Source organism: Paraburkholderia sp. BL6665CI2N2 (assembly GCF_004366535.1).
Lineage (GTDB): Bacteria > Pseudomonadota > Gammaproteobacteria > Burkholderiales > Burkholderiaceae > Paraburkholderia.
Genome location: NZ_SORC01000001.1, coordinates 5,165,674 through 5,625,378 on the forward strand (window position 1 = coordinate 5,165,674; position 459,705 = coordinate 5,625,378).

Genomic DNA, 459,705 nt, shown 5'->3' on the forward strand with positions numbered 1-459,705 from the left:
CTCATGCTTGTCACCGGTCCCACCGGGAGCGGCAAGACATTGTCGCTGTACTGTTTCCTGAATCTGCTCAACGGCGAGGCCCGCAATCTCTGTTCAGTGGAAGACCCCGCGGAGATCCAGTTGGCTGGCATCAATCAGGTCAGTGTGCGCGAAAAAGCCGGGCTCACTTTCGCGGTCGCGCTACGTGCATTTCTTCGCCAGGATCCCGACGTGATCATGGTCGGCGAAATTCGCGACGAAGAAACCGCCGACGTCGCCGTAAAAGCCGCACAAACGGGCCACCTCGTCCTGTCGACCCTGCATACGAACGACGCGCCGGCAGCCATCGCGCGTCTGATCGATATCGGCGTCGAGCCGTATAACCTCGCCGCCGCGTTGCGGATGGTCACCGCGCAACGGCTGGTGCGGCGGCTCTGCGTCGCGTGCCGCGTGCCGGCGCCGCAGTCGGTCGCGGCGCTCCGGGCAGCAGGTTTCAGCGAGCAGCAACTCGATGGCTGGCAGCCCTACGCCACCGCCGGGTGCCCCGCGTGTCACGGCATCGGCTATCGCGGCCGCATCGGCATTCATCAGGTGATGCCCGTATCCGATGCGATGCGCGAACTGATCGTCGCGAGCGCCGGCACGCATGAACTCGCGCGGCTGGCGCAAACCGAACAGGTGGGCACCTTGCGCGACGCCGCGTTGAGACGTGTGCGCGACGGCACCACCAGCCTCGCCGAAGCGCTCGCCGCCACCGAGTTCGCATGAACACGGCGACGACCCAAAGGCTTCCGGCCTCCGACATGCGGTTCAGATGGCGCGGCGTCGATGCCAACGGCGTGCGGAAAAACGGCGCGCTTATCGCCCCGGACGCAGCCATCGCTCGCTCAGTGCTCAAGCGCGACAATCTGTTCATCCTGGAACTGACGGCGCTCGGACCGGCACCGCGTCCCACCACACGCGCCGCGGACATCACGCTATTCACGCGCCAGCTCGCCAGCCTGCTGCGCGCGGGTCTCCCACTCGCGCCCGCGCTGGACCTGCTCGCGCAAGCCCAGACTTCGCGCCGCCACGGCATGCCGCGCATTGTCGGCGCGCTTGCGCGCAACATCACCAGCGGCCTGCGTTTTTCCGCGGCGTTGCAGCGGCATCCCGCGCAATTCAACGCGCTGTACTGCCAACTCGTCGAAGTCGGCGAGGCGGCCGGCGCACTCGCGGCGGTCCTCGCCCGCATCGCCGACGACCGCGAACGCGCCGCCGCGCAGCGCGCCAAAGTGCGCGCGGCATTGACCTATCCCGTCGCGATCCTCGTGCTGGCGATGGCAATCACCGCGGCATTGCTCGTGTGGGTCGTACCGACCTTCAAACAGATCTTCGACGGCTTCGGCGCCAGGCTGCCCGCACCCACGCAGTTCGTACTGGCATTGTCGTCCGGTGTGGCGCGATGGAGCATACCGGCAGTCGCCATGATCTTCGCGTTCGGATCAGCAGCGACGTTTCTGCTGCGACGTTCCGAAGCCGCGCGCATCCGCTTTGCGCGCATATCGCTGACAATACCGGTCGCCGGTCCGCTGTTGCGCACGTTGTGCGCGGCGCGCTGGAGCCGCGCGCTCGGCACCTTGTTATCAGCCGGCACACCGCTGGCCGACGCGTTCGATTCGCTGACTCACGCCACCGGCAACGCATTCTTCGACCGCGCCACCGTGGAAATCGCCGCGCGTCTGCGGCGCGGCGAACGGCTCGCCGCCGCAATGCGCGCGGCACACTGCTTTCCGCCCGAAGTCGTGCAGCCCATCGCGGTTGCCGAGGAGTCCGGAGCACTCGACGCCATGCTGATCGACGTGGCGTCGCTGGCCGATCGTCAGGTAGACGAAAAGATCGGCACGCTGTCGAGTCTATGCGAGCCACTCGTCATCGTCGTGCTCGGCGCGCTGGTCGGCGGCCTCGTGATCGCGATGTATCTTCCCATTATTCAACTCGGCAACGTGGTGTAGGATCGCAGCCGAATCCATCCTTAATCTATGCGGGCCACTCTTCCATTCGTGCCAGACACTTCTTCCAGCCTGCTGTCGGGCTTGCTGCCCGACCATTTCGCGACCGGCCTCGGCCAGGCGTTCGGCAGCCTGCCCACAGCACTGCAGATGACGTTCGCCATTGTGTTCGGCCTCGTGATCGGCAGCTTCCTGAACGTCGTCGTGCATCGGCTGCCGATCATGCTCGACCGCGCCTGGCGCGCTGAAGTCAGCGAGGCCGCCGATCAACCACTGCAAGCAGACGGCTTGCCGGCGCGCTACAACCTGTGGGTGCCGCGCAGCGCCTGTCCTCACTGCGGCCACGTGTTGAGCGCATGGGAGAACCTGCCGGTACTGAGCTATCTATTGCTACGCGGCCGCTGCTCCGCATGTAAGGCGCACGTGAGCCTGCGCTATCCGCTGCTCGAAATCGCCAGTGCGGCGTTCGCGGCGGGCGCACTCGCGTTGTTCGGCCCAACCGTCACGGCGCTCGCCGCCTTTGGTCTTTGCGCCACGTTGCTCGCCATGAGCGCGATCGACATCGACACGCATCTGCTGCCCGACTCCCTGACGCTGCCGTTGCTGTGGGCAGGCATCATCGTCAACTTCAACGGTATGTTTACGAACTTGCACGATGCGGTGCTGGGCGCGATCTTCGGGTATCTGGTGCTGTGGGTCGTGCACTGGTTATTTCTCCTCATCCGCGGCGTTGAAGGTATGGGTTATGGCGATTTCAAACTGCTGGCGGCGCTCGGCGCGTGGCTCGGCTGGGCGGCGCTGCCGCAGATCGTGCTGATCGCGGCGGTGAGCGGCGCGGTGGTCGGTCTGCTGGCAACATGGCGCGGCCGCATGCGCTTCGAGGAGCCGCTGCCCTTCGGGCCGTTCCTTGCGGCGGGCGGCGCGCTGACGCTGTTTCTCGGCACACCGCTTTATCTGGCTTTGGGAGGCTGAAGCATGTTTGCTGTGGGATTGACCGGCGGCATCGGCAGCGGCAAATCGACGGTCGCCGACCTGTTTGCGGCGCACGGCGTGCCGCTCGTCGACACCGACCTGATCGCGCACCGCATCACCGCGCCGCACGGCATCGCCATGCCGCCAATCGCCGCCGAGTTCGGCGAGGAGTTCGTCGCGCCTGACGGCTCACTCGACCGCGCCGCCATGCGCACACTCGTATTCAGCGACGACAGCGCACGCAAACGCCTCGAAGGCATCACGCATCCATTGATTCGCGCTGAAACCGAACGCGAGCAGCGTGAGGCTCAAGGGCCTTATGTGATCGTCGTAGTACCGCTGCTGGTCGAATCCCGCAAGTGGAAGTCGCGCGTGAATCGCGTGCTGACGGTGGACTGCAGCATTGAAACGCAGATCTCGCGTGTGATGAGCCGCAATAATTTCAGTCGCGAACAGGTGCTGGCGATCATCGCTCGTCAGGCCACACGCGAAGCGCGCCTCGCCGCGGCCGACGACATAATCGACAACGACAACGCGCCGCTGGACGTGCTCGAGTCGCAAGTCGACGCGCTGCATCGCGTGTATCTGTCGCTCGCCAGCGCATGACGCGGACGTGACAACTCGGCAAATCCCGGTTGAACTTCGCAGCGATGCGCGTGCCAAAAGTGCGTTGAAAACCGCCCGAAACACGTGAAAAAAGTTGCAAATGCGTGCTGAAAAAGTGCGTGATTGCTAGGGTAGTCTCACGGCATTAGAATGTTCTGCATTCCCGTCACCGACCACGCCCGAGGCGAGCCCGCTTGATCCTTTACGAGTATCCCTTCAACGAGCGAATCCGGACGCTATTGCGCCTCGAAGATCTGTTCGAGCGCTTCACGTTCTTTCTGACTCAGGAAGACGCCAGGGAACATCACGTCGCACTGACAACGTTGTTCGAAATCTCAGAGGTTGCGGGCCGCGCGGATCTGAAGTCGGATCTGATGAAAGAACTCGAACGCCAACGGCAAACGCTGGCGCCGTTTCGCGGCAATCCGGGAATCGAACAAAACGCGCTTGAGGCCGTACTCGGCGAGATCGAGCAAACACTCGCGGGGCTTTCGCAGATGCAGGGCAAGACCGGCCAGCATCTTGCAGACAACGAGTGGCTAGCCAGTATCCGCAGCCGCGCGATCATTCCGGGCGGCACCTGCAAGTTCGATTTGCCGTCCTATTACGCCTGGCAGCAGATTCATCCCGATCAGCGCCGCCAGGACATCGCCAAGTGGGTGACCCCGCTGCTGCCGCTGCGCGACGCGGCCATCATCGTCTTGCGGCTCGCGCGCGAGTCCGGCCAGGCGTCCAAGGTCATGGCCATGCAGGGCAGCTATCAGCAGATGCTGTCGGGCCGTTCGTATCAATTGATGCAAGTGCGGGTGGCACCGGAATTGCGCGTGATCCCCGAAGCCAGCGCGAACAAGTACATGCTGTGGGTGCGTTTCACCGTGCAGGACGGCGATTTGCGTCCGCGTGCAGTGGATGTCGACGTTCCTTTCCAGCTTACGCTTTGCAGCCTGTAGGGCACGCTCGCAACCCTGTCATGTTCACCTGTTAAATCAGAAACGGTGGGGCACGCCTTTAAAGCGGCGAGAAATGCCCCTATATTCGTTACTTGTTCCGTTTGCGATTGATTGCCTGACCGTATGCCTACTGTCGTCAAATGCCCCACATGCGGAAAGGACGTCCGCTGGACACCTGAAAACCGCTTCCGCCCCTTCTGCTCCGATCGCTGCAAGCAGATCGACCTCGGCGCCTGGGCCGCTGAGAAGTACAAGATCGGCGGGAACGAGCAGGAAGCGTCGTCGGACGAGACGCCCGGCGGGGATTACACCCCGCATTGAGCGCGGCCCGCTGGCCGGGCCATGCCGATCGGCGCTGCGCTAAAGCAGCGCCTGACGTCGCGCGCCGTTTTCTTTCCGCTTCAGCTCTTTTCGGCTGCGAGCCATTCCAGCACGGGAATGGTCGCCGGCAACAGCGGCTCGACGTCCGCGGGCAGCGTCTGCCAGACAAAAGCCTGACCTTCGCGGCCGTGCGGCTCGCCGGACCACTGCGTCACCTTGCAGAAAAAGAGCCGCACATACGCGTGCGGGTAATCGTGTTCGAGCGTATGCCAAAGATGGCTTGCCTCGACCGCGATACCCAACTCCTCGTGCAACTCGCGAGCGAGCGCGGCTTCGACTGATTCGCCCGCTTCCAGCTTGCCGCCCGGAAATTCCCAGTAGCCTTCGTACGGCTTGCCGGCCGGGCGCTGCGCCAGCAGATAGCGCCCATCGGGCTGGACCAGCACGCCAACCGCGACTTGCGTCACCTTGCGGCCGGCGGCGTTCTTCTCGACGTCGTCGCTCATGCGCTCACTCATGCCGACGTCTTGCGGCCGGACCAGTCGCGCGCGAACTGCCACGCGACACGTCCCGAACGCGACCCGCGCTCGAGCGCCCACACCAGCGCATCGCCGCGCGCCGCTTCGACTTCGGCGTCGTCGCAACCGAAATGGCGCAGCCAGTGGCTGATGATCGACAGGTAGTCATCCTGCTTGAACGGATAGAAGCTGACCCACAAACCGAAGCGCTCGGACAGGGATATCTTTTCTTCGACCAGCTCACCGGGATGAATCTCGCCGTCGGACGTGTGCTTGTACGTCTCGTTGTCGCTCATGTATTCGGGCAACAGATGGCGGCGATTCGACGTCGCATAAATCAGCACGTTGTCCGATTGCGCGGCGATCGAGCCGTCGAGCGCGACCTTCAACGCCTTGTAGCCCGACTCGCCATCTTCGAACGAGAGGTCGTCGCAGAACGCCACGAAGCGCTCCGGCCGCTGCGCGATCAGGTCGACGATATCGCCGAGGTCGTGCAGATCGTCCTTATCCACTTCGATCAGACGTAGCCCGTCTTTCGCGTACGCATTCAGACACGCCTTGATCAGCGACGACTTGCCGGTGCCGCGCGCGCCTGTCAGCAACACGTTATTGGCCGGCTGCTTGTGGACGAATTGACGCGTGTTCTGCTCGATCAGGCCTTTCTGGCGATCGATGTTCTGCAGGTCGTCGAGCGTGATCGCCGAGATGGCCGGCACCGGCTGCAGGTAGCCGCGCCCCTGGCGCTTGCGCCAGCGGAAGGCCACTGCCGCCGACCAGTCGATATCGGGCGAAGCGGGCGGAAGCATCGCTTCGAGGCGGACGAGCACGGCTTCGGCCCGGGTCAGAAACTGTTCGAGTTTATCCATGGCTGTGAAATAAGCGGCCTTCAGGCCGCGTAATGAACCCGGTTACGAACGATAGTCGGCGTTGATGCTCACGTAGTCGTGCGACAGATCGCAAGTCCAGATCGTGGCTTGCGCATCGCCGCGGCCGAGTACGACACGAATGCCGATCTCGCTCTTTTTCATGACGCGCTGGCCGTCTTCTTCACGGTAGGCCGGATTGCGGCCGCCGGCAGTCGCGACCAGCACGTCGTCCAGATACAGATCGATCTTGCCGACGTCGAGATCGTCCACGCCGGCATAGCCGATGGCCGCGAGAATGCGGCCGAGATTCGGATCCGATGCATAGAAGGCCGTTTTCACGAGCGGCGAGTGGCCGATCGCATAGGCGATCTGGCGGCATTCGCCGACGCTCGAGCCGCCTTCCACTTGCACGGTCATGAATTTGGTCGCGCCTTCGCCGTCGCGCACGATCAGCTGCGCGAGGGTCTGGGCGACTTCGGTCACCGCGTCGCGCAGCGCTGCGTAAGCGGGCGAATCGGTGGACGTGATCGCCGGCAAGCTCGATTTGCCCGACGCGATCAGGATGAACGAATCGTTGGTCGACGTATCGCCATCGATCGTGATGCAGTTGAACGAGCGATCCGCCACGTGCTTGACGAGCGCGTCGAGCACGGGCTGGGAGACGGCGGCGTCGAATGCGAGGAAGCCGAGCATGGTCGCCATGTTCGGCTTGATCATGCCGGCGCCCTTGCTAATGCCGGTCAGCGTGACCGTGTGGCCCTCGATCGTCACCTGGCGCGACGTGGCCTTGGGCAGCGTGTCCGTGGTCATGATCGCCTGCGCGGCGTCGTACCAGTTCGCTTCCTTGCGGTTCGCCAGCGCGGCCGGCAAACCCGCTTTCAAACGATCGACCGGCAGCGGCTCCAGAATCACGCCCGTCGAAAACGGCAGCACCTGTTCCGGCGTAATGTCCGCGAGACGCGCGAGTTCGGCGCAGGTTTCGCGCGCCGCCACGAGGCCCGGCTCACCCGTGCCCGCGTTCGCGTTGCCGGTGTTGATCACCAGCGCGCGAATCGGCTTGCCGCCGGCGCGCACGCGTTCCAGATTCTCACGGCACACCGTGACGGGCGCCGCGCAAAAACGGTTCTGCGTGAACACGCCGCCCACCGTGGCGCCTTCGCCCACGGAAATGACGAGCACGTCCTTGCGGTTCGGCTTGCGGATGTTCGCCTCCGCCCAGCCGAGCGAAACGCCGGCGACGGGATAGAGTTGAGCGGGATCGATCGAGGGGAAATTGACAGCCATGGTCGCGACCTGTCGAAGAAAATGCCGGCAGGCGCCGGCATCGGGGAAACGGAACTGATGGTCCGGGCTTGTTGCCGGACCACCGCGAAATCGAGGCAACCTACCGCCTGAAACGACGCGGCGCGCCTCTCAGCGCGCCGCCTTCGGCATTACACGATCTTGCCGTGGCACTGCTTGTACTTCTTGCCGCTGCCGCACGGGCACGGGTCGTTACGGCCGACCTTCGGCACGTTGTCCGCGCTCATGTTCGCTGCTGCCGTATGCGACGAACCGTGGCTCATGGCTTCGCCGATCATGGCGGCGGTGGCTGCTTCCGCGGCAACAGGCGCTGCGGCGGCCGCTTCGGCGAATTCGGCGTGGCGGAACTCGACGTTTTCAAGGTGCCCGCCTTGCTCTTCGAGCTGTTCAGCAGCCTGTTCCAACTGTTCCGGCGACTGGATCTGCACGTTCATCACCACGCGGGTGACTTCGAGCTTCACGGCGTCGAGCATGGCGGCGAACAGTTCGAACGCCTCACGCTTGTATTCCTGCTTCGGATTCTTCTGCGCATAGCCACGCAGATGGATGCCCTGACGCAAGTGATCGAGCGCGGCCAGATGTTCGCGCCAGCTGCGATCCAGCGTTTGCAGCATGATCGAGCGCTCGAATGCGCTGAACGATTCGCGGCCGACCAGTTCGACCTTCGCTTCGTAGGCTTCGTCCGCGGCGGCTTCGACCGCTTCGAGAATCTCGTCCGCGCTGATCGAGTTCGACTCGTTGATCATTTCCTGGATCGCGAGGTCGAGCTGCCATTCGTTGCGCAGCACCTCTTCCAATTCGGGCACGTCCCACTGCTCTTCGATGCTGCCCGCCGGCACGAACTGATGAACGATATCGGCGATCACGCTCTGACGCATCGCGCCGATCGTTTCGGTGATGTCATTCGCTTCGAGCAATTCGTTGCGCTGCTGGTAAATCACCTTGCGCTGATCGTTCGACACATCGTCGTATTCGAGCAATTGCTTGCGCACGTCGAAGTTGCGCGCTTCCACCTTGCGCTGCGCCGATTCGATCGAGCGAGAGACGATGCCCGCCTCGATCGCCTCACCTTCGGGCATCTTCAGGCGGTCCATGATCGCGCGCACGCGATCGCCGGCGAAAATGCGCAGCAGCGGATCTTCCAGCGACAAATAGAAGCGCGACGAACCCGGGTCGCCCTGACGGCCGGCACGGCCGCGCAGCTGATTGTCGATCCGGCGCGATTCGTGGCGCTCGGTGCCGATAATGTGCAGACCGCCCGCGGCCTTCACCTGATCGTGCAGCGCTTGCCATTCGTCGTGCAGCTTCTGGATGCGGCGTTGCTTGTCGTCTTCAGCCAGCGTTTCGTCCAGCTCGAGGAACGACGCCTGCTTTTCCGCGTTGCCGCCGAGCACGATGTCGGTACCGCGACCGGCCATGTTGGTGGCGATCGTGATGCGCTTCGGACGGCCGGCTTCGGCGACGATCTCGGCTTCACGCGCGTGCTGCTTGGCGTTCAGCACTTCGTGCGGCAGACCGGCCTGCTTCAGCAGATGCGACAGCAACTCGGAGTTTTCGATCGACGTCGTACCGACCAGTACCGGCTGACCGCGCTCGTAGCAATCGCGAATGTCGCGGATTACCGCGTCGTAGCGTTCCTTGGCCGTCTTGTAGATCTGATCCTGCTTGTCGATCCGCTTGGGCGGACGGTTGGTCGGGATCACGACCGTTTCGAGACCATAGATCTCGTTGAATTCGAATGCTTCCGTATCCGCCGTGCCGGTCATGCCGGACAGCTTCGCGTACATGCGGAAGTAGTTCTGGAACGTGATCGACGCGAGCGTCTGGTTCTCGCTCTGGATCTTGACGTGTTCCTTCGCCTCGACAGCCTGGTGCAGCCCGTCCGACCAGCGGCGGCCCGACATCAGACGGCCGGTGAATTCGTCCACGATCACCACTTCGCCGTTCTGCACCACGTAGTGCTGATCCTTGAAGAACAGCGTGTGGGCGCGCAGCGCGGCGTACACGTGGTGCATCAGCGTGATGTTCTGCGGCGCGTACAGGCTTTCGCCGTCGCCGATCAGGCCCCACTCGGCGAGCAGACGCTCCGCCTTTTCGTGGCCCGATTCCGTCAGGAACACCTGGCGGCCTTTTTCATCCAGCGTATAGTCGCCTGGCTTTTCGACGCCGGTGCCGTCCGCTTTCTCTTCGCCGATCTGCCGCTCGAGCAGCGGCGGCAGCGCATTCATGCGCACGTACAGGTCGGTGTGATCTTCGGCCTGGCCGGAGATGATCAGCGGGGTACGGGCTTCGTCGATCAGGATCGAGTCGACCTCGTCGACCACCGCGAAATTCAGGGCTCGTTGGACGCGCGCGTCGGTCTCGTAGACCATGTTGTCGCGCAGGTAGTCGAAGCCGAATTCATTGTTGGTGCCATACGTGATGTCCGCCGCGTAGGCTTCCTGCTTCGCGCCGTGATCCATCTGCGACAGATTGATGCCCACCGACAGACCGAGGAAGTTGTACAGGCGCGCCATCCACTCGGCGTCGCGCTGGGCGAGGTAGTCGTTGACCGTAACCACGTGCACGCCGCGGCCGGACAGCGCGTTCAGGTACACCGGCAGCGTGGCGACGAGCGTCTTGCCCTCGCCGGTGCGCATTTCGCCGATCTTGCCGTAGTGCAGAACCATGCCGCCGATCAGCTGCACGTCGAAGTGGCGCATTTTCAGCACCCGCTTGCTGGCCTCGCGGCACACCGCGAAGGCTTCCGGCAGGAGCTTGTCGAGCGATTCGCCGCTCGCGACGCGCTGGCGGAATTCACCCGTTTTGGCGCGCAGTTGATCGTCCGTCAATTGCTCGATCTGCGGTTCGAGCGCATTGATCGCCGTGACGGTCTTTTGATATTGCTTGACTAGCCGCTGGTTGCGGCTGCCAAAAATCTTCTGTAGAAAACCGGTGGTCATCGGATCGGTGTCTGCGTCGCGGCTTCGGCTGGGTCGCGGCGTGCAGTTCGTGCACGCGCGCTCCGGGGTCGGAAGGGCCTCGGCGGCTTAGTCCAAGAGTGAATTGTCGGGTAGCCCGACCTTCTTACGAAGATCGGCCCCCCCGAGAACCGTACGTGCGAGTTTCCCCGCATACGGCTCAAATCTACAAACAAAGTTCTGTCTACGACAGAACCGGCTTAGTTACTACAAGTTTACCAACGTGTACCTGCTGGTGACAGTGCGGGTGAAGCAAGACCCGGTTGGACAACTTGTCTGACCCGCCATGCATCCGATATTCCAGATGATGGTCGTGCCAGCCTGTTTCGTCCGTCAAGGCACAGCCGCAGTGCGCACACAACCCGCTCTGCGACATGTACAGCTTTGCCCACTGTTTCCGGTAGCGCATCGAATCCCACAGACGCGTCTGCCGCAGTTGCTCGCCATATTGCTCCCACTTCGGATCAAAGGGATTGAACTCTCCTTGGATCTTCTTGTGTCTCCTGATCGCCGTACCGCTGAGTTGGTACAACTCCATCAGGCCCCAACTGCCATCGTCTCGAACCGTCCGGACCGCGAACACCCACTGTCGAGCGTCGATTGAGTGGAAGTACTTCTGTCGCACCCAACTGCTGCTCTTTCGCGGATGTCGCCGCTTGGACCACCACCAGAGCCTCCGGAACACCAGATGCTCCATGCGGGTGTACGCCTTTTTGGCCGTAACCGGATGGTGATACTGCGCCCATCCGCGCAACATTGGGTTTAGCAGTCGGATCATCTCCTCCTGCTTCACCGTCTTGTTGCTGCTAATCGTTTCCGCCACCTTGCTGTAGAACGCTTTCGCGTTCTTTTTGCTCGGTTTGATGAGCATTTTTCCCGAGTACTTCCGGAAATTCCACCCAAGGAAATCAAAGCCGTCGTCAATGTGAGTGATCCGCGTCTTTTCCTCCGATAACTGCAACCCTCGAACCGCAAGGAATGCCTCCACCCAAGGTCGGACCTCTTGCTCCAGTATCTCTTTCGAGTCACCGGTTATCACGAAGTCGTCCGCGTACCGCACCACATTTACCTTCAGCCTTCGGGCTTTCATGATCCCCAGTTTTGCACCGAGATGCACCGCCAGTTCTCGTTCCAGCCCGTTCAGCGTTACGTTAGCCAACGTCGGGGAGATGATGCCTCCCTGCGGCGTACCGGCCTCAGTCGCCCGTAGCCGGCCTTGATAAATCAGGCCGGCCTTCAACCATTTCCGGAGGATTCCTCTGTCCATCGGGACATTGGTTTCCAACCAGTCATGACTGATGTGGTCGAAGCACCCCTTGATATCCGCTTCTAGCACCCACTTGGCCGAGGCCTCTTGGGACATACAGACGCGGATTTGGGACATCGCGTCGGCTGTCGAACGATTCAACCGGAACCCGTAAGAGTTCAGGTCGCTCGTCGATTCCGACACTGGCTCCAAGGCCAGCAGATACAGAGCTTGCATCGCCCTGTCCCGCATGGTCGGAATGCCCAGTGGACGTTCCTTCCCATTTGCCTTGGGGATAAAGACTCTCCGTAATGGCAGAGGCTTGTATCCGCGCCGCTTCAACCTGCCGATGGCTTCCCACCGGCTTTCAGGCGAATCCCATAGCTCGCGATCGACTCCAGCCGTTCGCGCACCCTGGTTTTGCGTAACACGTCGTACCGCATACAGCTTTGCAGACAACGTGCGAGTTAGCATCCGTTGCAGGGCTTTCACCCTGCGCCAGTCGCCTTCCCGCGTCGCCTTCGCAATTCGAATCTGCATCCCTCTCACGTTCCGCTCAACCCGTCGCCAATCTACGGCGTGCCAGTTGTCCGGCGCGTGGGAAAGCGCAGATCCAGTCTTCCGACCAGATACTTTCATGCTGCTCTCCTACCTGGAAAAGTCCCCAGACAGAAGGCGCATCTCCCCCAGCGGGGTAGATACACCCCGCTGGGGAACAACAAAACTCAATGCAGGCGCATGCACCTGCATCTGACCAAGTTACAGAGGGTAGTCAGCCGTCTTGCGACGGTAGACCAGACGGAAGTCTGCCCGCTTTCGCGTGGGGTGATGTTCCAACCCCTATCCGAACCATTACAGCCCGGCTTTCGCTTTTTCCGTCCTCCCATACCTGCACAATCAACAGCGTCCCTTGCGGTTCGCCTGCCAGCCTTACTGCGCTGGCAACCATACAGGCTTACCACGTTCCCGGCATGTCACACGACTGACTTAGGTTCTGCCTATTCCCCGGCGGTATCACGAACGACGTAACCCGAGATTCGAGCGGGCTATCCAACCGCATACCTTTTGGTTAGTGCCTATCAGCAGCTTTGGCACACAATGCTAACGAGGTTTATCAGCAGTTCACTTCCGTTAACCCTATCAGCCAGCCTAGCGCCTTACCCCCTTGCTGCTAGGAGTATCCAGACCGCCTCCTCGCGGAACCAATCTGCCCGAAACGTCCGGGGGCTACATTGTCAGAAGAGCTTCACACCCCACCGTTGCCAGTGACGCATGTCTTCCTAGGCTACTGCTGGTCGTACAGCAGGTTCACTACCCTCGTCTTCCAACAAACGAGGTCGAACAATGACACACCGAGCTTTCGCTCGTATCGTTTAGCGAAACCGTTGCCCGAAGGCTCGGGAATTGCAAACATCACCCCGCCCTGTCGGCGGAGGTGAAGCCGCTGACTGGGCGGGACCTGACGGTAATCAAGCCCATGCAACAAGGTTCCCGGCTGATTGCTCCGGTTTCCAATTTCACTACAAGGATGCTTCCCATAGGGTTGCATCCGCTTCCTAAAGTGCGGCCCACAAGGGGGCCGCCTGCGGAGGGCATGGTGAGTTACCTCAATAACCCTCTAGTCGATGCTCCGTAACGTGGAGCAGCCGGACACGAGCGTGCGTGTCGCACCGAATCGCGCATTTTAGCACGCGCCCCCGCCCGCGCTTATGTCAGCAGCGAGACGGCGGCAGGGCATCGGAAGCCCGCCGCAGCGCGCTCCGGCAGTCCGCATCGAGGCGGGCCCGCGTGCGTCCTGCGCGGTACAATCGCGGCGTGAACGCGCATAGGGCGCGGACACGCCGTGACCCATCGAACATGAGCCGTTTTCCTTCCTTTTCAAGGCCGCCGCCCCAGCAGTTCAAGGCGCGCCGCCCGCAGCCGGTCGCCGAGGTGCTCAATCGCACGGACGCGTTCGCGGCCCTGCGCGCGGGCGTCGAGCAGATTGCGGCGTTGGAGAAGGATCTGCGCGCGCTGCTGCCGGACTATCTGGCGACGAGCGTCGAACCCAGCTTTATCAAGGAAGGCGTGCTCGCCCTGTTCGCCGGCCATAACGCGCTGGCGGCGCGGCTGCGGCATCTGGAGCCGCGGCTGCTGGCGGATCTGCAGCAGCGCGGTTGGCCGGTGAATTCGCTGCGGATTCGCGTGCGGCCGCAGGCTGTGAAGGAACCGCCGCCGGTCAAACAGGCGCGCATGACGCCAGCCGGCGCTGATGCGCTCCACGCGCTGAGCGAGTCGCTGGCGCCGTCGCCGTTACAGGAAGCGCTGGCGAAAATGGCGGCCCGGCATCGGAGAAATCGCTAGGCAAAAGAAAAGCGGCCCGACTGGGCCGCTTACTTTTCATGCGCTCGCTTCGGAAATTTCACCCGAAGGCGTCAGGCAAAAGCCGTCTGCGTTTCGTAGGCAAAACCGCGCGGCGCCTTCTGCGTGTCGTCGAAGGTGACGATTTCGTACGAATCTTCGTGCGCCAGCAGTTCGCGCAGCAGCGCGTTGTTCAGGCCGTGGCCCGATTTGTATGCGTCATACGCCGCCAGCAACGGATGGCCGACCACATACAGGTCGCCGATCGCGTCGAGCATCTTGTGCTTCACGAACTCGTCGTCGTAGCGCAGGCCGTCATTATTCAGAATGCGGTACTCGTCCAGCACGATCGCGTTGTCCATGCTGCCGCCACGCGCCAGACCCAGTTCGCGCATCATTTCCACTTCATGCGCAAAACCGAAGGTGCGGGCGCGCGCGATTTCGCGCACGTACGACGTATTGGCAAAATCCACTTCCAGCGCCTGGCCGGTTTTATCCACAGCCGGGTGACGGAAATCGATCGTGAACTTGAGCTTGAAACCAAAGTACGGGTCGAGACGCGCGAATTTATCGCCGTCACGAATTTCGACCGGCTTGGTGACCTTGATGAATTTCTTCGCCGCGTTCTGTTCTTCAATACCCGCCGACTGAATCAGAAACACGAATGAACCGGCACTGCCGTCCATGATCGGGATTTCTTCGGCGGTGACGTCGACATACAGGTTGTCGATGCCGAGACCGGCGCAGGCGGACATCAAATGCTCGATGGTCGAGACGCGCGCGCCGTCTTTCTGCAACACGGAAGCCAGACGCGTATCGCCAATCGCCATCGCCGACGCAGGAATGTCCACCGGCGTGGCGAGGTCCACGCGCGAAAACACAATGCCCGTGTCCGGCCCGGCCGGACGGAGCGTCAGTTCGACTTTGCGGCCCGAGTGCAGGCCAATGCCGACTGTCTTGACGATTTGTTTGATAGTGCGCTGCTTCAGCATGGTGATCTTCTATTCGATTGAAAATCCCAATCGGGACTTTTTATTCCATAGCACGAATTATACTCCAATACCCTAAGGAGCGTCTTTCCGCGGAACGTATCAATCTGTTTCGCTGCATTACCCTTGGGGGCCCGTCAGGAAAGCGTGACGGGCCGATGCCCCGGAACGGAGGCGTTTCCGGTCATCGGCCCGCGTAACGGCCTGTCACAAAAGCGTCTTATCGACCGTTGCCCAAGCACAACGCGCCAACCGCGCGTGCCTGTGGCGAAGGCCACGACGCCAGCGTGCCTAGCTCAACGTAGCGAGAATACTCCCTGCATCGCTGACTTCGAATTTGCCGGCAGCCTCGACGTTCAACGTCTTGACCACGCCGTCGTCGACCACCATCGCGTAGCGCTGGGAACGGATTCCCATGCCGCGCGCCGACAAATCCTGCTCGAGACCGAGCGCTCGCGTGAAAGCCGCACTGCCGTCCGCCATCATGCGCACCTTGCCCGAGGCGTGCTGATCGCGTCCCCACGCGCCCATTACGAACGCGTCGTTGACGGACACGCACCAGATCTCGTCGATGCCAAGAGCGCGCAACTGCTCGGCGTGCTCGACATAACCCGGTACATGTTTGGCCGAACAGGTTGGCGTGAACGCGCCCGGCAATCCGAAGATCACCACACGCTTGCCCGCCGTCTGCTCGCGCACGTCGAAGCTGTTAGGCCCGATCGTGCAGCCCGCCCGCTCGTCTTCGATCAACTCGAAGAGCGTCGCGTCGGGCAGCTTGTCACCTGCCTGAATCATGCTCAGTCCTTTGCATCGATGCGAAGCACGCTCGCACGTCGTCGTGTCGCAGTGAAAAATCCGGCGTGGGCACCAACCACTGCATGCTCCGCCGTCCGGCGACAGTCGCCCAATCCGCTTCGCGAATCCGAAGAGGGCACTTGTCCTTGTCGCGAATCTTCAAAGATACGCGACTTGTTCGCCGTTCACCCGCCACGCTCGTGCATTCGTCCGCCAGCGCCGCACTGCTGTCCGACTCGCAGCGCCGCAACGAAAGCCTGCCCGTGCGCTCAGTCCGCCTGCTTGCGCAGGAATGCCGGAATGTCGTACGTGTCGACGCCCTTTTCCTGCAACGCCTGCACATGCGACGCGGCCGTATCGCGCGACGTGCGCCACACGGCCGGCGTGTCCAGTGCGCCGTAGTCGGCGGTGCTGGCGTGCGACGACTGCGGTGCGTAAGCAGCGTGTGCACTGATCGGCTGGTTGTCGGTGCCGGTGCGCAGCAGCGTCATCGGTGCCGATTGCTGCTTCTTGGCCGCACGGCCCAGGCCCGTTGCCACGACCGTCACGCGCAGCGCGTCGCCCATTGCATCGTCGTACACGGCGCCGAAAATCACGGTCGCGTCTTCTGCGGCGTAGCTCTTGATCGTGTTCATCACTTCGCGCGTTTCCGACAGACGCAGCGAACGGCTCGACGTGATGTTCACCAGCACGCCACGCGCGCCCGACAGATCCACACCTTCCAGCAGCGGGCTGGCCACAGCCTGCTCAGCAGCCAGACGCGCGCGATCGACGCCCGCAACCGTCGCCGTGCCCATCATCGCCTTGCCCTGCTCGCCCATCACCGTCTTCACGTCTTCGAAGTCGACGTTCACCAGACCGTCGACGTTGATGATTTCCGCGATGCCGGCAACTGCGTTATTCAGAACGTCGTCTGCGCACTGGAAGCACTTGTCCATCTCGGCGTCATCGCCCATCACCTCGAACAGCTTGTCGTTCAGAACGACGATCAGCGAGTCGACGTGATCCTCCAGTTGCTGCGAACCGGCTTCTGCCACGCGCATCCGCTTGCCGCCTTCGAATTCGAACGGCTTGCTGACCACGCCGACGGTCAAGATACCCATTTCTTTAGCGATCTGCGCGACCACGGGTGCTGCGCCCGTGCCCGTGCCGCCGCCCATGCCGGCCGTGATGAAGACCATGTGCGCGCCGCGCAGTGCGTCGGCGATGCGCTCACGTGCTTCTTCCGCTGCGGCGCGGCCCATTTCCGGCTTGGCGCCGGCGCCCAGACCCGTGTTGCCGAGCTGGATCACCGCGGTGGCGCGCGAACGCGACAAAGCCTGCGCGTCCGTGTTCATCACGATGAAGTCGACGCCTTGCACGCCTTTGTTGATCATGTGCTGAACAGCATTGCCGCCAGCGCCACCTACTCCGACCACCTTGATGATGGTGCCGTTCGTTTCGGTTTCCAGCATTTGGAAATCCATGATGCCTCCGTCAAGATAAAAATTTGCAGCCACTTCGGCCGTTATTCGGCAGGAGATCGGGCAACCGCCTGTCGCGCGCCGGCCGCCGGCACCAGCGCGTATTTTTTTGAAACCTGTTCGAAAACCCGTTCTGTGCAGCGATACAGCGAATGCTTTAGAAGTTGCCGAGGAACCAGTCCTTCATGCGCGTGAACACCTGTCCCATCGAGCCCGACTGCACCGCGACCTTGCGGCCGCGCATGCGTTGCGAGCGTCCTTCGACGAGCAGGCCCATCGCCGTCGAGTAGCGCGGATTGCGCACTACGTCAGCCAGACCGCCCGCATATTCCGGCACGCCGATACGCACCGGCTTCAGGAAAATGTCCTCACCCAGTTCGACCATGCCGAGCATCATCGACGCGCCGCCGGTCAGCACCACGCCGGAGCTCAGCAGTTCCTCGTAACCCGACTCGCGCACCACCTGCTGCACGAGCGAAAACAGTTCTTCGACGCGCGGCTCGACCACCGCCGCCAGCGCCTGGCGCGACAGCGTGCGCGGACCGCGCTCGCCGAGACCCGGCACTTCGATCATTTCGTCCGGATCGGCCAGCGCCTGCTTGGCGATGCCGTAATCCACCTTGATGTCTTCCGCGTCCGGCGTCGGCGTGCGCAGCGCCATCGCGATGTCGCTCGTGATCTGGTCGCCGGCGATCGGAATCACCGCCGTATGACGGATCGCGCCTTCGCTGAAAATCGCAATATCAGTCGTGCCGCCGCCGATATCGACCAGCACCACGCCGAGTTCTTTCTCGTCTTCCGTCAGCACCGCCAGCGACGACGCCAGCGGCTGCAAAATCAGATCGTTCACTTCGAGCCCGCAGCGGCGCACGCACTTCACGATGTTCTGCGCCGCGCTCACCGCGCCGGTAACGATATGCACCTTCACTTCCAGGCGAATGCCGCTCATGCCGATCGGCTCGCGCACATCTTCCTGACCGTCGATGATGAATTCCTGCGTCAGGATATGCAGCACCTGCTGATCGGTCGGGATGTTGATCGCCTTCGCCGTTTCGATCACGCGCGCCACGTCCGTCTGCGTGACTTCCTTCTCCTTGATCGCCACCATGCCGCTCGAGTTGAAGCTGCGGATATGGCTGCCGGCAATCCCGGTAAATACGTTGGTGATCTTGCAGTCGGCCATCAGTTCGGCTTCTTCGAGCGCGCGCTGAATGGACTGCACGGTGGCCTCGATATTCACCACCACGCCTTTCTTGAGCCCCTTTGATTCGCTCTGGCCGAGGCCGATCACCTCGTAGTGACCTTCGCCCTTCAACTCGGCGACGATGGCCACGACCTTCGACGTCCCAATGTCGAGGGCGACCAGCAGATCTTTATAGTCTTTACTCATAGCGTGCTCATTGCGTGTGATGTCCGTTTACTTCTTGCCCTTGTCGGGTTCGGTGATAAAGCGCATCCCTGCCGCGCGAATCGCGAAACCGTTCGGATAGCGCAAGTCCGCATACTCGATATCCTTTCCCCAACGTTGCGTCACCGCGCTCCACGCCGCGCTCAGACGTTTGCTCCGATCGAGCAGCGTGTCCTGATTGCGTTCGCGCCCAAGTTCCACCTGCGTGCCGTTCGAGAGCTTCACCGTCCACGCGTAGCGCGGCGACAGCGTCACTTCTTCAGGCGTCGCGCCCAACGGCGCAAACCATTTCTGGAAGTCGTGATACCGCGCGACCACCTCTTTTGCCGTACCGTCCGGACCGTCGAAGGCGGGCAGATCTTCTTCGAGCTCGCCCTGGTTCGCGGTGAACAGCTCGCCGTCGACGCTCACCAACTGATCGCTGCCCCACGTTCCCAGCGGTTTGTACTCTTCCAGCGTGACAGCCAGTGCATTCGGCCAGACGCGCCGCACGCTCGCATGACGTACCCACGGCATCTGCTCGAACGCCTGACGCGCCACGTCGAGATCCACCGTAAAAAAGTTGCCCTTCAAGCGCCCCACCACACCCGCGCGCACCGTCGGCGAATTGATGTGTTCGGTATCGCCGTCGATCTGGATTTCGCGCAGCGCGAAATTCGGGCGCTGGATCAGCCAGTAACCGCCTGCCGCCAGCAGCACGAGCACCAGCAACACATGCAATGTGTTGGCGGCAAAATTGAGCTGGCGAACGTTGTTCCACATGGTGTTGCTTTCGGGTCGTCCCGGTTAGTCCTGCAGCGTCAGCGCCAACACGCCGACAACCAGTTCCTGATAGCTGATGCCCACCGCACGCGCCGCTTTCGGCGGCAGCGAGTGATCGGTCATGCCAGGCGCCGTGTTCACTTCGAGGAAATACGGATTGCCGTCGGCGTCGAGCATGAAATCCGCGCGGCCCCAGTCGGTGCAGCCGAGCACGTCGAAGGCACGGCGCGCCAGCACTTTCAGGCGCGCTTCCTCGTCCGCCGCCAGACCGCACGGGATCAGATACTGCGTGTCGTTCGCGATGTACTTCGCGTGATAGTCGTAGAACTCGCCGGCCGGCACGATGCGGATCACCGGCAAATCCAGATTGCCGGCTATGCACGCGGTGTATTCGCCGCCGCCTTCAATACTCTTTTCGACCACGACGATCTTGTCGTACTTGACCGCTTCGATCAGCGCGGCGGGCAGCGCGCCGGCGCTCTTCACCTTGATCACCGCGACGCTCGAACCTTCGCTCGCCGGTTTCACGAAGAGCGGCAAACCGAGCTTCGCGACGATGTCTTTCGAGCGCGCTTCGTAGTCGTCGCCGCGCAGTACCGCTTCGAATGGCGGCGTCGGAATGCCGAGTTGCTGCCACACGAGCTTGGTGCGGAACTTGTCCAGACCGAGCGCCGAGCCGAGCACGCCACTGCCGGTGTACTTAATGCCGTAAAAGTCGAGCGCGCCCTGAATCTGGCCGTTCTCGCCGTAACCGCCATGCAGCGCGTTGAACGCACGCACAAAGCCTTCTTCCTTCAATGCGGCGAGCGGACGCTCGGCCGGATCGAACGGATGCGCGTCCACGCCGGCGTCGCGCAGACCTTGCAGCACGAGGCGGCCGGAATTGAGCGAGACCTCGCGCTCGGCGGAATTACCACCGAGCAGTACTGCCACTTTGCCGAATTGTTTGGGGTCGATACTGCTCATTTCACACCTTCGTTTCCTGCGCGAGGCGACCCGGCACACCGCCGATCGAACCCGCGCCCATCGTGATCACCACATCGCCGTCGCGCACCACTGCTGAGAGCGCGTCCGGCACTTCATCCACCGTATCGACAAATACCGGCTCGACCTTGCCCGCCACACGCAGCGCACGCGCCAACGCGCGGCCGTCCGCAGCGACGATCGGCGACTCGCCGGCCGAATAGACCTCGGTCAGCACGAGCGCGTCGACGGTGGACAGCACTTTCACAAAATCCTCGAAGCAATCACGCGTGCGCGTGAAGCGGTGCGGCTGGAACGCCAGCACCAGACGGCGGCCCGGAAATGCGCCGCGCGCCGCCGCCACCGTGGCCGCCATTTCGACCGGGTGATGACCGTAGTCGTCCACCAACGTGTACGCGCCACTCGCTTTGCCTTCGCTGACGACCGGCACTTCGCCGTAGCGCTGGAAGCGTCGGCCCACGCCGTTGAAATCCGCCAGCGCTCGCTGGATATCGGCATCTTTCACTTCAAGTTCAGTCGCAATTGCAATTGCGGCCAAAGCATTCTGTACGTTGTGCTCGCCCGGCAGGTTCAAGACGATGTCGATCGGCGCCGCGTCTTCGCGCATGGCCGTGAAATGCATCTTGCCGTCACGCGCTTTCACGTTGACCGCGCGCACCTGCGCATCTGGCGCGAAGCCGTAGCGAATGATCGGCTTCGACACGAACGGCAGGATTTCCTTCACGTTCGGATCGTCGACGCACAACACCGCGATCCCATAGAACGGCAGCCGGTGCGTGAATTCGATGAACGCCTGCTTAAGCCGCGCGAAGTCGTGGCCGTAGGTGTCCATGTGATCCGCGTCGATGTTCGTGATGACTTCGATCACCGGAAACAGATTCAGGAACGACGCATCCGACTCGTCGGCTTCCGCGACGATGAAGTCGCCCGTGCCGAGGCGCGCATTCGCGCCCGCGCTGATGAGCCGGCCGCCGATCACGAAGGTCGGATCGAGACCGCCCGCCGCGAGCACGCTCGCCACCAGCGAGGTGGTCGTGGTCTTGCCGTGCGTACCGGCAATCGCGATGCCCTGCTTCAGGCGCATCAGTTCCGCGAGCATCACCGCGCGCGGCACGATCGGAATGCGGCGATGACGCGCGGCCAGCACTTCCGGGTTGTCGCTGCGCACCGCGGTGGAAACGACCACCGCGTTCGCGCCTTCGATGTTCTCCGCCGCGTGGCCGATCGCAATCCGCGCGCCGAGTGCGGCGAGGCGATCGGTGATTGCGTTGCTCGTGAGATCCGAGCCGCTCACCTGATAGCCGAGGTTGACCAGCACCTCCGCGATGCCGCTCATGCCGACACCACCGATGCCGACAAAGTGAATGTGTTTGACGATGTGTTTCATTGCTTTCCTTCTGGGCTCGCGCCCGAAATCGAACCCGCCACGGTCGCGCAAATCTGCGCGACCTGTTCCGTGGCGTCGGGTTTCGCGAGCGAGCGCGAACGCTCCGCCATCTCCGCGAGGGTTGCTCGCGTCTGGCTGCGCAACCAGTCAGCGAGGGTTTCCGCCGACAGATCGCGTTGCTGCACGACCAGCGCCGCGCCGTTGTCGGCGAGGAACGCTGCATTAGTGGTTTGGTGATCGTCTACTGCATACGGGAACGGCACGAAGAACGCCGCCACGCCTACTGCTGAAATCTCGGACACCGTCATTGCGCCGGACCGGCAAATCACCAGGTCCGCTTGCGCATAAGCGCTCGTCATGTCGTCGATGAACGGCACGAGTTCGACGTCGGCGCCTGCTTGCAGACCTGCTGCCGCGTAGTTCTCGCGCAGCGCTTCAATATGCTTCGCGCCCGCCTGATGCACGATGCGCGGCCGTTCGTTCGACGCGAGCAAGGCCACCGCGCGCGGCACGACTTCATTCAACGCCGCGGCGCCCAGACTGCCGCCCACGACGAGCACATTCAACGGACCGCTGCGTTGCGCGTAGCGTGCTTTGGGTGCAATCGCGCGCGCAAGTTCCTCACGAATCGGATTTCCCGTCCATTCGCCGTGCGGCAGTGCATTCGGAAACGCAACCAGCACGCGTTTAGCGACTTTCGCGAGCACCTTGTTCGCGAGACCGGCAATCGAATTCTGTTCATGCAGCACCAGCGGACGGCCGCTCAACGCGGTCATCAAGCCGGCCGGAAACGTGATGTAGCCGCCCATGCCGAGCACGACGTCCGGCTTCACGCGACGCAGCACGGAGAGACTTTGCGTGCAGGCACGCAGCAGATTCAGCGGCAGCATCAGCTTGCGTTTCAGGCCCTTGCCGCGCACGCCGCCGAAGCGCACGTATTCCATCGGGATGCCGTGCTTCGGCACCAGCGTCGCTTCCATGCCCGCGGGATTGCCGAGCCATACGACCTTCCAGCCCCACGCCTGCATCAGATGAGCGACCGCAAGCCCCGGGAACACGTGTCCCCCGGTGCCGCCGGCCATCACCATCAGCGTGCGTTGCGGCAGAGCGGTCATACTTTCCCTCCGCGCATCAGCACACGATTTTCGTAATCCACACGCATCAACACGGCAACAGCGACGCAGTTCAAAACAATTCCGGAGCCGCCATAACTGACTAGCGGCAACGTGAGACCCTTGGTCGGCAGCAAGCCGAGGTTCACGCCCATGTTGATGAAGGTCTGCGCGCCGAACCAGATGCCGACGCCTTTCGCCACCAGGCCCGCGAACGTGCGGTCGAGTGCGAGCGCCTGACGGCCGATCTCGAACGAGCGGCGCACGATCCAGTAGAACATCAGGATCACGACCAGCACGCCGACAAAACCCAGTTCCTCGCCGATCACCGCGAGGATGAAGTCGGTATGCGCTTCCGGCAGATAGTTGAGTTTCTCGACGCTGCCGCCGAGACCCACGCCGAACCACTCGCCGCGACCGAACGCGATCAGCGAGTGCGTCAATTGATAAGCCTTGCCCTGCGCGTAACGGTCGTCCCACGGATCGAGGTACGCGAAAATCCGTTCACGACGCCACGGCGACGCCCACACCAGCAAACTGAACGTGCCAACCGCGGTTGCCACCAGGCCGCCGAACAGCTTGCCGTTCACGCCGCCGAGAAACAGCACGCCCATTGCGATCGCCGCGATCACCATGAACGCGCCCATGTCCGGTTCGAGCAGCAGCAACGCGCCGACGAGACCCACGGCGACCGCCATCGGCAAAAAGCCTTTGGCGAAGCTGTGCATGTATTCCTGTTTGCGCACCGTGTAGTTCGCCGCGTAAATCGTCACCGCGAGCTTCATGATTTCCGACGGCTGCATGTTCGTGATGCCGAGCGGAATCCAGCGGCGCGCACCGTTCACGCCCTTGCCGACGTGCGGGATCAGCACGATCACCAGCGCGAACAGCGAGATCAGAAACAGCTTTGGCGCGTACTTGTCCCATGTCGCGATCGGAATCCGGAACGACACGATGCCGATCACCGAGCCCATCACCACGAAGATGATCTGGCGCACGAGGAACGCGTAATCGCGGTACGACGCGTACTTCGGCGAATCGGGCATGGCGATCGACGCCGAATACACCATCACCACGCCCAGACCGAGCAGCGCGACGACCACCCACAGCAGCGAGTGATCGTAGTCGAGCATGCGCGAGCGCAGCGGACGCACGCCGTTGACGGCGCTCGCAAGACCACTGCCGCCCGTGCGGCCACCGACGCGAGCCGCGCCGCCCGAACCACCCGCATCGCCGCCAGCGGCCTGGCGCGAACCGAAACGTTCCGACCAGCTCATATCATCGTCCCCCGTTCGGCCGCGATGTCTTCTACCGTGCTGCGGAATACCGCGGCGCGGTGCGCGTAACCCTTGAACATGTCGAAGCTCGCGCAAGCCGGCGAGAGCAGTACGGCATCGCCCGGCTCAGCGAGCGCGGTCGCGGCGCGCGTCGCTTCTTCGAGCGTCGCGTGATCTGTCATAGCAATGCCGGTTTCTTCCAGCGCGGCGCGAATCTGCGGCGCGTCGCGGCCGATCAGCATCACGGCGCGGCACCAGCGCATGACCGGCGCGGCGAGCGGTTCGAAATCCTGACCCTTGCCGTCGCCGCCGGCGATCAGCACGATGCGCTGTGCGAGCCCGTCGAGCGCGGCCACCGTCGCGCCGACGTTGGTGCCCTTGCTGTCGTCCACATAGTCGACACCGTCGATCGACGCGATTAATTCCACGCGATGCGGCTCGCCGCGATATTCGCGCAGTCCGTGCAACAGCGGCGCGCCCGGCAGACCGACCGCGCGTGCGAGTGCGTAAGCGGCGAGCGCGTTGGCGGCGTTGTGCAGGCCACGAATGCGCAAGGCGTCCGCGGGCATCAAACGCTTCAACGCGATGTTCGGCGGCGTGACCACTTCGTTCTTGCGACGGCGCTTCGGCACGGGTTCGTCGCTCGCGTCGCGATCGTGCGCCTCTACAAGCCAGATCATGCCGTTATCGCGCAGCAGACCGTAGTCGCCGTCGTTCTTCGGCTCGGTGACGCCGAACGTGACCATCTCGGCTTCGCTATCTTCCGCGGGCGCGAGCTTCATGACACGCGAGTCGTCGCGATTCAGCACGCGCACGGTCTGCGCACCGAAGATGCGGCCCTTCGCGGCGGCGTATGCGTCCAAACCGCCGTGCCAGTCCAGATGATCCTGCGTGATGTTCAACACGACCGCCGCATCCGGCGAGAACGTGTGCGCCGTTTCCAACTGGAAGCTCGACAGTTCCAGTACCCACACGTCGGGCAACGCGGTGTTGTCGATCGCTTCGGCGAGTTTGTCGAGCAGCGACGGGCTGATGTTGCCCGCCACCGCGACCTTCTTGCCGGCGCGCTCGCACAGCAGGCCGGTCAGGCTCGTCGTCGTGGTCTTGCCGTTGGTGCCGGTAATCGCGATGACCTTCGGAGCGTAGCCGCTTTCGCCAAGCGACTTCAGCGCTTGCGAGAACAGTTCGAGTTCGCCCCACACGGGGATGCCCTGCTCGCGCGCAGCTTCGATCAGCGGCAACAGATCGGCGGCAAACGGCGACAGGCCGGGGCTAATGGCGACGAGTTCGACACCTTCGAGCAACACCGGCGAAAACGGGCCGCCGACGAACGCGGCGTCGATGCCGTGCGCTTCCAGCGCGGGCAGGTTCGGCGGTACTTCACGCGTATCGGCCACACGCAGCCGACAGCCGTGCCGCGCGCACCAGCGCGCCATTGCAAGACCGGATTCACCCAGTCCCAGCACGAGCACCATCGGCTTTTGCCGATCCCGAAACTTCTCGCCGAACATCGCCTGCTTCCTTAAGGACCTGCTGCTTAACGCAGTTTGAGCGTGGACAAACCAAAGAGACACAACATCAACGTGATGATCCAGAAGCGCACGACCACTTGCGTTTCCTTCCAACCCGACAATTCGAAATGGTGATGCAGCGGCGCCATCTTGAAGAGACGCCGCCCTTCACCGAAGCGGCGCTTGGTGAATTTGAACCACGTCACTTGCAACATCACGGAGAGCGTCTCCGCGACGAAAATTCCGCCCATGATGAAGAGCACGATTTCCTGGCGCACGATCACCGCCACCGTGCCGAGCGCGCCGCCGAGCGCGAGCGCCCCGACGTCGCCCATGAACATTTGCGCCGGATGCGTGTTGAACCAGAGGAACGCGAGCCCTGCCCCGCCCATTGCCGAACAGAAGATCAGCAATTCGCCCGCGCCGGCGATATGCGGAAACAGCAGGTATTTCGAGTAAACCGAACTGCCCATCACGTAAGCGAACACACCGAGCGATGCGCCGACCAGCACGACCGGCATGATCACGAGACCGTCGAGGCCGTCGGTGAGATTGACCGCGTTGCTCGCGCCGACGATCACCAGATACGTCAGCACGATGAAGCCCCACACGCCGAGCGGATAGCTGATCGATTTGACGAACGGCAGCATCAGGTCGGCACGCGCCGGCAAGCCCATCGAGAGGCCGCTGCGCACCCACGCCATGAACAGGTCGAACACGCGCACATTGCTCGCTTCTGACACGCTGAAAGCCAGATAAACCGCCGCGAACAGACCGATCACCGACTGCCAGAAATACTTTTCGCGCGACGACATGCCGCGCGGATCCTTGTAGACCACCTTGCGGTAATCGTCGACCCAGCCGATCACGCCGAAACCGAACGTGACGAGCATCACGATCCAGATGAAGCGATTGGTCAGATCGGCCCACAACAACGTCGCCACGGCGATGCCGAGCAGAATCAGCACGCCGCCCATGGTCGGCGTGCCGGATTTGACGAGGTGAGTTTGCGGGCCGTCTTTACGAACGGCCTGACCGACCTTCATCGAGGTCAGCTTGCGAATCACCGCCGGGCCGCAGACGAGCCCGATCAGCAGCGCGGTGATGGTCGCCATCACCGCACGGAAAGTCAGATAACTGAACACGCGCAAGAAGCTTGCGTCATTCTGCAGCCATTGCGCCAGCGCCAGTAGCATGCTTCGGTCCTTCTATTTCAATGTGCGGCGGGCGTACTGCCCGCTGCGTTGGGTTGTGGACTCGTTACGGCGTCCACCACGCGCTCCATCTGCATGAAGCGCGAGCCTTTCACGAGAAGCGTTGCACCAGGACCGAAACCGGCCTGCTGCAATTGCGCGACCAGCGTGCCGATGTCGGCGACGTGATGCGCGTTCGCGCCATACGCGGTGCAGGCGTCGCGCGAGGCGTCGCCCATTGCGTACAGCGCGTCGATACCACGTTCCTTGGCGTAAGCACCGATTTCGCGGTGAAACGCCGGGCCGTTGTCGCCGACTTCGCCCATGTCGCCCATCACCAGCACGCGCGGCGCGGCGCGGGAGGCGAGCACGTCGATCGCGGCCCGCATCGAATCGGGATTGGCGTTGTAGGTGTCGTCGATGACGGTGGCGCCGGCGAGCGAGCCGAGTACGGCCTGCTTCACCTGCAAGCGGCCCTTCACGGCGCCGAACGATTCGAGGCCGCGCTTGATCGCGTCGAGCGACACGCCCGCGGCCAACGCTGCCGACGTTGCGGCCAAGGCGTTGTGCGCGTTGTGGTCGCCCAGCACTTTCAGCGTAACTTCGATTTGGCCTTCCGGCGTGTCGATGCTCAGGACGTTGCCGGCGAACGTGCCTTTTACTGCGGCTTCGGTGATGCGCTCGGCGGAGTTCAGCGCGAAGTCCATGATGCGATTGCCGGTTGCGGCCACGCGCCAGATGCTCGCGTAGGCGTCGTCGGCGGGGAACACCGCGACGCCTTCCGGCGAGAGCGCATGAATCACGCTCGCATGTTCGAGCGCGACCGCTTCGACCGTCGCCATGAATTCCTGATGCTCGCGCTGCGCGTTGTTCACCACGGCGACCGTCGGCTCAGCGATCTTCGCGAGCTCCGAGGTTTCGCCCGGATGATTCATGCCCAGTTCGACCACTGCCAGCCGATGCGCTGCGTGCAGACGGAACAGCGTGAGCGGCAAGCCGATGTCGTTGTTAAAGTTGCCCGCGGTCGCGAGACGCGCGTCGGCGCCGACTGCGGCGGCGAAAATCGACGCGATCATTTCCTTGACCGTGGTCTTGCCGTTGCTGCCCGTCACCGCGACGAGCGGCATGCTGAACTGGCGGCGCCAGCCGCGTGCGAGCGCGCCGAGCGCGATGCGCGTGTCGGTAACTTTGAGCGCCGGCACAGTCCAGTCTTGCGGCGTGCGCGTGACGAGAACAGCGCTCACGTTGCGCGCGGCGACGTCCGGCAGAAAGTCGTGGGCGTCGAAGCGATCGCCCTTGATCGCGACGAACAGATCGCCGGGGCCCGCGCTACGGCTGTCGGTCGAGACGCGTTCGAAGGTAACGCCCTCGTCACCCAGCACGGTCGCGCCCGAGATCAGCGCGGCGGCTTCACGCAGAGAGAACATGTTCATTCGCCACCTCCGCGTGCGTGCGTCGCGCGCGCGGCTAGCGCGAGGCGAGCGTGGTCCTGATCCGAGAAAGCGCGTTTCTTGCCCATGATTTCCTGTGTTGCTTCGTGCCCCTTGCCGGCCAGCACGATGACGTCTTCGCGCGCGGCGCTGCGGATCGCTTGCAGAATCGCGCTCGCGCGGTCCTCGATACGCCGCGCTTTCGACGCGTCTTTCATGCCCGCCGCGATCTGCTCGATGATGGCTTGCGGATCTTCGCTGCGCGGGTTGTCGCTGGTGACCACGACGCCGTCGGCGATTTTCTCGGCGATCGCGCCCATCAGCGGACGCTTGGTCGCGTCGCGGTTACCGCCGCAGCCGAACATGCAGATCAGTTCGCCGCCGCGCGCGGTCGCCATCGGGCGCAATGCTTCGAGTGTTTTTTCCAGCGCGTCCGGCGTGTGCGCGTAGTCGATCACGACGAGCGGCTCGTCGTTCTGCAAGCGGCCACCGAGCCGCTGCATGCGCCCGTTCACCGACTCGAGCTTTGCAAGTTCGGCCACGGCGGCGTCGAAAGGGACGTCCGCGGCGAGCAATGCGCCCAGCACGCCGAGCAGATTGCTGACGTTGAACGCGCCGAGCGTCTGTACTTCCACTTCGGCATCGCCCCAATCGGAAGTACTCAGATGGAACGCGGTGCCTGTGGCCGTAGCGCGCACATTCGAAGCGAGCAGAAGCGCGTCGGCTTGCGGCGCGTCTTGTAGCGTTTCGTCCAGCCCATAGGCGATGGTGCGTGCATGGCCTTGCGTGCTCGCGAGCAAACGGCGGCCGGCTGCATCGTCGCGATTGATCACGGCCGCGCGCAGTTCCGGCCAGGCGAACAGACGCGCCTTGGCGGCTTCGTAGGCTTCGAACGTGTGGTGATAGTCGAGATGGTCCTGCGTAAGATTCGTGAACACGGCGATGTCGAACGCCGTGCCGTTCACGCGCCCCTGATGCAGCGCGTGCGACGACACTTCCATGGCCACCGCCTGCGCGCCCGCGTCGCGCAACTGCGCGAGACTGCGCTGCAATTGCGGCGCGTCGGGCGTAGTAAAGCCGCTGTGCACCAGGTGGCCCGGCAAGCCGGTGCCGAGCGTGCCGATGATCGCGCAACGCGTGCCGAGCGCCGTCAGCGCCGCCGCGATCCACTGGCTGCACGAGGTCTTGCCGTTCGTGCCGGTAACGCCGAGCGTCAGCATGCTGTCGCTCGGATCGCTGTACCAGCTGCTCGCAATCGAACCCGCCAGTTCGTTCAACGCCGGCACGGCCAGCGTGTTCGACGGATCGATCGCGCCGCTGAAGCCTTCGGGCTGAACCAGCACGGCGGCAGCGCCACGTTCGATCGCGCCGTCGATGAACGGGCGGTTGTCCGCGCCATCCACGGCATAGGCGAAAAACGCGTCGCCGGCCGCGAGCGAGCGCGTGTCGGCATGCAGATGCGCGCCTGGCTGCACGTGAGCATGCAGCCAGGCGAGGGCGTCGGCGATCTGCCGCTGTGCGGGATGCTTCTTCCGCAACATGGTCATCGCACGACTCCCGGATGGCTTTTCCCGTTTGCGGAAATCGTCATCTTCTTCGCGCCGGCGCTGGTGGAGAGCTTCTTGGCCGTGGCCGGCGTGGCGGGCGCGGTCGGTGCGGCCGGTGCCGAATCGTCCGACACCACCATTTGCTTGACCGGCATGTCCGGTGGCACATTCAAGGAGCGCAGCGTGTCGCCGACGATGCTCGAGAACACCGGGCCCGAGACCTGACCGCCGAAGTGGCTGCCCGCCGTCGGTTCGTCGACGGAGACGGCCACGACGATGCGCGGGTTCGGCATCGGCGCCATACCGACGAACGAAGCGCGATATTTCGAGTGGTCGTAGCCGTGCGCGCCGTGCTTGTACGCCGTGCCGCTCTTGCCGCCGACGCGATAGCCCGGCACCGCCGCATCCGGCGAGGTGCCGCCCGGCGCCGTGACGGTTTCGAGCATGGCGCGCACTTGACGTGCGGTAGTAGGCGCGAAAATCTGCGGGCCGGTGGCCGGCTGATCGCCAGGCGTGCGGAAAATCGACACCGGCATGATCTCGCCGTCGTGCGCGATTGCCGTATAAGCGCGGCCCAACTGGAACAGCGACACCGACAGACCGTAACCGTACGACATGGTGGCCTGCTCGATGCGGCGCCAGCTCTTCCACGGACGCAGACGGCCGGCCGCCGCGCCCGGGAATCCGACCTTCGGCGCCTGGCCGAGACCGATGCTGGTGTACATGTTCCACATCTCTTCGGGCTTGAGCTGCATGGCGATCTTCGTCGCGCCGATGTTGCTCGACTTCTGGATCACGCCGCCCACCGTCAGCACGCCGAACGCGCTGTCGTCGGTAATCGGCGCACCGTCGAGCACGAAGCGGCCGCCGCCTGTATCAACCAGTGTAGTCGGCGTGACGCGGTGCAGATCGAGCGCGAGCGAAACCGTGAACGGCTTCATGATCGAGCCGGGCTCGAACGTGTCGGTCAGGATGCGGTTGCGCAGCTGATCGCCGGTCAGGTGTGAACGGTCGTTCGGGTTGTAGGTCGGGTAATTGACGAGCGCCAGCACTTCGCCGGTGCGCACGTCGATCACCATGGCCGCGCCGGCCTTCGCCTTGAATTTCTCGACAGCCGCCTTCAGGTTCGTGTAGGCGATGTACTGAATCTTGCTGTCGATCGAGAGATCCACGTCCTGGCCGTTGTGTGGCACGACCTGCTCGTCCACGTCTTCGATGATGTGGCCCATGCGGTCCTTGATCACGCGGCGGCTGCCCGACATGCCGGCGAGCAGCTTCTGGTCGCCGAGCTCGACGCCTTCCTGGCCTTCGTCTTCCACATTGGTGAAGCCGATCAGGTGGGCCGTGATCTCGCCTTCCGGATAGAAGCGCTTGTACTCGTCGCGCGCGTAAATACCGGGGATCTCCAGCGCGGCGACTTTAGCGGCGACATCCACCGGCACCTGGCGCTTGACGTAAACGAAGGTCTTGTCTTCCGAGAGCTTGGCGCGCAGTTCCTTATTAGTCATGCCGAGCAGTTTGCCGAGCGACGTGAGCTTGTCCGCGCCAAGGTCGTCCGGCACCGATTCGGGAATCGCCCAGATCGCGCGCACCGGCAGACTCGTGGCCAGCACGAGACCATTGCGGTCGAGAATCTTGCCGCGCGTGGCCGGCAGTTCGAGCCGGCGCTGATAGCGGATTTCACCCTGCTTCTGATAGAACGCGTTGCCCGGGCCCTGAATCCAGAAGGCGCGCGCGGTCAGCGCGACGAACGCCATGAACAGCAGGAACACGACGAGTTTCGAGCGCCACATCGGCAGGCGCACCGACAGGATCGGATTGGCCGAGAAAGCCACGCTCTTGCGAGTCGACGATTTTTTCATCGCACACCTCCGCGACGGGTCGGTGCCGGCGCCGATGCCGGGCCGGAAGTCGGAATCGGTGCATCTTCGGCTTTCGCCGCGCCCGGATCGAGCGTGAGGTACTGGGTGCGGCCGGTGGCGACCGATTGCATCTTCAGGGAATCAGTGGCGATAGTCTCGATGCGCGACGTTTTCGACAGCGCGCTCTGCTGATATTGAAGTTGCGAATAATCCTGCTGCAGTTGACGCTCCTGCGATTGAGCGCGCTGCAACTGGATAAAGATCTGGCGCTGCTGATTGGTGGCATTGACGACGGACAGAGCGCAGCCCATCACGATGATCAGCAGGAAGATATTGAGACGGTTCATGGTGCGATCCGCTCCGCCACACGCATCACGGCAGAACGGGCGCGCGGATTCGCGGCGACTTCAGCGTCGCTCGCGAATACGCGGCCGATGATTTTGAGCGGAGGGCTCGGCAGATCGACTGCGCGAATCGGCAGACGGCGATCCACCGTCGGCGTACTCGCGTGCGCCTGCATGAATCGCTTGACGATCCGGTCCTCGAGCGAATGAAAGCTGATGACCACCAGCCGCCCCCCTTGCTCCAACAGCGACAACGCTGCTTCTAAAACGACTTGCAGCTCCGCAAGCTCTTGATTGATGTGAATCCGTATAGCTTGAAAGGTGCGGGTTGCCGGATCCTTGCCCTTCTCACGGGTTTTGACGACGTTAGCCACGATTTGGGCAAGCTCGCCCGTGCTGACGAGAGGCCCAAGACGGTCGGACTCTGCCCGGCGAGCAACAAGCGCCTTTGCAATCTGAAAAGCAAACCGTTCTTCCCCATAATCTCGTATCACCTCCGTCAATTCCTGCACCGTGGCCCGCGCAAGCCAATCAGCCGCCGATTCGCCGCGCGTCGGGTCCATCCGCATGTCGAGCGGGCCGTCGGCGCGAAAGCTGAAGCCCCGCTCCGGATCGTCGACTTGCGGCGACGACACGCCCAGATCCAATAAAACGCCCGACACCCGTCCTACGCCGCGCTCCGCAATCGCGGTGCGCAGTGAAGCAAAACTCTCGTGCACGATGCCGAAGCGCGGATCCGCAATCTGCTGCGCCGTGGCGATGGCGAGCGGGTCTTTGTCGAAAGCGATCAGACGCCCCGACTCAGCCAGCTTTTCCAGCACCAGGCGGCTATGCCCACCGCGCCCGAACGTGCCGTCCACATAGACGCCGTCTGCGCGCGTGACCAGCGCCTGGACCGCTTCTTCCAGCAGCACCGTGCGATGCTGCAATTCGTTTCCCATCGCAGGTGCCATATATGTAAACCGCGATCAGAACGTGAAATCTTTTAACGCGTCGGGCATGCCCTCGGCCATTGCCGCCTGTTCCTTCGCAGCGTATGTTTGTGCATCCCACAACTCGAAGTGACGACCCATGCCAAGCAAGGTCACTTCTTTTTCCAATCCACCAGCCGTGCGCAATTCCGGCGATACGAGCACGCGCCCTGCGCCGTCCATTTCAACGTCCATTGCATTGCCGAGAAAAATGCGCTTCCACCAGGTCGCGTTCATCGGCAGCTTGTCGACCTTGTCGCGGAAGATCTCCCACTCCGGGCGCGGAAAGAGCAACAGGCAGCCGTCCGGGTGCTTGGTGATCGTCACCCGGCCCTCTGCCTGTGTCTGCAGCGCATCCCGATATCGAGAGGGAATAGACATCCGCCCTTTCGCATCGAGCGTCAGCGCCGACGCCCCTTGGAACACTTCGCTCTCCCCATTTGGCGCATTGGCGCGCCAGCTGCCCGACCCATGAAAATCTACCCGAAACCGCTCGTGAGATCACACAAAAATACACTTTCTCACACTGTCTCCCACTTTAGAGGAACGCTAAACGGGGGTCAAGGGAGATACGTGCTTTTCCAGCGAATTTTGTTTGTTAGAACAAGGACTTAGCGCGACTCCTTCACGTCGAGCATAAAACGGAAAACCGTTATAAATGAACGAGCTAGTGCAGCTTGTGAAGGTGATACGTGAAAAGTGCTGGGGAAAGGCGCGGAATGAAAGAGATCGTTAAGCGGGATCGGCAGACGTGGGATGGCGTTTCTGGGTGCTTCAGGCGAACGGCGCGAGGCGCCGTCCCACTTTCGAGATGTACATGAACAGTTGGCTTTAACTTATATGTAATAGGCGGTACGCGTCATGACTTTCGACACGGCGCGCATCAGCGCGCGCGCGGGCAACGGTAGCTCGAGGCCACCGGCTTCCATCGCCGCCTTGCCGTGTTCCGCTTCGTCCGCGCGCATCTGCTCGACGATTGCACGCGACTCGTGATCGGCTGCCGGCAAATCGTTCAGGTGGCCGTCGAGATGCAACTCCACCTGACGCTCGGTTTCGGCCATGAAGCCGAGGCTGACGCGGTCGCCCATGCGTCCTGCCGCGAGACCGATTGCGAGCGCGCCTGTATACCAGAGCGGGTTCAGCAGACTGGGGCGCGAGTCGAGCGCTTCGAGACGTTTGAAAGTCCACGCGAGATGATCTTCTTCCTCGATCGCCGCGCGATTGAACACGGCCCGCAAAGACGGCGATTTGGTCGCGAGTTTCTGAGCCTGATAGAGCGCCTGGGCGCAGACCTCGCCGACGTGATTCACGCGCATCAAGCCGGCCGCGTGCGCACGCTCGGCCGGTGAGAGTTCGACCGCTGGTTCGGTCACCGCGGATTCTTGCGGCACCGGCAACGGACGACTCATCCGCGACACGCCGGTCATTGAGCGTAAACCCCGATCAAACTCGCTAATCAACTCGTCCAGAAACATTCAGCACTCCCTCACTCGACAACCGCCTCACCGATCCGCCAGGTCCGCTCGACAAGGCTTTGCAGTGCAAAACCGGCTTCGCAAAAACCTTCAAACCGCATGAATCGGGCGGCCAATTTCTGATTTTAGACCATGTTGCGTAAACGAAACAGGAGCCTTCGCGCCCCGCTCCTTTTTCTTTGTGCCATGTATGCCTTTTGTTACATTACGTGCAACTTCTCGCGAAGTTGGACATGCAAGGCCTCAACGCTAGATAAATATTCTGCCTTGTACAAAAGATTCGTAATCCTTGGAGATCATTCGATGAAAAAGTCGCTTCTCGCTCTCGCAGCACTGGGCGCATTCGCAGGCGTCGCACATGCTCAGAGCAGCGTGACCCTGTACGGTATCATTGACGAAGGCTTCAACATCAACACCAATTCGGGTGGCAAGCACCTGTACAACCTGTCCAGCGGCGTCATGCAAGGCTCGCGTTTCGGCCTGCGCGGCACGGAAGATCTGGGCGGCGGTCTGAAGGCAATCTTCGTGTTGGAAAACGGCTTTGACGTGAACAACGGCAAGCTGGGTCAAGGCGGCCTGATGTTCGGTCGTCAAGCTTACGTTGGCCTGTCGAGCCAGTTCGGTACGGTCACGCTGGGTCGTCAGTACGACTCCGTCGTCGACTACGTCGGTCCGCTGGAAGCCGGCGACCAATGGGGCGGCTACATCGCTGCTCACCCGGGCGACATCGACAACTTCAACAACGCGTACCGTACCAACAACACGGTCAAGTACACGAGCGCTGATTACGGCGGCCTGAAGTTCGGCGGCACGTACAGCTTCGGCGGCGTTGCCGGCAACGTCACGTCGAACCAGATCTGGTCGTTGGGCGCTGGCTACAACAACGGTCCGTTGGTCTTGGGCGTTGGCTATTTGAACGCACGCACGCCGGCAGCTTCGGGCGGCCTGTTCAACAACGGCGGTACGGCTGCAACGCCGGCCGCGGCTGTGACTTCGCCGGTGTACGCTGGCTTCTCGTCGGCTAACACGTATCAAGTGATCGGTGCAGGCGGCGCTTACACGTTCGGCGCAGCGACCATCGGTGCGACGTACTCGAACATCCGCTTCGCCAACCTGGGCGCTTCGTTCGCATCGCCGTTCAAGGGCCAGTCGGCTACGTTCAACAATGCGGAACTGAACTTCAAGTATCAGTTGACCCCGGCATTGCTGGTCGGCGCAGCGTATGACTACACGCGCGGCGCGGAAATCAACGGCAACTCGCGTGCTCAATACCACCAAGGCTCGCTCGGCGTGGATTACTTCCTGTCCAAGCGCACGGACGTGTACGTGATTGGCGTGTACCAACACGCTCTGGGCGATACGATCAACGCAGCGGGTGCTACGGTCAACGCAACGGCAGGCATCAACGGCCTGTCGGGCTCGTCGAACCAGAACCAACTCGCGGCTCGCGTCGGTATCCGCCACAAGTTCTAATAAGTCGTAAAAAAGCAGTCTGCCTCAAAGGCGCCTTCGGGCGCCTTTTTTTATGGCGCGCGCTGCCGACTGGTTTTGCCATGCGATTGCTGCGCGAAAGAAAAGGCCCGGCAGACTTGCGTCCGCCGGGCCTTTTTCGCTTACTCGCCGCTTCTTGTCAGCTTCTTGCCGGCTTCTTGCCCAATCAGTGTGCGATTCCGCCTACGCCCGTCCGTCGCGCAACTCACGGCGCAGAATCTTGCCGACATTGCTCTTCGGTAGTTCAGTGCGGAACTCGACGATCTTAGGCCGCTTGTAGCCGGTCAACTGCTGCTTGCAGTACGCGAAGATGTCGGCATCAGTGAGCGCCTGATCCTTCTTCACGACAAACAGTTTCACTGCTTCGCCCGAATGCTGGTCCGGCACGCCCACCGCGGCGACTTCGAACACGCCCGGCAGTTTGGCGACCACGTCTTCGATTTCATTCGGATAGACGTTGAAACCGGACACCAGAATCATGTCCTTCTTACGGTCGACGATCTTGACGAAGCCACCGTCGTTCATCAGGCCGACATCGCCCGATTTGAAGAAGCCGTCCGGCGTCATCACCTTCGCGGTTTCGTCGGGCCGGTTCCAGTAACCCGCCATGACCTGCGGGCCGCGGATGCAGATTTCGCCAGGCTGGCCGAGCGGCACTTCATTGCCCTCGTCGTCACGAATCGAGATTTCCGTCGACGGCAGCGGCAGGCCGATCGTTCCGCTGTATTCGGTGACCGTGACCGGATTGCAGGTCACGCACGGTGACGTCTCCGACAAACCGTAGCCTTCGATAATCGGCGTATGAGTCTCTTCGTACCAGCGCTTGGCGACAGCTTCCTGCACCGCCATACCGCCGCCATTCGCGGCGATCAGCTTCGAAAAATCGAGCTTGTGGAAATCCGGGCTATTCAACAACGCGTTGTACAGCGTGTTGACGGCGGGAATCGTCGTGATCGGATAGCCTTCGAGCGCCTTGATCATGCCCGGAATGTCGCGCGGATTCGGAATGAGTACACCGAGGCCGCCGGTACGGATCGTCAACAGACCGCACACGGTCAGCGCGAACACGTGATACAGCGGCAACGCCACGACGGTGACGAACTGACCGATATCCGTGCGATTCGCGCGAACCGGATCGAGCCAGATCTCCGACTGCAGCACATTCGCAATCAGGTTCCGATGCAGCAGCGTCGCGCCCTTGGCCACGCCTGTCGTGCCGCCCGTGTACTGGAGAAAAGCGACGTCGTCAGGACCCTGCTGGACCGCTTTGAAATTCTGGCGTGCGCCTTCCGCGATGGCGGTGTTGAACTTGACGTGACCCGGCAGACTCCAGGCCGGCACCATCTTCTTCATCTTGCGCACGACGAAATTCACTAGCGTGCCCTTGATCCCCATCAGGTCGCCCATCGCGGCCACCACGATGTGCTTGATCGACGTGTTGCGCACGATCGCCTGCAGTGTGACCGCAAAGTTCTCGAGCAGAATGATCGCTTCCGCGCCGCTGTCCTTGAGCTGATGCTCGAGCTCGCGAGGCGTGTAAAGCGGGTTCACGTTCACGACTACATAACCCGCGCGCAAAATGGCTGCAATGGCCACCGGATATTGCAGCACGTTGGGCATCATGATCGCGATGCGCGCGCCGCGGGCGAGGCTCTTCGATTGAAACCACGCGGCGAGTTTGCGCGAAAGCGCGTCAAGCTCGCCGTAGCTGATCTCCTTGCCCATGCAGACGAACGCCGGTTTGGCGCGGTGGTCGCGGAAGGCCTCCTCGAGCAGTTCTCCGACCGACGAATAGCGGCTCGGGTCGATCTCTGCGGGAACGCCGGGCGGATAAGATTTCAGCCAGATTTTGTCCATGCAGCGTCTCCTCCTTTATTTTCGAATGGTCGTGCTAAAAACACATCGTAGCATGGGCACCTCGGTGCTATTCGCGAAAAGCGGCTTGGTTAGACTGCAGCCTCGAACCTGTGAAGGACGCGGGCTGCGGGACGACCGAGCGGAATTCAGACGCGCTCGACTTCGACCAGGCAGTCGTAGAAAGTTGCCGACCCGCCCAGATCGGTGAGCGCCTGGCTGGTGAGTTGATTGGCATTGCGACCGTCGGACGCGAGCTTTTTCCACCAGATCGACAGGCCGACCACGAGCCCTTGACGGGCTTTATCCGTGACGCGCACGCGCGCCTGCATGGAACCGCGATCGTTAAAGATCCGCACCCGAGCGCCATCGACGATCTCCCGCGATTGAGCGTCGGCCGGATGCATGTCGAGGTGCGGCTCGCCTTCCGTCGAACGCAGACTTTCGACGTTCACGAAGGTGCTGTTCAGGAAGTTGCGGGCCGGCGGCGAGATCATCGCAAGCGGGTAGCGGGCGGCCAGCTCCGGTGCGCCGTCGGCGGATTCGTAGGGCGGCAGATAGTCCGGGAGCGGGTCGAGCCCCTGCTGCGCGAGGCGTTCACTGTAGAACTCGCATTTGCCGGACGGCGTTCGGAAGCCGCCTTCTGCGAAAGGTGCGTCGGGCAGGTTCAGCCGGGCCCAGCCGGTTTGCTTCAACGTCTGCCAATCCACGCCTTCGAGCGTTTTGTCCTGCCAGCGGAATGCATTTTTGGCGACGGTCTCGTCGCTTTCGAAAAGCGCCGGCTCGCTCAGTCCCATGTGACGCGCGAAGCCGCGGAAAATCTCCGTGTTCGGAAGTGCGCCGCCGACCGGAGCGATTGCCGGCAAGTTGACCATCACGTGTGTGTGGCCGTATGACTTATGGACATCGAAGTGTTCGAGCTGAGTCGTTGCGGGCAGGAGCAGATCGGCGTAGTCGGCGGTGTCGGTCTGGAAATGCTCCAGCACGATGGTGAAGAGATCCTCACGCGCGAAACCCGCTGCGACTCGCTCGGAATCCGGCGCGACGGCCACCGGATTCGAGTTGTAGACGACGATCGCTTCGACTTTAGGGCCGAACGCGGTGTCGCCCTTGTGCAGCAACGCATCGCCGATTGTATTCATATTGATGACGCGGCTGACCTTGGACGGCCAGCCCGGCATCAGGTCCGGACGCTGCAACGCATGCGAGTCGACCGGCGCCCAACCGCCCGAGGACAGCAGCACGCCACCCGCTCTTTCGCGCCACGCGCCCGTCAACGACGGCAGGCAGGCGATAGCGCGCACGGCATTGCCGCCGCCACGCACGCGCTGCAGACCGTAATTCATGCGGATCGCGGACTTTTTAGTACTGCCGTAAAGTCGCGCAAGATCGATGATAACGCTTTCATCAACGTCGCAAATTCCAGCAACACGCGACGGTGGGTAATTCAACGCGCGGGCCTTCAGTTCATCAAAACCTAATGTGTGTGCCTCAATGTAGGCGTGATCGAGCAGATTTTCCGCGATCAACACGTTCATCATGCCGAGCGCCAAGGCACCATCGGTGCCGGGTTTCAGGGCGATATGCTGATGGCACTTTTCGGCGGTCAGCGAGCGGTATGGATCGATTGCGATCAGCTGTGCGCCGCGGCGTTTGGCCTGTTGAGCGCGGGTCCAGAAATGCAGGCTCGATGCGATGGGATTGGACCCCCAAATGAGGATAACTTCGCTCTCGTCGAAAAACTCGGTGAGCATGCCAAGGCTTGCGCCATAGGTGTACTTCAAACCGGCGGCGCCGGCGGACGCGCAGATCGTCCGGTCCAGTTGCGATGCGCCGAGCTTGTGGAAAAATCGTTGCGCGATGCTGTCGCCCTGGACCAAACCCATCGTGCCGGCATAGCTGTAAGGGACAATCGCTTCCGGCGCGCGACTCGCAATCTCTGAGAGACGGCCTGCCGCGAGCTGGAACGCCGCATCCCAACTGATCGGCTCAAAGCGGCCCTCGCCTTTACGGCCGACGCGCTTCATCGGCGTCGTCAATCTTTGCGGATGATGCACGCGCTCAGCATAGCGGCTGACCTTGGCGCACAGCGCGCCTTGGGTCGGCGGATGTTCGGGATCAGCGACGACCTTGATCGCACGTCCAGCCGCGACCGTCACCCGCATCGCGCAGGTGTCGGGGCAGTCGTGCGGGCATACGGCGCGAGCGAGTTCGGTCAGAGCATTCATCGGCGATCCTTTCAAGAAGGCGGTGAGCGGTGTAGCAATCCCGGATTCTATTACGGCAATTGCTGCGTGGCCTGCGCGCTGCCGCCAAAAAGGCCTTGGGCGTAGAATCGGTTATTACCGTGCCCGGGCCAGTGTGGCCCCGAGCGATTCCACGCAAGCCAAAGCACAGACGCGTCACCACTCCATCATGAAACTTATCCCCGAAATCCAAGCCGCTCACGGCGAAATTCAGACCCTCCGACGAACAATCCACGCCCATCCGGAACTGCGTTACGAGGAGACGGCGACGGCCGATCTGGTGGCACGAACGCTCGAGTCCTGGGGCATCGAAACTCATCGAGGGTTGGGCAAAACCGGCGTGGTCGGTGTGCTGAAACGCGGCAATGGTTCACGCTCCATTGGTCTGCGGGCCGATATGGATGCGTTGCCGATACAGGAACTGAACAGCTTCGACCATCGGTCGAAAAACGACGGCAAGATGCACGCGTGCGGCCATGACGGACATACCGCGATGCTGCTCGGTGCCGCGCGGCACCTGGTCAAACATGGCGAATTCGACGGCACAATCGTGTTCATTTTCCAGCCTGCCGAAGAAGGGGGCGCCGGTGCGCAGGCCATGATCGACGACGGCCTATTCGCGAAATTTCCGGTCGACGCAGTATTCGGTATTCATAACTGGCCGGGCATGCCGGCGGGACACTTCGGCGTGACCGAAGGTCCAATCATGGCGTCGAGCAACGAATTTCACATTGAAATCAAAGGCGTGGGCTCGCACGCCGCGCTGCCGCACAACGGCCGCGATCCTGTCTTCACTGCCGTACAGATTGCGAATGGATTGCAGAGCATCATCACGCGGAACAAGAAACCGCTCGACACCGCCGTGTTGTCGATCACGCAGATTCACGCCGGCGACGCGGTCAACGTCGTCCCGAACAATGCGTGGATCGCGGGCACCGTACGGACGTTTGCGACCGAGACGCTAGATCTGATCGAAGCGCGCATGCGCAAGATCGCGGAGAGCACGGCCGAGGCCTACGATTGCTCGGTCGATATTCGTTTTCACCGAAACTACCCGCCGACGATCAACAGCAGCGAGGAGGCCCGCTTTGCAGCGACGGTGATGAAGGAAATTGTCGGTGCAGATAAAGTCGACGACGCGGTCGAACCAACGATGGGCGCGGAGGACTTCTCTTTCATGTTGCTCGCCAAACCGGGTTGTTACGCGTTCCTGGGTAATGGCGATGGTGGGCACCGAGATTCGGGCCATGGCGCGGGTCCCTGCATGCTGCATAACGCGAGCTATGACTTTAACGACGAGTTGTTGCCGATCGGCTCGACGTACTGGGTACGGCTGGCACAGCGGTTTCTGGCGCAGGGCAAATAGAATATTTTCGAGGGGGTTGGCGGCGGTAAATGGTTCGCCGCCGAGCCATCTCTGGTTGCGCTATGAATGATTTCTTCGGATGGGAATGAGGTGATTTATCCCGTGGATTTTCTACGTGTATGGCGGTGGGGTTGTAAACGCAGAAACCCCACCTTTGTGGGGTGGGGTTTCTGTTTGCTGCTGGGGAGCCTGACGATTACCTACTTTCACACGGGTAATCCGCACTATCATCGGCGTGGAGTCGTTTCACGGTCCTGTTCGGGATGGGAAGGGGTGGGACCGACTCGCTATGGTCATCAGGCATGACTTGTTGCTGCACTGCTCGTGGAGCAATACAGCCAATCGGGAAGAAGTAGTTTCTGGTGATGCTCACCAGGGGTAAAGCTGTTGGGGTTGTGTTGTTTCTGGCACAACACGATCACTTAACCTGAGTGTCCTTGCCCCCTTCGGGGGTGGGATGCCCGTCAGTGCTGAAGCACTAACGATCATCGCAAAACACACCTGTTATAGGATCAAGCCTTACGGGCAATTAGTATCAGTTAGCTTAACGCATTACTGCGCTTCCACACCTGACCTATCAACGTCCTGGTCTTGAACGACCCTTCAAGGGGCTCGAAGCCCCGGGGATATCTCATCTTAAGGCGAGTTTCCCGCTTAGATGCTTTCAGCGGTTATCTCTTCCGAACATAGCTACCCGGCGATGCCACTGGCGTGACAACCGGTACACCAGAGGTTCGTCCACTCCGGTCCTCTCGTACTAGGAGCAGCCCCCTTCAAATATCCAGCGCCCACGGCAGATAGGGACCAAACTGTCTCACGACGTTTTAAACCCAGCTCACGTACCTCTTTAAATGGCGAACAGCCATACCCTTGGGACCGGCTACAGCCCCAGGATGAGATGAGCCGACATCGAGGTGCCAAACACCGCCGTCGATATGAACTCTTGGGCGGTATCAGCCTGTTATCCCCAGAGTACCTTTTATCCGTTGAGCGATGGCCCTTCCATACAGAACCACCGGATCACTATGACCTGCTTTCGCACCTGCTCGACTTGTCGGTCTCGCAGTTAAGCACGCTTATGCCATTGCACTATCAGCACGATTTCCGACCGTACCTAGCGTACCTTCGTACTCCTCCGTTACACTTTGGGAGGAGACCGCCCCAGTCAAACTGCCTACCATGCACTGTCCCCGATCCGGATTACGGACCAAGGTTAGAACCTCAAACAAACCAGGGTGGTATTTCAAGGGCGGCTCCACGCAGACTGGCGTCCACGCTTCAAAGCCTCCCACCTATCCTACACAGACCGGTTCAAAGTCCAATGCAAAGCTACAGTAAAGGTTCATGGGGTCTTTCCGTCTAGCCGCGGGGAGATTGCATCATCACAAACACTTCAACTTCGCTGAGTCTCGGGAGGAGACAGTGTGGCCATCGTTACGCCATTCGTGCAGGTCGGAACTTACCCGACAAGGAATTTCGCTACCTTAGGACCGTTATAGTTACGGCCGCCGTTTACCGGGACTTCAATCAAGAGCTTGCACCCCATCATTTAATCTTCCGGCACCGGGCAGGCGTCACACCCTATACGTCCACTTTCGTGTTTGCAGAGTGCTGTGTTTTTATTAAACAGTCGCAGCCACCAGTTTATTGCAACCCCTTCACCCTCTGCCCGCAGGGGCATCAAGCTACAGGGGCGTACCTTATCCCGAAGTTACGGTACCAATTTGCCGAGTTCCTTCTCCCGAGTTCTCTCAAGCGCCTTAGAATACTCATCTCGCCCACCTGTGTCGGTTTGCGGTACGGTCTTGTTAAACTGAAGCTTAGAGGCTTTTCTTGGAACCACTTCCGATTGCTTCTTCACCGAAGTGAATGGCCTCGCACCCTTGAATCCTGCGCCCGGATTTGCCAAAGCGCCTTCTCCAATGCAAGGACCGGGACTTCCAACACCCGGACAACCTTCCGCGATCCGTCCCCCCATCGCATTTAACAATGGTGCAGGAATATTAACCTGCTTCCCATCAGCTACGCATTTCTGCCTCGCCTTAGGGGCCGACTCACCCTACGCCGATGAACGTTGCGTAGGAAACCTTGGGCTTACGGCGAGGGGGCTTTTCACCCCCTTTATCGCTACTCATGTCAGCATTCGCACTTCCGATACCTCCAGCACACTTTCCAGTGCACCTTCGCAGGCTTACGGAACGCTCTCCTACCATGCACATAAATGTGCATCCGCAGCTTCGGTATATTGCTTAGCCCCGTTACATCTTCCGCGCAGGACGACTCGATCAGTGAGCTATTACGCTTTCTTTAAAGGATGGCTGCTTCTAAGCCAACCTCCTGACTGTTTTAGCCTTCCCACTTCGTTTCCCACTTAGCAATATTTGGGGACCTTAGCTGGCGGTCTGGGTTGTTTCCCTCTTGACACCGGACGTTAGCACCCGATGTCTGTCTCCCGTGATTGCACTCTTCGGTATTCGGAGTTTGCTATGGCGTAGTAATCCGCAATGGACCCCACAACCATGACAGTGCTCTACCCCCGAAGGTGATACACGAGGCACTACCTAAATAGTTTTCGGAGAGAACCAGCTATTTCCAGGTTTGTTTAGCCTTTCACCCCTATCCACAGCTCATCCCCTAACTTTTCAACGTTAGTGGGTTCGGACCTCCAGTACGTGTTACCGCACCTTCATCCTGGCCATGGATAGATCACCTGGTTTCGGGTCTACACCCAGCGACTGAATCGCCCTGTTCGGACTCGCTTTCGCTACGCCTGCCCTAATCGGTTAAGCTTGCCACTGAATGTAAGTCGCTGACCCATTATACAAAAGGTACGCCGTCACCCTCTTTCAAAGGCTCCGACTGTTTGTATGCATGCGGTTTCAGGATCTGTTTCACTCCCCTCCCGGGGTTCTTTTCGCCTTTCCCTCACGGTACTGGTTCACTATCGGTCGATCACGAGTATTTAGCCTTGGAGGATGGTCCCCCCATCTTCAGACAGGATTTCACGTGTCCCGCCCTACTTGTCGCATACCTAGTTCTTCCAATCTGTTTTCGCCTACGGGGCTATCACCCGCTATGGCCGCACTTTCCAGAGCGTTTGGCTAACAGTTCAGATAAAGAATGCAGGCTGGTCCCATTTCGCTCGCCACTACTCTGGGAATCTCGGTTGATTTCTTTTCCTGCGGTTACTTAGATGTTTCAGTTCACCGCGTTCGCTTCGCGTAGCCTATGTATTCAGCTACGGATGACCCATACGGGCCGGGTTTCCCCATTCGGATATCGGTGGATCAAAGCTCGTTTGCCAGCTCCCCACCGCTTTTCGCAGGCTACCGCGTCCTTCATCGCCTGTGATCGCCAAGGCATCCACCACATGCACTTGTTCGCTTGACCCTATAACGGGTGTGTCTCTCCCGATTCACATGCCGCTACAGGTTGAGTATTCGTGTTGCGCCGTATTCCAAAAGCGATCTTTCGATCTCTCTTTTCATACATTGATACAATCACAACCCTGATTCACCTACTCAACCACCCATCTCTAAGTGATCTTTCGTGAATCTCTTTACTACTTCTTCCTGATTGTTAAAGAACGACAGCCGATATCGCAGTTGCTATAACCGCGTATCCTTACTGACTGGCTCAATCGCCAATGCACAGTGCTCTGCTTTTACTACCCGCAGAACGCTACGCATTGAGGATTGGTGGAGGATGACGGGATCGAACCGACGACCCCCTGCTTGCAAAGCAGGTGCTCTCCCAGCTGAGCTAATCCCCCAGTCATGCACAGATAATCTCTACCTGCATTGATACCCAGGGGTCTTAGTCGCCAAACTCGGCGATCAGCACACCAGACAAGACTTTGGTGGGTCTGGATGGATTCGAACCATCGACCCCCGCCTTATCAAGACGGTGCTCTAACCGACTGAGCTACAGACCCCTGAGTCTGTCCAGATTTCACAGCCGATAAGCGTGAGCGCTCAACGCATTGCTTTTACGCAACTGACACGTTCGCTCGAGAAAGGAGGTGATCCAGCCGCACCTTCCGATACGGCTACCTTGTTACGACTTCACCCCAGTCATGAATCCTACCGTGGTGACCGTCCTCCTTGCGGTTAGACTAGCCACTTCTGGTAAAACCCACTCCCATGGTGTGACGGGCGGTGTGTACAAGACCCGGGAACGTATTCACCGCGGCATGCTGATCCGCGATTACTAGCGATTCCAGCTTCACGCACTCGAGTTGCAGAGTGCGATCCGGACTACGATCGGTTTTCTGGGATTGGCTCCCCCTCGCGGGTTGGCGACCCTCTGTTCCGACCATTGTATGACGTGTGAAGCCCTACCCATAAGGGCCATGAGGACTTGACGTCATCCCCACCTTCCTCCGGTTTGTCACCGGCAGTCTCCCTAGAGTGCTCTTGCGTAGCAACTAGGGACAAGGGTTGCGCTCGTTGCGGGACTTAACCCAACATCTCACGACACGAGCTGACGACAGCCATGCAGCACCTGTGTTATGGCTCCCTTTCGGGCACTCCCACCTCTCAGCAGGATTCCATACATGTCAAGGGTAGGTAAGGTTTTTCGCGTTGCATCGAATTAATCCACATCATCCACCGCTTGTGCGGGTCCCCGTCAATTCCTTTGAGTTTTAATCTTGCGACCGTACTCCCCAGGCGGTCAACTTCACGCGTTAGCTACGTTACCAAGTCAATGAAGACCCGACAACTAGTTGACATCGTTTAGGGCGTGGACTACCAGGGTATCTAATCCTGTTTGCTCCCCACGCTTTCGTGCATGAGCGTCAGTATTGGCCCAGGGGGCTGCCTTCGCCATCGGTATTCCTCCACATCTCTACGCATTTCACTGCTACACGTGGAATTCTACCCCCCTCTGCCATACTCTAGCCCGCCAGTCACAAATGCAGTTCCCAGGTTAAGCCCGGGGATTTCACATCTGTCTTAGCGGACCGCCTGCGCACGCTTTACGCCCAGTAATTCCGATTAACGCTTGCACCCTACGTATTACCGCGGCTGCTGGCACGTAGTTAGCCGGTGCTTATTCTTCCGGTACCGTCATCCCCCTCAGGTATTAACCAAGAGGTTTTCTTTCCGGACAAAAGTGCTTTACAACCCGAAGGCCTTCTTCACACACGCGGCATTGCTGGATCAGGCTTGCGCCCATTGTCCAAAATTCCCCACTGCTGCCTCCCGTAGGAGTCTGGGCCGTGTCTCAGTCCCAGTGTGGCTGGTCGTCCTCTCAGACCAGCTACAGATCGTCGCCTTGGTAGGCCTTTACCCCACCAACTAGCTAATCTGCCATCGGCCGCCCCTGTAGCGCGAGGTCCTAAGATCCCCCGCTTTCATCCGCAGATCGTATGCGGTATTAATCCGGCTTTCGCCGGGCTATCCCCCACTACAGGACACGTTCCGATGTATTACTCACCCGTTCGCCACTCGCCACCAGGATTGCTCCCGTGCTGCCGTTCGACTTGCATGTGTAAGGCATGCCGCCAGCGTTCAATCTGAGCCAGGATCAAACTCTTCAGTTCAAACCTGTTACTGTTTTTCGGTTGTTTTACCAACCGGTCGCTCACTCAACGTACTGACGAATGATCCTTCCATCTTTCAATGGAAAAACCTTCCTTTCATTACTGTGTGAGACTTGATACTTTCGCTTCATCCGGCAGATCCCGAAGGACCCGCCGGCGCGTCGCGCATCAAGCGCCCACACTTATCGGCTGTTAATTTTTAAAGATCGATTACGCATTCACCACCGAACCCGCACCACAGGTCGTCAACATCACAACCACCCGGCACCGCTTCGTTCTGCGTCGCTGCATCAGCAGCAGAGAAACGAGATTATGAAGAACTTCCGCTACGCCGTCAACAGGTTTTTCTAACTTCCTGAACCTGCCCGCCTCGCTGAAAGCCTTGCCACTGCTGGCTCTCCCGCCCCCCGTGCCCCGTTGTCCGAAGCACGAAAGAGCGAGATTCTAGCGAGCCCCAACCCGCCTTGCAAGCGTTATTTTGACAAGCGTATTAACGATGCTTGAAAACCGGTTTGCGCTTCTCGACAAACGCGGCCATGCCTTCCTTCTGATCTTCGGTGGCGAAGAGGGAATGGAACAGGCGGCGCTCGAAATGCACGCCTTCTGCAAGTGTCGTTTCATAAGCGCGGTTGACCGATTCTTTCACCATCATCACGGCCGGCAACGGGAATTCAGCGATCGTCGCAGCCGCAGCCACTGCCTCATCAACCAACGACGCAGCCGGAATCACACGCGAAACCAATCCGGCCCGCTCAGCTTCGGCGGCATCCATGAATCGCGCGGTCAGGCAGAGGTCCATCGCCTTCGCTTTGGAGACGGCACGCGGCAGGCGCTGCGTACCGCCGGCGCCAGGCATGATGCCGAGCTTGATTTCCGGCTGACCGAACTTTGCCGTGTCGGCGGCAAAAATGATGTCGCACATCATCGCCAGTTCGCAGCCGCCACCGAGCGCAAAGCCCGCCACCGCCGCAATAATCGGCTTACGAATGGAGCGAACGGTCTCCCAGTTGCGGGTGATGTAGTCACCCTTATAGACATCCATATAGGTATAGGTGGACATCATGCCGATGTCGGCACCAGCCGCGAACGCCTTTTCGCTGCCCGTCACCACGATCGCGCCAATCGCGTCGTCGTCATCGAACTCGCGCAACGCTGCCCCCAGTTCGTCCATCAATACGTCATTCAAAGCGTTCAACGCCTTCGGGCGATTCAACGTGACCAAGCCGACCCGTCCCCGCGTCTCAACCAGAATGTTCTCGTAAGCCATTGCCGCCTCCTAAGGTTAGAAAAATTGCGCGCGAAAACGCTTCGCGCGGTCATGTTAATAATGCTACCATTCGCCAACCAACCGGTCGGTCAATTATTCGACAGGCTTTTCCCAACGTACAGCCAAGCCCTCTGCCATGACACATCCGCTATTCACCAAGCACGAAGACACGCTGCAAAAGGCACTCACCGCGGTTGAAACGCGCGGCTACTGGAGCCCGTTCGTCGAAATGCCCAGTCCGAAAGTGTACGGGGAAACAGCTAATGCGGACGGCGAAGCCGCATTCAAAGCGCATCTCAACGCGACGTTCCAACTGGACCAACCCTCGACGGGTGAAACCGTCGGCGCCGAAGTCTCACCGTTCGGATTCCCGCTCGGCGTGCGCTACCCGAAGGCCGACCCCGCCGCACTGATCGCGGCTGCCGCCGCTGCCCAACGCGAGTGGCGCGCAGCAGGCCCGCAGGCATGGATCGGGGTGTGCCTCGAAATCCTTGCCCGCGTGAATCGCGCCAGCTTCGAAATTGGCTACAGCGTGATGCACACGACCGGCCAGGCATTCATGATGGCCTTCCAAGCGGGCGGCCCGCACGCACAAGACCGCGCGCTGGAAGCCGTCGTGTATGCGTGGGACCAGTTGCGCCGCATTCCCGGCGACGCCCATTGGGAAAAGCCGCAAGGGAAGAATCCGCCACTCGCCATGCACAAGCGTTACACCGTCGTTCCGCGCGGCACCGGCCTCGTGCTCGGCTGCTGCACCTTCCCGACGTGGAACGGCTACCCGGGCCTCTTCGCCGATCTGGCCACCGGCAACACGGTCATCGTCAAGCCGCATCCGGGCGCAATTCTGCCGCTGGCGCTGACCGTGCGAATCGCGCGTGACGTCTTGCGCGAAGCGGGTTTCGATCCGAACGTCGTCACCTTGCTGGCCACCGAGCCGAACGACGGCGCACTCGTCCAGGACCTGGCACTGCGCCCGGAAATCAAACTCATCGACTTCACGGGCAGCACGCAAAACGGCACGTGGCTCGAGCGCAATGCGCACCAGGCCCAGGTCTACACCGAAAAAGCCGGCGTGAACCAGATCGTGATCGACTCGGCCGACGACATCAAGGCCGCGGCCCGCAACATCGCCTTCTCGCTCGCGCTGTACTCGGGCCAGATGTGCACCGCGCCGCAAAACATCTACGTGCCGCGCGGCGGCATCCGCACTTCGGAAGGCACGCTCGGTTTTGACGAAATTGCCCAAGCCATTGCCGGCGCGGTGCAAAAACTCGTCGCCGACCCGGCCCGCGCTGTCGAACTGCTCGGCGCGATTCAGAACGAAGGCGTGATTCAACGCATCGACGAAGCCGCAAAGCTCGGCCGCGCTCTCGTCGAGAGCCTGTCGCTCGAACATCCCGCTTTCGCCGGCGCCCGCGTGCGCACACCGCTCGTGCTCCAACTGGATGCCGCCACCGACCAGGCGCAGTTCACCAAAGAATGGTTCGGCCCGATCTCGTTCGTGATCGCGACGGACTCCACTGCGCAGTCGCTCGATCTCGCCGGCGCAATCGCCGCGGAACACGGCGCGCTGACGCTGTCGGTTTACAGCACGGACGAAGCGGTGCTCGAAGATGCGCACGAAGCATCGATCCGCGGCGGCGTGGCCTTGTCGATCAATCTGACCGGCGGCGTGTTCGTCAATCAGTCGGCAGCGTTCTCGGACTTCCACGGCACGGGCGCAAACCCGGCGGCCAATGCCGCGCTGGCTGACGCCGCCTTTGTCGCGAATCGCTTCCGCGTAGTTCAAAGCCGCGTTCATGTTGAACCCAAAGCGGCGCCGGCGGTAGCTGGCTGAATGGCATAAGACAAAAGCACGGCTTTCGTCCTATGCCGTTTGGCCGAATGGACCGGGCAGTGCACCCCAACTAACATGAGGCATTGGATCGGCACCTCACGCCGATCCGTTCCAGCAGGAATCCCTATGAACGACGCCTTCATCTGCGATGCGATTCGCACTCCAATTGGCCGCTACGGCGGCGCACTCAAGGATGTCCGCGCCGACGACCTCGGCGCGGTGCCGATCAAGGCGTTGATCGAACGCAATCCCGGCGTCGACTGGCGCGCTGTGGACGATGTCATTTATGGCTGCGCGAACCAGGCCGGCGAAGACAATCGCAACGTCGCCCGCATGTCGGCGTTGCTAGCCGGCTTGCCCACCGAGGCGCCCGGCGCAACCATCAATCGCCTGTGCGGCTCGGGTATGGACGCAGTCGGCACGGCTGCGCGCGCTATCAAGGCGGGCGAAGCGCGCCTGATGATCGCCGGCGGCGTCGAAAGCATGACGCGTGCCCCGTTCGTCATGGGTAAAGCGACTAGCGCGTTCGCGCGCCAGGCTGACATTTACGACACGACCATCGGCTGGCGCTTCATCAATCCGTTGATGAAACGTCAGTACGGCGTCGATTCGATGCCTGAGACCGCGGAAAACGTTGCAATCGAATTCAGCGTGAGCCGCGCGGATCAGGACGCGTTTGCCTTGGCGAGCCAGCAAAAGGCCGCGTATGCCCAGAGGGCCGGCACGTTAGCTCAGGAAATTGTCGGCGTCGAAATCGCGCAAAAGAAGGGCGACCCCATACGCGTACTGCTCGATGAGCACCCGCGCGAAACCTCGCTCGAAAGTTTGGGCAAGCTCAAGGGCGTGGTTCGCCCGGACGGCAGCGTGACGGCCGGTAATGCGTCCGGCGTGAACGACGGCGCGTGCGCGTTGTTGCTGGCTAACCAGCAGGCCGCCGACCAATACGGACTGCGCCGCCGCGCCCGCGTGGTGGGCATGGCAACGGCGGGCGTCGAGCCGCGCATCATGGGTATCGGCCCGGCGCCGGCCACGCAAAAACTGTTGAAGCAGCTCGGCATGACGCTCGAACAACTCGATGTGATCGAGTTGAACGAAGCCTTCGCCTCGCAAGGTCTCGCTGTTCTGCGTACGCTCGGTCTGCGCGACGACGACCCGCGCGTCAACCCGAACGGCGGAGCCATCGCACTCGGCCATCCGTTGGGCGCTTCGGGCGCGCGTCTGATCACAACCGCGCTGTACCAGCTGGAGCGGACCAACGGCCGCTTTGCGCTTTGCACGATGTGCATTGGCGTGGGCCAGGGCATTGCACTGGTCATCGAGCGGCTCTGATATCAGCGCCGCAGCGCCCATCGGCCGAAGAGACTTTGAGGAGACACCCAATGTCATATGAAGCGATTCGCCTGGACATCGACTCATCGAGCCATGTCGCAACCATCACGCTGAACCGCCCGGACAAGCTCAACAGCTTCACGCGCGCGATGCATCAGGAACTGAGCGCCGCGCTCGACGAGGTCGAAACTTCAGGCGCGCGCGCGCTCGTGCTCACCGGAGCGGGCCGCGGCTTTTGCGCCGGCCAGGACCTCGCCGACCTCGATTTCACTCCAGGCGCCATGACCGATCTGGGTGAACTGATCGAGCAACATTTCAATCCGTTGATCCGCCGCCTGCAAGCATTGCCGCTGCCCATCATCGCCGCGGTGAACGGCACGGCCGCCGGCGCAGGCGCCAATCTCGCGCTCGCGTGCGACCTCGTGCTCGCGGCTCGCTCGGCCAGCTTCATTCAGGCGTTCGTGAAAATCGGCCTTGTGCCGGACTCGGGCGGCACATGGTTCCTGCCGCAGCGTGTCGGCATGGCTCGCGCGTTGGGACTGGCCATCACCGGCGACAAACTCAGCGCGGAAAAAGCTGAAGGCTGGGGCTTGATCTGGCAAGCAGTCGACGACTCGGAGCTCGCCGCCACCGTCGGGAAACTCGCGTCTCAACTCGCGCAGCAACCCACGCGCGCCATCGCCGCTATCAAGCAGGCCATGCGTGCGGGCGCGACGCAAACGCTCGACCAGCAACTCGATCTGGAACGCGATCTGCAACGCGAACTGGGAGCTTCCCACGATTACGCGGAAGGCGTGCATGCCTTCGTTGAAAAGCGCGCACCGCGCTTTGAGGGCCGTTGAACATGTCCACGCAAGCCAATCATCCCGATCAGATGACGCCCGGCGAACTCGCCCGCGCCACTGCTGCCGCGATGTACGAGAACGACGCGTGCAGCCGCGCGCTCGGCCTCGAAATCGTCGAGGTGCGCCCCGGATACGCGCGCCTGCGCATGGCCGTACGCGACGACTTTCTGAACGGTCATCAGATTTGCCATGGCGGCCTGATTTTCACGCTCGCGGATTCGACGTTCGCGTTCGCCTGCAACACGTACAACATCAACACGGTTGCAGCCGGCTGCTCGATCGAGTTTCTGCGGCCTGTGAAAGGCGGCGACGTGTTGACGGCGGAAGCCGTCGAGCAAACCTTGAGCGGCCGAACCGGCATCTACGACATTCGCGTGACGAACCGCGCCGAAGAAACCGTGGCGATGTTCCGCGGCAAATCCGCACAAATCAAAGGCAATCTGATTCCCGCAGGCGATTGATAACCGCCGCCCCGCGGCAGCTCAAGAGAGATTCGCGGTTTGGTGGCCGCACTTCACCACCAAACCGTTAAACCGCTAAAAAGCACCCAGCGCCCGGTTTTTGCGCACGAGCGCACGTACATCAGACTCAAGCATTGAGGCAGCAAGGAGACATTCAATGACCACCGCCCTTCCGCTCGATCCGATCGAGACCGCCAGCCGCGACGAACTTGCCGCGCTTCAACTCGAACGGCTTAAATGGTCGTTGAACCACGCTTATGAAAACTCGCCGGTTTATCGGCACAAATTCGATGAAGCCGGCGTTCACCCGAGTGAAGTGAAAACCCTCGCGGACCTGGCGCGTTTCCCCTTCACCACCAAGAAGGATCTGCGCGACAGCTACCCGTTCGGGATGTTCGCCGTGCCGCAGGAACAGATTTCACGGATCCACGCGTCGTCGGGTACGACAGGTAAGCCGACCGTGGTAGGTTACACCGCGCGCGATATCGACACGTGGGCGAATCTCGTCGCGCGTTCGGTCCGCGCCGCCGGCGCAAGACGCGGCGACAAGGTTCATATCAGCTACGGCTACGGCCTCTTCACGGGCGGCCTCGGCGCGCACTACGGCGCCGAGCGCGCGGGGCTCACCGTGATCCCGTTCGGTGGTGGCCAGACTGAAAAGCAGGTGCAACTGATTCAGGATTTCCGGCCGGACATCATCATGGTCACGCCGAGCTACATGCTCTCTATTGCAGACGAACTCGAGCGTCAGGGCATCGACCCGGCCAATTGTTCGTTGCGCCTCGGCATCTTCGGCGCGGAACCGTGGACCAACGACATGCGTCGGGCGATCGAAAAGCGCATGGGCATCGACGCTGTCGACATCTACGGTCTGTCCGAAGTGATGGGTCCGGGCGTGGCGTCGGAGTGCGTAGAAACGAAAGACGGCCCGACCATCTGGGAAGACCACTTCTATCCCGAGATCATCGACCCCGAAACCGGCGAGGTGCTGCCGGACGGCGAACTCGGCGAACTGGTGTTCACGTCGCTGACCAAAGAGGCGCTGCCGATCGTGCGTTACCGCACGCGCGACCTCACGCGCCTCCTGCCGGGCAGCGCGCGCACCATGCGACGCATGGAAAAGATCACCGGCCGCTCGGACGACATGATGATCGTGCGCGGCGTGAACGTGTTCCCGACGCAGATCGAAGAACTGCTGCTCAAGCAGCGCGCGCTCGCGCCGCACTACCAGATCGTGCTGACCAAAGAAGGCCCGCTCGACGTGTTGACGTTGAACGTCGAACCTTGCCCGGAATCGGCGCCTGACACAGCAGCGCTGAGCACGGCCAGCCAGGCGCTGGCCTATGACATCAAGGCGCTGATCGGAGTGAGCGCGGTGGTGAATGTGCTGGCTGTGAATGGAATCGAGCGTTCGGTAGGCAAGGCGCGGCGCGTGGTGGACAAGCGCAAGTCAGGGCTGTAACGAAAGCCACTTTGATCGACGCATGATGCAGCACGTTGCATGCGTCGCATCCGCCTGCGCGCACGATCGAATTGAACGGCCACACCCAAAACAAAGTGCGGCAAATCAAATAAGCAGCGCGGCCTCGCCGCGCCGCTTACCGATCACATCGACCGGAAACAGCGGCGGCGTTAAACCTAACGTCCACCGCCGAAACCCTCAAGAATTCGGCAGCAACAACCACATGCGGCCGCCCTGCTTCATCTTCCCGGCCAGATCGCCGGCGTCGTCGCCGAGGCCCCAGAAGTAATCGGCCCGCACGCCGCCCTTGATCGCGGAACCCGTGTCTTGCGCGAACACGAGGCGGTTCATCGGCGAATTCGTCAACGGACGCGTTGTCTGCAAGAACACGGGCGTACCGAGCGGAATCGAAGTCGGATCAACCGCGATCGACCTCTCCGGCGTCAGCGGCACACCCAGTGCGCCGATCGGACCATCCGCGCCACCGCTCGGCACGCTCTCGCCGGACGGCATCTCGCGGAAGAACACGAAGCGCGGATTCGTATCGAGCAACGCATCGACGCGCGTCGGGTTCGCGCGCGCCCACGCCTTGATGCCCTGCATGGTCGCCTGCGCGGGCGTGAGTTCGCCGCGGTCCAGCAGCCAGCGTCCGATGGACTTGTACGGCTGGTTGTTAGTCCCGCCAAAGCCGAGCCGCATCACGCTGCCGTCTTCCATCACGATGCGTCCGGAGCCCTGCACCTGCAGGAAGAACGCTTCGATCGGATCGTCGACCCATACAAGTTCGTTACCGTTGAGCACACCCGCGCGCTCGAGTTGCGCACGCGCCGGCAGCGGTGCGCCCGCGCGATAACCGGAAGGCCAGCGGTACAGCGCGGTCTGATACACGCCGTGGCGTGTGCGCGAACCACGCAACAAGGGCTCGTAGTAACCGGTAACCAAGCCGTCGAGCGTGCCGTCGGTATTCGCTAACTGGAAAGGCGTGAAATAGGCTTCAAAAAAAGCCCGCGCACTGGTGACGTCGAGGTCGTCGATTTGCGAGGCCGCGGCACAGGCGCGGGCCCAGTTCGGTTGACGCGCGAGCCTCACGCAGTTTTGCCGCAACGCGGCCGTCGCACCGATCAACGAGTCGTCCTGCCAACCGGGCACCTGCTGCCAGGCAACGGCGGTCAGCCGCGCCGCGGCAATCTGTCCGGGTATGATCGCCGCCCCCGTGGGCGGCGAAACCGAGGGCCGGACCGCGCCGCCGCCACCGCAGGACGCCAGCATCACCGCAACCGAAAGCGCGCCGAGCCATGCTCCGGCCGTGCGGACAAAACGCATACAATGTTCGTTCTTGATGGAAACCGCCATGTCTGATCTGTTCGACGAATACCCGATGCTCATCTTCGCGCTGGAATCGCTCCTCGCGCTCTTCCTGCTCGTCTTTATCGTTGTGTGGACGTCGTCCGGCAAGAAGAAAGCGGCGCGCGCCAACGCGAGTAAACAGCAAAAGCAGCAAAAATCGCAGTAAAGCTACGCGTTGCACCGCGCATGAGCTTCTTAAAGACCGCGGGCCGCGCCCTCGGTTCAATGCAACGTACGCGGCATGCGCAGGATGAACTCCGGCACCGGCGCGTCGAAACGCTCACCGTCCTCGGCCACGCAGAAGTACTCTCCGCGCATGGTGCCGACCGGCGTGGCGATCACCGCCCAACTCGTGTATTCGAAATGCTCGCCCGGTTTGAGCAACGGCTGGTGTCCGACCACACCCAAGCCCTTCACCTCCTGGACGCTCTTGTCGCTGTCGGTTATCACCCAATGACGCGCGATCAATTGGGCGGGCACCTGGCCGGTGTTACGGATAGTCAGCGTGTAGGCGAATGCATACTGGCGGCGCTCCGGGTCCGACTCTTCGGGCAGATACTGCACCTGCGCCGAGACGCTGAATTCGTACTGGCTCATCCTGATTCCGGTCTGCTGAAACGGGGTGTGAAAAATCGCGGGAAAGCCCGAACGCCAATGGTTTGCGGGCGCACTGGCGAGGCGGCGCTGATGGTTTTGGCATTCTGCTTGATGCGCGGCACGCCCGCAACCGGACAAATCCCTTTGGCCAAGGGACATTAGGACGTTTTGTCACATTCGCAGCTTGAACGAAGGTTCACGCCCGAAAGCGTCCACGAACCGGAACGCCCGCGCGCAAAACGGTAAAATGGCGCTTTCCCGCTTGCCTCCGCCCCCGCCATGACGCAATTCCGCATCGCTCCAAGCATTCTGTCTGCCGACTTCGCCCGCCTCGGCGAAGAAGTCCGCAACGTTGTCGCCGCCGGCGCCGACTGGATTCACTTCGACGTGATGGACAACCATTACGTGCCGAACCTGACCATCGGCCCGCTCGTCTGCGAGGCGATCCGTCCGCATGTGGACGTGCCGATCGACGTACATCTGATGGTGCGCCCGGTCGACCGCATCGTGCCGGACTTCGCGAAGGCCGGTGCGAATCTGATCAGCTTTCACCCGGAAGGCTCGGACCATATCGACCGCACACTGTCGCTGATCCGCGACCACGGCTGCAAGGCCGGCCTGGTCTTTAATCCGGCCACGTCGTTGAATTATCTGGATCACGTGATGGACAAGGTCGATCTCGTGCTGATCATGTCGGTGAATCCGGGTTTCGGCGGCCAGTCGTTCATTCCGGAGGCGCTCAACAAGCTGCGCGAAGCACGCCGGCGGATCAATGCCTACAAGGAGCGCACCGGGCGCGAGATTCATCTGGAAGTGGACGGCGGCGTGAAGGTCGACAACATTGCCGAAATCGCGGCGGCCGGCGCGGACACCTTCGTGGCCGGTTCGGCGATCTTCGGCCAGCCCGACCACAAGGTCGTGATCGAGAAGATGCGCGCGGCACTCGCCAACATCCAGCACTGAGCACCGACGCATAACCGGCACGAAACATGACCACTCCGTTCCCCGCCCCGACTTTCACCGGCCCACGCCTGCAAGCGGCGATCATCGACCTCGACGGCACGATGATCGATACCGCTGACGATTTCACCGCCGGCCTGAACGGCATGCTCGCGCAACTCGACGCGGAAGAAACGTCGCGCGAGGAAGTGGTCGGTTATGTCGGCAAGGGTTCGGAGCATCTGATCCGCAGCGTGCTGGCGCCGCGCTTCGAAACGGAGCACGCGCAAGACCGCTTCGACGAAGCGCTCGCGATCTATCAGGAGGAGTACGCGAAGATCAACGGCACGCACACGCGGCTCTATCCCGATGTCGAAGCCGGATTGATCGCCATGCGCGACGCCGGCCTCAAGCTCGCCTGCGTGACCAACAAGCCGCATCGGTTCGCGGTGGAATTGCTGCAGCAGTACGGGCTCGCCCAGTATTTCGGCGTCGTGCTCGGCGGCGACAGCCTGGCGAAAAAGAAGCCGGATCCGCTGCCCATGCTCACCGCGGCCGCGCAGTTGGGCGTCGAACCGCGGGCCACGGTTGCCATCGGCGATTCGGAAAACGACGCGCTGGCGGGCCGTGCGGCCGGCATGGCGACGCTCACGGTGCCCTACGGCTACAACCATGGCCAAGCTATACAAACAATAAAATCCGATGGTATAGTTGGCTCGCTGCTCGACGCCGCCAAGGCGATCGCAGCACACCATTCCACGACTTAAAAGTCCTTCATCCTCATGTTTCTGAATAAAAAACGGAGTCTGATTAGCATCGACCGGGGAGCCTGGCCCTGGCGTCGCTGGTCGCGCTAACCTCGCCTGAGGTACGCTGAAGTTCGTCTTCGGCAACCGTTTTTTACTTCGCTGCGCTCACGCGTTTTTTCCATCATCTTGTTTCGCTGCATCGGTTGATTCGGCCTGCGTGTACCCGCAAAGTACAGTTGTGCGCTGAAATCCCCTTGCACGCGTCGATGGGAAACTCGCGCCGGTCGGTATCATCGTGTCGACACGTCGAACGAACGCCCGACCGGCCGCGCAATGACCCGCTTTGTCCGACGCACGCCGCCGCCGGACCACCGTACAGGATCGGAACATGACCGAACTCGAATTCCAGTCCCTCGCCAATGAGGGTTTCAACCGCATTCCGCTGATCGCCGAAGCGCTAGCCGACCTCGAAACGCCGCTCTCGCTGTACCTGAAACTCGCGCAGAGCGAGCGCAACGGCGCCAACTCGTTCCTGCTGGAATCGGTGGTGGGCGGCGAACGGTTCGGCCGCTATTCGTTCATCGGCCTGCCGGCGCGCACGCTGCTGCGCACCCGCAACGGCGTGTCCGAAGTGGTGCGCGACGGCAAGGTCGTCGAGACGCATGAGGGCGACCCGCTCGAATTCATCCAGCAATTCCAGGGCCGCTTCAAAGTGGCGCAGCGCCCCGGCCTGCCGCGCTTCGCGGGTGGTCTGGCCGGTTATTTCGGCTACGACGCGGTGCGCTACATCGAGAAGAAGCTTGCGCACACAGCGCCGAAAGACGATCTGAATCTGCCTGACATCCAGTTGCTTCTGACTGAAGAAGTCGCGGTGATCGACAACCTCGCGGGCAAGCTCTACCTCGTGGTCTACGCCGACCCGACGCAGCCCGAGGCCTACACAAAAGCGAAGCAACGTCTGCGCGAACTGCGCCAGCGTTTGCGCACGACCGTGCAACCGCCGGTCACATCGGCGAGCGTACGCACCGAGACCTACCGCGAGTTCGCCAAAGACGATTACCTGACGGCCGTGCGCAAGGCGAAGGAATATATCGCCGCCGGCGAACTGATGCAGGTACAGGTCGGCCAGCGCCTGATCAAGCCGTACCGCGACAATCCGCTTTCGCTGTATCGTGCGCTGCGCTCGCTGAATCCGTCGCCGTATATGTATTTCTACAACTTCGGCGACTTCCACGTGGTCGGTGCATCGCCGGAAATCCTGATGCGCCAGGAAAAACGTGGCGAGGATCGCATCGTCACGATCCGGCCGCTCGCCGGCACGCGGCCGCGCGGCAATACGCCGGAACGCGACGCGGAACTCGCCACCGAGCTGCTGAACGACCCGAAGGAAATCGCCGAACACGTCATGTTGATCGACCTCGCGCGTAACGACGTGGGCCGCATCGCGCAGATCGGCTCAGTGGTCGTCACCGACAAGATGGTGATCGAAAAGTACTCGCACGTGCAGCACATCGTGAGTTCGGTCGAAGGCAAGCTGAAACCCGGCACGACGAATTTCGACGTGCTGCGCGCCACCTTCCCGGCCGGCACGCTGTCAGGCGCGCCGAAAGTCCGCGCGATGGAGCTGATCGACGAACTGGAGCCGGTGAAGCGCGGCCTGTATGGCGGTGCGGTCGGCTATCTGTCGTTCACGGGTGAAATGGATCTGGCCATCACGATCCGCACCGGCGTGATCGCGAACGGCAATCTGTATGTGCAGGCGGCAGCGGGTGTAGTCGCGGATTCGGTGCCGGAATCCGAATGGCAAGAGACCGAGAACAAGGCGCGCGCCGTGCTGCGCGCCGCGGAACAAGTGCAAGACGGCCTCGATAGCGACTTCTGACCGGAGACACACCATGCTGCTCATGATCGACAATTACGACTCGTTCACCTACAACCTGGTGCAGTACTTCGGCGAACTCGGCGAAGACGTGCGCACCTATCGGAACGACGAAATCACGCTGGACGAAATCGCGAAGCTCAACCCCGAGCGCATCTGCCTGTCGCCCGGGCCGAGCAATCCGCAACACGCCGGCATCACGCTCGACGTGCTGCGCGAATTCAGCGGCAAGACGCCGATTCTCGGCGTCTGTCTCGGCCATCAGGCAATCGGCGAGGCCTTCGGCGGGCGCGTGGTGCGCGCCCAAACCATCATGCACGGCAAGGTCAGCACGATCGAAACCGACTGCAAGGGCGTGTTCGCCGACCTGCCGAAGCATTTCGTCGTGACCCGCTATCACTCGCTCGCGATCGAACGCGAATCGCTGCCCGACTGCCTTGAAGTGTCCGCATGGACCGAAGACGGCGAGATCATGGGCGTGCGTCACAAGGAACTGGCCGTCGAAGGCGTGCAGTTCCACCCTGAATCGATCCTGTCCGAACACGGCCACGCGCTGCTCGAAAACTTCGTAAAGCAGTCGAAGCTCGCCGGTGCGCCAACGTCCAATCGCAACGCCTGATGAAAAGAGACGACATCATGACGATTACGCCCCAGGAAGCGCTGCAACGGACCATCGAGCACCGCGAGATTTTCCACGACGAAATGCTGCACTTGATGCGGCTCATCATGCGCGGCGAACTTTCGCCCGTCATGGCGGCCGCGATCATCACCGGCTTGCGCGTCAAAAAAGAGACCATCGGCGAAATCACCGCCGCCGCCACGGTGATGCGTGAATTTGCCCGGCATGTCGAGGTGCAGGACAACTCGAAATTCGTCGATATCGTCGGCACCGGCGGCGACGGTTCGCATACCTTCAACATTTCCACGGCAACCATGTTCGTGTCGGCAGCGGCCGGCGCCAAGGTCGCGAAGCACGGCGGCCGCGGCGTATCGAGCAAGTCGGGCAGCGCGGACGTCCTCGAAGCGCTCGGCGTGAATATCGATCTGCAGCCGGAACAGGTGGCGGCGTCGATTGCGGAAACCGGCATGGGCTTCATGTTCGCGCCGAACCATCATCCGGCCATGAAGAATATCGCGCCGGTGCGCCGCGAACTCGGCGTGCGGACCATCTTCAACATTCTCGGGCCGCTCACCAATCCGGCCGGCGCACCCAATCAGTTGATGGGCGTGTTCCACGGCGATCTGGTCGGCATTCAGGTGCGCGTGATGCAGCGTCTTGGCGCGAAGCACGTGCTGGTGGTGTACGGTATGGACGGCATGGACGAAGTCTCGCTCGGCGCGGCGACGCAAGTCGGCGAGTTGCGCGACGGCCAGATTTACGAGTACGAGATCCATCCGGAAGACTTCGGCATGCAGATGGTGTCGAATCGCACGCTCAAAGTGGCCGACGCCACCGAATCGAAAGCAATGCTGCTCGACGCGCTCGACAACAAGCCGGGCGTGGCTCGCGAAATCGTCACACTGAATGCGGGCACGGCGCTGTATTCGGCGAACGTGGCTTCGTCGATTGCGGACGGCATTCAGTTGGCGCGCGAAGCGATCGCGAGCGGCAAGGCGCGAGCCAAGGTCGACGAACTGGTTCGCTTCACCCAGCAATTCAAGCAGTGATCAAGTAGCAATCAACGTAGCGAGACACTTATGAGCGACATCCTCGACCGTATCATCGCGGTCAAACGCGAAGAAGTCCGCGCGGCCGAACAGAGCGCGCCGCTGGAAGAGCTGCGCCTCGAAGCGTCGGCGCGCGACATTCGCGACTTCGTCGGCGCATTGCGCGCGAAACACACGGCAGGCCTCGCCGCCGTGATCTCCGAAGTCAAGAAAGCGAGCCCGTCGAAAGGCGTATTGCGCGAGCACTTTGTGCCGGCCGAGATCGCGCGCTCGTACGAAAAGCACGGCGCAGCCTGCCTGTCCGTACTGACCGACGTGCAGTTCTTTCAAGGCAGCGTCGCGTATTTGGAGCAAGCGCGCGCGGCCTGCAATTTGCCGGTGCTGCGCAAGGACTTCATCGTCGATCCGTACCAGATCGTCGAAGCGCGCGCGATGGGCGCCGACGCGATCCTGCTGATCGCCGCCGCACTCGAAACTTCGCAGATGCAGGACCTCGAAGCGCTCGCGCATTCGCTCGGTCTCGCCGTGCTGGTCGAAGTGCACGATAAAGACGAGCTGATGGAATCGCTCACGCTGAAAACGCCGCTGATCGGCATCAACAACCGCAATCTGCGCACCTTCGAAACCTCGATCGAAACTACCATCGGCATGCTCGAAGCGATTCCGGACGACCGCATCGTCGTCACGGAGTCGGGCATTCTGTCGCGCGCCGATGTGGAGCGCCTGCGTGCAATGGACGTGCATACGTTCCTCGTCGGCGAGGCGTTCATGCGCGCGGACGAGCCGGGCGTGGAGCTTGCCCGGATGTTTTTCTGAGCGCGCTGTCGGCATACGGCACGCGGCGTACGTAGCGGAGCAGATCATGGGCATGGAACGCGAAATCAAACTGGCGCTGCCGCCCGCCCAGGTGCAAGCGGCGGCGCAGTGGTTCGCCACGCACGCGGGCGCGGCGGGACGTCCGGTCAAGCTGGTGAATATTTACTTCGACACACCGCAACTGACGCTCGCGAGTTCGAAAAGCGCCTTGCGTTTGCGGCAGACGCCGGACGGCTGGCTGCAAACCTTCAAGACAGTTGGCAACGCCAAAGATGGTTTGCATAACCGGCACGAATGGGAAATGCCGGTGGCGGGCGAAAAACTGGAGATCGACGCGCTGCTGCGCGAATGCGATGAGCAATCCGCCGCGGACGCTTTGCGTCAGGCCGCGCCTGAACTGACCGAACTGTTCCGCACGAATTTCACGCGGACGCTGTGGCGTGTCGAAGTGGACGGCTCCGACATCGAAGCGGCCATCGATCAGGGCGACGTGTTCGCCAAAGTCGACGCAGAAACGCGCCGCGCACCGATTTCGGAAGTCGAACTCGAACTGAAGTCCGGCGACGAAGCCGCGCTTCACACGCTTGCAGCGGAACTCGGCAAACAGATAGCCGGCCTCGCGCCCGACAATATCAGCAAAGCGCAGCGCGGTTATAAGTTGCGGGCTGGCTGAGGCGCGGCAAGGAAAGCTACCCGGCAAACGCGACAAGCCGCGCCGCCCCACCTTGAGCAACACCGCGTTTGCTGCGACACTTCCCCGCCATGACCTCTGCTTCCAGAACCCGCTCCAATCCGTCGCAGGCCTCGCTGTTCGGCGACGCCACCTCCGCACCCGCCAAGGCTGCCATGACGAGCACCCAGCCGCAGCAATCCGGCGCAAGCGCGCCCCCGCCGACGCTCGAAGCGCAATTCGACGCCCTGCCGCCCGCATGGCGCGCGCATCTCAAACCGTTCATCGAAAGCGACGCCTATGCGCCGCTCTGCCGTTTCGTCGATGGTGAGCGCGCTGCCGGCAAAACCGTCTATCCCGCCGACGTGTTCCGCGCGCTGCGCCTGACCAGTCCGGAAGACGTCAAAGTCGTCATCCTCGGCCAGGACCCGTATCACGGCGAAGACCGCGGCACGCCGCAAGCGCACGGACTCGCGTTCTCGGTGGCGCCGAACGTGCGCACGCCGCCGTCGCTGCGCAATATTTTCAAGGAGATCGCCGCAAGCCTCGGCCACGCGACACCGCGTCACGGCTGTCTCGACACATGGGCGAAGCAAGGGGTGCTGCTGCTGAACACCGTGCTGACCGTCGAGCGTGACTCAGCCGCCAGCCACGCGAAACGCGGCTGGGAAAAATGCACCGACACGCTGATCCATGAACTGGCGATGCGCCATGACGGCTTGGTGTTCATGCTATGGGGCGCGCATGCGCAAGCCAAGCGCGCGCTGCTCGGCGGGAAATCGCATTGCGTGCTGGAAGCGCCGCATCCGTCGCCGCTGTCGGCGCATCGCGGTTTTCTCGGCTGCGGGCATTTCGCGAAAGCCAACGACTATCTCGCGCAGCACGGTCGTGAACCGATCGATTGGCGCCTGCCCGACGAAGCCCAAATGCTGGCGTAAACCGCCGGCAATAGCCAGCGAGCGTGACACCGCCGCTGTGCCTCAAAGCAAAAACGCCACGGACCCAAAGATCCGTGGCGTTTTTTTCCGGCAGTCTGTTCACCGCATCGAAGCGGCGCAGCCAACCTTACGCAGCAGCAATCGCTTCACGCGCCGAAGCCAGCGCAGCACCCGCAGCGTCCGGGCCCATGTTCAGGCCTTCGGCGTAGATGAAGTTCACGTCGGTCATGCCGAGGAAGCCGAGGAAGCTCTTCAGGTACGGCGTCTGGCTGTCGTTCGGCGTGCCCAGATATTTGCCGCCGCGTGCCGACACGACGTAGACCTTCTTGCCCTTCACGAGACCTTCGGGACCATTCGCCGTGTACGCGAACGTGATACCTGCTCGTGCGATGAAGTCGAAGTACGTCTTGAGTTGCGACGAGATGCCGAAGTTGTACATCGGCGCGCCGATCACAACGATGTCAGCGGCTTGCAGTTCAGCGATCAGCGCGTCGCTGCGCGCAGCGATCGCGGCTTGCTCAGCCGTGCGTTGCTCGGCCGGCGTGAAGAACGCGCCGAGGACGGCGTCGTCCAGGTGGGGCAGCGGCTCAGCTTGCAGATTGCGGACGACGACTTGCGCGCCCGGATTCGATTGTTGCAGCTTGGCGGTCAGTTCGTTGACGAGCAGCGTCGAGTTTGCGCCTTGCGAACGGGCTGCCGAGTTGACTTGCAGGATCGTGGTCATGGTTGACTCCAGTTGGGGGCGCGCAGTGTTGCGCGAATGGAGCCATTGTGGTTTTTTGCCGAACCTGGAACAAGCCGTCCGGCGGCGACGGATTGTTGCACTGGTAGAACAATCCGCCTGATCAGGCCGTCCATTGGCGACGGCCCCGACGACGATCAGCTGGCCAGCCAGCGCTCGCGTGCCTTACGCGCGGCGGGCCGCTTGTCGCTGGCGGTGAGCTTGTAGCGTGTCACTTCAGGCCCGTCCAGCTTGACTTGCGTGGTGCGCAACTCGTCGCGGCGGAACGCGTGAACCTCGACTTTCGCGCCCGGCTGATAGCGCGCGAGCAGCCCATCAAGATTCGAGCCGGTCACGCGCAGGCCGTCGAGCGCGATCAGCACGTCGCCCGCCGAGAGTCCTGCTTTTTGCGCGGCGCTGCCGTCGTGAACCGCCGCCAGCGTGCAATCGGCACCACCGCGCACGCGCGCGCCGAGCGTCGGCTTGCCGTTTTTGTCCAATTCGGGCGCGATGTCGACGCCGAACTGCGCGAGCAGCGTGTCGAGGGGCAGATCGCGCGTGCCATGCACGGCTTCAGCGAACAACTCGGCCAGTTTCGCGCCGGTTGCTTCGGCGAAAAGTGCCTCGATCTCGCCTTCGTCGACGCCGACCGGTTTGCCGCGATAAAAATCACGGCCGAAGCGCTGCCACAGCAAACGCATCGCGTCGTCGAGCGATTTGCGGTTGTTGGTCTGCGCGCGGATCGTCAGATCGAACGCGAGCGCGACGAGCGAGCCCTTGGTGTAATAGCTGACGATCGCGTTCGGCGCGTTCTCGTCCTGCCGGTAGTACTTGACCCACGCGTCGAATGAGCTTTCCGCGACGGTCTGCTTGAGACGCCCACTGCCGCGCTGCACGCCGCCGATCACCTTGCCGAGCATGCCGAAATAGTCGTCCTGCGAGATGAGGCCGCTGCGCACGAGGATCAGGTCGTCGTAGTAAGAGGTGAAGCCCTCGAACAGCCACAGCAGCGACGTGTAGTTTTCGACGCTGAGATCGTACGGCGCGAACACAGCCGGCTTGATGCGCTTCACGTTCCAGGTGTGGAAATACTCGTGGCTGCACAAGCCGAGATAGGTTCGATAGCCTTCGGTGAGCGCCTCGCGGCCTTCCACCGGCAGATCGCCGCGATTGCAGATCAGCGCGGTCGAAGCGCGGTGTTCGAGGCCGCCATAACCATCGGTGACGGCCTGGGTCATGAACACGTAGCGATCCACCGGCGCTTTCTTCGACTTCGGCTCGAACAACGCGATCTGCGCTTCGCAAATGCGCTTCAGGTCGGCGGACAGACGCGCCATGTCGAGCCCGATCACGCGCCCGGCGATCACGATGTCGTGCGGCACGCCATGCGCCTTGAACGTCGCCAGTGCGAATTCACCGAGCGTGACCGGATGATCGATCAGTTCGTCGTAGTTCTGCGCACGATACTCGCCGAAGCCATACCGTTTCGTGCCGCGCGCTTCCGGCAGCGCGGTCGCGACACGCCAGTTGCGATACGCCGCGCCCTCGGGCTTCTGAATATCGACCACGCACTGCGCCTCTTCGTGACCGAGCGGCGAGAGAAACACGCTCGTGCCGTTGAAAAAGCCCGTCGTATCGTCGAGATGCGCCGCGCGCACCGACAGATCCCACGCATAGACCTCGTAGCGCAGCGTCAGCGCGCCTTTGACCGGCGCGGCTTGCCACGTGTGCTTGTCGGTCTTTTCGACGCGCACCTTGCGGCCGGCGTCGTTGAAAGCGCGCAGCGTGACGATGTTGCGCGCGAACTCGCGCACCATGTAGCTGCCCGGAATCCATACCGGCAGCATGAAACGCTGCCCAGCCGGATCGGGATCGGCGACGGTCACGGTGACTTCGAACAGGTGGGCGGCAGGCTGCTTGGGAACAATGGTGTAGCGGATCGGCTTCATCGGCGGCAATTAGGAGAGCTCAGGCGGGGATGTTCGGGCTTGATGTGAAAGGAGGCGCACGACGCGCCTCCTTTGCTTGATGTTTTACGTGTGCTCAGTGCACCGCGGACATTTCTTTATCCAGCCGGTCTGCCGGCACGGCGCCCGGCAGACGGCGGCCGTCGGCGAGGAACACCGTGGGCGTGCCGTCGACATTCATGGCGTGGCCGAGCGCCAGGTTCTTGTCGATCGCGGCGGTGTCGCAGGTGCCGGCGGCGGTGGGCGCCTGGTGATCCTGCATCCACGACTCCCAGGCTTTCGCGCGATCCGTCGAGCACCAGATCGACTTCGACTTCGCCGTCGAATCCGGCGACAGCACCGGGTACAGGAAGGTGTAGACCGTCACGTTGTCGATCGACTTGAGCGACGTTTCCAGCTGCTTGCAGTACGGACAATTCGGATCGGAGAACACGGCGATCTTGCGCGAACCGTTGCCCTTCACGACCTTCACCGCGTTCCCGAACGGCAGGCTCGCGAAGTCGATGCGGTTGGTCTCCGACAGGCGCGCTTCGGTCAGATTCTTGCGGGTCTTGGCGTCGACCATATCGCCGAGCAGCAGGTAATCGCCGTTCGCGTCGCTATAGACGATCTGCGTGCCGAGGTTCACTTCATACAGACCAGCAATCGGCGACTTCGTCACGCTCTTGATCGACACGTCGGCGAGACGCGTTTGCAGCGTGGCTTTGAGCTTGTCCGTGGTCTGGTCGGCCTGAGCGGAGCAGCCGATGGTGACGGCAGCGATGGCGAGCACGGCGGCTGCCATGCGGAAAGTTTTTTTCATGCTGAATTCCTGGTTCAATCGCGCGCAATGCGCGGGCAGTGCTCGTTTCCTGACGCTCCCGGTCTGACCGGAACGGCGTCCACCCGTTCATGATACCTGTCTCGCCGGCCGCGGCTTGCCCGGCCGGATGCTTCAACCCAGCGCAGCCGATACCAGCCAGCGTTTGATGAACGGCTGCGCGCCGACAAACGCCATGCCGGTGTTACGCAACACCTTGGCAAACGGACCGGGGACGGAGAAGAGTTTCTGCAGGCCGTCGGTGGCGATCATTAGCGCGCGGATGTCCTCGCGGCGGGAGCGTTCGTAGCGGCGCAGCAGCACCATGTCGCCGAGATCGCGGAACGACTCCTTGCCGGCGACGGTGTCGGCGAGCGCAGCGACGTCGCGCAAGCCGAGGTTCATGCCCTGCCCGGCCAGCGGATGAATCAGATGCGCGGCATCGCCGACCAGCGCGACGCGCGGCGCCACCAGCCGGTCGACCGTTTGCAGCGCGAGCGGGAAGCCCTGTGCCGGCGTCACGCAATCGAGCGCGCCGAACTGGCCGCCGGTCACGCGTTCCACTTCAGCGGCGAGTTGCGCCGGATCGAGCGCGACCAGCTGCTGGGCGTGCTCCGTGCGCGCCGACCAGACCAGCGAGACGTGACCGTCCGGCATGGGCAGCAGCGCGATGATCTCGCCGTCCTTGAACCATTGGTACGCGGTTTCGCTGTGCGGTTTTTCCGCCTTGAAATTGGCGACCACGCCGGTTTGCTTGTAGTCGCGCCGGATCATTTTCGAGCCGATTTGCGCGCGCACCCATGAATGCGCGCCGTCCGCGCCGACCACCAGATCGGCGTCGAGCACATTACCGTTGGCGAGGCCGACGCTGGCGCTGTCCGCCGTGAAGTCGAGCGCCTGCGCGCGCGTGTCGATCCAGGTGAGACTCGGCTGGAAGCGCAGCGCCGCATCCAGCGCGCGTTCGATCACCGACGATTCGACGATCCACGCCAGCTGCGGCACCGAAGCCTGGAACGCGGAGAAATGCAGTTCGGCGTGCGCGTCGCCGTAGACGCGCATGTCGTACACCGGCCCAAGCCGCGCCAGATCGAGCGCCTGCCACACCCGCAACCGCTCCAGCAAAGCCTGGGAACTCGAGGACAGCGCGTACACCCGCGAGTCGAAGGCGGCGCCGGCGGGCAGCGCCGCGCACGGTTGCGCGAGCAGCGCCACGCGCAGTCCGCCTTGCGTCAGCGCCAGCGCCGCGGTCTTGCCGACGAGCCCGCCGCCGATCACGGCGGCATCAAAGGTCTGGTGGTGTGCATTCATCCGCGCATTATAGCCGTGGGGGTTGCGGGGGACGGATCGATGCAGGCGGCTTTCGCGCGGGCCTTTGCGCCCGAACAACCGCGCCGCTGCTCACTGGTGACCGGCCGCCGCCAACGCCGCGTTGGCTTCGCGCAGCCGCGTGAATGCGCGGTCGGAAGACAGCAGCCGCCACGCGCTCGCCTCGAGGTCGCCCTTGCGCTCCCGCTGATCGCCGCGCACGGCGCAGTCCGGGAAGATGCGGTCGTACACGCGCCAGAGTGAATCGAAGTCGTTGGCATCGGCGAACTGCGCGATCTGTTTTTTATCGTCGAGCGTTAAGTGGCTTGAGAGACAGTTGACCGTTTGCCGGTCGGAGTTCGCCTGAGCGTCGTCGAAGTTCGGCGACACCCATGACGCAATCGCGCTGCCCACCACGACGACAGCCACACCCGTGAAGACCCACCGTATTGTTCTCATTTTTTCCTCGGATTCGGGCTCTAGCGGCCCTGAACTGGCGATTCTACAGTGCGTCCGAGAGAACCTTACCTGAACCTTGCAATCGCGGACCGAGCGGCGAGCACCGCTTTCCCGCAGCCGCGTCGGTGAGCCGATCCGAACGGGTTACAATTGCGCTTTCCGTGAAAACTCGCACCCGGTCGTCGAGCAACGCCCCGATCCGGTGTCTTGTCCCGCTCCGCTGCACTGGTCCGCCACGCCACCCGCGAAGGCTTCTCGAATCCTGCACACAGCGTCGAGCGCATCACGCAACTTACTGATTCACTGAAGGATTTCCATGAGCCTCAAATGCGGCATCGTCGGCCTGCCTAACGTCGGCAAGTCCACCCTGTTCAACGCGCTGACCAAGGCGGGCATTGCCGCCGAAAACTATCCGTTCTGCACGATCGAGCCGAACGTCGGCATCGTCGAGGTGCCGGACGCGCGGCTGAAGGCGCTCGCTGAAATCGTCAAGCCGGAGCGCATCCTGCCGGCCGTGGTGGAATTCGTCGACATCGCCGGTCTGGTGGCCGGCGCGAGCAAGGGCGAAGGTCTGGGCAACCAGTTTCTCGCCAACATCCGTGAAACGGATGCGATTACGCACGTGGTGCGCTGCTTCGAAGACGAGAACGTGATTCACGTCGCGAACAAGATCGATCCGCTGTCGGATATCGAAGTGATCAACACCGAACTGGCGCTGGCCGACCTCGCGACTGTCGAAAAGGCGCTGGCGCGCTATTCGAAGGCGGCCAAGTCGGGTAACGACAAGGAAGCCATCAAGAACGCCGCGGTGCTGGAAAAGGTGCGCGCGCAGCTCGACCAGGCCAAGCCGGTCCGGGCGCTCGACTTGTCGGACGAAGAAAAGGCAACGCTGAAGCCGTTCTGCCTGATCACCGCGAAGCCGACCATGTACGTGGCCAACGTGAAGGAAGACGGCTTCGAGAACAATCCGCATCTGGACGCAGTCGCGAAGCACGCGGCGGCGGAAAATGCACCGGTCGTCGCCGTGTGCGCCGCGATCGAAGCGGAAATCGCCGACCTCGACGAAGCCGACATGGAAGTGTTCCTCGCCGACATGGGCATGGAAGAGCCGGGCCTGAACCGCGTGATCCGCGCCGGCTTCAAGTTGCTAGGCCTGCAAACCTACTTCACAGCGGGCGTGAAGGAAGTGCGCGCATGGACGATCCACATCGGCGATACGGCGCCGCAGGCTGCGGGCGCGATTCACACGGACTTCGAGCGCGGCTTCATTCGCGCGCAGACGATCGCGTACAACGACTACATCACCTATAAGGGTGAGCAAGGCGCGAAGGAAGCGGGCAAGATGCGCGCGGAAGGCAAGGAATACGTCGTGCATGATGGCGACGTGATGAACTTCCTGTTCAACGTCTGAGCTTCAGCTTTGGCGTGCGGCGACGGGTGCAAATGTGAGCGCCGCCACCGCAGCACGTGACTTCAAAAGAGCCCGTTCATCGAAGCGGGCTTTTTTTATCGCTCACTACTTGCCTTGGAATGCGCACAACGCAACGGCAACGCAATACCCTCCCTGATGACCGCCATTTTTGCCGGTGAATCCGCGAGCACCGCATCGATGCCGAGGCACGCCGCCATACGGTAATCGTCCGCCTCGTTCACACCAATCGCGACGATCCGCACGTCCGGCTTCTGCCGGAAACAAGCGACAGTTGCAGGCGTCCACAGCGTAGCCCGCACGTCCGAGCGCCCCTCCCCCAGCGTGAACTTCTCCACCACCGTCAGCGCGCGATGCAACTCGAACGCGGTCATGGCGTGTTCGGCCGGCGCGTCCACGCAGCCCTGATTCAGCAAGACCCGCACAAGCCGCCCACGCGTCGCATCGCGCGATTCGAACAGCTTCGCTTGTGGGTACGCGGCAAAGCTCCGTTGATAATCCGCTTCGGTCGAATAGATCGACACACGCTGCCACGCCTTTTCTTCATCGAGCACGCGCACGACGGCTTGCGTCTGCGGCCCGGCGGGCAGCGCTTTCATATCGAGGACGACCGGCATGGTCGCAGGCATGGCATGCAGCGCCTCACGCAACGTCGGAATTCCCACAGGACGATCGCGGTACGGATAGGCCTCGCTGCGGAGGAAGTTCCAACCGGCATTGACGCGTGCGAGTTCAACTGCGGTGTAGGCGGCCACTGGACCTTTCGCGTCGGTCAATGCCGCCAGATCCGCCGGCCGATACAAAACCGGCACGCCGTCCTTGCTCAACTGCACGGTGAGCCACATGGCGTCGGCGTGATGCTTGACCGACAGGCGGATCGCTTCGAGCGTGTTCTCTGGCGCGTCGCCCGTGCCGCCGCGATGCGCGATGATCGCCGGCAAGGAGTTCACCTGCTTGACGGCATCGTCGTTCGTGACCGGCGTGAACGCACACCCCGCCAAAGCGAGGGCCATCATCCAGCCACCTGTCGCCGACCGCACTGAGGAACCCAGCATCTGCAATCCTGATTAATGGACACCGTGATGTAACGCACACGAACCGCTACGCGCGACTCAAACCCGCGTCCATCATGCCCTCTCGCAAACGGCCGCGTCCAGCCGGTACCTCCGGCTTTGCCTTCGCGCAAACTTCACCTTCAGACGCCGACTGTTTCCGTTTTATGACACCGATGTTAAATTGCGGCATCCGGCGCCCGTCAAAAATGGTGCACCGTGCCCGGCAACCGTCGCCGGACTGTCATCGAACACAAATAGAATCGCGCGATTCGCATTCGCGCCCGTTCCGACTGGAGACAAATCGATGAGTTTGAAGCCGCTAATCCGTTCGCTTTCCCTTGCCGCCGTATTGAGCGCCGGCCTTAGCCAGGCGGCCCATGCCGCGACTGAAATTCAGTTCTGGCACGGCATGGAAGCCGCATTGGGCGAACGGCTGAACGACATCGCCAACGCGTTCAACGCATCGCAAAGCGACTACAAGATCGTGCCGGTCTTCAAGGGCACCTACGATCAGACGCTCGCCGCCGGCATCGCCGCGTATCGCAGCGGCAATGCGCCGGCCATTCTGCAGGTCTACGAAGTCGGCACCGCCACCATGATGCAGGCGAAGAAGGCGGTGATCCCTGTCTCGGAAGTGTTCAAGCAAGCCGGCGTGCCGCTCGATGAAAAGGCCTTCGTGCCGACCATCGCCAGCTATTACAGCGACGCCAAAACCGGCGAGCTGATCTCGATGCCGTTCAACAGTTCCACGCCGGTGCTGTACTACAACAAGGACGCCTTCAAGAAAGCCGGCCTCGACCCGAACCAGCCGCCGAAGACCTGGGCCGAACTGCAGGCCGACGCGCAGAAGCTGAAGGCGTCGGGCATGGCGTGCGGTTATTCGTCGGGCTGGCAGAGCTGGATTCAACTCGAGAACTACAGCGCATGGCACGGCGCGCCGTTCGCGTCGAAGAACAATGGCTTCGACGGCCCGGACGCGCAACTGGAATTCAACAAGCCGCTGCAGGTCGCGCACATCCAGTTCCTGCAGAACATGCAGAAGGACGGCACGTTCACCTACGTCGGCCGCAAGGACGAGCCGGTGTCGAAGTTTTATAGCGGCGACTGCGGGATCATCACCAACTCGTCGGGGTCGCTCGCCACGATCAAGAAGTACGCGAAGTTCAACTTCGGCACCGGCATGATGCCGTATGACGCCAGCGTGAAGGGCGCGCCGCAGAACGCGATCATCGGCGGAGCGAGCCTGTGGGTGCTGTCGGGCAAGGATCCGGCCGTGTACAAGGGCGTGGCGAAATTTCTCTCGTATCTGTCGTCGGCGCCGGTCGCGGCCAAGTGGCATCAGGACACCGGCTATCTGCCGGTCACCACGGCGGCGTATCAACTGACGCAGCAGCAAGGCTTCTACGAGAAGAATCCGGGCAGCGACACCGCCATCAAGCAGATGCTCAACAAGCCGCCGCTGCCGTACACCAAGGGCTTGCGTCTGGGCAACATGCCGCAGATCCGCACGGTCATCGACGAAGAACTCGAGCAGGTCTGGGCACAGAAGAAGACGCCGCAACAGGCGCTCGACGCCGCTGTGTCGCGCGGCGACGAACTGCTGCGCCGCTTCGAAAAAGCCGGCAACTAAGCGGTCGGCGGCGAGGTTTCGGTGCGCCCGCGCCGAAACCCGTGCTTGCAGCAGAACCTTGGAAATCATCGATGGAAAAGCGCTCCAGCTTCGGCACCAGCCTGCTGCCCTACCTGCTCGTCGCGCCGCAACTGGCGATCACGTTGCTGTTTTTTCTGTGGCCGGCCGGTGAGGCGCTCTGGCAATCCACGCAAAGCCAGGATGCGTTCGGCACGTCGAGCGAGTTCGTCGGGCTCGCCAATTTCAAACAGCTCTTCGCCGATCCGCTCTACCTGTCGTCGTTTTATACGACGCTGATCTTCTGCGCGCTGGTCACCGTGTCGGGACTTGTGATCTCGCTGCTGCTCGCGGTCTGCGCGGATCGCGTGACGCGCGGCGCCAAGACCTATCAGACGCTGCTGATCTGGCCGTACGCGGTTGCGCCCGCGATCGCAGCGGTGTTGTGGTCGTTCCTGTTCAATCCGAGCATCGGCCTCGTCACCTACGCGCTGGCCAAATACGGCATCGTGTGGAATCACGCGCTGAACGCGGGTCAGGCGATGTTCCTTGTGGTGCTCGCGTCCGTCTGGAAACAGGTCAGCTATAACTTTCTGTTCTTCTACGCGGGCTTGCAGGCGATTCCGCGCTCGCTCATCGAAGCAGCGGCGATCGACGGCGCCGGTCCGGTGCGGCGCTTTTTCGGCATCGCACTGCCGCTCCTGTCGCCGACCAGTTTCTTCCTGCTGGTGATCAACATCACGTACGCCTTCTTCGACACTTTCCCTGTAATCGACGCGGCCACCGGCGGCGGCCCCGCGCAGGCAACCCGCACGCTGATCTACAAGATCTTCGCCGAAGGCTTCCAGGGGCTGGACATCGGCAGTTCCGGCGCGCAGTCGGTGATCCTGATGGTGATCGTCGTTGCGTTGACGGTCGTGCAATTCCGCTTCATCGAACGCAGGGTTCAATACTCATGATCGAGAACCGCCGCGGTTTCGACCTCTTTTGCCACGCGGTGCTGATTCTCGGCGTCGTGCTGGTGGTGTTTCCGGTGTACGTCGCGTTCTGCGCCGCGACCATGAGCGAGCACGAAGTGTTCAGCGTGCCGCTCTCGCTGGTGCCGAGCACGCATCTGTTTGAAAACATCGCGACCGTCTGGTCGCAAGGCAGCGGCAACGCGGCAGCGCCCTTCGGCCGCATGCTGTTCAACAGCCTCGTGATGGCGCTGGTGATTTCGATCGGCAAGATCGCGGTCTCGATGATCTCCGCCTACGCGATCGTGTTCTTCCGTTTTCCGTTGCGCAACCTCGCATTCTGGCTGATCTTCATCACGCTGATGCTGCCGGTCGAAGTGCGGATCTTCCCAACCGTGCAAGTCGTGTCGTCGATGCATCTGAGCAATACGTATAGCGGTTTGACGTTGCCGCTGATCGCCTCGGCCACCGCGACATTCCTGTTCCGCCAGTTCTTCATGACGCTGCCGGACGAATTGATGGAAGCGGCGCGCATCGACGGCGCGGGCGCCATGCGGTTCTTCTGGGACGTCGTCTTGCCGCTTTCGAAAACGAACATGGCCGCTCTGTTCGTGATCACGTTTATTTACGGCTGGAATCAATACTTGTGGCCGATTCTGATCACGAGCCAGCAATCGCTGACCACGGCGGTGGTCGGCATCAAAAGCATGATCGCGTCGGGTGACACGGCAACCGAATGGCATCTCGTGATGACCGCAACGCTGCTCGCGATGCTGCCGCCGCTCGCAGTCGTGCTGACGATGCAACGCTGGTTCGTGCGCGGACTCGTGGACGCGGAAAAGTAGACGGCTCTTCGGCGAGCATTCTTGATGCATTGGAATAGACAACACCGCGCGATCCGCGGCACGCAACGAAAGGCTAAAACGGCATGGCTGCACTGACTCTGCAAGGCGTTAAAAAAACCTACGACGGCAAACAGTTCGTGCTGCACGGTATCGACGTGGACGTCGCCGACGGCGAGTTCGTCGTGATGGTCGGCCCGTCGGGTTGCGGCAAATCGACCTTGCTGCGGATGGTGGCGGGACTCGAACGCATCTCCGAGGGCAGCATTTCGATCGCCGGCAAAGTAGTCAATCAACTGGAGCCGAAGGATCGCAACATCGCGATGGTGTTCCAGAACTACGCGCTGTATCCGCATATGAGCGTCGCCGAAAACATGGGCTACGCGCTGAAGATCGCGGGCGTGGACCGCGCGCAGATTGCGAAGCGCGTGGACGCCGCCGCGCAGATTCTCGAACTCGAAGCGCTGCTGCAACGCAAGCCGCGCGAGTTGTCCGGCGGCCAGCGGCAACGCGTCGCGATGGGTCGCGCGATCGTGCGCGAGCCGGCCGTGTTTTTGTTTGATGAACCCCTGTCGAATCTCGACGCGCGCCTGCGCGTGCAGATGCGGCTCGAAATCCAGCGCTTGCATGCCCGGCTTGCCACGACGAGTCTGTACGTGACGCACGATCAGATCGAAGCGATGACATTGGCGCAGCGTGTGATCGTGATGAACAAGGGCCACGCCGAGCAGATCGGCGCGCCGACCGAGGTGTATGAACGGCCTGCGACGGTATTCGTGGCGAGCTTCATCGGCTCGCCGGGGATGAATCTGCTGGAAGGCCGCGTGTCGGACGACGGCGCGTTTTTTGAAGTGGCGGGCAATGGCCCGAAGCTGCCGCTGACCGACGTCGCGTCGATCGGCCAGGAAGTTGCCAAAGGACGCGAATGGACGCTCGGCATTCGTCCGGAGCACATGAGCCCCGGCCAGGCTGACGCGCCTCACGGAACGCTCACCGTCGACTCCTGCGAGTTGCTCGGCGCGGACAACCTCGCGCACGGCCGCTGGGGCAAGCACGACGTCACGGTGCGCCTGCCGCACGCGCATCGGCCTGCGGCGGGTGACGCGCTGCAGGTGGCGCTGCCCGCGCGGCATCTGCATTTCTTCGATCCGGCGAGCGGACGGCGCGCGAATTGAAGCGCGGCAAAGCGCGTTGGAACTCAGAACAACAAGCGCAAGAAAGACAATGACACGCACGATCTACAAAAGCCTGCGCTCGTGCGCGGCGGTTGCCGCAGCGCTGCTGTTCAGCGCATCGTCCGCGTTCGCTTACGTAGCGCCGGGCACCACGCCCGACGAAGCAGACCTTAGCAACCACAACACCTACACCAATCGCGACGGCAGCACGGTGCACGCGCCGGCCCGCTCGTTATCCGGCAAGGCGCCTGAAGGCGCAACCGCGCGCTGCCGCGATTCCACCTACAGCTTCAGCCGGCATCGCACCGGCACCTGTTCGCGCCATGGCGGCGTGGCGGATTGGCTCTGAACACCCGAGCGAGGCCTGGCTGAACGGGTAGCCGCTGCCGCCCCGCGCTTGCGCCGAAGTACAATGCCACCTGAACCACCCGCCCGCGCGCGGGGCGTCGCGAAGTTCGACGCCGCGCTACATGCCGCGCCGGCCGGCGCCGGGCGCTCCGCCCGGCCATAACACCGATTACCCATCCACCCACGACCGCCCGCCCCCACGCGGCCGGCGTCATCAACGTCTATTGCAAGCAAATGGCCCAATACGTCTTCACCATGAACCGGGTCGGCAAGATCGTGCCGCCCAAGCGTCAAATCCTTAAAGACATCTCGCTGTCGTTTTTCCCCGGCGCGAAGATCGGCCTGCTCGGCCTGAATGGCTCGGGCAAGTCGACGCTGATCCGCATCATGGCCGGTGTGGATAAAGATATCGAAGGCGAAGCCACGCCGATGCCGAACCTGAACATCGGCTATCTGCCGCAGGAACCGCAACTCGATCCGAACAAGACGGTGCGTGAAGCGGTCGAGGAAGGTCTCGGCGATGTCTTCGGCGCGCAAAAGAAGCTGGACGAAATCTACGCGGCCTACGCCGAACCGGACGCCGACTTCGACGCGCTCGCCGCCGAACAGGCGAAGTATGAAGCGATCCTCGCCACCACCGACGGCAGCGCTGAGCAGCAGATCGAAATCGCCGCCGACGCGCTGCGCCTGCCGGCCTGGGACGCGAAAATCGAACATCTGTCGGGCGGCGAAAAGCGCCGCGTTGCGCTGTGCAAGCTGTTGCTCGAAAAGCCCGACATGCTGCTGCTCGACGAGCCGACCAACCACCTGGACGCGGAATCGGTCGACTGGCTCGAGCAGTTCCTCACGCGCTTCCCGGGCACCGTGGTCGCCGTGACTCATGATCGCTACTTCCTGGACAACGCCGCCGAGTGGATTCTCGAACTCGACCGCGGCCACGGCATTCCGTGGAAGGGCAACTACAGCAGCTGGCTCGACCAGAAGGAAGAACGCCTGAAGCAGGAAGAATCGTCGGAGTCGGCGCGTCAGAAGGCCATCAAGAAGGAACTGGAGTGGGTGCGCCAGAATCCGAAGGGCCGGCAGGCGAAGTCGAAGGCGCGTATTGCGCGCTTCGAGGAACTGAATAGCCAGGACTACCAGAAGCGCAACGAAACCTCGGAAATCTTCATCCCGGTCGGCGATCGCCTGGGCAATGAAGTGATCGAGTTCAAGAATGTCAGCAAGTCGTATGGCGATCGTCTGCTGCTCGACGACGTCAGCTTCAAGATTCCGGCGGGCGCGATCGTCGGCATCATCGGGCCGAACGGCGCCGGTAAGTCGACGCTGTTCCGCATGCTGACCGGCCGCGAACAGCCGGACTCGGGCGAGATCGTGCAAGGCCCGACCGTCAAGCTCGCCTACGTGGATCAAAGCCGCGACGCGCTCGACGGCTCGAAGACCGTGTTCGAGGAAATTTCGGGCGGCGCCGACGTGCTGACGGTCGGCAAGTACGAAACGCCGTCGCGTGCTTACATTGGCCGCTTCAACTTCAAGGGTGGCGATCAGCAAAAGATTGTCGGCAACTTGTCGGGCGGTGAGCGCGGCCGGCTGCATCTGGCGAAAACGCTGATCGCGGGCGGCAACGTCCTGCTGCTGGACGAACCGTCGAACGACCTCGACGTTGAAACGCTGCGCGCGCTCGAAGACGCCTTGCTCGAATTCGCCGGCTCGGTGCTGGTGATCTCGCACGATCGCTGGTTCCTCGACCGGATCGCCACGCACATCCTGGCGTTCGAAGGCGATTCGCAAATCACGTTCTTCGACGGCAACTACCAGGAATACGAAGCGGACAAGCGCGCGCGTCTGGGTGAAGAAGCTGCGCGTCCGAAGCGTCTGCGTTACAAGCCGATCGCGCGATAAGCGCGGATCGGGCGGCCCGCGCGTCGGATTGATTGACGCGTGCGCCGCTTCGATGGCCGTTTCTCAGGCGCTCGAACAGCGTCACTTCGCGGCGCAACCTGCCTCGCGGCGCAAACACGCCTGGGCGTCACCCGTATGAGCGGCAGGGCACACGCATTGCTCGCGATGGCGTGATACACGTCATCGCGGCGGAATTCGTGTCGCGCGTTCCGCCTTGGACAGACACATCCAAGAGCGCGCGCCGCCCGGCGTGCGCACAGACCGATCACTGCCACACCGCGCGACAGGCGGTGACGAGGAGGCAAGCATGGCGATGTCGAAGGGCAAGCGCTGGGCCGTCGCCGCGGGCGGCGTGCTGCTGGTGCTGATCGTCGTCGTGGTCGGCGCTTTGCAGTTCGCGCAACGCGAGGTCAAGGAGCGTGTGATCGCGGCGCTCGGTCCCTTGGGCAGCGCCGAAACCATCGAGGTCGGCCTCACTTCGGTTCATCTCACCAACGTTCTGCTGAAGGCGCCGCCCGGCTGGCCGGCCGGCGATCCGCTCCGGGCGGACGAAATCACCCTCACACCCGACATTCGCGATCTGATCGCGCGGCGCATGCATATTCGCAGCGTGGTGGTACGCGGCTTCGACATCGCCGTATTGCGCACGAAGGACGGCACGATTCGCCTGATGCCGAATCTACGAGAAACGGTGAATCGATCCGACACCGAAGGCAGCGGCACGGCAGCGTCCATTCCACGCGAAAAGCAGATCGACCACATCAGCTTCGAACGGGGCAACTTCCACTTCTACGACATGACGGTTGGGCCGCCGCCCTTCAAGGTGACGGTCAGCGATGCCAACGCGACCGTCGATAATCTGCGCCTGCCCGCGCTCACTGACCCGACCCATGTCAATGTCACGGGCTCCATCAAGGGCCCGCAGCATACGGGCACGGTGTCGTTCGGCGGCTGGATCAAGGTTGCCAGCAAGGATTCGCAGACTACGAGCAAGCTGCGCGGCGTCGATATCGTGATGCTCGACCCGTATCTCATCAAGAAGGCCGGCGCCAAGGCGCAAGTGGCAGGCGGCACGGTCGATCTGACGGTGGACTCGACGGTGAGCAACTATCGGTTGCACGCACCCGGCACACTGACCATTCACAATCTGCAACTCGCCGACAGCGGCAATCCGCTCGACACGTTCATGTCGATTCCGACCAAGGCTGCGGTCGCCGCGCTCAAGTCGCACAACGGCGACATCACGCTGCATTTCGTACTGGATGGGAATTTGCGCGACCCGAAATTCTCGGTGCAGGAAGGGCTGATAAAGCGCATCGGTAACGGCTTTGCCAAGGCGCTCGGTGTGAGCGTCGAAGACGTGGCAAAGGGCGCAGGCGAAACCGTGAAAGGCTTGGGTAACGCGTTGAAAAATCTGCTCGGCCAGTAGTCCGGGGCAGACGCCTCAGCCTTAAACCGGCAAGCCAAGCTCGCGCAGTTTCGCTTCGGTTCGCGCGGCGCTGGTGTGATGCACGCCATGCCAACCGAGCGCCGTCGCGGCCTCGGCGTTCTTCAGGTTGTCGTCGATGAAGACGAGTTCGGCGGGCTCGATGCCGGGCAATTGCGCCTCGATCCGCTCGCGCATGGCCGCGAAAATGGCCGGATCGGGCTTCACCATCTTCACTCGCCCCGACACGACAATGTCGCGAAAGCGCCGCAGCACCGGGTAATGCTCCCATGCATACGGAAAGGTTTCCGCCGACCAGTTGGTCAGCCCGAAAAGCGGCACCTCGGCCGCTTCGAGCTTTTCCATGATTGCCACGCCCTCTTCCAGCACGCCGGCCACCATCTCGTGCCAGCGCGCGTAGAACGCGCGGATCAGCGCTTCGTGATCGGGAAACTTCGCCACCAGTTCGGCGGTGGCCTCGACGATCGGCTGGCCGCCGTCCTGACGGATCACCCAGTCCATCGAACAGACGTGGGTCAGAAACCAGCGCCGCTCGGTTTCGTCAGGGATCAGTTCCCGATACAGATACTCGGGACTCCAGTCGATCAGCACGCCGCCGAAATCGAACACCACTGCCTTGATGGCCATGCACGCTCCGTAAGCTCGTTTCCGATTGCGATCAGATGGGTTGCGTGCGCAGCTCCAGCCACGCCTTGGCGTCGCCCGACACATGCGGCGACAGCCGCGTGCGCACCGTCTCGTGATACGCGTTCAGCCACGCGCGTTCGTCCTCGCGCAGCTGCGACAGGTCGAGGCAGCGCGTATCGATCGGGCACAGCGTCAGGGTCTCGAACTTGAGGAAATCGCCGAACTCGGTTTCACCGGCCGGCACGTTCAGCACGAGATTCTCGATTCGCACGCCCCATTTGCCCGGACGGTAAATGCCCGGTTCGACCGAGGTGATCATGCCCTCTTCCATCGCCGTCCACGGTTCGGCCGGCGCGTAGTGCGAGATCACTTGCGGACCTTCGTGCACGTTCAGGAAGTAGCCCACGCCGTGACCGGTGCCGTGGCCATAATCGGCGCCGGCTTCCCAGATCGGCGCGCGGGCGATCGCGTCGAGCATTGGCGAACGGATGCCGCGCGGGAACTGCGCGCGCGAAAGCGCCATGGTGCCCTTCAGTACGATCGTGAAATCGCGCCGCTGCGCGTCGCTAGGGGTGCCGATCGGCACCACGCGCGTAATGTCGGTCGTGCCGCTCAGATACTGCGCGCCCGAATCGATCAGCAACAGGCCGTCGCCTTCGATCACCGAATGCGATTCCTCGGTGGCGCGGTAGTGCGGCATCGCGCCGTTCGCGTTGAAGCCGGCGATCGTCGCAAAGCTCAGCGACACGAAGCCCGGACGGCGCGCGCGAGCCGCCGTCAAACGTTCGTCGATGGTGAGTTCGGTGATCGTCTCGTTGCCGAGCGCGCCTTCGAACCACGCGAAAAATTCCGCCAGCGCCGCGCCGTCCTGTTCCATTGTCTCGCGCACATGCTCGGCTTCCGCCTCGGTCTTGCGCGATTTGAAGAAGGTGGACGGATTGACGGCCTCGACCACCGTGACCGTCGACGGCACCGATTGCAGCGAGCCGAACGTGATGCGGCGCGGGTCGATCAGCAGCGTGCTGCCGGCGGGCAGCGCGGCCAGTGCATCCGCCGCCTTCGCATACGGCTCGACGCTGATGTTGTCCTTCGCGAGCGCGTCGGCTAGCGCCTGCGGCACCTTGCCGTCTGCGACGAACAGCGACGCGTGGTCGACACCGATCAGCGCATGCGCCACGAACACGGGGTTGTAGCTGACGTCGGCGCCGCGCAGATTCAGCAGCCACGCGAGATCGTCGAGCGTGGAGATGAAGTGCCATTGCGCGCCTTTGTCAGCCATCGCGCGGCGAATCTGCGCGAGCTTGTCCGACCGGGCGACGCTCGCGTGCGGCGCGGCGTGCTCGAACACGGCGGCCGCCGGCAGCGACGGACGCTGCGGCCAGATCGCGTCGAACAGGTCGACGTCGGTGCGCAGCTGCACGCCGCGCGCGTTGAGAGCCTGGCTCAAGGCACGCGCCGCCGCTACGCCGAGCACGGCGCCGTCCACGCCGACCGTGGCGCCAGCCGGCACGTTCTGAGCGAGCCATTCGAAATGCGGCACGGTCTGCTGGCCGCCGGTCATTTTCATGAGCTGAACGCCGGTGCCGGCCAGTTGCGCATTGGCCTGCTCCCAATAGCGGCTGTCTGTCCAGACGCCGGCAAAGTCCGCGGTCACGACCAGCGTGCCGGCCGAGCCGGTGAAACCGGACAGCCACTGCCGGCCTTGCCAGCGCCCAGGCAGATACTCGGACAGATGCGGGTCGGCGGACGGCACCAGATAGGCGGCGACGCCTTCGCGCGCCATTGCGTTGCGCAAGGTGGCAAGCCGTTCGGGAATGGAGGAAGTTTCGGGGAGTCGGGCATTCATCGGAGTCACCTGCAAATATTCATCGACGGGAAAGCAAGCCGACCGTCACGGCAACGGCGATCAACGCGACGCCGGTGCATACCGGCCATTCGAGCGTATCGCCGTCATGGAAGAGACCAATCACGTTGCCGGCCATGTGCGCGACGGCCGCGCCCAGCACGCCGGCCAGCAGCGCCACCCACCACCGGGCGCGGCTCGCGCGTCGCAGCGGATGCAACCACCAGCCCGCGAGGCCAATCGCCGCCCCCAACACTACAAGGCCGGGCCACCCCATTAACGGCTGGCCTCGCGCAGTTTCGGATTCGTCTCATGGGCGCAAGGGGCCAACACAGCTAGCATTTTTGTCTCATTAACTATAGAAGTTCAGCACGGCGCTTTCCGCATAGCGGTTGAGTTTAGGGGTCGGGGTGATGTTAGGCAAGCTGTCAGCCTTACGGAAAAGCCTGGTCCCCGGTCATTGCCACGCTGAAAGCGCGTCATGCGAATTGCCCTTATCGAGCCGGACTTGCGGCATGCTGAACTGGTCGGCCGGTTGGTCTTCGCCGGCGGTCATCTGTGTCAGCACTTCATCGCGAGCGTGCCGTTTCTCAAGCACGCGAACGAAGAATTTTTCGACCTTCTCATCACCGAAAGCTGGGCCGGCGACCATTCCGCCGAAGATGTCATTGCGCGAGCCCGCGCCATCCTGCCGGGGTTGCCGGTGATCGTGCTGATGTCGGCGCCGCGCGAAAGTCAGATTGTCGCCGCGCTGCACGCCGGCGCCGACGACTGCCTGACCAAGCCGGTCCGCGGCCCCGAGATGCTGGCCCGCGTCGACGCGCTGCTGCGCCGCGCCGGCTTGCGGCGCCCGCCCAACCGGCGGCGCGACATCATCGGCGAATATGCGTTCGACGCGGCGCAATTTGCCGTCACGTTCCGTAAGCAAACAGTCTCGCTGACGCCCAAGGAATTCCGCCTTGCGCTCCTGTTGTTCAGCAATCTCTCGCGGCCGGTGTCGCGAGCGCATATTCTTGAAAACGTCTGGACGCGCCGACGCGACGTAAGGTCGCGCACCGTGGACACGCACGCGTCGCGCGTGCGCAATAAATTGCAGCTTCATCCGGAACACGGCTATTGCCTGACGCCGCTTTACGGTTTCGGCTATCAACTCGACGCGATCCCGCTGGAGGCCGTTGTAAACGCGGAATAAGCCGCGCGCAATGTGGAAATCGTGGAAACGCTATAATATTGGGCTAAACCATAGCTCCCCCAAATGCAGCTTCTAACGATCGGAATCAACCACCACACTGCGCCTGTCGCCTTGCGCGAACGCGTGGCGTTTCCGCTCGAACAGATCAAGCCTGCTCTGGACACCTTCAAGAGCATCTGGCTCGGCCCGTCGGCCCGCACGGCGCCTGAAGCGGCCATTCTCTCCACCTGCAATCGCACCGAACTCTACTGCGCGACCGACGACCAGGCGGCGCGCGAAGCCGCGATCCAGTGGCTCTCCAGGTACCACAACCTGCCCATCGAGCAGCTCGCGCCGCACGTCTATGCGCTGCCGCAGTCGGAAGCCGTGCGCCACGCGTTTCGCGTCGCTTCCGGGCTGGATTCGATGGTGCTGGGTGAGACGCAAATCGTCGGACAAATGAAGGACGCGGTGCGCACCGCGTCCGAAGCGGGCGCGCTCGGCACCTATCTGAACCAGTTGTTCCAGCGCACCTTCGCCGTGGCGAAGGAAGTGCGTAGCACGACCGAAATCGGCGCGCAGTCGGTTTCCATGGCGGCCGCCGCGGTGCGCCTCGCCCAGCGGATTTTCGACAAGGTCTCGAACCAGCGCGTGCTGTTCATTGGCGCGGGCGAAATGATCGAGCTGTGCGCCACGCACTTCGCGGCGCAGCAACCGCGTGAACTCGTCGTTGCGAATCGCACGGCCGAGCGCGGCACGCGTCTCGCCGAGCGCTTCAACGGCCGGGCCATTCCGCTGTCGGAACTGCCTTCGCGCATGCATGAGTTCGACATCATCGTGTCGTGCACGGCGTCCACCTTGCCGATCATCGGTTTGGGCGCGGTCGAGCGGGCAGTGAAAGCGCGCCGTCACCGGCCGATTTTCATGGTCGATCTGGCCGTTCCGCGCGATATCGAACCCGAAGTCGGCAAGCTCGAAGACGTGTTCCTCTATACCGTCGACGACCTCGGCGCGATCGTCCGCGAAGGCAATGCGTCGCGGCAAGCGGCGGTGGCGCAAGCCGAAGCGATCATCGAAACGCGCGTGCAGAATTTCATGCAATGGTTGGACGCACGCAGCATCGTGCCGGTGATCCGCCATATGCACACGCAGGCCGACGTGCTGCGCCGCGCCGAAGTCGAACGCGCGCAGAAAATGCTCGCGCGCGGCGAAGATCCGGCTGCCGTGCTCGAAGCGCTGTCGCAATCGCTCACTAATAAACTGATCCACGGTCCTACGCACGCGCTCAATCGCGCGAGCAGCGAGAACCGCGACACGCTCATCGAACTCATGAGCGGTTTCTACAAACACTCCGGTTCCACGGAGCGTTAGCGGCGCAGCCACCGCCGCGCTGACCGGGCTACCCGAAAGTGGTCCGCGACGTGCTTCAGACCAGAGCATCTGGCCATTCCCCTAGTCGTCGTCTTTGCCGGAGCCCGCTCCGATACCCCGTCCGATGAAAACGAGCATGCAACGCAAGCTCGACCAGCTCACTACCCGGCTGGCCGAACTGAACGATCTGTTGAGCCGCGAGGACATCACCTCGAATCTCGACCAATACCGCAAGCTCACGCGGGAACACGCCGAGCTCGGACCGGTGGTGGACCACTACGCGCTGTGGCGTCAGGCCATGAACGACGCAACCACCGCGCAGGAATTGCTGGCGGATGCGTCGATGCGCGACTTCGCCGAAGATGAAATTCGCGCCGCCCGCGAGCGCATGGAAAAGCTGGGCGCCGAGTTGCAGAAAATGCTGCTGCCGAAAGATCCGAACGACGACCGCAACATCTTCCTCGAAATCCGCGCGGGCACGGGCGGCGACGAATCCGCGCTGTTCGCGGGCGACCTGCTGCGCATGTACCTGCGCTTTGCCGAACGCAACCGCTGGCAAGCGGAAATGATGTCGGCGAGCGAATCGGACCTGGGCGGCTACAAGGAAGTGATCGTGCGCATCGCGGGCGAAGCCGCTTATTCGAAGCTCAAGTTCGAGTCCGGCGGCCACCGCGTGCAACGCGTGCCGGCGACCGAAACGCAAGGGCGCATTCACACGTCGGCGTGCACGGTCGCAGTCATGCCGGAAGCGGACGAAATCGGCGAAGTCGAGATCAATCCGGCTGATTTGCGGATCGACACGTTCCGCGCGTCCGGCGCGGGCGGGCAGCACATCAACAAGACCGATTCCGCGGTGCGCGTCACGCACTTGCCGACAGGGATCGTCGTCGAATGTCAGGACGACCGCTCGCAGCACAAGAACAAGGACCGCGCGCTGAAGGTGCTGGCCGCGCGCATCAAGGACAAGCAATCGCACGAGCAGCAGGCGAAGGAAGCCGCCACGCGCAAGAGCCTGATCGGCTCGGGCGACCGCTCGGAGCGGATTCGCACGTACAACTTCCCGCAAGGGCGACTGACGGATCATCGTATCAACCTGACGCTTTACCGCCTCGACGCGATTATGGACGGCGATCTCGACGAACTGATCGCGGCTCTCGTCAGCGAGCACCAGGCGGAATTGCTGGCCTCGCTGGGCGACGCGGACTGAAGCGCGCATGAGTTCGGCCAAACCTGCCACGTCCGCCACACCTGCCGCGCTACTGCGCGCCTCGACGCTGCCGCCGCTCGAAGCGCGCATCCTGCTCACGCATGTGCTGGGCTGGCGCCCCACGCAGCTGATTACACGCAGCGACGAAGCGCTCGACACGCAGTTCGTCGAGCGTTACCAGACGCTCGAAGCGCGGCGCATAGCCGGCGAGCCTGTGGCACAACTGGTCGGCACGCGTGAATTTTTTGGGCTGGATTTCGAAGTCACGCCGCACGTGCTGATTCCGCGCCCCGAAACCGAATTGCTGGTCGAGACGGCGCTGACGGCGTTGGAAAACCACGTGCGGCCGCGCGTGCTGGATCTCGGCACGGGCACCGGCGCCATTGCCGTCGCGATTGCGTCGATGCGGCCCGACGCGCAAGTGTGGGCGCTCGACCGTTCCGCTGAAGCACTGGCGGTCGCCACGCGCAACGCCACCCGCCTGCTCGACGCGCAACGCCCCGGCGGCGCCGTGGCGTTGACGCAAAGCGACTGGTACGACTCGCTGGACGCCACGTTGCGCTTTGACGCGATCGTCAGCAATCCGCCGTATATCGCGAGCGGCGATCCGCATCTGGACGAAGGCGATCTGCGTTTCGAACCGCGCGGCGCGCTCACCGACGAAGCCGACGGGCTCAGCGCGATCCGCGTCATCATCGCGGGCGCACCCGCCCGGCTCGCCGCCGGCGGCGTATTGTGGATCGAGCACGGCTACGATCAGGCCGAAGCCGTGCGCGCGCTGCTGGCGGCACAAGGTTTCGTGCAAGTGCGCTCGGAGCGCGACCTGGCGGGCATCGAACGGATCAGTGGCGGGCGTCTGGACGGCTGACGCGAATCGGCAAATATCCACAAACGCTGCACGGACAAAGCGGCGCTCGGCCGGCTGTATCGAAATCCGCTATCATTTCAGCCTATTCCCTACACATAACGGAACCGCAAGGTCAGTCATGGATACGCAACAACGCATCAAGCAAATCGTCGACGAGAACAATGTCGTCCTCTTCATGAAAGGCACCGCCCAGTTCCCGATGTGCGGCTTTTCGGGCCGCGCTATTCAGATTCTGAAGGCGTGCGGCGTCGGTGAGATCAAGACCGTCAACGTGCTCGAAGACGACGAAGTCCGCCAGGGCATCAAGCAGTTTTCGAACTGGCCGACCATTCCGCAGCTCTACGTAAAGGGCGAATTCGTCGGCGGCTCGGACATCATGATGGAAATGTACGAATCGGGCGAACTGCAGCAGCTGTTCGCCGCGGCCTAAGCGGCCCGGTTCACACGTTTCTCTCCTTGCGCCGCGAGCCATGGAAACACGCGCTGCGGCGCCACGCCGGCTGATCGTCGCGATCACCGGCGCGACGGGTGCCATCTACGGCATCCGGATACTCGAAACGCTGCGCCGGCTGGGCGGCGTCGAGAGCCATCTGCTGATTTCGAGCGCGGGCTGGCTCAATATCCAGCACGAACTGCAGTTGAGCAAAGAAGACGTGCATCCGCTCGCAGATGTCGTCCATTCGGTGCGCGACGTCGGTGCGAGCATCGCATCCGGCTCGTTTGCCACCGACGGCATGGTCGTCGCCCCTTGCTCCATGAAGACGCTCGCCAGCGTCGCGCACGGTTTCTCGGACAACCTGATCACGCGCGCCGCCGACGTCACGCTCAAGGAGCGCCGCCGCCTCGTGCTGCTCGTACGCGAAACACCGTTCAATCTGGCGCATTTGCGCAACATGACGGCCGTCACTGAAATGGGCGGCGTAATCTTCCCGCCTTTGCCTGCCTTCTACAACCAACCCGCTTCCATCGACGAAATGGTCGATCACACCGTGGCGCGCGTGCTGGATCTGTTTGCGCTCGGACCGGCTTTGTCGCCGGCGTGGGCTGGGCTGCGCGGCACGCAGGAATAACGCGTCAGCTCCGCCGGGCGATGTCCGTGCATACGCACGGATTCACAACATCTGCGACACAATCAATTCTGTTTTAGCCCGTTTATCAAATCGCGGTACACCCCTATATTGGTAGCAACCCAATCTTTGCGCCGCGCCCTCGCGGCCGCGTAGCTGCCATGAACCGCTTACCCTCGCTTTTTCTGTCCCACGGCGCGCCCACGCTGCCGATCGACCCGTCGCTGCCGTCCGCCGAATTCGGTACGCTGAGCGCCCAGTTGCCGCGTCCGAAAGCCGTGCTGATGCTGTCGGCCCATTGGGGCACGGCCCAGCCGGTGGCCAGCACGTCCACGGCGCCGGAAACCATTCACGATTTCTACGGCTTTCCGCGTCAGTTGTACGAAATTCAGTATCCGGCCCCGGGTGCGCCCGATGTGGCGCGCCGCGCCGCCGTGTTGCTCGGCGAGAGCGGCATCCTCGCGGGCGCTCAGTCGCACGGACTCGATCACGGCGCGTGGGTCCCGATGCTGCTCATGTTTCCGCAGGCGGATATACCCATCGCCCAGTTGTCGATCCAGCCGCACATGGACGCGGCGCATCACTTTCGCGTCGGCCGGGCGCTGCGGTCGCTGAAAGACGACGGCGTGATGGTGATCGGCTCCGGCCAGATCACGCACAATCTGCGCGCCGCCGACTTCTCCGCGCGCCCTGAGGACGCCGATCCACGGGTCGCCGAATTCACCGACTGGTTCGAGGAAAAGCTCGCCGCGCACGATATCGACGCGCTGCTCGACTATCGCCGCCAGGCGCCACATGCGGTACTGATGCATCCCACCGACGAGCATCTGCTGCCGGTATTCGCGGCACTGGGCGCAGCGGACGACGATTATTCGCTGGCTGTCCAGTCGCTCGGAACCTATCAGCGCTCGCTCGCCATGACGAACTACGTATTCGGCACAGCCTGACGCAACGTCATAGGCACCTTGGAAAAGAAAAACCCCCGCCTGAGCAACTCCGGCGAGGGTTTTTTTCCACAGACTTCAGCGCAACACCTTAATGAGCGCCGATGCCTTCGAGCACTTCGTCATGCTCGCTGCGCTCGTCCAGATATTCCGAGCGATAACCGCTCGTCACGCCCCAGTAGTAGAACGCGAGCGAAAACGCAGTAACCACTAACATGTCCCAGCCATAAGGGATCAGATCGTGACCGCCGAACTGCTTGCTGCCGATCAGCGACAGAATCGCCATCACCGGCAGATAGGCGACCAGCCACCACGCCGCCTTCAGATCACGGCCCCAGCCAGCGAAACCCGACTTCGCCTGGAAATAGAAGTACACCGGCAGCGCGACGACCATCAGCAGAATGATTTCGCCGGTCAGCGGCCACTTCGCCCAATACAGGATCAGCGACGCGCAGACGAACGCGAACGGCGCAATGATCTTCATGCCGGGAATATGCAGCGGACGCTCGAGGTCGGTCGCCGCGCGGCGCAGCGCCATCAGGCTGATCGGGCCGGTCAGGTACGAGATCACGGTCGCGACCGAAATCACCGCCGCGAGCGAACTCCAGCCGCGGAAGAAGAACAGGAAAATGAACGACACCAGCAGGTTGAACCACATCGCCTGACGCGGCACGCCGTAGAACGGATGCACGTTGCCGAACATCTTGGGCATCGTGTTGTTGCGCTCCATCGCGTAGATCATGCGGCTGGTGGTCGCCATGTAGGTCGTGCCGGTGCCGCTCGGGCTCACGAATGCGTCGACATACAGCAGGATCGCCAACCAGTTCAGGTTCAGCGCGATCGCGAGTTCCGCGAACGGCGAAGCGAAGTTGAAATGGCCCCAGCCTTTCATCACGTCGCTCGGGTTCACCGCGCCGATATACGCGATCTGCAGCAGCACGTAGATCACCAACGCCAGCACGATCGAACCGATCACCGCGAACGGCACGCTCTTCGCCGGATTGCGCGCTTCACCTGCGAGATTGATCGGGCTCTGGAAACCGTTGAACGCGAACACGATGCCGCTCGTCGATACCGCCGTCAGCACCGCCGACCAGCCGTACGGCGCGAAGGTGCTCGCTTCGCCGAAGTTTTCCTTGTGGAAGTCCGCGAACATCAAGCCGAGGATCGTCGCGCCGGGAATCAGGAACTTGAAGATCGTGATCGCCGAATTGGCGCGCGCAAACAGTTTCACGCCCCAGTAGTTCAGCATGAAGTAAATGATCACGAGCGCCGCGGACAGTAATAAGCCGTTGGTGGTTAATGATCCATCCACGAATAGCGCATGCGCCCACGGATAGGGCCACGTGCTCATATATTGAATGGACGCTTCAGCCTCGATCGGAATCACCGAGACAATGGCAATCCAGTTGGCCCATGCGCTAATGAAACCCACCAGCGCACCGTGCGAGTAGCGCGCATAACGCACCATGCCGCCAGACTCGGGGAACATCGCGCCGAGTTCCGCGTACGTCAATGCGATCGCGAGAATCACGACCGCACCGATCACCCATGCACAAACGGCGGCGGGGCCGGCAATTTTTGCAGCCTTCCACGCGCCGAAAAGCCAGCCCGATCCGATGATGGAACCTAAGCCCGTCAGCATCAGCGCGAACGGCCCGATGTTCCGTTGTATAGAACTTTTCACGTCTTCTCCTGTGTCGGCTGGAGTGAGCGCTTCAGCACCAACTCCGCCCCATGCAAATTTGCAGCAGAACCATGTCGGCACCGCGTCACATCGCCTTGGAGGCGCTGGAAATGGGCGACAATCATGCGTACGCGACGGCAGTTCCAAACAGGTGCAACCGACGCGAGGCGCGTAGTTTAACGGTTGCACCCAGTCCCCGCATCGGAACTAAGGGTTGTCCCTAGCAAAAAATTCAGACGAATAGCAAGCTTTGTAAGCAACTTTTACGCCAAGCTAGCGAAAGTTCGTAAAGTTGTGGGGAAACTGTTGACCTTCTCTCGAAATCGCCGTATAAAGTCGGGGCAGGATTTCAAGCGGCGAGTGAATTGGTCTTTCGTAGTTCGCCCATCAACGGTACTCCGGTTGGTCCCATTACCCCCTTCCTTGATTTTCATGCACTCTCTGGGCTTCGGCCTTATTTACCATCTTTAGGAACAAGTAATATGGAAACCGGTACCGTCAAGTGGTTCAATGACGCAAAGGGCTTTGGCTTCATCACGCCGGACGGCGGCGGCGAAGATCTGTTCGCGCATTTCTCGGAAATCCGCACGGAAGGCTTCAAGACGCTGCAAGAAAACCAAAAGGTTACGTTTGAAGTGAAGACGGGCCCGAAGGGCAAGCAAGCTGCTAACATCAAGCCGGTGTAAGCAACACGCTTCCTTCTGGACGCAAAAAAACCCCGCCTCGGCGGGGTTTTTTTATATCCGCCGCTATTGCGAACGGTGATTATCTTCGCAGTATGCGATTGATGATTCTGTTTATCCGAATACACGCCGCGCGTGAATGCCGAGTCCAGTCGCGACACTCGCGAGACGGTCGCCGAATACCGCTTTAGCATCGGGAAATGCCGTCGCCAATGCGCCCGATAGAAATGCCAATCCGGTCGAACCGCCCGTAAAGTAAATCGCATTGACGTCGCGTGTCGCCACGCCGGCCGCCTGCACGGTGTCGCGTGCCGCCTGCACGATGCGCAGCGTTTCGTCCTGGCCCGCCTTGATGAGTTGCGCTTCGTCGAACGCGAGACGCAGGTCGTCTTCCACTTCATCGAGGTCGATCACGGTCTCTCCGCCCGCCGCCACGCCGATCTTCGCCTCCTCCGCGTGAGCGGCCAGCGCATGACCCAGGCGGCGTTCCACGACGCGCATCAGGCGGTCGTGATGCTTGACCTCGGTAAACAGGTGCCGCATTAGCGCGAGTTCGTTGACGCGCTTCGGGGCGTAGACGGTGTTGATCAGATGCCAGGTCGCCAGATCGAAATAAATCCGGTTCGGAATCTCACGGCCTTCCGGGTCGAGCGTCTGATATCCCATTTCCCGCAGGATCGTCGCCAGTTCCACGCGACGGTCGAAATCCGTGCCGGCGACGTGCACGCCGTGGTGGGCCAGCACGTCGTCCTTGCGCTCGACGCGCTTCATCCGCTCAGGCCCGACCCGTACCAGCGAAAAGTCCGAGGTGCCGCCGCCGATATCGGCCACCAGCACGAGCCCTTCTTCCGTCAGATGCGATTCGTAGTCGAACGCGGCCGCTATCGGCTCATACTGAAAGTGAATTTCCCGCAGCCCGACTGAGCGCGCGGCGGCTTCGAGCTGCTGCTGCGCCATCTGATCGGCACGCGGGTCGTCGTCGACGAAAAACACCGGGCGGCCCAGCACGGCGCGATGAATCGGGCCGCCGGCGCTTTTTTCCGCCGAGCGCTTGAGATGCTCGACGAAAATCGCGATCACGTCCGTGTACTTGATCGCCGAGCCGTCGCCGAGATCCGTGGAGTTCTCGGCGAGCGGCGAGCCGAGAATGCTCTTCATGGAACGCATCAGACGGCCGTCGAAGCCGTCGATATAAGCTGCGAGCGCCGCCCGCCCGAATTCGCGGGTGTTTTCGTCGGTATTGAAAAAGACCGAGGTGGGCAGCGTCGTGTAGGCGCCTTCGACCGGCGCGAGCTTGAGCGCGCCGTCGACAGGAACGGCCACAGCCGAATTGGAAGTACCGAAGTCAATCGCGCAATAGTTCATGGCAGGAATCGCCGCTCACGGCTGGCGCGGACAGAAGGGGGAGCGGCTTTGTAACACGAAAGCCCAATCAGCATCAACTGACGTTTCAGGCACGCTCGCGAGAACGCAAAAACGCAGTTCGACGGAACGAATATTGCTCATTTTGACAGGATATGCCGCCAATTTTCGGAATTGAGGAGACTTCAAGCAATGAGCGCGCCGCCTACTGCCGCTGTCCACGAAAAAAACGCCACGGTCGTCGAAACGGATCTGCCCTCGCGGCTCGACCGTCTGCCGTGGGGCCGGTTTCACTCGCTGATCGTGGCGGCGCTTGGCGTGACGTGGCTGCTCGACGGTCTGGAAGTCACGCTGGCGGGCGCGGTCGCAAGTGCGTTGAAGTCTAGTCCATCGTTGCACTTTACCAACGCCGACGTCGGTCTGGCCGGTAGCGCCTACATCGCGGGGGCGGTGCTCGGCGCGCTGGGATTCGGTTGGCTCACCGACCGGCTCGGACGTCGCAAGCTGTTTTTCATCACGCTCGCCCTGTATCTGGCAGCGACCGCGGCAACCGCGCTGTCGTGGAATCTGGCGAGTTTTCTGCTGTTTCGCTTCCTGACCGGCGCCGGGATCGGCGGCGAATACACGGCGATCAATTCGACGATCCAGGAATTCACGCCAGCCCGTGTGCGCGGCTGGACCGATCTGGGCATCAACGGCACGTTCTGGGTCGGCGCGGGCCTCGGCGCGGCCGGCTCGCTGGTACTGCTCGATCCGCATCTGCTGCCGCCCGACTGGGGCTGGCGCGCCTGTTTCTTCATCGGCGCGGTGCTCGCTCTGGGGATTCTGCCCATGCGCATCTGGGTGCCCGAAAGCCCGCGTTGGCTCCTGACGCACGGCGACGAGCGCGACGCGCGCGCGATTGTCGAAGGCATCGAAACGCGTTTTCGCAACGAAGGCCACGCGCTCTCCGACAGCGACCTCACGCGCCTGCGCTTACGCGCTCGCGGACACACGCCGCTGCGCGAGGTATTCCATACGCTCTTTAACGTGCACCGACGGCGCGCGCTGGTCGGTCTGTCGCTGATGACGGCGCAGGCGTTTTGTTACAACGCGATCTTTTTCACCTACGCACTCGTGCTAACCGATTTCTACCACGTGCCGGGCGACCGCATCGGCTGGTATCTAATGCCCTTTGCGCTCGGCAATTTCCTAGGACCGCTGCTGCTCGGGCGGCTCTTCGACGTGATCGGGCGGCGCAAAATGATCACGGCGACTTACGCGATCTCTGGCATCCTGCTGACGCTGAGCGGCTACCTGTTCGAGCAGCAGATGCTCACCGTCGTGACGCAGACGATCGCGTGGATGGTGATTTTCTTCTTCGCATCGGCGGCCGCGAGTTCGGCGTATCTGACCGTCAGCGAATCGTTTCCGCTGGAAATTCGCGCGCTGGCCATTGCGGTTTTCTACGCGTTCGGCACGGCGCTCGGCGGTATCGCCGGGCCGGCGTTTTTTGGCCGGCTGATCGACACGCATCAGCGCAGCGAAGTGTTTTACGGCTATCTGGTCGGGGCGGGTCTGATGGTGGCAGCGGCGGTGATCGCGGCAATCTGGGGCGTGGACGCGGAGCGCAAGTCGCTGGAGAGCGTGGCGACGCCGCTGTCGACTGTCGCGGACGACACCGAATGAAAAACGCGCGGTCAGCGCCGCGCGTTCGTTTTACTCAATACAGAAGCTGGAAAACCGCTCAGAACGCCTTCTTCCAGCCGCCGCCATAAGCGATTTCCGCGAGCGGCAGACGCTGACGCACCGACTTCTCGCGCTCACGCAACACCGGATCCAGTTTGTCGACGTCGCCGTAATGACCGAGCGAAATCATCGTGATGACTTCGACGTCGTTCGGCAGCTTGAATGCGGCGCGGAACGCGTTCGGGTCGAAACCGCTCATCTGGTGCGCGGCCAGGCCGAGCGCATGCGCCTGCAAGACCAGCGCCATCGCCGCGGCGCCTGCATCGTACGGTGCGCAGCGATTCACCTCGCCCTTGTTGGTCAGTGTATGCGTAGTCACCGCGATCAGCACCGGCGCGGGCGCATTCCAGCCCTGGTTGAACGGCACCAGCGTGGCGAAGGCCTGCTTGAACGAGACTTCATCGACGCTGCGGTCGAATACGAGAAAACGCCACGGCTGCGCGTTATACGAAGACGGCGCCCAGCGTGCCGCCTCGAGCACGGAGTGCAGATGCTCGCGGCTCACCGGCTCGCTCGAATACGCGCGCGGGCTCCAGCGGCCTGCAATCAGCTCGTGAATGGCAATTGCGGTAGGGGCGGGTTTGTTGGTCATGCGCTTCTCTCGGTCGAAATTCATGATCGACGGGCAACTGCCCGGGGGTCACATAGCATAACCGGGCTTCGGCACGCGTGCGCCAACAAGCGAGCAGTTTGTTTAGCGCCGGCTGCAATAGCAAAACGGCCCCTTGCGGGGGCCGTCGTTGTCGCGATGCCCGAACAGCCGCGCGCGGTTTCAAACCGGTGCATTTGCCGACATCGTGCAGGTCGATTGCGTGCGGCTCTACGCCACCTGCGGTTCCGGCACTTTGGCGGGCCGGTTGATCCGCAACACGATCACCGCCGCCACCAGGCACAAGCCGCCGGAAATCATCGACGCTACCGTGTACGTACCGAGGCTCGCGCGCAGCATACCCGCGCCGAGCGCCGCGAACGCCGCACCGAGTTGATGCCCGGCAACGACCCAGCCGAACACCACGGGCGCCGATTCCTTGCCGTAGACATCGGTGGCCAGACGCACGGTCGGTGGCACGGTCGCGATCCAGTCGAGGCCGTAGAACACGGCGAACAACGGCAACCCGAAGAAGTCGATGCCGAACGCGTGCGGCAGATACATCAACGACAACCCGCGCAGACCGTAGTACCAGAACAGCAGCACGCGGCTATTGAAGCGGTCCGACAACCAGCCCGAGAGGGTCGTGCCGAACAGATCGAAGATGCCCATCGCGGCGAGCAGGGAAGCGCCCTGCACTTCCGTCATGCCGTAGTCGCCGCACATCGCGATTAGATGCGTACCGACATAGCCGTTGGTGCTCGCGCCGCAGATAAAGAAGCTGAAGAACAGCAACCAGAAGTCGCGCGTCTTGCTGGCCATGGCGAGTGTGCCGAAGGCGATCGCCAGCGGATTCTGTTTGGTGACGGTGCTTTCGATGGGCGAATCGTGCGGTTCGCCGTACGGGCGCAGCTTCAAGTCGACCGGGCGCTCGGGCAAGAGAAACGCCACCAGCGGAATCACGACCGCGGCCGCAATGGCGACGACCCACACCACTTGCCGCCAGCCGTGGTGCTCGGCGATGGCGGCGAGCATCGGCAGGAACACGAGTTGGCCGGTCGCCGAACTCGCCGTGAGAATGCCCATGACGAGGCCGCGCCGCGTGGTGAACCAGCGCGTCACCACCGTCGCCGAGAGCGACAGCGCCGCGACACCCGTCGAGCCGCCGACCATCACGCCCCAGATAAGGACCATTTGCCACGGGTGCGTCATCAGCGACGACAGCGCGACGCCCGCCGCCATCGTCCCCAGCGCGGCCAGCAGCGTGGGACGCACACCGAAACGTTGCATCGCCGCCGCCGCGAACGGTCCCATCAGACCGTACAGCGCGATATTCACGGAGATCGCGAGGGAAATCGTTGCGCGGCTCCAGCCGAATTGATGCTCGAGCGGCAGCATCATCACGCTCGGCGTGGCGCGCGTGCCGGCCGCCGCCAGCAGCACCAGAAACACCACCGCGACGGTCAACCAGCCATAGTGGAAACGTCCGCCAATCAGTCTTGCTGCCCAATTCATGGATTCTCCAATCGATACCTGCTCCGCAGGGCGACGCCGCTTAGATTGTTACGTGTTCGGTAAAGGACTTGTGACAGATCAGTCACAATAGGTGTTGCGATCTTAGTTACTGCTCGGTAACATGTCAAGGCGTTAATTGAGTTCACGTGGTCATCCATGTCGCACAGTCAAACCCCAAAGCCGGCCGTCGCGCGCCGCACGCGCGGCGCGCAGACTGCCGGCCCGCAGGCGCAGCAGCACTTGCTGCGTGCCGCGGACGAGTTGTTCTATCGCGAGGGCGTGCGAGCCGTCGGCGTGGACGCGGTGGTCGAGCGCGCCGGCGTGAACAAGATGAGCTTGTACCGGCAATTTTCGTCGAAAGACGAGCTGGTCATGGCTTACCTGGAGCGCAAGGACGAGCAGTTCTTCAGCTATGTGGAGCGGAGCTTCGCCAAACATCCGGGCGAACCGGCAAGGCAGCTACAGCAATATTTCGACGACCTCGCGGTGCGCGCGTCTGTCGACGATTATCGTGGCTGTCCTTTCGTGAACGTGTCGGTGGAGTTTCCGGAGGCGGCGCATCCGGCGCGGCAATTCGTGTTTCGCAACAAGGCTCGCTTAATGGCGCGGCTCACGGAACTGACCACGGCGGCCGGCGCCGATGATCCGGTAGCGCTCGCCAATGCGCTGGGTTTGATGATCGAAGGCGTGTATGCGGCCAGTCAGACCTACGGGCCCGGATGCGGGCCCATTCTGGCCGCGCCGAAAGTCGCCGCACAGTTGATCGCCGCGGCGTGCGGCAGCGGCGGCAGCGGCGGCAGCGGCAGCTAACCGAATTTTCTGCTTTGGCGTTCTGCTTGAGCGAGGCGCGGATCGACGCCGGTCCGCCCGTTAAAATGGCGCTTTATCTCCCGCGCCGCCTGCCATGTCGTTGTCCGCCGAATCCCACGATGCCGTTGTTGCCGCTACTCGTCACTGGCTGACCGAGGCTGTGATCGGCCTCAATCTCTGCCCGTTCGCGAAGGCGGTCCATGTGAAGGGACAGATTCGCTATGCCGTCAGCGATGCCGTGGACATGGAAGGCGTGCTGACCGATCTGGAAACGGAGCTTCAGACGCTCGTCGCCGCCGACCCTGATGCCGTGGATACGACGCTGTTAATCGTGCCGCAGGCGCTCAGCGATTTTCTCGACTACAACGATTGCCTGTTTTTCGCCGAACGCATGCTCAAGCAGCTTCGGCTCGAAGGCGTCGTTCAGATCGCGAGTTTCCATCCGTTTTATCAGTTCGAAGGCAGCGAGCCCGACGATATCGAGAACTACACGAATCGTGCGCCGTATCCGATTTTGCATTTGCTGCGCGAGGACAGCATCGAACGCGCGGTTCAGGCTTTTCCCGACGCTGAAGAGATTTACGAGCGGAATCAGGAAACGCTCCGGCAAATCGGGCTGGCGGGCTGGAATGCGTTGATGAAGCGTTGATGAAGCGCTAATACGCGCAACGGTCCGCAAAAGCGACCGTGCACTGCCGCCCCATCAGTCTCAAACGAAAAACCGTTCCTTCAGCTCCTCGATCCCGAGGGTTTCCATCACCTCGTTCAGGCGCTCGGCCGGCCGACGCCTCGGCAAATCCTTGTACTGGGCGATGATGAGTTCGTTCTTCATGGAATGCTCCCAACCGACCAGCTCGGTCACGCTGACCTGATAGCCGTGCGCTTCAAGTTGCAAACACCGCAGCACGTTCGTGATCTGGCTCCCGAACTCCCGCGTGTGCAACGGATGCCGCCAGATTTCCGTGAGGGCGTTGCCGAGCGATTTGCCCTTGTTCTGCCGCAAAACCCCCGCCACCTCGGCCTGACAGCACGGCACGACCACGATGTACTTCGCCTTCTTTTCGAGCGCGAAGCGCAGCGCGTCGTCGGTTGCGGTGTTGCAGGCGTGCAGCGCGGTCACGATGTCGATCCGGGCCGGCAAGCGGTCCGACGTGATCGAGTCCGCCACCGACAGATTCAGAAACGACATGCCGGTAAATCCCAGCCGTTGGGCCAGTTCCTCCGACTTCGCAACAAGCTCCTCGCGCGTCTCAATACCATATATGTGTGACGCACCGCCCGCATCGCCCTGAAATTCCTTGAAGAAAAGGTCGTACAGGATAAAACCTAGATAGGACTTGCCCGCGCCGTGGTCGACGAGGGTCACGGCGCCCTGCTCGCTCCTTAGGTCTTTGAGCAGCGGCTCGATGAACTGGAACAGGTGATAGACCTGTTTCAGCTTGCGGCGGCTGTCCTGGTTCATCTTGCCGTCGCGCGTGAGGATATGCAGCTCCTTCAGCAATTCGACGGATTGGTTGGGGCGGATTTCGTGCGTTTTGGTGGACATCGAGGGAAATCGCCAATAATTGCAGCGTGAACGTGCGACAGGCGACGGAAAAAGGGAAAAGTTGCTGCCAGTTTACCCAAAGTGCGGCTTGCTGACCGAAGGAGCCGCCAAACCATGCCAGAAAGAGCACAAACCTGGAACACTTCCTGCACGAAAAGCGCCGCGTGGAAAGGTTTCGGAAAGGTACAAAAGCAGCTTGCGTGACGGTCGGGCACGATGGTGCCTGGCGTTCCGCCTATAACAACGGGCTGCGGCCGTGGCTTTCACCACGCGAACCGAATGCATGTGGGGAGGACGGTCCCGGAATACGGGCCGAACGTTACGTAACCAGCAGCGCGCCGAGACTTCAAGCGGACGCGTGCTCGGAAAATAGAAGAGGCGGCAATGGATACGGTACCCAACGGAAACGTCGAACAGAAATTTCAGGAAATGCTGGCGAAACTGATCGCCACCCCGGCGTGGTCCGAGAAGCAGCAACTCGAACTGGAAATGGCGCGCGACATCTCGACGGAGATGCTGCGTCTGGCCGAAGTCATGCGGGACGGCAGCGTGGACATGGAAACCTGTCTGACCATGCTCAAGTACGCCAAAGTGCTCGACTTCGTCATGACTACGCTGGCTTCGCGGCGCGATATCAAGCCGCAAACGCTGCGGGTGATCTTCAAGCTCGCCGGGTTGAAGGTGGACGAGGCGTACCCCGGCTAGGACCTGGTTCGACGATGCTGCGACCCGCGCGGGCGGCAAGACGCCGTTCGCGCGGGTCGCTCGTTCTGTAGCTCCCCAAAAGACAGCACCTCACGCGCGTGGCGCTTCGACCGGCGGCGTGCCGTCGTGAAAGAGCGTCTTGAGTTGCGAGCGCAATTCCGGCGAATCCGTATGTTCGTGCACCGTGACCGCGTGCTGCACGGCGGCGTCGAGCAATTCGCTCTCGCTGTCGGCAGACAGGGCGACGGTGCAGTTCGTTTCGCTCGGAAACTCGCGGCAATCGATGTATTTGCGGGACATGGCAGTCTCCTTGATTCAGATGACGTTCAGACATCCACGCAGGCAGCAGACGCGCGGACCAGATCGCCGGCCGTGACACGGCGGCTCCGATTGCGCGGACAGCGCCGGGTGGCGGGGAAGGTGGCGAGTTGATCTGACGCGAGGAAGACGCGTGCGGCGTCCGATGGAAGGTGTCTGAAAAGTATAGGTCGCGCCGCTCGATAACAAAGGCACCGAAGCAAACCGGCCGGATGCAGGACCGCCTGAACCCAGCCTATTTCGGCCTGCCGATCCGCTCGCGCGTTTGCCCTGCGCTGTCCACGGTGTGAAAATAGCGGCCTTCGCGCCGCCGGATCATCCGAACCGTCGGCGCGCCGCCACTTCCGCTCTTCCGCAGGCCCGCATGTCATCCTCATTCCATTCCGCCCGCGTCGCCGTCATCGGCGGCGGCCCCGCCGGCTTGATGGCCGCCGAGGCGCTCGCGCAGCAAGGTGTGCAGGTCGACGTCCATGACGCCATGCCGTCGGTCGGCCGCAAGTTTCTGATGGCGGGCAAAGGCGGCATGAACATCACGCATTCGGAGCCGCTCGAGCCGTTTCTCGGCCGCTACGGCGCGCGCCGCGAGCAGCTCGCGCCCCTCGTGCGGGCCTTCGATCCCGACGCTTTGCGCGCGTGGCTGCACGAGTTGGGCGTGGAGACCTTCGTCGGCAGTTCGGGGCGCGTTTTTCCGGCCGACATGAAAGCCGCGCCGATGCTGCGTGCGTGGCTGCATCGACTGCGCGAAGCGGGCGTGCGTTTTCACATGCGCCACAAGTGGTGCGGCTGGGACGCCGAAGCCGGCGACGCCGCCACGCATACGCTCCGTTTCGCCACGCCGGACGGCGAGCATGCCGTCACCTTCGACGCCGTGGTGTTTGCGCTCGGCGGCGCAAGCTGGCCACGTCTCGGCTCGGACGCCGCGTGGGTCCCGCTGATGGCCTCGCGCGATGTGCCCGTCAGGCCCCTGCTGCCCGCGAACTGCGGCTTCGACGCCGACTGGAGCCCCTATCTGCGCGAGCGTTTCGCGGGTCAACCGGTCAAGCCCGTGGCCATCACGCTCACCGACGTAGACAATAAAGTCCACAATCGACAAGGTGAAATACTTTTGACCGAAACGGGCCTCGAAGGCAGTTTGATCTATGCCTTATCGGCCCAGATTCGGGAGCGGATTCTGGCTGACGGCGACGTCACGATCATGCTCGATCTGGCGCCAGGCCTGGCTTTGGAGCGAGTCGTCGCCGAAGTCACGCGGCCGCGCGGCTCACGTTCGATGTCGAGCCACCTGCACGGCCGGATCGGGATTGGTGGGGTAAAACTGGCTCTGTTGCATGAGATTCTGTCGAAAGAAGCTTTCGCGGACGCCAACGGTCTCGCGCACGCGATTAAGGCGCTGCCGGTGCGGCTCACGCGCGCCCGTCCGATCGCGGAAGCAATCAGCACCGCCGGCGGCATTCCCTTCGAGGCGCTCAACGAACATCTGATGATCGAGCGCCTGCCCGGCGTCTTCTGCGCGGGTGAAATGCTCGACTGGGAAGCGCCGACGGGCGGCTACCTGCTCACAGCCTGCTTTGCCAGCGGCCTCGCGGCAGGGCGCGGGGCGGCGGCGTATGTCGGCGGCGCATCGACCTGACGCGCCGCATTGCCGCTCTCGTTGTTGAGCGAGCCGCAATGCGTCTCACCGCTTAGCGCGCCTTCAGACGCCACAGCGACGTCACTTCGGCCATGCGCGCCGTGTGCAGCGCATCGGTTTCATCGGTCGACTTGGGGTGACGCGGACGAATGTCCTCGCGGCCCACCACGCTCAAACCCGCCTTGTCGATGGCCGCCAGCAACCAGTCGCGCGTGCGCAAACCGAGATGCTCGGCGAAATCCGACATGATCAGCCAGCCTTCCCCGCCCGGCGACAGATGCTCCGCCAGCCCGTTAAGGAAGCCAAGCAGCATGCGACTTTCCGGATCGTAGATCGCGTACTCGATCGGCGAAGCAGGCCTCGCCGGCACCCACGGCGGATTGCACACCACGAGCGGCGCGCGTCCTTCGGGAAACAAATCGGCCTGCACGACGTCGACCTGCTGGTCGTAACCGAGACGCGAGAGGTTTTCGCGCGCGCAAGCGAGCGCGCGCGGATCCTGATCGGTAGCGATGATTTTCTTCACGCCGCGTTTGGCGAGCAGTGCCGACAACACGCCCGTGCCCGTGCCGATATCGAACGCCTTGTTCAGCGAAGGCAGCGGCGTGCGCGCGACGAGATCCACATATTCGCCGCGCACCGGCGAGAACACGCCGTAATGCGGATGAATCCGGTCGCCCAGCGCGGGAATCTCGACGCCCTTCTTGCGCCACTCGTGCGCGCCGATCATGCCGAGCAGTTCACGCAGCGACACGACCGACGGTTCGTCGTTCGACGGTCCGTAGGTTTCGATGCAGGCTTGCTGGACATCGGGCGCGCGGCGCAGCGGAATGGTGTACGCGGCGTCGAGCGGAATCAGGATCATGCCGAGCGTACGCGCGCGTTGCGACTGCGCTTGGCGATGCAGGTTGAATGCGTCGAGCGGCGTTTCGCCCTGCTTGCGCGGCTTGCGCTCCAGTCGGCGCGCTACCGCTTGCAGCAGCTGGCGAGCGTTCTGAAAATCGCCGTTCCACAGGAGCGCCGTGCCTTCGCACGCGAGTCGGTACGCGGAATCGGCGGTGGTACGGTCGTCCGCAACGATGACGCGCTTGGGCGGCGGCACGGCTGCTTCGGAGCGCCAACGCGCGGTGCGGGGGCCGTCGGCTTCGGGCCAGGTGATGGTTGCAGGGCTGGTCATGGTGAGGTGGGATCGGTGTTGCGGGAGCGACGCACTGAGGAGGCGCGTCATCGGGGGCGGTGCCCGCCGGAGTAATTGGAAGCGTTGCCGACTGACGCCCGAATAGTACCTCTGTCGTCCGGGTCCGCGGTGCGCTATTCGCCGGCCGGACGGGTAACGCGCGTTATCCGGCCTCGGTCGACAAATCGTAGACTTTGTAGTCCACAATCGACAAGGTGAAAGAGATATGGTGATTTTGGACCGATTTGCGCCTCACCGATATTTCATGAAACCAGTCCTTTGCAGGCGGAAGCGCCGTGCAGCGGCGCGGGGGTGGTGACTTCGTCGATAAGCGCGCACCAAGAAAAAACGGGGTTTCTGATTGAACAGAAACCCCGTTTAGTACAACTGGTGCCGGCTGCAGGACTCGAACCCGCCACCTCATGATTACAAGTCAAGCGCTCTACCTGATGAGCTAAGCCGGCATGAGGCCGTGATTCTACTTCATTTTACGATCTTGAGGCGAGCCCTTCCGCCGCCTTTTGAGCCATCGTCGTCAGGCTGCGGTCCGGTCGCCTCGCTATCCGCTTTGGCGGTGGCAGCACCCGTAGCGGGCGCCGTTTCAACCGCTCGCGGCGCGGGCGCTTCGGTCTCGTCCGCCACTTCCGCGTCCGCGCCCGAATCCTGCGCTTCACCGCCTGCCGACTCGACCGGGAATGCCATGCCCTGGCCGTTCTCGCGCGCATAGATCGCAAGAATGTTGGCGATCGGCACCTCGATCTTGTGCGACTTGCCGGAGAAACGCGCGCTGAACTCGATCCACTCGTTGCCCATCTGCAGCTGGCTGGTCGCCTCGAAGCTGATGTTCAACACGATTTCGTTATCGCGCACGAACTGACGCGGCACGCGCGTCTGATTGTCGACCCGGACCGCGATGTGCGGCGTATAGCCGTTATCCGTGCACCACTCGTAGAGTGCGCGCAGCAGGTAGGGCTTGGTGGAAATCTCTTGCATCTACAGTCCTCTAACGGACGCGGGCCCGCGCTCATTCAACCGCGCGGCGCCCGCGTCCAAAAGCCAAGCTCAACGACGCATCACCTTTTCCGAAGGCGTCAGCGCTTCGATATAAGCCGGGCGGCTGAAAATGCGCTCGGCGTACTTCATCAGCGGTGCGGCGTTCTTCGACAGTTCGATGCCGTAATGATCCAGACGCCACAGCAACGGCGCGATCGCGACGTCGAGCATCGAGAACTCTTCGCCGAGCATGTACTTGTTCTTCAGGAAGATCGGCGCGAGTTGCGTCAGGCGATCGCGGATCGCGAGACGGGCTTTCTCGTGATTCTTCTCCGCAGCCTTGCCCTTTTCGTTTTCGAGCGTGCCCACGTGCACGAACAGCTCTTTCTCGAAGTTCAGCAGGAACAGGCGGGCGCGGGCGCGCTGAACCGGATCGGCCGGCATCAGTTGCGGGTGCGGGAAGCGCTCGTCGATATACTCGTTGATGATGTTCGATTCGTACAGAATCAGGTCCCGTTCGACGAGAATCGGCACCTGACCATACGGATTCATCACGGCGATGTCTTCCGGCTTGTTAAACAGGTCGACGTCGCGGATCTCGAAGTCCATGCCCTTTTCGAACAACACCAGCCGGCAGCGCTGGGAGAACGGGCAAGTTGTGCCGGAATACAGAACCATCATGTTTACGTTTCCTCAAAAAGCTGAAAGGCCAGCGCGCGGAAAAACCGTCCAACAGGTTTTTCCTGGCGCCGGCCCCACGCCGGGTGACGGCGTGATTATTTGATATGTTTCCAGTACGCGGCGTTCAATCGCCAAGCGAAAAAGCTCAGGATACCGAGGAACAACAGCACCCACACGCCAAGCTGTTTGCGGGTTTTCTGGGTCGGTTCGGACATCCATGACAGGTACGACACGAGGTCGGCCACAGCAGAATCATAATCTACCGGCGACATCGTCCCCGGAGTGACCTGCTGGAAGCCGACAAATTTGTGTACCCTCTCGCCAGTTTTTTCGTCGGTTTCATCCCCGAACTTCGCGGTACGTTCGCCCTGAAGCTGCCACAGCACGTGAGGCATGCTCACGTTTTCATACACCAGATTGTTCCAGCCGGTCGGCCGCGTATTGTCGCGATAAAAAGTGCGCAAATACGTGTACAGCCAGTCCTTGCCGCGCGCCCGCGCTTCCACCGACAAATCCGGCGGACTCGCGCCGAACCACGCTTGCGCGTCGGCCGGCCGCATCGCCACGGTCATCGTGTTGCCGACTTTATCCGTGGTGAACAGCAGGTTCGCCTGAATTTCGTTCGGAGTAATGCCGATGTCGGTCAGGCGGTTGTAGCGCATCAGGTTCGCGCTGTGGCAATTCAGGCAGTAGTTTACAAACAATCGCGCGCCGTGCTGCAAGGACGCGAAATTTTCCGCGTTATCCGGCGCGCGGTCGAGAGGGAAATTCTCGTCCGCGTAAGCCGGGGCGGCCAGCACCGCGAGCAGTGTCGCGCCGATCAGCGCGCACTTCGTAAGCAGTTTTTTCATTCGTGTTCTCCTGGCTCGCGATTAGTGAGGCTTGAACCGCACCCGCTCGGGCGGCTGCTTGAACGTGCCAAGCCGCGTCCAGAACGGCATACCGAGGAAAAACGCGAAGTAGATCAGCGCACAGACCTGCGCGATCAACGTGGCGACCGGCGACGGCGGCTTGGTGCCGAGGAAAGCCAGCGTCAGGAACACGAGCACGAAGATCCCGTAGAACACCTTGTGAAAAAACGGCCGGTAGCGAATCGACTTGACCGGCGAGCGGTCGAGCCAAGGCAGGAAGAACAGCGACACCACCGCGCCGCCCATCACCACCACACCCCAGAACTTCGACTCGGTCAACGCCATGGCCAGGATCACCAGCACTGCGAGCACCGGCAGGCCGAGTTTCCATTTGCCGCGCGCGCGCACCAGCGCGAGCACGCCGAGCAACCCGATTACCACCATCAGCACGATCTTGAACGGATCGGTCGTGGCGCGCAGCATCGCGTAGAAGGCCGTGAAGTACCACACCGGAGCGATTTCAGGCGGTGTTTGCAGCGGGTTGGCCGGCACGAAGTTGTTCGCTTCGAGGAAGTAGCCGCCCATCTCCGGCGCGAAGAAAATGATCGCCGCGAAGATGATCAGGAACACCGTGACACCCATGAAATCGTGCACCGAGTAATACGGGTGGAACGGAATGCCGTCGAGCGGAATGCCGTCCGGGTCCTTCTTCGCCTTGATTTCGATGCCGTCCGGGTTGTTCGATCCCACTTCGTGCAGCGCGACCAGGTGGGCGACCACCAGACCGATCAGGACCAGCGGAATCGCGATCACGTGAAACGCGAAGAAGCGGTTCAGCGTGACGTCCGAGACCACATAGTCGCCGCGAATCCACAGCGACAGATCCGGCCCGATGAACGGAATCGCCGAGAACAGGTTAACGATCACCTGCGCGCCCCAGAAGGACATCTGGCCCCACGGCAGCAGGTAGCCGAAAAACGCTTCAGCCATCAGGCACAGGAAAATCGCGCAGCCGAAAATCCACACCAGTTCGCGCGGCTTGCGGTACGAGCCGTACATTAGCCCGCGGAACATATGCAGGTAGACGACGACGAAAAACATCGACGCGCCCGTGGAGTGCATATAGCGAATCAGCCAGCCCCACGGCACCTCGCGCATGATGTACTCGACCGACGCGAACGCGAGCGTTGCGTCGGGCTTGTAGTTCATGGTGAGGAAGATGCCGGTGACGATCTGGTTGACCAGCACCAGCAGGGCAAGCGAACCGAAGAAGTACCAGAAGTTGAAGTTCTTCGGCGCGTAGTACTCGGAAACGTGCTTCTTCCAGGTGGAAGTCAGCGGAAAGCGCCGGTCGATCCAGCCGACCAGCCCGGTCGTCTCTACTTCGTGTTCGATCGCCATTACGCGTCTCCTTTCTCGTCCTTGCCGATCACGAGGCCGGTGGCCGAGGTGAACATGTAAGGCGGAATGTCGAGGTTCTGCGGCGCAGGTTTGTTCTTGAAGACGCGGCCGGCCATGTCATAGGTCGAGCCATGGCAAGGGCACAGGAAGCCGCCTGGCCAGTCGTCTGGAAGATTGGGCTGCGCGCCCTCCTGGAAGCGCGGCGTTGGCGTACAGCCCAGATGGGTGCACACGGCGACGGCGACGAAAAGGTTTTTGTGGTCGGTGCGTGAACGGAACTCGTTGTTGCAGTACTCCGGCAACGGCATCGAAAAAGGATTCTTGGTGTGGGGATCCGCTACTTCGTTATCGGCTTTCTGGACATCGGCGAGCATGCGGTCGGTGCGGTTGATGATCCACACGGGCTTACCACGCCAGGCAACGGTCTTCATGTCGCCAGGCTTGAGATCACTGATATCGACTTCGACCGGGGCACCTGCAGCCTTGGCCTTTTCAGATGGTGCAAACGAACTAACAAAGGGTACGACAGTGGCAACGCCTCCTATGCCACCTGCTACGGTCGTCGCTATCAGCCAGGTACGGCGGCTGCCGTCGACGCGTTCATCTTCCTTGTCTCGCATCACACGCCCCACTTCTGAGTTGGATTTTTCCTTCACGTCTCTTCTACCGCCGCTAGTTTGCGCGAATGGAGTCGCCATTTACAAGGCCCGATTGCCAAAAACCGTGCGAAGCCTTTGATAAATCAGGGTTACTCCGTACGGATCGCAAACTTTTTCGCACCTCCTTTTAAGTGCCCTCTGCGTTATTCGTGCCTTTTTCTTCCCTAATGCGTTTTGCGTAATTCGTGCGATTCAAACCGGATTAGGGATATCGATAAAGAGATGCTCGATATCGAACTGCTCGGACAGATGCTTGCCCACCGCCTGCACGCCGAAGCGCTCGGTGGCATGGTGGCCCGCCGCGAGAAACGCGACGCCGCTTTCCGCCGACGTGTGCATCACCGATTCCGACACTTCGCCGGTCAGATAAACGTCGGCGCCCGCGTTGATGGCCGCGTCGAACATGCCTTGCGCGGCGCCCGTGCACCAGCCCACGCGGCGCAGTTCGCGGTCCGCGTCGCCGAATACGAGTGGCGTGCGGCCGAGCGTCTGCTCGACTTGCGCGGTGAAGTGCGCGAGCGTGATCGGCATGGGAAACGTGGCGAGCCAGCCGAGGTCGTTCTCGCCGAAGCGCGCGTCGCTGATCCAGCCCATCTTCTGGCCGATCTGAGCGTTGTTGCCGAACTCGGGATGGTCGTCGAGCGGCAGGTGATAGGCGAACAGGTTCAGGTCGTTGGCGATCAGCAGTTTGAGCCGCGCGTGTTTGCGGCCGGTGATCTGCGGCGCTTCGTTGCGCCAGAAGTAGCCGTGATGAACCAGCACGGCGTCCGCGCCCCAATCGAGCGCGGCCTCCAGAAAGGCCACCGAAGCGGTCACGCCGGTCGCGAGCTTATTGATCTTGCGACGCCCTTCGACCTGCAATCCATTGGGGCAATAGTCCTTGAAGCGCGCGGTTTCAAGGAGATTGTTCAAGTACAATTCAAGTTCGATCCGATCCATATAAACCTCTAGTCTTCAGATGCTTAGACGCTTTTGGCTGTTCTTTGCCCAAGCGGTGACCGTGCTGTTGGCGCTCATGTTCATCATTGCGACCCTCAAACCGCAGTGGCTCCAGCGTCAAGGGCAATTCGGCAAGCAACTCGCCGAACCGATCGTCGCGCTGCGGGAAGTAGCGCCAGGCATCGGCAGCGGCCCAGCTCAGGCGTCGTACGCGGACGCCGCGCAAAAGGCCATGCCCGCGGTCGTCAATGTGTTTTCCAGCAAGGATGGCTCACTGCCGCCCGACCCGCGCGCGAAAGATCCGCTGTTCCGCTACTTCTTCGGCGACAAGAACCGCAAGCAGCAGGAACAACCCGCATCCAATCTGGGCTCCGGCGTGATAGTGAGTTCGGAAGGTTACATTCTAACGAACCAGCACGTCGTGGACGGCGCCGATCAGATCGAAATCGCGCTGGCCGACGGCCGCACCACGAATGCGAAGGTGATCGGCGTCGATCCGGAAACGGATCTGGCCGTGCTCAAGGTCAACATGACCAATCTGCCCACCATCACGCTCGGCCGCATGGACCAGACGCGCGTGGGCGACGTGGTGCTCGCCATCGGCAATCCGTTCGGCGTCGGCCAGACGGTGACCATGGGCATTGTCAGCGCGCTCGGGCGCAATCACCTTGGCATCAACACGTTCGAAAACTTCATTCAGACCGACGCGGCCATCAACCCGGGCAACTCGGGCGGCGCGCTCGTCGACGTGAACGGCAATCTGCTCGGCATCAACACCGCGATCTATTCCCGCTCGGGCGGCTCGCTCGGCATTGGCTTTGCGATTCCCGTCTCGACGGCGAGGAGCGTGCTCGAGAGCATCATCACCACGGGTTCGGTCACGCGCGGCTGGATCGGCGTCGAACCGCAGGACGTCACGCCGGAGATCGCCGAATCGTTCGGGTTGGAGCAGAAGTCGGGCGCGATTGTCGCGGGCGTGCTGAAGAACGGCCCCGCGGACCGCGCGGGCATCAAGCCGGGCGACATTCTCATGAGCGTGAACGGTCAGGAAATCACCGACACCACGCGTCTGCTGAATGTGATCGCGCAGATCAAGCCGGGCACGGCGGCGAAGGTGCATCTCGTGCGCAAGAGCCATGAGATGGATCTGGAGGTCACCATCGGCAAACGCCCGCCTCCGCCGAAGCAGCCGGCTGAGGACAATGGCGGCGGCAGCGGCGATCAGGACGACGACGGCGGCTGACCATAGCGAAAGGCAAAGCGAATCCAACGTCCCGCAATAAGCAAGCACAAGCCATGCGCCACGTGCCAAACAAGAAGGGCAGTCCATTACGGACTGCCCTTCTTGCTTGCGTGCGTTCGCCGAAGCGCTAAACCATCATTCCGATGCGCTCGCGTCTTCGATCACCACCGGCTGCTTGCCGACGATCAACCGCGCCGCAATGATCCCCGCCTCGTACAGCACGATCAGCGGAATCGCCAGAATCAGTTGCGAAAACACGTCCGGCGGCGTGACCACGGCGGAAATCACAAAGGCGCCGACGATCACATACGGTCGAATCTCCTTGAGCTTCTTGAGCGTCACCACGTTCATGCGCACCAGCAGCACCACGACGATCGGCACTTCGAACGTCACGCCGAACGCAATGAACATGGTCAGCACGAAGCTCAGGTAATTGTCGATGTCCGTGGTCATCTCCGCGCCCAGCGGCGCGTTGTAGTGCGCCATCACGCGGAAAATGGTCGGGAACACCACGAAGTACGCGAACGCCATGCCGCACAGGAACAACGTGTAGCTGCTGCCCACCAGCGGCCCGACCAGCTTCTTCTCGTGCTGATAAAGACCCGGTGCGACGAAGGCCCAGATCTGATAGAGCACGATCGGCAAAGCGATGACGAAGGCCACCAGCATGGTCACCTTCATCGGCACGAAGAACGAGCCGGTGACGTCGGTGACGATCATCTTGCCGTCCTTCGGCAAGTTCTGCATCAAAGGCCGCGCCAGCAACCGGAAGATATCCGGCGCCCAATACACGAGTCCGACGAACACCACGACGACGGCAAGGCCGGCGCGAATGATGCGGTCGCGCAATTCAACGAGGTGGGAAATGAAGGTCTCTTCAGTGCCTTCGTCCTGGGTTTGCTGGGGGTCGCTCACGCCGGCCCTCGGTTAGAGATTGTCGTTCTGATCATCAGAAGAACCGCGTCGGACGACGCATGCTGGTCGGCGTATGCCTTGCCACGCGCGCCGCACCCGACTGCACACGCGTGCGGCGCGTGGTCGCGCGCTTGTACCAGGTGGGCATGGCCGTCTGCTTGACGCGCCAGTTCTTGCGTTTGGCCGCCGCAGCGGGCGTGCTGCCCGGCCACGAGGTAGTGCCCACATCTTCGAGCGCGCCGCCGGCAATGCTCGGTGACACCGGCGAGCCGCTGTTCCACGCGTCGTTCATTTCGGACTCGTGCTTGCGCAGGTTGTCCTGAACGGAGGTCTGGACGTTGGTCGCGGCGGCCTCGAACTCGCTTTTCATCCGACGCAATTCGTCGAGTTCGATTTCGCGCGTGACTTCGGCCTTCACGTCGTTGATATACCGCTGCGCGCGGCCGAACAACGCCCCGGCCGTGCGGGCGACGCGTGGCAGGCGCTCAGGCCCGAGTACGACCAGCGCGACGACGCCGATCAGCGCCATCTTGGTTAGACCGAGGTCCAGCATGAAGTGGAATGTCCGTCAGTAACGCGGGTAAGCCGCGGCTTAGCGGTAATCGCCGGAACGCGGCGTCTTTTCCTTTGCTTCCACGTCCACGGCGCCGTTGCGCGGCAGTTCGCGCTGCTGCGCTTCGGCTGCCGGCGTTTCGCCTTCCTTGATGCCTTCCTTGAAGCCCTTCACCGCGCCACCCAGATCGGTGCCGATATTGCGCAGCTTCTTCGTGCCGAACACGAGCGCTACGATCAACAACACGATCAGCCAATGCCAAATACTCAACGAACCCATGACTACTCTCCTTAACCCCGATACCGCACCGGATGCGGCGAAACTCGGGCGCCTTGCGGCATGAATCGAAGCGCGTACGCTTCATCTATACGTTACCGCGACCTTTTCGGCTGCAACCCGCGACACGGAATGTCATTGTGACCAGACGATCGCGTCGGCGTCGTTACAATGCGGCAAAAACAACGGCCGCGCTATTGTCCGCGACCAAAACTCGCTACACACCCCCGCACTGCCGGGTCAACCCATGCGCTGCCAGGGGCGCGGTCCCGCGAGAATGTGCGCGTGCAGGTGATACACCTCCTGGCCGCCGCCCGGACCGGTATTGATTACCGTGCGAAAACCCGTTTCGCCGCCGGTGTACGCCACGCCCAGTTGATCGGCCAAACGCGCTGCCAGGACCAGCATTCTACCAAGCAGCGGTGCATCGCTCTCGGTGCAGCTCGATAGGGTGGCGATGTGCTTGCGCGGAATCACCAGCACATGCGTATCCGCGGCCGGCCGAATGTCGCGGAAGGCGACGAACTCGTCGTCTTCGTGGACCTTGGTCGACGGGATCTCGCCGGCGGCAATCTTGCAGAAAAGGCAGTTCGGGTCGTGGCTCATCGTATTCCTGACACAGTATGGCTGAAGCGCGAAGCCGACGCGGCGCGATTCATGTCAGGCCCGGCAACCATCGGACGAAACCTAGAACCAGCCCCGCGGATTCGCGAGCGGCTTGTTATCGTACAGATACAGCCAGCCCTTGATAATACGGTACAACATCCAGATGCTCACGGCCCACAGAACCGGAATGCCGATCACCACGAACAGCAGCACGCCGCCGATCGCATAGCCCAGCAAAGCCATCCAGAAGGAGCGGATCTGCCACTCGAAATGGGCCTCGTACGGCGTGCCCACCACGTCGGGCCGCTTCACGTAGTTGATGATGATCGCGATCAGGATCGTCAGGCCGCCCGTCAGCCAGTGGACCGCATACAGCGCGTACAGCACGTGGGTGAGCGTACGCAGGCTGCGCTCGCGCTCAGGCTCGAGAGCATTGCGATAGGCCGGCGGCGGATACCTCTCGTGCGACTGTTCCATGCTTGCGTCCTCCCAAGGATGCGATCCGATGCGTTCCTGCAATATGGGCGCCGGTGCGCTCCACTTCAACACGCAAGCGCGGACCCACTACGATCAGTCGCCGTTCTGCTCGCGGTCGCGGCTCTTGCGCAGCGCCTTTTCCTCGATACCCGACATGCCTTCGCGGCGCTCCAGTTCGGCGAGCACGTCCGCGGGACTCAGATCGAAGTGCGACAGCATCACGAGGCAGTGAAACCACAGGTCCGCGACTTCGCCAACCAGCGCCTTCGGCGCGCCGCCGTGGCGGGTGTCCTTGGCGGCCAGCACGACTTCGGTGGCTTCTTCGCCGATTTTCTTCAGCACCGCGTCGTCGCCCTTGTGGAACAGGCGCGACACGTACGACACGTCCGGATCGCCGCCCTTGCGGCCGTCGATGATCGCCGCGAGGCGCATCAGCGTGTCAGTCGTTGACGTGGAATTGGACGACGTGGTTTGCGTGGATTGCGTCATTTGTAGATGTGTTCGGGGTCTTTCAGCACGGGATCGACGGCGACCCAGTCGCCGTCATCCACAGAGCCTTCGAATTTCTGGAAAAAGCACGAGTGGCGGCCGGTATGGCAGGCAATGCCCGATACCTGCTCCACTTTCAGCAGCACGACGTCTTCGTCGCAATCGAGCCGCACTTCGTGCACATGCTGCACGTGGCCGGACTCTTCGCCCTTGAACCACAGGCGTTGGCGCGAACGCGAGAAATACACCGCGCGATGAGTTTCGATGGTCTTCGCCAGGGCTTCGCGGTTCATCCACGCGAACATGAGCACGTCGTTCGTCGACGCTTCCTGCGCGATCACGGGCACGAGGCCGTTCACGTCCCACTTGACCTTGTCGAGCCAATTGACTGCCGAGGGATTCACCACGTCACAACCTCACCGAAATGCCCTGATCGGCCATGAAGCGCTTGGCCTCGCCCACGGTGTGTTCGCCGTAGTGGAAAATGCTCGCGGCGAGCACCGCGTCTGCGTGGCCGCTTTTGATGCCGTCGGCCAGATGTTGCAGGTTGCCCACGCCGCCCGAAGCGATTACCGGAATCGGCACGGCGTCCGACACTGCGCGCGTGAGCGCGAGGTCGAAGCCGCTCTTGGTGCCGTCGCGATCCATGCTGGTGAGCAGGATTTCGCCCGCGCCGAGTTCGGCCATCTTGCGCGCCCATTCGACGGCTTCAAGGCCGGTGGCCTTGCGCCCGCCGTGTGTGAAGACTTCCCAGCGCGGCGGCTCGCCGTCCGCGGAGACGCGCTTCGCGTCGATTGCGACGACGATGCACTGCGAGCCGTATTTGTCCGTGGCGTCTTTCACGAGTTGCGGATTCGCCACCGCCGACGAGTTCATGCTGATCTTGTCCGCGCCCGCGTTCAGCAAGCGCCGCACGTCTTCGACGGCGCGCACGCCGCCGCCGACCGTCAGCGGAATGAACACTTGCGAGGCGACGGCCTCAATGATCGGCAAGATCAGATCGCGCTGATCCGAGGTCGCGGTGATGTCGAGGAAGGTGAGTTCGTCGGCGCCCTGATCGTCGTAGCGGCGGGCGATTTCAACCGGGTCGCCCGCATCGCGCAGTTCGACGAAGTTGACGCCCTTGACCACGCGGCCAGCCGTGACGTCGAGACAGGGGATGATGCGTTTAGCTAGAGCCATGATCTTGCAATTCTGCCAATACCGCTGATGAGGCCGCTCGCCTGGGAACTTCAACGAGCGGCGCAAGGTAGGCTGCGGCGCAGCCGCGCCGCCGGTGAGTCGCACGCGGACGACCTGAGGCGCTCTGCCGGTGCATGGCCGCGTCCGCTTCGGTTGCCGGTGATTCGTTCACCGCGACGCCGGCCGGAAACACGAGACGCGGGCGGCGAGCACGGAAGTTCGCCTGAGCAGCCTTAAGCGTCGTCCGACTCGCGCAGCCGGTCCGCGAGGGTTTGCGCCGCCGCGAAGTCGAGATCGCCCGAGTAAATCGCCCGGCCGCAGATCACGCCTTCGATGCCTTCGTCTTCGACTTCGCACAGCGATTCGATGTCGGCGAGGTTCGACAAGCCGCCGCTCGCGATCACCGGAATCTTGACCGCGCGCGCGAGGCGCACCGTCGCTTCGATGTTGATGCCCTGAAGCATGCCGTCACGGCCGATGTCGGTATAGATGATCGACTCGCAGCCGTAGTCCTCGAACTTGCGCGCGAGATCGGCAACTTCGTGGCCGGTCAGCTTGCTCCAGCCGTCGGTCGCGACTTTACCGTCTTTCGCATCCAGTCCGACGATGATATGGCCGCCGAACGCCGTGCAGGCATCCTGCAGAAAACCGGGGTTCTTCACCGCCGCCGTGCCGATGATCACGTACGACAAACCGTCGTCCAGATAGCGCTCGATCGTGTTCAGGTCGCGAATGCCGCCGCCCAGTTGCACGGGAATCTCGCCGCCCACTTCCTCGATGATCGCGCGAATCGCGTCTTCATTCTTCGGCTTGCCGGCGAACGCGCCATTCAGGTCGACGAGGTGCAGACGCCGGGCACCGCGCTCGACCCAGTGTCGGGCCATGGCCGCCGGTTCCTCGGAAAATATCGTCGCCTGGTCCATATCGCCCTGTTTGAGGCGTACACACTGACCGTCTTTCAGGTCGATGGCGGGAATCAGCAGCATAGCAATCGGGTGTTGTCTGGGAAGGGGTTGAAGGTCGGCGGCAGCGGCTGGTGGTCCAGCCCGCCTGAACGCCGTTTCGCTAGTTTAGTACAACTCTTTCGACGCCCTTGCGTGGCGTCGTGAGGCAGCGAAAGCATGGTGTTGCGATTGCGGCGCGCGACATACGGTCCGCTTGTGGCGGAGCGACGCACGGCAACAGGATGAAGAAAGGCGCTCACGGGTTCCAGTGCACGAAGTTGCGATACACGCGCAGCCCCGCTTCGGCGCTCTTTTCCGGGTGGAATTGGGTCGCGAAGATGTTATCCCGCGCCACCGCCGAGGTAAAGGGCACACCGTACACTGTTTCGCCCGAGGTATGGGCGGCGTTGTCCGGCGCCACGTAATAACTGTGCACGAAGTAGAAGAACGCGTTGTCCGCGACGCCGTCCCACAGCGGATGTGGCTGCGCCTGGCGCACGCGGTTCCAGCCCATTTGCGGGACCTTGAAGCGCGAACCGTCGTCCTGCAACTGGCCTTCCAGGTCAAAGCGCAGCACTTTGCCGGGCAACAGGCCGAGACCTGGCGTGCTGCCCTCCGCGCTCCAGTCGAACAGCATCTGCTCGCCGACGCATACGCCCATCAGCGGCTTGCTGCGCGACGCCTCGATCACCGCTTCCTGCAGGCCGGACTCGGCCAGACTGCGCATGCAGTCGGGCATCGCGCCCTGGCCGGGCAGCACCACGCGGTCGGCCGCGCGAATCGCCTCCGGCCGATCGACGATCGCCACGTCCGCTTCCGGCGCGGCTTTGCGCAGTGCCTGGGCGACCGAACGCAGGTTGCCCATTCCGTAATCCACAATCGCTATCGAAGTTTTCATTTCAAGTTAGGCAGCAATGCCTTCAATCCATCGACGATGAATTCCACCGCCAGCGCCGATAACATCAAACCCATGAGCCGCGTGCCGATGTTGATACCCGTGCGACCGACCCAGCGGGCAATCGGTTCGGCGAGCCGCAGCGAAAAAAAGCAGATCGCCGCCAACACCGCGCCGATCGCGACGAGGCTGATCCGGTCGTACCAATGCGCCGAGCCGGCCGCGTAGATGATCGTAGTGCTGATCGCGCCCGGACCGGTGAGCAGCGGAATCGCCAGCGGCACGACCGCGATGTTGTCCTTCTGCTCGGCTTCATGACGCTCTTCCGGCGTCGACCGACTGTTGCCGATCTGCGCGTTCAGCATGTTGATCGCCATCAGCAGCATGATGATTCCGCCACCCACTTCGAGCGAGCCGACCGAAATGCCGAAGAAGCTGATGATCTGCTGCCCGAGCAGCGTGGTGATCGCGATCACGCAGAACACCGAGATCGCCGCAATGCGAATGGTTCTACGCCGCTCGGCGTCGCTCTGATTCGCCGTCAGGCTCATGAAGAACGGGATGGCGCCGACCGGGTTGATCAACGCCAGCAGCGAAATAAACGACTTCAGAATGTCCATCGCACACCGGGAGCGCGCGCACTCGACGCGGGTCCCGGTCCTGGTAATTGAGTTGGCCTATGAACCGGCTATTGGGAGCTTAAAGGCTGCCCTTGGTCGACGGAATCTGCCCCGCCGCGCGTTCGTCCAGTTCGGTGGCCATGCGCAACGCACGCCCGAACGCCTTGAACACCGTTTCCATCTGATGGTGGGCGTTCAGGCCGCGCAGGTTGTCGATATGCAAAGTGACGCCGGCATGATTCACGAAACCGCGGAAAAACTCGATGGACAGATCGACGTCGAACGTGCCGATGCGCGCACGCGTGAACGGCACATGGAATTCGAGACCCGGACGGCCCGAGAAATCAATCACGACGCGCGACAGCGCCTCGTCGAGCGGCACGTAGGAATGACCGTAGCGGCGGATGCCCTTGCGGTCGCCGATCGCTTTTGCGACGGCCTGGCCTAGCGTGATACCGGTGTCTTCAACCGTGTGATGGTCGTCGATATGCAGGTCGCCATGCGCTTCGATTTCGAGGTCGAACAATCCATGCCGCGCGATCTGGTCGAGCATGTGGTCCAGAAACGGCACGCCGGTGGCCAGCTTTTGCTGACCGGTGCCGTCCAGATTGATCTTCACACGGATCTGCGTTTCGCTGGTGTTGCGAACGACTTCCGCAAGGCGCATGGTAATTCCTCGAATCTAGCTAGAAAGCGACAGGTAGTGGGGTGAAAAAACGGCGGGCCACGCGCGCCTTCCCATCATATGGAAAAGCGCCAGCGCGGCCGTTCAGTTCAGCACGAGTTTCAGTCCGGCGAGCAATTGCGCGTTTTCTTCCGCCGAACCGACGGTCAACCGCACGCAATTAGCCAGCAATGGATGCATTTTACTCACGTTTTTGATCAGAACCCGCGCCGTCAGCAGCGTTTCGAACAGAACCGACGCGTCGGGCACGCGCACCAGCAGGAAGTTGCCGGCGCTCGGGAACACTTCGGCGCCCGGTAATTGGGACACCGCGTGCGCGAGTTTCGTGCGCTCTTCGCGCAATTGCGCCGCTTGCGAGTCGAGCACGTCGACATGGTCGAGCAGGAAATCGGCGGCGGCTTGCGTGAGCACGTTGGTGTTGTACGGCGGCCGCACTTTGTCGAATTCGGTCAGCCAGCCGGGTTTGCCGGCCAGATAGCCGAGACGGATGCCGGCAAGGCCGAGCTTGGAGACCGTGCGCATCACAACGACGTTATCGAACGCGTCGGCGCGCGGCAGCCAGCTTTGTTGCGCGAACGGCTGATAAGCCTCGTCGATCACCACCAGGCTCTTGTTGGCCGCGGCGATGATGCGCTCCATGTCGGCGTCGTCATACAGCGTGCCGGTCGGGTTGTTCGGGTAGGCAAGATAGATGATCGCCGGCTGGTGTTCGGCGATAGCGGCCAGCATCGCTTCGGTGTCCAGCGTGAAATCCGCTTTCAGCGGCACGCCGATGAACTCGAGATTCGCCAGCTTCGCCGACATCTGATACATGACGAAACCCGGCACCGGCGCGAGCACCTTGGCGCCCGGCTGCGCACACGCGATCGACACCATGCTGATGATTTCATCCGAGCCGTTGCCGAGCAGCACGTCGCAGCCGGCCGGCACGCCCATCACACGCTTGATCTTCTCGATCAGCGCGTCCGGGCGCGGCGCCGGATAGCGATTCAGCGCAACGCCGGCCAGGTGCTCGCCCAGATGCGCGGCCAGCACGGGCGGCAGCGTGAACGGATTTTCCATCGCGTCGAGCTTGATATAGCCCGTGGCGTCCGGAACGGGATAGCTCGTCATCGCGAGCACGTCGCGGCGGATGATGTCTTGAGGTGTCGTCATAGGTCGGTAAAGCCGGTCGCAAGGGAACGCCGGCCCGGCGTTGGCGGCATGCGGGCCGCCCCAGGTTGTCTGTATTGTCTTTATTAAACGAAGAACCACGCGCAATCCGTCGCCGCTGTTCGCGGGCCGGTTCGACGTCCGCGCCTCCAGCGCCGGATCAAGCGCGTTCAGCTGTTTTGCCGCATCCGGTATTCGGCGCTACGGGCATGCGCCTGCAGGCCTTCGCCGTAAGCGAGCTCGGCGGCGATCTCGCCGAGCGTCTGCGCGCCGTCCGCGCTGACCTCGATCACGCTCGAACGCTTGAAGAAATCATAGACGCCCAAGGGAGACGAGAACCGTGCGGTACGAGACGTAGGCAAAACGTGATTCGGCCCCGCGCAGTAGTCGCCGAGGCTTTCGCTGGTGTAGCGGCCGAGGAAGATCGCGCCGGCATGGCGGATCAGCTGGCCCCACTGATGCGGCTCCAGCGCGGAGATTTCGAGGTGTTCCGGGGCGATGTCGTTGGCGATCGCGCAGGCTTGCTCCATGTCGCGCACCTTGATCAGCGCGCCACGGCCTTCCAGCGATGCCTGGATCACATCGCGGCGCGGCATGGTAGGCAACAGCTCGTCGATCGCGTCTTTCACGCGGCCGATGAACGCGTCGTCCGGGCACAGCAGGATGGACTGCGCGAGTTCGTCGTGCTCGGCTTGCGAGAACAGGTCCATCGCAACCCAGCGCGGGTCTGTGGTGCCGTCGCACAGCACGAGGATTTCCGACGGCCCGGCGATCATGTCGATGCCGACCGTGCCGAACACGCGGCGCTTGGCCGACGCGACATACGCATTGCCGGGGCCGCAGATCTTGTCGACCGCGGGAATGGTTGCCGTGCCGTACGCTAGCGCGCCGACTGCCTGCGCGCCGCCGATCGTGAACACGCGGTCCACGCCGCCTAGCAGCGCGGCCGCGAGCACCAGCGGATTCTTCACACCGTCCGGCGTGGGCACGACCATGACGATTTCGCGCACACCGGCCACTCGCGCCGGAATCGCATTCATCAGCACCGACGACGGATACGCCGCCTTGCCGCCCGGCACGTAGATACCCGCGCGATCCAGCGGCGTGACTTTCTGGCCGAGCACGGTGCCGTCGGCTTCCGTGTACTGCCAGCTATGGCTGCCGCATTCGATCTTCTGCTTCTCGTGGTAACCGCGCACCCGCGCTGCTGCTGCCTCGAGCGCCGCGCGGCGCTTCGGTTCGAGGCTTTCGAGCGCCGCTTCCAGCTCCGCCATCGGCAGTTCGAGCGCGTCGACGCTCTTTGCCTCGACGCGGTCGAAGCGTTGCGTGTATTCGAGCACCGCGGCGTCGCCGCGCGCCTTCACGTCGTTCAGAATCTGCGCGACCGAGCGCTCGATTGCTTCGTCTTCGCTCGCCTCGAATGCGAGCACCGCGTGCAGCGACTTCTGGAAGTCGGGAGCGGCGGAATCGAGCTTGCGAATCTTGATAGACATACAGGTATCCGTTTCGGTAAGGCGCGCTTTAGAACGAGGTCACACTGACGCTATCAGGCCGCCGTGGCGCCGGCCTTCGACGCGCGTTCGAACGCGTCGAGGATCGGCCGCAACGCGGCGCGCTTGAGCTTCAGCGCCGCCTGGTTCACCACGAGGCGCGACGAAATCTGCATGATCTCCTCCACCTCGACCAGATTGTTGGCGCGCAAGGTGTTGCCCGAGCTCACCAGGTCGACGATCGCATCGGCGAGACCGACCAGCGGCGCCAGTTCCATCGAACCGTACAGCTTGATCAGATCGACGTGCACGCCCTTGGCGGCAAAATGCTCACGCGCGGTTTCAACGTACTTGGTCGCCACGCGCAAGCGGGCGCCTTGGCGCACCGCGCTCGCGTAATCGAAACCGGCGGCAACCGCGACCGACATGCGGCAGCGCGCAATATCCAGGTCGACCGGCTGGTACAGACCGCTGCCGCCGTGTTCGAGCAGCACGTCTTTGCCGGCCACGCCGAAATCGGCCGCGCCGTATTCGACATAGGTCGGCACGTCGGTGGCGCGCACGATGATCACGCGCAGGTTCGCGTCGGTGGTCGGCAGAATCAGCTTGCGCGAGGTCTCCGGGTCTTCGGCCACTTCGATGCCGGCTGCGGCGAGCAGCGGCAACGTTTCCTCGAAGATACGCCCTTTCGACAGCGCCAGCGTGAGCGGCGCGCTCACCGCCGGCGACGACGAAGTTTGCGGCACGGCGCTCATGCCTGGCTACCCGAAACCCGGCGCACCTTCGCGCCGAGCGCGGTGAGCTTGGTTTCCATGCGGTCGTAACCGCGGTCGAGGTGATAGATCCGGTCGATCAGCGTTTCGCCGTCGGCACGCAACGCCGCGATCACGAGACTCGCCGACGCGCGCAGATCGGTCGCCATCACCTTCGCGCCCGAAAGCTGTTCGACGCCGGTCACGAGCGCGGTGTTACCGTCGATCGTGATATTGGCGCCAAGGCGGTTCAGTTCCTGCACGTGCATGAAGCGGTTTTCGAAGATCGTCTCGACAACCTGCGAGGTGCCCGTCGCGATCGTGTTCAGCGCCATGAACTGCGCCTGCATGTCGGTCGGGAACGCGGGGTATTCGGAGGTGCGGAAGGTGACCGCGCTCGGGCGCTTATCCATGCGCACGCGCATCCAGTCGTCGCCCTCTTCGACCGTGACGCCGGCTTCGCGCAGCTTTTCGGTCACCGCTTCGAGAATCAGCGGACGCACCTTGCGCAGCGTGACGTCGCCGCCGGCCGCCGCCACCGCGCACAGGAAGGTGCCGGCTTCGATCCGGTCCGGAATCACCGTGTGCTTCGCGCCATGCAGCTTGTCGACACCCTGGATCACAAGGCGATCCGTGCCGATGCCTTCGATCTTCGCGCCCATCGCGACCAGCAGATGCGCAAGGTCTCCGACTTCCGGCTCACGCGCCGCGTTCTCGATGACGGTTTCACCTTCGGCCAGCACCGCTGCCATCAGCAGGTTTTCGGTGCCGGTCACGGTGATCATGTCGGTAACGATACGCGCGCCCTTCAGACGCTTCGCGCGCGCTTCGATGAAGCCGTGCTCGATCGTGATCTCGGCGCCCATGGCCTGCAGGCCCTTGATGTGCTGATCCACCGGACGCGCGCCGATCGCGCAGCCGCCCGGCAGCGAAACACGCGCGTGACCGAAGCGCGCGACCAGCGGGCCGAGCACAAGGATCGACGCGCGCATGGTCTTGACCATTTCGTAAGGCGCGACGAGGTTATCCACCTTCGCCGCGTTCAGCGACACGCGCCCGTTGCCGCTTTCGATCTGCACGCCCATCTGGCCGAGCAGTTTGAGCATTGTGCGCACGTCCTGCAGGTCGGGCACGTTGTCCAGATGCACCGGCTCCGCGCTGAGCAGACTCGCGCACAGAATCGGCAACGCCGCATTCTTCGCACCCGAGACGACGACTTCACCCGACAGCGGGTAGCCACCTTCAATGACGAGTTTATCCATGCCTGTCAGTTCCTGATTGACCCGGACTTCGGCCGGGGCTGCTTTGACTGTGTTCGGCGCGCCGCTACCGGCGTCACGCCCTTCTTGAGTAATTCGCACTAAATTTCCAGATTACGCGTTCTGCCATTCGGCGGGCGTCAGCGTCTTCATGCTGAGCGCGTGGATTTCTTCGCGCATGCGGTCGCCGAGCGCCGCATACACGAGTTGATGTCGCTGGATCAGACGCTTGCCTTCGAAGCTCGGCGAAACGATGGTCGCAAAGAAATGCTGGCCGTCGCCTTCGACTTCGAGATGCTGGCAGGCGAGCCCAGCCGCGATGTATTGCTTGACCTGTTCGGGAGTCGGCAACATAAGAGAAGCTCCTGATCAGTGGCGCAGTTTGTAGCCGGAGGCGAGCATGCGCATCGCCACCACGGCCAGCACCACAAAGAAACCGGCAACGATCGCGAGGCTCGCGAGCGGATTGATATCCGACATCCCGAAGAAACCGTAGCGAAAGCCGTCGATCATGTAGAAAAAGGGATTCAGCCGCGACACTTCGCGCCACACCGGCGGCAGCGTGTGCGTGGAGTAGAACACGCCCGAGAGGAATGTGAGCGGCATGATCAGAAAATTTTGAAACGCCGCGAGCTGATCGAATTTGTCGGCCCAGATGCCGGCGATCAAACCGAGCGTGCCGAGAATCGCCGCGCCGAAAATCGCGAACAGAATGATATAGAGCGGCGCGGTGAAACTGACCGGCACGAACCAGATCGTCACGATGAATACGCCGAAGCCGACCGCCAACCCGCGCGCCACGGCCGCCAGCACATAAGCGCCGAACATCTCGTAGTGCGACAGCGGCGGCAGCAGCACGAACACCAGGTTGCCTGTGATCTTCGACTGGATCAGCGACGACGAGCTATTGGCAAACGCGTTTTGCAACACGCTCATCATCACGAGACCCGGAATCAGGAAACTCGTGTATTCGACGCCCGGATAAACCTCCACGTGACCGCGCAGCGCGTGGCCGAAAATCGTCAGATACAGCAGTGCGGTGATGACCGGGGCCAGCACGGTCTGGAACGCCACCTTCCAGAAACGCAGGAGCTCTTTGTAAAACAGCGTACGGAAACCGCTCATGCAAGCCCCTCGATCACTTCCGGACCGTTCATCACCTGAACGAACACATCTTCGAGATCGGCTTTGCGGACCTCGATTTCTTCGAATACGCAGCCCGCCGCGCGGCACTGCGCGAGAATTCTTTCGACGTCGTCGTAGCTTGCCAGACGCAGCAGATGCTGACGGCCATTGCCGTTGCCCGTGCCGCTGTCCACTTCGAGCGGACGCAGATCGACCGGCAAGACGCCTTGCGTGAACCGCAGGAACAGTTGCATGCCGGCAAAGCGTTGCAGCAGCGTGCTGGTGCGTTCCAGCGCCACGACCTCGCCGCGCCGCAACATGGCGATGCGGTCGCACAGCGATTCGGCTTCTTCGAGGTAGTGCGTGGTCAGCACGATGGTGTGGCCTTCGCGGTTCAGGCGCGAAATGAACTTCCACAGCGTTTGCCGCAATTCGACGTCGACACCCGCGGTCGGCTCGTCGAGCACGATCACCGGCGGCCGGTGCACCAGCGCCTGCGCGACCAGCACGCGGCGCTTCATGCCGCCCGACAGCGCGCGCATGTTGGCGTCGGCTTTGTCGGTGAGATCGAGGTTGGCCATGATCTCGTCGATCCACGCGTCGTTGTTGCGCAACCCGTAATAGCCGGACTGGATACGCAAGGTTTCGCGGACCGTGAAGAACGGATCGAAGACCAGTTCCTGGGGCACCACGCCGAGCGCGCGGCGCGCGTCACGGAAATCGCTGACGACGTCGTGGCCGCGCACCGCGATGCTGCCTTCATCGGCGCGCGCGAGCCCGGCGAGGATGCTGATGAGCGTCGTCTTGCCCGCGCCGTTCGGACCGAGCAGTCCGAAGAACTCGCCTTCTTCAACTGTGAGGCTGACGCCCTTGAGCGCCTGCAAATCCTTGTAGCGCTTCTTGACGTTACGAATTTCTATGGCTGACATGACTGTGGGCCGCGTGCGTCGCGGCGCCTAAAGGAGCCCCGAGGGGGCGCGCAAATGCTTGGAAGGAACGGAATTGGGGCCGGTTAGGTGCCCCAAAAAACGTTTGATTATAGGGCAAAAATCCGTGGCCCTATCTCAGTAGGAGGTGTTCGGAGATGACGCGTTAGAGCGTCAATGTCGCGCGCCGATGAGGGTATCGACGCCGTAGGCTTGCGCGAGACTGGCGAGACCAGCCGGCAGATTGACGATCTCAAACGTGGCGCCGCGTGCCTGGGCGGCACGCTGCCATGCGAGGAGGACGGCCAGCGCGGACGAATCGAACTGCGCAAGCGGCGCGCAGTCCACGCCGTTGGCGCCCGCCGCGATACGCTGCAAACCCGCCGCGAGCGCGGCATTCGCACTCGCGTGGGTCAGTGTCGCACCGCTCTCGAAGCGGCTGACGACAGGGCTCAGCACTTCGCTCACGACTGCTTGCCCGCGGCGAGTTGCTGGTTGCGCTGCGTAAGGAACTGGATCAGTCCGTCCACGCCCTTCTGCTGGATCTGCTCGTTGAACTGCTGCTGATACGCCTGGATCAGCCATGCGCCGAGCACGTTGATGTCATACACGCGCCAGCCTTGCGGCGTTTTGTACAGACGGTAGTCGAGTTCGATCGGCGAGCCGTTGTTCATCACCACCGAGCGCACCACCGTGTCGGTGTCGTCCGGATTCATGCGGAACGGCTTGTACTGGATCTGCTGATCGCGCACCTGAGCCAGCGCGCCCGAGTACGTACGGATCAGCAGCATCTTGAACTGCTCGACCACCGCGTTTTGCTGCTCCGGTGTAGCGGTGCGCCAGTTGCGGCCCATCGCCAGTTGCGTGGTGCGGCGGAAATCCGTGTACGGCAGAATCTTCTCGTTGACCAGCTTCGTGATGTGCGAGATGTCGCCCTGCTGGATCGACTTGTCTGCGCGAATGGCATCGATCACCTGCTGGGTAACGGTCTTGATCATGCCGTCGGGTGAATTGGAGTCGACCGTCTGTGCCGATGCGCCGGCACTGGCAAACGAGAACAACGCGGCGAACAGCGGAATCAGGAAGAATTTTTTCATTTGGAGCCTTGCCTTAAAAAATAGTGCAACCGTTTGAGTCGACATTAACACGCGAGTTCAGCAGCAATCCATGCGCAAACTGCGAGAGTCGTATCGATCTGTTACGGCAGCACGATCAACGCAATTTGAATGACGGGAAGTTGAAACGCGACGGCGGCACCAGCTGGCCGGCCGGGATCTGCGTCGTTTCAGGGCCCCCGTTCAGGTCCAGTGGCGGCGATTCGGAGCTGCCCGATGCGGCCTCCGGCGCGGCTGCCGTGCCGGACGCCGCTTGCGGTGGCGTTGCCGCGGTCGCACCCGAAGCCGGTGCCGCCTTCGCCGCCGCAGCACCCTGCGCGCCCGCCGTGCCGGTAACAGCGCCTGCCGGCGCACCCGCCGCACCGCTGTCGACGTCGTCGTACTTCGGCAGCGGCGCTTCGTCGCCGTAGTTCGGCAGGCCCTGCGCCTGCTTGCCATCCGACAGCAGATACTGACGGCGTTGCAAATACGCGTTACGCACGAACGAATATTTGTCGAGCGCCGCGCCTTCCAGCACATCGCTCGCGTTCAGCAGATTCGCGCGCGTGTTGACGACGTTCAGCCCGTACAGCGCCCAGCTCAGACCATCCGGATGAATGTAGCTGAGCGGATTCACATAGTAATTGCCGATCGAGCCGACCGCGTCGCGCACGGTGCTCGGCCCGAACAACGGCAACACGAGGTATGGGCCCGCCGGCACGCCGTAGTGCCCAAGCGTAAGGCCAAGGTCGTTGTCGTGCTTGGGCAGCTTGGCGAGCGTTGCCACGTCGAACAGACCGCCTACGCCGAACACCGTGTTGATCACGATCCGCATGATGTCTTCGACACCGTCGGTGATCTTCAACTGCAGCAGGTTGTTCGCCGCAATGTAGACGTCGCCGATGTTCGAAAAGAAGTTCGTCACGCTGTCGCGCACCGGCTGCGGCGTGATGAACACGTAGCCCTTCGCGACGGGCTTGAGCGCGTATTGATCGAGCTTGTCGTTGACGGTGAAGATCGTGCGGTTCAAACCTTCGAGCGGGTCGCCTTTGGTCGGCGTCTGGACAGTCGTACAGCCGGCGAGCAGCGCTGCGGCTACCGCCAGCTTGCCGGCCTGGAAGGCGCGCGCGCCGCTGATGCGTGTGGTCTGCATTCTTGTTCTCCTTATTGAGCGGCCGCGCCGGAGGCGGGCAGGCTCGATGCCGCAGGCGCTGCGGCAGGCGCCGGCGCGGGAGTACCCGCCGCCGCGCCAGGCTTGGACGCACCCGAGTCGGCCGCTTTGCTATACAGAAACTGGCCGATGAGGTTTTCCAGCACGATCGCCGATTGCGTCATGGAGATGGTGTCGCCCGCCTTGAGCATTTCGCTGTCGCCGCCGGGTTCGAGCCCGATGTATTGCTCGCCGAGCAGCCCCGACGTCAGGATCTTCGCCGAGGTGTCTTTCGGAAACTGATATTGCTTGTCGAGGTCGATCGTGACGAGCGCCTGATACGCGTTACTGTCGAAGCCGATCGAAGCGACCCGGCCGACCGTCACACCCGCGCTCTTCACGGGCGCGCGCGCCTTCAGCCCGCCAATATTGTCGAACTTGAGCTTGACCGGATAGGTTGCCTGGAACGACAACGAGCTCATGTTGCCGGCCTTCAGCGCGAGAAACAGCAACGCCACGAAACCCAGCACCACGAACAGGCCGACCCAGAAGTCGAGAGCAGCAGTCTTTTTCATCGTCATCCCAAAGTGAATCCGCCACGCCGCAGATACTCCCGCCGCGCGCGTCCCGTGACGCGCCGCCGGCGGAAAACGTGCAGCGCAGTCTTAGCTGAACATCAGTGCGGTCAGCAGAAAATCGAGGCCGAGCACCGCAAGCGACGCGTACACGACCGTCTTGGTCGTGGCGCGCGACACGCCTTCCGGCGTCGGCTTGGCTTCGTAGCCTTGAAACAGCGCAACGAACGTCACCGCGAGGCCGAACACCACGCTCTTGATAACGCCTGCGCCGACGTCGCGCCAGACATCGACGCCGCCTTGCATCTGCGACCAGAACGCGCCCGCATCGACGCCGATCAGCAGCACGCCCACTACATAACCACCGAATACGCCGACCGCGCTGAAGATCGCGGCGAGGATCGGCATCGAGATGATGCCGGCCCACAGGCGCGGCGCGACCACCACCTTGACCGGGTCGACGGCCATCATTTCCATCGCGGTCAGTTGCTCGCCCGCCTTCATCAAGCCGATCTCGGCGGTGAGCGACGTGCCGGCACGCCCGGCGAACAGCAGCGCCGTAACCACCGGGCCGAGTTCGCGCACGAGCGACAGCGCGACCAGCAGGCCGAGCGCCTGCTCCGAACCGTAGCGGTTCAGCGTGTAGTAGCCCTGCAAGCCGAGCACGAAGCCGACGAACAGACCCGACACCGCAATGATCACCAGCGAATAATTACCTACGAAGTGGATCTGCTTCGTGACAAGACGCGGACGGCGCAGCAACGGAAAAAACTCGAGCAGCAGCCGGAAGAAAAAGCGCGTGGCGTAGCCGGCTGTGCCCAGTCCGTCGATCACCGAGCGGCCGATCGCACTGATCATGACTGACCTCCGCCGATGCCGAAGTCCGCCGCGAGCGGCGTCTTGCTGGGATAGTGAAATTTGAAGGGACCGTCGGGCGCGCCGTCGATGAACTGACGCACGGTGGGATCGGTCGACGCGCGCAATTCGGCGGGCGTGCCTTCGGCGTGAACCCCGCCGTTGGCGAGAAAGTAGACGTAGTCGGCGATCGCGAACGATTCGGGCACGTCGTGGGTGACGAGAATCGAGGTGGCGCCGAGCGCCTGATTGAGCGCGCGAATCAGGTTCGCGGTGATGCCGAGCGAAATCGGATCGAGGCCGGCGAATGGCTCGTCGTACATCATCAGCTCGGGATCGAGCGCGATGGCGCGCGCCAGCGCCACGCGCCGCGCCATGCCGCCCGAAATCTCCGACGGCGCCAGGTCGCGCGCGCCGCGCAGACCGACCGCGTTGAGCTTCATCAGCACGAGGTCGCGGATCAGTTCTTCAGGAAGGTCAGTGTGTTCACGCAGCGCGAAGGCGACGTTTTCGAACACGGACATGTCGGTGAACAGCGCGCCGAACTGGAACAGCATGCCCATCTTGCGGCGCAGAGCGTAAAGGCCGTCGCGCGTCTGCCGGCCGATGTCCTGGCCCTGGAACAGGATCTGGCCGCGCTGCGCGCGCACCAGGCCGCCGATCAGACGCAGTACGGTGGTCTTGCCGCAACCCGACCCGCCCATGACCGCGACCACCTGGCCGCGCTTGAAGCGCAGGTTCAGGTTCGACAGAACGAGCCGGTCGCCGTAACCGAAGTCGACGTCGCGCAGCTCGAGTAAGGTCTCGGGGGAGGAAGACACGAAACGGACAGTCCTTTTACACGGAAGGCGAATTATAGGGCCACCGTGCAAAAGTTGCCGTGAGGGTGCCCTGTCCCTTAACTAATCATAGGATTATCGCGTAAACCCTAGCTGCAGTGCAGAAACTGCAGCCGCCGGATCCGCCGCTTCCGTCACCGCCCGCACCACGGCCGCGCAGCCGACACCCGTCGCCAGCACGTCAGGCAGGACTTGCAGGTCGATTCCGCCGATTGCCACCATCGGCACGACGCCGTCGAGCAGGCGCACGTAGCGGGCCAGACGCCTGAGGCCCTGCGGCGCGGTCGGCATGACTTTGGTGGTGGTCGGAAACACCGCACCCAGTGCGATGTAGCTTGGCCGGAAATGCAGCGCTTTCAGAATCTCGTAGAAACCGTGGGTCGACAGGCCCAAGCGGATGCCTCCCGCTGCCAGCGCGGCGAGGTCGGCCGTGTGTACGTCTTCCTGGCCGAGGTGGACGCCGTAGGCGCCGGCTTCGAGTGCGGCCTGCCAGTGGTCGTTGATAAACACCTGAGCGTCGTGCTGACGGCCGACGGCCACGCAGCGGGCAATTTCACGCTTCAGCTCATCGGCAGGTTCGGCTGATTTGCGGCGCAACTGTACGGTCTTCACGCCGAAGCCGACCACCCGTTCGACCCATTCCGCCGTCGGCAGCACCGGATATAGGCCCAGCCGGTCCGGACAGCGCGCGAACGCCTGGGCAGGGGCGTCAGGCAAACCGGCGAGACGCGGAAAACGGCTGAGATCGGCGGGAAAGGCGTCGTCGGCACGGGTTTCGTCGCCGTCGCGCCAGGCCAGCGCCAGCACCAGCGCGTCATACGGGTCGAAGCCGCAGTCGAGGAACGCCGCCAGCGCGGCAATCCAGTCTTCCGCCAGATGACCTTCGAGGCGGTATTTTTCGCCGCCCAGATGCAGCGTGGCCTTGTCCTCGGCAGCTTCAATCACGCCGGCGCCCCGCACCAGCCAGCGCGCCATCTGCTCGCCATGCTGCTGCGCGTCGGCGATCACGATCAGATCGCCGCCGTTCGGCTCGTCCGGCGCGGTCAGGCAGATGCGCCACGGCGCATGCGTCGGCGGCCAGTCACCCAGCCGGGCGCGGATGCGCTCGGCGGCTTCGGTGAGTTCGTCGGCGGGCGGCCAGAACAGGTCGCGGTCTTTCAATGTCAACGTCTGCGTCATGCGGCGCTCCCGTCTTGATGCCAGAACGGCATGCCGACCACCGGCGTGCTCGCGTGCGCGCTTTCGCGCTCGGCCATCGGCCCCGCCAGAAAAGCCTGGCGCCCCGCTTCGACGCCCAGCGCGAAAGCGCGAGCCATCGCGTCGGGATGAGTGGCCTGCGAAACCGCGGTGTTGAGCAACACGCCGTCGAAGCCCCATTCCATCACCTGCGCCGCATGCGACGGCACGCCGAGACCGGCGTCGACGATCAGCGGCACGTCCGGCAGCCGCTCACGCAACACACGCAGGCCATATGGATTGATCACGCCCTTGCCGGTGCCGATCGGCGCGCCCCACGGCATCAGCGCTTCACAGCCCGCATCCAGCAGGCGACGGCCGATCACGAGGTCTTCGGTGCAATACGGCAGCACCTTGAAGCCGTCCTTGACCAATTGCGCGGCCGCTTCGATCAGGCCGACCGGGTCGGGCTGCAGCGTGTAATCGTCGCCAATCAGTTCGAGCTTGATCCACTCGGTTTCGAAGATTTCGCGCGCCATATGCGCGGTCGTCACCGCCTCGCCGACGGTCAGGCAGCCAGCCGTGTTCGGCAGTAGCGGTACGCCGTGACGCTTGAGCAGATCGAAGAAGCCGGCTTCCGCGCCGCCTTCGTTCATTTGCCGGCGCAGCGCGACGGTCACCATGCCGGGCCGCGCGGCATCGATCGAATCGGATAGCGATTGCAGCGACGGATAGCGCGAGGTGCCGAGCAGCACGCGGCTCGCGAAAGTCTGGCCGTAGAGCGTGAGCGCGTCGGCGGTTTTTGGGGAAGTCATTTGCATAATCTTTTGTCTCCGGCAATCCGGCGTTTCAGGCAATGCATGGCGGTCGTTCAGCCGCCAGCCACGGGTTGCACGACATCGAGCCTGTCGCCCGCCTGCAGCGCCCGCGCCGCGTGCTGGGTGCGCGCCACGAAGTCGCCGTTCAAGGCGACCGCAAACGGCGGACGCGCGCCGAACGCGGTCAGCGCGTCCGCGACAGTCGCGCCCTCGGGCAGCGACAACGGCTTCTGATTGATATGAATGTCCATGGTGTTCAAATACGCTTCAGTCGATGGCGAAAGCGGCGTGGCGTGCAGCGCTCGTCTGAGTCATGACGGGTCGCGCAACGCTCATGCCGGCTCCCGCGTGGAGTCCAGTTGAAAAAGCTCGCTCCAGCGCGCGTCGCGCTGCCAGTTGGCGAAGGCATCGGCGTCGCCGATGCGGCCGTCGAGCAGCGCCGCGGCGAAGCGCACGGCTTCGTCGGCGACTTCGGGCACGATCATGTAGCCGTGCCGGTACAGGCCGTTCACGCGCAGTGTCTGCGCGCCGTCCCACAGCAAGGCCGGACGGTGGTCCGGCAGAGTTGGGCGGCACTGCGAATTCAGTTCGAGGATGCGTGCCTCGCCGAAGCCGGGATGCACGGAAAACGCCGCGCTCAGCAGTTCGAGCGCGGAGCGCACGCTGACCGGCGACATGTCCTCGCCTTCGACTTCAGTGGCGCCGATCACGTAGAGATCGTCCTGCTTCGGCGCGATGTAGAGCGGATAGCGTGGATGCAGCAGCCGCACCGGCCGCGTCAGCTTGATACCGGGCGCATGCACGCGCGCGACTTCACCACGAATGCCGCGCAGCTTAGGTAGTACGGACTTCGCGCCGAGGCCGCGGCAATCGATTGTGATACGCGCGGGCGGCAGCGCACGCTCGTCGACTGGCGTGTTCCAGTGCGTGTCGACGCCGCGTTGCGCGAGGCCCGCGGCCAGCGCGGTCAGCACCTGACGGTTGTCCAGCTGGCCTTCACGCGGCAGCAGCCAGCCCTGGTTGAAACGGCCCGCCAAAGCAGGCTCGGCGGCGCCGAGCTGCGCGCCCGCCAGGGTGACGAAGCCGCCCTCCAGCAATTCATCCGGGGCGTTCGAGCGCACCCGGCGTTCGAATAGCGGCGCTTCGGTGCGGTCGGCGTGATGCCAGACGACCAGCGTGCCGTTGCGCTGAAAGAACACCGGCTCAGGAAGTTCGGCCAGCACTTGCGGCCAAGTGTCGAGCGAACTCGCGCCGAGACGCGTGATCAGCAGTTCGGCGCTGGCGGCTTCCGCGAGCGGCGCCAGCATCGCTGCGGCGACCCACGCGGCCGATTGCGTGCCGGCGGCATCGCCACGTTCATAGAGCGCCACGCGATGCCCCTGACCGGCAAGCCGCCACGCCACCAGCCGCCCGCACAGGCCACCGCCGAGCACGGCGAAATCGGGTTGTGCAGAACGCGTCATCGCGCACACTCCGTTTCTGGACGGCAAGCAAAGCTGAAGCACGGCGCGCCGACGGCGGCGTGACGAAGAGCGAAACACATATCTGAAGAATAGGCGGTCATCGAGTCCTTTCCGTACGGCAACAAAACGCTCGTACCCAGGACGAAACCGGCGGGTGAGGCCGGCCGGGCAATGCGCAATCCAATGACGGACGCTGCCCGGCGGGGAATGGAAGACTGGCTGCTTCCGGAAACTTCCCGCGCCGGTATTACCCGGATCGGGTGCAAAGGGTGTCTCTCAGCCTCGCCGCCGCGTCATGAAAATCATGCCGCCTGTGCGCGAAGCACCCCTGTTTCGTCGAAGGTCATTAGACCATAAAAGGCGCGGCGCCCGCAAACCAGCGGCTGGCCGCGTCGCGCGCGATTGATCCGACACCATCTTTCACGTTATCAATGCGGCCGAAGGCGGCGCTCTGGCACAATGCCAGCACAGGACGCCGCACGAACGCGGCGCGGGCGGCACGCCGTCCCGCCGTGTTCGCAACTGCAGCGGCGCGGGGCCTCGCGGCGCAAATTAATTTTCGCTTAAGGGCTTCACGCCAGAATCTGACGCTCACTCAGGCGTGCGTTCGTCGAGCACGACGCCCGGGCATGTACCGCAAACCCGCCGCAGGGCAGCCCGCAGACGAGCTGCCCGAACGGGGTCAGCCCCAATGGGCCACCCCGATGGGCCAGCACTACTTCAGGATGCTCATGACACCGAATACCTCTGCCAGCCGCGTGCTGCCGCCGGACGAAAAAGTCTCCGCCTGGAGCCTGATCAAACCCTACTGGGTTTCCGAAGAACGAAAAACGGCCTGGGGCCTGCTCATCGCGATCATCGTGATGAATCTGCTCGTGGTGTGGATCAACGTACGGCTGAACCGCTGGAGCGCCGACTTCTACAACGCGCTGCAAACCAAGAACGTGCACGACTTCCCGCACCTGCTGATGGTGTTCTCGGGGCTCGCGTTCGGCTTCATCATTCTCGCGGTGTACGGCCGTTACCTGCGCCAGATGCTCGGCTTCCGCTGGCGCCAGTGGCTGACCACGCGCTACCTGAACGAGTGGCTGAACGACAGCGCCTTCTACCGGATCGAGCGCGACCGCCTCGCCGACAACCCCGACCAGCGGATCAGCGACGACCTCCAGTCGTTCGCCACCAGCACGCTCTCGCTGACGCTCGACCTGCTGTCCACCGTCGTCACGCTGGTGTCGTTCATCACGATTCTGTGGTCGCTGGCCGGCGCGCTGACCATCTCGCTCGGCGGCATGCCGATCGAGATTCCCGGCTACATGGTGTGGGCGGCTGCGCTCTACGCCGTGGTCGGCTCGCTGATCATCCAGAAGGTCGGCCATCCGCTCGTGCCGATCAATTACCAGGCGCAGAAAGTCGAGGCGGATTTCCGTTTTGGCCTGATCCGTCTGCGTGAAAATGCCGAACAGATCGCCTTCTATAACGGCATGGAGACCGAGAAGAAGAACGCGCATTCGCTGTTCGGCCGTATCCGCGACAACTGGTGGCAGGTGATGAAGTACACCAAGCGGCTCACCTTCGTGCTGAGCTTCTACGGCCAGATCGCAATCATCTTCCCGCTGGTGGTCGCCGCACCGCGCTACTTCGCCGGCGCCTTCACGTTCGGCGTGCTGATGCAGATCTCCAGCGCCTTCGGCACGGTCAGCGATTCGTTCTCGTGGTTCATCAACAGTTACGGCACTTTGGTCGAATGGCGCGCTACCGTGAACCGGTTGCGTGAATTCAAGCGCGTCGTGCACGCGCCGCGTTTGAAGGAATCGGTCTCGCCGGCTACGGCACATGGCGGCATCAATCTGCATTTCGTCGACGAAGACAAGCTCTCCACCGACGGCCTCAAGCTCGCCCTGCCCAACGGCAATCCGCTGTCGCGCATTCGCGACGTCGCGATTCAGCCGGGCTCGCGCTGGCTGGTGCGCGGCCCGTCGGGCTCGGGCAAGAGCACGCTGATGCGCGCGCTCGCCGGCTTGTGGCCGTTCGGCGATGGTTCGATCGACGCCCCGGTCAACGCGCGCATGATGTTCATTCCGCAGGTCAGCTACATGCCGATCGGCACGCTCAAAGCGGCTCTCGCCTATCCGTCCGCCGCCGACACCTACACGGACGACGAATGCCGCGAAGCGCTCGTCGTCTGCCATCTGTCGGAATACGCGGACCGTCTGCAGGAAACGGGACACTGGACCCGTATTCTGTCGCCGGGCGAGCAACAGCGCCTCGCCGCCGCACGCGTGCTGCTGCACAAACCGGACTATCTGTTCCTCGACGAAGCCACCAGCGCGCTCGACGCGGAAAACGAAGCGCGTCTGTATCGCCTCTTCACAGAGCGGTTGCCGAAGGCGGCGATTGTCAGCGTCGCGCATCGCGAGTCGCTGGCTGCGTTCCATGACGAGACGCTCGACGTCGAGCGCTCGGGCGAAGCGGTCGCGGCATGACCACCGTGAGCCGCGTGAGCGACCTGAACGACGCGGGCAGCGCCGGATTCGAGCGCGTCGTGCTGATCACCGGCGCGGGCTCCGGCATCGGCGCGGCATTGGCCAGACGCATCGCCGCGCCACGCTCGGCCTTGATGTTGCACGCACGCGGCGCGGATCAGGAAGCGCGTGAACGGCTCGCGCAAGTCGCCGCCGATTGCAGCGCGAACGGTGCGCGCTGCGCGACGGTGTTCGGCGATCTTGCCGAACGCGGCGCTGCGGAACATGTGATTCATCAAACGCTGGCGAGCTTCGGCGCACTCGATCAACTGGTCGCCAACGCAGGACACGCGCAGCGCCAAACGCTGAATGCGCTCGATCCCGACGCGCTGAGCGCAGCCTTCGCGGCGATGCCGGCGGCGTTCGCGGCGCTCGTCAGACGCGCGACGCCCGCGTTGGAAACCTCGAAGCGCGGCCGCGTGGTCGCGCTCAGTTCGTTCGTCGCGCACCGCTATCGCGCGGACACGCCGTTTGCCGCGACAGCCGCTGCGAAGGCGGCGCTAGAGTCGCTGGCGAAAACCGCGGCCGCCGAGCTTGCACCGCATGGCGTGACGGTCAATTGCGTGGCGCCCGGCTATACCCGTAAAGATCGCGGGCCGAGTGCCGATAATGCATCGGTATGGACTCGCGCCGCAGAGGCGACGCCGCTCGGGCATTTCGCCGAACCCGCGGATGTCGCTGCGCTGATCGCGTTTCTACTCTCCGATGAAGCGCGTCATATCACCGGCCAGGTGATTCATGTGGACGGTGGTCTCACGCTTGGTTGAGTGACGGGCGAATTGCCTCACTCAGCCACACCGGATCGCAGCGGCTGCTCCGCATTCCTTCGCGCTCCCAGCGCAATACACCGCAACATCCCGAAACACGCGAGAAGAGTTCGAAAGCATTTGCGAAGCGCCTAAGCTGTTCCGCGCTTTGGAAATGCCTCCCAGCGGCGACGATAGCCGTGCGGGCCGTACCCGGTCCTGCCCCACGTCATTCATCGCTACTGGAGTCTCCGTCCATGTCATTCGATCGCCGCTCCCATCCTTTGACCCAGCGCCTGGCGCTAGCTCTCGGCGCCGCGCTGCTCGTCACGAGCGTTGCGCACGCAGCCCAGGCGACTCAGGCCAATCTGGCCAACGAGCCGGCCGACGTTTGCCCCGCGCTCAAACATATCGTCGATGCCGCTGATTTCCGGCAGTTGCAGACCCAGGCCGCCGCGCAATTGCCGGGCACGTCAAGCGCCGACGACTGCCGCGCCAACACGCACGCCTACGATTGCCACTGGCGCGCGCACTGGCAAGCCGACGGCGTCGTCACCGATCCGCTCGAGGAATTCGGCGCCGATATCGCCGCCTGCTTCCCGAACGTCGTGCATGACGTCAACACGCCGACGCGCCAGCATTTCATCGTCACCACCGCCGAGCGTCGCGTCAGCGTCACGGCGAATGTGCAGGGGCAAAACGAACTGCGTCTGCGCGTCACGCGCTGAGCGTGATCCTGATTGCAGTTACCCGAGGTGATTCGCCGTGACTCACCGCCTCCACCAACCGCCACCTGGCGCCGCCTCATGACCTTCGTGCCGAGCATGCGCGCTTATGCTTTCACGCGAGCCCCACGGGCCGCGTGGGTTACGTTGCGGCGTCCCTGCGCGTGGCTCACCGTATCCGCCACGCTGGCGGTCGGCCTGAACGGCTGCGCCTGGACATTGATCCAGGCCGCCGACGCCACCGGCTCCGTCATTCAGGCGGGCTACGCGATCGCGGCGAACTATTCGTCGCCGACCTTCGTCAACGGCAGGCCGGCCGAGGTCAGCAACGTCTGCATCGAAGTCAATCAGAACGTGTCGGTCGGCGATTTCGTGCCGGCGTTGCAACTCGCGCTCGACCGGCGCGGCATTCGTTCGGACGTCTACAATCCGGGCACCTCGCCCGCCGGCTGCGAGGCGCGCCTCGTCTATAACGCCGCAATCGATTATGGTCGCCGCTCGTTCAGCGACGAGACGATCCAGTATCTGTCGATCATCGACCTGACGCTGATTCAGAACGGCCGCATCCTCGTCACAGCCCGCTATCAGACCGGCGGCCTGAACACCGATCGCTTCTCTTCGGCGTCGACCAAACTCAACGGGCTGATCGAGCGAATGGTGGTCGATCGAACCGACTTCGCGCGGGAGCCGCTGCAGACCATCCAGACCTCGCAGGCGAACTAGCCACGCGGGCTCTTGCCATCTCTTACACGGGAAAGGATTCGAAAGCGTTACGCGCTTTGCTCCGCGCGCGTGCTTCTCTAAGATGACCTGAATGAACCAATCCATTCTCGTCGTCGACGACGACCCCGTCGTACGTGAGCTCGTCAGCGGCTATCTGGAAGGGCGCGGCTTCAAAGTCGACACGCTCCAGAACGGCCTGGCGCTGCAGCGTCGTTTGCAGGACGAGCGCCCCGCCTTGATCGTACTCGACATCATGATGCCGGAGCTCGACGGCATCAGCGCACTGCGCGCCTTGCGCGTGGCCGGCGACGACATCCCCGTTATTCTGCTGACCGCGCGCTCCGATCCGATCGACCGCGTGATCGGCCTCGAACTCGGCGCGGACGACTATCTCGGCAAGCCCTTCGAACCGAGCGAACTGGTCGCGAGGATTCGCACCGTGCTGCGCCGTCGCGGCACGATTGCGCCGAGTGCGCCGGAGCAGCGCGCGCCGTACCGCTTCGGCCGTTTCGAAGTGAATTTCCCGGCGCGCGAGTTACGCCGGGACGGCGAGCGCATCACGCTGCGTTCGAGCGAATTCGCCATGCTGAAGGTATTCGTCAGCCACGCGATGACCGTGCTGACGCGCGCGCAATTGCTGGAGAAACTGCACGGCAATAGCGAGGTGCATCGCAATCGCAGCCTGGACGTGTCGATCTGGCGTTTGCGCCGGCTGATCGAAGTGGACCCTTCCGAGCCGCGCTATGTGCAAACCGTGTGGGGACGCGGCTACGTGTTCGTCCCGGACGGTGAAATGGGCGCGGCTGAACGCAGCGCCTGACGGGTGCGTGAAGTGCGATGGACTGTCCACTTCATGTGTCGCCTGCGTCTCAGACCTGTCGCGCGCCGACGGCTCAAAACGTCAGCACGCTCATGAACATTCTCTGCAGCCAGCCCATCGTCGTGGCGTCAGATACCATGCCCACGCCGGCCTGCTCGATGCGCGCGTTCGCTACCTTGCTCGACGCCACGTAATTGCCCGCTTCGATATCCTTAGGATTGACGATGCCCGACAGGCGCAGCCGGTCGCGGTTGCCGCTCATTGCGATCACCTTCTCGCCCGACACCACGAGATTGCCGGTAGACATGGTGCCGATCACGGTGACAGCGAGCGTGCCGTTCATGCCGCTGACGTCGGTGAGACTGCCCTGCCCTTTGTATTCGGTGCTCGCCGAGCCGATGTTGAACAGTCGCGCGAGCCGCGCGGCGGCGTTGGTGGAATGATCGGCGGCGTCGGCGGTGATGCTGCTCGAGCGGCTCGCCGCGGCGGTCGCGCTGTTGTTGCCGCTGTACGATTCCGCAAGGCGGATGGTGAGCACGTCGCCGATATGCTGGGCGCGCGGTGTTTCGTATAGCAGCAGCGGCGCGCCCGCCTGATAGATCGCGCCTTGCGTGTTGACGTTCAGCGGCGCCGAGGCGAGCGGCGGCGCCATCGGTGTATCGACGATCGAGCTTTGCTGATTGCCCGCGCAAGCCGCAAGGCAAGCCGCCGCGCCTAGCGCGACAGCCAGACGTAGCGCAGTCATGCATGCTCCTTGTTGAAAACGGGCCTCGCGGCCGCACTCATCGGCGCTCATCAACCCGCCTCCGCGCCGCTCGCCTGCCATTGCCGCACGACCGACTTCACCCACGCATCCGAGCCCTTCAGCAGATAGGTGAGCGTGCCGTTGCGCGTGCCCGGCAGAAAGCACAACGTGATCGAACTCACCGCGTTTTCCCACACGTACATGGGCATCGCGCCCGTCGCCGACACGTTCTGCGTCGCGAGACGCGGCGGCCCGTAGCGGTCCGCGAGTGCGTCGCGCAAATCTTCGGCGGTGATCTCGTCGATCACGAAAGAAATCTCGTACAGATGCAGCGCGCTTTGGCCGTCCACGCGCGCAAAGCGCAGCACGTGCTCCAGCGCCGGTGCGCCGTCGACCACCGCTTGCGACACCGCCCAGCCGTTGTCGGCGCGATGCGCCCAGCGGCAGGCCACCGTCAGACTGTCGTGCGACTTCAGCCGCATGCCGAGCGCGCCCGCTTGCACGTCCGTCTCGCAGACCGGCACGCTGCCGAGCGGCGTCGCCCGCACGCTCGAGCCCGCGCGGAATTCGTCGAGCGTGATGCCGAGCGCGATGCCACGAAACGCGAATGGCGCGTCTTGCGAGCGCCGCCGCGCATCGGCGGAAGGCTCTTTCGATGCGGCGCCCGCAGCACTTGCGTCGCGCGCAGGCGGCCGCGCTTGCGCGCTCGATGACAGCACGCCGCCCAGCAACGCCAGCACCCAGGCAATCCGTTTGAGTGTCATGATTCAGTCGATGGCGGATGAACACATGTCGAACGGCGAGGCCGCGGCATGGCCAACGACCGGGATGATTTTCAGCGTGGCCGAAGTCAGCCGGCACGGCAGCGCGGCGACGGCGCAGCCACCCAGTGGCAGCAGCGCCGCGCCGAGCGTCAACCACGCAACGACACGCATGAAGCGGTGAAGAATTCTCGGAGTCGACACGTGGGCCTCGGTACGTCAGGCTGTCGTATTGACGTGGTGCCCGACCAGCCCGGTGGGCAGCGACGGCGGTGTCTGAGCGCCAGACTCTCGCGTCGGCGTGGCGGCGCCCGGGTTGTTGGCGGCGGCAGGTCTTTCGGCCGGCGGCGTCGGCGCCAGAGAAGAAAAGCGGGTTGAAGAGAGATTGCTGGGAACGGTCATGATGAGCCTCGCGTGGCGCTAGGTTTCGATTTCACGCCGCCTGCCGTGGGCCCAAGGCGTTAGGCTGATTCAGCATGCGGCGCAACGTGCTGCACGACGAATCATCTCGCCGGCCACGCCATGCCGATGCACGAAGCAAAGCGCGCTTTCCGGCGGTTCTTACGACCCGTTCCGACCTGTTTCGACCGGTTCCAGATACGTGCAAATTCTTTCCTGCGAGGAATGTTGGCGATGCGAAACGAAATCGGCGCCGCCGCGCGCGCTGCCAAGATGGCGCGGCTGAAATATCCCGCGAGCCTTGCGTAGCGGGGGCTGACAAGCGGGCCTGAAAGCGAGCCGGCCGAAGCGGCGCGGCCTGCCGTAAGCGTTGGTAAGAAAACAGTCGGCCGCGCGCCGTGCGCGTCAGCTTAAAATTTCAGCATGAATCCACAGGTCCTTATCGTCGACGACGATCCGGTCGTACGCGATCTGCTTTGCAAGTTTCTGCAGTCGAACGGCTTCGACGCGTCCGTGCTCCACGACGGCACACATCTCCAGCGCCGGCTCGAACGCGAACGGCCGTCCGTCGTCGTGCTCGACATCATGATGCCGAACACCGACGGCTTGCGCGCGCTCACCGCGCTGCGCGCCGCCGGCGACGACATTCCGGTGATCTTCGTGACGGCGCGCGGCACGGTGGCCGACCGCATTGTCGGGCTCTCGCTCGGCGCGGACGACTATCTGACCAAGCCGTTCGATCCGCGCGAATTGCTCGCCCGCATCCACACGGTTTTGCGCCGGCGCGGGCCGTCCACCACGAGCGCGCCGGAAGCCCGCAAGCCGTATCGCTTCGGCCCGTTCGAGCTCGACTTCGCCACCCGTTCACTGTGCCGCGACAATTCGAAGCTGGCGCTGCGCGACAGTGAGTTCGCGCTCCTGAAGATCTTCGTCAACAATCCGTACAAGGTGCTGTCGCGCGTGCTGATTCACGATCTCGTGCATCGCGACAACCTCGCCTTCCGCGACCGCAGCCTCGACGTGCCGATCTGGCGCCTGCGCCGCGTGATCGAAGACGACCCGTCGAATCCCTGCTACGTGCAGACGGTGCGCGGCAAAGGCTATGTTTTCGTGCCCGACGCCGACGGCACGCCTTTCGCCGACGAGGCCGCCTCAAGCGCATGAAAAACCCGCTGAACACGCTGTTCGGCAGAATGGCGTTACTCTCGGCGGCGGTGTTGTTCGCAATTCAGGCCGGCTGGTTCGTGCTGGTAGTGATGCAGCCGCCGCGCCACGAAATCGACGGCTTCGCGCGCGGCATCCTGCTGGTGCTGCAAGCCGTCAACGGCGAGCCGATGAAAGGCGCCGCGCTCGCGCCCGCCATGCGCGTACATCTCGTACCCACCTGGAACATGCCGGCGAGCGTGCATCTACACGCGCCCACGCAGCGTCCGCTCGAAGACCTGAGCCGGCACTTGCGCGAGAATCTGCCGCCCGGCACGCAGATCGCCGTCGACGATCTACGCCCGCCGCAGTTATGGGTGCTGTTTCCCGGCAAGTCGAACTGGGTCGTGGTGCCGGTCGATGTGCCGCCGCGCCCACGCTTTCTGATCGAGTCGATCTCGATGCTGCTTGCCGCGCTGATCCTCTCGCTGTTGGCAGTCTGGCAGATGCAGCGGCCGCTTTCGCGCGTCGCCGACGCCGCGCGTGCGTTCGGCTCGGGCGGCCGTCCAGAACCGGTGACAGTGCAAGGCCCGCGCGAGTTGCGCGATCTGATCGGTTCGTTCAACGACATGATGCGGCGCCTGAATGAAGCGGGCGACGATCAGGCCGTGATGCTGGCCGGCGTCGCGCACGACCTGAAGGCGCCGCTCACGCGCCTGAAGCTGCGCGCGAGCGTGCTGGTGGCGGAAAACGAACGCGCCGGCCTGATCCGCGACGTCGACTCGCTCACCAACATCGTTCAGCAGTTTCTCGAATTCGCGGGACAGTCCGCCGACGCCGGGCCGCCGGTCGAAGTCGACGACTTCTTGCAGGAACAGTTCTCCGCCAGCGACAGCACCGAAGCACCGCTCTTCACGCTCGATCTGCGCGCCGGCCCGGCGTTCAGGCTGCCGCGCACGCTGCTGGACCGGCTGGTCACGAACCTCGTCGACAACGCGCTCGAACACGGCGCGCCGCCGGTGGATATCGCCACCGCCCGCACCGACGGCCATTGGGTAATCAGCGTGCGCGACCACGGCGTCGGCATTCCCGACGACCGCATCGCCGCAGCCATGAAGCCGTTTGTCCGGCTCGACGCGGCGCGTGGCGGCGAGGGCCATTGCGGCCTCGGCCTCGCGATCGTCGCACGGCTCGCGCACGATCGCGGCGGACGCTGTCACGTGCGTAATCACGCGCAGGGCGGTCTGGAAGTGCGGATCGAATTGCCGGTGGTGCCGGTGTTGACGTGACAGAGAGGTGAAAGAGGTTGGGCGGCGCTTACGCACCCTTACCGGATGAACCATCGCAGGCGCGGGGGCTTTATAGTCGCTCCCGGCAACCTCGATGCCGCCCTTCTCTGTCCGCCCCGTCATTTAGGGCGGACTTTTTTTTGGCCGGCTTTTTTCGTGCCGAACGCGTAGCTCGCGGCTGTGGCGCCTCAAACCACCAGGCGACTGTGCAAGGTATCGATGGTCGTCTGCGAGACGCCGAGACCTTGCGTCAGATAGCTCACCATCGTGCCGTAGATCGCCTGCACCTGGTCGAATCCGGCCTGCAAATAATTTTCCTGGACATTCATCAGCGGCGCTTCCGCGGAAGCGATGGCGTCGCCGTCCTGCGCGCGCAACCTGCCGGTTTGCGTTTCGATCGACGGCGCCAGATAGGCGTTGCTCAGCAGATAGTCCTGCATGATGACGTCGAGCGGAACGTTCGCAATGCTGAGCAGGAGCGCCGCGACCCAACCGGCGCGGTCCTTGCCCGCGTTGGAATGAAAGAGTTGCGCACCCGGCCCTTCGGCGAGACTCGTCAGCAGCGCCCCGTATGCGCCGCGCTGGGCGGCGCCGGTGACGTAGCCGCGCGCCTGCGATTCCATGAACGCGACGGCTGCGCCCGCCGTCTCGACGTTCGGCGTGACGAAGTCAGTGATGCCGAGCACGTTGAGCGTCTGGGTGGTCGCGCCGCTCGGCAGGATATCGGCGGTACGCGCAATTTCACCGGGCGTGCGCAGATCGTAGACCGAGGCAATGCCGAGCCGGTCGATCGTGGCCTGGTCGGTGGTGTCGAGCGTCAAGGCGTTCGCGCGGTAGAACGCGCCCCGGCGCATCTGTTTGCCGTCGACGGTCGGATACCCAGCGGCCGCTCCCGCCAGATCGCGAAAGTTGTCGACCGACGCAAGACGCGGCGTGGCGGGCTGATCAGCGTCGAGGTTGCCGCCGCCGCACGCGGACAGCAACGAGCTGCCCATGCCGGAGATCAGCAGCACGCTGGCTGAGCGCTTCAGGAAAGTCCGGCGCGAGGCCGGCGGCGCCTCGTCCGACAGTTGGCTCGTCCGCGGAAAAGTGCTCGCGGAGCGTCGGAATGGCGAGCAATTTTTTGCGGGAGCGGGCATTCGGCGTGGCTGGCGCGGGCGTGAGTGGATAAGTCGCAGCATCGGCGCTGCGAGCGCAGTTTAACCATGCTCAATATCGTTTGGGTTACACGGTAGTAGTTGGTAAGGAAAAAGCGGCTCGCGCGCATCGGCCGGACAGCGCGATCGTCAGCCAGGCCGCGACATTGCCTTTCCCTCGCGCAGATTTCTCCGGCTTTTCATCTCTTATCGGTTTCTTACCGTTGCCTGCCATTTTTGACCACAACTGGCCGCACGACGCCCCATCCCCGTAGAATACAAACACCCCACATTCACGCCGACGGCAGGCCAACAAGCCCTGGAGACCACAACAAAATATGCCTTCTCTCCAATGGTTCACCGAACTGACCCAACGCGAACGCCGCACGCTATACGCCGGCTTCGGAGGCTACGCGGTCGATGCCTTCGACTTCATGATTTACTCCTTCCTCATTCCGACGCTGATCGCGACGTGGGGCATGACAAAGAGCGAAGCCGGCATGATCGCCACCAGTTCGCTGATCTCGTCGGCGGTGGGCGGCTGGCTAGCCGGCATTCTCGCCGACCGCTACGGCCGCATCCGCGTGCTGCAGTGGACCATCGCCACCTTTGCGCTGTTCACCTTTCTGTCCGGCTTCACGCACTCGTTCTGGCAGTTGCTCACCACGCGCACACTGCAGGGCATCGGCTTCGGCGGCGAATGGTCGGTCGTGACGATCATGATGGCCGAGACCATTCGCTCGCCTCAGCATCGCGCGAAAGCGGTCGGCACCGTGCAAAGCAGCTGGTCGTTCGGCTGGGCGGCCGCGGCCATCATTTACTGGGCTTTCTTTGCGTTGCTGCCTGAGCAGTACGCATGGCGCGCCTGCTTCTGGATCGGTCTGCTGCCCGCTGCATGGATCATCTACATTCGTCGCAATGTGAGCGATCCGGAGATCTTTCTCGAAACGCGCCGGGCTCGTGAGAGCGGTTTCGATACGTCACATTTCCTGCAGATCTTCTCGGGCGCTCACCTCAAAACCACCTTGCTCGGCAGCGTGCTGTGCACCGGCATGCTCGGCGGCTATTACGCGATCACCACGTGGTTGCCGACCTATCTGAAGACCGTGCGGCATCTGTCTGTGTTCAACACGAGCGGTTATCTGATCGTGCTGATCGTCGGTTCATTCACGGGGTATATCGTCGGCGCGATTCTGTGCGACAAGATCGGCCGGCGCGCGTCGTTCGTGCTGTTCGCGATCGGCTCGTTCGTGCTCGGCATGTTCTACACCATGCTGCCGATCACCGACGGCATGATGCTCGCGCTCGGCTTTCCGCTCGGCATCGTGGTGCAAGGGATTTTCGCGGGCGTGGGCGCTTACCTGTCCGAGCTTTATCCGAATGCGATACGCGGTTCGGGACAAGGATTCTGCTACAACCTCGGGCGTGGCCTCGGTTCGTTCTTTCCGATTCTGGTCGGTACACTGTCGCAAACCATGACGCTGGTGAAAGCGATGGGCATCGTGGCCGGCTCAGGCTATCTGCTTGTGATTGTCGCCGCGTTGTGTCTGCCCGAAACCAGGGGCAAGGTGCTCGGCGCGACCCAGCCTGCCGCCTGAACCGCAGTTACACACATGAAAACGATTGTTCTGGGCGGCGGCGTGATTGGCGTCGCCACTGCTTTTTACCTCCGCCAGCAGGGCTGCGAAGTCACCGTGATCGAGCGCGAACCGGACGTCGCGCTCTCCACCAGCTTCGGCAACGCGGGCGTGATCGCGCCGGGCTACGTAACGCCCTGGGCCGCGCCCGGCATGCCGGCGAAGATCCTCAAATATCTGTTCAAGCCGGCCTCGCCGCTGATCTTCCGCCCGACCTTCGATCCAGCTCAATGGCGTTGGATCGCGCGCTGGCTGCATGAATGCGATCTCGAACGGTTTCGCGTCAACAAGCAGCGTATGCAGCGCATTGCTTATTACAGCCGTGACTGTCTGCACGAATTCCGCGCTTGCTATCCGTTCGACTACGCCCGCAGCCAAGGCTATCTGCAGTTGTTCCGCAGCGAGTACGACGTCGAACTCGCGCAGCCGGCGCTCGCCGTGTTACGCGATGCGGGTATCGCGCATCGGGAAGTGAGCGCGGCGCAGTGTGTGGAGATCGAGCCGGGTTTGAGTTGGGCGCGTCAGGCGCCGCTCTCGGGGCTCTATCTGCCCGACGACGAAGCCGGCGATTGCGCACGCTTCACGCGCGAACTGCGCGCCATTTGTGAACGCAATGACGTGCGCTTCCGTTTCGACACGCGCGTCACCTCGCTCGATGTGCAAGGCGGGGCGTTGCGCGCAGTGCGTATCGAGAGCGAACGCGGCGCCGAGATGCTGCACGCGGATGCCGTGGTGGTGGCGCTGGGCGTCGACAGTGCGGGATTGCTCGCGCGGCTCGGCGTGAAAGTGCCGCTTTATCCGGTGAAAGGCTATTCCGCGACGCTGCCCGTCACCGACGAAGAAAAAGCCCCGCGCGGCGCGTTGATGGACGAATCGCTGAAGACGGCGATCACGCGTTTTGGCAACAACCTGCGCGTGGCCGGCACTGCGGAACTCGGTAATCGGCAGACCACCTTGCGTGAACAGGCCTTGCAAACGCTCATGAAGGTGCTGAGCGACTGGTTCCCGCACGCGGCCAATCCGACGTCCGCGCATTTTTGGGTCGGCCGCCGTCCCATGACACCCGACGGCGCGCCGCTGCTCGGTCCGTCCGGCGTGGAGAAACTGTGGTTGAACCTCGGTCACGGCTCGACGGGTTGGGCGATGTCGATGGGTTCGGGACGCGTGGTCGCGGATCTGATCACGCACCGCAAGCCGGAGATCGATCTTGATGGGCTCACGTTGGGGCGGTACGGTAAACCACGCACATAGCGCCGCTGCACGCTGAAGTTAAAAAGCCGGGTCACCCTCTCAGGTGCCCGGCTTTGTTTTTTCACCGCTTGATGCGCTACTGACGCGGCACATTGTCGTCTCCACCTCTTCCTGCAAGCAGTTGCCGGCTCCCATGCCTCAGCACGAAAACCGGACGGGAGACGTTTAGCGCGGCAGTTCCGAATGCCCCATCAGGAACGCGTCCACCGAACGCGCGCACTGACGGCCTTCACGAATCGCCCACACCACCAGCGACTGACCACGGCGCATATCGCCGGCGGTGAACACCTTGTCCACCGACGTGTAGTACGCCTTCTCGCCTTCGGTCGAAGCACGCACGTTGCCGCGATTATCCTTGTCGACGCCGAACGCTTCGAGCACCGGCGACACCGGCTGCGTGAAGCCCATGGCGAGCAGCACCAGATCGGCCTTCATTTCGAATTCGGAGCCCGGCACTTCCTGCATCTTGCCGTCCTTCCATTCGACGCGCGCCGCGATCAGCTTCTCGACCTTGCCGTTCTTGCCTTCGAGGCGCTTGGTCGCGACTGCCCAATCACGCGAGCAGCCTTCGTCATGCGACGACGATGTGCGCAGCTTGATCGGCCAGTACGGCCACACGAGCGGCTTGTTTTCTTCTTCCGGCGGCTGCGGCAGCAATTCGAATTGCGTGACGCTCTTCGCGCCATGGCGATTCGACGTGCCCACGCAGTCCGAACCCGTATCGCCGCCGCCGATCACGACCACATGCTTGCCCTTCGCGAGCAACTGGTTCGCAACCTTGTCACCGGCATTAACCTTGTTCTGTTGCGGCAGGAATTCCATCGCGTAGTGAATGCCTTCCAGCTCGCGGCCAGGCACCGGCAGATCGCGCGGCGTTTCCGAACCGCCAGCGATCACCACGGCGTCGAACTCTTCCTTCAACTGCTCCGGCGAAACGGTCTCTTTCGCCGTGTTGCCGATATGCGCAGGCAGCGAATCCGCCTTGCCGATGAACACACCCGCGCGGAACGTCACGCCTTCGGCTTCCATCTGACGCATGCGGCGATCGATCAGCCACTTCTCCAGCTTGAAGTCGGGAATGCCATAACGCAGCAAACCACCAATGCGGTCGTTCTTTTCAAACACGGTGACATCGTGCCCCGCGCGCGCGAGTTGCTGCGCGACGGCCAAACCGGCGGGGCCGGAACCGACCACGGCGACCTTCTTGCCGGTCTTGTGCTTCGGCGGCTGCGGTGCAACCCAGCCTTCGGCCCAGGCTTTGTCGATGATCGCGTGCTCGATCGACTTGATGCCGACCGGATCGTCATTGATGCCGAGCGTGCAGGCCGCTTCGCACGGCGCCGGGCAGATGCGGCCCGTGAACTCGGGGAAGTTGTTCGTCGAATGCAGCACTTCGATCGCGTTCTTCCAGTCCTGATGGAACACCAGGTCGTTGAAGTCCGGGATGATGTTATTCACCGGGCAGCCGTTGTTGCAGAACGGAATGCCGCAGTCCATGCAACGCGCGCCTTGAATCTTGGCTTCGTCGTCGGTCAGCGCGGCGACGAATTCCTTGTAGTGCTTCACGCGCGTGAGCGGAGCTTCGTACGCCTCGTGGCGGCGTTCGAACTCGAGAAAACCGGTTGCCTTGCCCATGTGGTTCTCTTCTCTATCTAATCAGGTGGGGTGATCTACACCCGCCGCGTGCACCGTTGAACGGCGGGGCGCGGCGGGTACGGCTTGTATGTGACGTCTTTGGCTTGAGGCCAGTTGCAAATCAGGCGGCGAGCACTTCCTTGTTCGCCTTCTTCGCGGCCATTTCGCCCAGCGCGCGCTTGTATTCGGTCGGGAACACCTTCACGAATTGACGGCGCGACGCGTCCCAGTTTTCGAGCAGCGCCTTGGCGCGCGGCGAACCCGTGAACTGGAAGTGACGCTCGATGAGTCCCTTGAGCAGCGCTTCGTCGGTTGCGCCGGCGTGCCACAGGCCCTTGTCGACCGTGCGTTCCTGTTCGGCCGTTTGCAGAACCGGATCGAGCGCGACCATCGACTTGTTGCACTTGCCCGCGAACGAGTTGTCCGGGTCGTACACGTAGGCGATGCCGCCCGACATGCCGGCCGCGAAGTTACGGCCCGTTTCGCCGAGCACGACCACCGTGCCGCCCGTCATGTATTCGCAACCGTGGTCGCCCGTGCCTTCGACAACCGCCGTCGCGCCCGAGTTACGCACGCAGAAGCGCTCGCCGGCGACGCCGCGGAAGAACGCTTCACCTTCGATCGCGCCGTACATCACCGTGTTACCGCAGATGATGTTCTCTTCCGACTTGCCGCGGAAATCGTTGGTCGGTCGGATGATGATGCGGCCGCCCGACAAGCCCTTGCCGACGTAGTCGTTACCGTCGCCGACGAGATCCAGCGTGATGCCCTTGGCGAGGAACGCGCCGAAGCTCTGGCCCGCCGTGCCCTTCAACTGGATGTGAATGGAGTCGTCGGGCAAGCCGTCGTGACCATACTTCTTCGCGATCGTGCCGGACAGCATCGCGCCGACGGTACGGTTCACGTTGCGCACCGGCTGGATGAACGAGACGTGCTCGCCCTTCTCGATCGCCGCCTTCGCCTTCTCGATCAGCGTGTGGTCGAGTGCCTTGTCCAGACCGTGGTCCTGCATGTCGACATGCTTGCGCGCGACTTCAGCCGACACTTGCGGCAGATAGAACACGCGCGAGAAGTCCAGACCCTTGGCCTTCCAGTGCTCGATGCCCTTCTTCATGTCGAGCAGTTCGGCGTGGCCGATCAGGTCGTCGAACTTGCGGATGCCCAGTTGCGCCATGATTTCGCGCGCTTCTTCCGCAACGAAGAAGAAGAAGTTCACGACGTGTTCCGGCTGGCCCTGGAACTTCGCACGCAGCACCGGATCTTGCGTCGCGACGCCGACCGGGCAAGTGTTCAGATGGCACTTGCGCATCATGATGCAGCCTTCGACGACGAGCGGCGCCGTCGCGAAACCGAACTCGTCCGCGCCAAGCAGCGCGCCGATCACGACGTCGCGGCCGGTCTTCATCTGGCCGTCGGCCTGCACGCGGATACGGCCGCGCAACTGGTTCAGCACCAGGGTTTGCTGCGTTTCGGCAAGACCCAGTTCCCACGGCGTGCCGGCATGCTTCACCGACGACAGCGGCGACGCGCCCGTGCCGCCGTCATGGCCGGCGATCACGACGTGATCGGCCTTGGCCTTGGCGACACCGGCGGCAACCGTACCCACGCCCGATTCCGACACCAGCTTCACCGAGATGCTGGCCGCCGAGTTGGCGTTCTTCAGATCGTGGATCAGCTGCGCCAGATCTTCGATCGAGTAGATGTCGTGGTGCGGCGGCGGCGAAATCAGTCCGACGCCCGGCACTGAGTAACGCAGCTTGCCGATGTAGTCCGACACCTTGTGGCCCGGCAACTGGCCGCCTTCGCCCGGCTTCGCGCCTTGCGCCATCTTGATCTGGATCTGATCGGCGGACGCGAGGTATTCCGCGGTCACGCCGAAACGGCCCGACGCCACCTGCTTGATCTTCGAGCGCAGCGAGTCGCCTTCCTTTAGCGGAATGTCGACGATCACTTCGTCGCCGATCACCGACTTCATGGTGTCGCCGTTCTTGATCGGAATGCCGCGCAGTTCGTTGCGGTAACGGTTCACGTCCTCGCCGCCTTCGCCCGTGTTCGACTTGCCGCCGATGCGGTTCATCGCGACCGCCAGCGTGGCGTGTGCTTCGGTCGAGATCGAGCCCAGCGACATCGCGCCGGTCGCGAACCGCTTGACGATTTCCTTCGCCGATTCGACTTCGTCGAGCGGGATGGCCTTGGTCGGATCGAACTTGAATTCGAACAGGCCGCGGAACGTCATGTGGCGCTTGGTCTGATCGTTGATCAGATGCGCGTATTCCTTGTACGTCTGATACGAGTTGCTGCGCGCCGAGTGCTGCAGCTTGGCGATCGCATCCGGCGTCCACATGTGTTCTTCGCCGCGCACGCGGTACGCGTATTCGCCGCCCGCGTCGAGCATGTTCGCGAGGACCGGGTTGTCGCCGAACGCGTCGCGGTGCAGACGGATCGCTTCTTCCGCGACGTCGAACAGGCCAATACCGCCGACCTTCGACGACGTGCCCTTGAAGTACTTCACCACCAGATCTTCAGCCAGACCGACCGCTTCGAAAATTTGCGCGCCGGTGTAGGACATGTAGGTCGAAATGCCCATCTTCGACATGACCTTCATCAGGCCCTTGCCGACTGCCTTGGTGAAGTTATAGACCGCCTTCTCCGCCGACAGGTCGCCCTTCAGGCCGGCCGCGAGCTGGCTCAGCGTTTCCATGGCCAGGTACGGGTGCACGGCTTCCGCGCCGTAGCCCGCGAGCAACGCGAAGTGGTGCGTTTCACGCGCCGAGCCGGTTTCCACGACCAGGCCCGCGCTCGTGCGCAGACCATGCTGCACGAGGTGCGTATGGATCGCGGCGGTGGCCAGCAGCGCCGGGATCGCGACGTTGTCGCGGTCGGTCTTGCGGTCCGACACGATCAGCATGTTGTAGCCGGACTTGACCGCATCCACGGCTTCCGCGCACAGCGAGGCGAGGCGCGCTTCGATGCCTTCCTTGCCCCACGCCACCGGATAGCAGATGTTCAGTTCGTACGAGCTGAACTTGCCGCCCGTGTACTGATCGATCGCGCGGATCTTGGCGATGTCCTTGAAGTCGAGTACCGGCTGCGACACTTCGAGACGCATTGGCGGGTTGATGTTGTTCGTGTCAAGCAAGTTCGGCTTCGGACCGACGAACGACACCAGCGACATCACCATGTTTTCGCGGATCGGGTCGATCGGCGGATTCGTCACTTGCGCGAACAGCTGCTTGAAGTAGTGATACAGCGTCTTGTTCTTGTTGGACATGACCGCGAGCGGCGAGTCGTTGCCCATCGAGCCGACCGCTTCTTCGCCGGCTTGCGCCATCGGCGCCATCAGGAACTTGAGGTCTTCCTGCGTGTAGCCGAACGCCTGCTGGCGATCCAGCAACGCAGCGGCTTCGCGGCGTTCCGTGGCGACGTCTTCGGCCTTCGCCTCGATCTCGTCGAGCTTGATGCGCACGGCGTCGATCCAGCTCTTGTACGGCTTGGCGTTCGCGAGATTGTCCTTCAGTTCCTTGTCGTCGATGATACGGCCGTGTTCCATGTCGATCAGGAACATCTTGCCCGGCTGCAAACGCCACTTCTTGACGATCTTCGACTCCGGGATAGGCAGCGTGCCCGCTTCCGACGCCATGATGACGAGATCGTCGTCCGTGACGATGTAGCGCGCCGGGCGCAGGCCGTTACGGTCGAGCGTCGCGCCGATCTGACGGCCGTCGGTGAAGGCGATCGCGGCGGGGCCGTCCCACGGCTCCATCATCGCGGCGTGGTATTCGTAGAACGCGCGGCGGTTGTCGTCCATCAGCGTGTGCTGTTCCCAGGCTTCCGGGATCATCATCATCATGGCGTGGACGAGCGGGTAGCCGGCCATAACCAGCAGTTCGAGACAGTTGTCGAACGAGGCGGTGTCGGATTGGCCCGGATAGATCAGCGGCCAGAGCTTCGGCAGATCGTCGCCGAGCACGTGCGACGCGATCGCGCCGGTGCGGGCGTTCAGCCAGTTGACGTTGCCCTTGACCGTGTTGATTTCGCCGTTGTGGGCGATCATGCGGTACGGGTGAGCCAGTTCCCACGCCGGGAACGTGTTGGTCGAGAAGCGTTGGTGCACCAGCGCCAGCGCCGACACCGTGCGCTCGTCCTGCAGGTCGCGGTAATACACGCCGACCTGGCCGGCCAGCAGCAGGCCCTTGTAGACGACCGTGCGCGCCGAGCACGACGGCACGAAGTATTCCTTGCCGTGCTTGAGCTTGAGCGCCTGGATGCGGTGGCTCGCGGTCTTGCGGATGATGTACAGCTTCCGCTCGAGTGCGTCCGTCACCATGATGTCCTTGCCGCGGCCGATGAAGATCTGGCGGATCAGCGGCTCGCTCGCCTTCACGGTGGGCGAAATCGGCATGGTGTGGTCGACCGGCACGTCGCGCCAGCCCAGCACGACCTGGCCTTCGGCCTTCACCGTGCGTTCCAGTTCCTGTTCACAGGCCAGACGCGACGCGTGTTCCTTCGGCAGGAAGACCATGCCGACGCCGTATTCGCCGTGCGGCGGCAGCACCACGCCCTGCTTGGCCATTTCCTCGCGATAAAAGCCGTCCGGAATCTGGATCAGGATGCCCGCGCCGTCGCCCATCAGCGGATCGGCGCCGACGGCGCCCCGGTGGTCGAGGTTCTCGAGAATCTTCAGGCCCTGCTCGATGATCTCGTGGCTTTTCTTGCCCTTGATGTGAGCGACGAAGCCGACGCCGCAGGCGTCGTGCTCGTTTTGCGGGTCGTACAGACCTTGCGCGGCGGGAACCGGGTGAGTCGGTTGCTGGTGGTCGTTCATGGGGACACCGTCTGTGAGGGGCCGGACAGGCCGTTAAACCGTTTTTCTATTGCCGCAGTGCGATTCACAACCGCGACGGCGCGCTCAACGCTCGATGCTACGCGCGTCAAAAAGCACCGGAATTCGGAATATACGCGACGAATCAATGGAATAGCAAATAAAACGTTGTCATTGAACCCCAATTATCAAGTTGGTGCATTGCGGTGAAATTTTATTGGTGCCACATCAAATTGGGGCGAAAGAAAACGGCATGCCAAGATGCCGTTTCGTTGCAGCCCATTGATCCGACACGCTTTATTGCTGCTGCGGCGTCTCGCGCACCTTGCGCGGCCGCCCGCGTGGCAATGGCGATACGCGCCGATTGGCGGCCCGCGCCGCCCACTCGCGGTACGTCTCGCTGCCCAAAACCCAGCCCTTTAGCGTGGCCTGCTGAAGCTGGCTGGCCTCGCGTTCGTCGAGCGGCTGCTCGCACAGTTCGCGGTAGGCGCGCTGGCGTTCGAACGGCGTATTGCCAAGCGACCAGTACAGCGGATGGTCGGTAATCAGGCTGTCGAGCGTCAAGCCGATGTGATGGCGGTAGCTCGACCAACGGTAGTCTTCCGGCGCGCTCACGAGTCCCGCGCGCACCGGACACATTTCGACGACGCGGCTCGCCAGCAGAAAGTAGCGCTCGCCTTCGATGACCGTGGCTCTGTAGCGCCCTTCCCACAATGTGCCACGGCGCGCGTAGCGCCTGTTAAAGTGCGCCACGTAACGGCGCCCGACCGCCTGCATCGCCTTCGGCAGGCTCGACTCCTCGGTCGGCGTGACGAGCAGTTGCACCGCGCCCGGCATCAGCGCATACGCGTGGATGGACAGGTGATGATCGCGCGAAGCCGCTTTCAAACAATCGATGAAAAGCTCGTAGTCCTGGTCGTCGACGAAAGCGGGCTGCTGATCGAGCCCGCGGAGGATGACGTGCTGCGGCTGGTCAGGGACATAGAGACGTGCAAGCCGTGCCATGCTGGAGTATCCGATAGTCGCGTTGGTACATACCCGAAGGTCCGAAGAACCGCATGCGCTCAAGCTTCGGCGCCATGCGGCAGAGCCAGATACCACGCGGTGCTTAGGGAGAAAGCTCTAACCGCCGCGTATGGTTTGTTTCAAACGTTGTAGTCATAATGAGCGGGCCTTTTTTGGAGGAGCACATATGAAATTAAAACAGGCCGTAACGGGGATCGCGGCGCTAGCCTGCATGACAACGGCAGCGCATGCGCAATCGGCCGGTAGCTTTTACGTCACATCGGGCTGGTTCCATCTAGCGCCTCAATCGAGCAGCCAACCGTTGAAAGTGACGAGCATCGGCGGCAGCCCGACCAACATCACCGAAGCCAACACCGGTGCAACACTCGGCTCAGCCGACACCATCGGTTTCACTGCCGGCTACTTCGTTACCGATCACATCGCAGCCGAGTTCGCCATTGGCGTGCCGCCTTCGTTCGACCTGGAAGGTTCGGGCAGTCTCGCCCAGTTCGGCAAGCTGGGCCAGGCAAAACAGTGGAGCCCGACTCTGCTGTTCAAGTACTACTTCAATGCCCCGACCGCCTCGTTCCGCCCGTATCTCGGCGTTGGTGTGAGCCGCATCTGGTTCACCGACGAAAAGATCACCAACAGCGCGTTCGAGGCAAACGTTCTGCATGGTCCGACCACCGTCACTACGGATAGTTCGTGGGAGCCGGTGTTTAATGCCGGCTTCACTTATGCGTTCAACCAGCACTGGTTCGCGGGTGTCTCGATCTCGTACCTGCCGCTCAGCACGACCGCCAAGCTGAACACCGCGGCGAACACGCCGGTCGGCACACTGAACGTGCAGTCGCAAACCAAGATCAAACTGAACCCGATCGTTTCCTACGTCAACATCGGTTACCGTTTCTAACGCTTCAAAAAATTAGGGCCGTTGAGGTAGGGTAGTCGAATTTTCGTGGCTTGGACAACGCCGTCATACATCCAATGACGGCGTTTTCATTTGTGCGCGCATCATGGAGGCCGGTTGGGCGCTCATGGAAGCCGCGCGCCGACCGCTATCGGCCTTTGTAAATTTGACCCGGAATCGCGTCAGCCAATGCAATACCTGCCGACGAATCTGCGTGCGGACCACGGTGGCTAGGGCCTGCGGGGTTTGGCACCGAAGTTGCGTTCGCATGGTGTTTCCCGCGTCCCGACGTGAAACTGCGTCTTCGTGACAACGCGCGGGACCCTTTTTCACCTCATCGACGGAGCGACCATGACTGCACTTCCGAATACGCGAGACGCCCTCGGCGAATCCTGGACCAGCACCAGCCGCCGTGCGCGGCGTATCGCTCGCCATAGCCGCCACGCGGCCGAAGATATCGCAGGCGAACTGCGCACGCTAATGTCGGAACTCGAATCCACGCTGGCGGACGGCACGCAGGCCGACGCGGTAGCGTTGCGCGGCAAACTTCGCAAACAGCTCGACGTCGCGCGCGCGCGCCTGAACGATACGCGCGACGCCGTACGCGAACGCGCCCAGGTGGCGGTGGCAGACGCCGACGATTACGTGCATGAGAATCCGTGGCAGACGATTGCGATCGTCGGGGGCGTTGCGCTGATCGCGGGCGCGTTGTTCGCGTCGCGGCTGCGCTAAGGCGCTACCGCGCGGGGCTGCCGCCGCCGGTTGGGCGGTGGCCTGCTGTAAGTGATCTGAACCGGCACATTGCACTGGCGCCGGCTCGCAAGTCGTCGCGGCCGGCGCTAGTTCGTGCCGCGCTGCTCAGTTGTCGTCGATCACGAACAGCCGCTGATATTCCTTGACCGCGTACCGATCCGTCATCCCCGCGATGTAGTGGGCGATCAGACGCGGTTGCTGCATCGCGTCGGTTGACTGGTAGCTTGGCGGGAGCAGTCGCGGGTCGTCCGTGAACGCGTCGAACAAACCGGCGACGACGCGGCGTGCCTTGTTGGCCATGCGCATCACGCGGTAATGGCGATACAGGTTTTTGAACAGAAAGCGCTTGAGCGCCGCAGCCTGCGTGGCAATCTCGTCACTGTGCGCGACGAGCGGGGGCGATAAGCGCACCGCCTCAAGCGACGCGGGCGCGTGCCTGTCCAGATTCGACCTGGTCGTATCGATCAGATCGACAATCAGCGTATTGATGATGCGGCGCACTGTTTCGTGAATGAGACGCCGCCCTTCGATCTGCGGAAAGTCGCTACGCGCCGCCTCGTAGTGCACCTGCCACAACTCCACCTCGGCGAGTTGCTCGACGGTCAGCAGGCCCGAGCGCAAGCCGTCGTCGACGTCGTGGTTGTTGTAGGCGATCTCGTCGGCGACGTTCGCGATCTGCGCCTCGATGGACGGTTGCCGGCCTTCCAGAAAGCGCTCGCCCAATGCGCCGAGCCGCCGCGCATTCTCACGTGAGCAGTGCTTCAGAATTCCCTCACGCGTTTCGAAACAAAGGTTCAGGCCGTTGAACGCGCCGTAGTGCTCCTCCAGATCGTCGACGACCGCCAGGCTCTGCAGATTGTGCTCGAAGCCACCGTGCTCGCGCATGCATTCGTTGAGCGCGTCCTGTCCGGCATGGCCGAACGGTGTATGACCCAAGTCGTGGGCGAGGGAGATGGCTTCGACGAGATCTTCGTTCACCCGCAGATTGCGTGCGACCGAGCGCGCGATCTGCGCGACTTCCAGGCTGTGAGTCAGACGCGTGCGAAACAGGTCGCCCTCGTGATTCACGAACACCTGAGTTTTGTACTCGAGCCGGCGGAATGCCGTCGAATGGACGATGCGGTCACGGTCGCGCTGGAATTCGGTGCGCGCGCTGGGGGCGGCTTCCGGATAGCGGCGGCCGCGCGATTGCGCGGAACGCGCCGCGTAAGGCGCGAGGTGCGCTTCGAGTGCTTCCTGCGAAGGCACGCTGATCCCCGCCGTGCCTGCCGCCGGTTCATGCTTTACATCGTCGCTGCGCCTGTCAGTCACCGGGTTCTCCGAAACATGGGCGGCGCCTCGTGACGCGAGTGCGTGCTGCGTTGCTGGATGCCCCGCGAGACTCAGACGGCGGCGGCCAGCGTGGCGTGCACCTCGGCGTCGGGCGCCTGGGTGATCAGCGTCTCACCGAAACGCTTCAGCAGAATGAATTTGATCGCGCCGGCCTCCGCCTTCTTGTCGACCCGCATGAGTTCGACATAACGCGACTCGCCGAGCGCGGGTGCCCGGGTCGGCAAATGGGCAGCGACGATCACGTCCACCAGACGCTTGCGGGCGGCTTCGTCGAGATAGCCGAGACGCACGGACAGATCCGCCGCCATCACCATCCCGCAGCCCACTGCTTCACCATGCAGCCATTCGCCATAGCCGAGGCCCGCTTCGATCGCATGCCCGAAGGTATGGCCGAAATTCAGGATGGCGCGCAGCCCGCCTTCGCGCTCGTCCTGTGCGACCACCGACGCCTTGATTTCACATGATCGCTTGACCGCCTCGGCCAGCGCCTCGGATTCGCAGCGATTCAGCGCCTCGATATTGGCTTCGATCCAGCGAAAGAAACCCGCGTCAGCGATGGCGCCGGTCTTGATCACTTCGGCGATGCCCGCCGCCAGTTCACGCGGCGGCAGCGTGCGCAGCACGCCGATGTCGGCGATCACGGCCTGCGGCTGATAGAACGCGCCGATCATATTCTTGCCAAGCGGGTGATTGATGCCCGTCTTGCCGCCCACCGACGAATCGACCTGCGACAGCAACGTGGTCGGCACCTGAATGAACGGCACGCCGCGCATATAGCACGCGGCCGCAAACCCGGTCATGTCGCCGATCACGCCGCCGCCCAAGGCGATCAGCGTGGTCTTGCGATCGGCGCGGCCGCCGAGCAGCGCGTCGAAAATCAGGTTCAGCGTTTCGAGGTTCTTGTACGCTTCGCCGTCCGGCAAGACGACCGTGGACACCTGCTTGCCGAGCGGCGCCAGCGCGGCGCGCAGCTTGTCGCCGTATAGCGGATCGACGGTGGTATTGGTGACGATGGTGACGGAGCTGCCGGCGATATGCGGCGCGAACAGCGCTGTCTGGCCGATCAGGTCGGCACCGATATGGATGGGGTAGGCGCGCTCGCCCAGTTCGACGTTGACGGTATTCATACGGTCCATTATGACGCAGGATGTTTGGCGACGCCGGCCATCTCGAGCTGCATCAGAACCATGTTGACGAGTCCGTTGACCGAAGGCCGGCCGGTCTCGATCACGAAATGCGCGCATTCCCGGTATAACGGGTCGCGCACTTCGTAGAGTGCTTCGAGACGGGCTTTGGGGTCTTCGGTCTGCAACAGGGGCCGATTCTTGTCGCGCCGGGTGCGCAGCCACAGGTCGTGCGGATTGGCGCGCAGATAGATCACCACGCCGCGATTCTGCAAAGCTTCGCGGTTGTCCGGCCGCAGTATCGCGCCACCGCCGGTGGCGAGGACGATATTGTCACGCCCGGTCAGGTCGGAAATCACGCTGGCTTCGCGCTCGCGGAAGCCCGCTTCGCCCTCCAGCTCGAAGATTACCGGGATGCGCGCGCCCGTGCGCGCCTCGATTTCATGGTCGGAATCGAAGAATGGGCGATCGAGACGGCGCGCAATGGCCCGGCCCACGGTGGTTTTCCCTGCCCCCATGAGCCCTACGAAAAATACATTGGCGTGTGCGTCCCGCGCTTGCAACGGTGTCCTCTGGCTAATCCGGTTTGGTTCGTGCCGCAGCTTACTGGCAAAGCGGCTGCCTTGTCGAGCCTGCGCCCCGCTTGAGAGCGCCTTCAGCCCTGTCGCTTCGCGCCGGGCTGCTTGATAGGGCTTCCGGCGCAGCGCAAAAGCTGCGGCGGTCCGGTGCTCTCTCGCAAGCGGCGACAGCGTGCCCCTAATTTGTCTGAACGACGCGCGGCGTGATGAAAACTGCCAGTTCGCTGCGCTGATCGCGATGAGCCCGATGGCGGAAAAGCGCACCCAAAACCGGTATTTTGCCCAGGACCGGGACCCGCGTCACATCGTCCCGGTCGTCGGTCGCATAAATTCCGCCGATCGACACCGTACCACCATCCTCGACCTCGACACGCGTTTGCACGTGCTTGGTGTTGATCGCGGGTCCGGCGTCGGTCTGCTCGCCGACGCTGTCTTTGGCGACGTCGAGGTCCAGCACCACCCGGCCGTCCGGCATGATTTGCGGCTCGACCTCCAGTTTGAGCGTGGCGCGGCGAAACTGCACGCCCGACACGCCCTGCCCCACTTTTGCCTGATACGGCAGCTCGGTGCCCTGCTCGACGACCGCTTTCATCCGGTCGGCGGTGACCACGCGTGGGCTCGAGACGATTTCGCCGCGCCCCTGCGCTTCGAGCGCGCTCAGTTCGATGTTCAGTAGCCGCGTCGCGCCGGCGGCGAACAAGGTCAGGCCGGCGGTCGCGACGTCGAAGCCGGAAATCGGGCGGGCCGACAGATCATAGCCGGCGTCGGTCAAGCCTTTCGCGGTGCCGTCGGCGTTCGTGGCCGCCATGGAAAGCTTCACGCCGAGATTGCGCGAAAACCCATGTTCGCCCTCGACGATACGCGCTTCGATCAACACCTGGCGGGTCGGCCGGTCGACGGAGGCTAGCAGCGCGGCAATCTGCGCGAGGCGCCCTTCGAGATCGGTCACAAACAGCAGATTGGTGCGCGGATCAGCAGTCGCGGCACCGCGTTTGGACAGCACGCGCTGAGCGCCCGAACCGGTCAGCAGACGCCTGACATCTTCGGCGTGTGCGTAGTGCAGCTCGAAAGTGCGGCTCGCGAGCGGCTCGAGATCGGCGGCCCGGGCGTGGGCTTCGAAGCGCTGCCGCTCACGCGCCGCCAGATCCGCCATCGGCGCGACCCAGATCACGTTGCCGTGGCGCTCCATTGCGAGCCCGTTGACGTCGAGCAGCGTGTCGAACGCGGTGCGCCACGGCACTTTGTCGAGCCGCAACGAGACGGCGCCGCGCACTCTCTCGCTCGCGACGATGTTCAGTCCGGTGAATCGGGCGAACGCGTTCAGCACTGCGCCGAGTTCGGCACGCTGGAAATTCAGCGAGATCGGTTTGTCGTCGGGCGCGAGGGCCGCGTCGGCGGCGCCGCGTGGCGCGTTGCTCAGACGTGCGAGCGGTGGCAGCGGCACCGGCGGACCTTCGAGCGTGGCGGTGCCGGTGCCGGTGGCATCGGCGCGAGTTGGGACGGCGGACTGTCTTCGCAGCGGCACGGAGCCGTCGGAATCGGCGTCCGCATCGTCGGGCGTCGAAGCGGCGGATTGGCTTCGCGACTGCGGTGATACCAAGCCCTCGGCGGCGTCGGCGGCAGCAGACCCGCCCGTACGAGTATGGGCCACTGTCGCGCTCATACTCGGTGCGTCCGCATCGTCTGCGAAATCCTGACGAAACGGATTGGGCACCTCGGAGGAAACGTCACGTGGCAGCGGCGGTGTGCCGTTGTACGAAGCATCGCGTGGCGATACCGCGTCGTCGAACGGCATGTGGGCGGGCAGCGGCGGCAGCGGTGGAGTCGACGCCTGTGCGACGCCGGCGCCCAGCGTCGCGCTGAGATACAGGCCGAGACACGTCTTGAGGCGAGGCGACGCACGCGTATCGGCACTGGATAAGGCAAGAGGAAATGGTTTCGGCAATCTCATCAGGAAGCCTCCGCCAGCGCTAGCGTGCGTGTCGCGCCGTCCCTCGCGAGCGTAATGCCGGACGCGTCCAGCTTAGTGACACGCTCGGCGCCAATCCGCTCTCCGGACTCGACGTTGGTCACGCCGTCCGGTGTTTCGAGCACGGCCAAGCCACGCGTGCGATCGCTCAGCAATCCGACCAGACGCAGTGGCGAGCCATCGGACAGATCGCCGGCGGCCTGCATCTGCGGCTGCGAAAACGGATCGAAGAAGACGATCTCTTCGTCGTCGTCCGAATCGAGGCTGTCGTCGTCGAGTGCTTCCACTGAGTTTGCAGATAAAGCCGGCCGCAGCGCGTCGAACACGCGCAACGTGGCGCTCACCGACAACGACGCCGCGGCTTCCCGCTTGACGGTCACGTCGACGGGCACGATCAGCACCGGCAGATCGGACAGTCCGCGCAGGAAGGCCATCAGGTGAACGAAGTCCGTGCGCGCGGTCAGTTGCAGCGGACGCATACGCTCAACGCCCGCGCCGCTCACCGCTCCAGGCTCCACCGCCAGCAACGCGACGCTATTTTGCGCAGCCAGTTCGGAGACGATGCGGAGGTCGTCGGCGGAACTCCACGGCCCTAATGAACGCGCGGCCGAAGCAGCAAGCGGCATGGCGGCAGCTTCGCGGCGCAGCGCGGGCAATTGCGCAAGCGCATGCCGCGCGTTCGCGAGACGCATGCGACTGGCCTCCAACGCCACCCGGCTCGCTTCGACGCCGCCAAGATCGGCCACCACCCAGCCATGCGCGCCCAAACCGAACACCACAACGGCAATCATCAACGCGACCAGCCAGCGGCGGCGCCGGCTCCATGCATCAAACGGCACGCGCACGCGTTTCATCCAATGGGAAAGAACAAGCCGCGCATTTGCCGCGCCGCCGAACTCGACAAAGATCGTACTCATTTCGCACCTCTTGATTGTTCAGACTTCATAGGACGCTGCGTGGTGGACCCAGCCGGGCGAGCCGCTTTTTGCGCGGGCTCGTTCCAACGCAGATGCGCGCCGAATTCGATCGGACCGGCCACGCTCGCCTGCGCAAGCGCACCGCCGCGAGGAACAGAACGATGCAGGTCGCTCACTTCGGCCCCCTTCACGCCACGGATCGCACTCAAGCGCTTGAGCCACTCGGCTGAAGCGAGATGCCCGCGCGACGTCGCCAGCAACTCGGTCTCGTCTTCACGCTGACGCAACTGCTGCAACACCACGCCATCGCCCGGGTCGAAACTCAACGCGTCGAGCAGATCGCGCAGATGTGTGAGCGGATCAGAAAGGCTTTTTGCGCGGGCGACGTTCTGCCGCTGTTCGTCTCGCGTGCGCAGCAACATGGCATGCTCGGCGAGCGGCGCAGATAGATGCGTGAGCGTGTGTTCGACCGACACGCGCTGTGCCTCGAGTTGCCCCCTCCCGATTGCCTGCCAGGCGGCCAGCACGAAGACGGCGGCAAACCCGGCGCAGACCGCGGCAATCCATTCGAGCACTCGCCGTCGCCGCGCAAGCCGCGCGTTGCGTTGTCGATAGGGCAGCAGATTGAAACCACCAAGCTTGGATCGCGCGAAGCGCATGCCGCGTTCCGGTGCTCGCGTGTCGGAGGCCGAGGCGTAGAACATGCGCCCGGTCATTCGAGCACCCCGCGCAGCGCAAGTCCGAATGCGACCGCGCCGGCCGGTTCGTGCAACAGCGAACCGTCCAACGGTCGAACACGGCCGCCGAGCGGCGCACATTCGAACGGAAGGACCGTGCAGCCCAGGACGTCGGCGATATCGGCAGTCGAGAAACCCACGCCGCCGAGCAGATCGACCTCACCGCTCACCATCGCGCAGTCGAGTTCAGGGCCGTGCGCCATATCGCGCAATGCATCGGCGAGATCGGTATGTTCGGGGGCCGGGTAGCGCATTTCGCTGGCGATGATGTCGTCCACGATTCGCCAGCCGTACACGCCGTCCGTGCCGATCCACAACGCGACATACGGCTCGTGCGGATCGAGCTCGTAACTCGCCGCGTAGCGCATGGCGCGCAACGCCGCATGTGGCTCACCGTCGATGGCAGTGAGCGAGATGCCCGCAATCGCCGCGCACTCGATTCGCGCTTCGAGATGTTGCCGCGCGGTGGCGGCAATCGTCACGGAGCGGACCGGCGCATACGCTTCGTCGAGATACCAGTCGACAGCGAGAGCATGGCGCTCGAGGCCCGCAATGCGCTCGACTTCGCTCATCACCGCCGGCTCCAGTTCAGCCAGTTGATGCCCGCCGTCTTCCGAACAACCGCTCTGCGCGGCAAGCCGCTTGAGCGGCACCGTGGTGGTCATGGTGGCCGACGCGGGCAGCGCCATCGCGCACCGCAGGGCGTGGGTCGCGCAGGCGTGCGGCAGACCCGCGAACGCGTCGCGCAACGCACGCGCCACCGCGTGCCGGTCCGCGATCTCGCTGCCGGCCATTGCACCGGCAACAAGTGGGACCGTGCTCGCGTATTCGATATGCAGCGCACCCGGTGAGCGCACGCGCTGACTCAGCACGACCAGACGCACAGTCTGCGAGCCAACATCGATCCCCGCGGCAAAACGCTGCGCGCCGGGTTGCACTGCCTGAAGCCAAGATCTTTTCAACGCCATGACGCCCTCCCTCTGACTCACGCGACGAACCATTCGAACGCGAGTGATGAGGAAGAATTGTGCGTAGCCGCGCCGCCGCGCGACACTCAGCCAAACGGCTAACGTTAAGCAACGCACGACCTGTACGCGATCAAAGCGTCTACAGTGAAGTCATTCCCGCGCGGCGCGCAGACTTGTCAAGAAGTGTCAGTAAGCATGCCGAAAGCTGAAAAGCGAGACGGCTATAATCGCGGGACTGTTTTTTTTGGTGCCTACATGCAATCCACGTCTTCTACGTCCCCGCCGCCCGCGCCCAAAAAGCGCAAACGCCCGTTGTGGCTGAAGCTCATCCTGGGCTTCGTGGGTCTGATCGTCGCAGGCATTCTGTGCGGGCTACTGGTGCTCGGCTACGCGCTCGTCGTCGCCACGCCCAATCTGCCCTCGCTCGATGCGTTGACCGACTACCGCCCGAAGGTGCCGCTGCGCATCTATACGGCCGACCATGTGCTGATCGGCGAATTCGGCGAGGAACGGCGCGACATCGTCCATATTCAGGATGTGCCCGATAGTTTGAAGAAGGCGATCCTCGCCATCGAAGACGCGCGCTTCTACGATCACGGCGGCGTCGACCTCACGGGCATTGCGCGCGCGGGCTTCGTCGCGCTGACGAATGGCCACGCCACCCAGGGCGCAAGCACGATCACCATGCAGGTGGCGCGCAACTTCTTTCTCTCGAGCGAAAAGACCTACACGCGCAAGATCTACGAGATGCTGCTGGCGTACAAGATCGAGTCGAAGCTGTCCAAGGATCAGATTCTCGAGGTGTACATGAATCAGATCTATCTCGGCCAACGCGCCTACGGCTTTGCGAGCGCGGCGCGCGTGTACTTCGGCAAGGACCTGAAGGATCTGACATTGGCGGAATCGGCCATGCTGGCGGGCTTGCCGAAAGCGCCGTCCGCGTATAACCCGGTGGTTAATCCGAAGCGTGCGAAGGTGCGTCAGGAGTACATCCTGCAGCGCATGTACGAGCTGCACTACATCACGCAGGAACAATACGACCAGGCGAGCAAGCAGCCGCTCGTGGTCAAGGGCGCGGGCAAGGAGTTCAGCGTGCACGCGGAGTACGTCGCGGAAATGGTGCGTCAGATGATGTACGCGCAGTATCGCGAGGAAGCCTACACGCGCGGCCTGAACGTGGTGACCACGATCGATTCCGCCGATCAGGACGTCGCGTACCGCGCGCTGCGTAAAGGTCTGATGGACTACGAACGGCGTCACGGCTATCGCGGTCCGGAAGCGTTCATCGATCTGCCGTCCGACGCCGACGACCGCGAACAGGCCATCGACGACGCCTTGCTCGAACACCCGGACAACGGCGAGATCATTGCCGCGGTGGTCACCGCGGCGAGTCCGAAGCAGGTGCAGGCTGCTTTCATCGACGGCAATGTCGCGACGATCCAGGGCGACGGCCTGCGCTTCGCGCAGTTCGCGCTCGGTCCGCGGGCGCAGCCGAATCAACGTGTGCGGCCCGGCGCGGTCATCAGGCTCGTCAAGAACGACGACGGCAACTGGTCGATCACGCAACTGCCACAGGTGGAAGGCGCGTTCGTTTCCGTGATCCCGCAAGATGGCGCGATCCGCGCGCTGGTCGGCGGCTTCGACTTCAACAAGAACAAGTTCAATCACGTCACGCAGGCATGGCGTCAGCCGGGGTCGAGCTTCAAGCCGTTCATCTATTCGGCGTCGCTCGAAAAAGGACTCGGACCGGCAACCGTGATCAACGACGCGCCGCTCTTCTTCAGCGCGGCCGAGACCGGCGGCCAGGCGTGGGAGCCCAAGAACTACGGCGGCGGCTTCGACGGCCCGATGACCATGCGCACCGCGCTGCAGCGCTCGAAGAACCTGGTGTCGATTCGTATCCTGAACCAGATCGGCACGAAGTACGCGCAGCAGTACATCACGCGTTTCGGCTTCGACGCGGATCGCCACCCGGCTTATCTGCCGATGGCGCTAGGCGCCGGTCTCGTCACGCCGTTGCAGATGGCGGGTGCGTTCTCGGTGTTCGCAAACGGGGGCTATCGGATCAATCCGTATCTGATCGCCGAAGTCACGGATCAGCGCGGCATGGTGGTCGCGCATGCGCAACCGCTGGTCGCCGCGCAAAGCGCACCGCACGCGATCGAGCCGCGCAACGCGTACGTGATGAACAGCCTGCTGCAAAGCGTCGCGCAACGCGGCACCGGCGCCAAGACCAACGTGTTGAAGCGCACTGATCTCGCCGGCAAGACGGGCACGACCAACGATTCGCGCGACGCGTGGTTCGCCGGCTATCAGCACACGCTCACGGCGATCGCGTGGATCGGCTACGACAATCCGCGCAGTCTCGGCGACAAGGAAACCGGTGGCGGCCTCGCGTTGCCCGTGTGGGTCGAATACATGGGTCGCGCGCTGAAGGGCGTGCCGGAGTACAAGATGCCCAAGCCCGACGACGTCACGGAAATCGGCTCGGAGCTTTATTTCGACGAGTTCACGCCGGGAAATGGTTTCGTTGCCACGGTCGGCGTCAGTCAGGCGACACTCGATGCCCAATCGAGTGCTGCGTCGGCGGCGGCACCTGAGCAGGTCGGCGAGCAGGAGAAGCAGGACATCATGAATCTGTTCCGCGGTCACTGACGCACCCGCTTACACAGTCCAGCAGAAAAGCAAAATGGCCGCGCTCAATGCGTGGCCATTTTGCTTTGTGCGATCAGGGCAAATCGATTCGGCCGCTCTGGCGGCGCTCGCCCGATCGGCGGATCTTACGCTTCGAAGTGAACCGGCTCGCCGGCCTGCTGCGTCGCGTACTCGGACAGCGCGGCGAAAAACTCCGCGCCGCTGCGCGTGTCGCGCCATTCGCCGTCGACGAAACGGAAGTGGAAACCGCCCGCTTTCGCCGCGATCCAGATCTCGCTCATGGGCGGCTGAAGGTTGACGATAATCTTCGAACGGTTCTCGAATTCGAGGGTCAGGACGTTGCCGCTGCGCTCCAGTTCGATGTCGGCATCCGTGTCGTCGAGCGCGCGTTCGATGGCGGCTAGCGCGGCTTCCGCGCGGGTCAGGTATTCACTATCGGACATGCTAAACTCCATCGATTATTTATTCAGGGACAGTCATGCGAGTCGTATCTCGGATGCGCGCGGCGGCGCCCGGCCGCGCGATTGTAGCGGTTTTAGCCATTCTCGCAGGTTGTGCACTTGCCGGCTGCGGACAACGCGGTTCGCTCTATTTGCCCCACGTGCCGCCGCTACCGGCCAAGCCGACCGACCGCACGCAAACCCCGGACGTCGCGCAACCCGCGTCGACTACCTCCACCGACATGAGCACTGTTCCGGATACCTCCGGCACACCGCTTTCGTTGGCGCCGGAAAACGAACTCGCCGCGCCGCCCGCCTCCGCTGCATCCGCCACGGCGGCTCCGCTGCCTGCTTCCGCCGCCACACCCGTTCAATAAGACTTTCGCATGACTCGATCCGCATTTGACTACGTCGACGGCGTGCTGCACGCCGAAGGCGTGTCCGCCGTCTCCCTCGCCGAGCAGTTCGGCACGCCGCTGTATGTGTACTCGCGCGACGCGCTCACCGAGGCGTGGAACGCTTACGCGGGCGCTTGCGCAGGCCGTCGCGCGAGCGTGCATGTCGCCGTCAAGGCCAATAGCAATCTCGCGGTGTTGAACGTGTTCGCGCGCCTCGGCGCCGGCTTCGATATCGTGTCGGGCGGTGAACTGGCGCGTGTGCTGGCCGCCGGCGGCAAAGCGGAAAACACCGTGTTTTCCGGCGTCGGCAAGAATGCGGACGAGATGCGCGACGCGCTAGCGGCGGGGGTGAAATGCTTCAACGTCGAATCGATTCCGGAGCTCGACCGCCTGAATGCGGTTGCCGCAGCAATGGGCAAGAAGGCGCCTGTCTCGCTACGCGTGAATCCGGACGTCGACGCGAAGACGCATCCGTATATTTCCACCGGCCTGAAGTCGAACAAGTTCGGCGTCGCGTTCGAAGACGCGCGCGCCACGTATCAGGCGGCCGCGGCCATGGCGAATCTCGAGGTGGTCGGCATCGACTGCCATATCGGCTCGCAGATCACGGAAGTCGCGCCGTATCTCGACGCGGTCGACAAAGTGCTGGAACTGGTCGAGCAGATCGAACAGGACGGCGTGAAGATTCGTCACATCGACGTGGGCGGCGGTCTCGGCATCACGTACGACGATGAAACGCCGCCGGAAATCGGCGAGTTCGTGCGCACCGTGCTGGATCGAATCGAAGCGCGTGGTCACGGTCATCGTGAAGTGTATTTCGAGCCGGGCCGTTCACTGGTCGGCAATGCGGGTGTGCTGCTTACGCGCGTCGAGTTTTTGAAGCCGGGCGCGGAAAAGAATTTCGCGATCGTCGACGCGGCTATGACCGATCTCGCACGCCCCGCCATGTACGAGGCGTATCACGCGATCGACCCGGTCGTGAAGCGCGACGTGCCGGCGCACGTGTACGACGTGGTCGGTCCGGTTTGCGAGAGCGGCGACTGGCTCGGACGTGAGCGTCTGCTGTCGGTTGAACCCGGCAATCTGCTCGCGATTCGTTCGGCCGGCGCGTACGGTTTCGTGATGAGCTCGAACTACAACACACGTCCGCGCGCGGCGGAAGTGATGGTGGATGGTACACAGGTGCATGTGGTCCGCGCACGCGAGGAAGTGAAGCAGCTGTTTGCGGGCGAAAGCATTCTGCCGGCATAACCTTCAATAGCAGCGCCAATATCGAAAAAAGGCGATGCCGCGTGGCATCGCCTTTTTCTGTTTACGACGCGAGGCGCACCAACGCCCGTCAGCGCGTCTTCAACTTTCTGTCACGCAGCCACACGATCAAACGCCAGCCGAGCAACGCCACCATGATCGCGCCGTAAATCTTCGGCAGGATCAGATCGTGTTTGCCGGCCTTCATCCACCAGAAGTGCAGGATCGCGAGCGCGCCGATCGCGTAGATGGAACGATGCAGCATTTGCCAGCGACGTCCGAGCTTGCGCACCATCGCACGCGGCGACGTTACGGCCAACGCGATCAGCAACACGAACGCCGCGAAGCCCACCATGATGAACGGCCGCTTGCCGATGTCCTTGATGATCGCGGCGACGTCGAACCACTTGTCGAACCAGAGGTAAGTGGTGAAATGCAGCGTCGCGTAGAAGAACGCATAGAGCCCGAGCATGCGGCGAAAGCGCACGAACGCGGCAATGCCGGTGAGTCTGCGCAACGGCGTCACGGCCAGCGTGATGCAGAGGAAGACGAGCGTCCAGAGACCGGTAGAGCGCGTGATGAACTCGATCGGATTCGCGCCTAGCCGGTCAGTCACGCCGAACAGCACGATGCGCGCGAGCGGATACCACGCGGCGATGAATACCGCGATCTTGGCCGGCACGATCCAGCGCGCGCCGGTTGCGGGCCGCTTTGCCGTCGTTGTTGTGGCGGACACCTGCGCGCGCGGCGCTTTGCGTTCGGTGTGCGTGGCGGATTGCGTCTCAGAGGAAGCCATGTTCGCGCCGCTCAGAAATTCTTCTTCAGGTCCATGCCCTGATACAGCGACGCGACCTGATCGCCGTAGCCGTTGAACATCAACGTCTTGCGCTTGGGCGTGAAGAAACCGTCTTCGCCGATACGACGCTCGGTCGCCTGACTCCAACGCGGATGATCGACGTTCGGATTCACGTTCGAGTAAAACCCATATTCGCTCGATGCATACGTGTTCCAGCTGGTCGGCGGCTGCTTGTCGAGGAAGCGGATCTTCACCAGCGACTTCGCGCTCTTGAAGCCATATTTCCAAGGCACCACGACGCGCACCGGCGCGCCGTTCTGATTGGGCAGCACCTCGCCGTAGAGGCCCATCGTCAGCAATGTCAGCGGATTCATCGCTTCGTCCATGCGCAGCCCTTCGGAGTACGGCCAATCGAGCACGGGCGTCGACAGTCCGGGCATTTGCGACGGATCGGCGAGCGTGATGAATTGCACGTATTTAGCGTTGCCCGTCGGCTGAACGCGCTTGATCAGTTCCGCGAGCGGCACGCCGATCCACGGAATCACCATCGACCACCCTTCGACGCAGCGCATTCTGTACACGCGCTCTTCAAGCGGCGCGAGCTTGAGTAACTCGTCGATGTCGTAGACCTTCGGATTCTTGATCTCGCCCTCGACGCTCACCTTCCACGGATGCGGCCGCAGCGTCCCGGCGTTGTGCGCGGGATCGGCCTTGTCGGTGCCGAACTCGTAGAAGTTGTTGTACGTGGTGATGTCCTTGAACGGTGTGATTTTGTCGAGCGCGACGAATTTGGCGTTGGTCTTAGCCGCCAGCTTCTGCGCCTTCGGGTCCGGCGACGTGTAAGCCGCCAGCGCCTCGCCGTTCACTCCGATCAGACTGCCGAGCGCCACCGCGCCGGCCGCCTGCAACACGCGCCGCCGGTTCTGAAAGACGTGCTGCGGCGTGATTTCGCTGCGCGCGATGTCGTCGCCATTCAATTGAATTCTGTCGCTACGCTTGATCCACATCGTGCTGCTCCTTGCCGGCCCGTCGGTCTGTACATCTTAAGGGGCCATATTGATGATCGGTCGTCTGTCCAGCCATCTGTAGGTACTCTGAGGGCGAACACTTTGGATGCAGCCAATATTCCATCGGCCATAAAAAAACCGCCGGTGCGAAGCACGCGGCGGTCTTTAGTCGTTTCAGCGCGGCAGATCTTACAGCTTGCCGTAGCTATGCAGGCCCGACAGGAACATGTTGACGCCGAGGAACGCGAAGGTCGTCACCAGCAGACCGGTCAGCGCCCACCAAGCCGCGACCGCGCCGCGCAGGCCCTTCATCAGGCGCATGTGCAGCCAGGCTGCATAGTTCAGCCAGACGATCAGCGCCCACGTTTCCTTCGGATCCCAGCTCCAATAGCCGCCCCAGGCTTCAGCGGCCCACAGCGCGCCGAGAATCGTGGCGATCGTGAAGAACGCGAAACCGACGGCGATCGATTTGTACATCACGTCGTCGAGCACTTCGAGCGCCGGCAGGCGATCGGCCAGAATGCCGCGCTCTTTCGCCAGATACGCGACACCCACCATGGCCGACAGCGCGAAGCTGCCATAGCCAATAAAGTTCGCCGGCACGTGAATCTTCATCCACCAGCTTTGCAGCGCAGGAACCAGCGGCTGGATCTGCTGCGCGTCGCGCGCCACCGAGTACCACATCAGGAACCCGACTGCGGCGCCGATCACCAGCAACACGAACGCGCCGAGCGCGCGGGTGTTGTAGTGCTGCTCGTAGTACAGATAGAACAGCGCGGTGATCAGGCTGAACAGCACGAACACTTCGTACAGGTTCGAGATAGGAATATGGCCGACGTCCGCGCCGATCAGGTACGACTCGTACCAGCGCACCATCAGGCCGACAAAGCCCATCACCACCGCCGCCCACGTCATTTTCGAGCCGATCGCGGCGCCGGTCGGCGAGCGCGACAGCAGGCCGATCCAGTAGAACACCGTGGCGAACACGAAGAGTGCGCTCATCCACAGAATCGCGGACTGGCTCGACAGGAAATACTTGAGGAAGAAGGCGTTGTCCGCGCGGCTCAGATCGCCGTGGTAGATCTGGATGGCCAGCAGCGACAGCGCGGCGATGCCCACCATCAGCGGACGCACCGGTTTCCAGCGCCAGCCGAGCACCACGAAAACCGGCACGGCGCAGCAGAGCACCAGCTTGTCGTAGTAGTTCATGAACGGGTGATAGCGCGACAACGCAAACCCGGCGCCCGCGACCATCGCGAGGGCAAACAGCCAGTCGACGATACCGAGCCGTCTCAGGAACGGCCGTTCGTCGTACTCGCCGACGTTGAGCGACTCGCCTGCCAGCGCCTTGTGGGGCCGCGAGGAGGGAGATTGGGAAACCTGAGTCAAGTCCATGATCTTACCGGGTCGAATCTTGTGAGCTTGCGGACGGCGCGCCGGCGTTGCCGGATTGAGCGAATGCGCCGGCGTCGTCGGGTGCTTCAACGAGTTTGGCGCCCAGCGCCGCGCCTACCGCGTCGCGCGTCTGAACGAACTCTTTCTCGAAGTCGAGCGTCTTGCGTGCGCTCGACATTGCCATCACGACATTCGTGCCGTGCGCAGTGTCTTTGAGCCAGAACCAGAGGCGCCGTTCGCGAACGTAGAACATCGAAAAGATGCCCAACACGAGGAGCAGGCTGCCAAGATACACGACTTTTTTGCCCGGTGCGCGCGTCAACTGAAATACCGAAGCTTGCACCTGCTTGAATGAGTCAAGTTGTAAATAGACCGGCGATCCATACAAAAAGCTGTCGGATATCGCGTTGATCGAGCTTTGGATGAAGCGGCTGGCGTCCGAATTGGCCGTCGCCTCCGGCTCGCCGAGTTGCTGGCGGGACAGTTGATACAGGTCCCACGTGGAGCCTTCCAGCATGCGCAGCAGCAGGCCGGCGGCCTTTTCCTGCTCACCCTTGGGCACCGAATGGTCGATAAACCCGGCGATCGCCTGGAAGCCACCGACCGTCTGACCGTTCGGCATCTTGATGCTGTTATCCGCTCCGGCAAAAAGGGTCAGCACGCGCAGCGCGCTTTCTTCCAGATGCTGTTGCAGTTCGGCATTCGAGCCGGGCACCGAGCGCAGCGCGAAACTGTGCGCCGCCGCAGCGCGCATGGCCGGATCCTCGAGTGTGGCGCGCAGGTTCATCCATTCCTTCACGGTGCCGCCGCTGTCGGCGGGAATGCGCAGATAGCGGAACGGATCGTCCGGGTTCAGGCGCATGCCGGCGAGGAACATCTTTTCGCCGGACACGTCGACCGGCAGCATGTAGTTGTTGTACTCGCGCGCCTGGCCGTCCTTGTCACGCACCTTGTATTGCACCGACGGGCCGACGTTGTGCAGGTCGAGCGGCTTCGAGGTCTTCGCGCCGGAGCCGAGGCGCTCGTCGAACGCTTCTTTCAGCGTGCGGTGCGCCGCGACACCGCGGGCGTCGGTCTGGCCGCTGCCGTTCTGGATGTTCTCGACGTTGATCGCGCGGAAATCGGTGAATTCGACCGTTTGGCCGTCGGCGAGCGGCGTGGCCGTGCTCAATGGCGCGTTGCCGCCGATCGTGCCGCCGAACGGCGCGGTTTTCGCGCTCGCGCCGCTCATCGGGTAGGCCGTCATCTGCATCTGCGAGCCGCCGTCCTGGAAGCTCGACTGGTAGATCGACACGCCGTCGTAGGTGAACGGCTTGTTCACTTCGACGCGCGCCGGCACGCGCGCGCCCGTCTTGTGGTCGACCACGACGATGTCGCTCGCGAACAGCTTCGGCATGCCCGTCGAGTAGTAATCGACGATGAACTTGTTCAGTTCGATCGAAAACGGCAGGTCCTGGATCAGCGAGCCGTCGGGTTGGTTGAGAATCGCCGTGGACACGTGCTGGCCTTCCGGCACCCACGCGTAGCCGCGGAATGTCGGATTGGACTGCGACAGACGATGATCCGGCGTGATGTCGTTGATCACCGTGTTGGCGCGGATCGGCGACTTGTCGAACAGCCACATTTGCAGCTTGATCGGCAGATTACTGTCGAGCAGGCCGCCGAGGCAGATCACCACGATCGCGAGGTGAGCAGAGATGTAGCCGAACTTGGTCAGCGCGCCGCGTTTGGCGGCGATCAGGGTCGCGCCGTCGGACTCACGGGTCACGAACTTGTAGCCGAGCTTCGCCGAGAGCCTTGCGAGCAACGCCGCGGTCTGCGCGCGAGTTGCGTGCACCGCGAATTCGCCCTTGTGATGGAACGCGCGCAGGCTGCCCTCGCGGACCTTGTCCTTCCAGCTCTTTACGTCGGCGACCATTTTCGGCGCATTGCGGATCACGCACAGCGACACCGATACCATCAGGAAGCCGAGAATCAGCATGAACCACCATGAGCTGTACACCGTGTACAGGCTCAGCGAACGGAAGATGTCCGCCCAGAACGGGCCGAACTGATTGACGTAATTGGGATACGGATCGTCCTGCGTGAGGACGGTGCCGATGATGCTGGCGATCGACAGAATCACGAGCAACGAGATGGCAAAACGCATCGAACTCAAGACTTCGACGACGCTGCGCATGACGCGATTGCCCGACTTGGACTGCAAACCCGACGTGGTGACGCTCATTCATACTCCGACTGAACAGCAAAAAAGGGTGAAGGGCTGTCGTAGGCACGACGCCCTCACCCTTTTCTTGTTTTGTACCGACCTCGCCGGGCCGGTTGCACTTGCGTGCGGGGGCACTCTATCCTAGTGCAAGCCCGCGATGTAATCGGCCACTGCCTTGATCTCGCTATCCGACAGACGCGTTGCGATCGCATGCATCGGCTCGTTGTTGTTACGTGCGCCTGGACCTTGCGTGAACGCCAGCAACTGCGCCACCGTGTATTCCGCCCACTGCCCCGACAGCCGCGGATACTGCGACGGAATCCCCTGCCCGGTCGGTCCGTGACAGCTTGCACACGCCGGCACGCCCTTGTCGGCGATCCCGCCGCGATAAATCTTCTGCCCTAGCGGAACGGTGTCTTTGTTGTGCGCGTAGCCAGGCTTCGGGGTCTGCGCCGCGAAATAGGCCGCGACGTTGACCATATCCTGATCGGACAGCGCCGCCGCCATGCCCGCCATGATCGCATTGTTGCGCGCTGGCTGCTTGGCGCCCGGCTGGATCTTGAAGTCCTTGAGTTGCTTGACGAGATACTCAGGGTGCTGGCCCGCCAGCTTCGGATATGCGCCGCCGGCGCTGTTGCCGTCTGCCCCGTGACATGACGCGCATACCTGCACCGCGATTGCCTGCCCCCGATTGACGTCCGGCTTTGCCGGTTCTGCTGCTCGTGCCTGAATTGCCAAACCTGAAAGACCTGCCGCTACATGAAGCACCATCAGAGTCTTGCTCAGTCGATTCATTCGCACACCCTGTCTCGTCTTGTGGGATTTTTAGAGAGCCCCTAAACCTGTCGCTGTGCGCCAGGCCCGGCGTTTTCTTGAAGGTTTTGCAAAACACGACGGCGACCGAGTGACCGCCAGGAGCCGCCAAGGCACGTGGGCTGGCCCCCTCAGGTTTTCAGTAAACCATCGTATTGTACAATAACTCGCTAATCGCTAAGACGCCAGTCGGGCTTGACCCGTCCCCACTCCGGGTTCCCCGGCGTCTCGAATCTTGGCCTGATCATGTCCTTCCTGCTCCACCAATCCCGCTTTTTCACGACCGTCAATCACTTGCGTGATCTGCCGGCCACTTCGCAACCCGAAATCTGCTTTGCGGGGCGCTCGAACGCGGGCAAGTCGACGGCCATCAATATTCTGTGCAATCAGAAGCGGCTGGCCTTCGCCAGTAAAACGCCGGGACGCACCCAGCATATCAATTACTTTTCGGTGGGCAAGGCGGACGAGCCGACCGCGCATCTGGTCGATCTGCCGGGCTATGGCTACGCGGAAGTGCCGGGCGCCGCCAAGGCGCATTGGGAAGCGCTGCTGTCCACCTATCTGCAATCGCGCTCGCAACTGCGCGGCATGATCCTGATGATGGACTCGCGCCGCCCGCTGACGGATCTGGATCGCCGCATGATCGAGTGGTTCGCGCCGACCGGCAAGCCGATCCACACGCTCCTCACCAAGTGCGACAAATTGACGCGCCAGGAAAGCATAAACGCGTTGCGCGCGACGCAGAAAGGTCTGGCCGAGTACCGCACCGCCGGCTACCAGGGCGAACTGACCGCCCAGCTGTTCTCCGCGCTCAAACGCGTCGGCATCGACGAAGCGCACGAGCTGATCGAGAGCTGGCTGATCCCCGAAGACAAGGGCGAAACGGACGCCGCTCAGTAAGCGAGTTGGCGTCTCGGGCGAGGACAAAAGCGCTATTCCGGCCGCCCATAAAAAAACCCGCCGCTTTAACGGCGGGTCAAACAGCCTAATCGAAAAACGACAGGCACCCGCTCAGGGAGGAGAAGCGGGGAGGTCAGCGCAAGGCGCCTTGCTCGATCGGTATGATATACCATTGTCTCGAAAAGTTTCCGGGAGCGGAGGCACGCGTTACTTGTCCACTCCACACATCCACGTTTCCTCGATTCGCTATGAGCTTCTATCCGCACCACCGTCCGCGCCGCATGCGCCGCGACGACTTTTCGCGCCGTCTGATGCGGGAAAACATCCTCACCACCAACGATCTGATTTATCCAGTCTTTATCGTCGAAGGCACCAATGTGCGGCAAGCCGTGCCATCGATGCCTGGCGTCGAACGCGTGTCGGTCGATCTGCTGATGGGTGTGGCTGAACAATGCGTCGAACTTGGCGTGCCCGTGCTGTCGCTGTTTCCGGCGATCGAGCCGTCGCTGAAAACGCCCGATGGGCGCGAAGCGACCCACCCGGCGGGTTTGATCCCGCGCGCGGTTCGCGAACTGAAGAAAAATTTCCCCGAACTGGGCGTGCTCACCGACGTGGCGCTCGACCCGTACACGAGCCACGGCCAGGACGGCGTGCTCGACGAAGCCGGCTATGTCATCAACGATGAGACCGTCGAGATTCTGGTCGAACAGGCGCGTGCGCAGGCTGAAGCGGGGGTCGATATCGTCGCGCCGTCGGACATGATGGACGGCCGCATCGGCGCGATCCGCGAAATGTTCGAGAGCGAAGGTCTTGTCCACACCCGCATCATGGCTTATGCGGCCAAGTTCGCGTCGGCGTTTTACGGCCCGTTTCGCGACGCCGTCGGTTCCGCAACGAACCTTGGTAAAAGCAACAAGATGACCTACCAGATGGACCCGGCCAATTCGAATGAAGCGCTGCGCGAAGTGCAAGCGGACATCGACGAAGGCGCGGACATGGTGATGGTCAAGCCCGGCATGCCGTATCTGGATATCGTGCGCCGCGTGAAGGATGAGTTCCGGTTCCCGACGTACGTGTATCAGGTGAGCGGCGAATACGCGATGCTGAAAGCGGCCGCGCAGAACGGCTGGCTCGATCACGACAAGGCGATGATGGAATCGCTGCTGGCGTTCAAGCGGGCGGGCGCGGACGGGGTGCTGACCTATTTCGCGCTGGATGCCGCGCGGATTTTGCGTTCGCAGAAGTGACCTGACGAGACGCCTTGCGGGGCGTTCGAGCGCTGCAATGGACGGAGGACGACGTTGTGTCGTGCCTCCGTTTTTTTTCAAGATTTCGCGGTCAGTCTGCTTCGAGCAAGATTGCCTTGCGCTTGACTGGCAGTCGATCGTCGCGGCCGCACACCGGACGCGGCAGACGGCGCGACCGACCAGCCGCTACCCGTTACGCGCCGGGCGCATTCGCCCGATCCAGACTGCGCAAGAATTTATCCGCGGACTCGTATCCCACGACGCGCAGCACTTCCTTGCCACGCTGATCGAAAAAGATGATCCCCGGCGGACCAAACAGGCTGAAGCGCTTGAGCAGCATTCGATCGTCAGAGTTGTTCGCGGTCACATCGGCGCGCAGCAGGTTCATCTGCTTCAATTTCGCCTGAACGCGCGGGTCGCTGAAGGTGAATTTCTCCATTTCCTTGCAGCTGACGCACCAGTCCGCGTAGAAATCGAGCATGGCGGGCTGTGCAGCCGTTTTGACGGCCTGGTCGAGTTCATTCGATGAGCGAACCGGCGCGAACGTCAGATCGCCCTGCGGCGCGCTGTCCGGCTTATTCGACGCGCTCGCGACACCCGCTTCCCCGCCACGCGCCGCCAGCACGGCAAGCGGGCGCAGCGGATCCGAGGAGCCCGCCGCCAGACCAACCAGCAGGACTGCAGCCCAGATAGCGAGCGCAGCGCCCAAGCCTCGGCCAAGCCTGCGCCACACGGAAGCCTGCGCAGCGGGTGCCGAAAATAAGCCGAGAGAGGCCGAGGCGACCAGCAACCAGAGAGCGCTCAGCAGCATCGTCGCCGTCGCGCCGAGCACCGGCCAAACGATCCATAACGCGGCCGCAAGCAGCACGACGCCGAAGAAAACCTTGACGCCGTCCATCCATGCGCCGGCACGCGGCAGCAGCGTGCCCGCGCCAAAACCGAGGATCAGCAGCGGCACGCCTAGACCCAGCCCCATCGAGAACAGCGCCGCGCCACCGAGCACCGCGTCGCCCGTATGCGCAATGAACGCCAGCACTGCAAAGAGCGGTGCGGTCGTGCACGCGCCGACCACCAACGCCGACAGCGCGCCCATCACGGCAACAGCCGCAAACTTACCGCCGGAGCGTCTGGACGACGCGTGTGAAACGCCGTCCTGCCAACTCTGCGGCAGCGCGATGTCGACACCCGCAATCAGGGTCAGCGCAAAAATGGTCAAAAGTACGCCGAATGCGCCAAGTACCCACGGATTCTGCAGCCATGCGCCGAGACTCTGCCCGACCAACGCAGCGGCGATACCGAGCGCCGTATACACGAGCGCCATGCCGATGACATAGGCGAGCGACAGCGCGAGTCCGCGGGCACGCGTCACGCGCGCGCCTTCGCCGATGATGATCGCCGAGAGAATCGGAATCATCGGATACGAACAGGGGAGCAGGCTGAGCACGGCGCCGGCGACGAAAAAGAGCCCGACGATCGCGAAGAAGCCGCCGCCTTGCAGCAGCGACTGCGCGTAATCGGCGCTGGTAGCGCGGTCGTACCATGAGGTGCCCGCGGGGACGGTGGTTGCCGGAGCGGCCGCGCTGCCGGCCAGTTGAAGTGCTGCGCCGGTTACGTGATACACGCGCTCCATCGGCGGATAGCAGATGCCCGCATCGGCACAGCCTTGCGACGTCACCGCCAGATCGAACGGTCCAGCCACCTGTTTTACAGGAATCCGGATGGTCAGTTCGTTCCGATACGTCTCGACGTTCTTGTTAAAGGTCTGATCGAACTTGATGTGGCCGGCCGGCAATTGCGGCTCGCCGATCGTGGTCGTGCCGTTGCGCGTCGCGAACGCGAAGCGCTCGCGGTACATGTAGTAGCCGTCGGCGATTTTGTAGGTCACGTCGACTTCGCCGGCCTTCTCCGACGCGCTGAATTTGAACGCGACCGCGGGATCCAGGAAATCGTCCGCCGCGCGGGCGAGCGTGCCGAACTGCGCGAAGATCAGGCAGCCGAGCAGAAAGAATGCGGTGCGCAGCGCATTGCGCGCGCGCCGGTCGAGGCCGTTAAACATGGAGAGGACGTTGGGTTTCAGCAATGATCCACTGGCCGTACGCGGCCGACGCCGTCGCTTGCCATGAGAGGATTTCCGGCGTGTCGTAGGGATGGTGAGCCTGAATGTACTGCTCGAGTTCAAGCACGCGTGCCGCGCTGGTCTTGAACAGCAACTGGATCTCCTGCGCGGTCTCAACCGCACCCTGCCAGTGGTAGCTGGACTGCACGGAGTCTAATTGCGTGACACAGGCGCATAGCCGCATGGCCAGAGCATCCGCAGCAAGCTTCTGGGCCACGGCGGCATCCGGCACCGTCGTCAGAATCAAGGTCACATTCACGCTCACAGATGGCTCCGGCAAGGCACGATTCAGGTGCCGATATCGTATCACCTGGCCTTGCCTGCCCGCAGACCGCTCCGCAGCGACCACGCGGCGGATGGCCGCTGCCAACGCCTGACGCTACAAACAAAAAAGCCAGGCTTGGCGCCTGGCTTTTTAAGATGCTCGGAAGCTTATTCAGCTTCTTGCACTTCGACTTCTTCAACTTCCGGACGGTCGAGCAATTCGACCAGTGCCATCGGAGCGTTGTCGCCGACGCGGAAGCCGAACTTCAGGACGCGCAGGTAGCCGCCCGGACGGGTAGCGTAACGCGGGCCCAGAACTTCGAACAGCTTCGTGACCGAGTCACGATCGCGCAGGCGGTTGAACGCCAGACGACGATTTGCCAGCGACGGCTTCTTGCCGAGCGTGATCAGCGGCTCGACAACCTTACGGAGTTCTTTTGCTTTCGGCAGCGTGGTCTTGATGACTTCGTGCTCGATCAGCGAGTTGGACATATTACGGAGCATAGCCAGACGGTGGCTGCTCGTGCGGTTCAGTTTCCGCAAACCATGACGGTGACGCATGTTAATTCCTTCGATTCAAAGTTTTGGTCCAGCTCTTCTATCGCGCTCGAACTACCTGCGGTTTCCCAACGGTAGCGAGTGCACGGGCCGGTAGTGAAAAAAGACAAGACGCGGATTTTAAAGGAAAATCCGCGTCTTTGCCAGTGCAGCGGCGGGTTCTGTCCCGGGATTACTTGTCCAGACCAGCCGGCGGCCAGTTTTCAAGTTTCATGCCGAGCGTCAAACCACGCGACGCCAGTACTTCCTTGATTTCGTTCAGCGACTTGCGGCCCAGGTTCGGCGTCTTCAGCAACTCGTTTTCCGTGCGCTGGATCAGGTCGCCGATGTAGTAAATGTTCTCGGCCTTCAGGCAGTTCGCGGAACGAACCGTCAGTTCGAGATCATCCACCGGACGCAGCAGGATCGGATCGATCTGCGGCGCGCGCGACGGCGCTTCCGCCGTTGCTTCGGTGCCTTCCAGTGCAGCGAAGACCGACAGTTGATCGACCAGAATGCGCGCCGATTGACGGATCGCTTCTTCCGGCGAAATCACACCGTTCGTTTCGATGTTCATCACGAGCTTGTCGAGGTCGGTACGCTGTTCGACGCGAGCGCTTTCAACGGCGTAGCTCACACGGCGAACCGGCGAGAACGACGCGTCCAGCACGATGCGACCGATGATCTTGGCCGACTCTTCGCCATAACGACGCACATTGCCCGGCACATAGCCGCGGCCCTTTTCGACCTTGATCTGCACGTCGAGCTTGCCGCCCTTCGACAGATGCGCAATCACGTGATCCGGGTTGATCACTTCGCAATCGTGCGCGAGTTCGATGTCGCCAGCGGTGACAACGCCTTCGCCTTCCTTGCGCAGCGTAACCGTCACTTCATCACGGTTGTGCAGCTTGAAGACCACGCCCTTCAGGTTCAACAACAGGTTGACCACATCCTCTTGCACACCGTCGAGCGTCGAATACTCATGTACGACGCCTGCGATCGTCACTTCGGTCGGCGCGTAGCCGATCATCGACGACAGCAGCACGCGCCGGAGCGCGTTACCCAAGGTGTGGCCGTAACCGCGTTCAAACGGTTCCATGACCACTTTCGCATGGCTCTCACCAAGCGATTCAACAGCGATGATCTTGGGCTTCAACAAACTGGTTTGCATAGGTTTTCCTTTTCAATACCCTCGGCTCGTTACACCGATAAGGCTGACCGGTAACAACCTGAAAATAAACAGCCGAGGCGCCCCCTTGCTCAGCGCAATCAGGGTACCCCGGCCGTTAATCCGATTACCGCGAATACAATTCGACGATCAGGCTTTCGTTGATATCGCCAGCGATGTCGCTGCGTTCCGGCTTTTGCTTGAACGTGCCTTCGAACTTCTTCGAATCGACAGCGACCCAGCTCGGCAGACCGCCTTGCTCAGCCAGCGACAGCGCTTCGAGAATACGCGCCTGCTTCTTCTTCGTTTCGCGCACTGCGACGACGTCGCCAGCCTTCACTTGCATCGAAGGGATGTTCGACACCACGCCGTTCACGACGATCGCCTTGTGGCTCACGAGCTGACGCGCTTCAGCGCGCGTCGAGCCGAAGCCCATGCGGTACACGACGTTGTCCAGGCGCGATTCGAGCAATTGCAGCAGGTTTTCACCCGTGTTGCCCTTCAGGCGGTCAGCTTCGGCGAAGTAACGACGGAATTGACGCTCGAGGACACCGTAGATGCGCTTCACTTTTTGCTTTTCGCGCAGCTGCGTGCCGTAGTCGGACGTACGTGCGCCCGAGGTGCGGCCGTGTTGGCCGGGCTTGCTGTCAAGTTTGCACTTGTCAGCGAGCGAACGACGGGCGCTCTTCAGGAAGAGGTCAGTGCCTTCACGGCGGGACAGCTTGGCCTTAGGGCCGATATAACGTGCCACGTTGATTCCTTTGTTGATTGATCACGCGGATGCATGCATTCGCGCTAGTCCGAACCCTTTGGGTCGAACGGTGGGCTTAGTCAATTCAATAACGCAAGCAGCCTGCCGCCGCCCAAGGCGGCAACAGGCGCTAGCAAAATCGGCGTCTTAGATACGACGACGCTTCGGCGGACGGCAGCCGTTGTGCGGGACCGGGGTCACGTCGGAGATCGCCGTGATCTTGATACCAAGACCATGCAACGCGCGCACCGCCGACTCACGGCCAGGACCGGGGCCCTTGATCCGCACTTCGAGGTTCTTCACGCCGTATTCCATCGCCACGCGGCCAGCCGATTCGGCCGCCACCTGGGCTGCAAACGGGGTCGATTTGCGCGAACCCTTGAAGCCTTGACCACCCGACGTTGCCCAAGCAAGTGCATTGCCTTGACGATCGGTGATCGTGATGATGGTGTTGTTGAACGACGCGTGAACGTGAACCACGCCCTCGGCGACGTTCTTCTTGACCTTCTTGCGAACGCGTTGCGCCGCGGAGTTGTTCGAAGCCTTAGCCATTACGTTTTCCTGTAACTGTCAGTTCCGCTTACTTCTTCAGCGATTGCGCTGCACGACGCGGACCCTTGCGCGTACGGGCATTCGTACGCGTACGTTGGCCGCGCAGGGGCAAGCCCTTACGATGCCGAACGCCACGGTAGCAGCCGAGATCCATCAGGCGCTTGATGTTCATCGTCGTTTCACGGCGCAGATCGCCTTCAACGATGAACTTGCCGACTTCTTCACGCAGCTTTTCGAGGTCTGCGTCGTTCAGGTCTTTGACCTTCTTCGAAAATGCCACACCAGCAGCGACGCAGATGTCGCGCGAGCGCGTGCGGCCGACACCGTAAATAGCCGTCAGGCCGATTTCGGTATGCTGGTGATTCGGGATGTTAACCCCTGCGATACGAGCCATTGTTTTTCCTCAAACAAAAAGCGCAGCAAAAAGCGCGGCGTTCAGCCTTGACGCTGTTTGTGGCGCGGATCAGAGCTGCAAATCACGCGCACAACGCCTTTGCGCTTGATGATCTTGCAATTGCGGCAAATGCGCTTAACCGATGCCATCACTTTCATGATATTACCCTTTTTTCAAATCACTTCGCCCGGAACACGATCCGCGCACGCGACAGATCGTAAGGCGTCAATTCAACCGTCACCTTGTCGCCAGGCAAGATTCGGATGTAGTGCATCCGCATCTTGCCGGATATGTGTCCCAATACGACATGGCCGTTTTCCAGCTTCACCCTGAAGGTAGCGTTAGGCAGGTTTTCGATGACTTCACCCTGCATCTGGATAACATCGTCTTTGGCCATAAGTCCTTTCAACGCATCGGGACGCCGCCGCCTTTGAAATTAGCTTTCTTCAGCAGCGATTCATACTGTTGCGACATAACGTACGACTGCACCTGCGCCATGAAATCCATTGTGACGACGACAATGATCAGCAGCGACGTTCCACCAAAATAAAACGGCACGTTCCAGCGCAGCACCAGAAACTCGGGCAGCAGACAAACAAACACGATGTAGATCGCACCGGCCAGCGTCAGACGCGTCAGGATGCGGTCGATGTATCGCGCTGTTTGATCGCCCGGGCGGATGCCTGGGACGAAAGCGCCACTCTTTTTCAGGTTGTCGGCCGTCTCTCTGCTGTTGAACACCAATGCGGTGTAGAAAAAACAGAAGAAAACGATCGCCAACGCGTACAGCAACACGTACACAGGTTGGCCGGGCTTGAGGGCCTCCGCCACGTTGTGCAACGTGTCTGCGAACCAGCTGGTACGCGACCCCGAACTAAACCAGTTCAGGATAGTTGCCGGGAAGAGAATGATCGACGACGCAAAGATCGGCGGAATCACGCCCGACATATTCAACTTCAGCGGCAGATGCGAAGACTGTCCGCCGTAAATCTTGTTACCGACTTGCCGCTTCGCGTAATTCACAAGAATCTTGCGCTGGCCGCGTTCGATGAACACCACCAGATACGTAACAGCAGCAATCAGCGCGACGACGATAATCGCGGATATCGGGCTCATCGAACCGGTTTGCACCAGTGAAACGAGACCACCGATCGCATTCGGGAAACCCGCTGCAATCCCGCCGAAAATAATGATCGAGATGCCGTTGCCAAGCCCGCGCTCCGTGATCTGCTCACCCAGCCACATCAGGAACATCGTGCCGGTCACCAGCGTCACGACCGTCGTCAACCGAAAAACCATCCCCGGATCGATCACCAGGCCCGGCTGATTTTCCAACGCGACGGCAATGCCGAACGCCTGGAACGTCGCCAGCAGGACCGTAAAGATACGCGTGTACTGCGTAATCTTCCGTTGACCCGCCTGCCCTTCCTTTTTCAGCGCTTCGAGTTGTGGCGAGACGATTGCCAACAGCTGCATGATGATCGACGCCGAAATGTACGGCATGATCCCCAGCGCAAAAATCGTGAACCGCGATAGCGCGCCACCCGAGAACATGTTGAACATGCCAAGGATGCCGCCCGACTGACTTTGGAACAACTTTGCCAGTTGGTCCGGGTCAATACCCGGCACCGGAATATGCGCGCCGATACGGTAGACGATCAGCGCCAGCAGCAGGAACACTGCCCGCCGACGCAGATCGCCAAACTTCGCCGCGCTGCGACCGGGTTTTGCGAGACTCGGGCTGTTAGCCAAGTACCTTCTCCGATGCAAATGCTAGTGACGGCAAATAACTTGCGCGTTACTCGGCGAACGAGCCGCCAGCTGCTTCGACAGCAGCGCGCGCACCCTTCGTCGCACCCAGACCTTTCACGACAATCTTGCGCTTCAACTCACCGGTCTTGATGATCTTGGCACTCGTGATCATCTCGCCAATCAGGCCGGCTTGTTTCAGAGCCAACAGATCGATCTCGTCGACCGGCAGCTTTTCCAGATCCGAGAGACGCACTTCACCAACGAATTCCTTCGTCAGCGAGGTGAAGCCACGCTTCGGCAGGCGACGTTGCAGCGGCATTTGACCGCCTTCGAAGCCAACCTTGTGAAAGCCGCCCGAACGCGACTTCTGACCCTTGTGACCGCGGCCAGCCGTCTTGCCCAGACCGGAGCCGATGCCACGGCCGACGCGACGCTTAGCGTGCTTCGAACCTTCAGCCGGCTTCAGGTTATTCAATTCCATTATCAACTCCTTGAGTCCTGGTCAGCCGCTTAGCTGATGACCTTAACGAGGTACGAAACCTTGTTGATCATGCCGCGCACGGCCGGCGTGTCCTGCAACTCGCTAACCGAGTTGAGTCGGCGCAGACCCAAGCCACGCACCGTTGCACGGTGCGTTTCACGGGTGCCGATCAGGCTCTTGACGAGCTGGACCTTGACAGTTTTATCAGACATGGTGTCCACCTTAGCCCAGAATATCTTCGACGGACTTGCCGCGCTTCGCCGCGATGTCGCCCGGCGTCGACTGCTTGCGCAGACCGTCGAGCGTTGCACGAACGAGGTTGTACGGGTTCGTCGAACCGTGGCTCTTAGCAACCACGTTTTGCACGCCCATCACGTCGAACACTGCGCGCATCGGACCACCAGCGATCACGCCCGTACCATCCTTCGCCGGAGCGAGGAGGACGGCGGATGCGCCGTGCTTACCGTGCACTTCGTGTTGCAACGTACCGTTCTTCAGCGGCACCTTGAACATGTTGCGGCGAGCTTGTTCCATTGCCTTTTGAACAGCAACCGGAACTTCCTTCGCTTTGCCCTTGCCCATGCCGATGCGGCCATCGCCGTCGCCAACCACGGTCAGTGCGGCAAAACCGAGAATCCGGCCGCCCTTCACAACCTTGGTCACGCGGTTGACCGAAATCATCTTTTCGCGCAGGCCGTCGTCGCGTTCGTCAGCCTGAACTTTCGCTTGCATCTTTGCCATGACGAATTCTTCCCTTAGAACTTGAGTCCGGCTTCGCGCGCCGCATCAGCCAGCGCTTTCACGCGGCCGTGGTAACGGAAACCCGAACGGTCGAAGGCGACGGATTCGATGCCGGCAGCCTTAGCCTTTTCTGCGATGCGCTTACCGATCAAGGTCGCAGCATTGACGTTGCCGCCCTTGCCCGTTTGATCAGCCAGTTGCGCACGCACTTCGGCCTCGAGCGTCGACGCGCTGGCGAGCACCTTGGTGCCGCAGGGCGAGAACACTTGCGCATAGATGTGCGTGTTCGTGCGATGCACGGCGAGACGCGCGACCTGCAGCTCAGCGATCTTGATACGCGTCTGACGAGCGCGGCGCAGGCGAGATTGAGTCTTATCCATGATTGCGCACCCTTACTTCTTCTTCGTTTCTTTGAGGATCACAACCTCATTGGCGTAACGCACACCCTTGCCCTTATAGGGCTCCGGCGGGCGATAGCCGCGCACTTCTGCCGCGACCTGGCCAACTTGTTGCTTATTGATCCCCTTGATCACGATTTCGGTTTGCGTCGGGGTTTCAGCCTTGACGCCTTCCGGCATCTGGTGCACCACAGGGTGCGAGAAACCCAGCGACAGGTTCAACTTGTCGCCTTGCGCCTGCGCGCGGTAACCGACGCCAACCAGCGTCAGCTTGCGCTCGAAACCCTTCGTCACGCCGTTCACCATGTTCGCAACCAGTGCGCGCATCGTGCCCGACATCGCATTCGCTTCGCGGCTTGCGTCAACCGGCTCGAAATTCAGCGTGCCGTTGTCGTTCACCACTTTCACGAGGCGGTTTGCCGCCTGCGTAATCGTACCCAGCGGGCCCTTGACGGTGATGCGATCGTCGCTCAGGGCCACTTCTGCGCCTTGCAGCGCGACCGGGCTTTTACCTACTCGAGACATGTTTCTCTCCTTTCGGCCTTAAGCGACGTAGCAGATGACTTCGCCGCCAACGCCCGTTGCACGCGCCTTGCGGTCCGTCATCACGCCCTTCGGCGTCGACACGATTGCCACGCCGAGGCCATTCATGACCACGGGGATGTCGTTACGGCCGCGGTACACACGCAGACCAGGCTTCGAGACGCGTTCAATGCGCTCGATAACCGGACGGCCGGCGTAGTACTTCAACACGATGTTCAATTCAGACTTCGCACCTTCGGACTTCACTGCGAAATCATCGATATAGCCTTCGTCCTTCAGGACCTGCGCAATCGCAACCTTGACTTTCGACGAGGGCATTGTCACCGAGACTTTCTCAACCATCTGCGCATTGCGGATGCGAGTCAGCATATCGGCGATAGGATCACTCATGCTCATTTACGTTTCTCCTATTACCAGCTCGCCTTGGTCAGGCCAGGGATCTCGCCGCGGAACGCGATTTCGCGAATCTTGTTACGCGCCAGCCCGAATTTACGGAACGTGCCACGCGGGCGACCGGTAATTGCGCAACGATTGCGCTTACGGGTCGGGTTAGAGTTGCGCGGCAATTGTTGCAGTTCCAGACGTGCTGCGTAATGCTCTTCGTCCGACTTGCTCATATCGCCGATGATCGCTTTCAGCTCAGCACGCTTGGGAGCGTACTTAGCAGCCAGGCGAGCACGCTTCTTTTCACGTTCGATCAGTGCCAGTTTAGCCACGGTAACCTCAGTTTCTGAACGGGAACTTGAAGCTGGCGAGCAGAGCCTTTGCTTCGTCGTCGGTCTTCGCAGTCGTCGTGATGCTGATGTTCAGCCCACGCAGTGCGTCGATCTTGTCGTAGTCGATTTCGGGGAAAATGATCTGCTCTTTCACACCGATGTTGTAGTTGCCGCGACCATCGAACGCACGACCCGACACACCACGGAAGTCACGCACACGGGGGAGCGCGACCGTCACGAAACGGTCCAGAAATTCGTACATTGCCTGACCACGCAACGTGACCATTGCACCGATCGGATAGCCCTGACGGATCTTGAAGCCAGCGATTGCCTTGCGTGCCTTCGTGATCACCGGCTTCTGGCCTGCGATCTTCGTCAGGTCGCCAACGGCGTTTTCGATGATCTTCTTGTCAGCAACCGCTTCGCCAAGGCCCATGTTCAGGGTGATCTTGGTGATGCGCGGCACTTCCATCACGGACTTGTAACCGAACTTCTCGATGAGGCCGGGTACAACCTTCTCTTTGTAAAACTCTTGCAAACGAGCCATTTTTTTACTCCGCAGCGTCAGGCGCTCAGCTCGGCACCGGTCGTTTTAAGGAAACGGACTTTCTTGTCTCCTTCGACCTTGATGCCTACACGCGACGCCTTGCCATTCGCGTCGACCAATGCGACGTTCGAAATTTGCAGCGGCATCGTCTTGGCTTCAACACCGCCCGTCGTACCCTTCATCGGGTTCGGCTTGACGTGTTTCTTGACGAGGTTGATACCCTCGACAATCACTTTGCCCTCGCCAACGGACAGCACGACGCCGCGCTTGCCTTTATCTTTGCCGGTGATGACGATAACTTCGTCACCTTTGCGAATCTTGTTCATCGCGACTCCTTACAGCACTTCAGGTGCCAACGAAACGATCTTCATGAATCGTTCGCTGCGCAACTCGCGCGTGACAGGCCCGAAAATACGGGTGCCAATAGGTTCGAGCTTGGCATTCAACAACACAGCGGCGTTGCCATCGAACTTGATCAGCGAGCCGTCCTGACGGCGCACGCCCTTGGCGGTGCGAACCACCACGGCGTTGTAAATTTCGCCTTTCTTCACGCGCCCGCGCGGCGTTGCTTCTTTGACGGTCACCTTGATGATGTCGCCAATGCTGGCATAACGACGCTTCGAGCCGCCGAGCACCTTGATGCACATGACTTCACGCGCACCCGTGTTGTCGGCCACTTCAAGCCGAGTTTCGGTCTGGATCATGGTTTATCTTTCCCAACTTAATCCGGTTACACCACCATGGCGTACCCGGTCAGTCTTGGTCCCGTCAGCCAATCGGCTGCTTGGGTATGAACAGCAGCGACGGCAAACGAAACCCGCCATCGCAATCCGGTGAATCCTACGGAACAGACTTGGCGCCCGATCCGCTTCCCCCACCAACTTCGCCCGCGACGGGGCTCCCATAAAGAGGGAAGACCGAGAGTATAACAAATAATCTCGGTCTTGCAAGCGAAATCTACTGCGATTTCAACAACTTCTACTACTTCGCGGCGTCAGATGACGCGAGCAGCCTCGACCAGGCGAGCCACAACCCAAGCTTTCGTCTTCGAAATCGGACGCGTTTCCTGGATTTCAACGAGGTCGCCCTCGTTGTACGTGTTCGCGTCGTCGTGCGCGTGGTACTTCTTCGAACGCACAACGTACTTGCCGTAGATCGGGTGCTTCACGCGGTGCTCAACCAGCACGGTGACCGTCTTGTCCATCTTGTTGCTGACGACCTTGCCGACCAGCGTCCGCTTGAGCGAGGTTTTTACGCTATCGTTCATTTCTGGTTCGCCTTCTCAGTCAGGACGGTCCGCACACGTGCGATGTCGCGACGAACCTTCTTCAGCTGGCTCGTGTTCGTGAGCTGCTGGGTCGCGAGTTGCATGCGCAGGCCGAATTGCGCCTTCAACAGGTCCGACAGCTCCTTGTTGAGCGCGGCCTGATCTTTCTGGTGAAGTTCGGATGCCTTCATCATTTGCTCCTTAGGCGCCGAGCTGACGCACGATAAACGTCGTCTTGAGCGGCAGCTTAGCTGCAGCCAGACGGAACGCTTCGCGTGCCAGCTCTTCGGTTACGCCGTCCATTTCGTACAGCATCTTGCCCGGTTGAATCTCTGCGACGTAGTACTCAGGGTTACCTTTACCGTTACCCATACGTACTTCAGCCGGCTTGTGCGAGATCGGCTTGTCCGGGAAGATGCGAATCCAGATGCGGCCACCACGCTTGATGTGACGCGTCATTGCACGACGTGCCGCTTCAATCTGGCGCGCGGTCAAGCGACCACGACCGATAGCCTTCAGGCCGAATTCACCGAACGACACCGCGTTGCCGCGCGTAGCGATACCGGTGTTACGACCCTTCTGCTCTTTGCGATACTTTCTGCGTTTCGGTTGCAGCATCGTTATTCTCCAGTCTTCCCGCCGTCGCCGGCACCGCCAGCACGACGAGGAGCGCCACGGCGGGCACCTGCCGGGCCACCACCTTCACCATCACGACGCGGACGGCGATCGCCACCCGGACGTGCGTTGCGGCGCGGACGCTTTTCTTCGGCGACTTCTTCAACCACCGGTGCGTCGTTGCGGCCGAGCGTGTCGCCCTTATAAACCCACACCTTCACGCCGATGATGCCGTACGTCGTCTTCGCTTCCGAAGTCGCGTAGTCGATATCAGCACGCAGCGTATGAAGCGGCACGCGACCTTCGCGATACCATTCCGTACGAGCGATTTCGATACCGTTCAGACGGCCAGCGCTCATGATCTTGATGCCTTGAGCACCCAGACGCATTGCGTTTTGCATCGCACGCTTCATCGCGCGGCGGAACATAATCCGGCGCTCGAGCTGTTGCGTGATCGAATCCGCGATCAGTTGCGCATCGGTTTCCGGCTTGCGGATTTCTTCGATGTTGACGTGAACCGGAACGCCCATACGCTTTTGCAGCTCGGACTTCAGCAGTTCAATGTCTTCACCCTTCTTACCGATCACGACACCCGGACGCGAGCTGAAAATCGTGATGCGGGCGTTCTTTGCAGGGCGCTCGATCACAACGCGGCCGACGGATGCGTTCTTCAGCTTCTTCTTCAGGTATTCACGAACACCGATGTCTTCCTGCAACATCGCCGCGAAATTGTTGTTGTTCGCGTACCAACGCGACGCCCAATTGCGGCTGACGGCCAAACGGAAGCCAGTCGGATGAATTTTCTGTCCCATCGTATGACCCCTTAATTCCCGACCGTCACAGTGATGTGACAGGATTGCTTCTCGATGCGGTTACCGCGGCCTTTAGCGCGCGCGGTGAAACGCTTGAGCGACGCAGCCTTGTCGATGTAGATGCTCGTGATCTTGAGCTCATCGATATCGGCGCCTTCGTTATGCTCCGCATTCGCGATCGCCGACAGCACGACCTTTTTCACGATTCCCGCAGCCTTCTTCGGCGAGAACGTCAGAACGTTCAGCGCCTTGTCGACCGGCAAACCGCGGATCTGGTCAGCCACAAGGCGCGTTTTCTGCGCCGAGATGCGGGCACCGCGATGAATTGCTTTCACTTCCATCATGAGCCCCTTATTTCTTAGCCTTCTTGTCGGCTGCGTGACCCTTGAACGTACGGGTCAATGCAAACTCGCCAAGCTTGTGGCCGACCATGTTTTCCGAGATGTACACCGGAACGTGTTGACGGCCGTTATGAACGGCGATCGTCAGACCGATGAAATCCGGGAGGATCGTCGAACGGCGCGACCAGGTTTTGATCGGCTTCTTATCCCGCGAAGCTGCTGCCGCCTCAACTTTCTTCAGCAAATGGGCGTCGCAGAACGGACCTTTTTTTACAGAACGTGCCATTGCCTACTCCTTAACGCTTGTGACGGCGCTGGACGATCATGCTCGTCGTGCGCTTATTGCTGCGGGTGCGATAACCCTTAGCAGGCGTGCCCCACGGGCTCACCGGATCGCGACCTGCAGCCGTCTTGCCTTCACCACCACCGTGCGGGTGATCGACCGGGTTCATTGCAACGCCACGCACCGTCGGGCGGATACCGCGCCAGCGGTTTGCGCCAGCCTTACCGATTTGACGGAGGCTATGCTCTTCGTTGCCAACTTCACCAATCGTCGCGCGGCACTCAACGTGGACGCGGCGGATTTCACCCGAGCGCAGGCGGACCTGTGCGTAGATGCCTTCACGAGCCAGCAGCATCGCGGACGTACCAGCCGAACGCGCCATTTGCGCGCCCTTGCCCGGCAGCATTTCGATGCAGTGAATCGTCGTACCGACCGGAATGTTGCGGATCGGCAGCGTGTTACCTGCGCGGATCGGAGCTTCCGAACCCGACATCAGTTGCTGGCCAACCGTCACGCCCTTCGGAGCGATGATGTACTTGCGCTCGCCGTCTGCGTACAGAACCAGCGCGATGTTCGCGCTACGGTTCGGATCGTACTCAAGACGTTCGACCTTCGCTGCGATACCGTCCTTGTTGCGGCGGAAATCGACGACGCGATAGTGATGCTTGTGACCACCACCCTTATGACGGGTAGTGATGTGACCGTTGTTATTACGGCCGGCGGTCGAGGATTGCGAGTCGAGCAGCGGTGCGTACGGCTTGCCCTTATGCAGATCCTTATTGACCACCTTGACCATCGCACGGCGACCCGGCGAAGTCGGCTTAACTTTAACGATTGCCATGATTACTTGGCCTCCGCTTCAAAGTTGATTTCCTGGCCGGGCTTCAGGCAGACGTACGCCTTCTTCACGTCCTTGCGCTTGCCCATGAAGCGGCCAAAGCGCTTGGCTTTGCCCTTCGAGACCAGCACATTGACGGAATTGACTTCCACCTTGAACAGCAGCTCGACTGCAGCTTTCACTTCCTGCTTCGTGGCATCGGGCGCGACTTCGAACACGACTTGTTCGTTCTTGTCGGCCACCAGCGTCGCCTTTTCGGAGATCACCGGCGCGAGCAGGACCTGCATCAAACGATGATCGTTCTTGCGAATCTCGCTCATGACAGCAACTCCTCGATCTGGGCGACCGCAGCCTTCGTGATCAGGATCTTCTTGAAGTAGATCAGCGACAGCGGGTCGGCGTAACGCGGCTCGACAACCGCCACATGGGCCAGGTTGCGCGACGCGAGGTACAGGTTTTCGTCAACCGTGTCGGTAATCACCAGCACGGATTCGAGACCCATCGCCTTGAATTTTTCGGCCAGCAGCTTCGTCTTCGGCGCTTCGAGCGTCAGCTCGTCGACCACCGAGATGCGGCCTTCGCGGGCCAGCTGCGAGAAGATCGAGCAGAGACCTGCGCGATGCATCTTCTTGTTGACCTTGTGCGAAAAGTTTTCTTCCGGCGAATTCGGGAAGATACGGCCGCCGCCGCGCCACAACGGGCTCGACGACATACCGGCACGGGCGCGGCCCGTACCCTTTTGGCGCCACGGCTTCTTGGTCGTGTGCTTAACTTGCTCACGGTCCTTCTGCGCGCGGTTGCCGCTGCGGGCATTCGCTTGATACGCCACTACCACCTGGTGAATCAGGGCTTCGTTGTAATCGCGGCCGAACACGACGTCCGACGCGCTAACGCCTGCACCTTCCTGACCATTGGCATTCAGGAGCTTAAGTTCCATTATTTCGCTCCTTTCACGGCACGCGTCTTCACGGCCGGCGTAACGAATACCTTGCCACCCTTCGCACCCGGAACGGCGCCCTTGACCAGCAACAGCTTGCGGTCAGCGTCGATACGAGCGATTTCGAGGTTTTGCACGGTTACCGTATCGTCACCCATGTGACCGGTCATGCGCTTACCCGGGAAAACACGACCCGGATCCTGCGCCATACCGATCGAGCCCGGCACGTTGTGCGAGCGCGAGTTACCGTGCGATGCACGGCCGGATGCGAAGTTGTAACGCTTGATGGTACCGGCGTAGCCCTTACCGATCGACACGCCTTGCACGTCGACCTTCTGGCCTACTTCGAACAGGTCGGGACCGACCACGGTACCGTTCGACAACTCGGCAGCCTTGGCAGCATCGATCTGGAATTCTTTGAGGATTTCACCGGCTTGAACACCGGCTTTGGCGAGATGACCGGCCAACGGCTTCGTCACGCGCGATGCACGGCGCGTACCGAATGCAACCTGCACGGCCGTGTAGCCGTCGGTTTCAACAGTCTTGATCTGCGTCACGCGGTTGTCGGACACGTCCAGCACGGTAACGGGAATCGAATCCCCTTCTGCCGTGAAGATACGGGTCATGCCAACCTTGCGACCTACGAGTCCAAGGCTCATCGTTTTCTCCATTCCCGACTGCGATTGGTCGGGGCTAATTTACAAAATGCCGGTGCCGTTTCGGGCGTGAAATCACGCTGCAGCACACCGACTTTTTTGCGCAAATGCGCGAAAAGCCCACTATTATAGCGAGGCTTTTCGTTTTCCACAAGCAATCAATGACTTAGCGCTGTCTGGCACGCCAGGCAACACTTTGAAGCTTTATTGCAGCTTGATTTCCACGTCCACGCCAGCCGGCAGGTCCAGCTTCATCAGTGCGTCAACGGTCTTGTCCGTCGGATCGACGATGTCCATCAGGCGTTGGTGCGTACGGATTTCGAGCTGATCGCGCGACGTCTTGTTGACGTGCGGCGAGCGCAGGATGTCGAAGCGTTGAATGCGGGTCGGCAGGGGCACCGGACCACGAACGATTGCGCCAGTCCGCTTTGCCGTGTCGACGATTTCAGCTGCCGATTGATCGATCAGGCGATAGTCGAAAGCCTTCAGGCGAATGCGGATTTTCTGGTTCTGCATGACAATTCCTTGGAAAAGAGCGAGGCGGTATTGCACCGCCAGACAATAAAAGAACGTAGAGCCGGACGCCCGCGGAGGGCCGGCGCCCGGCTCCGGGCACCACTTACAGCAAATACGTCAATTCGCGATTTTACTCGAGAATCTTGGCAACCACACCTGCGCCGACCGTACGGCCGCCTTCGCGGATTGCGAAACGCAGACCTTCTTCCATCGCGATCGGGTTGATCAGCTTCACCGTGATCGACACGTTGTCGCCCGGCATGACCATTTCCTTGTCCTTCGGCAACTCGATCGAGCCCGTCACGTCCGTCGTACGGAAGTAGAACTGCGGACGATAGTTGTTGAAGAACGGCGTGTGACGGCCACCTTCGTCCTTGCTCAGCACGTACACTTCAGCCGTGAAGTGCGTGTGCGGGTTGATCGAACCCGGCTTGGCCAGCACCTGGCCACGCTCCACGTCTTCACGCTTCGTGCCGCGCAGCAGGATACCCACGTTGTCGCCTGCCTGACCCTGGTCGAGCAGCTTGCGGAACATTTCCACGCCCGTGCAGGTCGTCTTCACCGTCGGCTTGATACCGACAATTTCGATTTCCTCGCCGACCTTCACGACGCCGCGCTCAACGCGACCCGTCACCACCGTGCCGCGACCCGAGATCGAGAACACGTCTTCCACCGGCATCAGGAACGCACCGTCAACTGCGCGCTCCGGCGTCGGGATGTACGTGTCCAGCGCGTCGGCCAGATTCATGATCGCCACTTCACCCAGCTCGCCCTTGTCGCCTTCCAGCGCCAGCTTGGCCGAACCCTTAATGATCGGCGTGTCGTCGCCCGGGAAGTCGTACTTCGACAGAAGTTCGCGAACTTCCATCTCGACCAGCTCCAGCAGCTCAGCGTCGTCCACCATGTCGCACTTGTTCAGGAACACGATGATGTACGGCACGCCAACCTGACGCGCCAGCAGGATGTGCTCACGCGTTTGCGGCATCGGGCCGTCAGCGGCCGAACACACCAGGATCGCGCCGTCCATCTGCGCTGCGCCCGTGATCATGTTCTTCACATAGTCAGCGTGGCCCGGGCAGTCGACGTGTGCGTAGTGGCGGTTTGCCGTTTCGTACTCGACGTGTGCCGTGTTGATCGTGATACCACGTGCCTTTTCTTCCGGCGCCGCGTCGATCTGGTCGTATGCCTTCGCTTCGCCGCCAAACTTCTGCGTCAGAACCGTCGTGATCGCTGCCGTCAGCGTGGTCTTGCCGTGGTCAACGTGACCGATCGTGCCGACGTTCACGTGCGGCTTGGTCCGTTCGAATTTACCTTTAGCCATGTTTCTCTTCTTTCAAAAAGTTAATCGTTGAATGACTTTGCCGCGCGATTACTTCGACTTGGCGTTGATGATCGCTTCCGACACGTTACGCGGTGCTTCGGAGTAGTGCTTGAACTCCATCGTGTACGTTGCACGACCTTGGGTCAGCGAACGCAGCGACGTCGAGTAGCCGAACATTTCCGACAGCGGCACTTCGGCGCGAACGATCTTGCCTCCGCCAACCATGTCGTCCATGCCCTGAACGATACCGCGACGCCCCGACAGGTCACCCATCACGTTGCCCATGTAATCTTCAGGCGTTTCGACTTCCACAGCCATCATCGGTTCGAGGATGACCGGTTGAGCCTTGCGCATTGCTTCCTTGAACGCCATCGAACCGGCCATGCGGAACGCATTTTCGTTCGAGTCAACGTCGTGGTACGAACCGAACGTCAGGTGAACCTTGACGTCGACGACCGGGAAGCCTGCCAGCACGCCTGCCTTCAGCGTTTCCTGGATACCCTTGTCCACCGCCGGGATGTATTCGCGCGGAATCACACCGCCCTTGATCTCGTCGAGGAACTCGTAGCCCTTGCCTTGCTCATTCGGCTCGAGCGTGATGACCGCGTGACCGTACTGGCCGCGACCACCCGACTGCTTGACGAACTTGCCGTCAACGTCTTCCGCCTTGCCCCGAATCGTTTCGCGGTACGCAACCTGCGGCTTGCCGACGGTCGCTTCCACGCCGAATTCGCGCTTCATACGGTCAACCAGAATTTCCAGGTGGAGCTCGCCCATGCCCGAAATAATGGTTTGGCCCGATTCTTCGTCCGTTTGAACGCGGAACGACGGATCTTCCTGTGCCAGACGGTTCAGCGCCAGACCCATCTTTTCCTGGTCGGGCTTCGTCTTCGGCTCAACAGCCTGCGAAATCACCGGCTCCGGGAAAATCATGCGTTCGAGCACGATCGGGCTTTGCGGATCGCACAGCGTGTCGCCGGTCGTCGCGTCTTTCAGGCCGACTGCAGCAGCGATGTCGCCTGCGCGGACTTCCTTGATTTCTTCGCGCTGGTTCGCGTGCATCTGCAGAATACGACCCAGACGTTCCTTCTTGTCTTTGGTCGCGTTCAGCACGGTGTCGCCCGAATTCACGACGCCCGAGTACACACGGAAGAAGATCAGCTGGCCGACGAACGGGTCGGTCATGATCTTGAATGCCAGTGCCGAGAACTTTTCGTCGTCGGCAGCGCGGCGCTCGCCCTTTTCACCGTTTTCCAGCTCACCGGTAACCGGCGGGATGTCGATCGGCGACGGCAGGAAGTCGAGCACGGCGTCCAGCATGCGTTGCACGCCCTTGTTCTTGAACGCGGTGCCGCACAGCATCGGCTGGATTTCGCAAGCGATCGTACGGTCGCGCAGACCCTTGATGATTTCCGCTTCAGAGAGCTCGCCCTCTTCCAGGTACTTGTTCATCAGCTCTTCGCTCGACTCGGCAGCCGCTTCGATCATCTTCTCGCGCCACTCGTTGCAAGAGTCAGCCAATTCTGCCGGGATTTCTTCGTACGAGAACTTCGTGCCTTGGGACGCTTCGTCCCAAATGATCGCTTTCATCTTCAGCAGATCGACGACACCCGTGAAGTTTTCTTCCGCGCCGATAGGCACCACGACCGGAACCGGGTTCGCCTTCAGACGCAGCTTGAGCTGGTCGTAAACCTTGAAGAAGTTCGCGCCGGTACGGTCCATCTTGTTGATGAACGCGAGACGGGGAACCTTGTACTTGTTTGCCTGACGCCACACGGTTTCCGACTGGGGCTGAACGCCGCCCACAGCGCAGTACACCATGCACGCGCCGTCGAGCACGCGCATCGAGCGCTCGACTTCAATCGTGAAGTCGACGTGGCCCGGGGTGTCGATGATGTTGATGCGGTGCTCAGCGCGGTCGCCGGCCATGCCTTTCCAGAACGCCGTGGTAGCAGCGGACGTGATCGTGATGCCGCGTTCCTGCTCCTGCTCCATCCAGTCCATGGTGGCAGCGCCGTCGTGAACTTCACCAATCTTGTGGTTCACGCCGGTGTAGAACAAGATGCGCTCGGTCGTCGTCGTTTTGCCGGCGTCGATGTGAGCGCTAATACCGATGTTACGGTAGCGCTCGATAGGTGTCTTGCGAGCCACTTTGATCCTCTATTGGGATGACGCGATGCGAGAAAATACCCATCGCGCTGTAACACAAACGGGCGAGGCGCTTTGTAAGCGCACCCGCCCGGAATTTCTTTCCGTTTTTCCTGCTAAACCCGGGTTCGGGAAGCTTAGAAACGGAAATGCGAGAACGCCTTGTTGGCTTCTGCCATCCGGTGAACTTCGTCGCGCTTCTTCATTGCGCCGCCACGGCCTTCGGCCGCTTCGGAAAGTTCACCTGCCAGACGCAGGGCCATCGACTTCTCGCTGCGCTTCTTCGCGGCTTCACGCAGCCAACGCATCGCCAATGCCATACGACGCGACGGGCGCACTTCGACCGGAACCTGATAGTTCGCACCACCAACGCGGCGGCTCTTAACTTCGACCACCGGCTTGACGTTGTTGAGCGCTACCGTGAACACTTCCAGCGGGTCCTTGCCACCCTTGGTCTGGATCTGTTCGAAAGCGCCGTACACGATACGCTCGGCAACCGACTTCTTGCCTGAGAGCATCAGCACGTTCATGAACTTAGCTACATCAACGTTACCGAACTTCGGATCCGGCAACACTTCCCGCTTGGGGACTTCGCGACGACGCGGCATGTTTCTTCCTTTAACTTTTCAGTTGGAGCTACTTTTAGCCCCACGGTCACCAACTAACCCGATTCATCTCTAACGACTTACCAGCCTGGTCGGGTGACCACTTACTCGACAGCACCGGCGATTCCGGCACCACCGCTATTACCGCCTTTACAGGCGACCTGAAACTGCTGACCGGCTAATTACTTGCCAGCCTTGGCACGCTTCGCACCGTACTTCGAGCGAGCCTGCTTACGATCCTTGACGCCCTGGGTATCCAGCGAGCCGCGAACCATGTGGTAACGCACACCCGGCAAGTCCTTCACACGGCCGCCGCGAATCAGCACGACCGAGTGTTCCTGCAGGTTGTGGCCTTCACCACCGATGTACGAAATGACTTCGAAGCCGTTCGTCAGACGAACCTTGGCAACCTTACGCAGTGCCGAGTTAGGCTTCTTAGGCGTCGTGGTGTACACACGGGTGCACACGCCGCGACGCTGGGGGCAGTCCTGCAAGGCCGGGCTCTTGCTCTTAGTCGTTTCCGACTGGCGGCCTTTGCGAACCAGTTGATTGATGGTTGGCATTGTTTATTCCTGAAATTGAACAAAATCGACGCATCTGTTTCCGGGCAAAGCAGAAACGATTGCGCATCGAACTTCCGGACCCAAGTGCCGATACACGAGTTAACTACGCGCGCGGGCATTCCAAGAACCGGAACCTAGCATAATATTCCGAAAATACTAAGGGAGTCAACAGGTTGCGACGTTTCGCACCCCAGCCGACCCGCTCAAGCGCTCGCCGAGCGCTTAGTCGGCGGCGACGACTTCCAGCAATTCGTCGCCGAAACGGTCGAGTTTGCGTGCGCCCATACCCGGAATGCCGCGCAAATCCTCAATCGAGTCGGGACCGTTGCGGGCAATTTCCGCCAGGGTCGCGTCGTGGAAGATCACGTAGGCCGGCACGCCGTCGCTCTTCGCTGTTTCGGTGCGCCATGCGCGAAGCCGCTCCCAGCGCGCGCGTTCGCGCGGGCCCATGCCGATCGTCGGGTCGGCGCGCTCACTGGTGCGGCTGGACGATTGCCGCGTGCGCGTAGGCTTCACATAGCGGCGCATTGTGACGTTCTGCTCACCTTTGAGCACCGGCTTGCTTGCCTCGGTCAGGACCAGCGAGCCAAATCCCTCGTGATCGACCGTCAGATAGCCGAACGCGACCAACTGGCGGAACACAGCTCGCCACTCCGGTTCGCCTAGCGCCGAGCCGATGCCGAACGTGGTCAGTTTCTCGTGACCACGCTGCAAGACTTTCTCGCTACTGTTACCGCGCAGAATGTCGATCAGATGGCCGGCGCCGAAATGAAAGCCGCTCGCCCGCTGCGCGCGGAACACGCACGACAGCGCCATCCGCGCCTCGCGCGTCGCATCCCATGTGTCCGGCGGTTCAAGGCAGTTGTCGCAGTTGCCGCAAGGCTTGCTCGATTCACCGAAATACGCGAGCAGTCGCACTCGCCGGCAGGTCGCCGCTTCGCACAGTCCGAGCAACGCGTCCAGCTTGCCGGTCTGTACGCGTTTGTGCGCGTCGTCGGCATCGGATTCGTCGATCATCTTGCGCTGCTGCACGACGTCGCCGAGACCATAGGCCATCCAGGCGTTCGCCGGCATGCCGTCGCGGCCCGCGCGACCCGTTTCCTGGTAGTAACCTTCGACGCTCTTCGGCAAGTCGAGGTGTGCGACGAAACGCACGTCCGGTTTGTCGATGCCCATGCCGAACGCGATGGTCGCGCACATCACAATCCCTTCCTCGCGCTGAAACATCTCCTGATGTTTCTGGCGGATTTCGAATTCCATGCCGGCGTGATACGGCAGCGCTCGCATGCCTTTTTCCTTCAACCATTCCGCCGTCTCTTCGACCTTGCGGCGCGACAGGCAATAGACGACGCCGGCGTCGGTCGTGCCGTCCGGCTTCGAATGCTCCGCGCGAATGAAGTCCAGCAACTGCGTACGCGCATTGTCTTTTTCGACGATGCGATAACGGATGTTCGGTCGGTCGAAGCTCGACACGAAAATGCGCGCGTCATCCAACGCGAGGCGATGGATGATCTCGTCGCGCGTGATTGCGTCAGCGGTGGCCGTCAGCGCGATCCGCGGCACGTTCGGGAATCGCTCGTGCAGCACCGACAACTGAATGTATTCCGGCCGGAAATCGTGCCCCCACTGCGACACGCAATGCGCTTCGTCGATGGCGAACAATCCGATGCGAGTGCGTTCCAGCAGTTCCTGGAACCGTGGCGTCATCAAACGCTCCGGCGCTACGTAGAGCAGATCGATTTCGCCTTCGCGCAACGCGCGCTCGGTCGCCATCGCCTCGGCGCTCGACAGCGTCGAATTCAGATACGCCGCCCGCACGCCCACTTCGGTGAGCGCGGCCACCTGATCCTGCATCAGCGCGATCAGCGGAGAAACGACGATGCCGGCGCCGAAGCCGCCTTCGCGGCGCACCAGCGACGGAATCTGATAGCAGAGGGACTTGCCGCCGCCCGTCGGCATCAACACGAGGCAGTCGCCGCCGCCGGCGACGTGCTCGACAATTTCGCCCTGCTGCCCTCTGAACGCGGGGTAACCGAAGACTTCGTTGAGGATTTCGAGCGGACGGGACATGAATTTGAGAGAAGCAGCGTGATGCCGGTGACACGAATTTTACCAACGCATTCGTGCTGCACCCGCGCTTTGATGCAGCGTTAGCCGTTTGGCCGACTGATCCGCAAAAAATGCAAGAAAGAAGAACGCATAAAAAAAGCCGCTCAGTCGAAACTGAGCGGCTTCGCTGGCTGGTGAGCCCAAGCGGCTTGCGCTGCCTGGACTGACTGACCTGAGTTACTCGCCTGAGTGCTGCTGTTCGGCGGCCGGGGTTTCCGGCGTACCGAATTCGAACGACTCTTCCGCTGCGATCTGATCGAAACGCTCGCGGTCCGACAGCTCCTTGGTCTTGCGCGCCTTGTGGAACGCGAGACCCGTACCAGCCGGAATCAGACGGCCGACGATCACGTTTTCCTTCAGACCACGCAGGTCGTCGCGCTTACCCATAATCGCCGCTTCGGTCAGCACGCGGGTCGTTTCCTGGAACGACGCCGCCGAGATGAACGAATCGGTCGACAACGAGGCCTTCGTGATACCGAGCAAGACGTTTTCGTACGTTGCCGGACGCTTGTCTTCCGCGATCATGCGGTCGTTCTCGTCGAGCATATCCGACCGCTCGACCTGTTCGCCCGGGATGAAACGCGTATCGCCGTTGTCCGTAATCTGCACGCGGCGCAGCATCTGACGAACAATCACTTCAATGTGCTTGTCGTTGATCTTCACGCCTTGCAGACGGTACACGTCCTGCACTTCGTCCACGATGTAACGCGACAGCGCTTCGATACCTTGCAGACGCAAGATGTCGTGCGGATCGGCAGGACCGTCGACAATCATTTCGCCCTTGTTGACGACCTGACCATCGTGCACCAGAACCTGCTTTTCCTTCGCGATCAGGAACTCGTGCTGATTGCCGTCGAGGTCCGTGATAACGAGACGCTGCTTGCCCTTCGTGTCCTTACCGAACGACGTCGTACCCGTAACTTCCGCCAGGATACCTGCGTCCTTCGGCGAACGCGCTTCGAACAGTTCGGCCACACGCGGCAGACCACCAGTAATGTCACGCGTTTTCTGCGATTCAACCGGGATACGTGCCAGCACTTCACCGACCTGCACTTGCTGACCGTCCTTCACGGTGATCAGAGCGCCGACCTGGAAGCCGATCTGCACCGAGTGCTCGGTGTTCGGGATCTTGACTTCTTCGCCGTTCGCGTCGAGCAGCTTGACCTGCGGACGCACCGTCTTCGACGCTTGCGAACCACGACGCTTCACGTCGATCACGACCAGCGTGGACAGACCCGTCACATCGTCGATCTGCTTCGCAACGGTCACGCCTTCTTCGACGTTTTCGAACTTCACCGTACCGCCCCACTCGGTGATGATCGGACGCGTCAACGGATCCCACGTCGCCAGTTGCGTGCCGGCCTTGATCTGCGCGCCATCCAGTTGCAACAGCGTCGCGCCGTACGGCACCTTGTGGCGTTCGCGCTCGCGACCGTGGTCGTCGGTGATCATCGCTTCGCCCGAACGCGAGATGACGATCTGCTCGCCCTTCGCGTTGGTGACGTAACGCATCGTTGCCGTGAAACGCACCGTGCCGTTCGACTTCGCTTCAACCGACGAAGCCACTGCCGCACGCGACGCCGCACCACCGATGTGGAACGTACGCATCGTGAGCTGCGTGCCCGGTTCACCGATCGACTGAGCAGCGATCACGCCGACTGCTTCACCGACGTTGACCGACGAGCCACGACCCAGGTCGCGGCCGTAGCAGGCTGCGCACAGACCGTAACGCGTTTCGCAAGTCAGCGGCGTACGTACGCGCACTTCGTCGATGCCGAGGCGTTCGATTTCTTCGACCGCATCTTCGTCGAGCAACGTGCCCGTTTCGTACAGCGTTTCCTGCGATTCCGGATTGACGACGTCAGCCACCGTCACGCGACCCAGAATACGGTCACGCAGCGCTTCGACGACTTCACCGCCTTCGACCAACGCCTTCATGGCAACGCCGTTGGACGTACCGCAATCGTCCTCGACCACCACCAGATCCTGCGTCACGTCGACCAGACGACGTGTCAGGTAACCCGAGTTAGCCGTCTTCAGTGCCGTATCAGCCAGACCCTTACGTGCGCCGTGGGTCGAGATGAAGTACTGCAACACGTTCAGGCCTTCACGGAAGTTCGCCGTAATCGGCGTCTCGATGATCGAGCCGTCCGGCTTCGCCATCAGGCCACGCATACCGGCCAGCTGACGAATCTGAACCGCGGAACCACGAGCACCCGAGTCCGCCATCATGTAAATCGAGTTGAACGATTCCTGACGCGTTTCGTTGCCGTCGCGATCCGTGACCGGTTCCGTCGACAGCTGCTCCATCATCGCCTTGCCGACCGCTTCCGACGTTGCCGACCAGATGTCGACCACGTTGTTGTAGCGCTCTTGCGACGTGACGAGACCCGACATGTACTGACGGTCGTATTCCTTCACCTTCTTCGCGGCGTCGCCGACGATGGTTTCCTTCTGCGGCGGCACGAGCATGTCGTCGACGCAGATCGAGATACCAGCGCGAGTTGCCAGACGGAAACCCGACTGCATCAACTGGTCGGCGAAAATCACCGTTTCGCGCAGACCGCACTTGCGGAATGCGGTGTTGATGAGGCGCGAGATTTCCTTCTTCTTCAGCGGCTTGTTGAGCACCGAGAACGGCAGGCCCGGCGGAAGGATTTCCGACAGGATTGCACGGCCGACGGTGGTCGGGTACAGCGTGATCTTCGGCACGAACGCCGGCGCACCTTCCGACTTGTCTTCGTTGTGGACCATTTCGGTGATCCGCACGTTGACGCGCGAGGCGAGCTCGACTTCCTTGTTCTCGTAGGCACGCAGCGCTTCCGAAACGCCGGTGAACGTCAGGCCTTCGCCCTTGGCGTTCACTGCTTCACGGGTCGCGTAGTACAAACCGAGCACGATATCCTGCGACGGCACGATCGACGGATCGCCGTTGGCCGGGAACAGGACGTTGTTCGACGCCAGCATCAGCGTGCGCGCTTCCATCTGCGCTTCGAGCGACAGCGGCACGTGAACAGCCATCTGGTCACCGTCGAAGTCGGCGTTGAACGCCGCGCAAACGAGCGGATGCAGCTGGATTGCCTTACCTTCGATCAGCACCGGCTCGAAAGCCTGAATGCCAAGACGGTGAAGCGTCGGCGCACGGTTCAGCATGACCGGATGTTCGCGAATGACTTCTTCGAGAATGTCCCACACCACCGGCGTCTGGTTCTCGACTTCCTTCTTCGCAGCCTTGATGGTGGTAGCGACACCCATCACTTCGAGCTTGTTGAAGATGAACGGCTTGAACAGTTCGAGCGCCATCAGCTTCGGCAGACCGCACTGATGCAGCTTGAGCGTCGGGCCGACCACGATCACCGAACGGCCCGAGTAGTCAACGCGCTTACCGAGCAAGTTCTGACGGAAACGACCGCCCTTACCCTTGATCATGTCAGCGAGCGACTTCAGCGGACGCTTGTTCGCGCCGGTCATGGCCTTACCGCGACGACCGTTGTCGAGCAGCGAATCGACGGCTTCCTGCAGCATCCGCTTTTCGTTGCGGACGATGATTTCAGGCGCCTTCAGTTCGAGCAGACGCTTCAACCGGTTGTTACGGTTGATCACGCGGCGATACAGGTCGTTCAGGTCCGACGTCGCGAAACGGCCGCCATCCAGCGGCACCAGCGGACGCAGTTCCGGCGGCAGCACCGGCAGCACTTCGAGCACCATCCAGTCAGGCTTGATGCCCGAACGCTGGAAAGCCTCGAGCACCTTCAGGCGCTTCGCGTACTTCTTGATCTTCGCTTCCGAACCCGTGTTCTTGAGTTCGGTGCGCAACATCTCGACCTGTTCGTCGATGTTGATCGCGCGCAGCAATTCGCGCACGCCTTCCGCGCCCATCTCGGCACGGAATTCGTCACCGTATTCTTCGACCTTGTTGTAGTAATCCTCTTCGGTCATGATCTGCCGCGCTTTCAGCGGCGTCATGCCCGGATCGATCACCACATATGCTTCGAAGTACAGCACGCGTTCGATGTCGCGCAGCGTCATGTCGAGCACCATGCCCAGACGCGACGGCAGCGACTTCAGGAACCAGATGTGCGCAACCGGCGAGGCCAGTTCGATGTGGCCCATCCGTTCGCGACGCACCTTCGCCAGCGTCACTTCGACGCCGCACTTCTCGCAGATCACGCCACGGTGCTTCAGGCGCTTGTACTTGCCACAAAGGCATTCGTAGTCTTTGATCGGCCCGAAGATCTTCGCGCAGAACAAACCATCGCGTTCCGGCTTGAACGTCCGGTAGTTGATGGTTTCCGGCTTCTTCACTTCACCGAACGACCACGAACGGATCTTGTCCGGCGAAGCCAGACCGATCTTGATCGCGTCAAAAACTTCAGGCTGTTGGACTTGCTTGAATAGATCGAGCAGAGCTTTCATTGCTTTCTCTCCGTAGTCCGATTAGTTGCGGTCGAGGTCGATGTCGATACCGAGCGAGCGGATTTCCTTCACCAACACGTTGAAGGATTCCGGCATGCCGGCGTCGATCACGTGATCGCCCTTGACCAGGTTTTCATAAACCTTGGTCCGGCCTGTCACGTCGTCCGACTTCACCGTCAGCATTTCCTGCAGCACGTACGATGCGCCGTACGCTTCGAGCGCCCACACTTCCATTTCACCGAAACGCTGGCCACCGAATTGCGCCTTACCGCCCAACGGCTGCTGCGTCACGAGCGAGTACGGGCCCGTGGAACGTGCGTGCATCTTGTCGTCGACCAAGTGGTGCAGCTTCAGGTAATGCATGTAGCCGACCGTCACCGTACGCTCGAACATTTCGCCCGTGCGGCCGTCGTACAGACGCACCTGATTCTTCGACGGCGTCATGCCGAGGTTCTTCGCGATGTCGTCCGGGAACGCCAGATCCAGCGCGCGCGACATTTCTTCTTCCGTCGCGCCGTCGAACACCGGCGTAGCGAACGGCACGCCTTCGCGCAGGTTCTTCGCCAGTTCGACGATCTCGTCGTCCGTGAAGCTGTCCAGCTCTTCAGCGCGGCCCGACTCGTTGTAGATCTTGGTCAGGAATTCGCGCAGTTCAGCGATCTTCGCCTGACGCTGCAGCATTTCGCCGATACGCCAGCCGAGACCCTTCGCGGCCCAGCCCAGATGCACTTCGAGAACCTGACCCACGTTCATCCGCGACGGCACGCCGAGCGGGTTCAGAACGACGTCAGCCGGACGGCCGTCGGCCATGTACGGCATGTCTTCGATCGGAACGATCTTCGACACGACACCCTTGTTACCGTGGCGGCCGGCCATCTTGTCGCCAGGTTGCAGGCGGCGTTTGACTGCCAGATAAACCTTGACCATCTTCAACACGCCCGGCGGCAGTTCGTCGCCTTGCGTGAGCTTCTTGCGCTTTTCTTCGAACGCCAGATCGAACTGGTGACGCTTCTGTTCGATCGAGTCCTTGATGGCTTCGAGCTGTGCCGCTGCTTCTTCGTCCGCGAGGCGGATGTCGAACCAGTGGTAGTGATCCAGATCTTGCAGGTAAGCCTGTTCGATCTTCGTGCCCTTGGCCAGTTTCTTCGGACCGCCGTTCGCGACCTTGCCGTCGAGCATACGTGCGAGACGCTGGAACGCGTCGCCTTCCACGATACGCAGCTGGTCGTTCAGGTCGAGGCGATAGCGCTTCAGTTCATCGTCGATGATCTGTTGCGCGCGCTTGTCGCGCTGAATGCCTTCACGCGTGAACACTTGAACGTCGATCACCGTGCCGCTCATGCCCGACGGCACGCGCAGCGACGTGTCTTTCACGTCCGAAGCCTTTTCACCGAAAATCGCGCGCAGCAGCTTTTCTTCCGGCGTCAGCTGGGTTTCGCCCTTCGGCGTGACTTTACCGACCAGCACGTCGCCTGCTTCGACTTCAGCGCCGATGTAGACGATGCCCGACTCATCGAGACGGCCGAGTTGCACTTCAGCCAGGTTCGAGATGTCGCGCGTGATTTCTTCCGGTCCGAGCTTCGTATCGCGAGCTACGACGTTCAGTTCTTCGATGTGGATCGACGTGTAACGGTCGTCGGCAACCACCTTCTCCGAGATCAAAATCGAATCTTCGAAGTTGTAGCCGTTCCACGGCATGAACGCGACCAGCATGTTCTGGCCGAGAGCCAGTTCGCCGAGGTCGGTCGATGCGCCGTCAGCCAGCACGTCGCCACGCGACACGATGTCGCCGACCTTCACGATCGGGCGCTGGTTGATGTTCGTGTTCTGGTTCGAACGCGTGTACTTGATCAGGTTGTAGATGTCCACGCCGACGTCGCCTGCAACGGCTTCATCGTCGTTCACGCGGATCACCATACGGCCTGCGTCGACGTAATCGACCACACCGCCACGGAATGCCTGAACCGTCGTACCCGAGTCGACTGCCACCGTGCGTTCGATACCCGTACCGACCACGGCCTTTTCAGGACGCAGACACGGCACAGCCTGACGCTGCATGTTCGAACCCATCAATGCGCGGTTCGCGTCATCGTGCTCGAGGAACGGAATCAACGATGCTGCCACCGACACGATCTGCGACGGCGCCACGTCCATGTACTGGATGCGGTCCGGCGTAACCATCAGCGTTTCGCCAGCTTCACGCGACGACACCAGTTCGTCGGTCAGCGAGCCGTCTTCGGCCACGGCCGCGTTCGCCTGAGCGATTACGTAACGGCCTTCTTCGATCGCCGACAGATAGTCGATCTGATCGGTCACCTTGCTGTCCACAACCTTGCGATACGGCGTTTCGAGGAAGCCGTATTCGTTCAGGTGAGCGTACAAAGCGAGCGAGTTGATCAGGCCGATGTTCGGACCTTCCGGCGTTTCAATCGGACACACGCGACCGTAGTGAGTCGGGTGCACGTCGCGGACTTCAAAGCCAGCGCGTTCACGCGTCAAACCGCCCGGGCCAAGAGCCGAAACACGGCGCTTGTGGGTGATTTCCGACAGCGGGTTCGTTTGGTCCATGAACTGCGACAGCTGCGACGAACCGAAGAACTCGCGAATCGCCGACGAAATCGGCTTCGAGTTGATCAGGTCGTGCGGCATCAGGTTTTCGCTTTCGGCCTGGCCGAGGCGTTCCTTCACAGCACGTTCGACACGCACGAGACCTGCGCGGAACTGGTTTTCCGCCAGTTCGCCGACGCAACGTACACGACGATTGCCCAAGTGGTCGATGTCGTCCACTTCGCCCTTGCCGTTACGCAGTTCGACCAGGATCTTGATCGTGGCGAGGATGTCGTCGTCTTGCAGCGTCATCGGGCCGACGATTTCGTCGCGGCCGACACGGCGATTGAACTTCATACGACCCACCTTGGACAGGTCGTATGCGTCTTCGCTGTAGAACAGACGGTTGAACAGCGCCTCGACCGCTTCTTCGGTCGGCGGTTCGCCCGGACGCATCATGCGATAGATCGCGATGCGGGCGGCCATCTTGTCCGCAGTTTCGTCGATACGCAGCGTCGACGAGATGTACGGACCTTGATCCAGATCGTTCGTGTAGAGCGTCTGGATATCTTTGATCTTCGACTCGCGCAGCTTCTCGAGCACGGTTTCCGTGATTTCGTCGTTCGCGTTAGCGATGACTTCACCCGTGTCGCCGTCGACGACGTTCTTTGCCAGCACGCGGCCGAGCAAATAGTCTTCCGGAACCGAGATGAACTTGGTCTTGGCGTTGTCGAGATCGCGAATGTGCTTCGCGTTGATCCGCTTGTCCTTCTGGACGATCACGTTGCCATCACGGTCCGTGATGTCGAAACGCGCGACTTCACCACGCAGACGCTCGGGAACGAATTCCATCTGCGCGCCTTCCGGCATCAGCGTGAAATTGTCGAATACGAAGAAGTTTGCGAGGATCTGTTCCGGCGTGAGGCCGATTGCCTTCAGCAGGATCGTGACCGGCATCTTGCGGCGACGGTCGACGCGGAAGTACAGCACGTCCTTCGGGTCGAACTCGAAGTCGAGCCACGAACCGCGGTAAGGAATGATACGTGCCGAGAACAGGAGCTTGCCCGAGCTGTGCGTCTTGCCCTTGTCGTGCTCGAAAAACACGCCCGGCGAACGGTGCAGCTGCGAAACGATCACACGTTCCGTGCCGTTGATGACGAACGAACCCGTCGGCGTCATGAGCGGAATTTCGCCCATGTACACTTCCTGTTCCTTCACTTCCTTGACGACCGGCTTGCTCGGCGATTCCTTGTCGAGCAGCACCAGGCGCACTTTCGCGCGCAGGGCCGAACAGTACGTCAAACCGCGCTGCTGACATTCCTTGATGTTGAATGCCGGCGGCGACAGCATGTAGCTGACGAACTCTAGACGAGCGAACCCGTTATGCGAAACAATCGGAAAAACGGAGGTAAACGCAGCTTGCAGGCCTTCCGGCTTGCGTTGCGTGGACGACGTGTCTGCTTGCAGAAACGTGCTGAATGATTCAAGCTGGGTAGCCAGCAGGAAAGGTACTTGGTGAACGATGGGGCGCTTCGCAAAACTCTTGCGAATACGCTTCTTCTCGGTGAAGGAATATTGCATACGATCTCCGAATCACGGCGGGCATTGTTGTCGAGGCAGGATACCTTGATGAGACAACCCGAGTGTTCACCGACTGAGACCCGATGGCCGTCCGATGGCTTGAACGAGCCTAGAAGCTTGGTGGTTGGCCGCTACCAACCGCTGGCTGACGGCAGCGGATGCCTATGTTGCCCGCTACCCGACCAAACTTGCCTTCTGCAGTCGCTTCAGAAGACAAAGAGAAGCGCCGGTCAATGTTGCCGAATGGCGATTTTCTTTGGCTTCTGGGGCGCCGGTTCTTGCCGAAACTGGCAGGCAAAAACGTTGTCCCCACAAAGCACAAAAAGGCCGGCGGTGGAAAACCGCCAGCCTTCGCACAGCGCGCTGAAACTTACTTGATTTCAGCTTTCGCGCCGGCTTCTTCCAGCTTCTTCTTGGCTTCTTCAGCAGCAGCCTTCGGTACCGATTCCTTAACAGGCTTCGGTGCGCCGTCGACCAGGTCCTTCGCTTCCTTCAGGCCGAGACCCGTCAGTTCGCGAACAGCCTTAATGACCGAAACCTTGTTCGCGCCGACTTCCGTCAGGTTGACCGTGAATTCGGTTTGCTCTTCAGCAGCAGCAGCCGCGCCGCCGCCTGCCGGGCCTGCCACTGCAACAGCAGCTGCCGACACGCCAAACTTTTCTTCGAACGCCTTGACCAGCTCGTTCAGTTCCAGAACCGACATCGAGCTTACTGCCTCGAGGATGTCTTCTTTTGCGATTGCCATTTGAAATACTCCTAAATTGAATTCGGATACAGCCAGCGATCAATCACGCTCGACTGAAGTGCATTACGCAGCGGTTTCTTCGCCTTGTTTCTTTTCTGCCAGCGCGGCCAGAGCGCGCGCAAAGCCAGAAACAGGTGCCTGCATAACGTACAACAGCTTGGAGAGCAGTTCTTCGCGGCTCGGGATGTTTGCCAGCGCTTGCACGCCAGCCTTGTCCATCACCTTGCCTTCGTAGGAACCGGCCTTGATGATCAACTTGTCATTGGTTTTGCCGAAGTCGTTGACGACCTTAGCAGCAGCAATTGCATCTTCCGAGATGCCGTAGATCAGCGGACCAGTCATCTGCTCTGCCAGCGGAGCAAACGGGGTACCTTCGACAGCGCGACGCGCCAGCGTGTTTTTCAACACACGAAGGTAAACCTGTTGCTCACGCGCTTTCGCGCGCAGCTTGGTCAGATCGCCAACCGCGATTCCACGATACTCAGCCAGAACCACGGTCTGGGCTTTCGCGACTTGCGCGGCAACCTCAGCGACGACGGCCTGCTTGCTTTCTTTGTTAAGTGGCACGGTTAACCTCCAGATTCGATACACGCAGCGTGCGCCTTGTGTACCGCGTTCAATAACGGCGTCCGACCAGTCAGGAGTATTTCGACCGCCTGAGCCCCGCATTGCTGCGGGTATCAACCGGCTTCATCACTACAAAACCTTTTCGGGTTCGCCATCTGCGTTGGCTTTACATTAAGGACGCGCCTACCAGCTGCGCACCCGCCAACGGTCTTTGACAACCGGTCGCTCGATGCAGACTACCCACCTTACGACCGCCCAAAGCCCATAAAACCGCCCCGACTCACGCCGAGGCGATGAAATTCATTACTGTGCAGCGATCGATGCCTGGTCGACGCGAACGCCGACGCCCATCGTGCTCGACAGCGCAACCTTACGCAGGTAGACACCCTTGCTCGTTGCCGGCTTCGCCTTTTGCAGCGCGTCGACGAGAGCGTTCAGGTTGCTACGCAGAGCTGTCGGCTCGAAGGAAGCACGGCCGATGGTAGCGTGGATGATACCGGCCTTGTCGACGCGGAATTGCACCTGACCAGCCTTAGCGTTCTTGACGGCAGTCGCGACGTCCGGCGTGACCGTACCGACCTTCGGGTTCGGCATCAGGCCGCGCGGGCCGAGGATCTGGCCGAGCGTACCGACAACGCGCATCGTGTCCGGCGAAGCGATCACAATGTCGAAGTCCAACTTGCCAGCCTTGACTTGTTCAGCCAGGTCTTCCATACCGACCACTTCTGCGCCGGCTGCACGAGCTTGCTCAGCCTTTTCGCCCTGTGCGAACACTGCGACGCGAACCGACTTACCCGTACCAGCCGGCAGCACGACCGAGCCACGAACCACTTGGTCCGACTTCTTCGCGTCGATGCCGAGTTGCACAGCGACGTCGATCGACTCGTCGAACTTCGCGCTTGCACATTCCTTCACGAGCGACAGAGCTTCGTCGATTGCGTACAGCTTTTGACGATCAACCTTGGCTGCAAATGCTTGCAGACGCTTTGAAAGCTTAGCCATTTACACGCCCTCCACGGTGATGCCCATCGAGCGGGCGCTACCAGCGATCGTACGAACCGCTGCGTCAAGATCAGCTGCCGTCAGATCGGGCATCTTGGTCTTGGCGATATCTTCAGCCTGAGCGCGGGTGATCTTGCCGACCTTGTCGGTATGCGGCTTGCTCGAACCCTTATCGATCTTTGCTGCCTTCTTGATCAGAACCGTTGCCGGCGGCGTCTTCAGAACGAACGTGAAGCTCTTGTCCGCAAACGCGGTGATCACGACCGGAGTCGGCAGACCCGGTTCCAGTGCTTGAGTCTGCGCGTTGAACGCCTTGCAGAACTCCATGATGTTCAGGCCGCGTTGACCCAGTGCCGGGCCGACCGGCGGCGACGGATTGGCTTTACCTGCAGGAATCTGCAGCTTGATAAAGCCGATAATTTTCTTTGCCATGTTGAAGACCTCTTTGGAACACCGCACGGGTACATGCGGACGTTCAGTGAGTAGTAGCGCGCGTTCGCCAAAAAATCGGGTACTTACGCTCCTCAACGGTCATTACGCGGACCGTAAGCGCGAAATACGGAACGCACCGACTGGTGCGCTCCGCAGAATTCTGGACTACAGCTTTTCGACCTGGCCGAATTCCAGCTCGACCGGCGTTGCGCGGCCGAAGATTGTAACGGAAACACGGACACGCGACTTTTCGTAGTTCACTTCTTCGACGCTGCCGTTGAAATCCGTGAACGGACCGTCCTTCACCCGCACCATCTCGCCGACTTCGAACAGGGTCTTTGGACGCGGCTTTTCCACGCCTTCCTGCATTTGCGACATGATCTTCTCGACTTCCCGCGGGGAAATCGGACTGGGACGATTACGCGCACCGCCTACGAAACCCGTCACCTTTGCCGTGTTTTTCACGAGGTGCCACGTCTCGTCAGTCATTTCCATTTCGACGAGCACATAGCCCGGAAAGAAACGACGCTCGGTCACCGATTTGTGACCGCCCTTCACCTCGACGACTTCTTCAGTCGGAACGAGGATTTGACCAAACTGGTCTTGCATGCCAGCACGTTCAATGCGCTCCTGAAGCGCACGTTGCACGCTCTTCTCCATGCCGGAGTAGGCGTGCACCACGTACCAACGTTTGCCGCTCGGGGATGCCGGAGTATCGCTCATATCATTTCCAACCCAGAATCACCGAGAAAATCGCCCATTCGATGGATTTATCACTAACCCAAAGAAGGATCGCCATGACGAACACGAAGCCGAACACCACGAGCGTCGTCTGGGTAGCCTCTTTGCGAGTCGGCCAAACAACCTTGCGGACTTCCTTGTACGAATCTTTGGCGAAAGCGATGAAACCCTTGCCAGGCGCGGAGAGAAGACCGACTGCAATACCCGCGATCGCACCAACAGCCAAGGCGGCTCCGCGGACGTACCATTCCTGGCCGCTGAGCCAGAAGAACCCCACGAACCCGGCCAAGACCAACAATACGCCCGCGACGAGCATCAGCTTGTCGCCGGATGTATTTACAGTTTCGACGGAAGGATTCGCCATAACACCTTAACGAAGCGCCACGTACGGCGCGAGAGTTGGCAGGGGCAGAGGGAATCGAACCCCCAACCTTCGGTTTTGGAGACCGACGCTCTGCCAGTTGAGCTATACCCCTAAACCATTTTGGGGTTGACGACACCGCCAACCCCGAAACTACCGATTAACGAGAACTTTCTGGCGTTACTCGAGAATCTTGGCAACCACACCTGCGCCGACCGTACGGCCGCCTTCGCGGATTGCGAAACGCAGACCTTCTTCCATCGCGATCGGGTTGATCAGCTTCACCGTGATCGACACGTTGTCGCCCGGCATGACCATTTCCTTGTCCTTCGGCAACTCGATCGAGCCCGTCACGTCCGTCGTACGGAAGTAGAACTGCGGACGATAGTTGTTGAAGAACGGCGTGTGACGGCCACCTTCGTCCTTGCTCAGCACGTACACTTCAGCCGTGAAGTGCGTGTGCGGGTTGATCGAACCCGGCTTGGCCAGCACCTGGCCACGCTCCACGTCTTCACGCTTCGTGCCGCGCAGCAGGATACCCACGTTGTCGCCTGCCTGACCCTGGTCGAGCAGCTTGCGGAACATTTCCACGCCCGTGCAGGTCGTCTTCACCGTCGGCTTGATACCGACAATTTCGATTTCCTCGCCGACCTTCACGACGCCGCGCTCAACGCGACCCGTCACCACCGTGCCGCGACCCGAGATCGAGAACACGTCTTCCACCGGCATCAGGAACGCACCGTCAACTGCGCGCTCCGGCGTCGGGATGTACGTGTCCAGCGCGTCGGCCAGATTCATGATCGCCACTTCACCCAGCTCGCCCTTGTCGCCTTCCAGCGCCAGCTTGGCCGAACCCTTAATGATCGGCGTGTCGTCGCCCGGGAAGTCGTACTTCGACAGAAGTTCGCGAACTTCCATCTCGACCAGCTCCAGCAGCTCAGCGTCGTCCACCATGTCGCACTTGTTCAGGAACACGATGATGTACGGCACGCCAACCTGACGCGCCAGCAGGATGTGCTCACGCGTTTGCGGCATCGGGCCGTCAGCGGCCGAACACACCAGGATCGCGCCGTCCATCTGCGCTGCGCCCGTGATCATGTTCTTCACATAGTCAGCGTGGCCCGGGCAGTCGACGTGTGCGTAGTGGCGGTTTGCCGTTTCGTACTCGACGTGTGCCGTGTTGATCGTGATACCACGTGCCTTTTCTTCCGGCGCCGCGTCGATCTGGTCGTATGCCTTCGCTTCGCCGCCAAACTTCTGCGTCAGAACCGTCGTGATCGCTGCCGTCAGCGTGGTCTTGCCGTGGTCAACGTGACCGATCGTGCCGACGTTCACGTGCGGCTTGGTCCGCTCAAACTTACCCTTGGCCATTTTCGACTCCTAAGAGGATTTTTCCGTACGTTGCGCCGGGCGCAAACAATCACCGAGTACGTCTGGTGCCCATGGGCAGGATCGAACTGCCGACCTCTCCCTTACCAAGGGAGTGCTCTACCACTGAGCCACATGGGCGCTACTTCTGTATTGCTGGAGCGGGTGAAGGGAATCGAACCCTCGTCGTAAGCTTGGAAGGCTTCTGCTCTACCATTGAGCTACACCCGCAAGGATCCATGGATTCCCAACAACTGCTGCAACTTGCATTCTGGTGGAGGAGGTTGGATTCGAACCAACGTAGGCGTAAGCCAACAGATTTACAGTCTGCCCCCTTTAGCCACTCGGGCACCCCTCCGCAGAGAACTGATGATTATGGGGGAACAACCGCTTGTTGTCAAGACTTGCTTGACCGTTCCAAACCCAAGGCTCTCACTTATATAGTGATTTCAGCGCTGCCGTAAACGCAGAAACCCCACCTTTGTGGGGTGGGGTTTCTGTTTGCTGCTGGGGAGCCTGACGATTACCTACTTTCACACGGGTAATCCGCACTATCATCGGCGTGGAGTCGTTTCACGGTCCTGTTCGGGATGGGAAGGGGTGGGACCGACTCGCTATGGTCATCAGGCATGACTTGTTGCTGCACTGCTCGTGGAGCAATACAGCCAATCGGGAAGAAGTAGTTTCTGGTGATGCTCACCAGGGGTAAAGCTGTTGGGGTTGTGTTGTTTCTGGCACAACACGATCACTTAACCTGAGTGTCCTTGCCCCCTTCGGGGGTGGGATGCCCGTCAGTGCTGAAGCACTAACGATCATCGCAAAACACACCTGTTATAGGATCAAGCCTTACGGGCAATTAGTATCAGTTAGCTTAACGCATTACTGCGCTTCCACACCTGACCTATCAACGTCCTGGTCTTGAACGACCCTTCAAGGGGCTCGAAGCCCCGGGGATATCTCATCTTAAGGCGAGTTTCCCGCTTAGATGCTTTCAGCGGTTATCTCTTCCGAACATAGCTACCCGGCGATGCCACTGGCGTGACAACCGGTACACCAGAGGTTCGTCCACTCCGGTCCTCTCGTACTAGGAGCAGCCCCCTTCAAATATCCAGCGCCCACGGCAGATAGGGACCAAACTGTCTCACGACGTTTTAAACCCAGCTCACGTACCTCTTTAAATGGCGAACAGCCATACCCTTGGGACCGGCTACAGCCCCAGGATGAGATGAGCCGACATCGAGGTGCCAAACACCGCCGTCGATATGAACTCTTGGGCGGTATCAGCCTGTTATCCCCAGAGTACCTTTTATCCGTTGAGCGATGGCCCTTCCATACAGAACCACCGGATCACTATGACCTGCTTTCGCACCTGCTCGACTTGTCGGTCTCGCAGTTAAGCACGCTTATGCCATTGCACTATCAGCACGATTTCCGACCGTACCTAGCGTACCTTCGTACTCCTCCGTTACACTTTGGGAGGAGACCGCCCCAGTCAAACTGCCTACCATGCACTGTCCCCGATCCGGATTACGGACCAAGGTTAGAACCTCAAACAAACCAGGGTGGTATTTCAAGGGCGGCTCCACGCAGACTGGCGTCCACGCTTCAAAGCCTCCCACCTATCCTACACAGACCGGTTCAAAGTCCAATGCAAAGCTACAGTAAAGGTTCATGGGGTCTTTCCGTCTAGCCGCGGGGAGATTGCATCATCACAAACACTTCAACTTCGCTGAGTCTCGGGAGGAGACAGTGTGGCCATCGTTACGCCATTCGTGCAGGTCGGAACTTACCCGACAAGGAATTTCGCTACCTTAGGACCGTTATAGTTACGGCCGCCGTTTACCGGGACTTCAATCAAGAGCTTGCACCCCATCATTTAATCTTCCGGCACCGGGCAGGCGTCACACCCTATACGTCCACTTTCGTGTTTGCAGAGTGCTGTGTTTTTATTAAACAGTCGCAGCCACCAGTTTATTGCAACCCCTTCACCCTCTGCCCGCAGGGGCATCAAGCTACAGGGGCGTACCTTATCCCGAAGTTACGGTACCAATTTGCCGAGTTCCTTCTCCCGAGTTCTCTCAAGCGCCTTAGAATACTCATCTCGCCCACCTGTGTCGGTTTGCGGTACGGTCTTGTTAAACTGAAGCTTAGAGGCTTTTCTTGGAACCACTTCCGATTGCTTCTTCACCGAAGTGAATGGCCTCGCACCCTTGAATCCTGCGCCCGGATTTGCCAAAGCGCCTTCTCCAATGCAAGGACCGGGACTTCCAACACCCGGACAACCTTCCGCGATCCGTCCCCCCATCGCATTTAACAATGGTGCAGGAATATTAACCTGCTTCCCATCAGCTACGCATTTCTGCCTCGCCTTAGGGGCCGACTCACCCTACGCCGATGAACGTTGCGTAGGAAACCTTGGGCTTACGGCGAGGGGGCTTTTCACCCCCTTTATCGCTACTCATGTCAGCATTCGCACTTCCGATACCTCCAGCACACTTTCCAGTGCACCTTCGCAGGCTTACGGAACGCTCTCCTACCATGCACATAAATGTGCATCCGCAGCTTCGGTATATTGCTTAGCCCCGTTACATCTTCCGCGCAGGACGACTCGATCAGTGAGCTATTACGCTTTCTTTAAAGGATGGCTGCTTCTAAGCCAACCTCCTGACTGTTTTAGCCTTCCCACTTCGTTTCCCACTTAGCAATATTTGGGGACCTTAGCTGGCGGTCTGGGTTGTTTCCCTCTTGACACCGGACGTTAGCACCCGATGTCTGTCTCCCGTGATTGCACTCTTCGGTATTCGGAGTTTGCTATGGCGTAGTAATCCGCAATGGACCCCACAACCATGACAGTGCTCTACCCCCGAAGGTGATACACGAGGCACTACCTAAATAGTTTTCGGAGAGAACCAGCTATTTCCAGGTTTGTTTAGCCTTTCACCCCTATCCACAGCTCATCCCCTAACTTTTCAACGTTAGTGGGTTCGGACCTCCAGTACGTGTTACCGCACCTTCATCCTGGCCATGGATAGATCACCTGGTTTCGGGTCTACACCCAGCGACTGAATCGCCCTGTTCGGACTCGCTTTCGCTACGCCTGCCCTAATCGGTTAAGCTTGCCACTGAATGTAAGTCGCTGACCCATTATACAAAAGGTACGCCGTCACCCTCTTTCAAAGGCTCCGACTGTTTGTATGCATGCGGTTTCAGGATCTGTTTCACTCCCCTCCCGGGGTTCTTTTCGCCTTTCCCTCACGGTACTGGTTCACTATCGGTCGATCACGAGTATTTAGCCTTGGAGGATGGTCCCCCCATCTTCAGACAGGATTTCACGTGTCCCGCCCTACTTGTCGCATACCTAGTTCTTCCAATCTGTTTTCGCCTACGGGGCTATCACCCGCTATGGCCGCACTTTCCAGAGCGTTTGGCTAACAGTTCAGATAAAGAATGCAGGCTGGTCCCATTTCGCTCGCCACTACTCTGGGAATCTCGGTTGATTTCTTTTCCTGCGGTTACTTAGATGTTTCAGTTCACCGCGTTCGCTTCGCGTAGCCTATGTATTCAGCTACGGATGACCCATACGGGCCGGGTTTCCCCATTCGGATATCGGTGGATCAAAGCTCGTTTGCCAGCTCCCCACCGCTTTTCGCAGGCTACCGCGTCCTTCATCGCCTGTGATCGCCAAGGCATCCACCACATGCACTTGTTCGCTTGACCCTATAACGGGTGTGTCTCTCCCGATTCACATGCCGCTACAGGTTGAGTATTCGTGTTGCGCCGTATTCCAAAAGCGATCTTTCGATCTCTCTTTTCATACATTGATACAATCACAACCCTGATTCACCTACTCAACCACCCATCTCTAAGTGATCTTTCGTGAATCTCTTTACTACTTCTTCCTGATTGTTAAAGAACGACAGCCGATATAAAGCTCTGCTTCATATCACTCTGACTGGCTCAATCGCCAATGCACAGTGCTCTGCTTTTACTACCCGCAGAACGCTACGCATTGAGGATTGGTGGAGGATGACGGGATCGAACCGACGACCCCCTGCTTGCAAAGCAGGTGCTCTCCCAGCTGAGCTAATCCCCCAGTCATGCACAGATAATCTCTACCTGCATTGATACCCAGGGGTCTTAGTCGCCAAACTCGGCGATCAGCACACCAGACAAGACTTTGGTGGGTCTGGATGGATTCGAACCATCGACCCCCGCCTTATCAAGACGGTGCTCTAACCGACTGAGCTACAGACCCCTGAGTCTGTCCTGATTTCACAGCCGATAAGCGTGAGCGCTCAACGCATTGCTTTTACGCAACTGACACGTTCGCTCGAGAAAGGAGGTGATCCAGCCGCACCTTCCGATACGGCTACCTTGTTACGACTTCACCCCAGTCATGAATCCTACCGTGGTGACCGTCCTCCTTGCGGTTAGACTAGCCACTTCTGGTAAAACCCACTCCCATGGTGTGACGGGCGGTGTGTACAAGACCCGGGAACGTATTCACCGCGGCATGCTGATCCGCGATTACTAGCGATTCCAGCTTCACGCACTCGAGTTGCAGAGTGCGATCCGGACTACGATCGGTTTTCTGGGATTGGCTCCCCCTCGCGGGTTGGCGACCCTCTGTTCCGACCATTGTATGACGTGTGAAGCCCTACCCATAAGGGCCATGAGGACTTGACGTCATCCCCACCTTCCTCCGGTTTGTCACCGGCAGTCTCCCTAGAGTGCTCTTGCGTAGCAACTAGGGACAAGGGTTGCGCTCGTTGCGGGACTTAACCCAACATCTCACGACACGAGCTGACGACAGCCATGCAGCACCTGTGTTATGGCTCCCTTTCGGGCACTCCCACCTCTCAGCAGGATTCCATACATGTCAAGGGTAGGTAAGGTTTTTCGCGTTGCATCGAATTAATCCACATCATCCACCGCTTGTGCGGGTCCCCGTCAATTCCTTTGAGTTTTAATCTTGCGACCGTACTCCCCAGGCGGTCAACTTCACGCGTTAGCTACGTTACCAAGTCAATGAAGACCCGACAACTAGTTGACATCGTTTAGGGCGTGGACTACCAGGGTATCTAATCCTGTTTGCTCCCCACGCTTTCGTGCATGAGCGTCAGTATTGGCCCAGGGGGCTGCCTTCGCCATCGGTATTCCTCCACATCTCTACGCATTTCACTGCTACACGTGGAATTCTACCCCCCTCTGCCATACTCTAGCCCGCCAGTCACAAATGCAGTTCCCAGGTTAAGCCCGGGGATTTCACATCTGTCTTAGCGGACCGCCTGCGCACGCTTTACGCCCAGTAATTCCGATTAACGCTTGCACCCTACGTATTACCGCGGCTGCTGGCACGTAGTTAGCCGGTGCTTATTCTTCCGGTACCGTCATCCCCCTCAGGTATTAACCAAGAGGTTTTCTTTCCGGACAAAAGTGCTTTACAACCCGAAGGCCTTCTTCACACACGCGGCATTGCTGGATCAGGCTTGCGCCCATTGTCCAAAATTCCCCACTGCTGCCTCCCGTAGGAGTCTGGGCCGTGTCTCAGTCCCAGTGTGGCTGGTCGTCCTCTCAGACCAGCTACAGATCGTCGCCTTGGTAGGCCTTTACCCCACCAACTAGCTAATCTGCCATCGGCCGCCCCTGTAGCGCGAGGTCCTAAGATCCCCCGCTTTCATCCGCAGATCGTATGCGGTATTAATCCGGCTTTCGCCGGGCTATCCCCCACTACAGGACACGTTCCGATGTATTACTCACCCGTTCGCCACTCGCCACCAGGATTGCTCCCGTGCTGCCGTTCGACTTGCATGTGTAAGGCATGCCGCCAGCGTTCAATCTGAGCCAGGATCAAACTCTTCAGTTCAAACCTGTTACTGTTTTTCGGTTGTTTTACCAACCGGTCGCTCACTCAACGTACTGACGAATGATCCTTCCATCTTTCAATGGAAAAACCTTCCTTTCATTACTGTGTGAGACTTGATACTTTCGCTTCATCCGGCAGATCCCGAAGGACCCGCCGGCGCGTCGCGCATCAAGCGCCCACACTTATCGGCTGTTAATTTTTAAAGATCGATTACGCATTCACTACCGAACCCGTACCGCAGGTCGTCAACATCACAACCACCCGGCACCGCTTCGTTCTGCGTCGCTGCATCAGCAGCAGAGAAACGAGATTATGAAGGCTCTTTTTCGTTTCGTCAACAACATTTTTTCGCTTTCGCTTAAAACCCTGTTGACGCTACGGCCGCTGGTTTCTGCCGCGGCCCTCGTTCTGCAACGAGGAGGCGAATCTTAGGTGAACATCGGCCATATAACAAGGGTTTGACCGAAATCTTTTTTTGGCGGCTCATTTGTGGGTTGAATTCACCACTGCGTCCATCGGAACCACGTCGGCCATCGCGGCGTAGCCGGCGTCGCTGGGATGGATGTGATCGCCGCTGTCAAGGTTGCGCCGCAGACGATCCGGCTGCGCCGGATCACGCAGCGCGGCGTCGAAGTCCACCACGCCGTCGAAGGCATGGCTCGTCCGAATCCATTGGTTGACGGCGAGCCGCATGCTTTCTCTCTGCGGCGGAAGCGACGCCGGCGTCAGCGTCGCACCGAACAGCTTCACGCCGGCGTGCCGGGCTGCGGTGATCAGCCGCTGGTATCCGGCAATCAGATCGGCGGCCGTCACCGACGTGTGCGGAAAATCGCAATCGAGACCATTACGCGGCGGCATGGCCGCGAAGTTGATGTCATTGATGCCGATGAGCAGAATCGCCGTCTTGACGCCCGGGCGCGCGAGCACGTCGTGCTCGAAGCGCGTCGCGAGCGCGTCGCCGTAGCAAGGGGAGTCGCTCAGCAGGCGGTTGCCGCTGATCCCGAGATTGACAATCGCGGTCGACCGGTCGCCGCTAGCGGCAAACCGGCGCGCCAACGCGTCCGGCCAGCGGCGATTCTGGTTCAGGCTGGAGCGCATGCCGTCTGTGATCGAATCGCCGATCGCAGCAACGGCAGCGGATGCAGGCGCCGCGTCTACCGACAATCCGGTTACCCACACATATTGTGTGAACCTACCGCGAAACGCCTCGGCAGAAGCGTCCGCCGCGTGATTACCCGGCGCCGAAACGTAGTTCACCTGGTTCGACACACGATGCCACGCCACGATACGCTGCTCGGCCCCCATAAATGCGCTGACGGCATAGGGCGCACCTTCGGCGATATCGAGCGCGACGGGGTCACTGTCCAACTCGCCACCCGGCGGAATCGAGACCGCACTCTTGCCGCTGAACGTCACGCGCGCCTCACCATTACCAGCCGCCGCGCCACCCGCAGAACGCGCGATCCGCAGGTCTTCGATGACGAGCGGAGTTTTACCGTACCGATTGCTAAGATGAACCCGCGCGGACTTTCCGGACAGCGTCGGATAAACGATCTGGCGCACTGTGCGCCCGGCTACTTCCGGTGCGCGATACAGCGGCGGCAGGTCCGCCCGCTGAGGAATAGGTTGCAGCGCAGTCGCCCATGCGGTGACCCAATGTGCCGGGGCGTCGGCTGCGAAAACGGTCGGGGAAACGGCAAATTGGGCAAATAACGCCGCGCAACATGCGGCGGCCAGGGTGCGAATGGTCATTCGGGTGGTCGGTTGAAGGCGAAACGTGCATTGTGCCCGATCGCTCCAGCCGTCGCGGGTCTCCGCGACGGGATTCGCGCGCGGCCGACTCAGGCCGTCTGCGCTCCGGCCATCTTCAACGCCAGCGCTTCGGCGACTTCGATCCCGTCGATGGCAGCCGAGTAGATCCCGCCGGCATAGCCCGCTCCTTCGCCGGCCGGATACAGGCCTTCGACGTTCATGCTCTGATAGTCGTCCCGCCGCCGCACGCGAATCGGCGACGACGTTCTCGTCTCGACGCCCGTCAGCACGGCGTCGTGCATCGCGAACCCGGCGATCTTCTTGTCCATCTCCGGCAAGGCTTCGCGAATGGCCTCGATCACGTAGTCGGGAAGCGCCGTGCTGAGATCGGTCGGATGCACGCCGGGCTTGTAGGACGGCACCACCGAACCCAGCGACGTGGACGGCCGGCCGGCGATAAAGTCGCCGACCAGCTGGCCCGGCGCCATATAGTTGCCGCCACCCAGCTCGAAAGCCCGGTCTTCCCATTTGCGCTGAAAAGCGATTCCGGCGAGCGGGCCGCCCGGATAATCGTCCGGCGTGATGCCAACCACGATCCCCGCGTTGGCATTCCGCTCCGCCCGCGAATACTGGCTCATGCCGTTGGTCACCACGCGGCCCGGTTCGGAGGTCGCCGCCACCACGGTGCCGCCCGGGCACATGCAGAAACTGTAGACGGCGCGCCCGTTGCTGCAGTGGTGCACCACCTTATAGTCGGCGGCGCCAAGCTGCTTGTGACCGGCAAACTTGCCGAAACGGCTGCGGTCGATCAAACCCTGCGGGTGTTCAATACGGAAACCGAGTGAAAACGGCTTCGCCTCAATGTAGACGCCGCGGTCGTTCAGCATCTGGAAGGTGTCGCGCGCGCTATGCCCGACGGCCAGCACCACATGATCGCAGCGCAGCGTTTCGCCGGTCGACAGCTTCAGCGCACGCACCTTGCCCTGATCGATCTCGATATCGTCGACGCGGGTTTCGAAACGCACCTCGCCGCCCAGCTCGTGGATGGTCGCGCGCATTTTTTCAACCATGCTCACCAGCCGGAACGTGCCGATATGCGGCCGGCTCAGAAACAGAATGTCTTCCGGCGCGCCAGCCCGCACGAATTCGTCGAGCACCTTGCGGCCGTAATGCTTCGGATCCTTGATCTGGCTGTACAGCTTGCCGTCCGAGAAAGTGCCCGCGCCGCCTTCGCCGAACTGCACATTCGATTCGGGATTGAGCACCGACTTACGCCACAAGCCGAAGGTGTCCTTGGTGCGCTCGCGCACGGCCTTGCCGCGCTCGAGGATGATTGGCCGGAAACCCATTTGCGCCAGGATCAACCCGGCAAACAGGCCGCACGGCCCCATGCCGATCACGACCGGGCGCAGCGCGGTCATCTGCGCCGGCGCCTTGGCGACGAACCGGTAGGCCATGTCTGGCGTCACGCCGCAATGTGGCACGTCGGCGAGCCGCTTGAGCGCCGCCGCTTCATCCGTCACCTCGGCATCGACGATGTAGGTGAGCTTGATGTCGGCGCGCTTGCGCGCATCGTGCGCGCGACGAAACACGGTGTATCGGATGAGCCCGTCCGCGGCCACGCCGAGTTCCGCGAGACGCGCACGCACGGCGGCTTCGAGGGCGCTCTCGGGATGATCGAGCGGGAGTTTGATTTCGCTTAAACGTAACATGAGTACCGGGGGATGCAGGAAGGCCGCAAATCGCGGCCAATTCGCAATTTTATAGGTTTATTGTGGGGGCGGGGCGCCGGCGCAGACGAAACGCCTTGCTAATGAATCTCTTCCCTGCCCCATCGGCCCGATCGACTCATCTCAAAAAATTTATTAACCGACCGGTCGGTTGGCTTATACTGTGCGCACACAGACAACTTCCGCAGAGAGCGCCCCCATGTACACGCAATCCCTGGATATTCCCGGCAATGTCGCCCCGCTAGACGCGGGCGCAGACTCGTCCGAGCAGATGCGGTTCGACGCGGTCATGGCCGCCGACGGCAAGATCGAAGCTCAGGACTGGATGCCTGAGGCCTACCGCAAGACGCTGGTTCGGCAAATCTCGCAGCACGCGCATTCGGAAATCGTCGGCATGCTGCCGGAAGGCAACTGGATCACGCGCGCGCCCAGCCTGAAGCGCAAGGCGATTCTGCTTGCCAAAGTGCAGGACGAGGCCGGCCACGGCCTCTATCTATATAGCGCGGCGGAAACGCTCGGTGTGTCGCGCGATCAGCTGATCGCCGCGCTGCACTCGGGCAAAGCCAAATATTCGAGCATCTTCAATTACCCGACACCTACATGGGCGGACGTCGGCGTGATCGGCTGGCTGGTGGACGGCGCGGCGATCATGAACCAGATTCCGCTGTGCCGTTGCACGTACGGCCCGTACGCGCGCGCCATGATCCGCATCTGCAAGGAAGAGTCGTTCCACCAACGGCAGGGCTTCGACGCCCTCATGTCGATGATGGCCGGCACCGAAGCACAGCGCGAACTGGTCCAGCAGGCGGTGAACCGCTGGTGGTGGCCGGTGCTGATGATGTTCGGCCCGAGCGACAAGGATTCGATCCACAGCAACCAGTCGTCGAAATGGGGCATCAAGCGCATTTCGAATGACGATCTACGTCAGAAATTCGTCGACGCCACCGTCGACCAGGCCAAGGTGCTCGGCGTCACGCTGCCCGATCCGGACCTGAAATGGAACGAAGCGCGCGGCCATCACGACTACGGCGACATCGACTGGGAAGAATTCTGGCGCGTGGTGAACGGCGACGGCCCGTGTAACCGCGAGCGTCTCGCCACCCGCGTCAAGGCCCACGACGACGGTGCCTGGGTCCGCGAAGCCGCCCTCGCCCACGCCGAAAAACAGCGCCAGCGCGCACAACAGCACGCCGCCTGACCGCGCGGTGTGCCGGACAAAGAATCAGGAGATCTGCAATGAACAAGGAATGGCCGATTTGGGAAGTCTTCGTGCGCAGCAAGCAGGGACTCGACCACAAACACTGCGGCAGCCTGCACGCCGCCGACGCGCCGATGGCGCTGCGCATGGCGCGCGACGTCTACACACGCCGCCAGGAAGGCGTGAGCATCTGGGTGGTGCCGTCGTCGGCGATTACGGCGTCCGCGCCGGAAGACAAGGCAGAGCTGTTCGAACCGGCCGGCGACAAGATCTACCGCCACCCGACGTTCTACACGCTCCCCGACGAAGTCAACCACATGTAAGCGCGGCCATGACCATCACGCCCCAACATCTTCAGTACGTGCTGCGCCTCGCGGATACCGCGCTGATCCTCGGTCAGCGCAATACCGAATGGTGCGGCCACGGCCCGATCCTCGAAGAGGACATCGCGCTGTCGAACATGAGCCTCGACCTGATCGGCCAGGCGCGCCTGCTGTACACACACGCGGCGTCGCTCGAACAGCAGCTCACCGGCAAAAACCGCACGGAAGACGACTACGCGTACTTTCGCGCCGAGCGCGAGTTTGCCAACTACACGCTTGCCGAGTTGCCGCATGTCGGCCCGCTGTCGGCTACCGCAAAAACTGAAAAGGATTACGCGGTCACGATCGTGCGCAACTTTCTCTACTCGACGCTGATGGCGCATCTCTGGACGGCGCTCACGGCTTCCACCGACGAGCAACTGGCGGCGATCGCATCGAAGTCGATCAAGGAAACCAGCTATCACGTGCACCACGCACGCGAGTGGCTGATCCGTTTCGGCGACGGCACCGAGGAATCGCATCGCCGAGCGCAAGCCGCGTTGGACTATCTGGTGCCGTACACGCGGGAGTTCTTCAGCACGGACGCCGTCGAGGAAGGCATTGCGTCAGCCGGCATCGGCCCGCTGACGTCGGACCTCGAAGCAGCGTGGCTCGACGACGTGCGCGCCACGCTCGACGAAGCCACCTTGACACTGCCCGAACCGGTCAAGCACATCACGATCGGCAAGCACGGCGAGCATTCCGAGCACATGGGTTTCGTGCTGGCCGAAATGCAGAGCCTCGCGCGTCAGCATCCCGGCGCCACCTGGTAATCCAACGATGACGACTTCGACGGCCCTCCGCACGACCGACATGACCGACGCCACACTTGAACGCGCATGGGCCGTGCTCGAAACGGTGCCCGATCCGGAGATTCCGGTGGTGTCGATTCGCGAACTCGGCATTTTGCGCGACGTGCGGCGCGCCGCCGACGGCACGCTCGAAGTCGTGATCACGCCGACCTACTCCGGTTGCCCGGCCATGTCGCAGATCGCCGAGGACGTCGCGCACGCGCTCGACGTGGCGGAACTCAAACCTTATCGGATCGCCACGGTGCTCGCGCCGGCCTGGACGACCGACTGGATGACCGCCGACGCGCGCGAAAAATTACGCGCCTACGGCATCGCGCCGCCCACGGGCAATTGCGGTTCGCCCGCGCCCGTGCAGGAAAAAGTGATGCGCTTCGTGCCCCGCGCGCTGCCCGCGCCGTCCTGCCCGCGTTGCGGCTCGGCGCACACCGAGCGTCTCGCGCAATTCGGCTCGACCGCGTGCAAAGCCTTGTACCGCTGCCTCGACTGCCGCGAGCCCTTCGACTACTTCAAACCATACTGATATGGCCACTCCGCAATTTCACCCGCTGCGTATCCGCGAAGTACGACCCGAAACCGCCGATTCGGTTTCGGTCGCCTTCGAAGTCCCCGCCGAACTGCGTGACCACTATCGCTTCACGCAAGGCCAGTTCGTCACGCTGAAGACGCATATCGACGGTGAGGAAACGCGCCGTTCGTATTCGATCTGCGTCGGCGTCACCGACTACGACCGCGACGGCGAACTGCGCATCGGCATCAAGCGCGTACGCGGCGGGCGTTTCTCGAACTTTGCCTTCGATACGCTGCAGCCCGGCCACACGATCGACGTGATGACACCGGACGGGCGCTTCTTCACCCATCTGAACGCCGATCAGGGTCAGCAATATCTGGCGTTCTCGGGCGGTTCGGGCATCACGCCGGTGCTGGCCATCATCAAGACGACGCTCGAAGTCGAACCGCGCAGCACCTTCACGCTCGTGTACGGCAACCGTAGCGTCGATCAGATCATGTTCGCGGAAGAGCTTGAGGATCTGAAGAACCGCTTCATGAACCGCTTCGTGCTCTATCACGTGCTGTCCGACGATCTGCAGGACGTCGAGCTATTCAACGGCGTGCTCGATCAGGAGAAGTGCGCGGCCTTCATCGAGAATCTGCTGCCGGCCGAGGCGATCGACGAAGCCTTCATTTGCGGCCCCGCTCCGATGATGGACGCCGCCGAAGCCGCGCTGAAAGCCGCCGGCGTGCCATCGGAGAAGGTACATGTGGAACGCTTCGGTTCGCCGCTGCCGCAAGCGGGTGTGCCGCCGGTCGAAATCACCGAAGACACGCCTGCTGCCGACCTGGAAATCGTACTCGACGGCAAACGCCGCAAGCTGCGCCTGCCGTATCAGGGCGTGAGCGTGCTCGACGTCGGCCTGCGCGCCGGTCTCGCGCTGCCATATGCGTGCAAGGGCGGCGTCTGCTGCACCTGCCGCGCGAAGGTGCTGGAAGGCGAAGTGAAGATGGAAAAGAACTACACGCTCGAAGAACACGAAATCCGCGACGGTTTCGTGCTGACGTGTCAATGTCATCCGATCAGCGACCGCGTGGTGGTCAGCTACGACGAACGTTGAGCCCAATGCGGCGGACGAACCTGCTGGACGTCCGTCGCGCTTTGAGCAGGTCCGCGATCCGCTTACACTAGGGGCCGCTCGCGACCGGACACCTGTTCCGGTCGATGAGCGGCCCCTAGTGTTGTTAACCGCCCCACACCACTGCCGATGAGCACGATCCACCTTACCAATGGCGATGTCGCCGCCGAGTCACTGCGCACCGCGTTGCGGGATGCGGGCCGCGACGAGCGCGTGCACGCATTGCGCGACGATCTCGCGGTCGGCCCGCTGCGCGGCGTCGACGACGCGCCCGACGTGCGCGCGGACTTCTGGGATCGCGTGAGCGCCGACACGAAGCGCGATTTCCTTCGGGAATTCCGCGAGCAGGCCGCGGCGCTGGAGAATATCGCGCGCGGCGAAGCGAATCTGGTGGTCTGGCACGGCGAAAGCGCATCGGATCAATTGATGCTGCGCCGCGTCTGCTACCACTTGCGCAACAACCCGCAGCGCCTGAACGAAGTGCGTCTGTCGATTCGCGATCTCACCGATCCGGGCGCGTGGGCGCATAGCCGCAAAGACCGCGCGACGTCGGTCGGCATGTTTGCGCCGCCCGTGCTGCAATCCCGTCTTGCGGACGCCGCGCCGATTTCGGTGCTGCGCATCAGCCGGCTCGCGCTCGAATGGCAGGAAGTCAAACACGCGAACGGCGAAACGCGGCGCTGGCGCGACAATACATTCACGAGCGGCAGCTTCGCGGAGCTGGACGCGCTGATATTCGAGCACGTCACAGAAGACTGGCAGCCCGCCGCGCGCGTTGCCGCCGAATTGATGACGGCCGAACTCGGCTTTCTGGTCAGCGACAGCATTGCGCTGTGGCGCTTCCGGGAACTGGCTGCAACCCGGCGCATCAAGCTACGCGGCGACGCGAACGGCTGGCGCACGCTCGAATTGTGCGCAGCGTTCGCACCCTGTCCACACTAATAGAACAGACGACTATGGCCCGCACCCGAGCGCCCGACCACGAAACTCAGCGCGAGCAGATTCTTGAACTCGCCGCGGCGAAGTTCGCCCAGACCAGCTATCCCAGCACCTCGATGGCCGACCTCGCCGCCGCGAGCGGCACTTCGAAAGCGCGCCTGTACCACTACTACGCGAGCAAGGAAGCGATCCTGTTCGATCTGTTGGACCGCTATACCAAGCGGCTCATGCTGATAATCGCGGAAGTGGAAGGCGCGAGTCAGCGGCGCGGCTTGTCAGAGCGCGAAACCTTCGCGGAGCTGATCCGGGCATTTCTGTCGGAATATGAGACGTCGCATAGCCGGCACGTCGCGCTGTTGAACGACGTGAAGTATCTGGTCGATACCCAGCGCGAAGTGATCCTGAACCGCCAGCGTGACGTGGTGGCGGCTTTTGCGCGGCAGTTGGCGCGCGCCTATCCGGAGCGCGCCACGCGCGACAACCAGACCGCGCTCACCATGATGGTGTTCGGCATGATCAACTGGACCTTCACCTGGCTGAAGCCGGACGGCCGGCTGGGCTACCGTGAGTTCGCCGAACAGGTGGTCGGCATGGTGGACCACGGCTTGAGTTCAAATCAGCCCTGATTCCGCGCTGCAGCAATATGCAGACGAAATAACGTGCCAGTGTGATCGATGTGCGACATCGTGTCACGAACGCTCGTATCATTTATTTACCCTTTAAAATCAAACACATAAAAATAGGGCGCAAACTTTTTAGGCGCTCCCCTCAAATATTGATACGGGTTTTCCCTAGTGCGCAGTGTGTATCTCCGCTAAAATTGCTTTTGCGGTGCACCACGCCGCTCGACCAAAAGGAGAACCCGACCATGAACTTGACTACACCCCGCGCTGCTGAGCCGATCGTTGCGCATGATCGTTTGATGCAGCCAGCCGGTCGTGCGCCTGCTCTGGTCCGCGAACTCACCGCAGTCGACCGCGAACGCCTGCTCACCCACTTCCTCGCGCTCGACGAAGACGACCGGCTCCTGCGCTTCGGCCAGATCGTGCCGGACCACGTCATTGAAAACTATGTTCGTGCGATCGACTTCAAGCGCGACACCGTCTTCGGCGTCTTCAACAATCAATTGGAGTTGACCGGCGTCGGCCACCTGGCTTATCTGCCGGCCGAAGGCGACAAGCGCACGGCCGAGTTCGGCGTGTCCGTGCTGGAAAGCGTCCGCGGCCAGGGCATCGGCTCGAAGCTGTTCGAGCGCGCCGCCATTCGCAGCCGCAATACGCACGTCGGCATGCTGTACATGCACTGCCTGTCGCGCAATTCGACCATGATGCATATCGCGAAGAAGGCAGGCATGAAGATCGAATATGCCTACGGTGAGGCAGACGCGTACCTCACGCTGTCGCCGGCGGATCAATCGAGCATCATCACGGAAATGCTGCAGGAACAGGCTGCCGTGTTCGACTATGCGCTCAAGCGGCAAGCGTGTCGCACGTCGAAGCTGTTCGAGTCGTTCATGCCGACGGCTGTCGCAGCCTGAGAACACCAAGCTTCAGCAAGAACAAAGGGCGGCCACGTGGCCGCCCTTTTTGTTTGCGCGCGCCCGCCGCCTCGCGTGCGACGCTTGCCTCACAAGATCGGCAGCGCGGTCGTCTCCTTAAACTTTTCCAGCGAGAAGCTCGATTTCACGTCGATTACCGACGGATGGTGCAGCAACTGATCCTGCACGAAGCGTGAAAAGTGCGCCATGTCTTTCACCTGGACGCGCAGCAAATAATCCATGTCGCCGGTCATTGCGTGACATGCCACCACTTCAGGCCACGTCTGCACCGCCGCGCGAAACAGATCCGCATGAGTGGCGTCGCCGCGCGAACTGAGCGCCGGACCGCCGCGCTTTTCCAGTCGCACATTCACATAGGCGAGCAAATCGAGCCCAAGCTGCTGTGCATCGAGCAGCGCCACATAGCCGCGTATCACGCCGCTTTCTTCCAGCCGACGGATACGCCGAAGACACGGACTCGGCGAAAGATTGATGCGCTCGGCGATCTCCTGATTCGACAGCCGGCCATTCTCCTGAAGAATCGCCAGAATTCGCCTGTCGATGGCGTCTATCTCTGTATTGGCCATTTTCTGCCGTCCATTCGAACTGTTGAGCTAGAAACTAGCGCCAGCGTATCGACACGCGATTAAGTTCGCAAGTTTTCGCCGCAGACAGGCCTTTACACTTGCGTCATTCAGTCGCGCAATGGCTCATTCGGCTCGCGCTCATCAGGAGACAGACAATGCAAGTTTCAACCTGGGAAAATCCGCTCGGCACCGACGGCTTCGAGTTCATCGAATACACCGCGCCGGATCCGAAGGCGCTCGGCAAGCTCTTCGAGCAGATGGGCTTCACCGCCGTTGCGCGGCATCGCCATAAAGATGTGACGCTGTATCGCCAAGGGGAAATCAACTTCATCGTCAACGGCGAGCCGGATTCGTTCGCGCAACGCTTCACGCGCTTGCACGGCCCTTCGATCTGCGCGATTGCTTTCCGGGTTCAGGACGCCGCCAAGGCGTACAAGCAAGCAGTGGAAAAAGGCGCCTGGGGCTTCGACAACAAGACCGGCCCGATGGAATTGAACATCCCGGCGATCAAAGGCATTGGCGACTCGTTGATCTATTTCGTCGACCGTTGGCGCGGCAAGAACGGCGCAGAACCGAACAGCATCGGCAACATCGACATTTACGACGTCGACTTCGAACCCATTGCGGGCGCGAACCCGAATCCGGTCGGCCACGGCCTGACCTACATCGACCACCTGACACACAACGTGCATCGCGGCCGCATGCAGGAATGGGCGGAGTTCTACGAGCGTCTGTTCAACTTCCGCGAAGTGCGTTATTTCGACATCGAAGGCAAGGTGACGGGCGTGAGGTCGAAGGCGATGACCTCGCCGTGCGGCAAGATCCGCATCCCGATCAACGAAGAAGGTTCGGAAACCGCCGGCCAGATTCAGGAATATCTCGACGCGTACCACGGCGAAGGCATTCAGCACATTGCCCTCGGCAGCAACGACATTTACCGCACGGTGGACGGCTTGCGCGCATCGAACATCTCGCTGCTCGACACGATCGACACGTACTACGAGCTGGTCGATCGCCGCGTGCCGAATCATGGCGAGCCGCTCGACGAGTTGCGCAAGCGCAAGATCCTGATCGACGGCGCGCCCGAAGATCTGCTGCTGCAGATTTTCACCGAAAATCAGATCGGCCCGATCTTCTTCGAGATCATTCAGCGCAAGGGGAATCAGGGTTTCGGCGAGGGCAACTTCAAAGCACTGTTCGAATCGATCGAACTGGATCAGATTCGCCGTGGTGTGGTGCAGGACAAAGTCTGACAGCGTGCGCCGCTTTACCAGAGCGGATGCGTAATGCGTAGACCCAATTGAAAAGGGCGAAGATCTCACGATCTTCGCCCTTCTCGTTGGCGCCGTTGTCTCAAGCGAAAACCCTTATGGCTTGACGCAACAACGGCGGGTTACTCAACCGACACACCGCATGCGCGGCGTATCACGAATTCTTGTCTTCCCCGTCGGACTCGATGGATCGCGTGACGCGGTTCATGGCAATCCGTGCGGGCGCGACCTGCGCCGTACGGGTTACCGCGTTCGACAGCGCCCCTGCACTGCCCGAATTCGAGCGCACCGGTGCGCTCATGGCGAAAAATGCTGCCGAAACCATCAGGAAGGTCTGGATGTTTCTCGTGTTCATGCGTACTCCTTTTCTGACTGCCCTGTTGTCGTGAAGCTCCACCGAATGCGGAGCGTTGCGCGGACATTGCTCACAGGTGGGGGTTAGACAGGCATTTCGCGCACGGTTCCGCAGATTTGTAGTTTTTACAGCTTGTTACAGGCGGTCGCTAGAGCGGTGCGCGAGCGAACAGCGAGCCCGCGCGCCGACATTCGCGACAGAAGCGGAAGCCACGTTCTTCCTAGGCTGCGGCGGGTTTTCACCAGTGCTACCATCACTTAAAACACGTCAATATGACGGCCCCGGCCCTACGCATTCACAAGATGCCGCGGCCCAAAAAAGTTTTGGTGATCCCAAACTGGTTGGAGGAGTACACATAATGAACGCCCCGCTAGACGCAGGTCAGCGAGCCTCGCTCGAAGCCGCGCTATCTTCCGTCACGCTCGACGACAAATACACCCTCGAACGCGGCCGCGCGTACATGAGCGGCATCCAGGCGCTGGTGCGTCTGCCGATGCTGCAGCAGGAACGCGACCGGGCCGCCGGGCTCAACACCGCCGGCTTCATCTCCGGTTACCGTGGATCGCCGCTCGGCGGGCTCGACCAATCCCTGTGGAAGGCGAAACAGCATCTCGCCGCGCATCAGGTCGTGTTCCAGCCAGGCGTCAACGAAGACCTCGCAGCCACTGCCGTCTGGGGTTCACAGCAGGTCAATCTGTACCCCAGCGCCAAATACGACGGCGTGTTCTCGATGTGGTACGGCAAAGGCCCAGGCGTCGACCGTTCCGGCGACGTCTTCAAGCATGGCAACTCGGCCGGTTCGGCGCGCAACGGCGGCGTTCTCGTCCTTGCCGGCGACGACCACGCCGCAAAATCGTCCACGCTCGCGCACCAGTCCGAACACATTTTCAAGGCGTGCGGCCTGCCGGTTCTGTTCCCGTCGAACGTGCAGGAATATCTCGACTTCGGTCTGCACGGCTGGGCAATGAGCCGCTACTCCGGCCTGTGGGTCGCCATGAAATGCGTGACCGATGTGGTCGAGTCGTCGGCATCGGTCGACATCGATCCGCATCGCACCAAGATCATCCTGCCGGAAGACTTCGCGATGCCCGAGGGCGGCTTGAATATCCGCTGGCCGGATCCGCCGCTCGTGCAGGAAGCGCGTCTGCTCGATTACAAGTGGTACGCAGCGCTCGCCTACGTGCGGGCCAACAAACTCGACCGCGTCGAAATCGATTCGCCGCATGCGCGCTTCGGCATCATGACCGGCGGCAAGGCGTATCTCGACGTGCGTCAGGCGCTGACCGACCTCGGCCTCGACGACGAAACCTGTTCGCGCATCGGCATCCGTCTGTACAAGGTCGGCTGCGTGTGGCCGCTCGAAGCGCAAGGCGCGCAGGCGTTCGCGCGCGGCCTCGACGAAATTCTGGTGGTCGAAGAAAAGCGCCAGATTCTCGAATACGCGATCAAGGAAGAACTGTACAACTGGCCCGATGCGCAGCGTCCGCGCGTGTTCGGCAAGTTCGACGAGAAAGACGGTGCCGGCGGCGAATGGTCGGTGCCGATGGGCAACTGGCTGCTGCCGGCACACTACGAACTCTCGCCGGCAATCATCGCCAAGGCGATCGCCACGCGGCTCGACAAATTCGACCTGCCGTCGGACGTGCGCGCTCGCATCGCCACGCGTATCGCGGTGATCGAAGCCAAGGAAAAAGCGCTGGCGCGCCCGCGCGTCGAAGCCGAACGCAAGCCGTGGTTCTGCTCGGGCTGTCCGCACAACACGTCGACCAACGTGCCGGAAGGCTCGCGCGCGATGGCCGGCATCGGCTGTCATTACATGACGGTCTGGATGGACCGCAGCACCAGCACGTTCAGCCAGATGGGCGGCGAAGGCGTCGCGTGGATCGGGCAGGCGCCGTTCAGCAACGACAAGCACGTGTTCGCCAATCTGGGCGACGGCACCTACTTCCACTCCGGCCTGCTGGCGATTCGCGCGGCGATCGCGTCGAAGGCCAACATCACCTACAAGATTCTCTATAACGACGCGGTCGCCATGACCGGCGGCCAGCCGGTCGACGGCGTGCTCACCGTGCCGCAGATCACGCACCAACTCGCCGCCGAAGGCGCGACGAAAATCGTGATCGTCACCGACGAGCCGGAGAAGTACTCGGCGAACGTCGGCCTCGCGCCGGGCATCGACATTCATCATCGCGACAAGCTCGACGAAGTACAGCGCCAACTGCGCGAAGTGTCCGGCACGACGATCCTGATCTACGACCAGACTTGCGCGACGGAGAAACGCCGCCGCAGGAAACGCGGCACGTATCCGGACCCGGCACGCCGCGTCGTGATCAACGAGGCCGTGTGCGAGGGCTGCGGCGATTGCTCGGTGAAGTCGAATTGCCTGTCGGTCGAGCCGCTCGATACCGAGTACGGCACGAAGCGCCAGATCAATCAGTCCACCTGCAACAAGGACTTCTCGTGCGTGAACGGTTTCTGCCCGAGCTTCGTCTCAGTTGAAGGCGGTCAGTTGCGCAAGCCGAAGGCCGCTTCCGGTGTCGCGGGCGACGCGATGCCGCCGGTGCCGGAACCCGAATTGCCGTCCATGGAGCGGCCGTACGGCGTGCTGGTGACGGGCGTCGGCGGCACGGGTGTCGTGACGATCGGCGCGCTGCTCGGCATGGCCGCGCACCTGGAGAACAAGGGCGTTACCGTGCTCGACGTCACCGGGCTCGCGCAGAAAGGCGGCGCCGTGATGAGCCACGTGCAGATCGCGAAGAATCCGGCCGACATCCACGCAACCCGTATCGCCATGGGCGAAGCGAGTCTCGTGATCGGCTGCGATGCAATCGTCACAGCCAGCGACGAATGCGTGTCGCGTATGCAGGCCGGCCGCACGCGCGTCGTGTTGAACAGCGCGCATACGCCGACCGCCGAACTCATCAAGAACCCGAACTGGCGCTTCCCGGGCAGCAGCACGGAAGCCGACGTGCGCGCCGCCGCGGGCGACGACGGTGTCGATACGGTCGACGCGAATCACTTCGCGGTCGCGCTGCTCGGCGACGCGATCTATACGAACCCGTTCGTGCTCGGCTACGCATGGCAACGCGGCTGGGTGCCGCTCACGTATCAGTCGCTGATGCGCGCTATCGAGTTGAACAACGTGCAGGTCGAGAAGAACCGCGCGGCGTTCGAATGGGGCCGCCGTGCCGCGCACGATCTGGCCGGCGTGCGCAAGCTCGCGCAATCGCAAGGACGTGGTGCGGCAGCGGAAACGACGAGCAGCAAGATCATCTCGCTGCACACGCCGAAGGCGCTCGACACGCTGATCGACAAGCGCGCCGAGTATCTGACTGCGTGGCAGAACAGCGCGTATGCCGACCGTTATCGCGCGCTGGTGTCGCAAGTGCGTGCAGCGGAGTCGGCGCTCGATTCGATCGACGGCCAATTGCCGTTGACCGAAGCAGTCGCGAAGAACCTGCACAAGCTGATGGCCTACAAGGACGAGTACGAAGTCGCGCGCTTGTACAGCGACCCGGCGTTCATCGAAAAGTTGAAGGCGAATTTTGAAGGCGACTGGAAGCTGCACATTCACCTCGCGCCGCCGACGTTCTCGAAGAAAGATGCCAAGGGTCATCTGGTGAAGAAGAAGTACGGCCCGTGGGTTTTCAGCGCGATGCACGTGCTGGCCCGCTTCAAGTTCCTGCGCGGCACCGCGCTCGATGTGTTCGGCAAGACGGAAGAGCGTCGTACCGAACGTGCGCTGATCGGCGAGTATGAGACGCTGGTGCGGGAACTGATCGCCGGCCTGACTACGCAGAATCGCGAGTTGGCCATCGAACTGGCGAATCTGCCGGACGGCATCCGCGGCTATGGTCACGTGAAGGAAAACAACCTGAAGGGCGTGCGCGTCAAATGGAACGAGTTGCTCGCGCGGTGGCGTTCGCCTGAGGCCGGCACGACGCAACACGCGGCGTGATCAGAATGGCTTGACCGGCTCGCTGGTCTGAAAACAGAAAGGCGGCTGTCCTCGCGGACAGTCGCTTTTTTTATGTGCTGTGCTGTGAAACGCGACGCGTAACGCTGGTGCAACGACAGCGCCAATAAAAAAGCCACGGACGCGACATCCGTGGCTTTCTCGCAGATTCGTCGCGCACACCTCGACGAGAGGCGCCGCTCCGATTCTCAAAGCATCCGCATTACTTCGCGTTCACCGCCTTGCGTGCGTTGGCCGAAGCCACTGCCGTCATATTGATGATCCGGCGCACGGTCGCCGCCGGCGTCAGGATGTGCACCGGCTTTTCCGCGCCCAGCAGGAACGGACCGACCGTCACGCCTTCGCCGCCGATCATCTTCAGCAGGTTGTACGTGATGTTCGCCGCTTCCACATTCGGCATGATCAACAGGTTGGCTTCGCCGGTCAGCGTCGTGCCCGGGAACGCTGCCTTGCGCACCGCTTCCGACAGTGCCGCATCGCCATGCATCTCACCGTCGATCTCGAGCGAGGGCGCGCGTTCGGTAATCAGCTTGCGAGCCGCCGCCATGCGTTGCGACGACGACGACGGTGCGCTGCCGAAGTTCGAGTTCGACAGCAGCGCCACCTTCGGCGTGATACCGAACTTCTCCATCTCACCCGCGGCCAGCATCGTCATATCGGCGAGTTGCTCGGCGGTCGGCGTTTCGTTCACGTACGTATCGCAGATGAACAGATTGCGGCCCGGCAGCATTAGCAGGTTCATCGCGGCGAAGTTCTGCACGTTGTCCGCCTTGCCCAGCACCTGCTCGATGAACTTTAGATGCGCGTGGTATTGGCCGATCATGCCGCAGATCATGCCGTCCGCTTCGCCAAGGCGCACGAGGATCGCGCCGATCAGCGTGTTGAACTTGCGCATCGCGGCCTTCGCTACGTCCGGCGTCACACCTTCGCGCGCGCCAAGTTCGTGATAAGCCTGCCAGGATTTCTGATAGCGCGGATCGTCTTCCGGATCGACGATTTCGAAGTCATCGCCGCACTTGAGCTTCGAGCCCATCTTCTTCAGACGCATCTCGATCACCGACGGACGGCCGACCAGAATCGGCTTGGCGATCTTTTCCAGCAGCACGAATTGCGCGGCGCGCAGCACGCGCTCGTCTTCACCTTCGGCGAACACGATACGCGCCGGTTCCGACTTGGCGGCCGCGAACACCGGGCGCATCACCATGCCCGTGCGATACACCGTCGTGCCGAGTTCTTCGCGATACGCGTCCATGTCCTTGATCGGACGGGTCGCGACGCCCGAATCCATCGCCGCTTGCGCGACAGCCGGAGCGATCTTGATGATCAGGCGCGGATCGAACGGCTTCGGAATCAGGTACTCCGGGCCGAATTCCAGCGAGTGGCCTTCGTATGCCTTCGCGACTTCATCGCCCTGATCGGTTTCTTCGGCCAGTTCGGCAATCGCGCGCACGCAGGCGAGCTTCATTTCTTCCGTGATCGTGGTCGCGCCGACATCCAGCGCGCCGCGGAAGATGAACGGGAAGCACAACACGTTGTTGACCTGGTTCGGATAGTCCGAACGGCCGGTCGCGATGATGCAGTCCGGGCGAACCTTCTTGGCGTCTTCCGGGCGGATTTCCGGCTCCGGATTGGCCAGCGCGAGAATGAGCGGTTGCGTGCCCATTTCCGCGACCATCTCCGGCTTCAGCACACCGGCGCTCGAGCAGCCGAGGAACACATCGGCGCCGCGGATCGCGTCAGCCAGCGTACGTGCCTCGGTGTTCGCCGCGTAGCGTTCCTTCGAAGGATCGAGGTTGCCGCGGCCTTCGTAGATCACGCCCTTGGAGTCGGTGACGAGAACATTCTTCTTCGACAGGCCCAGGTTCACCAGCAGGTCCAGACACGCAATCGCGGCCGCACCCGCCCCCGAACACACCAGCTTCACTTCGTCGAGCTTCTTGCCCACCACTTTCAGGCCGTTCAGGATCGCCGCCGAAGCGATGATCGCGGTGCCGTGCTGATCGTCGTGGAAGACCGGAATCTTCATACGCTCGCGCAGCTTCTTCTCGATGTAAAAGCACTCGGGCGCCTTGATGTCTTCGAGGTTGATGCCGCCGAGCGTGGGCTCCAGCATCGCGATGGCTTCGACCAGCTTGTCCGGATCGGACTCGGCGAGTTCGATGTCGAACACGTCGATGCCCGCGAACTTCTTGAAGAGACAGCCCTTGCCTTCCATCACCGGCTTCGCGGCGAGCGGGCCGATGTTGCCGAGACCGAGCACGGCGGTGCCATTCGTGATCACGCCGACCAGGTTGCCGCGCGAGGTGTACTTCTGCGCGTCGAGCGGCTCGTCGTAGATCGCCATGCAGGCCGCGGCGACGCCCGGCGAGTAAGCGAGCGACAGGTCGAGCTGGTTCGACAACGGCTTGGTGGGGGTGACCGAAATTTTGCCGGGTTTCGGATTCTGGTGGTATGCGAGAGCGCTTTGCTTAAGTTGTTCGTCCATTTTTTGGCCTGCGAGACGTAAGTAATTGGGCCCGGCACACCGCACCGTCAGCGTCGCGTGCATCTATCGAATGGATAATCGATTGAGGCGGTTTTCGCTTGCGCCGGTTGGGCGCCGCGTCGAACCTCGCCGGAGGACAGGACGATGCGGAGTGCTTCGCGGGTCGGTTAGTGTACACCCCGAACGAGACGATGCACTGACCGGTTAACCATGCTCACCATCGGCGAAACAGCGCGTGCGCATTGCTGCGGCGCCGCATTCGGCGGCTTCGTTGCGGCTTGTCATTCGCAGGTCATGGACAGGCCGTTCGCATTCACTCGAGTTCGGCGCCGCGTCGTTCGGGAATCAGGAAGAGTGTCGCGAAGATGTCGAGCAGGTAAATCGAAGCGAGCAAAGCGAGCGCCGCGCCGAACGAATAGCGCGCGGCCAAGGCGCCCACCACCACCGGTCCGAAACCGCCCACCGCGCGGCCGGCATTGAACAGCACGTTCTGCGCAGTGGCGCGCGCATCGGTCGGATAAAGCTCGGAGATCAGCGCACCGTAACCACCGATCATGCCGTTGACGAACACGCCCATCGCCGCCCCGCCTATCAGTAACGCCATCGGCGTGCTCAGGTGAGCGTAGACGAACACCATCACCATCGCGCCCGCCTGATAGAACAGAAATGTCGGCTTGCGGCCGAAGCGGTCGGCGGCGATGCCGAACAGCCAGATGCCGCACGCCATGCCGAGAATCGTCGCGGCGGTCCACAGTCCGGATTTGGTCAGCGAATAGCCGAAGGTTTTGGACAGATAGCTCGGCAGCCAGATCATCAGACCGTAGTAGCCAAAGTTCTGGACCGAACAGAGAATTGCCACGCCAATGCTCGCGCGCGCGGTGCGGCGGTCCGCCACCAGCAACTTCAACGGCAGCTTGCGCATGCCGCGCGCCACGCGCTCGGTAAAGAGCGCCGGTTCTTCGACGCGCCGCCGCACGAAGAACGACACCACCGCCGGCAACAGGCCGAGCGCGAACATGCCGCGCCAGCCGATCACCGGCAACAGCATCGGCGTGAGCAATGCCGCCGCCAACACGCCTAGTTGCCACCCCAAGCCGACATACGACGACACGCGCGCCCGCTGCGACGCCGGCCACGCTTCGGCCACCAGCGTCATACCGATGCCGAACTCGCCGCCGAGCCCGATTCCGGCAATGGTCCGGTAGGCCAGCAGATCGGCATAGCCTTGCGCCACCGCGCACAAGCCGGTGAACACAGCGAAGATCAGAATCGTCCAAGTCAGCATGCGCACACGGCCGAAATAGTCGCTCAGCACGCCGAAGATCAACCCGCCCGCCACCGCGCCGATCAGCGTCCAGGTGACGAGCGAGCCGGCCTGCGCCGAGCTCAGATGCAGATCGGCGGCAATCACCGGCAGCATGAAGCCGAGGATCAGCAGATCGAAGCCGTCCATCGCGTAGCCGAGCACCGAGGCGATCAACGCCCGGCCGGCATAGCCATTTCTCACGGATGCGCGGGGTTCGGTGGCGGAGGAAGCGAGGTTCATTGAAAGCATTCCGTAGGTCGAATGGGCGGCAACGGCGGCAAGCGCCCAAGAAATTCGCGTGAGTGTAAAGGCGCCTCCTACGGCCCACAAGCGAACCAAAAAGCGCTCGTCGAGGCGAGCGCCCAACGCGGCCCTTCGGTCCTCGGCAAGCTCGCTGGAGGCGTCCGTTATGACCGTCATTCGCCGCCGCCACGCGCGAGAGGCTCCTCGGAAGGGCCCGTTTCGGGTAAAATGTCGGCCTACGCGCGCAGCAAAAACCGGCCTGTACTCCACTGACCGGCCGCGTATTCCGCCCAGCATGGCGCGGAATACCACGCTTGCTGCGCCACCGGGCCCCGCGCCCGCTTCTCCCCGCTCACACCCAAGGATCCGCCCATGACAGGCTTCGATCGCCAGACGATCTCCGACACGACCGCCAAAATGCTGCTCGAAGTGCAAGCCGTGCACTTCAACGCGGAGAAACCGTACATTTTCACGTCCGGCTGGGCGAGCCCGGTTTATATCGACTGCCGCAAGCTGATCTCGTATCCGCGCGTGCGCCGCGGCCTGATGGAAATGGCCGAGACCACGATCCTGCGCGACGTCGGCTATGAGCAGATCGACGCGGTCGCCGGCGGCGAAACCGCCGGCATCCCGTTCGCGGCATGGCTGTCCGATCGCCTGATGGTGCCCATGCAATACGTGCGCAAGAAGCCGAAGGGTTTCGGCCGTAACGCGCAGATCGAAGGCCTCCTGACCGAAGGTCAACGCGTGCTGCTGGTCGAAGACCTGACCACGGACAGCCGCAGCAAGATCAACTTCATCAACGCGCTGCGCACCGCCGGCGCCACGGTGAACCACTGCTTCGTGCTGTTCCACTACAACATCTTCAAGGAAAGCGTGTCGGTGCTGAAAGACATCGACGTCGATCTGCACGCGCTTGCCACGTGGTGGGACGTGTTGCGCGTCGCGAAGGAAAACAAGTACTTCGACACCAAGACGCTCGACGAAGTGGAAAAATTCCTGCACGCACCGGCTGAGTGGTCGGCGGCGCACGGCGGCGCAACCTCGACGCCGCAGTAAGCTTCGCCGCCTCGCGCGGTTCGAATAAAAAGGGCGCCTGTCTTATCGACAGGCGCCCTTTTCTATTTTTGCCTTAGGTGTCGCGTGCGACCTTAAAACGCTCCGCTGTTGTCTTCGGTTGAATGCGACGACAGGTTCAGCAAGCCATTGCTCTGCGCGTACTGGAACAGTTCGGAATCCCGTTCGATGCCGAGCTTGCGCATGGCGGTGTTCTTCTGCGTGCTGATGGTCTTGATGCTGCGGTTAAGGTGCTCCGAGATCTCCTTGATCGTCATGCCCGACACGAACAGGCGCACCACTTCCAACTCGCGTTTCGACAACATCACTTCGTCGTTCTTGCCACCCGCATTCATGCGCAATGTATCGAGCGAGGCTTTCACCGACGGGCTCATATATTCCAGGTTGCGGCTGACGTGCTGCACCGCGAGCCCGATGTGGCTGAGATCGTCCGACTTGTTGACGACGGATGTGACGCCGAGTTCGCTCAGCCGCTTGAGCAACGCAGCGTTCTCGAGCATCGTCAGGACGACGATGGGAAGCTTGGGAAAATTGCGGCGCAGATAGCCGATCAGCGGCAAACCGTCGCCGTATTGACCGCCAGGCATTGCCAGATCCGTGACGAGCACGTCACAGGCAATGGTCTGCAGCACCTTGATCAACTCGGTTGACTGCCGCGCACGCGCGACGACCTGTAGACCGGGAAACTTGAGCAAAGCCTGTTCGGCGCCGAACAAAATAACCGGATGGTCGTCAGCGACCACAACCCTGACTGGATCTTGCATTGCCCTCCCCTCGACAGATGTACCACTCTGCAAAACTTCCGACATGTCTTATGTATTCTAGATGCTGAAACGGGTAAGGGCGCGGGCTGCCTCCGCGCGGAAAATTCCTCCGACTATAGCCGATTCTGGTCTGCAAATCCCACCAGGCGGCAACAATGATGCGTCGTAGAGCTAATGTTAGACTTGGATCGACCTTGAGGCACAAAATAGGGACAATAACCATCGCGAGGATAACCGCCTCGCGCCCTCACAGGAGAACCGGCACATGCGCTCGCGTTGCCTGGTTGTTTCGATTGCTTCGCCGTTCCGCCGTCTGCCGTCGTTCCCCTGCGCCATGCTGGGCCTCGCGCTTCTGGCCGCGCATGGGCCTCATGCTCTTGCCGAAGGCGCGTTTGCGCTGACCAGCGCGAGCTTCCGCGCGGGCGGCACCGTGGCGGACGCTCAAGTTTTCAATCAGGACGACTGCAAAGGCGGCAACCGCTCACCGCAGCTTTCGTGGCACGACGCGCCGCCCGGCACGCGCGGCTTCGCGGTCACCATGTTCGATCAGGATGCGCCGGGCCGCGGCTGGTGGCACTGGTCGGTAGCGGGCATTCCCGCCACGGTCAGCAGCTTGCCGGAAAACGCCAGTTCGTCCGGCTTCCTCAGCAAACTCGGCGCGGTCGAAGCACGCAACGACTTCGAGACCGACGGCTATGGCGGTCCCTGTCCGCCGCCGGGCAAGCCGCATCGCTACATCATCACCGTTTATGCGCTCAGCACCGTCGACCTGCGCCTTGCCCAAGGCCGTCCCGCGCTGATGTTCGATCATGAGATCGGCACCGCCACGCTCGGCTTTGCGCGGATGGTGGTCAATTACGGGCGCTGATCGCGCGCATTGCGGCACAGCCGGTCGCATGGAAACCGCGTCGCCGCGGCCGGCGTACGGCTTGCGTCGTATTGCCGCCCGCGCGGGAATTCTGTCATCGGCGCACGCTAAGGTGCGGCCTGGCAGGGTGCCGCATGCTCACCGCCGCGGGTGCGCACCACTGCCGTGCTCGACCCATCCTCTTTCACTTTGCTGGAGCGTCTCATGTCGAAGATCGTCATCGTTTATCACAGCGGCTACGGCCACACGAAGAAAGCCGCCGAGTCCGTGCTGGCTGGCGCCCTCGAAGCCGGCGCGGACGCGAAACTGTTGCCGGTCGGCGAGATCGACGATGCAGCGTGGGCCGAACTGGCCGCGGCCGACGCCATCATCTTCGGTGCGCCGACCTACATGGGCGGCCCTTCCGCCGACTTCAAGAAATTCGCCGATGCAAGCTCGAAGCCGTGGCTCGAGCAGGCGTGGAAGGACAAGATCGCGGCCGGCTTCACCAACTCCGCGACCATGAACGGCGACAAATTCTCGACGATCCAGTACTTCGTCACGCTAGCCATGCAGCACGGCATGATCTGGGCAGGCACTGGCATGATGCCGTCCAACACCAAGGCGGCGACGCGCGACGACCTGAACTATGTGGGCGGCTCGACCGGCCTGCTCACCCAGTCACCGGCCGACGCTTCGCCAGAAGAAGCGCCGCCAGCCGGCGATCTAGAAACAGCGCGGATGTTCGGCGCGCGCGTGGCCGCCGTCACGGCGCGCTGGATCGCCGCGGCCCACTGAGGCGCGGACTGCCGCGATCCGGCCGGCATCGGCTGGCATCTACCGCACAACAGGTCACGCCGATGTCATGTTCGGCGTGCATCGTCGTTTTTTTCACCCCTTTTGCGCGTCCGGCGCCATCACGTCATAAAATGACGTTCCGGCGCGGTGTCGCGCCCCGTTTCCAGCAAGCCAGTGAGAGCGAGATGAGCACGAAAGTTTTTGTCGACGGACAGGAAGGCACGACCGGACTGAAGATTTTTGAATACCTGTCGCAACGCGCCGACGTAGAGATCCTGCGTATCGAAGAAGCGAAGCGCAAGGACCTCGAAGAGCGCCGTCGTCTCATCAACGCGTCGGACGTCACGTTCCTGTGCCTGCCGGATGTCGCCTCGCGCGAATCCGCTTCGCTGGTCGAGAACGATCGCACGGTGCTGATCGATGCCAGCACCGCGTTCCGCACGTCCGCCGACTGGGCTTACGGCCTGCCCGAACTGGCTCGCTCGCAACGCGAGCGTCTGCGCACGGCGAAACGCATTGCGGTGCCGGGCTGCCATGCTTCGGCCTTCGTGCTCGCCATGCGTCCGTTGGTCGAGGCCGGCGTGGTGGCGCCCGAGTTCGCTGCGCACGCTTACTCGATCACCGGCTACAGCGGCGGCGGCAAGAAAATGATTGCCGACTACGAAGCCGGCGGCAACGACAAGCTCAAGAGCCCGCGTCCGTACGCGCTCGGTCTCACGCACAAGCATCTGCCGGAAATGGCCGCGCATACCGGCCTGAAGTCGGCGCCGATCTTTACGCCGATCGTCGGCGATTTCTATAAGGGTCTCGCGGTCACCACCTTCTTCTCGCCGAACCAGTTGGCGAAGAAAGCCACGCCGCAGGACGTGCAGGCGCTGTTCGCCGAGTACTATGCGGGCGAGGCGTTCGTGCATGTCGCACCGTTCGACGCGGAAGCGAACCTCGACAGCGGCTTCTTCGACGTACAGGCGAACAACGACACAAACCGGGTCGACCTGTTTGTATTCGGCAATGAAGAACACTTCGTGACCGTCGCACGTCTGGACAATCTGGGCAAGGGCGCGTCGGGCGCGGCGATCCAGTGCATGAACCTCGCGATCGGCGCCGCTGAGGAAAGCGGCTTGAAACGCTAATCAGTTTGCAATCGCGGACGGTAATTCGCCGTCAATCAATTGAAAGGCCGGTCTGCAAAAGACCGGCCTTTTTGTTTTAAATACGCACCATTCAAATTCCCTTTCCGTGATTTATCAGTAGTAGCCCGTATTTCTTAAAAAATAAAAATCGGACTATCCAACAAACCGCCGGTAATTCATTCCGGATATCGACGCAGGGCGCATAGTTTTCCGCCTAGGGAAACTCCGGATTTTTTCGCGAACGGTCGTTCGCAGATGATAGAGCCATTTTGCCCGAAGCCTTACCTGGAAAGGGAGTGCGACGAAACAACGTTGCCGTCATTCAGGCCAAAAATCCTTTTTCGTTTAAAAGACCCGCAGACGTCCACGCGGTGCGCGTGCGCCAAAAATTGCGCTGTTTGAATCGGTCTTTTTAGACGGCTCATTCAATTGACAGCCATTATCCGCGCAGCGAAATTAGTTCGCACAATTACATGAAAGGAGACAGCTGCATGTCGCATGCCATTACTCGAGGCCTCGCGTTGGCCATTGCCACGGCCCCATTCCTGATCGCTTGCGGCGGCGGCAAGGCCGACAATCCAGGTCCGATCAACGCACCGCAATGTTCGGGCGCGAGTTGCGGCGTGCAAGGTCCGCCCGCCTCGGGCGCCGGCGCGGCGGCGTTGTGCCCGGCAACCGCCGACATCGTCAAGAGCACCTTTCTGGGTGGCGCGGGCAGCGGCGAAGTGGTGCAGCTGAACATCGATGCGACGGCGATGACGTACACGCTGAAGTGGCTCAAGTCGCCGATCCCGCTAACCAGCGCCGATGTCACGATCACGCGCGAAGGCACTCAGATCACCGGCGCGGTAATTCATCCGCCAACGGGCATGCTGCCGACCGCGGAGCAAACGCGTTGCGCATTCATTCTCGGCAAAGGCACCGGCACCGCGCCTGCCAACGGCACGACCTACACCACGCCCGACTTCGTCAACAACCCCAACCCGCCAATGATCCTGGTGGGCCAGGGCGTGGCCGGCGGCGGCATTCCAGGCGCGACCGTCGAGTACGACGGACTGACCATCATTCCTGGCATTATCGATCACGTCGGCGCAGTCCCGAACCGGCACTTCGATTTCTATCCGTTCCTCGGCTTCGCCAGCACGACGAACGACGTCACCAAGCTGGCCGGCACCTACAACGGTCTGCTGTATCACCTGGTGCCGTCGGGCTCGTACGCGGCGACGGCCACCAACACGGTCGAGACCTTCGACGCGGCCGGCAACTGCACGGGATCCAATCCGGCGAACGCAGCCTTTACGCCGAGTTCGAGCGGCTGCCTGACGACCGGCACGGCGTGGACCGCCAATAGCAGCGGCTACTTCGACAGCCAGAATGCGCCGCAGATCGGCACGCAGCTCAAGCTGCCGCCGCTGAATCAGCCGAGCGGCGTGTCCGCGTCGGCGCACATGATTCTCGGCCAGGTGAACGGCGCCACGGTGCCGCTCGTGATCCGCACCGGCTCCGTGAATCTCGGCACCGCCCCGCTGCACCTTGACGCCAAGGTCGACGATGAATCCGGCATCGCGATGCTCGCCGCCGCCACGCCGCTTGCCTCCGGTGGCTTCGACGGCGGCTACGTCGGTGCGGACTCCAACTTCAAATACACCGCGGCGTTGATCCAGGGCGGCGTCGGCACCTTCATCAATCCGTCGACTTCCGCTGGGGAAGACGGCTTCGGCCTCGGCTACGGTTTGCCGAGTCCGGGACTGGTCGGTGTCCAGCAGGCCAACGGTCAAAAAGGCCTCGCAATCTCGTCCGGCGGCCTGTATGCGATCGAGATCCAGGGGACCGTCAATGGCGGCGTAGCGCCGACGTCGCAACTCAGCAGCACGGCGTCGAGCGCGCCTTACTTCGGCATCGGAGCGCAAATCAGCAAGTAAATCACGTGAGTGAGCCGCGCAAGTAAGCCACAGCGGACCGGCAGTGGGCGGCATGAGAGACAAATAGCAAAAAGGTGGCGGGACTGGGAGCCGGCCACACACAACGAAAATATTCTGGAGGCGGTATGAATTGGAGAATCCTTTCGGTGCTCGCTCTTGCAGCACCGTTGCTGGGGGCGTGCGGCGGCGGCGGCGGAGGCGACGGCCCGGTGACGGAAGTCCGTCTGTGTCCGGCGTCGCTGGACTACAGCACGGTGTTCACGGGCGGCGGCGGTGACGGCGAACTGGTCAAGCTGCAACTCGATACGACCAAGATGACCTGGCAGGTCAACTACATCGAGTCGCCGATCCCGGCGACCACCGGTACTGTCGTCCCAACACGCGCGGGCCAGACCGCCAGCGGCACACTGACTCAGGAAACCCTGCTGCCGACCAACAAGCTCAACCAGTGCGCGTTCCGCCTGAACGGCGCGAGTCTCGATCCGAATCGTCCGGCGCGGATTTTCGTCGGCGAAGGCGTGGCGGGCGGCACGATCCCGGGCGCGGAGATTTCGTTCGGCGGGATTCTTGGCGTGGGCGCCGTGCCCGATACCAAGTTCCCGTACTACCCGTTCATCGGCTTCTCGTCGATTGAAACGAATCTTGCGAACGTGGCCGGCACGTACAACCAGCTCGGCTATCACCAGGTGCCGTCGCAAAATTTCGCGCCGGTCGCAGTCGATTCGAAGATCACGATCAACGCGGACGGCACGTGGACCGAGTGCGACAACTCCGGCGTCAACGCGGGCAAGTGTCAGCAGCCGGGCAGCAACTTCGCGCCGGCGGCGGACGGCAGCGGCGCGTTCCAGACCAACAACTTCCTCGGCCAGGCTAAACCGACCCTCGCGGCGACCCCGGAAGCACGCGGCTACATGATCGTCGGCAAGCTGCGCAACCAGCTTGTGCCGATCCTGGTGCGAGCGGGCGCGGCGAACTCATCGGTGACGGTGCCGCAAAACGGCGCGCTCGGCCCGTACGCCGACGACGAATCGGGTATCTCGATTCTGTCGCCGCAAAGCGCGATCACGGTGAACTCGCAGAACGGGGAGTACATCGGCGTGGATAGCCAGTTCGACTACCGCACCACCGCGCTCGAAGGCACCGAGGCCACGCTGCTCGATCCGTTCAACGCCTCGCAGGCATCGCTCGCGACAGCGCTGAATCTGGACTTCACGCAAGCCGTGCCGGGCGTGGTGACGACGACGCGAGTGGGCGCTTCCACCGGCACCACGCCGACCGGAAAGATGATCTTCACGGGTGGTGTGTTCGGCTACCTCGATCTGACCAACGCGGCCTCGCCGTACTTCACGATCGGCGCCTTCGTCCAGTAACGGACGCAGCACGCGCCGCCAATCCGCAACGTGGCGTTCGCGTCCCGGCTGCCGCGCAGCGTGACCGCGCGGCAGCCGGCACCAAACGAATATGCAGCGCGCCGGCGTGGTTGCGAACCCGCCGCCGCTTGCCGCGCGAGATGAGCTTGAGCCGCGCCTCAGGAGGAACAAGATGAAAAAAATCTATTTCGCGTTACTGGCCGCCTGCCTGTCCGCCAGCGCGCACGCCCAGCATGCGGGCGACAACGTCGCCGTGCTCGGCTGGTTTCACGTGATGCCACAGGATTCGAGCTCGCCGCTCACCACCACCGTCGCGCCGACGCCGATCAACACGCCGCTGCGTCTGCCGAGTTCTTTCACGTCGCCCGGCACGAGTTTGTCGACCAGCAGCGCCGACACTGTCGGCCTAGTGTTCAGCCACTACCTTACCGATCACATCGCCGTGACGACGGTGGCGGGCGTGCCGCCGGTCTTCAAGATCTACGGGCACGGCACCATCAAACCGCCGGGACCGGCCGGCGCGCTCGGCCAGCAGGATCTGGGCGATCCGCAGGCCAACCCGATCGTCAAGAGCGTGCGCCAATGGAGCCCGGCGCTGCTGTTCCAGTACTACTTCAATGCCCCGACGGCGCATTTTCGGCCATTTGTCGGCATCGGCGTGTCCTATAACTGGTTCTCCGACGTTCAGCTGAGCGAGAACTTTGTCCAGTCGACGCAGAACAACCTCGGCGCGGTGCTGGCTGCCGGCGCGGGCAAGCCGGGGCAGACGCAGGTGTCGGCGAAAGCGTCGTCGTCATGGGCGCCGGTGTTCAACGCGGGCCTCGCGTACAACATCACCGATCACTGGGGCCTCGTGGCATCGGTCACCTATATTCCGCTGAAGACGACCTCGTCGGTCATCATCAAGGCGGCGGACGGCACGGAATTGGGTGTGTCGAAAGCGGAACTGAAGGCCGACCCGATCATTTCGTTCCTCGCCGTTTCGTACAAGTTCTAAGTTCGGTCCTGACGCAAGAAAGCCGGCGGCCCTGCGCAAGGGTCAGCCGGCTTGGTCCTTTCTGGGAACTGGAAATTCGAGGCAAAAAAAAGCCCGCCTAAGTTGGCGGGCTGAATCCATATCAGAGGAGACATGGAGGAGACAAGACAAACTATAGCAAACGGCTTGGTGCGGCGCAACATGCTGATTAGGGTAGACCCTCAACGTTGCAAATACACAACACCTCGCCAAATGTCCCGTCGCCTCCGCGGCGCTGCGCCTCGCGCTCAGTGGCGCACCAGCGCCATCATCGCGCCGAAGCCGACGAACACGCCGCCCGTCAGCCGATTGAACATGCGGGCGACGCTGCGGCTCTTCAATTTCGCGCCGATGCGTGTGCCGAATCCCGCGTACACCAGATACCAGCTCACCTCGATCACGGCGAATGTGGCGACGAGTACGCCAAACTGCGGCAGTTTCGGCTGCGCGGCGTCGATGAATTGCGGCAGCAGCGCCGCAGCGAACAAAATCGCCTTGGGATTGCTGCCTGCGACCAGAAAGCCGTTGCGAAACAGCGCGAAGCGCGAGCGCGCGGGCTTCGCGGCGAGTTCGTCGGCAGTGCCGGCGGTGGCTTCGTCGGCCGGCGCGCGCCACGCCTTGATGCCGAGATACACGAGGTATGCGGCGCCGATCATCCGCAGCGCGTTGAACATGGCTGGCCACGCTGCGAGGAAAACGCCGAGACCCGCCGCCGACACCGCCAGCATCAGCACCAGCGCCGACAGGCAACCGGCCATGGTCGCGCTGGAACGGCGCAAGCCGTGCTGGGCGCCGTGCGTCATCACGAGCAACATGTTCGGACCGGGAATTGCTGAAACGACGAAGACAGTGGCGACGAATAGCCACCAGGTATGCAGACTCATGGGAAGCACGGCGGATAAGGGAACGGGCGGCTATTATGCCCGCCCGCGTCCGTCACTGCCGCCTGTCAGTTGCTTTTAGCTTTTAGCGCCCGGCTCGCCGCGCGGCGACCTGGCCCAGCACCGCGAAATCCTTCTCGCCGTCGCCGTGAGCCACGGCTTCGATCAAGCTGTCGCGCACCACGCTGGCGATCGGCAGCGGCGTCGTCACGGCGTCGGCAGCGGCCAGCGCGAGACGAATGTCCTTCAGGCCGAGACGCGCCTTGAACAGCGCCGGCTCGTAGCGCTGCTCTGCGATCAGTTTGCCGTAGCCGGAATAGACCGGCCCCGGAAACAAGCCGGCCGTGATGACGTCGAGGAAATCCTGCATGGCGACGCCGTGCCCGGTCACCAGCGTAGCCGCTTCGCCCAGCGTCTCCACCGCCGCGCCGAGCATGAAGTTGGCGGCGAGTTTCATGACGTTCGCCTGCTGCGGCAGCGAACCGATGCGCCAGGTCTTCTGGCCGATCACATCGAAAATCGGCTGAACGCGGTCGATCGATTCGGCCGGTCCGCCCGCCACGATGGTCAGCTTGCCCGCCGCCGCGACATCGGGCCGGCCCAACACCGGCGCGGCGACGTAGTTGACGCCGCGCGACGCGTGCGCCGTCGCCAGTTCCTCGGCCAGCGCCACCGAGATCGTCGCCATGTTCACGTGGATCAGCCCGCGCGGAGCGTGTTCCAGCAACGAAGCGGTGATGACCTCGCGCAAGGCGCTATCGTCGGCGAGCATGGAGAACACGGCGTCGCCCGCAAACGCTTCGGCCGGCGTCGCAACGACGCGCGCGCCTGCGTCGGCGAGCGGCTGCGCGCGCTCCGGTGAGCGGTTCCACACGCGCACCTGATGCCCGGCTTTCAACATGTTTGCAACCATCGCGGCGCCCATCTCGCCGAGACCGATAAAACCGATGTCCATCTGTCGCTCCGTCTTCTAAAGAACTGGAAGTAAAACACACCCATGCGACACGTGCAGGACAGCGCGCAAAGAAACGCGGTGCGATACTGCGGTGATGGTGACCGCGACATTCCGCTTCTACGAGGAGCTGAACGATTTTCTCGCCCGGCCGTTGCGCCGGCGCGCGTTCAGCTACGCCTGCGCGCCGGGCGCCACCGCGAAGCACATGATCGAAGCGCTCGGCGTGCCGCATACGGAGGTCGAACTGATTCTGGTCAACGGCGAGTCGGTCGGTTTCAATCATCCTCTCGCGGACGGCGATCGCATAGCCGTTTATCCGAAGTTTGAAGCGCTCGATATCCAGCCGCTCCTGCGCGTGCGCGAACGTCCGCTGCGCGTGGTGCGGTTCATCGCCGACGCGCATCTGGGCGGCCTCGCGCCGCTTCTGCGGCTCGCCGGCTTCGACACGCTGTACGACAACCACTATCCCGACGCCGACATCGAGGCGCTCGCCGCCGCGCAGCAGCGTATCGTCCTGACACGCGACCGCGAGTTATTGAAACGCCGCAGCATCACGCATGGCTGCTACGTCCGCACGCTCAGGCCGCGCGAACAACTGCGCGAAGTGTTTGAACGGCTCGATCTGGCCGGTAGCGCGCAGCCGTTCCGCCTATGCCTGATGTGCAATGTGCCGCTGCGGCGCATCCCCAAGGAAGAAGTCGGCACGCGTGCGCCCGACGGCGTGCTGGAACGGCATGCGCAATTCGTTACCTGCGACGTGTGCCGTCGAGTGTTCTGGGAAGGCACGCATTGGCAAAGAATGCGCGCGCTGATGGACAGCGTGGCTGCCGCGCCGGGCCAGTCCGTTTGAACGTGCAACGAGGTTCATTCCGGTTCCGAATAGGCGTGCCAAGCCGTGCGCGAAGAACCCGAACGCCGCGCGCTCGCCCGAGGTCCGGCGCGGTGCGTACAATGCGGGATTACTTATCTGGCAGAGGCCTTCCGAATGGCGATGAAAAAAACCGACCTTGAAAAGAACAAGGCGCTCAAGCTGAACAACGCACTGAAACTGTCGACCGCCGACCGTTTCGGCAAGGCCGCCGCGGCCGAACCGAAGCCCGATCGCCGTGAACAGCGCAAGCTCGATCAGGCGCAGGGCCTCGTCGCGTTTGCGTGCAAGCTGAACGGCGATCTGGTGACCGAGCTGAAAGAGCGCGCCGCGACCCACCCCGAAGGCATGACCGGTTTGCTGAACGAAGTCATCAAACGCGGCCTTGCCGGCTAATCGCCGCAACAAAATCTGCCCCAAATGCAAAAAGGCCAGAGCTCGTGCTCTGGCCTTTTTGCTTGCGACACCTGCATCCGGTCGTGCTGCACTCGCCAGCATGCGGCGCCGTGCGATCGACCGGCGAAGCTGGCCCGAAGAATCGGGCAGCAGCTTAGTTTTGCGTGCCCTTGTCGTTCGTGCCAGCTGCCGAAGCGGCTGCCGAAACCGGAGCGCGCTTGCCGTGCGTGTTCAGCTTCTTGACGTGATGCTTCTTCGGCGCGCTTGCTGCAGCAGCCGGTGCTGCGTCCGACGCTTGTGCGAAAGCTTGAACAGAAACCAGCGCGATCGAAGCGGCTGCGAGCGAGACGATAACTTTTTTCATGTGTTGTTCCCCAAACCTGGACGACTGAGTCAATGTGAATGAATAAGCTGCACGGTGAAGCAGACAGGGCTTGAGGCGCCTTCCCGCTCCCCGCGGGAGAGTATTACCCAGTGTAGGCGGTTTGTCATGCCCAAAACTCGATATGTATTTTCCGGGAGACAGCTTGCTTTCGACCGGCTTTCACTCATTAAGCGGCCCGTACCAGGGGATTCACTTAGACCGCCTGGAACGAGGTTACGCGGCAAGCTAGCGTTCTCCAAAAGGGTCGGCAGACACGTGATGTAGCGGTGCGCGCCCATATCGGGCTTTTCCGCGCACGTGGATAAAATCGACGCCTGCCCGTCACGACAACCGAATTACAAAGACCACCGTTGAAAGCCGAAACCCGCCAACACCTGCGTGCCAATGTCCTGATGCTGATCGCCGCGATAATCTGGGGTTCCGCGTTCGTCGCGCAACGCCTGAGTCTCGATGCGATCGGCCCGTTTCTCTTCACCGGCCTGCGCTTCCTGGTCGGCGCGCTCGTCGTGCTCACGCTGATAGTTTGCGTGCGGCGCCCGGCACTCGCTGAACTGTGGGAGCGCGAACCCGGTGGCGCACGTGAGCTACTCGGCGCGGGCGTGCTGCTCGGCGCAGTGCTGGCCGCCTCGATTTCATTGCAGCAGATCGGCCTGCAATGCACGAAGGTCGCCAACGCGGGTTTCATCAGTTCGCTGTACGTAGTGATCGTGCCGCTTCTCGGCGTGCTGTTCAGACATCGCACGGGAATCGGCACGTGGCTCGGTGCGGCGCTCGCGGCCGCGGGCATGTATTTTCTGAGCGTCAACGAACATTTCTCGATGCTGTACGGCGACTGGTATCAGCTCGCGGGCGCGCTCGTGATCTCGATTCAGATGATGCTGGTCGGACGTTTCGCGCTGCGCCACGACACGCTGATGCTCGCGCTCGTTCAGTTCGTGACGTGCGGGCTCGCATGCCTCGTCGTCGGTCTCGCCATCGAACCCATCAGCCTCGCGGTGATCGTTCGCGCCGCGCCGACCATTCTGTACGGCGGGGCGCTGTCGGTCGGCGTCGCCTATACGATTCAGGTGGTCGCGCAAAAGCATGCGGCGCCGTCGCACGCGGCGGTGATTTTCAGCATGGAGGGCGTGTTCGCCGCGCTTGCGGCGTGGGTCGTGCTCGGCGAAACGCTGTCGGCACGCGCACTGTTCGGCTGTGCGCTGATGCTCGCGGGTTTGATCGTGTGTCAGGTAATGCCGGCGTGGCAACGCGGGCGTGACCGTGTGCCTGGAGCGTCGTCTTGAGGATGGCGGCAGTCGCCGCATTGAAAGCGACGCGCACAAGGTATTTGCGCCGGCGGTCGGTGTCGCCGGCTTGCTCGCCGCGCTCAGGCCGCCCGTGGATGCGCAAGCAAAGCCGGCGTATCGGCGGTCGGCGGAAATACACACCAGCAGCCGTCGTCGTGACGAAAGAAGAACAGCCCGCGCGAGCCCGCCTGAAGCGAAGTCGCGACGCGCACATAACGCCGGCCTCCCAGGCGGGTGCGGCTGAATTCGGTGACATGAACTGGCGCCGAAGGCTCCGGCGCAAGCCATTTCTCGACCAGGAACCGCAACGATCGTTCGCTCGCCGTTCTCATGACCTGCTCCGGGCGGGCTTGTCCTGATGCGGGTCACGCGTGGCGTCAGTGCTGTCGTCGGTGTCGGCGACCTCAGCTTCGTGTTCAGAGGAGGCGAGCGCGATGGCCCGGTTGGTGGCTGCCGCCCGCAACGTGCTGCAATGGGTGGCGTGTCGGATATCCGACAGAAGACGGACAAGCTGTCGTGCTGTTCTGCGTTTCATTACACACCCCCGCACTGCACCAATAACCTCAGAAAACACTTTAACTCTATGCCTGGATCGGGCGTTGCCGAAATGGTTTTGACTAAATAGCAACAGTGCGCTTGCAAAAAGAGAGACGCAATCTTTGTACCGTCCGTCTTCAATGTGCGCGTGCGGCGAGGGGCGGTCTGTACGCTGGCGAGCGCTTGGACAGGTTGAAAAACTTGCCCGGCAGCTATTGGAAAAACGACTTCAAACGGGAGTTATCCACATTTCCCTCTGAATAACTTCGGGATAGCGCATGGAACAGCCTGTGTGCGGAATCTTGATAAGACGGCTCGCGAGGCAAGCCCCATCAGAGTTATCCCGGTTTGGTAGTTTTTCTACAGGCGTGATCCGCAGGGTTATGGAGTTCGCATGACATTGATGCGACGGAACAAATAGGAGTTATCCACAGAAGGGGTTAACCCTTGTTAACTATTACTACATATGTATACGTATGAAGTAAAAGACATAGGATAAGTGATGGATCGCGATGTGATTGAAGGCTGATCGGATCTTGACCAGCCTCGACACCGCGAACTTCCGCAGATGAATCAGGGCACTACGCCGGCTCCGCTCGCCGGTTGCACGGAAGCCGCCTTGCCGATTGCATCGGGCATCTCGGGAACGGGCAACGGCGCAGTTGTCTCGACCGGCACCGGCAGGAGACGGGTCTCGATGCGATTGCTGACGACCGGCTGAGTGCGCACCACCGTTTGCAGATAGTGATCGACGAGTCCAAAGAAACGGTCGTAGAACTTGCCCGACGGAATGGTCTCGCTGGAAATCTTGACCATCGCATCGCTGTTCGAGCGGATCGGCAGCGACAGGGAACCCAGCACGCTCAGCCCGACGCTCGCCGACGTATCGCTTTTCTTCAGCGCAAAGCCGTTTTGCACGGCATTGACGTAGACGATGCTGGTGTCGCTCGCCTCTTCGCCCGGCGTGCAGACCACATGAAATTCGACGACCACGTGGGTGTCGCCCGTCGGCTGGAAGTTCTTGGTGCCGTCGACGGTGTCGTTGCGCGTCGTCGTCGTCAGATAGCCTTGGCTCAGGAGCGCCCGGCGCGCGGCCTCGCAACTATCCGTCGTGCTCGAATTGAAATTGCGCGCATACGGGCTCGCGCCTGTTTCGAACAATTCCTGCTGGAATTTCGGCTGCGGCGTGCTGCTACAGGCGGCAAGGGTCAGCATGCCGAAACACGCGGCGGCTGTGATTCTGGAAAGCGAGGTCAACATGGTCGATCGGAAGAGGCGCTGCGTCAGCGCGAATGGGAATGCATTGTAGAGCGGTTCCGAACTGTGCGTAAAAAGCGCGCAACGGGTGTTTTTCCGGACGTGACAGAGCATTGCGGCAGCTGCGACGCCGCGGTATGAAAAGAGACGGAATGTCGCTTAGCGCGACGTCGTATGAAGTCCAGTCGCCGAGGTTGCCGTGCCGTTCAACCCGGCGGCATTGACGGCCGGAACCGTAAACGCGTTGGCCCAGTTACCCGGCTCCGCGCAACGGTCAGACGTGGGTCGCGCCGCGCACATTCCGACCTGCGCGTCCGATTGCTGCGCACCGTCTTGCGACGGGGCGACCGCCGCAAAGTCTTCGACGCGCAAGCTCACCTTCTGCGCGTACGCTTGCGATCCGCCGTAGCTCTTGAGCGCGGCGTTCATGTCGCCGTTGGCCGAGCGCATGTAGCCGTACAGAATCGCCGAGCCCACTTCGATGTTCGCGGTCGGTTCGGTGAGGTCCTTGACGTTCCTCAGCAGTCCGCGATGCGCGCCAGGCACGACCTGCATGAGCCCGGTCGCGCCGTTGGCGCCCTTGGCCTTTTCCTTGAAGCGGGATTCGATCGATATGATCGCCAGCAGGAGCGCCGGCGGGAGGGAATATTTCGAGGCGGCGGCTTGCACCGCGTCGGAAATCTTTTGAGCCTTTTCCTTTGCCAGACCGAATTTTTGCGTCAGATACGCGGACATGCGGTCTGTGTTTTCGTCGGCCGCCGCGGTCTGCATCAGGCCGAGCGAAAGCACGATCAGGCAAAGTAACCGGCTCATAACGGTGGACGGGAAAAAAGGGGATCCGGCCATTATAGCTCTGCCCCTAAATCAGCCCTAGAAAGAACCAAAATTCGTCTTAGGAATTGCGGGCGGCTCTTCATGGTTCAGGTTCAGTGCGAGAGCTTGGGCTTCAGCACGTAGCCGTCGTTCAGCGTCGCCAGGAAAGCGGCGACGTCGTCGATATCGCGCTCCGACCAGACAGGGCGGTCGCCGGCTTTGCGTGTGAGCGGCTCGTCGGTCGTATCGACGTTCACGCGCAGCGCGACGGGCAAGTCGTTGAACTTGTCGATCTTGCCGTGCAAGTCTTTTGGATACCACTTCGCCGGACTGGTATCGCGCTGCACGTAGAAGCGCAATGCGTCCTTCAGCGTGTGGAACCGGCCGTTGTGGAAGAACACCTGACGCGTCGCCGTATTGCGCAGCGACACCGATTTGAAGAGCCCGCAATTGCTGCTGTCGCTCGACTGATCAGTTCGCAACGGACCGCACAAGCCCATGTCGAAGTACTTCGGATCGGCATTCGCCCGCAACTCCGGATTGCGCGGCACGCCGAGCGCCTGGAAATTGAAGTCGGTGAACAGCGGATGTGAGCCGTCGACGCCCACCTGATCGATATGGCAGGAAGCGCAATTGCCGCCCGCCGGATTGTTGAACAGTTTCTTGCCTCTCAACTCTTGCGCCGTTAGTTGCAATTTTCCGTCCAGATAGTAGTCGAACTTGCTGGTGTACGGATGAAAACTCGGGTCCTCGAGTTCGAAGCGCTCGATCGCATACATGGCTTGGGCGAACGCCTTGGCGCGGTCGACGAAGATGTTCTGGCCGAACACTTCCTTGAAGCGCGCGGCGTACGGCGCCTGCTCCAGTTTCGCGAGCACGGCCGCCGGATCCTTGTTGGCCATCTCGTTCGGATTGAACAGGGGGAAGCTCGCCTGATCGTGCAGACGGTTGAAGCGCCCATCCCAACCGAAACCGCCCACCGGCGCATTGTCCATTTCGCTCAGACGCTCGGAGAGGCTCGCAGCCTGCGCGTGGCTCCACATCGGCGTACGGTTCAACACGTAGCGCAGGCTCGGCACAGCGCGCGTGCCTTGCGAGTGCATGTCCGCCCCACCCAACTGCGCCGCGAGCCCGTTGGGCGGCCCATACGCATGCGACGGGCTATGGCAGCTCGCGCACGACATCTTGCCCGAGGCGGACAACGTGGCATCGAAGAAGATCAGCTTGCCGAGCGCGGCGGCATCGCTATAGACAGGCTTCGTGTCGGCTGCGGCGGCAGCGACCGCGGCAACGGGCAGCAGCGTGAACGCAGTCGCATTGTTGCCGTATGCCGGCCATCTCACGCGCCGTATGACGCGTGTGCGAAGGATGCCGTCACGCCGTCATTGCGCGTAACGGCGATGCAGCGCCGCCGCAACCTCCGACATCTGCGCGCGCAACTCCGGCGGCGCCAGCACCTCTGCCTCGGTGCCGAAGCGCAGCAACTCCGCGCATGCCTGCCTCACCGAACCGACGGGCAGCGTCACGGTGCGCCAACCATCGGTGGGATCCGGCTCGCCGATGACCGCCGCCGAACGCGCGAACGGCGACGTGAAAACGTCGAGCATCCGCATGCCCCAAGGCGACAGACGCAGCGTCGCTTCGCTCGCGTGCATTTCTTCGGAGAGACGCTGCGTGCTGTCCTGCCAGTAAGCGGCAAGATCGAACGTGGGCGGCCGCTCGAACGTCTCGTCCAGCAGGTTCAATTCGAGAATGCGCGAAATGCGGTAGATGCGCACATCTTGCCCGACGCGCCCGACCACGTACCACGCGCCGCTTTTCAGCACGATGCCGAGCGGTTCGATCCGGCGAAACATCTCGGCTTTCCAGCTCTGATAGCGAATCTCCAGCGGATGCTGCTCCCACACCGCACGCGCGATCGACGGCAGATGGGCGGGCTCGTCCGCGTCCGAAAACCACGCCGGGGCGTCGAGATGAAAACGCGAACGCATGCGCTCCGCGGTCGAGCGCAATTCGACGGGCAGAGCGGCCAGCAACTTGGTCTGCGCACCGGCCATCACCGCACCCAGGCCGAGCGCCTGCATTGGGCCGGGCAGGCCGCCGAGAAACAGCGACTCCGCTTCCTGCGAGGACAGGCCGTTCAGCCGCGTGCGGTAGCCGTCGAGCAGGCGGTAGCCGCCTTCCGCTCCGCGCTCGCTATGCACGGGGACGCCCGCGGCGCTAAGGGCGTCGATGTCGCGATAGATGGTGCGCAACGACACCGCGCATTCATCGGCGAGGAACTGCGCGGTGACCCGGCCACGCGCCTGCAGCGTCATCAGGATGGAAAGAAGGCGGCTCGCTCTCATGCGGACAAGTGTAGCCATACCTGACACAAACTGACAGGTATGGACGCTTAGGATGAACGCATCTCCGGCGCCTTGTCGGGCCCTCAAGCCCGGTTTTTTCGTCCACCACGCTCATTCGGGAAAGCTCAAACCATGACCAAGGATCGCACGATCACACTGTTCCACTCGCCGCAATGCCGCTCCGTCAGCGCGCTCACGCTGCTCGAAGAGCTTGGTGCGCCTTACCAGTTGAAGGTACTGAACATGAAAGCCGGCGAGCAGCGTAAAGCGCCCTATCTCGCCATCAATCCGCTCGGTAAAGTGCCGGCGATTCTTCACGGCGACGCGTTGATCACCGAACAGGTCGCCATCTTCATCTATCTGGCCGATCTGTTTCCTGAAGCCGGACTCACGCCGGCGCTCGACGATCCGTCGCGCGGACCGTATCTGCGCTGGCTGGTGTACTACGCGGCGTGCTACGAACCAGCGCTAGTCGACAAGGCGATGAAGCGCGACCCGGCCCCGCCCGCCACGTCGCCCTACGGCGATTTCGACTCGATGATCGGAACGGTGACGAGCCAGTTGCAAGCCGCGCCCTATCTGCTCGGGGACACGATGTCGGCGGCGGATATCTTGTGGGGCATCGCCTTGCATTGGGGGATGATGTTCAAGCTGGTGCCCGAAACGCCGGTCCTGCTCGAGTATGTCGAGCGCATCTGCTCGCGGCCGAGTTTCGTGCGCGTGAGCGAGCGGGACGCGGCGCTGGCGGCCGAGCATGCGGCGGCAGTCAAAGACGCCTGACCGGACTCGCGGGCGGCTTCGCCGCCAACCGTCGGCCGGTGCGCTAGCCGGCTCGCCGGTCGAATCCGCCCGGCTTTGAGACAATGAAGGCCGCCGGCGAATATCCTGCCCGGACAACCGGGTGTAGGCTTGGCGTTTCGTGCCGCTGCCGGCCCATCGAACAAGAGATGTTTTCAGGTATGAGCAAGACCGCATTCATTCCCAGCGTCCCCGCGACATCGGAAGACGACTTTGAAATTTCTGCCACGTCGAAGCTGGCCGGCTACCGGCGTTTCTTCGGCGTGTTGAAAGTGGTTCGAACCACCGACGGCCGCGTGCTGTTTCCGTTCGACGGCGCGCCCGAACTCGGGCCGTACGCGACCAAGCTCGAAGCCGTCGCGGCGGCGCAGGTGTATGGCGAACATATTGTCACCAGCGATCTGGCGCGGCCGGAGTTGTAGCGGGAGTGCGTGGCCGGTGTCGGGTTGGCCGTTGGCAGTGATCACTTCGGGAGCAGCAAATGATCTGTGCGCGCAAAGTCGGATCATCGGCCGCAGTCGTGTGGCGGGCGGCCTCTCTCGTGAGCGTGCTCGCCGCCATGCTCTGTCAATCCAGTTTCGCGCAGGACGCGAGCGTTCCCGCCGGACAGCAGGCGCTCGGACGCGCCGAGGTGATTCACGCACAGGTTCGCGTCGTTGCCATCAATACCGCCACGAATAGCGTCACGCTGCGTGGTCCGCGCGGCAATCTCGCCGACGTCGACGTCAATCCTTCCCTGGCCGATGTCGGCCGGCTTAAGGTCGGCGACAAGCTCAACGTTGCTTATCAGCAAGCGCTGCTGCTGAACATCGACAGGCTCGCGACCCAAGGTGTGCGCGAGCGCGTGGAGACGACCGCGGCAATACCGGCGTCGGCAGGGTATGCGTCGTCGGCGCATAGCGTAACGGTTGTCGCGACGGTGATGAAGATCGATCGCAAGAGCCGCATGGTGACGCTGCGTGGCCCGAAGCATCAGCAGGTGCTCAGGGCCGCGAAGGGTCTTTCGCTCGATGGGTTGAAAGTCGGCGATAGCGTGCGCGCGGAATTCGTTTCGGCGGCGGCGGTGGAACTGGTGAGGGAGTAGCGACCTATCGCTGCCGTTGCCGATGCGTAACGTGGTCGGCGAGCAACCGATGCATCGTGGCCAGTAAAATCGGCCCCTCTACCGGCTTACGCAGGAACCCGTCGTAGCTGACGAAAGCGGGTGGACTAGGCTCTCCGGAAACCAGAATGAAAGCGAAGTCTGCTAATCCGGGAAGTGTTCGCAACCGATGGCAGAACTCGCTGCCCGACATGACCGGCATCCGCCAATCCGCGACCACGATATCGACCGGGGCTTCAATGAACATGGCCAAGGCCGACCGGCCGTCGCCGGCGCACCTTACTTCAAATCCATCACCGGCACAAATGGCGCTCCATGCGGCCAATGCCTCCTCGTCATCGTCTACCAGCAGTACGCTTGCCATACGTATTCGTCCGAGTCGCCATATTCGTTTGGCAACTCGATGGCGGCCAAAGTTCACACGGTCGTTCAGGCTCACCTCAATCATCTCGAATGCAGTAAAAGATACTGAGTGAAACAGCTTCGCTAAGATCGATCGATGAAGTGGATGCGGCTCTTTGCGCGTTGACCGCTCATTTCTTGCAAGAAGGGAATGTTGCGACGTATGGCGATGAACTCGGTGGACTTATCGTCGTATCCGCTCAAATTGACGGCGGCAGAAGAACCTAAGTCGGGCTCCTTGAGCGATTGCACTTATATGCGTGGGCTCAAAGGCCGTCGGCAACGAATAAGATGCCGTAAAGCGCGAAGCGCTTCTACCCGTGAGGTAGAAGCGCTTCGATAACATGCTAACAACAACCTGGCAATCTGGATTAGAAATCGTTACACAACCTCTCGGGGCCTGCCGGCAGAAAATTCGCTGAACAATCATCGCGGTACCTATAGCGTAGCCCCTTCTATTGTCGCGGCGAGCAGCCGAAAGCGCGCAGTGAATGAATTTTCCGCACATACGGATTAGAAGCGGTTACGCGCGCCAAATAAGCCTTTCCGGGAAGACGCGAAATTTCTCCGTGCTCTGTGCGCCGGGTCGATGCCAGGCTGCCTTGCTCGCCGTGGTGCGCTGCCGCCTGACGCAGTTACCGCTCCTCTGCTTCGCGCTTGCTTTCATTCCTGGCGGTCTTCCTAGCTTGTAACCATGCAGCATACTCCGCGTTCATAGGCTTTGCTCCTGCGGACGGTACCGGAGGGACCGGCACAATGTTTCGCTTTTCGAGCCCGAACGCTGCAGCCTCCATCTCGTCCCAGCGGCGATTATTCTGGATTATCGCGGTTGCTTTTGCGTTGGTGGCGGAGGTGCCCGCGAGGTCGTGTATGTCCCCGTTTGTTGCGCGGTGACGCACCGCATCGGCAACGCCGTTGTGCTGTCCGACGGTCAGCTTATTATCGGCTTTCCGCTTGTTCTGGTCGCTTTCGAGCTTGAGCATCGCGTCCGCTTGTTTGGTTAGTGACGCCTCCTGCCAAGTGATGTTCTGAAGCCGGTCCAGGTCCTCACGAATAACCAACAATTGTTCCACTTCCTCGCTGTCCGGGCGCTTCCAAAGGAGGTGAAGAGGGTCTGTGGTGAATCGCTTCACGAAGACGTCCAGTGACCGGCCGTACTTAGTTTGCTCTTCAGCCCAAGCAGTCAGTTGTGGCGACTTGTAGCGAATCCCTTCGAAAAGCACACGCCCGTTCACCACGGTGCGCGGCTCCCAAGCGATAAATCTGGCCAGGAGCTCTTTCTCCGACCATTTCTTTCTCGCGTCCCCTCTGCGCTGTTCCTGTTGAGATACGAAGAGCTCCTTCGGCGAGCTTTCCGCGCCATCGATGAAGTCCTCGTGGCTACGAAGCTGCGGCCGGTATGCGGTGAGATTGTGCATCGCCGCGGCTTCGTAAACTGCATAAATGAAACGTCCCAGCGACGTTCCGCGAGCCAGAAGCTTTTTCCTACGCAGTTCCCTGTTGAGCGGGTCGTTCTTGCGTGTATAGGCCGCCTCCAAATCCAGCAACGCGTTCTGCATGCACCCATTGAGGCTCTCCACGCAGCCCTTCGATTGCCCACTCGCCGGGGGAGAAATTGCAAGCCCGAGTCTCATCTGCTTACACACGACCACCGCGTTTACTCCAGATGGGCCGGCGCCGTTGTCGAAGAAAACACTATCGATGTTTCCGTGTACCAACCCGTCGGGCGCCTGAAGTCCAAGACGTTCGGCAATTTTGGACTTATCCATGAAGCAGGAGGCGACGCACCTGCGGTAAGCAATCGCATCTTCACCAGTCAGGACAATCTCGATGCCGATGACCGCTCGAGAGTTACGTGCGACAGCGAACAGGACTCGAGCGTAAATCTTCCTCCACTTGCGCTTAACCTTCGCCCGTATGCCGACCTTCGGCGTCCATCCGTCGATGTCGACGGTTTCAATCTTGCCTTGTGTGTAGTCGGTCGCCGTACCAGACAAAGTGGCAAAATTAGCGTTATGAACCACGTGTCCGTTCCGTTCTGCGCGCAGATTGAAGTTTGGAATCAACTCGTCATTCGAGATTCTGCGGAAAGTGTCATAGGTCGGATAGAGCTCGTGTCTGACATCTGCGTAGTGCTCCTCACACAACCGCTTATATGTCTTGGAGAGCGGCCATTTTTTCTTGACCCAATAACGCCGGAGCACGTCGAGAAATTTCGTTTCCTTTTCATGTTCGCTCACGGGAAGGCGTTTGAGCCGTCTAGGCGTGCCCGTCGCCGTGCTCCTTAGCTTGTCCTGCTTTTCGGCGTGAGTCAGCGCTCCAGGCTTATTCACAAGGTTCGGCCGCTTGCCAGTCACTCCCTTCGCGGCATGTTGCGCGAGCATTGAATTCTCGTGACCACTGAAATGGCAGTGCTGATGAAACAGCTTTTTTATCTGAGCCGCGTAGCCTCGATGCTCACCCATGGCAGAGATGACAAACTCAAGTGCCTCCTTGCGAGCGCGGTGGTCGGTGACAATCAGGTCGTTGAACACGTAGTCATCTGGATTACCGCGACCGCCAGCGTCAAGCATGCAGAAGGCCTCGAGAATCAAGCGACGCCGCGCAAATCCATTGCGGGCCTTCTGAAATTTTTGGGGAAGGTGGTCCAGCGGCAGCCTCATGTACTCCGGAACACCATCCGCGACCAGGCGCTTGATGTCTCTCAGTGGAGAATCGGGCGCGTCCGCCGACCAGATGCTCCACTCTCCGGGGCCTTGAGGCGCCCCCTTCGCGACGAGCTTCAGGACATGAAGCTGCCTTTCGACTGGATTCCAGCACATCGCCCGGTATCGCACATCCCCATCGCGCAACCGCGCAAACATATCAAAGCGGCCCATGCCTTTGGGCCAGTCTTCTTGTGGCAACTGTAGGCGTCGGAGCGTGGCAGCATCGGCAACCCGTGGTTTAAGCTCAGATAGCGACACGACATCATCGCTTTGCTCAGTTCGTGTGGGCATGGCTGATAATCAGGCCGGTGCCGAGCGACGACTGGTTCGAACGAGCTCAAGGCGGTTCGCCGGTCGAAAGTCATACCGATGGTCGAGGGCGAGAAAGCCGTATGCGACTGCGGCGCTGAATCTGATGTATGCATCATCGAGACTAATGCCGGTGTTCCGTGCCACGCGTAGTAGCACCGCATCGACGCTGCCTCGATTGCTGCACCGGATGACGACCTTCGCGAAGCTCTCTGCAACGCTATAAAGTGACGGGATGTCATGGTGGGCGGCGAAACCAAAGAGGAGTTGGAGGTTACCGAACTCGACCATCGAAACCTCATCACCAACGATTAGCTCCCACGTCCAGCCCCGTTCTTCCATAGCCTTACGCTCGCGCTCCTCGCGCCTCAACTCCTTCTCGTCAGGGACGTATCCCCGAGCCTTGATGGAGATTCCGTGATACTTCAGCTTTAGTTCGCGCGGGCAGAAGTAGGTCACAATGACGTCGATGGTCATGAGCTTCGAGCGTTGCATGCGTGTGTCATTCAACTCAGCTCGCCAGAATGCTTTCTCGTCGGCAATGCCGTACTGTTCGCGGAAGTCGAGGATGCCCGGATGGAACGCGAGCTTCGTCAACACGCGCAGTTCGGCCGTCGACAGCGCCTGATGCAGTCGCTCCAACTTAAATCCTGGCATCACCGCCCGAGTACTCATCGATGGAGTCCGAGCCTTAAGCAACGGTGTGTACGCTTCACCATGCGGCCAGCCGAACGCGTCGCGCTTCGGAAGGGTGATTGACGACAGTGCCGGATACGGTGGCTTCAAATCGAAGATACGGAACCCAAACTTCTTCTCGGCTACAACAGGTGGTTCAACACCCTCGTCGTACTCAAAGTCCGGGTCGTGCCATTCCGACGCGGCGGTGCCGAGCACTGACTTCAGCCTGGAGTTTCGATTTCCGTAGCTCGTATAGACTGAATCAAGTTTCATATTCACACTCCTGGTCATCTGTACTTTTGTTGGTTTGAGTCGTCATGGGCGAACGCTTCACTCTTTCGCCGTGCTCCTCAGCCATGGCAGCTGTCGCCTTTACGCGTTCACGCCAGGCAGGAACGCTTTCGGCGTGCCGCTGCAACGTCTCGTAAGCTCGACTTAGTCTTGTCTGCATCGCTCGCTGCGCGAACAATCTGGGCCGTCGGAAAGTTTCCATGAGCGCAATCGGGGTAATTTGTCTCGGATACCCTGCATCCCGGAGATGCAACAATCGCTGCTTGATATGGCTGATGACCTCATCAACCATGCGCGCGTCGACAGCAATTTGTGCTTCCTTCGCCCTGGCTGCCACGTCGATTCCTGCTGCAATCAGCCGCCGTACGGTCAGATACCGTTGCGCTGAATTACTGAAGCGCCTCTTCAATTGAGTATGGGTCAGTCCCGGATGTGCAGCGCATAGCATCTTGTACCGGTTTAGGTCGCTAGCGATACGGTTGGCTGAGCGTTCAATAACCCTTGCCGAGCCGACTACTTGCAGTATGTGGTTCGCGCTGGCGATGTCTTTCCCGGCATCGCGAGGAGCGGATAGCCGCTCCTCAACTTTTTGCCACGACCCCGCGAGAGAAATGAGGGTCGCAATAGCCGAAATCGGATGCCGGAGGGATTTGTACCCTTTGAGGATTTGCGCGAAGGCATTTCCTCCGAAGCTAAGGAAGCCCGTCCGGCGGAGGAGCGAGTTGAACGGCGACGCCAACAAGAACTCCTTCGTCATCGAGTAGCGAAGCTCTCCGTCTTCAATTAATCCAAGTTCGGTGGCCGCGCTGTTTGTTTCTTTGGCCACGGCGCGAAAGTCAAGCTGCGGGAGGTACTCCGGGTTCAACAACCGTGAAGCGACTCGTGCAAGCTCAATTTCAACCTCCGACTGCGCGTCGGAAAGTAGAGTGGCTTCTGGCAACGGCTTTAGGCCGCAGCCGCAATGGTGCCCTGCATGCAGCGTGCGGTCAGGAAATCTTGCATAGTCAGCGCATATGTCGCAGGGAACGTGAAGCGGCATTCTGTGCTTCCCACAAAACAGGATGCCCGGTAGCAAATGGTCTCGGCGCCAGAATGGTTTTCCACAACTGCCAATGTCTTCTTTCAAACATTTGGGGCACCGGAGAAGGCGATGTTTTGACCAGCCTGAGGCTTGGCCGGCCATTCCGACCTTGGACGCCAGTCCGTTTTTGGGCCCCTCAATGAAATGAGACACGATGCTTTCCGTATCCTCGAGAGGAATGAATCGGGATGCGAGGGGAATCAACATGTTGTGTTTGACTACCTCTTCAACTGTTCCGACGTTTCGTTCCAGCAGGTTTATCACTGGCCCCATTCGGCTCGGAAGCATCCACGTTCTGCTGGTTGACAGGCTGTGATTGGCAACTACCCTGAGTCGTCGGAGATACAGTGGGAACAGTTCGTCCTTGGCAATGGACAGGCCGAGACCTGGTCGATGTAGTTCTATCTCTCGCATGAAACTCGAAATCGTTATTGCAGATGATGGCCCGCACCGTCGTGATGCGGAGTCGTGCCGCGCGTGCGACGGTCGCGATGTCTAGTGGCTTCGCAAGTCGCGTGAGTTCCTTCAGTGCACGCGTCACTCGATGATGAATGAACACCTCTTTGCTACCAGGCAGTTGAGCAGCTTTCCCGACAGCTGCCGAGTTAGCAGTGACGCGTTCAAAGAGATAGTCGCCCATGCCGTATGCGAGTCGAAATTGATAGGCCGACGGAAGCGGTTCGCGTCCACCACTACGCGCGCGGCGGTCGACGGTACTGTCTGAGATTGCGCGGGTTACGAAGATAGGTAGCTCCTGCCGTGACCGCGGACCGCCAGCTCGACGAGCTGCAAACTGGTTAGCGCGGAGCCAAGCGTCGTCGTGACGATGCAACCAGTGCCACAACGCCGGCATGGAATTGCGCAGTTCGGTTCGAGTCATCTCTGGGTGCCGACTCATATGAGCGGTCCACTGCGCTCGCGAGCTGTCACGCCGCTCGTTGTCCACCTCGGATTTCGCAGACTCAGCAGCGCGCGGCGGGGGTCGCCTCACAATCGGGTCGACATCGCACGCCATGTGATACATGAGCACGAGAACTGGTGCAGGTGCCGCGCGGTCGGTTCGTTGAGCAGCTCGGATGCACAGGTCGACTGCCGCTGTGTCAGTGACGAGATGCGAGAGCCTTTCGTCCTCAAAGCCGGAGGAGAACAGCTTTCGAAGGTCGGTGTGAAGGCGCTTCGTCCGAAGGTTCCCGTACTGAGTGACATACCCCTTTTCACGCAATATGCTGAAAGTCTTCGGCCAGATTCGCTCGCACGGCATGATTTCACTCGCCACACACGCAAGCTGGGCATATCGAAGCGAATTGGAGGCACGCGCGAAGTCACCGGTCTTCGACATGAGCATCTCAAGTGTGCTGCACTCCTGGTCGCAGACCAGGCGGCAGCCATGCCAAGGACAACGCGTCACATACGGAATGCAATGAGCACAGAGGGATGCGCGGCGAGACCGGCCTCCCGCCAGTGCAAGCGCGCACTCGGGACATTGCAGTCCAAACCGGTTTCCTGACTCGACTCCTGGCCGCAGCTTGGGAAACATAGTCCGGAATGCGACGCCAAAAGCAATGTTGCGCGTCGCTGTCGCAGCCATCTCCTGCGACATCCCGCAGGTGCCGTACACCAGCAAAGTGTGCTTGGCAAGTACGTCCATGGGCTCACCATATGCGTTCTCGGTGATGCCACAGAACTGCTGAACGCGACATGGAAGAGTGCTGTACAGAAGCAGGCCTCGTCGATTGCCAACCCGACTGATTTCCTTCGCCTCCTTCGACGCAGTTGTTTGCGCGACCATCGCAGCTATGCTGGTGGCGCTCTCACGGGGCACCGCGGGGAATAGCATCAAGCGCGTCACGGCTTGCTCTCCAAAAGTTCGAGGGCTGTTGAAATAGTTTCCCCATAGAACAGCGGAGCATTCATCTGGTTGTCCTGAAGAGGAAACGAGTCCGCGTAGTCAGACCTGAAGCCGAGATTACGGGACTGGACCAGGCCATTTGCGAGGAACCGCAACGAAGTCAGCATCCCGACATCGAGCTCGAGAGCGGAGTGCGCATATGCTTCGAGCAGGCTTTCATTAAGTTCGCTCTCGCGCGTAATTTCACCAATGCTGTAGGCATACGCGGCGAGCTTCGTTGCCGGTTCAATCAAGCCCTGGGTGTGTCGCCAGAGCTCTTTGAGAAACCAGTCGGGCATGGGATGGGAAAACCTGAACCGAAAGTAATTCTCCCAGAGGTAGTCAGCGAGAAAGAACCATTGGTCATCTTCAAGTTGAAGCGCAAGGATAGAAACGGGAACCCTCCGCAGAGCATGGACCGCCTTTCCGTGAGCGTCGGAGGCGGTGGTAGCCGCCGTGGTCGCGAAACAAACAACGGGGATACCGGACAGCTCCGTGAACCGCGCAAGCATGCCAAGCAGCACGCCTCCGGCCTCTCCCTTGACGGCTTTTCGAGTCAGGTTGGGAACAAGAAGCGCACCGAGGTTGTGCTGAATCGCAAGGCTGCTCATGGCGTTTGCAACTTCGTCGTTGTCCCGGCGAAACGGGCCCGTCCGATACGTGGAGGAACCATCTGACACCGCAGTATCCATTTGCTTCAAAAACGTATCGACGAAGGTACGAGGCGAACCGGTCGCGGGAAATGGGACGGTTAGCGACTTGACGATGCTTATGTCGAACCGCCCACCAGCGGGAGAGTCGGCGTAGAACCGGTGAGCACTTGTTCCGATGCAGCGCTGTATCGCGCTGACCACCGCCTGCTCCCCATGCCCAGCGGGTATTGATACCCAGATGCCTCGCGCACCTGATGTCGGAACGGAGACGACTGGCGAATTGAACCGACGCCCGTGCACGTCTTCCGAGTCCGCGATGAAGCTAGCCGCGTCGTAGAGCCGGGACTGGAACAAAGGGTCAGCGGGATTACGTTCAAGCCTGCTATGGGTGATGTTCGTGACGAGCTCATAGAATAGGCGGACCTGGTCGTCCGTCGGAAAGTTTGGGAACCCGTCGGATTCCATCAAACCAGACTTCCTTCGCACCGGGTCGAAGGTCAACTGCTTCAAGGCGTCGAAACGGCTTCGCCACAGTGGCGTGTAGTCGAGAGCCGGATTGTGCTTGCGGCCATTGAGCGGAGCCGGGTCGAGAACTTCGTCGACAATTCCGTCTAAGGTCGCCATCACGCCGGGCTCCGCGCGACTTCGCCTTGATGCTGTTGAGTCGGCAGCGGAGCGAGGCCCAGACTAGACCGCTCGACAGACGCGACAGCTAGCGGAACGTCTCTGGCTTCGCTGCTCGTCAGGTTGCAATGGAGTTTGCCAGGAAAAGGCAGTGGCTTGGATGGCGCCAGGCGTGCGCCGACCGCACTACCGTTGAAGGGTGTGTGCATACGGTTCCCACACAAAAAAAGGGCGAGTGAACGCCCCCTGAGCCTGCAAAGCGAGCAGGCAGGGGTTGACAACACGAACCCAATGTGAGAGATTACGCGCGCACGAAGTTGCGGAGGGCTCTTTTTGGGTCCACCGGAAGCGGGGCGAAGAGACTCGAACTCTCTTCGCCCCGTTTTTATTTGTTACTTTGAAACAGCGCTAAGACCTCCAAGTCCTTAAAAATGATGTCGCCCCATTTCCTTGGCTACGAAATGTGCCCCACGCCTGTGGCGCTTGGTCAGGAACTCCGCTTGACAAATGGCCCATTAGACGGTAAATTAGCCCGTCATTGTACCCTCAGGGACTTCGCACAGCAACTTTTGTGCGCGTTGGCGCACGCCTGTAGCGTCTGAACGCCAACTCTTACTTCCCGCTTCTCCTGCTGCTCCTCCCCTCCTTCGTGCCGGCACCTGCTTTTGTCGATGCCCAACACCTCCTTGGCCTTCTGCTCAGCTCGCTCGTATTCCCGTTCTTATTGGAGAGCCAGGGCACAGTACAATCGCTCGGAGTCACCTTTCTTTTTCCGCCACGCGCCGGTCTGATGCAGCTCAATGCGACGTGAAGTTGGTGACTTTTACTTCAGTTTAGTTTAGTCCGGCATCGCACGATTGCAAGGAGCCTTGTGAGCCACGTCGACACCTGTTGGGCGGATATGGCCGCGCGAGTAGTGCGCGTCATTCTGGCGCGAAAGGGGATGGGATATGCCGAACTCGCAACGGCGCTACGGGCCGTGGATGTCAGTGAGAGCGAGCGGTCACTTGCGCTTCGCGTGACGCGTGGGCGAGTGAAACTGTCCATGTTGCTTCAGATTCTGCATGTCACGCACTCCGTGATACCCCAACTTTGGCTCGATGCTTTTTCCCGGTCCGATAGCTGGCAGGCCCGTGCCACAGCGGTTCTCGAAGCTGAACTATCTCGACATCCCACCGTGTCGGTCGATAACCTAGCACAGCGCATGGTGCAACTCGGCGCCAGTCTGAGCGAGAAGACGCTGGCCTCGCACATCGACCAAGGCAACATCTCCCTGCCTGAGTTCCTCCAGAGCATTCTCGCGCTCGGCAGCTCGAGCCTTGACCTCTACATTGATTACCGCGACCTGATTGCGGTCGGCCGCTCCGCCGCTTCTGAACGCTCGTAGGAGCGTCGCACAACCATTTTCTTGCCATCCCGATTTTTTTTCCTAAAATAAAAACGGACGCATTTGAATCTCTTTTTTTGACGCTCCCCGGTCGCCTCCCGGCCGCGCCGGTTCGCGTCAAGCGGTTTGGCTAAGTCGAGGTCTCAGAGGCTGCCGCTCTGGTCGTATTCCTATCAGTTGGAGTGGAGTCGAATGTCGGGCACTTGCACTCGGAGAGTGTCATTGCCGACGTCAGCACGCGGCCAGTTTGTCGGGCTTCGACTCCAACTGGCGTACCGATTCCGCAGTCAGTACGTTCTCCGGGGCTTCGATGCGAGTCACCGTCTGTTCTGAAGGTGCCCAGCGGATGGCCGATACACGCTTGAACGTTTGGTGCGCCCTAGTCGGAGTTACTTGTAAGCACCCATGCCTCGACCGGTGCGCACTTGGAGAGAAAGACATGACAACGCCAGTGGAACGTACGAAGGCTGTAGTCGATGCGCGGATTTTTCTGCAAATGCTGAGCAATGCAGAAGAAGTCACGATTCGCGGTCTAGTGCAATCAGTCGCGATAGGTCTGCTAAAGCATTACCCATTGAATGTCGAGTTGGACGCGTCAGCGTCCACGCTACCAGAAGTCTGGGCGCATCCGACTGCCGAGTGCCCCAGAGAACTTGCGGCGTGCACCCGCGTGGTTCCGCTATTCCCAACACGCACTGATGAATAGCTTGAGTGAGAATCCCTATGCCGCGCCGTCAAAAGAACTCAACGAGTGAACCCTCGTCCCCTGATGCCCACGTATTAGAGCTTTTGCGGAGCGCCGCGGTCGCAGTGACCCTGTTCGACCCTGTGGGAGCTCGCGCGCTTCTCGAAATTCCGGATGCCGAACTCGGGCGCCGGTTCAAACGCGCGCTTGTGAGAGTTGCGGGGCTAGCCACAGTGTTGAACATAGAACAACGTTCGATTCGTGAAGAAAGCGCGCAACGGCGGAAGGAGCTTGGTTCAACCAAGCGGGAGTCGACGCCGGCACGCCTAGTTGCCAATGCAAAACTACTACACAAGTCTCATTTCTGTGCAGCCATCGGGCTCACCCCCCAAAGGGTCAGTAAAGAAGTCGCTGCTCAGCGCATCTTCAGTGTCGACATCGAAGATGAACCGTATTTCCCGGCCTTCTTCCTAGTTGAAGAAATTCGCCGAAAGGACCTAGCGAAAGTTGTGCGAACGCTTGGTGATTTGAAAGGCTGGAGCAAGTGGACTTTTTTCACAACGCCCGTTGGTGCGCTGGATGACCTGACACCGTTGCAAGCACTCTTTTATGGCGACAGGAAGCAAGTGTTGCGCGTTGCCGCGGAATTCGCCGAGCAGTGAGGAATTCGTGGTTGGCAATAGACTACAGTAGGTCTCTATCACCAATATTTGCGATGGAAGCAATCTGGGACTTCGCCCTCAATAACCCCGCACTTCTGGTCGTGCCGGCAGTCGGGTTCGTGCTGAGCTTGGTCGTGCTGCGCATCAAAACGCGATACGTGAACGAAGGGGTTTTGTTTAGGCGCAAGCCTGCGACGCAGCGCGACCACGACGCTTCAAAATCAGCGGAAAAAGAGATGAACTCGGACAACCATATTGACCTTGAGATTGCGCTTCGCAAGCTTCACGAATTGGGCCTAGAGGATGGCGACTTGGGCTATGCCTACTGGTATCAAGTCGGAGAGCTCTTGAGGCAAGCGGGCGGCATGCAAGCGCAAATAGACGCACTCGGTAAAGAGCTTGAACAGTTGCGGGCCGCGCGGCAGAAACTGGATTGAAACGAACAGAACGCCGCGGCAGCTGTGAGCTAGCTCGGCTGTACATTCTGGGTGCCACCGCAGGCGTGTAACCTCTATAAACATGAAAGCCGATTCGCGTCTTCCAACTGACCACGTCGCGGTTAGCAGACTTCTCTCGAAGATTCTGCGCCACGAACCCGAGATAGTCGGTATCCGTCTCGACGGCCAAGGCTGGGTATCTATTGATGAGCTGATACGCGCAATAGAACGTACCGCACGTAAGGCGGGTGCGTCAAAGCGACTGAGGACATTGCCGGCAATCACGCGAGACGTCATCCTCGCGGTCGTGACCACAAACGACAAACAGCGCTTTTCGCTATCTCCGGACGGCCTGCGGATACGAGCGGCGCAGGGTCACTCGATAGGCGTGGACCTTGGATATGCCGATATGGAACCGCCGGCTGTTCTTTATCACGGCACCGCCTGGAGCAACTGGGAGAGTATTGCTGCGGATGGATTGACGCCGCGGACCCGGCACGCTGTCCATCTGAGCACGGACGTCGACACAGCGACGCGCGTAGGTGCTCGCCACGGCCAACCACTGGTGTTAGTCGTGAACGCAGCGCGGATGCACGCTGACGGGTACGCTTTCTCGCGGTCGGATAACGGAGTTTGGCTTACCCCGGCTGTGCCGACGGCATACCTGTCAAAGTGGACGCCGGACGAACGCGGGGCGAGCTCATGAAGTTGCGTTCTCGCCCGTTCGGGCCGAAGTTACGCATCTTGGGACGACCAGCAACATCAAATCACGTCCAAGCTGTCCGCTAGCCGGCGGTGACGCACTCGAATCATCGCGAGCATGAGCCGTCTGAATATCGCCTGCCCGATGCGTTAGTGCATGCGATTGCTTCTCCCGGACCGATTCACAGCGTTAGGCCTATCCTGAGACGCGGTCGTCGGGGTCGGCGCTTTCACGGCAGACGCAGCGGAAATCGGCAAGGAAACCGTCGACGCAAGCTGCGTGGTCGTAGACGACCCCGTCGGTGCACAGCATGAAGCCGGCGACCTTATCCAGGCCAGGGTTGATTGGGCCTCAGTTTCTCCCCTAGCCAAAGCGCTGGCTGGCGAGCTGAAGCCGGGTGCGCCTATTCTGTTCAAGAGTGTTGGCTGTGCTGCCTGGGACCTGGCCGCATGCCGTGTGGCACGTTCAGCGCTCGACTCAAACATCTGCCAGGTCGACGCGGACGTGTCAGTGACGTTGATTTAAATTGCTCGCTGGTTTGGTACGGCGAGTAAAAGCAGAACATCCACAGATTTCACCGACGCAAACATGAAAATCACGCGCACCATCTCGACTATTGAAGTTCACACCGGCGGTGAAGCGTTCCGCATTGTCACCAGCGGCCTTCCCCGCCTGCCCGGCGACACTATCGTCAAGCGACGGGCGTGGCTGAAGGAGAACGCCGACGAAATCCGCAAGGCCCTGATGTTCGAGCCTCGCGGTCATGCAGACATGTACGGCGGTTACCTGACGGAGCCGGTTAGCCCGAACGCTGATTTCGGTATCATCTTCCTGCACAACGAAGGCTACAGCGACCACTGTGGACACGGGGTCATCGCGCTGTCAACGGCGGCGGTCGAGCTTGGCTGGGTGCAGCGTCAAGTACCTGAAACGCGCGTAGGTATCGACGCGCCGTGCGGGTTTATCGAAGCATTCGTGCAATGGGACGGCGAGCATGCGGGCAATGTTCGTTTCGTGAATGTGCCGTCCTTTATCTGGAAACAGGACGTGACGGTCGAGACGCCGTCGTTTGGTTTGGTGACTGGCGATATTGCGTTCGGCGGTGCATTCTACTTTTACACCGATGGTCAACCACACGGGCTTGAAGTTCGTGAATCTTCGGTGGAAGAACTCATTCGTTTTGGAGCAGAGGTAAAGGAGGCTGCGAACAAGGCGTTCCCGGTCGTGCACCCTGATATCCCTGAAATCAACCATATCTACGGGACAATTATCGCTAATGCACCGCGGAGCGACAGTTCCACACAAGCCAACTGCTGCGTATTCGCCGACCGCGAAGTGGACCGTTCACCGACCGGTTCTGGAACGGGCGGCCGCGTTGCGCAGCTTTATCTACGCGGAAAGCTGAAAAAGGACGAGACCCTTGTGAACGAGTCCATTATTGGGACTGTGTTCAAAGGGCGAATCCTCAGTGAGACAACCGTAGGCGATTTCAAAGCCGTCATTCCCGAAGTCGAGGGCAATGCCTTCATATGCGGGTTTGCGAATTGGATTGTGGACGAGCGTGACCCGCTGACGTACGGATTCCTCGTTCGATAGGCCAAATGCAGTAGAGGCATCCGGTGGGCGCCTGACGATGAGCAATCCGCTGCCGTTCAGCCGAACATCACACTTGGCGCACCTACGTCCCGATGAAGCTTTCCTGGTGGTGCTTTGTTGCGCTGATTCGGTGCTGGGATACTGGTCGTTTACGCAAGCTTTAAAGATTTGGCGCGCTGTGCAAGTGGGCTCGGCGATTGCACTTGCGCCATCGGGAACACCGGTGGTTAAGGGGATAGTCGTGAGTTTTGGCTGCTTTCCTGACGTTATCAAGGCAGTGGTCTTAAACCGTTGGGGCGTTTTCGGCGTCGCCACCGTGGTACTTTCGGCTACCGGTGTTCGATTTTCAGACCAAAAGAAGACGCCGCAAAAAACAGTCGAAGCGTTACGGTTTCTCGGAGCTCCGCCGAGGCTCGACGGGAAAGCTAGGGGTCTGGCTGTACTGACTTGGGCCTGCTCGGACTCGGCACTTTACGCGCGAACGACTGGGCGTGGTTCGACCACGACCGGCGATTCGTCAAGCTTGGAATTATGCCGTGGCGCCTTGGCGGTCAGCCATGGCTATCGACCCACGCGCGACACCACGCAAGACCTGCTGATTCTGCCTCTTCATCAGTATCGAATGCGCCGAGCACTCCAGACGCTGCTACAACCTTCGAGTCGCGCATGATTGTGCCGCTGCCGGCGAAGCGCTCCGGTCGCAAGATGTCGTCCTGCTGAAGGATGGCATGGCCCCACAGGGTATATCCACGGTATTTGTCAGTCTGCATCTGTCGACCCTTGTCGGTCCTCCATCCGCTTCTCATCAATGATTGCCGAAATTCGAGCGGCTCGACAAGTATCTACTGCTTGAGCCGTGCAGTGTCGATTCCTGCCATCTTCAACGTAGCGTCAATCACCTTCAGCTCTTGGCCGAAATCAAGCGGCCATTCCTCACCGTCGCATCGTACGGTCATGCCGTTATGCATCGAAATCAGATGACGCGCTTTGAACAGGGCGTCCACAAGCTTTGATTCCCGTTCGGCTTCCCGAACCCATTCGTCCGCTCTCATGATAGGACCTCCTCTGCTCAACGGAAGCAGGACATGAAGCCGAGCGATGTTTGCCGCGCAGCCCGTCCCCCAAATAAAAGTGACAGTTCACGCCTACGAATTTGCGTGTACGATACTGTATAAATATACAGGTTTTTTGATGCCACATGTCTAGCGCAACTGTCACGACTGAAGAGATACATCCGTCCCTGTGGCGTGCGTCTCAGCTCGCGCGTGGCCGTGGACGAGTCGTTGAGACCGGCTATCCCGCGCTGTCTGCCGAGCTTCCCGGCGGGGGCGGGCCGGTCGGTGCGCTCATCGACCTGATGGTCCAGCAAGCGGGGGTGGGTGAATTGCGATTGTTGCGCCCCGCGCTCAGCGCTGCAGGAAATCGGCCAGTTGCATTCGTGCGGCCGCCGCATACGCCCGACGGACTGGGGCTCAGCTATATCGGGTTGTCTTTGGACCAGGTGCTTCGAGTGAAGACGCCAAAAACCGCGAATGCGCTGTGGTCGGCGGAGCAGATTCTTCGTGCCGGCAGCTGCGGCGCGCTGATTTTCTGGACGCAGTACGCGCAGGCTTCATCGCTTCGACGTTTGCACCTCGCTGCCCAGTCAGGCTCGCGCGGATGGATGGTGATACGGCGGCGCCCCGTTCGGGCGGAGTCGCGAGAATCGACTCTGAAACGGAAAGATTTACTGCCATGGGGCCATTCGGTTCGTGCGGAGCAAAATACGTTCGCTGTTTCAACGGCCATTTGATGGATTTCTTTATTGGGATTAGCCCTTGGGCGGCAGCCTTCGGCACAGCAATCCCGGAGTCGGCCGTTGACGACCACGGCGTCCCGTTGCAACCAATATCGGCAGGGCACATGAGCGGCAGCACAAAGAGAATTGGCGATGACTACGTGCCGGGCCAAAGAGCTCGCCTTTTACTGCAACTCCCATACAAGCCAACGGCGGTCCGACCGCCGCCGTTAGGCGCCAGCCAGGTTGGGATATCGGGAGTGCTGTGCATTGGCTACTGTCGGCAATCACCCCAGGCAGTAATTTGAGAACAAAGGGCTCTGCCGTTTGCCGACAAACTGCATCGGTGGGTGAACGGATATGCAGTATCACGCGGCCGCGACGGTCGGGTATTCTCGAAACACTGTGTGCGCAACTTCTGCTCGTATCCGCGGCACTCATCATCGTGCAAGTTGCGGAACTCATCTAGCTTGTCGTGGTTCGCTCGTTATGACCATACGACGACGTAAGCAATGAGGAGTGTGATGAAGTCGTTGAAGACCAATCTGTGCGCAGGACGACAGAAGGGTGGCACGACGGTCGACGCCAAGGTCGTGCGCCGGTTTTGCCAGGACGTGCTCATTGCCGATTGGGGCGGGCACTCACACCGCGTCGGGGATGAGACGGTCGTTGTGAGGATTGTCTGGCAACACCGCACCATGTGCGCGAATCGCGGCAATGAGTTCCGATGGCGTTATCTCGTAGCGCACTTCGCGGTGTATGCCCGGCTTGCGTTCGTCAACGTCTATCAGCAGCACGGCTTTCCCATCCGCCGACAATTCCAGTCGCAACACGCGCACCGGGCTGTCCGCCCCGTCGTATTCGGTTATCAGCGTCATCGCGCCGGAAGCGCCTCTTGCAGGCATGATGATTCTCCCCGTGATTCTCAATGCGCTGATTTTACCGGCGGTCGAGGCCAAGGCGGAAAATGCGCGCGTGAGCGTCACGAGCGGCATCCATGGTCACGGGCCCGCGTCCTGCCATGGCGTTTTCCGGTCGCTCTTTGCGAATCGCGATAGCCGCTTTTGTGCCTCGAGCATGGCGCCGACAGGAGTACTTGCTAGCTGCTGGTCATGAAGCGCCAGCAGCCGTTCCAGAATTGCCGCGTCATCCGGACTGACCTGCCAGACATTGTCTGCTGTCGCCCGCGCCGCGCTGCGCTCGAGCGCCTCGGCAGCTTCGGGAAACAATAGTCGGTCAGCCGCTCCGAAGCCTGCTTCCCGAAGATACCAGGCCAGGTACAGCACACGTATGAGGTCGCTCAGCAGGTGCCCGTTTCCACTACCTGCTCGCAATGCCGCGAGCGCAATGTGACTGCGTAGCGAAAGCGAACGGACAGACTCTAACTTCGGTGGTAGGAGCGTGGCCTTTGCGGATGTCTTGCTGGATACATAACGTCCCCCGTTTCTCTTTCTATTCATTTCGCATAAAAACCGTAAATCGATTGATTCTGGTGCTGGCCCCTGAAATCCATGCACACTCTTCCCGTTTTCAAACTTGTGGAGTCCTGTCGTCAATGACGCACCAAAAACGGACGCAGTATGAATCCAGAACGAAAATCGCTGCCGTGGATTGCAATATTTAACAATATGAAGGCGCCGATTACGCGAACATCGTGTGGCGTTCAACGTCACACTCGGCTCGCGACGGACAGTAAACTCCAAAACGGCAAAAAATACCTTCCGCACCCATAACTTGAAAACAATTCCGAAACTGTAAGGCAATTGCACCCGTTATTCACAAAAATTGTCCGGAAAAGATTTTCATCATATTATTCCGCGTGGCAACTTGCAGTGGAGTCGGAAAATGACGGTAAATGACCTGGCATCAGTGCTGGGCGCGGGGATGGACCAATCGCGACGCTTGTTGAAACTGGATACTGCGTTGGGCGGAAATGCGCTGGTGCCAGTCCGCGTGGTCGGCACTTCGCGTCTCGGGCGCAACTACGATTTCACAGTTGATGTCGCCTCCCTGAAGGATTCCATCGAGCTCAAATCCCTCATCGCGAAACCGGTGACACTCTGGACTCAACAGACGGACTCGTCGTATCTGCCGCATCACGGCTACGTGCACACCGCGAGATTCCTGGGCTCGGACGGTAGCGTTCAGCTTTACCAGATTAGCTTTTCGTCCTGGTTGCACTTCCTGAAATTTCGCAGCGATGCGCGGATATTCCAGGACAAGACCGCAGAGGACATTATCTCGGCGGTATTTGACGAGCATCCCCAGTCAAGCGGCGCCTATCGCTTTGACCTCCGTAACCAGCTACCTCCGCGGTCGTTCTGCGTTCAATATGAAGACGATTGGAACTTCGTGCACCGGATTATGGAGGCCGAAGGACTCTTCGGCTATTTTGAACAGGCGGAAGACGGCAAAGCGCACACGTTGGTCATCACGGACGACCTGTACACCGTTAAACCCCTGACGCCGCAAGACGTGTCGTTTTATCGTGCAGGCGCTGGGAGTGAAACGGATGCGATAGTCCAGTGGGGCGGAGCGCGAACGTTGCAGAGCGTGAGCTACACCACGCGCACATTCGATTATAAGAATCCAACTTTTAAGAAAGAGCTGTCCACGCCGACAGTCGACAAGCAAGGCGACCTGCCCGACCAGGCCGAGGTCTACGAGTACACAGGCGCATATACCTACGGCGACAGTGCTCGTGGCGACACTTTGTCAAAAACACGGATGGAAGAATGGGAGTCCCGCGCGAAGCGTTTCTTTGCGACGGGCAGCGTACGGCGAGCCGATGTGGGACGTTGGTTCCAGCTTGAGGGCGCTACCGCTCTCGCATCCGACAGTGCGGAAAATCGTCAGTTTGCGATTCTGGCCGTCAGCTGGTACATCGAGAACAACCTGCCCGTTTCGACGGGAACACAGTTCCGCCACAGCCTCCAGTCACAACTTGCTGAAGCTCGCTCATATCACGCGGGTTCGTCCGACGTCTTCAATGTAAAGGACGCGTTGGGCGGCGAAGGTTTCTTCCTCGTCGAACTGGAAACGCAGCGACGCACCGTTCCGTTTCGCAGCCCCTTCGAACACCGTAAGCCCCTGATGCATACCCAGACCGCGACGGTGGTCGGTCCGAATCAGGAGGAAGTTTTCACGGACAGCCTTAATCGAGTCAAGGTGCTGATGCACTGGGACCGGCAGAACGGCGGCGATGAAAAGGCTTCATGCTGGCTGCGCGTTATGTCACCAAATGCCGGCGGAACGCTCGGCGGTGTATTTGTCCCACGTGTGGGACATGAAGTGGGAATCGTCTACCTGGACGGCGATTGTGACCGCCCGGTCGTCAGCGGAAGCCTGTTCAACGGACAGCAGACACCGCAATGGCACTCCAACGGCTTGCTGTCGGGTTACAAGTCCAAGGAATTCCAGGGCACAGGCTACAACCAGCTTGTCATGGACGATTCGACGGGCCAGAACCGGGCGCAACTTTTCAGCAGCACGTCACAGAGCTACTTGCATCTCGGCTACCTCATTGACCATCAAGGCAATACGCGCGGCAGCTATCTTGGGACTGGCTTTGACCTGAAGACCGATTCGTACGGTGCTGTGCGCGCTTCGCAGGGTATGTATCTGTCGACGTACGCGCGGGTCGGCACGTCAACTCAGCCGCTCGATGTCAAGGAGGCACATCAGCACCTCGTCGACTCGGGTGGGGTCGTTGAGCGGCGCTCCGAAGTCGCAACAGGCAGTCAGGCCGAAGGCTTGCAGGACGCTCAGGACACTATTAACGACTTCGCAGCCGCGACGCAGAGCGCGCGGCAGGCAAACTCGGGTGGCGGCAACACGGCCGGTGGCGGAACTGGCGAGGCGAACGGATTCGCTCAGCCCGTGATGCTGCTCGCCAGCCCCTCCGGTATCGGCCTTTCGACGCAGAAATCCATTCAGGCCGCGGCGACGGAGCACGTCAACATCGTGAGTGGCGCCAGCACGCACATTGCGGCGTCCAAGTCACTCATCGCAAGCGTGGGCGAAAAACTCAGTCTCTTCGTGCAGAACTCGGGCATGAAGCTCTTCGCAGGCAAAGGAAAGGTCGAGCTGCAGGCCCAATCCGATAACGTCGAGATTACGGCCGACAGGACTGTCAAGGTTGTGTCGACTTCTGATGCCGTCAATGTGATGGCAGACAAGGAAATCAAACTGATGGCGGGTGGTGCAACGATTCGCCTGGCTGGGGGCAACATCTATGTACATGCGCCCGGCCTGGTCGAAATCAAAGGCACCCAGCATTCGTTCCAGGGCCCGGCGAGTGAGAACGCCGCAGCACAACTGCCCGTGACTGAGGCGTGTGCGCAGAAATTCGCTTCTGCCTCGCAGGCCGGTGCGGCCATTGTCGACTAGGAGCACTCTTGGACCAGTACCTGATTGTCGAGCCCGACAACGGCCGCGTCGACCTTGGCACGGCGCCCAGGATGTACGAAATCGGCGAGATTGTTCCGGCTGCGATGCCGGAACTCAAAGGGGTGATGCCGATGCTTTACGCGGTGGAGCACCCTGAACCGCAACTTCCAGCTATCGAGGCCATTGCAGCTCGGGACCTGCAGGAGGGTCTCGCACCGCGCGTCTGTGCGCTGATTGAGACTAACGCCAGCTCCGAGACATTGATGCGGCACATCAGTGACACGATTGCGCTGCCGCGCGAACCTGAGGGCTACTCGGTATTCCGATTTTACGACCCTCGGGTGGCTCGCAACCTCGGATGGGTTCTTCGACCGGAGCAGCTGTCGCTCATGTTCGAACCGGTGCAGCGCTGGCGCTATTTCTCAGGCGGTGGGTGGCTGACGGTGGAGCGCCCGGCAGTGCCTCCAACTGAACGCCTGTCGCCATCGGCTGACCAGTGGGCAACGCTGCGCCGCCTGCATCTCATCGAACAGGCGCTAAAGTCCATCCGCGACGCTGGGGAGTCCGTTGATGAGCGGACCCCTCGCCAACTCGACGCCCTGTTCACGAAGGGAGCCCGATATCGCCTCGCGGGCGAGGACCTGGTGGTCTTTGCTGTCCAGGGATTGCTGGTCTCACCGAATCTCGACCGACATCCGACAGTCGCCGCGGCGCTTCAATCTGGTCAGACGTCGTCGTACTCGGAAATCACCGCTTTGTGGACCGATGAAAACTGGGCGCAGATTGCGCAGGAAGCGGCGCTGTACGCGTAACGCAACAACACATAACGCAAGGCAGAGAGAGTAACTATGGGTACCATTCCGAAGGTCCAGGCCGCATCGGCAAACGCCAAAGCCAATGCAGCGTGCCAGAAGTCCTGCAACATGTGTGAAAAGACGGGTCTTCTGATTCTGCCGGTACGGTATGCGGCAGCTGCCGCGACCAATGCTCACAATCTCGGCGCGGCCACGGCGCTTGCGTTGCCGAAGGGACCGTTTGGTGACGGCGTCACAGGCGTAGGTCCCAAGAAGGCGACCTACTTCTTGCGCTCGGTGCGTAAAGGGTTCATCCACGTCTATTACCCGTCCCAAAGCAAGTGGCAAATCTATGGCGTGACGTCCGAAGGCTATGTCTTCAACTACCCGCTCGACGTCGACTTGCCCGAAACGCAGGAGAAAGGATTCAACTGCCAGCAGACTGGACACAAGGAACTCGCGCAGTGCATCAGCATCGACCATCCGCAGAAGGCAGGCAAGGTCTATCTGGCTTTCAGCGACGTACGCTGGACGGCCCCTGTGCGCAAGCGTTATGAAGTCAACGAAAATGGTTGCAGGGACCACCGGATGCAGCTCTTCGATGCAGCGGGATGGGCAAGCGGCAACCATTCGCAGAAGCATGCCCAGACCATTGCGCACGTTACCGACTATGTGCTTGAGTACAAGGGCGGCGTGGACGTCGCAGCATCTTGCTCGCCGTTTGCCTTCAAGGACCGCGCAAGCGAAGCGAGCGGGCTCAAGCAATTTACGGACGCACACGACAAGGGCAATGGCGTCTTCTTCGCACTTTGGGACCCAGCTGGCATCACGCAGGAGCTCAACGCCGAGCAGTTTGTAGCGATGGGTGCGGCCATGAAGCCGTATCAGAGAAAAATGTGGACGGCGAGCGCGATTGACGGAATGAAGTCCTCCATCGAAGAAAGTGCAGAGGAGGACGAGAACACAGCCGCAGAGCAGCTCAAGGGACAGTCGGCTGAAACGTACGCCCTTTACTCCCTGTTTGATGGGGGGAAGGCCTACGAAAAGGAGGTCAAGTCCATCGACGAGCAGAAGGAACGGGAGATGGATTCGGTGAAGGCAGCTGCCTGGAAGCCGTACACCGAATCCTACAGTCAGAATGCGGTGACGCAGTTCCGCAATGACATGAAGAAGCAGATGCAACAGATAGAAGACACGGTGCTCAACCCGCTCGCAGACGACTATGTCGCCTGGCTAAAGGGCACGCAGCTGAGGACGGTGTTTGCATGGGACTTCCATGAACTCGACGTAGCAAAGGGCGTCGAATACGCCGAACTCTTCTACGCATGTATATATGGGTCGGCTGACCGCAGGGTGGTCTATGACCTGGTCCTCGAATGGGCCAAGGGCGACTTGAAGGACCGCCACAATCCGCTTCTGCGTTCGATGATTCTGAACCACGACCCGACGGCTGAAAAATTGAAGGAAGCGGCAGGATTCCCTCTGCTTGAAGTGCGGGAGCCGGCCGCGAAGCTCATTGAGCTGAACAACGCCGCCAACGAGATTCTCGAGAAAAAAGGTCAGGGCCTGATTGTGCGGGCCGACAAGGCAGTGGCTGGAATGCTGCACGAGCTGGGTGGCCCGATTGCCGGCTTTATCGCCAAGACTGGCGATACAGCGAGTGTCAGGGTTCTCACGGCGTGCATGGGTCTGCGTTCGCACACCACCGTCATCTACAAGCCCGTCGAAGGAACCGTCAACCAGTGGATTTCCTATATGGCGCGCCAGATGTACGAACAGATGCCCGCGAACAAACGTCCAAGCCTGGGTTCGTTGAACGCGAACCTGCGTAAGACTTTCCAGAGCTCGTCTCCCAAGGATGGTCCAATCAAGGTCCCGCAGTTCATTGTCTTCAACGCCGATGAAGCTCTCCAGGCGTCATCGGGCGCTACTTCCCTCAGTGGCAGGGGGACGGCAATTTTTGCACCGGGAGTGCGCGCGGTATTGACGGAAGAGAACATCAATGCGAGCTTTCTTCCAAAGTTTCGGGCTGCGACACAGGGTGAAGTTGGATATGGCGTCATCGGGGTTATCTTCAATGCGGTGAACTGGATGTTGGCTAGCAAGGAGTTGGCAAAGTCCAGTGCATTGAACCGCAAGGAGAATCATGACAAGTTCGTTGCTGCTATCGTCTCAACGTGTGCGGCGAGCTTCCAGACGGTTGGTAATGGCATGAAGGCGTTTGGCAAACTAGGGGGACGTTACTCGCAGCTGTTGCTGAAATGGGGCACCGTTATGGAAATCGCCTTCCGTGTCGTAGGTGCGGTAGCTGGACTGGTCGGGGCGTGGTATGACTTCCAGCAATTCAAGACCGAGCGAGAGTCTGGACATGCTGGCCTAGCCTCCTTGTATTTTGCATCTGCCGTTACAAACGTCCTGCTTTGCCTTGCCATGATTGCCGGCGCGACCGTCCTGATTTTTGCGCTTATGGTTGTGCTTGTTGTCATCGGTCTTTTAATAGCATGGAAGAAGCACCGGGAAATCGAGGAATGGCTCAGTAAGTGCATCTTCGGTACAGCGACGGAAAAGTTCTCAGAACTCGACGAACGCAAGCAGTTCGAAGCGCTGACATCATAAGCGAGTCACCATGGCATACGATTACCTGACAAAGATTCGAATCAACCGTCCACTAACCGAGGAAGAGGTCGCACGGCGCATTAATGTTCACAAGCCCGTCGCCGATGAAGCTGCCGATGCTTACACCGTGTTCGGGATGAACGATGTTTATCTCGAAGTCTGCAACGCTTCTTACTCGCAGATTGGCTGGGGCCTTCTTGCCTTCCTGCTTTGTTTCCCGGCATTTGCTTTCCTTACTGTGGAAGCCGCTCAGAGTGCGATTGTCGATACGCCGGCAATGGTCAGGAACGGTGAACAGGGGATGTTCAGTGCCACCATGTGGATTTTCGTCGCGATTACGGTGTTGTGCTGCGCGCTCACCGTCGTGATACTGCTCCGCGACTGCTTCAGCTACAGGCACAAGGCCGTGCGCTTCAACCGCCAGACGCGCATGGTGTATGCCTTCCGGCACAACGGGCCGGGTGGGGTAATCGCTGTACCTTGGGACAAGGCGTTTTTCTATCCGCATCGGTTGCCTTCCAACGGGCTGGCCGGGGGAGCACCAACCCTGATGCGCTGCTTTGTGCTCGACGATGCAGGAAAGAAAATCGTGAACACGTTCAGCTTCGGTGCCCGTACGGTCAATGGCGCAGACGAGTCCACTCCAATTGGCAAACAGGTCCTCTATCAGGTTCAGGCCAACTTCGAGTTCATCCGGCGGTACATGGAACAGGGCCCGGGCGCGCTACCGAAGGTCGAGCGGTATCTGCCGCGAGGCCCGTCGCTGCGCGCCTCAATGAGCGTCTGGTTCTACGGCATCGGAGCTGTCGGCAGTGCCGGCGGTGCCATGCGCGTTCTCACCATCCTGCTTTCGGGGCCGATATTCCTGCTGTCGATACTGCACTACATTGCGCAACTGACGAGCCGGGAGCCGGTATGGCCGACCGAGGTAGAAGCCGCCTGCGGCAACTCAGCGTCGCCCGCAATGGCTCAAGCCTGAGGTTGCGGGATTCCTTTGCTGTCTGAACGCGCTACTACTGTCTCGCCCGGATTCGCTTGAGTGAACTGCCAGAGCCTGCGTCGCGGCCAAGGTCAGCACGTTAAACCCGTGTCGTAACGTCACTCCCTACCGGGCACTAATTCGCACGCGGGCAAACACGTCAACATTCAACTTGTCACCATATATCCGATGCAAAAGAAATGCGGCCTTCTCTTCTGTGCGACAACGCTGATTTTCCTCACAGCCTGCCACAGCGCATCAGACAGCCCACTCGCTCGCGCAGCCGCCGCGCTCGCGAAGACGGAGGCCCCACATGACGCCCAGTGGGTCCAACTCGAAAGCAGTGACGCGGCCGTGCAGGAGTGTGCCATCAAGTTCCCGGACGCTGACCACCCCTGGACCGCGCGTATCGGACTCAAGCCGGGGCAGTACGCTATTCACGCCCGCATCCAACAGGATGGGACAAGTGGTTCCTGGTCGTCAGGCGATGTATGGTCGGACGCGAGGACCGATGACGGCAAAGACACGTTGGATGAAAGCACGCTCAAGGCGAGGCTGCACGACTGCGCCACGCACGTGATGTCCATCGGTGTGCTTGAGAGCCATCTTGGCCAGGACAACGCCGTCGTGACGGGACTGCGAGCGCTGGAAAAGCAGGATATCGAGAACGCGAAGGCGCTTCGCAAATCGGGGCAGAGTGGGAGCTAGGTCCGGTGCGACGTCAAAAAGCCAACTCATGGTCGCAGCATCGCGATTTCACCAAAGCGACGTTGAGGTCATGTGATGTCCGCCGTCAGCGTCGATGTTAAGCCCGAAGCCGCGTTTGATGGGAACCGCGAGGGTCTTGACCGCAAGCGTCCCGGCGCAGAAACGCGCTACGTCATTCGTCGGAATGTATGGAGTGAAAGGAGAGTGTCTTACCATGAGCCGCAGATTCATCCTGAAAGACGACAAGACTACCCACAACGGTGTGGTCCTCGACGGCATCGTCGGTTCGTCGTTCGACGGCCGACCGTTGGCTTATCTTGGGGCGCCGGTGTTGTGCCACACGTGCAACACCGAGGGCATCATCGTCAGCGATGGCTCGCCTCACACGATGAGCGTTATGGGCAAGCAGGTCGCGCTCGAGAACGATTTATGTCAGTGCAAGTGTGAACCTCTTCCGAAGCTGGTTGCATCGCAGGCCATGGGCTCGCTAACCGCCTGATTGGCGCAAGCTCACTGAGGTTCAGCGTCCGCCCTACGGCGCTGGTCAACAATGGGCCACGCGAACATCGGCGGCAGCGTCGTCGTGATTGTCGCGTACTGACTTACTGACGCGCCCCGACGAACCAAGGCGCTGGCTCTCTCTCAGGCTCTTTGCGTTTCAGCGCCAGGTCGCGGAACGCCTCACTTGCGCTAGACTGGCTTGAGCAACCGGAAGGAGACCCGGATGATACGCAAGATGCTCAATGCCTCGCAGCTGCAGCAGGAGGTCAATCGAATGCAGCTACCCGTTTGTTCATGGACCTATGCATCCCATCCGCCGGAGATACCGCAAAGCGCCGCGAGCTGGTAGACCGTTACCATCTACGCCATACCGACGTTTCGTTCTCGCAGAAAGTGCTTCGTGGGAAACCCGGCGAAGTATGGTCTGCTTCGAGTTCCGTTGGTGAATTTGTGGTGATTTCGCAGCCTGACAATTCATGCTCCGTTTGGGCGAGGAGAGCCGATGCGGCTGCATCAATAGATGCATTGTCCTCGGAACGCAACGACCTGGGCTCTTGGTGAAGGGTCTTGAGGACAGAGATATTGAAGGACAGGGCGGCACCTATCACTATCTGTCCTACCTCTTGTCAAAGGAAGGTCGTCAAAGCGGGCTGTATGGGAGAGCTATAGCGTCAGCATCACCGACCGCAGAGGTACAGGTCCGTTTGAGGCTCATGTCGGCAAAAGCCGAGTAAGGGGCATTGCTGGGCTCCCGGGCACTGACACGTCCGCCATGTCATGATGTCGAGTGGAAGATTCTTAGCGGGGTCACACGGCCTATCGGGCGAAGGAGGTCAAGGTGGCGAATGACAATGGTTTAGCGGATGGCCATTCCGAGCAGATACCGGAACCGCTGCGAACGCTCGCCGAATATTTAGAGCGGGCTCTCGATAGCGCGGCGAGCATCGTGATGATGCGGCCCACTGACGGTGTTTGTATCGTGTATCTAGGCGACCCAGCAGGTCCGCGTGAAGACCTGAAGCAGATTGCCACGATTGCAACTTCGCTCGCAAACGCCATGCTTGAATCGACTTCGTCGGGCGCGAATCAGATGCATGTCGATGGTCAGGCCTATCGTTTTGTCCGCAGCTTCACGCAAGTCGGCGACATTGCAGCAGTGGTCTTTTCCGCGGATTAGCCGCATGCCATCGCTAGGAACCAAAAACGGCCGCGTTGGTGAATCGTAGACGATGCGACATCGTGTGGGGATGTTGAGTTGCCGTGACGGCAACTTCGTCGGGTTCGTATGGTCACAAGAACCGCGACCCGTTGGTCGCGCCCGCCGGGAGGGGATTTCTTGCCACCACTCCGCCAATCGACTTCACGGGAGGACTGCTGCAACTGAAGCATTACTTTGCATTGCTGCTGTCACTGACAGCTTTGGCTTCAACTGGAGCATGGGCGAGCGATATTCAATGTGCAACCACGCAACAGCCGGCTGGGCGCGTCATATGCGACCACGCCATCCTGAACAATGAGTACGACGATAATCCAACACGCGTACAGATGCTTCGTAGTTCAAGAGCAGTACCCAGCCCGCATGCGGCTGCCACCTCTCACAGCGGGACCGCAACGTCGCAAAGCGGCACGAGCGCGACAAGCGCAATGGTCAACTCAGTCCACATTTCGCTCGTTCACCACTTCTAGGAATCCGGGTATCCGCTTACCGCTGTGCGTTGCGTCCTCTCTAGGGGGTGGCCCGCCCTTGAGAACAGCACGCGACAGCAACTGATTCTGAGCAATACAGGAAGTCTCAGGAACCATAATGCAGTCCGGACAAGCCCCTCCCGCCGTGTCACAGAGCCTTCCCGAATTACAGCGATGCGATGAACTTTCAAGCATTCGTGACAGGAATCGGTTGTTTTCGTTACGCCAGAGTGATGACAGATTGCCAAGGTCCATCGTAGTGCCGTTCCGGTAGACGACGAATGCCAAGTCAAGTGGGAAGATGTATTCACCCATTGAACCAAGGTCCAGTCCTGAAAGCTCAGCAACGTTCTTCATGAGCGCATGCGCGTAAGTGTGCAAAAGCGTATACACATAGCGATACGTTGAAGCTTCTCCTTCTTTAAGAAGAGCGAAGTAGCGGCCGAACGGCTGGGCCACTTCGAGCAGCCGCCCGCCAAGTTGGACCGAATCATTCGGATTCCAAGCTGGAAGGTCTTGCACCCCGACGGCCTGAAGCCACGAGTACACCGCGACCGGGTCGAGCTGCATGTATAGGGCCTCGTTAGCCTGCGTGACAACGTAGATTGGACGTTTGCCGCTACGCAAAGGGTCGAACAATCGCAGTCGCACGGGCATATCTTGCCCGCGCTTTTCGAGAGTAGGAGTGGCAGAAACCCGCGTGTATCCATGTGTGAAGCGACAAAGGTCAAATTCCCGAATCAAGCCAAACTCGACAAGCCCAAGTTTGTTCATCAGGCGCTGCGTTTCCTTTTCCTGCGAAGCTTTCGCCACCGCATCCTTCGGCGCCAAGTCATTGTCCAGGTGGTTGAAGCGCACGAATGGCGCTCGGCCGCTAGCAGATGACGACGAGAGCTTCCCACGGTCCAATGCCTCGTGCTCGACTGCCAAAACGAACGGGTCGAATCGACTCGTGTACTCGCTACGGATAGCGAGCTGTGCGGTAACGGCCGTAGGCAGTTCAACGTGCGGCCGGACCAGCGGCGGGTCGCTGGTGGTCCATCGAGTTACCAGCTTCCCAAGTTCACCATCCATCATCGCCAGAACCTTAGCGTCATTCATGCCCTGCGCCAGTTCCCTCATCTTTGAGACATTCTCGTAAGACTCCCACTCGCTGGTCTTACCCACGGCCAACAACGACTGCTTCATCTCGTCCGGAGTGAGTTCCCCGCCGCCAAATCGAAACTGAGTGCCAATGAACATGGCCAGCTCTTCCTGTCGCTGCGGCTCCAGCATCGTGACAAGCTGATGCTCCGACTCCGGGAACAGCACAAACTGCTCCGCCTGAGGGTAATAGGCCGATGAGGCTCGATACGAGATGGGCTCCATTCGACGCTCGCTCACTCGCGCGCCAGCCCGGTCCCTAAAGATGTCAGTAGTAAACTCATCGTTCTGACGCCATTCATTCGACCCTTTATGTCCGCACGTGGGGTTGGCACAGTAGAAGTGCCATTGACCGATACGAGGCGAATCGGAGTTGAGCTTGAACGCACTGCCGCCGCAAACTGTGCACTCCTCTCCGTACAGTCTCGTCTCACCGGTCCGGCTATTCCATTCCCACCGTCCGGGTGTAACTGGCATCCACTCGCCAGACCAGTGTACGAAGATGACATCCACTTGGCGCCATTGGCAGGGCCCCTTGGCATCTAGCGCCGTACATTTGGTACTGAGCAGATTTTTCTGATTTCGCGCGAGGTCACTTGCCGATTCGAAGCGTTTGAAGAGACGACATTTATTGCACACAAAAGTCAGAGGCGCAGGCGCATACCCCATGCGCAATGGGCTCACGAATGCGAGCCGGTCTCCACCCAATGGAACCACTGAAGCTCCCACGAGGAGTGCTTCATCCACGCACTGACGCGGGTCTATCTGACGGTCTTGCGCGCCTACCGGGTAGGCACGCCCGAACCAGCTCTGCCAGACCTCTCGCAGTCGTAAGATAATTTGGGCTTTGGTTTCGGCTGTGATGGGCGCATCATCCACTACGGCAGAGAGGTCCGGAATTGATATGCAAGCGCCTAACCCTCCTTCGAATGTAAAGAAGGCACCGGGTGCATAGGCAGAGCCAAGTTGGCTCCGCGAACGTGCCATCGTCGGCGCGCTCATTGTCTTGTCATCCTCATCGTCTGCGAGAAAAGTGCCGCGTGTTGCCATGTCAGTCTCCTGTACGCGCGTTGTCTGTGCCATCGTTATTAGCCACACCATGGCGCACGAGGTCCATCACCAGTTGCACCTCGCTGGGAGACTGTCTCTTACCTATGGCATCGCGGAAAGATGCCTGGATAACCCCACCCAGGTCAACGTCACGAAGCGATGTCATTGGCTTGAGCATCGGGTCCGTCTGCCCCTTGAAGTAACCATCCATCGTGCCGCTTCCCCATAACGCGCTGCTCCACGTATCGACGATGAGATTTCGAGTTCGCTCGTCGATACGGCGCCGATAGTGCTCTTCACCTTCCGGAGAGAACTCATCACGCAGCCCAACTGCCAACTCGATAAATTTATCGATTTCGTTAATAAATGCATCCCCTCGAGATTTGAACTCGCGACGCACATTTGGAATGAAACGAAAGTCTGGCGTCTTATTTTTCTCGTCCTCGGGGAGCCGAATGAGTTCACGGCTTGGAACGACACCCAGTAGATACGCCTGGAAAAGGCTCGGAAAAACTCGCTCAATGGCACGCTCAGCCCAGCGGTCGATAGCCGCCGGCTGAACCATACGTTCCAAGAAGCGGTGGAAGATGTCGAAAACATGGACAATATGCCGGTCGCGTCGGCGCTGAGGCGTCGGTACCAGCACGACAAAGCCGATGTGAGTGCGTCCGACCCGCGATGAAGCCTGAATGTACTCGGCAATGTCTGAGGGCATTCCTGCAAAGAACATCGAATTGAACTCGTCGACGTCCACACCGTGTGAAATGGCTGAAGTTGCGATAACCGAACGCAGTTGTTCACGAACGGGAGGCAGCGGCATGCCTGGGTTCACGCGGCGCTGAGCTGTATCTACCACCGCCTGAATTTCGCCTTGCTCCACGGAACCGGTGATGAGGCGCGTATCCAGCCCCCCAAGGTCGATACCTTCATTCAGGTGACGCTTTCGCGTCTCCTCGGCCTCTGCAGCCATTATTTGGTCACCGCCCTTCTTGTTGGTGACGTAAGTAAGCGCGATGCGGTGGAGGTCGACCAGTGTCGCCAATTCCGACGCACCAGCTGCAAGCACGACCTGCCTGTGTAAGTTCCGCAGAGGTCCCGGGGAGACATGGTCGGCCAGTTGCAGTCGGGCCGTCTGAAGGTCTTGCGAAACACCACTAGTCAACCCGTCGTACAACCGCGTGATGGTCAGATGGAAACCTGACAAGACCGCAACGCTGGTAGAGGTATGGGGCTTTCCGTTGGTCATGAAGGCCGCGTACACACGGCCCTGTCTACTTGCTACCTCAATGTCAGGATTCGCCCGTCGAGTTGCTTCCTCGACTGCGGCCACAGCAGGCTTTGCATAGAACGACTCGTACAGTGACGGCCCTGGCTCGGGAAACTGGGTGGCTGGAATTGAGCGTTGGTACAGGTGCTCGAGCTGTCTTTGGGGTTCCGAAACCGTGGCGGATGCTGCAATAACTTTTGCGCGCCGCCGTCGCCCGTTCACGTCGACCGCAATGAGCTCATTCAGCGGCTTTGAAAGGCTCGCGAAGATGGCGTCAAGCGTCGATTCAAAGAGGCCTGCGAACGTGCCCAGTGACTCGTCAAGCAAGTGAGCCTCGTCTTGGATGATGAGGCTTGGAAATGGGTCGTGAAAGATACGTTGACCGGACCTGTACGCAGGATAGACGCCTGTCATGCCCTTGGCCTCAGGCCCGGCCGAGAGCTCCTTGCTTTCAGTCGGGACGTACAGCCGTCCATTAGTCATGTTGACCCAAGGCGCCGCGCCAAACATGCCGAAGATGCGACGAATCGTCCGGCTGGAGTGTCCGATGAGCGCCAGCTTGTCGACTGTACCCAATAGCACGGACGGCGCCAGGTCGTAGATGTCCTCGTCAACGATATAAAACGGCAGCGGCCGCCACTGTCCGCCGTTGGAGTCGCAATGTATGTCGGTGCACACATGGCCGAGCGTCTGGTCTCCGTCTTCGACGAACAACCGGAGCGCAGTTTCATTGTTGCAGTACGGGCACAGGGGCAGCTTCCGCCAAGCCCGCATGGCTGCCGAGTACTTGGCATCGTCTTCCCTAAGGGCTTTCTCGGCTGCCGGAAAGGGCGGGGCCGCCGACACATCCGGGATGCTCTTGATTCCTTTGGTGTTATGTCGGTTGGGCGAACCACCGCTCCCTACCCAGAAGCCGATAGACAAAGGTGCGCCGCCATACCCGTGGCGACGGCGCACCCGTTCACCTTGGGCCAGTACACGAGCACAGCGCTGCGCCTGTTGAATCGTCAACAGTCTCAATGGGTAGCGAATTAACGCCGTCACCCCGCGGTGCTTTCCGCGCAGCCGGTCCAGTATGAGGTTGAAGACTAGGAGGCCAAAGAACGCCTCGGACTTTCCGCCACCTGTCGCGAAGTACAGTAACGTGACGGCGTCGTCTCGCCTCTCGTCGTAGCAGTGTGCGAATTCAGATATCCGCGAAGCCAGCGCAGGGATATTGGCAATGACAAAGGCTAGTTGAAACAGACGCCATTCATTGTCGTCATGGCCAAACCGAATTTTCATGAAATCCGCCATAGTCTCGTTCATGGCAAGCCAAGCCTCGAAAACAATGGCCTTCGGGTCGCCCTGTGCTCCACGCATACGCCAGGCTTCCTTGGATTCCCTCAGGCAATCCAAGCCGGCGGCTACCGAACTCATCTCTGAACGCCACTTCTCGAGGTCCTGATGGAAAGCTTCGACCTCCCGCTCAAGGCCATCAGCGTCTGACGAGTTGAGCCCTTCGGCGAGATTCATTTGCGACGGCAACGCGTTCAGCCACTCCTGCATAGCAGGCACCAACGGCGCAAGTCCGTCAAGACCGTCGGGGCTAGAAAGAGTTCTGACTTGTCGCTGTACCCCATTCCCCCTTGTCGGCACGATTCGAGGCTGGATGTACCTTGGCGCCCAAGTCGTTTCGAGCACCAGTCGCTCGGGCCCGGACCCGACAGCCAAAACTCCGCAGTTGTGGCCCATCGCAGGATACTCTAGGTACTTGTTGTACCTGTAGGACGGGTCGATGCGCTCCAGCCTCAATGGGTGGTGCAGAGCGGTTGGGAACTGTACTTGCAATGAGACAAGAAAGACTGCCTCTTCAGTGTCATCCACGTGCTGCTGGGGCATCTGGCTGACGTTCTCCAGAGCAAGAAATAGGTTGCGCTTGGAAGGGTCAAGCCAGTCGGTATGCACGCTTAAGTCCCAACTGAGGCGAATCTCTGGAAGCGCAATACGAAGCTCCGACTTGCGCACACTTTCCAGAAAGTCCGACCATTTGGTGTACTGGCTAGCTGGGATGGTCAGTAGGCGCCGATAGCCCCAAGCCTTTCCTCCCCATTCTGGGTCTTCGTCTTGGGCCCATTCTTGCAACCGCTTAGCTACTGCATCCTGCATTTTAACCGCATGGTCTTCAATGTTTCGTTCGAGCTCATCTTTAGACTTCAATGTGTCAAGCTCAAGTGTCGGCAACTCGACTTCCAAGCGCATCCACTTGTGTGGAACAGTCAACGGCTCAAAGTGCTCGTCCTTAATCGGTAGCGGAGCCTCTGCATCGACCACCGCCCCTTCACTGACACTCTCGCCAGCTGTATCGGTCTCGACAGACTCTTCTGCTTCAGGCTCGAGTGGCTCCTGCGGCAAGTCTGAAGTCAGCAGATACCGCGGAATGCCATTTTCCGAATACACGTCGTCGACGATTTTTTTTCGAATCTCGGCCCAGTTGGGGTGCTTTCGCTTCGAGGTGTAGTCGCCCTTCACCCTCTCCCACGCGTCATCTAAGCGCCGGTCGCGCTCAGCCTTCAGCTCCTCGACCACGGCTTGGCGCAACATGAAAACGGGTCGACAATTGGGTCGTTTGAGGTCCTGCTCGCGTGGCAGAATTCGGACATAGAGGGAAAGACGCGGTGCAACCATCACTATCGATGGTGAGGTCGCGTTGAGTTGTGTTTGCAGACCGTGCGAGGACACCCATATTGGCGATGTAACCTCGTCATCGCCAGACTGGCTGCGCTGGGGAAGTAGAAATCCGGAGTTCAGCAGTACCCTTGGGCGCGCTCCGAACAAATACCGACCCGTGGGACCTTGCCCGCTTAGTTGAGCGTAAGTCAGGTTCAGGATGCCGTCAACAACTGCCTCCTTCAACGTCGAGGGGATTGCTGCTGGGTCAGCGCGATGAACAGATTGGCTCATTGACGTACCTCCTTAAAAGGTCCAACTTGTTCGACGGTGGCCACACTCTCCCGCGCCCTAGCGAAGAGCATCGCGAGTGTTTTTCGCCTTATGCTCGAGTTGGCCATTGCCGACTCCGGTTGCAACAGCATGTACGCGTAAATGTCTGAGACGTGGCGACCATCAAGCCGTCTTGAATTTCGCACCGCCAGTATCACCCGCTGCCACTGGTACGCGGTCTCAAGAGCGGAGAATCCCAGCACTTGGGCAAATGCCTTGAATGCGGCCTCGCGCAAAGGCGCAGACGGGCGTAGCTTTTCGAAAGGGGTATTTGAAGACGCACCGAGGTCAATCCAATGCCGCATGGCCTGTTCCTTGGGAAGTTCCGTCACAAGTCCCGGGGCGACTGCGAGCATCTGCTCACGGACCGCTCGAACCTTGTCCGCTAGTGAGCCAATAGGGAACTGGATAGCGAGGCGCTTTTGAACTTGCTCGTGGTAGTTGCGGAGCGCTGCCTCGAACGTCTTGTCTGACTGGATAGGAACACCCGCGTCGCGTAACTCTTGCTCAACCATCTCGCGCAACTCGCCTGACATGACGAATAGCTTGTTGCCTGCCTCAAGAGATTTGACCTGCCCCACCCTGAACCCAGAGTCGGACGCGTATTGCGAATCGGGGTCATACACGTAGACTTCTGACGAATCGCGCCGGAATAGAGTAGTTCCGTTGGCAAGTTGAATGGCCCAGCAATCAGACGCAGTTTGATGTTCATTTGACGAGATTTCCGACGACAGCTCAACTCGGAATGTTGGCAGAATATAGTCAGCCGTCGACAGAACCGACGAGTCCTCCGGGAGGTCTTTCAACTGCCGCAGAACAGATTCGAGTCGAGGCTTAAATGCCTTAAATTCAGGAAAACTTTCTACGATTGGCTTGAGAGACGCACGCAGGAATTGCCCAGTACGTTGGGTCAGTAGCAGTACGGAATGTGCTGTGACGCGGTCGTCTGTGACTAGTAGCCGCAAGCAGTCTTCATTGAGACCAGCGAAGACCAGAGTCATGCCGTCAAGCTTGTCAAGATGCTCTTCGAGTTGCCGAGCGGCCAACAACTGGACGCGGTCCCGAAAGTCCTCGAAGCGGATGTTGTCCGGATATTGGCTGTACTGTGACAGAAAGAGTTCTGCGAGTCTGCGATACAGTGCACTCGTAAAGACGATTGCAATGCGACGCCTCTTGCCGACTGCCGCCGTTGCGGCGAGACTTGCTAGTTTGTGGGCAAACGGAGTAGCCTCGTAGTAGTTCTCAAAGAGCTTTGACGCACGCGTCAAACATTCTTCTAGTGCAGGTCTGTTCTCTCCAACACCAACATCTTTTTCGAATGCTCGGACAGCCCCCATGCGCGCCGGCCAGTCGAATGCAGTGCGAGTTCTGTCGGACACATCCGGACCCGACAGGTGCTGGGACATATGCCTGACCCCGCAGGGAAGTGCTGCAATACGTGACAAATAAGCGGAGGCCTCTACTAACGGCACTGCGGCTGTCTTGCCACCAGGCACCGTGTCTGCGATTCGTACGAGCTTGTTGGTAACTTTCGCCATGTCGGCATCCACCAAATGAACGTCAAACTCGCGAGGAGCCGGATGATTTGCCTCCCGCACACCCGCAGGGTGGAGGCCTACTCCGTCAACTACACTCGGAAATCCGGAAATCTTGTATTCGTGCGGACTCCGCCAGCGGGCACCGGGTTCTCGCTTGTGGTTTCTCTCCCATAGCTCGTTCTTTAGCCGGTAAGCGGTATGCGGTTCATCAGTTACAACGACGACCCCCGGCGGTTTCTCGTGAAATGTTTCTTCCAACATCAAGCAGAACCGACTGAGGCGAGCTTTCCATCCTAGAGCTTCTGAGCGAACCACTCGTGTCGCCGCGACAAGCACGACCTCAGGTGGAGATACCTTCGCGAGAGCACGACACGCTTTACGCAACTCATCTTCTGACATCCGTCCGTCGAGAGCGAAAATCGCGTCCGGAGCAGTCTTGGGCGCCCCAATCACTGCGCAGTTGAGTTGTTGTAGCGCCTTGGCGTGTGCTCGCCTCAACAGTTTCGCGCGTATTTGCGCGAGGAGATGGTCATCGCACGGGCGCCAAGCCGCGAACTCTGGAGTAGCCAAGAAGTGTGGGAGCAGTTCTCCCAGACTTGGATTGAACGGCTCTCCCTCCACATTCGGCAGACTGCGGTCCGATAACGAGTAGAGAAACGCATCCTTATCGGGTAGCCCCCTCGTCACGCGAGCGTTTGGACTTACTTCGACGAATTCGTTAGCGAGGCGAAGAATTGTAGTCCGGGCAACGTGAATGTGATTCAATGGATGAAACACATTCGTCTTCGCCGGGAAAAATAGGCCACGGACGCCCTGCTTGTCTCCTTCGTGCCAGCGCGCAATAGTTGCAACTGCATGCACCAGTGTTAACGTTTTTAGCGACGCTGGCCAGACCATTGCAATGTGGCGCGAGCGGTGCTTGGCAGCATGCAAGTACAGGTCCGCCAAGCCCAAAAGTGCACTTGATGGCTCACTCGGCATGGTCTCGCCGTCTTGAAACAGCGCGACAAGCGAGTCCCTAACCTGAGGAACGAGTTCGGGCGGCGAACGTGGCTCGGTTGCGGCCAGCGCTGGCTTCGTAGCCTCGACAATTGCAACCGGCCTTACTGCGCGCTTGATGGGCTTGCTCTTTGCCAGCCTAGTCGCAGCCTCTCTACGCTTCTGTTCCGCGTCCTTCAAGACCATGAACTGCTTTCTCGATGTCATGTTTTATCTTCAGGGGCAGTCATTTTCCTAAGGGATAAGCGATTCGACGAAGCGGGATTTCAGTTAGTCGTCCAACGTCATGCGAGCCGCTTCCGCGAGGTCGTAACCTTGGGCAAGGAATGCCTTTAAACGCTCAGGTTTGGGAAGACGCAGTTGGCTAAGTTCAAACACGGAAACGTTAGTGGCGCCAGATATGCATCGAAAGTAGCGGTCAACAGTGGGCGTACCCAGCAAAATCGCTAGCTGCTCCGGGGTGAGCACCGGCTCGTGCGAGACCTGCTCGAGGATGACCGTATGGTTTTCACCAACGAACCCCCCGTACATTGCCAAGAGGTCTTTTGACACAACTGCAGCCACCAATCGCCTTGGCTGGTCGTTTGACGTTACACGCTGCAACAGTACACTTGGACGTTTTACTACCGAAGGATGGGATTTTGAACCCAGGTTAACAAAGCATGGCTCTTTGTTGGATTTAGGCACGCCGGCAAACCTCAGGGTGCGATTGGCCGCGATATCGCTTGACCAAAGTAGGGGCACAGCCGTTCCCCCCTTTGCCCTGGCCGCACTCTTGGCAGAGGGATAGGTGGGACGCGTATCTCTGTTCCACACGAAACTTCCAATACGAACTGTATATCCATAGTCTGCGAGGCCAGCGCTCAACTTTGCAGCACTCTTGAGCAGAGAAATATCGCCCAGGGAGCGAGGAATCGGCCAAGCCGCTCCCGAGTTCGGCAACGTGCATCGCCCCACATCCACGTAAGTCCCGTCACGAGAGACCACGCTAACCTCGGTCTTCATTGAAGGCGCATGTCCATTGTCCTCACGACGTAGCAGAGTGAGTGCGGTCTCTTGCTCGACGTCGATAAAAACGCCTTGGCGGTCACTTACCATTCCAATGCCGAGGACCTTTGTTCGCGCCAAGAGGAACGTGCGGAGCTTAGAGAAGTTTTGCCCTGACAGAAAGCTCGTAGGCGTCACCAATGCACAGGTGCCGCCTACGGTAAGTAGCCTTACGCACAATGCAATGAAAAGCGCATATAGGTTAGGTTGGGCTTCGATAATATCTTCAAAGGCTTCGAAGCAAGTCTGCACCTCGAATGCCCGCATCTTTCGAAAAGGGGGATTGCATACCACCACGTCCAATTTTCCAAATAGTTGCGATACTTCCAACAGTGAGTCACCTTCTACTACCTGGAACTCTGGCAAGGTGCCGGTGGCCAGAACCTCTTCATACAATGCCATCGCCAAGAACTGCCGCGACAGCTTGCAAAGCGTCCCTTCCTTATCGATTCCAAGCAGATGCGATTGAACATGCTCAAGAATTTCCGGAGGACTAAAAGCCTTTGCACGCAATGCATCGCGCATTCGAATTGCAATGGGGCTCAAAAACGCGGCTCCCCCGCATGCGGGGTCGCAGAAACTCCGAGCGGCAAAGTCGACGCCACTCGACGACAATTCATCAAGCAGACGTTTTGTGAGCGACGGCGGCGTGAAGAACATTGCAAGGTTCTTTCGGCGCTCGTCTCCGGCTAGCTGCGCGTAGGCTGACGCAAGCCAGTATGTCGCCTCAAGAAACTCATCCTCCTTAACGAAATCAACGAAAGCAATGATGGCGGCAGTGCGCATCATTGCCGAGCGAGCAGGTAGCGATGATTTTGGCAGGCCAGGAAAACTTTCCTTGCACCACCGCGCGAGCGCCGCTCCGACCACCGCATCAGGATTCGCCCCGAGTTCATGCATCTCGAGCCGAAGACCGCGAACGAGTCGATTAAAGCGTGTTTTTCGTGGAAGCGGCATTTGTGGACTCGTTAGTTCAATACCAATTGATTCGGCCTACCTAGCTGTCGGTCTTTACGGTTTGCGGCATGCGCCCGGTGAACTGTCAGCAATTCGTCGTCGGACTGAACGCGACGGCCGACGCGGAGGGGTTGCATGAGAGGGCTTGAGCTAGGGGCGAGTGGTGCGGCAGAAGGCGGTTGGTTGCTGCCGGTAGCGGGTTCTTGTTCCTTCTTCTTGCCGAAGATAGCCACAAGCACGCAGCGGAGCACGAAGACGAGGAACACGGTCCACCCGCCCTTCGGGGCAAATATGATGGCCATGACAATGGCCACAACTAGCGTGCCCGCGCCGGAACCCGATTTTCTCGCCTTCCCGCCCATGGTCTCAATCTCTCGCATCTTTTGATTATGCGGGTTGACTCATTCGGTCATTGCCGTCATTTTCGGGAAGTATATTACGACCGAAGGAAAGTGACCTTGGAACGGGGCCGGTTCAGATTACCGCTTTCCTCGCCCTTCCGTGACTAAGCCGACGCCGCGCAGATACCCAAAATCGCTTCCGAATGCGCAAACTACCGTTGCTCCCATGAACGCAAGTCTGCGCGCAGTGGACGACTTCTGAATTGGTGAAGCGAGGGGCGTTCGTCGGGCAGTTCGTTGGATTGGAAAACTGGCCGCAGACTCGCTCATTGGTACTTCTCCACAAATGGCGTTGCTATAGTGGCAACAAAAACACCAACCGCCGCCAACAATGGATTCAACTGCAGGTTTGCGCTCACTCACATCACACAACTAAACACGAACCTGCCCAACTTCATCCTTGCCGACGTGGCAGCGTTATTCGGCCGTCTCGTCGCGCGACCCATCCACCTCGTCCCAGTGACGAAGTATCGTCGGGTCTACCCAGTCCGCTGCACGACGAATCCATTCCGCGTCAATCACTCCGTCATTTGACGACAGCCTTTCGGTTTCGAACTTGTCAGCAAGACTTCTGAGGCGGTTAGCCCGCTCAAGTTTGGTTGCCCACTCTTCAACTTGTTTGAGACGGTCGAGTGCCTTCATCTGCATTTCGGCCCGGCGCCGCCCCTCCGCTGCCTTGGCTTCTGCGATGACTTGGCGCTTGGCGCCAATTTCGACTTTCACGCGCCGGCGTATCGACAGCTCACGAAGTCGGCCGATGAACGCCACGACTTTGGTTTCAACAGACGCGCTCCGACTGTCGCCAGTTTTCGCCAACTCATAGCTGCTATTTGGCTCGGTCACCGCAATATCGAACTCACCCGTTGGATGATATTCGTACTGCTGGGTGTGGAAGTTGAATCCAACTTCTTCGTTCTTCTGTCGTTGTTCGCGCGTCAGAAGCATTGGCTCCCGCCGGCTGCGCTCGCGGACGTTGAACGACAGGTTGAGGTCAAGTATGGAGATGAATACGGGGCTATCACCCTTAGTGCTGGCGGAAAGAGCGTAGCCGGCAGCCAACAGTGATTCGAGCACGAGATTGAGTAGCAGCACCGCACGGAAGCTGTTCGTCTCTGACGCGGCAACACATACGAGCCCGGGTCCGTCGCAGAGCTGCCAGCCCCTTGCGTCGCGGACCTTGCCCTCAAGCCTCTTCGCGACCCGCTTGGCTAGCGGCAAGCAGTCCTCCAGGGATGTCCGCAGAGGTAGGTTTGGTATCGCAGGGCGATGCGGCAAGTCCTCTTCAAGACTTTCCCGATATCGGGCATCGAACTCGTCGTCTAACGGCGCAACGTACCTAGAACGGCGATAGGTCGTTGGTCCCTTCGTCGTGCCAAGCGGCGGCCTCTTCACGGCCCGGCCCGCTGCCAATTTCGCCCAGTAGCCCACCGGTGGAAGCGGCACTTCGAGGTCTAGGCATATTTTCCGAAGCCCAACGTCGGAAATCGCATAGCGCTTCGCGACCTTGGTAACCGGCTCGGTCCACACTTGCTCGTAGAGCTCCTCGCGCCGAAAGTCGGTGTATTCCCAGCCCATCTTCGTACCCCCGCAGAGAAAAGTCGAACCAAAACAATGGCCTGCGCGAGCGATGAAATGCCGCGCAGACGGGACAAACCCGCTACAGCAGCCGACACTTCGGAAGCAGTGTTGTTCCCTGGTGGGCGACGAGCCCATATAAACGGGACGACTACATTCCGCATGGAACTCTCAATCGAAAAATCTAGGGTATTTGCCACAGCACCGGAGACACGCTCTGATGCGATGCAAGCCTCTATCGAACTGCTCTGCCTCATTTTGGGCGATGCAGACAGTGACATCCGCGTCGTGGCGCGCGATTTGGGGCTATCTGACGCAGCTTTCGTCGGCTTCGGCGGGCACGCGACCGGGTTGCTTGCGCGTAAAGCCTACTGGAAACAGTGAGGGAAATTGCCGGCAGCGCGGCGGGCGGGACGGGAGCGTCTACGAATGTATGCGGTGGCGATAGCCAAACGGAGGATTCAGCGGGGGCGTTCGGCGCGGCCGTGCGAGCGGATGTGGAATTGCTGGCAAAAGAGTGGCCGGAGGACTATCCGGCCGGGGCGGTGGAGCGGTTGATTGTGGCATGGTGAAAGAGCGTTGCGGCGATGTGACCGCTCGGCAGTGTTAGCCGACTTTTCTCCGTGCTGGCCGAACTGCAATGCGTGCCCCCGGCAACGCGCTCCTACTGACACCACTGAATGCGGCCGCTTGTGACGAAGAAGTGGCTCCTGCAACCGACCGTGCGGTCGACGGATGGCGCCAAGCTGGGGAACCGCATGTTCTTTTCGACCAAGGTCCAGCAGGGGCGCTCCCCTTGCATCATCGAGAGCTGAATCGTGTCGCCACATCCGCACGGGCAGCTAAGCGCGGCAAGCCAGTACTGTCCATCCTCGCCGACCGCGTACACCGTTTTTTCGGCAATGCGCTCTGGTAACTCGTCTACCGCGACGACTCGATGCCGTCCACACAACGTGTCGTACCGACCGACTCCCGATTCCCAAAGCTTGCGTAAGAAGTTCAGCATCGTTCAAAGGTCCATGATTCCGAGCAACGGCTCGGCGAGGCCAAAACCCACCCGCTTTACGAACGCAGGACACACCTCGCCATCGCCTTCGTTACTACTCGCCAGCGGGTCCGACAGGCTGATACGCCGCTGCGCGAAGTTGGAGTTCGGGTCGACGCGGTACGGCATCAGCCGCGCAAGCATCTCATTCACCGCGTATGCCGCCACGAGCATATTTAGGGAAATCACGGCTGGACGGTCTACGTTTACCCCTCTGACGTAGCCAGCCTTGAGCATCTCCTTGTACCGGTCGGGCTCACGTCTTTTCATGAAGGCCGCGTTGAGGTCAGCCTGCGAATACACACCACGGCTCATCAGGCTCGAACCGCCAGGCTGCACGGTGTGAATGGCCCCACAGACCTGGTCGACGCTACCATTTCCGTCCGCATCGATTCGAACACCAAGGTCGATGAGCGGAATCAGGAAGTGCGTAGCAATCTTGTTAAGGATGTGGCGACCATCAACTGAATCTACGCATCCGAAGAGGATGTCGCATTCGGACAAGGCGAGGATTGCTTCGCGTTCGCCAATGTCTTTTTCCAGCGGGGAGACCGTCGTGCCTAGCTCCATCGCAAGAATGGCTTCGCGCGCTCGGTCGACTTTGCTGCGGCCGGCTGCAGCGTCACAACCGCGAGAGTTCAGGATGCGATTGAGGTTCTTCCGCTCAAGATGGTCGGGGTCGACCGGTACGACTTCACCCACGCAATTTCGTGCAAGTTGTTCAAGAACGATACTGCCGGTGCCAGATGCTCCAACCACGCCGATACGCAACTGACGCAGCGTCCGATACGTGCCTTCGCCGAATGTCTGGATAAGTCGCACTGCGTGCTCCGGTATCTGCTCCCCGTCGCCAGGCCCGTCGCAGGGGCGGATGAATTCGAAGTCATCGCCGGCAATGCGGAAGAGGTCAATAGGATTGCCCAGAACGCCGTTTTGGACATTCCGCCCGAAGAATCGACTGTCCGGCAACATAACCACGCTGGCGCGCGCGTCGCAATTGTCGAGCACATCGTCCACAGCTTTGAAGAAAGCTCGGTCCGAAGCATCATCGTATTTCGAGAACTCCGGGTAGCCGCCGGGATGGCTATGAAACTTGACGACGGTAAGCTTCAACTGCATGGCTCGATTGAGGGCCGGGAGCACCGATTCGACGGACCACGCCACTGCGTCAGGCTCGCGTATGCGGCACGCATCGTACGGGACTTCGATGATTTCATGTACGAGCAGCTGACTTCTGTTCGTACCAACTGCCCGCCCGCACAATGCAATTGCGACCGCCTCCTTACCGTCGCCGGGAAAGAGGTGACGGCGCAGCCGGTCGCGGTGCATACCCGATATAGCCAGCACGGAGAGCAAGTTGTCGGCACTCATTTCAACAGCTCAGCGCGAAGGAAATCGTCAACCAACATCAGATGGGTGCAAACATTGTCGATTCCTTGGCGCCACGGGCTGTTCGACGTCCGGTGCCGCGACCACCCCTGCCAGGTCTTACCTTCGAATTGGTTTGTAATTAGCGCCCGGATTTGTTTCCCGTCCGCGCGCGAAAGCGGCGGGTGAAAGTAGACCATGTCAATCTGCGTGTCGGGATAGCCTGCCGGCAGAATCACGAACATGTCGACCGTCGCTGGCTCGAACCCGGGCGGCGGCTGGAAGCCGCGCACCACGATGCGTTTAGCGTCGGGCTGGTCGACGGCTTCCCACACATATCCTCGGGTGTCGAGATACTCCCGGTCTTCTTCCAGCACCGCGAAGTCCGCGCGCACAGGGCCTTCACCTTCCTGGACCTCTTTAGGAATGGTCGCGAAGCGCTCTACACCGTGCGCGGCAAAGTCCACTGTCTGGCTAGGAGCAACGGGCCGCATCTGCCCGTGGACCTTTTCGGACAATAACCAGCCGCTGCTGGTTTTGCCGGCCAAGCCGAGAATCTGCTCCCCGGTCATATGCTGCACATCGACCACGTAGTGCGCTTTATCGATGCGAATCCGGTACTTGTGAGCGTGCGGCACGGGCTTCTTTTCGCGCACGAACATCTCAATATCAATTATTTCGAGGATTACCTCGCCGCTGCGGCCGACCGCCTCGACGATTACGACTTCTTCAATACGTTGCTCAGTTGCAGGCATTTTTGGAACCCCGTTGTGTCGAAAGGACGAACGCCGACTCGGCGATGTTGACTGGAGGCTAGTCAAGTGCCAGACTCCGTCTTACATGTGAAACATGTTTGGCACGGCTTGTTTCTTTGGTCAAACAGTTTTTGTCTCACACATAAGACAGGAGAAAAATGGAACACGTGAAGATGGACCTTTTGGCCCAGCACATACTTCAGCGCCGAGATGGTCGCGGCATCCGCGAGGCAGCCAAGGAGGTCGGCATCAGCCCGGCCACACTCTCCCGGGTGGAAAACAGAAAGGTTCCGGACCTCGAGACGTTTGGGAAAATATGCGCGTGGTTGGGAGAAGACCCCGCCGCCTTCCTCGGCTTGGTGCCTGCAACCTCGTCAGCGACGCGTGCCTTAGTTCATTTCAAGAAGGAAGTCGCGATAAAACCCGAGAGCGCAATGGCTCTGAGCGAGATGATTGTTTTGGCTCAGGCGGCGCTCCTAAAAGAAGAGGTCTGAACAGACTGTGCAGCGCGGATATAAAGCTTGGTGCGAGCGGTACTCAGCCGAAACTCGCCAGCAACTGGATTTACCAGCAACGGCTCCTCTGAACGGCCGACTTCTGGCGCAACACTTGGGAATCCGCGTGTGGACGCCTCACGACGTGCCCGGTCTTTCAGACGATGTGCGAGAGACATTGCTCCGCAACGACGGGACGCCAAGCTGTTGGTCAGCAGTGACGCTTGTGGTTGGCGAAAAGACGCTTGTGATTCTGAATTCGTCGCATTCCCCAGCGAGACAGGCGAGTGACCTCATGCATGAGTTGGCTCATCGAATTCGAGACCATGCACCAGAAGAGATGAGCATCTCGCCGGAAGGGCTCATGCTTCTTAAAGCGTACGATAAGGAGCAGGAGGAAGAGGCTGACTGGCTGTCCGGAGTGTTGCTGCTGCCGCGAGACGCTCTTGTCGAAATTCGAAGACAAGGCCTCACGGACGAACAAGTGCTTTCTGCTTACGGTGTCAGCAAACGCATGTATACCTATCGAGCCTCAATGACAGGCGTGAATCGGCAGTTCCGGTGAGCGCCCACTTTGAGGGAGACACGACGAACATCGCGCGACCGGCGCAGCCCGCCTCGCGAGCGCCAGTGGTATCGGTATTACCATTTCGAGCGCCTGAGCCGCCGCATTAGGCACCGACTATCGGATTCCGTGCCTTGCGAGCAGTCGGTCGAAAAACTCGGCAACGCGACGCTGTGCTTCCGGCCCGACCTGCGGTTTGTCTGCAAGGTCCACGTCACGGAATTCGTATCCGCCGAAGCGATATACCTCGTAGCCCATCAACCGCAGCCGCCGGTCTTCCATCGCCATCTCGGCGTATAGTTGTGCGTTCGCGAAGTAGCGCTCGGGAGCGCTCTTGTCTTTCACCGCGTAATGATGGCGCCCATCTATCTCAATAACGATGCGGACGCCTTGCTCAAGCATGAGTAGGAAGTCCATACGCTGCCGGGCCAAGAATTTTTCATCGCCTCGCTCACGGCGCGTGTACGGGTCGTAGTGCAGGTAGACCTGCGGAATTAGAGCCGGTAGTCTTTCATCGAGTAGTTTGCTGAAGCGTTTGTAATAGCCGTGAAAAATCGCGTACTCGCCGGGCGAGTTAGCGCCTATTACGGACTCGCGCAGACGCGTGTACAAAATCTTCGAGCCTTCGGTTTCGTCTACACCTTGAATGTCAGCGTACCAGTTGCGGAGGTCGCTCCATAACAGCATCCCCGAACTGGGAAGCGGCTGGTCGTAGACAAGCACCTTGTCCGCATGCTTCGTGATTTCGACGTCATTGTTCAGGGCGTCGCGAAAGACCAGCTCTGGTTTTTCACCGGTCGATGCGAAAATCAGATTTTTCATCGTCCCGAAGACACCCGCCTGAGTGCGAACGACGCTGTAAATCGGATAATGGGACTCGACAGAAGTCTGTTTCAGCGTAAAGGCGTCGCGTTTCAGCGCATCGCTTATGGCGCCGGCCAACTCCGCCTGCTCAGCATCCCGACGGGTCATGGGATGGACCAGCTTTTCGAGCAAGCCGAAAAATCGGACCTGAGTGCACGACAACGCGCCGCATTCAATGAGCATCTCTTCATTGGACCAATCCGGGTTGCGAATGTAGTGCTGCTCTATTTGAGCGCTGAGGCTGGAATTGTCCAACCAAAACGAGCCATCGTCGCGTAACGCCGCGGTGCCAAACACTTCCTCAAGGCTTTCTAGGACCGGCGAGTCGCCGAACAGCGACTCGAACCGATTCAGAACCTCGAGGACATCGCCGCGAACAAGCTTGCTCACGCGATGCTGACTATGCTCCGTCAGCTCGACAAGAGCCTCCATCAGACCTTCATCCGGATATTTGCGAAGTACCTTGCGCGCAAGCTCGACGAGCGCGTCGTCGTCCAAATCGGCGATTCTCGTGCTGACATAGGACCTTTTGCTGCCGTGCGCCTCTGTTTCGTCGCCTGGGCCAACGGACTGCTGAATGCCCAGCTGTATGCACACATGTGGAAGGTTGTACGATTTGACTTCGTGCAGAACAGCTGGAATCAGCGACCTTATCGTCTCGAAGGAAACTGCCGGGAGCTTGATGCTCGAACCGTCCATGAAAGATGCCTCCATGTTTCGCGGTTGCGCATTGCCTCACTCGAGGCCTTCGCAAAAGCATGCCTTGTTTCCGCAACAATAACAGCCAGTACGACGGCGAGGACGTTGCTCCTGGTCTCGATAGTCGGCGCCGAGCGAGCCCGATTCGTTGTCATTTGCGGCAATAACTGATGAGCTCCCCGCTGAGGCTGCGGCAGCTGGCCAAGGCCGATGAATCGTTCGCATAAGGTCGGAGAACGTTGAGCATCCCTGAATCCGGGCCCATCGGACCTCGCGGGCGTTGTACGCCGTGCTTGGAGATAAGGAGCTGTCGTACTACGAGCATAGACTGGCAGCGCGACCGGCAACTCAGAACCTGTTAAAACTCGTCGCTCAAGCACGTACGGCAAAGGACTCTCTGGACGCTTATTTCTTTGCGTTTTTAAATCTAATCTCGTAATCGTCCAGAACCTTTATTACTCGGTCCAAGATAGCCTGGAAGCCACTGAAATCAATCGTCCCAGCGTTCTTCGCTACTACGTCGCGTGCAAATGCGGCCTTCCCGTACTCGGAGGTTTCATCCAATTTACTCTCTCGACTGAACGTTTTCCCGTTAAGCTTTGTTTCTAAGGTTGGTTTGTCGAAAAAATCCTCGATTGCTGTGTGCGATTTGCTCGGACCGAAGGGGGTAGGCACGACATAGAGATTGCTCGTGACGTGGATAAAGTCTGCAAGACCTTGAGGCTTTGGCTTCTTGTTGATGCCAGCAATCACCTGGTATATGCCGTGTGCGCCGCTGTCGTTGTCAATTAACACGATGACCGGGAACTTTGACACGGGTGCCTTGAATACCTCCTTCACGTCTTCGTCGTAACTTTTCAAGAGTTTGCAAATTCCCCCAACTCCGCCGGTCAAGTCCGTCACTTGCCCCGTGCGCGTCTCGGCGTACTTGAAAAATCGAAGCTTGAGCTTTGGTGGGCTGCCTGCCGCCACCAGTTTTGGGTATTTCGCGACGAGACTCTTTATAGCGCATTTGAGGTAGACATTATCCGTTTTCCCCTCACAGACGACGATTGGCTCGGGGGCTGCATAAAACGTATCGAAGTAAAGGAATCGGCGAAATAATTCTACACGCCCAGTCGTACTCTCAGGCTCGCGTCCGTTCTCTTTGCATACCTTTTGATTGAAGAGGTCGACTTGGTCTATGTATGAAAGCATCCCATGCAGCTGTTCATTCCGACCAGCGTGACTTAGTTCAAGAACAACCTTTCCTTGTTCATCCTTCTTCTTGTAGATGAACTGAAACTTCCCTGTCCTGAAAAGGCAATCGACCATGGCGCGTACGGTGTACCGGTATGTCGCTGGAACATTAACTTTTCGATTGACAGTTAAGCCAGTCACCTCCTGCCGCGAATCACGATACTGCAATCGTGTTTTCGATGGATTGAAACTAAAACCACTGTTCGCGACAATGCGCTCGAGGTCCGCGCCGGGTTTCCAGCTGTGGGTGTCACCAGGCGCTGCAATTTCGGCGGGAAAACTTGGCTTGTTTGTGCTGAATGTCAGGTCGTCCGCATAACGGGTGTAGCTTACTCCGTTCTTGGCAGCCAGTCGGACAAGCTGGATGTCGAGCGAGTGAGCTAACAGGTTGGACACAACGGGTGAACAGGGACTCCCTTGTGGAAGTTTGTTATCGAAGCAGGCTATCTGCGCGATGACCGTAGCGACGTCGGCATGAAGCGCAAAGTTTTTGTCTTTCAGAAAAAATCCGCGTACGCGCCCAAAATTTATCGTGCCAAAGAAGTCATGCAAATCAACGTTGAACACAAACCGACGGGTGACATGCACTCGCCCGTTAGTCATAATGTTGTGATGTCGCTTGAATCCATGCGCTATACCGAATCGAGTCCCGTCTTCAGCGTGCCCATGTGCGGAGTTGATTTCGGCGGCGCAGTCCTGCAATAACACCGACAATCGACGTTGAATTAATTTAAGTTCTGGAGTCGGCGCGAGGATTTCACGGATGCCCCCGTGGCGTTTCGGGATTTCAAACCGACTGTACCTGTTAGCTTCGGGGATTTTATAGATTGCGTAGGACAGCATCCCGGCCTTGACGCCGAGTAATTCTGCCAAGTCCTGTCGTGAGGCCGCGGCCTTGAGGTTCGCTAAATTTGGCATTTTCGATGCGGTGAGGAAAGACTCGCGGATACTCCTACGCCTTATTCGCGTGTCGGCGGATACAGAGGGATACCGAGGGGCATATCCCGGGAACATTTGCTTCACATGCCATGAACCATGGCAAAAAATCTATCCGCGAGTCGAGCGGCACTTTAGCATGTCAAGGTCCGCCTGTGCACAGCAGTCACGCAGCTGATTGGCCTTAAGCGTTGAATAATGTGTTCGGTAAGCGAGGACTTTTTTTGAAGGCGGTAGCGGCGCCGTGGCAAAGCCCATGCCTTTTACATAGAATTTTGGCAACTTCGAAATCTCCCGTGCGTGTCCACGCATCGAAGCAACGAACCATTCATTCTTCGATGGATTTGCCATGTGATTGCATGCACAATCTTACAGCGCGCAAGCTCTGGTAGCGGCATTCCTCAGGGATGAGGGCCTTCGTCTATCTCGATTGTTTGGGTGCGTGACTGACGTAGCCTGTAGTTGGTGTCTTGCCATAAACCATGACCGGGGTTCATGGCTTGCCGCGGGGTTCCTCACGCCTATGAGTTTGCGATGTATCAGCTGGTTTAAAAAGAAAAAACCACCTCGGCGTCATCAGAGAAATGATGTCATTGTGAAAAAGCTGCCATGTCTATCAAAGAAAAGGTTGAGATGAAGCCGCGAAAGAAGCGGAGTTCGTCTGTTCCGGGCCAAGCGTACGGCATCCTAGTGCAGGAAGTTCGAGTCCTGTGCCATCTTATGCGTGCGAGGCCTGGTGATGTTGTGGCATTCGAGCATGTCGGCGACGTTTCTACCCAGACTGCAGATGGACAAGTGGTCTCCGAAGAGGATAAGAGTGGGCTCGCTCACAATCCGATTGCGGATAGAGCGGTATCACTCTGGAAAACCTTGGCCAACTGGATTGATGCGCGCCGTGACGGTTCCCTGCCGGCCGCGTCGGTCTACGTGTTGTACGTGGCACAACCCTACGATGGCCCGATTGCGGATGAGTTGCACCGCTGTACCAAGGCCGACGACGCCATTGAACTCGTTGGGAGGCTTCGTAAGCACTTCGCTGAGGACCTCCAAACCAAAGAAGTCAAAAAGACGAGCAAGGTCACCGCGAAGAAGGTTGGCAATGCTGTGTCAGGCGACGAACCAGACCTCGAAGACGAGAGTCCTGCAGCGCTCGTTAAGCAGCTTCGTAGAGTGTTCGCCAACGACGACGAAGTTATCGCCTCTATCGTTACGTATTTCTCCATCGAGAAAGGAACTGCTTCCCCAGTGAACGAGGTGCGTGAAGAAATTTCTGTGCATGTTCGCAATGAGCACGTCGACGAAGTGACTGAATCACTTCTCGGTTGGACGAAAACCCAAGTGATGGCGCAGATTGAAGCGCGCCGGGTTGTCGGCATTACCTTCGACGACTTCAGGGAGTATCGCCTCGTCGTCTACGAGCGAGTCATGGGCAAGCTGACGGAGTTTCCCGAGCACACGCTCACACCCCAGCGAAGCGAAATCGAGGAGCACCTCGAGGGTTCGAATTTTGTCCGTCAGCTAAGCGTTCTTGAGCTGGACGATGAAATGATTGAAACCTACATCAAAGACTATATGCGGGCCTCGTCTGCGCGGACGTCGTGGGCGGCCCTAGGGTATCTTAACCCGCGTAGTATCGGGCCGTTCGTTGAAGAGCTCCAAGACCATTGGAAACAGAGCTCACTGGAAGTCAAGACACTCCATACGGATAAAACACCAATCCAGCGAGGCGTGAAGCTTCTCCTTCTCTGCATGATGAAAGAGGCGCGAATTCAGACGGTGCATGTGCCAACCTACTTTTCCCGGGGTAGTTTCCACGAGATTGCGAACGACCTGAAAATTGGGTGGCATCCTGATTGGAAGGCGCTCGTCTCGGTAGCCGCGAAATAGGTCTTATATGCTCAACAAAGAGATGTGGCAGGTCCAAAATCCTGGACTCGGTGCCGCGCTGATATGGCAGTTCGGACGGGCGTTCGCGTCTCATTCGGAGGATGCAGTGCCTCTTCCATATGCGTTCTTCGTAATTCCACTCTTGTACAACAAGTCGACTCTTGAGGTTATTGTTAGGACCAACAAGGGCCTGCGCAAGATTGATGAAAAGCTGAACAATGATGAATCCATCTCGACGACGGCACAAATCAACGTCTTGAGCATGCGTAACCTGTCGAGTGAAAGTCTAGGCATCGCTCTGCGGGCCGGCCTGCTCGCCGTCCAAACGGAAGACGCTACATTCCGTTGCCGTGTAACAAAGCCTCCGATGTTGGACGGGAAGATGCCCAAGGAACTGATGAAGGCAGCTGAGAAATTGGGACGTTGGGCCGCGAGGGTTTCGTTGCGGGAATTCTGCTTCGTTTTTCGTCTGGAGCTTTAGATTGAAGCTGCAAATTATCCAACTCATTTTGTGGCCGAGGAAGGCAGGAATTGCCCCTCAGGTAGTCCCGTTCGAGCGAGACAAAGCGAACGTTATCACTGGAGCATCGAAGACCGGAAAGTCATCGATTATTCCAATCATTGACTACTGTCTCGGGTCAGAGCGCTGCGCAATCCCGGTTGGTGTCATCCGTAAAGCAGTGGCTTGGTTCGGCATCGTAGTTGATACCGACGAGGGGCTAATGCTGCTTGCGCGGCCCGAACCAGGAAGGCAGCCAACCTCGACCGATATGTACGTCAAGGGTGTGCAGGAGGGTAAGACTCCCCTAGATGTGCCCATCGCCAATACCAACGTCGACCGCGTTAAGCTGACGATGGACCGGCTGGCACGGCTGACGCGCCTTGGTACGGATGCCCAAAACACGACGAGTGGTTACGCAGGCCGGCCCAGTTTCCGGGACCTGATGGCATTCTGTTTCCAGCCGCAGAACCTGGTCGCCAACCCGGACGTTCTCTTCTACCGAGCAGACACAACCGACCACCGAGAGAAACTGCGGGCGATATTTCCCTACGTTCTAGGCGTCACGACGCCAGAAATTTTGGAGAAGCAGTGGGAGTATGAAAACCTTCGCAAAGCAGCGCGCGTCCTCGAGAAGGAACTTGCCGCTTACGAGCGCGCCTCCGCGACCTGGCGAGCCAACCTTGGAAACTGGGTGGCCGAGGCTTATGAGCTCGGTTTCCTGCCGGCGGATTCGCTGAAAGATGCTGAAGAACCCGTCATATTGGAAGTTCTTTCAGGATTGACCACTGCCAACTTGCCCGAGCCAACCCCAGATGCTGACGTCATCGCTAAGGCTGTTGATGAGTACGGGCTATTGACGACGCAAGAGGCAAAACTGAATGAGGAAATAGCTGAAGTGCGGCATCGCATGAGCCGACTTTCAGACCTTCGGTCCTCGGTCAATCAGTTCGAACTATCGCTTGATACGAGACAGGAACGTCTTGGACTTTCGAGGTGGCTCCGCGCTCATACTGAAGAGACAGTGGACGTAGCATGTCCCGTGTGCAGCCAGTCTCTTGATGGTCAGGCCGAGAAAGTTGAGACACTTGTCAACGCGCTGGTTGTCGTCGAGTCCGAAGCGCGACGTGTTGCGCGTGCGCCGTCGGTGTATGACCGCGACTGGGTCGCGTTGGAAAAAAAAACTGCGTGAGCTCATCGACGAGCTCGGCGCAGTAGCCGCGACCAAGAAAGGAGTTGAAGCGCGGAATCAGCGGGCGAGGCAGCAAAAGTTACTGGTCACGCAGGCGGCCCGTTTCATCGGTGCGCTCGAGCAAGCTCTCGAAGTTTATAAAGGCAGAGAGCGCGGCGGGTCACAAGATGAACTCGACAAGATGTTGGTTCGCATCGAAAAGTTGAAAGGTGAGTTGTCGGGCAACTCCTACCAGCTAAGGCTTGAGGGGGTTCAAAAACGACTGACACGATGGATGGGACGGATTGCCGAGAACTTGGATGCCGAAGACGAAAATGCCGCGGTGCAGCTCGACATGAAAGAGCTGACCGTCAAGGTGAGCAACGAAAATGGCGGCTCCGACTACCTTTGGCAGCTCGGAAGTGGTGCAAATTGGCTCACTTACCACGTTGCGGCACTTCTGGCGCTCCATCTTCTGTTCTCGCGAGAGAAGCACTCGCCCGTTCCGGGACTGCTCGTTTTTGACCAACCGAGTCAGGTGTATTTCCCACGGCGGCTAACAGACGGCAGTATTGAGGAGAAGTACAACATACGGGACGAGGATTCGGAGGCAGTGAAGCGATTCTTCAAAACCTTCGGCGCGGCGGCCTCGACATATAAAGGCCACCTCCAGATTATCGTGCTCGACCATGCTGGACATCAGTTCTGGCATGGAGAGAGTGGGATTCACTTTGTCCAAGAGTGGCGGAACGGGAACAAGCTGGTTCCGACGTTCTGGTTGGAAGACGAACAGGGAGTCGCGCAAGATGGCGTGTAAAACTCGCGACGTCGCCGGATACCTGGGTTGAGTTATCGAATGGAAATCATCGTTGAGACGTATGTGCCCTCTGGCGAACCTTCGTCGGCAGGCTTGCGGGTGAGGCCGCTTCTTGGGCAGGGGGTAGACCCAAACCTCAAAGTAGAGTGCAGTCGTTCCATGCGGCGGCAGTATCCGGCCGGCTCGCTGCTCCGGCTTTCGGTGAAGCTGACTGACCGCGAAGGCACACAATTTCTGTACGCTCACCATGCAGCGCCGTTCGAGCATGTGAGCCGCGAAGAAGCGAAACGATTCATTTCGACCATGTTCCGCGCCTGACAGGTCGAAGCACCCGCATAGGAACACGAAGACGATGCAGCAGGCTGCTTATAAAGTCACGTGCTCTGGCGCCACGCCATTGAGCAGCAAATGGAGCAGCGTCCGTAGAGGCTAACCCTCTGCGATTGTTCTCGGAGCTGCGAGTCGGAAGCTCAGAATATTTGCCGACTACACAGTGCGAAGCAGAAGTATCCACCGGCCCGTCCAGCAAGCGTTTGAAGCAATTTCGGCCCTCTTGATGGAACGCTTTTACTAGCGGTGGCGCAACGCTTTCATTGGATGCGAACACCGCGGCGACCTTATGCGTCTTTCCGGGCGCGCTGCGGGAATCCGCACTACGGGTTGTGTCGCATGAACGCCTAGGTAGCAGCAGTATCTCTGCGACGATTCGCCCCAGAAGTAACGTTCAATATCGAAAATCGTATGCCTAGGCTTTCGATGAAAATCCGGTTAGTGCGAGCCATCTCAACTTTCAGTTCAATGACACTCTGTCACCAGAAATTGGATTTTTTGGGGGGGTAAATTGGAGTCGTCAAAACGCGTTAATTATCAGGAACGCGAAGAAGCCTTCCGGCCTTCTCCACAAAGGCGCAGCGAGGGGCGGAGCCCCCTCGCCGAAAGCTTCCAACCCTCGCTTCCGAAAGCTTTCTGTTTTGGCGGGACACTTGGCCCGCAGCAACCAACCGCAAGAGTTCGTTCACGGGGCTATGGTCAGTCGGGAAGCTCAACCGCAGGCGGTCGTCGGAATAGGCAATAGGTCGCAAACTGCCCTGCACAAAGCAATCGCCATGCGGCGGCCTCGGGCGTTAACGCGCGATTCCTATCGAAGAGGGATGATGGGAGGACTTCAGAGGGTGCGGCTTATTTGGCGGATAGCTACAAGCCGGAGACTGCAAGACATACTGTAGTGGATGCGGGAGGGAGGGACCAGGGCCGAAGCCCCGGTCCGCCCGCTTGAAAAATTCATTCGCGGACACTTTTTCTGGGATTTATCCTTCGAAAGCAGGCGATTTGGTGTTTTCGGATTAGAAGCGTTTACGTTGCTGAATCAAGCGTTTGGAGTCGTGTAACGACATCTTCAGCGGAAAATTCGGCATTGTGTAACGATTTCTAATCCAGATTGCCACAACCGTCAACGACCCAGCCCCTCAATCACTCCACCGTCACCGACTTCGCCAGGTTCCGCGGCTTGTCCACATCCGTGCCCCGCGCGCATGCCGTGTGATACGCCAGCAACTGCAGCGGCACCACATGCAAGATCGGTGACAACAAACCATAGTGCTCCGGCATCCGGATCACATGCAGGCCTTCGTCATTGACGATCTTCGTATCCGCATCCGCGAACACATACAGCTCGCCGCCGCGCGCACGCACTTCCTGAATATTCGACTTCAGCTTTTCCAGCAGCGCGTCGTTCGGCGCCACCGTCACCACTGGCATCGCTTCCGTCACGAGCGCGAGGGGCCCATGCTTCAACTCACCGGCCGGATAAGCCTCGGCGTGAATATACGAAATCTCCTTGAGCTTCAGCGCGCCTTCGAGTGCGATCGGATAATGCAGGCCACGCCCGAGGAACAGCGCATGTTCCTTGCGCGAAAACTCTTCCGACCACGCGATGATCTGCGGCTCCAGCGCCAGCACGCTATTCAACGCCGCAGGCAAGTGGCGCAGCTGCTTCAGGTATTCCGCTTCCTGCTCTTCATTCACACGACCGCGCATCTTGCCCAGCGTCGCCGCCAGCACGAATAGCGCAACGAGTTGCGTGGTGAACGCCTTGGTCGACGCCACGCCGATTTCGCGGCCCGCGTGCGTCAGGAACGAGAATTCCGTCTGGCGCACCATCGCGCTTGTACCGACGTTGCAGACCGCCAGCGTATGCTTGTGACCGAGTCCCTGCGCATGCTTGAGCGCGGCGAGCGTGTCCGCCGTTTCGCCCGATTGGGAAATCACCACCACCAGCTGCTTCGGGTTCGCCACCGACTCACGGTAGCGATACTCGCTGGCAATTTCCACCTGAGTCGGAATCTTCGCGATCGATTCGAGCCAGTACTTCGCCGTCAGCCCCGAGTAGTAGCTCGTGCCGCACGCCAGAATCAACAGGCTGTCGATCTCCGCGAACACTTTGCCCGCGCCCTCGCCGAACAGCGATGCATCGAACGAATCGGCTTGCGGAATCGTGTCCGTGATCGCGCGCGGCTGCTCGAAAATTTCCTTCTGCATGAAATGGCGATACGGACCGAGTTCGACCGCGCCGCCATATGCCGCTACCTCACGCACTTCGCGCGGCGTTTCATTGCCGTCGCGATCGGCGATTCGCACGCCCTCGAGCGACAGTTCGCACACGTCGCCTTCTTCGAGGAAGATGAACCGTTCGGTGCTGCCCGCAAGCGCCAACGCGTCCGAGGCGAGGAAGTTCTCGCCCTGGCCGAGCCCGACCACCAGCGGCGAACCCTGCCGCGCGCCCACCACGGTATGCGGCTGGTCCTTATGCAACACAGCGATCGCATAAGCGCCGTGCAATTGCCCGACGGTTTCACGCACCGCCGCGAACAGATCGCCGCGATACAGGCTGTGAATCAGGTGCGCGATAACCTCAGTGTCGGTCTGCGAAACAAACGTATAGCCCTTGCCACGCAGCATTTCACGCAGCGATTCGTAGTTCTCGATGATGCCGTTGTGTACCAACGCCAGAGTATCTTTCGAGAAGATCGGGTGTGCGTTGTCCGTGACCGGTGCGCCGTGCGTCGCCCAGCGCGTGTGGGCGATGCCCGTGATGCCTTCGAGGTGGCTCTCGCGCACCTGCTCGTCGAGATCGGCCACGCGCGCCACGCTGCGCGCGCGACGCGGACCGTCTTCGCCGAGCACGGCTACGCCGCACGAATCGTAGCCGCGATATTCGAGGCGACGCAGTCCTTCGATCAGGACGGGAACGATGTTACGTTGCGCTACCGCGCCGACAATGCCACACATGGCTCATTCCTTTTCAGTGCTCTAGGTGCTGGATTTCAATGAGCGCGCCTGTTACGCGCATCACGCCTATCAGCTCTTCTTTTTGGTCGGACGCACGTAGCCCGTTTTGCTCGTTTGCGTCTTATCGTTCAGCGCCAGCGCGTCGGCTTCAACGTCTTTCCAGACCGTGGTGCCCGCCGCGATCGTCGCGCCGCGCTTCACGCGAACCGGTGCAACCAGTTGCGTATCGGAACCGACGAACACGTCGTCTTCGATGATCGTGCGGGATTTGTTCGCGCCGTCGTAATTGCAGGTGATGGTGCCCGCGCCGATGTTCACGCGCGCGCCGATATCCGCGTCGCCGATATACGTGAGGTGGTTCGCTTTCGAACCGCGGCCGAGCACCGCGTTCTTCACCTCGACAAAGTTGCCGACATGCGACTCGTCGTGCAGCGACGCGCCAGGGCGCAAGCGCGCATACGGTCCGAGCACGGCATTCGCGCCGACTTCGGCGCCTTCGATATGCGTGAATGCGTCGACGCGCGTGCCCGCGCCGATGCTCGCATCGCGGATCACGCAGTTCGGTCCGATGGTGACGTTGTCAGCCAGCGTCACGCGGCCTTCGAACACGCAGTTCACGTCGATCGAGACATCGCGGCCGCATTCGAGCGTGCCGCGCACATCAAGCCGCGCCGGATCGGCGAGCGTTACGCCCGCGACCAGCAGCGCGTCCGCCACGTTGTGCTGATGAATGCGCTCGAGCTCGGCAAGCTGCTGCTTGCTATTTACGCCAAGCGTTTCCCACTCGTCTTCCGGCTGCGTGGTTACGACTTCGAGTCCGGCTTCGATTGCCATCTCGACCGCGTCGGTCAGATAGAACTCGCCTTGCGCATTGTCGTTCTTCAGCGCGGCAAGCCAGCCGCCCAAACGCTGCGTCGGCGCGACGATGATGCCGGTGTTGATCTCGGCAATCTCGAGCTGCTCGGGCGTGGCGTCTTTCTGCTCGACGATGCGTGCCACCTTGCCTTGTGCATCACGCACGATGCGGCCGTAGCCGCTCGGGTCCGCGAGCGTGACGGTGAGCACGCCGTAACCGCCCTGCCCCGCACGCTCGGTCAGCGCCTGCAGTGTGCCGGCGCGCGTGAGCGGCACGTCGCCGTAAAGCACCAGCGTGGGCGCGGACGGATCGAGCAGCGGCAACGCCTGCTGCACCGCGTGCCCCGTGCCGAGTTGCTGTTCCTGCACGGCGAACTGCACGTCAGGAGCGGCAACCGCTTTGCGCACGGCTTCGGCGCCATGGCCGATCACCACGACGAGATGCGTGGGCTTGAGCGTGCGAGCCGTGTCGATGACGTGAGCGAGGAGCGGCCGGCCAGCCAGGGGATGCAGCACCTTGGGAAGCGCGGACCGCATGCGCTTGCCGGTGCCTGCCGCCAAAATCACAATGTTCATGGCACGGCAAATAGACGAGTTTGGAGGCGACGATTCTAACACGCACCCTCTAGCGAAAAGGGCCGCTGTGGCGGCCTCGATGCGTACTGCAATGTGCGGAAACGCCCATACCACGGGCGTTTTTTGTCAAAGATCGTCGAACTGGACGATGGAAATCGACTTTGTTGCGCCGGGCATTGCGCTTTCTCCGGCATCGGTCGAACACGGCTCTTCGTCGAAGGCGATATCGCCTTGCGGATCGGCCTCGCCGGTCGCTCGCAGGCCCGCGAACGGGAACAGCTTGTGGTCCATCAAATGCGAGGGCACGACGTTGGACAAGGCATTGAACATATTTTCGATGCGTCCCGGGAAGCGCTTCTCCCAATCGCGCACGAGCGCCTTCATTTCCGCGCGCTTCAGATTCGGCTGACTGCCGCACAGGTTGCACGGAATGATCGGGAATTCACGCAGCTCGGCGTACTTCTCCAGATCGGTTTCCTTCACGTAGGCGAGCGGGCGAATCACGATATTCTTGCCGTCGTCCGATTGCAGCTTGGGCGGCATGCCCTTCAGCTTGCCGCCGTAAAACATGTTCAGCAGCAGCGTTTGCAGAATGTCGTCGCGATGGTGGCCGAGCGCGATCTTGGTCGCGCCGAGTTCGCCGGCCACGCGGTAAAGAATGCCGCGCCGCAGCCGCGAGCACAGCGAGCAGGTAGTCTTACCCTCCGGCACCAGCCGCTTGACGATGCTGTACGTGTCCTGATTCTCGATATGAAACGGAATGTCGAGCTGCTTCAGGTACTCGGGCAGCACGTGCTCGGGAAAGCCTGGCTGCTTCTGGTCGAGGTTCACCGCGACGATATCGAAGTTGATCGGCGCGCGCTCGCGCAGCCGCATCAGAATTTCGAGCATCGCGTAGCTGTCCTTGCCGCCCGACAGACACACCATGACCTTGTCGCCGTTCTCGATCATGTTGAAGTCGACGATTGCCTCGCCGACCTGGCGCGCGAGCCGCTTGAAGAGCTTGTTGTTCTCGTACGCTTCCTTCTGCTCACGGCGCGTGAGCGGCGTCTTGGCGCGCGCGGCTGCTTGCCCGGCCTCGCTTGCATCGGCAGTCGAGGCGGTGGCCACGGTCGCGGCGCCGTTCAGGATTTCCGGAGCATTCATGGCTCAATCCTCTTTGATACGGAAGACTTCGACGCCCACCGCGTCGCAATCAGGATAAACGTCCGGCTTTTCCGTCGACACGCGCGCGGCGCGCACTTGCGGATGCTCGAGCATGGTCTTGACGAGGTCGTCGCAAAGCGTTTCCTGCAAGTGGATGTGACCTTGCTCGACCCGGCGCGAAATGGTGGAGCGCATGAAGTCGTAGTCGACGACTTCGTTCAGTTTGTCCTGAACCGGCGTGGACAGTGCGAGCGGCACGAACAGTTCGACGTTGATCACGACGCGCTGTTCGCCGCGCTTTTCGAAGTCGTGCACGCCGATGTTGATATGCACTTCGTAATTGCGCAGAAAAAGCCGGCGGCAATCGGCGAGCCGGGGATGCGAAAGAGCGGCAAACATGTTCGTTCCAGTCGAAAAAGGCGTGCGGAGCACGCAAAGGGACGCTTCACAACGCAGCGGCGGCCGCTAATACGGCCGGCCAGCCGCGCGCGCTTCAGGCGCCCGTCAAAAACATAACGTCGCGCGGCAGGGGCAAGAGATGCTGCCCGCCGTCGACCACCAGCGTCGTTCCGGTGACGCCCGCTGCATCCGCGAGATACAGCGCGGCGGCGACAATATCCTCGGCCCGCGACGCGCGGCCCAAAGGCGTAGTACGGTGAGCGGCGGCGAAACCGTCCGGCGTTTGATCGCCGGATTGCATTGTCAGACCGGGCGCCAGCCCAACCACGCGCACTTTCGGCGCCAACGCCTGCGCCAGTGCGACCGTGGCCGCCTGCAACGCCGCCTTGGTCAGCGTGTACGACAGATAGTCCGGGTTCATGTTGTACAGCTTCTGATCCAGCACGTTGATGACGACGCCGCGCAGGCTTTCGTCGGTGCGCGCGGCTTCCGGCGTCGCCTCGAACAGCCTGCGCGCCAGCACCAGCGGCGCGGCGACGTTCATCGCGGTCAGCTTCAGCAGCAGGTCGTAACCGACGGTCTGCGCCGTGTCTTCCTCGAAGCGCGACGCATTGTTGACGATACACGACGGCCGGCCCAAGGCGTCGATACAAGCCGGCAAAAGGCGCTCGACCTGTGCCTCATCGCCCAATTCGGCCTGCAAGGCGACAGCCCGGCGGCCCAAGGCGGTGATTTCAGCGACCAGTTCGCCCGCTTCCTCGCGCGAAGCGCCGTAATGGACGGCCACGTCCCAGCCACGCGCGGCAAAGCCGAGCGCGAGCGCGCGCCCGATACGGCGGGCGGCGCCGGTAATCAGCACGACGCGCGGCGTGTCGGGCGCGCGGGGGGCGGCGGTGTCCAGAGAGGCGGTCATTTACAATGCGAGGATGAATCCGAAAGCTCACCAACCTGATAGTTTACCTGCTCCCGGCCCGAGCGCGCTTGCGCAGTCCGAAGCGCTGGTCGCGCAGATCTGTACGGAGCTCGACGCCGCCGGCGGCTGGTTGCCGTTCGACCGCTACATGGAACGTGCGCTGTACGCGCCGGGAGTCGGCTATTACAGCGGCGGCGCCCGCAAATTCGGGCTGCGCGGCGACGACGGCAGCGACTTCGTTACCGCCCCGGAACTGTCGCCGCTGTTCGCCGCGACGCTGGCGCGCCCGGTGGCCGAGGCCTTGCAAGCGAGCGGCACGCGCGACGTGATGGAATTCGGCGCCGGCACGGGCAAGCTCGCCACCAGCGTGCTGAACGCGCTCGACGCGTTGGGTGCTGAATTCGATAGCTACTCGATCGTGGATCTGTCCGGCGAGCTTCGCGAACGCCAACGGGAAACGATTGAAGCCGCCGCGCCCACGCTCGCTGCCAAAGTGCGCTGGCTGGATGCTTTGCCTGAGCGGTTCGAGGGCGTGGTGATCGGCAACGAGGTGTTGGACGCGATGCCGGTGCGGTTGTTTGCATTCAACGGCGGGGCGTGGCTCGAGCGCGGCGTGGTATGGCGCAACGAGGCGTTCGCATTCGACGACCGGCCTGTGTCCGCCGCGGCGGACCTCGCGCTGCTGTCGGAAATCGAAACCGCCGGCGAAGACTACGTGACCGAGACGCACGACGCGGCGAGCGCATTCACACGCACCATCTGCACGATGCTTGCACGCGGTGCGGCCTTCTTCATCGACTATGGTTTTCCGCGTCACGAGTATTACCATGCGCAGCGCGCGCAGGGCACGTTGATGTGTCACTACCGGCATCGGGCGCATGGCGATCCGTTCCTCTATCCGGGTTTGCAGGACATCACGGCGCATGTGGAATTTACCGGCATTGCCGAAGCGGGCGTCGAGACGGGCGCGGATTTGCTGGGCTTTACGTCGCAAGCGCGGTTTCTGCTGAATGCCGGCATTACCAACGTGTTATCTGAAATCGATCCTGCGGATACGGCGAGATATTTGCCTGCGGCGAATGCGGTGCAGAAGTTGTTGTCGGAGGCGGAGATGGGCGAACTGTTCAAGGTGATCGCGTTTTCGCGCGGACTGGATGACACGCTGCAAGCGTTTTCCAGCGGCGACCGGTCGCATACGTTGTGAATTTTTGCTTCAGGAGCTGGCCATGATTCGCTGGCTGTTGACTACGTTTATTGCGGTGGCGGTGTTGTCGTCCTGCTGGCCGTGGCTTAGGAAGATTGGCATTGGGCGTTTGCCCGGTGATGTGACTTTGCGGATTTTTGGGCGGGAGTATCCGTTTCCGTTTATGTCGACGTTGGTGCTTTCTATGGTGTTGTCGATTGTTGCCAGGGTTTTGTAGGGTGGGTTTTTTGCCTTTGGCGGTGAGAGTGCTTTCTTTTTTCTGATTGCCTTGGGGTGTTGGCCTTTTCTTGAATTTTTAGTGGTCTATTAGCGTTGCCCCTGTGCGGGGCGGCACTTACTTCTCTTTGCCGGCCGCAAAGAGAAGTAAGCAAGAGAAAGCGGCTCACACCGCTAATTCTTAAGCGGGTCCCCCGCGCAGCCGCGGTAGTGGCACATCTGGAATCTGTGCTCTCGCACATTCGGCGTGAGTGACACAGCAGTCATTCTTCCGGCGGCGCTGCGCGCGCCGAAGCGGCGTTCATAACGCCTCCCGTACGTTCAAATCGTCAGTGCCCACGACACTTTTGCTGCCGCTGTTTGATGCGCAGCGCTCATCAAAACCTTAGGTTTCCCAGGCATACCTGTCCGCGACGCACGCAGTGCGGAGCGGGAGCTGATGAGCCCTTGGTCACTGGCGCGGAGTGTGCGAAAACACTGATTCCAGATGCACCACTACCGCCACTGTGCGGAGGACCCGCTTAAGAATTAGCGGTGTGAGCCGCTTTCTCTTGCTTACTTCTCTTTGCGGCCGGCAAAGAGAAGTAAGTGCCGCCCCGCACAGGGGCAACGCTAATAGACCACTAAAAATTCAAGAAAAGGCCAACACCCCAAGCACAACGAAACCCAACCACCGTGCCGCCCCACCCCTCACACAATAGCCAACTCCACAGCCCGAACCCGCTCCTGATGCACAGCATCCTTAATCCCAGCAGGCGCATCAGCAAGCCGCTTAGCCACAGCACCGGCATCGACGCCACGCGCAGCGACAAGAGCGACTCTCAACCTCTCAGCCTGCGGATACTCCCGCATCTCAAACCCCAACCGCCCGCGAGCATCCGCCTCACACGCCTGCAAGGCCTCAGCAAACCGCGCAGGTTTCCGAATCGCGTCACTACGCTCAAGCAACCTCACCAGCGCGGCAGCGCCCATCTCCATCACGCGGTGAATATTGCCATGCTCCCGCGCGACCAGCACCGCAAGATCGCGGCAATCGTTCGGCACCCGCAACCGCTCGCATAACGGCTTCAACAGATCCACACTGCGCGCCTCGTGGCCGATATGCCGCGGCAACACGTCTTCCGGTGTGGTCGCTTTGCCGAGATCATGCGCCAGCGCGGCAAATCGAACCGGCAGCGCGTAGCCCTGCTGCGCGGCATGATCGACCACCATCATCACGTGCACACCCGTATCCACCTCAGGGTGATAATCGGCACGCTGCGGCACGCCAAACAGCGCGTCAATCTCGGGCAGAATCCGCGCCAACGCGCCGGACTCGCGCAGCACCTCGAACATCCGCGACGGTTTCTTCTCCATCAAGCCGCGCGACACTTCCTGCCACACGCGCTCGGCCACCAGCGCATCCACTTCGCCGTCAGCCACCATCTTGCGCATGAGCGTCAACGTCTCCGGCGCGACCGTGAAATCCACAAAACGCGCCGCAAACCGCGCGATCCGCAAAATCCGCACGGGGTCTTCGAGAAACGCGTCGCTGACGTGACGAAACAGGCGCGCCTGCAAGTCGCCCTGGCCGTTGAACGGATCGATCACCGGGCCGGTCAACTCGCCGTCCGGACGCACCTCGCGCGCCATGGCGTTGATGGTCAGGTCGCGGCGCGCCAGGTCTTCCTCGAGCGTCACGTCCGGCGCATAAAAGAACTGGAAGCCGTGATAGCCTGCCGCCGTCTTGCGCTCCGTGCGGGCGAGCGCGTACTCCTCGTGCGTCTGCGGATGCAGGAACACCGGAAAATCCTTGCCGACCGGCCGATAGCCTTGCGCCACCATCTGCTCCGGCGTCGCGCCGACCACCACGTAATCACGGTCCTGCACCGGAACGCCCAGCAACTCGTCGCGAATCGCACCGCCTACAGCGTAGATGTTCATGGGCATACGTCTAGGTAGGCAACCGCGTGCGTTTCGTTCAGCGCGTCGTCGATCCACGCTTTCACCGCCGGCAGTTCGGTTACGCGCCGCATATAAGCTTTGGAGACTTCCGACAACGCGGGTTGCCACGTGTTGAAGCGCATCACGACCGGCGCGTACATTGCGTCGGCAATGCTGAACTCGCCGAATAAAAACGGGCCGCCGTAAGTGTCGAGACAGTCGCGCCAGATCGCCTCGATCCGCGCGATATTTGCCAACGCGCCCGGCGTTGCATTCTTGCCCGGAAACGACGCGCGAATGTTCATCCACATATCCGAGCGCAATTCCCCGAAGCCCGAATGCATTTCCGCGCTCACGCTACGTGCGCGGCTGCGCGCCGCCGCGTCGCGCGGCCACAGCGCATGTTGGGGAAAGCGCTCGGCCAGCGTTTCGGCGATCGCCAGGGAATCCCATGTGGCGGAACCGTCGTCGTTGACCATGCAAGGGATCTTGCCCGGCCCCGACGGCGCAAGCGCGAGCACTTTCGCGTTGGTGTCCGGCTGATTCAGATGAATCAACACTTCCTCGAACGGAATGCCGAAATGTTTGAATAGCAGCCACGGCCGCATCGACCATGACGAATAGTTCTTATCACCAATAAGCAGCTTCATGCTTTGTACAAGGAATGAGAGGAAATTTAACGCCCCGCGCTGGCGCGGAATGTGTCGAAACGTGAACGCGTCGACGCGCCGGTCAGATAGATCGGCGCGATCGTTTCGATGCTGGCCGGCTCGATCCCGAGTTCGGGCGCAAGCGGTCCGCTCAACACGTTGTCGACTTTCATCGAATCGAGATTGTCGCGCGAGATCACCGGTTCGCCGGGCGCCATTTCGAAGGTCAGCGCCTGCAGCCGCGCGAACGCTTCCGGCAGGCGGATGATGCGTGCATGCTTGCCGATTACATCGCCGCAATATTTGACGAGATCTTCGAGCGAGTAAACGGTTGGGCCGCCCAGTTCATAGGTGCGTCCACCGGCGGCATCGAGATCGAGCACATTGACGATCGCCTTCGCCACATCGCCAACATAGACTGGCTGAAATTTCGCATCCGGCATGGCAAGCGGAATCACCGGAAACATCCGTTGCAACATGGCGAACTTGTTGAGGAATTGATCTTCCGGGCCGAACACCACGGAGGGCCGGAAAATCGTCCACGCCAGATTCGCGGCGTGCACGGCCTTCTCGCCGTCGCCCTTCGAGCGTGTGTACATGCTCGGCCCGTTCGGGTCGGCGCCAAGCGCACTGATATGAAGCAGCCGGTGCACGCCCTTGCCTTCGCATGCGGCGACGATTTTGGTCGGCAATTCCACATGCATCCGCGCGAATTCCGGACCGTACGGCGTGCCGCGTTTGCCGTGCAGCGTGGCCACCAGATTGATCACGCAATCCGCGCCTTCGACGAAGCGCGCGAGCTGAACCGGATCGAACACGTCCGCTTCGATCACGTCGATGGGCAAGAGGGTGAGATGGCGGGCGTTGTAGCGCCGCCGGGTGGCGATGCGCACGTCTTTGCCCATTTCGACGAGGGCGTTGACGAGATGGCTGCCGATAAAACCGGAGCCTCCAATGATCGCAATGGCTTTATGTCGCATTTTCGACTCCCTGGTGGAAGCCGCGGCAACGGCTGGCGTGGCGCGCCGCCGCCTCTGAATGAAGCGGCGGCGGCACGGCGCTTTACGGCGCGATATAACCCAGACGCGCCTTCAGCGATTGCGGACGGCCTTCGAACAATGCCGCGTAGTAGACCGTGTTGGACAACACATTCTTAACGTAGTCGCGCGTTTCCTGGAACGGAATCGCCTCGGCGAAGATCGCGCCTTCCACCGGATGCTGCAAGGACTGCCGCCAGTTGCGCGGACGGCCGGGGCCGGCGTTATAGCCCGCGGTGGCTAACACGGCCGATCCATCGAATTGATTGTAGATCATCGACAGATAGTTCGTGCCGAGCAGGATGTTGGTGTTGATGTCGTTCATCTGCTCCCGCGAGATCGGACCAAGGCCGATCTTCTTCGCAACCAGTTGCGCGGTACCCGGCATCAACTGCATCAAACCGCTCGCGCCGACTTCCGAGCGCGCGTTCATGATGAAGCGCGATTCCTGGCGAATCAGGCCGTAGGCCCATTCCACATCCAGGCCATTCGACTGCGAATCGCGCTCGACGATATCCTTGAACGGCGACAGATACCGCAGCGAGAAATCATGCTCGCTCTTCGTGCGGTCCGCGGTATTGACGGTGCGGTCATACAGCTCGATACGGCGTGCGTATTCGGCGGCTGCGATCAGTTGCCGGTCGCTCATGGTGCGCAGCGGCCAGTTCCATTCGCGATTGCCTTCGAGCCGGAGATTCAGCGCGTAGAAACGCTGCGCCAGATCGAAACCGGGCGTATTGCCGGCCTGCTGCACTTCGGCGTCGCTCACCGTGGTTTTCGGCGGAACCGTGATCTTCTGGCCCAACTCTTCCGCCGCCAGTTGGCCGTAGAAGTTGTAGCCCTGCGAGATCGACTCGAATTCCTGGTTGGCGGTGGTCGTGTCGCCGGCCTGCTTGAGCGCGCGGGCATGCCAATACACCCAAGACGGCTGATTGCGCAGCGCAGCAGGCATCTGCTCGATCGACCAGCGCACCATCGTCCAGTCGCCCGCGAGCAAGGCGGTGCGGGTGCGCCATTCATAGGCGGGATTCGACAGCGGCGCATTCACCGACAGGCGATACCAGTCCACCGCGCTCGGCATCTGTTTAGCGGCCGCCTGATAGGCAATCGTGCCCCAGCCGATGGCGCGTTCGGGCGAGCTCAGCGACGGCGCCACCGACGCGAACGTGGCCGCGGCCATGGCCGGGTCGTTGCGTGCCATGCGCGTGATGGCCAGCAGCGCCAGTTGATGCGACTGCGTATCCGGACCGACACCACGCGCCAGCAGCAACGGCGGCGTAGTGGTGGCCTGATTGAACAGCACCGGATCGGGCGGCTGGTTGCTGAGCGCGTCGACGAGCTTCGCGCCCGTGTTGGTGTAGTTCTGTTCGTAGGCGAGGCGAATCTGTTGCCACACGTCCGCGGAACTGAACTGCTGGTTGATGGACAGCGAGGTGATCAGATCGACGCAGCCGTCGCCGTACCACTTCGGATCGACCAGTAGCGCGCGCGCCGCGTCGGCCACATTCTCGCCGCGCGAGGCACGCGACTCGAGCGCGTAGCACTTCACCTGCGTGTCGTCGTTCAGCACGAAGCGGGCGTATTGCTGATCGAAGTTGCGCCAGTCGTGCCGCGCGCCGAGCACCGTGAGGTAGTCGTTGCGCATGCGGTCGGCGATCGCCTGGCCGTCGTACTTCTGCAGGAACGCCAGCACGGGCGCATCCGGCGCGTCGATGCGCGCGTGGCCGCTCGAATCGAACAACTGCGGCTTGATCTGGAAGTACTCCAGATACGAAGGCGCCGGGTAGCTCGGGATCATGGCAGCCAGTTGCGCGGCGCGCCCTGCGTCATTACTGCGGGCGGCTTCGCGCAGTTGGACGAAGATCTGGTCGTCGTTCGTGAGTTGCGAAAGGGGAAGGGGCTTGACGGCGGAGGCCGTGCTGCACGCGACGAGTGCCGCAGCGGCAAGCGCCAGACCGGCCGCGCGATATACTCGGTAAAGGCGTTTTGACATCGTTGTTTCTGGAGCGCGAATTGAACCCAAGCATAGCATGCAACCCTGCCGCGGAATCGAAAAAGGCGCTGCGGAAAATGCTATTGGAAGCAAGGCTGCAAGCCGCTTCCGAGCCGGCGCACAATACCGCGCTCGCGCGGCACCTGCTCGATGCATTGAAGCAGTACGGCGTGCACAGCGTGGGATTTTACTGGCCGCTCGCCGGCGAGTTCGACGCGCGCCCCGCTATCTCGGTCTGGCTCGCGGCAAATGCGCAACGCGAGGCGAGTCTGCCAGTCGTCAAGGAACGTAGCGCCCCGCTTGAGTTTCACGCATGGACCCCCACCACGCCGATGAGGATCGGCCACCATAAAATCGGCGAGCCCGCGTCCGGGCGCATTGTGATTCCGCAACTGCTCTTCGTGCCGTGCGTGGGCTTCGATTCGCACGGCTACCGGCTCGGCTACGGCGGCGGCTATTACGATCGCACGCTGGCTGCGTGGCCCGGAGAGACTCGGCCGATCACGGTCGGCATCGCGTATGAAGCATGCCGAACGCAAGCATTTCTACGCGAAGTCCACGACATTCCGCTCGACCTGATCGTTACCGAGGCTGCACTCTATCCGCGCCCGGTGGACTGAGCATCTGGCAAGCGCCGCGCTGCGACAAACAGACAGCCCTGCGTTATAAAGACGCCGCCGCCCGCGCCGCGGTGTCATAAAGACCTGACGCGTTGCGCATCAGTTGCGCCGCTTCGCCGATCTGCTCGTTGGTGAGACCGCTTTCCTTCAGCGTCGAAATCAGACAGCTCTCGCGCACCTCACGATATTTCAGACAGAGCTCGCGGCCCGCATCGGTCGCCGAGAAGAACACTTCCTTGCCGGTCTTTTCGCTTTTTACATACCCTCTAGCTACGAGCTTCTTCAATGCGTAGGTGGCGACGTGCGTGTCCTCGATATTCAGCACGAAGCAGATGTCCGCCAGCTTCTTGCGTCGCTCCCGATGGCTGACGTGGTGCAGCAACGAGACCTCGATCGCGGTCATGTCCTTTTCGCCTGCCGCCGACATGCAGCGCACCATCCATCGGTTGAATGCATTGCCCGCCATGATGAGCGCGTACTCGAGTTCAGACAGTTCCGCGCTGGTCTCGGACACGAGATGTTCCGAGGAGACGATCTTGGTGGGATGGCGCGACATGGTGACGATTCTCGGCAAACAGGTTGGGAAGGTGTCGGGAGTGTACGACGCGCGTCCGCTCCCCGGGAGCCTGGCACAAACGCTTATTGAGAAATTGTTGATATTTTATTGATAATGTACGCTTCAACCGTCGCCTGCCCGATGTCGATAACCGATCAGAGGGCGTGCCGTGCCCGAATCCTCCGACTCGACCTGGGCCCTTGATCCATGAGCCAACCTAGAATCTTTCCGCTCGGCGATGCCGCGCTAGTCTGCGAGGCGCCGCCGCCCGCCACGCTGGAATGCCAGCGACGCGTGTGGGTGGCCGCCGAGGCCGCGCGCGACTGGCCGCATGTGCTGGAGGTGGTGCCGGGCATGAACAACCTCACGCTCGTCTTCGACCCGCTCGAAGCCGACCGCGACGCGCTGGTGAGTCATCTTCAAGCGGCATGGGATGCGGTGAGCGACACGCCCGCGCCGGGGCGCGAAGTCGAGATTCCGGTGCAGTACGGCGGCGAGTTCGGCCCCGATCTGCAAACGGTCGCGAATCACACCGGCTTGAGCGTGCGCGAGGTCGTCGAACGTCATTCGCAGGGCGAGTACGTGGTGTTCTTTCTCGGCTTCCAGCCGGGCTTCGCCTATATGGGCGGCCTCGAAGCCGCGCTGCATACGCCGCGTCGCGCGTCGCCGCGGCTCGAAGTGCCGGCCGGGTCGGTCGGCATCGGTGGCGAGCAGACCGGGATTTATCCGGCCACTTCGCCCGGCGGCTGGCAGTTGATCGGCCGCACCGAGCTGCCGCTGTTCGACCCGGCGCGCCGGCCGCCCACGCTGTTGCAGCCGGGCGACCGGGTGCGCTTCACGATCGCGGGGATACACGCATGATCGATGTGATTCGCGCGGGTCTATTGACCACGATTCAGGATCTCGGCCGTCACGGCTACCGGCATCTCGGCGTCGCGATGGGTGGTGCGCTCGATCGTCTGTCGCTCGAAGTCGGCAACCGGCTGGTCGGCAACCGGCCCGATGCAGCGGGTCTGGAGATCACCTTCGGCCCGACCGTTCTGCGCTTTCTGCGCGCCACGCGGGTCGCTATCACCGGCACCGAATTCGGTGCGACGCTCGACGGCAAGCCGGTCTACTCGTGGTGGAGCCTGCCGGTGCAGGCCGGCCAGGAGCTGGTGCTCAATGCAGCGAAGCGCGGCATGCGCGGCTATGTGTGCGTGGCGGGCGGCGTCGACGTTCTGCCGATGCTCGGCTCGCGCAGCACCGATCTGGCCGGCCATTTCGGCGGACTCGGCGGCCGCGCGCTGCGCGACGGCGACCGCCTGCCGGTCGGCGCGCCGCCGCAACGCGGCCATCTCGGCTTTACCTCCGAGGCGCCGGAATTCGGCGTAAAGGCGCCTGCCTGGTGCAAGTTCGTGCTGGTGCATGAGCCGCTGCGGCGCGGCCGTCATCCGTCGGGCGTGCCGTGGGCGGTGCCGATCCGCGTACTGCGCGGGCCGGAATACGAGAGCTTCACCGATGAAGCCCACGAGTCGTTCTGGTCCGATGAATGGCTCGTCACGCCGAACAGTAACCGTATGGGCTACCGCCTGGCGGGCAGCGAGCTCAAGCCCACCCGCCAAGCCGATCTGCTTTCGCACGCGGTGCTGCCCGGCACGATCCAGGTGCCGCCGAACGGCCAGCCGATCGTGCTGATGAGCGACGCGCAAACCACCGGCGGCTATCCGAAGATCGGCGCGGTGATCCAGGCGGATGTGTGGAAGCTCGCGCAAGTGCGCCTGAACGCCGCAGTCCGCTTTATCCCGACGACGCCCTACGAGGCGCGCCAGGCTTTACTGGACGAACGTACCTATTTGCGGCAGATCGACGCCGCGATCGCAATGCATGAAGAACGCTGCGCACGGCAAGCGGCCGTCGCGGCACTGTAACGACGAGCGTCTCCAAGCCGGCGCTTTGCGCCGGCAGCCGAGGGAACCCAGGAAAACCGGCGGCACCCCGGCATTTTGTTGAAAAGTAGAGGAACACCATGGAAATCGATTTGAACGCCGATCTCGGCGAAGGCTGCGGGTCCGACGAGGCACTGCTCGACCTGGTCAGCTCGGCCAACATCGCGTGCGGCTGGCACGCGGGCGGCGCCAACGCGATGCGCGACTGCGTGCGTTGGGCGGTGGAGAAAGGCGTGTCGATCGGCGCGCATCCGAGCTTCAACGATCCGGAAAATTTCGGCCGCAAGGAAATGGATCTGCCGGCCAATGACATCTACGCGGGCGTGCTGTATCAGCTCGGCGCGCTGTCGGCGATTGCCCAGGCTGAAGGCGGGCGCATCGCGCACGTCAAGCCGCACGGCGCGCTGTATAACCAGGCCGCACGTGACAACAAGATCGCCGACGCGATCGTCTCGGCGGTGCACGATTTCGATCCGTCGGTGGCGGTGTTCGCGCTGGCCAACAGCGGACTCGTGACGGCCGCGCGCAACGCGGGTCTCGTCGCCGTCGAAGAAGTCTTCGCCGATCGCGGCTATCGCGCGGACGGTTCGCTGGTGCCGCGCAAAGAGCCCGGCGCGCTGCTCGACGACGAAGACGAAGTGCTGACGCGCACGCTCGCAATGATTCGCGAGCAGCGCGTGCAGGCCGTAGACGGTCAATGGGTGTCGCTGAACGCGCAGACCATCTGCCTGCACGGCGACGGTCCGCATGCGCTGGCGTTCGCGCGGCGCATTCGCGGCGCGTTGCAGGACGCGGGCATCGAGGTCCACGCGGCCGGTGCGGCGCGCGCCTGAAGCGCCGGCCGAAGCGTCGCCCGAAGCGTCGCCAGAGCGCGAGCCGGACAGCGCGATTCAAACCTCGTGCACCTTGCAACGCCCCGCTTCAAGCGGGGCGTTTGCCAGGTACAGGACACATTGCAGTACCCGCAGTCGATCAGCAGGCGCAGGCGTAGATGCAGGTGTAGTTCGAAGCAAACGCGGCCGTCAAGAGCCGTGGCAACAAGACGGCGTCTGGACCACCAGCCGCCGGCCCACGTTAGCCGTCACAAGCGGCGAGGTTGAAACCCTGTTTGGAGATCCAGATGCAGACAACAGTCAGTCTATGGCCGCTCATTGGCGTGGCCGTCATCATCGTCGGCTTTTTATTACGGTTCAATCCGATGTTGATCGTGGCGGTCGCCGCGGTCATCACGGGCCTGGCCGCGCACTTCCCGCCTGAAAAGATTCTCGCCGAGATCGGCACCGGCTTCATCAAGACCCGCAATATCCCGCTGATCATTCTTCTGCCGCTCGCCGTGATCGGCTTGCTCGAACGGCACGGCCTGCGTGAACGGGCGCAAACTTGGATCGGCAGCATCAAGGCCGCGACCGCGGGGCGTCTTCTGATCGTCTATCTGCTGGTGCGCGAGCTGACCGCCGCGGTCGGCCTGACTGGGCTCGGCGGCCATCCGCAGATGGTGCGTCCGCTAATCGCGCCGATGGCCGAAGGCGCGACCGAAACCCGCTTCGGCAAGATCAGTGACGCGGTGCGTTTCAAACTGCGCGCGTTCTCCGCCGCGACCGACAACGTAGGCCTCTTCTTCGGCGAGGACATCTTCGTCGCGTTCGGCGCGATTGTGCTGATGACCACCTTCCTCAAGGAAGCGGGAATCATCGTCGAACCGATTCACGTGGCCGTGTGGGGCATTCCGACCGCCATTTGCGCGTTTCTCATTCACGGCTTCCGCCTGTATCTGCTCGATCGCAGGCTCGAACGCGAACTGCGCGGCAATGCCACGGCGAGCAACGCCGCCGGTTCGTCGACGCAATCCGCGGCAGGAGACAAAGCATGACATTCACGATCACCTATCTTTTCTGGCTGCTGGGCCTCGTGCTGCTGGTGGTCGGCGGCATGATCGTCACGGATAAGGACCATCCGCGCCGTTTCACCGCTGGCGGTTTCTGGATTCTCTACGCGCTGATCTTCCTGATCGGCGATAAGCTGCCGCCCGCCGTGGTCGGCGTGCTCGTGATCGTCATGGCGCTGATTGCCGGCTTTGGCGGCGTGACCGCGGGCAAGCCCAGGGTGCTGTCGCTCGAAGCGCGCAAGGCGAGCGCCGCGCGTCTGCGTAACAAGCTGTTCGTGCCCGCGCTGACCATTCCGGTCGTCACCGTGATCATCACGCTGTCGGCGAGCCATCTGGTGTTCGGCGGCATGCCGCTGATCGAGAAGGCGAACGTCACGCTGATCGGCTTCGGCATCGGCTGCGTCATCGCGCTGGCGATTGCCTGCGTGATGACGCGCGACACCGTCGGCCAGTCGATGAAGGAAGCGCGCCGCCTGGTCGACGCGCTGTCGTGGGCCGCCGTGCTGCCGCAGATGCTCGGCATGCTCGGTCTCGTGTTCTCGGATGCGGGCGTCGGCAAGGCCGTCGCGCACGTGACCACGGCGTACATCAGCCTCGACTACCGCTTCATTGCGGTGGCCGTGTACTGCATCGGCATGGCGCTCTTCACCATGGTGATGGGCAACGGCTTCGCCGCGTTCCCGGTGATGACGGGCGGCGTGGGCGTGCCGATTCTGGTGGGCGTGTTTCACGGCAACCCGGCCGTGATGGTCGCGATCGGCATGTTCTCCGGCTACTGCGGCACGCTGATGACGCCGATGGCCGCGAACTTCAACATGGTGCCGGCCGCGCTGCTGGAACTGCCGGACAAGAACGCGGTGATCAAGGTGCAGATTCCGACTGCGCTGACCTTGCTGATCGTGAATATCTTGCTGCTGAATTTCCTGATGTTTCTGTAGGACTCTTGCCACTGAAGTCGAGAAATGCCGACGTATCGTCGGACAGCTCTGCGATACGTCGGTGAAATGGAGTCACTGGAACGCCTGGATGCGATCGAATTAGGATGCGTCCGATCGTCGGGAAATGGGGGGCGACCATACGATGCTGGACGCCCTCCCATCCACACGCGGCGGCGCGCGCAGCGCGCACCGCCGTCGCTCTCCCGCAGGTTTCCATGGAACATCGATCCCAGCCTGATCGCGCGCGGACCGAACCGCCGCACACCGCTTACCTCGCCTCATTGATCGACGCCGCGCTCGAAGCGCATCAAGCCGGCCGGCTCGACGCCGCCGAATCCCTCTATCGCGAAGCCCTCACGCTCGATCCCGCCCATACGGGCGCGCTCCACTACTTCGGCGTGCTGCAATTCCAGCGCGGCGATCATGACACTGCTGCCAGCTTGATGAGTCGCGCGCTCAAACTCGACCGTCACGACGCCGCCTGCTGGAGCAACCGGGGACTCGTGGCCGCCGCACTCGATCATCTCGACGAAGCAATGATCTGCTACGACCAGGCGCTGCAAATCCAGCCGGATTTCGCCGATGCGCGCAACAACCTCGGCGTCGCGCTGCAAGCACAAGGTGACTTCAATGAAGCGATCGAACAGTACCGGTTGGCGCTGGCCTCGAACCCCACGCTGCTCGACGCGCGTCTGAACCTCGGCACGGCGCTCAGCAAGCTCGCGCGTTTCGACGAAGCCCTGGTGTGCTATCACGAGGTCTTGTCGCTCGACCCGACGTCGGCGGAAGCGCACTTCAACGTGGGCAATGCGCACAAAGCACGAGGCGATCACGGCGCGGCAATCGCCAGCTTCGAGCGAGCCCTCTCGCTGCGCGCGAATTACGTGGAGGCGCACATCAACCTCGGCAGCCTGATCGGCAAGCTCGGCGACTACGCGGGTGCTGAAGCGCATTACCGGCGCGCGGTCGGACTCAAACCGATTCCGGCTCACCTCGTGTGTCTGGGTGGATCGCTCGGTGCGCAAGGCCGGCTGGACGAAGAGGAAGGTTTCTATCGCCGGGCGCTCGCACTCGACCCGCACTACGCGGACGCGCATCAGAATCTCGCGTGGCTGTTGCTCAAGCGCGGCGACTATCGACAAGGCTGGGCTGAATTCGCGCTGCGTTGGCGCAAGAGCGACTATGACGCGATCGCGGTGCCGGGCGTCGCTGAATGGCGTGGCGAGCCGCTCGAGGGGCGTCGTCTGCTGCTGGTTGGCGAGCAGGGTTTCGGCGACCACTTCCAGTTCCTGCGCTTTGCGAGCGTGTTGGCCCAGCGCGGTGCGACGGTCGACCTGTGCGTGCGCGAGCCGCTGCTGCCTTTGGTCGGACGCATCGCGGGCGTGCATCGCGCATTCAGCGGCAAACCCAACGGTGAATACGATTTCTGGGTACCCATGATGAGCGTGCCGTCGTGTATCGGCATGGATGTCGCCGACATTCCCGCAGAGGTGCCCTACCTTTTCGCCGACAAAGCGAAGATCAAGGCATGGCGCAAACGGCTCGGCGCGACCGACAAGTCGAAGCGCAAAGTGGGACTGGTCTGGGCCGGCAGTCCCACATTCGGCAACGACCGCTACCGGTCGATGCAGCTAACCGACCTGAGCGCGCTCAGCGAATTGGAGGACATTGCCTGGTACGCGCTGCAAAAAGGCCCGGCGCATGGGCAACTGGCCGACGCGCCGCCGGCATTCCGCGCGCACGATTTCACCGCCGACCTGCACAGTTTCGAAGACACGGCCGCCTTGATCATGAACCTCGATCTGGTGATCGCCGTGGACACTGGCGTCGCGCATCTGGCGGGAGCGTTGGGCAAGCCGGTGTGGTTGATGTTGCCCGCCAATTCTGACTGGCGCTGGCTGGAAGCACGCAGCGACTCACCGTGGTATCCGGGGATGAGGTTGTTCCGTCAACCGATGCTGGGGAATTGGGCGCCGCTGGTCGAAGAAGTGACCGGCGCACTGCGCCACGGCGGTTTCTAATGGCCACACCGCGCTGAGGCCCGGGGCCTGCGCGCGGCATCTCTGACGCCGGGCATCAACGAAGTGCGGCCTACGGACGCCGCCGCTGCTGCGCCAGCATATAGGCGCGCAACAGTTTGTTGATGCGCGTCTGATAACCCTGGCCCTGCTCCTTGAACCAGTTCAGCACGTCCGCATCCAGACGCATTGTCACGGCCTGCTTGGGCGGAACGTGCAACTCGGCGCGTTGAAAAAAATCGTCGCCGAGTTCGGGCACGTCGCTCGTATCGATTTGCGCGTCGCCTGTTTTGGCGAGTCGCTTCCAGTCTGTTCCCGATGCTTTAACCATCATGTCACCTCTGCTCATGCTTGATTGCCACAATGCCCGTCAATGCCAGACACGCTGCTTGTAGTGCTTGACCTCATGCCGCGAGGCCTTGCGTGCCGAAATGATCCGGATCACGTCCTCAACCCGTTCGACATACACCACAACGCCCACAATGTTTGCGATCCAGCCCATCGCGAACCAGCGGTCTTCGCCGTAGTCTTCCCGCTGGTCCAACGCCGTGAGTAACGGGTGATTGAACACGTCGATAGCATCCTGAAAATCGATGCCGTGTTTGCGAATGTTGATCTGATTTTTGATTTCGTCCCATTCAAACAGCACGCGCCACCTGTATTGACGTTTGTACATACATCATAGCATGCAAAGGGCCGCTATGGCTGCGTGTGCCGCGAGCATTTTGCGGCATACGTGTACGTCGGACTGGGTGCTTCGAAGACCGGTTCCTATGATGGCCGAACGGCCGATCCGGTTTAGGACGTTTGAGTCGTGACGTGCGTTTCGTGCTCCGTTCGGATGAACCTCACCCCGCCTCGACCACGAACCCGTGCTGCCGCAAAAGCTGCAGGACGCCCTTGCGGCCGCCAAGATGCAACGCGCCGATCGCCACGAATACCGGCTTGTTCGGGGCGGCGATCAACAGCATCTTCGAGACGAAGCGGCGGTTGCGGTCATAGACGATCTTGTTGTCGATCGAATCGGAGATGCGTTTGTCGCGGGCCAGCTTTTCGGATTTCGCGGCCTGCCAGGCGGCGATCGCATCCGCATCGCCGACACGCCAGAGACGATGCAAGGTCCGCACGTCCGCGACATTTTCCGCCGGCGTCTGTACCAGATCCTGCGCCAGCATCTCGCGCTGCTGCGCGAGCGTCAGCCCTGTGAAGGCGCGCATCTGCTGCGATAAAGTCTCGAGACCGACAATCTTGCCGCGTGTGCGCAGATACACGTTCTGCAGTTGCGCTTCCGACCCGTACTCGGTCTGCAGGCCGGCACTCAACGAATCGTAGGTTTCGACCAGTAACGAAGCGAGCCACGGCCGCATCTTCTTGATGGCGTCGAGTGCCGCCGGGTTGCCGTGCAGTCGGAGGGCGAGCTTGTGCCACAAAGGATCAGGCAGCAGTCCCGGCAGACAGTCGCGTTTGCAGACGCCGTACTTCGAGACGTCGTCTTGCGAAACCAACAGTTCGTCGGGTGAGAGTTCGAGCGCCAGCGTCGGCGAGGCGGCGAGCGCGCCGAGGATCGGGGCACGGAAAGGCTGATCGGCAGGGTAGTCCGCGGGATCGCCGACATGCAGCGTGCCCAGCACGTAAATAGTGGTCGTGCCACGTGTCGCGACATAGAACGGCATGCGCGCCGGTTGCGCCCGCACCGGGCCGCTCGCCGTGGTGCCCGGCAAGGCAGGCGGCGAAGCAGGCGGCGGATTGGAGCCCGGCACGCGGGCGCGTGGCGGAGCCGGCATGTTAGGCACCGGCAGCGCCGGGCGCCCGGCCTGCGCGGGCGCATTGGCAGCCGCGCCGGCGGCATGCGCGACGCCGAACGAGTCCATGCCCAGATGAAATACAGAACAAACGACAAAGAGCGCGGCACCCGCCAGTGCACGCGCCCTCCAGCGCCGCGTTGAAGCGGCGTTCAAGCCGCCGTCACGCAAGCGGCGCGCAAGACGACGCGCCGCCAACCCATCAGGCATCCACGTCCCCCACCTCCTCGGCGCGGTGACACGACACCTGGCGGCCATCCACTTCACGCAGCTTCGGTTCTTCGCTGCGGCAGCGGTCGATCACGTACGGGCAGCGCTGATGAAACGTGCAACCCGACGGCGGATTCAACGGCGACGGCATTTCGCCTTGCAGCTTGATCTTGATCGTGCGATCCGCCTCGAAGATCGAAGGCGTGGCCGACATCAGCGCGCGCGTGTACGGATGACGCGGGTTCGAGAAGATCCGCTTCTTGTCGCCGAGTTCCGCCACGCCGCCGAAGTACATCACCATCACATCGTCGGCGATATGCTCCACTACCGAGAGATTGTGCGAGATGAACACGTAGCTGGTCTTGAACTGTTCCTGCAAATCCATGAACAGATTCAGAATCTGCGCCTGGATCGACACGTCGAGCGCCGAGACCGGTTCGTCGGCGACCACGATCTGCGGGTCGAGAATCATCGCGCGCGCAATCGCCACGCGCTGCCGCTGACCGCCGGAGAACATATGCGGATAACGCTTCGCATGTTCCGGACGCAGGCCGACGGTGCGCATCATCTGCGCGATCCGTTCGGCGCGCTCGGTCGCGCTCAGCTGCGAGTTGATCGCGAGCGGCTCGCCCAACGTTTGCTCGACGGTCTTGCGCGGATTCAGCGAGGCGAACGGATTCTGGAACACCATCTGCACGCGCCGCCGCAGCGCCGCGATCTTCGCGTGATCGGCACCGGCCACATCTTCACCGTCGATAAGCAGACGGCCGGCGCTGGGCGCTTCGATCATGGTCAATTGCCGGGCGAGCGTCGATTTGCCGCAGCCGGATTCGCCGACCACCGCCAAAGTCTTGCCGCGTTCGAGCACGAACGAGACGCCGTTGAGCGCCTTCACCGTGCCCGACGCGAACATGCCGCGCTTGACCGTGTAATAACGCGCCAGTTGCTCCGCAACCAGCACGTGGTCGCCCGCATGGTCGGACTGGCGCCGCGTTTCGAGTACTGCGTTCATCGTGCGCCTCCATGGGTGTGAACGTTGGCGTCGCCGCTCAGGTTCAAAGGTTTGATGCAGCGCACGCGCGCCACTTCAGCGTGACCTGGCATCGGCGCAAGCGCGGGCCGCGCTTTCAGGCAGTCGTCGACCACATACTTGCAGCGCGGCGCGAACAGACAGCCTTTGGGACGGTCGTCGCGGCCCGGCACCATGCCCGGCAACGCGGCGAGCCGCACGGCGCCGACATTGTGCTCGGGGATTGCCGCCAGCAATGCTTCCGTGTACGGATGATGCGGCGCGGCGAAGATGTCCGGCACCTTGTTCGTTTCGATCACTTCGCCAGCGTACATGACCGCGACGCGTTGCGCGACTTCGGACACCACGGCCAGATCGTGCGAGATCAGCACGAGCGCCATGCCGCGCTCCTTCTGCAGCTTGATCAGCAACTCCATGATCTGCGCCTGGATCGTCACGTCGAGCGCGGTGGTCGGTTCGTCGGCGATCAGCAGTTTCGGGTTGCAGGCAATCGCCATGGCGATCATCACGCGCTGGTTCATGCCGCCCGACATCTGATGCGGAAACGAGCCGATGCGGCCTTTCGGGTCGGGAATGCCGACCTGATCCAGCAGTTCCAGCGCGCGTTTGTCCAGGGCGCTGCCGCGCAAGCCTTCGTGCAGCTTCAGCACTTCCTTGATCTGATAGCCGACGGTATAGCTCGGATTCAGACTGGTGAGCGCGTCCTGGAACACCATCGCGATGTCTTTGCCAATGATCTTGCGGCGTTCCTTCGCCGATGCCTTCAGCAGGTTTTTGCCGTTGAAGGTGATTTCGTCGGCGGTGACTTTGCCCGGCGCGTCGATCAGGCCCATCAGTGCCATCATCGTCACGCTCTTGCCCGAACCCGATTCGCCGACCACGCCGACCACTTCGCCCGGCGCGACATCGAGGTTGATCCGGTCGACCGCAGGCAAGCCGTTGAAATTCACCGCGAGATTGCGGATGGTCAATAAGCTAGACATTTAGGCCATCCTTTTCAGTTTGGGATCGAGTGCGTCGCGCAGCCCGTCGCCGAGCAGATTGATGGCCAGCACCGAGATCAGGATGGACAGACCCGGCATGGTGACGATCCACCAGGCGCTGTCGATGTAATCGCGCGCCGAGGCCAGCATCGCGCCCCACTCCGCCGACGGCGGTTGCACACCAAGGCCGAGAAAACCGAGCGCCGCGGCATCGAGAATCGCCGACGAAAAGCCTAGCGTAGCCTGCACGATCAGCGGCGCGGTGCAGTTCGGCAGCACTTGCGAGAACATCAAACGCAAGGTGCCGGCGCCCGCCACGCGCGAAGCCGTCACGTACTCTTTCTGCAACTCGCCCTGCGCCGACGCGCGCGTCAAACGCACATAGCCCGGCAAGGCGACGATCGCGATCGCGAGCATCGTATTGACGAGACCCGGACCGATGATCGCCACCACCGCTACCGCGAGCAGCAGCGACGGCAGCGCGAGCAGCACGTCCATGATGCGCATGATCGGCGTGTCGGCCCACTTCTCGAAGAATGCCGCGATCAGACCGAGCACGACGCCCGGAATCAGCGCGAGCACCACCGAGACGAAGCCGATCCAGAACGACAGCCGCGCGCCGTACATCAGACGCGAGAGGATGTCGCGGCCCGCTTCGTCGGTGCCGAGAATGAACTTCCAGTTGCCGCCCTCGAGCCAGGCGGGCGGAATCTTCACGAAGTCGCGGTATTGCTCGATCGGACTGTGCGGCGCGATCAACGGCGCGAAGATCGCGATGAAGATCAGCACGAGCACGATGACGCCAGCGCTGACAGCGCCACGGTTACGCGAGAAATTCGCCCAGAATTCACGGGCGGCTATTGCACGGCCACTCGGGGGAGTGACCGACTGGGGGACTGTGTTTTGTATGTCTGCCATTTCGGTTTACCTCGTATGGCGGATGCGCGGATTCAGCACGCCGTACAACAAATCGACGACGAGGTTCACGACGATCACCAGCGTGGCGATCATCAGGATACCGCCCTGCACCACCGGATAGTCGCGCCGGCCGATCGCGTCGATCAGCCACTTGCCGATACCCGGCCATGAAAACAGCGTCTCGGTCAGCACCGCGCCCGCGAGCAGCGTGCCGACCTGCAGGCCGATCACCGTCACCACCGGAATCAGCGCATTGCGCAACGCATGCACGACGATCACGCGCCCCGGCGACAAGCCCTTCGCGCGCGCGGTGCGGATGTAGTCCTCGCGCAGCACTTCGAGCATCGACGAACGCGTCATGCGCGCGACGACCGCCAGCGGAATCGTGCCGAGCACGATGGCTGGCAGGATCAGATGGCTGAGCGCGGATTTGAACGCGCCTTCGTCGGTGGACATCATCGCGTCGATCAGCATGAAGCCGGTCACGTGCGGAATGTCGTATTCAACCGCGATGCGGCCGGATACCGGCGTCCAGCCGAGCTTCACGGAGAACACCATGATGAGGATCAAGCCCCACCAGAAGATCGGCATCGAGTAGCCGGTCAGCGCCGTGCCCATCACGCCGTGATCGACCACCGTGCCGCGCCGCAAGGCCGCGAACACGCCCGCCGGCAAGCCGACGATCAGTGCGAACAGCATCGCGCAGATCGACAGTTCGACGGTAGCGGGAAAGCGTGCGAGGAATTCGCCCATCACGCTGGTGTTGGTGATGATCGAGGTGCCGAGGTCGCCGTGCAACGCGCGCCCGATGTAGTGGACGTACTGCATCGGCAGGGATTCGTCGAGCCCGAGGCGGTGCATCGCCGCGGCGTGCATGGCGGGATCGACGCCGCGCTCGCCCATCATCACTTCGATGGGGTCGCCCGGTATCAGGTGAATCAGCGCGAACGCGAGGATCGTGATGCCGATGAAAGTCGGAATCACCATGCCGATGCGGCGCAAAACAAAGCGGAACATGGTTCGTCCCTATGGTCTTGGTGAAGAAAAAACGCAACCGGCGACGAGGGCTCGTGACCCCGGTCGCCGGACCATTTCGACCAGTTTTCTAACCGTGCGAAAAGCGTACTGCGCAAATTTTACGACTAGCTTTACGACTAGCTCGACGAATTACTTGATGCTGACGCCGTCAAAACGCGCATAGCCGAGCGGTTCGATACGCATATCCACGACCTTCTTGCTGACAGGCTGGTACACCGTGGAGTGAGCGATCGGCGAGAACGGCAGTTGCTGCGCGAAGATCTGCTGAGCCTGCATGTAAGCCGTCGTGCGCGCGCCCTGATCGGACGTGACGCGACCCTTCTGGATCAGGTCGTCGAACGGCTTGTAGCACCACTTCGAGAAGTTGTTGCCGTTCACCGCTTCGCAGCCGAGCAGCGTGCCGAGCCAGTTGTCCGGATCGCCGTTGTCGCCGGTCCAGCCGATCAGCATCGTGTCGTCCTCACCTGCGTGAGCGCGCTTGATGTACTCGCCCCACTCATAGGTGACGATCTTCGCCTTCACGCCGATCTTGGCCCAGTCGGCCTGGATCATTTCCGCCATCAGGCGGGCGTTCGGGTTGTACGCGCGCTGCACCGGCATCGCCCACAGGGTGATGTCGAAGCCGTTCGGATAGCCGGCCTTGGCCAACAGGGCCTTAGCTTTGTCCGTGTCGTAGGACGCGCTCTTCAGGTTCTTGTCGTACGACCATTGGGTCGGCGGCATCGGGTTCGTGGCGGCCTGGCCTGCGCCCTGGTACACGGAGTCGATGATCGCCTTCTTGTTGATCGCCATGTCGAGCGCCTGACGCACTTCGACCTTGTCGACCGGCTTGTGCGTGACGTTGTACGCCAGGTAGCCGAGGTTGAAGCCCGGTTGCGACGGCATCGCGATGTTCGCTTCAGCCTTCAGCGGCGCGATGTCGGCCGGACGCGGATAGCTCATCACCTGGCATTCGTCGCGCTTGATCTTCTGCACGCGCACGCCGGCGTCCGGCGTGATCGAGAAGATCAGCTTCGAGATCTTCACCGTGTTCGGCTTCCAGTAATCCGGATTGCCGTCGAAGCGGATCGTCGCGTCTTTCGTGTAGCTGCGGAAGATGAACGGGCCCGTGCCGACCGGGAACTGGTTGATGTCGGCGGCCTTGCCGGCTTTCATCAACTGGTCGCCGTATTCACCCGAGAGAATCGACGCGTATTCCATTGCCAGATTCTGGATGAACGGCGCGTTGACTTCCTTCAGCGTGAACTTGACCGTGTACGGATCGACCTTTTCGACGCTGGTGATCAGCTTGTCGAGGCCCATGTCCGTGAAGTACGGGAATTGGACCGGGTAAGCCTTATGAAAGGCCGAGTTCGGGTCCAGCATGCGCTGGAACGTGAACACGACGTCGTCCGCATTGAATTCGCGCGTCGGCTTGAAGAACGACGTGGTCTGGAACTTCACGCCATGACGCAGATGGAACGTATACGTCTTGCCGTCCGCGGAGACATCCCACTTTTCGGCGAGGCCCGGTTCGACCTTGGTGCCGCCGCGTTCGAATTCGACGAGACGGTTGTAGACGGTGAATGTGTTAGCCGTGAAATCGGTGCCCGTGGTGTATTGGGCAGGATCGAAACCCGCGGGGCTGCCTTCTGAGCAGTAGACCAGGGTTTTATTCGGGATCTCGGCGCGCGCGACACTCGCGCCCACCAACGATGCCGCTGCAGCTGCGACGAGCGTCGTAACACGCGCGGCGCGCAACAGATTGTTTTGCTTCATGTTTCCTCCAGGTTCGTGGCCGGCTCCCGCCGGCGTAGCGCGATATTACTTGAGCTTGGCTCACAGCACCAAGCGGAGGAAATTCCCTCCGTTGATCGGAGTTACCGCTTTAGCGGTTACCCCGATCCCACGCAGCACGGACAATCGGAAACCATTTGGGCATAAGACCAGCCGCACGCCGGCGCTGGCCGGAACGTGCGGCTTTAGAAGGTCGCTTCAGCAAAATACGACTCGCCGGCGTTATTTCAGACCTACGTTCATGAATTGCGTCGGGCCGAACGGGTCGATCTTGAAGCCGGTGACGTTCTTGCTGATCGGCTGATAGACCGTGGAGTGGGCGATGGGCGTGAACGGAACCTGATCCTTGAAAATCTCCTGGGCTTGAGTATAGGCACTGGTACGCTGTGACAGATCGGTCGTACTGCGGCCCTTTTTGATCAGATCGTCATAAGGTTTGTAGCACCATTTGGAAAAGTTACTGCCGTTGACTGCGTCGCAACCCAGTAATACCCCAAGCCAGTTATCCGGATCGCCATAATCGCCCGTCCAGCCAATCAACATCGCTTCATGCTCGCCGGCATGGGCGCGGCGAATATATTCACCCCATTCGTATGTCGCGATCTTCACCTTGACGCCGATCTTCGCCCAATCGGATTGCAGCATTTCCGCCATCAGGCGCGCGTTCGGGTTATAAGGCCGCTGGACCGGCATGGCCCAAAGCGTCAAATCGAAGCCGTCCGGATAGCCTGCCTGCTTCAGCAGCGCTTTGGCTTTTTCCGTATCGTACGGGGCGTCCTTCAGATTCTTGTCGTAGCCCCACTGGGTCGGCGGCATGGGGTTGGTCGCCGTCTGGCCCGCGCCCTGATACACCGATTCGATAATCGCTTTCTTATTGATCGACATATCGAGCGCGCGGCGCACCAGCACGTTATCGAGCGGTTTCTTGGTGGTGTTGTAGGCGATATAGCCGAGGTTGAAACCCACCTCATTGGGCATAACGAGAGACGCATCGGTTTTCACCGCGGGAATATCGGCGGGACGAGGATACGCCATCACCTGGCATTCGCCGCGTTTCAGTTTCTGCAGACGCACGGCCGGATCGACGGTAATCGCGAATATCAGCTTGCCGACTTTGACAACGCCCGGTTTCCAGTAATCGGGATTGCCGTCGAAGCGAATCGTGTCGTCTTTCGTATAGCTGCGGAAAATGAACGGGCCGGTGCCGACCGGATATTGATTGATATCCGACGCTTTACCCGCCTTCAATAACTGATCGCCATATTCCGCCGAAAGAATCGACGCGAACGGCATGGCAATTTGTTGTAAAAACGGCGCGTCGACTTCTTTCAGCGTGAATTTAACCGTGTACGGGTCGACCGCTTCGACCTTCGCGATGTTCTTGGCGAGGCCCAGATCGGTGAAATATGGGAACGGCACCGAGTACGCCTTGCGGAACGGCTGCTCGGGGTCGAGCATGCGTTGGTACGTGAACACGACGTCGTCCGCATTGAATTCGCGCGTCGGCTTGAAGAACGCCGTGGTCTGGAACTTCACGCCGTGGCGCAAATGAAACGTATAGGTGAGCCCGTCCGGCGAGACGTCCCATTTTTCGGCGAGCCCCGGTTCGATGTCCGTGCTGCCGTGCGCGAACTCGATCAGCCGGTTGTAGACCGTGTACGACCCCGCGCTAAACTCGACGCTGGTGGTGTACTGGGCACTGTCGAAGCCCGCCGGACTGCCTTCGGAGCAGAACACGAGCGTCTTGTCGGGCAGCTTGGCCGCCTCAGCGGCGGCGGGCGTCAGGCCGGCACTCAGGACCGCACAGGCGGCGAGCGCCGGAAGGCAGGTTTGGCGAACTGCAAACAGCAACTTGGGTACCGTCATCACGTTCTCCGCACAGCAGCCACGTTAGCTGCGCTTTGATCATAGACAGCACAAAAATCGGGTTCAATGCGGGCTTACGCGCCGCAAGGTTGACTCGGGCTGGCTCGCTTGTTGCGACGCAGCAGTCGTCGCGGCCGAATTTGCGCGTCGGAATTGTCACCCCTGCTTCATTCGCCAGCGGCCGACGGCAGCAGCGCTGCACAGTATTCGCGCGCAAGCCCCAGCGCCCCTTGCGCGCCGTTCGTGGCGCGCATTCGCCGTGCGAAAAAAAACCGCGCGACTGAATGAGCCGCGCGGTTTCGTTTCAAAAACGTGGTGGGTGCTTAAGCGCCCAGGCGTTCGCAGATCGCCTTGGTCGCAGCGGCGCCGTTCAGCGTGTAGAAGTGCAGGCCCGGCACTTTCGCGTCGATGAGACGCCCGCACAAGTCCGTCGCCACATCCAGCCCGAATGCGCGAATCGACTCGCGGTCGTCGCCGAAACTTTCCAGCCGTCGCGCGATCCAGCGCGGCACTTCAGCGCCGCACATCTCCGAGAAACGCATCAGTTGCGAGAAGTTCGTGATCGGCATGATGCCCGGCACGATCGGCACATCCACGCCGAGCTTCCTTGCGTCGTCGACGAAACGGAAATACGCGTCCGCGTTGAAGAAGTACTGCGTGATCGCCGAATTGGCGCCGGCCTTCACCTTGCGGGCGAAGTTGTCCAGATCGTGACGCGGCGAGCGCGACTGCGGATGGTATTCCGGATAGCCGGCCACCTCGATCCAGAACCAGTCGCCAAACTCGGCGCGGATAAACCTCACCAGTTCCGACGCGTAACGCAACTCGCCGACTTCGCCCATGCCGGACGGCAGATCGCCGCGCAGCGCGACGATATGGCGGATGCCATGCGCGCGGTATTCGTTGAGAATGGCACGCAGGCTCTCTTTCGACGAGCCGATGCACGACACGTGCGGCGCCGCTTCGAGCCCTTCCTTCGCCATTTCGACGACGGTATCGAGCGTGCCCTGTTGCGTCGAGCCGCCGGCGCCGAACGTGACGGACACGAACTTGGGCTTGAGCGTGACGAGCTGGGCGCGCGTGGCGCGCAGCTTGTCGACGCCTTCCTGCGTTTTCGGCGGGAAGAATTCGAATGATAGTTCGATCGGGTTCATGATTCAGTGGGTCAACCGAGACTGCGGTTGCCGAAAATAAGCGCGGACAGCAGCCAGGAAACGATGCTGTACAGAATCGAGCCGATAAACGCCGACCAGAAACCCGACACTTCGAAGCCCTTCAGCAGCGACGCGCATAGCCAGAAGCACAGCGCATTGACCACCAGAATGAAGAGTCCGAGCGTGAGAATCGTGACGGGCAGCGTCAGCAGGATCAGAACCGGCCGCAGGATCGTGTTGATCAACCCGAGCACCACCGCGACGATCAATGCGGTGCCGAAACTGCGGATATGAATCGACGGAACGAGGTAGGTGATGATCAGGAGCGCAAGCGCGTTGATCAGCCAGGTCAGCAGCAAGGTCATGTAGAGCTCCTTTGGCAGGATGTCCGATAACGAAAAAAGCGCGCAAAGCGGCAGGCATGGCGGACAAAGCGGCGCATCGTGCGCCGCCCTGTCGTCAAGCTGTCATGCGGTCAAACCGCCGCGACGCGCTTAATAGCGGTAGTGGTTCGGCTTGAACGGACCGTTCTTGTCGACGCCGATGTAGCCGGCCTGATCGTCCGACAGCACGGTCAGGTTCGCGCCGATGCGCGCCAGATGCAGGCGTGCGACCTTCTCGTCCAGATGCTTCGGCAACACGTACACCTTGTTCTCGTACTTCTTGCCTTGCGTGAACAGTTCGATCTGCGCAAGCGTCTGGTTCGTGAACGAGTTCGACATCACGAACGACGGGTGGCCCGTCGCGCAACCCAGGTTCACGAGGCGGCCTTCAGCCAGCAGGATCACGCGCTTGCCGTCCGGGAAAATGATGTGGTCGACTTGCGGCTTGATGTTGTCCCACTCGTACTGACGGGTCGACGCCACGTCGATTTCCGAATCGAAGTGACCGATGTTGCAGACGATCGCGTTGTGACGCATCGCCTTCATATGGTCGTGGCCGATCACATGGTAGTTGCCGGTTGCCGTCACGAAGATGTCGGCCTTGTCCGCCGCGTATTCCATCGTCACGACGCGGTAGCCTTCCATTGCCGCCTGCAGCGCGCAGATCGGGTCGATTTCGGTGACCCACACGGTCGCGCCCAGACCGCGCAGCGATTGCGCGCAGCCCTTGCCCACGTCGCCGTAACCTGCGACCACGGCGATCTTGCCCGCGATCATCACGTCGGTCGCGCGCTTGATGCCGTCAACCAGCGACTCACGGCAGCCATAAAGGTTGTCGAACTTCGACTTGGTGACCGAGTCGTTGACGTTGATCGCCGGGAACGGCAGACGGCCTTCTTTTTCCATCTGATACAGACGGTGCACGCCGGTCGTGGTTTCTTCCGTCACGCCCTGAATGTGCGCGAGGCGCGTGGAGTACCACGTCGGGTCCGCGTCGAGGTGCGAAGCGATCGATTTGTACAGCGCGACTTCTTCTTCATTCGTCGGCTTCGAGATCACCGAGCGGTCTTTTTCCGCTTTCGAGCCCAGGATCAGCAGCAACGTGGCGTCGCCGCCGTCGTCGAGGATCATGTTGGCGAATTCGCCGTTCGGCCATTCGAAAATGCGGTGCGAGAATTCCCAGTACTCGTCGAGCGATTCGCCCTTGAAGGCGAACACCGGCGTGCCGGCCTTGGCGATTGCCGCGGCGGCGTGATCCTGCGTCGAGAAGATGTTGCACGAGGCCCAGCGCACGTCGGCGCCGAGCGCGGTCAGCGTCTCGATCAGCACGCCGGTCTGGATCGTCATGTGCAGCGAACCCGCAATGCGCGCGCCCTTCAGCGGCTGCTGCGCCTTGTACTCTTCGCGCGTTTGCACGAGACCGGGCATTTCCGTCTCGGCGATGTTGAGTTCCTTGCGGCCCCAGTCGGCAAGCGACATATCAGCAACAACGAAGTCCTGGGAATTTTTGGAATCGATAACAGCGGCGTTCATCACGCCCTCCTTTCTAAGTTGTGACTAGAAATTTGACGTGAGCGCGGTTCGATGCGGTGGCCAGGAAAGCGCAATGCGCATCCGAGCCCTCCGATTGAAGTCTCCGAGCCTGGCGGGCGGCCGGCGAATAGGCTGATTCGCGGTACCCGTCGCAACGCTCCTCGAAGACGAACGGCGATTGTAGCAAAACGAGATGGCTTCGGGGCGTGGATCGGGTTTTCAGGCGACGCGGGTTTCTCGCGCTTCGAGCGTGTGCGCGAGCGCCGTTATGGACGCCTCGCAGACGCCGCTCGGCCTGTCAGCCGGCGGCCCCGGCCGTCACGTTCGCCGTGCGCAATTGCGCGATGCCGGCGCGCGCGGTCTCGAGAAACTGCCTGGAAACGCGGAACGCTTCGGCGACATCGGCGGGATCCGGAATCTGCAATCCGAGCGCGACGCGAAAGTAACGCTCGGCGTGAATGCCCGCGTGGTAATGCATGCGCACGCGCTTCGCGTCGCTCAACCGTGGGTTGCCGAATATATCGCGCAACGCCCACGAAAACGCGCCGTCTTCTCCACCGATCCGGCGGAACGCATCGTCCATTGGAAAGCCGCCGAGCGCGAGATAAGCCGCCCGGCGAATGAACAGGCCGCTGGGCACCGTATTGCTAAGCGTCGCAGCATGCGCGGCGAAGTCAGGGTGAGCCGTGAGGTCGCGCGGAAAATCCGCGTACTCGACGTCGAGCCGCACGGACACCTGCGTGGGATTTTCCGCGAGGAATGCGCTCGCCGCGGCGAGGGCGCCGGGCAGATATTCGTCGTCGGCGTCGAGGAACGCAATCAGGTCGTGCGACGCATGCATCGCGCCCCAGTTGCGCGCTCGGGCCGGCCCGCCGTTGTACGGCATCGGCAACAGCCCCACGCGCGCGTCGACGCGGCCGCATTGCGCCACGATGTCCGTGGAGGCGTCGGCCGAGCCGTCATCCACCACGATAATCTGCGTGGTCTCAGGCTGGGTCTGGCAGCTTTGCAGAGCACGCGCCAGCGTCGCCGCGCCGTTATAGCAGGGAATGATGATCGAAATAGGCGTCATGAGGAACCGGGGTGATGGGCGGGTCGGCGGTTGAAAATCCATTGATGTTATTCCGCTTGCCGCCGGGCGTATCTTGAATTGGCTGCGGCGTCCCCGGATCGGCACTCTGCAATATAAATATATTGACTTACAATCAGCCGGATCATTCCAATTTGGAATTCTGGAGCCCAAGATCGTGGAACTACGTGCGCTGCGGTATTTCGTCGAAGTGGTGCGTCAGCAGAGTTTCACCGTCGCGGCCGAGCAGATGTTCGTCACGCAGCCGACCATCAGCAAAATGGTCAAGTCGCTGGAAGATGAAATTGGCTCGCCGCTGCTGCTGCGCGACGGGCGCCAGATGGTGCTGACCGATGCCGGCCGGATCGTCTATCAGCGCGGCCAGGACGTGCTGGCGGCGCACGCGCAACTGCAGGCTGAACTGAACGACCTCGACACGCTCGGCCGCGGTCAACTCACCATCGGCATTCCGCCCATGGGCGGCTCGCTCTTCACGCCGGCCATCGCCATGTTTCGCCAGCGCTATCCGAAAATCGAACTCAAGCTGTTCGAACAGGGTTCGCGCGCCATCGAAACCGCGCTGATCAACGGCGAACTGGAATTAGGCGGCGTGCTGCAGCCGGTCGACCCGGAAAATATCGACGTGCTGCCCATGACGCGTCAGTTGCTGTGGCTCGTCGCACGCACGGGCTCGAGCTGGGACGACCTGCACGAGGTGCCGCTCGCGCAACTGGCCAACGAGCCGTTCGTGTTCTACGGCGAAAGCCTGGCTCTCAACGATGTCGTCCTGAACGCATGCCGCACCGCCGGTTTTGCGCCGACCATTGTCGGACGCAGCGGGCATTGGGATTTCATGGCGGCGCTGGTGCTGGCCGGTGTCGGCATTGCGCTGTTGCCGGCGCCCTACTGCCGGCGTCTCGACCCCGCGCAGTTCACCTGCCGACCCGTGGTGGAACCGGAGATTCCATGGGAAATGGCGATCGGCTGGCGTCGCGATGGCTATCTGTCGCACGCCGCGCGCGCGTGGCTCGAAGTCGCGCGGGAAGCGCTGCCCGGCCAGGCCGCCGACGATTTCATGCTTGGGCCGGGTATCGGCGTGACCGGTATCACGACACCGTTTCCCGCACGGCCCGCCGAGTGAGGCAGTGCCGCCCGGCGCAAACCGGGCGGCATGTCTTAAGGGATGGATTCAGCCCGCAATCACTGCTGCGCGACGAACTCGATGCGGCGATTGGCAAAGCGGCCGCTCGCCGTGTCGTTGCTCGCCACCGGACGCGCCTGGCCGTAGCCTTGCGCCAACAGCGAATCAGCCGGCACGCCTGTCTTGACGAGGTAGGCGCGCACCGCTTCGGCACGTTGCTTCGACAATTGCAGATTCGCGCCTTCGCCGCCGACGTTGTCCGAATAGCCCGCCACTTCCAGACGCGCGGTCTTGCCGTTGCTGGCGCAGGCGTTCAGCACGCGCGCCGATTGCTTCAGATCATCCACCGCCGAAGCCGGTACATGCGCGCTGGCGCTCGCGAAGTTGATCACCTGCAGGTTCAGCACCTTGACCACATCCGCTGCGGCGCACGAGCTATCCGGCGTGAGCAGGTTCTTGATCGCGCTGCGGAAGTTATCGTTGGCATCGGCGACAGCGTGCGCAACGTCGAACGAACCGATCTGATACGACGTGCCGAACAGCGACTTCAGCTTGTCGAGCCAGCCGAGCTTCTTGTCCGCGGCAGCGCCGCTCAGTTCGATGTGCGTGCCGACCACTTTCACTTCCGCGCCGGGCAGCGAAAGCAACGGCAACAGACTGTCGAAATGCGCCAGCCAGTCGGCCGGTTTCGTGGCCGGCTCGACCGTGATGTTGGGCACGAAATTGTATTGACCGAGGCGCTTCGTCAGCTGATCGATCAGTAGCGTCTTTTCAGCTTCGCTGCCCACCGTGGCGGTCAGCGTGGGTTTGCCGGCTGAGTCGACGGTGAAGCTGAGCTGGCTGTCCTGAGTCGGTGCGAGTGCGGCGGCGGGTTGCTGCGCGTCGCTCGCCGAACTGGCGGGCGCTGCGGCGCTGGCGGCGGGAGCCGACGCCGCCGCATCGCTGGCGGCGACCGCAGCGGCCGACGCCTGAACCGGCGCCGAAGCCGGTTGCACGCTAACCGCTGCTTCGGAACTGTTGTGTCCTGCAGCGCGGCTGGCGTTCTGCTCACTCTGGCAGCCACGCAAAAACAGAAACGCCAGCACCGCCGCGATTGCCGCGAGCAGCCACCACAGCCACGTGTGCGAACGGCGCTCTTCGCGCACCACGGCGCCCGCGGGCACGTGGATGGTCGACAAGGCGTCGGCGACCGGCTTCGCCGCGGGCGTCGGATGATCGATGTGCGACGAAACAGCCTTCAGTTGCGCCAGAATGTTGCCGGCAAACGCGCCGACGCCGCCCAGACCGAGCGCGGCCATCAGGCGGTCGTTCAGATAAGGCGCGATGACCGGCAGTTGATGGCCCAGCAGCGTGGGCAGTTGTCCGGCGTTGCCCTGACCTTCGAGACAATGCCGCTTCAGCAAGCCAAGCAGCGTTGCCCCGACGATGCCCGTCATGGCATGCGTGGCGTGCGCCGGCACGCCGGTTTGCGAGGCGACTTCGTCGCTCAGCGCGTCGACGCGGCGGTCCAGTGTCCGTTCGAGCAACTGCCGCCCGGCCATTTCCAGTCGGCTCAAGCCATTCGTGCTGTCGATCAGATGCGGCAGTTGTTCGGCGATATGGCCGTTCACTTCCGGCGAGAGGATCGTGGCGAACAGCGAACGCGCACCGTCGAGCGTCGCACCCTTTTGCATCAGACCGGCGACAAGCGTCGGCGCCGCGACGGACAGCACCTTTTGAGTCGCGTCCGCCGGTAGCCCCAGGCGGCCCGCTAGCTGCCGAACCACACCGTCCGTCATGGCGGACTGAATCAATTGAATTGCGTTGATGCTCATCGCTTCGCTTCCTTGAGTTCCCGAACGCGTCACCTGACGCGCTCCTTTTTGCGGCGCGATTATAGGTTTCGGGAAATCTCATAAACGAAACGGCACAATTTATGACGAATTGGCAGACGTTCGCTCAAGTTGTCTTATATTTGGCGGCAAAATCTGACATATCGCCGATCGTGCAGGCGGCATTCGCCGCCATGCCGGCTCAGCTGATCGACGCCATCTGCAACTCCGCTTGCGGCTCGCGACGAGCCGCCGCGATCAGATCCGCCGCGCGCTCGCCGATCATCACCGTCGGCGCATTGGTGTTGCCGCCGATCAGCGTTGGCATCACCGAAGCGTCGACGATCCGCAGCCCCGTGACGCCGCGCACCCGCAACTGCGGATCGACCACCGAGCGCGCGTCGCCGCCCATCCGGCATGTGGCCACCGGGTGATAGATCGTATCGGCATGCTCGGCGATCGTGCTACGCAACTCCTCGTCCGACTGGCCAGGATGCGTGTACAACTCGCTGCCGCCGTGCAACGCAAGCGAGGGCGCGTCGAGAATACGCCGCGCCATCCGCGCGCCGTCCACCAATAGATCGAGATCGCGCGGGTCGCTGAAGAAACGTGGGTCGATCACCGGCGCGGTGCGCGCATCGGCGCTCGCGAGCGTCACGGTGCCGCGGCTGTGCGGCCGCAACACGCACACGTGCAGCGAATAACCGTGACCCCAGTGCATGTGACGGTTGTGATCGTCGACGATGGCCGCGCAGAAATGCAATTGCAGATCCGGCCGGTCGAGCGTCGGCTTGCTCTTCAGAAAACCGCCGGCCTCGGCGACATTGCTCGACAGCATGCCGCGCCCGTGGCGCATGAACGTGACGAACTGCGGCAGCATTCGCGCGATGCCGCGAATGGAAAAGCCGGTCGGCTCGATCGACGAAACCCGTTTGTTGATGGTGAAATCGACGTGGTCGATCAGATTCTGGCCGACCTCCGGCGCGTCGTGCAGCACCGAAATGCCAAGCGACTGCAGATGTGCAGCCGGTCCGATACCCGAGCACATCAGCAGTTGCGGCGAATTGAATGCGCCTGCGGCAAGCACCACTTCCCCGCGTGCCTCGAGCGTTTCCGTGCGGCCGCCGCGCACGATCTCCACGCCGCTCGCGCGCTTGCCGTTGAAGGCGACGCGCAGCACCGTCGCGTCGGCGATCGTATGCAGGTTGGGATGCGCGCGGTCGTAGATATAGGCGCGCGCCACGCTGCAGCGGCGTCCGTCGCGCTGCGTCACCTGATAGAAGCCGATCCCTTCCTGATCCGCGCCGTTGAAATCGGCGTTCGGCTTGTAGCCGGCTTCCATCGCTGCCTGCACGAAGCGCCGCGAAAACGGATTCTGATAGCGCAGATCGGAGACGGTCAGCGGACCGCTGTCGCCGTGCCATGCATCGGCGCCGCGCTGATTGCCTTCGGCGCGGCGGAAATACGGCAGCACCTCCGCCCACGACCAGCCTTCGCAGCCCAGTTCCGCCCATTCGTCGTAATCGAGCGGATGGCCGCGCGTGTAAATCATCGCGTTGATCGCACTCGATCCGCCGAAGCCGCGCCCGCGCGGCTGATACCCTTGCCGTCCGCCAAGCCCCGGTTGCGGCGTGGTCAGATAACCGTAATTGGTCTTGAGTTTGTGCGGCACCACCGCCGCCACGCCGACCGGCATATTGACCAACAGATTGCGGTCCGTGTGCGGGCCCGCTTCAATCAGGGCGATCGTCGCGTCCGGGTAGTTGTCCGCGAGACGGCTCGCCAGCGTGCAACCGCCCGAGCCTGCACCGACGATGATGTAGTCGTATTGCATCCGCTCCTCCTGATGGGCCGCGTTGCTTGCGCGCCCTTGTCTCATGCACACTTGTCTAGGTGTGTTTCATCGGCATTGTAGGGAGCGTTCGGACGGCGCGGCGCCTCTACGGCAGAGCGATTCCTCTAAACGGAAGGGCCGCCGCGCCCCTATGATGAAAGACGCGCTAACGCCCGCCGGGCGGCTGCGCCCAGCATTCAAACGCGGCGTGGCACGCGCCGTCCTCTTAGCGTGCGGCATGACACGCGGAGATCAAACAGCGCGCTGCCGGCCGACGCCGGCGAGCATGCGTTGAACGGAGACAGCAGATGGAAAAGCACAGCTTCGGCCAGACTCACGAGGTGACCAATCAGGTCGCGCCGCTGGCGGACTACAACCTCTTTTCCAGCGACGCCGCATTGTCCGCAGCCCTCGAACGTGACGGCGCCGGGTGGCATCGCGGTGCATTGCTGCGGCACGGCGCGGCGCTCACAACGCCCGAGACGCTCGCGCTCGCCGAGCTGGCCAACCGTCACGAGCCCGAGCTTTTCACGCATAGTCCGCGCGGCGAGCGCATCGACGCGCTGGAGTTTCATCCTTCGTGGCACACGCTGCTCTCGCTGCTGCGCCGCGAAGGCCTGCACGCGCTGCCATTTTCCGATCCGGAACGCGGTGCGATGGTGGCACGCTGCGCCGGTTACTTCCTGCATGCGCAAATCGAATCCGGTTCGCTCTGCCCGCTGACGATGACCTTCGCGAGCATCCCCGTGTTGCAACGCGAACCCGCGCTATTCGCGACGCTGCGCGACAAGCTCTACGCGCGCGAGCACGATTCGCGCGATCTGCCGCTCAAGCAGAAAACCTCCGCGATGATCGGTATGGGCATGACCGAAAAACAAGGCGGCTCGGACGTGCGCAGCAATCAGACACGCGCCTACGCCACCGCCGGCAGCGGCCGCGGCGGCGCCTACCGGCTCGTCGGGCACAAATGGTTTTTCTCCGCGCCGCAGTGCGATGCGCATCTCGTGCTCGGCCGCACCGACGAACACGAAGGCCTGTCGTGCTTCTACGTGCCGCGCTTCGCGCCCGACGGCCGCAAGAACAACGTGCAGATCCAGCGTCTGAAAGACAAGCTCGGCAATCGCTCGAATGCGAGCAGCGAAGTCGAATTCCTCGACGCGTTCGGCATCATGATCGGCGACGAAGGACGCGGCGTGCCGACCATCATCGAAATGGCGAATTACACACGGCTCGATTGCGTGATCGGCAGTGCGGCGCTGATGCGCGCCGCGCTCGTGCAGGCGATTCACCACGCGCGTCATCGCAGTGCGTTCGGCCGCCATCTCGCCGATCAGCCGCTGATGCGCAACGTGCTCGCCGATCTGGCTCTGGAATCGGAAGCGGCGACGGTGCTGTTCATGCGCCTCGCGCGCGCGTTCGAAGAGTCCACCGACGCCGCCTCCACTTCGCTTGCCGAGCGCGCGTGGCGCCGTATCGTCACGCCCGCGGCGAAATACTGGGTCTGCAAGCGCGCGCTGGAATTCACCGGCGAGGCGATGGAAGTCTGGGGCGGCAATGGCTACGTCGAAACCGGTCCGATGGCGCGCTTCTATCGTGAAGCGCCAGTGAATTCGATCTGGGAAGGCTCCGGCAACGTAATGTGCCTCGACGTGCTGCGCGCGATGGAGCGCGAGCCGGAAGCGGCGCAGGCGTTGCTCTCCGCCTGGCAGGCGGACGCGCAAGCACATCCGGCGTTGAGCGCCGCACTCGGCAAACTGGCCGCCACGCTCAACGGACCGGCCGAGCATCGCGAAGCCTCAGCAAGGCGGATCGCGCAGCAGGTCGTGCTGATCGCGCAGGCCGCCTTGCTGCTCAAACACGCACCAGGCGAAGTAGCCGAGGCGTTTATTGCCACGCGTCTCGCCGATGGCTGCGGCGAAAGCGGCCGCGTGTATGGCACGCTGCCGGCCACGTTCGATCACGCAGCGATCGTCGAACGGGCTTTTCCTGCCTGACGTTAAACACGCACGCTTGCAAACACACCGCGAAGCAGAGGCTGCGGAAGCACATCCAATAAAAGCGCGATTCGACGCGCAACGCAATCCATCAGGGAGTGGACACACATGAAAAATGATCTGCCGGAGGTCGCCGCGCTCGAAGCGCTGCTGCGCGACCAGCGCCACGCTTATCTGCGCGCGCCGTATCCGTCGTGGGAGACGCGCGCCGCGCATCTGAAAACGCTGCGCAAAGTCATGCTCGACAATCGCGACGCGCTCGCCGAGGCGATGAACGCCGACTTCGGCAATCGCTCGAAACAGGAAGTGTTGCTCGCCGAATTCCTGCTGGTGAAGGAGGAAATCGACGGCGCGCTTAGACACGGCAAGCGCTGGATGAGATCGCAACGACGCAGCACGAACAAATGGCTGCTGCCCGCGCGAGCGAAGGTCGTGCCGCAGCCGCTCGGCGTGATCGGCATCATCGTGCCGTGGAATTATCCGGTGCTGCTCGCAGTAGGACCGCTCGTCAGCGCGCTGACTGCCGGCAATCGCGCGATCATCAAGATGTCCGAACTGACGCCTCGCACCTCGGCGCTGTTCGAACAGTTGATCGGACAAACCTTCGCGCGCGATCACGTCGCGGTGGTGAACGGCGACGCCGCGCTCGCCGCTGCGTTCAGCGCGCAGCCCTTCGACCACCTGCTGTTCACCGGCTCGACCAAGGTCGGCCACGAGGTGATGCGCGCCGCCGCCGAGCATCTGACACCGGTCACGCTCGAACTGGGCGGCAAGTCGCCCGCCATCATCGGCGCGCATGCGCGTTTCGACAACGCGGTGGACAACCTCGTCGCCGGCAAGACGCTCAACGCGGGGCAAACCTGTGTCGCGCCGGACTACGTGCTGGTGCCGCGCGGCAAGGAGCAGGCGTTCGTCGAACGGGCACGCGCGCGGATGGCGAAGATGTACCCGAACTTCGCCGGCAATCCGGATTACACGTCGATCATTTCGGCGCGCCACTTCGCGCGGCTGGAGCGTCTCGCCGACGAAGCCCGGGCCGCCGGCGCTCGGCTGCACCCGCTCACCGACAGTTCGCCCGATGCAACGAGCCGCCGCTTTCCGCTGATCGCCGTCACCAACGCGCCGGACGAATGCGCCCTGATGCAGGAGGAAATCTTCGGGCCGCTGCTGCCTATCGTGTCCTACGACACGCTCGACGACGCGATCGCGTGGATCAACGCCCGGCCGCGTCCGCTCGCGCTATATCTGTATGCCGACGACGCCGCCACCATCGAACGCGTGACGCACGAAACCATCGCCGGCGGCATGGCGATCAACGAGACGCTGATGCATCTTGCGTGCGAGAGTCTGCCGTTCGGCGGGGTCGGCGCGAGCGGCATGGGCGCGTATCACGGCTACGAAGGCTTCGTGACGTTCTCGAAGATGAAGCCGGTGCTGACACAGGCGCGTCTGAACGCCCGCGGATGGATTTCGCCGCCATACGGGAAACGGGTCAACGCGCTGCTGAAACTGATGATGCGGTTCTGACGCTCAACGCGTCGCCGGGCCGCCTTCGATTTCGGTGGCCACCACGTCGATGACATCCGGCGCGTCGGTGCTTGCGGCTGCCGGCGGCTCATTCTCGGCGCCGCTTTCCAGCCGATGCAGCCACGCGAGCATTTCCGCCACCGCCTGATAAAGCTGCGGCGGAATGCGCGCGTCGAGATCCACCTGCATCAACAGCGAGACCATTTCGGGCGCTTCATGCACGTACAGGCCGGCTTCCTTGGCCCGCTGCACGATCATCTCGGCCAGCATGCCGTAGCCTTTGGCGATCACACGCGGCGCGGGATCACTGCCTTGGGCGTCATAGACGAGCGCGGCCGCGCTGCGGCGATGTTTGCGGCTCATCACATGTCCCAATCGAAATCGTCGAGGGGCGTGGTCGCGGTGCGACGGCGTCCGCCCGCTGTCCGGTTCGTTGCCGAGCCGGCCGTACCGCCCGCCTCCGCCGAACCAGCCGCCGAAGCCGACCGCGCATACGCCGACGCCGCCGCCTGAGCGGCCGCCGCGCCCGCGCCATTCGCGGCGGTGGCGGGCGCGCCGCCGCCGATCTCGCGAATCGTCAAGCCATTCAACTGGATGCCCGCCGCCGCGAGCCGCTGGCGGAAGCTCTCGCCCTGCATCGCAAGACGCGCGGCTCCACCGGGACTCGCCTGCACGCGCGCGACGAGCCGCGTGCCGGTGAGCGTCAATTCCGCATCGACGGTACCGAGCGTCGGCAGCGATAGCGTCAGGCGCGTGCGCCACGGCTGGTCGTCCTCGCTCGCCGTGCCGCCGCCGCTGCGGTCCCATTCGTCGCCTTCCTGTTCGATGGTCCAGTCGAGCTTGGCACCCGGCCATGCTTCGCCGGTCCAGCGAAACTGCCCGGTCGCGAGCAGATCGAGCTGCTGACGCACCAACGGCACCGTCGCGGGATGAACCGCGGCGGCCATCGACTGAGCATTCTGCGAGGCGCCGCCGTCGACGGTTTGCGCCGTCGCGCCGTGCAGGCTCGCATGCGCGGGCTGGCCGTTCAGATCGGACAGGGAACTGGCCAGCACCTCGCCGGCCACAAAACGCGCGGTTTGCGCGTTGGGGATCGAAGGCATCCCGCGCGCGGCGGCGCCCGCGTCTTGCGCGCCACCGTTCGAGAACCCTTTCGGCGCCGCACCCATGCCCTGCCGGTCGGACGGATTGCCGGGCGACGTTTCGCCGCTGTCGTTCACCCAATCGAGCGGCACTTGCGCGGCAGCCGCGACAAGTTTGTTTTGCGCCTCGCCGGCGAGCGAAGCGGGCGAACGCTGGCCCGCCAGCCATTGCGCGAGATGCGCTTCATAGAAGAGTCCGCTATCGCCGACGGTCTGTTCGAGCGCGGCCGCGAGCGCCGCGACCGGCACCCGGGCCGCCGCGACATTGGCGCTGGCCGCGGTGGCAGCGGTAGCAGCGGCATTCGGATTGTCGGCGGATGCATTGGCAGCCGTTGCAGCAGAGGACGTAGCGAACAGCGGCAACGCGCCTATTTCCACATCAAGCGCGGGCGCGGCCGGCCAGATCGGCGTCTGGCCGATCACGGCGGGCGTCGCCTCGCCGCCGGAGCGCACGATCGCATTGAGCGTGAGCGCGACGGCGGACAGCGCGGTCTGGGCGGAGGGCTGCGGCGCGGGCGTCTCAATGAGCGCCGGCATGGTCGGCGCGGTTTCGACGCCCGCCGTGCCGGCCTGCGAAGCCGCCGCACTGCCCGGCGCGATATTGAGCAGACTATCGATCCGGCTCGCGAGCACCGAAGCGACAGTCGTGTCGATCCCGTTCATGCCGATTCCTTGGTCACATTGGCGGCGTCGCGCTCAAATAAAGTCAGTCAGCCGGATAAATAGAAGCGCCGCTGAACGCGCGCGGCGCAACTCAGCGCGCGCCGTACAGTTCCTTGAGCACGCGTGTCGGCCGGCCGGCGAACAGCGCGGACAGATTGGCCATGCGCGGATTCGCCAGATCGCGGATCGCGGCGTCGTCGGCGAGTATCTGACGGATCAGCGCGTATTTGCGCAGACGCTCCGCCTCGTCGAGCTTCACGCCCGTTTCCGCGTCGCTCAACGCCTCGACCAGATGGCGGTATTCCTCCTGCAGGTGGACCAGATCGTTCCACAGCGCGCGCCGGGCAGCTATCAGCATGCGGCAGGAAATCGCTGCAATCGCCTCGTAACGGGCGAAGTATTCTGCGTTCGATGTCATCTCATGCTTTCCGCGGCGGGCTGGGCTGCCATCCGCGCGATCTCCGGGGCAATCCCGATCCATGCCTCTTCGAGTGTGGCCAGAAGACCATCCACCTCGACCAGCATCGCCTCGCTTTGTTTTATATTGGCTTCGAGCAGCCGGCGCGACATATAGCTATACAGCGCGTTCAACCGCTCCGCAATCTCACCGCCCGCCTCGAGGTTGAGCGATTGCTGCAGCCCGCTTTCGACGATCTGAATCGCCTTGCCGACCGCCTCTCCGCGCGCCGACACATTGCCCTGCTGCAAATGCATGCGCGCCTGCGCGATCGCTTGCCTTGCGCCCTGATACAACATCACGATCAGACGATGCGGACTCGCGCCCATCACCCCTGTCTCGACGCCGACGCGTGCGTACGCATTGGCTCCAGAGTGTCCTGGGGAAAACATCGGCGCTCCTCCTGTCTTGCACTGCGGTTGGTCGTGGCACCCCATCCGGGCACGTTGCGGCACCCGATTTTTGCCTGTACCTGGTTATCGGATAGGCAGCGGGAAAGCTTTAGGCCAGTGCAAGGAGGATTAAGGAGCCAAATGCCGCAGCCCGCGCCGGGCACACGGTTCGCACGCGTTCGGGCGGCCGGATCAGCGTTGCCGCCCGAGTCGCGTTCACACCGACATCTGCATGATGTCGTTATAGGCGGACACCAGCTTGTTGCGCACCTGCAGGCCGAACTGGAAGCCCACGTTGGCCTTTTGCATGTCGACCATCACGTCGTTCAGCGACACGTTCGACGAGCCGAGCTCGAACGCCTGCGATTCGCCGACCGCCTTGGTCTGATCGCCGCTGATCTTATCCAGCGAGGCTTTCAGTGCCGACGCAAAACCGGTGGGCGTCGCCGCGCCCGACGTGTCGGCGACCGAATTACTGCCGCCGGCCGCTTGCGCCGCCATCGACTGCATCTGTTGCAGCGCCGACGAAAGCGCGTTCACGGGGAAAGTCATGTTTTCTCCAGGGAAGGACGACCGGCATGCCAAACCGTACCGATCTGGATGAAAGCATAGCAGCGGGCCATACGGGAAAGCCCCGAAACTAGGGGGGAAACCCGGCTCTATTCAAGCAATCGGGTTGGGCCGCGCTGCGGATAATTTCAAGGGTGAAAGTCTCTGTCCGTGCGCCCGCCGACCCTCGGTGCGGTAGCGGGCAGAACGCAAAAGGCATCCCGGAGAAACCCGACGCATGGATTCGTCAGCCAACTCTTTGATCAACCCCGACGCCCGCATGGGCCTCGCCGGCGCGCAGCCTGGCGCCGGCGCGGCCGGTGCCGGCCAGGCCGGCGGCGCAGCAGACCTCGGCGGCCTGGGAAGCAACCTCGGCGGCAACTTCGGTCAGCGCCTGTCAGGCCTCGCGCAAATGCGCGGCAACCCGCGCGCTCCGCTGATATTCGCGGTGGCGCTGCTGGTCGCCGTGGTGGCAGGGCTGTTCCTGTGGTCGCGGGCGCCGGGCTACAAGGTGCTCTACAGCAACCTGTCGGACCGCGACGGCGGCGCCATCATCACGGCGCTGCAGGCCGCCAACATCCCCTACAAGTTCTCCGACGCCGGCGGCGCGATCCTCGTGCCGGCCGAACAGGTGCATGAAATGCGTCTGCGTCTGGCCTCGCAAGGCTTGCCCAAGAGCGGCTCGGTCGGCTTCGAACTGATGGACAACCAGAAGTTCGGCATCAGCCAGTTCGCCGAACAGATCAACTATCAGCGCGCGCTGGAAGGCGAACTGGAGCGCACGATCGAATCGATTTCGTCGGTGAAGTCGGCGCGCGTGCATCTGGCGATTCCGAAGCCGTCCGTGTTCGTGCGCGACAAGGAAGCGCCGTCCGCCTCCGTGCTGGTGAACCTCTACCCCGGCCGCGCGCTCGACGAAGGCCAGGTGATGGCGATCACGCACATGGTGTCGTCGGCGGTGCCGGATATGCCGGTGAAGGGCGTGACCATCCTCGACCAGGACGGCAACCTGTTGACGCAGCCGTCCACCGGCAGCGGGCTCGACGCCTCGCAACTGAAGTATCGCCAGCAGATCGAGCGCAGCACCCAGCAGCGTATCGACGCGATCCTGGCGCCCCTGTTCGGCTCAGGCAACGCGCATTCACAGGTCAGCGCCGATATCGACTTCTCGCACAGCGAGCAGACCTCGGAAAACTACGGCCCGAACGGCAACCCGCAACAGGCGGCGATCCGCAGCCAGCAATCGAGCACCGCCACCGAAATGTCACAGGGCGGCGCGTCGGGCGTGCCGGGCGCGCTGTCGAACCAGCCGCCGCAACCGGCTTCGGCGCCCATCAACGCGCCGGCTGGCGCGAGCGGCGTGACGACCACGCCGGTCAGCGACCGCAAGGACTCGACCACCAACTACGAACTCGACAAGACGGTGCGCCATCTCGAACAACCGATGGGCGGCATCAAGCGTCTGTCGGTGGCGGTGGTGGTGAACTACCTGCGCGTGGTCGACGGCAAGGGTCACGCCACGATGCAGCCGGTCACCGCCGACAAGCTCGCGCAGGTCAATCAGCTCGTGAAGGACGCGATGGGCTTCGACCAGGCGCGCGGCGACTCGGTCAACGTGGTCAACAGCCCGTTCAGCACCGGACTCGACCCGAACGCCGACCTGCCGTGGTGGCGCACCCCGGACATGATCGCGCTCGCCAAGCAGATCGCCACGTATCTCGGCATCGGCGCGGTCGCCCTGTTCCTCTACTTCGTGATGGTGAAGCCGGCGCTGCGCCGCGCTTTCCCGCCGCCGGAGCCGGTTGCCGCCGCGGCGCTGGCGTCGCCGGACGAACCGATCCTGCTGGATGGCATTCCCGCCGCCGAGCGCGCGGGCGCGATTGGCAGCTCGGTCGCCGAACTGGAAACCGACAGCGAACTGCTCGCGCTCGAAAGCGCCAAGCACAAATATGAGCGGAACCTGGAATTCGCGCGCAGCATTGCGCGCCAGGATCCGAAGATCGTTGCAACCGTCGTGAAAAATTGGGTGTCCGATGAGCGCTGAAGGCGTAATGAAGAGCGCGCTCCTGCTGATGTCGATCGGCGAGGAAGAAGCCGCGCAGGTGTTCAAGTTCCTCGGGCCGCGTGAAGTCCAGAAGATCGGCGTCGCGATGGCCGCACTGAAGAGCGTGACCCGCGAGCAGGTCGACGAAGTCCTGCAGGAGTTCGTGCGCGAGGCCGAGCAGCACACCGGCATGTCGCTGGATTCGAACGAGTACATCCGTTCGGTGCTGACCAAGGCGCTTGGCGACGACAAGGCCGGCGCGATCATCGACCGCATTCTGCAAGGCAGCGATACCAGCGGTATCGAGGGCCTGAAGTGGATGGATTCCGCGGCGGTCGCCGAACTCATCAAGAACGAGCATCCGCAGATCATCGCGACGATTCTCGTTCACCTGGACCGCGATCAGGCGTCGGAAATCGTCGCCTGCTTCACGGAACGGCTGCGCAACGACGTGCTGCTGCGGATCGCGACGCTCGACGGCATCCAGCCGGCCGCGCTGCGCGAGCTCGACGACGTGCTCACCGGCCTCCTGTCCGGCAGCGACAACCTCAAGCGCAGCCCGATGGGCGGCATCCGCACGGCGGCGGAAATTCTTAACTTCATGTCGAGCAACCATGAAGAAGGCGTTATCGAGAACGTTCGTCAGTACGACGCGGAACTTGCGCAGAAGATCATTGATCAGATGTTTGTGTTCGAGAACCTGCTCGATCTGGAAGACCGCGCGATCCAGCTGTTGCTGAAGGAAGTCGAGTCCGAGGCGTTGATCATCTCGCTGAAGGGCGCGCCGCCCGCGCTGCGCCAGAAGTTCCTGTCGAACATGTCGCAGCGTGCTGCCGAACTGCTCGCCGAAGACCTCGACGCGCGCGGTCCGGTGCGCGTCTCCGAAGTCGAGACGCAGCAACGCCGCATCCTGCAGATTGTGCGCAACCTGGCCGAAGGCGGCCAGATCGTTCTAGGCGGCAAGGCCGAAGATGCATATGTCTGATCAGAACTCCGCAGCGAAGGAACGCCTCTCGGCCTACCAGCGCTGGGAGATGGCCTCGTTCGATCCGGTGCCGCCGGCACCGCCCGAACCCGAAGTCGACGACGGCGCGTTCGAAGCCGAACTCGAACGCCTGCGCGACGCCGCGCATGCGCAGGGCATTGCGTCCGGTCACGTGGCCGGTCAGGCGCTCGGCTATCAGGCCGGTTACGAGCAGGGTCACGCGCAAGGTTTCGAGCAGGGCCAGAGCGAAGCGCGCGAAGAAGCGGCACGGCTCGCGGCGCTGGCCGAAACGTTCAAGGCAGCGCTCGACGGCGCTCAAGGTGCGATTTCGGAGACGCTGGTCGCGCTCGCACTCGACATCGCGCAACAGGTGGTGCGCCAGCATGTACAGCACGATCCGACCGCACTGATCGCCGCCGCGCGTGAAGTGCTCTCCGCCGAGCCCACGCTGGTCGGCGCGCCGGCTTTGATCGTGAGTCCCGCCGATCTGCCGGTGGTCGAAGCCTATCTGATGGAAGAGTTGCAAACGCGCGGCTGGACCGTGCGTACCGATCCGGCGGTGGAGCGCGGCGGCTGCCGCGCGCAAGCCAACACCGGCGAAGTGGACGCCGGCATCGACACGCGCTGGGAGCGCGTGGCTGCCGCCCTCGGCAAGGTGAGCACATGGTGAAGCCGACGCTCGAAGAAATCCGCGCCAGCGACCTGACGCCGCTCGAACGTGAACTGGCGCTGGCGTCGTTCGGCGCTGAAGCGCTTGCGGAAGAACCGGCGGCGGTGACCCCCGCTGCGGCTGCGGTCGCGGCAATCGAAGCCGCCTTGCGCGATCCGGCGCATGCCCATCCGGCGACGGGCGCCGCAGCGAGCCGCGTTGCCGCCTCCGCGAGCCCCGCTTCCGCCGCTATCGCTCACCCGCCTTACGATCCCGCGCTCGACAGCAATCCGCACATGCAAGCGTGGCGCGGCCGCCTCGACGCATTGCGCGCACGCAACGCGATCGCCAAGCCGATGCGCGCCTGCGGACGTCTCACGCGCGCCGCCGGCCTCGTGCTCGAAGCCGTCGGCCTGCGCCTCTCCGTGGGCGCCGAAGTGATGATCGAGCTGCCGCAAGGCAGCTCGCTGCCGATGGCCGAAGCCGAAGTGGTCGGCTTCTCCGGCGACAAACTGTTTCTGATGCCGACCACCGAAGTGATCGGCCTTCTCCCCGGCGCGCGCGTTTTTCCGCTGGAAAGCGCGCCGATCGCCGATCCGATGGCGGGCGCCAAGCGCCTGCCGGTCGGTTGGGAATTGCTCGGCCGTGTGCTGGATGCGTCCGGCCGTCCGCTCGACGGACTCGGCCCGCTCGGCGCGCATGCCGACGCCCCGCTGTCCGCGCCGGTCATCAATCCGCTGAACCGCGAACCAATTCACAAGGTGCTCGACGTCGGCGTGCGCGCGATCAACGCGTTGCTGACCGTGGGCCGTGGCCAACGCATGGGGCTGTTCGCCGGTTCGGGCGTCGGTAAATCGGTCCTGCTCGGTACGATGGCGCGCTACACCAGCGCCGAAGTGATCGTGATCGGCCTGATCGGCGAACGCGGCCGCGAAGTGAAGGAATTCATCGAACAGATTCTCGGCGAGGAAGGCCTGGCGCGCTCCGTGGTGATCGCCGCTCCGGCCGACGTCTCGCCGCTGCTGCGCATGCAGGCCGCATCGTATTCGACCTCGCTCGCCGAATATTTCCGCGACCAGGGCAAGCACGTGCTGCTGCTGATGGACTCGCTGACCCGTTACGCGATGGCGCAGCGCGAGATCGCGCTCGCCGTGGGCGAGCCGCCCGCCACCAAGGGCTATCCGCCTTCGGTGTTCGCCAAGCTGCCGGCGCTCGTCGAGCGCACCGGCAACGGCCCGGCGGGCGGCGGCTCGATCACCGCGTTCTATACGGTGCTGACTGAAGGCGACGACCAGCAGGACCCGATCGCCGATTCGGCGCGGGCGATTCTGGACGGCCACATCGTACTGTCGCGCTCGCTGGCTGAAGCGGGTCACTATCCGGCCATCGACATCGAAGCGTCGATTAGCCGGGCAATGACCGCGCTGATCGACGATAACCATCTGGACAAGACGCGTATGTTCAAGCAGATGCTGTCGCGCTACCAGCGCAACCGCGATCTGATCAACGTCGGCGCGTATTCGAGCGGGCGCGACGCGCTGCTCGACCGCGCCATCGCGCTGTATCCGCGGATGGAAGCATTTTTGCAGCAAGGTTTTCGCGAGTGCGCGAACTTTGAACCGAGTCTCGAGATGCTGGACGCGCTGTTTGCCCAAGGAGGCTGACGATGGCGAAACATTTTCCGATCAAGACACTTATCGGCCTTGCGCAGGACGATGTGGATGCCGCCGCGCAACGTCTGGGTCGCGCGCAGCGCGAGCGCAACGACGTGCAGTCGCAGCTCGACGCCCTCGTCCAATACCGCGACGAATATCACGCGCGCTTCACGGCAACGGCCCAGACCGGCATGCCCGCGGGCAACATGCGCAATTTCCAGGCATTCATCGACACGCTCGACGCCGCCATCGAGCAGCAGCGCAACCTGCTGGTGACGGCCAATGCGCGCGTCGAGGCCGCCAAGCCCGACTGGCAGCGTCAGAAGCAGAAGCTCGGCTCGTACGAAGTGCTGCAGGCGCGCGGCGAAGCAGCCGAAGCCAAAACCACGGCGCGGCGCGATCAGCGCGACGCCGACGAACACGCCGCCCGGATTCTGAGGATGCGCGCCGAAGGCGCGTGACGTGCATCAGCCGCACGGGCGCCGTCTCGATTGACTGAACACCTCGTTTGACCGATTGACAGGATTCCCTATGTCGCTTCTTTCACAGATTGGCTCGCTGCTCGGCTCCGCCAGCAGCACGTCGACCAGCGCGGCCACGGCCGCTGCGGCGAACGCCAAACCGTTCTCCCAAACCTTGCAGCAGAGCATCGACCAGCAGAACAGCGCGGCTGCGCTGAGCGCAAGCCAGCAGCAGCAGGCCGCGACGTCTTCTGGATCGTCGTCGTCGAGCGTACACGACGCGCCGCCGCCGGCCGACCCCGCACCAAAGAGCGCGGACGACGCAAGCAGCAAGGACACCGGCAAGCCGACGAACTCGGCATCGTCCGCGGCTTCGTCGGGCAACACGCAACAGGCTTCGACCGACAAGACGAACGCCACGCCGGCGAAAACCGGCAACACGACGAGCCAGACCGACGCGGGCACCGCGGCGGCAGCGGCTGCCGCTCAAGCCCAGGCTCAGGCACAGGCCCAAGCTCAGGCCGACGCGAACAATGCCCATACGCCGTCCACAACTGACCCGGCTACGGCCTTGACCGACGCTGCGACCGCGCAGCCTGGCACGACCACCGACGCCACGACCGGCGGCACGCCGGGCAAGAAAACCACCGCCACCGATCCAAAGTCATTGCAAGACGTGTTGCAGGCGGCGCTGGCCGCGTTGGCGAACGGCCAGGGCGTTCCCGCGCAAGCATTGGCGAGCGGCGCGGCCGCGAACGCCGCGACCTCGGCAAACGGCTTGGCCGGCACGAACGCAGGGCTGAAGGAAACCGCCGACGGCAAGGCCTTGGCAGCCGGGCTGTTCGGCGACGGCAAGGGCTCGACCGCATCGAAAACTGCCATGACGACGGCGACGACCGTAGCCGACCCATCCGCTGCGGCAAAAGCGGCGGTCGACACATTGACGGCAACGGCAGCCGGAGGCACGCAAGCCGGCGATATGGCGTCCTTCAAGAGCGCAACGGATGCCGCAACAGCGGCGCTAGCCGCCTCGCAGGCTGCGGCGAGCGCAGCGAGCACGACGGCGGCCGTCCAGACCACAGGCAACGCCGGCGCGGCGGAGGCGGCGAATACATTGTCACCGCAGGTCGGCACGACCGACTGGGAAGACGCGTTGAGTCAGAAGGTGGTGTTCTTATCGAATGCGCATTCACAGAGTGCCGAGCTGACGTTGAACCCGAAGGATCTGGGGCCGCTACAGGTTGTCTTGCAGGTTGCCGATAACCATGCACATGCGTTGTTCGTATCGCAGCACCAGTCCGTGCGTGAAGCTGTCGAAGCCGCGCTGCCGAAGTTACGCGAGGCGATGGAATCCAACGGCATTGGCTTGGGAAGCGCGAGCGTCAGCGACGGCTTTGCGCGCCAGAGCGGCCAGCAGCAGAACGCCGACACCGGCCGTTCCGGCGGCCGCTCGAGCGGCGCGAGCGGATCATTCGGTGGCGGCAGCAGCACGGACGCGATCGACACGACGGTGAACGTCCCGGTGCGCCGCACGGTAGGCCTAGTCGACACATTCGCGTGATCTTCACGCCAAGTCAGCGGCGCCGCGCACAAGCGGCACCCTGATTTGCAGACGATTTGAGATCGGCGCCCTCCAAAGGGCGCCGATTGCGTCTAGCGGCGGACAAATACCGCGACGGCGCGCGAAGCGCCGCCGGAAGAATGACTGCCTTGTCACTCACGTCGAGTGCGCGAGAGCACGGATTCCAGATGCGCCACAAGCGCGACTGCGCGAGGGTCCCGCTTATGAGCTAGCGGTGTGAAGCGGCTTTCTTTGCCTACTTTCTTTGCTGCGGCAAAGAAAGTAGGTGCCGCCCCGCACAGGGGCAACGCTAATAGACCACGAAGAATTCAAGGAAAGGCCAAGAAAGCAAAAACAAGAGATAACCCGCAATCCCCCTTCTTTTCGACCCATCGCGCCGCAGGCAAATCAACAACAATCCCTATCACCAGCACTAACGGCAGGAAAAGCAAACCTCATGGCAACCACGACCGCACCTCAACAAGCCGCGCCGGCATCCCCTGGCCCGATGAAGCGCATCATCCTGATCGTGCTGATCGCAATCATTGCAGCAGGCGCAGCAGGCGCGGGCGTCTGGTTCTTCATGTCGAAGCGGCACCCGACAGCAGCGTCGGCTGAAGCAGCACCGCCACCGGCTCCAGCACCGCTATTCTTCCCGCTGGAATCAATGACCGTGAACCTGCAATCAGACGACGGCCAACAGCACTTCCTGCGCATCGGCCTGACACTAAAACTCGCCGACGCAAAAACCCAGCAAGAACTGACCGACCACATGCCGGAAGTGCGCAGCCGCATCCTGCTCGCACTCTCGAACAAGCACCCTGACGAACTCGCGCCGCTCGAAGGCAAGCGCGCCCTCGCCACGGAACTGCGCACGCTGATCGAGCAACCGACCGACAAGGGCGCAGCGCCGATCCATGTCCAGGACGTGCTGTTCACCGAATTCGTCGTGCAGTGACGTCGGTCGTGACGTTAATCAGCGCTGCCATCATCAACCGCCACGGGACGCACGAGGAATAAGGAATGGGCCACGAAGAGTTCATGTCCCAGGAGGAGGTCGATGCCCTCCTCAAGGGCGTAACCGGCGAGTCCGATTCGGAAGCCGAGCAGACCGATCGTGTGGGCGTTCGCTCATACAACATCGCGACGCAGGAACGCATCGTCCGCGGCCGGATGCCCGGCCTGGAAATCATCAACGACCGCTTCGCGCGCCTCTTGCGTGTGGGTATTTTCAACTTCATGCGGCGCTCGGCGGAAATCTCCGTCGGCCCGGTGAAGGTGCAGAAGTACAGCGAATTCACCCGCAACCTGCCAATCCCGACCAACCTGAACCTGGTCCATGTGAAGCCGTTGCGCGGCACCTCGCTGTTCGTGTTCGATCCGAACCTGGTGTTCTTCGTGGTCGACAACCTGTTCGGCGGCGACGGGCGTTTCCATACCCGCGTCGAAGGGCGCGACTTCACGCAGACCGAGCAGCGCATCATCAACAAGCTGCTGAATCTGGTGTTCGACAACTACGCGGCGTCGTGGAAAAGCGTGCGTCCGCTGCAGTTCGAATACGTGCGCTCGGAAATGCACACGCAGTTCGCCAACGTGGCGACGCCGAACGAAATCGTCATCGTCACGCAGTTCTCGATCGAGTTCGGCTCGACGGGCGGCACGCTGCATATTTGCATGCCGTACTCGATGATCGAACCGATCCGCGACATCCTCTCGTCGCCGATCCAGGGCGAGGCGCTCGAAGTCGACCGCCGCTGGGTCCGCGTGCTGTCGCAGCAGGTGCAGGCGGCGGAAGTGGAACTGACGGCCGACCTCGCGCAGGTGCCGATCACGTTCGAACAGATCCTGAACATGCGCAAAGGCGATGTTCTGCCGATCAACATTCCCGAACACATCACGGCGAAAGTCGATGGTGTGCCGGTGATGGAATGCGGCTACGGAATTTTCAATGGTCAGTATGCGTTGCGGGTCCAGAAGATGATCAGCGCAGCCGAAACGATGAAGGAAGGTGGATATGAGTGACCTGAACGCAAAGACTGAGGCCGAACTGGCCGCTGCCGCGCCGCAAGTCGCGGCCGACGCAGCCGCTGCCGAAGACGAAGCGGCGATGGCGGACTGGGCAAGCGCACTGGCCGAGCAGAACGACAATTCGGAAGTCAGCGCGACGACAGCGGGCGTGTTCCAGCCGCTGTCGAAAGTCGAGCCGACCACGACGCGCAACGACATCGACATGATCCTGGACATTCCTGTTCAGATGACCGTCGAGCTCGGCCGCACCAAGATCGCGATCCGCAACCTGCTGCAGCTCGCGCAGGGTTCGGTGGTGGAACTGGACGGCATGGCCGGCGAACCGATGGACGTGCTGGTGAACGGCTGCCTGATCGCACAGGGCGAAGTGGTGGTGGTGAACGACAAGTTCGGCATCCGTCTGACCGACATCATTACGCCGTCCGAACGTATCCGGAAGTTGAATCGATGAAATGCGTTGCCGGCCGCGCCGTGTCGCGCACTGTTCTGAATCGCGCTGCACGGGTGGCGAACGTCGTGGCTGCCGCCTTATGGGCGTCAGCTTCGCTGGTCGCGCTGCTCGCAACGCCCGTTGCTCAGGCAGCAGACATGAATGCGGTCAACAACGCGGCGAAGATCGCCTCGGGCGTCGGTGCGGGTTCTGCTGTTCCGGCGCTCGGCGTCGGTGCGGTGCTGCAAACCATCGTCGGGCTGCTGGTCGTGATCGGGCTGGTATTCGGTTGTGCATGGCTCGCTCGCCGCTTCGGCTTGCAGCCGGCGAACCGCGGCGGTCTCGTGAAGACTATCGGCGGCGCTTCGCTCGGCGGCAAGGAGCGGGTCGCGGTGGTCGAGATCGGCGATACGTGGCTCGTACTCGGCACGGCGCCCGGCAACGTCCGTCTGCTTCACACGATGCCGGCAGGTACGGCTGCCCTCGATCCGCTCGGCGCCACGCAACCCGCTCCGGCAGGCACGCCGGCACCGGGCACGGCACTGCCGGGCACCTTCGGCCAACGGTTTCGCGACGCTTTGAAAGGCGAAATGGGCAAACGTTTCAACGGGCAAGGCGGCGGGGTTCGGTAATGCAGTTCAGTCTTTCTTCGGCGCGTCACGCGCAATCCGCTCGCATGTCCAGCACCACTTCGAAAGTGATTTCGGCCGTGCGCCGCGCGGCACCTGTCGCCCCGATCGCACTAGCGGCGCTGATGCTCGCGCTGCCGACCTTGGCGGCCGCGCAGACCGCCGGCTTGCCGGCCTTCAACACGAGCCCTGGCCCGAACGGCGGCACGACCTACTCGCTGAGCGTGCAGACGATGCTGCTGCTCACGATGCTGTCGTTCCTGCCGGCCATGGTGCTGATGATGACCAGCTTCACGCGCATCATCATCGTGCTCTCGCTGCTGCGCCAGGCGCTCGGCACGAGCACGACGCCGCCTAACCAGGTGCTGGTCGGACTCGCGCTGTTCCTCACGTTGTTCGTGATGTCGCCCGTGCTCGACAAGGCCTATACCGACGGCTACAAACCGTTCTCCGATGGCACGATGCCGATGGAGACCGCCGTCAACCGCGGCCTCGCTCCGTTCAAGACATTCATGCTGCGCCAGACCCGCGAAAGCGATCTCGCGCTGTTCGCCCGCATCTCGCACGCCGCGCCGATGCAAGGTCCGGAAGACGTGCCCCTGTCGCTGCTGGTGCCATCGTTCGTGACGAGCGAACTGAAAACCGGCTTCCAGATCGGCTTCACGATTTTCATCCCGTTCCTCATCATCGACATGGTGGTGGCGAGCGTGCTGATGTCGATGGGTATGATGATGGTGTCGCCCGCGACCATCTCGCTGCCGTTCAAATTGATGTTGTTCGTGCTGGTGGATGGCTGGCAGTTGCTGCTCGGCTCGCTTGCACAGAGCTTCGTTTAGCGCGCGCTCTAACCGCGCCCATGCCCTTCACGCTTCCGGTCCCAACGCCATGAATCAAGAATCCGTCATGACGCTCGCGCACCAGGCCATGTATATCGGCCTGCTGCTCGCCGCGCCGTTGCTGCTGGTCGCGCTGGTGGTCGGTCTGGTGGTGAGCCTGTTCCAGGCCGCCACGCAGATCAACGAAAGCACGCTGTCGTTCATTCCGAAACTGCTCGCGATCGCCGTCACGATGGTGATCGCCGGTCCGTGGATGCTGACGACCATGCTCGACTATCTGCGCCAGACGCTCACCAACATTCCGACGCTCGTCAACTGAGCGGCGCGGGTTTTCACCTTCCTCTCACCTTCCCTTCCGACTCGCGATGTTTTCCGTCACCTACGCGCAACTGAACGCCTGGCTCACCGCGTTCCTGTGGCCGTTCGTGCGCATCCTCGCGCTAGTCGCCACCGCGCCGGTGCTCGGCAACCGCTCGCTGCCGATCCGCGTGAAGATCAGCCTCGCGGCGTTCATCACGATCATCGTCGCGCCCACGCTCGGCGCGCTGCCGCAAGTCACGGTGTTTTCCGCCGAAGGCGTGTGGATCATCGTCAACCAGTTCCTGATCGGCATCGCGCTCGGCATGACCATGCAGATCGTGTTTCAGGCGATCAGCGCGACGGGCGACTTTGTCGGCCTCGGCATGGGACTCGGCTTTGCGACCTTCTTCGATTCGCAGGCGGCCAGTTCGAGCCAGGTGCTGTCGAGCTACATGAACACCATCGCCATGCTGGTGTTTCTGGTGATCGACGGCCATTTGCAGATGATCAGCGCGCTGCTCGCCACCTTCCAGTCGGTGCCGGTGTCGGCGAACATACTCGGCGCGCCCGGCTGGCGCACGCTGGCGAACTTTGGCAGTACGGTGTTTTCAGCGGGGCTGCTGTTGTCGCTGCCGGTGGTCGCCGCGCTCCTCATCACCAATCTCTCGCTCGGCATTCTGAATCGCGCCGCGCCGCAGATCGGCGTGTTCCAGATCGGCTTCCCGCTAACCATGCTGATCGGCATGCTGCTTCTGCAACTGATGGTCCCGAACATGATCCCGTTCTTCGTACGGCTCTTCGATGTCGGCCTGGATCAGATGGGGCGGGTGGCGGCGGGGTTCAGGTAGCCAGGTATTGGCTATGGACGCTACGTGGCGTTTGCGTCGATACATTCCAGCGAGTGGTGAATCTTTATGGCCGCCCCGAGCCGGCATTTCTTCGCGCGCAATCCGAAGGGAAGTGACTCGCTTTGCGCGTGGTACTTCATTCGCGCCCGCACTAGCGGTATAGGTAGCCGCCTCAGGTCGCGACTTCCACGCCTCCGGCAAAAATCGACTGTCTACGACGCCTGTCTGGCCCACATCAGACATCGACAAATCATTACAAGAATGTCCATCTTTTCGGACTTGTCGGATACCTAATCTCTCTGCTATTCGCCGAAATGGATTTCGGAATAGGTGTGCTCAGCCTCGGCACACAATTCCGTACATGTTGCTCATTCCATACGGGAGACATTGAGAATGCCGGGACACGAGAAGAACAAAACGACGTATCTTTTTGCAAACATCGGTGAGCCAGAGTACGGGCGCGCTTGCATCGACGGAGACGAGATCCATGCGTAAGGCGCTCGTGGTGCAAGGCAGCCCGACAACCACAGGCGGCCTCGTCATTGGTGGTTCGGCCACTCACATGACGGACCACGGCAAACCGTTCGCGCTAGACGGCGACGAAGCAACGTGCGGCAAGTGCGAAGGCGTGTTCAGGATAGTCGGCACGGCTACGCGCCGGTGCTACAGAGGACAGCCCGGCGTTGTCGAAGGCGATCCGGTGTTGTGTCCATGCGGACTCAACTATGTGATGGCCGGCCTTAATCCGGGCTGTTTCTACTGGACCGACGACATCGCTGTAGCGGCGAGCGCTGTCGCATCCACTATCGACAATGCGTCGCGGGGGACAGGCATCTATGACGAACAGGTGTGCGGCGCAACGACGGTGGCGAACCTCGAAGGCTATCCGTACTTCATCGAGTCGGCTGAGGGCCGGACTTTTTCAGGGCGACTTGGTAAAGACGGCCTCCTGCCACGTGTCCGCACCGATGCGGCCGCCCACTACAAAGTGTATTGGGGCGACGATGCCCTTGCGAGACAGGAAGGAGTCTGAACAATGCCGAATAAAATGACCGTGGTAAAAACCAATTCGACGCCGAATTCGGTCATGGAAGTGCAATTGAAGGCACTGACTTTTCAGGAGTTATGGGATAACTATCCATCGGGCGACCCTTACGATAACCCGGCCTATCGCGATCAATGCGCTATTCGGATGAGCGTGACATTTCATCGGAGCGGCATCGATATGAAGTCATTCTCACAGAAATTGGTTAAGCCGCTCGCCGGGCAGTCATCCATTGGCCGGATAATGCTTGATGGCAGAGCCACTGCGACGCGGGCCGACGAATTGGGCGAGTGGTTGCAACTACGTCCGTTTGCAGGACTTCCGAGGGCGGAAGATATAACGGGTGCCAATTGGGAATCAAAGGTCAAGGGCCGCACCGGCATCATCCAATTTTCGCGGTACTGGACGCGCAACGGCGAAAGCGCAGGCAACGCAAGCGGTGGGCACATCGATTTATGGAACGGTTCACGACTGACGATCAGCGGCTTTTTCGACGGCGTAGCGACTATTGGGCGTTACGCGGGTATTCAGTCATTTCGGCAGGGGGCAAACGTAGCCTCGGAGCTGAGTTACTCCGATCTACGGGACTCAAAATCAATCCTGTTCTGGGAGATTAAGTGAAGCGCTTTGGTGTCGCCTTGATCGGTTCTTTTTGCGGTCTGTTCCTGACATGGGCATGTTTATATGCGCTCAGCCACACTCCCTGGTTACATCGTTCCAATGAGTCCATAGCTGGATGCCACGAACTTGGTAAATGTGCTGTCCCGTGGCGGGACGCGGTGCTTCTTCTCGCATACCTGTTGGGGCCGGCAGTGCTCCTGGGTCTTGTCAATGCAGTCGCATGGAAGCATTGGTCCGCCTTGAAATGGGCCGGTTGGTTTTTTGGCATAACAATCTTGACGGTCGCGCTATATGCGACCGATTACAGCTCGGCGGCCTTTTAACCTCTTTTCATAGCTTGGGCCGGCGCAAGCCTGATCGACTTAGCTTGAGGCGCAGTATGTTGCCGAAGATGTCTACGCGATAGCACATCGCTTCTGCGTTCGGTATGGCGTAGTGGCGGCTGCGCACGCAAAAAGAAGAAGGGCGGAACCGGCTCACACCGGCTTCCGCCCTTCTCCGTTTCAGACTGCTCGTGCTATCAGTTCAGGTACTGGAACAGCGAGATGTTCTGAATCTTCGCGAACGCCTGCTGCGCCGCCTGCAGTGCGGCCTGCGTCATCGTGTACTTGCCGATCGTCTTGACCATGTCGGTCTGCGTCAGATCCGCGAGGTTGCTCGACGTCTGCAACGTGTTGGTCTGCGTGACCGTCTGCAGTGCCTGCACTTCCTGCTCGCGGCCGCCCACGGCCGCCTGCGCCGTCACGACGTTGTTCATCGTGTTCTCGAGCTGGGTCATGCTGGTGGTCAGCGCGCTCTGGAAGCTCGCCGTCGACGCGCCGCCCGACACCGGCGTTTGCAGCGTGGTGATCAACTGGCTCAGGTTGGCGAACACATCCATGCTGCCTTGCGTGGCCGGCGTCACCGTGAAGCTGTCGCCCGCGTTCGGCGCGCCGGTGATCGACACCGACTGGCCGCCAAGCGTGATCGCCGACCCGGCCGTGAACGCCTGCGGCGCGCTCGTGGTCACCGCGCCGGTAGCCGGATCGGTCTGGCTCACGGTATAGGTGGTCGCCGACGAGAAGTTGATCGAAAACTTGTCGGCGTTGGTCGGATTGGTCGGATTGGTCAGGCTCACCTGACTGATCACGCCCGTGCCGGTGTTGCCGGTCGTCGCGGCCGGCACGGCGCTGGTGCCGATCGGCGCAACGCTGCCGAAGATCGCAATGCCGTTGTCGCCGGTCTGCACCACGTGCGAATCCGTAACCTGCACGCCCGGCGTGCCGGTGTCGCCTGAATAGGTCACAACGCCGGCCGAATTCGTGGTGTACGGCTGCGCGCTGCTTTGATAACCGGCGAACAGGTAGTTGCCTTGCGGATCCGTCGAATTCGCGAGCGTCATCAACTGGCTGCGCAAGCTTTGCAGTTGCGTCGCGATCGAACCGCGGTCGCCGTCGTTCAGCGAACCATCGCCGGCGCGCAGCACCAGTGTATGAATGGTTTGCAGCACGGTATTGACGCTGCCGAGCGTGGTGTCTTCCTGTTGCAGCGAAGCGAGCGCGGTGCCCTGATTGGTCGTGTATTGCGACAGGGTCGTGGCCGTCGAGCTCAACTGCACAGCCTGCGCCGCGCCGAGCGGATTGTCCGACGGCGTGGAGAGGCTCACGCCGCTCGAAATCTCGGCATACAACTGCGACAACTGAGCTTGCTGATCGCTCATCGTCGCGACGTTCATGTTGAAGTACTGCGTGCTGGAGATGCGCATTGTCAACGCCTCACTGGAAGATGCCGAGTATCGTCTGGAACAGGGTCTGCGCGGTCTGGATGACCTTGCTGTTGGCCTGATACAGCTGCTGATACTGAAGCAGGTTGGCTGCTTCTTCGTTGATGTTCACGCCCGACACCGACTGCTGCGCGGTGGTGATCTGCGTCACCAGCGAGCTTTGCGCCGTGCTCGACGTCTGAATCTGGTTGGTCTGGTTGCCGATATTGTTGACGTAGTTCGCATACGCGCCCGTCAGCGTGACCGTGCCGCCCGACAGCGCTTTCGCGCTGGACAGGTTCGACAGCGCGAGCGCGTTGCGGCCGTCGTTGGTCGCGCCGGTGTTCGGGCCGATGGTGAACTTGTCGCCGGCAGCCGGCGCGCCGCTGATCGTCACCGAAACATTGTTCATCTGGCCGGCGGTCGCGTTGTTGATCGTCAGCGAGGCGCCGGTGGCCGACGAATACGGCACCACGGTCGCCGCGCTGGCGATCGTGTACGTGGTGGCGGGGGAACCGGCCACCGTCACCGTCGAACCGACCGGGAAGCCGGACAGCCCCGTGCCGTCGTACGAGAGCGTGGTGGTCGAATTCGGCATGGTGTAGCCGGCCGTTACCGTGCCCTGCGTGATCGCGCCGGTGCCGGTGTTGCTCGACGCGGCGGCGCCCAGCACGGGCGCGGCGGCGGCGATCGCCGATGCGTCGGTGGTGGCGGTCGCGAAGCTGTTGAGCGCGCCCCGGGTCGGCTCGACCGTGAACGAGTCGCCGGCGTTCATCGTGCCGGTGGTCGAGAAATTCAGGCCATTGATCGGCTGGCTCAGGTTGGTCGCCGAACCGACCACGCTGCCCGTCGAATTGTCGGTCAGCGTGTAGGTGGTGCCGTTGTAGGCCAGCGTGTAGTCGCCGGTGGTCGGTTGCGCGGCGTTCGCGAACGACACGTTCAGCGACGCATTGCCGGTGTTCTGCGTGTTCGCATAGACGGTCGGGCCGCCCACCGAGAACAGCGCGCCACCTTTGGCGCCCGCGAGCGTGATCCCCAGCCCGTTTTGCGCGTTGACCTGCGCGGAGAAGCTCACGGCGATCGCGCCGAGTTGTGCCTCACCCGGATCGAGCGTCTGGCTGCGGAACGCGAGCAGACCGCCGAGCGTGCCGCCGTCGATCTTGCTGTCGGGCAGATTCTGCGGCGCGGCCGCCGGATTCGCACCCGCCTGGCCGAGATACTGAACGGACAATTCGCTGGTGTCGCCGGTCGAAGGCGCCGTGCCCAGGTTGTAGCTGTTGTTGGAGGACACCAGCGGCTGGCCGTTGCTCATGAAGACGCTGTAGCTGCCGTTGCTGTTCACCACGTTCACGCCGATCAGTTGCGACAGATTCGACACGGCGAGATCGCGCTGATCCAACAGCTGATTCGGCGGCTGACCTTGCGTACTGGCCTGAGTGATCTGACCGTTCAACTGCGCGATCTGCTGCGTGTAGCTGTTGATCTGCGAAACGGTGTTGGTGAGCTGCGTGTTGACGCTCTGGCGCAACGCGTCGTATTGCTGACCCGCCGCGTTGATCTGGTTCGCCAGCGTCTGCGCGCCGCTCATCGCGGTCTGACGCGTGGCCAGGCTCGACGCATTGTTCGAGACGTTCTGCAAGCCGGTGAAGTAGCTGGTGATCGCGCTCGCAATCCCGGCGGTCGGGCTGCCGATCAGATTGTTCAGTTGCGAGATCAACGTGTTGTACGTCGACAGCGAGCTGCCCGAGCTCTGCGCGTTGTTCAGCTCAGTGGTCAGGTATTGGCTGTACTGGCGCGTCACGGTCGTGGTCGAGACGCCTTGCGGCAGATACCCCGAGCCCGTGTACTGGCCGCCGCTTTCCGCATACACCGGTGTTTCGATGGTGTAGCCGGGCGTCGACGCGTTGCTGATGTTCTGGCCGGTCGTCGTGAGTCCCCACTGGGCTGCGTTCAGTCCACTGAGGCCGAGATTGATGAGATTGGACATGCGTCATCCTGAAGGGCGACACCGTACACGTGCCGCCGCGTTACTTGAACATCCTGTTTAACGGCCTCAACAAGGAAAAATTGAGGTCATTCCGACGCGCGTCGGGCATCAGCGGACCAGCGAACGACGCTTCATCTCGAGCTGCGTGATCAGGCGTTGCAGCGTGTTTTCCGCGCTGCCCGGCAGCGTCAGGAAGCGGAAGCCGAGCTGGAAACGCTGCGTGCCGTTCGGCAGCGCGGTGGAGCGATGCGACACGAGCTGCAGATCGAGCGAGAGCCGGCCGAGCCCGCCGAGCGCCAGCTCGCAATCGAGCAGGCGCGTGCCCATCGGCAATTCGGCCACGCGTTCGTCTGAAGTGCGCATGCCCACGCCGCCGAGCGACAGGTCGTGCACCTCGAAGCGAAACGTGTCGCCTTCGGGTAAACGGCCAGAGCACATGTACGGATCGAGAATCGGCGCATCGACGCGGAAGTACTCGCGGCGCTGCACGTAGAACAGCACCTCGGGGAAATCGGCCTCGAATGCGGGCAGTCCTTCGAAACGGGTCTCGCGCGGCGTGCTCGTCGCGAATTCGACGCGCACGCCGTCCGGCTGCGCGTGGAACTGGCAGCGCGGTGCGCCCAGCAAGCCTCTGTTCTGATCGGACAAGGCGCCCCAATCGAACGTGAAGGTGCGGCCGCGCACGTCGACGTCGAGTAGCCGTGTTACGAGCTGTCCGCCTGCGTATTGAACCGTGAGGAAATCGCCGCGATTGACGAGATTGCGCAACTGAACGCCGATCTCCAGCGGATTGCGACGGCCGAAGTCGTTGCCGGCTTCGTCTGTCGCGGCGTGCAGCTGGCCGTGTGTGTCGGTCTGGCCGTTCGACTGGGTAGTATCCATGGGCTTGCCGGTATGCTTGTTCTTGCGGGCGCGTGCCAGAGCTCCTGCCGGGGCTTTTGCGCGGTCTTCATCGAAGCCGCAGCACGCGCATCCCAACCAGACATTACAGCGCTTTCCGGTATTGGGTCTAACTGATTAGCGGCAGCGCCCGGTCAAAATTTAGGGGCCTGTCATGAATTATTTGCCGCAAACGTTAAAAGGCGTCGTTTCTGTTCGCGGGTGGACCGGCCGCCCGTGGGCGGCCGGCCTCGTCCGTCTTGTTATGCACCTGGCCCCGTCCCGTGCATCGTTTTGATTCGATCAACGCTTAGATGACCCGAACGCGGTCACCGCGCATCAGCCCATCTTCTGCATGATGGACATCAGTTTTTTCGCGTAATGCGGGTCGGTCGCGTAACCGGCGCGCTGCATGCCGTTGGCAAAACCGTTCACGTCATGCGCCGAATTGATCACCTGCGCGTAACGCGGATTGCCCTTGAGCAGGCTCGCGTAGTCGGTCATGGCTTCCTGATACGAGTCGTAAGCGCGGAATTTTTCGACCACGCGCTGCGGCTTGCCGTTTATGTATTCGGTCGTGACGGTCGACACGGTCTTGCCGGTCCAGTCCCTGGTCGCTTTGATGCCGAACACGTTGTGGCTGGTCGAGCCGTCCGTCTTCTTGATCTCGCTCTTGCCCCAGCCGGATTCGAGCGCCGCCTGGCCGATGATGAAGCGCGCCGGAATGCCGGTCGCCGCGCTGGCCGCCTGGGCCGGTTGGGCGAGCTTGTCGACGAAAGCGTCGACCTTCGGTGAAGTGCCGTCGCCTTTCAATGGCGGAGTCAAAGCGCTGTTGGCCGAGTAGCCCTTGCCCATCGCCAGCTGGCCATTAGCTTGCGCATTGCCATACGCTTTGGCGAGCGCGTTCAGCGCCGCGGTCTGACCTTCATCGCCACCGCTGCCGCCGCCCAACGCGTTGGCCATGCCGGCCAGGCCACCGGCGGCGCCCGCGCCGCCCGCACCGCCGCCTACCTGCATGCCCTGATTGCGCATCAACTGCTTGAGCATGGCGTCAGCCACGCCAATGCCCTTTTGCGACATCTGTTGCGACAACTGCTGGTCCATCATCGAGGTGAAGGTGGCGCTGTCGTGCGAATCGAACGGGCTGTCCTGTGGCGTTGCGTCGCGCATGCTCTTCAGCATCATTTGCGTGAAGACCGCGTCGAACTGCTGCGCGGCCATCTTCATGCCGGCTTGCGGCGATGCCTTGGCCTGCGCGCTCAGCTTCGCGAACCCCTGCACGTCGAGGGCAAAGCGGTTGCTCAGGTCGTTCGCCGCGCCGGCGGAATTGGTCGTATCCGAATTCATCCTGTGTCTTCCTTAGATGATTTCCAGGTCGGCGCGCAGAGCGCCCGCCGCTTTCATCGCCTGCAGGATCGACATCAGATCCGCGGGCGTCGCACCCAATGCGTTGAGCGCCTTCACCACTTCGGCGAGATTGGCGCCGGCGGTCACCAGTTTCAGTGCACCGTTGTCCTGCTTCATCTGAATCTGCGACTGCTTGGCCACCACGGTCTGGCCGTTCGAGAACGCGCCCGGCTGACTCACCACCGGCTGCGTATTGATCACGACCGAGAGGTTGCCGTGCGCGACCGCGCAGTTCTGCAGCGTGACCATCTGATTCATCACGATCGAGCCGGTGCGCGCGTTCAGGATCACCTTCGCGGCGGCTTGCGCCGGCTTGACGTCGAGGTTCTGCAGTTGCGCCATGAAGGCGACCTGCTGCTCCGGATCGCTTGGCGCGCGCAACTGGATCGTGCGGCCGTCGAGCGCGGTGGCCGTGCCGCCGCCGAACGCGTTGTTCACCGCGGCCACGACGCGCTGCGTGGTGTCGTAGTCCATGTCGTTCAGGTCGAGTTGCATCGTGCCCGCTTGCGAGACCGACGTCGGCACCGCGCGTTCGACGATCGCGCCGCCGGCGATGCGGCCCGCGGCCAGCGTGTTCACCTGCACCTTGCTGCCGTTGGCGCTCGCGCCGGCGCCGCCGACCGCGAGATTGCCCTGGCCGAGCGCATACACCTGGCCGTCGGCGCCCTTCAGCGGCGTGAGCAGCAGCGTGCCGCCGCGCAGGCTCTTGGCATTGCCGAGCGACGACACGGTCACGTCGATCGCTTCGCCCGGACGCGCGAACGGCGGCAGCACCGCCGTCACCATCACCGCGGCGACGTTCTTCAACTGGATGTTCGACAGTGACGACTGCGAATTGCTCGAACCCGCCGCCTGGTTGTTGATCGAGATGCCGAGGTTCGCCAGCATGTTGGCGAGCGTCTGCGTGGTGAACGGCGTCTGCGTGGTCTGGTCGCCCGTACCGTCGAGGCCGACGACGAGGCCGTAGCCGATCAGCGGATTGTCGCGCACGCCCTGGATCTGCACGAGGTCCTTCAAACGTTCGGCATGAGCAGGCGTGACCGCCGGCAGCGCCGCGCAGGCGAGCGCGACGAAGGCGAGCGCGCGGCCGAAACCGGCGAATCGCGCAAGGCGGGTGCGGGAGAAAACGGTACGCATGATCACCACGGCGACACGTTGAGGAAGAAGCGCTGCAGGAAGCCCATGTTCTGGGATTCGTCGATATAGCCCTTCGCGGAATATTCGATCTTCGCGTCGGCCACCTGGGTCGAGTACACGGCGTTCAGGTTGGAGATCGTGTTGGGATTCACCACACCGGAAAAGCGCACGAATTCATTGCCCTGGTTGATCAGCATCTGCTTCTCGCCGCTGACCATCAGGTTGCCGTTCGGCAGCACGCCCGTCACCGTGACGGTGATCACGCCGCTGAACGTGTTCGACGCATTCGCACCGCCCGTCGCGGCGAACTTGTTGGCGCCGTTCGCACTCAGGTTGACTTTGCCGAACAGGCCGCCGAGAAAGCCGGCGGTCGGCACGTCGAAGTTGGTGTTGCCGCTGCGGTTGACGCCCGCGCCCGAGGACTTGGTCGCATTGACGTTTTCCTGGATCACGATCGTCAGAATGTCGCCGACATTGCGCGGCCGCTGGTCTTCGAACAACGGACGGCCCGCGTAACCCGGGTTGAAGATCGAGCCGGGCGACTGCGCCGACGGCGGCATCGGCGGCAGCGCCGTCATCGGCTGCTGCGTGATCGGCTGCTTCGGCACGAGGCCGCAGCCACCCAGGGCCGCGAGCAGCGTGAGCTGCACGAGCGCCTGAGCGGTGCGCGAATGAACCGGATTACGAGTGAAGTGCGACATCTTGATTTACCGCCTTTTTGATTCCCAGTCCCTTGAGCCTTAAACCTGCATCTGGCTCAGGGTCTGCAGCATCTGGTCGGACGTGGTCACGGCCTTGCTGTTGATTTCGTAAGCGCGTTGCGTCTGGATCATGTTCACCAGTTCCTGCACCACGTTCACGTTCGATGCTTCCACGTAGCCCTGATTCAGCGTGCCGGCGCCGTTCAGGCCCGGTTGCGCGACGTTCGGCGCACCCGACGAAGCGGTTTCCGCGAACAGGTTTTCACCCTTCGCGTCCAGACCGGCCGGATTGATGAACGTGGCGATCTGCATCGAGCCGAGTTGCTGGCTGTTGGTCGAGCCGGCCACGGTGATCGACACCACGCCGTCGCTGCCGATGGTGAGCGAAGTCGCGTTGTTCGGGATCGTGATCGCGGGGATCACTTGGTAGCCGCTCGACGTCACGAGCTGGCCTTGCGCGTTGGTCTGGAACGAGCCGTCGCGGGTATAGGCGGTCGTACCGTCGGGCATCTGCACCTGGAAAAAGCCCTGGCCGTTGATGGCGACGTCTTTCGAGTTGCCGGTCTGTTGCAGGTTGCCCTGCGTGTACAGACGCTCGGTGGCGACCTGCTGCACGCCCGTGCCGAGCTGGATGCCGGACGGCAGTTCGGTGTTCTGTGTCGAGTTCGCGCCCGGCTGGCGGACGGTTTGGTACAGCAGATCCTCGAACACCGCGCGCGAGCCCTTGAAGCCGTTGGTGCTGACGTTCGCGAGGTTGTTCGAGATCACGTCCATCTGCGCCTGTTGCGCATTCATGCCGGTCGCGGCGATGTAGAGTGAGCGATTCATGGTTCTTCTCCTGGGTGCCTAAGCGACCCGTTAGCTAAAGCTGAGCAACTGGTTGGCCGACTGATCGTTCTTGTCGGCGCTTTCCAGCAACTTCGTCTGCATCTGGAACTGACGCGCGTTGGTGATCATCGAGACCATCGCGCTGACCGGATTCACGTTGCTGCCTTCGAGCGAGGCCGGCGCCAGCGTGACGGTCGGATCGGCGTCGGCGGCGTTGCCGTCGGCGGTGCGAAACAGACCGTCGTCGCCGCGCGTCATGGTTTGCGGATCCGGATTCACCAGCTTCAGCTGATCGACCGTCACCACCGCTGTCGGCGGATCGCCCGGCGTCAGCGCGGACACCGTGCCGTCCTTGCCGATGGTGATTTCCGCGCCCGGCGGCACCGACACCGGGCCGCCGTTGCCCAGCACCACCTGATTGGTGGCGTTCACCAGTTGGCCGTTTTCATCGACATGCAGATTGCCGGCGCGCGTATAAGCCTCGCCGCCGTCGGCGGTTTGCACCGCCAGCCAGCCCGGACCCTGAATCGCCACGTCGAGCGGGTTGCCCGTCTGCTGGATCGGCCCGGGCGTGTAGTCCGCGCCCGGCGTCGACGACAGCACGAAGGTGCGCGTGGTGTTGTCGTTGATCGAACTGCCGTCGCCGAACGACATCGGCACGGCGCGGAAAGTCGCCAGTTGCGCGCGAAAACCGGTGGTCGATGCGTTGGCCAGGTTGTTCGCGACGATTGCCTGCTGTTCGAGCGCCTGCGTACTGCCCGACATCGCGGTATAGATCAGCCGATCCATGATGGGTTAGTCCCGGTCGCTTACAGGTTGATCAGGGTCTGGTCGACGGTCTGCTGGGTCTTGATCGTCTGCGCGTTCGCTTGATAGTTGCGTTGCGCGGTGATCAGGTTCACCAGTTCGCTCGTCAGATCGACGTTCGAGTTTTCCACCGCGCCGCCTTGCAGCACGCCGTGGTTGGTCGAGCCCGGCGCCGAAATCTGCGCGACGCCCGATTGCGAGGTCTGCTGGAACTCGTTGTTGCCGAGATTCACCAGACCGTTCTGATTCGAGAAGTTCGCCAGCACGATCTGGCCGAGCGCGGCGGTTTGCTGGTTCGAATAGTTACCGGTCAGCGTGCCGTCGGCGCCGATCGTGAAGCTCGTCAGCGTGCCGGCGGCGTAGCCGTCAGGCTGCAGCGAATTCACGCCGTCCTTGCCGCCGTACTGCGTCGTGCCCGCGATGTTCAGCGTCAGCTTCTGCGGCGTCGATGAACCGTCGGTGGTCGGGATCGAGAAGTTGTAGGCGAACGGCGTGGTGGTCGCGACGCCGGCTGCGTCCGTCGTGCCGAGCAGCGTGCCCGACGAGTTGAAGTTCGCGTGGCCGACCAGGCTCGCCGTGCCGGTCGAGGTGCCCGCGTACACGTTCCACGTACCGGCCGACGTCTTGGCGAAGTACATGTTGACCGTCTGCGAGCCGCCGAGCGAGTCATAGACCGTCGTGCTGGTCGAGTAGTTGTACGTCGACGAGCTGTTCTGGTTGAACGCCACCGGGGTCGGCGCGATCGCGACGCTGTCGCCCGTCGCCGGCGTGCCGTTGAACGTGATGGTCTGGCCATTGCCGAGCGCGACCGCCGTGCCCGCCGTATACGTCGCGGCGGCGGACGTCGTGCCGAGCGTGGTATCGGTGACCGTGTAGGTCGTCGGGCTGGTGAAGTTGACGGTGTAGCTGTCGTTGTTCGTGCCCGAAGCGGTGTTCGTGATGGTCGCGCCCGGCGTCGTGAGCGTGCTGCCGCCCGCGAGCGTCGGCGTCACGGTCGGCGTGCCGAGCATCAGCGGGTCCTGCGCGTTCAGATTCAGACCGGCGGTGATCTTGGTAGTCGCCTGCGGCGCGATGTTCGCGGTCGGCACGGTGAGCGGCACGGTCTGCGCGGTGTTGATGATGCCCGAGCTGTTCGCGGCGTAGCCCATCAGTTGCAGGCCTTGCGCGTTGGTGATGAAGCCGTTCTTGTCGAGCTGGAACACGCCATTGCGCGAGTACACCAGCGAACCGTTATTCGACAGCTGGAAGAAGCCGTTGCCGTTGATCGCGACGTCGAGCGCCTGGTTGGTGCTCGTAATCGTGCCTTGCGAGAACTGCTGCTGCACTTCGGCGAGCTTGGTGCCGATGCCGACCTGGTTGCCCACCGCCGTCGCCACGGAATTGGCGTACATGTCGGCGAATTGCGCGGCGCCGCTCTTGAAGCCAACCGTATTCGCGTTGGCGATGTTGTTGCCGATCACGTCGAGGTCGCTCGACGATGCCGACAAACCACTCAAACCTTGTTGGTAACCCATGACGGTCTCCGTATCTGGAAAGTCGTAACTGACAGAATCTGAATCAGAGGATGGCGGCGACGCTGGTCAGGCCGACCGTCGAGCCGTTCGAGAGCACGAGGCCCGGCGTACCGTTGTTCTGCATGACGACGCTTTGCACCGTGGCGCCCGTGAGCGTGGTGGCCGTGGCCTGCTGACCGTTGATCGTGCCGACCGCGCTGATCGTGTAGTTGCCGTCCGGCAGCGCATTGCCCGCCGTGTCGGTCGGTGTCCAGCCCACCGGAATCGTGCCGGCCGACTGCTTGCCGAGGTCGATCGTGTTGACGATCTGGCCCGCCGAGTTCTTCACGACCACCTGCAAGTCGTTCACCGAGTTGGCAAGCTGCACGCCGAACGCGCCGGCCTTGCCGCTCGCGACCGCCACCGAGCTGCCGGGCGCGAGTACGGTCGAGCCGATCAGCAGTGCGGCCTGCGATTGCTGGCCCGCCGACATCTGCGTGGCGAGCGAGCTGAGCGTCGTGTTCAACTGGCTGATGCCCGAGACCGTGTTGATCTGCGCCAGCTGCGAAGTCATCTGCGAGCTGTCCATCGGGTTGGTCGGATCCTGGTTCTTCAGCTGCGCGACGAGCAGCGACAGGAAGGTGTTCTGCAGATCGGTCGCCGAGGTGCCGGACGTGCTGCCCGTCGAACTCGAGGAACTCGAGGCACTGTTCGTGCCGTTCATCGTATCGAGCAGCGTTTGCGACACAGTCGTGCCGCTGCCGCCGATGGTGGTGTTGGTGGTCAAGGAGCTCTCCTCAGGTTCCGATCGTGAGCGTTTTCAGCATCAGTGTCTTGGCGGTGTTCAGGGTCTCGACGTTGGCCTGATACGAGCGCGAGGCCGAGATCATGTTGACCATCTCCTGCACCGGATCGACGTTCGGCAACGTGACGTAGCCGTCCGAATTCGCCGCCGGATTACCGGGGTCGTAGGCGGTCTTCATCGGCGTCGGGTCGTCGACCACGCCGGTGACCTGCACGCCGCCGACCTGCTGGCCGGACGCCGTGCGCGCGCCGCCGAGGGGGCTGACCGCGAACACGACCTGCTTGGCCTTATACGGCTGGCCGTCCGGGCCGGTCGTGCTGTCCGCGTTGGCGAGATTCGACGCCGTCACGTTGAGCCGTTGCGACTGCGCGGACATCGCGGAGCCTGCAACACCAAAAATGTTCATCAGGGATGGCATGTTTCCTGACCTCTCCTGCCGGTAGAGCCGGCTTCCAAGTTAATCCCGTAGCGATTGTTCTTGCGTACTGCTGAGTCTGTCGGCGTGGCTTCTTACGAGCCCGACTGGATCGCCGACAGCATCGTTTTGATCTGGCTGGACAACACCGTCATGCCCGATTCGAAATGCAGCGTGTTGTCCGCGAACTGCACCCGCTCGGTATCGATATCGACCGTGTTGCCGTCGAGCGCGGGTTGGGTCGGCACGCGGTATTGCAGATTGCCGTAGTCGTCGGACGGGCCGCCGGTCGGCGTCAGTGTCGACTTGCCAGCCATGTGGCCCGGCGCGGTCGACACCATCGACATGCCGCTCGTTACACCCGCGGGTTGCGTCATCGCCAGCGTCGCGTTGTTCGACGCAGCGGTGCCAGTGGCGCCGCCGCTCTTCTTCAGCGCGCCGGCGAGCGACGAGGCGAAGTCGACGTCGCGCGCCTTGTACCCAGGGGTATCGGCGTTGGCGATATTCGACGACAACAACTCCTGCCGGTAGGCGCGCACATCGAGCGCTTGACGGCCAAAAGCGAATTCGGCATCGAGTTTGTCCAGCATAAGAATCTCCGGAGAACGTTCCCGAGGCTTCCCATGCATGCCTCGCGTGAGGACTGCACTAGCCGGGAAGACCTTTTTGCATGAGGTGCATCTTATGGGCCGAACGCAAGCGGCAATCGGACGAATAACCGGGAAAGGGGGCTTCTATTCAACGTTTGCGCAAAGGGGGCGCTCACTAGAATGCAAGGCGTACCGATGCATTCGATGGAGAAACACGATGGACCAGCCCGCTTTCGATCCGACGCACCGCGCGAATTGCGCGGCGGCGCATCGCGTGGGTGCGGGTGACGCCGTCGCACGGCGTGTTGCGCGTCCGGCCTCACGTCTCCTGACTCGCCTCGTGGTGAATCTGGCGGTGTGGGTCGCCGGCGGCATTGTGCTGCTGCCCGCCACCACGCAGGCGCAAGAAGCTGGCGGCCCGATCGTGATTCCCGGTCCGGGAGAAAAGAACCCTGCCGCGCTCGCCGATCTGGCCGAGCACATGCAAGCCGCGCCGGCGAAACGCACCGGCTCCGCCGCCACACTGGCCGCTGCCACCGCGCAATCGCTGACGCTGAATTCCGCGGCTCGCGACGCCGATTCATTCACGCGCGCCGCCAACGCAAGCGGCTCGATCGTCATTGCGGGCGCGGGCGAACCGCCCGCCGCGCCGCAAATGATCCGCACCAGCTTCAGGCCCGACGCCAACGGCGTCGTGACGATTCCCGCGCCGGGCAGCACCAATGCCAACGCCATGGACGGCGTCGCACGGGTCAATGTCGTGCCGGGTTCGCGTCAGGTGGTTCCGGTCGTGGTGACGCCCTCGCCGCAGGCCGACGGCGCTCGGCAAGCGGCGGGCGTTCAGCCGGTTGCCGCCAATGCGCCGCTCAATGCAGCCGCTGGGGCATCCGCGGCTGCAGGTTTCGATAGTTTGGCGTCGCGCGGCGAGCCGCCGCAGTTGGGCGCGAATGGCAAGCCGCTCGCGACCCGCGCCGCCGTGGCGCCGGTTGCAACGGCGGCTCCTTCGGCCGCGCCGGCCACCATCGCCCGCACGCCGGCCGCGCGGCAAGTCGCACCGGCTGTCGCGCAACAGAATCTGCGCCCCGCGACACTCGCGCCAGCCGCGCCGCTGCCCGGCCAGCAGGATCCGGAAGCGATCCGCAGCGCCGCGCTCGCATTCCTGCAGCAGCAGTCCGCCGGCTTGCCCGGCAAAGTCGACATCACCGTGGCGCCGGCGTTTCCGCGCGGTCTCGCAGACTGCACGATGCTCGAACCGTTCATGCCGAGCGGCGCGCGCCTGTGGGGCCGCATGACCGTCGGCGTGCGCTGTGCGGGCGAGCGTCCGTGGACCATTTATCTGCAGGCGCGCATCTCGCTGCACGCCACCTACTATCTGGCCGCCCGCGCCATGGCGCCCGGCGAAGTGCTCACCGCCGCCGACCTCGTCGCGCGTGACGGCGATCTCACCGGCTTGCCGCAAGCCATCGTCACGGACCCGTCGCAGGCGGTCGGCTCGGTCACGCTTACGCGCGTCGCCGGCGGCATGCCGTTGCGCCGCGACATGCTGAAAAGCGCGTCGGCGGTATCGATCGGACAGACGGTGCGAGTCGTGGCAGCCGGCGAAGGTTTCGCGATTTCGGCGGAAGGCAGCGCGATGAACAATGCGTCGCCGGGCCAGCAGGTGCGGGTCAAGACGGCCAACGGCCAGATCATTTCCGGCATCGTGAAAGATGGCTCGACCGTGGAGATTCAGTTGTGAACCGCGGCGCGCACGCCATGACGAACTCCCGCGCCGCGCCCGTTCTGGCCGCCGCGAGCAGTGCGGCGGGCAGCGCCGAAATGAGGCCCGCCGACGGGCTGTGTGGAGATGTAAGGAAAGGTAACGCCTTGATCGATTGCGCTAAAGTTTTGATCAGCGGTAGCCGTTATAAAGATCAAATCGTTCAGGAAGCCAATCGTGAAAGTCGATTCCACAAACAATTCGAATCTGCCGACGTTGAAAGACGCCCTGTCCCGCTCGCAAGCAGGCGACGCGACGACCGCGAACAGCAACGCGCAGAATGCGGGCACGGCCTCGCAGACCACCACCACCAGCGGTTCGGGCGACGCCAGTGTCAGCCTGTCGGGTTTGTCGCAGCATCTGCGCAGTCTCGCGGCGTCCGGTTCGGCCGATATCGACACGGCGCACGTCGAGTCGATCAAGCAGGCCATCAAGGACGGCTCGCTGAAGATCGATTCCGGCAAGATCGCCGACGGCGTGCTGAACACCGCACGCGAACTGTTGCAAAGCAAAACCTCGTCGACCGGCAACTGATCGACGCATCGAAGTACGGTGAAGTGCCGGGCGGCGTTCGACAAACCCGGCTCGCGGATTATGCGCGAGCCGTCGTGTTCAGCGAGTTGTTGAGATGAAAGACGCCCTGCTTGCCACCCTCATCGAAGAATATTCGGCCGTCGAGGCATTTGCCTCGATTCTGACGCTCGAGACCAAGGCGCTCACTGCCTTGTCGCCGCTGGAATTGCTGCCGCCGATCGTCGAGAAGAAAACCGAACTGATCGGCCCGCTCGCCAAGCTCGAAGCCACCCGTGATGGGCTGCTCGCCGAGATGGGCTTTCCCGCCGGCTGGCCCGGCATGGAACTCGCGGCCAGCACCGACGCGCGCGTCGCCGAGCAGTGGTCGTTGCTGCAGAAAGCCGCCGAACGCGCGCGACGCTGCAATACCAGCAACGGCGAACTGATCCGCGTGCGGATGGACTACAACCAGAGGGCGCTGACGGCGCTTCAGGTAGCCGCGCCGCAGAAGGCCGGCTTCTATGGTCCGGATGGCCGGATTCCGGCGCGTCCCGCCGTGTAAAAATTGTCGCTGGATCGGCACGGCCTGACGCGCGAGTCTGGCTGAAACAGATGGATTGAAAAGGGCTCGTCTTTTGACGAGCCCGTTTTGCTTTTCAGGCACCCCGCTTCGAGCGCACCCCACTCCTTCCTGCACACGTTAGCCATCCGGCCAGGTGGCGCGAAATCGCCAGCCGCGTTGAAATCACGACTTCCCCCTTACTGAGTTGATCCGCCGTCCCGCGCTTTTTCAAGGCTATCCCGGACGTGCATCAACGGAGTGCTAACCACTAGCGAGATTGTGTAATGGTGTGTATGATTCGAGAAGTGCAGTATGAAAAGTGCCGAGGTCGTGAAACTCATTCAAGCGGCGGGTTGGCAGCTGGTCCGCACATCGGGCAGCCACCATCATTTTCGTCACGCGGCAAGAGCCGGTCTCGTGACCATCCCGCATCCGAAGAAAGATCTTCCGCCCGGCACATTGAACAGCATCCTGAAACAGGCGGGCCTGAAATGAAAAACCTGACTTTCCCTATCGCGATTGAACCGGGTAGCGCGGATCACGCGTTCGGCGTCGTCGTGCCCGACATTCCGGGCTGTTTTGCGGCAGGCGATACGCTGGAGGAAGCCTACGCGAACGCCAAGGAGGCTATCGAGGCGCATCTGGAAGTGCTGCTCGACGAGGGCTTGCCGATTCCCGCGCGGCGCACGCTGCAAGAGCACCGCCGCAATCCCGACTATGCGGATTTCACGTGGGGACTTGTCGCCACCCGGAATATTCCCGCCTTGAAGAAGGCGGTACGGATCAATATCTCGCTGCCCGAAGCGCTGGTCCAGGAGATCGACACTTATGCCCAAGCGCGCGGCATGTCGCGCTCGGCCTTTCTGGCACTGGCCGCGGAACATGAAATGGCCGAGGCATGAGGTCAAGCGGAGGCGAGACACACCGCTCACCGCTCATTTACGTCACCGAATACCCGAACTTCAGGTCGCCTCGGCGTTCGCCCAGGCCATCTCGCGCAAGCGCGTACGCAAACGGGCCACGGCCTGGCTGTGCAACTGGCAGACTCGCGATTCGCTGACTTCCATCACCGCGCCGATTTCGCGCAGGTTCATGCCGCGTTCGTAGTACAGCGACATCAGCAGCTTCTCGCGGTCCGGCAGGCGGTCGATCGCCTCCACCAGCGCCGAGCGCAGGCTGTCGTCGAGCAGCGCCGACAGCGGGTCCGAGTGATCGACGCAGTAGCGGTCGAGGAACGGCTCGTCGTCTGCCGAACGGTCGAAGTCTTCGTAATAGATCAGCTGGCTGCCGTGCAGATCCTGCAGCATCGACTGATACTCGTCGAGCGGCATTTGCAGGTGCTCGGCAATTTCCGTTTCGCTCGCCGAGCGGCCCAGATTCTGCTCCACCTTGTGCACCGCCGTTTCCACTTCACGCGAGGTGCGCCGCAAGCTGCGCGGCAACCAGTCGTTGCTGCGCAATTCGTCGAGCATCGCGCCGCGAATCCGCTGGCTCGCGTAAGTCTCGAACTGCGCGCCCTGGTCTTCCTTGTAGCGGCCTGCCGCGTCCAGCAGTCCGATCATGCCGGCCTGGATCAGATCGTCGAGATCGACGCTCGCCGGCATCTTGGCGACGAGCTGCAAGCCGAGGCGACGCACCAGCGGTGCGTACTTCGTCAGAACTTCGGCTTGGGAAATCTTTCCCTGAGCGTTATACATCGTGCTCCCCTTGTCCTTGTGCCGCCACTCAGGCGTGCTGCGCAGACGGTTGGTCGGCGTGTTGCGCCGCTGTAACTGCCGCAGGCGCCATCCACGGCGTTTGCGACGACATCGCTGGCCGCATCGGCCAGTACTGCAATTCGGCCGCGAGATGCCGGAAGTCGCGCGCAGCCGGTGTCGATGGAAACGCATCGACGACACAACGCGACAACTCCAGGGCTCGCGCCATCCGCGCATCGGCGGCAATACAACCGGCGTCTTCCAGCGCCACCGTCAGGTAGCGCCCGGCCACGCCGGCCAGGTTTGCAAACGCGGTATGCGCGTCGTTCACGCTCTGCACGTGGTTCACCAGCACGCGAAACTGCGCGATGGCGTGCGCGTAGTGCAGGCGCTTCATGCATGCGTACGCGTCGGTGATCGCGTGCGCGGCCATGCGCGTGACGATCATCACGTCGTGCGCTTGCCTCGCGAGTGCCGAGAGATGACCTTGCGCATCGAGTTCCGCGTCGATCAGCACGACGTCGGCGGAACCGCGCAACACCACACCGAACTCCGCGGCCGTATGACCTTCCCGGTTCGGACGCGAGGCGGCCAGTACGGAGAAGCCGAGTGCGTGCCTTGCAGCGGCGTCGTCGAGCGTCATCTCGCCGCGCATCACGGCGGCGAAATTGCCCGCGCCGCGCACGCCGCCGAGCATCGTGCTCACCGATTTCTCGCCGAGGCATTCGTCGATCACGAGCACGTCCTTACCCTGCTGCGCCAGCGCGGCGGCGAGGTTCACCACCGTCGTCGTCGAGCCGACGCCGGCCGAGCCGCTCGTCACCGCAATCACACGCGAGCCGCTGCGGGCCAACATCCGCCGCAGTCCTTCTGCCTGATCGGAGATGACTTTATCCAAAGCGGACCTCGTGCAATTCGGCCGTGGAACGTGCGGACAATGCGGACAGCAACGCCGGAATGTCGTCGTCGTGCGGCACGAATGGCGAGTTATCGCGCGGTATGCAGAAGGTGCTCTTGATCAGGAATTTCTTTGTCGCGACGTACAGGTTCTCCGGCACCTTCTGACCGGTCGACACGTAGTGCACCGGCAGCTTGTAACGGATCACCGTATCGAGCACGCCGCCGAGATTGGTGGCCTCGTCGAGCTTGGTCAGAATGCAGCCGGCGAGCGGCTGTTGATCCGGCGCGCGCTGATAGGCCTGCACGACTTCGTTGAGCGTGTCGCCATGGCTGGTCGCATTGAGCAGCAGCAGGCGCTGCACCGGCTGACCGGCGTGGCACAGCATCGCGATCTGGTCGGAGACGAGGCGGTCGCGCTGGCTCATGCCGATCGTGTCGATCAGCACGATGTGCTTGTTGCGCAGTTCGGAGAGGGCGAGTTGCAGGTCGGCGCCGTCTTTCACCGCATGTACCGACACGCCGAGAATCTTGCCGAAGATGCGCAGTTGTTCGTGGCCGCCGATCCGGTAGCTGTCGGTGGTGAGCAAGGCGACCTTGCTGGCGCCGAAGCGCATCACGCAACGCGCGGCGAGCTTGGCGGTGGTTGTCGTCTTGCCGACGCCCGTCGGGCCCATCAGCGCGAATACGCCACCGCGCTCCATCAGCGCGTCTTCGTCTTCCATCACCGGCAGGTTCGAATCGAGCACCGAGCGGACCCAGTCCATGCCGCCGTCCATGTTCTCGACGTCGGGCGGCAGGTTGTCGACCATCATCTGCACGAGCTGCGCGGAGAAACCGGCCGCGAACAGATGCTTGGTGAGCGAGGCGCGCACCGGGTTGCGGCGCTGGCGCTCACCCCACAGCAGGCCGGCGAAATGCTCTTCCATCATTCCGCGCATCGACGACAGTTCGCTCATCACGGTCTCGTTGACCACTTGCTCCATACGCGCCTTGATTGCTTCGGCGACCGAAGCGGGCGTGCGGGCGTCGTCGTTCGAGGACTGCGCCGGTGCGTTTTTCTGCGCGGCGCGGCGTGCGGCGGCTTGCGCGCCTTCACGCGCCCAGTCGGGCGTGTCGCCGCCTTGGGGCGCCGCAGCCTTGGCCGGTTCGACGGCGGCACCGAGGCCCTTGGCCATCGCGGCAGCTGGCGTCATCGCAGCGGGACGCGCGCTGTATGCGCCTTCCTGTTGCTGTTCGGCGGCGATGCGGCGAGCGTGGTCGATCAGCCAGGGATTCGATTCGGCCATCGTGCGCGGCGTTTGCACGTCGGCGCCCGGTGCGGTGGACGCAGCCGGCGCGCCGGCCGCTTTGAGCAGATCGGCGCGGATGTCTTCGGAGAGGCGCGAGGCCGCGGCGCGGGCACTCGGTTGCTCGGGACTGGTCGGTTTCGACGGCACTTCCGCGGCTACCTTGATCGGGGCGGCTGCCTTGACGGGGGCGGCGGTCGGTGCGTCGCTCGCGTCGTCGTCAATGTGCTCGGAGTATGAGACGTGGTTGCCAACGCCGTTGCCGAGATTCTCCGCGCCGGCTTCCGGGCTCGCGCCGAACACCGACGAGAACACATCGGGCATGCCGCTCGCATACGGGTTCGCCTGCATCGGCGCTGCCGCCGGCATGGCGCGCGGTGCGGCCAGCGCGGGCCGTCCAGCCATCGCATTCATCGATCCAGCCTGCGGTGCGCCGGCGCCTGCGCGCGGGACTTTCGGCGAGAGGGCGGCGAGGTCGCTGTCGGCCAGCGCGACGATCTCGACGCTGCCGTCGTCCATCGTGCGATTGGACAGTACGACCGCGTCCGCGCCCAACGCTTCGCGCACGAGACGCAGCGCATCACGACTGGTAGCACCGACAAATTTACGAATGTTCAAGCTGGACCCCCGATGAGGTAAACGGACTAACGGACCGGCAACATACCGCTTCCCATTGAGATCATTATTGCGAAACCCGTCGAGGCACGATCGATGGATAAAGACCGTTAAACGTGGGCAATTCGGACGATGGAAACGTGCTTCGATTCACACGCACGCCGGTTTGAAACACGCTTGGTGGCGGCGTCGGACGGCACTTTCGCGGACGCGGCGTGTACTTCGCCGTCCGCTTGCGACATGAAAGTCAGGCGCCAGAATGAGAACCGGCGCTCCACGAGCGCCGGCAAAAGACATCGGCCACAAACTGGCCTCGGTGAGCGATACGCGCTAACCGTGCGCGCCGATCAGATTCACCACCTTGATATTGCGCGTGTCGGGCACTTCCGCATACGACAGCACCTTCAGCTGCGGCAGGCTGCGGCGCAGGAAGCGCGCGAGCATCGGCCGCAACGCATGCTGCACCAGCAGCACAGGCGCAAGCCCGAGGTTCTGCTGACGCGTCATCGCCTTCTGCGTTTCGTTCAGCAGCGTGTGCGCGAGGCCCGGCTCGAGACCCGGGTTGGAGCCGGTCGAGAGCGCCTGCGAGAGCACGCGTTCGAGATTCGAATCGAGGCCCATCACCTGCATATCGCCGACGCCCGGGAACCACTGCTGCGTGATCGCCCGACCGAGCGCGAGGCGCACGGCGGCGGTGAGATCGTGCGCGTCGGTGATCTTCGGCGTGTGTTCGGAGAGCGCTTCGAGAATCGTGCGCATGTCGCGAATCGGCACGCCTTCTTCCAGCAGATTTTGCAGCACCTTTTGCAGCGTGGTGAGCGGCAGCGCCTTCGGCACCAGATCGTCGACCAGCGACGGCGTGTCCTTCTGCATCCGTTCGAGCAACGCCTGCACTTCCCGGCGGCCGAGCAATTCCGACGCATGCGTGACCACGAGATGATTCAGGTGCGTCGCCACCACCGTGCTCGAATCGACCACCGTGTAGCCGTACACCTGAGCCTGTTCGCGCAGGTTCGTATCGATCCAGATGGCCGGCAAGCCGAAGGCGGGATCTTGCGTCGGCGTGCCCGGCAGCGCGGCGGACACCTGGCCCGGGTTGATCGCCAGCCACTGGCCCGGATACGCTTCGCCGACGCCCACCTCGACGCCCTTCAGCGCGATGCGATAGCCGTTCGGCCGCAATTCCAGGTTGTCGCGGATATGAATGACCGGCGGCAGAAAGCCGATTTCCTGCGCGAACTTCTTGCGGATGCTCTTGATCCGCTTGAGCAGTTCGCCGTCCGAGTTCTTGTCGACGAGCGGAATCAGCCGGTAGCCGACTTCGAGGCCGAGCGTGTCGATCATCGTCACGTCGTCCCAGCTCGCCTCAGTGTTTTCGACCGGCGCCAGCGCGGCCGGTGCGACATCGACGAGCGCCGTCGTGTTCTTGCGCTCCTCGGCGCGCTTTTTCATCGTGCGGCCGAGCTGGATCAGACCGCCGCCGAGAATCAGAAACGCGAAATGCGGCATGCCTGGAATCAGGCCCATCAGCACGAGAATGCAGCCGGTGATCACCAGCACGCGCGGATTGGTGAACAACTGGCCGGTGAGCTGCGTGCCGATGTCCTCGTTGGTCGCCACACGCGAGACGATCACACCGGCGGCGGTCGAAATCACCAGCGACGGAATTTGCGCGACGAGGCCGTCACCGATGGTGAGCAGCGTGTAGTTCTTGCCCGCCGCCGCGAAGCTCATGTCGTGCTGCACGATACCGACGATCAGTCCGCCGATGATGTTGATCACCATGATCAGCAAACCGGCGATCGCATCGCCGCGCACGAACTTGCTCGCGCCGTCCATCGAACCGTAGAACTCGGCTTCCTGCGAGACTTCCGAGCGGCGCTTACGGGCCTGTTCTTCGTTGATGAGGCCGGCATTCAGGTCGGCGTCGATCGCCATCTGCTTGCCGGGCATCGCGTCGAGCGTGAAGCGCGCGGACACTTCCGCGATCCGCCCCGCGCCCTTGGTGATCACCGAGAAGTTGATGACCATCAAAATGATAAAGACGACGATACCGACCGCGAAGTTGCCGCCCACGAGGAAGTGGCCGAACGACTCGATCACCTGGCCGGCCGCGTCGGGGCCGGTGTGGCCTTCGAGCAGTACGACCCGCGTGGACGCCACATTCAGCGAAAGGCGCAGCAAGGTCGAGAACAGCAGCACGCTCGGGAATGCCGCGAAATCGAGCGGCTTCATCGTGTACATGCTGACGAGCAGCACCATCACCGAGAGCGCGATGTTGAAGGTGAACAGCAGATCCAGCAGGAACGGCGGCAACGGCAAAATCATCATGCCGAGGATCATGCAGATCAGCACCGGCCCGGCGAGGGCGCGCAAATTGGTGCTGCTCAAGGCGTCTGGCCGTCGGGCGAGGAAACCGGCGCGAGCGTTCATGCGGAGGCTCCTGAAGCGTCTTCGTTATCTGGGTTGAGCGTGTCGGCGGCTTCCTGATCGGCTTCGTCGTCCGATACACCGCCCTTGTCGAGTTCCGCGGGCACGTCGAGTTCGGTCGGTGCGAGCGGCACGTCGCCGCCCTCGGCCTTGAAGCGGCGCAACTGATACACCCACGCGAGCACTTCGGCGACCGCGCCGTACAGCGGGCCCGGAATCTCGCGATTGAGTTCGACGTTGTGGTACAGCGCCCGCGCGAGCGGCGGCGCTTCCAGCAGCGGCACATTGTTCTCGGCGGCAATTTCGCGAATCCGCGCCGCCACCAGGTTGACGCCCTTGGCGACCACCTTCGGCGCGCGCATCTCGCCGTCGGTGTATTGCAGCGCCACGGCGAAGTGCGTCGGGTTGGTCACCACTACATCGGCCTTCGGCACGTTGGTCATCATGCGACGGCGGGCAATCGCGCGCTGCTGCTGGCGAATCCGGCCTTTGACGTGCGGATCGCCTTCGCTTTCGCGGTGTTCGCGCTTCACTTCTTCCTTCGTCATGCGCAGCTTCTTGTGGAATTGCCACAGTTGATACGGCACATCCATCGCGGCGACGACGAACATGCCCGCCACCGTCATGCCGCAGCACACGGCGATCAGATGCACGGTGTTGGCGAGCGCGAGATGCAGCGGCTGGGTCGCCAGCGCGAGAATCTCTTCGCGGCGATTCCAGATCGCCGTGCCGCCGATCACGCCCACCACCAGCGTCTTCGCGAGCGACATGCCGAGCTGGATCGGTCCGTTGATCGAAAACATCTTGCCGAGGCCGGCGATCGGATTGAGGCGGTCGAACTTCGGCTCGAGGCCTTTCGCCGACAACTGCCAGCCGCCCAGCGCCATCGGCGCGAACAAGGCGGCGACGCCGGTGAAGGCGAGAATCGGTAGCAGCGCGTAGAGCCCTTCGCGGCTCGCCACGCCCGCGCCGATCATCATGCGGCGGGTTTCGAACGCGCCGGCGTGATCGAACGTGAAGGCCGCGCGCAGCATGCCCTGCAAATGTTCGCCGATGCTGCCGGACATCCCCCACACGCCGAAGAACCCCGCTGCCAGCAGCGCAAACGTGGACAGTTCGCGCGAACGCACGATCTGCCCTTCCTCGCGCGCCTTCTGCAGGCGCCGGGGAGTGGCTGATTCGGTCTTTTCGAGGTCGCTATCCTCTGCCACAAACGCTCTCCGGTCGGCTGAGGCACGGCGCCTCTTTCCAGTGAGAGCGATTATTCCCGCTCGACGCAAGCACCGATCGGCGGATAAAGGCGGAGAAAGGGGGGTATTTCGACGGATGGAGACGGCCGGGAAGCCCGCCGGCCGGCCCTGCTGACGCGAAACGGCCACTCGTGGCCGGGCCGGACGCCCGCGTGTTTCGCGCGAGCGCCGGTTCGGCTTCAGCCCTCAGGCTTCACTGTGGCGCTTCGATCAGAACGCCACGAAAGGCGTTTGACCGCCATTTGCGGTCTGATCGATGCCGTAATACACATGGCGGCCGTAGAAGAACGGCAATCCGAGATCGAAGCTGCTGTTGCCGCCGATCTGCCCCGCCAGGTCGTTGAACGCGTAGTTGTTGCCGTTGCTGAACAGCGTCGCGGCACTCAGGATGCCGATGCTGGCGTTCGCCTGCGCCTTGTTCAGCCCGACCAGCGTCAGCGTCCGCGTTTGCGCCGACGACGGGCAGTAAAAGCCCGCGAAGTTGCTGCCGCACTGCGCAAGGGAGCTATCGCCAAAGAAGTAGGCGTTCGAGCCCGAATCGAGGAAGGCTTGTACCTGCGTGCCGTTGAACACGCTGTTGTCCATGTCACCGAAAGCGTCGGTGGTGAAAAGCTGGACCCCGGTGAGCGCGTTGTTCGCCTGCGTGCCGACGCCGAACACCAGTGTGCCGGTGGCGGAGGACGCGCCGGTGTTGGACACCGGCGGCATCTGCACGATCACGCCGTTGTTGTCGACCGGGAAAAACGGGACTGGATTGGCCACCTGCTGCGCGAGCGGTACCGCCGTGCGGGCGCACGACACGCCGCCCGGACAGGCGAAGTAATTGCTGAATTTGGCCGCCTGTGCCGGGTCCGAGCAGGTCGTACCGCAATCGGTGGGCGACGTGCCGATGCCGAGAATACCGTTGGCGCCGAGATCGTCGACCTTGTTTTCGGCCTGGCCGCTGCCACAGCCGGGCGTGGGCACCGTGCTCGAATCCTTGTCGCCGATGATCTGCATCGGAACGGCCGCCGTCGTCGTCTCGCCGCCGATCGCGATGGTCGCGGTGCGCACCGTGCCCCACGTGAAGCCGTCCGCGAAGGTCGCGCACTCGGCGAGCTGGGCGCCGCTGCCGCTGATGGTGCTGACCGGCAACGCATTGAGCAGCGAGGCGTTCAGGACCGAGCTGACCACGCGCAGCCCGTAGGAACCGGTATCGACCTGGATATTGTCAATGGTCTGACAATTCGTGGTCGAACCGGGCGCGCATATTCTCACGCTGACCGCCGGGATATTGATGACGCCGTTCACGCCTCGGCCGACGGTGATGGGCACTGTATTCGCCGCAGTGGCGGCAATGGGCTGCTGGGTCGGACTGGGCGGCAGCGAGCCGCCGTTCAGCGAGGTCGACGAATCGTTATTGGAGCCGCCACCGCCGCCGCACGCGACGAGCGCGGACACTAGCGCCACGGCGACGACGGCCTGCATCCAGCCCTTGAGTTTCACAGCAATATGCTTGGTTCGCATGTCTCGTCCTCGCTATTACTGGATGTCTGAACCGCTAACGCCGACAGGCAACGCAGGAGGCAACCACGCCTGGCCACTGAACGAGCCCATGTGGCCGCCGGAGCGCACCACGAGGCCGCTCTGGTCGACCGCGACCGGGCCGCGGCTCCCGCCGCGCGCCGCGCGCACCGCCTTGACGCCGGCCACGTACTGCGGGAAATAGCTGCCGAGCAGATCGTTCAGATCCGGCATTTGCGGGCCGCGCCAGGCGATGCCGAACACGGATCCGTCCGAGGCGAAATATTCGCGGACCACGGTGCCGTTGCCGAGCGCCGTCTCACGCACGGTGTAAGAGGTGGAAGCTGTAGCGGACGACCCGGCGTTGGACGCGGAGCGCATCACGCTCTGCGCCGCGTTGACGGCGCTGCTGCCGGGCTGAACGGTGCGCGACGAGACTGACGCGCCCGTGGGCGGTGTCATGGGGGCGCCGCCCAGTCCAGCATGAGCGGACTGCACGACGATTAGCGAACAGGGTAAGGCAAGCGCCGTAACGATCCCGGCGCGGCGTACACGACTCCACATAACAAGGCTCCTCCCGAGCGGCCGCTCGGTTCGCACGTGATGCAAACCGGCTGCATGTACGCAGATCATACGGCACCGCTGCGATCGCACCGTGGAGGGTTTCTCCCCATCGTGCCACCGACCGGCATGTGTCTTCGCCGGAGCGCCGTGCCGCTGCTTGAGCCCGTAGTATGCCTGTGGTTTGTGTCGGCAGACAGCAAGCACACGCGGGTGCGTGGCTCGCTATGGGTCCCGGTTGGACCCGGCGCCTTTGGTGGGCGGGCGCGACGTGGCGTCGCGCCGACGGGGTCAGAAGCCGAGGCTGGCCAGAAGATCGTCCACTTGCGACTGGTCCTGCACCACGTCCGTTTTGCCTTCCGGATTGATTTGCGGACCGTTCAGCAGATGCTCGGGGCTGCCGGTCGACGAGACTTCGGCCGCCAGTGCCGCCGCGTTCGCCGCGAACTGCTCGCGCCGTTCGAGCGCGATGTTCTCGACCAGCACGCCGAGCAGCTGTTGCTCGATCAGATACACGACATCCGTGATCTTCTTGATGACCTGGCCAGTCAGATCCTGGAAATCCTGCGCCAGCATGATCTCCATGAGCTGCGAGTTGGTCCCGCTGGTCGCCTCGGGCACGCCGCGCAGGAAGGTCCGCGTGTCGTTCATCAACGCGCGCACTTCCTCGCGTTCGATCGGCGCCGCGTACCACTGCTCCCAACGCGCGTCGAGTTCACCCGCGTCTTTCTGCAGCTGCTCCTGGATCGGCTTGGCGATGTCGATAGCGGACAGGACGCGCTCAGCGGCCTGCTCCGTCATATCCGCAATGTACTTCAGGCGGTCGCGGGCATCGGGCACGGCTTCGGCCGCACGTTCGACATGCTTGTCGAGCCCGAGCTCGCGCATCGAGTCGCGCAGCGTGCGCGTCAGTTGTCCAATGCGAGCCAGGATACGGTCGGACGCGAAGTCGCCGCTCTCGTTGCCCGCGTCGGCGCCTTGCGCGTTGGTCGGCAGATTCACATCAGCTCCCGGTCTTGGCCATCTTCTCGAGAATCTTGTTGAGCTTCTCGTCGAGCGTCGCGGCCGTGAACGGCTTGACGACATAACCGCTCGCGCCGGCCTGCGCCGCCGCGATGATGTTTTCCTTCTTCGATTCGGCCGTCACCATCAGCACCGGCAAGTGCGTGAGGTTGGCGTCGGCGCGGATCTCCTTGAGCATGGCCAGACCGTCGAGGTTCGGCATGTTCCAGTCGGAGATCACGAAGTCGTACGTGCCGCCACGCAAACGCGCGAGACCGGCCTGGCCATCTTCCGCCTCGTCGACGTTCGAATAGCCGAGTTCCTTGAGGAGGTTGCGGACGATCCGGCGCATCGTCGGAAAGTCGTCAACAACCAGAATCTTCATTCCCTTATCCATTTCATTCCCTTTGCTTGATCCATGGTGCGGCGCCTCACCGCTCAACTCGCGCCTCAAACCAGCGCCTCAAATCCTACCGGCCCGCATCATACCCGCTGAACGCGGTCGCCCATTGCCGAGAGACGCGCCATCACACGTCGGCTCATTTCCGGCAGCGCGGCGATCTCGTCCGCCGCGCCAAGTGCAATCGCTTCGCGCGGCATGCCGAACACAATACAGCTCGCCTCGTCCTGCGCAAGGGTGTACGCCCCTGCCTTTTTCATGTCCAGCAGTCCGGCGGCGCCGTCGCGCCCCATGCCGGTCAGAATCACGCCGACCGCGTTCTTGCCCGCATGCTGCGCGGCCGAACGGAACAGCACGTCCACCGACGGACGATGCCGGTTGACCGGCGGCTCGTCCGACAGGTGAGCAATATAGTTCGCGCCACTACGCGCAAGCAACAGATGGGCATGGCCGGGCGCAATGTAAGCATGTCCCGGCAGCACGCGTTCGCCGTGCTCTGCCTCTTTAACGGTAATCCGGCACAAACCATTGAGGCGTTGCGCAAAAGATTTTGTGAAGCCCGGCGGCATATGCTGCGCGATCAGCACCGCGGGCGCATCCGGCGGCAGCGGCACCAGCACTTCGCGGATCGCTTCCGTGCCGCCCGTCGACGCGCCGACGATGATCAGCTTCTCGGTACTGAGCAGCGGATTGTTGAACAGCGGTGCCGCGCCGACCGTCGCCTGCGCGGCATGTGCAGCCGCGTGCTGCACCGGCGCGGCCTGGCGCACGCGTGCGCGCGCGGCGGCGCGAATCTTGTCGGCGAGCTTTTCCGAATAGTCGAGCATGCCGTCGCGAATGCCGACCTTCGGTTTGGTGACGAAGTCGACCGCGCCGAGTTCCAGCGCGCGCAGCGTGATTTCATTGCCGCGTTCGGTCAGCGACGAGACCATCACGACGGGCATCGGCCGCAGGCGCATCAGCTTCTCGAGGAAATCGAGGCCATCCATGCGCGGCATTTCGACGTCGAGCGTCAGCACATCGGGGTTGTGCTGCTTGATGAGATCGCGCGCGACCAGCGGGTCGGGTGCGGTCGCCACTACCGTCATATCCGGCTGGCCGTTGATGATTTCCGTCATCAGGCTGCGGATCAGCGCCGAATCGTCGACGCACAGTACTTTGATCTTTTGCACAGCGCTCACGCCTCCTCTGTGGTTCTGGCGTTGTTTGAATTAATCGGGCGCGTGCCGAACAGTTCGATGCGCGGCTTTGCTGCCCCTGCGCCCGCACTGCTCGCTGCTGTTCCCGTTGATCCGCCGGCCGGCGAGCCGAACAGTTCGACCTTGGCTCTCGACGCGGCCGGCGCCGAGAACAGTTCCACCCGCTTGCGCGCCGCGGCGAGCCGCTCGGCGCGTGCTTCGGCGCTCCGCCGCATCAGCGCCTGTTCGCGCTCGGCCACGCCCGCTTCCTGCTGCAGGCGCAACTTCTTCACCATCACCTGGCCGGTGCGCGGCATGAACGCCACCTTGCGCGGATGCGAGCCCTGCAAGTCCTCGGCGACAATGCGGATCTTCTCCACCGCGAGATAGCGGCGCACGAACTCCGAATTGCGATCGCCGATGTTCATCGTCGTCATGCCGGCGAGCACCGCGCCGCCGCCGAACACCTTCGCTTCGAAGCGCTCGCGCCGGCCGCCGGCCTTGATCAGTTCGTTGATCAGCACTTCCATCGCGTAGGCGCCGTAGCGCATCGAATCCGATGCAGCCTGCGCGACGTCCGCGCCGTCGTCGGGCAACATGAAGTGATTCATGCCGCCGATGCCGGCCGTGCGATCCTGGATGCACGCCGCGACGCAGGATCCGAGCACGGTGACCAGCACCATGTCTTCGTGCGTGGTGTAAAACTCGTTTGGCAACAACTTCACGCCGGGGCGCTGGAAGTGGTTGTCGAAATACAGATTGGTGGCGATCGGCAGGGCGCTGCTCATACCGTCACCCCGCTCGCCGCTTGATGCGATGCCGGCGCCGAGCCGCGGGTCGCCGTCGGCGTACGCGCGCCGCTTGCATCACGCGTCAATTCATATACGGTCTGGCCGCGCAGCTTGAATGCCTGCGTGACGTACGTGAAGTTCTCCGAGTGGCCGGCGAACAGCAGGCCGCCCGCCTTCATCAGCGGCTCGAAGCGCGCGAGCACTTGCGCTTGCGTCGGCTTGTCGAAATAGATCATCACGTTGCGGCAGAAGATCGCGTCGAACTGCGAACGCAACTGATAATCGCGGTCGGTGAGATTGAGTTGCTCGAAGCGCACCAGCGCACGCACTTCCGGGCGCACCTTGACCATGCCCGCGTGCGCGCCAGTGCCTTTCAGGAAGAAGCGCTTGAGCCGCTCGGGCGAGAGATGCTTCACCTGATCGAACTGGTACATGCCGGCTTCGGCCTTGGCCAGCACCTGGGTGTCGATGTCGGTGGCGAGCACCGAGGCCTGACGCGCGCCGCTGTCGCCGAGCGCTTCGATCAGCGTCATCGCGATCGAGTACGGCTCTTCTCCGGTCGAAGCCGCCGAGCACCACACCGAAACCGGCTGCGCGCGGCGCGGCACGAAATCGGCGAGGATCGGAAAATGATGCGCCTCGCGGAAAAACGCCGTCAGGTTGGTGGTCAGCGCATTGGTGAACGCTTCCCACTCGGCCGGATCGTTTTCCGCTTCGAGCAGGTCGAGATACTGCTTGAAGGTGTCGAGACCGCGGGCGCGCAGACGGCGCGCCAGCCGGCTGTACGCCATGTCGCGCTTGTGATCCGACAGCGAAATGCCCGCGCTGCGGTGAATCAGTTCGCGAATGCGAGCGAAGTCCGCCGACGTGAATTCGAAATCCCGCGACTGTTCGCCGGATCTAACCGGGTCCGAACGTTCGGGACGTTGCTGTGCGCGCGTTGCCATCATGAGTGTTCCTGCCTGCGATACGAGCCATCCCGCATTCCGCCCAGGAACTCGCCTTGGGAAGAAGGGATTGTGTTCGCGGGGTCGCGCCCGCCCGCGAGTTCCGTCACCATGCAGTCGGCCCGCGACACGCCGATAAAGCGTGCTTCGATGATTCGCTCCTCATGGAGCGAGATGCCGAATGACCGCATGTCTTTGCGCCACTTCCTAGAATGTTTCCCAGTCCGCGTCCGAGCCCGCCGTGGCTGCGCTGACCGCGGCCGGACGTGCTGCGGATTCGGATGCCGCGCGGGCCGTCTTCGGCCTGAGTGCCGGTTCGACGCGCGCGGCGCCTGCGTCGTGATTGCCCGACGCCAATGGGGCGCTCGTTGCGGCTGCGCCTGTCGCCGGATGCGCTGCGCCGCCGTTCACGGCTGCATGCTGCGCAAGCTTGGCAGCCGGCTTGCTCTTGCTGCTCGTCACGCGGGATGCGGCCGGTTGCGGACGGGTTGCCGCCGCGCTGCCGTGTGCCGCGCCGCCGGCCACTTTCCAGCCATTCACCACGGCCTGCAACTGACGCGTCTGATCTTCGAGCGAGGCCGCCGCGGCCGCCGCCTGTTCGACCAGCGCTGCGTTCTGCTGCGTGACTTCGTCCATCTGCACGACCGCGCGGTTCACCTGCTCGATGCCGCCCGACTGCTCTTCGGACGCCGCGCTGATTTCGCCCATGATGTCGGTCACGCGGCGCACGGCCTGCACGATCTCGTCCATCGTCGTGCCGGCACGGCCGACCAAAGTCGAGCCGCTTTGCACCTTGTCGACCGAGTCGCCGATCAGTTCCTTGATTTCCTTCGCGGCGCTCGCGCTGCGCTGCGCGAGACTGCGAACTTCGCCCGCCACCACCGCGAAGCCGCGGCCCTGTTCGCCGGCGCGCGCGGCTTCGACCGCCGCGTTCAGCGCGAGAATGTTGGTCTGGAAGGCGATGCCTTCGATCACGCCGATGATGTCCACGACCTTGTTCGAACTACTCGCGATGTCCTGCATGGTCGTGACGACCTGGCTCACCACGTCGCCGCCGCGCGTGGCGATATCGGATGCGTTGACGGCCAGTTGGCTCGCCTGACGCGCGTTCTCGGCGTTCTGCCGCACGGTGCCGGTCAACTGCTCCATGCTCGATGCGGTTTCCTGCAGCGAGGCGGCCTGCTGTTCGGTGCGCTGGGACAGGTCGGTGTTGCCCATCGCGATTTCGCGCGCGCCGGTGTCGATCGATTCCGTGCTGCTGTGAACCGCCCTCACCATTGTCGACATGCTGTCCTGCATGCGCTTGATGCCGGCGAACAGCCGCCCGATTTCATTGCGGCTGACGACGTTGATCGATTCGGACAGATCGCCCGCGGCGATGCGCTCGAAGCACGCCGTCGCGTCGGCGAGCGGCTGCACGATCAGGCCGCGCAGCGCGAAGCGGACACCCACCACCAGCAGCAGCGCGAGCACGGTGACGGCGATAATCAGCGTCGTCATCAGCGAGATGTTCGATTGCGCGCTCGCCTGCTGATCCACGGCCTGCTGCTGCAAGCTCTTGACGACCGCCGAGGCCGCGATGTCGTAGGACACGAACATCGGGCTGATCTTCGTATCCGCAATCGCGTGATAGGCGGCCAGATCGTTCGCGCGCAGCGCGGCGAACTCCGGCTCGAGGCCTTCGCGCATCACCACCGTACGGCGCGCCAGCAGTTCGTCGAGCTGCGCCTGCGCCACGCCGTTTTTGGGCGCGTCGAGATACGTCTGCCAGCTCTGATTGCCCTTGCCGTACAACTCCTCCGCACGATCGAGCACCTTCTTCGCCTGCTCCGTGTCGCCCGCCGCGCTCAATGCATTGAAGCGGTCCAGCGACACGCGCGAGCGCAGCAGATACGCGGAAGCATCGTCGAGCGCGTGAATGGCGACCAGGTCGCCGCGCGCAATGCGGTCGAGCGATTGGCTCGCGCCATTCAGCGCGCTCAGCCCAAGTACGCCGACCACCACGGTCAGCGCGACCAGAATGATCCCCATCATCGTCAACGACGTGCGAATCGACCACCTGCTCAACATTTCAATGCTCCCTATCCCAATCGTTTCGTGAAAGCTGCCGCTGTCAGGCGCCGAGCGTTTCGATCAGCGCCATTTCGCGGCTGGTCATGAGCTTCTCGATGTCCATCAGGATCAGCATGCGGCCGTCGACGGTGCCCAGACCCGTGAGGTACTCGGTCGTCAGCGTGGCGCCGAATTCCGGCGCCGGCATGATCTGGTCGGTGGCGAGCGTCAGCACGTCCGACACGCCGTCCACCACCATCCCGACCACGCGATGCGCGACGTTCAGGATGATCACCACCGTCTGGTGGTCGTACTCGACACGGCCCAGATGGAACTTGATGCGCATGTCCACGATCGGCACGATGATGCCGCGCAGATTGATCACGCCCTTGATGAACTCGGGCGCATTGGCGATCCGCGTCACGTTGTCGTAGCCGCGAATTTCCTGCACCTTGAGAATGTCGATGCCGTACTCTTCGGCGCCGAGCGTGAAGACGAGGAATTCCTGACCGCCGGCGTCTGCCTGCTGCGCGTCGCGGCGGCTATTGGCACCGCTTGCGTTCGCGACGCTCGAATTGATGGATTGGACTTCTGCCACGTTAGCCCCCAAACGGTTGGGATGAAATGAGTTGAGTAAGTGTTACTGTTGCGGCGAATGTGACGGACATCATGCGAGGCTCATCGCGCCATGCGCGTGGCGTGTTTCGCGGTTCAGCGCCGCCACGTCCACGATCAGCGCGACGCTGCCGTCGCCGAGAATGGTCGCGGCGGAAATGCCGTGCACCTTGCGGTAATTCGTTTCCAGGTTCTTCACGACCACCTGCTGCTGGCCCACCAGTTCGTCGATGAGCATCGCAAAGCGGCGCCCCTCGGTTTGCATGATGGTGACGATGCCTTGCGTCGGTTCCTGCTTCGCCCCGTCGACGTTGAACACTTCGTGCAACGCCACGAGCGGCAGGTATTCACCGCGCACCCGCACCACGCGCTCCCCGTTGGCCACCGTATAAATGTCTTCGGCTTGCGGCTGCAGCGACTCCATCACGAAGTTCAGCGGCAGAATGAATATCTCGTTACCGACCTTGACCGACATGCCGTCGAGAATCGCCAAAGTGAGCGGCAACACGATGCGTGTGGTGCTGCCCTTGCCGGCGTGCGAGGTGATTTCCACGTGACCACCCATCGACTGGATGTTCCGCTTCACCACGTCCATACCCACGCCGCGGCCCGACACATCGGTGACCTGCTCCGCCGTCGAGAAGCCCGGCAGGAAGATCAGGTTCCAGACTTCTTCGTCGCTCATGGTCTCGCTGACCTGCATGCCCTGCTTGGCCGCCTTCGCGAGAATCTTGTCGCGGCGCAAGCCCGCGCCGTCGTCGCTCACTTCGATGACAATGTTGCCGCCGTGATGCGCCGCCGACAGCACCAGCTGACCGGTCGAATCCTTGCCCGCCGCGCGCCGTGCTTCCACGGTTTCGATGCCGTGGTCGAGACTGTTGCGCACGAGGTGAGTCAACGGATCAATGATCCGTTCGATAAGGCTCTTGTCGAGTTCGGTCGCTTGCCCGAAGGTGACGAGTTCCACTTCCTTGCCGAGTTTCGCCGCCAGGTCACGCACCAGACGCGGGAAGCGGCTGAACACGTAATCCATCGGCATCATGCGGATCGACATCACCGCTTCCTGCAGATCGCGTGCATTGCGCTCGAGTTGCGCCATGCCGTTGAAAAGGCGATCGTGCAGTGCCGGGTCGAACGTGCTGGTGGTTTCCGCGAGCATGGCTTGCGTGATCACCAGTTCGCCGACCAGGTTGATCAGCTGATCGACCTTTTCGACGCCGACGCGAATCGAGCTGCCTTCCGCGCCGCCGGCTGCCGCAGCCGGACGTGCTGCTTTGCGATCCTGCTCCGCGGGCGTGGCTGCGCTCGCTGCGCTGGCCGCGCTGGCCGGCGCCGCTGCGCTTGCCGCTGCCGCGGGTTGCGCCGCCGGTTGAGCAACAGCCGGCGCGGCCGCGGCCGGTGCGTCGAACAGGCCATGCGTGGCGGTTGATGCGGGCGCAGCGGTGCCGGCCGCCGGTGCCGGCGATGCTGCAGGGTCCGCCTGAGTTGCCTGTGCTGCTTGCGCCGGGGACGAATCGGCAGCGTCGGGCGTTCCAGGTTCGCCTTGCTGCGTGTCGTCCGCCGGTGCGGTGCCGCGGCCGATCACGATCTGACTCTCGTCGATCACGAAACAGCACACGGCGATGATGTCGTCGGAGGTCACATCGGTCGCGAGCCACAGCGTGAGATCGCCGCCGCTCTTGACCTGCCCGACGATATTGCCCAGGTTGCCGAGCTCTTCGGCCAGCAGTTCCTGGTCCTTCTCACCAACGCCCCGTAGCGTAATTTTCAGATGGGGACCGGTTTCTGCGCCGTCTCCCGTGGCTTGCCCGGTCTGTGCCGGTTCGCCGTCAATCCATTCACCCGCCGCCTGCACCGCCTGTTCGACGACGTGCTCCGGCGGGGTACCGCCTTCAACTGCTTGTGTTTCAACGGGCACCACGCTCGCGGCAGCGGGCGCGGCCGCAGCCGGTGCCACGCCATCACGGCTTTCCGCATTCAGGCGTTCGAGCTTCGCGCAAATCGCCTTCGCAGTAGCTGCGTCCGGCTCGGCGCTCGCGCGGTAATCGGCGAGCTGGCCGGACAACACGTCCTTGGTTTCGAGGAACGTGTCGATCATGTCCTTGCGCAGCACGAGTTCGTTATTGCGCGCGCGATCGAGCAGCGATTCGAGAATGTGCGTCGTTTCCGTCAGCGCGGTAAAACCGAACGTCGCCGCGCCACCCTTGATCGAATGCGCCGCGCGGAAAATGGCCGCGAGGTCTTCGGGGTCCGGGTGAGCGATATCCAGATTGAGCAGCAACTGCTCCATCTGCGCGAGCAGTTCGTCGGCTTCGTCGAAGAACGTCTGATAGAACTGAGTGATGTCGAGTGTCATGCCTGGGTCACCGCGAGAGTTCCTGTCTTGGCTTGGGCTGCCGTGCCGCCGCGTCGAGAGCTTCTATAACTGGGTCTATGTGTGGCGCTTACGCGTGGTCTGGCTCGGCTAGCGCCGCCACCAGTTCGGTCAGCATGTCCGGGTCGAGCGGCTTTTCGATCCAGCCGGTCGCGCCCGCGGCCCGTGCCGCTTCCTTGAACGGCTCGCCCGATTCCGTCGTGAGGACGAGGATGGGCGTGGCCTGGTAAGCCGGGTTGTTGCGCAGCGCGGCGATCAGATCGAGGCCGGTCTTGCCTGGCATGTACTGATCGGTGAGCACGAGGTCGAACGACTTGGCGAGCGCGTTTTCGAGCCCTTCGTTGCCGTCCGCCGCGAGCGTCACCTCGTAGCCTGCCGTCGTCAGCGTGGCGGCGAGAATCTGCCGCATCGATGCCGAATCGTCGATTGCCAGGATGTGCCTGATCATGAAAACCTCGCTGCACGTACGCTATGGTTCGTCCCGCCGTCCGCGCCGGCAGGGCGCGTGAAGCGGCAGGGCAACCGCTGTCTGTTACTGGGCCGACGGCACCGCCGCCGGCAACTTCGGTGCAACCGTTACCGGCTGCGCAAGCTTTTGCAGCAACGGCTTGGAGCCGGCTGCGTCGTCCGACAAGGTGGTCGTGGTGGAGTCGTCGTGATTCAGCGCCTCCTCCGACTTCCTGTTCAGCACGATGATGCTGATGCGGCGGTTCTCCGGATCCATCGGGTCCGCCTTGTTCAGGTTCTGCGTCGACGCGAGGCCGAGCACGCGCATCACCTTCGCTTCGTCCATGCCGCCGCCGATCAGTTCGCGGCGCGACGCATTGGCGCGGTCCGCGGACAGTTCCCAGTTGCTGTAGCCCTTCTCGCCGCCGGCGTACTGCGCGGCGTCGGTGTGGCCCTGCACGATGATGCGGTTCGGCACGTCGTTCAGCGTGTGGCCGATTTCGCGCAGGATGTCGCGCATATACGGCTCGACCTGGTCTTTCGCGGTCGCGAACATCGGCCGCTTCTGCGAGTCGACGATTTCGATGCGCAAGCCGGTCAGCGTCGAGTCGATGCGGATCTGCTGCTTGAACTGGCGCAGCACCGGATTCGCTTCGATCGCGGCCATCAGCTTGACCTGCAGATCGTGCAGGCGGACCTGCTCGCGACGCTCCAGTTCGCCCTGCAACTGCTTCACCGAGTCTTCGCTGCCGTGCGCGACGCTGTGCTCGGCGCGGTTATTCGAGCCTTCGCTGGTACGCGTCACGCCTTGCGCGTCGGTCGAGATATCGCGGCCGCCGCCCTTCAGAATGCTCGAGTCCTCGGCGCTGCGGTCGCCGCCCCACAGCGTTATCTTCAACGGCTGGTTGAAGTAATCGGCAATGCCTCTCAGCTGCACCGTGGACGCCGAACTCAGCAGCCACATCAGCAGGAAGAACGCCATCATCGCGGTCATGAAGTCCGCATACGCGAGCTTCCACGCGCCGCCGTGGTGGCCGGCTTTCTTCGGCGCGGAGCGCTTGACGACAATGGCGCGGTCTTTGTCCTTGCTCATCGGTTCGGTTCCCGGCGCCCTTTATTTGGCCTTGACGCGGCGCACGTGCTCTTCCAGCTCGGCGAACGACGGGCGTTCGGTCGAGAAGAGCACCTTGCGGCCGAACTCGACGGCAATCGCCGGCGCGTAACCGTTCAGGCTGGCCAGAATCGTCACCTTGATGCACTGGAACATCTTGGTCGACTCGGTCACACGTTGTTCGGCGACGCTCGCGAGCGGCCCGATCAGCCCGTACGAAAGCAGAATCCCGAGGAAGGTGCCGACCAGCGCCTGGGCGATCATCTCGCCGAGCACCGCGGGCGGCTTGTCGGCGGAGGCCATGGTGTGCACCACGCCCATCACCGCGGCCACGATACCGAACGCCGGCATGGCGTCGCCGACCTTGTTCAGCGCATGCGCCGGCGCTTCGCCTTCCTGGTGATGCGTCTCGATCTCCTCGTCCATCAGGCTTTCGATCTCGAACGCATTCATGTTGCCGCCCACCATCAAGCGCAGGTAGTCGGTCAGGAATTCGATGATGTGATGGTCCGCGAGAATCTTCGGATACTGGGTGAAGATCGGACTCTTCGACGGATCGTCGATGTCCGCTTCCAGCGTCAGCGTGCCTTCCTTGCGCGCCTTGGCCAGCAGGACGTAGAGGAGCGCCATCAGCTCCATATAGACGTCCTTGTTGTACTTCGCGCCCTTGAACAGGGTTGGAATGACGCGCAGCGTGGCCTTGATCGTCTTCATTCCGTTACCCAGAATGAACGCGCCGACACCGGCGCCGACGATCATCAGCACTTCAACGGGCTGCAGCAGCGCGCCGAGATGGCCGCCTTCCAGCGCGTAACCGCCGAAAACGGACAAAAGCGTCACGAGTGTTCCCACGAAAATCAGCACTGCCGAGCCCTCACAAAGAAGCGACGGTGACCGTCGTTAATCTGGTTTACGGCAACGAAGCGAAAAACTTTGGCGGAAAAGCGGCTCGTCGCTCCGGTGTAAACCAGAGGCGGATGCGCCGGTCCGGCTGGACCGGGCGTCTCGCGGACGGCCTGGAAGGCCCGCCACACGGGAGATGCAAGGCGGCTCGCGCGACGGCGGCCGTCCTGTGGGTCAGGCTTCGAGAGCGGCGAGGCTCTCGCGGACCCGGGCGTCGGCGAATTTCTTTGTCTTACCGGCGCGTGAGGGCGGCTGGCACAGGCCGCAGACGAACGCATGCTGCGGATCGTGCGCATGCGCGACAAAATGCCCGCCGCAGCGGCAGCAGGCTGTCATTTGCAGCATTCCGGAACTGAAAAAGCGCACCAGAGTCCAGGCGCGCGTGAGGCTGAGCACAGGCTCGTCGTCGTGCAACTGGACGTGTTCCAGGTAGAGCCGGTAGCTCTTCACGATCGACTGGATTGTCAGGCAGCCGCCGTGGCCGGCCATGAACCGGTAGATGTTGTAGAACAGCGAGGAGTGAAAGTTCGGCTGCCAGGTCATGAACCAGTCGGTCGAAAACGGCAGCATGCCCTTGGGCGGCGAGACCCCTTTCAGTTCTTTATAGAGCTTGATGAGCCGGTCGCGCGACAGGCTGGTTTCCGCTTCCAGCAATTGCAAACGCGCGCCGAGCTCGATCAGTTCGATCGCCAGGGTGATTTCCCTGACTTCGAGCACAACACTTTTATAGGCCATCCGTTTGCGTTTCCCCCGTCCTGATCGCTTTGTTTGAATTACAACGTGCCATCAGCCGAGGTGCTCGACTGGCTGGCTTGCCATCAGGATCGCGGAATGCGCCTGAGCCACGGCGCTGGATTTGCCTTTGTCCGCCAGAGCGGACAGCACGGCATGGTCGTCGAAACGGAAACGGCACAACACCTGATTGGACGCCGCCAGCTTGACGGTCTGCGCCAACGACAGATTGGCGAGCACATCGGCTAACTGGTCCGAAATCCCCATGCGAAACATGCCCATCGGCTTGTCTTCGCGCAGCAGTCGCTGGGCGAGCAGGAGATAAGACAGGTTGACTTCTCTGATCTCATTGAGCATTTCGCTTGTCGCGCTCATGATTCCCCCGGGGTGTATCTGGCTGGTCAGGCCGTTACGGAAACGTTTGCTCGGACGCGCGCACTTAAACCGCACGAATCGGCTCGTTTCTGGTCTTGCGAGCATTGTGTCGAAAGGGGGAGCGGACGAAAATCGGACAGACACCCAGCCTTGTTGACGGATAAATCCGTCATTCGTGTAGGAATTTTTCCTACAAAGACAAGTCGGGGAGCGGTATGGGAAGGAGTAAAAGCGCGCGATGCGAACATTTCCATGCGCCCTGAACACGCTGCCTTCTCTGATGTGAACCAAACGGTGAGTTTGATCGACTCATGGCCCGCACCGTTACAGCGGTGAGCGAGAATTATAAGACGTTTTCACTTCCCTGCAATGCGCACCGTGTAGGCGCCGCGTTCCACGTTTCAGGCCCGCGCCTTGCTGGTGGCCTTTCGGCGTTTGAATAATCATCCGGCGGCGCTTGCTAATCAGGGAACTGCGCGGCCGGACGACCTGTAACGCGCCATGTTTCGCGCTGTAACAACATTAAGCGTTTGAAAAATAGCTCGAATTAGCGCGGCCGATCCCGATAATGAAGCCAAGGGATTACCCGATGCAGGTTCGGAACACCCCGGGCGGCGGCTTACCGCGCCCAACCGTCCGTCAGGCATTCGCTCCTCGCTCTACTCGAGCGCCGCTGTGCGATGCCGTTCTGATTAGGAGAAAACGAATGCGAATCGCACAAATTGCGCCGTTGTATGAAGCTGTTCCGCCGAAACTTTACGGTGGCACCGAACGCGTCGTGTCGTATCTGACTGAAGCGCTGGTCGATCTCGGCCACGACGTCACGCTGTTTGCGAGCGGCGACTCGGTCACCTCGGCGAATCTCGACGCCTGCTGGCCTCGTGCACTGCGTCTGGACCCGACGATCCGCGATGCGCTGGCTCCGCACGTCCTGATGATGGAGAAGGTCCGCAAGGTCGCGCATGAGTTCGACGTGCTTCACTTCCACCTCGACTACATGCCGTTCCCGCTCTTCACGACAATGGACACGCCGTTCGTGACGACGCTGCACGGTCGCCTCGACTTGCCGGAACTGCAACCGGTATTCGATGCGTTTTCCAACGTGCCGGTGGTTTCTATTTCGGATTCGCAGCGCGCGCCGCTGCCGCAAGCGAACTGGCTCAACACGATTTACCACGGTCTGCCGGAGCAACTGCTCACGCCGCAAACCCACAAGAAGCCGGAGTACCTGGCGTTCCTCGGCCGTATTTGTCCGGAGAAGCGCGTCGATACAGCTATCAAGATCGCTGCACAAAGCGGTTTGCCGCTCAAGATCGCCGCCAAGGTGGACAAGGCCGACCAGGAATACTTCAAGCGCGAAATCGAGCCGCTGCTGTCACTGGCGCATGTGGAATTCGTCGGCGAGATTAACGAAGCACAGAAGCCCGAATTCCTGTCCGGCGCCAAGGCGCTGCTGTTCCCGATCGACTGGTCGGAACCGTTCGGCCTCGTGATGATCGAGTCGATGGCGTGCGGCACGCCGGTGATCGCGTTCAACCGCGGTTCGGTGCCGGAAGTAATCGACCACGGCGTGACGGGTTACATCGTCGAGGACGTGCAAGGCGCGGTCGCGGCGCTGCAACGCCTGGACGAATTGTCGCGCACCGAAATCCGCGCGCAGTTCGAACGCCGCTTCAGCTCGGAGACGATGGCCCAGAATTACGTGGATGGCTATTCGGCACTGATCGACGCCACGCGCCGCCCGGTATTGCGTCAAGTCGCGGTGGGCTAAACGCCGCGTTCAGGCGGCCGGGCAGTTCTCGCTCGGCCGCTTGAATGTCGAAAGTCGCCGCTTACGGCGTTTCCGATTTGCCGACCGATAACCAGCCGATTTGTCGTGTGAATCGTTTGCGCGATCGGCAAACCCAGATTATCCCGCTTCTTTGTCCAAAAAAGCCGCCCCTCGAGGGTGGCTTTTTAATACGGGTATGGATGCGCTTCCATCGCAGATTAGCACTCAACGAATAAAGACCGAGTGCCAATAAACCTTCAGTTGGCTTTCGCCCCGACCGGCGGTCGGCTTAAGCCGCGCCAATCAGAAAACGCTCACGATTCTTACCGACGATCCACTTGGGCGGTTTGCCACGCCCGCTCCACGTATTGCCCGACTTCGGATCCTGGTATTTCGCCGGCAACGGCGCCTTCTTGGGTGGGCGGCCACGCTTGGCGGCGACCGCGAAGCCGAGGTCTTGAGCCGTCAGACCGTATTCAGCGATCTTTTGGCGGATGTCGGCGACCACGTTGTCGATTTCAGTGCGCCGCGCTTCTTCTGCCTGTGCCTGCAATTTAGCGATCTGCGCCTTGAGGTCTGCATATTGAGACATTCCGGTTCTCCCTTTTTCTAGAACTCATTGGCTCGCAGACTAACTGCAATTATAAAAATTCGCAATGGACAAGAATACCGATTTAGCAAGATATCCTCTGATAATTATTAAGACCGGCCAATTGTAAAACGCCATCTTTATCTCGCAATAAAAAGGTAAAGGCGACACCACATTGACAATTCTTGACACCTGATTTGGCGGCCTTTCCCTAGAATTGCCCGCTCAAGGCATGCAGACGGATTTAGTCGCGCGTGCCAGCGGAAGGCCCCATCTTTTTAGGATTACCAATCATGCAGTTGTCAAAGCGCCTCGCTGCCGAGTTGTTCGGCACTTTCTGGCTCGTGCTCGGGGGCTGCGGCAGCGCTGTCCTCGCCGCCAATTTCGCCGGCCCGGTTCACGGTCTGGGCATCGGCTTCGTGGGCGTGTCGCTCGCGTTCGGCCTGACCGTCCTGACTATGGCTTATGCAATCGGCCACATCTCCGGCTGCCATCTGAATCCGGCGGTAAGCGTCGGCCTGACCGTCGCGGGCCGCTTTCCGGCGCGCGATCTGCTGCCGTACATCGTCGCCCAGTTGATCGGCGCGGTGCTGGGTGCGCTGGTGCTGTCGCTCATCGCGTCCGGCAAACCCGGCTTCGACCTCGTTGCCAGCGGCTTTGCCAGCAACGGCTATGGCGAACGCTCGCCGGGCCACTACTCGCTCACCGCGGCATTCATTTGCGAAGTGGTGATGACCGGCTTCTTCCTGTTCGTCATTCTCGGCTCGACCGACAAGCGCGCGCCGGCTGGCTTCGCGCCGATCGCCATCGGCCTGTGCCTCACGCTGATTCACCTGATCTCGATTCCGGTCACCAACACGTCGGTCAATCCGGCTCGTTCCACGGGGCCGGCGCTGTTCGTCGGCGGTGCGGCGATGGATCAATTGTGGTTGTTCTGGGTTGCGCCGATCCTCGGCGCAGTGATCGCGGGCGTGTTGTACCCGGTCATCGCTGAAAGCCGCAGCGGCAATTCGCAGAAGCTGGCGCTCGACTAATTCGCGCGCAGTCATGTCGGCAATAAAGCGGGCGCCTCGGCGCCCGCTTTTTTTTGCGGCCGATGGCGCCGGGGTCTCAATATCGTCGCGATGAAGCATTCGCGCCCGCTGCTAGAATCGTGCGACTTCCCAACCTCGCACAGGTGCTCCCTATGAAGCGTTTCCGCGGATTTCTGCATGGCGTCGCGCTTGCCATTGGCGGCTTGTGCTCGGGTGTGCTGGCGCTACCCACGGCGCATGCGGCCGACGGCCAGACGGAAACGCTCGTGTTCGTGCGGCACGGCGAGAAACCCGCCCAAGGCTATGGGCAGCTGAACTGCCAGGGACTCAACCGCGCGCTGGCCTTGCCGGCCGTGATCGCGGCCAAGTTCGGCAAACCGGATGCGATCTACGCACCCGATCCCGGCCAGCAGAAAGACGACGGCGGCAAGCCCTACTACTACATCCGGCCGCTTGCGACGATCGAGCCGACCGCCATCCAGTTCCAGATGCCGGTGCAAACGCTCTATGGTTTCGCTCGGATCGACCAGCTCGGCACCGCGCTCGTCAACCCGGCCAATCGCAACAAGCTCATCGTCGTCGCGTGGGAACACAAGCTAATCGTGAAGCTATTGCGCCAGGTGATGAGCGCGCATGGCGGCAATGCCGCCGATGTCCCGAACTGGAAGAGCGACGACTTCGACAGTATTTATATTGTTCGCCTCGACTGGGATAACGGCACCGCGCGCGCCAGCTTCAAACACGATCGACAGGGGCTGGACGGGCGCGCGACCGATTGCCCGTGCGCGCAGTTGCAAGGGACGTCGGCGGCGGCTGTGTCGGCGGCTTCTTCGAGTCCGGCAGATTAATCGGGTAATACAGATGTAAGCCGCAATTACGCAAGCGGCCATTTGATTTGAGTACAGCGAGGCGGCGAGCGCGATCCGGCGCGGCTCAAGGAGCCGCGAAGCCCTATCTGACGGGGCTTTGACCGAGCGGCACTCGGCGCGCCGTGTACCTATGCAGGGCTCCTCACACCTTTCAAATCCTGCGACGATGCTTGCAGTCCGTAACATCTCGTCGCAGTACCCATCGACCGGAATGCGTAGATTGATCCTGTGCGACAAACATACGTCGCCTCACAGGAGAGCAAACATGAAACGCATCGTCACTCACTTGCTGGTTGCTGCAGGACTCGCGGCGGGCGCATGCGGTGTCGCGCAAGCGCATACGGATCTGAACATCGGCCTGTCGCTCGGCGCACCGGTTTATACCCGCCCGGCTCCGGTCTATGTCGCGCCGCAGCCCGTCTACTACGGCAACGGTGGCTGGGACCACCGCTACGATCGCGGCGACTACTACCGCGGCGATCATCGATATGATCGTGACTGGCACCACAATGATCGCGGCTGGGGCCACGATAACCGGGGCGACCATGACAACCGCCGTGGCGGATGGCACGGGTAATCTTCCGGCTGACCTTGATGGACCTTTAGTCGCGCAACGCCGTGACTCGCAGCCTGAACCGACCGGCGCGCCCATGTGAAAGAAACGGCCTGCATCCATGAAACTGGATGCGGGCCGTTTCCATTTCCGCTCAGGACATCAGTTCGTCGTCGAGCGAGAAAAGCTTGCGCAGATGGTGCGCGACGCCCGCTTCGAAGTTGTTGCCGATGCGCGGCACGTTCGGCAAACGCGTGATGAGGTCGGGATTGGCGTTGTTCATCATGAAGGGATGGCCGGCCGTTTCCAGCAGATCGATATCGTTCATGTTGTCGCCGAAAGCGACGCATTGCGAGGTGTCCGCGCCAAGGCGTTCGAGCACGATGCGCAGCGCGCGGCCTTTCGAGACGTTCGCCGTCATCACTTCCAGACAGTCCGGCAGCGAATAGGTCACGTATAAGGCATCGCCGAATTCGCGCGAGAGATTGGCCGCGACTTGCGCGAGATCCGCCGGATCGCCGATGTACAGGGCCTTCGCGATGTCGACGCCGTCGTGTTTCGGCAGGTCGGTCACCTCGTAGGTGAAGCCCGAGTCCTGGTGAAACTTCAGCAGATCCGGCGCGTCGCGGTCGATCAGCCACGCCTGATCGGCGAACAGGTTGACGATCACGCGGCCATGCGCGCCGGCGACTTCCGGCTGTACCAGTCGTTGCACGATAGCCGGAGGCAGGTCGTCGGCGTGGATCACCGTGTTGTCCGGCGCGTGGATGCGCGCGCCATTGGACGTAATCAGATACGGATTGATGCCCAGCACGTCGCGGATGCCGGCGACGTCGCAATAGTGGCGGCCGGTTGCAATCACGAACTGCAACCCGTCGCTTTCAAGCTTGCGCACAGTGGCGATCGTGAACGGGTCCACCTGGTGATCCGCGTTGAGCAGCGTGCCGTCGAGATCCGTGGCGATGACTTTGTACATAGTTTGGGCAGCCGGGCAGCGTCGAAGCTGCGTATTTTACCGTTGCCGGCCGCATTCGACGGAACGCGTTCGCCGTGCGCGACGATCCTCAGCCGCAAGCGTACGACTCACGCGCGCCGCGGTTCACCGTTTTCAGCCGCCAATGCGGGCTGCTTCACGTTGCGCCAACTGCAATCCACCGTGCGCCGAGTCGGCCAGCGGTTCGCGCAAACGCGCCTGATAGATCTGCGGCACGTACTCGCGCAGCGGCGCGCCGAGGCCGCCGCACAACGCGACCGGCAGGCTCGCCGACGGGTCCAGCGCGGCAATCATCTTGCCCACCTGGATGCCGGCCTCGCCGAGCAAGCGCGCCGCGAACGGATGCGCGCGGTGGGCAATGACAATCGGCGCGAGCCTCGCATAAGCCGTCTGGTTGGCTTCGCAGAGCCAGACGACGAGGCTGTCGCGGTCGTGCGCGCCGGTGTGCGCGACCAGGGCCCGCGCAAATTCGTCGATGGGACCGCGGCCGTCCAGCGCATGCTGGGCATGCACGATGGCGCGCAGTCCAAGCCACGCGCCGCTTGCTTCGTCGCCCGATGGAAAGCCGTAGCCGCTAACCTGGCGGCATTCGCCCTCGCCGTCCAGCACGGCCGCCACGCTGCCGGTGCCGAGCGCGACGATCACGCCGCGCGCGCCGCCGTGTGCGCCCAGCAAGGTGGTGTAGGCGTCGCTTTCCACGGCGAGTCCCGCTAGCGCGGGCGCTTGTGCGCGAAACGCCGCCAGCCAGTCGCGATTGTTGACGCCTGCCAATCCGCAGCCGAGCACACAGCGCGACCAGTCCAGTGCCTTGCCGGCGCTCGCAAATGCTTCGCCGCAGCCGGCCGCGATAGCCTGCCACGCACGTTCGACGCCGAGCCCCAAGCCCGATGGCCCGCTCGCCGCCTGCGCCAACTCGCGGCCTTGCGCGTCGCCCAGCACGACCCGGGTGCCGCTGCCGCCGCCGTCAATGCCGATCAGAAAGAGGTCTGTGTTCATGGAAACGAGTGAGTTCCGTGGATGAATAACGCATAGCGTGGCAGGTCAGTTTCAATCCGGCAATCGGCCGAATGGCCAGCTTGCAGTGCGCTCGGCTTCGGCTATGCTGGCGGGCGACATCACAACGCAGGAGCGCGACAGTGACACAGCGATGCAACTGGGTATCGAGCGAAGCGCTCGCACAGTATCACGACGCCGAATGGGGCGTCCCCTCGCGCGACGACCAGCATCTGTTCGAGATGCTCGTGCTGGAAGGCGCTCAGGCCGGCTTGTCGTGGTCGACGATTCTCAACAAACGGGCCGGCTATCGCCGCGCGTTTGCGGACTTCGACATCGCCAAGGTCGCGCGGTTTACGCCGAAGCACGTGGATGCGCTGGTGGTAGACGAAAGTATCGTTCGCCACCGCGGCAAGATCGAAGCGGCCATTACCAACGCGCGTGCCGTCCAGCAGATTCAGAGCGAACACGGCTCGCTCGCCAACTTCGTGTGGTCGTTCGTCGATCAAACGCCAATCCAGAACGATTGGACTTCTTACAAGCAGGCGCCTGCGTCGACCGATATTTCGGACGCGCTGAGCAAGGGGCTGAAGCGCTACGGCTGCAAGTTCGTCGGCTCGACGATCTGTTACGCGTTCATGCAAGCAGTCGGCATGGTGAACGACCACGAGGCGAGTTGCATGTGTCGCGCGCGATGCGCGGCGCTTGGCAAGAAAGGCCGCAATCGTAAAGCGGGCTGAGGCGGTCCGGCATTCGCCACGCTTAGTGCCGCTGTTCTAACAAAGGACGGCGGCTCAGGGAAACTCCCAGGCGCCATGCCGCGTGCCCGGCCAGCACCTCGCGGCGCAAGGCCTGGAGGACGCGAACACGACAACTCACGACGCCGGGCTCGACGCGATGCGTCCATCCGGTAAAGCCCTGCTGCGCTTCCTGGGCATGTCGGTCGTTATACGGTTATGAGTTGCGGCTGCGGCAGACGGCGAAACCTGCGGCATGGAGCGCATCGCGGAAGACGAGCCAAACCGGGAATTGGCGCCTTTTCGCCATGCTAGTCCGGCGTTCCCCGAATCGAGCACGCTCGATACTGCAAGTCATGCGCTCGAACAACGAATAACCGCTGCGTAACGCGTGGGAGACCAACCATGAAAACCCTTAGCTTCCTGACGCATCAGGAAATTTTCGACCAGGCCGTGGATCATTTGTTGGGCCAGAAGCGCGCCGCGCTACTGCCGCGAGGTGGCGGCGCTTATCGCGGCTACTGTGGCGGCTGCCCGGTCGGCAGCTTCATCAAACCGCGCGACTACATGACCGCGATGGAAGGCATTCCGGTGCGCTTCATCGGCAAAACGCCTGCGGAGATACCAGCATATATGGACGTCGGCGTGTCCGCACTGAAGAAAGCGCTGCTGCGCTCGCGCATCAACGTGTACGACGCGGCCACCGTCGACCTGCTCAGTTGTCTGCAAAACGTGCACGACGTTTTCGGCACTTGGGAATGGCTGGAGCGCCTGGCCTCTATCGCCCGTCAGTTTGGCTTGTCCGCTGACCGGCTGAAAAGCGCGGCGTAGGCAGAAAAAAACCCGCTTGGATGCCGCGGCGGCGCCACGCTGCGGTGTCGCGGCGCACCGCCAACGGTTCCGCAAACCCGAGCTCCCGAGTCACGGAGGCCGCATTCGCCCACTCCCGGCCGAGCGCTCCATTTGACGTCCAAAAAGCAAAACGGCGATGTGGCTTCTTTCGAAGCTCACACCGCCGTTCGGCCGTGCGGAAAACGCGTGCTTAGTGCAGCTTTTTCGGCAGCATCTGGCTGCGCAGGCGCTTGTGCAGGCGCTTCACAGCAGCAGCCTTCTTGCGCTTACGTGCCGTGGTCGGCTTTTCGTACGATTGACGCTCACGCAGTTCAGCGATCAGGCCATTCTTTTCGATTGCGCGACGAAAGCGGCGAATCGCCACTTCGAACGGCTCGTTTTCTTTCAGAAGAATCGTCGTCATTTAATTCCTAACTCAATCACTTGATAGGGGTAAATTGCGTGGCGGCATACCGCTCACGCGCCGGCCCTCCGGTCGTTTCAGTTCATGGCCAGTAACAGGCAAACGCGGGCAGAACCCGGCCAAACCACGAATAAAACGGAGGCAAAGCGGCCACGGAGGCCGGAAAAGAGAGGTGGGGAGTTCACCGCGGAACGCGGACAGACATAATGCAAAAGCCGCGTCTGCTGCTGTTTCGCCAACCTTTCATCAATAAAAAAGCTTTGACGAAACAGGCAAAGATCTCAATTCACTCCCGATGATATCAGGAAACTCTCCATCCTACCAGGGGTTTAGGGATTGCGCCAGGTCGCCTATGGCATGCTCAGGCGCTCGCTTCGTCCAGTTCACGGATATCGGCGCCCGTGAGCATCAGATGCACGGCGGCCACTAGGCTTTCGAGTTGCTCGACAGAAGTAGCGCTGGCAATCGGGGCCGTAACACTGGGTCGCGCGATCAACCAGGCCAAAGCGACGGTGGCCGGCGTGCTGCCATGAGCGTCCGCGACCCGATCTAGCGCGTCGAGAATTCGCAAACCGCGATCATTCAGATACTTTTCGACCCGGCTGCCGCGCGCCTTATCGGCCAGATCCGCCTGCGAACGGTATTTCCCGGACAGAAAGCCGCTCGCCAGACTGTAATACACCACCACGCCGAGCTGATTGGCGAGTGCCACCGGTTCGATTTCTCGCTCATATTCGGCGCGATCATACAGGTTGTACTCCGGTTGCAGCACCTGGTATTCGGGCAGGCCGTGCTGCCGGGATACGGCCAGCGCTTCCTCGACCCGTGCGCCGCTGTAGTTCGACGCGCCGATCATCCGCACCTTGCCCGCCTCGATCAGCTTCTGATAAGCGCCAAGTGTTTCGGCGAGCGGCGTTTCGGTGTCGTCGTCGTGAGAAAAGTAGACGTCGATGTAGTCGGTCTGCAAGCGCCGCAGCGAATCCTCAACGGCCGCCTGAATGTTGGCCGCCGACAAGCCCTTGCGCTGCGGATGCTTCGAGACCTTGGTGGCAACCACGATCTTGTCGCGCTTGCCGCTCCGACGGAACCACTTGCCGATGATCGTTTCCGATTCGCCGCCCTGGTTGCCGGGCACCCATGCGGAATAGACATCCGCGGTATCGATAAAGTCGAGACCGGCGTCGACAAACGCATCCAGAATCGAAAACGAGGTGGCTTCATCGGCGGTCCAGCCGAAAACATTGCCGCCGAACATAAGCGGCGCGACCTGTAATTCCGAACGCCCAATCCTGCGCTTTTGCATGATGTCTCCAGGGTTTGTCACAAGAGAAAACGAGAATACGCCGTCTTTTCAATACCTGCAGTGCATCTGCCGAATAAGGCTGCAAGGGGCTTTCAGCCACATTGCAATATGCCCGGCGTGGAAAGCGTCAGGTCCGTCATTGCATAAGTCCCTCAAGTTTTTTTTAGTGGGGCCGTCAACCTTCACTGAGGCGGCCAGCAATGAACGAGTGCTTCCGCCGATGCCAACGTGGCGTATTGGGCTCAAGGCTTATTTAGGAGATTTTCCATGCTCGGAATCAATAGCAACATCAACTCGCTGGTTGCACAGCAAAACCTTAATGGCTCGCAAAGCGCCCTTTCGCAAGCCATCACCCGCCTGTCGTCGGGCAAGCGCATCAACAGCGCGGCTGACGATGCAGCAGGCCTGGCAATCTCGACGCGTATGCAAACGCAGATCAACGGCCTGAACCAGGGCGTGTCGAATGCGAATGACGGCGTGTCGATGATTCAAACCGCATCGAGCGCACTGTCCTCGCTGACCTCCAGCCTGCAACGTATCCGTCAGCTGGCGGTGCAAGCATCGACCGGTTCGCTGTCGTCGAGCGACCAGGCCGCGCTGCAGAAGGAAGTTTCGGCGCAGATCTCTGAAGTGAACCGTATCGCGTCGCAAACGACGTACAACGGCACGAACATTCTGGACGGCTCGGCAGGCAGCGTGTCGTTCCAGGTCGGCGCGAACGTCGGTCAGACGATCAGCCTGGATCTGAGCCAGTCGATGTCGGCAGCGAAGATCGGTGGCGGCCTGGTGCAAACGGGTCAAACGGTCGGCACGATCGCGGTCAGCCTGAGCGCGACGGGCGCATACACGAGCACCGGTGCAACGATCACGTCGGTCAACGTTCTGTCGGACGGCAAGGGCGGCTATACCTTCACGGACCAGAACAACACCGCCATCACGTCGGGCGTTGCAAACGCAATCTTCAGCGCAGGCACGGGCGCGGGCTCCGGCACGGCCATCACCAGCCTCGCCATCAGCACGGCAGCTCTGCCGACGACCGGCGCAGCTTCCGGTGCCGCCATCGCCGCAGTCAATCAGATCAACGCGATCAACGCGCCGCCGACGGTTTCGGGCCTCGACATCAGCACGGTCACGGGCGCGAACGAAGCGATGGTCTCGATCGACAACGCGTTGCAAACGGTCAACACGCTGCAAGCCGCACTGGGCGCCGCGCAAAACCGCTTCACCGCAATCGCGACGTCGCAGCAAGCTGAGTCGACCGACCTGTCGTCGGCACAATCGCAAATCACGGACGCCAACTTCGCACAAGAAACGGCGAACCTGAGCAAGGCGCAAGTGCTGCAACAAGCTGGTATCTCGGTGTTGGCGCAAGCTAACTCGAACCCGCAGCAAGTTCTGAAGCTCCTGCAGTAAGAGCTGATGCGGTAACGGCGATGCGTCGCGCGCAAGCGGGGCGCATCGCCGGGTTTGAAACGACGGGAGGCATGCCTCCCGCTGTGCATTTCGATCACATAGTGATGTAGCATCGCGCACCACCTAATACAGATTTCCAGACGCCCGGAGCCTCTGCATGTCCTCGATCTCAACCTCGTCTTCTACAGCAAGCGCCAACGCCGCGCTGCAGTCGGCTGCTCAATCGATCATCAGCGGCTCGACGGGCAATTCGTCGATGGACGTGTCGACGCTCGTCACGGCACTCGTGAACGCGAAGGTCGCCGGGCAAACTTCGGCTCTGGCGGCACGACAAACCACCGACAGCACCACGCTGTCGGCGTACGGCGCGCTAAGCTCCGCGCTCAGCGCCCTCCAGTCGGGCATCACGAATCTCGCCAACGGCAACACGCTGGCAACGTTCGCGGCAACCGCGAGCGGCACCGGGCTGACCGCGACGGCCGGCGTCGGCGCCGTGGCCGGCAGTTATTCGATCGCCGTCACGCAGATCGCCAGCTCGCAAGCCTTGTCGTCGGCGGCCTTCGGCTCCACGACGCAACTGGGCACCGGCACGTTGTCGATTTCGATGAACGGCAAGTCGATGGATATCAACGTCGACAGCAGCAACAACACGCTCTCGGGCATCGCGTCGGCGATCAACGCGAGCAGCAGCAACCCCGGCGTCACGGCAACCATCGTCACCGGCACGGACGGCGCCCACCTCGTGCTGCGCGCGGCGAACACGGGGGCGGCCAACGTCATCAATGTTTCGACCAGCAACATCACGAGCGATACCGGCCTGTCGAGCCTCGGCGTGACGTCGATGGCAAGCACCACGGGCGGCCAGTCGACCATAACGTCGGCCAATTCGAGCAGCGCGTGGACGCAGAGCGGCTACGCGCAAGACGCGGAGTACACGATCGGCGGAATCGCGGGCAGCAGCGCGAGCAACGCGGTGACGGGCGCCATTTCAGGCGTGACGATCAACCTGACGGCGGCGGCGGTCGGGACGCCGGCAGGCACCCCGCAGACGCTGACCATCGCGCAGGACACCACCGCGCAGAACACCGCGATCAACAATTTCGTGAGCCTGTACAACACCGTCGTCACGACGATGTCCACGCTCACTTCGTTCAGCGCCGGCTCGACGTCGCAAGGCCCGCTGCTGGGCGACTCCACGCTGCAGACCATCAAGAACACGCTGGCCAACATCATCGGCGGCGCGGTCGGCTCGGGCAGCACCGGCACCACGCTGGCGGCGATCGGCATCACGTTGAAGGACGATCCGGCCGACGGCACAATGGTGGTCGACAACAACGCGCTTAACACCGCGCTGACGAGCAGCCCGGCCACGGTCGCATCGCTCTTCAACTCGACCAACGGCATTGCCGAACAGTTGAACGCCAGCATCACCACCTTCACGCAGACCGGCGGCATCATTGATACGCGCAACAGCGCGCTGAACGCCGACCTGAAGAGCATCACCACGCAACAAACCGCGCTCGCCGACTACACGACACAATTGACGAACCAGTATCAGGCGCAGTTCACCGCCCTGAACACGTTGATGGCGACCATGAACAACAATTCGCAATACCTGACCGCGCTGTTCGGCGGCACCAACAGCGCAGGCGCGCTGGCCACGAACAAGGGCTAAGCCATGACCGCGCACAACATGAACCAGATGGAATTGGTCGAACGTGTGCTTTCGATCACGCGGCAAATCGAGCAGGCCGCCTCGCTGGCGGACTGGCCGGAAGCCGCCCGCCTGACCGAAATGCGTTCGCCGCTACTGATGTCGCTCACCGCGAATCAGGAACCGGCGGCGCTGGACATGATCCGCCAGATCCAGGCGATCGACGCGGCGCTCCTCGCGGACGCGGCAGTGACCCAGAACGAACTGCATTTCGAGTTCGAAGCGGCGATCGGACGCACCAAGGCCGCGGGCGAATACCAGCGGATGGCGCGCCTGTAAAAAACCGGAGCGGAGCCGCGCAAGGCGGCATCCGTTCCCAGACAGCCGGTTCAGCCGGCCGACCCAATAATAAGAACTACGTGCCGAAGTGAGGCGCGCTCGTTCCCTCGGCCCGCCTCGTGCGGGCTTTTTTCTTGCCTTCCGGCTTTCCGGCCCCTTCCTCCATACGCTAAACAGGCGGCCTTTTTACCGTCATCTCCGCGCATCGGAAAGACCGGCCTCGTCGCACAATTTCCTCCATAGAACATTTTGCGCCGAGACCATGACTCTCCTGTACGAGCAGCCGCCTGCTGAACCCCTGACGCCCGAACAACAACTCGAGCAGGACATTGCGCTCGTGTTGCAAACGGCGCTCGACCATCACCACAAGGGCGAATTCGAAGACGCCGAAGCGCTCTACCGGGCGATCCTCGATGCAAAGCCGCAGCACGCGGATGCCCTGTATGACCTAGGTGTGTTGCTCGGTCAAACCGGCCGCCCAGAAAACGCCGTGCCTGTGTTCGAGTTAGCGCTGGGCCAACAGCCGCATAACGGCCAGTATTGGGCGGCATATGTCAGTGCGTTGATCGACGCCGGTGAAAGCGCCGCTGCGTGGCTTGCACTGGAAATGGGCCAGAAGCAGGGTCTGAAGGGTCCGGCGGTAGACGGCCTGATCGTACGAATGGCCAATCCCGGCAAGGTCATCGCGACGCAGCCTGTGGCAGTACAGAACTCGCAGGCCGGCGGCAGCGCCGCTGTCGAGACAGATACCGGCGCGGCAAATACAGCGGCCGAAACCGGTAAATCCACAATCGCGGCCGGACGGCGCGTGAGCCAACAGGAAACGACGCGATTCACGTCGCTGTACAACAAAGGCCAAATCGCCGACGCCGTCAAACTGGCACGAACGTTCACCCAGCGGTTTCCCGCCGACGGTAACGCGTGGCGCTGGCTCGGCATTGCACTGCATCGTCTAGGCCGGTACGACGACGCGCTCATTCCCTTGCGCAAAGCTGCCGAACTGCTGCCGGAGGAACTGGAAAGCCGCACTGTACTCGCGGATACGCTGCGCCTGAAAGGCCTGCACAAGGATGCCGAAGAAGTCTGCCGCGCGATCATCGCGATCAATCCGGCGTACGCCGAAGCGCAACGAATCTACGGCATGTCGCTGGTTCACCAGGGACGCGTGGCCGAGGGTCTGGCAGCCGCGCGGCGCGCAATCGAACTGGCGCCGGACACGTCCGGCATGCACAACACGCTGGGCGTGCTGCTGCTCGATCTGGGCATGGTGAGCGAGGCTGAAAAAAGCTTTCGCGTCGCGCTGGAGAAGGACCCGAAAGATGCGATCGCAGCGGACAATTATCTGTTTTCGCTCACTCACAATCCCGCAGTCAAGCAGGACACGCTGTTCGCCGAACACCTCAAATTCGCTCAACAGCACGAAGCGCCAGTGCGCGCGCAATGGCCGCGTCATGTGAACAAGCGCACGCCGAATCGCAAGCTGAAAATCGGCCTCGTTTCCGGCGACTTGTTCCGTCACGCAGTTGCCTCCTATCTGCTGCCGATCATGGAGCGCCTCGCCACCGATCCCGGTGTCTCGCTGCATGTGTACAACAACCACATTGCGGTAGACGACTACACCCATCTGCTGCGCAAATGCGCCCATGAGTGGCACCAGGTCACCGGCATGCCGGACGCGCAGTTGGCGAACCGGATTCGCGACGACAGAATCGACATTCTGTTCGACCTGTCCGGCCATACGGGCCGCAACCGCCTTCTCACGTTCGCGCGCAAGCCCGCACCGATCCAGGTCAGCTGGCTCGGCTATCCTGCGACGACCGGGCTAAGTGCGATGGACTATTACCTCGTGGACCGGTTCGGCGTGCCGTTCGGCCCGGCGGAGCAAATGTTCTCCGAAAAGATCGTGCATTTGCCGGCGAATGCGCCCTTCCTGCCGGAAGAAAGCGCGCCGCCGGTCAATATTCTGCCGGCCATGCACAACGGCTATGTGACATTCGGCAGCTTCAACCGCCTCAACAAATTGCGCCCCGATGTGATCGCTCTCTGGGCGCAATTGCTGCACGCACAACCGTCGTCGCGAATGTTGCTGGGCGCGATTGCAACCGACGAGGATGAGCAGCTTCTGATTGACTGGTTTGCCGACGCAGGCATCTCGCGCGAGCGCCTGATGTTCCGCCGTCGTTCGAGCATTCCGGTCTACCTGCAACAGCATTTTCACGTCGACATCTGCCTCGACACGTTCCCGTACACGGGCTCGACCACTGTGCTGAACTCATTGTGGATGGGCGTGCCGACCTTGACGATTGCAGGCGACACGTTGCCCAGCCGCGCCGGCACCACCTGGATGTCGCATGTCGGGCTGGAACAGTTTCTCGCCACGGACAAGGCGGATTTCGTCACCAAGGGCGTCACGTTGTCCTCCGATATCGCCACGCTCGCCGCGCTGCGTACGGGCTTGCGCGAGCGCTGCATGGCGTCGGCGGCATTCCGGCCTGAAGTGGTCGCTGCCGGTTTGTCGCGCGCGTTGAGAATCATGTGGCAACGCTGGTGTGACGATCAGCCGCCCGTCGCATTCGAAGTCGCGGCGGAAGAAGCCGTTGCCGCCGCGGTCGACACCGCCGCTCCGTCCAGATCAGAGGAAAACAAATGAATGCAGCCTTACCGCTTGGGGCCGTCGCGCCGCAGATCGACGAGCGCATTTACGTTACCCAGCCGCATCTCCCGCCGCTCGAAGACTTCATTCCCTATCTTCAACAGATCTGGGACAGCAAGATCCTGACCAATGCCGGCCCGTTTCACCAGCAGTTCGAAGCGGCGCTGTGCAAGTATCTCGGCGTCAAGCATCTTGCGCTGTTCACCAACGGCACGCTGGCGCTGCTCACCGCGCTGCAGGCGTTGCGCGTGACCGGCGAAGTGATCACCACGCCCTATTCGTTCGTTGCCACCGCGCACTCGCTGGTCTGGAACGGTATCAAGCCGGTATTCGTCGACGTCGATCCGCACACGCTGAATCTCGACCCTGCGAAGATCGAGGCGGCGATCACGCCGCAGACCACCGCGATCATGCCGGTGCATTGCTACGGCAAGCCGTGCGACGTCGACGCGATTCAGAAGATCGCCGACAACTACAATCTGAAGGTGATCTACGACGCGGCCCATGCTTTCGGCGTGCAGACCGAAACCGGCAGCGTGCTCGAGCACGGCGACCTCGCCGTTCTGAGCTTCCACGCGACCAAGGTCTTCAACACGTTCGAAGGCGGCGCGATCATCTGTCAGGACGCCAAGACAAAGCAGCGCATCGACCATCTGAAGAACTTCGGTTTCGTGGATGAAGTGACCGTGGTGGCGTCAGGCATCAACGGCAAGATGAGCGAGATCAACGCGGCATTCGGCTTGCTGCAACTGCAGCACATTGATGAAGCGCTGGCACGGCGCGCGCGGATCGATGCGCTCTACCGCGAACGGTTGCGCGACGTGCCCGGTATCAGCTGCGTGCCGAAAGGGGGCGAGAAAGTGGCGAACCACTCGTATTTTCCGATTCTCGTCGGCCCGGAGTACCCAATCAGCCGCGACGCGCTGTATCAGAAGTTCCGCGACGCGAACATTTACGCGCGCCGCTATTTCTATCCGCTGATCTCGGACTTTCCGATTTATCGCGGCCTGCCTTCCGCACGCCCGGAAAATTTGCCGGTCGCGCACGCCGCTTCACGGAAGATACTGTGTCTGCCGATCTTCCCGGCACTGACGGACGACATGCTCGACCGCATCGTCGGGATCATCGCGGGTAGCTGAACGTCATGAAGCTCGCGATCATGCAGCCCTACCTGTTTCCGTACATCGGATATTTCCAGCTGGCGGCGGCAGTCGACAAGTTCGTCTTTTACGACGACGTGAACTTCATCAAAAATGGCTGGATCAACCGGAACCGGATGTTGCTGGGCGACCAGGTGCGTTATCTCACCGTGCCGCTCCGCGGTGCGAGTCCTTCGTTAAAGATCAACGAGGTACTGGTCGAACCACGCGAGCGCTGGCTGCGCAAGCTGCTGGAATCGATTCGGCATGCGTATGCCAAAGCGCCTCACTACGCGCAGGTCAGCGCGTTGGTCGGGCGGATTCTGGCAGAGCCTCTCGCACCTGTTTCGCAGCTCGCGTCGCACACTGTCATGGAAATTTGCAAGTACCTCGAGATCGATACAGAATTCGTCCCGTCTTCGACGAAGTACGGCAATGCGCAACTCAAAGGTGCCGAGCGGGTCATCGATATCTGCGCGAGAGAGCACGCGAGCACCTATGTGAATCTGCCGGGTGGCCGCGCACTTTACGATAGTGCGGCATTCTTGACGCGCGGCGTGGAGCTCGCCTTCGTTGAACCGAACCTGTGTCCCTATACGCAGTTCGACGATACTTTTCACCCCGCCTTATCGATTCTCGACGTCCTGATGTTCAACAGCAAAAAACAGCGTTAGAGATATGCTGTGCGTCGAGGTGAACGCATGATCCCGCGCGAGCCGCGCGCAATCGGCGGATATTTCGAACTGGAACTTCCACGAGCAGGAGCGACGCTTCACGACGACGCGTTGCGTTTCCAGTCGTCGCGCGCGGCGTTTCTTGCGCTGCTTCGGGCAGTGCGGCCGACTGCCGTCTGGATGCCCTGGTACATTTGCGACGCGATGATCGAGCCACTGCGCATGACCGGCACGCCGTTCAAACGCTATCGGCTCGACGCCGAATTGCGCGTGCAGCCTGTCGATATCGCACAAGGTGAGTGGCTAGTTTACGTCAACTATTTCGGCTTGTGCGCTCAACAGGTCGACGATGTGCTCAGCCGGTTCCCACGCGAACGCGTCGTGATCGACAATGCGCAGGCGTTGTTCGCGCGGTCCGCGGATTGCCTCGCCACGCTGTACTCGCCGCGCAAATTCCTTGGCGTGCCGGATGGCGGATACCTCGTTACACGGCAGCCGATCGCGATGCCGGAAGCTGCCGACGATGCCTCGTTGCTGCGCAGCGGCTATCTGCTGACAAGGCTCGCGAAAAATGCGGAAGCAGGTTACTCCGACTACGCCGCGGCCGAAGAAAGCCTCAAGCACCAGGAACCGTTGCGCATGTCGGCACTGACGCAACGGCTGCTCGCCGGCGTCGACTACGAAAGCGTCCGCGCACGGCGAGCCGAAAATTTCGCCTATCTGCACGATAAATTGCAGCGCTATAACCGCTTCACGTTTCGTTACGACGAAGATGCGGCGCCGCTCTGCTACCCGTTTTTCGGCGCGCCGCCCGGCATGCGCGAGGTTCTTCGAGCGCAACGCATCTATACGCCCACTTACTGGCCGGATATCGCAACCGCTGCAGGCGCACCGGACTTCGAGCGCAGGCTTCCCGAATCGACCTTGTGCCTTCCTTGCGATCAGCGGCTGACGCACAGCGATCTGGCGCCGATGGTGCAACACCTACTGGACCGACTCGCATGAGCGACAACACGATATTCCTGCGCGAGATCGAACGAGGCGACCTGTCGACCATCAACACATGGCGCGCCGACAAGGCGCTGGTCAGTCATTTAGGCGGCGCCTTCCGATACGTGGGCACCGAGATCGACAGTAAATGGTTCGATAGCTATCTCGGCTCCCGGACGAATAACGTGCGTCTCGCCGTGTGCCTCGCGTCTACAGAGGAAGTTGTCGGCGTGACGTATCTGCTAGGCATCGACTGGGTGAGCCGCTGCGCGGAGTTCTCGATTCAGATCGGCGCCGAGACGGCTCGCGGCCGGGGCATTGGCGAGGCCGCCACGCGCCAGACGCTCGAGCACGCATTTGGCGACCTCAACCTCCACCGTATTTCGCTGACCGTGCTCGCGTCAAATGCGCGCGCCATCGCGCTCTACGAGAAAGTGGGCTTTCGCGCCGAAGGTCTTTTGCGCCAGGCCGTCTTCAAAGGCGACCGCTATCTCGACGTCATGCCGATGGCCATTCTGGCCGCCGATCGACACTGAGCCTTTTGCTTTTGCCGTTACCTCGCTCCATTCATGAACACGATTGACGCTCGACACCACACCGAACTCGCCACGGCGGGATGGACGGTGCTCCCCGGACTGATTCACACCGAATTGCTCGATTCGCTGGTGAAGGCGCTCGGTCCTTCGCTCGCGTTGCGCGACCAGATCAGGCGACGCAACGGCGTGCTGGAAAACAGCGCCGGCACTTTGCATCATCTGCTGATGGATGGCCCGAGCTACGTCGAATTGCTGGCGCAATTCTCAGCGCTCGAGCCGCTTTTCAAAGAATACTTCGAAGGCAACTTCGTTCTGAATTCGTACGGCGGCGTGATCAACGAGCGCGACTCGCGCTCTTACGTGCAGAACGTGCACCGCGATATCCGTTTCGGCTCCGACTCGCGGCGCTTCATGGTGAACGCATTGGTGATGCTCGACGATTTCACGCTGGCCAATGGCGCGACGCATATTCTTTCGCACTCGCAAAATCTCCAGCAGCAGCCCACCGACGAGCATTTCTACGCGCAGGCTGCGCGGGCGACCGGAAAGCGCGGTTCGGTTCTGCTGTTCGATTCCCGCATGTGGCACGCCACCGGCCGCAATACCACCGATGCGCCGCGCCGTGCGCTGACACTGACGTTCACCAGCCCCTTCTTCAAGCCGCAGCTCGACTACGCGCGGCTATTCGGATACCGCAATCTCGACCGCTGCAACGCATGGATGCGCCAGGTGCTCGGCTTCAACGCCCGGGTGCCGGAGTCGCTCGACGAGTTTTATGTGCCGGTTGAGCAGCGGTTCTATCAACGTGGACAGGATTGACGACCATGAACAGAGACTACGACGCGGAAGCGAAAGATCATCCCGAACATCGCTACGCTTACGACTTCGATTATCTGATGCACGAATACATGCTTCGGACATTCGCACCGTTCGTCGTCGGCGGCAACGCGCTCGAACTCGGATGCTTCGAAGGTAACTTCACGCGACTCCTGGCACAGCGCTTCGATTCACTGGAAGTCGTCGAGGCATCGGCAGACTGCATTGCCGTTGCGTCGGACAAGACGAAAGGCACCGTCAAATTCCATCACTCGACGTTCGAGACTTTCGAACCCGCGCGACGCTACGACAACATCTTCCTGATTCATACGCTCGAACACCTCGATCATCCGGTCGAAGTCCTGAGCCGGATCGGCAACTGGCTATCGAAAGGCGGCCGCCTGTTCGTGGCCGCGCCAAATGCGCGCGCCGGATCGCGGCAGATCGCAGTCAACATGGGGCTGATCGACCATCACGCGGCCGTGACGGCGGCTGAAGCCGCACACGGTCATCGCGTGACGTATTCAATCGACACGCTGCGAGCCGATCTGCGTGCGGCAAAGCTTCGCCCGGTCACCGAAGGCGGAGTCTTTTTCAAGGGCCTCGCCAACTTCCAGATCGATGCGGCATTGCAGGCCGGCATCATATCAAGAGAGTATCTGGATGGCTGTTTTGAGCTCGGGCGTGTCTATCCCGACTTGTGCTCCAGCGTCTACGCGATCTGCAAGCGCGGCACGGGCGCCTGATCGATTGCGGTCCGGCTGCGAAGGCGCCCCGCGGATGTCCCTCCGCATCCTTGCGTTGCCGTTGTTCCGCGCGCCGGCGTGCCCAGTGTCCTTGTTAGCCGCAATGCCGCGCGAACCCGCCTCTTGCTCGCCTGGAAGTAAGCGCCTCACACTTCGCATGCCGCGACGTTACTGAAACGTCGCATTGACCGAAAGTTGCACCGCGTTACCCTTCGGCCGATTGCTGGTGTTGAATTCGTTGACCCAGCGCAGCGCAGCCGAAATGGGGGTCTTCTGCACCTTGCCCGACCACGTGATCATCGGCCCGAGCCCCACGGAATGCCCCTGGTCGCCACCGACAATGTCCGCAATGCCGCCGCTGTCATGGCCGATCTGCTGGATATAGCCGCCCACCACGCCGACGCCCCAGCCGCTGCTGAAGCGCTTGAGCACGAGCAGATCGAGCACGCTGACCGGTGCGTTGTGATAGTGGGTGTCCTTATTGGGCGTATAGAACTCGAGGCCGTAATTCAACGACAGTTCGATGTTCTCCTTCGGCAGCAATTTCGTATAGGCGATTGTCGGCGTGAAGGTCCACGTGTTCTGTCCGGCGTTGGCAAGCCGGTTCGAGTTGTACGCACCGGTCGGCGCGTAGATCTGCACGCTCAACGCGACGTGGTCGGTCTTGGTCAGGTGATAACCGGCAATGACTGGCGTGAAGAAGAAATCGGCGAACTGCGTGCCGTGGTCGTTCGGCAAGCGACCATGAAACGACGAGATGTTGGTGTACTGAACCGGCACCCCGAACGACGACGCGAAGTTCCAGCCGCCCACGGTAATCCCCCACGTCTTGACTGCGGCGAGGATCGTGTATTCGGCCTTCGCATTGACGCCTTGCGTGACCTGGCCGGCGATCGGAATCGACTTGCTCGCGCTTAGCGAGCCTTCGTAATAGATCGTGGCGGCCGACACGATCCAGTCGCTGGTGGGTGGCACGATGCCGCCGTACGGCGTCACCTGCTGGCCGGTGATCGGACGGCCTATGCCGCCTTCCGTCGCCCACGCCGTCTGGGAGAGGCTCACGCCGACGGTGGTCAGAAGCGCGCCTTTGCACAATCCGGCAACGAGCCGACCGGCTGCGAACAAACAGTTAGGTTGACTCATAATCGTCCTCATCGAATGGATGTTCGGCATTCTCACTCGTCCGGCACCGCATCTGGGCAGCCTGCGTCCGCAAGCCACACTGCGCGCATGTGCGCAGGCATCAGGTTTCGCGCACAATTGGCGGCGCGATCGACGCCGGCACGGCCGTCGTCACGCATGTCGCCGCCTTCCTGTGCATGTCGATGTCCAGGCCGTCCATGCGCGCCTCAGCGCTCTGCCGTGTGGGAACATCCAGCTGTGGTCGAGCACGGTGTCGAACACGTTCGGCGTGTAGTGGTTACGGATGTTGAATGGGACGGCGAGATTGAGCGAGTGACTATCTTTATTGACGTCGGCGGCGGATGCCTGAGCCAAGGCCCGCGACCGCACGAACGCAGCGGCGTTTAACGTCCTCATCCGAAACGCGCAACGGTAACCCATTATCGAGCCTTGTATTATGGGTATTTCTTCCAGGCGTGCACCCGCCTTTCCCCGACGAAAAATCATTCAAAGGAATGGCGTTAGGGTGACCGATTCAAGTCCAATTGATTTCGCGCGTGTTTGCGAATTCGAGCAGCTACGCGCGGCCGGACGCCACATCGCGCAAATAAAGCGCGTTATATCACTCAAGCAATCTAGAAAGGTGGCGCAGCTGAGTACGGGGCTTGCATGAACGGTCCTTGAAACGAGAGACGCCGCATCAAACGAAGCATGCGGAAAGGAGAAGATTTACCACGCTGCTATCGTTAGGAATACTAGCAACGATTTCTGAAATCACGGAGATAAATTTGTAACACGGCCAGAAGCCAGGTCAGTCGCGACCGGCTTGCCCGCTTATTCAATCGGCATTGTGTTTTGCCGGGACAGGCCCAAGCCTCAATGTCGAAAAAATCCCACAACGGCTGCAATAAACCCTTTGGCCCATTAGACTGGCGCTCGCTTGAGTTCGACCCACCGTTTTCGATGAGGCTTTCATGATTCGCACGCTGCACCGGTACTGCATCGCCTTCACCGTTGTCCTTCTTTGTGCCTGTGCCGTGACGCCGCGACAGGACGGGGTGTCGCAGGCCGGCGCATCGACGGCCGCCGCGTTGGCGTCGTGGAATGACACGAAGACCAAACGCTCGATTGTCGACTTCGTGACGCTCGTGACTACGCCCGAGTCCAAGGACTTCATCCCGCGTGCCGACCGGATCGCCGTATTCGATAACGACGGCACACTGTGGCCCGAGCAGCCCGCTTCGGTGCAATTGGTGTTCGCGCTGCAACGTGTGAAGACGGTGGCCGGACGGCATCCGGAATGGAAGCGTCAGGAGCCGTTTCGCTCGATCCTCAAAGGCAATCTCAGGAATGTGGCGGCAAGCGGCGACAGCGGCTCGATGCGGGTGTTGGCGGCGGCCCACGCCGGCATGACGGGCGATCAGTTCGCCGCACTCGTGCACGAATGGTTCGATTCCGCGAGCGACCCGCACTTCAACCGGCCCTACGCCGATCTCGCGTATCAGCCCATGCTCGAGTTGCTTGCCTATCTGCGCGCGAACGGCTTCAAGACCTATCTGGTGACGGGCGGCGACGCCGAGTTCGCCCGCGACGTCGCCCAACGCATGTACGGCATTCCGCCCGAGCAGGTGATCGGTAGCACCGTTAAGTATCGGTACGGCCAGAGCAACGGTGCGGTCTCGCTGACGCGCCTCGCGCAAGTCGACACGCTGGTCGACGGCTCGGCCAAACCGCTCGCCATCGAGCGCGTGATCGGCAGACGTCCGGTGATCGCGTTCGGTAACTCGGAGGGCGACGGGCCAATGCTCGAATGGACCTTGGCAGGCGATGGCCCGCGCCTCGCCGCGCTCGTGCATCACACGGACGCGGAACGCGAATACGCATACGATCGCACGGCGAAGAGCGGCAAACTCGATAAAGGTCTGGACGACGCCGGCGCGAAAGGCTGGCTTGTCGTCGATATGAAAGATGACTGGAGAGTCGTGTTCAAGCCGGACGGCGCGACAACGGCCGCGGCGCCGACAACGGCCCGGCCGAACTGAACCTGAAGCTCAGAAGGCCGTGGGCCAAGCGGCCTTCTGCGACTGATTCGATGTCGCCGGCGGCTCATCTAGCGGCTCAGCGTAATCGCCAGATACGTGGCATAGAGCATGCCGCAAACCAGTAACGCCCACACCGGCACGCCGCGCTCACGCACATTGATACGCAGCCACGCCGCGGCGGCCAGCGTGATCACGATGCCGGTCACCACTTCGATACGCGGCACCCACGGCGTCAGCAGGATACCGATTGCTGGCAGCAAGGTGCCCTGAAACACCATCGCACCGGTGATGTTGCCGAAGGCCAGCGTGTCCTTGCCGCGGCGAATCCAGAGAATGCTGTTGACCTTCTCGGGCAGCTCGGTCGCGATCGGAATGATCAGCAGCGAGAGCAGCAGCGGCGACACGCCGAGCGCCTGCGAGACACCGCGCACACCATGGATGAAACCTTCCGCACCCCACACCAGCAACGCGACGGCGAGCGCCAGTTGCACCACGATGGTCGCGAGGTTGGTCGGCACGCCGAGGCGCGAGATCAGCATCTTGCCCGGCGCTTCAGTGCCGTGGCCGGCATCGACCAGATCATTCGATGCACGGAAGGTCATCACCACATAGGTGACGTACACGCCGACCAGTGCGACGCTGAAGAGCGCGCGTACGATCATTTGCTCATGCGGCACGTACATCGCCGCAGCGGCCAGCACGAACGCGCACAGGAAATAGTTGAGGTCGCGCGTGAAACCCGTACGCTCCGGCGCGACCCAGCCGCGCGCGCCGCGTGAGCCGAGAATCGCGAGCGTCATGAGGAAGGTGGAGAGGGTGGAGAGCATCAGCGGCGCACCGAGAATCGCGCCGACGCCGATTTCCTGGTTGACCACGTTATCGGTCGTGCCGCCGGCGATCGCGAGCAGCGGTACGAGCGTCTCGGGCAACGCCGTGCCGACGGCGGCGAATAGTGAACCCGTCACGCCTTCGGAAATCTTGAGGCGTTCGCCCAGATGCTCGAGTGCGTTGGTGAAAAGCTCGGCCGCCACCAGAATGACGACCAGCATGATGGCAAGTTCGAACAGGAGACCGGTCATGCGCGGCGCTCCGCGGGCAGGCAGAGGCAGAGACGCGGCGAACGGACGAGAGGGGAGACTCGCTGGATGCGACGATTTTTCACAGGGCAACTCCGCGGTCGGACGTAGATGACTAACCAATGACGCACCGCCGCCCGTCCGACCAGAACGAGGCAGTGCGTCAATGGTCTCGCCAAACCGACCCGGTCGAACGCGCCATGACCCGCAGGCCAAGTATGTTGACGCGCTCTCCTTCAAAGGCATGAAGGAAGGCTACTCCCCAGTGACCGGGAGATTCTAGCGGCAGCGGGCGCTTTCAACAACCTTGTTGCGGGGAGGCGTTGTTCGAGCCCGATCGGTTAGTCGCGCAGTTGCGAATCCAGCAGGTTAGTTGAAGTGATATTGCACGCCGATTGTGAAGCTGTTATTCGTTCTTCGGGTGCCGTCGTGGTTGCTGGTGTCGGTTGTCCATTCGCCCACCGCGCTCACGTGTTTAGCGAATTTATATTCGACGCCTAAACCCCAGTGAGGACGGATGTTCGGCCAATCCGTTGTCAATCCAATACGGACATAGGGCATGAACTGATTGAACGGCATGCCGAATTTCGCATCGATTCCGCCGTCTTTATAGGTTGTCGAGCCATGATGCAGATCGGCAAAAACTTCGGCGCCCGCGACGAAACGGTCGACGTCAAAGTTATATCCCGCCGTGAAACCGGGAAAAACCGTGGTGTGCGATGCTTTACTGTGAACGCCTGAAGCATCGGAGGTGTTCACACCCAACTTGAAACCCACATAGGGACCGGCAAACTCGCTTGCACCTATTTGAGGCGCCACCGATTGCGCGTGGACGAGATTGGATAGCATCATGATCGATGCGGTTAAAATCAGCCGGGTTATTTTGTACATGACCTGCAATAAAGCGATTGGCGCGCGGATAGATCGCGACGCCTTTATTAATCAGTGAAGCGATGTCGAAATGCCGCTTCGGGGATATTCACGCGATGCAATTTGCATGAACAAAACATGCTAATTAAGAGGATAGGGTGGGGCAATGGGAAATTTCCGCATGGAGACGTTCAAACGTCCGATTCTTAGTTTCAATACAGACAAAGCGCATTTTTTAGGATAATTCTGCAAAGCGCATGCGAGCGTACGCAGCGCGTCGAAGGACGATTATTTGCAGGAATGTGGGAGCTTAGGCGGCAGTCGTCTGAACACGACATGACCGTAAAAAACAAAAGGGCTTAGCGCATATTGCGTAAGCCCTTGAGCGAGATCGACTCTTTTTGGTGCGCCCGGCTGGGATCGAACCAGCAACCCCTGCCTTCGGAGGGCAGTACTCTATCCATTGAGCTACGGGCGCTTCAACACGAATGCGCGGCACCAGAACGGATGCGACGCCAAAGCGAGACCGAAAGGATACCCGGTTTCCGCCATACCGTCCACCGGACGGCCTGAATGGCGGTCTTCGCAGTCTTTCGCACAACCCGCGCGATGCGGGTAAACGCCTGCTGAACACCGCGCCGCGCCCCTCGCCGCCGCCGAAATGTTCCGTCTATAATCGTCCGTGCCTGATTAAAGAACAAGAAGTTGCCGTCACGCTGTACCGCTCACATACCCACGGAGACGAGACAAGCATGAGCGAAGCACCACACGGAGCCCCGATCAAAACCCCCGGGCAGCTCGTCGCCGCAATCATCGCCAGTTTTGCGGTACCGATCGTCATCATCGTTCTGCTAGTGATCTACGTCGACAATTCGACGCGCACCGGCGCCGGCACCGACTCCCTCTCCGAAGCCGAGGTCACCGCCCGCATCAAGCCGTTTGCCCAGGTCGACATTCGCGACGCCAACGCGCCGCGCGTCTACAAGACCGGCGAGGAAGTGTACAAAGCGGTGTGCTCCGCGTGTCACGCGTCGGGCGCGGCGGGCGCGCCGAAATTCACCAATACCGCCGACTGGGCACCGCGCATCGCGCAAGGCTTCGACACGCTTCTGCACACGGCGCTCTCCGGCAAAGGCGCGATGCCCCCGCGCGGCGGCACCAGTCCGGACGACTACAGCGATTTCGAAATCGCCCGCGCGGTCGCCTACATGGCGAACAATTCCGGCGGCAGTTTCCCTGAACCGGCTCAGCCGGCAGCGGGCGCCGCGACGGCGGCGGCATCCGGTGCTGCTGCGGCGGCGCCGGCCGGCGCTTCCGACGCGGGTGCGGCTCAGGCAGCCGCAGCGATGGCCGCCATGGCGAGCGTGCCGCAAGCGGCCGCGCCGGCAGCGGGCGGCACGCAAAGCGCCGACGCGTCGCAAGCCGGCAAGGCGTTGTATCAGCAGGTTTGCCAGGCCTGTCATGCGGCCGGCGTGCTGAACGCACCGAAGTTCGGCGACAAAGATGCGTGGGCACCCCGCCTGAAAGAGCCGATGGACACGGTCTATAACTACGCGCTGCACGGCAAGGGCGCGATGCCGCCGAAGGGCGGCTCGACAGCTTCCGACGCGGATGTGAAGGCCGCCGTCGACTACATGGTCAGCGCGGTGAAGTAAAACGCTCGCGGGGTTTGCCGCATCACTAAAAAATCCCTGCACCGCGGTGACGCGGTGCAGGGATTTTCTTATATCTCGGCCGGCAAACAGGCCTACGCGATCTCAACAATCTCACCATCAGCTCAAGGCTTCTGCAACAACGCCTTCAAACTCGCGAGCCGGTCTTTCGGCGACATCGGCGCTTCTTCGGGCGTCGGCGGCGGGGCGTCGTCGAGCAGCATTTCGGGAATGAAGCGCGACGGCTCGCACACCACCGTCTCTCGCGCGCGCTTGCGCTTCTTGCACCAGTTCAGATGCAGACTGCGCTGCGCACGCGTGATCGCCACGTACATCAGCCGGCGCTCTTCTTCGATGCGCGCGTCGTCGATCGGCTCGTCGTCCGCACCGCCGCGATGCGGCATGATGCCTTCCTCGACGCCGACCAGAAACACGTGCGGATACTCCAGGCCCTTCGACGCATGCACCGTCGACAAACGCACCGCATCGGGATCTTCCTCACGGCCTTCGAGCATCGACATCAGCGCAACCGTCTGGATCAGCCCGAGCAGGCTCTTGCCGGTGTCGCCGAGACCGTCGGCGGTGTCGTAGCCGGTGGCTTCATCGGCCGCGGCTCCCGTAGGCTCGGCCTTGGTGCCCTTGCGCTTGAGCCATTCCATGAACTCCAGCACGTTTTGCCACTTGGACTGCGCCTGACGTTCGTCGAACGCATCGTACAGATAGGCCTCGTAGTGGATCGCGTCCATCAGTTCGTCGAGCAGCGTGCCGGCGGCGTCCTTCTCGGCGCGATCGGTGAGACGCTGCATGAAATCGCAGAACACGCGCATCGGTTCGATCTGCCGCGGCGACAGACGCGCCTCGATGCCGCCCATGTACACCGCCTCGAACAGCGACACTTTGGCTTGGCCCGCGAACGAGCCGAGCGCCTCGAGCGTCGTATTGCCGACGCCGCGTCGCGGCGTCGTGATCGCGCGGATGAACGCGGGGTCGTCGTTCGCGTTGGCGATCAGACGCAGATACGCGCAGATGTCCTTGATCTCGGCCTTGTCGAAGAACGATTGGCCACCGGACAACACGTACGGAATCCGCTCGCGCCGCAACACCTGCTCGAAAATGCGCGCCTGAAAATTGCCGCGATACAGGATCGCGTAGTCGCGGAAGTTCGCGCGCCGCTCGAACTTGTGCGCCGACAGGCGAAACACCACCGACTCGGCCTCGTGCTCTTCGTCGTTGCATGGCGTGACGGTGATCGTGTCGCCCATGCCGTGTTCGGACCACAGCTTCTTTTCGAACAGCTTCGGATTGTTCGCGATCACGTTGTTCGCGGCAGTCAGAATGCGCACAGTCGAGCGGTAGTTCTGCTCCAGCTTGATGAGATGCAGCTTCGGAAAATCCTTGCTCAGCTGGCCGAGATTTTCGAGCGTCGCGCCGCGCCAGCCGTAGATCGCCTGATCGTCGTCGCCCACTGCCGTGAACGCCGCGCGCTTGCCGGCCAGCAGCTTCACCAGTTCGTACTGGCAGGCGTTGGTGTCCTGATACTCGTCGATCAACAGATAGCGCAGCTTGTTCTGCCAGCGGTCGCGCACCTGCTCGTTCTTTTCGAAGAGTTCGGCGGGCAGACGGATGAGGTCGTCGAAATCGACTGCCTGATACGCATGCAGCGTCGCCACGTAATTGCGGTAGACGATCGCGGCCTGATGTTCATCCTCGTTCGCGGCGATCGCGATCGCCTGCTCCGGCATGATCATGCCGTTCTTCCACAACGAGATGATCGACTGGATCTTGCGGATGAAGCCCTTGTCCGTCGAGCCGACCTGCTCCTGGATCATGCCGAAGCAGTCGTCGGAATCCATGATCGAGAACTGCGGCTTCAGGCCGACGTGCTCCGCTTCCTGCCGCAGAATCTGCACGCCGAGCGAGTGGAAGGTGCAGACCGTCAACTGGTTGACGGGCACTTTGCGGCCTTCCTTGCCGGGCGTGGTGAGGGTCTTGCCTTCGAGCAGCTTGCCCACGCGCTCGCGCATTTCCAACGCCGCCTTGTTCGTGAACGTGACGGCGGCGATGTGGCGCGGCTCGAAGCCCTTGGCCTCGATCAGGTGCGCGATCTTCTGCGTGATCACGCGCGTCTTGCCGCTACCTGCGCCGGCGAGCACGAGACACGGGCCGTCGAGATAACGGACCGCTTCATTTTGAGCGGGGTTCAGGCCTGCGGACATCGTCAGTGGATGGGTGTTGCGGTTGAAAGCAGCGGTTGAGGGCGTGGCGGCATATTCGCCGGCCGGAGGCCCGGGGGCATGCTGCGCAGCCCCGGCAGCTGGAACGGGCGCCCCGCGCGGTGCGCCGGTATTCCGGCCCGCTGCGGTTCGCGCGAGAGGAGCGATGTTAACACGATTGTGCTGACGGACAGCGGCGACCAATGCCCACAACGACGCTGACGGTCCACCTCCAGGACATGCCACAATTGCGGTGTTGCGCGCCGTCGCCGCGGTGGCAAAGCGGCGCGCCGTTTTTGCAGGAAGACACGCATGTCCGCATCGCTGAAGATTGGATTGATGGGTTACGGTTTCGCCGGCGCGACCTTTCATGCGCCGGTGATCGAGCACTGCGGCCGCGCGAGCGTCGCGGCCATTGCCACGAGCCAGCCCGAGCGCGCGCTCGCCGACTATCCGCACACGAAGGTGGTCGCCGACCTCGACGCGCTGCTGGCGCTGGATGAACTCGACTGCATCGTGATCGCCACGCCGAACGACACGCACTTCGACCTGGCGCGCCGCACGCTGGAAGCGGGCAAGCACGTGGTGGTGGACAAACCGGTCACGCTGAACGCCGCCGACGCCCACACGCTGGCCAACATCGCGCTCGCCCGAGGCAAACTCTTCATGCCGTTTCACAACCGTCGCTGGGACGGCGATTTTTTGACCGTGCGCGATCTGCTGGCGAGCGGCGAGTTGGGACGGATCACGCAATACGAATCGCACTTCGACCGTTTCCGGCCGGAGGTGCGCCAGCGCTGGCGCGAGGAAGCGTCGCGAGGCGGCGGCTTGCTGCTGGACCTCGGACCGCATCTGATCGACCAGGCGCTGGCGCTGTTCGGCACGCCGCAAACCGTGTCGGCAACGGTGCGCGCACATCGTGACGACGCCGGCGCGCCCGACTACGTGCACATCCAGCTCGGCTACGGCGAATTCGAAGTGGTGCTGCACGCGAGCGCCCTGACGGCGCTGGTCGCGCCGCGCTTCACCCTCCACGGCACACGTGGCAGCTATATGAAATACGGGCTCGACACGCAAGAAGATCAGTTGAAGGCGGGCGTGCGTCCGGGCGACGATGGCTTCGGCGCCGGCAACGCCCCGGGTGTGGTGCGCGTCGTGGAAGGCGATCAGGAAGTCGAGCGGGAGTGGCCGACGCGCAATGGCGATTACGCCGGGTTTTATGTCGCGGTGGCCGACGCGATCCAGAACGGCGTGAAATTCCCGGTGAGCGCACAGGACGCCGTCGACGTTATGACGGTTATCGAGCTGGCCGGCCGAAGCTCGGAAGAAGGCGCCCGGCTGCCGTTCGAGCGGATTCGCTGACAGCTTGGTCCGCGCGGCGAGACGGCTTGTGTACCTAAAACAGCACTCGCCGTGCACGCGGCGCGGGCCCAAAACCCTGACAAGCCCGAAAGGAACATAACGTTACAAATCAGGCCGCGCGGCAGGTCAGCGCGGCCCGGTAGTCATCCGTTGCTACCAGGGTAGCACCACAAAACGACAATGACTTCCGGAGTGTCCATGCCCCGTATTATCCGCGCGCTCGCCGCTTGCGCCTTGCTCAGTTCCCTCGCCGCCTGTGTGGTGGCGCCTCAACCCCAGCCGGCGCCTCGCCCCAACCCGCAACAGATCGCGGATCAGCGCCTGCATCAGGTCGAAGGCCGCATCGACAACCTCAGCCGCCGGATCGACAACCGCGTGAATCAGGGCTATTACCCGCCGCCCCAAGGCGCAGCGCTGCACCATCGCCTCGACGTGATCCGTCAGGAAGCGCACGACATGGCCGCGCAACACGGCGGCGGCCTGTCGGGCGACGAACAGCGCGTCTTGAATCAGGAACTGGACAACGCGGCACACGCTATCGGCGAGTAATCGCGCCAGAATCAATTTCGGCTTCAACGCCGAAGCAGCACGAGCGCGGGCATCACATCCCGCGCTTTTTTTGACAAGTGCGCAGACGCTCCGTCAACCGCCGCGCGGTTCTCGGGCCTTTATTTGACAAGCCCCCGGCCCTCGCGTACATTCGCCGCACGCGTCGGGAGAGCGTGCTGGCCGCAGAAAAGCGCAGGCCGCGCCGCCGAAGGGGCACACCCGCAAACTCTCAGGCAAAAGGACCGACCGCGTCGAAGAACCCGCTCTCAGGCAACATCGAGCACCGGTTTTTCGCACTCTGGAGAGCGGCAGTAGCCGTGCGCATCGTGCGTCGTAAGTGCGAGCGGATCTGGCAAGCTGCCCACCGAAGGGGCGCGCGTTTCACCGTGACACGTCAACGTGACCACGGCAACGCAATCTCTCAGGTATCGAGGACAGAGGGGCCATGCAACGCATCGCTCGCAGCTAAAAGGCCGCGAGGCGTAGCGTCGCATGGCCTTTTTTGTTTCGCGAGACGCCCGAGGCCCCATGACCGAACTCAAACACACCCCGCTCAACGCCACCCACCGTGCGCTCAATGCCCGCATGGTCGATTTCGGCGGCTGGGACATGCCTGTCAACTACGGCTCGCAGATCGACGAACACCGCGCCGTGCGCACCGACGCCGGCATGTTCGACGTCTCGCACATGTGTGTCGTCGATTTCACCGGCGAGCGCGTGCGCGCTTTCTTCGAGTATGCGCTGGCGAACAACGTCGCCAAGCTGCAAACGCCGGGCCGCGCGCTGTACTCCTGCCTGCTGAACCCGAACGGCGGCGTGATCGACGATCTGATCGTCTATTACTTCGGCGAAGATCATTTCCGCGTGGTCGTCAATGCCGGCACCGCCGATAAAGACATCGCCTGGTTCGGCCAACTCAACGCTGAAGGCGGCTTCGGCCTGACCATCACGCCGCGCCGCGATTACGCGATCGTCGCCGTGCAAGGCCCGAATGCGCGCGAAAAAGTATGGCAAACCGTGCCGGCCGCACGCGCCGCCACCGAAGCGCTCAAGCCCTTCAACGCCGCCCGCGTCGAAGACACGCCGTTCGGCGAGTTGACCGTGGCCCGCACCGGCTACACCGGCGAAGACGGCTTCGAAATCATTGTCCCCGCAGATCACGTCGAAGCGCTGTGGAATGCGCTGCAAGCCCAAGGCGTGCGCCCGGCCGGACTTGGCGCGCGCGACACGCTGCGGCTCGAAGCCGGCATGAACCTGTACGGCCAGGACATGGACGACAACGTCTCGCCGCTCGACGCCGGCCTCGCCTGGACCGTCGACCTCACCTCGCCGCGCGACTTCGTCGGCAAGGGCAAGCTGGAAGCGGACGGATCGCAGGCTGCGTTCGTCGGCTTGATTCTGCTGAAGGAAAACGGCAAGGCGGCGGGCGTGCTGCGTGCTCATCAAAAAGTCGTCACGCCGCAGGGCGAAGGCGAAATCACCAGCGGTACGTTTTCCCCGACCATGCAGGAATCCATCGCCTTTGCGCGCGTGCCGAAAGGCGTGCAGCCGGGCGACACCGTTCACGTTCAGATTCGTGACAAGAACGTACCTGCAAGCGTGGTAAAACTGCCGTTCGTGCGCAATGGCAAAGTGCTCGCGGTTTAAGCAAACCTGCGCGTGCGTCTACTTCCCAAGTCACAACCGAATCACACCGCATAGGAGCATCCGATGAGCATCCCGGCCGATCTGAAATACACCGAATCGCACGAGTGGGTCCGCACCGAGGCGGACGGCACGCTGACGGTCGGCATCACCGACCACGCGCAGGAAGCGCTCGGCGACATCGTCTTCTTCGAAGTCCAGGAACTGGGCAAGACGGTCACCGCCGGCGACACCGTCGCTGTCATCGAATCGGTGAAAGCCGCTTCCGATATCTACGCGCCGGTTTCGGGCGAGATCGTCGAAGCGAACACCGCCGTGGCCAACACGCCTGATTCGGTCAACTCCACGCCGTACGAAAGCTGGCTCTTCAAGATCAAGCCGGCTTCGGACGCGACGCAAGACCGTCTGATCGACGCCGATGCGTACAGCAAGTCAATCGGCGCCTGATTCACCTTTACGTTTAACCCGACAGGTGCGGCGCGTCCTTTTTCGAATGCCTAAGGACGCCGCACCGCCAGGAACACCCATGAAGCTCGAACACCCGGATCGTCTGATGAACCGCACTCCTCTCTCGCTCGCCGCGCTCGAAGTGCATGACGCCTTCGCCGAACGGCATATCGGCCCGGACGCGGCCGACCAGCACGCGATGCTCGAAGCCCTCGGCTTCGCGTCGCGCGCCGCGCTGATCGACGCCGTCATTCCGAAGACGATCCGCCGCACCGAAACGCTGCCGCTCGGCCCCTTCGCGCAGCCGAAGAGCGAAGCCGAAGCGCTCGCCGCGCTGCGCGAACTCGCGGACAAGAACCAGGTGTTCCGCTCGTACATCGGGCAGGGCTATTACAACGCGCACACGCCGACGGTGATCCTGCGTAACGTGCTGGAAAATCCGGCGTGGTACACCGCGTACACGCCGTATCAGCCGGAAATTTCGCAAGGCCGTCTGGAGGCGCTGCTGAACTTCCAGCAGATGATCGTCGACCTGACGGGTCTGGCAATCTCGAATGCATCGCTGCTCGACGAAGCCACGGCTGCGGCTGAAGCGATGACGCTGCTGCAACGCATCGGCAAGCCGAAGTCGAACGTGTTCTTCGTGGCCGACGACGTGCTGCCGCAAACCATCGAAGTGATAAAGACGCGCGCCACGCCGGTCGGCATCGAAGTGAAAGTGGGCCCGGCCGCGGAAGCCGCGGATGCGAATGCGTTCGGCGTGCTGCTGCAATATCCGGGCGTGAACGGCGACGTGCGCGACTACCGCGCCCTCACCGAAGCGATCCACGCAGCGGGCGGCCACGTGGTGGTCGCCGCCGACCTGCTCGCGCTGACCGTCCTCACGCCGCCGGGCGAATGGGGCGCGGACGTTGCAGTCGGCAATACGCAGCGTTTCGGCGTACCGGTCGGCTTCGGTGGCCCGCATGCGGCGTATCTCGCCGTGCGTGACGAATTCAAGCGCCAGATGCCGGGCCGCCTCGTCGGCGTGACCATCGACGCGCAAGGCAACCCCGCGCTGCGTCTCGCGCTGCAAACGCGCGAACAACATATCCGCCGCGAGAAGGCGACTTCGAACGTCTGCACCGCGCAAGCGCTGCTCGCGATCATGGCCAGCATGTACGCCGTTTATCACGGCCCACACGGTTTGAAGACGATCGCATTGCGCGTGAACCGCATCGCCGCGTTGCTGGCGGAAGGCGCGAAGCAACTCGGCTACACGCTCGCCAACGAAACGTTCTTCGACACGCTCACCTTCGAATCCGGCGCACGCACGCAAGCGCTGCACGAAGCCGCGCAAGCGAAACGCATCAACCTGCGCCGCGTGAGCGATACCCACGTCGGCCTGTCGATCGACGAAACCACTACGCGCCGCGATCTGGCGGATCTGCTCGAAGTATTCGCGCAAGCCGCCGGCGCGAAAGACGTGCCGCAAGTCGACACGCTCGACGCGGCAATGGCTGCGTCGAATACCGCATCGGTGCCGGCCGCGCTTGAGCGCACGAGCGCGTACCTCACGCACCACGTGTTCAACCGTCATCATTCGGAAACGGAAATGCTGCGCTATTTGCGCAGCTTGTCGGACAAGGACCTCGCGCTCGACCGCTCGATGATCCCGCTCGGCTCATGCACGATGAAGCTGAACGCCACCTCGGAAATGCTGCCGGTTACATGGCCCGAATTCGGCCAGATCCATCCGTTCGCACCGGCTGAGCAAACCGTCGGCTACCGCGAAATGATCGATCAGCTCGAAGAGATGCTGGTCGCGGCCACCGGCTACGCTGCTGTGTCGCTGCAACCGAACGCCGGCTCGCAAGGCGAATACGCGGGCCTGCTGATCATCCACGCGTATCACGCGTCGCGCGGCGAAGCGCATCGTAACGTCTGCCTGATTCCCGCATCGGCGCACGGCACGAATCCAGCGTCGGCGCAGATGGCCGGCATGCAGGTGGTCGTGGTGGCCTGCGACGCGCAAGGCAACGTCGATATCGAAGACCTGAAGAAGAAGGCCGATCAGCACGCCGACAAACTCGCCGCGATCATGATCACGTATCCGTCCACGCACGGCGTGTTCGAGCAGAACGTGCGCGAAATCTGCGAGATCGTGCACGCGCACGGCGGCCAGGTCTATGTGGATGGCGCGAACATGAACGCGATGGTCGGACTGACCGCGCCGGGCCAGTTCGGCGGCGACGTGTCGCACCTGAATCTGCACAAGACCTTCTGCATTCCGCACGGCGGCGGCGGACCGGGCGTCGGTCCGGTTGCGGTCGGCGCGCATCTCGCGCAGTTCCTGCCGAACCAGATTTCGTCGGGTTACGAACGCGCGCCGAACGGCATCGGCGCGGTATCCGGCGCTCCGTACGGCTCGGCATCGATCCTGCCGATTTCGTGGATGTACATCGCAATGATGGGCGCGAAGAACCTCACCGCCGCGACCGAAACCGCGATCCTCAACGCGAACTACGTGGCGAAGAAACTCGCGCCGCACTATCCGGTGCTGTATTCGGGCCCGGGCGGGCTGGTCGCGCACGAGTGCATTCTCGATCTGCGTCCGATCAAGGAAACCAGCGGCATCACCGTCGACGACGTCGCCAAGCGTCTCGCCGACTACGGCTTCCACGCGCCGACCATGAGCTTCCCGGTGCCGGGCACGCTGATGGTCGAGCCGACCGAATCGGAATCGAAGGAGGAACTCGACCGTTTCATCGAAGCGATGATTGCGATCCGCGAGGAAATCCGTGCCGTCGAAGAAGGCCGCTCGGATCGCGAGGACAACCCGCTGAAGCATGCGCCGCACACGGCGGCGGTGGTGATCGCGAATGACTGGAAGCACGCGTATGCGCGCGAAACCGCGGCGTATCCGCTGCCCACGCTGATCGCGAAGAAGTACTGGCCGCCGGTCGGCCGCGCGGACAACGTGTATGGCGACCGCAATCTGTTCTGCTCCTGCGTGCCGATCGCCGACTACGAGTAAGCGGGATTGCCAATGCGCATCGCCCGTCGTCTCGAAAAAGAGGCGGCGAGGCGATGCGTGGTTCCGCTCTGAGGTTCTCTGTCGTTCGTGGCCGCAAACGGCTAACATCACACACCGAATCAGCCTAACGAGGAGTTTCGCATGGCGCGAAAGGTGCGATTGATGCAAAGCTGGACCGAAGCAACGCGAGCGCCGAATTGGCGGCAAACCTGCACGCTGCTGTTGGCTGGCGCAGCCGTGCTGCTGCCGCTGCGGCAAGCGCAGGCCGCGATGAATTTTTGCGCGGCGCCCGCGCTGCAAACCAGCGAACGCACGAACGCCGATCCCGGCGTGAAAGCGCTGGTGAGCAACGTGCAGGCCCATCTGAACGACCAGCCGCATGCGCTGGCGAAACTGCATACCGAAGGCACGCTGCCGCACGAAGGCATTTACGACCAGAGCGTCGAGGCGGAGAAAGATCTCGATCTGTTGCGCGACGCCGCGCTCGCCTGGCGCGCCACCAGCGACGACCGCTATCTCAAACTCGTCGACCGCTTGCTGTACGCCTGGGTCACGACCTATCAACCGAGCTTCAATCCCATCGACGAAACCCGTTTCGAAGGACTGATTCTCGCGTACGACATGACGGCGAGCGCGTTGCCGGTGAAAACGCGCAATGCGTCGATGGCGTTCCTGACGAAACTCGCGAACGGCTACATCGGGCAAATCGACGCGCAGCCGCGCCCGCTCAAAGGAACGTTCAGGAACAACTGGCAGAGCCATCGGATCAAACTGATTGCCATGGCCGCGTTCACGCTCGACAACCGCAAGATGATCAATGCGGCCCAGCGTCTGTTCGTCGAGCATATCGGCGACAACATCGAGCCGGATGGTTCGACAGTCGATTTCAACGAACGCGACGCGCTGCATTACGTCACCTACGACTTGCAGCCGCTCGTGACAGCCGCGCTCGCCGCGCGTCGCCATAACCGCAACTGGTTGCCGGAGAAGGGCGCGGACGGCGCGTCGTTGCAAGCCGCGCTCAACTGGCTGGCGCCGTATGCGGCCGGCAGCAAGACGCATGAAGAATTCGTGCATTCGAGCGTTCCGTTCGATGCAAAACGTCGCGAGGCCGGCTTGCCCGGCTATTCGGGTCAGTGGGATCCGAAGAACGCGACGGAACTGTTTCACCTGGCGGCGCGCCTCGACGGGCGCTATACGCCGATCGCGCTACAGCTCGCACCGACGCCGCCCGCGTGGCTCGCCGTGTGTTTGCCGCTGCCGGCGCGGTAAATCAACTTTATCCATAGCAGGGAGCAGTAAATGGCAGTCAGCGTCTTCGACCTCTTCAAAATCGGCATTGGTCCGTCCAGTTCGCATACGGTCGGGCCGATGCGCGCGGCGCTGATGTTCGCTCAAGGGCTCGAACGCGATGGGCTGCTCGCTGCGACCGCATCGGTGAAAGTGGAGTTGTACGGCTCGCTCGGCGCGACGGGCAAAGGGCACGGTACCGATCGCGGCGTCATGCTCGGCCTGATGGGCGATGCGCCCGATACCGTGGACCCCGACACGATAGCGCAGCGGCTCGAGGGAGTGCGCGTGTCCCGCAAGCTGGCGCTGCTCGGCACGCACGAGGTGCCGTTCGTGCAGAAGGATCACATTTCGTTTTATCGCCAGGCGCTGCCCGAGCATCCGAATGGTCTGAAGTTGCGTGCGCTCGACGCGCAAGGCGAGACATTGCGCGAGTCGACCTATCTCTCGGTGGGCGGCGGTTTCGTGGTGACGGCCGGCGCGCCGAATACGAAAGTCCTGGCTGCGGTCGATCAACTGCCGTACTCGTTTCGCAGCGGCAATGAGTTGCTCGCGCTGTGCGAATCGACCGGTAAGAGCATCGCCCAGTTGATGTGGGAAAACGAGCGCGTCTGGCATACGGAAGAAGAGACGCGCGCGGGCCTGCTGAAGATCTGGGACGTGATGCAATCGTGTGTATCGCGGGGTTGCGGCATCAACAATCCGGATGCCGACGGTAACTTGCCCGGTCCATTCCAGGTGAAGCGGCGCGCGCCGCAGCTGTATCGCGCGCTGTCGGGCAATCCGGAGCTGGCGTTACGCGATCCACTGTCGATGATCGACTGGATCAATCTCTACGCGATCGCCGTCAACGAAGAAAATGCCGCCGGCGGGCGTGTGGTGACGGCGCCGACCAACGGCGCAGCCGGCATTATTCCCGCCGTGCTGCATTACTACACGCGCTTCATGCCGGGCTCGAATCAGCAAGGCGTGATCGACTTCCTGATGACCGCTGCGGCGATCGGCATTCTGTACAAGTTGAACGCGTCGATTTCGGGCGCCGAAGTGGGCTGTCAGGGCGAAGTGGGCGTCGCCTGCTCGATGGCGGCGGGCGCGCTCGCGGCAGTCATGGGCGGCACCCCGAAGCAGGTCGAAAACGCCGCGGAAATCGGCATGGAGCACAACCTCGGGCTGACGTGCGATCCGGTCGGCGGCATGGTGCAGATTCCGTGTATCGAGCGCAACGCGATGGCATCGGTGAAAGCGGTCAATGCCGCGCGCATGGCCTTGCGCGGCGACGGCAGTCACTACGTGTCGCTCGATTCGGTGATCAAGACCATGCGCGAGACCGGCGCGGATATGAAGACCAAATACAAGGAAACGTCGCGGGGCGGGTTGGCGGTGAATATCGTCGAGTGTTGAGGGCGGCACTTCCTTGCCTCGATGCGGATGACGACGCGGGCTATGGCCCGCGTTTTTATTGCGCGTCGCTTCTTCGCGTTCGTGCATCACGTGCGGACGCCTGTGCTACGGACTGTCGCCAAAGCGGGAGCAGGCGCGTGCGCTTCTTACCTGCGCGCGCCCGCGAGCGATCCAGTAGCACGGCACCGTGACAGCGGCGGCGCGCTCGGCGTAAGCTGTCGGGGCGCCGATCGGCTGATGTTCAGGTTGATTCGGCAATCTCATACCGCACTTACGCACTGCCTGGAGACTTCATCGCAATGTCGCAGCCGAATACTCCCGTTTCCGGTCCCGCCGCCGCTCAAACCACCGGCGCGCGTCTCGTCGTCGATGCTTTACTCACGCACGGTGTCGAACGTGTTTTCTGTGTGCCCGGCGAGAGTTTTCTCGCTGTGCTGGATTCGCTGCACGACGAAACCGAACGCATCCAGACCATTGTTTGCCGTCACGAAGCGGCCGCGGCGAATATGGCGGAGGCCGTCGGCAAATTGACGGGGCGCCCTGGCGTCGCGCTCGTCACGCGCGGGCCGGGCGCCACGCATGCATCGATCGGTGTGCACACCGCGTTTCAGGATTCCACGCCGATGATTCTGCTGATCGGCCAATGCGCGCGTGAGCATCTCGACCGCGAGGCGTTTCAGGAAATCGACTATCGGCGCATGTTCGGTCAGATGGCGAAGTGGGTCGCGCAAATCGACGATCCGAAGCGTATTCCCGAGTATCTGAGCCATGCGTTTCACACAGCGACTTCGGGGCGACCCGGGCCGGTGGTCTTGTCGTTGCCCGAAGACGTGTTGAGCGACGCGTGCGATGCCGTGGCCGGCGCGCCGGCTTATCAGCGCGTGGCGGCGTCACCGTCGGCGGCGCAGATCGAGAAGTTGCGTGGATTGCTCGACGGCGCGCAACGGCCGATGGTGATCGCAGGCGGCAGCGGTTGGACGCCGGCTGCGTGCGCGGACTTTCGACGCTTCGTCGAGAATTGGCAATTGCCGGTCGGCCTCGCGTTCCGCTTTCAGGACACGCTCGACAACGAGCATCCGAATTATGCCGGCGATGTCGGCCTCGGCATCAATCCCGCGCTCGCGCAACGTATCCGCGACGCCGACGTGCTGCTCGCGATCGGACCGCGTTTGGGCGAAGCGACGACGAACGGCTATACCTTGCTCGACATTCCGAAAACAAAGCAGACGCTCGTGCACGTGCATCAGGGCGCGGAGGAATTGGGCCGCGTCTATGCGGCCGATCTGCCGATCGTCTCTGGCATGCCGGAGTTGGCGGCAATGCTTGCGGAGTTGGAGCCATCTTCCGAGCAACTCGCGTGGTCGGGTGCAGCGAGCGAGGCCCATCAGGCGTATCTCGACTGGCGCAAACCGCGTCAGATTCCCGGTGACGTGCAGATGGGCGAGGTGATCCAGCAGTTGCGCGCGCATCTACCGGACGATGCGATTCTCACCAACGGCGCGGGTAATTACGCGACGTGGCTGCATCGGCACTTCTCGTATCGGCATTACCGTTCGCAGCTTGCGCCGACGAGTGGCGCGATGGGCTACGGCGTGCCGGCGGCGATCGCGGCGAAGTCGATGTATCCGCAACGCGCGGTTGTGGCGCTGGCCGGCGACGGCTGCTTCATGATGGCCGCGCAAGAACTTGCGACGGCGATGCAGTACGACCTGCACGTGCTTTTCATCGTGGTGAATAACGGTCACTTCGGCACGATTCGTATGCATCAGGAGCGGCACTATCCTGGGCGGGTGCATGGCACCGGGCTCACGAATCCGGATTTCGCGGCGTTCGCGCGATCGTTCGGCGCGCATGGCGAGACGGTGGAGCGGACTGAGGATTTTCTGCCTGCGCTCAAGCGTTCAATGGAGGCGAAGTGTGCGGCGGTGATCGAGATTCGCATGCCGCAGGAGGCGAGCACGCCGGGTGCGACGTTGGAGCAGGTTAGGGAGCAGGGGAGGAAGATGCGCGGGGAGTAATTTGCGTTGTCGTGCCATCGGTACAGGGTGTCAGGAAGCACAAAACAAAAAGCCCTGCGGTTCGAAAACCGCAGGGCTTTTTTTGCCTGGCTGCCACGTCAAGCAATCACATAGCAGCCGAGTGCGCTAGCAGGAGAAGCTACTTATTTCCCACCCACGCTCTGCAACGTCGTCCACTTACCATCGACGACCTTGTACAGCGTAATACCACCGTTCTTCAGGTCGCCCTTGCTGTCGTACGCGAGGTTCGCGGACGTCACCGCCGGCATCGACGTCTTCGCGAGCATCGGCAGGTACTTGGCCGGATCGGTCGAGTTCGCCTTTTTCATGGCGTCGAACATGGCCATTGCGCCGTCGTAAGCGTACGGCGAGTACGTTTGCACGTCTTCGTTGAAACGCTTCTTGTACTTCGCGACGTAGTCCTTGCCGCCCGGCATTTCTTCCAGCGGCAGGCCGGCGAGCGATGCCACCGTGCCGTTCGCCGCGTCACCCGCGATCTGGATGAACGTCGGCGTGTGGACCATTTCGCCGCCCATCAGCGGCGCCTTGATGCCCAGTGCCTTCATCTGCTTGACCATCGGTGCCGCTTGCGAATCCGCGCCGCCGTAATAGATCAGATCCGGTTGAACAGCCTTCAGCTTGGTCAGGATCGACTTGAAGTCGACTGCTTTGTCGTTCGTGTATTCACGATCGACGATCTGGCCACCCGCTGCCTTCGCCGCCTTTTCGAACTGATCAGCCAGACCCTGGCCATAAGCCGTGCGGTCGTCGACGATCACGATCTTCTTCATGCCCAAGGTCTTCACCGCGAACGTGCCGGCGACCGAACCTTGCTGCGTATCGGACGTCATCATGCGGAACGTGGTCTTGAAGCCTTGTTGCGTGTATTCCGGCGCCGTCGCCATGGCGATTTCGGGGATGCCCGCGTTCGCGTATATGCGCGAAGCCGGAATCGTGGTGCCCGAGTTGAAGTGGCCGAGCATACCCTTGATGCCGTCATCCACCAGCTTTTGTGCAACCGTCGTACCGGTGCGCGGGTCGGCCTGGTCGTCGGCCGAGTCCAGCACGAAGCGGACTTGCTTGCCACCGATCACCGGCTTGGTCGCGTTCATGTCTTCCACTGCCAGCGTAATGCCGTTCTGGAAGTCCTTGCCGTAGTGCGCCTGCGCGCCTGTCATCGGGCCGGCAAAGCCGACCTTCACATCTTCCGTCGATTGAGCATTGGCCGTCCCCGCCAGCGACATCGCTGCAACCAGTGCAGCGCCTGCCAGCTGTTTCATCTTGTGTTGCATAGCTTCTCCTTGGTACCAGGTGTGGATGGAGCGGTTTCGGGGTCGCCGTACCGCTTCCTTCTTTTTGAAAAGATCAATGAGGTTCGCTCAACCGATCGTCATCAAATTCGCATTACCGCCGGCTGCTGCCGTATTCACGCTGACCGAGCGTTCCGTCAACAAACGCTCGAGCGCGTAATCCTCGTCGCCGCTTTCCAGCGCGCCTGCCGCAACGCCCTGCACCGACACGATCGGGCCCGGACGCTTCGCGACTTCCTTCACCAGCGCCAGCAACTCGTCGCTATCGCCTTCGAACAGCACGGCGTCGAACGGTGTATCGGCGCTCTTCTTCACGCTCGCATGTGACTTCAGCGACGCGGGCAACTGCGCCACCAGTTGTTCACCCGCCGCGCCCTCGAACAACGCGCGATTTCCCGTAGCCAGCGCCGCGGCAAACTGCGCGCGCGCGCCGCTCGCCGTCGACGCAATGCACAGCACCGTGCCACGCGCGCCCAGCGTGTACGTGTTGCGCTCGCCCGTCGGCCCCGACAGTACCGCGGTGGCGCCCGCCGGCACATGCGACAGATAGCCGTCGCAGCGCGCAGCCAGCACCGGCTGTTGTTCGGCAATCAACCAATCGCGATAGGCCGTCAATGCAGCGGACGGATTGTCGCTGTTTTCGGCTGCCTTCGGTACATCCGCGACCAATGCCTGCGCGAGCGACTTCGGCAGACCGGCCGGACGCGTCGCCAGCAAACGCTGCAAATACAGCGCGCCGCCCGCTTTCGGACCCGTGCCCGACAAACCCTCACCGCCGAACGGCTGCACGCCCACCACCGCGCCGATCACATTGCGGTTCACATAAATGTTGCCGACATGCGCGCGGCTGATCACGTGAGCGATGGTTTCATCGATCCGCGTATGGATGCCGAGCGTCAGGCCGTAGCCCGTCGTGCGAATCTGTTCGAGCAGCTTGTCGAGCTGGCTGCGGCGGTAACGCACCACATGCAGCACCGGGCCGAACACTTCGCGCTTCAGTTCGTCGATGCTGTCGAGTTCGATGAGCGTCGGCGGAACGAAGGTGCCTTGTGCGCAACCGTCGGGCATCGGCAATTGCTCGACCTTGCGGCCTTTTTCGCGCATCGTCGCGACGTGCGCGTCGATACCGCGTTTCGCGTCGAGGTCGATCACCGGGCCGACGTCGATCGACAGGCGGTCCGGATTGCCCACTGCCAGTTCGCGCATCGCGCCCGTTAGCATCTCCAGCGTGCGGTCGGCGACATCGTCTTGCAGACAAAGAACGCGCAGCGCGGAACAGCGTTGACCGGCGGAGTCGAAAGACGATTGCAGCACGTCCGCGACCACCTGCTCAGCGAGCGCCGACGAGTCGACGATCATCGCGTTCTGGCCGCCGGTTTCCGCGATCAGCGGAATCGGCTTGCCGTCCGGATCGAGGCGGCTCGAGAGCGTCTTGTTGATCAGGCGCGCGACTTCAGTCGAGCCGGTGAACATCACCGCGCGAGTGCGCGGATCGGCCACCAACGCAGCGCCGACCGTTTCGCCATTGCCCGGCAGCAGTTGCACTGCGCCCGCCGGGACGCCGGCTTCGCGCAGAATGCGCACGGCTTGCGCGGCGATCAGCGGCGTCTGTTCGGCCGGCTTCGCGAGCACGGTGTTGCCGGCCGCCAGCGCCGCGGCCACTTGGCCCATGAAAATCGCCAGCGGGAAATTCCACGGGCTGATACAGACCACCGGACCGAGCGGGCGATGCGTGTCGTTGGAGAACTCGTCGCGAATCTGCGTGGAGTAATAGCGCAGGAAGTCGATCGCTTCGCGGATTTCCGCGACGGCGTTGGCCAGCGACTTGCCGGCTTCACGCACCACCAGACCCATCAGCGTATGCATCTGCGCTTCGAGCAGATCGGCGGCACGCGCGAGGCAATCGGCGCGCGCTTCGACCGGCGTGGCTTGCCAGATCGGCGCCGCGGCGACGGCATGCGCCAACGCGGCGCTCACATGTTCCGGCGTCGCCTCAACGACCGTGCCGACGAGGTCACGATGATCGGCCGGATTGCGCACATCGCGCGCCACGCCCACGGCGATCTCGTTGTCCTCGAGCATCGGCGCGGCGCGCCACGGATGATGCGCGCTCGCCAGCAACGCCGACGACAGCGACGCCAGCCGATGCTCGTTCGACAGATCGAGGCCCATCGAATTGAGACGCTCGGCGCCGTACAGATTGCGCGGCAGCGGAATCTTCGCGTGCGGCGCGCCGAGCGGCACGATCTTCGAGGCTTCGTCGACGGGGTCGGCGATCAGGTCCTTGATCGCGACGCTTTCATCGGCAATGCGATTCACGAACGACGTGTTCGCGCCGTTTTCCAGCAAACGGCGCACGAGATACGCGAGCAGCGTTTCATGCGTGCCGACCGGCGCGTACACGCGGCACGGACGGTTCAGCTTGTCGCGGCCGGTGACTTCCTCGTACAGCGGTTCGCCCATGCCGTGCAGGCACTGGAACTCGTACTGGCCGGGGTAGTAGTTGTTGCCCGCGAGGTGATAGATCGCCGAGAGCGTGTGCGCGTTGTGCGTGGCGAACTGCGGATAGACCGCGTCGGGCGCGCTCAGCAGTTTCTTCGCACAAGCGATGTATGAGACGTCCGTATAGATCTTGCGCGTGTAGACCGGATAGCCTTCGAGGCCGTCCACTTGTGCGCGCTTGATTTCGGTGTCCCAGTACGCGCCCTTCACGAGGCGCACCATGATGCGGTGACGGCTGCGGCGCGCCAGATCGATGATGTAGTCGATCACGAACGGGCAACGCTTCTGATATGCCTGCACCACGAAGCCGATGCCGTTCCAGCCTGCCAGGTCTGGATCGAAGCACAGCGCTTCGAGCAGATCGAGCGAGATTTCGAGGCGGTCGGCTTCTTCGGCGTCGATGTTCAGGCCGATGTCGTAGCGGCGCGCGAGAATCGCCAGCGAGCGCACGCGCGGCAGGAGTTCGCTCATCGTGCGTTCCTGCTGCGAACGCGAGTAGCGTGCGTGCAGCGCGGAGAGCTTGATCGAGATGCCAGGGCCTTCGTAAATGCCACGGCCGCCGGCAGCCTTGCCGATCGCGTGGATCGCCTGTTCGTACGACGCGTGGTAGCGCTGCGCGTCGGCTTCGGTGGTGGCCGCTTCGCCGAGCATGTCGTACGAGTAGCGGAAGCCGCGTGCTTCGTACTTGCGGCTGTTGGCCAGCGCCTCGGAGATGTTCTCGCCCGTGACGAACTGCTCGCCCATCAGGCGCATCGCCATATCGACGCCCTTGCGGATCAGCGGCTCGCCGCCCTTGCCGATCAAACGCGTCAGCGCCGACGAGAGGCTCGTTTCGCTATTGGTCGTCACCAGCTTGCCGGTGATCATCAGGCCCCAGGTCGCGGCGTTGACGAACATCGAGGGCGCCTGGCCCATGTGCGATTTCCAGTCGCCCTTGCTGATCTTGTCGCGGATCAGCGCGTCGCGCGTGGCGCGATCGGGAATGCGCAGCAGCGCTTCGGCGAGGCACATCAGCGCCACGCCTTCCTGGCTCGACAGCGAGAACTCGTGGATCAGACCTTCGACGC

Annotated in this window: 417 protein-coding genes, 10 tRNA genes, 6 rRNA genes, 1 pseudogene and 5 riboswitches (2 of these 439 cut by a window edge); of the genes and pseudogenes, 166 read left to right on the top strand and 268 right to left on the bottom strand. The window is 61.7% G+C overall.

The window, feature by feature from the left end:
- The 6 genes from B0G81_RS23090 to yacG all read left to right on the top strand — a co-directional run.
- Positions 1–747 carry the 3' portion of an ATPase, T2SS/T4P/T4SS family gene (locus tag B0G81_RS23090; protein ID WP_134138445.1) on the top strand. It extends 549 nt beyond the left edge of the window, so 747 of the gene's 1,296 nt are visible here — the last part of the coding sequence; the start codon falls outside the window, past its left edge; it ends in the stop codon at positions 745–747.
- A complete protein-coding gene (locus B0G81_RS23095; RefSeq protein ID WP_134138446.1) occupies positions 744–1,973 on the top strand; it encodes a type II secretion system F family protein in 1,230 nt (409 codons plus the stop codon). Before B0G81_RS23090 ends, B0G81_RS23095 begins: the two co-directional genes overlap by 4 nt.
- Positions 1,974–2,000: 27 nt before the next feature.
- Positions 2,001–2,942 (top strand): A24 family peptidase, encoded by a 942-nt coding sequence (locus tag B0G81_RS23100; protein WP_116118333.1) that lies wholly within the window; start codon positions 2,001–2,003, stop codon positions 2,940–2,942.
- Between the two features lie 3 nt (positions 2,943–2,945).
- On the top strand, positions 2,946–3,548 hold the full coding sequence (gene coaE / locus B0G81_RS23105) for a dephospho-CoA kinase (RefSeq protein ID WP_134138447.1): 603 nt from the start codon (positions 2,946–2,948) through the stop codon (positions 3,546–3,548).
- A gap of 194 nt (positions 3,549–3,742) precedes the next feature.
- Positions 3,743–4,498, top strand: a complete 756-nt coding sequence (gene zapD / locus B0G81_RS23110; protein WP_106285174.1) for a cell division protein ZapD — start codon at positions 3,743–3,745, stop codon at positions 4,496–4,498.
- A 123-nt stretch (positions 4,499–4,621) separates the two neighbouring features.
- Complete coding sequence (gene yacG, locus B0G81_RS23115; RefSeq protein WP_106285173.1) at positions 4,622–4,819, top strand: DNA gyrase inhibitor YacG; 198 nt, start codon at positions 4,622–4,624, stop codon at positions 4,817–4,819.
- Between the two features lie 80 nt (positions 4,820–4,899).
- On the opposite strand, the gene mutT is transcribed toward yacG, so the two are convergent.
- The 5 genes from mutT to ltrA form a co-directional block, all read right to left on the bottom strand.
- The gene (gene mutT, locus B0G81_RS23120) at positions 4,900–5,325 is read right to left on the bottom strand and encodes an 8-oxo-dGTP diphosphatase MutT (protein ID WP_116118335.1); all 426 of its coding nucleotides are present in this window, start codon (positions 5,323–5,325) and stop codon (positions 4,900–4,902) included.
- A gap of 8 nt (positions 5,326–5,333) precedes the next feature.
- On the bottom strand, positions 5,334–6,203 hold the full coding sequence (locus B0G81_RS23125) for an ATP-binding protein (RefSeq protein ID WP_134138448.1): 870 nt from the start codon (positions 6,201–6,203) through the stop codon (positions 5,334–5,336).
- 42 nt (positions 6,204–6,245) lie between these two features.
- Positions 6,246–7,487: a bifunctional glutamate N-acetyltransferase/amino-acid acetyltransferase ArgJ gene (argJ, locus tag B0G81_RS23130; RefSeq protein ID WP_134138449.1), complete on the bottom strand. Its 1,242-nt coding sequence runs from the start codon at positions 7,485–7,487 to the stop codon at positions 6,246–6,248.
- Positions 7,488–7,636: 149 nt separating this feature from the next.
- Positions 7,637–10,447, bottom strand: coding sequence for a preprotein translocase subunit SecA (secA, locus tag B0G81_RS23135; protein ID WP_134138450.1), 2,811 nt, complete (start codon positions 10,445–10,447; stop codon positions 7,637–7,639).
- A gap of 202 nt (positions 10,448–10,649) precedes the next feature.
- The gene (gene ltrA, locus B0G81_RS23140; RefSeq protein ID WP_134138451.1) at positions 10,650–12,350 is read right to left on the bottom strand and encodes a group II intron reverse transcriptase/maturase; all 1,701 of its coding nucleotides are present in this window, start codon (positions 12,348–12,350) and stop codon (positions 10,650–10,652) included.
- A gap of 1,218 nt (positions 12,351–13,568) precedes the next feature.
- Here ltrA and B0G81_RS23150 point away from each other — a divergent pair.
- Positions 13,569–14,054, top strand: coding sequence for a DciA family protein (locus B0G81_RS23150; protein WP_041758585.1), 486 nt, complete (start codon positions 13,569–13,571; stop codon positions 14,052–14,054).
- A gap of 71 nt (positions 14,055–14,125) precedes the next feature.
- On the opposite strand, the gene lpxC is transcribed toward B0G81_RS23150, so the two are convergent.
- The 18 genes from lpxC to coq7 form a co-directional block, all read right to left on the bottom strand.
- Positions 14,126–15,043 carry a UDP-3-O-acyl-N-acetylglucosamine deacetylase gene (gene lpxC, locus B0G81_RS23155; RefSeq protein ID WP_106285167.1) on the bottom strand — a complete coding sequence of 306 codons (918 nt, stop codon included), beginning with the start codon at positions 15,041–15,043 and terminating at the stop codon, positions 14,126–14,128.
- A 288-nt stretch (positions 15,044–15,331) separates the two neighbouring features.
- Entirely contained in the window at positions 15,332–15,835 is a 504-nt protein-coding gene (locus B0G81_RS23160; protein ID WP_012434415.1) for a peroxiredoxin, read from the bottom strand.
- Between the two features lie 269 nt (positions 15,836–16,104).
- Entirely contained in the window at positions 16,105–17,301 is a 1,197-nt protein-coding gene (gene ftsZ / locus B0G81_RS23165; protein ID WP_012434416.1) for a cell division protein FtsZ, read from the bottom strand.
- Between the two features lie 154 nt (positions 17,302–17,455).
- Complete coding sequence (gene ftsA, locus B0G81_RS23170) at positions 17,456–18,688, bottom strand: cell division protein FtsA (RefSeq protein WP_007180311.1); 1,233 nt, start codon at positions 18,686–18,688, stop codon at positions 17,456–17,458.
- 27 nt (positions 18,689–18,715) lie between these two features.
- Positions 18,716–19,468: a cell division protein FtsQ/DivIB gene (locus B0G81_RS23175; protein ID WP_106285166.1), complete on the bottom strand. Its 753-nt coding sequence runs from the start codon at positions 19,466–19,468 to the stop codon at positions 18,716–18,718.
- A gap of 24 nt (positions 19,469–19,492) precedes the next feature.
- Positions 19,493–20,434, bottom strand: coding sequence for a D-alanine--D-alanine ligase (locus B0G81_RS23180; protein ID WP_116118339.1), 942 nt, complete (start codon positions 20,432–20,434; stop codon positions 19,493–19,495).
- A 1-nt stretch (position 20,435) separates the two neighbouring features.
- Positions 20,436–21,839 (bottom strand): UDP-N-acetylmuramate--L-alanine ligase, encoded by a 1,404-nt coding sequence (gene murC, locus B0G81_RS23185; RefSeq protein ID WP_116118340.1) that lies wholly within the window; start codon positions 21,837–21,839, stop codon positions 20,436–20,438.
- Positions 21,836–22,954 carry an undecaprenyldiphospho-muramoylpentapeptide beta-N-acetylglucosaminyltransferase gene (gene murG / locus B0G81_RS23190; protein ID WP_134138452.1) on the bottom strand — a complete coding sequence of 373 codons (1,119 nt, stop codon included), beginning with the start codon at positions 22,952–22,954 and terminating at the stop codon, positions 21,836–21,838. The genes murC and murG overlap by 4 nt, the downstream gene beginning before the upstream one ends.
- Positions 22,951–24,228, bottom strand: a complete 1,278-nt coding sequence (gene ftsW / locus B0G81_RS23195) for a putative lipid II flippase FtsW (protein WP_116118342.1) — start codon at positions 24,226–24,228, stop codon at positions 22,951–22,953. The genes murG and ftsW overlap by 4 nt, the downstream gene beginning before the upstream one ends.
- Complete coding sequence (murD, locus tag B0G81_RS23200) at positions 24,225–25,739, bottom strand: UDP-N-acetylmuramoyl-L-alanine--D-glutamate ligase (protein WP_134138453.1); 1,515 nt, start codon at positions 25,737–25,739, stop codon at positions 24,225–24,227. Before murD ends, ftsW begins: the two co-directional genes overlap by 4 nt.
- A 26-nt stretch (positions 25,740–25,765) precedes the next feature.
- Positions 25,766–26,935: a phospho-N-acetylmuramoyl-pentapeptide-transferase gene (mraY, locus tag B0G81_RS23205; protein WP_106285161.1), complete on the bottom strand. Its 1,170-nt coding sequence runs from the start codon at positions 26,933–26,935 to the stop codon at positions 25,766–25,768.
- Between the two features lie 17 nt (positions 26,936–26,952).
- Positions 26,953–28,365 (bottom strand): UDP-N-acetylmuramoyl-tripeptide--D-alanyl-D-alanine ligase, encoded by a 1,413-nt coding sequence (gene murF, locus B0G81_RS23210; protein ID WP_134138454.1) that lies wholly within the window; start codon positions 28,363–28,365, stop codon positions 26,953–26,955.
- Entirely contained in the window at positions 28,362–29,909 is a 1,548-nt protein-coding gene (locus B0G81_RS23215) for a UDP-N-acetylmuramoyl-L-alanyl-D-glutamate--2,6-diaminopimelate ligase (RefSeq protein WP_134138455.1), read from the bottom strand. The genes murF and B0G81_RS23215 overlap by 4 nt, the downstream gene beginning before the upstream one ends.
- The gene (locus B0G81_RS23220; protein ID WP_134138456.1) at positions 29,906–31,771 is read right to left on the bottom strand and encodes a penicillin-binding protein 2; all 1,866 of its coding nucleotides are present in this window, start codon (positions 31,769–31,771) and stop codon (positions 29,906–29,908) included. Before B0G81_RS23220 ends, B0G81_RS23215 begins: the two co-directional genes overlap by 4 nt.
- Entirely contained in the window at positions 31,768–32,118 is a 351-nt protein-coding gene (ftsL, locus tag B0G81_RS23225; protein ID WP_106285157.1) for a cell division protein FtsL, read from the bottom strand. Before ftsL ends, B0G81_RS23220 begins: the two co-directional genes overlap by 4 nt.
- Complete coding sequence (gene rsmH / locus B0G81_RS23230; protein WP_106285156.1) at positions 32,115–33,068, bottom strand: 16S rRNA (cytosine(1402)-N(4))-methyltransferase RsmH; 954 nt, start codon at positions 33,066–33,068, stop codon at positions 32,115–32,117. Before rsmH ends, ftsL begins: the two co-directional genes overlap by 4 nt.
- Positions 33,069–33,083: 15 nt before the next feature.
- The gene (gene mraZ, locus B0G81_RS23235) at positions 33,084–33,512 is read right to left on the bottom strand and encodes a division/cell wall cluster transcriptional repressor MraZ (RefSeq protein WP_012434430.1); all 429 of its coding nucleotides are present in this window, start codon (positions 33,510–33,512) and stop codon (positions 33,084–33,086) included.
- A gap of 410 nt (positions 33,513–33,922) precedes the next feature.
- The gene (coq7, locus tag B0G81_RS23240; protein ID WP_134138457.1) at positions 33,923–34,561 is read right to left on the bottom strand and encodes a 2-polyprenyl-3-methyl-6-methoxy-1,4-benzoquinone monooxygenase; all 639 of its coding nucleotides are present in this window, start codon (positions 34,559–34,561) and stop codon (positions 33,923–33,925) included.
- Between the two features lie 303 nt (positions 34,562–34,864).
- On the opposite strand from coq7, the gene B0G81_RS23245 reads away from it, so the two are divergent.
- The gene (locus B0G81_RS23245; RefSeq protein ID WP_106285154.1) at positions 34,865–36,034 is read left to right on the top strand and encodes a porin; all 1,170 of its coding nucleotides are present in this window, start codon (positions 34,865–34,867) and stop codon (positions 36,032–36,034) included.
- A 201-nt stretch (positions 36,035–36,235) separates the two neighbouring features.
- Here the strand turns inward: B0G81_RS23245 and B0G81_RS23250 are convergent, their stop codons facing one another.
- Positions 36,236–37,909, bottom strand: coding sequence for a long-chain fatty acid--CoA ligase (locus B0G81_RS23250; RefSeq protein WP_134138458.1), 1,674 nt, complete (start codon positions 37,907–37,909; stop codon positions 36,236–36,238).
- 146 nt (positions 37,910–38,055) lie between these two features.
- Positions 38,056–40,134, bottom strand: a complete 2,079-nt coding sequence (locus B0G81_RS23255; protein WP_134138459.1) for a molybdopterin oxidoreductase family protein — start codon at positions 40,132–40,134, stop codon at positions 38,056–38,058.
- Between the two features lie 187 nt (positions 40,135–40,321).
- On the opposite strand from B0G81_RS23255, the gene B0G81_RS23260 reads away from it, so the two are divergent.
- A complete protein-coding gene (locus tag B0G81_RS23260) occupies positions 40,322–41,518 on the top strand; it encodes a M20 aminoacylase family protein (RefSeq protein WP_134143191.1) in 1,197 nt (398 codons plus the stop codon).
- Positions 41,519–41,705: 187 nt separating this feature from the next.
- On the opposite strand, the gene rrf (B0G81_RS23265) is transcribed toward B0G81_RS23260, so the two are convergent.
- The 6 genes from rrf (B0G81_RS23265) to B0G81_RS23290 form a co-directional block, all read right to left on the bottom strand.
- Positions 41,706–41,819: ribosomal RNA gene (gene rrf / locus B0G81_RS23265) — 5S ribosomal RNA — on the bottom strand.
- A gap of 207 nt (positions 41,820–42,026) precedes the next feature.
- Positions 42,027–44,908 (bottom strand): 23S ribosomal RNA (locus B0G81_RS23270).
- Positions 44,909–45,214: 306 nt separating this feature from the next.
- Positions 45,215–45,290 (bottom strand) — tRNA-Ala (locus tag B0G81_RS23275).
- 85 nt (positions 45,291–45,375) lie between these two features.
- Positions 45,376–45,452 (bottom strand) — tRNA-Ile (locus B0G81_RS23280).
- Between the two features lie 80 nt (positions 45,453–45,532).
- Positions 45,533–47,063, bottom strand: a 16S ribosomal RNA gene (locus B0G81_RS23285).
- Together the 16S, 23S and 5S rRNA genes with 2 tRNA genes alongside form the textbook arrangement of a ribosomal RNA operon.
- Before the next feature lie 490 nt (positions 47,064–47,553).
- On the bottom strand, positions 47,554–48,330 hold the full coding sequence (locus B0G81_RS23290; RefSeq protein ID WP_134138460.1) for an enoyl-CoA hydratase: 777 nt from the start codon (positions 48,328–48,330) through the stop codon (positions 47,554–47,556).
- 136 nt (positions 48,331–48,466) lie between these two features.
- Between B0G81_RS23290 and paaN the strand changes: the two genes are divergently transcribed.
- The 5 genes from paaN (at position 48,467) to paaK (ending at position 54,264) form a co-directional block, all read left to right on the top strand.
- The gene (paaN, locus tag B0G81_RS23295) at positions 48,467–50,167 is read left to right on the top strand and encodes a phenylacetic acid degradation protein PaaN (RefSeq protein ID WP_134138461.1); all 1,701 of its coding nucleotides are present in this window, start codon (positions 48,467–48,469) and stop codon (positions 50,165–50,167) included.
- A gap of 126 nt (positions 50,168–50,293) precedes the next feature.
- Entirely contained in the window at positions 50,294–51,496 is a 1,203-nt protein-coding gene (pcaF, locus tag B0G81_RS23300; RefSeq protein ID WP_134138462.1) for a 3-oxoadipyl-CoA thiolase, read from the top strand.
- 50 nt (positions 51,497–51,546) lie between these two features.
- Entirely contained in the window at positions 51,547–52,338 is a 792-nt protein-coding gene (gene paaG, locus B0G81_RS23305; protein WP_134138463.1) for a 2-(1,2-epoxy-1,2-dihydrophenyl)acetyl-CoA isomerase PaaG, read from the top strand.
- Positions 52,339–52,340: 2 nt separating this feature from the next.
- Positions 52,341–52,802 carry a hydroxyphenylacetyl-CoA thioesterase PaaI gene (gene paaI / locus B0G81_RS23310; RefSeq protein ID WP_116118351.1) on the top strand — a complete coding sequence of 154 codons (462 nt, stop codon included), beginning with the start codon at positions 52,341–52,343 and terminating at the stop codon, positions 52,800–52,802.
- Between the two features lie 157 nt (positions 52,803–52,959).
- On the top strand, positions 52,960–54,264 hold the full coding sequence (gene paaK / locus B0G81_RS23315) for a phenylacetate--CoA ligase PaaK (RefSeq protein WP_134138464.1): 1,305 nt from the start codon (positions 52,960–52,962) through the stop codon (positions 54,262–54,264).
- 198 nt (positions 54,265–54,462) lie between these two features.
- Here the strand turns inward: paaK and B0G81_RS23320 are convergent, their stop codons facing one another.
- Positions 54,463–55,587: an MltA domain-containing protein gene (locus B0G81_RS23320; RefSeq protein WP_106284260.1), complete on the bottom strand. Its 1,125-nt coding sequence runs from the start codon at positions 55,585–55,587 to the stop codon at positions 54,463–54,465.
- Positions 55,588–55,615: 28 nt separating this feature from the next.
- On the opposite strand from B0G81_RS23320, the gene B0G81_RS43780 reads away from it, so the two are divergent.
- The gene (locus B0G81_RS43780; RefSeq protein ID WP_166679051.1) at positions 55,616–55,777 is read left to right on the top strand and encodes a hypothetical protein; all 162 of its coding nucleotides are present in this window, start codon (positions 55,616–55,618) and stop codon (positions 55,775–55,777) included.
- A 56-nt stretch (positions 55,778–55,833) separates the two neighbouring features.
- Here the strand turns inward: B0G81_RS43780 and apaG are convergent, their stop codons facing one another.
- Positions 55,834–56,208, bottom strand: a complete 375-nt coding sequence (apaG, locus tag B0G81_RS23330; protein WP_012434444.1) for a Co2+/Mg2+ efflux protein ApaG — start codon at positions 56,206–56,208, stop codon at positions 55,834–55,836.
- Between the two features lie 279 nt (positions 56,209–56,487).
- Here apaG and rpe point away from each other — a divergent pair, with 279 nt between their 5' ends.
- The 8 genes from rpe (at position 56,488) to B0G81_RS23370 (ending at position 63,867) form a co-directional block, all read left to right on the top strand.
- Positions 56,488–57,171: a ribulose-phosphate 3-epimerase gene (gene rpe / locus B0G81_RS23335; protein WP_116118354.1), complete on the top strand. Its 684-nt coding sequence runs from the start codon at positions 56,488–56,490 to the stop codon at positions 57,169–57,171.
- 26 nt (positions 57,172–57,197) lie between these two features.
- A complete protein-coding gene (locus tag B0G81_RS23340) occupies positions 57,198–57,914 on the top strand; it encodes a phosphoglycolate phosphatase (protein WP_116118355.1) in 717 nt (238 codons plus the stop codon).
- A gap of 370 nt (positions 57,915–58,284) precedes the next feature.
- Complete coding sequence (trpE, locus tag B0G81_RS23345) at positions 58,285–59,778, top strand: anthranilate synthase component I (protein ID WP_134138465.1); 1,494 nt, start codon at positions 58,285–58,287, stop codon at positions 59,776–59,778.
- A gap of 13 nt (positions 59,779–59,791) precedes the next feature.
- Positions 59,792–60,394 carry an aminodeoxychorismate/anthranilate synthase component II gene (locus tag B0G81_RS23350; RefSeq protein ID WP_116118356.1) on the top strand — a complete coding sequence of 201 codons (603 nt, stop codon included), beginning with the start codon at positions 59,792–59,794 and terminating at the stop codon, positions 60,392–60,394.
- 17 nt (positions 60,395–60,411) lie between these two features.
- Positions 60,412–61,443 (top strand): anthranilate phosphoribosyltransferase, encoded by a 1,032-nt coding sequence (trpD, locus tag B0G81_RS23355; protein WP_134138466.1) that lies wholly within the window; start codon positions 60,412–60,414, stop codon positions 61,441–61,443.
- Between the two features lie 30 nt (positions 61,444–61,473).
- Entirely contained in the window at positions 61,474–62,259 is a 786-nt protein-coding gene (gene trpC / locus B0G81_RS23360) for an indole-3-glycerol phosphate synthase TrpC (RefSeq protein WP_134138467.1), read from the top strand.
- Between the two features lie 46 nt (positions 62,260–62,305).
- On the top strand, positions 62,306–62,932 hold the full coding sequence (locus tag B0G81_RS23365) for a CYTH domain-containing protein (RefSeq protein WP_134138468.1): 627 nt from the start codon (positions 62,306–62,308) through the stop codon (positions 62,930–62,932).
- An 89-nt stretch (positions 62,933–63,021) separates the two neighbouring features.
- Entirely contained in the window at positions 63,022–63,867 is an 846-nt protein-coding gene (locus tag B0G81_RS23370; protein ID WP_134138469.1) for a uracil-DNA glycosylase, read from the top strand.
- 127 nt (positions 63,868–63,994) lie between these two features.
- On the opposite strand, the gene B0G81_RS23375 is transcribed toward B0G81_RS23370, so the two are convergent.
- From B0G81_RS23375 to B0G81_RS23395, 5 genes are all read right to left on the bottom strand, one after another.
- The gene (locus B0G81_RS23375; RefSeq protein WP_134138470.1) at positions 63,995–64,591 is read right to left on the bottom strand and encodes an NAD(P)H-dependent oxidoreductase; all 597 of its coding nucleotides are present in this window, start codon (positions 64,589–64,591) and stop codon (positions 63,995–63,997) included.
- A 155-nt stretch (positions 64,592–64,746) separates the two neighbouring features.
- Positions 64,747–66,537 (bottom strand): PDZ domain-containing protein, encoded by a 1,791-nt coding sequence (locus tag B0G81_RS23380; protein ID WP_134143192.1) that lies wholly within the window; start codon positions 66,535–66,537, stop codon positions 64,747–64,749.
- Between the two features lie 94 nt (positions 66,538–66,631).
- Positions 66,632–67,357: a DsbC family protein gene (locus B0G81_RS23385; RefSeq protein WP_134138471.1), complete on the bottom strand. Its 726-nt coding sequence runs from the start codon at positions 67,355–67,357 to the stop codon at positions 66,632–66,634.
- A gap of 132 nt (positions 67,358–67,489) precedes the next feature.
- Positions 67,490–68,662, bottom strand: a complete 1,173-nt coding sequence (locus B0G81_RS23390) for a UbiH/UbiF family hydroxylase (protein ID WP_134138472.1) — start codon at positions 68,660–68,662, stop codon at positions 67,490–67,492.
- Between the two features lie 90 nt (positions 68,663–68,752).
- Complete coding sequence (locus B0G81_RS23395) at positions 68,753–69,118, bottom strand: hypothetical protein (RefSeq protein ID WP_134138473.1); 366 nt, start codon at positions 69,116–69,118, stop codon at positions 68,753–68,755.
- A 316-nt stretch (positions 69,119–69,434) separates the two neighbouring features.
- Here B0G81_RS23395 and ychF point away from each other — a divergent pair, with 316 nt between their 5' ends.
- The gene (gene ychF, locus B0G81_RS23400; RefSeq protein WP_012434458.1) at positions 69,435–70,529 is read left to right on the top strand and encodes a redox-regulated ATPase YchF; all 1,095 of its coding nucleotides are present in this window, start codon (positions 69,435–69,437) and stop codon (positions 70,527–70,529) included.
- Between the two features lie 95 nt (positions 70,530–70,624).
- On the opposite strand, the gene B0G81_RS23405 is transcribed toward ychF, so the two are convergent.
- A complete protein-coding gene (locus tag B0G81_RS23405) occupies positions 70,625–71,602 on the bottom strand; it encodes a glycerophosphodiester phosphodiesterase family protein (protein WP_134138474.1) in 978 nt (325 codons plus the stop codon).
- A 304-nt stretch (positions 71,603–71,906) separates the two neighbouring features.
- Here B0G81_RS23405 and ugpB point away from each other — a divergent pair, with 304 nt between their 5' ends.
- The 7 genes from ugpB to B0G81_RS23440 all read left to right on the top strand — a co-directional run bounded on the left by ugpB (position 71,907) and on the right by B0G81_RS23440 (position 79,878).
- Entirely contained in the window at positions 71,907–73,232 is a 1,326-nt protein-coding gene (gene ugpB, locus B0G81_RS23410; protein WP_106284231.1) for a sn-glycerol-3-phosphate ABC transporter substrate-binding protein UgpB, read from the top strand.
- A 71-nt stretch (positions 73,233–73,303) separates the two neighbouring features.
- Entirely contained in the window at positions 73,304–74,188 is an 885-nt protein-coding gene (ugpA, locus tag B0G81_RS23415) for a sn-glycerol-3-phosphate ABC transporter permease UgpA (RefSeq protein ID WP_012434461.1), read from the top strand.
- Positions 74,185–75,030, top strand: coding sequence for a sn-glycerol-3-phosphate ABC transporter permease UgpE (gene ugpE, locus B0G81_RS23420; RefSeq protein ID WP_116143922.1), 846 nt, complete (start codon positions 74,185–74,187; stop codon positions 75,028–75,030). Before ugpA ends, ugpE begins: the two co-directional genes overlap by 4 nt.
- A gap of 83 nt (positions 75,031–75,113) precedes the next feature.
- Positions 75,114–76,202 (top strand): sn-glycerol-3-phosphate import ATP-binding protein UgpC, encoded by a 1,089-nt coding sequence (locus B0G81_RS23425; protein WP_134138475.1) that lies wholly within the window; start codon positions 75,114–75,116, stop codon positions 76,200–76,202.
- 49 nt (positions 76,203–76,251) lie between these two features.
- Positions 76,252–76,551 carry a DUF3761 domain-containing protein gene (locus B0G81_RS23430; RefSeq protein ID WP_134138476.1) on the top strand — a complete coding sequence of 100 codons (300 nt, stop codon included), beginning with the start codon at positions 76,252–76,254 and terminating at the stop codon, positions 76,549–76,551.
- Between the two features lie 233 nt (positions 76,552–76,784).
- Positions 76,785–78,449, top strand: a complete 1,665-nt coding sequence (ettA, locus tag B0G81_RS23435) for an energy-dependent translational throttle protein EttA (protein ID WP_012434465.1) — start codon at positions 76,785–76,787, stop codon at positions 78,447–78,449.
- Between the two features lie 307 nt (positions 78,450–78,756).
- A complete protein-coding gene (locus B0G81_RS23440; RefSeq protein ID WP_134138477.1) occupies positions 78,757–79,878 on the top strand; it encodes a DUF748 domain-containing protein in 1,122 nt (373 codons plus the stop codon).
- 21 nt (positions 79,879–79,899) lie between these two features.
- Here the strand turns inward: B0G81_RS23440 and B0G81_RS23445 are convergent, their stop codons facing one another.
- The 3 genes from B0G81_RS23445 to B0G81_RS23455 are packed head-to-tail and all read right to left on the bottom strand — an operon-like array spanning position 79,900 to position 82,643.
- On the bottom strand, positions 79,900–80,523 hold the full coding sequence (locus B0G81_RS23445) for an HAD family phosphatase (RefSeq protein ID WP_134138478.1): 624 nt from the start codon (positions 80,521–80,523) through the stop codon (positions 79,900–79,902).
- Between the two features lie 31 nt (positions 80,524–80,554).
- Positions 80,555–82,369 carry an aminopeptidase P family protein gene (locus B0G81_RS23450; protein WP_134138479.1) on the bottom strand — a complete coding sequence of 605 codons (1,815 nt, stop codon included), beginning with the start codon at positions 82,367–82,369 and terminating at the stop codon, positions 80,555–80,557.
- Between the two features lie 19 nt (positions 82,370–82,388).
- A complete protein-coding gene (locus tag B0G81_RS23455; RefSeq protein ID WP_106284224.1) occupies positions 82,389–82,643 on the bottom strand; it encodes a hypothetical protein in 255 nt (84 codons plus the stop codon).
- A gap of 204 nt (positions 82,644–82,847) precedes the next feature.
- Between B0G81_RS23455 and B0G81_RS23460 the strand changes: the two genes are divergently transcribed.
- The 7 genes from B0G81_RS23460 to B0G81_RS23490 all read left to right on the top strand — a co-directional run bounded on the left by B0G81_RS23460 (position 82,848) and on the right by B0G81_RS23490 (position 88,997).
- A complete protein-coding gene (locus B0G81_RS23460; protein ID WP_134138480.1) occupies positions 82,848–83,558 on the top strand; it encodes a response regulator transcription factor in 711 nt (236 codons plus the stop codon).
- A 63-nt stretch (positions 83,559–83,621) separates the two neighbouring features.
- The gene (gene hemA / locus B0G81_RS23465; RefSeq protein ID WP_134138481.1) at positions 83,622–84,908 is read left to right on the top strand and encodes a glutamyl-tRNA reductase; all 1,287 of its coding nucleotides are present in this window, start codon (positions 83,622–83,624) and stop codon (positions 84,906–84,908) included.
- 124 nt (positions 84,909–85,032) lie between these two features.
- Entirely contained in the window at positions 85,033–86,115 is a 1,083-nt protein-coding gene (gene prfA / locus B0G81_RS23470) for a peptide chain release factor 1 (protein WP_106284221.1), read from the top strand.
- Between the two features lie 7 nt (positions 86,116–86,122).
- A complete protein-coding gene (gene prmC / locus B0G81_RS23475; protein ID WP_134138482.1) occupies positions 86,123–86,983 on the top strand; it encodes a peptide chain release factor N(5)-glutamine methyltransferase in 861 nt (286 codons plus the stop codon).
- Positions 86,984–87,101: 118 nt separating this feature from the next.
- Positions 87,102–87,413 (top strand): Grx4 family monothiol glutaredoxin, encoded by a 312-nt coding sequence (gene grxD, locus B0G81_RS23480; protein ID WP_012434475.1) that lies wholly within the window; start codon positions 87,102–87,104, stop codon positions 87,411–87,413.
- 40 nt (positions 87,414–87,453) lie between these two features.
- Positions 87,454–88,053 (top strand): UbiX family flavin prenyltransferase, encoded by a 600-nt coding sequence (locus tag B0G81_RS23485; RefSeq protein WP_116143912.1) that lies wholly within the window; start codon positions 87,454–87,456, stop codon positions 88,051–88,053.
- Between the two features lie 158 nt (positions 88,054–88,211).
- Entirely contained in the window at positions 88,212–88,997 is a 786-nt protein-coding gene (locus B0G81_RS23490) for a class III extradiol ring-cleavage dioxygenase (protein ID WP_134138483.1), read from the top strand.
- A gap of 88 nt (positions 88,998–89,085) precedes the next feature.
- Here B0G81_RS23490 and B0G81_RS23495 read toward each other — a convergent pair whose 3' ends face one another.
- Positions 89,086–90,681, bottom strand: coding sequence for an APC family permease (locus B0G81_RS23495; RefSeq protein WP_134138484.1), 1,596 nt, complete (start codon positions 90,679–90,681; stop codon positions 89,086–89,088).
- Between the two features lie 482 nt (positions 90,682–91,163).
- Here B0G81_RS23495 and B0G81_RS23500 point away from each other — a divergent pair, with 482 nt between their 5' ends.
- Entirely contained in the window at positions 91,164–91,367 is a 204-nt protein-coding gene (locus B0G81_RS23500) for a cold-shock protein (RefSeq protein ID WP_007180251.1), read from the top strand.
- Between the two features lie 111 nt (positions 91,368–91,478).
- On the opposite strand, the gene B0G81_RS23505 is transcribed toward B0G81_RS23500, so the two are convergent.
- Entirely contained in the window at positions 91,479–92,729 is a 1,251-nt protein-coding gene (locus tag B0G81_RS23505) for an Hsp70 family protein (protein ID WP_134138485.1), read from the bottom strand.
- Positions 92,730–92,918: 189 nt separating this feature from the next.
- Here B0G81_RS23505 and B0G81_RS23510 point away from each other — a divergent pair, with 189 nt between their 5' ends.
- Positions 92,919–94,394 (top strand): MFS transporter, encoded by a 1,476-nt coding sequence (locus B0G81_RS23510; RefSeq protein WP_134138486.1) that lies wholly within the window; start codon positions 92,919–92,921, stop codon positions 94,392–94,394.
- Between the two features lie 58 nt (positions 94,395–94,452).
- Here B0G81_RS23510 and B0G81_RS23515 read toward each other — a convergent pair whose 3' ends face one another.
- Positions 94,453–95,046: a nitroreductase family protein gene (locus B0G81_RS23515; RefSeq protein ID WP_208328550.1), complete on the bottom strand. Its 594-nt coding sequence runs from the start codon at positions 95,044–95,046 to the stop codon at positions 94,453–94,455.
- 228 nt (positions 95,047–95,274) lie between these two features.
- On the bottom strand, positions 95,275–96,558 hold the full coding sequence (locus B0G81_RS23520) for an MFS transporter (RefSeq protein ID WP_134138488.1): 1,284 nt from the start codon (positions 96,556–96,558) through the stop codon (positions 95,275–95,277).
- A gap of 156 nt (positions 96,559–96,714) precedes the next feature.
- On the opposite strand from B0G81_RS23520, the gene B0G81_RS23525 reads away from it, so the two are divergent.
- On the top strand, positions 96,715–97,368 hold the full coding sequence (locus tag B0G81_RS23525) for a TetR/AcrR family transcriptional regulator (protein ID WP_134138489.1): 654 nt from the start codon (positions 96,715–96,717) through the stop codon (positions 97,366–97,368).
- A 94-nt stretch (positions 97,369–97,462) separates the two neighbouring features.
- Entirely contained in the window at positions 97,463–98,017 is a 555-nt protein-coding gene (locus B0G81_RS23530; RefSeq protein ID WP_134138490.1) for a DUF1415 domain-containing protein, read from the top strand.
- Between the two features lie 60 nt (positions 98,018–98,077).
- On the opposite strand, the gene B0G81_RS23535 is transcribed toward B0G81_RS23530, so the two are convergent.
- On the bottom strand, positions 98,078–98,914 hold the full coding sequence (locus B0G81_RS23535) for an SAM-dependent methyltransferase (RefSeq protein WP_134138491.1): 837 nt from the start codon (positions 98,912–98,914) through the stop codon (positions 98,078–98,080).
- A 384-nt stretch (positions 98,915–99,298) separates the two neighbouring features.
- Between B0G81_RS23535 and B0G81_RS23540 the strand changes: the two genes are divergently transcribed.
- Positions 99,299–99,619 carry a hypothetical protein gene (locus B0G81_RS23540; protein WP_012434486.1) on the top strand — a complete coding sequence of 107 codons (321 nt, stop codon included), beginning with the start codon at positions 99,299–99,301 and terminating at the stop codon, positions 99,617–99,619.
- 90 nt (positions 99,620–99,709) lie between these two features.
- Here the strand turns inward: B0G81_RS23540 and B0G81_RS23545 are convergent, their stop codons facing one another.
- Positions 99,710–99,919: a DUF1059 domain-containing protein gene (locus tag B0G81_RS23545; protein WP_134138492.1), complete on the bottom strand. Its 210-nt coding sequence runs from the start codon at positions 99,917–99,919 to the stop codon at positions 99,710–99,712.
- A gap of 382 nt (positions 99,920–100,301) precedes the next feature.
- Between B0G81_RS23545 and B0G81_RS23550 the strand changes: the two genes are divergently transcribed.
- A complete protein-coding gene (locus tag B0G81_RS23550; RefSeq protein WP_134138493.1) occupies positions 100,302–101,567 on the top strand; it encodes a TIGR03862 family flavoprotein in 1,266 nt (421 codons plus the stop codon).
- 52 nt (positions 101,568–101,619) lie between these two features.
- On the opposite strand, the gene B0G81_RS23555 is transcribed toward B0G81_RS23550, so the two are convergent.
- The 8 genes from B0G81_RS23555 to B0G81_RS23590 all read right to left on the bottom strand — a co-directional run bounded on the left by B0G81_RS23555 (position 101,620) and on the right by B0G81_RS23590 (position 108,268).
- Entirely contained in the window at positions 101,620–102,744 is a 1,125-nt protein-coding gene (locus B0G81_RS23555; RefSeq protein ID WP_134138494.1) for a class I SAM-dependent methyltransferase, read from the bottom strand.
- Positions 102,745–103,132: 388 nt separating this feature from the next.
- A tRNA-Thr gene (locus B0G81_RS23560) sits at positions 103,133–103,208 on the bottom strand.
- A gap of 19 nt (positions 103,209–103,227) precedes the next feature.
- Entirely contained in the window at positions 103,228–103,737 is a 510-nt protein-coding gene (locus B0G81_RS23565) for a ClpXP protease specificity-enhancing factor (protein ID WP_134138495.1), read from the bottom strand.
- Between the two features lie 69 nt (positions 103,738–103,806).
- Entirely contained in the window at positions 103,807–104,418 is a 612-nt protein-coding gene (locus B0G81_RS23570) for a glutathione S-transferase N-terminal domain-containing protein (protein ID WP_006052302.1), read from the bottom strand.
- A gap of 95 nt (positions 104,419–104,513) precedes the next feature.
- Positions 104,514–105,269, bottom strand: coding sequence for a cytochrome c1 (locus tag B0G81_RS23575; RefSeq protein WP_134138496.1), 756 nt, complete (start codon positions 105,267–105,269; stop codon positions 104,514–104,516).
- A 21-nt stretch (positions 105,270–105,290) separates the two neighbouring features.
- On the bottom strand, positions 105,291–106,670 hold the full coding sequence (locus B0G81_RS23580) for a cytochrome bc complex cytochrome b subunit (protein WP_134138497.1): 1,380 nt from the start codon (positions 106,668–106,670) through the stop codon (positions 105,291–105,293).
- Positions 106,670–107,290 (bottom strand): ubiquinol-cytochrome c reductase iron-sulfur subunit, encoded by a 621-nt coding sequence (gene petA, locus B0G81_RS23585; protein ID WP_106284205.1) that lies wholly within the window; start codon positions 107,288–107,290, stop codon positions 106,670–106,672. Before petA ends, B0G81_RS23580 begins: the two co-directional genes overlap by 1 nt.
- Positions 107,291–107,521: 231 nt before the next feature.
- Complete coding sequence (locus B0G81_RS23590) at positions 107,522–108,268, bottom strand: Nif3-like dinuclear metal center hexameric protein (protein ID WP_116143901.1); 747 nt, start codon at positions 108,266–108,268, stop codon at positions 107,522–107,524.
- Positions 108,269–108,287: 19 nt separating this feature from the next.
- Here B0G81_RS23590 and B0G81_RS23595 point away from each other — a divergent pair, with 19 nt between their 5' ends.
- Positions 108,288–109,511 (top strand): Do family serine endopeptidase, encoded by a 1,224-nt coding sequence (locus tag B0G81_RS23595; protein ID WP_106284203.1) that lies wholly within the window; start codon positions 108,288–108,290, stop codon positions 109,509–109,511.
- A gap of 135 nt (positions 109,512–109,646) precedes the next feature.
- Here B0G81_RS23595 and tatC read toward each other — a convergent pair whose 3' ends face one another.
- From tatC to B0G81_RS23740, 29 genes are all read right to left on the bottom strand, one after another.
- Positions 109,647–110,426: a twin-arginine translocase subunit TatC gene (tatC, locus tag B0G81_RS23600; RefSeq protein WP_106284202.1), complete on the bottom strand. Its 780-nt coding sequence runs from the start codon at positions 110,424–110,426 to the stop codon at positions 109,647–109,649.
- 34 nt (positions 110,427–110,460) lie between these two features.
- Positions 110,461–110,979 (bottom strand): Sec-independent protein translocase protein TatB, encoded by a 519-nt coding sequence (gene tatB / locus B0G81_RS23605; protein ID WP_134138498.1) that lies wholly within the window; start codon positions 110,977–110,979, stop codon positions 110,461–110,463.
- 39 nt (positions 110,980–111,018) lie between these two features.
- Positions 111,019–111,258, bottom strand: a complete 240-nt coding sequence (gene tatA / locus B0G81_RS23610) for a Sec-independent protein translocase subunit TatA (RefSeq protein WP_106284200.1) — start codon at positions 111,256–111,258, stop codon at positions 111,019–111,021.
- A gap of 237 nt (positions 111,259–111,495) precedes the next feature.
- Positions 111,496–111,861 (bottom strand): histidine triad nucleotide-binding protein, encoded by a 366-nt coding sequence (locus B0G81_RS23615; protein WP_106284199.1) that lies wholly within the window; start codon positions 111,859–111,861, stop codon positions 111,496–111,498.
- 81 nt (positions 111,862–111,942) lie between these two features.
- Positions 111,943–112,338: a hypothetical protein gene (locus tag B0G81_RS23620; protein WP_106284198.1), complete on the bottom strand. Its 396-nt coding sequence runs from the start codon at positions 112,336–112,338 to the stop codon at positions 111,943–111,945.
- A gap of 93 nt (positions 112,339–112,431) precedes the next feature.
- Positions 112,432–112,827 (bottom strand): phosphoribosyl-ATP diphosphatase, encoded by a 396-nt coding sequence (locus B0G81_RS23625; RefSeq protein WP_134138499.1) that lies wholly within the window; start codon positions 112,825–112,827, stop codon positions 112,432–112,434.
- Positions 112,824–113,234: a phosphoribosyl-AMP cyclohydrolase gene (gene hisI / locus B0G81_RS23630; protein WP_181196648.1), complete on the bottom strand. Its 411-nt coding sequence runs from the start codon at positions 113,232–113,234 to the stop codon at positions 112,824–112,826. Before hisI ends, B0G81_RS23625 begins: the two co-directional genes overlap by 4 nt.
- A 1-nt stretch (position 113,235) precedes the next feature.
- Positions 113,236–114,009, bottom strand: coding sequence for an imidazole glycerol phosphate synthase subunit HisF (gene hisF / locus B0G81_RS23635; RefSeq protein WP_013589770.1), 774 nt, complete (start codon positions 114,007–114,009; stop codon positions 113,236–113,238).
- Between the two features lie 233 nt (positions 114,010–114,242).
- The gene (hisA, locus tag B0G81_RS23640; protein ID WP_116118403.1) at positions 114,243–114,995 is read right to left on the bottom strand and encodes a 1-(5-phosphoribosyl)-5-[(5-phosphoribosylamino)methylideneamino]imidazole-4-carboxamide isomerase; all 753 of its coding nucleotides are present in this window, start codon (positions 114,993–114,995) and stop codon (positions 114,243–114,245) included.
- 214 nt (positions 114,996–115,209) lie between these two features.
- The gene (hisH, locus tag B0G81_RS23645) at positions 115,210–115,851 is read right to left on the bottom strand and encodes an imidazole glycerol phosphate synthase subunit HisH (RefSeq protein WP_106284195.1); all 642 of its coding nucleotides are present in this window, start codon (positions 115,849–115,851) and stop codon (positions 115,210–115,212) included.
- Positions 115,848–116,468: a MarC family protein gene (locus tag B0G81_RS23650; protein WP_116143896.1), complete on the bottom strand. Its 621-nt coding sequence runs from the start codon at positions 116,466–116,468 to the stop codon at positions 115,848–115,850. Before B0G81_RS23650 ends, hisH begins: the two co-directional genes overlap by 4 nt.
- 79 nt (positions 116,469–116,547) lie before the next feature.
- Positions 116,548–117,135, bottom strand: a complete 588-nt coding sequence (hisB, locus tag B0G81_RS23655) for an imidazoleglycerol-phosphate dehydratase HisB (protein ID WP_064267519.1) — start codon at positions 117,133–117,135, stop codon at positions 116,548–116,550.
- 102 nt (positions 117,136–117,237) lie between these two features.
- Complete coding sequence (hisC, locus tag B0G81_RS23660) at positions 117,238–118,308, bottom strand: histidinol-phosphate transaminase (protein ID WP_134138500.1); 1,071 nt, start codon at positions 118,306–118,308, stop codon at positions 117,238–117,240.
- Between the two features lie 167 nt (positions 118,309–118,475).
- Entirely contained in the window at positions 118,476–119,798 is a 1,323-nt protein-coding gene (gene hisD / locus B0G81_RS23665) for a histidinol dehydrogenase (RefSeq protein ID WP_106284192.1), read from the bottom strand.
- A gap of 53 nt (positions 119,799–119,851) precedes the next feature.
- Positions 119,852–120,550, bottom strand: a complete 699-nt coding sequence (hisG, locus tag B0G81_RS23670) for an ATP phosphoribosyltransferase (RefSeq protein WP_134138501.1) — start codon at positions 120,548–120,550, stop codon at positions 119,852–119,854.
- Positions 120,547–121,809, bottom strand: coding sequence for a UDP-N-acetylglucosamine 1-carboxyvinyltransferase (gene murA / locus B0G81_RS23675; RefSeq protein ID WP_106284190.1), 1,263 nt, complete (start codon positions 121,807–121,809; stop codon positions 120,547–120,549). The genes hisG and murA overlap by 4 nt, the downstream gene beginning before the upstream one ends.
- A 111-nt stretch (positions 121,810–121,920) precedes the next feature.
- Positions 121,921–122,160 (bottom strand): BolA family protein, encoded by a 240-nt coding sequence (locus tag B0G81_RS23680; protein ID WP_006052280.1) that lies wholly within the window; start codon positions 122,158–122,160, stop codon positions 121,921–121,923.
- Positions 122,161–122,175: 15 nt separating this feature from the next.
- Entirely contained in the window at positions 122,176–122,931 is a 756-nt protein-coding gene (locus B0G81_RS23685) for an ABC transporter permease (RefSeq protein WP_116118407.1), read from the bottom strand.
- Complete coding sequence (locus B0G81_RS23690; RefSeq protein ID WP_116118408.1) at positions 122,928–123,860, bottom strand: ABC transporter ATP-binding protein; 933 nt, start codon at positions 123,858–123,860, stop codon at positions 122,928–122,930. Before B0G81_RS23690 ends, B0G81_RS23685 begins: the two co-directional genes overlap by 4 nt.
- Before the next feature lie 171 nt (positions 123,861–124,031).
- Positions 124,032–124,325: an STAS domain-containing protein gene (locus B0G81_RS23695; protein ID WP_134138502.1), complete on the bottom strand. Its 294-nt coding sequence runs from the start codon at positions 124,323–124,325 to the stop codon at positions 124,032–124,034.
- Positions 124,322–124,954 carry an ABC transporter substrate-binding protein gene (locus B0G81_RS23700; RefSeq protein WP_134138503.1) on the bottom strand — a complete coding sequence of 211 codons (633 nt, stop codon included), beginning with the start codon at positions 124,952–124,954 and terminating at the stop codon, positions 124,322–124,324. The genes B0G81_RS23695 and B0G81_RS23700 overlap by 4 nt, the downstream gene beginning before the upstream one ends.
- A 115-nt stretch (positions 124,955–125,069) precedes the next feature.
- Positions 125,070–126,104, bottom strand: a complete 1,035-nt coding sequence (locus B0G81_RS23705; protein ID WP_116118411.1) for a VacJ family lipoprotein — start codon at positions 126,102–126,104, stop codon at positions 125,070–125,072.
- An 11-nt stretch (positions 126,105–126,115) separates the two neighbouring features.
- A complete protein-coding gene (gene mlaD / locus B0G81_RS23710) occupies positions 126,116–126,676 on the bottom strand; it encodes an outer membrane lipid asymmetry maintenance protein MlaD (protein WP_116119655.1) in 561 nt (186 codons plus the stop codon).
- Between the two features lie 90 nt (positions 126,677–126,766).
- A complete protein-coding gene (gene mlaE / locus B0G81_RS23715; protein ID WP_106284184.1) occupies positions 126,767–127,534 on the bottom strand; it encodes a lipid asymmetry maintenance ABC transporter permease subunit MlaE in 768 nt (255 codons plus the stop codon).
- A complete protein-coding gene (locus tag B0G81_RS23720; RefSeq protein WP_012434519.1) occupies positions 127,531–128,352 on the bottom strand; it encodes an ABC transporter ATP-binding protein in 822 nt (273 codons plus the stop codon). Before B0G81_RS23720 ends, mlaE begins: the two co-directional genes overlap by 4 nt.
- A 93-nt stretch (positions 128,353–128,445) precedes the next feature.
- Entirely contained in the window at positions 128,446–129,549 is a 1,104-nt protein-coding gene (gene thiE / locus B0G81_RS23725; RefSeq protein WP_134138504.1) for a thiamine phosphate synthase, read from the bottom strand.
- A complete protein-coding gene (locus tag B0G81_RS23730; RefSeq protein WP_106284252.1) occupies positions 129,546–130,361 on the bottom strand; it encodes a thiazole synthase in 816 nt (271 codons plus the stop codon). Before B0G81_RS23730 ends, thiE begins: the two co-directional genes overlap by 4 nt.
- 56 nt (positions 130,362–130,417) lie before the next feature.
- Positions 130,418–130,615, bottom strand: a complete 198-nt coding sequence (gene thiS / locus B0G81_RS23735; protein WP_106284181.1) for a sulfur carrier protein ThiS — start codon at positions 130,613–130,615, stop codon at positions 130,418–130,420.
- Positions 130,616–130,696: 81 nt separating this feature from the next.
- Positions 130,697–131,827 (bottom strand): FAD-dependent oxidoreductase, encoded by a 1,131-nt coding sequence (locus tag B0G81_RS23740; RefSeq protein ID WP_134138505.1) that lies wholly within the window; start codon positions 131,825–131,827, stop codon positions 130,697–130,699.
- A gap of 216 nt (positions 131,828–132,043) precedes the next feature.
- Positions 132,044–132,167: riboswitch (TPP riboswitch) on the bottom strand.
- 391 nt (positions 132,168–132,558) lie between these two features.
- On the opposite strand from B0G81_RS23740, the gene B0G81_RS23745 reads away from it, so the two are divergent.
- The 5 genes from B0G81_RS23745 to B0G81_RS23765 all read left to right on the top strand — a co-directional run bounded on the left by B0G81_RS23745 (position 132,559) and on the right by B0G81_RS23765 (position 137,363).
- Positions 132,559–134,310, top strand: coding sequence for an ABC transporter ATP-binding protein/permease (locus B0G81_RS23745; protein WP_134143193.1), 1,752 nt, complete (start codon positions 132,559–132,561; stop codon positions 134,308–134,310).
- A complete protein-coding gene (locus B0G81_RS23750; protein WP_134138506.1) occupies positions 134,307–135,116 on the top strand; it encodes an SDR family oxidoreductase in 810 nt (269 codons plus the stop codon). The genes B0G81_RS23745 and B0G81_RS23750 overlap by 4 nt, the downstream gene beginning before the upstream one ends.
- Positions 135,117–135,352: 236 nt before the next feature.
- Positions 135,353–135,823: a hypothetical protein gene (locus B0G81_RS23755; protein WP_116118415.1), complete on the top strand. Its 471-nt coding sequence runs from the start codon at positions 135,353–135,355 to the stop codon at positions 135,821–135,823.
- Positions 135,824–135,901: 78 nt separating this feature from the next.
- Positions 135,902–136,543: a hypothetical protein gene (locus B0G81_RS23760; RefSeq protein ID WP_134138507.1), complete on the top strand. Its 642-nt coding sequence runs from the start codon at positions 135,902–135,904 to the stop codon at positions 136,541–136,543.
- 91 nt (positions 136,544–136,634) lie between these two features.
- Positions 136,635–137,363: a response regulator gene (locus tag B0G81_RS23765; protein ID WP_116118416.1), complete on the top strand. Its 729-nt coding sequence runs from the start codon at positions 136,635–136,637 to the stop codon at positions 137,361–137,363.
- A 73-nt stretch (positions 137,364–137,436) separates the two neighbouring features.
- On the opposite strand, the gene B0G81_RS23770 is transcribed toward B0G81_RS23765, so the two are convergent.
- Genes B0G81_RS23770 through B0G81_RS23785 form a run of 4 tightly spaced genes read right to left on the bottom strand, consistent with a single transcriptional unit; the run spans position 137,437 to position 139,271 of the window.
- Positions 137,437–138,108: a flagellar basal body L-ring protein FlgH gene (locus B0G81_RS23770; RefSeq protein ID WP_134138508.1), complete on the bottom strand. Its 672-nt coding sequence runs from the start codon at positions 138,106–138,108 to the stop codon at positions 137,437–137,439.
- A 50-nt stretch (positions 138,109–138,158) separates the two neighbouring features.
- The gene (locus B0G81_RS23775) at positions 138,159–138,872 is read right to left on the bottom strand and encodes a hypothetical protein (RefSeq protein ID WP_134138509.1); all 714 of its coding nucleotides are present in this window, start codon (positions 138,870–138,872) and stop codon (positions 138,159–138,161) included.
- Positions 138,873–138,875: 3 nt separating this feature from the next.
- Positions 138,876–139,043, bottom strand: coding sequence for a DUF6726 family protein (locus B0G81_RS23780; RefSeq protein WP_308706150.1), 168 nt, complete (start codon positions 139,041–139,043; stop codon positions 138,876–138,878).
- Positions 139,044–139,088: 45 nt separating this feature from the next.
- On the bottom strand, positions 139,089–139,271 hold the full coding sequence (locus B0G81_RS23785) for a hypothetical protein (protein ID WP_106284173.1): 183 nt from the start codon (positions 139,269–139,271) through the stop codon (positions 139,089–139,091).
- A 420-nt stretch (positions 139,272–139,691) separates the two neighbouring features.
- Between B0G81_RS23785 and B0G81_RS23790 the strand changes: the two genes are divergently transcribed.
- Positions 139,692–140,432 (top strand): response regulator, encoded by a 741-nt coding sequence (locus B0G81_RS23790; protein ID WP_106284171.1) that lies wholly within the window; start codon positions 139,692–139,694, stop codon positions 140,430–140,432.
- Positions 140,429–141,700, top strand: a complete 1,272-nt coding sequence (locus B0G81_RS23795; RefSeq protein ID WP_134138510.1) for an ATP-binding protein — start codon at positions 140,429–140,431, stop codon at positions 141,698–141,700. Before B0G81_RS23790 ends, B0G81_RS23795 begins: the two co-directional genes overlap by 4 nt.
- Before the next feature lie 188 nt (positions 141,701–141,888).
- On the opposite strand, the gene B0G81_RS23800 is transcribed toward B0G81_RS23795, so the two are convergent.
- Positions 141,889–142,839 carry a tyrosine-protein phosphatase gene (locus B0G81_RS23800; RefSeq protein ID WP_134138511.1) on the bottom strand — a complete coding sequence of 317 codons (951 nt, stop codon included), beginning with the start codon at positions 142,837–142,839 and terminating at the stop codon, positions 141,889–141,891.
- Positions 142,840–143,174: 335 nt separating this feature from the next.
- On the opposite strand from B0G81_RS23800, the gene B0G81_RS23805 reads away from it, so the two are divergent.
- Positions 143,175–144,434 (top strand): MFS transporter, encoded by a 1,260-nt coding sequence (locus B0G81_RS23805; protein ID WP_121307088.1) that lies wholly within the window; start codon positions 143,175–143,177, stop codon positions 144,432–144,434.
- A 15-nt stretch (positions 144,435–144,449) separates the two neighbouring features.
- A complete protein-coding gene (locus B0G81_RS23810) occupies positions 144,450–145,724 on the top strand; it encodes a D-amino acid dehydrogenase (protein ID WP_134138512.1) in 1,275 nt (424 codons plus the stop codon).
- A 165-nt stretch (positions 145,725–145,889) separates the two neighbouring features.
- Here B0G81_RS23810 and B0G81_RS23815 read toward each other — a convergent pair whose 3' ends face one another.
- The 3 genes from B0G81_RS23815 to B0G81_RS23825 all read right to left on the bottom strand — a co-directional run bounded on the left by B0G81_RS23815 (position 145,890) and on the right by B0G81_RS23825 (position 153,186).
- Positions 145,890–147,359 carry a glutamate synthase subunit beta gene (locus tag B0G81_RS23815; RefSeq protein ID WP_106284166.1) on the bottom strand — a complete coding sequence of 490 codons (1,470 nt, stop codon included), beginning with the start codon at positions 147,357–147,359 and terminating at the stop codon, positions 145,890–145,892.
- Between the two features lie 121 nt (positions 147,360–147,480).
- Positions 147,481–152,184, bottom strand: coding sequence for a glutamate synthase-related protein (locus B0G81_RS23820; RefSeq protein WP_106284165.1), 4,704 nt, complete (start codon positions 152,182–152,184; stop codon positions 147,481–147,483).
- A gap of 294 nt (positions 152,185–152,478) precedes the next feature.
- Entirely contained in the window at positions 152,479–153,186 is a 708-nt protein-coding gene (locus B0G81_RS23825) for a transposase (protein WP_012434540.1), read from the bottom strand.
- A 187-nt stretch (positions 153,187–153,373) separates the two neighbouring features.
- Here B0G81_RS23825 and B0G81_RS23830 point away from each other — a divergent pair, with 187 nt between their 5' ends.
- Together B0G81_RS23830 and B0G81_RS23835 are read left to right on the top strand one after the other, a co-directional pair.
- The gene (locus tag B0G81_RS23830) at positions 153,374–154,099 is read left to right on the top strand and encodes an OmpW family outer membrane protein (protein WP_134138513.1); all 726 of its coding nucleotides are present in this window, start codon (positions 153,374–153,376) and stop codon (positions 154,097–154,099) included.
- 348 nt (positions 154,100–154,447) lie between these two features.
- Complete coding sequence (locus B0G81_RS23835) at positions 154,448–154,828, top strand: DUF883 family protein (RefSeq protein ID WP_012434543.1); 381 nt, start codon at positions 154,448–154,450, stop codon at positions 154,826–154,828.
- A 126-nt stretch (positions 154,829–154,954) separates the two neighbouring features.
- Here the strand turns inward: B0G81_RS23835 and B0G81_RS23840 are convergent, their stop codons facing one another.
- The 7 genes from B0G81_RS23840 to pilM all read right to left on the bottom strand — a co-directional run bounded on the left by B0G81_RS23840 (position 154,955) and on the right by pilM (position 162,474).
- Positions 154,955–156,160: a deoxyguanosinetriphosphate triphosphohydrolase gene (locus B0G81_RS23840; protein WP_134138514.1), complete on the bottom strand. Its 1,206-nt coding sequence runs from the start codon at positions 156,158–156,160 to the stop codon at positions 154,955–154,957.
- Between the two features lie 71 nt (positions 156,161–156,231).
- Positions 156,232–157,317, bottom strand: a complete 1,086-nt coding sequence (gene aroB / locus B0G81_RS23845) for a 3-dehydroquinate synthase (protein ID WP_181196647.1) — start codon at positions 157,315–157,317, stop codon at positions 156,232–156,234.
- A complete protein-coding gene (locus B0G81_RS23850; protein WP_121307084.1) occupies positions 157,317–157,868 on the bottom strand; it encodes a shikimate kinase in 552 nt (183 codons plus the stop codon). The genes aroB and B0G81_RS23850 overlap by 1 nt, the downstream gene beginning before the upstream one ends.
- A 193-nt stretch (positions 157,869–158,061) precedes the next feature.
- Positions 158,062–159,834: a type IV pilus secretin PilQ gene (gene pilQ, locus B0G81_RS23855; protein WP_134138515.1), complete on the bottom strand. Its 1,773-nt coding sequence runs from the start codon at positions 159,832–159,834 to the stop codon at positions 158,062–158,064.
- Complete coding sequence (locus B0G81_RS23860; RefSeq protein WP_134138516.1) at positions 159,834–160,769, bottom strand: hypothetical protein; 936 nt, start codon at positions 160,767–160,769, stop codon at positions 159,834–159,836. Before B0G81_RS23860 ends, pilQ begins: the two co-directional genes overlap by 1 nt.
- Positions 160,766–161,428: a fimbrial assembly protein gene (locus B0G81_RS23865; protein WP_243856789.1), complete on the bottom strand. Its 663-nt coding sequence runs from the start codon at positions 161,426–161,428 to the stop codon at positions 160,766–160,768. The genes B0G81_RS23860 and B0G81_RS23865 overlap by 4 nt, the downstream gene beginning before the upstream one ends.
- Before the next feature lie 53 nt (positions 161,429–161,481).
- Complete coding sequence (gene pilM / locus B0G81_RS23870) at positions 161,482–162,474, bottom strand: pilus assembly protein PilM (RefSeq protein WP_134138518.1); 993 nt, start codon at positions 162,472–162,474, stop codon at positions 161,482–161,484.
- 255 nt (positions 162,475–162,729) lie between these two features.
- Here pilM and B0G81_RS23875 point away from each other — a divergent pair, with 255 nt between their 5' ends.
- Positions 162,730–165,129, top strand: coding sequence for a penicillin-binding protein 1A (locus B0G81_RS23875; protein WP_134138519.1), 2,400 nt, complete (start codon positions 162,730–162,732; stop codon positions 165,127–165,129).
- 125 nt (positions 165,130–165,254) lie between these two features.
- Here B0G81_RS23875 and cyaY read toward each other — a convergent pair whose 3' ends face one another.
- Positions 165,255–165,572 (bottom strand): iron donor protein CyaY, encoded by a 318-nt coding sequence (cyaY, locus tag B0G81_RS23880; RefSeq protein WP_007180162.1) that lies wholly within the window; start codon positions 165,570–165,572, stop codon positions 165,255–165,257.
- Positions 165,573–165,607: 35 nt separating this feature from the next.
- Here cyaY and B0G81_RS23885 point away from each other — a divergent pair, with 35 nt between their 5' ends.
- Complete coding sequence (locus B0G81_RS23885; protein WP_116118433.1) at positions 165,608–165,946, top strand: lipoprotein; 339 nt, start codon at positions 165,608–165,610, stop codon at positions 165,944–165,946.
- Between the two features lie 9 nt (positions 165,947–165,955).
- Complete coding sequence (gene lysA / locus B0G81_RS23890; RefSeq protein WP_134138520.1) at positions 165,956–167,218, top strand: diaminopimelate decarboxylase; 1,263 nt, start codon at positions 165,956–165,958, stop codon at positions 167,216–167,218.
- 88 nt (positions 167,219–167,306) lie between these two features.
- On the opposite strand, the gene msrQ is transcribed toward lysA, so the two are convergent.
- The 5 genes from msrQ to B0G81_RS23915 all read right to left on the bottom strand — a co-directional run bounded on the left by msrQ (position 167,307) and on the right by B0G81_RS23915 (position 173,417).
- A complete protein-coding gene (gene msrQ, locus B0G81_RS23895; protein WP_134138521.1) occupies positions 167,307–168,011 on the bottom strand; it encodes a protein-methionine-sulfoxide reductase heme-binding subunit MsrQ in 705 nt (234 codons plus the stop codon).
- Between the two features lie 11 nt (positions 168,012–168,022).
- On the bottom strand, positions 168,023–169,018 hold the full coding sequence (gene msrP, locus B0G81_RS23900; RefSeq protein ID WP_134138522.1) for a protein-methionine-sulfoxide reductase catalytic subunit MsrP: 996 nt from the start codon (positions 169,016–169,018) through the stop codon (positions 168,023–168,025).
- A 189-nt stretch (positions 169,019–169,207) separates the two neighbouring features.
- Positions 169,208–170,413 carry a c-type cytochrome biogenesis protein CcsB gene (gene ccsB / locus B0G81_RS23905; RefSeq protein ID WP_134138523.1) on the bottom strand — a complete coding sequence of 402 codons (1,206 nt, stop codon included), beginning with the start codon at positions 170,411–170,413 and terminating at the stop codon, positions 169,208–169,210.
- Between the two features lie 4 nt (positions 170,414–170,417).
- Complete coding sequence (locus tag B0G81_RS23910) at positions 170,418–172,640, bottom strand: cytochrome c biogenesis protein ResB (protein ID WP_134138524.1); 2,223 nt, start codon at positions 172,638–172,640, stop codon at positions 170,418–170,420.
- Between the two features lie 123 nt (positions 172,641–172,763).
- The gene (locus B0G81_RS23915) at positions 172,764–173,417 is read right to left on the bottom strand and encodes a c-type cytochrome (protein ID WP_106284151.1); all 654 of its coding nucleotides are present in this window, start codon (positions 173,415–173,417) and stop codon (positions 172,764–172,766) included.
- Between the two features lie 264 nt (positions 173,418–173,681).
- Here B0G81_RS23915 and yihA point away from each other — a divergent pair, with 264 nt between their 5' ends.
- Both yihA and hemB read left to right on the top strand, forming a co-directional pair.
- Entirely contained in the window at positions 173,682–174,335 is a 654-nt protein-coding gene (yihA, locus tag B0G81_RS23920) for a ribosome biogenesis GTP-binding protein YihA/YsxC (RefSeq protein WP_134138525.1), read from the top strand.
- Between the two features lie 248 nt (positions 174,336–174,583).
- The gene (gene hemB / locus B0G81_RS23925; RefSeq protein ID WP_134138526.1) at positions 174,584–175,582 is read left to right on the top strand and encodes a porphobilinogen synthase; all 999 of its coding nucleotides are present in this window, start codon (positions 174,584–174,586) and stop codon (positions 175,580–175,582) included.
- A 193-nt stretch (positions 175,583–175,775) separates the two neighbouring features.
- On the opposite strand, the gene dsbD is transcribed toward hemB, so the two are convergent.
- The 38 genes from dsbD to rpoB form a co-directional block, all read right to left on the bottom strand.
- On the bottom strand, positions 175,776–177,638 hold the full coding sequence (gene dsbD, locus B0G81_RS23930) for a protein-disulfide reductase DsbD (RefSeq protein ID WP_134138527.1): 1,863 nt from the start codon (positions 177,636–177,638) through the stop codon (positions 175,776–175,778).
- On the bottom strand, positions 177,631–177,957 hold the full coding sequence (cutA, locus tag B0G81_RS23935) for a divalent-cation tolerance protein CutA (protein WP_208328616.1): 327 nt from the start codon (positions 177,955–177,957) through the stop codon (positions 177,631–177,633). Before cutA ends, dsbD begins: the two co-directional genes overlap by 8 nt.
- A gap of 173 nt (positions 177,958–178,130) precedes the next feature.
- The gene (gene rplQ, locus B0G81_RS23940) at positions 178,131–178,523 is read right to left on the bottom strand and encodes a 50S ribosomal protein L17 (protein WP_006052227.1); all 393 of its coding nucleotides are present in this window, start codon (positions 178,521–178,523) and stop codon (positions 178,131–178,133) included.
- A 169-nt stretch (positions 178,524–178,692) separates the two neighbouring features.
- Positions 178,693–179,670 carry a DNA-directed RNA polymerase subunit alpha gene (gene rpoA, locus B0G81_RS23945; protein ID WP_006052226.1) on the bottom strand — a complete coding sequence of 326 codons (978 nt, stop codon included), beginning with the start codon at positions 179,668–179,670 and terminating at the stop codon, positions 178,693–178,695.
- Positions 179,671–179,794: 124 nt separating this feature from the next.
- The gene (rpsD, locus tag B0G81_RS23950) at positions 179,795–180,418 is read right to left on the bottom strand and encodes a 30S ribosomal protein S4 (protein WP_106284146.1); all 624 of its coding nucleotides are present in this window, start codon (positions 180,416–180,418) and stop codon (positions 179,795–179,797) included.
- Between the two features lie 147 nt (positions 180,419–180,565).
- Positions 180,566–180,970: a 30S ribosomal protein S11 gene (rpsK, locus tag B0G81_RS23955; RefSeq protein ID WP_006052224.1), complete on the bottom strand. Its 405-nt coding sequence runs from the start codon at positions 180,968–180,970 to the stop codon at positions 180,566–180,568.
- 28 nt (positions 180,971–180,998) lie between these two features.
- The gene (gene rpsM / locus B0G81_RS23960; protein ID WP_012434566.1) at positions 180,999–181,364 is read right to left on the bottom strand and encodes a 30S ribosomal protein S13; all 366 of its coding nucleotides are present in this window, start codon (positions 181,362–181,364) and stop codon (positions 180,999–181,001) included.
- 41 nt (positions 181,365–181,405) lie between these two features.
- Positions 181,406–181,522, bottom strand: a complete 117-nt coding sequence (gene rpmJ, locus B0G81_RS23965; protein ID WP_004199844.1) for a 50S ribosomal protein L36 — start codon at positions 181,520–181,522, stop codon at positions 181,406–181,408.
- Between the two features lie 20 nt (positions 181,523–181,542).
- A complete protein-coding gene (infA, locus tag B0G81_RS23970) occupies positions 181,543–181,761 on the bottom strand; it encodes a translation initiation factor IF-1 (protein ID WP_004521905.1) in 219 nt (72 codons plus the stop codon).
- 8 nt (positions 181,762–181,769) lie between these two features.
- Entirely contained in the window at positions 181,770–183,116 is a 1,347-nt protein-coding gene (secY, locus tag B0G81_RS23975; protein ID WP_007180124.1) for a preprotein translocase subunit SecY, read from the bottom strand.
- 46 nt (positions 183,117–183,162) lie between these two features.
- Positions 183,163–183,597 (bottom strand): 50S ribosomal protein L15, encoded by a 435-nt coding sequence (gene rplO, locus B0G81_RS23980; protein WP_106284144.1) that lies wholly within the window; start codon positions 183,595–183,597, stop codon positions 183,163–183,165.
- Positions 183,598–183,626: 29 nt separating this feature from the next.
- Positions 183,627–183,809: a 50S ribosomal protein L30 gene (gene rpmD / locus B0G81_RS23985; RefSeq protein ID WP_007180126.1), complete on the bottom strand. Its 183-nt coding sequence runs from the start codon at positions 183,807–183,809 to the stop codon at positions 183,627–183,629.
- A 10-nt stretch (positions 183,810–183,819) separates the two neighbouring features.
- Positions 183,820–184,338, bottom strand: a complete 519-nt coding sequence (gene rpsE / locus B0G81_RS23990; RefSeq protein ID WP_007180127.1) for a 30S ribosomal protein S5 — start codon at positions 184,336–184,338, stop codon at positions 183,820–183,822.
- A 14-nt stretch (positions 184,339–184,352) separates the two neighbouring features.
- The gene (gene rplR / locus B0G81_RS23995) at positions 184,353–184,718 is read right to left on the bottom strand and encodes a 50S ribosomal protein L18 (RefSeq protein WP_012434568.1); all 366 of its coding nucleotides are present in this window, start codon (positions 184,716–184,718) and stop codon (positions 184,353–184,355) included.
- Positions 184,719–184,730: 12 nt separating this feature from the next.
- Entirely contained in the window at positions 184,731–185,261 is a 531-nt protein-coding gene (gene rplF / locus B0G81_RS24000; RefSeq protein ID WP_106284143.1) for a 50S ribosomal protein L6, read from the bottom strand.
- A gap of 18 nt (positions 185,262–185,279) precedes the next feature.
- A complete protein-coding gene (gene rpsH, locus B0G81_RS24005; protein WP_006052216.1) occupies positions 185,280–185,675 on the bottom strand; it encodes a 30S ribosomal protein S8 in 396 nt (131 codons plus the stop codon).
- A 14-nt stretch (positions 185,676–185,689) separates the two neighbouring features.
- Positions 185,690–185,995 carry a 30S ribosomal protein S14 gene (gene rpsN, locus B0G81_RS24010; RefSeq protein ID WP_006052215.1) on the bottom strand — a complete coding sequence of 102 codons (306 nt, stop codon included), beginning with the start codon at positions 185,993–185,995 and terminating at the stop codon, positions 185,690–185,692.
- Positions 185,996–186,002: 7 nt separating this feature from the next.
- Positions 186,003–186,542: a 50S ribosomal protein L5 gene (rplE, locus tag B0G81_RS24015; protein WP_006052214.1), complete on the bottom strand. Its 540-nt coding sequence runs from the start codon at positions 186,540–186,542 to the stop codon at positions 186,003–186,005.
- 17 nt (positions 186,543–186,559) lie between these two features.
- On the bottom strand, positions 186,560–186,868 hold the full coding sequence (gene rplX, locus B0G81_RS24020; protein WP_006052213.1) for a 50S ribosomal protein L24: 309 nt from the start codon (positions 186,866–186,868) through the stop codon (positions 186,560–186,562).
- 9 nt (positions 186,869–186,877) lie between these two features.
- Complete coding sequence (gene rplN / locus B0G81_RS24025) at positions 186,878–187,246, bottom strand: 50S ribosomal protein L14 (protein ID WP_006052212.1); 369 nt, start codon at positions 187,244–187,246, stop codon at positions 186,878–186,880.
- Between the two features lie 290 nt (positions 187,247–187,536).
- Entirely contained in the window at positions 187,537–187,809 is a 273-nt protein-coding gene (gene rpsQ / locus B0G81_RS24030; protein WP_007180129.1) for a 30S ribosomal protein S17, read from the bottom strand.
- Positions 187,806–188,000, bottom strand: a complete 195-nt coding sequence (rpmC, locus tag B0G81_RS24035) for a 50S ribosomal protein L29 (RefSeq protein ID WP_007180130.1) — start codon at positions 187,998–188,000, stop codon at positions 187,806–187,808. The genes rpsQ and rpmC overlap by 4 nt, the downstream gene beginning before the upstream one ends.
- Before the next feature lie 10 nt (positions 188,001–188,010).
- A complete protein-coding gene (rplP, locus tag B0G81_RS24040; protein WP_007180131.1) occupies positions 188,011–188,427 on the bottom strand; it encodes a 50S ribosomal protein L16 in 417 nt (138 codons plus the stop codon).
- Between the two features lie 2 nt (positions 188,428–188,429).
- Positions 188,430–189,236 carry a 30S ribosomal protein S3 gene (rpsC, locus tag B0G81_RS24045; protein ID WP_007180132.1) on the bottom strand — a complete coding sequence of 269 codons (807 nt, stop codon included), beginning with the start codon at positions 189,234–189,236 and terminating at the stop codon, positions 188,430–188,432.
- Positions 189,237–189,247: 11 nt separating this feature from the next.
- Positions 189,248–189,580 carry a 50S ribosomal protein L22 gene (gene rplV / locus B0G81_RS24050; protein WP_007180133.1) on the bottom strand — a complete coding sequence of 111 codons (333 nt, stop codon included), beginning with the start codon at positions 189,578–189,580 and terminating at the stop codon, positions 189,248–189,250.
- 7 nt (positions 189,581–189,587) lie between these two features.
- Positions 189,588–189,863: a 30S ribosomal protein S19 gene (gene rpsS / locus B0G81_RS24055; protein ID WP_004199273.1), complete on the bottom strand. Its 276-nt coding sequence runs from the start codon at positions 189,861–189,863 to the stop codon at positions 189,588–189,590.
- Positions 189,864–189,873: 10 nt separating this feature from the next.
- On the bottom strand, positions 189,874–190,701 hold the full coding sequence (gene rplB / locus B0G81_RS24060) for a 50S ribosomal protein L2 (protein ID WP_106284141.1): 828 nt from the start codon (positions 190,699–190,701) through the stop codon (positions 189,874–189,876).
- Positions 190,702–190,703: 2 nt separating this feature from the next.
- Entirely contained in the window at positions 190,704–191,018 is a 315-nt protein-coding gene (gene rplW, locus B0G81_RS24065; protein WP_007180135.1) for a 50S ribosomal protein L23, read from the bottom strand.
- Positions 191,015–191,635 carry a 50S ribosomal protein L4 gene (gene rplD / locus B0G81_RS24070; protein WP_106284140.1) on the bottom strand — a complete coding sequence of 207 codons (621 nt, stop codon included), beginning with the start codon at positions 191,633–191,635 and terminating at the stop codon, positions 191,015–191,017. The genes rplW and rplD overlap by 4 nt, the downstream gene beginning before the upstream one ends.
- Positions 191,635–192,294 carry a 50S ribosomal protein L3 gene (gene rplC, locus B0G81_RS24075; RefSeq protein WP_007180137.1) on the bottom strand — a complete coding sequence of 220 codons (660 nt, stop codon included), beginning with the start codon at positions 192,292–192,294 and terminating at the stop codon, positions 191,635–191,637. The genes rplD and rplC overlap by 1 nt, the downstream gene beginning before the upstream one ends.
- Positions 192,295–192,495: 201 nt before the next feature.
- Positions 192,496–192,807 (bottom strand): 30S ribosomal protein S10, encoded by a 312-nt coding sequence (gene rpsJ / locus B0G81_RS24080; protein ID WP_006998489.1) that lies wholly within the window; start codon positions 192,805–192,807, stop codon positions 192,496–192,498.
- Between the two features lie 130 nt (positions 192,808–192,937).
- Positions 192,938–194,128, bottom strand: a complete 1,191-nt coding sequence (gene tuf / locus B0G81_RS24085) for an elongation factor Tu (RefSeq protein WP_012434572.1) — start codon at positions 194,126–194,128, stop codon at positions 192,938–192,940.
- Positions 194,129–194,176: 48 nt separating this feature from the next.
- Entirely contained in the window at positions 194,177–196,279 is a 2,103-nt protein-coding gene (fusA, locus tag B0G81_RS24090) for an elongation factor G (RefSeq protein WP_012434573.1), read from the bottom strand.
- A 134-nt stretch (positions 196,280–196,413) separates the two neighbouring features.
- Positions 196,414–196,884: a 30S ribosomal protein S7 gene (gene rpsG / locus B0G81_RS24095; RefSeq protein WP_006053291.1), complete on the bottom strand. Its 471-nt coding sequence runs from the start codon at positions 196,882–196,884 to the stop codon at positions 196,414–196,416.
- A 179-nt stretch (positions 196,885–197,063) separates the two neighbouring features.
- Positions 197,064–197,444 carry a 30S ribosomal protein S12 gene (gene rpsL, locus B0G81_RS24100; RefSeq protein WP_012434574.1) on the bottom strand — a complete coding sequence of 127 codons (381 nt, stop codon included), beginning with the start codon at positions 197,442–197,444 and terminating at the stop codon, positions 197,064–197,066.
- 222 nt (positions 197,445–197,666) lie between these two features.
- Complete coding sequence (recQ, locus tag B0G81_RS24105; RefSeq protein ID WP_134138529.1) at positions 197,667–199,514, bottom strand: DNA helicase RecQ; 1,848 nt, start codon at positions 199,512–199,514, stop codon at positions 197,667–197,669.
- A gap of 216 nt (positions 199,515–199,730) precedes the next feature.
- The gene (rpoC, locus tag B0G81_RS24110; protein WP_106284138.1) at positions 199,731–203,969 is read right to left on the bottom strand and encodes a DNA-directed RNA polymerase subunit beta'; all 4,239 of its coding nucleotides are present in this window, start codon (positions 203,967–203,969) and stop codon (positions 199,731–199,733) included.
- Positions 203,970–203,990: 21 nt separating this feature from the next.
- A complete protein-coding gene (gene rpoB, locus B0G81_RS24115) occupies positions 203,991–208,097 on the bottom strand; it encodes a DNA-directed RNA polymerase subunit beta (protein WP_106284137.1) in 4,107 nt (1,368 codons plus the stop codon).
- A 124-nt stretch (positions 208,098–208,221) separates the two neighbouring features.
- On the opposite strand from rpoB, the gene B0G81_RS24120 reads away from it, so the two are divergent.
- Entirely contained in the window at positions 208,222–208,464 is a 243-nt protein-coding gene (locus tag B0G81_RS24120; protein ID WP_134138530.1) for a hypothetical protein, read from the top strand.
- Positions 208,465–208,467: 3 nt separating this feature from the next.
- Here the strand turns inward: B0G81_RS24120 and rplL are convergent, their stop codons facing one another.
- The 18 genes from rplL to B0G81_RS24210 form a co-directional block, all read right to left on the bottom strand.
- Positions 208,468–208,842, bottom strand: coding sequence for a 50S ribosomal protein L7/L12 (gene rplL, locus B0G81_RS24125; protein WP_011490060.1), 375 nt, complete (start codon positions 208,840–208,842; stop codon positions 208,468–208,470).
- Positions 208,843–208,905: 63 nt separating this feature from the next.
- On the bottom strand, positions 208,906–209,409 hold the full coding sequence (gene rplJ, locus B0G81_RS24130) for a 50S ribosomal protein L10 (protein ID WP_007180144.1): 504 nt from the start codon (positions 209,407–209,409) through the stop codon (positions 208,906–208,908).
- A gap of 303 nt (positions 209,410–209,712) precedes the next feature.
- Complete coding sequence (gene rplA / locus B0G81_RS24135; RefSeq protein WP_007180145.1) at positions 209,713–210,411, bottom strand: 50S ribosomal protein L1; 699 nt, start codon at positions 210,409–210,411, stop codon at positions 209,713–209,715.
- Positions 210,412–210,843, bottom strand: a complete 432-nt coding sequence (gene rplK / locus B0G81_RS24140) for a 50S ribosomal protein L11 (protein ID WP_012434578.1) — start codon at positions 210,841–210,843, stop codon at positions 210,412–210,414.
- 165 nt (positions 210,844–211,008) lie between these two features.
- Entirely contained in the window at positions 211,009–211,566 is a 558-nt protein-coding gene (gene nusG, locus B0G81_RS24145) for a transcription termination/antitermination protein NusG (RefSeq protein ID WP_007180147.1), read from the bottom strand.
- A 1-nt stretch (position 211,567) separates the two neighbouring features.
- Entirely contained in the window at positions 211,568–211,948 is a 381-nt protein-coding gene (secE, locus tag B0G81_RS24150) for a preprotein translocase subunit SecE (RefSeq protein WP_106284136.1), read from the bottom strand.
- Positions 211,949–211,984: 36 nt separating this feature from the next.
- Positions 211,985–212,060: transfer RNA gene (locus tag B0G81_RS24155), tRNA-Trp, on the bottom strand.
- Between the two features lie 65 nt (positions 212,061–212,125).
- A complete protein-coding gene (gene tuf, locus B0G81_RS24160; RefSeq protein ID WP_012434572.1) occupies positions 212,126–213,316 on the bottom strand; it encodes an elongation factor Tu in 1,191 nt (396 codons plus the stop codon).
- A gap of 63 nt (positions 213,317–213,379) precedes the next feature.
- Positions 213,380–213,454, bottom strand: a tRNA-Thr gene (locus tag B0G81_RS24165).
- Between the two features lie 16 nt (positions 213,455–213,470).
- A tRNA-Gly gene (locus tag B0G81_RS24170) sits at positions 213,471–213,544 on the bottom strand.
- A gap of 41 nt (positions 213,545–213,585) precedes the next feature.
- Positions 213,586–213,671 (bottom strand) — tRNA-Tyr (locus B0G81_RS24175).
- Positions 213,672–213,827: 156 nt separating this feature from the next.
- Positions 213,828–213,941 (bottom strand): 5S ribosomal RNA (gene rrf / locus B0G81_RS24180).
- Positions 213,942–214,148: 207 nt separating this feature from the next.
- A 23S ribosomal RNA gene (locus B0G81_RS24185) occupies positions 214,149–217,030 on the bottom strand.
- Between the two features lie 300 nt (positions 217,031–217,330).
- Positions 217,331–217,406: transfer RNA gene (locus B0G81_RS24190), tRNA-Ala, on the bottom strand.
- Between the two features lie 85 nt (positions 217,407–217,491).
- Positions 217,492–217,568, bottom strand: a tRNA-Ile gene (locus B0G81_RS24195).
- A gap of 80 nt (positions 217,569–217,648) precedes the next feature.
- Positions 217,649–219,179, bottom strand: a 16S ribosomal RNA gene (locus tag B0G81_RS24200).
- A gap of 483 nt (positions 219,180–219,662) precedes the next feature.
- A complete protein-coding gene (locus B0G81_RS24205) occupies positions 219,663–220,931 on the bottom strand; it encodes an SGNH/GDSL hydrolase family protein (RefSeq protein ID WP_134138531.1) in 1,269 nt (422 codons plus the stop codon).
- Between the two features lie 89 nt (positions 220,932–221,020).
- Complete coding sequence (locus tag B0G81_RS24210; protein WP_134138532.1) at positions 221,021–222,643, bottom strand: NAD(P)/FAD-dependent oxidoreductase; 1,623 nt, start codon at positions 222,641–222,643, stop codon at positions 221,021–221,023.
- Positions 222,644–222,860: 217 nt separating this feature from the next.
- Between B0G81_RS24210 and paaA the strand changes: the two genes are divergently transcribed.
- From paaA to B0G81_RS24250, 8 genes are all read left to right on the top strand, one after another.
- Positions 222,861–223,859 (top strand): 1,2-phenylacetyl-CoA epoxidase subunit PaaA, encoded by a 999-nt coding sequence (paaA, locus tag B0G81_RS24215; protein WP_116143825.1) that lies wholly within the window; start codon positions 222,861–222,863, stop codon positions 223,857–223,859.
- Positions 223,860–223,897: 38 nt separating this feature from the next.
- A complete protein-coding gene (paaB, locus tag B0G81_RS24220; RefSeq protein WP_007179854.1) occupies positions 223,898–224,182 on the top strand; it encodes a 1,2-phenylacetyl-CoA epoxidase subunit PaaB in 285 nt (94 codons plus the stop codon).
- A gap of 8 nt (positions 224,183–224,190) precedes the next feature.
- A complete protein-coding gene (gene paaC / locus B0G81_RS24225) occupies positions 224,191–224,994 on the top strand; it encodes a 1,2-phenylacetyl-CoA epoxidase subunit PaaC (RefSeq protein WP_134138533.1) in 804 nt (267 codons plus the stop codon).
- 7 nt (positions 224,995–225,001) lie between these two features.
- Positions 225,002–225,553 carry a 1,2-phenylacetyl-CoA epoxidase subunit PaaD gene (paaD, locus tag B0G81_RS24230; RefSeq protein WP_134138534.1) on the top strand — a complete coding sequence of 184 codons (552 nt, stop codon included), beginning with the start codon at positions 225,002–225,004 and terminating at the stop codon, positions 225,551–225,553.
- 1 nt (position 225,554) lies between these two features.
- Positions 225,555–226,643, top strand: a complete 1,089-nt coding sequence (paaE, locus tag B0G81_RS24235) for a 1,2-phenylacetyl-CoA epoxidase subunit PaaE (RefSeq protein WP_134138535.1) — start codon at positions 225,555–225,557, stop codon at positions 226,641–226,643.
- Positions 226,644–226,790: 147 nt separating this feature from the next.
- Positions 226,791–227,603 (top strand): DUF1835 domain-containing protein, encoded by an 813-nt coding sequence (locus B0G81_RS24240; RefSeq protein ID WP_116143821.1) that lies wholly within the window; start codon positions 226,791–226,793, stop codon positions 227,601–227,603.
- A 14-nt stretch (positions 227,604–227,617) separates the two neighbouring features.
- A complete protein-coding gene (locus B0G81_RS24245; protein WP_134138536.1) occupies positions 227,618–228,226 on the top strand; it encodes a TetR/AcrR family transcriptional regulator in 609 nt (202 codons plus the stop codon).
- 242 nt (positions 228,227–228,468) lie between these two features.
- Positions 228,469–229,137, top strand: a complete 669-nt coding sequence (locus tag B0G81_RS24250; protein ID WP_106286043.1) for a GNAT family protein — start codon at positions 228,469–228,471, stop codon at positions 229,135–229,137.
- Positions 229,138–229,226: 89 nt separating this feature from the next.
- Here B0G81_RS24250 and B0G81_RS24255 read toward each other — a convergent pair whose 3' ends face one another.
- Positions 229,227–229,724: an Lrp/AsnC family transcriptional regulator gene (locus tag B0G81_RS24255; protein WP_116118452.1), complete on the bottom strand. Its 498-nt coding sequence runs from the start codon at positions 229,722–229,724 to the stop codon at positions 229,227–229,229.
- A 155-nt stretch (positions 229,725–229,879) separates the two neighbouring features.
- Here B0G81_RS24255 and hppD point away from each other — a divergent pair, with 155 nt between their 5' ends.
- Positions 229,880–230,977 carry a 4-hydroxyphenylpyruvate dioxygenase gene (gene hppD, locus B0G81_RS24260; RefSeq protein ID WP_134138537.1) on the top strand — a complete coding sequence of 366 codons (1,098 nt, stop codon included), beginning with the start codon at positions 229,880–229,882 and terminating at the stop codon, positions 230,975–230,977.
- Between the two features lie 172 nt (positions 230,978–231,149).
- Here the strand turns inward: hppD and B0G81_RS24265 are convergent, their stop codons facing one another.
- The gene (locus B0G81_RS24265) at positions 231,150–231,350 is read right to left on the bottom strand and encodes a hypothetical protein (RefSeq protein ID WP_134138538.1); all 201 of its coding nucleotides are present in this window, start codon (positions 231,348–231,350) and stop codon (positions 231,150–231,152) included.
- Positions 231,351–231,708: 358 nt separating this feature from the next.
- On the opposite strand from B0G81_RS24265, the gene B0G81_RS24270 reads away from it, so the two are divergent.
- On the top strand, positions 231,709–235,308 hold the full coding sequence (locus tag B0G81_RS24270) for an indolepyruvate ferredoxin oxidoreductase family protein (RefSeq protein ID WP_134138539.1): 3,600 nt from the start codon (positions 231,709–231,711) through the stop codon (positions 235,306–235,308).
- Between the two features lie 220 nt (positions 235,309–235,528).
- Here B0G81_RS24270 and B0G81_RS24275 read toward each other — a convergent pair whose 3' ends face one another.
- A complete protein-coding gene (locus tag B0G81_RS24275; protein WP_106286048.1) occupies positions 235,529–237,811 on the bottom strand; it encodes an NADP-dependent malic enzyme in 2,283 nt (760 codons plus the stop codon).
- A gap of 313 nt (positions 237,812–238,124) precedes the next feature.
- Entirely contained in the window at positions 238,125–239,357 is a 1,233-nt protein-coding gene (locus B0G81_RS24280; RefSeq protein WP_134138540.1) for an MFS transporter, read from the bottom strand.
- 375 nt (positions 239,358–239,732) lie between these two features.
- Here B0G81_RS24280 and B0G81_RS24285 point away from each other — a divergent pair, with 375 nt between their 5' ends.
- Entirely contained in the window at positions 239,733–240,419 is a 687-nt protein-coding gene (locus tag B0G81_RS24285) for an orotate phosphoribosyltransferase (RefSeq protein WP_007179868.1), read from the top strand.
- A gap of 92 nt (positions 240,420–240,511) precedes the next feature.
- Here B0G81_RS24285 and B0G81_RS24290 read toward each other — a convergent pair whose 3' ends face one another.
- Complete coding sequence (locus B0G81_RS24290; protein ID WP_134138541.1) at positions 240,512–241,201, bottom strand: response regulator; 690 nt, start codon at positions 241,199–241,201, stop codon at positions 240,512–240,514.
- Between the two features lie 265 nt (positions 241,202–241,466).
- Here B0G81_RS24290 and B0G81_RS24295 point away from each other — a divergent pair, with 265 nt between their 5' ends.
- The 6 genes from B0G81_RS24295 to B0G81_RS24320 all read left to right on the top strand — a co-directional run bounded on the left by B0G81_RS24295 (position 241,467) and on the right by B0G81_RS24320 (position 248,268).
- Positions 241,467–242,069 carry a YbhB/YbcL family Raf kinase inhibitor-like protein gene (locus B0G81_RS24295; protein WP_116118456.1) on the top strand — a complete coding sequence of 201 codons (603 nt, stop codon included), beginning with the start codon at positions 241,467–241,469 and terminating at the stop codon, positions 242,067–242,069.
- Between the two features lie 204 nt (positions 242,070–242,273).
- Entirely contained in the window at positions 242,274–242,846 is a 573-nt protein-coding gene (locus B0G81_RS24300; RefSeq protein ID WP_134138542.1) for a flavodoxin family protein, read from the top strand.
- Positions 242,847–243,031: 185 nt separating this feature from the next.
- Positions 243,032–243,979, top strand: coding sequence for an N-acetyl-gamma-glutamyl-phosphate reductase (gene argC / locus B0G81_RS24305; RefSeq protein WP_134138543.1), 948 nt, complete (start codon positions 243,032–243,034; stop codon positions 243,977–243,979).
- A gap of 491 nt (positions 243,980–244,470) precedes the next feature.
- Complete coding sequence (locus tag B0G81_RS24310; RefSeq protein WP_116143807.1) at positions 244,471–245,901, top strand: DUF2957 domain-containing protein; 1,431 nt, start codon at positions 244,471–244,473, stop codon at positions 245,899–245,901.
- A gap of 125 nt (positions 245,902–246,026) precedes the next feature.
- Positions 246,027–247,271 carry a DUF2957 domain-containing protein gene (locus B0G81_RS24315; RefSeq protein ID WP_134138544.1) on the top strand — a complete coding sequence of 415 codons (1,245 nt, stop codon included), beginning with the start codon at positions 246,027–246,029 and terminating at the stop codon, positions 247,269–247,271.
- A 172-nt stretch (positions 247,272–247,443) separates the two neighbouring features.
- Positions 247,444–248,268: an OmpW family outer membrane protein gene (locus tag B0G81_RS24320; protein ID WP_134138545.1), complete on the top strand. Its 825-nt coding sequence runs from the start codon at positions 247,444–247,446 to the stop codon at positions 248,266–248,268.
- 266 nt (positions 248,269–248,534) lie between these two features.
- Here the strand turns inward: B0G81_RS24320 and B0G81_RS24325 are convergent, their stop codons facing one another.
- Both B0G81_RS24325 and B0G81_RS24330 read right to left on the bottom strand, forming a co-directional pair.
- Positions 248,535–249,170, bottom strand: coding sequence for a LysE family translocator (locus B0G81_RS24325; RefSeq protein WP_134138546.1), 636 nt, complete (start codon positions 249,168–249,170; stop codon positions 248,535–248,537).
- Positions 249,171–249,252: 82 nt separating this feature from the next.
- The gene (locus B0G81_RS24330) at positions 249,253–250,122 is read right to left on the bottom strand and encodes an NAD(P)-dependent oxidoreductase (protein ID WP_134138547.1); all 870 of its coding nucleotides are present in this window, start codon (positions 250,120–250,122) and stop codon (positions 249,253–249,255) included.
- A 94-nt stretch (positions 250,123–250,216) separates the two neighbouring features.
- Between B0G81_RS24330 and B0G81_RS24335 the strand changes: the two genes are divergently transcribed.
- Positions 250,217–250,972: a Mut7-C RNAse domain-containing protein gene (locus tag B0G81_RS24335; protein WP_106286057.1), complete on the top strand. Its 756-nt coding sequence runs from the start codon at positions 250,217–250,219 to the stop codon at positions 250,970–250,972.
- Between the two features lie 135 nt (positions 250,973–251,107).
- A complete protein-coding gene (locus B0G81_RS24340; RefSeq protein ID WP_134138548.1) occupies positions 251,108–251,386 on the top strand; it encodes a hypothetical protein in 279 nt (92 codons plus the stop codon).
- A 154-nt stretch (positions 251,387–251,540) separates the two neighbouring features.
- Here B0G81_RS24340 and B0G81_RS24345 read toward each other — a convergent pair whose 3' ends face one another.
- Positions 251,541–251,750, bottom strand: a complete 210-nt coding sequence (locus tag B0G81_RS24345; RefSeq protein WP_106286059.1) for a hypothetical protein — start codon at positions 251,748–251,750, stop codon at positions 251,541–251,543.
- A 371-nt stretch (positions 251,751–252,121) separates the two neighbouring features.
- On the opposite strand from B0G81_RS24345, the gene B0G81_RS24350 reads away from it, so the two are divergent.
- The gene (locus B0G81_RS24350) at positions 252,122–253,054 is read left to right on the top strand and encodes a DMT family transporter (protein WP_134138549.1); all 933 of its coding nucleotides are present in this window, start codon (positions 252,122–252,124) and stop codon (positions 253,052–253,054) included.
- Between the two features lie 83 nt (positions 253,055–253,137).
- On the opposite strand, the gene B0G81_RS24355 is transcribed toward B0G81_RS24350, so the two are convergent.
- From B0G81_RS24355 to B0G81_RS24380, 5 genes are all read right to left on the bottom strand, one after another.
- Entirely contained in the window at positions 253,138–253,389 is a 252-nt protein-coding gene (locus B0G81_RS24355) for a hypothetical protein (RefSeq protein WP_106286061.1), read from the bottom strand.
- Between the two features lie 778 nt (positions 253,390–254,167).
- Positions 254,168–254,854 (bottom strand): DUF2242 domain-containing protein, encoded by a 687-nt coding sequence (locus tag B0G81_RS24365; RefSeq protein ID WP_134138550.1) that lies wholly within the window; start codon positions 254,852–254,854, stop codon positions 254,168–254,170.
- A 156-nt stretch (positions 254,855–255,010) separates the two neighbouring features.
- Entirely contained in the window at positions 255,011–255,664 is a 654-nt protein-coding gene (locus B0G81_RS24370) for a transglycosylase SLT domain-containing protein (RefSeq protein ID WP_134138551.1), read from the bottom strand.
- A gap of 113 nt (positions 255,665–255,777) precedes the next feature.
- Complete coding sequence (locus tag B0G81_RS24375; RefSeq protein ID WP_279590537.1) at positions 255,778–256,962, bottom strand: cytochrome c peroxidase; 1,185 nt, start codon at positions 256,960–256,962, stop codon at positions 255,778–255,780.
- Between the two features lie 84 nt (positions 256,963–257,046).
- Entirely contained in the window at positions 257,047–258,030 is a 984-nt protein-coding gene (locus B0G81_RS24380; protein WP_243856573.1) for a YafY family protein, read from the bottom strand.
- Between the two features lie 114 nt (positions 258,031–258,144).
- Here B0G81_RS24380 and B0G81_RS24385 point away from each other — a divergent pair, with 114 nt between their 5' ends.
- From B0G81_RS24385 to B0G81_RS24395, 3 genes are all read left to right on the top strand, one after another.
- Positions 258,145–258,792, top strand: coding sequence for a glutathione S-transferase family protein (locus B0G81_RS24385; protein WP_134138552.1), 648 nt, complete (start codon positions 258,145–258,147; stop codon positions 258,790–258,792).
- Between the two features lie 179 nt (positions 258,793–258,971).
- Positions 258,972–259,232 carry a DUF6723 family protein gene (locus B0G81_RS24390; RefSeq protein ID WP_106286076.1) on the top strand — a complete coding sequence of 87 codons (261 nt, stop codon included), beginning with the start codon at positions 258,972–258,974 and terminating at the stop codon, positions 259,230–259,232.
- Between the two features lie 59 nt (positions 259,233–259,291).
- Positions 259,292–259,894, top strand: coding sequence for a hypothetical protein (locus B0G81_RS24395; RefSeq protein WP_134138553.1), 603 nt, complete (start codon positions 259,292–259,294; stop codon positions 259,892–259,894).
- Positions 259,895–259,898: 4 nt separating this feature from the next.
- Here B0G81_RS24395 and B0G81_RS24400 read toward each other — a convergent pair whose 3' ends face one another.
- The 5 genes from B0G81_RS24400 to B0G81_RS24430 form a co-directional block, all read right to left on the bottom strand.
- Positions 259,899–260,276 carry a response regulator gene (locus tag B0G81_RS24400; protein WP_116119664.1) on the bottom strand — a complete coding sequence of 126 codons (378 nt, stop codon included), beginning with the start codon at positions 260,274–260,276 and terminating at the stop codon, positions 259,899–259,901.
- Positions 260,277–260,949: 673 nt separating this feature from the next.
- Positions 260,950–263,313 (bottom strand): hypothetical protein, encoded by a 2,364-nt coding sequence (locus tag B0G81_RS24410; protein WP_134138554.1) that lies wholly within the window; start codon positions 263,311–263,313, stop codon positions 260,950–260,952.
- 9 nt (positions 263,314–263,322) lie between these two features.
- Positions 263,323–264,282, bottom strand: coding sequence for a TnsA endonuclease N-terminal domain-containing protein (locus B0G81_RS24415; RefSeq protein ID WP_134138555.1), 960 nt, complete (start codon positions 264,280–264,282; stop codon positions 263,323–263,325).
- Entirely contained in the window at positions 264,272–265,795 is a 1,524-nt protein-coding gene (locus B0G81_RS24420) for a TniQ family protein (RefSeq protein WP_134138556.1), read from the bottom strand. The genes B0G81_RS24415 and B0G81_RS24420 overlap by 11 nt, the downstream gene beginning before the upstream one ends.
- Before the next feature lie 1,431 nt (positions 265,796–267,226).
- Complete coding sequence (locus B0G81_RS24430) at positions 267,227–268,546, bottom strand: hypothetical protein (protein ID WP_134138558.1); 1,320 nt, start codon at positions 268,544–268,546, stop codon at positions 267,227–267,229.
- Positions 268,547–269,417: 871 nt separating this feature from the next.
- Between B0G81_RS24430 and B0G81_RS24435 the strand changes: the two genes are divergently transcribed.
- The 7 genes and pseudogenes from B0G81_RS24435 to lhpH all read left to right on the top strand — a co-directional run bounded on the left by B0G81_RS24435 (position 269,418) and on the right by lhpH (position 274,016).
- Positions 269,418–269,933: a DUF6471 domain-containing protein gene (locus tag B0G81_RS24435; RefSeq protein WP_134138559.1), complete on the top strand. Its 516-nt coding sequence runs from the start codon at positions 269,418–269,420 to the stop codon at positions 269,931–269,933.
- A gap of 439 nt (positions 269,934–270,372) precedes the next feature.
- On the top strand, positions 270,373–270,639 hold the full coding sequence (locus tag B0G81_RS45620) for a BPSL0761 family protein (RefSeq protein WP_134138560.1): 267 nt from the start codon (positions 270,373–270,375) through the stop codon (positions 270,637–270,639).
- Between the two features lie 104 nt (positions 270,640–270,743).
- A complete protein-coding gene (locus B0G81_RS24445; RefSeq protein ID WP_134138561.1) occupies positions 270,744–271,280 on the top strand; it encodes a hypothetical protein in 537 nt (178 codons plus the stop codon).
- A gap of 53 nt (positions 271,281–271,333) precedes the next feature.
- Positions 271,334–271,717 carry a hypothetical protein gene (locus tag B0G81_RS44775; RefSeq protein WP_243856575.1) on the top strand — a complete coding sequence of 128 codons (384 nt, stop codon included), beginning with the start codon at positions 271,334–271,336 and terminating at the stop codon, positions 271,715–271,717.
- Between the two features lie 82 nt (positions 271,718–271,799).
- A complete protein-coding gene (locus B0G81_RS24455; RefSeq protein ID WP_134138562.1) occupies positions 271,800–272,423 on the top strand; it encodes an RNA 2'-phosphotransferase in 624 nt (207 codons plus the stop codon).
- A 213-nt stretch (positions 272,424–272,636) separates the two neighbouring features.
- Positions 272,637–272,945: pseudogene (locus B0G81_RS44780) on the top strand (delta(1)-pyrroline-2-carboxylate reductase family protein); the annotation flags it as partial.
- Positions 272,946–273,008: 63 nt separating this feature from the next.
- The gene (lhpH, locus tag B0G81_RS24465) at positions 273,009–274,016 is read left to right on the top strand and encodes a trans-3-hydroxy-L-proline dehydratase (RefSeq protein ID WP_134138563.1); all 1,008 of its coding nucleotides are present in this window, start codon (positions 273,009–273,011) and stop codon (positions 274,014–274,016) included.
- Between the two features lie 551 nt (positions 274,017–274,567).
- Here lhpH and B0G81_RS24470 read toward each other — a convergent pair.
- Both B0G81_RS24470 and B0G81_RS24475 read right to left on the bottom strand, forming a co-directional pair.
- Positions 274,568–274,786, bottom strand: a complete 219-nt coding sequence (locus tag B0G81_RS24470; protein ID WP_134138564.1) for a hypothetical protein — start codon at positions 274,784–274,786, stop codon at positions 274,568–274,570.
- 72 nt (positions 274,787–274,858) lie between these two features.
- Positions 274,859–275,068, bottom strand: a complete 210-nt coding sequence (locus B0G81_RS24475) for a hypothetical protein (RefSeq protein ID WP_134138565.1) — start codon at positions 275,066–275,068, stop codon at positions 274,859–274,861.
- A 146-nt stretch (positions 275,069–275,214) separates the two neighbouring features.
- Here B0G81_RS24475 and imuA point away from each other — a divergent pair, with 146 nt between their 5' ends.
- Positions 275,215–275,808, top strand: coding sequence for a translesion DNA synthesis-associated protein ImuA (gene imuA, locus B0G81_RS24480; RefSeq protein WP_134138566.1), 594 nt, complete (start codon positions 275,215–275,217; stop codon positions 275,806–275,808).
- 626 nt (positions 275,809–276,434) lie between these two features.
- Here imuA and B0G81_RS24485 read toward each other — a convergent pair.
- Positions 276,435–276,698, bottom strand: coding sequence for a hypothetical protein (locus tag B0G81_RS24485; RefSeq protein ID WP_134143197.1), 264 nt, complete (start codon positions 276,696–276,698; stop codon positions 276,435–276,437).
- A 96-nt stretch (positions 276,699–276,794) separates the two neighbouring features.
- Complete coding sequence (locus B0G81_RS24490) at positions 276,795–277,562, bottom strand: hypothetical protein (RefSeq protein WP_134138567.1); 768 nt, start codon at positions 277,560–277,562, stop codon at positions 276,795–276,797.
- 76 nt (positions 277,563–277,638) lie between these two features.
- Here B0G81_RS24490 and B0G81_RS24495 point away from each other — a divergent pair, with 76 nt between their 5' ends.
- The 7 genes from B0G81_RS24495 to B0G81_RS24525 all read left to right on the top strand — a co-directional run bounded on the left by B0G81_RS24495 (position 277,639) and on the right by B0G81_RS24525 (position 286,957).
- Positions 277,639–280,182, top strand: coding sequence for a type VI secretion system Vgr family protein (locus tag B0G81_RS24495; protein WP_134138568.1), 2,544 nt, complete (start codon positions 277,639–277,641; stop codon positions 280,180–280,182).
- An 8-nt stretch (positions 280,183–280,190) separates the two neighbouring features.
- On the top strand, positions 280,191–280,994 hold the full coding sequence (locus tag B0G81_RS24500) for a DUF4123 domain-containing protein (RefSeq protein ID WP_134138569.1): 804 nt from the start codon (positions 280,191–280,193) through the stop codon (positions 280,992–280,994).
- Positions 280,995–281,030: 36 nt separating this feature from the next.
- Positions 281,031–283,592: a T6SS effector BTH_I2691 family protein gene (locus tag B0G81_RS24505; protein ID WP_134138570.1), complete on the top strand. Its 2,562-nt coding sequence runs from the start codon at positions 281,031–281,033 to the stop codon at positions 283,590–283,592.
- Positions 283,593–283,602: 10 nt separating this feature from the next.
- Positions 283,603–284,571: a DUF6708 domain-containing protein gene (locus B0G81_RS24510; RefSeq protein ID WP_134138571.1), complete on the top strand. Its 969-nt coding sequence runs from the start codon at positions 283,603–283,605 to the stop codon at positions 284,569–284,571.
- A 189-nt stretch (positions 284,572–284,760) separates the two neighbouring features.
- Entirely contained in the window at positions 284,761–285,279 is a 519-nt protein-coding gene (locus tag B0G81_RS24515) for a hypothetical protein (RefSeq protein WP_134138572.1), read from the top strand.
- 214 nt (positions 285,280–285,493) lie between these two features.
- Positions 285,494–285,778 (top strand): PAAR domain-containing protein, encoded by a 285-nt coding sequence (locus tag B0G81_RS24520; RefSeq protein WP_134138573.1) that lies wholly within the window; start codon positions 285,494–285,496, stop codon positions 285,776–285,778.
- Between the two features lie 840 nt (positions 285,779–286,618).
- Positions 286,619–286,957: a hypothetical protein gene (locus B0G81_RS24525; RefSeq protein WP_134138574.1), complete on the top strand. Its 339-nt coding sequence runs from the start codon at positions 286,619–286,621 to the stop codon at positions 286,955–286,957.
- Positions 286,958–287,433: 476 nt separating this feature from the next.
- On the opposite strand, the gene B0G81_RS44785 is transcribed toward B0G81_RS24525, so the two are convergent.
- The 5 genes from B0G81_RS44785 to B0G81_RS24555 all read right to left on the bottom strand — a co-directional run bounded on the left by B0G81_RS44785 (position 287,434) and on the right by B0G81_RS24555 (position 300,425).
- On the bottom strand, positions 287,434–288,834 hold the full coding sequence (locus tag B0G81_RS44785; RefSeq protein ID WP_243856576.1) for a hypothetical protein: 1,401 nt from the start codon (positions 288,832–288,834) through the stop codon (positions 287,434–287,436).
- A gap of 826 nt (positions 288,835–289,660) precedes the next feature.
- The gene (locus tag B0G81_RS24540; RefSeq protein ID WP_134138577.1) at positions 289,661–293,869 is read right to left on the bottom strand and encodes a DEAD/DEAH box helicase family protein; all 4,209 of its coding nucleotides are present in this window, start codon (positions 293,867–293,869) and stop codon (positions 289,661–289,663) included.
- Complete coding sequence (locus tag B0G81_RS24545; RefSeq protein ID WP_134138578.1) at positions 293,866–296,652, bottom strand: hypothetical protein; 2,787 nt, start codon at positions 296,650–296,652, stop codon at positions 293,866–293,868. The genes B0G81_RS24540 and B0G81_RS24545 overlap by 4 nt, the downstream gene beginning before the upstream one ends.
- 63 nt (positions 296,653–296,715) lie before the next feature.
- Positions 296,716–298,449 carry an N-6 DNA methylase gene (locus B0G81_RS24550; protein WP_134138579.1) on the bottom strand — a complete coding sequence of 578 codons (1,734 nt, stop codon included), beginning with the start codon at positions 298,447–298,449 and terminating at the stop codon, positions 296,716–296,718.
- Between the two features lie 818 nt (positions 298,450–299,267).
- Positions 299,268–300,425 carry a hypothetical protein gene (locus B0G81_RS24555; RefSeq protein ID WP_134138580.1) on the bottom strand — a complete coding sequence of 386 codons (1,158 nt, stop codon included), beginning with the start codon at positions 300,423–300,425 and terminating at the stop codon, positions 299,268–299,270.
- Between the two features lie 162 nt (positions 300,426–300,587).
- On the opposite strand from B0G81_RS24555, the gene B0G81_RS24560 reads away from it, so the two are divergent.
- A complete protein-coding gene (locus tag B0G81_RS24560; RefSeq protein ID WP_134138581.1) occupies positions 300,588–300,809 on the top strand; it encodes a hypothetical protein in 222 nt (73 codons plus the stop codon).
- A 625-nt stretch (positions 300,810–301,434) separates the two neighbouring features.
- Here the strand turns inward: B0G81_RS24560 and B0G81_RS24570 are convergent.
- Positions 301,435–302,841, bottom strand: a complete 1,407-nt coding sequence (locus B0G81_RS24570; protein WP_134138583.1) for a ThiF family adenylyltransferase — start codon at positions 302,839–302,841, stop codon at positions 301,435–301,437.
- Positions 302,838–303,593 carry a multiubiquitin domain-containing protein gene (locus B0G81_RS24575; RefSeq protein WP_134138584.1) on the bottom strand — a complete coding sequence of 252 codons (756 nt, stop codon included), beginning with the start codon at positions 303,591–303,593 and terminating at the stop codon, positions 302,838–302,840. Before B0G81_RS24575 ends, B0G81_RS24570 begins: the two co-directional genes overlap by 4 nt.
- 158 nt (positions 303,594–303,751) lie before the next feature.
- Between B0G81_RS24575 and B0G81_RS24580 the strand changes: the two genes are divergently transcribed.
- Positions 303,752–304,087 carry a helix-turn-helix transcriptional regulator gene (locus B0G81_RS24580; protein ID WP_134138585.1) on the top strand — a complete coding sequence of 112 codons (336 nt, stop codon included), beginning with the start codon at positions 303,752–303,754 and terminating at the stop codon, positions 304,085–304,087.
- Positions 304,088–304,334: 247 nt separating this feature from the next.
- Complete coding sequence (locus tag B0G81_RS24585) at positions 304,335–304,652, top strand: ImmA/IrrE family metallo-endopeptidase (RefSeq protein WP_243856791.1); 318 nt, start codon at positions 304,335–304,337, stop codon at positions 304,650–304,652.
- A gap of 117 nt (positions 304,653–304,769) precedes the next feature.
- Here the strand turns inward: B0G81_RS24585 and B0G81_RS24590 are convergent, their stop codons facing one another.
- A complete protein-coding gene (locus B0G81_RS24590) occupies positions 304,770–306,215 on the bottom strand; it encodes a hypothetical protein (protein WP_134138586.1) in 1,446 nt (481 codons plus the stop codon).
- 405 nt (positions 306,216–306,620) lie between these two features.
- Positions 306,621–308,468 (bottom strand): retron Ec67 family RNA-directed DNA polymerase/endonuclease, encoded by a 1,848-nt coding sequence (locus B0G81_RS24595; protein WP_347877472.1) that lies wholly within the window; start codon positions 308,466–308,468, stop codon positions 306,621–306,623.
- A gap of 531 nt (positions 308,469–308,999) precedes the next feature.
- Between B0G81_RS24595 and B0G81_RS24600 the strand changes: the two genes are divergently transcribed.
- The 5 genes from B0G81_RS24600 to B0G81_RS24615 are packed head-to-tail and all read left to right on the top strand — an operon-like array spanning position 309,000 to position 313,082.
- Entirely contained in the window at positions 309,000–310,277 is a 1,278-nt protein-coding gene (locus B0G81_RS24600) for an ABC-three component system protein (RefSeq protein ID WP_134138588.1), read from the top strand.
- Positions 310,278–310,284: 7 nt separating this feature from the next.
- Positions 310,285–310,758 (top strand): three component ABC system middle component, encoded by a 474-nt coding sequence (locus tag B0G81_RS24605; protein WP_134138589.1) that lies wholly within the window; start codon positions 310,285–310,287, stop codon positions 310,756–310,758.
- A 1-nt stretch (position 310,759) separates the two neighbouring features.
- Positions 310,760–311,968 (top strand): hypothetical protein, encoded by a 1,209-nt coding sequence (locus B0G81_RS43785; protein WP_166679055.1) that lies wholly within the window; start codon positions 310,760–310,762, stop codon positions 311,966–311,968.
- Positions 311,928–312,764 carry a DUF3732 domain-containing protein gene (locus B0G81_RS24610; RefSeq protein ID WP_166679056.1) on the top strand — a complete coding sequence of 279 codons (837 nt, stop codon included), beginning with the start codon at positions 311,928–311,930 and terminating at the stop codon, positions 312,762–312,764. Before B0G81_RS43785 ends, B0G81_RS24610 begins: the two co-directional genes overlap by 41 nt.
- 39 nt (positions 312,765–312,803) lie before the next feature.
- On the top strand, positions 312,804–313,082 hold the full coding sequence (locus B0G81_RS24615) for a hypothetical protein (RefSeq protein WP_134138591.1): 279 nt from the start codon (positions 312,804–312,806) through the stop codon (positions 313,080–313,082).
- Between the two features lie 1,152 nt (positions 313,083–314,234).
- Here B0G81_RS24615 and glmS read toward each other — a convergent pair.
- The 5 genes from glmS to B0G81_RS24640 form a co-directional block, all read right to left on the bottom strand.
- On the bottom strand, positions 314,235–316,052 hold the full coding sequence (glmS, locus tag B0G81_RS24620) for a glutamine--fructose-6-phosphate transaminase (isomerizing) (protein ID WP_134138592.1): 1,818 nt from the start codon (positions 316,050–316,052) through the stop codon (positions 314,235–314,237).
- A gap of 69 nt (positions 316,053–316,121) precedes the next feature.
- Complete coding sequence (gene glmU / locus B0G81_RS24625; protein WP_134138593.1) at positions 316,122–317,483, bottom strand: bifunctional UDP-N-acetylglucosamine diphosphorylase/glucosamine-1-phosphate N-acetyltransferase GlmU; 1,362 nt, start codon at positions 317,481–317,483, stop codon at positions 316,122–316,124.
- 126 nt (positions 317,484–317,609) lie between these two features.
- Positions 317,610–318,629, bottom strand: coding sequence for a tRNA 2-thiocytidine(32) synthetase TtcA (gene ttcA / locus B0G81_RS24630; RefSeq protein ID WP_134138594.1), 1,020 nt, complete (start codon positions 318,627–318,629; stop codon positions 317,610–317,612).
- Between the two features lie 3 nt (positions 318,630–318,632).
- Positions 318,633–319,028, bottom strand: a complete 396-nt coding sequence (locus B0G81_RS24635) for a dihydroneopterin aldolase (RefSeq protein ID WP_012434647.1) — start codon at positions 319,026–319,028, stop codon at positions 318,633–318,635.
- 94 nt (positions 319,029–319,122) lie between these two features.
- Positions 319,123–319,941 (bottom strand): SDR family oxidoreductase, encoded by an 819-nt coding sequence (locus B0G81_RS24640; protein WP_134138595.1) that lies wholly within the window; start codon positions 319,939–319,941, stop codon positions 319,123–319,125.
- A gap of 13 nt (positions 319,942–319,954) precedes the next feature.
- Here B0G81_RS24640 and B0G81_RS24645 point away from each other — a divergent pair, with 13 nt between their 5' ends.
- Positions 319,955–321,145, top strand: a complete 1,191-nt coding sequence (locus B0G81_RS24645) for an SAM-dependent methyltransferase (RefSeq protein ID WP_134138596.1) — start codon at positions 319,955–319,957, stop codon at positions 321,143–321,145.
- A 22-nt stretch (positions 321,146–321,167) separates the two neighbouring features.
- Positions 321,168–321,362, top strand: coding sequence for a DUF2905 domain-containing protein (locus B0G81_RS24650; RefSeq protein WP_012434650.1), 195 nt, complete (start codon positions 321,168–321,170; stop codon positions 321,360–321,362).
- Between the two features lie 689 nt (positions 321,363–322,051).
- Here the strand turns inward: B0G81_RS24650 and B0G81_RS24655 are convergent.
- The 4 genes from B0G81_RS24655 to B0G81_RS24670 all read right to left on the bottom strand — a co-directional run bounded on the left by B0G81_RS24655 (position 322,052) and on the right by B0G81_RS24670 (position 326,964).
- Positions 322,052–323,284: a multifunctional CCA addition/repair protein gene (locus tag B0G81_RS24655; protein WP_134138597.1), complete on the bottom strand. Its 1,233-nt coding sequence runs from the start codon at positions 323,282–323,284 to the stop codon at positions 322,052–322,054.
- Positions 323,281–323,934 carry a glutathione S-transferase family protein gene (locus B0G81_RS24660; protein ID WP_134138598.1) on the bottom strand — a complete coding sequence of 218 codons (654 nt, stop codon included), beginning with the start codon at positions 323,932–323,934 and terminating at the stop codon, positions 323,281–323,283. Before B0G81_RS24660 ends, B0G81_RS24655 begins: the two co-directional genes overlap by 4 nt.
- 26 nt (positions 323,935–323,960) lie before the next feature.
- Positions 323,961–324,914, bottom strand: a complete 954-nt coding sequence (locus B0G81_RS24665) for a complex I NDUFA9 subunit family protein (RefSeq protein WP_106284851.1) — start codon at positions 324,912–324,914, stop codon at positions 323,961–323,963.
- Positions 324,915–324,996: 82 nt separating this feature from the next.
- Positions 324,997–326,964: a lytic transglycosylase domain-containing protein gene (locus B0G81_RS24670; RefSeq protein WP_134138599.1), complete on the bottom strand. Its 1,968-nt coding sequence runs from the start codon at positions 326,962–326,964 to the stop codon at positions 324,997–324,999.
- 77 nt (positions 326,965–327,041) lie between these two features.
- On the opposite strand from B0G81_RS24670, the gene B0G81_RS24675 reads away from it, so the two are divergent.
- Complete coding sequence (locus B0G81_RS24675; RefSeq protein ID WP_243856577.1) at positions 327,042–327,584, top strand: 5-formyltetrahydrofolate cyclo-ligase; 543 nt, start codon at positions 327,042–327,044, stop codon at positions 327,582–327,584.
- A 43-nt stretch (positions 327,585–327,627) separates the two neighbouring features.
- Here the strand turns inward: B0G81_RS24675 and B0G81_RS24680 are convergent, their stop codons facing one another.
- On the bottom strand, positions 327,628–328,140 hold the full coding sequence (locus B0G81_RS24680) for a winged helix DNA-binding protein (protein WP_106284849.1): 513 nt from the start codon (positions 328,138–328,140) through the stop codon (positions 327,628–327,630).
- Between the two features lie 207 nt (positions 328,141–328,347).
- Here B0G81_RS24680 and pxpB point away from each other — a divergent pair, with 207 nt between their 5' ends.
- From pxpB to B0G81_RS24710, 6 genes are all read left to right on the top strand, one after another.
- Positions 328,348–329,001, top strand: coding sequence for a 5-oxoprolinase subunit PxpB (gene pxpB, locus B0G81_RS24685; RefSeq protein ID WP_134138600.1), 654 nt, complete (start codon positions 328,348–328,350; stop codon positions 328,999–329,001).
- Positions 328,998–330,050, top strand: a complete 1,053-nt coding sequence (locus tag B0G81_RS24690; RefSeq protein WP_134138601.1) for a biotin-dependent carboxyltransferase family protein — start codon at positions 328,998–329,000, stop codon at positions 330,048–330,050. The genes pxpB and B0G81_RS24690 overlap by 4 nt, the downstream gene beginning before the upstream one ends.
- Positions 330,051–330,148: 98 nt before the next feature.
- Complete coding sequence (gene pxpA / locus B0G81_RS24695) at positions 330,149–330,901, top strand: 5-oxoprolinase subunit PxpA (protein ID WP_106284846.1); 753 nt, start codon at positions 330,149–330,151, stop codon at positions 330,899–330,901.
- Positions 330,902–331,188: 287 nt separating this feature from the next.
- On the top strand, positions 331,189–331,938 hold the full coding sequence (locus tag B0G81_RS24700) for a DUF969 domain-containing protein (protein ID WP_106284845.1): 750 nt from the start codon (positions 331,189–331,191) through the stop codon (positions 331,936–331,938).
- Entirely contained in the window at positions 331,935–332,891 is a 957-nt protein-coding gene (locus B0G81_RS24705; protein WP_134138602.1) for a DUF979 domain-containing protein, read from the top strand. Before B0G81_RS24700 ends, B0G81_RS24705 begins: the two co-directional genes overlap by 4 nt.
- Positions 332,892–333,106: 215 nt before the next feature.
- A complete protein-coding gene (locus B0G81_RS24710) occupies positions 333,107–334,912 on the top strand; it encodes a tetratricopeptide repeat protein (protein ID WP_134138603.1) in 1,806 nt (601 codons plus the stop codon).
- Positions 334,913–334,982: 70 nt separating this feature from the next.
- Here B0G81_RS24710 and B0G81_RS24715 read toward each other — a convergent pair whose 3' ends face one another.
- The 13 genes from B0G81_RS24715 to B0G81_RS24775 all read right to left on the bottom strand — a co-directional run bounded on the left by B0G81_RS24715 (position 334,983) and on the right by B0G81_RS24775 (position 348,674).
- Positions 334,983–335,240, bottom strand: coding sequence for a BrnA antitoxin family protein (locus tag B0G81_RS24715; protein ID WP_106284858.1), 258 nt, complete (start codon positions 335,238–335,240; stop codon positions 334,983–334,985).
- Positions 335,241–335,279: 39 nt separating this feature from the next.
- Positions 335,280–335,585, bottom strand: a complete 306-nt coding sequence (locus B0G81_RS24720; RefSeq protein ID WP_243856579.1) for a BrnT family toxin — start codon at positions 335,583–335,585, stop codon at positions 335,280–335,282.
- Positions 335,586–335,757: 172 nt separating this feature from the next.
- Entirely contained in the window at positions 335,758–336,921 is a 1,164-nt protein-coding gene (locus B0G81_RS24725) for a TraB/GumN family protein (RefSeq protein WP_134138604.1), read from the bottom strand.
- On the bottom strand, positions 336,914–337,933 hold the full coding sequence (locus B0G81_RS24730) for a peptide ABC transporter ATP-binding protein (RefSeq protein ID WP_134138605.1): 1,020 nt from the start codon (positions 337,931–337,933) through the stop codon (positions 336,914–336,916). Before B0G81_RS24730 ends, B0G81_RS24725 begins: the two co-directional genes overlap by 8 nt.
- On the bottom strand, positions 337,930–338,934 hold the full coding sequence (locus B0G81_RS24735; RefSeq protein WP_116118484.1) for an ABC transporter ATP-binding protein: 1,005 nt from the start codon (positions 338,932–338,934) through the stop codon (positions 337,930–337,932). Before B0G81_RS24735 ends, B0G81_RS24730 begins: the two co-directional genes overlap by 4 nt.
- A complete protein-coding gene (locus B0G81_RS24740) occupies positions 338,935–339,852 on the bottom strand; it encodes an ABC transporter permease subunit (protein ID WP_106284839.1) in 918 nt (305 codons plus the stop codon).
- A 6-nt stretch (positions 339,853–339,858) separates the two neighbouring features.
- Positions 339,859–340,869, bottom strand: a complete 1,011-nt coding sequence (locus B0G81_RS24745) for an ABC transporter permease subunit (RefSeq protein WP_091798153.1) — start codon at positions 340,867–340,869, stop codon at positions 339,859–339,861.
- Positions 340,870–341,019: 150 nt separating this feature from the next.
- Positions 341,020–342,648 carry an ABC transporter substrate-binding protein gene (locus tag B0G81_RS24750; RefSeq protein ID WP_134138606.1) on the bottom strand — a complete coding sequence of 543 codons (1,629 nt, stop codon included), beginning with the start codon at positions 342,646–342,648 and terminating at the stop codon, positions 341,020–341,022.
- A gap of 240 nt (positions 342,649–342,888) precedes the next feature.
- Positions 342,889–344,532, bottom strand: coding sequence for an ABC transporter substrate-binding protein (locus B0G81_RS24755; RefSeq protein ID WP_134138607.1), 1,644 nt, complete (start codon positions 344,530–344,532; stop codon positions 342,889–342,891).
- Positions 344,533–344,855: 323 nt separating this feature from the next.
- Positions 344,856–345,686 carry a methylenetetrahydrofolate reductase [NAD(P)H] gene (metF, locus tag B0G81_RS24760; RefSeq protein WP_134138608.1) on the bottom strand — a complete coding sequence of 277 codons (831 nt, stop codon included), beginning with the start codon at positions 345,684–345,686 and terminating at the stop codon, positions 344,856–344,858.
- An 11-nt stretch (positions 345,687–345,697) separates the two neighbouring features.
- Complete coding sequence (locus B0G81_RS24765) at positions 345,698–346,051, bottom strand: phage holin family protein (RefSeq protein ID WP_106284835.1); 354 nt, start codon at positions 346,049–346,051, stop codon at positions 345,698–345,700.
- A gap of 129 nt (positions 346,052–346,180) precedes the next feature.
- Entirely contained in the window at positions 346,181–347,602 is a 1,422-nt protein-coding gene (ahcY, locus tag B0G81_RS24770) for an adenosylhomocysteinase (protein ID WP_106284834.1), read from the bottom strand.
- A 32-nt stretch (positions 347,603–347,634) separates the two neighbouring features.
- Positions 347,635–347,771, bottom strand: a riboswitch (S-adenosyl-L-homocysteine riboswitch).
- Positions 347,772–347,900: 129 nt separating this feature from the next.
- Positions 347,901–348,674, bottom strand: coding sequence for a glycosyltransferase family A protein (locus B0G81_RS24775; RefSeq protein ID WP_134143200.1), 774 nt, complete (start codon positions 348,672–348,674; stop codon positions 347,901–347,903).
- A gap of 175 nt (positions 348,675–348,849) precedes the next feature.
- Between B0G81_RS24775 and B0G81_RS24780 the strand changes: the two genes are divergently transcribed.
- Complete coding sequence (locus B0G81_RS24780; RefSeq protein ID WP_116118489.1) at positions 348,850–349,812, top strand: LysR family transcriptional regulator; 963 nt, start codon at positions 348,850–348,852, stop codon at positions 349,810–349,812.
- Between the two features lie 59 nt (positions 349,813–349,871).
- Here the strand turns inward: B0G81_RS24780 and B0G81_RS24785 are convergent, their stop codons facing one another.
- Positions 349,872–351,626: an OmpA family protein gene (locus B0G81_RS24785; RefSeq protein ID WP_134138609.1), complete on the bottom strand. Its 1,755-nt coding sequence runs from the start codon at positions 351,624–351,626 to the stop codon at positions 349,872–349,874.
- Between the two features lie 199 nt (positions 351,627–351,825).
- Positions 351,826–353,457 (bottom strand): GMC family oxidoreductase N-terminal domain-containing protein, encoded by a 1,632-nt coding sequence (locus B0G81_RS24790; protein ID WP_134138610.1) that lies wholly within the window; start codon positions 353,455–353,457, stop codon positions 351,826–351,828.
- A 308-nt stretch (positions 353,458–353,765) separates the two neighbouring features.
- Here B0G81_RS24790 and B0G81_RS24795 point away from each other — a divergent pair, with 308 nt between their 5' ends.
- Both B0G81_RS24795 and B0G81_RS24800 read left to right on the top strand, forming a co-directional pair.
- Positions 353,766–355,451, top strand: a complete 1,686-nt coding sequence (locus tag B0G81_RS24795) for an isovaleryl-CoA dehydrogenase (protein WP_134138611.1) — start codon at positions 353,766–353,768, stop codon at positions 355,449–355,451.
- A 108-nt stretch (positions 355,452–355,559) separates the two neighbouring features.
- Positions 355,560–356,978: a coniferyl aldehyde dehydrogenase gene (locus tag B0G81_RS24800; RefSeq protein WP_134138612.1), complete on the top strand. Its 1,419-nt coding sequence runs from the start codon at positions 355,560–355,562 to the stop codon at positions 356,976–356,978.
- 3 nt (positions 356,979–356,981) lie between these two features.
- Here the strand turns inward: B0G81_RS24800 and B0G81_RS24805 are convergent, their stop codons facing one another.
- The 5 genes from B0G81_RS24805 to fliE all read right to left on the bottom strand — a co-directional run bounded on the left by B0G81_RS24805 (position 356,982) and on the right by fliE (position 360,184).
- Positions 356,982–357,341, bottom strand: a complete 360-nt coding sequence (locus B0G81_RS24805) for an EscU/YscU/HrcU family type III secretion system export apparatus switch protein (RefSeq protein ID WP_134138613.1) — start codon at positions 357,339–357,341, stop codon at positions 356,982–356,984.
- Positions 357,341–358,783 (bottom strand): flagellar hook-length control protein FliK, encoded by a 1,443-nt coding sequence (locus B0G81_RS24810; RefSeq protein ID WP_134138614.1) that lies wholly within the window; start codon positions 358,781–358,783, stop codon positions 357,341–357,343. Before B0G81_RS24810 ends, B0G81_RS24805 begins: the two co-directional genes overlap by 1 nt.
- A gap of 91 nt (positions 358,784–358,874) precedes the next feature.
- Positions 358,875–359,201 carry a flagellar protein FliT gene (locus B0G81_RS24815; RefSeq protein ID WP_106284825.1) on the bottom strand — a complete coding sequence of 109 codons (327 nt, stop codon included), beginning with the start codon at positions 359,199–359,201 and terminating at the stop codon, positions 358,875–358,877.
- On the bottom strand, positions 359,198–359,632 hold the full coding sequence (gene fliS / locus B0G81_RS24820) for a flagellar export chaperone FliS (protein WP_106284824.1): 435 nt from the start codon (positions 359,630–359,632) through the stop codon (positions 359,198–359,200). Before fliS ends, B0G81_RS24815 begins: the two co-directional genes overlap by 4 nt.
- A gap of 216 nt (positions 359,633–359,848) precedes the next feature.
- Positions 359,849–360,184 carry a flagellar hook-basal body complex protein FliE gene (gene fliE, locus B0G81_RS24825; protein ID WP_106284823.1) on the bottom strand — a complete coding sequence of 112 codons (336 nt, stop codon included), beginning with the start codon at positions 360,182–360,184 and terminating at the stop codon, positions 359,849–359,851.
- 235 nt (positions 360,185–360,419) lie between these two features.
- Between fliE and fliF the strand changes: the two genes are divergently transcribed.
- The 15 genes from fliF to B0G81_RS24900 all read left to right on the top strand — a co-directional run bounded on the left by fliF (position 360,420) and on the right by B0G81_RS24900 (position 374,273).
- Complete coding sequence (gene fliF, locus B0G81_RS24830; protein ID WP_134138615.1) at positions 360,420–362,225, top strand: flagellar basal-body MS-ring/collar protein FliF; 1,806 nt, start codon at positions 360,420–360,422, stop codon at positions 362,223–362,225.
- Positions 362,215–363,210: a flagellar motor switch protein FliG gene (gene fliG, locus B0G81_RS24835; RefSeq protein ID WP_007179928.1), complete on the top strand. Its 996-nt coding sequence runs from the start codon at positions 362,215–362,217 to the stop codon at positions 363,208–363,210. Before fliF ends, fliG begins: the two co-directional genes overlap by 11 nt.
- A complete protein-coding gene (gene fliH, locus B0G81_RS24840; RefSeq protein WP_181196671.1) occupies positions 363,197–363,880 on the top strand; it encodes a flagellar assembly protein FliH in 684 nt (227 codons plus the stop codon). The genes fliG and fliH overlap by 14 nt, the downstream gene beginning before the upstream one ends.
- The gene (gene fliI / locus B0G81_RS24845; protein ID WP_134138616.1) at positions 363,874–365,523 is read left to right on the top strand and encodes a flagellar protein export ATPase FliI; all 1,650 of its coding nucleotides are present in this window, start codon (positions 363,874–363,876) and stop codon (positions 365,521–365,523) included. The genes fliH and fliI overlap by 7 nt, the downstream gene beginning before the upstream one ends.
- Before the next feature lie 2 nt (positions 365,524–365,525).
- Entirely contained in the window at positions 365,526–365,975 is a 450-nt protein-coding gene (fliJ, locus tag B0G81_RS24850) for a flagellar export protein FliJ (protein WP_106284820.1), read from the top strand.
- Between the two features lie 70 nt (positions 365,976–366,045).
- Positions 366,046–367,536 carry a flagellar hook-length control protein FliK gene (locus B0G81_RS24855; RefSeq protein ID WP_134138617.1) on the top strand — a complete coding sequence of 497 codons (1,491 nt, stop codon included), beginning with the start codon at positions 366,046–366,048 and terminating at the stop codon, positions 367,534–367,536.
- A gap of 457 nt (positions 367,537–367,993) precedes the next feature.
- On the top strand, positions 367,994–368,494 hold the full coding sequence (gene fliL, locus B0G81_RS24860; RefSeq protein ID WP_134143201.1) for a flagellar basal body-associated protein FliL: 501 nt from the start codon (positions 367,994–367,996) through the stop codon (positions 368,492–368,494).
- Positions 368,495–368,559: 65 nt separating this feature from the next.
- The gene (gene fliM / locus B0G81_RS24865) at positions 368,560–369,558 is read left to right on the top strand and encodes a flagellar motor switch protein FliM (protein ID WP_106284817.1); all 999 of its coding nucleotides are present in this window, start codon (positions 368,560–368,562) and stop codon (positions 369,556–369,558) included.
- On the top strand, positions 369,551–370,015 hold the full coding sequence (gene fliN, locus B0G81_RS24870) for a flagellar motor switch protein FliN (protein WP_106284816.1): 465 nt from the start codon (positions 369,551–369,553) through the stop codon (positions 370,013–370,015). Before fliM ends, fliN begins: the two co-directional genes overlap by 8 nt.
- Entirely contained in the window at positions 370,012–370,626 is a 615-nt protein-coding gene (fliO, locus tag B0G81_RS24875; protein WP_134138618.1) for a flagellar biosynthetic protein FliO, read from the top strand. Before fliN ends, fliO begins: the two co-directional genes overlap by 4 nt.
- Before the next feature lie 44 nt (positions 370,627–370,670).
- A complete protein-coding gene (fliP, locus tag B0G81_RS24880) occupies positions 370,671–371,459 on the top strand; it encodes a flagellar type III secretion system pore protein FliP (protein WP_134138619.1) in 789 nt (262 codons plus the stop codon).
- 49 nt (positions 371,460–371,508) lie between these two features.
- Complete coding sequence (gene fliQ, locus B0G81_RS24885; RefSeq protein ID WP_116118502.1) at positions 371,509–371,778, top strand: flagellar biosynthesis protein FliQ; 270 nt, start codon at positions 371,509–371,511, stop codon at positions 371,776–371,778.
- A 46-nt stretch (positions 371,779–371,824) separates the two neighbouring features.
- Positions 371,825–372,607 carry a flagellar biosynthetic protein FliR gene (gene fliR / locus B0G81_RS24890; protein ID WP_134138620.1) on the top strand — a complete coding sequence of 261 codons (783 nt, stop codon included), beginning with the start codon at positions 371,825–371,827 and terminating at the stop codon, positions 372,605–372,607.
- Positions 372,608–373,094: 487 nt separating this feature from the next.
- A complete protein-coding gene (locus tag B0G81_RS24895; RefSeq protein WP_134138621.1) occupies positions 373,095–373,640 on the top strand; it encodes a PAAR domain-containing protein in 546 nt (181 codons plus the stop codon).
- A 3-nt stretch (positions 373,641–373,643) separates the two neighbouring features.
- Positions 373,644–374,273 (top strand): type VI secretion system amidase effector protein Tae4, encoded by a 630-nt coding sequence (locus B0G81_RS24900; protein ID WP_134138622.1) that lies wholly within the window; start codon positions 373,644–373,646, stop codon positions 374,271–374,273.
- 520 nt (positions 374,274–374,793) lie between these two features.
- On the opposite strand, the gene flgL is transcribed toward B0G81_RS24900, so the two are convergent.
- From flgL to flgB, 12 genes are all read right to left on the bottom strand, one after another.
- Positions 374,794–376,017, bottom strand: a complete 1,224-nt coding sequence (gene flgL / locus B0G81_RS24905; protein WP_116118506.1) for a flagellar hook-associated protein FlgL — start codon at positions 376,015–376,017, stop codon at positions 374,794–374,796.
- Between the two features lie 10 nt (positions 376,018–376,027).
- Positions 376,028–378,001, bottom strand: a complete 1,974-nt coding sequence (gene flgK / locus B0G81_RS24910; RefSeq protein ID WP_134138623.1) for a flagellar hook-associated protein FlgK — start codon at positions 377,999–378,001, stop codon at positions 376,028–376,030.
- A 108-nt stretch (positions 378,002–378,109) separates the two neighbouring features.
- Entirely contained in the window at positions 378,110–378,883 is a 774-nt protein-coding gene (locus B0G81_RS24915) for a flagellar brake protein (RefSeq protein ID WP_121307021.1), read from the bottom strand.
- A gap of 336 nt (positions 378,884–379,219) precedes the next feature.
- Positions 379,220–380,227 (bottom strand): flagellar assembly peptidoglycan hydrolase FlgJ, encoded by a 1,008-nt coding sequence (gene flgJ / locus B0G81_RS24920; RefSeq protein WP_106284807.1) that lies wholly within the window; start codon positions 380,225–380,227, stop codon positions 379,220–379,222.
- A 12-nt stretch (positions 380,228–380,239) separates the two neighbouring features.
- Positions 380,240–381,424, bottom strand: coding sequence for a flagellar basal body P-ring protein FlgI (locus tag B0G81_RS24925; protein WP_106284806.1), 1,185 nt, complete (start codon positions 381,422–381,424; stop codon positions 380,240–380,242).
- Positions 381,425–381,426: 2 nt separating this feature from the next.
- Entirely contained in the window at positions 381,427–382,125 is a 699-nt protein-coding gene (gene flgH, locus B0G81_RS24930; protein ID WP_116118510.1) for a flagellar basal body L-ring protein FlgH, read from the bottom strand.
- Positions 382,126–382,164: 39 nt separating this feature from the next.
- Complete coding sequence (gene flgG / locus B0G81_RS24935) at positions 382,165–382,953, bottom strand: flagellar basal-body rod protein FlgG (protein WP_012434703.1); 789 nt, start codon at positions 382,951–382,953, stop codon at positions 382,165–382,167.
- 30 nt (positions 382,954–382,983) lie between these two features.
- Positions 382,984–383,742 (bottom strand): flagellar basal-body rod protein FlgF, encoded by a 759-nt coding sequence (gene flgF, locus B0G81_RS24940; RefSeq protein ID WP_106284804.1) that lies wholly within the window; start codon positions 383,740–383,742, stop codon positions 382,984–382,986.
- Between the two features lie 20 nt (positions 383,743–383,762).
- Positions 383,763–385,274, bottom strand: a complete 1,512-nt coding sequence (locus B0G81_RS24945; RefSeq protein WP_106284803.1) for a flagellar hook protein FlgE — start codon at positions 385,272–385,274, stop codon at positions 383,763–383,765.
- Positions 385,275–385,317: 43 nt separating this feature from the next.
- Positions 385,318–386,040 carry a flagellar hook assembly protein FlgD gene (gene flgD, locus B0G81_RS24950; protein WP_106284802.1) on the bottom strand — a complete coding sequence of 241 codons (723 nt, stop codon included), beginning with the start codon at positions 386,038–386,040 and terminating at the stop codon, positions 385,318–385,320.
- 10 nt (positions 386,041–386,050) lie between these two features.
- The gene (flgC, locus tag B0G81_RS24955) at positions 386,051–386,476 is read right to left on the bottom strand and encodes a flagellar basal body rod protein FlgC (RefSeq protein WP_012434707.1); all 426 of its coding nucleotides are present in this window, start codon (positions 386,474–386,476) and stop codon (positions 386,051–386,053) included.
- 92 nt (positions 386,477–386,568) lie between these two features.
- Positions 386,569–387,063, bottom strand: coding sequence for a flagellar basal body rod protein FlgB (gene flgB / locus B0G81_RS24960; RefSeq protein ID WP_116143690.1), 495 nt, complete (start codon positions 387,061–387,063; stop codon positions 386,569–386,571).
- A gap of 217 nt (positions 387,064–387,280) precedes the next feature.
- Between flgB and flgA the strand changes: the two genes are divergently transcribed.
- Positions 387,281–388,801: a flagellar basal body P-ring formation chaperone FlgA gene (gene flgA, locus B0G81_RS24965; protein ID WP_134138624.1), complete on the top strand. Its 1,521-nt coding sequence runs from the start codon at positions 387,281–387,283 to the stop codon at positions 388,799–388,801.
- Here flgA and B0G81_RS24970 read toward each other — a convergent pair.
- Positions 388,792–389,016, bottom strand: a complete 225-nt coding sequence (locus B0G81_RS24970; RefSeq protein ID WP_134138625.1) for a hypothetical protein — start codon at positions 389,014–389,016, stop codon at positions 388,792–388,794. The genes flgA and B0G81_RS24970 overlap by 10 nt on opposite strands.
- On the opposite strand from B0G81_RS24970, the gene flgM reads away from it, so the two are divergent.
- The 4 genes from flgM to B0G81_RS24990 all read left to right on the top strand — a co-directional run bounded on the left by flgM (position 389,000) and on the right by B0G81_RS24990 (position 390,799).
- Complete coding sequence (flgM, locus tag B0G81_RS24975) at positions 389,000–389,356, top strand: flagellar biosynthesis anti-sigma factor FlgM (protein ID WP_134138626.1); 357 nt, start codon at positions 389,000–389,002, stop codon at positions 389,354–389,356. The two genes, B0G81_RS24970 and flgM, sit on opposite strands and share 17 nt — an antisense overlap.
- Before the next feature lie 94 nt (positions 389,357–389,450).
- Positions 389,451–389,897, top strand: coding sequence for a flagellar protein FlgN (locus B0G81_RS24980; RefSeq protein ID WP_134138627.1), 447 nt, complete (start codon positions 389,451–389,453; stop codon positions 389,895–389,897).
- Positions 389,898–390,209: 312 nt separating this feature from the next.
- On the top strand, positions 390,210–390,392 hold the full coding sequence (locus tag B0G81_RS24985) for a type II toxin-antitoxin system HicA family toxin (protein ID WP_106284797.1): 183 nt from the start codon (positions 390,210–390,212) through the stop codon (positions 390,390–390,392).
- Positions 390,389–390,799: a type II toxin-antitoxin system HicB family antitoxin gene (locus B0G81_RS24990; RefSeq protein ID WP_106284796.1), complete on the top strand. Its 411-nt coding sequence runs from the start codon at positions 390,389–390,391 to the stop codon at positions 390,797–390,799. The genes B0G81_RS24985 and B0G81_RS24990 overlap by 4 nt, the downstream gene beginning before the upstream one ends.
- A gap of 60 nt (positions 390,800–390,859) precedes the next feature.
- Here B0G81_RS24990 and B0G81_RS24995 read toward each other — a convergent pair whose 3' ends face one another.
- The 20 genes from B0G81_RS24995 to flhD all read right to left on the bottom strand — a co-directional run bounded on the left by B0G81_RS24995 (position 390,860) and on the right by flhD (position 413,066).
- Positions 390,860–391,594, bottom strand: coding sequence for an RNA polymerase sigma factor FliA (locus B0G81_RS24995; protein ID WP_012434714.1), 735 nt, complete (start codon positions 391,592–391,594; stop codon positions 390,860–390,862).
- 28 nt (positions 391,595–391,622) lie between these two features.
- Positions 391,623–392,492 (bottom strand): AAA family ATPase, encoded by an 870-nt coding sequence (locus tag B0G81_RS25000; protein WP_106284795.1) that lies wholly within the window; start codon positions 392,490–392,492, stop codon positions 391,623–391,625.
- Complete coding sequence (gene flhF / locus B0G81_RS25005; protein ID WP_134138628.1) at positions 392,485–394,398, bottom strand: flagellar biosynthesis protein FlhF; 1,914 nt, start codon at positions 394,396–394,398, stop codon at positions 392,485–392,487. The genes B0G81_RS25000 and flhF overlap by 8 nt, the downstream gene beginning before the upstream one ends.
- A 327-nt stretch (positions 394,399–394,725) precedes the next feature.
- On the bottom strand, positions 394,726–396,828 hold the full coding sequence (gene flhA / locus B0G81_RS25010; protein ID WP_134138629.1) for a flagellar biosynthesis protein FlhA: 2,103 nt from the start codon (positions 396,826–396,828) through the stop codon (positions 394,726–394,728).
- Positions 396,825–398,036, bottom strand: coding sequence for a flagellar biosynthesis protein FlhB (gene flhB, locus B0G81_RS25015; protein ID WP_106284791.1), 1,212 nt, complete (start codon positions 398,034–398,036; stop codon positions 396,825–396,827). The genes flhA and flhB overlap by 4 nt, the downstream gene beginning before the upstream one ends.
- A 249-nt stretch (positions 398,037–398,285) precedes the next feature.
- A complete protein-coding gene (locus tag B0G81_RS25020; protein ID WP_134138630.1) occupies positions 398,286–399,581 on the bottom strand; it encodes a DUF3443 domain-containing protein in 1,296 nt (431 codons plus the stop codon).
- Positions 399,582–399,596: 15 nt separating this feature from the next.
- Entirely contained in the window at positions 399,597–400,142 is a 546-nt protein-coding gene (locus B0G81_RS25025; RefSeq protein WP_134138631.1) for a DUF2844 domain-containing protein, read from the bottom strand.
- 288 nt (positions 400,143–400,430) lie between these two features.
- Positions 400,431–401,141: a protein phosphatase CheZ gene (gene cheZ / locus B0G81_RS25030; RefSeq protein ID WP_106284788.1), complete on the bottom strand. Its 711-nt coding sequence runs from the start codon at positions 401,139–401,141 to the stop codon at positions 400,431–400,433.
- A gap of 1 nt (position 401,142) precedes the next feature.
- Positions 401,143–401,538, bottom strand: coding sequence for a chemotaxis response regulator CheY (cheY, locus tag B0G81_RS25035; RefSeq protein ID WP_095417937.1), 396 nt, complete (start codon positions 401,536–401,538; stop codon positions 401,143–401,145).
- An 86-nt stretch (positions 401,539–401,624) separates the two neighbouring features.
- Entirely contained in the window at positions 401,625–402,713 is a 1,089-nt protein-coding gene (locus B0G81_RS25040) for a chemotaxis response regulator protein-glutamate methylesterase (RefSeq protein ID WP_166679057.1), read from the bottom strand.
- Positions 402,714–402,718: 5 nt separating this feature from the next.
- Positions 402,719–403,507, bottom strand: a complete 789-nt coding sequence (gene cheD / locus B0G81_RS25045) for a chemoreceptor glutamine deamidase CheD (RefSeq protein WP_134138632.1) — start codon at positions 403,505–403,507, stop codon at positions 402,719–402,721.
- Positions 403,504–404,460 (bottom strand): CheR family methyltransferase, encoded by a 957-nt coding sequence (locus tag B0G81_RS25050; protein ID WP_134138633.1) that lies wholly within the window; start codon positions 404,458–404,460, stop codon positions 403,504–403,506. Before B0G81_RS25050 ends, cheD begins: the two co-directional genes overlap by 4 nt.
- 204 nt (positions 404,461–404,664) lie before the next feature.
- Positions 404,665–406,527 carry a methyl-accepting chemotaxis protein gene (locus tag B0G81_RS25055; protein WP_134138634.1) on the bottom strand — a complete coding sequence of 621 codons (1,863 nt, stop codon included), beginning with the start codon at positions 406,525–406,527 and terminating at the stop codon, positions 404,665–404,667.
- A gap of 43 nt (positions 406,528–406,570) precedes the next feature.
- Complete coding sequence (locus B0G81_RS25060; RefSeq protein ID WP_106284782.1) at positions 406,571–407,107, bottom strand: chemotaxis protein CheW; 537 nt, start codon at positions 407,105–407,107, stop codon at positions 406,571–406,573.
- A gap of 69 nt (positions 407,108–407,176) precedes the next feature.
- The gene (gene cheA / locus B0G81_RS25065) at positions 407,177–409,480 is read right to left on the bottom strand and encodes a chemotaxis protein CheA (RefSeq protein WP_134138635.1); all 2,304 of its coding nucleotides are present in this window, start codon (positions 409,478–409,480) and stop codon (positions 407,177–407,179) included.
- A gap of 88 nt (positions 409,481–409,568) precedes the next feature.
- Positions 409,569–409,946, bottom strand: a complete 378-nt coding sequence (locus B0G81_RS25070; RefSeq protein ID WP_134138636.1) for a response regulator — start codon at positions 409,944–409,946, stop codon at positions 409,569–409,571.
- Positions 409,947–410,030: 84 nt separating this feature from the next.
- The gene (gene motB / locus B0G81_RS25075; RefSeq protein ID WP_134138637.1) at positions 410,031–411,038 is read right to left on the bottom strand and encodes a flagellar motor protein MotB; all 1,008 of its coding nucleotides are present in this window, start codon (positions 411,036–411,038) and stop codon (positions 410,031–410,033) included.
- A gap of 21 nt (positions 411,039–411,059) precedes the next feature.
- Complete coding sequence (motA, locus tag B0G81_RS25080; RefSeq protein WP_006050895.1) at positions 411,060–411,920, bottom strand: flagellar motor stator protein MotA; 861 nt, start codon at positions 411,918–411,920, stop codon at positions 411,060–411,062.
- Positions 411,921–412,133: 213 nt separating this feature from the next.
- Entirely contained in the window at positions 412,134–412,694 is a 561-nt protein-coding gene (gene flhC / locus B0G81_RS25085) for a flagellar transcriptional regulator FlhC (protein ID WP_106284778.1), read from the bottom strand.
- Between the two features lie 51 nt (positions 412,695–412,745).
- Complete coding sequence (flhD, locus tag B0G81_RS25090) at positions 412,746–413,066, bottom strand: flagellar transcriptional regulator FlhD (protein WP_168795559.1); 321 nt, start codon at positions 413,064–413,066, stop codon at positions 412,746–412,748.
- Between the two features lie 706 nt (positions 413,067–413,772).
- On the opposite strand from flhD, the gene B0G81_RS25095 reads away from it, so the two are divergent.
- Positions 413,773–414,837 (top strand): glycosyltransferase family 4 protein, encoded by a 1,065-nt coding sequence (locus tag B0G81_RS25095; protein WP_134138638.1) that lies wholly within the window; start codon positions 413,773–413,775, stop codon positions 414,835–414,837.
- Positions 414,838–415,126: 289 nt separating this feature from the next.
- Here B0G81_RS25095 and B0G81_RS25100 read toward each other — a convergent pair whose 3' ends face one another.
- Positions 415,127–415,429 (bottom strand): H-NS histone family protein, encoded by a 303-nt coding sequence (locus B0G81_RS25100; protein WP_007179981.1) that lies wholly within the window; start codon positions 415,427–415,429, stop codon positions 415,127–415,129.
- A gap of 290 nt (positions 415,430–415,719) precedes the next feature.
- Here B0G81_RS25100 and aqpZ point away from each other — a divergent pair, with 290 nt between their 5' ends.
- The 3 genes from aqpZ to B0G81_RS25115 all read left to right on the top strand — a co-directional run bounded on the left by aqpZ (position 415,720) and on the right by B0G81_RS25115 (position 417,906).
- The gene (gene aqpZ / locus B0G81_RS25105) at positions 415,720–416,460 is read left to right on the top strand and encodes an aquaporin Z (RefSeq protein ID WP_106284775.1); all 741 of its coding nucleotides are present in this window, start codon (positions 415,720–415,722) and stop codon (positions 416,458–416,460) included.
- Between the two features lie 152 nt (positions 416,461–416,612).
- Complete coding sequence (locus B0G81_RS25110; RefSeq protein WP_134138639.1) at positions 416,613–417,308, top strand: histidine phosphatase family protein; 696 nt, start codon at positions 416,613–416,615, stop codon at positions 417,306–417,308.
- 286 nt (positions 417,309–417,594) lie between these two features.
- Positions 417,595–417,906, top strand: coding sequence for a PXPV repeat protein (locus B0G81_RS25115; protein ID WP_106284773.1), 312 nt, complete (start codon positions 417,595–417,597; stop codon positions 417,904–417,906).
- A 130-nt stretch (positions 417,907–418,036) separates the two neighbouring features.
- Here the strand turns inward: B0G81_RS25115 and B0G81_RS25120 are convergent, their stop codons facing one another.
- Positions 418,037–418,858: a Cof-type HAD-IIB family hydrolase gene (locus tag B0G81_RS25120; RefSeq protein ID WP_134138640.1), complete on the bottom strand. Its 822-nt coding sequence runs from the start codon at positions 418,856–418,858 to the stop codon at positions 418,037–418,039.
- A 132-nt stretch (positions 418,859–418,990) separates the two neighbouring features.
- Positions 418,991–419,872: a BadF/BadG/BcrA/BcrD ATPase family protein gene (locus B0G81_RS25125; protein WP_134138641.1), complete on the bottom strand. Its 882-nt coding sequence runs from the start codon at positions 419,870–419,872 to the stop codon at positions 418,991–418,993.
- Between the two features lie 140 nt (positions 419,873–420,012).
- On the opposite strand from B0G81_RS25125, the gene B0G81_RS25130 reads away from it, so the two are divergent.
- Together B0G81_RS25130 and B0G81_RS25135 are read left to right on the top strand one after the other, a co-directional pair.
- Positions 420,013–420,609, top strand: coding sequence for a DNA-3-methyladenine glycosylase I (locus B0G81_RS25130; RefSeq protein ID WP_166679058.1), 597 nt, complete (start codon positions 420,013–420,015; stop codon positions 420,607–420,609).
- Between the two features lie 402 nt (positions 420,610–421,011).
- Positions 421,012–421,437, top strand: coding sequence for a hypothetical protein (locus B0G81_RS25135; RefSeq protein ID WP_134138642.1), 426 nt, complete (start codon positions 421,012–421,014; stop codon positions 421,435–421,437).
- A gap of 211 nt (positions 421,438–421,648) precedes the next feature.
- On the opposite strand, the gene rpsU is transcribed toward B0G81_RS25135, so the two are convergent.
- Together rpsU and B0G81_RS25145 are read right to left on the bottom strand one after the other, a co-directional pair.
- Positions 421,649–421,861 carry a 30S ribosomal protein S21 gene (rpsU, locus tag B0G81_RS25140; RefSeq protein WP_006050883.1) on the bottom strand — a complete coding sequence of 71 codons (213 nt, stop codon included), beginning with the start codon at positions 421,859–421,861 and terminating at the stop codon, positions 421,649–421,651.
- A gap of 361 nt (positions 421,862–422,222) precedes the next feature.
- Positions 422,223–423,164: an aldo/keto reductase gene (locus B0G81_RS25145; protein ID WP_134138643.1), complete on the bottom strand. Its 942-nt coding sequence runs from the start codon at positions 423,162–423,164 to the stop codon at positions 422,223–422,225.
- 267 nt (positions 423,165–423,431) lie between these two features.
- Here B0G81_RS25145 and B0G81_RS25150 point away from each other — a divergent pair, with 267 nt between their 5' ends.
- The 10 genes from B0G81_RS25150 to B0G81_RS25195 all read left to right on the top strand — a co-directional run bounded on the left by B0G81_RS25150 (position 423,432) and on the right by B0G81_RS25195 (position 434,124).
- A complete protein-coding gene (locus B0G81_RS25150; protein ID WP_134138644.1) occupies positions 423,432–424,577 on the top strand; it encodes a flagellin in 1,146 nt (381 codons plus the stop codon).
- Positions 424,578–424,734: 157 nt separating this feature from the next.
- Positions 424,735–426,252 carry a flagellar filament capping protein FliD gene (fliD, locus tag B0G81_RS25155; protein WP_134138645.1) on the top strand — a complete coding sequence of 506 codons (1,518 nt, stop codon included), beginning with the start codon at positions 424,735–424,737 and terminating at the stop codon, positions 426,250–426,252.
- Positions 426,253–426,255: 3 nt separating this feature from the next.
- Positions 426,256–426,570: a flagellar protein FliT gene (fliT, locus tag B0G81_RS25160; protein ID WP_134138647.1), complete on the top strand. Its 315-nt coding sequence runs from the start codon at positions 426,256–426,258 to the stop codon at positions 426,568–426,570.
- Positions 426,571–426,832: 262 nt separating this feature from the next.
- Positions 426,833–429,220, top strand: coding sequence for a tetratricopeptide repeat protein (locus B0G81_RS25165; RefSeq protein ID WP_134138649.1), 2,388 nt, complete (start codon positions 426,833–426,835; stop codon positions 429,218–429,220).
- Positions 429,217–430,362, top strand: coding sequence for a dTDP-4-amino-4,6-dideoxy-D-glucose aminotransferase VioA (vioA, locus tag B0G81_RS25170; protein WP_134138652.1), 1,146 nt, complete (start codon positions 429,217–429,219; stop codon positions 430,360–430,362). Before B0G81_RS25165 ends, vioA begins: the two co-directional genes overlap by 4 nt.
- Before the next feature lie 5 nt (positions 430,363–430,367).
- Positions 430,368–431,036, top strand: coding sequence for a WbqC family protein (locus B0G81_RS25175; RefSeq protein ID WP_134138654.1), 669 nt, complete (start codon positions 430,368–430,370; stop codon positions 431,034–431,036).
- Positions 431,037–431,063: 27 nt separating this feature from the next.
- Positions 431,064–432,041 (top strand): hypothetical protein, encoded by a 978-nt coding sequence (locus B0G81_RS25180; protein WP_134138657.1) that lies wholly within the window; start codon positions 431,064–431,066, stop codon positions 432,039–432,041.
- Positions 432,038–432,562: a GNAT family protein gene (locus tag B0G81_RS25185; protein ID WP_134138660.1), complete on the top strand. Its 525-nt coding sequence runs from the start codon at positions 432,038–432,040 to the stop codon at positions 432,560–432,562. Before B0G81_RS25180 ends, B0G81_RS25185 begins: the two co-directional genes overlap by 4 nt.
- Positions 432,563–432,595: 33 nt before the next feature.
- Positions 432,596–433,381 (top strand): phytanoyl-CoA dioxygenase family protein, encoded by a 786-nt coding sequence (locus B0G81_RS25190; RefSeq protein ID WP_134138664.1) that lies wholly within the window; start codon positions 432,596–432,598, stop codon positions 433,379–433,381.
- Positions 433,382–433,386: 5 nt separating this feature from the next.
- On the top strand, positions 433,387–434,124 hold the full coding sequence (locus B0G81_RS25195) for a class I SAM-dependent methyltransferase (protein WP_134138667.1): 738 nt from the start codon (positions 433,387–433,389) through the stop codon (positions 434,122–434,124).
- A 168-nt stretch (positions 434,125–434,292) separates the two neighbouring features.
- Here the strand turns inward: B0G81_RS25195 and B0G81_RS25200 are convergent, their stop codons facing one another.
- A complete protein-coding gene (locus B0G81_RS25200; protein ID WP_243856581.1) occupies positions 434,293–435,267 on the bottom strand; it encodes a transporter in 975 nt (324 codons plus the stop codon).
- A gap of 953 nt (positions 435,268–436,220) precedes the next feature.
- Between B0G81_RS25200 and B0G81_RS25205 the strand changes: the two genes are divergently transcribed.
- A complete protein-coding gene (locus B0G81_RS25205) occupies positions 436,221–437,288 on the top strand; it encodes an HAD family hydrolase (protein ID WP_134138670.1) in 1,068 nt (355 codons plus the stop codon).
- 68 nt (positions 437,289–437,356) lie between these two features.
- On the opposite strand, the gene B0G81_RS25210 is transcribed toward B0G81_RS25205, so the two are convergent.
- The 3 genes from B0G81_RS25210 to B0G81_RS25220 all read right to left on the bottom strand — a co-directional run bounded on the left by B0G81_RS25210 (position 437,357) and on the right by B0G81_RS25220 (position 439,712).
- Positions 437,357–438,367, bottom strand: a complete 1,011-nt coding sequence (locus B0G81_RS25210; protein ID WP_134138674.1) for a sodium:calcium antiporter — start codon at positions 438,365–438,367, stop codon at positions 437,357–437,359.
- 100 nt (positions 438,368–438,467) lie between these two features.
- A riboswitch (yybP-ykoY riboswitch) is annotated at positions 438,468–438,640 on the bottom strand.
- A gap of 93 nt (positions 438,641–438,733) precedes the next feature.
- Entirely contained in the window at positions 438,734–439,255 is a 522-nt protein-coding gene (locus B0G81_RS25215; RefSeq protein WP_134138678.1) for an outer membrane beta-barrel protein, read from the bottom strand.
- Between the two features lie 381 nt (positions 439,256–439,636).
- A tRNA-Arg gene (locus B0G81_RS25220) sits at positions 439,637–439,712 on the bottom strand.
- Positions 439,713–439,986: 274 nt separating this feature from the next.
- Here B0G81_RS25220 and B0G81_RS25225 point away from each other — a divergent pair.
- Positions 439,987–440,889, top strand: a complete 903-nt coding sequence (locus tag B0G81_RS25225) for a c-type cytochrome (protein ID WP_134138681.1) — start codon at positions 439,987–439,989, stop codon at positions 440,887–440,889.
- Between the two features lie 122 nt (positions 440,890–441,011).
- Here B0G81_RS25225 and B0G81_RS25230 read toward each other — a convergent pair whose 3' ends face one another.
- Entirely contained in the window at positions 441,012–443,102 is a 2,091-nt protein-coding gene (locus B0G81_RS25230; protein ID WP_116143602.1) for a UvrD-helicase domain-containing protein, read from the bottom strand.
- A 309-nt stretch (positions 443,103–443,411) separates the two neighbouring features.
- Here B0G81_RS25230 and B0G81_RS25235 point away from each other — a divergent pair, with 309 nt between their 5' ends.
- The 8 genes from B0G81_RS25235 (at position 443,412) to B0G81_RS25270 (ending at position 454,826) form a co-directional block, all read left to right on the top strand.
- Positions 443,412–444,461, top strand: coding sequence for an oxidoreductase (locus tag B0G81_RS25235; protein WP_134138685.1), 1,050 nt, complete (start codon positions 443,412–443,414; stop codon positions 444,459–444,461).
- 198 nt (positions 444,462–444,659) lie between these two features.
- Positions 444,660–445,010 (top strand): hypothetical protein, encoded by a 351-nt coding sequence (locus B0G81_RS25240; protein WP_134138690.1) that lies wholly within the window; start codon positions 444,660–444,662, stop codon positions 445,008–445,010.
- 154 nt (positions 445,011–445,164) lie between these two features.
- A riboswitch (glycine riboswitch) is annotated at positions 445,165–445,266 on the top strand.
- Positions 445,267–445,298: 32 nt separating this feature from the next.
- Positions 445,299–445,458, top strand: a riboswitch (glycine riboswitch).
- Positions 445,459–445,538: 80 nt separating this feature from the next.
- On the top strand, positions 445,539–446,657 hold the full coding sequence (gcvT, locus tag B0G81_RS25245) for a glycine cleavage system aminomethyltransferase GcvT (protein ID WP_134138695.1): 1,119 nt from the start codon (positions 445,539–445,541) through the stop codon (positions 446,655–446,657).
- A 63-nt stretch (positions 446,658–446,720) separates the two neighbouring features.
- The gene (gcvH, locus tag B0G81_RS25250) at positions 446,721–447,101 is read left to right on the top strand and encodes a glycine cleavage system protein GcvH (protein WP_134138701.1); all 381 of its coding nucleotides are present in this window, start codon (positions 446,721–446,723) and stop codon (positions 447,099–447,101) included.
- Between the two features lie 79 nt (positions 447,102–447,180).
- A complete protein-coding gene (gene gcvP / locus B0G81_RS25255; RefSeq protein WP_134138705.1) occupies positions 447,181–450,117 on the top strand; it encodes an aminomethyl-transferring glycine dehydrogenase in 2,937 nt (978 codons plus the stop codon).
- A gap of 141 nt (positions 450,118–450,258) precedes the next feature.
- The gene (locus B0G81_RS25260) at positions 450,259–451,389 is read left to right on the top strand and encodes an alginate lyase family protein (protein ID WP_134138712.1); all 1,131 of its coding nucleotides are present in this window, start codon (positions 450,259–450,261) and stop codon (positions 451,387–451,389) included.
- 30 nt (positions 451,390–451,419) lie between these two features.
- Positions 451,420–452,808, top strand: coding sequence for an L-serine ammonia-lyase (locus tag B0G81_RS25265; RefSeq protein WP_106284741.1), 1,389 nt, complete (start codon positions 451,420–451,422; stop codon positions 452,806–452,808).
- A gap of 299 nt (positions 452,809–453,107) precedes the next feature.
- Entirely contained in the window at positions 453,108–454,826 is a 1,719-nt protein-coding gene (locus B0G81_RS25270) for a thiamine pyrophosphate-binding protein (RefSeq protein WP_121306977.1), read from the top strand.
- 143 nt (positions 454,827–454,969) lie between these two features.
- On the opposite strand, the gene B0G81_RS25275 is transcribed toward B0G81_RS25270, so the two are convergent.
- Both B0G81_RS25275 and putA read right to left on the bottom strand, forming a co-directional pair.
- Entirely contained in the window at positions 454,970–456,118 is a 1,149-nt protein-coding gene (locus tag B0G81_RS25275) for a branched-chain amino acid ABC transporter substrate-binding protein (RefSeq protein WP_007180017.1), read from the bottom strand.
- 87 nt (positions 456,119–456,205) lie between these two features.
- Positions 456,206–459,705 carry the 3' portion of a trifunctional transcriptional regulator/proline dehydrogenase/L-glutamate gamma-semialdehyde dehydrogenase gene (gene putA / locus B0G81_RS25280; protein WP_134138718.1) on the bottom strand. It continues 430 nt past the right edge of the window, so only the last 3,500 of its 3,930 coding nucleotides appear in the window; its start codon lies beyond the right edge, outside the window; its stop codon occupies positions 456,206–456,208.

Excerpts from the sequence above, each read along its gene's own strand:
- B0G81_RS23095 (WP_134138446.1), top strand. The coding sequence starts at position 744 with ATGAACACGGCGACGACCCAAAGGCTTCCGGCCTCCGACATGCGGTTC.
- B0G81_RS23100 (WP_116118333.1), top strand. The coding sequence starts at position 2,001 with ATGCGGGCCACTCTTCCATTCGTGCCAGACACTTCTTCCAGCCTGCTG.
- coaE (WP_134138447.1), top strand. The coding sequence starts at position 2,946 with ATGTTTGCTGTGGGATTGACCGGCGGCATCGGCAGCGGCAAATCGACG.
- yacG (WP_106285173.1), top strand. The coding sequence starts at position 4,622 with ATGCCTACTGTCGTCAAATGCCCCACATGCGGAAAGGACGTCCGCTGG.
- mutT (WP_116118335.1), bottom strand. The coding sequence starts at position 5,325 with ATGAGCGACGACGTCGAGAAGAACGCCGCCGGCCGCAAGGTGACGCAA.
- B0G81_RS23125 (WP_134138448.1), bottom strand. The coding sequence starts at position 6,203 with ATGGATAAACTCGAACAGTTTCTGACCCGGGCCGAAGCCGTGCTCGTC.
- argJ (WP_134138449.1), bottom strand. The coding sequence starts at position 7,487 with ATGGCTGTCAATTTCCCCTCGATCGATCCCGCTCAACTCTATCCCGTC.
- secA (WP_134138450.1), bottom strand. The coding sequence starts at position 10,447 with ATGACCACCGGTTTTCTACAGAAGATTTTTGGCAGCCGCAACCAGCGG.
- ltrA (WP_134138451.1), bottom strand. The coding sequence starts at position 12,350 with ATGAAAGTATCTGGTCGGAAGACTGGATCTGCGCTTTCCCACGCGCCG.
- B0G81_RS23150 (WP_041758585.1), top strand. The coding sequence starts at position 13,569 with ATGAGCCGTTTTCCTTCCTTTTCAAGGCCGCCGCCCCAGCAGTTCAAG.
- lpxC (WP_106285167.1), bottom strand. The coding sequence starts at position 15,043 with ATGCTGAAGCAGCGCACTATCAAACAAATCGTCAAGACAGTCGGCATT.
- B0G81_RS23160 (WP_012434415.1), bottom strand. The coding sequence starts at position 15,835 with ATGATTCAGGCAGGTGACAAGCTGCCCGACGCGACGCTCTTCGAGTTG.
- ftsZ (WP_012434416.1), bottom strand. The coding sequence starts at position 17,301 with ATGGATTTCCAAATGCTGGAAACCGAAACGAACGGCACCATCATCAAG.
- ftsA (WP_007180311.1), bottom strand. The coding sequence starts at position 18,688 with ATGAGTAAAGACTATAAAGATCTGCTGGTCGCCCTCGACATTGGGACG.
- B0G81_RS23175 (WP_106285166.1), bottom strand. The coding sequence starts at position 19,468 with ATGTGGAACAACGTTCGCCAGCTCAATTTTGCCGCCAACACATTGCAT.
- B0G81_RS23180 (WP_116118339.1), bottom strand. The coding sequence starts at position 20,434 with ATGAGCAGTATCGACCCCAAACAATTCGGCAAAGTGGCAGTACTGCTC.
- murC (WP_116118340.1), bottom strand. The coding sequence starts at position 21,839 with ATGAAACACATCGTCAAACACATTCACTTTGTCGGCATCGGTGGTGTC.
- murG (WP_134138452.1), bottom strand. The coding sequence starts at position 22,954 with ATGACCGCTCTGCCGCAACGCACGCTGATGGTGATGGCCGGCGGCACC.
- ftsW (WP_116118342.1), bottom strand. The coding sequence starts at position 24,228 with ATGAGCTGGTCGGAACGTTTCGGTTCGCGCCAGGCCGCTGGCGGCGAT.
- murD (WP_134138453.1), bottom strand. The coding sequence starts at position 25,739 with ATGTTCGGCGAGAAGTTTCGGGATCGGCAAAAGCCGATGGTGCTCGTG.
- mraY (WP_106285161.1), bottom strand. The coding sequence starts at position 26,935 with ATGCTACTGGCGCTGGCGCAATGGCTGCAGAATGACGCAAGCTTCTTG.
- murF (WP_134138454.1), bottom strand. The coding sequence starts at position 28,365 with ATGAACATGTTCTCTCTGCGTGAAGCCGCCGCGCTGATCTCGGGCGCG.
- B0G81_RS23215 (WP_134138455.1), bottom strand. The coding sequence starts at position 29,909 with ATGACCATGTTGCGGAAGAAGCATCCCGCACAGCGGCAGATCGCCGAC.
- B0G81_RS23220 (WP_134138456.1), bottom strand. The coding sequence starts at position 31,771 with ATGAAAAAATCGTCGACTCGCAAGAGCGTGGCTTTCTCGGCCAATCCG.
- ftsL (WP_106285157.1), bottom strand. The coding sequence starts at position 32,118 with ATGAACCGTCTCAATATCTTCCTGCTGATCATCGTGATGGGCTGCGCT.
- rsmH (WP_106285156.1), bottom strand. The coding sequence starts at position 33,068 with ATGGCACCTGCGATGGGAAACGAATTGCAGCATCGCACGGTGCTGCTG.
- coq7 (WP_134138457.1), bottom strand. The coding sequence starts at position 34,561 with ATGTTTCTGGACGAGTTGATTAGCGAGTTTGATCGGGGTTTACGCTCA.
- B0G81_RS23245 (WP_106285154.1), top strand. The coding sequence starts at position 34,865 with ATGAAAAAGTCGCTTCTCGCTCTCGCAGCACTGGGCGCATTCGCAGGC.
- B0G81_RS23250 (WP_134138458.1), bottom strand. The coding sequence starts at position 37,909 with ATGGACAAAATCTGGCTGAAATCTTATCCGCCCGGCGTTCCCGCAGAG.
- B0G81_RS23255 (WP_134138459.1), bottom strand. The coding sequence starts at position 40,134 with ATGAATGCTCTGACCGAACTCGCTCGCGCCGTATGCCCGCACGACTGC.
- B0G81_RS23260 (WP_134143191.1), top strand. The coding sequence starts at position 40,322 with ATGAAACTTATCCCCGAAATCCAAGCCGCTCACGGCGAAATTCAGACC.
- B0G81_RS23290 (WP_134138460.1), bottom strand. The coding sequence starts at position 48,330 with ATGGCTTACGAGAACATTCTGGTTGAGACGCGGGGACGGGTCGGCTTG.
- paaN (WP_134138461.1), top strand. The coding sequence starts at position 48,467 with ATGACACATCCGCTATTCACCAAGCACGAAGACACGCTGCAAAAGGCA.
- pcaF (WP_134138462.1), top strand. The coding sequence starts at position 50,294 with ATGAACGACGCCTTCATCTGCGATGCGATTCGCACTCCAATTGGCCGC.
- paaG (WP_134138463.1), top strand. The coding sequence starts at position 51,547 with ATGTCATATGAAGCGATTCGCCTGGACATCGACTCATCGAGCCATGTC.
- paaI (WP_116118351.1), top strand. The coding sequence starts at position 52,341 with ATGTCCACGCAAGCCAATCATCCCGATCAGATGACGCCCGGCGAACTC.
- paaK (WP_134138464.1), top strand. The coding sequence starts at position 52,960 with ATGACCACCGCCCTTCCGCTCGATCCGATCGAGACCGCCAGCCGCGAC.
- B0G81_RS23320 (WP_106284260.1), bottom strand. The coding sequence starts at position 55,587 with ATGCGTTTTGTCCGCACGGCCGGAGCATGGCTCGGCGCGCTTTCGGTT.
- B0G81_RS43780 (WP_166679051.1), top strand. The coding sequence starts at position 55,616 with ATGTCTGATCTGTTCGACGAATACCCGATGCTCATCTTCGCGCTGGAA.
- apaG (WP_012434444.1), bottom strand. The coding sequence starts at position 56,208 with ATGAGCCAGTACGAATTCAGCGTCTCGGCGCAGGTGCAGTATCTGCCC.
- rpe (WP_116118354.1), top strand. The coding sequence starts at position 56,488 with ATGACGCAATTCCGCATCGCTCCAAGCATTCTGTCTGCCGACTTCGCC.
- B0G81_RS23340 (WP_116118355.1), top strand. The coding sequence starts at position 57,198 with ATGACCACTCCGTTCCCCGCCCCGACTTTCACCGGCCCACGCCTGCAA.
- trpE (WP_134138465.1), top strand. The coding sequence starts at position 58,285 with ATGACCGAACTCGAATTCCAGTCCCTCGCCAATGAGGGTTTCAACCGC.
- B0G81_RS23350 (WP_116118356.1), top strand. The coding sequence starts at position 59,792 with ATGCTGCTCATGATCGACAATTACGACTCGTTCACCTACAACCTGGTG.
- trpD (WP_134138466.1), top strand. The coding sequence starts at position 60,412 with ATGACGATTACGCCCCAGGAAGCGCTGCAACGGACCATCGAGCACCGC.
- trpC (WP_134138467.1), top strand. The coding sequence starts at position 61,474 with ATGAGCGACATCCTCGACCGTATCATCGCGGTCAAACGCGAAGAAGTC.
- B0G81_RS23365 (WP_134138468.1), top strand. The coding sequence starts at position 62,306 with ATGGGCATGGAACGCGAAATCAAACTGGCGCTGCCGCCCGCCCAGGTG.
- B0G81_RS23370 (WP_134138469.1), top strand. The coding sequence starts at position 63,022 with ATGACCTCTGCTTCCAGAACCCGCTCCAATCCGTCGCAGGCCTCGCTG.
- B0G81_RS23375 (WP_134138470.1), bottom strand. The coding sequence starts at position 64,591 with ATGACCACGATCCTGCAAGTCAACTCGGCAGCCCGTTCGCAAGGCGCA.
- B0G81_RS23380 (WP_134143192.1), bottom strand. The coding sequence starts at position 66,537 with ATGAAGCCGATCCGCTACACCATTGTTCCCAAGCAGCCTGCCGCCCAC.
- B0G81_RS23385 (WP_134138471.1), bottom strand. The coding sequence starts at position 67,357 with ATGAAAAAAACTTTCCGCATGGCAGCCGCCGTGCTCGCCATCGCTGCC.
- B0G81_RS23390 (WP_134138472.1), bottom strand. The coding sequence starts at position 68,662 with ATGAATGCACACCACCAGACCTTTGATGCCGCCGTGATCGGCGGCGGG.
- B0G81_RS23395 (WP_134138473.1), bottom strand. The coding sequence starts at position 69,118 with ATGAGAACAATACGGTGGGTCTTCACGGGTGTGGCTGTCGTCGTGGTG.
- ychF (WP_012434458.1), top strand. The coding sequence starts at position 69,435 with ATGAGCCTCAAATGCGGCATCGTCGGCCTGCCTAACGTCGGCAAGTCC.
- B0G81_RS23405 (WP_134138474.1), bottom strand. The coding sequence starts at position 71,602 with ATGCTGGGTTCCTCAGTGCGGTCGGCGACAGGTGGCTGGATGATGGCC.
- ugpB (WP_106284231.1), top strand. The coding sequence starts at position 71,907 with ATGAGTTTGAAGCCGCTAATCCGTTCGCTTTCCCTTGCCGCCGTATTG.
- ugpA (WP_012434461.1), top strand. The coding sequence starts at position 73,304 with ATGGAAAAGCGCTCCAGCTTCGGCACCAGCCTGCTGCCCTACCTGCTC.
- ugpE (WP_116143922.1), top strand. The coding sequence starts at position 74,185 with ATGATCGAGAACCGCCGCGGTTTCGACCTCTTTTGCCACGCGGTGCTG.
- B0G81_RS23425 (WP_134138475.1), top strand. The coding sequence starts at position 75,114 with ATGGCTGCACTGACTCTGCAAGGCGTTAAAAAAACCTACGACGGCAAA.
- B0G81_RS23430 (WP_134138476.1), top strand. The coding sequence starts at position 76,252 with ATGACACGCACGATCTACAAAAGCCTGCGCTCGTGCGCGGCGGTTGCC.
- ettA (WP_012434465.1), top strand. The coding sequence starts at position 76,785 with ATGGCCCAATACGTCTTCACCATGAACCGGGTCGGCAAGATCGTGCCG.
- B0G81_RS23440 (WP_134138477.1), top strand. The coding sequence starts at position 78,757 with ATGGCGATGTCGAAGGGCAAGCGCTGGGCCGTCGCCGCGGGCGGCGTG.
- B0G81_RS23445 (WP_134138478.1), bottom strand. The coding sequence starts at position 80,523 with ATGGCCATCAAGGCAGTGGTGTTCGATTTCGGCGGCGTGCTGATCGAC.
- B0G81_RS23450 (WP_134138479.1), bottom strand. The coding sequence starts at position 82,369 with ATGAATGCCCGACTCCCCGAAACTTCCTCCATTCCCGAACGGCTTGCC.
- B0G81_RS23455 (WP_106284224.1), bottom strand. The coding sequence starts at position 82,643 with ATGGGGTGGCCCGGCCTTGTAGTGTTGGGGGCGGCGATTGGCCTCGCG.
- B0G81_RS23460 (WP_134138480.1), top strand. The coding sequence starts at position 82,848 with ATGCGAATTGCCCTTATCGAGCCGGACTTGCGGCATGCTGAACTGGTC.
- hemA (WP_134138481.1), top strand. The coding sequence starts at position 83,622 with ATGCAGCTTCTAACGATCGGAATCAACCACCACACTGCGCCTGTCGCC.
- prfA (WP_106284221.1), top strand. The coding sequence starts at position 85,033 with ATGAAAACGAGCATGCAACGCAAGCTCGACCAGCTCACTACCCGGCTG.
- prmC (WP_134138482.1), top strand. The coding sequence starts at position 86,123 with ATGAGTTCGGCCAAACCTGCCACGTCCGCCACACCTGCCGCGCTACTG.
- grxD (WP_012434475.1), top strand. The coding sequence starts at position 87,102 with ATGGATACGCAACAACGCATCAAGCAAATCGTCGACGAGAACAATGTC.
- B0G81_RS23485 (WP_116143912.1), top strand. The coding sequence starts at position 87,454 with ATGGAAACACGCGCTGCGGCGCCACGCCGGCTGATCGTCGCGATCACC.
- B0G81_RS23490 (WP_134138483.1), top strand. The coding sequence starts at position 88,212 with ATGAACCGCTTACCCTCGCTTTTTCTGTCCCACGGCGCGCCCACGCTG.
- B0G81_RS23500 (WP_007180251.1), top strand. The coding sequence starts at position 91,164 with ATGGAAACCGGTACCGTCAAGTGGTTCAATGACGCAAAGGGCTTTGGC.
- B0G81_RS23505 (WP_134138485.1), bottom strand. The coding sequence starts at position 92,729 with ATGAACTATTGCGCGATTGACTTCGGTACTTCCAATTCGGCTGTGGCC.
- B0G81_RS23510 (WP_134138486.1), top strand. The coding sequence starts at position 92,919 with ATGAGCGCGCCGCCTACTGCCGCTGTCCACGAAAAAAACGCCACGGTC.
- B0G81_RS23515 (WP_208328550.1), bottom strand. The coding sequence starts at position 95,046 with ATGACCAACAAACCCGCCCCTACCGCAATTGCCATTCACGAGCTGATT.
- B0G81_RS23520 (WP_134138488.1), bottom strand. The coding sequence starts at position 96,558 with ATGAATTGGGCAGCAAGACTGATTGGCGGACGTTTCCACTATGGCTGG.
- B0G81_RS23525 (WP_134138489.1), top strand. The coding sequence starts at position 96,715 with ATGTCGCACAGTCAAACCCCAAAGCCGGCCGTCGCGCGCCGCACGCGC.
- B0G81_RS23530 (WP_134138490.1), top strand. The coding sequence starts at position 97,463 with ATGTCGTTGTCCGCCGAATCCCACGATGCCGTTGTTGCCGCTACTCGT.
- B0G81_RS23535 (WP_134138491.1), bottom strand. The coding sequence starts at position 98,914 with ATGTCCACCAAAACGCACGAAATCCGCCCCAACCAATCCGTCGAATTG.
- B0G81_RS23540 (WP_012434486.1), top strand. The coding sequence starts at position 99,299 with ATGGATACGGTACCCAACGGAAACGTCGAACAGAAATTTCAGGAAATG.
- B0G81_RS23545 (WP_134138492.1), bottom strand. The coding sequence starts at position 99,919 with ATGTCCCGCAAATACATCGATTGCCGCGAGTTTCCGAGCGAAACGAAC.
- B0G81_RS23550 (WP_134138493.1), top strand. The coding sequence starts at position 100,302 with ATGTCATCCTCATTCCATTCCGCCCGCGTCGCCGTCATCGGCGGCGGC.
- B0G81_RS23555 (WP_134138494.1), bottom strand. The coding sequence starts at position 102,744 with ATGACCAGCCCTGCAACCATCACCTGGCCCGAAGCCGACGGCCCCCGC.
- B0G81_RS23565 (WP_134138495.1), bottom strand. The coding sequence starts at position 103,737 with ATGCAAGAGATTTCCACCAAGCCCTACCTGCTGCGCGCACTCTACGAG.
- B0G81_RS23570 (WP_006052302.1), bottom strand. The coding sequence starts at position 104,418 with ATGATGGTTCTGTATTCCGGCACAACTTGCCCGTTCTCCCAGCGCTGC.
- B0G81_RS23575 (WP_134138496.1), bottom strand. The coding sequence starts at position 105,269 with ATGAAAAAACTGCTTACGAAGTGCGCGCTGATCGGCGCGACACTGCTC.
- B0G81_RS23580 (WP_134138497.1), bottom strand. The coding sequence starts at position 106,670 with ATGGCGATCGAACACGAAGTAGAGACGACCGGGCTGGTCGGCTGGATC.
- petA (WP_106284205.1), bottom strand. The coding sequence starts at position 107,290 with ATGCGAGACAAGGAAGATGAACGCGTCGACGGCAGCCGCCGTACCTGG.
- B0G81_RS23590 (WP_116143901.1), bottom strand. The coding sequence starts at position 108,268 with ATGGATCGGATCGAACTTGAATTGTACTTGAACAATCTCCTTGAAACC.
- B0G81_RS23595 (WP_106284203.1), top strand. The coding sequence starts at position 108,288 with ATGCTTAGACGCTTTTGGCTGTTCTTTGCCCAAGCGGTGACCGTGCTG.
- tatB (WP_134138498.1), bottom strand. The coding sequence starts at position 110,979 with ATGCTGGACCTCGGTCTAACCAAGATGGCGCTGATCGGCGTCGTCGCG.
- tatA (WP_106284200.1), bottom strand. The coding sequence starts at position 111,258 with ATGGGTTCGTTGAGTATTTGGCATTGGCTGATCGTGTTGTTGATCGTA.
- B0G81_RS23615 (WP_106284199.1), bottom strand. The coding sequence starts at position 111,861 with ATGAGCCACGACCCGAACTGCCTTTTCTGCAAGATTGCCGCCGGCGAG.
- B0G81_RS23620 (WP_106284198.1), bottom strand. The coding sequence starts at position 112,338 with ATGGAACAGTCGCACGAGAGGTATCCGCCGCCGGCCTATCGCAATGCT.
- B0G81_RS23625 (WP_134138499.1), bottom strand. The coding sequence starts at position 112,827 with ATGACGCAATCCACGCAAACCACGTCGTCCAATTCCACGTCAACGACT.
- hisF (WP_013589770.1), bottom strand. The coding sequence starts at position 114,009 with ATGGCTCTAGCTAAACGCATCATCCCCTGTCTCGACGTCACGGCTGGC.
- hisA (WP_116118403.1), bottom strand. The coding sequence starts at position 114,995 with ATGCTGCTGATTCCCGCCATCGACCTGAAAGACGGTCAGTGTGTACGC.
- hisH (WP_106284195.1), bottom strand. The coding sequence starts at position 115,851 with ATGAAAACTTCGATAGCGATTGTGGATTACGGAATGGGCAACCTGCGT.
- B0G81_RS23650 (WP_116143896.1), bottom strand. The coding sequence starts at position 116,468 with ATGGACATTCTGAAGTCGTTTATTTCGCTGCTGGCGTTGATCAACCCG.
- hisB (WP_064267519.1), bottom strand. The coding sequence starts at position 117,135 with ATGCGCCTTGCGGAAGTCGTTCGCAACACCAGCGAAACGCAGATCCGT.
- hisC (WP_134138500.1), bottom strand. The coding sequence starts at position 118,308 with ATGACGACACCTCAAGACATCATCCGCCGCGACGTGCTCGCGATGACG.
- hisD (WP_106284192.1), bottom strand. The coding sequence starts at position 119,798 with ATGTCTATCAAGATTCGCAAGCTCGATTCCGCCGCTCCCGACTTCCAG.
- hisG (WP_134138501.1), bottom strand. The coding sequence starts at position 120,550 with ATGAGCGCCGTGCCGCAAACTTCGTCGTCGCCGGCGGTGAGCGCGCCG.
- murA (WP_106284190.1), bottom strand. The coding sequence starts at position 121,809 with ATGGATAAACTCGTCATTGAAGGTGGCTACCCGCTGTCGGGTGAAGTC.
- B0G81_RS23680 (WP_006052280.1), bottom strand. The coding sequence starts at position 122,160 with ATGTTGCCGACTCCCGAACAGGTCAAGCAATACATCGCGGCTGGGCTC.
- B0G81_RS23685 (WP_116118407.1), bottom strand. The coding sequence starts at position 122,931 with ATGAGCGGTTTCCGTACGCTGTTTTACAAAGAGCTCCTGCGTTTCTGG.
- B0G81_RS23690 (WP_116118408.1), bottom strand. The coding sequence starts at position 123,860 with ATGTCAGCCATAGAAATTCGTAACGTCAAGAAGCGCTACAAGGATTTG.
- B0G81_RS23700 (WP_134138503.1), bottom strand. The coding sequence starts at position 124,954 with ATGAAAAAATTCTTCCTGATTCCGCTGTTCGCCGCGTTGTTCTCGTTT.
- B0G81_RS23705 (WP_116118411.1), bottom strand. The coding sequence starts at position 126,104 with ATGCAGACCACACGCATCAGCGGCGCGCGCGCCTTCCAGGCCGGCAAG.
- mlaD (WP_116119655.1), bottom strand. The coding sequence starts at position 126,676 with ATGAAAAAGACTGCTGCTCTCGACTTCTGGGTCGGCCTGTTCGTGGTG.
- mlaE (WP_106284184.1), bottom strand. The coding sequence starts at position 127,534 with ATGATCAGTGCGATCGGCCGCTCGGTGATCGACGGACTGGGCACAGCC.
- thiE (WP_134138504.1), bottom strand. The coding sequence starts at position 129,549 with ATGACGCAGACGTTGACATTGAAAGACCGCGACCTGTTCTGGCCGCCC.
- B0G81_RS23730 (WP_106284252.1), bottom strand. The coding sequence starts at position 130,361 with ATGACTTCCCCAAAAACCGCCGACGCGCTCACGCTCTACGGCCAGACT.
- thiS (WP_106284181.1), bottom strand. The coding sequence starts at position 130,615 with ATGGACATTCATATCAATCAGAAGCCGTTGTCGCTGCCCGAGGGCGCG.
- B0G81_RS23740 (WP_134138505.1), bottom strand. The coding sequence starts at position 131,827 with ATGACGCGTTCTGCACAACCCGATTTCGCCGTGCTCGGCGGTGGCCTG.
- B0G81_RS23745 (WP_134143193.1), top strand. The coding sequence starts at position 132,559 with ATGACACCGAATACCTCTGCCAGCCGCGTGCTGCCGCCGGACGAAAAA.
- B0G81_RS23750 (WP_134138506.1), top strand. The coding sequence starts at position 134,307 with ATGACCACCGTGAGCCGCGTGAGCGACCTGAACGACGCGGGCAGCGCC.
- B0G81_RS23755 (WP_116118415.1), top strand. The coding sequence starts at position 135,353 with ATGTCATTCGATCGCCGCTCCCATCCTTTGACCCAGCGCCTGGCGCTA.
- B0G81_RS23760 (WP_134138507.1), top strand. The coding sequence starts at position 135,902 with ATGACCTTCGTGCCGAGCATGCGCGCTTATGCTTTCACGCGAGCCCCA.
- B0G81_RS23765 (WP_116118416.1), top strand. The coding sequence starts at position 136,635 with ATGAACCAATCCATTCTCGTCGTCGACGACGACCCCGTCGTACGTGAG.
- B0G81_RS23770 (WP_134138508.1), bottom strand. The coding sequence starts at position 138,108 with ATGACTGCGCTACGTCTGGCTGTCGCGCTAGGCGCGGCGGCTTGCCTT.
- B0G81_RS23775 (WP_134138509.1), bottom strand. The coding sequence starts at position 138,872 with ATGACACTCAAACGGATTGCCTGGGTGCTGGCGTTGCTGGGCGGCGTG.
- B0G81_RS23780 (WP_308706150.1), bottom strand. The coding sequence starts at position 139,043 with ATGCGTGTCGTTGCGTGGTTGACGCTCGGCGCGGCGCTGCTGCCACTG.
- B0G81_RS23785 (WP_106284173.1), bottom strand. The coding sequence starts at position 139,271 with ATGACCGTTCCCAGCAATCTCTCTTCAACCCGCTTTTCTTCTCTGGCG.
- B0G81_RS23790 (WP_106284171.1), top strand. The coding sequence starts at position 139,692 with ATGAATCCACAGGTCCTTATCGTCGACGACGATCCGGTCGTACGCGAT.
- B0G81_RS23795 (WP_134138510.1), top strand. The coding sequence starts at position 140,429 with ATGAAAAACCCGCTGAACACGCTGTTCGGCAGAATGGCGTTACTCTCG.
- B0G81_RS23800 (WP_134138511.1), bottom strand. The coding sequence starts at position 142,839 with ATGCCCGCTCCCGCAAAAAATTGCTCGCCATTCCGACGCTCCGCGAGC.
- B0G81_RS23805 (WP_121307088.1), top strand. The coding sequence starts at position 143,175 with ATGCCTTCTCTCCAATGGTTCACCGAACTGACCCAACGCGAACGCCGC.
- B0G81_RS23810 (WP_134138512.1), top strand. The coding sequence starts at position 144,450 with ATGAAAACGATTGTTCTGGGCGGCGGCGTGATTGGCGTCGCCACTGCT.
- B0G81_RS23815 (WP_106284166.1), bottom strand. The coding sequence starts at position 147,359 with ATGGGCAAGGCAACCGGTTTTCTCGAGTTCGAACGCCGCCACGAGGCG.
- B0G81_RS23820 (WP_106284165.1), bottom strand. The coding sequence starts at position 152,184 with ATGAACGACCACCAGCAACCGACTCACCCGGTTCCCGCCGCGCAAGGT.
- B0G81_RS23825 (WP_012434540.1), bottom strand. The coding sequence starts at position 153,186 with ATGGCACGGCTTGCACGTCTCTATGTCCCTGACCAGCCGCAGCACGTC.
- B0G81_RS23830 (WP_134138513.1), top strand. The coding sequence starts at position 153,374 with ATGAAATTAAAACAGGCCGTAACGGGGATCGCGGCGCTAGCCTGCATG.
- B0G81_RS23835 (WP_012434543.1), top strand. The coding sequence starts at position 154,448 with ATGACTGCACTTCCGAATACGCGAGACGCCCTCGGCGAATCCTGGACC.
- aroB (WP_181196647.1), bottom strand. The coding sequence starts at position 157,317 with ATGGACCGTATGAATACCGTCAACGTCGAACTGGGCGAGCGCGCCTAC.
- pilQ (WP_134138515.1), bottom strand. The coding sequence starts at position 159,834 with ATGAGATTGCCGAAACCATTTCCTCTTGCCTTATCCAGTGCCGATACG.
- B0G81_RS23860 (WP_134138516.1), bottom strand. The coding sequence starts at position 160,769 with ATGAGTACGATCTTTGTCGAGTTCGGCGGCGCGGCAAATGCGCGGCTT.
- B0G81_RS23865 (WP_243856789.1), bottom strand. The coding sequence starts at position 161,428 with ATGCGCTTCGCGCGATCCAAGCTTGGTGGTTTCAATCTGCTGCCCTAT.
- pilM (WP_134138518.1), bottom strand. The coding sequence starts at position 162,474 with ATGGCGTTGAAAAGATCTTGGCTTCAGGCAGTGCAACCCGGCGCGCAG.
- B0G81_RS23875 (WP_134138519.1), top strand. The coding sequence starts at position 162,730 with ATGCAATCCACGTCTTCTACGTCCCCGCCGCCCGCGCCCAAAAAGCGC.
- cyaY (WP_007180162.1), bottom strand. The coding sequence starts at position 165,572 with ATGTCCGATAGTGAATACCTGACCCGCGCGGAAGCCGCGCTAGCCGCC.
- B0G81_RS23885 (WP_116118433.1), top strand. The coding sequence starts at position 165,608 with ATGCGAGTCGTATCTCGGATGCGCGCGGCGGCGCCCGGCCGCGCGATT.
- lysA (WP_134138520.1), top strand. The coding sequence starts at position 165,956 with ATGACTCGATCCGCATTTGACTACGTCGACGGCGTGCTGCACGCCGAA.
- msrQ (WP_134138521.1), bottom strand. The coding sequence starts at position 168,011 with ATGGCTTCCTCTGAGACGCAATCCGCCACGCACACCGAACGCAAAGCG.
- msrP (WP_134138522.1), bottom strand. The coding sequence starts at position 169,018 with ATGTGGATCAAGCGTAGCGACAGAATTCAATTGAATGGCGACGACATC.
- ccsB (WP_134138523.1), bottom strand. The coding sequence starts at position 170,413 with ATGGACTTGACTCAGGTTTCCCAATCTCCCTCCTCGCGGCCCCACAAG.
- B0G81_RS23910 (WP_134138524.1), bottom strand. The coding sequence starts at position 172,640 with ATGAGCGTCACCACGTCGGGTTTGCAGTCCAAGTCGGGCAATCGCGTC.
- B0G81_RS23915 (WP_106284151.1), bottom strand. The coding sequence starts at position 173,417 with ATGAATCGACTGAGCAAGACTCTGATGGTGCTTCATGTAGCGGCAGGT.
- yihA (WP_134138525.1), top strand. The coding sequence starts at position 173,682 with ATGTCCTTCCTGCTCCACCAATCCCGCTTTTTCACGACCGTCAATCAC.
- hemB (WP_134138526.1), top strand. The coding sequence starts at position 174,584 with ATGAGCTTCTATCCGCACCACCGTCCGCGCCGCATGCGCCGCGACGAC.
- dsbD (WP_134138527.1), bottom strand. The coding sequence starts at position 177,638 with ATGTTTAACGGCCTCGACCGGCGCGCGCGCAATGCGCTGCGCACCGCA.
- rplQ (WP_006052227.1), bottom strand. The coding sequence starts at position 178,523 with ATGCGTCACCGTCATGGTTTGCGGAAACTGAACCGCACGAGCAGCCAC.
- rpoA (WP_006052226.1), bottom strand. The coding sequence starts at position 179,670 with ATGCAAACCAGTTTGTTGAAGCCCAAGATCATCGCTGTTGAATCGCTT.
- rpsK (WP_006052224.1), bottom strand. The coding sequence starts at position 180,970 with ATGGCTAAGGCTTCGAACAACTCCGCGGCGCAACGCGTTCGCAAGAAG.
- rpsM (WP_012434566.1), bottom strand. The coding sequence starts at position 181,364 with ATGGCTCGTATCGCAGGGGTTAACATCCCGAATCACCAGCATACCGAA.
- rpmJ (WP_004199844.1), bottom strand. The coding sequence starts at position 181,522 with ATGAAAGTGATGGCATCGGTTAAGCGCATTTGCCGCAATTGCAAGATC.
- infA (WP_004521905.1), bottom strand. The coding sequence starts at position 181,761 with ATGGCCAAAGACGATGTTATCCAGATGCAGGGTGAAGTCATCGAAAAC.
- rplO (WP_106284144.1), bottom strand. The coding sequence starts at position 183,597 with ATGGAATTGAATAACCTGAAGCCGGCTGAAGGTTCGAAGCACGCTAAG.
- rpmD (WP_007180126.1), bottom strand. The coding sequence starts at position 183,809 with ATGTCTGATAAAACTGTCAAGGTCCAGCTCGTCAAGAGCCTGATCGGC.
- rpsE (WP_007180127.1), bottom strand. The coding sequence starts at position 184,338 with ATGGCAAAGATGCAAGCGAAAGTTCAGGCTGACGAACGCGACGACGGC.
- rplR (WP_012434568.1), bottom strand. The coding sequence starts at position 184,718 with ATGGATAAGACTCAATCTCGCCTGCGCCGCGCTCGTCAGACGCGTATC.
- rplF (WP_106284143.1), bottom strand. The coding sequence starts at position 185,261 with ATGTCTCGAGTAGGTAAAAGCCCGGTCGCGCTGCAAGGCGCAGAAGTG.
- rpsH (WP_006052216.1), bottom strand. The coding sequence starts at position 185,675 with ATGAGCATGAGTGATCCTATCGCCGATATGCTGACTCGCATCCGCAAT.
- rplE (WP_006052214.1), bottom strand. The coding sequence starts at position 186,542 with ATGGCTCGTTTGCAAGAGTTTTACAAAGAGAAGGTTGTACCCGGCCTC.
- rplX (WP_006052213.1), bottom strand. The coding sequence starts at position 186,868 with ATGAACAAGATTCGCAAAGGTGACGAAGTTATCGTCATCACCGGCAAA.
- rplN (WP_006052212.1), bottom strand. The coding sequence starts at position 187,246 with ATGATCCAGACCGAAACTCGGCTTGAAGTGGCCGACAACACGGGTGCG.
- rpsQ (WP_007180129.1), bottom strand. The coding sequence starts at position 187,809 with ATGAACGATAGCGTAAAAACCTCGCTCAAGCGGACGCTGGTCGGCAAG.
- rpmC (WP_007180130.1), bottom strand. The coding sequence starts at position 188,000 with ATGAAGGCATCCGAACTTCACCAGAAAGATCAGGCCGCGCTCAACAAG.
- rplP (WP_007180131.1), bottom strand. The coding sequence starts at position 188,427 with ATGCTGCAACCGAAACGCAGAAAGTATCGCAAAGAGCAGAAGGGTCGT.
- rpsC (WP_007180132.1), bottom strand. The coding sequence starts at position 189,236 with ATGGGACAGAAAATTCATCCGACTGGCTTCCGTTTGGCCGTCAGCCGC.
- rplV (WP_007180133.1), bottom strand. The coding sequence starts at position 189,580 with ATGATGGAAGTGAAAGCAATTCATCGCGGTGCCCGCATCTCGGCGCAG.
- rpsS (WP_004199273.1), bottom strand. The coding sequence starts at position 189,863 with ATGGCACGTTCTGTAAAAAAAGGTCCGTTCTGCGACGCCCATTTGCTG.
- rplB (WP_106284141.1), bottom strand. The coding sequence starts at position 190,701 with ATGGCAATCGTTAAAGTTAAGCCGACTTCGCCGGGTCGCCGTGCGATG.
- rplW (WP_007180135.1), bottom strand. The coding sequence starts at position 191,018 with ATGAGCGAGATTCGCAAGAACGATCATCGTTTGATGCAGGTCCTGCTC.
- rplD (WP_106284140.1), bottom strand. The coding sequence starts at position 191,635 with ATGGAACTTAAGCTCCTGAATGCCAATGGTCAGGAAGGTGCAGGCGTT.
- rplC (WP_007180137.1), bottom strand. The coding sequence starts at position 192,294 with ATGAGCCTTGGACTCGTAGGTCGCAAGGTTGGCATGACCCGTATCTTC.
- rpsJ (WP_006998489.1), bottom strand. The coding sequence starts at position 192,807 with ATGCAGAACCAGAAAATCCGCATTCGCCTGAAGGCTTTCGACTATCGC.
- tuf (WP_012434572.1), bottom strand. The coding sequence starts at position 194,128 with ATGGCTAAAGGTAAATTCGAACGGACCAAGCCGCACGTGAACGTCGGC.
- rpsG (WP_006053291.1), bottom strand. The coding sequence starts at position 196,884 with ATGCCGCGTCGTCGCGAAGTCCCCAAGCGGGAAGTGTTGCCGGATCCG.
- rpsL (WP_012434574.1), bottom strand. The coding sequence starts at position 197,444 with ATGCCAACCATCAATCAACTGGTTCGCAAAGGCCGCCAGTCGGAAACG.
- recQ (WP_134138529.1), bottom strand. The coding sequence starts at position 199,514 with ATGTCCCGTCCGCTCGAAATCCTCAACGAAGTCTTCGGTTACCCCGCG.
- rpoC (WP_106284138.1), bottom strand. The coding sequence starts at position 203,969 with ATGAAAGCTCTGCTCGATCTATTCAAGCAAGTCCAACAGCCTGAAGTT.
- rpoB (WP_106284137.1), bottom strand. The coding sequence starts at position 208,097 with ATGCAATATTCCTTCACCGAGAAGAAGCGTATTCGCAAGAGTTTTGCG.
- rplL (WP_011490060.1), bottom strand. The coding sequence starts at position 208,842 with ATGGCAATCGCAAAAGAAGACATCCTCGAGGCAGTAAGCTCGATGTCG.
- rplA (WP_007180145.1), bottom strand. The coding sequence starts at position 210,411 with ATGGCTAAGCTTTCAAAGCGTCTGCAAGCATTTGCAGCCAAGGTTGAT.
- rplK (WP_012434578.1), bottom strand. The coding sequence starts at position 210,843 with ATGGCAAAGAAAATTATCGGCTTTATCAAGCTGCAGATTCCTGCAGGT.
- nusG (WP_007180147.1), bottom strand. The coding sequence starts at position 211,566 with ATGAGCGATACTCCGGCATCCCCGAGCGGCAAACGTTGGTACGTGGTG.
- secE (WP_106284136.1), bottom strand. The coding sequence starts at position 211,948 with ATGGCGAATCCTTCCGTCGAAACTGTAAATACATCCGGCGACAAGCTG.
- tuf (WP_012434572.1), bottom strand. The coding sequence starts at position 213,316 with ATGGCCAAGGGTAAGTTTGAGCGGACCAAGCCGCACGTGAACGTCGGC.
- B0G81_RS24205 (WP_134138531.1), bottom strand. The coding sequence starts at position 220,931 with ATGACCATTCGCACCCTGGCCGCCGCATGTTGCGCGGCGTTATTTGCC.
- B0G81_RS24210 (WP_134138532.1), bottom strand. The coding sequence starts at position 222,643 with ATGTTACGTTTAAGCGAAATCAAACTCCCGCTCGATCATCCCGAGAGC.
- paaA (WP_116143825.1), top strand. The coding sequence starts at position 222,861 with ATGTACACGCAATCCCTGGATATTCCCGGCAATGTCGCCCCGCTAGAC.
- paaB (WP_007179854.1), top strand. The coding sequence starts at position 223,898 with ATGAACAAGGAATGGCCGATTTGGGAAGTCTTCGTGCGCAGCAAGCAG.
- paaC (WP_134138533.1), top strand. The coding sequence starts at position 224,191 with ATGACCATCACGCCCCAACATCTTCAGTACGTGCTGCGCCTCGCGGAT.
- paaD (WP_134138534.1), top strand. The coding sequence starts at position 225,002 with ATGACGACTTCGACGGCCCTCCGCACGACCGACATGACCGACGCCACA.
- paaE (WP_134138535.1), top strand. The coding sequence starts at position 225,555 with ATGGCCACTCCGCAATTTCACCCGCTGCGTATCCGCGAAGTACGACCC.
- B0G81_RS24240 (WP_116143821.1), top strand. The coding sequence starts at position 226,791 with ATGAGCACGATCCACCTTACCAATGGCGATGTCGCCGCCGAGTCACTG.
- B0G81_RS24245 (WP_134138536.1), top strand. The coding sequence starts at position 227,618 with ATGGCCCGCACCCGAGCGCCCGACCACGAAACTCAGCGCGAGCAGATT.
- B0G81_RS24250 (WP_106286043.1), top strand. The coding sequence starts at position 228,469 with ATGAACTTGACTACACCCCGCGCTGCTGAGCCGATCGTTGCGCATGAT.
- B0G81_RS24255 (WP_116118452.1), bottom strand. The coding sequence starts at position 229,724 with ATGGCCAATACAGAGATAGACGCCATCGACAGGCGAATTCTGGCGATT.
- hppD (WP_134138537.1), top strand. The coding sequence starts at position 229,880 with ATGCAAGTTTCAACCTGGGAAAATCCGCTCGGCACCGACGGCTTCGAG.
- B0G81_RS24265 (WP_134138538.1), bottom strand. The coding sequence starts at position 231,350 with ATGAACACGAGAAACATCCAGACCTTCCTGATGGTTTCGGCAGCATTT.
- B0G81_RS24270 (WP_134138539.1), top strand. The coding sequence starts at position 231,709 with ATGAACGCCCCGCTAGACGCAGGTCAGCGAGCCTCGCTCGAAGCCGCG.
- B0G81_RS24275 (WP_106286048.1), bottom strand. The coding sequence starts at position 237,811 with ATGGACGAACAACTTAAGCAAAGCGCTCTCGCATACCACCAGAATCCG.
- B0G81_RS24280 (WP_134138540.1), bottom strand. The coding sequence starts at position 239,357 with ATGAACCTCGCTTCCTCCGCCACCGAACCCCGCGCATCCGTGAGAAAT.
- B0G81_RS24285 (WP_007179868.1), top strand. The coding sequence starts at position 239,733 with ATGACAGGCTTCGATCGCCAGACGATCTCCGACACGACCGCCAAAATG.
- B0G81_RS24290 (WP_134138541.1), bottom strand. The coding sequence starts at position 241,201 with ATGCAAGATCCAGTCAGGGTTGTGGTCGCTGACGACCATCCGGTTATT.
- B0G81_RS24295 (WP_116118456.1), top strand. The coding sequence starts at position 241,467 with ATGCGCTCGCGTTGCCTGGTTGTTTCGATTGCTTCGCCGTTCCGCCGT.
- B0G81_RS24300 (WP_134138542.1), top strand. The coding sequence starts at position 242,274 with ATGTCGAAGATCGTCATCGTTTATCACAGCGGCTACGGCCACACGAAG.
- argC (WP_134138543.1), top strand. The coding sequence starts at position 243,032 with ATGAGCACGAAAGTTTTTGTCGACGGACAGGAAGGCACGACCGGACTG.
- B0G81_RS24310 (WP_116143807.1), top strand. The coding sequence starts at position 244,471 with ATGTCGCATGCCATTACTCGAGGCCTCGCGTTGGCCATTGCCACGGCC.
- B0G81_RS24315 (WP_134138544.1), top strand. The coding sequence starts at position 246,027 with ATGAATTGGAGAATCCTTTCGGTGCTCGCTCTTGCAGCACCGTTGCTG.
- B0G81_RS24320 (WP_134138545.1), top strand. The coding sequence starts at position 247,444 with ATGAAAAAAATCTATTTCGCGTTACTGGCCGCCTGCCTGTCCGCCAGC.
- B0G81_RS24325 (WP_134138546.1), bottom strand. The coding sequence starts at position 249,170 with ATGAGTCTGCATACCTGGTGGCTATTCGTCGCCACTGTCTTCGTCGTT.
- B0G81_RS24330 (WP_134138547.1), bottom strand. The coding sequence starts at position 250,122 with ATGGACATCGGTTTTATCGGTCTCGGCGAGATGGGCGCCGCGATGGTT.
- B0G81_RS24335 (WP_106286057.1), top strand. The coding sequence starts at position 250,217 with ATGGTGACCGCGACATTCCGCTTCTACGAGGAGCTGAACGATTTTCTC.
- B0G81_RS24340 (WP_134138548.1), top strand. The coding sequence starts at position 251,108 with ATGGCGATGAAAAAAACCGACCTTGAAAAGAACAAGGCGCTCAAGCTG.
- B0G81_RS24345 (WP_106286059.1), bottom strand. The coding sequence starts at position 251,750 with ATGAAAAAAGTTATCGTCTCGCTCGCAGCCGCTTCGATCGCGCTGGTT.
- B0G81_RS24355 (WP_106286061.1), bottom strand. The coding sequence starts at position 253,389 with ATGAGAACGGCGAGCGAACGATCGTTGCGGTTCCTGGTCGAGAAATGG.
- B0G81_RS24365 (WP_134138550.1), bottom strand. The coding sequence starts at position 254,854 with ATGTTGACCTCGCTTTCCAGAATCACAGCCGCCGCGTGTTTCGGCATG.
- B0G81_RS24370 (WP_134138551.1), bottom strand. The coding sequence starts at position 255,664 with ATGAGCCGGTTACTTTGCCTGATCGTGCTTTCGCTCGGCCTGATGCAG.
- B0G81_RS24380 (WP_243856573.1), bottom strand. The coding sequence starts at position 258,030 with ATGGCTACACTTGTCCGCATGAGAGCGAGCCGCCTTCTTTCCATCCTG.
- B0G81_RS24385 (WP_134138552.1), top strand. The coding sequence starts at position 258,145 with ATGACCAAGGATCGCACGATCACACTGTTCCACTCGCCGCAATGCCGC.
- B0G81_RS24390 (WP_106286076.1), top strand. The coding sequence starts at position 258,972 with ATGAGCAAGACCGCATTCATTCCCAGCGTCCCCGCGACATCGGAAGAC.
- B0G81_RS24395 (WP_134138553.1), top strand. The coding sequence starts at position 259,292 with ATGATCTGTGCGCGCAAAGTCGGATCATCGGCCGCAGTCGTGTGGCGG.
- B0G81_RS24400 (WP_116119664.1), bottom strand. The coding sequence starts at position 260,276 with ATGGCAAGCGTACTGCTGGTAGACGATGACGAGGAGGCATTGGCCGCA.
- B0G81_RS24410 (WP_134138554.1), bottom strand. The coding sequence starts at position 263,313 with ATGCCCACACGAACTGAGCAAAGCGATGATGTCGTGTCGCTATCTGAG.
- B0G81_RS24415 (WP_134138555.1), bottom strand. The coding sequence starts at position 264,282 with ATGAAACTTGATTCAGTCTATACGAGCTACGGAAATCGAAACTCCAGG.
- B0G81_RS24420 (WP_134138556.1), bottom strand. The coding sequence starts at position 265,795 with ATGCGAGAGATAGAACTACATCGACCAGGTCTCGGCCTGTCCATTGCC.
- B0G81_RS24430 (WP_134138558.1), bottom strand. The coding sequence starts at position 268,546 with ATGGCGACCTTAGACGGAATTGTCGACGAAGTTCTCGACCCGGCTCCG.
- B0G81_RS45620 (WP_134138560.1), top strand. The coding sequence starts at position 270,373 with ATGACAACGCCAGTGGAACGTACGAAGGCTGTAGTCGATGCGCGGATT.
- B0G81_RS44775 (WP_243856575.1), top strand. The coding sequence starts at position 271,334 with ATGGAAGCAATCTGGGACTTCGCCCTCAATAACCCCGCACTTCTGGTC.
- B0G81_RS24455 (WP_134138562.1), top strand. The coding sequence starts at position 271,800 with ATGAAAGCCGATTCGCGTCTTCCAACTGACCACGTCGCGGTTAGCAGA.
- lhpH (WP_134138563.1), top strand. The coding sequence starts at position 273,009 with ATGAAAATCACGCGCACCATCTCGACTATTGAAGTTCACACCGGCGGT.
- B0G81_RS24470 (WP_134138564.1), bottom strand. The coding sequence starts at position 274,786 with ATGCAGACTGACAAATACCGTGGATATACCCTGTGGGGCCATGCCATC.
- B0G81_RS24475 (WP_134138565.1), bottom strand. The coding sequence starts at position 275,068 with ATGAGAGCGGACGAATGGGTTCGGGAAGCCGAACGGGAATCAAAGCTT.
- imuA (WP_134138566.1), top strand. The coding sequence starts at position 275,215 with ATGTCTAGCGCAACTGTCACGACTGAAGAGATACATCCGTCCCTGTGG.
- B0G81_RS24485 (WP_134143197.1), bottom strand. The coding sequence starts at position 276,698 with ATGCCTGCAAGAGGCGCTTCCGGCGCGATGACGCTGATAACCGAATAC.
- B0G81_RS24495 (WP_134138568.1), top strand. The coding sequence starts at position 277,639 with ATGACGGTAAATGACCTGGCATCAGTGCTGGGCGCGGGGATGGACCAA.
- B0G81_RS24505 (WP_134138570.1), top strand. The coding sequence starts at position 281,031 with ATGGGTACCATTCCGAAGGTCCAGGCCGCATCGGCAAACGCCAAAGCC.
- B0G81_RS24510 (WP_134138571.1), top strand. The coding sequence starts at position 283,603 with ATGGCATACGATTACCTGACAAAGATTCGAATCAACCGTCCACTAACC.
- B0G81_RS24515 (WP_134138572.1), top strand. The coding sequence starts at position 284,761 with ATGCAAAAGAAATGCGGCCTTCTCTTCTGTGCGACAACGCTGATTTTC.
- B0G81_RS24520 (WP_134138573.1), top strand. The coding sequence starts at position 285,494 with ATGAGCCGCAGATTCATCCTGAAAGACGACAAGACTACCCACAACGGT.
- B0G81_RS44785 (WP_243856576.1), bottom strand. The coding sequence starts at position 288,834 with ATGGAGCCCATCTCGTATCGAGCCTCATCGGCCTATTACCCTCAGGCG.
- B0G81_RS24540 (WP_134138577.1), bottom strand. The coding sequence starts at position 293,869 with ATGAGCCAATCTGTTCATCGCGCTGACCCAGCAGCAATCCCCTCGACG.
- B0G81_RS24545 (WP_134138578.1), bottom strand. The coding sequence starts at position 296,652 with ATGACATCGAGAAAGCAGTTCATGGTCTTGAAGGACGCGGAACAGAAG.
- B0G81_RS24550 (WP_134138579.1), bottom strand. The coding sequence starts at position 298,449 with ATGCCGCTTCCACGAAAAACACGCTTTAATCGACTCGTTCGCGGTCTT.
- B0G81_RS24555 (WP_134138580.1), bottom strand. The coding sequence starts at position 300,425 with ATGGGCTGGGAATACACCGACTTTCGGCGCGAGGAGCTCTACGAGCAA.
- B0G81_RS24560 (WP_134138581.1), top strand. The coding sequence starts at position 300,588 with ATGGAACTCTCAATCGAAAAATCTAGGGTATTTGCCACAGCACCGGAG.
- B0G81_RS24570 (WP_134138583.1), bottom strand. The coding sequence starts at position 302,841 with ATGAGTGCCGACAACTTGCTCTCCGTGCTGGCTATATCGGGTATGCAC.
- B0G81_RS24575 (WP_134138584.1), bottom strand. The coding sequence starts at position 303,593 with ATGCCTGCAACTGAGCAACGTATTGAAGAAGTCGTAATCGTCGAGGCG.
- B0G81_RS24580 (WP_134138585.1), top strand. The coding sequence starts at position 303,752 with ATGGAACACGTGAAGATGGACCTTTTGGCCCAGCACATACTTCAGCGC.
- B0G81_RS24590 (WP_134138586.1), bottom strand. The coding sequence starts at position 306,215 with ATGGACGGTTCGAGCATCAAGCTCCCGGCAGTTTCCTTCGAGACGATA.
- B0G81_RS24595 (WP_347877472.1), bottom strand. The coding sequence starts at position 308,468 with ATGTTCCCGGGATATGCCCCTCGGTATCCCTCTGTATCCGCCGACACG.
- B0G81_RS24600 (WP_134138588.1), top strand. The coding sequence starts at position 309,000 with ATGTCTATCAAAGAAAAGGTTGAGATGAAGCCGCGAAAGAAGCGGAGT.
- B0G81_RS24605 (WP_134138589.1), top strand. The coding sequence starts at position 310,285 with ATGCTCAACAAAGAGATGTGGCAGGTCCAAAATCCTGGACTCGGTGCC.
- B0G81_RS24610 (WP_166679056.1), top strand. The coding sequence starts at position 311,928 with ATGACCGCGACTGGGTCGCGTTGGAAAAAAAAACTGCGTGAGCTCATC.
- B0G81_RS24615 (WP_134138591.1), top strand. The coding sequence starts at position 312,804 with ATGGAAATCATCGTTGAGACGTATGTGCCCTCTGGCGAACCTTCGTCG.
- glmS (WP_134138592.1), bottom strand. The coding sequence starts at position 316,052 with ATGTGTGGCATTGTCGGCGCGGTAGCGCAACGTAACATCGTTCCCGTC.
- glmU (WP_134138593.1), bottom strand. The coding sequence starts at position 317,483 with ATGAACATTGTGATTTTGGCGGCAGGCACCGGCAAGCGCATGCGGTCC.
- ttcA (WP_134138594.1), bottom strand. The coding sequence starts at position 318,629 with ATGAATGCTCCGGAAATCCTGAACGGCGCCGCGACCGTGGCCACCGCC.
- B0G81_RS24635 (WP_012434647.1), bottom strand. The coding sequence starts at position 319,028 with ATGTTTGCCGCTCTTTCGCATCCCCGGCTCGCCGATTGCCGCCGGCTT.
- B0G81_RS24640 (WP_134138595.1), bottom strand. The coding sequence starts at position 319,941 with ATGACCGCCTCTCTGGACACCGCCGCCCCCCGCGCGCCCGACACGCCG.
- B0G81_RS24645 (WP_134138596.1), top strand. The coding sequence starts at position 319,955 with ATGAATCCGAAAGCTCACCAACCTGATAGTTTACCTGCTCCCGGCCCG.
- B0G81_RS24650 (WP_012434650.1), top strand. The coding sequence starts at position 321,168 with ATGATTCGCTGGCTGTTGACTACGTTTATTGCGGTGGCGGTGTTGTCG.
- B0G81_RS24655 (WP_134138597.1), bottom strand. The coding sequence starts at position 323,284 with ATGAACATCTACGCTGTAGGCGGTGCGATTCGCGACGAGTTGCTGGGC.
- B0G81_RS24660 (WP_134138598.1), bottom strand. The coding sequence starts at position 323,934 with ATGAAGCTGCTTATTGGTGATAAGAACTATTCGTCATGGTCGATGCGG.
- B0G81_RS24665 (WP_106284851.1), bottom strand. The coding sequence starts at position 324,914 with ATGCGACATAAAGCCATTGCGATCATTGGAGGCTCCGGTTTTATCGGC.
- B0G81_RS24670 (WP_134138599.1), bottom strand. The coding sequence starts at position 326,964 with ATGTCAAAACGCCTTTACCGAGTATATCGCGCGGCCGGTCTGGCGCTT.
- B0G81_RS24675 (WP_243856577.1), top strand. The coding sequence starts at position 327,042 with ATGCTATTGGAAGCAAGGCTGCAAGCCGCTTCCGAGCCGGCGCACAAT.
- B0G81_RS24680 (WP_106284849.1), bottom strand. The coding sequence starts at position 328,140 with ATGTCGCGCCATCCCACCAAGATCGTCTCCTCGGAACATCTCGTGTCC.
- pxpB (WP_134138600.1), top strand. The coding sequence starts at position 328,348 with ATGAGCCAACCTAGAATCTTTCCGCTCGGCGATGCCGCGCTAGTCTGC.
- B0G81_RS24690 (WP_134138601.1), top strand. The coding sequence starts at position 328,998 with ATGATCGATGTGATTCGCGCGGGTCTATTGACCACGATTCAGGATCTC.
- pxpA (WP_106284846.1), top strand. The coding sequence starts at position 330,149 with ATGGAAATCGATTTGAACGCCGATCTCGGCGAAGGCTGCGGGTCCGAC.
- B0G81_RS24700 (WP_106284845.1), top strand. The coding sequence starts at position 331,189 with ATGCAGACAACAGTCAGTCTATGGCCGCTCATTGGCGTGGCCGTCATC.
- B0G81_RS24705 (WP_134138602.1), top strand. The coding sequence starts at position 331,935 with ATGACATTCACGATCACCTATCTTTTCTGGCTGCTGGGCCTCGTGCTG.
- B0G81_RS24710 (WP_134138603.1), top strand. The coding sequence starts at position 333,107 with ATGGAACATCGATCCCAGCCTGATCGCGCGCGGACCGAACCGCCGCAC.
- B0G81_RS24715 (WP_106284858.1), bottom strand. The coding sequence starts at position 335,240 with ATGGTTAAAGCATCGGGAACAGACTGGAAGCGACTCGCCAAAACAGGC.
- B0G81_RS24720 (WP_243856579.1), bottom strand. The coding sequence starts at position 335,585 with ATGTACAAACGTCAATACAGGTGGCGCGTGCTGTTTGAATGGGACGAA.
- B0G81_RS24725 (WP_134138604.1), bottom strand. The coding sequence starts at position 336,921 with ATGCCTGATGGGTTGGCGGCGCGTCGTCTTGCGCGCCGCTTGCGTGAC.
- B0G81_RS24730 (WP_134138605.1), bottom strand. The coding sequence starts at position 337,933 with ATGAACGCAGTACTCGAAACGCGGCGCCAGTCCGACCATGCGGGCGAC.
- B0G81_RS24735 (WP_116118484.1), bottom strand. The coding sequence starts at position 338,934 with ATGTCTAGCTTATTGACCATCCGCAATCTCGCGGTGAATTTCAACGGC.
- B0G81_RS24740 (WP_106284839.1), bottom strand. The coding sequence starts at position 339,852 with ATGGCAGACATACAAAACACAGTCCCCCAGTCGGTCACTCCCCCGAGT.
- B0G81_RS24745 (WP_091798153.1), bottom strand. The coding sequence starts at position 340,869 with ATGTTCCGCTTTGTTTTGCGCCGCATCGGCATGGTGATTCCGACTTTC.
- B0G81_RS24750 (WP_134138606.1), bottom strand. The coding sequence starts at position 342,648 with ATGAAGCAAAACAATCTGTTGCGCGCCGCGCGTGTTACGACGCTCGTC.
- B0G81_RS24755 (WP_134138607.1), bottom strand. The coding sequence starts at position 344,532 with ATGACGGTACCCAAGTTGCTGTTTGCAGTTCGCCAAACCTGCCTTCCG.
- metF (WP_134138608.1), bottom strand. The coding sequence starts at position 345,686 with ATGAACCCGATCGAACTATCATTCGAATTCTTCCCGCCGAAAACGCAG.
- B0G81_RS24765 (WP_106284835.1), bottom strand. The coding sequence starts at position 346,051 with ATGACCTTGCTGCTGACCTGGCTGATCAACGCGCTTGCGCTCCTGATC.
- ahcY (WP_106284834.1), bottom strand. The coding sequence starts at position 347,602 with ATGAACGCCGCTGTTATCGATTCCAAAAATTCCCAGGACTTCGTTGTT.
- B0G81_RS24775 (WP_134143200.1), bottom strand. The coding sequence starts at position 348,674 with ATGACGCCTATTTCGATCATCATTCCCTGCTATAACGGCGCGGCGACG.
- B0G81_RS24785 (WP_134138609.1), bottom strand. The coding sequence starts at position 351,626 with ATGAGCATCAACGCAATTCAATTGATTCAGTCCGCCATGACGGACGGT.
- B0G81_RS24790 (WP_134138610.1), bottom strand. The coding sequence starts at position 353,457 with ATGCAATACGACTACATCATCGTCGGTGCAGGCTCGGGCGGTTGCACG.
- B0G81_RS24795 (WP_134138611.1), top strand. The coding sequence starts at position 353,766 with ATGGAAAAGCACAGCTTCGGCCAGACTCACGAGGTGACCAATCAGGTC.
- B0G81_RS24800 (WP_134138612.1), top strand. The coding sequence starts at position 355,560 with ATGAAAAATGATCTGCCGGAGGTCGCCGCGCTCGAAGCGCTGCTGCGC.
- B0G81_RS24805 (WP_134138613.1), bottom strand. The coding sequence starts at position 357,341 with ATGAGCCGCAAACATCGCCGCAGCGCGGCCGCGCTCGTCTATGACGCC.
- B0G81_RS24810 (WP_134138614.1), bottom strand. The coding sequence starts at position 358,783 with ATGAACGGGATCGACACGACTGTCGCTTCGGTGCTCGCGAGCCGGATC.
- B0G81_RS24815 (WP_106284825.1), bottom strand. The coding sequence starts at position 359,201 with ATGACATCGAACGCAGAATACTTCGCCCGTTACGAGGCGATTGCAGCG.
- fliS (WP_106284824.1), bottom strand. The coding sequence starts at position 359,632 with ATGTTTTCCCCAGGACACTCTGGAGCCAATGCGTACGCACGCGTCGGC.
- fliE (WP_106284823.1), bottom strand. The coding sequence starts at position 360,184 with ATGACTTTCCCCGTGAACGCGCTTTCGTCGGCGCTGCAACAGATGCAG.
- fliF (WP_134138615.1), top strand. The coding sequence starts at position 360,420 with ATGGATTCGTCAGCCAACTCTTTGATCAACCCCGACGCCCGCATGGGC.
- fliG (WP_007179928.1), top strand. The coding sequence starts at position 362,215 with ATGAGCGCTGAAGGCGTAATGAAGAGCGCGCTCCTGCTGATGTCGATC.
- fliH (WP_181196671.1), top strand. The coding sequence starts at position 363,197 with ATGCATATGTCTGATCAGAACTCCGCAGCGAAGGAACGCCTCTCGGCC.
- fliI (WP_134138616.1), top strand. The coding sequence starts at position 363,874 with ATGGTGAAGCCGACGCTCGAAGAAATCCGCGCCAGCGACCTGACGCCG.
- fliJ (WP_106284820.1), top strand. The coding sequence starts at position 365,526 with ATGGCGAAACATTTTCCGATCAAGACACTTATCGGCCTTGCGCAGGAC.
- B0G81_RS24855 (WP_134138617.1), top strand. The coding sequence starts at position 366,046 with ATGTCGCTTCTTTCACAGATTGGCTCGCTGCTCGGCTCCGCCAGCAGC.
- fliL (WP_134143201.1), top strand. The coding sequence starts at position 367,994 with ATGGCAACCACGACCGCACCTCAACAAGCCGCGCCGGCATCCCCTGGC.
- fliM (WP_106284817.1), top strand. The coding sequence starts at position 368,560 with ATGGGCCACGAAGAGTTCATGTCCCAGGAGGAGGTCGATGCCCTCCTC.
- fliN (WP_106284816.1), top strand. The coding sequence starts at position 369,551 with ATGAGTGACCTGAACGCAAAGACTGAGGCCGAACTGGCCGCTGCCGCG.
- fliO (WP_134138618.1), top strand. The coding sequence starts at position 370,012 with ATGAAATGCGTTGCCGGCCGCGCCGTGTCGCGCACTGTTCTGAATCGC.
- fliP (WP_134138619.1), top strand. The coding sequence starts at position 370,671 with ATGTCCAGCACCACTTCGAAAGTGATTTCGGCCGTGCGCCGCGCGGCA.
- fliQ (WP_116118502.1), top strand. The coding sequence starts at position 371,509 with ATGAATCAAGAATCCGTCATGACGCTCGCGCACCAGGCCATGTATATC.
- fliR (WP_134138620.1), top strand. The coding sequence starts at position 371,825 with ATGTTTTCCGTCACCTACGCGCAACTGAACGCCTGGCTCACCGCGTTC.
- B0G81_RS24895 (WP_134138621.1), top strand. The coding sequence starts at position 373,095 with ATGCGTAAGGCGCTCGTGGTGCAAGGCAGCCCGACAACCACAGGCGGC.
- B0G81_RS24900 (WP_134138622.1), top strand. The coding sequence starts at position 373,644 with ATGCCGAATAAAATGACCGTGGTAAAAACCAATTCGACGCCGAATTCG.
- flgL (WP_116118506.1), bottom strand. The coding sequence starts at position 376,017 with ATGCGCATCTCCAGCACGCAGTACTTCAACATGAACGTCGCGACGATG.
- flgK (WP_134138623.1), bottom strand. The coding sequence starts at position 378,001 with ATGTCCAATCTCATCAATCTCGGCCTCAGTGGACTGAACGCAGCCCAG.
- B0G81_RS24915 (WP_121307021.1), bottom strand. The coding sequence starts at position 378,883 with ATGGATACTACCCAGTCGAACGGCCAGACCGACACACACGGCCAGCTG.
- flgJ (WP_106284807.1), bottom strand. The coding sequence starts at position 380,227 with ATGAATTCGGATACGACCAATTCCGCCGGCGCGGCGAACGACCTGAGC.
- B0G81_RS24925 (WP_106284806.1), bottom strand. The coding sequence starts at position 381,424 with ATGCGTACCGTTTTCTCCCGCACCCGCCTTGCGCGATTCGCCGGTTTC.
- flgH (WP_116118510.1), bottom strand. The coding sequence starts at position 382,125 with ATGTCGCACTTCACTCGTAATCCGGTTCATTCGCGCACCGCTCAGGCG.
- flgG (WP_012434703.1), bottom strand. The coding sequence starts at position 382,953 with ATGAATCGCTCACTCTACATCGCCGCGACCGGCATGAATGCGCAACAG.
- flgF (WP_106284804.1), bottom strand. The coding sequence starts at position 383,742 with ATGGATCGGCTGATCTATACCGCGATGTCGGGCAGTACGCAGGCGCTC.
- B0G81_RS24945 (WP_106284803.1), bottom strand. The coding sequence starts at position 385,274 with ATGGGTTACCAACAAGGTTTGAGTGGTTTGTCGGCATCGTCGAGCGAC.
- flgC (WP_012434707.1), bottom strand. The coding sequence starts at position 386,476 with ATGCCATCCCTGATGAACATTTTTGGTGTTGCAGGCTCCGCGATGTCC.
- flgB (WP_116143690.1), bottom strand. The coding sequence starts at position 387,063 with ATGCTGGACAAACTCGATGCCGAATTCGCTTTTGGCCGTCAAGCGCTC.
- flgA (WP_134138624.1), top strand. The coding sequence starts at position 387,281 with ATGGACCAGCCCGCTTTCGATCCGACGCACCGCGCGAATTGCGCGGCG.
- B0G81_RS24980 (WP_134138627.1), top strand. The coding sequence starts at position 389,451 with ATGAAAGACGCCCTGCTTGCCACCCTCATCGAAGAATATTCGGCCGTC.
- B0G81_RS24985 (WP_106284797.1), top strand. The coding sequence starts at position 390,210 with ATGAAAAGTGCCGAGGTCGTGAAACTCATTCAAGCGGCGGGTTGGCAG.
- B0G81_RS24990 (WP_106284796.1), top strand. The coding sequence starts at position 390,389 with ATGAAAAACCTGACTTTCCCTATCGCGATTGAACCGGGTAGCGCGGAT.
- B0G81_RS24995 (WP_012434714.1), bottom strand. The coding sequence starts at position 391,594 with ATGTATAACGCTCAGGGAAAGATTTCCCAAGCCGAAGTTCTGACGAAG.
- flhA (WP_134138629.1), bottom strand. The coding sequence starts at position 396,828 with ATGAACGCTCGCGCCGGTTTCCTCGCCCGACGGCCAGACGCCTTGAGC.
- B0G81_RS25020 (WP_134138630.1), bottom strand. The coding sequence starts at position 399,581 with ATGCGAACCAAGCATATTGCTGTGAAACTCAAGGGCTGGATGCAGGCC.
- B0G81_RS25025 (WP_134138631.1), bottom strand. The coding sequence starts at position 400,142 with ATGTGGAGTCGTGTACGCCGCGCCGGGATCGTTACGGCGCTTGCCTTA.
- cheY (WP_095417937.1), bottom strand. The coding sequence starts at position 401,538 with ATGGATAAGGGAATGAAGATTCTGGTTGTTGACGACTTTCCGACGATG.
- cheD (WP_134138632.1), bottom strand. The coding sequence starts at position 403,507 with ATGAGCAGCGCCCTGCCGATCGCCACCAATCTGTATTTCGACAACCAC.
- B0G81_RS25050 (WP_134138633.1), bottom strand. The coding sequence starts at position 404,460 with ATGATGGCAACGCGCGCACAGCAACGTCCCGAACGTTCGGACCCGGTT.
- B0G81_RS25055 (WP_134138634.1), bottom strand. The coding sequence starts at position 406,527 with ATGTTGAGCAGGTGGTCGATTCGCACGTCGTTGACGATGATGGGGATC.
- cheA (WP_134138635.1), bottom strand. The coding sequence starts at position 409,480 with ATGACACTCGACATCACTCAGTTCTATCAGACGTTCTTCGACGAAGCC.
- B0G81_RS25070 (WP_134138636.1), bottom strand. The coding sequence starts at position 409,946 with ATGATCAGGCACATCCTGGCAATCGACGATTCGGCATCGATGCGGCAG.
- motB (WP_134138637.1), bottom strand. The coding sequence starts at position 411,038 with ATGAGCAAGGACAAAGACCGCGCCATTGTCGTCAAGCGCTCCGCGCCG.
- flhC (WP_106284778.1), bottom strand. The coding sequence starts at position 412,694 with ATGGCCTATAAAAGTGTTGTGCTCGAAGTCAGGGAAATCACCCTGGCG.
- flhD (WP_168795559.1), bottom strand. The coding sequence starts at position 413,066 with ATGAGCGCGACAAGCGAAATGCTCAATGAGATCAGAGAAGTCAACCTG.
- B0G81_RS25095 (WP_134138638.1), top strand. The coding sequence starts at position 413,773 with ATGCGAATCGCACAAATTGCGCCGTTGTATGAAGCTGTTCCGCCGAAA.
- B0G81_RS25100 (WP_007179981.1), bottom strand. The coding sequence starts at position 415,429 with ATGTCTCAATATGCAGACCTCAAGGCGCAGATCGCTAAATTGCAGGCA.
- aqpZ (WP_106284775.1), top strand. The coding sequence starts at position 415,720 with ATGCAGTTGTCAAAGCGCCTCGCTGCCGAGTTGTTCGGCACTTTCTGG.
- B0G81_RS25110 (WP_134138639.1), top strand. The coding sequence starts at position 416,613 with ATGAAGCGTTTCCGCGGATTTCTGCATGGCGTCGCGCTTGCCATTGGC.
- B0G81_RS25115 (WP_106284773.1), top strand. The coding sequence starts at position 417,595 with ATGAAACGCATCGTCACTCACTTGCTGGTTGCTGCAGGACTCGCGGCG.
- B0G81_RS25120 (WP_134138640.1), bottom strand. The coding sequence starts at position 418,858 with ATGTACAAAGTCATCGCCACGGATCTCGACGGCACGCTGCTCAACGCG.
- B0G81_RS25125 (WP_134138641.1), bottom strand. The coding sequence starts at position 419,872 with ATGAACACAGACCTCTTTCTGATCGGCATTGACGGCGGCGGCAGCGGC.
- B0G81_RS25135 (WP_134138642.1), top strand. The coding sequence starts at position 421,012 with ATGAAAACCCTTAGCTTCCTGACGCATCAGGAAATTTTCGACCAGGCC.
- rpsU (WP_006050883.1), bottom strand. The coding sequence starts at position 421,861 with ATGACGACGATTCTTCTGAAAGAAAACGAGCCGTTCGAAGTGGCGATT.
- B0G81_RS25145 (WP_134138643.1), bottom strand. The coding sequence starts at position 423,164 with ATGCAAAAGCGCAGGATTGGGCGTTCGGAATTACAGGTCGCGCCGCTT.
- B0G81_RS25150 (WP_134138644.1), top strand. The coding sequence starts at position 423,432 with ATGCTCGGAATCAATAGCAACATCAACTCGCTGGTTGCACAGCAAAAC.
- fliD (WP_134138645.1), top strand. The coding sequence starts at position 424,735 with ATGTCCTCGATCTCAACCTCGTCTTCTACAGCAAGCGCCAACGCCGCG.
- fliT (WP_134138647.1), top strand. The coding sequence starts at position 426,256 with ATGACCGCGCACAACATGAACCAGATGGAATTGGTCGAACGTGTGCTT.
- B0G81_RS25165 (WP_134138649.1), top strand. The coding sequence starts at position 426,833 with ATGACTCTCCTGTACGAGCAGCCGCCTGCTGAACCCCTGACGCCCGAA.
- vioA (WP_134138652.1), top strand. The coding sequence starts at position 429,217 with ATGAATGCAGCCTTACCGCTTGGGGCCGTCGCGCCGCAGATCGACGAG.
- B0G81_RS25175 (WP_134138654.1), top strand. The coding sequence starts at position 430,368 with ATGAAGCTCGCGATCATGCAGCCCTACCTGTTTCCGTACATCGGATAT.
- B0G81_RS25180 (WP_134138657.1), top strand. The coding sequence starts at position 431,064 with ATGATCCCGCGCGAGCCGCGCGCAATCGGCGGATATTTCGAACTGGAA.
- B0G81_RS25185 (WP_134138660.1), top strand. The coding sequence starts at position 432,038 with ATGAGCGACAACACGATATTCCTGCGCGAGATCGAACGAGGCGACCTG.
- B0G81_RS25190 (WP_134138664.1), top strand. The coding sequence starts at position 432,596 with ATGAACACGATTGACGCTCGACACCACACCGAACTCGCCACGGCGGGA.
- B0G81_RS25195 (WP_134138667.1), top strand. The coding sequence starts at position 433,387 with ATGAACAGAGACTACGACGCGGAAGCGAAAGATCATCCCGAACATCGC.
- B0G81_RS25200 (WP_243856581.1), bottom strand. The coding sequence starts at position 435,267 with ATGAGTCAACCTAACTGTTTGTTCGCAGCCGGTCGGCTCGTTGCCGGA.
- B0G81_RS25205 (WP_134138670.1), top strand. The coding sequence starts at position 436,221 with ATGATTCGCACGCTGCACCGGTACTGCATCGCCTTCACCGTTGTCCTT.
- B0G81_RS25210 (WP_134138674.1), bottom strand. The coding sequence starts at position 438,367 with ATGACCGGTCTCCTGTTCGAACTTGCCATCATGCTGGTCGTCATTCTG.
- B0G81_RS25215 (WP_134138678.1), bottom strand. The coding sequence starts at position 439,255 with ATGTACAAAATAACCCGGCTGATTTTAACCGCATCGATCATGATGCTA.
- B0G81_RS25225 (WP_134138681.1), top strand. The coding sequence starts at position 439,987 with ATGAGCGAAGCACCACACGGAGCCCCGATCAAAACCCCCGGGCAGCTC.
- B0G81_RS25230 (WP_116143602.1), bottom strand. The coding sequence starts at position 443,102 with ATGTCCGCAGGCCTGAACCCCGCTCAAAATGAAGCGGTCCGTTATCTC.
- B0G81_RS25235 (WP_134138685.1), top strand. The coding sequence starts at position 443,412 with ATGTCCGCATCGCTGAAGATTGGATTGATGGGTTACGGTTTCGCCGGC.
- B0G81_RS25240 (WP_134138690.1), top strand. The coding sequence starts at position 444,660 with ATGCCCCGTATTATCCGCGCGCTCGCCGCTTGCGCCTTGCTCAGTTCC.
- gcvT (WP_134138695.1), top strand. The coding sequence starts at position 445,539 with ATGACCGAACTCAAACACACCCCGCTCAACGCCACCCACCGTGCGCTC.
- gcvH (WP_134138701.1), top strand. The coding sequence starts at position 446,721 with ATGAGCATCCCGGCCGATCTGAAATACACCGAATCGCACGAGTGGGTC.
- gcvP (WP_134138705.1), top strand. The coding sequence starts at position 447,181 with ATGAAGCTCGAACACCCGGATCGTCTGATGAACCGCACTCCTCTCTCG.
- B0G81_RS25260 (WP_134138712.1), top strand. The coding sequence starts at position 450,259 with ATGGCGCGAAAGGTGCGATTGATGCAAAGCTGGACCGAAGCAACGCGA.
- B0G81_RS25265 (WP_106284741.1), top strand. The coding sequence starts at position 451,420 with ATGGCAGTCAGCGTCTTCGACCTCTTCAAAATCGGCATTGGTCCGTCC.
- B0G81_RS25270 (WP_121306977.1), top strand. The coding sequence starts at position 453,108 with ATGTCGCAGCCGAATACTCCCGTTTCCGGTCCCGCCGCCGCTCAAACC.
- B0G81_RS25275 (WP_007180017.1), bottom strand. The coding sequence starts at position 456,118 with ATGCAACACAAGATGAAACAGCTGGCAGGCGCTGCACTGGTTGCAGCG.